Consider the following 461,373-nt stretch of genomic DNA (forward strand, 5'->3'; position numbering starts at 1 on the left):
TATCTTAATAAAGTTTATCTTCTAGTCGTTAAAATTGCAAGTGTCTTCATTGGAAAATACCGAATTCAAATTTTATTTCTTTATTATTTTTAGGCATTAGCGTTATACTATGTCATGGATATACAAGATTTGAGGAGGATTTCTAACATGGAAACAATAATTCCTATCAAGGGCGCAGTAACATATCAATTAACATTAGATCCCACTGTTTGGATTTTCGATGATCGTAAATTAGATTTAAAAACATATTTCACGACACAAGATGTTAAGGAAGATTCAGACATCAAATATATGCGTGAGGTTGGTGCTCACTGGTCTCGTGAGATTATGGAGGGAGCTACATTCCCGCCTACATTAAAATCAGAGCGTAAGTTTGACCGTAAAGGAATGGAAACAGGGACATTTGGTATCGAATTAGGTCATTTTTTGAAAAATGCTGAAATTAAACCTGAAGCAACAAAAATTATCTTTGAATGTGAAACTGGTCAGGAATATCCTTTTTCTATTGAAGAAGCATCTACACTTATTTTAAAATATAGCCAAGATGGCAAGCCACTCTTAGAGGACGGTCCCATTCATGTATTAATGAGAGATGGTTCAAATATTGATAATCCTATTAAAAACGTAATAGCCATTCGCGCTGAATAGGGGGGAATGCAATGCGCGTTAAATGCGTAATTTGCGATACGATTCAAAGTATAGACGATAATTTACCTTTAGCTAAAAAATTACGTAATCGTCCAATCCATACTTATATGTGTGAAAATTGCCATGATCGTATTAAAGAAAACACGGTTGCACGATTAGAAACAGGGAATTTCCGTTTTTATAGAACTTCACCACAAATGGATAAAGAATTTTAATATTGAATGAACCCAAAAGAGGTGCCTCCATCGGGAGACACCTCTTTTCTTTATTAGCCGTTATTTTTAATAACCGACTTTTCTATCAACTCAACCACCTGATACATGATTGTTGCAAAAAATGCAATGATGAGCAAGGACATGAGCACGAGGTTAAAATTAAACACTTGGAAGCCATAGATGATTAAATAGCCAAGACCTTTTGAGGCCACTAAAAACTCACCTACAATAACCCCAACCCACGATAATCCTACATTCACCTTTAATGTTGAAATGATAGTCGGAAAAGATGCTGGTAAGATGACTTCACGAAAGATTTGCCACCTAGATGCACCAAATGTTTGTAAGACCTTACTATAATTCGGATCGACACCTTTAAAAGCCGTATATACCACAATGGTTGTAATAATGATAGAAATTAAAGCCCCCATTGCAATAATGGAAAAATAACCTGGCCCTAGCGCAACAATAAGAATAGGCCCTAACGCAACTTTTGGCATCGCATTTAAAATAACTAAATATGGGTCCAGTACCTTCGACAGAAATGGTGACCACCACAAAAGGATAGCGATGAACGTCCCTAGTAAAGTCCCCGCAATAAAGCCAATCACCGTCTCCATTAATGTCACACCAACATGCAAAGTTAAAGTTCCATCAGTTACTTTTTCGATAAATGTATGCCAGACTTGTGTGGGTGAACTAAAAATTAAACGGTCGATCCATTCTAATCTAGAAAGCAACTCCCATCCTCCAAAGAACAGAAGCAGAATAATAAGCTGATACAGCCGTACAAAGCGTTTTTCTTTTTTTAACATTTGCTGATATTGTTTAAATAATGTGTTATCCAAGGCTCTCCAGCTCCTTCCAAATCATTTGGAATACATCTGCATAGGTAGGATGCTGTCTTACATCAAACGGTGATAATTCACGAAGTGCCTCAGGTATTTCAAACACTTTATGCAATGTCCCTGGATTGGCAGAAAATAAAAAGACACGCTCACTCATAGCTATTGCCTCTCCAATATCATGCGTCACAAGAACTGCTGTCTTTTTATAGGTCTTTAATGTTTCTACCACTAGATCCTCAAGCTTTAATTTCGATTGATAATCAAGAGCCGAAAATGGTTCATCTAACAATAAAATTTTAGGATTTACCGCTAAAGTACGAGCAAGTGCCACACGTTGTCTCATACCTCCTGATAATTCTCGTGGATAGTTGTTCCCCACATGTGGTAATCCTACTTCTTGCAAAAGAGCATTGGCCGTTACTTTATGTGAATTATTGCTCCGCTCCATAATTTTCAAACCAATCGTGACGTTTTCTTCAATGGTTTTCCATGGAAATAAATAGTCCTGCTGAAGCATATAGCCAATGCTTGATTGATTATGTGCTGCTAGTTCATCACCATCAATATAGACCTTGCCTTCAGTTGATGGAAACAAACCAGCGATTATTGATAATAAGGTCGTTTTCCCACAGCCACTAGGCCCGATAAACGACACGAATTCTCCTTCACGAATGGCTAAACTAATATCACGTAATACTTCCTTTGCCTGTGTGCTTGAAAAATAACTATGGTGAATATTTTCTAGCTGTAAAAATTCCATATTACTCAGCAGCCTTTTTAGCAAAGGTTGTGTTCACAAGTTTTTCATACTCCACGCGTTGAGGAAGTTCACCTGCTTCCTCCATAATTGTTTGCAAGTTATCCCACTCCCCCTCATCGAGGATAGGGTCTGATGCATAGGAGCCTTGTGCTTTATAACGCTCGATTACTGTTTCGATAACCGCAACATCTACATTCTCAAAATAAGGTTGAATAATTTTTGCCACTTCTGCGGCACTTTCATTCTGTACAAAATCTTGTGCCCGTTGTAAGGCATTTGTAAAGGCTTGAACTGTCTTCTCATCATCCTTTAAATAACTACTTTTCGCCATATAGGACGTGTAAGGCAAATTACCAGACTCTGTACCGAAAGATGCTACAATATAGCCTTTCCCCTCTTTTTCAAATACGCTAGCAGTTGGTTCAAATAACTGTACATAATCACCAGTACCTGAAGCAAAAGCAGTGGCTATATTTGCAAAATCAATATTTTGAATAAGGGTTAAATCATGAACAGGGTCAATGCCGTGCTTCTTCAGCACAAATTCACCTGCCATTTGCGGCATCCCACCTTTACGCTGCCCTAAAAATGTAGAACCCTTCAATTGATCCCATGAAAAATTATCCGTTTTTTCCCTTGCAACTAAAAAAGTACCGTCAGTTTGAGTTAACTGAGCAAAATTCTGAATGGGATCATTCGCCCTTTGTAATGTGACGTAGATTGAAGTTTCCGAACCAACTAAAGCAATATCAATACCATCTGACAGCAATGCCGTCATGGTTTTATCGCCACCTGCTATCGTTTGTAGCTCTACAGAAAGACCTTCATCCTCGAAGAATCCTTTTTCAAGCGCTACATATTGAGGCGCATAAAATATCGAACGAGTTACTTCTCCAACTTTGACTTTTTCTAGCTCTGCTTTATTACATGCCGTCAAAGAAAGGAGTAACAAAGCAATGACACCTAATAGAAAACCTTTTGTAAGCCAACGCATTCCCTTTCCTCCTTGATGTGATGAAAATAAGCCTATCGACATTAACTTATTCACATCAGAAGAATTCGGTGCCAACCAATTTATGTTGATTTTACAATTGTGTAGGATCAGCTATGCCAAATAGGATTTTTGAAAAAGTTTTTTAGTTATATAAGAAAACAGCCTTAGCGACTATTGCGCTAAGGCTGTTTGATAAACGATAAAAGTTCTTATTATAAAATACGTACTACCTTTTATTGATTGGCAGCTTGTTGCTCTTCTCTTTTTTCACGCCATAATCTTGTTTTATAAACTATTAAAATTAAGGCGGCTACAATCAAACCTTCAATCATTGGCAAGAATAGAGCAAAGAAGGTTAGCATGATACAACCTACAAAGAGGAACGCATAAATAATAATGTTTTGAGATAGTTTTAATTTCTTGGCAAAGCCTAGCTTATAGACAATGGCAGAAAGTGCAAATACAAGAAGAAATACAACATAGCCTGCAATTTCATAGCTTGGTAAATTTTCATATAAAAATCTCGTTATACCCGCCATTCTTCCAAAAACTCTTGTTGTTTCCTCGGAACTTGTCTGTGCAGCAACTTGAATAACATTTAGTTCACCCAATAAAGCGGACTTAATATCCAAGACTCCTCTTCCTTTCATGTCAGCGAAAATTATTGTTCTGCGTTACGTAATTTTTTCGCTGCTTTCTCACGTTCATTTTTATCTAGAATTTTTTTACGCAGACGAATAGATTCTGGTGTGATTTCTAAATACTCATCATCACCTAGGTATTCAAGTGCTTCTTCTAAAGATAAAATACGTGGTTTTTTAATAACATTCGTTTGGTCTTTATTCGCTGAACGAATGTTTGTTTTTTGTTTCATTTTTGTGATGTTTACAGTGATATCAGCGTCACGAGTATTTTCTCCAACGATCATACCTTCGTAAATATCTGTACCTGGCTCTAAGAACAGTGTACCACGATCTTCAATTTGCATCATACCATAAGTTGTTGATTTACCAGTTTCCATAGAAACTAGTACACCTTGGTGACGTCCACCAATTTTACCTGGTAGTAATGGTTGGTAGCAATCAAACGTATGGTTAATAATACCAAAACCTTTTGTCATCGACATGAATTCAGTCGTATAACCGATCAAACCACGAGCTGGTACTAAGAACGTTAAACGAACTTGACCACTTCCGTTATTTACCATATCAAGCATTTCACCTTTACGTGTACCAATTGATTCAATAATTGAACCAACATTTTCTTCCGGTACATCGATTTGAACGCGTTCGAATGGTTCACATTTTACGCCATCGATTTCACGCACGATTACTTGAGGTTTAGATACTTGTAATTCGAAACCTTCACGGCGCATATTTTCAATAAGGATTGATAGGTGAAGCTCACCACGACCTGAAACTGTCCAAGCATCTGGAGAATCAGTATCTTCAACACGTAAAGATACGTCCGTTTGTAATTGAGCACGTAAACGCTCTTCTACTTTACGAGAAGTAACCCATTTCCCTTCACGACCAGCGAATGGAGAGTTGTTTACTAAGAATGTCATTTGTAAAGTTGGCTCATCGATACGTAATGGTGTAAGTGCTTCTTGGTGCTCAACAGGACAAACTGTTTCACCTACGTTGATATCTTCCATACCTGAAACGGCGATTAAATCACCAGCTTTTGCTGTCTCTACTTCCTCACGTTTTAAACCGAAGAAACCAAAGATTTTCGTTACACGGAAGTTTTTCACTGTACCGTCTAACTTCATCAGTGCAACTTGTTGTCCTACAGAAATTGTTCCACGGAATACGCGACCAATTCCGATACGTCCAACGAAGTCATTATAGTCAAGTAAAGCTACTTGGAATTGTAATGGGTCTTCTGAGTTATCAACTGGTGCTGGGATAGATTCAATAACTTTTTCAAATAGACATTTCATATTTTCTTCTTGTTTAGATGGATCAGCGTCTAAAGAAGCTGTACCATTTACACCTGAAGCATAAACAACAGGGAAGTCTAATTGATCGTCATCTGCACCCAACTCGATAAATAATTCAAGTACTTCATCTACTACTTCTAGTGGACGAGCTGAATCTTTGTCTACTTTATTTACGACTACGATTGGTGTTAGACGTTGTTCTAATGCTTTTTTCAATACGAAACGTGTTTGAGGCATACAACCTTCATACGCATCGACAACTAGTAAAACGCCGTCTACCATTTTTAAAATACGTTCTACCTCACCACCGAAGTCAGCGTGTCCAGGCGTATCAAGGATGTTGATACGAGTTCCTTCATAGTTTACTGCTGTATTTTTAGCTAAAATCGTAATACCACGTTCGCGTTCAATATCATTAGAGTCCATTGCACGTTCTTCAACACGTTCGTTTGAACGGAATGTACCTGATTGTTTTAGTAATTGGTCGACTAGGGTAGTTTTACCATGGTCAACGTGGGCGATTATTGCGATATTGCGAAGATCTTGACGTAAGTTTGTCATTATTCCACTCCATATTCTTTTTTCGAATGTTTAACTGTGATATTATAGCACAAGAAGGATAGAAATGTCCTTATTAGAATTTACATCATTCTAAAAAATATATATGAATTATAAATTTTTTATATAGGAGGCTAGGCTATGAATCGTGCAAAATTCGTAATGGCTATTTATGCATTAGCAGCTGTTTTAGCAATGTGCTCAATTGGCTATTCAGTGGCGGCTAGTAGTGTATTTGGTGCAATAGCAGGTATTGTGGCTACTTGTGTCATTTTCATGACAGCCTTTAAAATGAAGCGAAAACTGCGTATGCAAGGGTTACTGTAGTTAAAAAAAGGAGCTGTCTAGTAAATAGACGGCTCCTTTTTATTCATAAGGTACAATATATTTTTCCAATAATTCTTTGTGAATGGAAGGATTGGCGATAATAAAAGTATCTTGATGTAAGAAGTCAAAGCCTTCTCCGTGCAAGTTTGTGGCAATGGCCCCAACCTCTTGAGCAATAATGGTACCACCTGCTATATCCCACGGTGATAGACGCATGGAAACATAAGCATCCAACTTCCCACTAACAACAAATGCGATTTCCATGCAAGCTGAGCCATATGAACGTGTGCCCCGAACTTTGCGGACCATCTCAATGACCTTTTCGTGATGAATATGTCGATTAGGAGCTACCCAATGTGCATTGATACCAATGACTGATTCCTCCATCGTAACAGATTGAAGTTTCCGCAGTGGAGAATCGTTATACCACGCGCCTTGGCCTTCAATCGCATAAAATAAATCCTCGCGCATGACATCAAATATGTACCCTAACTTACCTACCCCATTAATAAAAATACCAATAGAAATCATAAAGTGACGATGCTGTTTAACAAAATTCATCGTGCCGTCTATAGGGTCAATAATCCAAACTACACCATCTAATGACTCTACCTTTTCCCCCATTCCTTCTTCGCCTAAAATTTTGTGGGCAGGATTAAAAGCTTTAATTTGGTCGATAAAAAATAACTCGGTCTCTCGGTCAATATTTGTTACCAGGTCATTGGCACCTGATTTTGTCTCGATCACTAAATTATACGAAAAAGCTTCTCGAATACGTCTTCCAGCTTCAAAGATTATACTTTTCGCAAATTCATCCATTTGTTGTAAATCCAATTAAAACCCACCCTTCGAATATAAGAAAAAGCCTTTACTTTCCTCACACTTTATTCATAAATTTTACCTTGTCCATTGTCTTTAATGCGATATACAACATGAACTTCAAAAAATACTGAAATTCTTTACGCTATGATATAGTATCTATTTTACCCTTTGTTACAATAAAAATCACCTGCTGTCGGAATATTCAGCAAGTGATTTTTTAAATGGGTATAAGATTTTGATTACGCATAGGCGTGGAAGCTTTCAAGTTCCATCTGGATTTCTCCAAGACGTTTTTTACTTTTTTCAATTTCAATATCATTTTTTTCATTCATCGCTGCAAAAAGCGAAGCTAATTCATAATCTAATTCTAATTGTAAAATGTGTTCATATTGCTTTTCAATGTCAACTTTACGTATAATTTTTACGATTGGTTTCATAAAAACACTTCCTTTTTTAAATTTTTTTACAAAAACTTTTCAAATTCGATAAAGTTCTTGTTATAAGATTTTTTCCCAAAATCAGCGTAAAATAAACCTTATAAAACGAAAGGAGCAAAATAAAATTGCCGAAAATAAAGTGGACAAACAAAGATTTTAATGTTTTTAAAATAGATGGTTTAGAACAAAGAATGGATGCATTAAACGATCATGTACGCCCAAAATTCCATCAGCTTGGTGATGATTTTGCTGCCTATTTCTCAAGCCAGCTAGGTGAAGAATTCTTCCCTCATGTTGCCAAACACGCTAGAAGAACTGTCAACCCTCCAAAAGATAGTTGGGTTGCCTTCGCACCATATAAAAGAGGTTATAAATCATTGCCTCACTTTCAGATTGGTCTATGGCACTCACATTTATTCATCGTCTTAGCTATTATTTATGAAGCTCCTCAAAAAAATGTGATGGCTGAACGTTTACTCGCTCATCAATCCTTATTTGAGCAGCTACCTGGTGACTTTATTGTGTCAGGTGACCATATGTCCCCAGAGGCCATTTCACTTGAAGAAGCGAAAGAAGACAAGCTTGAGGCACTACTTTTACGTCTGCGAGATGTAAAAAAAGGTGAGTTTTTAATTGGTCGTCATATTCCAAAAGAGCAAGCAATAAAATTATCAGCCAGTGAATTCCACCAGTTAACTGAGCAAACATTCAACAGCTTACTACCTTTTTACAACGTCATTGTTGGTAAGGATTTAAAATAAGCTTTAATCTCATGTTATTTGTTGAAGTAGTGTATGCAAAATGTCGTTTTTTAACACAAAAAAATAAAAAGCGGATGTGAGTTGTTCTCACATCCACTTTTTTATCGATTTTTTTTAGGGACTATTTTTATCATTGTACCATCTGCGGCTTCTTTTGTTTGCTTAACAACAGGATAGCTTATATAGCCACTCGCCTCTTCAAATTCACGAAATATTGTTTTTTCCTCCGCTTGTGAAGGAACAATTTCCTTAAAGCGACGATATTTAGCCATCATGACCTCACGCTTGATGCCCTTTTCATGAGCTTGTTCAATCCCTTCAAAAAATTGAACAACGTCCACAATCTCCTCTGTAGACCAATCTGTTGAAAACGGATAAGAATATTCCATTCGACAAAACCACCTTTACATTATTGCCCCCATTTTAACCGGATACTTTCCGCTTCTGCAACCATTCGATTGATTAATTCCTCAACAGTAGGAATATCATGAATCATCCCTGTCACTTGTCCAGCCCAACCAAAGCCTTGTTCTTGTTCACCATCATAAATAAAACGCTTATTCGCTGAACCACTTATATATTCCTTTAACGCTTCGTAGGTTGGCTCTTTTTCTTCAATTTCTAAAATTTTTGCCGTAAACTCATTACGTAAAGCACGAGCTGGTGCACCGATAGTACGTTTTATGATCGTCGTATCAGCCTCTGTGCTTGCTAATAGTGCCTCTTTATAAGCTGCGGAAGCATCAACACATTCCTTTGTTGCAATAAAACGAGTACCCATTTCAATTCCTTCAGCTCCCAGTGCATGGGCAGCCATCCAGCCTCGGCCATCGCCAATTCCACCTGAAGCAATCACTGGGATTTTCACACTATCAACAACCTGTGGGACGAGCACCATCGTACCTACATCATCCCTACCAAGATGTCCGCCACCCTCTTGTCCAACAACCATTACAGCATCTGCTCCAAGCTGTTCAGCTTTTTGCGCTTGTCTACGTGCAGCTACAAGTACCAATTTTTTAATATCTGTTTCTGCTAATAAATCAAAAATGGGTGCAGGATTACCACCAGTCATCGTTACAACAGGTACTTCTTCTTCCACTGCAACGCCAACCATTTCCTCATAGCCTGTACCATGCATACCAATAGCAAAGTTTACGCCAAAAGGCTTATCTGTTAATGTTCGTACTTTATGAATCTCCGCTCGCAATAAGTCAGGGCTTCGTAAACTCATAGCTGTGATTTGACCTAACCCTCCAGCATTCGACACAGCCGCCGCTAAATCAGCATAGGCTAAATACGCTAAACCGCCTTGAATAATTGGGTATTTCACTTGTAAAAGCTCTGTCACCCGTGTATTCCAACTCATAATACCTCCCCCTTCATTCGGTATTAATTTCTCGATATCCTTAAAAAATCCTTTTATTTTTTATGAAAAGTCTATTTTTTCGTGTCGTTAGGTGCTATAATTCATTTGTTTTCTTAGATAATTTAAAGTGAGGTGGTACCTGCGTTGTCACAACTAGAGACTCCATTGTTCGACGTATTACTTAAACATCGGAACAGACATCCTATTCAGTTCCATATTCCAGGCCATAAGAAAGGGCAAGGGATGGACCCTGCTTTCCGAGAATTCGTCGGCGACAACGTTTTATCAATTGATTTAATTAATATTGCTCCACTAGACGATTTACATTCACCAAAGGGTGCTATTAAAGAAGCGCAAAATCTTGCAGCAGAAGCTTTTGGTGCTGATCATACATTCTTTTCCGTTCAAGGTACTAGTGGCGCCATCATGACGATGATTCTGACCGTCGTTGGTCCAGGTGATAAGATTCTAGTGCCGCGGAATGTCCATAAATCTATTATGTCGGCGATAGTTTTCGCTGGTGCAATTCCAATTTTTATTCATCCTGAAGTCGATAGTGAATACGGGATTTCTCATGGCATATCCCCTGAGGCCGTCGAAAAAGCATTAAATGCTTATCCTGATACAAAAGCTGTGCTAGTTATTAATCCAACTTATTATGGCTTCACAGCAGATTTAAAACGCATTGTCGAAATCACTCATAGCCGTGATATTCCAGTAGTAGTAGATGAAGCACATGGTGTACACATTAAATTCCATGATGACCTTCCCTATTCAGCAATGGAGGCAGGTGCCGACATGGCTGCTACAAGTGTTCATAAGCTTGGTGGTTCTATGACACAAACGTCCATTTTAAATGTTCGAGAAGGACTTGTTTCAGCAAAACGCGTACAAGCTGTTTTTTCTATGCTAACAACGACATCAACATCTTATCCATTGCTCGCTTCCCTTGACACAGCTCGACGTCAATTAGCGATTCACGGATATGATTTAATTGACGATGCATTACGTTTAGCAAAGGATGCTCGTAAACGAATCAACCAAATCCCACATTTAAAATGTGCAGGCAAGGAAAAACTACATTCATCCGCTACTTATGATATGGACCCTTTGAAACTTCTTATTAGCGTCAAGGATTTGGGTATTTCTGGGCATAGAGCTGAGGAATGGTTACGTTATAACGCCAATATCGAAGTAGAATTGTCTGACCTTTACAATATTTTATGTTTAGTGACATTAGGAGATACGAAAAAAGAAATTAATCTTTTAGTCAATGCATTATCTCGTATGTCAAAAGCATTTGATTCAGAAGCGGCTATCACAGAAGCTGTCGTGAATGTCCCAGATATTCCAGCGCTAGCTATGTCACCTCGTGATGCATTTTATGCTGATACTGAGGTAGTTCCACTTGCTGAAGCAGATAACTGTATTTGTGCAGAATTTATTATGGTATATCCTCCTGGAATTCCAATTTTTATTCCCGGGGAAATAATTACTCAAGAAAATATTCATTATATTCAAATGAATATTGAGGCGGGTTTACCCGTTCAGGGACCAGAGGATTCAACATTAAAAACGATTCGTGTTATTAAAGAAAGAAAACCTATTATTTAATCTTAAAAGCTAGCTCTTCTTGAAGAGCTAGCTTTTTCATTATTTATAAAAAGCAGAGGTTAGTATCAATATAATCGGAAAAGCTAACTACCAATAATGCCATAAAAAATCTCCAACTGTTTTAACGAAAACCGTAGCTACTTTAGAAAATTTCTCTTTCACATTTAATAAAATTATCTATATCAGGATAACCTTTTCCTAACTGACATTTAGACACAGCCTGCCTTGAAATATTATAAATACTCTACCACTTCATCCTGAGTATAGTGATGCTGTTCCCTTAATTTCTTTAAACGATTTTCAAAATCATCCGTATTATTTATTACAAAATAGATCGCAATTAAATATGCAACGAGCATTTATTAGTTGATTTTATAAGCTAAAAGTTAGAATAACAAATGCACATTATCTACAATAGAGAAAAGGAGGAATGATTCATGAATACATGGAATCAACGTTTTCTAGAATCTGAATACGTTTATGGCGAACAACCAAATGCCTTTATTAAAGATTATGTATCTTTTTTGAAAGAATCCCCTAATATCGCAGCCTATGCTGAAGGTGAAGGGCGCAATGCTGTTTTTTTAGCCTCTAAGGGCCATACTGTCACTGCCTATGATTATGCACAAAGTGGTCTTGCGAAAACAGAAGAATTAGCCCAGAAACAGCATGTGTCAGTTCAAACTAGGCTAACCGATTTACTACTGGATGAGCTTCCTGTGGAGAAATATGATGCGGCTATTATGGTTTTTGGTCATTTTCCATTGCAACAACAGCAGGCAGTCATCCAAAAGATTATCGATTCAGTGAAGCAAGGCGGACGGATTATGATGGAATTATATTCTATTTATCAGCTCGCCTATGCGTCTGGTGGTCCACAGCAGCTTGATTTTTTATATGACCCAAAAGATATCCTGCAATGGTGTGAGCCACACAAAATTATCCATTTCTTTACAGGTGAGCAAATACGCCATGAAGGAGCGTTACACACTGGACTAGCCCATACCATTCAATTCATTATTGAGAAAAAATAAATGAGTTGTCTCTAAACAGTTGAGACAACTCCTAAAGTGAAAATTTTTATAAAAATAAATACACAAATAATGGACAGAAAAATGCCCCAATAATAGCCGTTAAGCCCATTGATAATGAACCAACTGATAATTCCTGTTCTCCATATTCCCTTAATTTCACAAGTCCTACACCATGCGAGGCACTGCCCACTGCCACCCCTCTACTAACGGCCGAGTCGATTTTGCCATATTTAATAACTAAAGGACCAATAATAGCTCCTACAAACCCTGCTATCATGACAAAAACAGCTGTTAGTGGCGGAATACCCCCTATTGTTTCGCTGACCTGCATTCCAACAGGCGTCGTTAAAGATTTAGGCAAGGCTGTCAGCATCCAACTAGATTTTACACCAATCCATTTTAACAGCACGAAAATAGTCACTAATCCTGTCACCATGCCGATGAAGAGCCCTGATAAAATAGAATATTTATATTTGATAATAATAGCTCGTTGATTATAAAGAGGATAGGCAAGTGCGACTACAGCTGGCCCAAGCATTTTCTGAAGCCATTCTCCACCCACCATATATGTAGAATATGGAATATTAAATATTAGTAAAATCACTGCACTAACAACTGTAGTCGTGACTAAAGGAATCATAATAGGATGCGGAAATCGCTGATAAAGCTTCGTAAATAATATGAACATAATGATGGTGCTCAGGACAACAATTGCTTCAATCAACCGTTAACTCACCCTTTCCTTCTTCAAGAATAGACTCCGTTCCTTCCTTTTTCTTTAATTCTTTCTTCTCAATTAGTTGCGTCAGTAATCCTGTGACATAAATAGAGATTAATGTACTAGCAATAACGGCTAGAATGATAAGCAAGCCAGTGATTGACATGAGTTCTGGGTAATCAATAACGCCCACTGTTGCTGGTATGAAAAACAGCGTTAAAACGCCAATTAAAAAACTTGCACCATCTTGAATATATTCAACCTTTATGATTTTAAAAATGAGTGAAAGTACTAATAACAGTAATCCAATGACACTTCCTGGAAGCGGTATGTGTAAATAAGTAACAATTCCTACTCCCATATAATAAAAAATGGTCAGTATGCCGATTTGAACAATAATCCGAACAACTCTCAACAACAGCGCAGCAAAATTTCCGTTCAACATTTCGCTACTTTTCACCCCCTATATCGTTCATTCTACATCTGTAGGAATTTTCTGTCTATTGTAATTTTAGAAAAATAATAATCAGCATCAGAAAGAGCTAAGTTCCATATTCCCAAAAATCACATGTATACATATATAGTGTTTTCATCGATATTTAGGGTAATTTGTCACTCGGACTATTCAAATAGCGTTCTTTCCCTATTATGAATATCCACCACCTATCGCCTTTAAATTTTCATCACTAGCTAGCAAATTTCAGAAATTTTATATATAATCGAAAATTACAAAAGATACTCATTTCTCAAACAATACTATAATTTCCATAATACACAATAAGGTGGGATCTTCTATTATCCTTAAAACATTAAAACTCCAAACTCGCTTTGCTTATTACAGTAGCTTTTTAATTTTTCTTATCGTCACTTTAGCTGGTTTACTTTTTTACGTAACGATTTCTGATGCACTGCAAACACAAATTGGTAATCGAGCACTATACTTGGCGGAAACAACCGCTAGTAGGGGCGACGTTATAGAAGCCTTTCACACTGACAACCCATCAAAAAGTCTGCAAACAATTAGCGATGATATTATGGACGCTGCAAAAGCCACGTATGTTGTAATCGGTGATAAAAATGGCATTCGCTACACCCACCCTCTCGCCGATCGTATTGGCAAATCGATGGTTGGTGATGATAACGACAAAGCATTGATCAACGGTGAATCTTATATTTCAATTGCCGATGGTTCAATGGGACAATCTATTCGTGGAAAGGCGCCTATCGTTGATACGAATGGAGCCATTTTAGGAGTTGTGTCCATTGGCTATTTAACGAGTGAATTAGATAACTTATATTTTTTATACTTGGATAATATTTTTTATACGATCATTATTGCACTCACCATTGGTATTATCGGCTCCATTATTTTATCCCGGAATATTAAAAAGCAAATTTTTAATTTGGAGCCAAATGAAATTGCCAATCTATTAACAGAAAAAAATACTTTAATAGAATCCGTGCGGGAAGCTATTATTACGGTCAATGATAAAGGTGAAATTACAACGTTAAATAACGCCGCCGCCAATATCTTAAATTTACCCGATGCTGCTTCTATTATTGGCGATAATATTAAGCAACATATTCCAAATACACATCTACTGAATGTATTGATGAATGGTGAAAAACAGCTTGATAAATTGATGATTGTCAACGGTGATGAAATTATTGTCAACCGCGTTCCTATGAAGGTGAAAGGTAAAATTGTCGGTGCTGTAGCAAGTTTCCGGCTACAATCAGAAATTGAGCAAATGGCGATTGAATTATCACAAGTAAAACAATATACAGAAGCTTTACGTGCACAAACACATGAGTTTAATAATATCCTTTATACCGTTTCTGGCCTTATTCAATTAAATGCATCCGATGAGGCTTTAACAATTATTCATAAAGAGGTACAAGGACATTCCTCTTTAACACAATTTATTACAAATCGTGTTAAAGACCCATTCTTAAATGGTTTAATTATCGGATTTTTTAATCGTGCGCGTGAATTAAAGATTCAGCTGATATTTGATGAGGATAGTTATTTAGATATCTTTCCTGAAAATATAGAAAAAGGCCTTATTATTTCGATTATGGGTAATTTACTAACCAATGCTTTTGAAGAGGTCGAAAAAAATAAAGAGCAACGGCCTATAGTAAGGCTTTTTATATTTGATAATGGAGAAGAAATCATTTTTGAGGTCGAGGATTCTGGCAATGGCATAGCACAAGAAAAACTAGATGTATTGTTTTCAGAAAATATTTCAACAAAAGATAGGAAGCATCGAGGCTATGGGTTAAGGAAAGTAATTTCCAGCATCCAAGATTTAAATGGCACACTCGCTCTTGGGGAAGGCGATTTAGGAGGTGCCCTATTTATCGTATCTATTAGTAAAAGGGGGATTATTAACAATGACTAATATCGAAGTACTAGTAATTGAAGACGATGTACGTGTAGCAGACGTACATCGTCGTTTTTTAGATAAAATTGAAGGATTTACAGTAATTGCGTGTGCAAACACTGGAGAAGAAGCTTTAGATTGGCTACAATCATTTTCACCACAGCTAATATTACTCGATGTATTTTTACCAGATATATTAGGTGTGGATTTAATCGATAAAATCAATACAATTAGTCCAACTAGTAGCATTATTTTGATTACTGCTGCCACAGAGGCTCACATTGTACAAAAAGCGTATCGTAAAAATGTTACAGACTATATTTTAAAGCCATTTACATTTGATCAATTAAAAGAAAGTATAGAAAAATTCCGTTACAAACATCTACTACTCCAAAATAATGAGAAATTTACACAAGAAAAGCTTCAATACCTTTGGCCAAAAGCGACTTCATCCATCTCTGAAGATACACAGCTACTATTACCAAAAGGCATTGATTTAACAACGATGAATCATGTCATCAACTATTTAAGTACAATGAAAGGTGGTAGTACAGCTGAACTGTTAGGGAAAAATATTGGTGTAAGTCGTTCCACTGCTCGCCGTTATTTAGAATTTTTAGTCACACAAAAGCAGGCCTATATTGAGCTAACTTATGGCACAGTTGGTCGTCCTGAACGACGATACTTTATTTTCTCATAAACTTTATGCACAAAATGACGTTAATCCACAATATCACCACAATATTTTAACAATTCTGATATAAGTTATAGTTATGATAGCGCTCGATTGATAGCGCTATCATTTTATTTTTAAGGGGGATTTTTATGTGGAGGAAGATTTCAAAAGTTATGATAGCTGGCTTACTATTTACTAGTTTAGTTGGTTGTTCTTCATCAAATGGAGAAACAGCTGATGGAAAGCAAGCAAGTAATTATCCGAAAAGTAATATTACCATTGTTGCTCCATCAGGTGCGGGCGGTGGTTGGGATTTAACAGCTCGTGCAGTAGCAAAAACAATGAATGATACAGGTTTAATTAATAAATCGATTCAAGTCGAAAACAAGCCTGGTGGTGGTGGCGCTGCCTTTATGGCAACATTTGCTACAAAGGAAGCAAGCAATGATTATATGTTAATGGTTAAATCACCGCCAATTCTTATTAATCATGAAAAAGCTGAAGGAAATAGTAAATTTGGCTACAAGGACACTACGCCTTTAGCACAATTAACGCGTGACTATGGTGCAATTGTTGTTAAAGAGGATTCGCCATTCCAAACGCTTGAAGATGTATTAAATGCCCTAAAAGATTCGCCAAAAGATGTTACGTTAGCAGGTGGCTCTGCACCAGGCTCTATGGATCATCTAGTGGGGATTATCCCCGCCTATAAAGCCGGTATAGACTTAAAAACAATTAAATACGTTTCTTACGATGGTGGTGGTGAAGCTGTAACCGCATTACTAGGCGGTAACGCTGATGTCATAGCAACAGATGCTTCCACAATCGCTACTTATGTTAAATCAGGAGATGTACGCGTATTAGCCGTAAGTTCCTCTGAGCGATTAGAAGGTGAGCTAGCAGAAGTTCCTACATTTAAAGAGGCTGGTATTGATGAAGAATTTACTATATGGCGTGGTATTTTTGGTCCAAAAAATATGAGTGAAGATGCGGTTACCTACTGGTCCGAAAAATTACAAGCAATGTCTGAATCAGAAGAATGGCAAGCTGAGGTGACACGTAATGGCTGGCAAGCAGAATACCGAAATGCAGAGGAATTTACCACATATCTAGACAATCAAAATAAAATCATCGTAGAACTACTGACAGCTCTTGGTATGCAAAAGTAAAGAATAGACTGTGTTGCAAAAGAGCACAAGTATTTCCATCCAATAAGATCTACTTGTGCAACCTACATTTATTATCAACGGAGGTGTAAACGATTGAATTACACATTTGATAAAACATTTAGCATTATCCTATTAGCTGTTAGCATTTTATTTATATTTCAAGCAACGCAAATTTCTGATAGTGCTTATGGATCTACAGTCGGTCCTAAAATATTTCCGCTAGGTTTAGGTATTATTTTAGGTTTATTAAGTCTTCAACTATTTTATGAATCATGGAAAAATGCTGTAAGGGAGCGAATCATAGGAGGACCCACTGCACCTTCTAAAACCTCCTCTACTGAGCTCAAGAAATTTTTAATCATTTTTGGTAGTGCGATTGCCTATGTATTCTTCCTAGAAAAAATAGGCTATGTGATCACAACGTTTTTATTTTTATGTATTAGCTTCCAAACGATGGAACGAGCAAAGCTTATTTATTCAATTATTATTGCAGCTGGATTTTCACTTGGTGTCTATTATTTATTTACAAGTTTACTAGGCGGTTCATTGCCTAGCTTCCCAACTTTTTAATGTAAAGGAGTGAACATATGTCGACATTGCAATTTTTAGCTGATGGATTTGCGATTGCTTTTCAATGGCAAAATCTTTTATTCGCTCTTGTCGGTGTCATAATTGGAACAGCGGTTGGTGTCCTTCCTGGCATAGGTCCAATGAGCGGCGTTGCTTTATTAATCCCAGTAACGGCAACTATTACAGCGGGATTACCTACGGAGGCCGCCGCTACGAGCTCAATTATCTTACTTGCAGGGGTTTACTATGGAGCCATGTATGGTGGTTCAACAACTTCGATTCTATTAAATACACCTGGTGAATCCTCATCAGTTGTTACAACATTGGATGGCTACCAAATGGCTAAGCAAGGACGTGCCGGAAGTGCTCTTTCCATTGCAGCCATTGGTTCATTTTGTGCTGGTGTTATAGCATTACTTGGTCTAATACTATTAGCGAATCCATTATCAAAATTAGCACTTAAATTTGGACCAGCAGAATACTTTTCATTAATGCTACTAGGGCTTGCTGCAGTAAGTGGACTTGCAGGCCGCTCTATTACAAAAGCTTTAATTATGACCGCCTTAGGGCTGATGCTCGGGACAGTTGGTATTGATGCCGTATCTGGTATCGAACGCTTTACATTTGGTCAGCCCATGCTGTTCTCGGGTATTGAATTTTTAACAATTGCTGTTGGTTTATTCGCGTTAGGAGAAGTATTTAAAACGATTCTTGAAAGAGATGAAGAAGATGGTCAATTAGCAAAAATTAATCGTGTATTACCAACAAAGCAGGATTTAAAGGAAAGCGCTATTCCTATTGCTCGCGGTTCACTACTAGGATTTTTCATTGGCGTTTTACCTGGTGCAGGCGCAACACTTGCCTCATTCTTTTCTTATATTACCGAAAAGAAATTCAGTAAGACACCTGAGAAGTTTGGAAAAGGCCATATTGCCGGTGTTGCTGGACCTGAATCAGCGAACAATGCTGCATCAGGAGGCGCAATGATTCCATTGCTAACATTAGGTATCCCCGGTTCAGGTACAACTGCTATTTTAATGGGTGCACTTATTATGTATAATATTCAGCCAGGTCCATTATTATTTGAAGAGCATCCTCAAGTCGCTTGGGGATTAATTGCCAGTATGTTTATAGGAAACTTAATGTTATTAGCATTAAACATGCCTCTCGTTCGTATCTTTGCAAAAATCATAGAAACACCGAAAAAATATTTATTGCCCATTATTGTTGCAATTTCAATTTTTGGTGTGTATGCCGTACAATTCGCCACTTTTGATTTATTTTTATTATTAGCTTGTGGTGTGCTCGGCTATCTATTTGCCAAAAATGACTATCCAGTGGCACCTTTAGTACTTGCACTTGTACTAGGGCCAATGATTGAAAATAATATGCGTCGTGCATTAACTATATCTAATGGTGACTTTTCTATATTTGTAGCAAAGCCATTATCATTACTATTTTTAGTAGCTGCTATTTCGTGGTTACTTATACCACTGTTCATGAAAATGCGTGGTAAAAATGTTCTGATTAATGAAGAAGGATAATCATAAAATCCACTACACATTCTATCAATGGAAGTATAGTGGATTTTTCTCTATAATGCGTGACCAGATCCACCATCAATATTCAATGAAGTCCCCGTAACATAACTTGCTGCATCAGATATTAAAAATGTAATAACGTTGGCCGCTTCTTGCGTATCACCTACACGACCAAGTGGAATAGCTTGCCCTACTTTACGAGAATAGTCTTCCCACGATAAACTTGGATCTTCCTTTTTCCATTTCTTTTCGATTTGATCACTTCGAATAAGCCCAATACATACGGAATTGACGCGGATATTATCCTTTCCTAAATCCTTGCTCATCGCTTTAGTCAAAGCAAGTCCCGCAGCACGGCTGACAGTCGTAGGAAGCGAGCTAGCAGGAGGGGTCTTAGCCATCACCGCAGTCACATTCACGATTGCACCCCCACCAGCCTTACGCATATATGGTGCTGCATATTTTGAGCAATGTATAGCGCCAAATACCTTTAAATCTAAATCTGCTTGCCACAGCTCACTACTCACCGTTTCAAAAGGATTTGCTGAAGCTGTCCCAGCATTATTAATGAGAATATCAACATGTCCAAAATGTTCGACCGTACGCTCAATTAGATTCTTACAATCTTTTTCCTTAGTAATATCTGTTGGAACAATTAAAACATCTACACCTGTTTCATTTTTAATACACCCAGCGGCCACCTGTAGCTGTTTTTCTCCACGTGCACAAAGTACAACCTGAGCACCCTCTTTAACAAGTTGCATGGCCGTATAATAGCCAATACCTTTACTCGATCCTGTTATAATTGCTACTTTCCCCTTTAAGCCTAGTTCCATTATAATCACCCCAAATATTTTCGAATATTCTTAACAATATATTTACTTTAACAAAATTATAGATAATATACAAAAAACGGCTACAAAGCAATTCGCTTTATAGCCGTTTAAACGGTTTTACATTATTTTTTTGCTACAATGTGAATTGGGTTGCCAAGTAATACTTCAGCAGCTTCCATTGTAATTTCCCCTAATGTTGGGTGAGCATGAATTGTTAATGCGATGTCTTCAGCAGTCATTCCGCCTTCAATTGCTAAGCCCATTTCAGCGATCATATCAGATGCACCAGCACCTACGATTTGAGCACCGATTAATAAGCCATCTTCTTTACGAGCAACAAGCTTCACGAAACCTTCTGATTGGTTTAGTGCAAGAGCACGACCATTTGCTGCGAATGGGAATTTCGCTGCAGTGTACTCGATACCTTCTGCTTTTGCTTGTTCTTCGTTGTAACCAACTGTCGCCATTTCTGGATCTGTGAAACATACAGCAGGTACAGCAAGATAATCAACAACTGATTTTTCACCAGCAATTGCTTCAGCAGCAACTTTACCTTCGTAAGAAGCTTTATGTGCAAGCTGAGGACCAGCAACGATATCACCAATTGCATAGATATTTGAAATATTTGTACGACATTGTTTATCAACATTGATTAGACCGCGTTCACCGAATTCAACACCGATTTCAGCAAGGCCCATTTCATCAGTATTTGGACGACGACCTACAGTAACTAATACATAATCAGCTTCAACTTTTTTCTCTTCTCCGCCAACTTCATAAGTTACAACTACGCCGTTTTCTGTTTCTTCAACGCCTTTTGCAGATGCGTTTACTTCGATTTCAACGCCTTTCTTTTTAAGGCCTTTTTTCACGATTTGAGTCATTTGTTTTTCGAAGCCAGCTAAAATATCTTTTCCGCCTTCAATAATTGTTACTTGTGAGCCAAGGTTTGCATAAGCAGATCCTAACTCTGTACCAATGTAACCTCCACCAATTACTACTAATTTACCAGGTACTTCTTGTAAAGAAAGTGCACCAGTAGAATTTAGTACGCGCTCAGAGAATTTGAATGTAGGAATTTCAACTGGACGAGAACCTGTTGCAATAATGACATTGTTAAATGTGTAAGTTTGAGCAGATTCACCATTGATGATACGCACTGAATGAGCGTCAACGAAATAAGCTTCACCTTGTACAATTTCAACTTTGTTCCCTTTAAGTAAGCCTTCAACACCGCCAGTTAATTTTTTAACAACGCTGTCTTTAAATGCTTGTGCTTTTGAGAAGTCTAATTTCACATCAGAAGCGATGATTCCCATGTCATCTGAATGTTTAGCTTGCTCAAAACGGTGACCTACTGAAATTAATGCTTTTGATGGAATACAACCTACGTTTAAGCACACACCACCAAGTACATTTTTTTCAACGATTGTTACTTTTTGGCCAGTTTGAGCTGCACGAATTGCTGCTACATATCCTCCAGGACCTGAACCAATGACAAGAGTATCTGTTTCGATTAGGAAATCTCCTACTACCATTTTTGTTACGCCTCCATTAATAATAATTCTGGCTCACTTAACAAACGCTTCAAGTGATTTAAAGCATTTTGCGCAGTGGCTCCATCGATCATACGATGATCAAAGCTCAATGATAATGCTAACACAGGTGCGGCTACAATTTCACCATTTTTTATTACAGGTTTTTCTGAAATTCGACCAATACCTAGAATTGCTACTTCAGGATGGTTAATTACTGGTGTAAACCATTGACCTCCTGCAGAACCAATATTCGTAATAGACATAGATGCACCTTTCATTTCATGTGGCGCAAGTTTACTTTCACGGGCTTTAGTCGCTAACTCATTGATTTCATTTGACACTGCAAATACAGACTTGCGATCTGCATGCTTGATAACTGGGACAAGTAAACCTTTTTCAGTATCCGCTGCAATACCAATATTGTAGTAATGCTTTTGGATAATTTCTTGTGTTGCATCATCTAATGAGCGATTAAATTCTGGGAATTCGCGTAATGTTGAGATAAGTGCTTTTACTACATAAGGTAAGTATGTTAATTTAACACCTTTTTCAGCTGCGATATCTTTGAATTTTTTACGATGCGCTACAAGAGCTGTTACATCGACTTCATCCATTAGTGTAACATGTGGAGCCGTTTGTTTCGAGTGTACCATTGCTTTTGCAATCGCTTTTCGAATACCAGACATTTTCTCACGAGTTTCTGGGAATTCCCCTTCAAGAACAACTGGTGCTGCTGAAGTAGTAGTTTCTTGTTGAACCGCTTCTTCAACTGTCACTCCAGTTGCTGATTCAGTGTCAACAGTACCTCCACCATTTAAGAAGTTTGTAATATCTTCTTTCAAAATACGACCATTTTTGCCTGAACCTTTTACTTCACGGATGTTTACGTCGTTATCGCGTGCAAATTTGCGGACAGAAGGCATCGCAATCACACGTTTTGTTTCATCAACAACTGTTTCAGCTTTTTCAGGTGCTTGCTCTGGTGCTTTCTCCTCTTTAGCAGGAGCTTTTTCTACGTTCTGACCAGATTCAGCTGTTGCTTGAACTTGTGCTTCAGTTTTCTCTTCAGCGTGACTATCACCTTTTAGCTTTAAGTCTTCATAGCCAGGTGCATCCAATCGGATTAAAACATCGCCTACGACGGCAACTGTTCCTTCTCCTACTAAAACTTCCTCTACTGTTCCTTCAACTGGTGAAGGAATTTCTACTACTGCTTTATCATTTTGTACTTCACAAAGAATATCGTCTTCTTTTACTGTATCTCCAGCCTTGACGAACCATTTCACGATTTCGCCTTCGTGAATTCCCTCGCCAATATCCGGTAATCTGAATTCAAATGCCATGTGTACCCATCCTTTCTATTTACCGATGTTCAAGTTTAGAAGCTTCATTAGAATGTTAAAACTTTTTTTGCTGTTTCCATTACATCTTTGTAGTTTGGTAACCAAACACCTTCAGCTTGTGGGAATGGGTACACAGTATCTGGTGCAGCCACACGAAGAACAGGCGCTTCTAAGCTTAAAATTGCGCGTTCAGTAATTTCTGCTACTACATTTGCCGCGATACCTGCTTGTTTTTGTGCTTCTTGTACAACGATTGCACGACCTGTTTTTTCTACAGACGCAATAATTGTTTCGATATCAATTGGTTGAATTGTACGTAAATCAATTACTTCAACAGAGTGGCCTTCTTTTTCAAGTTCTTCCGCAGCCTTTAAGCTTTCATGAACCATTAAACCGTAAGCAACAATTGTTAAATCTTTACCTTCACGTTTTACATCCGCTTTTCCTAGTGGAATTTCGTATGCTTCTTCTGGTACTTCTTCACGGAATGAACGGTAAAGTTTTAAATGTTCTAAGAAAATAACTGGGTTGTCGTTGCGAATAGATGAAATTAGTAAACCTTTTGCATCGTAAGGTGTTGATGGTACAACTACCGTTAAACCTGGTTGTGCAGTCATTAAGCTTTCTAAGCTATCTGAGTGCATCTCAGGAGTATGCACTCCACCACCGAATGGTGAGCGAATTGTTACTGGTGCGTTGTATACGCCGCCACTACGGTAGCTCATACGTGCTAATTGACCACTGATTGAATCCATTACTTCATAAACGAAGCCGAAGAATTGAATTTCAGGAACTGGACGGAATCCTTGTAGAGAAAGACCGATTGCTAAGCCACCAATACCTGATTCTGCTAACGGCGTATCAAAAACGCGGTCAACTCCGAATTCTTTTTGTAGGCCTTCTGTCGCGCGGAATACCCCACCGTTGACACCTACATCTTCCCCGAATACAAGAACGTTTTCATCATTCTTTAATTCTGTGCGAAGTGCATCTGTAATTGCTTGAATCATCGTCATTTGTGCCATAGGTTATTTCGACTCCTTCTCTTTATAGATTTCATACTGTTCTTTTAAATTAGATGGCATTTCGCCTTTATACATGTTTTCCATCAGCTCTGTTACTTTTTGTTTTGGAGCAGCATCAGCTTTTTTGATAGCTTCTTTAATTTCTTCTTTAGCACGCTCAATGACTGCTTCTTCTTTCTTCTCATCCCATAAGCCTTTTGCTTCTAGGTATTTACGGAAGCGAACAAGTGGGTCTTTTTGAGCCCATTCAGTATCTGTATCAGAAGTACGGTAACGCGTTGGGTCATCCCCAGCCATTGTATGTGGGCCATAACGGTAACACATTGTTTCAATTAACGTTGGACCTTCACCATTAACAGCTCGCTCACGTGCATCACGAGTTGCTACGTAAACTGCAAGCGCATCCATTCCATCTACTAAAATACTTGGTAAACCTGCTGCCACACCTTTTTGAGCGATTGTTTTTGCAGCAGTTTGTAGTTCACGCGGTGTAGAAATTGCATATTGGTTATTTTGTACAATGAAGATCGCTGGAGATTTAAATGCACCAGCAAAGTTAATACCTTCATAGAAGTCCCCTTGCGATGAACCACCATCACCTGTATATGTTACTGCAACAGCTTTTTTCCCACGCTTTTGAATACCTAGTGCAACACCTGCTGCTTGGATAAATTGAGCACCGATAATAATTTGTGGTGCTAGAACATTTACACCCTCAGGTACTTGGTTCCCCATAAAATGTCCACGAGAGAATAAAAACGCTTTATCTAAAGGTAGGCCATGCCACACGATTTGTGGAACATCACGATACCCTGGTAAAATCCAATCCTCTTGTTCTAATGCAAAGTGTGAAGCAAGCTGAGAAGCTTCCTGACCTGCCGTTGGTGCATAGAAACCTAAACGGCCTTGACGGTTCAGTGAGATTGAACGTTGGTCTAAAATACGTGTATAAACCATACGTGTCATTAGTTCAACTAATTCTTCATCCGATAATTTAGGATCTGCCTCATTATTTATAATTTCGCCTTCTTCATTCAAAATTTGAAACATTTCAAACTTATCTTCGATTTCAGTTAGCGTTTGTTTAGCATCAAAAATATTATTGTTTTTCTTGCTCATTTGTCACATCTCCCTTTCAGCTGTATTAAAATAAATCACCTTTTTGACTAGTACAACTTATTCTTGACACTCAGTATACTGAATAAAATACTGTCGGTCAATCATATATTACGGCTATAAACAAAGATTTTTTCTAAAATAACAATTAATCATCTCTGTCCTATACTGTATTACCAATATCAAAAATCTGTATTAGAACACCATTTTTACGCCTTGTAATTCTTAAGTTTTCCAACAGGTTTTCCAATAGTAGAATACCCCATTCTAGAAAATCTAATAGCATTCGAAAAATTTTTTAAGTATATTCAAATAAGGTCTTTTTTCATGTGATTGTTTTTAGACGTGATGTATACTTATAAATAGAGCACTACAAAGATGAAAGGAAGATTACTATATGATTTTAATGGATGATATTATCCGCGAAGGTCATCCGACTTTACGCACGAAAGCAGAGGAAGTTAAATTCCCTTTATCTGATGAAACAAGACAGCTTGCTGAAGATATGCTTCAGTACTTAATTAACAGCCAAGATCCTGAAATGGCAGAAAAATATAATTTACGTAGCGGCATCGGCTTAGCTGCCAATCAAGTAAATAGTCTACAGCGTATGTTTGCACTTCATTTGCAAGATGATGCTGGTGAACAATTAAGCTTCGTAGCCATAAACCCCAAAATTGTCAGCCATTCAGTTGAAAACACATACCTTTCTGCTGGAGAAGGTTGTCTTTCCGTTGATCGTAATGTTCCTGGATACGTCCCACGTCATGCACGCATTACAGTAAAATTTAAAACTATAGATGGGGAAGAAAAGAAAATGCGCCTTAAAGGCTTGTCTGCCATCGCCTTTCAGCATGAATTAGATCATTTGAACGGCATCATGTTTTATGACCGCATTAATGAAAAAAATCCATTTGCTGATATCCCAGAGTCCATCCCATATGAGCGTGACTAAAAGCGAATCAACAAAACAAACCTCAGCATTTACGCAGAGGTTTGTTTTTTCTATGTTCTCAATTTTTATTCGTTCATGTCATTTGCAAGCACTTCATTTATCTTATTAATTAATATAGGTAGGTCTTTCATCGTTTCAATGGTATAGTGTGCACCAGTCTTCTCAAAAATACGTTTTGTTTTTTCAATGGCTTGTTGTTGTTCATCAGCGGTTAAAGCTAAGAACTCTTCTTCAGCCAGTCCCATTTCTGAACTTCCAATAATAACACCAACAGCCCATACACCAGCATTCAAGGCTTCTTTTATATCTGAGGTTGTATCGCCAACCTTTACAACTTGCTTGGTTGATTTCGATCCCAATGCCTCCATATTTCTGAAAATCATATACGGATATGGCCGCCCCTTATCACTCACTTGTGTCGGAGTCACTAAAAAATCTGGTTGATAGCCCTTCATAGCAGCATGTTTTGTTACGACTTCCATCATAAAATCTGTGTAGCCGGTAGTAGAACCAAATCGAATACCGGCTTCTCTTAATTGCTGTACGGTCGCTGTCACATGCTGTATAGGAACTGTGTAGGTTGCCAAAGACTCCATTAATTTCGATTCAAATTGATTGTATAGAACATGTACATCTTCCTCTGAAAAATGCTGATGATGAACTCGTTTCCATTCTTCATTAATCCTTGGCATTTCAAGCATCGTACGAATATGATCAATTTTCAGCATGCCCATAGGTTTACGAGCTTCTTCAAGGGTTACTGTTACACCAGCATCTTCAAAAATCGTTAAAAAGACATTTACAGGGGCAAAGCAACCAAAATCAATTGCTGTACCTGCCCAATCCAAAATTACTGTTTCAATTTTCATTATTTTTCACCACCATATAATTTTCAATGACTTCACATAAGGCCTGCATATCCTCTTCATATATATCACCAATATTACCAATACGGAATGTATCTACATCTGTCAGCTTACCAGGATAGATGACAAATCCTGCCTTTTTCATCTCCTGATAAAAATGTTCAAAAGAAAACTCTTTATGTGGGAACAAATAAGTTGTAATAATTGGTGATTGTAGCTCTTCAGAAATATATGCATCGAACCCTAGTACTGATAAACGAGAACGCAGTAATTGATTATTATCTGCATAACGTTGGTAACGTGCGTTTACTCCGCCTTCTTCCACTAACTCTTCTAACGCCTTTGCAAAGGCCGCTACTACATGTGTCGGCGAAGTAAAGCGCCACTTCCCATCCTTTTTCATTACTTCCCATTGACTATATAAATCTAATGCTACACTGCGTGCTTGTCCTTTGCATTTTTCTAACACCCTTGTTTTAGCAATGACGAACCCAAAGCCAGGAACACCTTGAATACATTTATTCGCACTACTAATACAAAAATCAATATGCGAGTCAGATAAATCCATTGGTACCCCACCAAAGCTACTCATAGCATCTACGATAAATGTTTTGTTGAAAGAACAGACAACTTCTCCGATTTCTTTAATCGGATTTAAAATACCAGTAGTCGTTTCACAGTGTACAACCGCCACATGTGTAATACTTGCATCTTTTTCAAGTAAACCTTGAACTTCTAAGGATGATGGCTGTTCATCATAAGGGACACTATAAACGACATGCGCTAACCTCAACACTTGAGCCATTTCTACAATTCTTTCACCATAAGCGCCATTCGTTATTATTAGCAATTTATCATCTTCACCAACAGCTGTTGTCAGCACCGACTCTACAACAAAACTACCACTACCTTGCATTAGTACTGCTGTATAATCAGACTCATCGACTTGCGCTAAATTTAGGAGTTGCTTCCGAATCACTTGTGTCACATTTTTATAGTCATCATCCCATGTACAGCGATCTTTTAACATTTCCTGTTTGACTGTCTTAGTAGTTGTTAATGGTCCTGGTGTTAATAATTTATAGTTGCTCATTTTCTTTAGCTCCTTATTTTTGCGCTTCTTTAAAGAAAGCTTGGTGTTTTTCTAATAAATCTACTGTCAATGTTGTATCCCACTTTTTTAGATGCGCCGGCACATGCTCAGCCTGTACCTGCTCTTCTTCATAAAGTGCTACTGGATATTGCTCTAAAAAACCATTTCGAGCCTCTGTTGCAATTACCTTTGCCATTTCTTTGGCTAATGTTTCATCTTCCTCTTTATCTACAACAGCTACTGATTCTGTTAGCGTAAAGTTCCCTTCTGTTGGGTCAATATATTCTATTGGTAATCCTTCTTCCTTAGCATCAATTGCTTGAATACGTAAACCAAATCCAGCTGCTACTTCACCTGTCTTCACTTTTTTTATTGGTCCTGACCCAGAGCTTTCAATATGAGGTCCAGCATTGTTAATTAAATCTGCCAAAACCCTTTGCCCCTCTTGCTCACCATATTCTTTAATAATGGCTTGTACTAATAGCCAACCGGTTGAGGAGTCCATTATATTTGGGAATGAGACTAAATCTTTGAAGGCAGGGTCTGTCAAATCTTTTATCGTTTTTGGGACAGGCAAGCCCTTTTGTTGCAAAACATCCGTATTTATAAAAATGGATCCTACATTTCCTAAAATCGGCAATGCATATGTAACACCGCCATCAAGAGGTTTTAAATCCGAAGAAATATCCACAAACATGGATTTAGAAGTTTGTGCGCTTTCTATAAAATAAGAAGCCATCGTTACGATATCCGCTTCAATATCTGTACCTTCAGCCATCATTTTTCCACCCAATTCCGAAGTACCGAACGATTGAATTAAATATTTTCCTTTATAACCTTTTTCATCTAATGTAGATTCCATTACTTCAATTGCCTCATCATCTGCATTAGAATAGATAATTACTTCATCCTTCGAACCTGCTTCTACCCCTCCACATGCAGTTAAAACTATCGCTGCCGCACTAACTGTCCCTAACATCATCACCGTTGATTTTTTCATTTTGAAATCTCCTCCACTTTTTCTTTATGTGCTGTTATATAATCACAACCTAATTTCACAATAAGGTTTGTACATAAAATGAATATCGAAAGTACGAAAATATCGGTATATTTTGCGAAATGCTGAAGCTCTTTTATTCTTGTCGATACAAGCATAGTTTTTGTGCTAACAAGGAAAATAACGCCACTGACCGTGACCATTGCATTTAAAAAATAGTAGCTTAACATTTGATAAATGGTCGGTCTAATATTCGGCAAAATGATACGTATGACTGTTTTTAACCAAGAATCCTTTAATAGCTCCGCCGTCACTTCCCAGGTTGGGTCCATCTTTTGCAATGAATTTTTAGCCATTAAATAAGGAGTTGTAAAGAAATGCACAATATTACAAGCGATAATGATGAGAAATGTACCCTTTAATGAACTTCCATTAAAGAAAAACAAATACGATAGACCAAGCACCATCCCCGGAACTGTGTTAGTGATCATTGAGGCAAGATCTAAGCTTTTTCTTCCTTTCAATGGCGTCCTCGCATTAAGAAGGGCAGACATAAATGTAATGCTTACACCTAAAACAGCTGTTAAAACCGCTACGATAAGGGAATTCACATAAACCTTTGTTAAATCTTTCTCCGCTAACACATTTCGAACATGTTCAAATGTAAAGCTGAACTCATAGGGATAACCCTTCGTAAATGGAACGATAAACATGGTTGAAAAAATGATAAATACGACTGCAACAGAGGCAATTGAATAGAGCGTAAACAGCGTGTCACGAAGACGATGTTTAACAAGTTCACTTCTCCCCGTCTGTTTATAATGAAAATTAAAGCGTTCTAATATCGTTAACATGACGACGCCCAGTATAGCTGGGACAAGCATTAACACTGAAATAACTGCCCCACGCTCAAAATGCACGATAGAACCTAGCATAGCTTGATAAAGTTCAGTGGCAATCACCCTATAATTTCCGCCTACTGATGCAGGAATTCCGAAATCTGTAAAGCTTAAAATAAATGTTAAAATAAACGCACCACCAATTGTCCCTAACATCGGACGGAATACCGTATGATAAAAACGACGGAGCGGACGATCATGCATTAATATAGACACTAGCAAAAATCGTTTATCGATATATTGCATAGAGTTTTGCATGAGAATAAAAGCGACTGGCAATGTGTATAAGATGTAGCCTATCACCAGTCCGTTATATCCATAAATCGTGAAAAGTGGTTGTCCAGCTAATCTTGTTAGGATTCCTTGATTACCAAATGTATAAATCAATACGAAGCCATAGGTGATAGTTGGCAATAGCATAGGCAACGTAATACCTATCTGTACTAGCTTTTTTGTATGGCGATGCATCGTTGTAAAATGAACAGCGTAGGCCAAGAAAAAAGCTAAGATAGTCGTAATGACCGATGCCACAAAAGAAACTTTAAAGCTATTGAAGAAAGCATCACGAATTTCTACATTTTTTAAAGCATCTATATAATGTTGAATGGAAATCTCATTTCCTACTTTCAAGGACTGCCAAAACATATAAATCAATGGCACAACTAAAAAGAATAGGAGAAATAATAGAATTGGTAGAAAGATTAATTTCATCATTTTATTCGTTTTAAGCATATGTTTCTCCAAACAATTGATAGATGTTGTGGCGCTTAATATGAAGCTGTCTTAAAATAAAGTCCTCAATAAATGAATTTTTCGGTGCCTCTACGATTTCATGTGGTGTACCGAATTGAGCAACCGTTCCCTCATTTATGATTAAAACTTTATCCGATAAGGTTAGCGCTTCTTCTGGATCATGCGTCACAATAATCGTCGTCAAATTAAATTCACGAGCAATTGATTTAATACGTTCCTTGATAGATTCCTTAATGACTCCATCAAGTGCACTTAACGGCTCATCTAGCAAAAGTATTTTGGGTTGCATAACAAGCGTTCTAGCAATAGATACACGTTGCTTTTGGCCGCCTGATAATTCGTGAATCCTTTTATGCAGATGCGGAGTCAGTTCTAAAAAATCGATATATTCCTGTACATCTTCTTTGGACATTTGACTATTTTTATTTTTCAACCCATATACAATGTTGTCGTAGGCATTTAAATGAGGGAATAACGCAAAATCCTGAAAAACAATATTGAATCCTCTTTCTTGCATGGATTGCTTCGATATATCTTGCCCATTGTAGATCAGCTGACCACCCGTTTGCTCTGCAAGCCCTAAGATGATATTAAGCAAAGTAGTTTTACCGCAACCACTCGGCCCTAATAAAGATATAATTTCACCTGATTCGATGGTTACATTGATATCTACTAAAACTTGCTTATTTTTATAGCTTTTTGAGATATTTTTTAGTTCTAACAAATTGGTCACCTCTCTCAGTTCTTAGCTTTAGTATAGTGACCATTTGTAAAGGAAAATGCGTTTTCGTGTAAATGTTGAGTAAATTCTGACCAACTGTTGACAAAGTTATGCATACTTTGAGTAAATATCTAATAGAGGTGATGAAATGTATATGATAGAAAGACAACAGCAAATATTACATTTTGTAAGACAGCATAAGGTTGTAAAATTAGTAACACTAACAAAAGAATTCAATGTCTCCATGGAAACAATTCGTCGCGATATTCAACAGCTAATGCAAGACAAGAAAATTGAGAAGTTTTATGGGGGAATTAAATATATTGAACCTGTAGAGGGACTAATTGATCAACGACTACATGAACAGCTAACAGAAAAAATCGCCATCGCTAAAGCAAGTGCTTCTCTTGTTCAAGATGGAGAATGTATTTTTATCGATAGTGGAACAACTACATATCAAATGACACCATTTTTATTGGACAAGGAAAAATTAACAGTCGTGACAAACTCATTGCCGGTAGCTTTCGATCTAATCGGTTCTAATATTGAAGTTATCCTGCTCGGTGGAAAAGTGCGTCACTCCGAAAAATCGGTGACATCGAATGAATTTCTCTTCCACTTTGAACACCTAAATATTAATAAGGCTTTTATTTGCGCTAGTGGGGTATCTCTTGAAAAGGGGATTTCTGATTTTAATCTAGAAGAAGCTATTACTAGAAAAAAAATTATATCCATCTCTCAAACGGTCTATGTCGCTACTGATTCCTCAAAATTTAACAAGGTTGTAGCCATACAAGTATGCCCCCTTGAAGAAGTAGATGTCATTATTACAGACAACGCACTGTCTAAAAAAACGATTCAACATTTTTCAGATAAAGGTATTGAAATAAAACTAGTGAATACTTCTGAAGAACACCAGTAATTTAGCAAAAAAACAACTAGTTGCTATAATTGACAACTAGTTGTTTCTTTATTATATGATGGCAAGCTTGCGCATTATTTTAGCGAGACCATCTTCGTCTACATGATCGGCAATATGATGTGCAATAGCCTTCACTCGTTCATGACCATTTCCCATTGCAACACCTGTCCCAACCGCTTGCAGCATTTCTATATCATTAATGCCATCTCCAAAAGCAATTGCATCCTTTAGTGTGATCCCCATTTTATCCAATACTTTTTCAATTCCTACCGCCTTCGAGCCGCCCTTTGGCAAAATATCGCAAGAATACGGATGCCAACGGACAAATTGGACATTCGGAAACATTTCACAATATAAAGGTTCATCTTTTTCTTCCATAAATATAAGTGTTTGATATACGTCGTTCTGCATATAATAGGATGAATCCAATTCTGGATAAGGATATCTAAGTGTATCCAAGCTTTCTGCTACCATCATATGATCACTAACAGATGCAATCATCCGTTTGTCATCTAAAAATACTACTGGTTCATTACGTGCGTCACCAAAAGCAATAATTTTAGCTAATTCTTCTTTTTCAATACCATTCGTATAGACAACCTCACCCTTGTAAACAACATATTGCCCATTGAAAGTCACATACGTATTAATATCAAGTTCTTCTAGTAATGATTCAATCATAAAAGGTGCACGACCTGTAGCAATCGCCAATTCATAGCCATTATGGCGTGCTTCCAAAAGAGCATTTTTTGCAGATTCAGGTAATTTTTTTTCGCTGTTATAGAGAGTGCCGTCAACATCAAAAAACAAAATTTTATTCATTTTATAATCCCTTTCTATAAATATTACCCATCAAGGTGAATGACTTTACATAGACAATAATTTTTATTATAATGATCCTAAGGAGTGATGTGCCATGCTGAAGAAACTAAAACGAAAATTGTTGAAGCAACTTCGTGGCGTACTCGGAAAAAAATCAATTGCCTAACATTTGCCCTTCATTATTTGAAGGGCTTTTCTTTATTTTAGAGGAACTGCGTGATAATATAAAGGAAATGCATTTATTTGGCTATACGCAACCACTGTCTCACTACTTCCTATTCATTTTATAACATAGTGCACAACCGACGTATTGAGATACAAGAACTACAAACGTACATTTCTTCTTATAAGAAATTCGTTGTTTTCTTGTAGCACGTGTGTGGTAGTAGTCAAAGGTGCAATAAAATTGTACGCAATTAAAGGAGAGCAAACTATGATTTACAAAGTTTATTATCAAGAAAAAGCAAATGAGATTCCAGTTCGCGAAAACACTAAAAGTCTATACCTTGAAGCTGCTTCAGAACGAGAAGTACGTCAAAAGTTAAAAGACCGTAACTACAATATCGAGTTCGTTCAGCTGCTTGAAGGTAACTATTTAGAGTACGAGCAAGCAAGCCCGAACTTCATCTTGGAGGAAATTTAACAAACATGAAGTTTGTTAAAAATGACCAAGCAGCTGTTTTCGCGCTCGGCGGACTGGGCGAAATCGGCAAAAATACTTATGGCGTTCAATTTCAAGATGAAATTATTTTAATTGACGCTGGCATTAAATTTCCAGAAGATGACTTACTTGGCATTGACTATGTTATTCCTGACTATACGTATTTAGTACGTAACGTCGATAAAATCAAGGGACTATTTATTACACATGGACATGAGGATCATATTGGCGGTATTCCTTACCTTTTACGTCAAGTGAATGTCCCAGTCTATGGTGGTAAGCTCGCACTTGGCTTATTACGTAATAAATTAGAAGAACATGGCTTGCTACGTACAACTAAACTCATCGAAATTAAAGAAGATGATGTCATTAAATTTAGAAAAACATCTGTTAGCTTCTTTAGAACAACTCATAGTATCCCTGATGCTTATGGAATTGTTGTTAAAACACCACCTGGTAATATCGTTCACACAGGTGACTTTAAATTCGACTTTACACCTGTTGGCGAACCGGCCAACCTAACAAAGATGGCCGAAATTGGAAGAGATGGCGTACTTTGCTTACTATCAGATAGTACAAACGCTGAAAAGCCTAATTTTACAATGTCAGAGCGTACAGTCGGCAAAAGTATCGATGAAATTTTCCGTAAAGTGGATAGCCGAATTATTTTTGCTACATTTGCGTCAAATATTCACCGTTTACAACAAGCAACAGACGCAGCTATAAAATATGGAAGAAAAATTGCTGTCTTCGGTCGCTCAATGGATAATGCGATTACAATTGGGCGTGAGCTTGGTTATATTAATGCTCCTAAAGATACATTTATTGATGCTCAAAGCATTAATCGACTTCCAGCAAATGAAGTAATGATTTTATGTACAGGCTCACAGGGTGAACCAATGGCTGCATTATCACGTATTGCCAATGGTACTCATCGTCAAATCCAAATACAACCTGGTGATACAGTTATTTTCTCTTCTTCACCGGTTCCAGGTAATACTGTGAGTGTCAATAAAATCATCAATTTATTGTTCCGTGCAGGTGCAGAAGTTATTCATGGTGCATTAAACAATATCCATACTTCTGGTCACGGCTCACAAGAAGAACAAAAATTGATGCTACGTTTAATGAAACCTAAATTCTTTATGCCTATCCATGGCGAATACCGTATGTTAAAAATGCATACACACTTAGCGGAAGATTGCGATGTACCACTTGAAAATACATTTGTTATGGAAAATGGCGATGTATTAGCATTAAGTGCCAATGAGGCACATGTGGCTGGTCGTATCCCTTCTGGTGATGTTTATATCGATGGTAATGGTATTGGAGATATCGGCAATATTGTGTTACGTGATCGTCGCATTCTTTCTGAAGAAGGCTTAGTTATCGTAGTCGTAAGTGTCGATATGGAAAATCAAAAAATTGTTTCAGGTCCTGATATCATTTCTCGTGGCTTTGTCTACATGCGCGAGTCAGGTACGATGATCAATGAAGCTCAAAAAATGCTTAATCGTCATCTGAATGAAACCATTCAAAGCAAAACTCCTCAATGGACAGAGCTTAAAAACGAAATTACAGACGTTTTAGGTCCTTACCTATTTGAAAAAACAAAACGTCGTCCAATGATTCTACCGATTATTATGGAGGTTTAGCCTCATGGAAAGAAGCTATGTACTATGTACATAGCTTCTTTCTTTTTGTTGGACAACAAAAGGTGAATTGTAAATTTACTTATTTTTTATCTTTTTTTGAAACCTCTTTTTTTATTTTTGCGTATATAGTAATAACAACATCAAAAAGGAGCGTTTTTATGCTAGATAAAATTCTTCATTCCCTACTCAATGGTAAATCCAAACGTCACTATTCTTCATCAAGCAGTCGTCGCAAATATTCTAAACGCCATAATTATTATGGGCATAAGCATTATAAACGTAGTTCTCGTAAAAGCTCACGTAGTTTTTTTAGCTCTTTAAGTTTTTTCAGTAGCTAATGTGGTGGAAACGACTTTCAGAAAAAAACTTTGATCATGCCGTAGAGCTTTTCATAGCCGAGCATCCAGATTTCATGTTTAAAAAATTTCTTGGCTTTGGCTCTTATGGTCGTGCGTACCTAATTGAAAATTGCTCATCAAAAGGTCCGTTCGTCTTAAAATGCCTGCGTCCTAAGCATCGTCATCACCAAAAAACGATACATAAATTCAGGCAGGAAATTCAAATTCTACAACAATTATCATTGCCGAATTTACCTAAAGTCCATTCGACTGGAACTATTCAAGATGTGCCTTATTTTATAATGGACTATATAGACGGCCAAACCTTTGAACAGCTTATTTTCCAAGAAGGTATTAAATTTACCGTCGCTCAGTCACTTGAAATAACAAAACAGCTTTTAGAACAAATTATCCTGCTACACAATCATGGTATTGTCCATCGGGATTTGCGTATACCTAATATCTTATTAGTTGATCAACAATTACACATTATTGATTTTGGTCTCGCAACGACATTACAAAAGGCAGTTGATCTTTCTTCCATACAAAACCCGAAGCGAGCTGAAAATCATATTAGTGATCTATATTTCGTTGGCCATTTTCTATTGTTCTTACTTTATTCAGATTTTAAACCAAGTAAAAAGAAAGAGGATGCTTGGCAACAAGAATTGAATTTACCGATTGAAGTGAAGGATTTTCTCGAACGATTATTATGGATTCAAGACCCTTTTAGTAGTGCTTTAGAGGCGTGGCGATCAATGCCCCATTTAATAACACCTTCCATGCATTCGAAAGAAAAATAAAAAATAGAATTGTTCACCCTCTAAAGTGAACAATTCTATCCTACCATTTAAATATTTAAGTATTTTGCACATACATAAGCAATCCAATGATACGCCGGATTAAGTCGTAAATTTTCTATTAGCCCCTTTACGATGGCTTTACTGTATGTTGGCTTTTCTATTTCGAGTTTTAACAGCTCCAATGATTCTTTTTCTATAGAATCCTCTATATTATCAATATTTTGTTCAATTAATTGCAGTAACATTTCCTTTGAAATGTCTTGTTCGCAAGGCTTCGCAATAAAAGTAACAAGTTCCTCTGTAATAAATGGTATCGTCGTATGACGTGCAATAATATCTGTTTTCTCTGCTAAAGATTTCGCAAGTTGTTCTAAATCAAGAGGCATATCTGAAAAGATAAACAGTTCCGCATAGCTTTTCATAAAACCTTTTATACAATACATGACATCGTATTTTGTTTTTTGTAATTTATCCTGATACAGTTGCTCCAGCATATAAATGATAGATTTAGACATCTCTGCTTCATATGCTGTTATTTTATAAAAAAGCTCTTTTTTTGTTAGAAAAACCTTTTCGTTAAAAAATACCCTAGCAGACGCAGAGTGTTCTTTGAAAGCCTTGAAGATACTTTTATAAAATTCAACCAACATCGTTTCTTTGTTATACGTCCTTCTGACTACGCGGTCAACATCTGTAATGAAGTGTTGTAAATGGTAGTCAACCATAGAGATAACAAGCTCATCTTTTGTTTTGAAGGATAAGTAAAACGCACCCTTAGAAATCCCACAACGTTCTGTTATTTGCTGTACAGATGTAGCCTCAAAACCTTGTTCAGAAAACAACTCTAATGCTTTCTCCATAATTAATTGCTTTTTTAACATATTTTTGACTCTCTCCTAATGCATTTCGTTGACAAATGACCGATTAGTCATTAGTATAAATAATTGAATTTAGTTAGTCAATAAAGGGTAGGTGTGAAGGTGAAAGGTTTAGTTAATTTCGTATTGAAAAACAAATTGGCAGTGTGGTTATTAACAATTATCATCACTGTCTCTGGTATTTATTCCGGTACAAGAATGAAAATGGAATCTATACCTGATATCTCAATCCCATACTTAATTGTCATGGGCGTATATCCTGGTGCAACGCCTGAACAAGTCATGAATGATCTTTCCATCCCATTCGAGAAATCTATAGAAAGTTTAGAAGATGTGAAGGCAGTTTACTCAACATCCTCTTCCAACGTAGCACAAGTGCAAGTTGAATACGACTATGGCATTGATATGGATGAAAAAAAGCGTCAGTTAGAAGCAGCTTTAGATAATTTAAAATTACCTGAAGGTGCCCAGGAGCCAACTATTATGGCCATCAGCATGAATATGATGCCAGTAGTAGCTCTATCCGTAAGTAGTTCTAAGGAAGATATTGTCGATCTTACGTCTACAGTAGAAGATGTTTTACTTCCTAAAATTGAAAAAATTGATGGTGTTGCCTCTGCAACCATTACAGGTCAGCATATTGAACAAGTATCATTTATATATGATGAAGAAAAAATGGCCGCATTAGGTTTAACAGAGGAATCAGTCAAGCAAATGATTCAAGCAAGCGATATGTCATTGTCACTTGGATTATATCAATTTACTGTTGGCGAACAAGCAGTTTCCGTAGACGGTAAAGTACAATCCGTAGATGAACTAAAAGATTTATTAATTCCAGTCACACCTTCAGCAACAAATCCTTCACCATTTGTTCGTCTAGGTGATATTGCAAAGATTGAAGTAGAAGGTAAAGTACAATCTGTGTCCCGCACAAACGGTCAAGATGCTATTGCAATTCAAATCGTTAAGGGTCAAGATGCTAACACTGTAACTGTTGTTAATGCCGTTAAAGACCTTATGAAAGATGAAGAAAAACGTTTAGATGGCCTAAACGTCGATATCTCTCTTGACCAAGGTGCCCCAATTGAAGATTCTGTCTTTACTATGATTGAAAAGGCAGTATTTGGTGGTGCAATTGCTGTATTAATTATCTTGTTATTCTTACGAGATTTCAAATCAACAATTATTTCGATTGTTTCAATCCCAGTTTCAGTTTTCATGGCACTACTACTGCTAAACTGGATGGATATTACATTAAATATTATGACCCTTGGTGCGATTACCGTTGCCATCGGACGTGTTATCGATGACTCGATTGTAGTTGTTGAAAATATTTATCGACGTATCCATTTAAAACAAGAGAAATTAACAGGTCGAACATTAATTCGTGAAGCAACAATTGAAATGTTTAAACCGATTCTTTCGTCAACATTAGTGACAGTGGCTGTATTTGCTCCACTTATTTTTGTAGGTGGTATGGTTGGTGAATTATTCATGCCATTTGCACTGACAATGACGTTTGCATTAGGTGCATCATTATTAGTAGCAATTACTATTGTACCTGCATTATCTCATTTCTTATTCCGTAAAAAATTATACGGTGAGAAAAAAGAAAGCCAGCATAAAGAAGTTGGTAAACTAGCAACATGGTACAAAGGTGTTTTAGAAAAAGCTTTAAATCATAAAATTATCACGTCTCTAATTGCCATTTTCTTACTTGTAGGTTCACTAGCGTTAACTCCTTTAATTGGATTTAGCTTTATGGGATCACAGGAAGAAAAAGTTATGTACCTAACTTATACCCCTTCAACTGGTGAGCTTGCAGATGAAACTGCGGCTAATGTTGAAAAAGTAGAAAAAGAATTAATGAAACGTAAAGACATTGATATTTTACAAGTTTCCATTACAGATGCGAACAATGTCGATCCATCAGCCATGATGATGGGCGGAGGCGCTGGCGGTGCTTTAATGTACCTAATCTTTGATCCAGATATGAAAGACTTCCCTAAAGCACGTGAAGAAGTGGAAGACTATGTATTTAATATCGGTCAATCAGGAGAATGGAAATCTCAGAATTTCTCTTCAATGTCTATGTCTTCAAACGAAGTAAGCTACACACTATACAGTGATGACTTAGATAAACTACGAGATGCTGTCAATCAAGTTGAAGGTGCTTTAAAAGATGTGGATGGCCTAGAAGATATTAAATCTGATAATGAAGATCCATATGTAGAAAATGTACTAAAAGTAGAACAGAAAAATGTCCTTCAATATGGTTTAACAACGGCTCAAATTGTGATGGCTTTAAATGCCAATACATCACAAGAAGTTTTAACAAAGGTGAAAAATGATGGAAAAGATATTGATGTCATTGTTCAGCGTGATGCTAAAGCAGCCGCGACTTCGCTTGATGATGTTTTAGCAACTGAAATTAAAACAGCATTAGGCACAACGATGACTATTGGTGAGCTAGTAGATGTTGAAGAAGGTACAACTCTTAACTCACTATCTCGTTCAAAAGGTGAATACTTCGCAACTGTATCCGGTACGATTATCGGCGATGATATTTCAAAAGCAACTTCTGCTGCCGATAAGAAAATTGATAAATTAGATTTACCAAAAGGTGTAACAACAGGTGTTGCTGGTGTTGCAGCAGATATGCAAGAAACATTCACGAAGCTGGGTGTTGCTATGCTAGCGGCAATAGCGATTGTATACTTCATTTTAGTTGTTACATTCGGTGAAGGTTTAGCTCCTTTCGCTATTCTCTTCTCACTTCCATTTGCCGTAATCGGTGCATTTGTTGGTTTATTCGTAACCGGTCAAACGATTTCTGTTTCTGTTATGATGGGTCTACTGATGTTAATCGGTATCGTCGTGACCAACGCCATCGTATTAGTTGACCGTATTATTCATATGGAACATGATGGTCTAGCCATGCGTGAAGCTATTCTAGAAGCCGGTGCTACTCGTTTACGCCCGATTCTTATGACAGCCATTGCAACAATCGGTGCGATGGTTCCTATGGCACTGGGTTCTGGTGGTAGTGGATTAATATCAAAAGACTTAGCCATTACTGTAATTGGCGGTTTATTATCTTCCACTCTATTAACATTAGTTGTTGTACCAATTGTGTATGAAATGCTTTCAAAAATGTTAAAGAAAAATCGTAAAGATACGGAAGAAAATTAATAAAAAACAGCTACTCATGCGGTTTAATCACTTGAGTAGCTGTTTTATTATTTATTGAACTTCTTTCACTACAAAAGCTTCCTTGCTTTCTATACCTGTAGCAGATACAGCCGTAATGCCGTATGTATAGCTTTGCTTAGCAAGAGCTGACTTGTCCACAAATTGAGTGATGCCATCCTTATTATAAACAACATCCATTATATTTTGAGGGTCATGGTAAGAACCTTCTTTATTCCCTTTAAAACGATAAATAACATACTTACGTGGCTGTGTTTCATTATCGTCAATAATTTCAACCTTACGACCTGCTGCTTCCTTTGTCACTTCTACATAAGTCGGCTTGTTCGGCACTGTGTCATCATTCCAAGTTGTTTCTGGAGTCAATGCCGTATAATTATATAATTGTTGACTAACAATTGTTGCATAGCCTAATTTATTATTTTGAAAGCTTCTTAACGAGAAATGCATTTGCCCATCGGCTGCTACCTTTTCTGAACGATTTTCTAGTATTTGACTTGGCAATTCCATTTTATTTTTCCATGCAGCATCACTGTCATTACCAACTTTATAATCAGCCAGTCCAATGTATAGATGAACAGGGTGCGTTTTTGCATATGTTTGTACTTCGTGGCTCCACCAATTCAGCAATGTCCCATATTTCGCAACAGACAATGTTCTGGACCAATAAATTTGTGGGGTAATATAATCAATCGTGCCATTTTGAATCCACGTTCTGACGTCTGCATATAAATCATCGTAATTATTGACACCAGCTCGTGTGTCACTTCCTGTGTTATCCAATGATTTATTACGCCATACTCCAAATGGTGAAATACCAAATTGTACATATGGCTTTGTTTCTTTAATAGCTGTATAAAGATTTTCTACAAGCTTGTTCACATTATCTCTTCGCCAATCCTCCACTTTTTTAAAGGAAGCACCATATTTTTTATAAGCTGCTTGATCCGGGAAAACCTCATTAGCGATTTTGTATGGATAAAAGTAATCATCCATATGAACGGCATCAACATCATAATTGGCTACTAGCTCACTTACTATTTCAACTAAATAGTCTTGCACCTCAGGTAAGCCAGGATTTAAGTAATATTGTTTGCCATATTTAACAACCCAGTTTGGATGTGTTCTAGCTACGTTGTCGGCAGCAAGGTCAGTTAGCTTTTGTCCAGACATTGTTACACGATAAGGATTCATCCAAGCATGCAATTCCATCCCTCGTTTATGTGACTCCTCTACTATTATCTCAAGAGGATCGTAACCGGGATTTGTACCTTGCTTTTTCCCTGTTATGTAGGACGACCATGGGGCTAGCTCAGACGCATACATTGCATCATTTGTTGGCCTTACTTGATAAATAACAGTATTGAATTTATTGGCTTTTAATTGATCCAATGTTTGGCGTGCCCAAGCCGTGTACTGCTCCTTCGTCATACCTGCTTTCATATCAAGATTAAGAACCGTTGAAATCCAGACAGCCCGCATTTCTCTTTTCGGCTGTGTCGTGCTTGCCTTCACTGTATTAGCTGGGATTGCGGATAGGCAAAACACCAAAATCATAGCGACTAAAGCAATAAGTTTCCATTTACTATTTTTCTTTCTCATATTTCCTCCATTTGCTATTTTTCTATTTTAGTATATGATAAGTTCTCGCTATATGCACGTCCCCGAAGCAACTTCTTCACTTGGTGGTTCAAGTCATGTAATCTTAATTACTCCCATTAATTTATAAGAAGCATGAAACAAATTAATTCTTTTCCAAAATCTCGACTAGATACCCCCAAAATATGTATAATTATAATCCCCTCAAAAAATAGATGACCTATATATACATGATTATTCCAAGTTTATATAATCATTGTTACAATTTCCTTATTTTAAAATTCAAGCTAATTTTTGTTTGATTCTTTCTTTACCCAGTCATGAACTGTATGCTACAATCAACACAGCTTATATAGAACGGAGGGTATTCCAAATGACAGCTTCAATTAGACTACGATTTCACATTACTAATTAAATATGCGTACACTTTGCCTGCTGTGCAAGGAAAATGGAATTAGGTCTAGTCTGTTTTAGGAATACTGGAAAAGAGGGGCTTCTACTCCCCTCTTTTTTGTTGTCTTTTTACTTTCCACACAGGCACTACTGTTAGAAAGGGATGACGAATTTGGAACATTGGAAACGTAACACAATACTTTTTTTAAGTAGTCAAACGATTTCACTTTTTGGCTCTGCTCTTGTACAATATGCCATTACATGGTATATCACGCTTACAACGCAATCAGGTAGCATGATGACCATTTCGATTATTTGTGGCTTTTTACCAACCTTCTTCTTAGCACCTATTGCTGGTGTCTGGGCAGATCGCTATAACCGAAAATGGCTTATTATCTTGGCAGATGGCCTGATCGCCTTATCCACGCTCATTTTAGCTATTTTATTTTTAATCGGCTATGATGAGCTCTGGCTACTATTTGTTATATCAGCGGTACGTGCAGTTGGTGCAGGTATTCAAACACCAGCGGTTGGCGCTATTTTACCGCAATTTGTACCTGAAGAGCATTTAATGAAAGTTAATGGTGCAAATAGTAGTATTCAAGCTTTTATTATGATTCTTGCACCTATGGCAAGTGGAGCATTATTAACGATGGCTTCAATCGAGTCTATTTTCTTTATTGATGTTACGACGGCTGCTATTGCCATCGCTATCTTCTTAATATTTCTGCACATTCCTGCGCATGCAAAAGCTAATCAGCCACAAACAACAGGTTATTTTAGTGATATGAAACAAGGCTTCATCTACATTAAAGAGCATGCTTTCTTAAAACATCTATTCTTGTTCTTTGCCTTTTTCATGCTGCTTGCTGCACCTGCTGCCTTTTTAACACCTTTACAAGTTACCCGTAGCTTTGGTAATGATGTCTGGCGTTTGACTGCCATCGAGATGGCCTTTGCCATTGGGATGTTAATGGGTGGTATTGCAATCGCAACATGGGGTGGCTTTAAAAATAAAGTGCATACGATGACATTATCTGCCTTATTATTTGGTCTTTGTACATTGGCTCTAGGAGTCATACCGTTTTTTTGGCTGTATCTTATGATCATGACCGTTACTGGAATAGCTATGCCAATCTTTAACACACCCGCAACGGTGTTATTACAAGAAAAAGTGGATAGTGATTATATGGGAAGAGTATTTGGCATTCTCAGTATGATATCTACCTCTATGATGCCTTTAGGTATGCTAATCTTCGGTCCAATTGCAGATATTATTGCTATCGAGTGGCTACTTATCGGTACAGGAATCCTCTTATTTATCCAAGGATTTTTCCTTTTGGGCAGTAAAGTCTTATTAAAAGCTGGCAGACCTACTGCTGAGCATATGGATGTTGAAACACTAGAAAAAAAGTGAAGACTTCGTATAAGAGATCATTGCTGTTGATAAAAAAATAATTAAAACTTAGCTTTTATATTTTAGACGCTAAAAAGCCTGCTTTATGCAGGGCTCAGACTGTTGACAAAAGTCATCGAGAAGTTCAGTCTAGACGGCTTTTGTCATTTTTCCTTCTTTTTTATTTTTCAATATTTGGTAAATAACTGCCATTTTCAATATATTCTTCGAGCATAGTTGCTATTTCATGGCAGCAAATGTAAGCATCGCCTGCATGGACAATTTTTCAGGACCTCTTAAGGTTGTCCATCGCATACCATGCTTTTCCTGAATACGGAGTTTTTATGTAGAAGTTGATTGGAACGGAGGGCGGCGACTCCTGCGGGAAAAGCGGGAAAGTCGAGATCCTGGACTGAGCGCAGCGAGGGAAGCAGCTCGACCCCGCCCGCGGAAAGCGTCCGCCCGTAGTGGAAATCAAAGGCGTTACTTTATTTCATTGTAAAAGAAAAAAGACTGTAGGAAAACTCAAAAATCATTGAGTTTTCCTACAGTTGAAAGCCCTGCTTTCTTGCTTCAATACCTGAATGATATCTATTCACGTAAAAAAATTATTAAGTCTACATGACTTACTTTTTTCTCTTTTGCCCGATTAACAATGTGATTTGTGCCATCGTGAATGGTAATGAAGATTTTTTCCGATAGGCTACATATTTGGGTACCCAAAAATCTGCATATTTTAACTTGAAGTTTTTTAATCCTTTAAAATGATAAAAATACTGTCCGTGTAGAAAGATTTGCGCAGCTATTTTTTCACTTAAAAAGGAATATTTAGACTGTCCGACATTGGATAAAGGCGACATCCCCATATTAAAGTCACGATAGCCCTCCGATTTTGCCCATTCAAATAATGATAGGAAAATGAAATCCATTGTTCCAGATGGTGATCCTGGCTTAAAACGCATCAGATCTACTGACACCCTTTCGCCTTGATCATACATAGGCATAATACTAGCAAAGCCGAACGTTCCTTGCGCGCCACGTAAAACAGCAATCTTGGAAGTGCTTAAATAGTGTTCATCAAAAAAACCAAGTGAAAAACCTTTCTCTGCCCTTCCCTGCAACCATTTTGTTGAAACCTCTTTCAATTCCTTCATGACTTCCTGAGAATAAGGAGGACTCATTATTTCTACTATATAATTTTCCCGTTCAAACTTATTTCTTATCGCTCGACTGCCCTTCATTTCTTTACCCGTGAACGTAAATTTCTCTAAATCTACAAAGGCTTCCTCGCCAAGCTTAAAGAAACTATATCCATACTCGTGTAATGCAGAGAAAATTTTATTGTTAATTTCATAAAAGACAGGTGTATAGCCATGACGATCAGCCAATTCCAAAAATTCCTGGATAGCAGATAAAAAATCAGATTCATTACCAACCGGATCTCCAAGAACGATAATCTTATCTGCATAAATTTGATAAGAGAATAAAACAGTTCCTTTTTCATTCCAATGTACAAATTTATCATGCAAAAAAATCAAATGTGAATACTCCGTTCCTCCATAGGACTTCAAATGATCTTTAATAGCTTCCTCCTGCTCTTTAGATAAAAGCTTTACCATTTTTTTAGGTGTCCGTATAAAATAACCTATATAAAAAATAACAATGGCGATCAGAATGCCGATGATCGCACTATTAAAGAGGTCCTGATAATCGGTTATCATATAGTCTTGTAGGGCACTAGGAAAATGAATTTTAGCCGAGGGTAAATTGACATAGCCAATTACCACATACATCGCTGTGATAACAGTTACTACAGCAAGGTCAATTATGACAATCCCCCACGTCAAAACATAACTTTCTCGATAAAACTGCTTTTTGGACACCATTAATAACACTGCGACAATGACTAAAAAAATCGCTTCCTCATAATCAAAACCCTTAAAAATTGAAAATAGCGCCGAACTACTTAGCACCACAATCGCGAGCTGGTATGCCCTTTTTACTTTGTATTTGATTCCCCTACATAATCCTAACAGTATAAAGCCAGCTGCCACGGTCAATTGATGGGATACATTCATAATGGGCGAGGATAAAAACTCCTGAGCAATTTTTAGACGACTTAGTACCCCAGGCAAAGCTGCAGATAGCAATAAAATAATGCCAGCTATAAACACCAATATGGTTAATAGCGTATGGCTGAGTTTCTGAAAAATAATAGTAGGTAAGTCATCCCAAGATTCATTCCAACGCATCCAATATTCTTTAATAAATAAGAGTACGGAAACTAAAAATGGTAGAACAAAATAGCCGACACGGTACAAAATTAATAGAAACAGCACCTTTTCATCAGCAATTCCTATACTTTGTGTTCCCCATAAAAAAACGAGATCAAAGGAGCCAACTCCGCCAGGTATCATACTGACTATTCCTGCACTAGAAGCAATTAAAAATATGGGAATTAATGCTAATAAACCAATTGGAATCTTCACGATAAGTGTTAAAGCCCAGATCACGAAAAATACAGCTAGCCACTCTGCTACTGAAGTGATCATTAATTGAAGAGATAGTTTTGGTTTTAAAGAACTTTCCTTTTTATAGCGAATCAGATACGTCGCCCAAAAAGCTAGTACATATAGGCTGACCAGTATAACAGCAATCGATAACCATCGCTCTTCTTTGAGCAACGGAAAATCCCAAAAGAATATATACATAACCCACGTTAACAAAGAAATTCCAGTTAAATAAAACAGTGTTACCGAAGCAATACTTTTTATCATGCCTTCTTTATCTTCTTTATATTTTGAATAAAAGTAATCACGTAAGAATATACCTACTAACCCGCCAAAGCCAATAAGATTTGAAAAGGTATTGACAATAAATGAATGATTAAGCAAATTACGTTTATTGATTTTAATACCTAATATATTTACTAAAATAACATCGTAAAATATCATTGGCGTAATTGCGACAAAGGTGATCAGAAAAATTAATAAAAGCTCCCATAGCTGCAGCTCATTCACTTCTTTTTGTAGTAAATGAACATCTATCCCACTCACTGTTTGTTGAATTTCATAAATAGCAATCGCCAAAAGTATTACTGGGAATAATATTTTCAAAAATTTCAACAGTGCCTCTTTTCGAACGTTAAACATATGCCTAACCTACTTCCCATAAGCTAACTTAAAAATTTTCTTTTACCTAAACCATTTTACTTTTTAAGGTAACGGACCATTTCCATATTGTAACGTATTCTTTGCTATATGTATTGTCAAAGTAAGGTACTACTATTCATACTAGTAAATAAACTATTGCTCAATGTTACGCTCCTAAATTGCCAACATCAAAAAAGGCCATTTTCATCCCTCTATATATTAGAGAAATAAAAATGACTATATGGGCTCTATTTTTTTAGAGTCACATACATGTAAAGGGGATTACTTTTCCACCTATAAATCTAGAAAACTAATGATTAAATATAATAACGATGAATAGGACGTCCTACACTTCCATATTGGATATCTACTTTTAATAGATTTTGCTTTTCTAAAAAATCAAGATAGCGTCTAGCAGTAACACGTGCTGTACCTATATAAGTAGATACCTCCTCGGCAGATACTGCCCCTCCACTTGTTTGAATATAGGCAAGTACCTTATCTAAAGTAGCTCGATTAAACCCTTTTGGTAGCTCCGCTATAATCATTGCTTCCGCTCCTGTCGTTGTAACGACAACTTGTTCCGGAAGACGTTGCTGCATAAGATGATCTACATCATGTTGGGTTAAATCCTGCATACCGCTTATTTTTTTCCTGTAGCTTTGATAATTTTTTAAAGTTTGCTCAATCCGCTCAAATGTAAAAGGCTTCATAATATAATCATATACACCTAAGTGTAAAATACGTTGCACAGTGGGCATATCATTCGCGGCAGTTACCGCGATCACATCGACAGGAAGATGCTCCTCTCTGATTTTCCCTAACGTAATAATGCCATCTTGCTCTGGCATAAAAATGTCCATAAAGACAAGCTCAGGGGTTAATTGTTTAATTTTTTGAATTCCCTCAATACCATTACTAGCATAGCCAACTAATGAAAAACCTTGGATTTGCTCAATAAATTGCCTGTTCACTTCACGTACCATTGGATCATCTTCAATTAATAAGACATTTATTACATCCATCTATACTTCTCCTAACTCAAATAAAATTAAGAAACTTGTTCCTTTCATAAATTCACTCACTACTTCAATATCTCCATTGCCTTTTCTTACAATTTCATAGACTAAATGCAAGCCAATGCCCCGATTTTCATTAGCCTTTGACGAAAATCCATTTTCAAACATACGATCCTGTACCTCTTTGGACATGCCAATTCCATTATCGGAAACTCCTATCGCTAAGACGCCATCATGCTCATCTACAGAGATGGCTACATACTTATCTTCCTTCGAAAGGACATTTAAAGCCTCAAAAGCATTTTCGATTAAATTGCCGAGTAACACAACAAAATCATGGTGATCTAATAGAGGAGGAAAGCGTTTAAAATGGCTTTTTCGATCAATCTCAACCTCGATACCAAGCTCTTTTCCATAGCTTACTTTACTTAATAGCAAACCTGAAATATTTTCATTATGAAAGCGTTCGTTTAAAAATTTCGTCAAGGATGCTTCAATTTCAGTAGTGACTGTAACATATTCAAGCGCTTGCTTTGTATGTCCCAATTGTAATAGCCCAGCAATTGTATGAATCTTATTTTTATGCTCATGGGTTTGCACACGTAATGCTTGAACAAAGGCCTTTACACCTGTTACTTCCTCCGCAAGCTTTTTCACAGTTGTTAAATCCTTAAACATAGCAACTGCACCGACTAACTCGCCATTCACAATAATGGGTACACGATTACTTAAGATACTATGATGATTAATGTACAGCTCTTGATTATAAACAGGTGTTGCTGTTTCAACAATTTCAGGCAAACGGGTATCGGGCAAAACATCATAAATTTTTTGTCCAATACAGTCCTCTATTTTCCTAGTAACGCCTAAAATAACAGCCGCTTTCTCATTAAAAATCGTTATATTCATTTCCTTATCAACGGCTATTATTCCTTCATGCATAGCATTAAACGTTTCTGTTCTTTCCACATACATTTTTGCAATTTCATGAGGTTCAAGCCCAAACATTTGTTTTTTTATATGCCGTCCAAGTGTATATGCACCAAAAATACTGAAAATCAGCGAGATAACAATGGTAATCATAATTTCTCGCTCATAGCTTTGTAGCATTTCTGGCAAAGTTGGTAATGAATAGCCTACTACTACAATCCCCACTTGTTCCCTTTTGTCATTTATAATGGGCACAAAAGCGCGTATCATAACACCCGATTCTCCACGTGCCTTTGATACATAATAATGCTCACTAAATGCTGCATTTAAATCCTGCGACTCACTACGCTCTCCTAATTCCTTACTTACTGGATGTGATAATTTAATACGTTCCATATTCATCACAACAATATACTCTGCTTTATTAATCACCCTAATGCCATCTACTATTTTATTAATATTTTTCGCGGATTCTTTTATATTGTCATTGTTCAAATGAACACTTAACTCTGGTACATTCGATACGGTTCGTGCTACAAGCATTGCTCGCTGACCATAATCTTTTTCCTGTTCAGATAATAAGTTACCGAGTACAAAAATACCACCTAGTAAAAAAGAGAGTGCAATGATTAAAAATGTCACTAACAGTATTTTGCCGTTCACAGGCATTTTCATCATTCAATAGTTCCTTCCTTTCAAATTCGCATTCTCATTAGTAGTGACACACTTTTTATGATATGGTTTTAAGATTATCTGCAAAAAATTCTTTTGACAACACTTTAGTCTATATAAGTAGCAGAAAATATTGAATTTAATGAACAATATTATTATTTGATTATTTATAATGAACTTTATTATTACTTTATGCTTTTGTATTATAACAATAATATATTAACTATAGCGTACCATAACAGAGATAGTTATTGATTTTACTATATTTATATGTGGATATAAGGAAATGTACTTAATGAACGTTATGTTTCTTATTTTCTAAATCTCTTTTTTTATGAAGTATTCGCTATGATGATTCTAGTGAAAGCGATATCAAAGAGAAAATTTAGAAAAGAGGTAGCAAAAAATGAAGTTACTGAAAAATTTGACTGTTCAGGTTATAGCAGCTATCATCCTTGGGATTATTGTCGGAGCCATTTTCCCCGAGTTTGGTGCTAGTTTAAAAATCTTAGCAGATCTATTCATTAAATTAATTAAAATGTTAATTGCTCCAATTATCTTCCTAACAGTCGTTATTGGAATTGGCAGTATGGGAGATATGAAAAAGGTCGGGAAAATCGGAGGTAAAGCATTACTTTACTTCGAAATCGTTTCTACAATTGCCTTAGCAATCGGCATTGCTGTTGCTTTAATTGTAAGTCCTGGTACAGGTTTAGATACATCAGGTGCATCTGATGCTGATATTTCGAAATATACAACTGCTGCAGCTGAATCTGAGCAGGGCTTAGGTGCATTTATCTCTAGTATTATTCCCGAAAATGTAGTTGGCGCATTAGCAACTGGTCAACTATTGCCTGTTCTATTTTCTGCTATTTTATTTGGCTTAGCAGCTGCCTCAATCGGTGCACCTGCAAAACCAGTCATCACATTCTTTGAGCAAGTAGCAGAAATTTTCTTCAAGATTGTCAGTATGGTTATGAAAATATCACCAATCGGAGCTTTTGGTGCAATGGCCTATACAATTGGGAATTTTGGATTAAAATCTTTAGGTAATCTAGGTCTATTAATGGCTGCCGTATATATTACAATGTTTTTATTTGTTGTCTTTATTTTAGGCGGCATTGCAAAGTTCTTTGGATTTAATATCTTTAAATTTATTGCTTACATTAAAGATGAGATTTTCTTAGTAATTGGGACTTCCTCTTCTGAATCTGCTCTACCATCTATGATGCGAAAGCTTGAGAATTATGGCTGCTCGAAGCAGGTTGTAGGTTTAGTCGTTCCTACTGGGTACTCCTTCAATCTAGATGGGACTTCCATTTATCTATCAATGGCTGCCTTATTTATTGCACAAGCATATGGGATGGACCTAACTTGGATTCAAATCATTACACTACTTGGAATTTTAATGATTACTTCTAAAGGTGCAGCGGGTGTAACTGGGTCAGGATTTATTACATTAGCAGCAACTTTAGCTGCCTTCCCAATGATACCAGTGGAGGGAATAGCACTTTTAATTGGTGTCGATCGTTTTATGTCTGAGGCTCGTGCTGTTACAAATTTAATTGGTAATGGCGTAGCATGTGTTGTAGTATCAAAATCCGAAAAAGAATTTGATGTAACAATGGAAGAACGTGCCCTTCAAGGGAAGGCCACTATAGTATCCTAAGAAAAAGGGCAGTGAAACAGTCATGGCTGTTTCACTGCCCTTCTTATGTTTTTTATCCAAGGGTAGACTATGAATAACACTTATGTTTAAACTCTAGTAAAATGGTGAAAGTGTATAGTAAGAGGTGATCATAAATGACTAATAAAAAACAATCAAAAACTCGCTATACAAACAATCCCGATGTGTTGGATACAGGGAAGGAAAGTATTTTTGATAAACATGAGGATATGAAAACTGTTGATCCTATACCTGTCGAAGAACTAAATGAAAAAGTCAAAGATGAACAGCATAAAACGAAAACAAAGGACTCCTCTGCAACCGATAAGCGCTATCCGTAAAGAGAAATTTTGCCTAGAAGATGTGTCCACAGATGATAAATATCCCCTCATCTGCCTGTTAGAAAAAGTTGACCCCATTCATTCTGAGGTCAGCTTTTTTGTATACTCTAATGTTAAGGGAGGAAAACATATGCAATATACTATACCCATTTTGAAAACGGAAAGGCTACTTTTAAGACCTATTACCCAGCAGGATGTAGAGGCTATGTTCGTTTATACTTCTCGAGAAAACGTAGCCCGTTATGTTACATGGCATGCCCATACAAGTATAGAGGACACTAAAGCTTTTATGATGCTCATATTAAGTGGGTACGAACAAGAAAATCATTTACTTTGGGGTATTGAATATTCTGGGACTCTAATCGGAACCATCGACTTTGTAACGATTAATCACACACATAAATTGGGGGAAATCGGTTATGTTCTTTCGGAAGATTATTGGAATAAAGGATTAACAACGGAGGCCACAAAAAAGCTGATTGACTTTGGATTTAAAGAATTGAAACTCGTACGTATTCAAGCGAGATGCTTGGAAGAAAACATTGGTTCTCAAAAAGTGATGGAGAAATCCGGAATGCAGTTTGAAGGGCTGCTACGCAAAAGTATGTTCATTAAAGGACAATATAAAAATGTCAAAATGTACGCTATAACTGATGATGATGTAAGGAATCCATCATAAATAAAGCCTTGCCAAATTAGCAAGGCTTTGTACTTATAACCATTGTTCGATACAGTATATCTTTTTAGCTGTAGCATCTAGCCTCACTCGTTTACCGATTGCTATCGGATGCATAGGCTGTGTGTGACAAATATCCACTTCCGCCAAAATAGGTATGTTTATACCGTCCAATTGTTCTAGTAAAATATCAGATGGTTGGCGTCCGGTTCCTAGATCATCGTAACATTCATGCTTACCCAAAATAATTCCACTTATTTTGTCAAAAATTCCGTGCAATTTGAGCATCGCAAAATTCTTTTCCACGATCGCTGCATTTTTCATACAATCTTCCATTAATAAAATGTCACCTTCAGCAATGACAGGGAAATAAGGTGTCCCAATAAAACCATACATGGCATTTACATTCCCCCCCATTAGTCTTCCCTCTACAACTCCCTCTCGAACGGTTTTCCATTCATTCTTGATTACCTTTTTCTCTACTGTTTTCTCTAGCCAATTGACTGGCTCATCTGACCAATAAGGAGGCTTCTGTATTTCATAAGGGAGTGTTTGAGGCTGCAAGAAATACTCCTCAAAAAATTTGTATGTATCGTTGACTAATGGTTCAAACTCACCAAAGGATGGCACGAGCGCTGGACCATAAAATGTTGAAATACCAGTCTTCGCATAAAGTGCCAGTAGAATGGCTGTTGCATCAGAGTAACCTATAATCATTTTTGGGTTTCGTTGGAAAGCCTCATAATCAATATAAGGAAGCATACTATTGGAATTGGTACCTCCAATCGTAGACATAATAATATCCACACTAGGATTGCGGAGTAATTCATTTAATTCCTCTGCTCGTTTTTTTGGTGAGCCTGAGCGATAATAATCAGATTTGCCAGTAAGAGAACCTTCTACAATATGAAAATTTTTCTCTTCTAGAAATGCTTTTGCACGCTCAAAACGTTTCGACGCAGAAACCGTCGCTGGAGAGGAAGGTGAAAAAATACCGATAGTCGTCATCTTTTACTCCATTTCTTAGATAAGTTTTGACATGTAATATTCATTGATATATTGTCCATCCACATACAAGGAATCCCGTTTCGTTCCCTCTATCTCAAAGCCCATTTTCTTATATAAAGCAACTCCAGCCTCATTATTTTCCATAACCGTTAACTCGAGACGATGGATACCATTCTCTTTAGCCCATTGTTCTACATGATTAAATAAGGCTGATCCAATTTTTCTGCCCCTATAATGACTATGGATGCCAATGACAAGATAAGCACGATGAGCAATTCTTGTTGCTTCATTCCCTTGTGCAATTAAATAAGCCACCACCTTGTCATCTATTTCTGCTACGAATAATGCTGAATGACGGCTATGATAAAGCTTTTCTAAATAATTTGCAAATGTCTCGGGCTCCATTTTTCGCTCGCCAGGACCAAATAACATCAGATTGGATGCCTCCGCATTTGTCATAACTGCTATAATTTGAATACTATCATTTCTTGTTGCTTCTCGTATTCGCATGTAAAGTACCTCACTTCCTATTTGTTGTCTTTATCCATTAGAAAAGATTATCTAAAACCCCCAATCTCTGCTTTTAAAGCTTTAGCATGTTTGACCTGACCATAATCTTCTTCCCTTTTAATAGCATTGGATTTTAGCAACTAGTTTTTCATTGTTAAAATGAAGCGTCTCTGCATCATTCAGCGTATATGCCTGCAATGTTGCATTATTTTTTTGCCAGCTATTAAATAGCCTGCTTCGTTCAGGATCATCATAATGTGGACAAAAAGTTCCTGATAATATCCCTAGTCCGTTGTATTCCTCATAATGATTGTGTTGATTTTCACTAAAGCATTTGTCAAACCAACACATTGCCCCAGCACTCATGCCAGCTAAAATAACGCCGCTTTTATAAGCTTCCTTCAATAGCTCCCCGAATTGATAGGCATGCCATTTATCTAAAAGATGCTTGGTATTTCCTCCGCCTACATAAATAATATCCTGTGCCAATATTTTTTCTCGAATTTGTATGTCATTCATGTCCTCCTGCAAAATATGAGTAGCATCACAATGTGTAAAAGCTGAATAAAATTTATCGATATACCCCTGTGCATCATTACTTGCTGTTGGAATAAAACAAATTTTGATGCGTTCAGCTGTCTTAATTAGACTCAAAATATAATGGTCAACAAATGAAGGGATTTGCTGAGAGAATCCTCCGCCTGATATGGCAACAATTTGTCTAGTGACAGCACTCGTTTTTTTTAATTTATAGACCGCTTGCTCTCGACCAAATCTTTCAAGTACCTGTACTTTTTTCATCCCTAGCTTTTCGAGTAGTCGACAAGATGCACGATTAGCAGTTTGTGTCTCTGCCACGATAGAGGAGATATTTAAATACGTCAAACCTTCCTCAATCACTTGCGTTAGAACTTCAAATGCTAACCCCCGCCCCCAATACTCGGGTAAAAATTGATAGGAAAGTTCATACATCTCATGCTCATGATACTCATCGATGGATACAAGGCCTATAAATTCCCCTGTTTTCTTTAATGAGATATAAAAATATGTATTAGGAAATGGTGCCTCTAGCATGCCTCTAAAGGAAGCTTCGATATAGTTTTTTTGTGGAATTCCTCCAAGATACTCTCTGACGCTTTCATTTGTGTAGAGCCCTTGAATATCCATGAAATGTTTTGATTGTATACGTTCGATCACACATCGATTAGACATAAACCTCATGTATTTTACCCCCTTCTTTATGTCACAGTTTAATCGAACTGCCATACTGAAATCAAACATTTTTTCCAAATATTACTTTTCTATAAACTAAAAAATAGTGACCAGCCATACGTGCTGTGTCACTACCTTCATTAATGTTGATATTGCTCAAGTAAACGTTGAGTATTGGTTGATTGTTCTAAAACTTTTTTCTCTTGAGCCCAATAAATCATATATTGATCGTCACCGATTGGAAAAACCATTTGTTGCAATTCTTCGCTTAGCTCAGAGCTAATCGCTACCTTTAAAATGTCCACTTCATAAAGCGGTTTGTCCTTTATTTTATAAACAATATGATAGGCGGGCTCTTCTTCAAAAATTGCTCGTTCTTTTTTAGAAAGCTTCTTTACATGACTTAAAGGGTATTTTTCAATAAAGTTCTTCGCCTCGCCGTCAGACCCTCGAAATACCGTTTGTTCCCCTTGGAATAATTCGATTGAATCAATTTTTGTAGCTTCATTTAAAATAAGAGAAATCGCTTCCTGCTCATTTTTTTCACGAGATTGCATAACAAAAATTCCGATCAGTAAAATAGCCGCAAATATAATTAGTCTCCATCTTCGTTTTGTCATTGCCAATTACCCATTCAATGCCTTTTTTACAAAACGATTTATATCAACATCAGCACCAATTACAAGCATAATATCTCCCAATAAAATCTTATCACTTGCTTGAGGTGATACGATAATATCAGCACCACGCTTAATCCCTACGATGTTAATCCCATATTTAGCTCGAATATCTAAATCCATAATCGAATATCCGGCAATAGCATCATTCGCCTTTAATTCCATAATAGAGTGTTCATCTGAAAGCTCTAAATAATCTAGTACTGTATTCGATAGCATATTATTGGCAATACGAATACCCATATCTCTTTCAGGATGGACTACAAAGTCGGCACCAATTTTCCGCAATACCTTCTCATGGTAATCATTTTGAGCCTTTACTGTAATTTGCTCAACACCAATTTCTTTTAAAATAATGGTTGTTAAAATACTTGCTTGAATATCTTCACCAATTGCTACAATCACATGTTCAAAATTACGAATACCTAATGAATTTAGAACCGATTCATCTGTTGAATCTGCAATGACGGCTTGTGTAGCAATAGAAGCAAATTCGTCTACACGCTCTGAAGAATGGTCGATTGCCATCACTTGAGCACCCTGACTCATTAATTCACGAACTATACTCCCCCCAAAACGTCCAAGCCCAATGACCGCAAACTCTTTTTTCATCATAAAAAATCCCTCCGAAAACTACTATACCATCATTGTAGCGTATTCTTTGCGATATGTATTGTCAAAACAAGACGCGGTTCGTCATTGTTGGACAACGCTTCAAACATAAAAAAAGACGAGGACCTAAATCCCCGTCATCACTAACTATGATTATTCAGCGTTACGCATTTCGTCTAGTACGCGATTTACACGTTTTTCTAACATTTTCATACCGCTACCACCAGCTTGCATATGGCGCAGCTGACCATCTTTATCGAACACAAAATAAGCAGGTACATATTGATTTTCAAAAGCATCTGTTAACTTCATTTCGCTATCCACAAAGATTGGTTGCGCAATGTCATGCTCAGCCGCTACTGCCTTAATCGTCTCTAAATCAGTATCTGCTTCAGAACGTGGCATATGTACTGCTACAACATTTAGCTCATCTTTATATTGATCACGGAAATTATTAACATCTGGCATAGCTTCTTTACATAAATGACAGCTCACTGACCAGAAATGGATTAATGTTGGTTTTTTGCCTACTAGTTCTGCTTTTGTTACTTCACCATTTAACCAAGTTGTTGCGCCAACTAGCTCTGGCATTTGTTCACGAAGTTTCATGAAAAATCCTCCTCTATTAAATCGTTGTTCTTTAGATACATTAAATGTTGGGTAAAACTCCTCCCAAAAAATATTGCCATCTAAGATAAAGTAAATTAGCACTCGCCACTTCACTTAAAAGTCCCCACAAGCATGTCGTGGGGACTCTTTATTTGTTACATCATGACGCAACTCTATTTTATTATAGAGTTGCTTGACCTGGACGCCAGTTTGCTGGGCAAAGACCGCCAGTTTGTAATGCTTGAAGTACACGTAACGTTTCATCAACATCACGGCCGATGTTATTATCGAATACTGTTTGGTATTTTAATTCACCTTCTGGATTAATGATGAATAAGCCACGTAGCGCGATACCTTCTTCTTCAATTAACACACCGTAATCTTTAGAAACTTGGTGGTTTGTATCCGCAGCTAATGGATATTTTAATTCACCAAGACCATTTTGAGTGCGGTCTGTATTAATCCACGCTAAGTGAGTGTGGATTGTATCAGTAGAAACACCGATTACTTCTGCATCTAAGTCTTCGAACTCGTCATAACGATCGCTCATTGCAGTGATTTCTGTTGGACATACAAATGTGAAGTCCATTGGATAGAAGAAAAGTACTGTCCATTTATCTTGTGCTTTAATATCTTCTAATGATACTTTACCAAATGATTTGTCTGAAAGTACTGCTTCCATTGTAAAGTCAGGTGCTTGTTTACCTACCATGCGTTCTGCCATAATAAATCCCTCCGAATAAATATGTAGTTTATATATTCTATTCCATTCGCACAAGCGAACTCGTCTTCTACGATAGCAGAGTAAACGTAGTTTTTCAAACAAGTAAGCTCCGCCCCATTACCAGATTGTAGTGAGTCGACAAAAAATCGTCAAATCCAAAATTGGAATTTCTGCTACATCCTATTTATTAGCTATTTTTGACAACTATATTCTCCTTTATACAAATTTTTTCTCCACTACATTTATGACTCCTTTTTTAACATTTTACAGCGATTTTTTTCATAAAAAACGATTGCAAATTTTTATTTATTATGTATAATTGTAATGGTTTTAGTAAACTAAAAGTTTCGTTAAAGTAAACTTCATATTTCAAAAGTTTATCATTGCTAAACTTCTTCTAGGAGGGAAAAGATGCAAATAGGAGCAAAAATTAAAGCGCTTCGTTTAAAAAAAGGTCTTACCCAAGAGGAACTTGGAGAACGTACAGATTTAAGTAAGGGCTATATTTCCCAATTAGAACGTGATTTGAATTCACCTTCTATTGAAACACTTTTTTCTATATTAGAAGTGTTAGGGTCGACACCTAAGGAATTTTTTGATGATGGAACACCTGAACAAAAGGTTGTTTATACAGAGGAAGATCAGTCCATCTTTACGGATGAAGAAAAAAAATACGAAATTCAATGGCTCATCCCTACATCCAACGAAAAAGAAATGGAGCCTATTTTCTTAACATTTGAAGCCAATGGCGAATTCAAGCAATTTGAGCCATCACTCTCGGAAACATTTATTTATGTAGTGAAAGGGCGTATTCGTCTCGTTTTAGGGAATGAACAATATATCGCTAGTGAAGGCAATGCTCTTTATTTTGACGCGACAGACCATCACCAAATTTTTAATGCACATGCTGCTGAAACGAAAATTTTACTCGTTGCAACGGATTCATATTTATAGCTTAAGGAGGCGCATCAATGACAATGAATTCCATTATCCGTTTTGAAAATGTATCCAAGTCTTATAGTGACGGAACAGTTGTCTTAAAGAATATTAACTTGGAGCTTGAAAAGGGCAAATTTTATACTCTCCTTGGCCCATCTGGTTGTGGGAAAACAACCATTTTACGAATTATTGCTGGTTTCACAGAGCCTACAACAGGGGATGTGTTTTTCCATGATAAAAAAATAAATTCTGTTCCTGCCAATGAACGTCAGGTGAATACTGTTTTTCAAGATTATGCGCTGTTCCCTCATTTAAATGTATTTGAAAACGTCGCATTCGGACTACGTATTAAGAAGTTACCTGAAAAGGAAATTAAAGAACGTGTTGCGGAGGCTTTAAAATTTGTCAATTTAGCAGGCTATGGCAATCGTGAAATCTCCGAAATGTCTGGTGGTCAGCGTCAGCGTGTAGCGATTGCACGTGCTATCGTTAACGACCCTGAAGTAATTTTACTGGATGAACCACTTTCAGCATTAGACTTGAAATTACGTACAGAAATGCAATACGAATTACGTGAATTACAGCAACGTCTTGGCAAAACCTTTGTTTTCGTTACGCATGATCAGGAAGAAGCACTCGCTATGAGTGATGAAATTTTTGTTTTAAGTGAAGGACAAATTCAACAATCTGGTACACCAGTAGATATTTATGATGAACCTATTAATCGCTTCGTAGCAGATTTCATCGGTGAATCCAATATAGTGCCTGGTGTCATGATAGAAGATTTCAAGGTTGAATTTGCAGGTAAAATTTTCGAATGTGTTGACCAAGGTATGAAACCAAATGAGAAAATTGATATCGTTATACGCCCTGAGGATTTAGAAATGACGACTATTGATAAGGGGAAACTTGTTGTTAAAGTAGATACACAATTATTCCGTGGCGTCCATTATGAGCTATCTACGTATGATAAAGATGGCAATGAATGGCTAGTCCATTCGTTGAAAAAAGCTGAAGTAGGGACAGAAATTGGCTTAGACTTTGATCCAGAGGCGATTCATGTAATGCGCTTAAATGAAACAGAGGAAGAGTTCGATAAACGATTAGAATCGTACGGAGACGACGAAGATGCAAGCTAAGACAGCAAAATCAGCGTTATTTCCATATGTTTTATGGATTGCCCTTTTTGTTATCGCGCCGATTGCACTCGTTGTTTATTATTCCCTACTCGATTTACATGGCAATTTCACGCTCGATAATTATAAAGCGTTCTTCACTTCTGTTTACTTAAAAATGACATTAAGCTCGTTCTGGTATGCATTTTTAATTACATTCTTTACATTATTAATTTCATATCCAACTGCTTACTTTTTAACAAAAACGAAACACAAGCAGCTTTGGTTATTGCTTATTATTATTCCTTCATGGATTAATTTATTGTTAAAAACATATGCCTTTATCGGTATCTTTGGTTTATACGGGCCGATCAATGCATTTATCGAAGTGTTTGGCTTTGATCCAAAGCAAATGCTCTTTACAGATATTAGCTTTGTTTTTGTATCCGTGTATATTTTTATTCCGTTTATGATTTTACCGATCTTTAACTCTTTAGATCGTTTAAATCCAACACTTATTTATGCGTCTCGTGATTTAGGCGCATCTGCTTTTACAACATTCCGTCGCATTGTTTTGCCATTGACAATGGATGGCGTTAAATCAGGTATTCAGGTTGTCTTTATCCCTGCTCTATCACTTTTCATGATTACTCGCTTAATTGCAGGAAATCGTGTTATCACCCTTGGTACAGCGATTGAGCAGCAATTCCTTGTGACACAAAATTGGGGAATGGGTTCAACTATTGCCGTGTTCTTAATTTTATTTATGGTAATCATTATGCTTATTACGGGACAAAAAGATAAAGGAGGTCGCGTACGATGAACAAACTTTCTGCATCAGCCAAAGTCTATTTAACGATTGTTTTTATCGTTCTGTATGCACCCATTCTCTATTTAATCTTTTACTCGTTCAATAGTGGTGGCTCCATGAATAACTTTGAGTCCTTTACTTTAGAGCATTATCAGGCTGTTTTTGAAGATTCAAGGCTACTTGTTATTTTAATTAATACCGTTATCGTAGCATTACTTTCAGCTCTAATTTCTACTATTATTGGAACGTTAGGAGCAATCGGTATTGTAACAGTCAAGGATTCAAAAATGCGTAATACATTATTGTCCTTAAACAATGTTTTAATTGTCAGTCCAGATGTCATCATTGGTGCAAGCTTTTTAATCTTATTTACAATGGTGGGCATTAAATTAGGCTTTGCTTCAGTATTATTAGCACACGTAGCGTTTAGTGTACCCATTGTAGTGTTAATGGTTTTACCTAAATTGTTAGAAATGAATAAATCACTAATTGATGCGGCATTAGATTTAGGAGCAACCAAAAAGGATATTATGATGCGTGTCATTTTACCTTATATTCAGCCAGGTATTTTTGCAGGTTTCTTCCTAGCTCTTACGTATTCATTAGATGATTTTGCAGTGACATTTTTCGTAACCGGCAATGGCTTCAGTACATTATCGGTAGAAATCTACTCTATGGCTCGTGCGGGAATATCTCTAACAGTTAACGCTATTTCCGGTTTAGTATTCTTTGTAACAGTTATCGTTGTGGTTGGCTATTACTTCATTACAAGTCGCACAAGCAAAAGAACGGAGGGACAACAATGAAGTCATTAATTCAAGCGACCATCGCTATACTTGTTGTTTCTGCCCTTTTATTTTATGCTGCTGACGCCTTAAGTGCGGGTGGAGGAAAAAGTGGAAAAGACACTTTAACCATCTTTAACTGGGGAGAGTATATTGATCCTGATCTATTGAAAGAGTTTGAAAAAGAAACAGGTATTCATGTCATTTATGAAACATTTGATTCCAATGAAGCTATGATGACTAAAATACAGCAAGGTGGTACAGCGTATGATATTGCTGTCCCTTCTGAGTATATGATTGAAAAAATGAAGGAAGATAATTTATTGATTCCTTTAGACAAAGCAAAAATCCCGAATTTTAAAAATATCGATCCATACTTTTTAGATTTACCATTCGATGATAACAATCAATTTTCAGTTCCTTACTTCTGGGGAACAGTAGGAATTGTATATAATCCAAAGCTAGTTGGGAACTTAGATTTCTCCTCCTGGGACGATTTATGGGATCCTTCATTAAAAAGAAAAGTATTTTTAGTAGACGGTGCCCGCGAAGTGATTGGGATGGGTTTAAATAGTCTTGGACACTCCTTGAATTCATTGGATAACGATGAATTGCGTGAAGCAACTGACAAGCTGATTACACTTGCGCCAAACGTAAAAGCGATCATTGGGGATGAAATTACACCATTAATGATCAATAATGAAGCATCAGTGGCCCTCACTTGGTCTGGTCAGGCAGCGGACATGATGTCTGAAAATGAAGAGTTGGACTTTGCTGTTCCTGAAGAGGGCTCCAATTTATGGTTCGATAATATGGTTATACCAAAAACCTCAAAAAATATTGATGGTGCACATGCCTTTATCAATTTTATGCTAAGTGCTGAATCTGGTGCTCAAAATGCCGATTATGTTGGCTATTCGACGCCTAATATCGCTGCGATGGACTTAATGGACCCTGAAGTAGTTGCTGATGAACGCTATTACCCTTCTGAAGAGCAACGTGATACATTAGAGGTCTATAAAAACTTAGGCCCAGATTACTTAGGTAAATATAATGAGCTGTTTTTAGAATTTAAAATGAGTATTCGATAATTTATAGAGCGAATTGGTCTAGAAACCAATTCGCCCTTTTTATGTAAGCATTCAGTTGTATTACTATATTTAGAAAGCAATTCTACTAGTAGCCTGTAGTAGTTCATCTTCGCAGCCCCCTCTCCTATAATCCCTTTGGTCTATGTTTAAGCTAACAATCATTTTCACCTCTAGATCCAAGAAAAGACCATAGATACTACGTGCCAATACATATGCCCATCATAGCTTCATCTTAAACAATATTATTCACTTTTATCACGCTATTTCATTTCAACAAAATTACTTCTAGCAAAAAGTTCATACGCTCTCCTAACTATTCATGTTTATTAATCAATTAGATACTATTACATTGTGAAGTTTTCTGAGAAAAAAACTTTTCTGGAAAACCATTCTAACGATTGGATCAGTTACAGCAATCTCAACTATTAGCCAGCCATAATTCTTTATGATAGACTGTACTATATTTGATTACATAAAGGGGGTTTTTCGATGACCCAGCAGAAGTCCAATAAGGCGGCTTTGTATATATTAATGTTTAATATGTTTATCGCAATGGGGAGTATTGGAATTATTATTCCTGTAATGCCGGAATATTTAAGAATATTTGGAGCAGCAGGACAAGTTCTAGGCATGCTTATTGCAACGTTCGCCTTGGCACAATTTGTATTTTCTCCAATTGCTGGGAATCTTTCTGACCTGTATGGGCGGAAAAATTTAATTATTTTCGGTCTTATACTAACAGGACTTGCACAAATCGGTTTTGGCATTTCTACAGATGTTTGGATGCTCTTTTTGGCACGCTTTTTAGGTGGCCTTGGCTCTGCATTTGTTGCACCTCCTATTATGGCTTTTGTAGCAGACGTGACAACTTATGAAGAACGCGGAAAAGGAATGAGTATGTTAGGAGCTGCAATGTCGTTCGGCTTTATGATTGGCCCTGGAATTGGTGGTTTCCTCGCAAAGGTTAGCTTACATTTTCCATTTTTCATGGCGGGAGCTGCCGCCATTTTAGCGTCTATTTTATCGTACTTTTTATTACCATCTACAAAGCCAAATACTGCGCAAAATAGACAAAAGCAAGATAATCTGGTGAAACAGATGGCTCGCTCTGTACATATGCCTTATTTTGTTATGTTAATTATTATGATGGTATTCTCATTTGGGATTGCTAACTTCCAAACAACCTTATCACTATTTGTGACAGAAAAATTTAATTACTCACCTGGCGATATTGCTACCATTCTAGTGGTTGGTGGAGCATTTGGGGTAATTGTACAGATGTTTATCATAACGCCACTCTTTAAACGCTTTGGTGAAATGAAAGTAGTTTTGGTCAATTTATTTATTGCCTCCATTGCTATTTTCTTAATATTATTTGTTTCAGGTTTTGCACTAATATTAGTTGTAGCAACCATCTTCTCTACGGCAACAACATTAATTCGTCCAGCTGTTAATACACTCATCTCAAAACTTGCTGAAACAGAGCAAGGGTTTGCAGCCGGCTTGAACAATGCCTATATGAGTCTTGGAAATATGATTGGACCCGCTTTAGCTGGTTTCTTATTTGACTGGAATATGAATAGTCCTTATATTTTTGGTGCCATTATCTTATTAGCCTGCTTCTTCCTTGCCCTGATTTGGACATTGAAAAAGGCACCACAGCTTATGCATCCAGATTCACACTAATCATCAAAGCTTATTGACTATTGATTGAAGTATGTTACACTTCTAAAAAATACTTACCACTAGGGGAGTCTTTTAAAGGCTGAGACGTATATGGTTATATACGGACCCTTCGAACCTGATCTAGTTCATGCTAGCGGAGGGAAGTGGCGCTTCTTGCTATTTTCAGTGTATAAGCAAGGCCGCTTCCTGTCGTTTGAAGGAAGCGGCTTTTTTCATTTTCCTAGTGGCTAAAACGAAAAGGAGCGCACCTATCATGTCTATTCGAAAATTAACAATTATGGCTTTATTAGTAGCGATTGCCGTTGCAGGCTCTACGTTCATCTCCATTCCAACTGGGATTGCTCGTGCCTACCCTGTGCAGCACGCTATTAACGTAATAGGAGCCATTATACTTGGACCCGTACCTACAGTTGTAGTTGCCTTTGTTACGGCTATCATTCGTATCCTTACAGGAACAGGCTCACTGTTAGCCATTCCTGGTAGTATTATTGGAGCATTATGCGCAGGTCTTGCCTATAAATATAGCAGTAAAATGTGGCTAGCTGGTATGGGTGAAGTGATCGGCACTGGTCTTCTCGCATCGCTTGTAGCAGTGCCCTATGCAAAGTTACTTATGGGGACATCCGTAGCGGCCTTATTTTTCATGCCTGCCTTTTTAATATCAAGTTCAATTGGAGCAATCTTAGGTATTGTAGTAGCTAGCAGTTTGCGTAAAACCGTGCTAGTAAAATATTTTAATTCCCGCTCTTTTTATTAAATAACGTTGTTGATATAACTTAGAGGATTTGTCTCCATGCATATACAAAAAGCAGTGCGAAATAATTCGCACTGCTTTCATCTAACTAAATTATTGGCGTTTTTTCATACCCTTTAATAATTGTGCCACGTTCGTGTTTTCTGCCTGTACGGGGTGATTCTCTACAATTTGCTCCTTTTTCTTCGGCTTCGTTAGGAAATTCCAGCCAAAGCGTCTTATTGTAATATCAATAAAGAATAAGAGCATACCTGCAAGGAGAAGCCATGTCGCAATGTTTTGACGATCCGCCCCTTGCTTTGTAAAGTCACGGAACACTTCTTGTGGTTCTTTTAAAATAGCACCACCAGTTTGTTCGGTTAATTCTTCTATTAATTTATCATTAGCAGGAAGAAGTTCATACTCAGCACTATAGGGAACACTTAATCCAGCCTGATAAATCGTTTCCTTTTCATCAGCGATACGGAAGAAGATTAATCCCGGGTCAGCTTGTACTACAGCACGCACCTGAGAGGCTGATATAGCTTCAAGCTGTGTGTCTAACTCTTCACCAGCTTCATTAACCGCAACAATATCTAAAAAGGCTGCTTCATTTGTAGGATCTGTAATCATAAAGGACCCATCTGATTCTATTCTTACATCATAGGCAACATCATTATAACTTGGGAGCATTTGTGAAATAAGCGTTTGCCAAAATGTGCCCCAGTTTTGCCATCTTGCCCAGTCGCCCGACCACTTTCCTGTTGAATCAGAAGTGAATGCGAATGTTTTGCCAAGACCGTATTGCCATTGTGCTAACACCGGATCTTCTTTTTCGCTTTCAGCCACGACGGTAGCACCCTGCTTTGCGGTTGTTCCGATATAAGCATTCATTTGTGGAACGCCATTGGCAAATAGCGTATTCCATCCCCCTGCATGATAGAGTATTGGATAAAATGGGTTATCCTCAATGTACGTACGGGAAATCATAGCTGTTTCACGAGATAAAATGGAAGGAATAGTTTGCTCATCGATAACATTGTAGAAACGTCCGCTTCCCATCTCACTCAGAGCTTCCAATAAGTTAGCATCCGCATCTTGACCAATAGCCACTGTTGATAAAGTTATTCCAGTATCTTTTCCTTGTTCAATTAAATCTTCATAATTTCCTGGCTGTGATTGTCCATCCGTTAAAAGAATAATATGCTTACGTTGCAGTTTTATATCTGCTAGGTTTTCATATGCTTTTGCAAGTGAACCATAGATTTCTGTCCCGCCTCCTGGTGTAACAGATAAAATGGTATCCACTGCCTCTTCTTTATTGTTCAGAGGACCAGTCTCTATAATTTCCCATGGTCGATCATCAAATGCTATAAATCCTAATGTATCTTCATCACGTAGCATTTCAACTGAACGTGCTGCTGCTTCCTTTGCAAGCTCTAGCTTGGATCCTGACATACTACCAGAGCGATCTAGTACAATGACAAGTCCTAATGAAGGTAATTGTTCTTTCCCCTTAATTTCCATTTCAACAGGTAATAATGTTTCAATTGGCGTTTTAAAATAACCACCTAAACCAAAGCTATTTTCTCCACCAACCATTGCAAAACCAACACCAAAGTTTTTGACTGCTTGCTCTATCACACTCATTTTCGCCTCACCGACTAAATGTCCTGGTACATTATCGAAAATAATGGCATTATATTGCAAATAACTAGAGAGTTCATTTGGTAAGCTTTCAGGTGATTTTATATCATAGGCTATTGATTGCTGACCAAGTGCCGCCGCTATTGGTGAAGCTGTTTCATAGCCATTCACAATGAGTAAATGTGGTTCGCTTTGTACCATTGTGACACTTGTTAATTTATTGTTTTCAAATATTGCGTCTTGTCCTACTTGAACAACGGCTTCATATTTCACCAGCCCTTCACCAGTCGCTGCATGTTTATAGGTAAACATATTCGTTCCTTCGGCTAGCTCGACTGCCTCACGATGAATCAGTTCATCATTTTCATATAATAATAGCTCGCCTTGTCCAGCTGTTGTTGCATGCACTTCTGTTACCAGTTGTTGTTGCTCACCCACATAGGCAACTTGTGGGGACACAAAGCTTATTAATGAAACATCATTCACAACAGGCTGACTAAAGGGCACAACATCCACACTAATATTGGAGCCTTTAAACTTCGTGGCGAAATCTAAAGCATTGCCCTTTGTCTCATTGCCGTCCGTTAAGAGCACAAAGCGTGTTGCTTTTTTCGGATCTATAATACCTGTGGCAAGTTGCAGGCTTTGTTCTATATTCGTTTGATCAGTAGCCTTTATTTCCGTAAACTTTGGTACTTCCTTTAATGTTTTAGTCATAATGGCTTCTGTTTGTAATGTTGATGAGAATGAATACAGCCCTGCAAGCTGTTCGTCTTTTTTCGATTGTAAACTATCCTGTATAAACTGTACCATCTCATCTTCAGTCCCATTCATGGAAGCTGAGCGGTCAATTAGATACACGATTTGTTCTTCTTTTATAGGTAATAAAAGATACGGCCCTGCCAATGCGAAAACTAAACAGCCTACCGCTAGCATGCGAATCATAAGTACGATAGCATGACTCTTTTTTAGTCGCTGTCGTTCTCGCCAATAGGTCCAACCAAAATAGATGAGTAATGGAAGTAATAGCAACAATATTAATGGCATATCAATTCGTAAATCCACGACGTCGTTGCACCTCCCACTCTGAAACAAGTAAAACTAAAATAATAAGAATTAGCCAAGGGACAAAAGAAGCCTTCGAAATCTCAGCCTTTCCGTTATCAGAAATATCCCCTAATGTATAGCTTGTTCCTTGTTCAATAACACGTTCTTGCGCCTGCAATTGTACAATAAAATGTTTTTCTTCATTATTAGAACGCACAAAATAGATGCCAGGTTTTGTTGGCGCAGTTAGCATACCATCCGTAACCAATGATAGAAATTCATCTTCTTGTGAATATACACTCCAGTCTTCCTGCGCTAAAGCTACTACTCTTTGTTCATTTGGTGTGAAAATACCGAGTGAACCAATGGATTCTGATAACTGCTGTTCAGTACTCCATAAGAATAACGGGAATGATGGGTGTAGTGGCCAATCCGTATCTGCAATATCTGCTAAGACGACGATATCCCCTTTAGGAGAGCGCTGTATAAACGGCTGTTCTCCAACAGTAGCGATAGTTTCATAATTTACAAATCCAGGATACAAGGCGCTAACATAAACATCCTTGAGCTCGCTAAAAGCAAATAAAGCATCACTTTTAGTACTTACTATGCCACTTACCTCTACCTTTTCGGCATCATCACGGCCAAATAACACAAGAGGTTTGTCCATCTTTTCCAGCAATTCAGCTTGATTAGTGATCACCGTGGCATCCTGATTGTCTACTACTTGTAAAGGCGGAACGATTTTCACACCCGTACTTACGGATTGAAACCCTTTTTGAATCAATTCATGCATGCCCTGATCAACCACAATTTTTGAAGTAGCTGTTTGTAGTAAAACGGTTTGTTGATTATCTACTGCATAATCATCTTGCACATCAATGATTGCTGTCATTGATTTTTCTAAAGGTAACTCCTTAAAGGTTTTTGTTATCGCTTCCATTGGAGGAACAGCGATATTCTCAGCTACTAACTCTTTACCCTCTTCATTTAGTAATGCTAGTGTGACCTTTTGCTCGATGTCTGTATCATTATGAAGCTGCACAAGCGCCATTGTAGCCTGTCCATCTGTTGTTGCAGCAAATCGAGTAATAGCAATATTTGTTAAGTCCTTCGCAGCACCTCTTACTAGCCATTTAACAGAGTCCTTGTTCATAGGTAGTTGTTTTTTATCGAGTACATCTGTAAATACATAAATTGAAGTCGGTGTATCTCCAACAAATGCTTGTGCCACATCTAGCGCCTTATCCATTTCTGCCGTTTCATAGGTTACTTGTAAGTCTTTAATACCTTTTTCGATATCTTTAACATTTGTCTCTTGCTGCAAAATCGCTTTTGGTGCTGAACCAGTCGTAATTAACGTGACTGGTCTCCCATTTAATTCATCTATAAGCGTCAGCATTTCCTGTTTATGTGTGTCAAAGGTAGATTGCCCCTTACCAGCTAACATTGTTGCAGAAGTATCAACAATAAATATAGTTTGCTCACCAACAATCGTTGATTTTTTCACATAGGGATTCATGAGTGCCAACACAAGGAGTAGCAATGCTAGTAACTGTAAATAAAGTAGGGCATTCTTTTGCAAATGCTTTAAATACGGAGATACCCGTGTTTCCTGCATAATCTCGGACCAGAAAAGTGTTGAAGAAACCGTCTGATCTGTATATTTTTTTCGAAAGAAATAATAGAGTAGGACAATGACCGGGATGATGGCCGTCCAGCTAAATATGATTTGACTAAAGCCCAATACGGCTCACCTCACCTAATCCAATGTGCTTTTAATAATTGCTGAAAGATTGCCTGTTGCAAACCATCTTCCACCTTCAATTGTAATTTCCGAATGCCGAAACGCCGACAAATGGCTTCAAATTCTTCTTCATGTAATAAACGTCTTGCGTGATAGGTTTCTAAAACTTTTGTGGACATTGTCACATTGACTTCATTACCTGTTTCACGATCCAGAAGGCGAACATCACCCGAATAGTTTGGTGATAATTCTTCTTGCGTCACAATTTGTAAAATCCTGACATCACCAGCATAGCGTGGTAGCCTTTTTAAAAGTTGCTCCCATTCCTCGATGGACTCTAATCCATCTGTCACAATAAATAACACTGTACTGTCTTTTGGTAAAGCCTTTAAGGCACCCTGTGCAAAAGGATTCGAATAACTCGCTTCCTCTATATCTGTCACTATTTGTAAAAATGTTCGGCGATACATAGCACCCTTCCGACGAAACGGTGGCTTCGCATCATCCTGTAAAAATGAAAAAGACAAACGATCGTCTCGACCAAGTACCATAAAACCAAGGGATGCCACTATTTGACGAGCAAAAATCCACTTGGCTTCTGTCCCCATTGATTTTGTGGTATCGAGTAAAATGTGTACGCGCATTTCTTGTTCATCTAAAAATCTTTTAATAAAGTATTTATCCGTTCGGGCAAAGACGTTCCAATCCACTTGTCGTACATCATCACCTAAATGATATTCTCGAAAATCCGAAAAATCGAGGGAAGCCCCAAAGCGCTGTGAACGATGCGAGCCTTTATGCTGCCCGCGTAGTTTGGAGGCAGTCGCTATTTGAAAACGACTAATTTTTGCTAACCAGTCTTCGGGCAATAAGTAGTTGGCTGTCACTTGCTAACACCTTGCTGAATTTTTTCTAAAATAACATCAATGACATCATCTGCTGTCTTTCCTGAAGCCTCCCCTTCATAGTTCAACAGCATTCGATGACGTAATACAGGCTTAGCTACAGATTTAATATCCGCTACCGAAACATGGAACCGCCCATTCATCAGCGCTCTAGCTTTAGCTAATTTTATTAAACTTTGCAAACCACGAGGTCCACTTCCATACATGGCATATTGCTTGACCTCGTCCAGTGCATCAGCTCTTTCTGGGTGCGTTGCCACCACTAAATCAGTGGCAAATTCCAGCATTTCATCAGCAACCAGCACTTCTTTCACCATTTGCTGTGCTTCTATTAGAGCCTCAGTGTTCATCAATTTTTGTAAGCCAATTTCCTGAGCACCTGTCGTACGTTTCATAATTTCCATTAGTTCATTTTTTTCTGGATAGGGAACAAGAATTTTACAAAGGAATCGGTCCATCTGTGCTTCTGGTAACGGATATGTCCCTTCCATTTCAATAGGATTTTGCGTCGCTAACACGAAAAAGGGTCTCGCCATTTTTTTTGTATCTCCCAAAATCGTTACCGTTTTTTCTCCCATTGCTTCTAACAAAGCACTTTGAGTCTTCGGTGTAGCACGATTTATCTCATCCGCTAACACCATCTGACTAAAAATCGGACCTGGCTGAAACGTAAATTGTTGCTTCCCATCTGGGGTACGTTCAATCATACTTGTTCCAGTTATATCAGCCGGCATAAGATCTGGTGTAAATTGTATTCGTGAAAACGACAAGTCAAGTACTTCAGAAATTGTACGGATTAACATCGTCTTCCCTAAGCCTGGTAAACCTTCTAATAATGCATGACCATCTGCTAGTACAGCGTACAAAGTATAATCAATTGCATCCTCTTGTCCTACAATAAAGCGATGGATTTCATCTTTTACTTGTTGTAATTTTGTACTCATTTCTACATACTGTTGCTCTGTAAATGCCATTTCATTTCCTCCTACTGCGACTCAATTGACGTGAAATAAGATTGCACGACATTTTGTAAATCCTTCGGTAATTGTAAACGCTCTGAGCTTTCTAAATAGCTGTCTTTATAGGAGCCAATTACTTCTTCATACGGTCGAATGGTACCCTTTGTTATCGGACCATTCCCCTGTTGCTCAGAAACATGGGAACCATCTCCCAATGCTCCCCCATCTACGGATGTCTCGTTTGACCCACCTAGACGATTCGGTGTCGTCAATAAATCACGACCACCTTGACCTCTGCCTGCGCCTTGTCCCTGACCTTGACCCTGTCCTTGTCCTTGTCCTTGTCCTTGTCCTTGGCCCTGTCCTTGGCCCTGTCCTTGGCCCTGTCCTTGGCCTTGATTATTACCATTCTGTTGTTGGGAACCACTTTGAGCATTATTTTGACCAGACTGGCTTGCCTGCCCTTGCTGATTGCTTGGCTGGGAATTCCCGGATGACTGCTGACTACCTTGTTGTTGGTTATTATTTTGATTGTTAGTGCCAGCATTATTAGCACTAGCAATCGCATTTTGTAAGGAATTACTTGCTGGTTTACCAAGTTTACTCATAGCTGTTTGTGTGGCATTTGCATTTTGTGTGAGGTTTTGCTGCATTTGAGCAAGTTCCTTCAATTGTTCAACTTCTGCTTTCGATAAGCCTTGTTCGTCGGTAGCACCGTCTTGACTTGCCGTTTGCTTATCCTTTAATTGCTGCTCCTTAAGAGCAAGCTCCTTTTGCTTCTTCACCACTTCGCGCAGTGCCTCTTCAGCTGTTTCTGCTTCCTTAAGCGTGTTTTGAAGCTCTTGCAATTGCTCTTTTACTTCTTTTGTCTGTGCTTTTTTCTCCAGCTCCGCAACTTCCTTCTTCATATCGTCGATTACAGCTTGCTCTTTTTCAACTTCTATCGCTTCAATTTGAGTCGCTGCTGGGAACATATAAAGGATTGCTAGGACGACAGCTGTGCCAAATAATCCAATAAACGCCTTTGGTCGAAACAAATTTTTCTTCCGAGCCTTAAAGCGTATGAAAGCCTGTTCAACATTCTGTATTGCCTTTAATAATAATGCTTGAACAAGTGGGTCCTGATCGTCTTTCAATGATAAAGCAGTCACCAACTCATTATGTGAAAAATAATGATCCAATGTATGCAAAGCTTCTTTCTCTTTAACACGTCTCCACCAGATGTAAACTATCGTTGCAATCAGAAGCGTAACAAAGACAGCCAACGCAATTTGGCGATAATAGGGCCAGACAAATAATCTTGAAATAAGAACAAGAGAAGCACACGAAAGCAATGCCAAAAACAGACCGTATTGTGCAATAGGGATGCTTTTTTCAAATGTTAAACTCGACTTTGCACGCTGAATGTATTTTCGTAATTGCTTACGACGCTCCATAATAATTCCTCCTCATCGGTTACTTTTCATGTTGGCACGTAATTTTTTTATCGCAATCGTTAAACAAAGTACAATAATCAATACATACGCAATTAAATAAGTAATCCACACAGGTAGTTCCACTCCTGAAAGCTCAGCTAACGCATTGCCCATCTCCGGTGAAATCAGCGTCAGCATTAAGGCACCTGGATTAATTGAAGCCCAAAAATAAGTCATAAAGGAGGTACTTGCACCAACGGCATTACCCATTTGATGGAAAGCCATTGTTAAAAAGAAGAAGAATGCAGTAATCCCTCCTAAAAAGATAATAGATCCATATGTGGCTATCATGGCAACTATTGTTTTTTTAGTAATCGTTGAAAACATGACGCCAATACTACCTATTGCTACAACAGTAACTAAGTAAAATAAAAATATAGAAATAAGCTGAGAAGGTGAAACTCCACCAAATAGGAACACTAAACTATATAATGGTAATCCTGCTACGAGCATTAAAACTAGAAACGACACGGACGATAATAATTTTCCAATGACAATTTGTGTAGAGCTTTGTGTCGTTGTTAGCAAAATATTTAAGGTTTGTTTTTCACGCTCACTACTTATAGCTCCTGCTGTTAAGCTTGGTGTAATGAATAGAACTAATGCCATTTGTAAAATCGTTAATACAGCAAACATCATAAAACTTGTTTCAGGTCTAAAAAATCCTTTGCCAGTAAATTCAGTTGTCAGCAATAAAAAGCCTGCAATGAAAATACAAAGTACTGCTAAGTAAAACATTAATCCTGAGAAGCTTTTAAAAGAACGGAATCGTAACTTTAACTCTTTCACAAATACTGGATTATAAAATCTTTCCATCATTGACTGTCCGCTCCCTTCGTAATCGCCATAAAGACATCCTCTAAATCTTTTTCTTCCTCACTTAACGCATAAATTGGTAAATCGGCAAGTATGGCCTTTTTCAGTAATGCCACCTGCTCTGCATCTGTTCCACGATAATTAAAGGCTATTTCAAGACGATGCTCAAGAACATCAATAGACGAAATATGGGGATCTTCTTCTAAATATGAGCGTACTTCATTTATACGATCTGTCACTTTCATTACAATACGCTTTTCTCCCTGTAGCTGTGCCTGAATGGCAGCAACATTTCCATGTGCAATTAATTTGCCATTATCAATGACGCCAATTTCATCACACATTTCAGCTAGCTCCGGCAAAATATGAGAAGAAATTAAAATGGTTTTACCCATAGACTTTAAATTTCGTAAAATATCTCGCATTTCCACACGGGCGCGAGGGTCTAATCCAGATGCTGGTTCATCTAAAATCAATACTTTAGGATCATGAATAAGTGCACGGGCAAGACATAAACGTTGCTTCATCCCACGCGATAATAAATCTACGTATTCATAACGTTTACTCGTTAAATTTACAAGTTCTAAAAGCTGTGGAATCAGCACTTGGCGTTCTGCCAGTTGTATACCATAGCTAGCTCCATAAAAATCTAAGTATTCATCTACTTTTAGCTGATCATAGACACCAAAGAAATCAGGCATATAACCAATCTGCTTGCGTACTTCTTTCGGTTCCTTGACGACACTTTTACCGTTTATCAACGCATCGCCTGATGTCGGTGACAATAATGTCGCTAAAATAGAAAATGTTGTTGATTTCCCTGCTCCATTTGCACCAACAAAGCCAAACACGATGCCTTCTTCTAAGGACAAATTTAAATGATCCAGGGCCGTAAAGGAGCCATATCTTTTCGTTAAGTCACGAATTTCAATCATTATTTTGCCACTCCCTTCAGCTCTATTTCAGGTAATTTCGTTTGTTCGCCAGTTGGATCTGGGCCATATTTTATTTCAAGTCGAACTTCACTATCTTGATTAATATAATTTTTAATGTTATTTGTAAACACTTGCTTTGTATCCACTAATGGCTCATACATATTCGTCGCATTATTCCATATCGACAGCTGCATACGCTTAACATCCTTATTAGAAATAGTTAGTTCATTAAGTGATTCCACAGCGTCCATAAATTGATCGGGCATTGCCATTGTTAATTCGTATAAACCATCAGATAGATACCAGTTATTTAGTTCCTCATCAATTTTATCGAAGTATCCACTCGCCGATAGTGAGTTTAATGAGTACGTGAAATTATTACGTTTCATTGTAAAGGGTCCTGATAGTTCCACTTTCCCTTTAAACGGTTGAACAAGCATTGTAATTGGAGACATATTTGCACTTGTTTCAAGTTCAGCCCCTACAATCGCTTGATCTGTCCATGCTGTCAGTACTGGCTGTCTATCATTCTCTACAAGTGGCAATGCTAATGTTTTCATTCTTTCAACACGCATAGGATCTACCTCATCCTTCTGAGATGGGTAACTATAATTATAACTATTAAAAACAGATGGCTTTTGAAGTACTGTTGTCTTCATTTCCTTGTCTACTTGTAAGGTTCCGTTTGCTTTAATATCACCCAGTTTTACTTCTTTCACGCCAGAGATTAAAGTGACGTCTTTTAATTCAAATGGGAAATTATTTTTTATTGTTCCAGTTAGCTTCTCATTTTTCAACGTTATATCAACATCCATTTTGCCAATATTTTGAGCAGATGTTTTCCCTCCAAATGATTGAACAGACCAATAATTTAAATCACGTAATGTTAACGTTGAACCGTTGGCATTTTCCTTAATATAAGAAGATTCATGTAAATCACCCACTGAACCCGTGAAATTATTATAATTTCTCATTGCAACAGCCGTTGTGTTTTTATCCGTATTCACAATAAAATCCCCGCTACGATTCGTTAAGATTGATTCAACATAGTACCCATTTAAACTACTATCCTCATTGACCTTATAAAATGCGGATTGTTGTACTTGTGGCTGAACAATTCTGTCTTTTGCTCCAACAATGAAAAGACCAATCGAAAGAACGATTGAGAACACCGGAATAATCCACCATGCATGCTCCCGCTTATCTACCTTTTTCAGGACAAAATAAAGAACTGGACCAATGATGATAATATAAAGAATAATGACGATAAGCATATAGCTTACTGAAACTTCAAAGGACGGGAATAGTTCATTTATGTTACGAAGCTCATAAGAAATTTGATCGAGTGGGGATTGTCCCTGACTCATCATTCCTTGCTGTGAAATACTTTGAATATCAATTATCTTTGCTAGGAGGGCTGCATAGCCGTCCATTGAAGCGAGCGGCTGATCTCCTAAAGAAAAGGCTGTTTGAATAATTTCGCCACTGCCAATTTTTTTCTTCGAGGCTAGGACTACATTATTCTCCGTTAATACAGGTAAACTTTCTTCATGATTAGTAGCTGTATGAATCGAAATTGGCTGCGTAAAAATACCACCGCCCGATAATTTTGTTAATGTTTCTGCAGAAATAGATGTCATTTCTTGTGATAATGACATTGGTAAATAATCTTTAAAAACCCCTGCTGTGGCATCTACTTGATCAGTAGCCCCTAAAAGTAATGTACCCCCATCTTGTACCCATTTCAGCAATGCCGCTTGTTGTTTTTGTGCTAAGTCGGCTATTGCTACTTCATCTATGACGATGACGTTTGCCATGGCAAGTCCTTGTTCATCTTCTGGGAATGTATAATCCTTTAATTGATTAATATTAAATATTTCCACATTGTTTTGAGGAACAAATGATGATAAACGTAAAAATGCAGATAGTCGATCACTTTTATCTGTTAATGTATAGACAAATGTTGATGTAGGATCTAAAAAATTGGATTGTAGGCGCTTGGTCCCCTTATAGGCAATCTTTTTTCCCTTTTCAATATTCCCTTCATAAAAGGCAAATAAATCTGCGTCCGAATATCCATTGTCAGCTAAACCATCTAGATAGAAGGTAAATGTCTTCTCTTCTCCTGCTGCAATATCAATTGGAACGACAAGTGCGGATGCTGCTTCATAAGAATTCGAAGAATTTATTGCCATATCCCCAGAAAAATCTGCACCGTTATTTTTCACTGTCACTTGTAATGGCACAACTGATTGATATTTAGCTTTCCCTGATATACCTGCTGTTGCTTTGACCTCTAATGGTGCAGCTGCTTGCGCCTGTGTGGAAGGCAGCAGAAAGCTCATCATCAGCATAACTAATAAGGTCAGTGCCGTAATTTTTGTCTTTTTCAAAAGCTCAACCCCTTTTTATGTAAGTAGATGGTTACATAATTATACGATTTAAATTGCATTTTGTTCCATTTCTTATGATATCTTCATCAATATTCATAAACTCTTAAGAAATCACCGAGCCAAACGAAAAAGACAATCCCCTAATAGACTGGAATTGCCTTATTTTTTATTTTGTATAGTCAAACAAACAACGAGCATGGTCTTGCACTACTTCTACAAATGCTTCTACCTGTCGCAATTCAAAAGATGATTCATAGCCAATGAGCCATGTATCGCGTGTAATTCCAAATTCCTTTTCATCGTTTGTTAAAGGTATTTTATGAATTTCATCATGGTCATTTAATGTAATGGATGGTAGTATAGCATACCCTATTCCATTTAAAGCCATCTGTTTACAAATTTCTATTTGATCGACTAAAATTTGTTTTCTTGGATTGGAGGCAAAGTGCTGCTGCCACCATTGTTGAATTTCCTGATAATAGTTCGAGTCACTTTTATATTGAATAAAAGGACGATCTGTTGTCAGCACATCTTCAATTGTCTTCACCTCTTTATCCACCAAATAAAGGGTGTCTCTGAAAAGGTGAATCTTTTCCCCTTTCCAATCTACCTGACCTCGTACAATTCCAATATGTGCCTCGCCCTCATAAAGGGCTTTCACAATTTCAGAACTCCAGCCCGTCATAAGTGATATTTTTGCATCGGGATATTTAGATACAAATTCCTTCAGGATTTTAGGCAACCAGTTTTGACCAACAATAGACGCACAGGCAATTTTCAAGGTTCCATTTACCTTTGTCGTTAAGGATTGAATCGTTTCAAATATTTCTTCCTTTTTGGCTAGCATTTCCTTTGCATAAGCAATAACCTGTTCACCAGCAGGTGTTGCTGTTAAACCTTTTTGTGAACGAATAAATAATTGTGCACCCCAGTCCTTTTCAATCGTTTGTAAACGTTGGGAAAGGGCTGGCTGGGATAGAAATAGACGTTCAGCTGCTTTCCGCATATTGCGTTCCTCAGCTAAAATTTTTAAAATCTCTGCCTCTGTTGCCATCAATCTGTAAACCTCCAATTACAAGCAAAGAGGGCCTCATGATTTTCATATGAGCTCCCTCTTAAACTACTACTCTTTTTGATAAATATATTTTTTCAATTGCTTTAAAATAACACGTCTTGTTAATATCCCTGCAAAAGTACCATCTTCGTCCACTACACATAAAAATGCGTGGTTAATGACTAAATCCAAAGCTCGCTGAAATGTATCTGACAACTTTAATACAGCAATCTCTTTTTCCATAATAGAGTCAACTTTAATATCAGGAAGCTTTTCATACTCAATATGCTCGAGTCCTAGAATCGATTCCGTTATCATTTTCATGCTCAGTAAACCTTGAAGTCGATATTTCAAATCTAATACAGGTATGGACGAATATCCTGTACGCGTTAGTACAAGTAGTGCGTGCTCAGCACTATTGCCACTTTGTACATGCGCAACTTTTTCAGAGGAAATGATAAAATCACTAATTGGCATTGCTAATAAGTCTTTGCTGTTAGTTGAAATCATGAACTTCTTCTCCTTTTCTGTCCTGGCTGTGCAGAACAGTCCTTCCCTTTCATCATATCACAACTTTTCTATGTCTGACCATGATCAGGACGGGAAGAGTTTTTCAGGAATAACGAATTTTTTTGAGCTATTCAACAAAAACTAAGTACACCCTCAATCAGTTAAAGTGTTTCATCTCTGATTGAGGATGAGTTATTTCTAATAGCCAGCCTTACTCCAGTAATAAAAAATCATGATCCCTAAAAAGAGTAAAAATATCAGATATACCCATACGATTGGATTGAGCATCGTTGCATACTCTTCAACCGTTTCTGAAATCGGAGTATCCTTTTCAGACTTCCGTTCAGAAGTCATCTTTGCAATTTTCAACGTGGATACAAACGAAATAACACAAATAATTATCATGGCAATTAGAGCTGGTATTAACCACATACCCATTGTCAAAACTCCTTTCTTTACCCTTAGTATGCGTCAATCCAGCTCTTCATTATGCAAACATTTTTAGAATGGATATTGATTGAGCCACTGACCACCATCCAGTGTCACACATTCTCCGTTCATATAGCTTGCCTTATTAGACATCATAAATGTAGCTAAATCAGCTATTTCCTCAGGTGTACCCGTACGTCCTAGTGGAACAGAATCTAATGTACGCGCAGCAGCTGCTTCAGATTCCCAAAGCTTATCAGCACCACCTGTTCGTTCTATTGGCCCTGGTGCTATGGCATTGACGCGAATACCATATTGCTTCCCCCATTCTACTGCTAATGTTCTCGTCAATGATAATACTCCCGCTTTTGCTGCAGCTGAATGGACCACACCAGCTCCTGCATTCCAAGCATAAGTAGCAACCATATTCAAAATAGAGCCCTTAATATTATTTTCAATCCAATATTTACCTACTGCTGAAGAACAGAAGAACGTACCATTTAACACGATATCTACTACTGCCTTCCAGCCATTAGGTGTTAAATCCTCAGCATGTACAATGAAATTACCAGCGGCATTATTAACAAGACCATCAACCTGTCCAAATTTTTCAACAGCAAATGCTAGCATCGCCTCGGCATGTTCTGGTACTCGTACATCCATTTGGAAGGTTTTAATCGTTGAGCCAGCCTCTGCAATAAACTTTTTTGCCTCTGCTAAACGTTCTTCATTGCGCCCTGTGATGACAACATTTGCTCCTTCGGCAACAAATTGCTTCGCCATATAAAGACCCATTCCACTTGATCCACCTGTAATTATAATTGTCTTCCCCTGCAACATTCCATTTCCCCCTTTGTCAAAAATGAATGGTTATTCATTAAAATTTTACTATATTTTCTCGAAACTGTCATTTTAATTCTGTCAATTGCACTTTTTATTTTCTATAAAAACATAAAAGAGCTATCCACATGAATGAATAGCTCGGAAATTTTTTAGAATTCATAAGTATAAGCTGTATGATATAACTCCATTAGTTCCTCTTTTGTTGGTATCTTTGGATTATTGCTAGGACTACCACTTGCAATTGCGTCTTCGACCATTTTAGGGATGGCCTTATAATACGCGCCTTCCTCTATCCCCCACTGTTTTAAATTTCCAATATTCATTCGTTTACACATTTCTTTAATGGAAGAAATAGCTAACTGAGCAAGGTCTTCTTGTGATAGAGTTTCATTCTTTTCATGAAAGAACTGGCCTAAAACTGCTAACCGATCTATACAAGCTTCTTTAGAAAATTCTAAAACCACTGGTAAAAGCATAGCATTGGAAATACCATGGGGCACGTGGAATAACGCACCTATTGGACGAGACATTCCATGTACTAATGCAACCGAGGCATTAGAAAAAGATAGACCTGCCTGCATGGAGCCTAATGACATAGCTTCTCTCGCATCTACATCATCCCCTTGCTCATAAACTCTCAAAATATTATGGACGATTAAATCCATGGCAGAAAGAGCAAGTACATTTGAATATGGATGGGCTAAACGGGACAAATAACTTTCAATGGCATGGCTTAAGGCATCAATCCCTGTAGCTGCAGTAATCGCAGGTGGTGATGTAATCGTTAAAATAGGATCAACAATGGCAACCGTTGGCATAAAGGCAGGCTGCTTAATCATCATTTTGACTTCACTCTTTGTATTGGTAATAACAGTGGCATCTGTTGCCTCTGAACCTGTTCCAGCTGTCGTTGGAATAGCAATATGTGGGATTGGCACTTGCTCTGCCATTTTTGCCATTTTCATATAATCTCCTATGTAGCCACCGTTTGTAGCCACCACTGCAATCGCCTTTGCTGTGTCAATACAGCTTCCACCTCCAACAGAAATGATAACATCACAACCTTCCTGCTGAAGAAGATGTAGCCCTTCCTTTACATACGTGTCATCTGGTTCAGTTACTACCCCTAAGTATGGAACCGCTTCTATTCCATATGTGTTTAACAAACTTCTACATTGCTTCACAAAGCCTAAGCTGTCCATAATTGGATCACTAATAATAAGTGCTTTAGTGCCGAGTTTTTTAGCATACTCGCCCACCTCTTCAAAGGAATCACGCCCATACACAAGCGTTCCAGGTGAATGAACGGTAAAGCTTGTTTTTGTTTGAATCATCTTTTTCCCTCCTACACTATTGAGCTGTATACCCACCATCTAAAAGAATAGCTTGACCCGTTAATCCTTTAGCTAAATCACTCGCCAAATATAATGCAAGCCCTGTAACTTCCGATACATCAAGTAAGCGTTTTTGAGGTACAAGTGGATAGAGCACCTCTTCAAGTACTTCTTCTACTTGAATTCCTCTAGTTTTCGCTAAATCTTTAAATTGATGGCGCACTAGTTCGGTATCAACATATCCTGGACAAATCGCATTTACCGTAATTCCATCCTTTGCTACTTCCAGCGCAGCTACCTTCGTTAAACCAATGACTCCATGCTTTGCCGCATTGTAACCTACCTTACCTGCAAATCCAATCACACCATTAATGGAGGCCATATTGATAATACGACCAAATTGATTTTTCTTCATATGAGGTAATACATATTTCATCGCAATAAATGGTGCAACGACCATTACTTTTTGCATGTCTTCGAAAATTTCCGTCTTAAAGTCTTCAATAAGGGAGACATGTTGAAATCCTGCATTATTAATTAAAATATCTAACGTTGTAAAGCGATCGATTGTCCATTCAATTGCCTCTCGTATGACTTCTTCATTTGACACATCACATGTATAAGCCGTTAAGGAAGGATTGTTTTCAACGGCCTCTCTTAAAAGCTGTTCATTTTTATCCGTAATTACGACATTGGCTCCTTGTTCGGTAAATGCTTGTGCCATGGAAAGACCAATACCACGAGCTGCTCCAGTAATGAATACTGTTTTTCCTTGCATACAACATTCCTCCTACATCCCTATTGAAAATAATATAATGGCAATTATTGTACCGATGGTTGGAATCATAACCGTCAACGCTCCAAATGGCATATAGGCGTCCTTATGCTTTTCATTACAGACTGAATTAATGGTAGTGACAACATAACCACCATGTGGCAAAGAATCAAGTGATCCTGATGCAATGGCAATTGTCCGGTGCAATGCCTCTGTATCTACCCCCATATCAATATAGTGGGGTGCAAGCAAAGGCATCGCAATTGTTTGACCACCCGATGCTGAACCTGTTAAACCTGCAATGACAGCAATCGCTAGGGCTCCCCCAATTAATGGACTACCAGGAATATTTGTCATGACATCTACTGTAGCCAAAAAGGATGGCGTTGCTTTTATGACACCACCAAAGCCTACTACAGCCGCTGTATTAGCAATAGCAATAATGGCACCCATTGCTCCCGCTGCTAATGTCGCTCCAACGGATTTGGCATACTTGTAACTCACTAAATAGGCGACAATACAACTACTTGTCAAAGCGACAATTAAAGCAGAAGTTCCAAGAGAATTATGGAAAGCAAAAGAAATCACTAAAACGACTAGTAATGGTATTAGACTAAGTAGTGGACTAGGAAGCTTCTGCGTTTCATCAACCACTGGATCTGTTGAGCGTTCAATAAATATTTCCCCATTGTTCACAGCTCGTTTAATCATCCAATTCAGCCAAAGTGAACCACCAACAGCCATAAAAATAGCGACAACAATACTAACTTGCCATCCTGCATAGGGTGTCGTTCCAAGGTATTGAATTGGAATCCAATTTTGAATTTCAGGTGAGCCAGCTGACGTCATCGTAAAAGTGACCGAGCCTAGACCAAGTGCAGCGGGGATAAAGCGTCGTGGAAAGTTCGCTTGTTTGAATAAACTGATGGCCATTGGATAAACAGAAAATGCAACGATAAAAACAGAAACACCCCCATATGTGAGGACCGCTGCGGCTAATACAACCGCATATGTTGCATATTTCACCCCGATTTTTTCAACAATCCATTTAGAAACACTATCAGCTGCTCCTGTATCCTCCATAACTTTCCCGAAAATAGCACCTGCCATAAACATTAAATACCAAGAACCAACGAAACCAGTAAATCCATCCATATAGCTCGTTAGAAAATTAGCTTGATTTTCATTAGCGGTTTGTGGAAAAAACGCAAGACCATTAGTTAAAGCAGCTAACAGTGCAGTTAACGGTGCTGAAATAAGTAAATTAACGCCTTTCATTGTTAAATACACTAATAATGCTAAACTACCAAAAAGACCAATGTACGCCAACATGTACATCCCTCCCCTCCCCTTTTTTTGGAAAAAGAGCTGTATATTGCTACAGCTCTTTGTTGGTACTAATCGTTATTGCTTGGGAATGCAAATGTTGATGCAATTGATGTATCACTTACCATCCAGCGTTCTGAAACGGTTTTTGTCTTTGTAAAAAATCGCGCCTGATCTGGACCAAACATATGCCCTTCACCAAAACGAGACCCTTTAAAACCAGCAAAATTATGGTAACCTACTGGAATAGGAATTGGTACATTCACTCCTACCATGCCGACGTCTATTTCTGTTGTGAATTTACGAGCTGCTAATCCATCATTTGTAAAGATAGTGACACCATTTCCTAGCTCATGCTTATTAATTAGTTCAATAGCCTCCTCCAGAGAATCTACGCGTACAACATTACGAGCAGGTCCAAATACTTCTTGCTCATAAATTTCCATACCTGGCTTTACATGATCTAATAATGTAGGACCTACATAGAAACCTTTTGACTCTTTAACAATATCCAACTCACGACCATCACAAATAATGGAGGCTCCCTCAGATTCTCCACGATCAATGGCAGCGAGTATTGCTTCTTTTGATTGTTGAGAAATAACTGGACCAAAGTCTGAATCTGGATTTGTATATGGACCCACCTTTAGATTAGTAATTTTTTCCTTTAAAATCGACACTAGACGATCAGCAGTATCTTTTCCTACAGGCATGATTGTGGATATCGCCATACAACGTTGAGATGCTGCCCCATAGGCTGCCCCTATAAAGGCGTTTGCAACTTGTTCAAGATCTGCATCTGGCATGACAACCATATTGTTTTTTCCACCGCCAAGTGCCGTTACACGTTTCCCATGCTTAGAACCAGTTTCATAAATATACTTGGCCACTGGTGTTGAGCCCACAAATGAAATCGCTTGCACAGTTGGGTTCTCTAAAAGTTCATTGACTGCATCTTTATCACCATTCACCACTGTCCAAATTCCATCTGGTAAGCCCGCTTTTTTCCATAGCTCACTAACATATAAAGCAGTCATTGGTACACGTTCAGATGCTTTTAAAATCACAGCATTTCCGACCGCAATGGCCATACTCGTTTGAGCTAAAGGCACCATGATCGGGAAGTTAAAGGGTGAAATGGCCGCTACCACACCAAGTGGATATTTTGCGGAATAAGCGTTTATTTGACCTCCAACATTAACGGAGTACTCACCTTTCATGAGATGTGGGGCACCGATGGCTAAATCGACAGATTCAAGACCTCGTGTAATTTCACCTTTGGCATCTTCCAACGTTTTTCCGCTTTCCTTACAAATAATTTGTAGTAGCTTTTCCATATTTTCCGTCATAAGATTGCGGAACTTTAAGACGATTTCTGCACGTTTAGCCACAGATGTATTACGCCATAATGGAAAGGCTGCTTGAGCCTGCTCGATTGCCTCTTTTGTCTCCTCTACTGTTGCCAGTGGCACTTTAGCAATGACATCACCCGTAGTTGGATTGTATACAGAGCCAAATCTGCCACTTTTCCCTTCAACTAACTGTCCACCAATAAAATGCGTTAATGTTTTTACCTCTTGAGCTGTCGTCATCATCATTTCCTCCTCTTATAATTGTTTTATTTTACATGTATCCTTTAAGCTTAAATAAGCTGCAGACATATCATTTTCACCATAGCCCTGCTGAGCAATCTCACTATAAAGTTCCACCAATTTTTCCCCAATACGTAGAGATACACCAGCTTCATCAGCCATGCCCTTTGCTAACTTCAAATCTTTCAATAATAGATTCGTTGAAAAACCAGGTGCATAATTATTATTTTTCATATATTCCACATAGTTACGCTCATAAATCCGACTTTGACCGTAGCTATTACTTAATACTTCATACAGCGTATCCGCATCAATCCCCATTTTTTCACCAAGCACAATCGTTTCAGCTACAGCCTCTGTGTAAAACCCGATCATTAGATTATTTAATAATTTAAGACGTGTACCTACACTTGAGGATAAACCTAGATGATAAATATTTTTACCGACTATTCCGAATATTTCACTTGCACTATCATAATCGTCCTTGCCACCACCGACCATTATCGTTAAGGTAGCATTTACAGCTCCTATGACCCCTCCACTTACAGGTGCCCCTAAATATCGTAATCCCAACGTACTTGCTTCTTTATGTAACGAATCATTTAAGTCAGGATTGACCGTACTAAAGTCAACCAGTAAGGCACCTTTCTTAGCATGATGTATAATGCCCTCCTCTGATAAATACACCATTTCTACAATTTGAGGAGTTGGTAGGCTAGTCATTACCACATCACATTGCTTTGCAACATCCTTTGCTGATGCAAGACCTATTCCGCCAGCTTCTGTAAATAGCTCCACTGCCTTTGCATTTGTATCAAAGCCATACACCTCATAGTTTGCCTTTAATAAGTTAATAGACATTGGTAACCCCATTTTTCCTAACCCGATAAAACCTAATTTTCTATCCATATGGATATCCCCCAATTCTTGAAAATTCAGCAATAGTGCTGGATGGTCACTAGCCAACTACAGTTTTTTATCGTAACATTAATAACGAGATACCTTTAATTGACCTCGGTCAGTGACTACGGTCAATTAAATCATAATCAAAATAAATCCATCTCGTCAATTAAAAATTTTATATTTTCAGAATTTTTAATTTAGAAAATATTTTACAATACTTAATATCGGAGGTAATCTCACTATGGAATCTCTAACTAACAGGCAAAAGAAGGCATTAGAAACTCGTGATAAATTATTAAAAACATCATTAGATCTATTCAACAAATTCGGATTTGAACATGTTACTGTCGAACAAATTACAAAGGCTTGTCATGTCTCAAAGGGTACATTTTATACACATTTCCCATCTAAATATGATGTTATTTTAGAAAAATTTAAAGAACTGGATCACTTTTATAGCACTGTAGAAAAAAATATCGACCCTACATTACCGGCAAGTGAAAAAATTTTATTCGTGTATCAAGAACAAATGAAATACTTAACGAATGTTGTAGGAAAGGACCTGTTACGCACTGTGTATACTGCTGCAATGACAAATCAGGTAAAACAGGATCATTACTTAATTAATCCCGAGCGCAAGATTTTTCAAATAATGAATACATATATTGAGGAAGGGCTACAACAAGGTGAGCTAAGACATGATGTATCAGCTCATGAAGTGCAAGCCATCATACAACGTTGTATGCGTGCCAATGTTTATGATTGGTTAATTCACGGTGAAGACTTTGACTTGGCCGCTGAGATGAATCGATTTACAGCTATTGTGTTAAACGGCCTCAAAAGCGTCAAATAAAAAAAGTAGCACTTCATCCTATGATGATGAGTGCTACTTTTTTAACTAGCTGACGAAATATTTCTGTACAATTGTTTCAACGGGTAAAGGTTTATTATACAAATAACCTTGTCCCTTTTGACAATGATGACGTTTAAGGAAATCAACTTGTGTGGGCTCTTCGATTCCTTCAGCAATTACCTCTAGCCCTAGGTTATGAGACATCGAAATGATAGCTTTAATGATGGCCTCATTTTTGTCATCTTTAGCGATATCTCTAATAAACGATTGATCGATTTTTATAATATCGATTGGATAACGCTTTAGATAGCTTAATGAAGAATAGCCTGTTCCAAAGTCATCTACTGACACATAAACCCCTAATTGCTTCAATTCCGTAAGAATCGAAAATGTCTCATGAACATTTGTCATAGAGCTTTCGGTAATCTCTACCTCCAGAAGTTCTGGAGGCACCTCGTATTTCTTTAATGCCGCTTTTATTTTTCGTGCGAAGTTTTCTTTTCTGAACTGTTTTGGTGATATATTGACGGCTATTCTTACAGGACGATACCCTTTCGATTGCCATTCATTTTGATGACGACAAACCTCGTCAATAATCCAATCACCAATTTCAATAATTAATCCTGAAGCCTCCGCAATAGGTATAAATTGTGCTGGTGACACAAAACCAAATTTACGGTTATTCCATCGCAATAAAGCTTCAAAGCTATTGATGCTATTATTTGTTAGGTCCATCTGTGGCTGGAGATGCAAACTAAGTTCATTAAATTCAATAGCACGTCGTAAATGCGCTTCCATTAAAGCTTCATTCGGGAAAATTGCCGTCATATCTTCACGATAATAACGATAGTGAGATCGTCCATGCTCTTTAACAGAAAATAAAGCCTTATCAGCTTTCCTTACAAGTGTCTCTAAATCCTTGCCATCTGCTGGACTAAGGGAGATACCGATTGAAACGCTAATAAAATATTCCTGTCCTTCTATCATAAATGGCTGCTTTAAAACTTCCAAAATGGCATTAGCGGTATGTTCAATTTTTTGAATAGTCGCATCTTTTAGTACAAAGATAAACTCATCACTGTTATAACGAAAAAGGGCACATTTTGAATAGCACAGTTCATTAAGCCTTTGACTAAACATACGCATAAGCTCATCCCCCTTACTTTCACCTAGGGATTCATTAAATTTTTTAAAACGATCTATATCCACTAAAATAAGGGCTGCTTGCTTATGCTCTTGTTTTTTATCGTTTAGATGATGTAGCCAATGCTCCTTGAATGCCTTACGATTCCAAATACCTGTTAATTCATCCATTAGCGCTAGGTAATAAAATGCCTCATGATCATTCATAAATGAATTTGCATCTTTTACAAATAAATGGACACCTATAACCTCACCATTATAATAGGTAGGGTGTGTTCTTAAGTAAAAAGGCTCTTTACTTAGCAATTGGTTCTTAAACAAGCATTTCGGCATACCAAAAGCTGAGCCTTCAATAGTTTTAGCAAATAATAATTTAAATTCTTTCATATATTTACTTTCCAATAATGAAAAAATATCTCGTCCTATTAGACATTGCTGCTCTCTAGAAAGTGCTGACGTAACGGCCATATTTTGATGAATAATTCGGCCTTGTAAATCGACCGTTAGCACAGGACTCACATGTTGTTCCACGTATTGTAAATAAGGTTTATCTTCTATCTGTGTTTCTCTCAAAATAACCGCAACCATGGATTTAGAAAAGTGTTGTACATGAATAGCAAATGCTCGTTCATAATAACCGGTACCTAATTTCAGGACATGCTGTGTATGGTCTTCTTCGTTTAGAAAATTCGACAACTGCAGCCAGCATTGCTTGGTAAAAAAACGTTCAGCGTTCGTCGCTGCTTTATCTTGCAGCTCCATAAATGATAATAACTTATCATTAAAATCAACGACCTCGAACACCTTTTTATCAACTTTTCTCAAACAAATGACTGCATCAAACGGATTCATTTGAATGAGTTGTTGATAATCTGCAAATGGCGCTACACTCTCTCTATAATTTTTCATTCTATCCCTCACTAAGTATCGTGTTTGCTCTATTCTTCGTCTAGCGTAGGCTTTAATGCATCTTGTAAGAAAATCTCCTGGCTATTCAATGGATCTTCACTACGATCAAAATCTTTATAATGATACTTACCATTGGAATCTTGAATACGAGCCTTAGCAGTATCCATTAATTGTGTATTCATTATGTCAATAATACGAGTTTTTGCTTCATTTGCATATACAGGGAATAAAATTTCTACACGTTTAATCATATTGCGTGTCATCATATCAGCTGAAGATAAATATACTCTATTCTCTCCATTATGATGGAACCAATAAATTCGGGAGTGTTCAAGGAAACGACCGACAATACTTGTTACTGTAATGTTTTCACTAATGCCAGGGATACCAGGTCTAATACAGCAAATACCACGTATGATAAGCTCTACCTTTACCCCAGCAATCGAAGCCTCATATAACTTCATCATAAGATCTTTGTCTGTCAATGAATTCATTTTAGCTCGAATAAAACCATTCCCGTATTTTTTATGACAAGCAATTTCTTCATCCATTAATCGAATAAATTCATCTCGAATATCAAAAGGTGCCACGACTAAATGATTAAATGTAGGTTTTTCTGTATAGCCACTTAAATAGTTAAAGAAGTTTGTCGCATCAATACCAAATTCTTTATCTGTCGTTATTATGCCCATATCCGTGTAAATTTTTGCAGTGGCATCATTATAATTTCCTGTGCCAAGATGAACAAAGCGTTCAATTTTGCCATTCCGACGACTAACGACTAATGTGATTTTGGAGTGTGTTTTTAAATTGTTCATCCCATAAATAACAAGACAGCCTGCTTGTTCTAGCTGTTTTGCCCAATGCACATTATTTTCTTCATCGAATCTGGCCTTTAATTCAACTAAAACTGTTACTTGTTTACCATTTTCTGCTGCCAGCTTCAGTGCTTGAATAATGGGTGAATTACCACTTACTCGATATAATGTTTGTTTGATTGCTAAGACATTGGGATTTACGGCTGCCTCAGAGATAAAATCAACGATTGGTGCAAATGATTCATATGGATGATGGAAAAAGATATCTTGTGTTAATGCTTTTTCAAAAATATTTTCATCGGATTGTAAATCTAAAGGTGGCTGTGGAATAAAACTTTCATATTCCAGATGTTCACGACCAACAGCTATACCTTTAACAAAAGAGAACATAAAGGTTAAATCTAAAGGTCCATCAATATGGAAAACGTCATTTTCTTCAATTTCAAATTCATCTAATAAGTAGAGAAGTACTTCCTCATTCATTTCTCCAACTCGAACTTCTAAACGGCTTCCTACTCCCCATTTACGTTTCTTCAATTCTTTTTCAATTTCTACGAGAAGATCCCTTGCTCCCTCTTCATGGATCGTTAAATCTGCATTCCTTGTTAAACGGAAGGCTTGTGCTGATTTTACGCTATAGCCATAAAATAATTTTTCAATATGCGCTACAATGACATCTTCCAACAATACAACGACCGTTTTACCTTCTTCAGTGGGCACTTTAATATAACGATCTAAAACAGATGGCACTTGAACGATTGCCACTTTTTCGCGACTTTCAAGATCCGATTCATCCTGCTCTAAAAGGACAAGTAAATTGAGTGTTTTCCCTAGCAATGTAGGGAATGCACGATACGCATCTACTGCTACAGGTGTTAGAACTGGGAATATAGTTTCTGCAAACATTTCATTAATAAAAGCTTTTTGTGTGCTATTTAAATCTTTCATGTCTGCAATATGTACATTATGCTGTGGTAATAAATCATAGATTAAATGGCGGTATACTTCAGTTTGTCGACGCACTAAAGCCTGTGTACGTTCTGCAATTTTAGCTAATTGTTCCTTTGGTGTTAACCCAGATTTATTCTCAGCTTTATGGAACCCTGCGCGAACTTGATCTTGTAAGCCAGCGACACGTACCATAAAAAACTCATCGAGATTTGAGCTAAATATAGCTAAAAATTTCAAACGTTCGAGCAGAGGATTATTCACATCCTCCGCTTCCTCTAATACACGTTCATTAAAAGCAAGCCAGCTTAACTCTCGATTATTATAGTATTGAGGCTTCGCAATCTCCTCTAATAATTGACTATGATTTTTTAAAAACTCTTCCTCATTCAGCTCGTTATTAGTTATTTCAGTTGTCATCCGTATTCCATCCTTCTTCAATAAAATTGATTGTCATTGGGATTTTTAATGCTCGCTCTAAATGCTTTTTATGTCGATTAGCTTGATACTTTTCAGCTGCTGCATTGTTCTTTACATAAATATTGAGCTGTACATAATCTTCCTCTGGATGCATCTCAATTGCATGTACAACATTTCGCTTTGAGACATTTAAAGCATAGACAAATTTTAATAACGCTCCAAAATCTCGTATTTTTCGATAGTCCTCACGATTCATCCAAGTGGAGAACGGGGCAGCAAATCGTTCAAAATAATCTTTGTTTTTATAAGAGGCTAGAAGGGCTAGTTTGACTCTTTCTGGGTGATTTAAACCATCAATAGATTGATTCGCAATCAAATAAAAGGTGTGTTGGCTTGCAGAGCTTAATTCGATATATTCACCGATATTAAAAACCTTCGCTGCTTTTCTTATTAACCGCAAATCTTCTACATTATATGTTAAATAGCCTAAATGACAACATTCGCGATACAATTGATCAGCTAAATGCATCAAATAATCAACCTCTTTTTCTGTTCGACCATACTGTCGTGCAAGCCTTCTGGCATTTCCTTCAAACACATTATATTTATCAAAGGCATTGCTATCTGCTTGCAAAATCTTTTTAATAATCAGTCCCTCACGTAAACCCTTCTTCGTAAGCTGAAATGACTTGGTTCCTACAGTATCCATTAACACTCTAAATACTTCTAAGGCAGGTAAAATAATATCAGCTCGGTCTGAAGACAGGCCATCTAGCTGCTTCAATTCTTGGAAGCTTAATTGACCTAAAAATAAGCTTAATTCATCTAAATTTTCTTTTGTCATTTCGTATCCATGGACACTAGCAATGGGATAATCATGTTTTTGTTGATGAATCTGTGCAATATTACGTGCACTCCCCCCAATTGCAATAATTGGTAAACCACTATTTTGAATCCATGATAATGTTTGAAATTGCTCTTTTATAAAGGCAATAAGCACCTTTCTTTCACCGCTATTCATGATGTCGCCCTTCACAAAACGTTGCTTTAAAGAAACTGTCCCGAATGGAAAGCTATGTGATTGCAGAATTTCTTTGTTTTCAAACAGAGTAATTTCGGTACTACCACCACCAATATCAATCGTAACTCCCGATTTGGTTCCACTGGAATAAGCAACAGCTACAAAGCCAAAATATGCTTCTTCTTCTTCTGATAAAAGCTCAATTTGAATACCAGTTCGTACTTTCATTTCTGCAATTATTTGGTCACGATTAGACGCTTGGCGGATAGCAGCCGTTGCCGCCGCTTTCACATCTGTCACTTCAAAATCTTCTAACATCGCTTTAAATGTTTGTAATGTCTCGGCTAACACATAGATTCCTTCTTCAGACATCTCACCAGAGGGTTGTATATATGTACGTAAACGTGCCACCGTTTTAATATTGCCTAGTTCATGGAGTCCCTCTTCATTGTTGTACTGATATAACACTAAACGAATAGTATTGGAGCCGATATCAATAATGGCTGTTTTAAGTTCATTCAAATAATCACATCCTTCAAGCATCTTCTAATTATTTTGTTCACAATATGTAGACCTATACAAAAAAGTCGGATACTTTAAAGGCATCCGACTTTACTTTCATTTATTTATACTTTCAGGATACCCATTATTAAAGTTGTGAAGTATCATGTAAAGCACAACTATTACAGAATTAATTGGTCAACACGTAGGATGAGCTCTGCAATTTCTGGCTTACTAATTTGATCTTCTGCTCCTACCTGATCACCTTTATGACGAAGGTCATCCGTAATTAGACTTGAGAATATGATAACTGGAAGTTTTTGAAGATCAGGATGCTCTTTGATTTTTCTTGTCAAATGATGCCCATCCATTTGCGGCATTTCAATATCTGTTACGACTAATTGAATATGTTCTGCGATATCACTACCGCTCTTCGCAATTCCTTCTAAGTATTCATATGCATCTCGGCCATTTTCAAAGAACTCTACATTGTCATAGCCCGCTTCATTCATCGTATCAAATAATAACTTCCGTAATAATGGTGAATCCTCTGCAATTAAAATACGTTTACCGGTACGTTCACGTTTGCCCAGCTTTTTAACAGATTCCACACTTATGCCTGATTCAGGATTAATATCCACCATAATTCTTTCGAAATCGAGTAGTAGAATCATTTGCTCGTTTTGTTTAATAACACCTATAACTTGTGATGTTCCGCCTTGATACATATCTGAAGGCTTTTCAATTTGATTCCATGATATACGGTGAATTTGTGTCACGTTATCCACATGGAACACAACACGTTGCTTATTAAATTCAGCAACAATATATTTTTGTTGCGGGTTACGCTCAGTACTCTGAATTCCAAGTACCCGTAGCATATCCACAACTGGTAATACTTCACCTCGTAATTGAATGATTCCTTCTACATGCGGGTGCGCGTGTGGAATAAATGTTACTGGAATCGGTTGAATGATTTCTTTTACTTTAATTACATTGATACCAAATTTATTGTTAGCTACTTCAAATTCAACGATTTCTAGCTCATTTGTGCCACTTTCTAATAATATTCCTTTATGTTCCAATGCAACCCCGCTCCTTTCTCTACTTCAATTTATAATTCAATTGTATCATAGGCAATACATTTCTCCTACTTGCTATTTCCATTTTTATCATTAACTTTTAGATGTACCAATAGGCCAATGACTGTCATGACGATTAGCGTCGATAGTGCGACACGGCTAGCTAGTGTTCCGTAATCCTTCATCCATAATGTAACTGTTCCGTATACGGATGGCCCAATAATGGATGATACTTTCCCAGAGAAAGCAAACAAGCCAAAGAACTGTCCACGTTTCTCATCTGGTGACAATTCAATAATATAGGTCCTAGACGTTACCCACATAGAGCCAAGTGATATACCAAAAAGACTACCTGCAAGCCAAAACATCCATTGTGCTGTCGCAAATACAGCAAACACTAAAGCGACAATCATAATGAGGGCTACCATAGTAATCGCGCGTTTAGCGCCTACTGATTTTGTAATATAGCCAAATGCCAAAGACCCAATTATCGTGGATACAGTAGAGACTAAATAAAGAATGATAAATTGACCCGAGCTAAAACCGACAATAGCCGTCGCGTAAACGGCCATCATTGCAATCGTAGTAGCGATAGCATCATTCAAAAAGAAATAAGCAATCATAAAAGTAAAGATCGCCTTATATTGCTTCATATCCTTAAAGGTTTGAATAATTTCTTTATAGCCATCTAAAAATTTTAAAGACTTCCTCTGTGCTTTTGGGATTGGCTTATCTTTATTGATCAAAAATAAAGGCAGTGAAAATAATAAATATAAAATTGCAGTAGGAATAAATGCACGATGAAAATCACTGTTGCCAACATACAAATAAACGAGAAGACCAAAAAGTGTACCCAAATACCCAATTGCAACGCCATAGCCAGATATAAGTGGCATTTCTTCTTTCGTTCCTAAATCTGCCATCATAGAATCGTAGAATACTAGACTTGAATTAAAGAAGAACTTTGCAATGACAAAACTTGCCACGACTAAAAATAAACTAAAGGGTACGCCTGAGTAATGAGTGGTTATCTGTAAATCCGCAAATATCCCCATCATAAAAGTAAAAAGAATGGAAATAGAAGCAAACCAGACAATAAATCTTTTTTTATAGCCAGTATTATCAATCCACACTCCGAAAAGTGGAGAAAATACTACAAGTAATAAGCTAGCAATGGCATTCGCATACGAAATAAATGTACTAGCTACTTGTTGCATAACTTCATTTGTTCCTAATACCTCATCCATATAAAACGGGAAAAAAATGGTATTAATATTTGAAGAAAAAATTGTATTAGCAAAATCATAGAAAGCCCAAGAAAGTATTGGTAATGATAAGTAAATCGCTAACTGACTTCGATGCTGGACGTCTATTGCTGAACTCTTTTTCATAAAACCCTCCCTTACATTCTCTATAATAATCAATTAATTTCTTTCCGTAATGAAAAATTTCTTTTTTTAAAGAAAATTAATATTATTTACAATATAACAGTAAATTCATTGAAACATAACTGCTAAAAGATCGATAAATAATGCTTTCTTCAATCAAAAAAAGATATCCAAGCCCCCTCGCTTGAATATCTTTTTTATTATTCTTCTGTTATTGCTACCCATTCAGAAGACCATTGTTCAATTGCTTTTAGTACGGGTGCAAGTGCGTATCCCTTTTCAGTAAGTTCATACTCAATGACGACTGGGGTAGAAGGAATGACAGTACGTAATACAATTTCCTCGATTTCTAGCTCCTTTAATCGCTCAGTTAAGACGCGGCTGCTTATATTTAACTGATTTTTAATAACTGAATACCGCTGAGGACCATCTAATAATTGAAAAATGAGTAAAGTATTCCAGCGATGATTGACTATTTTTAGCGCCTTTTCAAATCGAGGACAAATTTTTTTTTGATCCACGTTACAAGCCTCCATTGTTAGTAGTTCATATACAACAGTATAACACTTCTTTCAATATTCAGTTCTTAAAGCACATTTAGTTACTTGACAAAAGTTATTTTTAAAAATAAACTAGGTTACGAATTGTAAGTTAAAGAAAAGGAGATATTTTATAATGCAAAACATTGGTTCAACTATTTTACGTGTCGTTCTCGGCATTATTTTTGCGGTGCATGGTTTTCAAAAATTTCAAGGAGGCATTAGCTACACGGCAGACTTCTTTGATAGTTTAGGTATACCAGGATTTATGGCGTATATCGTTGCAATTATTGAGTTAGTGGGAGGTATTGCCCTTATTTTAGGTTTAGCAACAAGAATTTTTGGCGCATTACTAACAATGACTATGATTGTAGCCATTTTCACAGCTAAGCTAAGTATTGGCTTTATTGGAGCTGATGGTTTAGCGGGATACGAATTAGATTTAGCCTTGGGTGCAATTGCACTATACTTCACTCTAGCTGGTGCTTCTAGCTTTTCATTAGACGCCCAACTTTTTGGGAAAGAGTAACAAAAAAACCTGAAGTCTCTCCAAAATGAAGAAACTTCAGGTTCTTTTATCCAAATAGGATTTTTATTATCTATAACGTTGAAGAAGAGCCTGTGTACCATTATCACCATAGCCCTCTTCGATCAATTTTTCATACATTTCATAGGCTAACGCCAATCCTGGCAAAGTAATTCCCATTTTCTTGGATTCATCCAAAGCTATTTTCATATCCTTCACAAAATGTTTGATATAAAAACCTGGTGCAAAGTCTTCTTTGATCATGCGTGGTGCCAAATTACTTAGAGACCAAGAACCTGCCGCACCTGATGCAATGGACTGCAATACGGTTGGTAAATCTAGCCCTGCCTTGAGACCGTAAGCAAGCGATTCGCATACCCCAATCATGCCTGAAGCTATGGCAATTTGATTGCACATCTTTGCATGTTGACCAGCCCCTGCCTCACCTTGATAAACGATATTTTCTCCAAAATGCTTCATCAGCGGTAAAGCCTTATCGTAAGTTGTCAAATCGCCACCGACCATAATCGACAATGTACCATGTTGCGCACCGATATCACCACCTGATACAGGTGCATCTAAAGACTCTACACCAATAGTTTGTGCATGCTCATATATTTTCTTAGCCAAAGATGGCTCTGAAGTCGTCATATCAATGATAAGGTTGCCAGGTTCAGCTGTTTTGAAAAGACCATTATCTCCAAAATAAACCTCTTCAACATCTGAGGGGTAGCCAACCATTGTAAAAGCAATGTCTTGATGTTTAAATGCTTCTGCTGGCGAACTAGCCCATAATGCTCCTAAAGCTACTAGCGGCTCTGCTTTTTCTTTAGTACGAGTGTACACCGTCACCTCATGGTCATTTTTCAATAAGTGTTTAATAATACTTGTCCCCATTACACCAGTTCCGATAAATGCAATACGTTGCTTTTTCATATGTATATACTCCTTTGTCATAAAAGTTAGGATTCTTTCACCTACGTGACTTGATGTTTTCAGTTTAGGCGAATAAATAAAATAATTCAAACTCTTCCTATAACTTGTACTAATAATTAGATAACTTGCATATATACCGAATAAGCAAAAAAAAGAGAGCAAGTGATTGGGGGATCACTGCTCTAAAGGGGGAAATGAGAATGTTGCTGTGTTCATAGTAAGTTATTCCCCATTAAAATGCATTTTAAACATCTATTTTTTAAATGTTATTACTCTGAATACTGGAACAATCTTTTTATTCGTCTTGGTCTTTTTCTTCATCAAATGCTGTCTGTCTATAATAGGTATTCATTAACTGGTCTAATCTGCGACTCAGTTGAATGGTTTTTGCATTTTGTAACCCGTTTTCAACACCAGAGCGAATCATCAACTCACGAGTTTGTTCCATTTGTTTCAAGAGTAGATTGACCATTCATACAACCCTCCACACACAAATAATCATACCATTATTATACATTTATATTTCATTTCTTACAGCATTAACTTACGACAATGTTCGACAAATTAACTCCTAGGTATTTCGTTATAAGTATAGATAATTCGTCCATTTTGCTTGGCCTCACCTCTGAAATGTTTAAATAAAGGATGCCCTACAAGAATTTCTCGAAATTCGTAAAAATCTTCCTTTTGAATTTCAATACTTCCTATTTCCCCATTTTGTAATTGTTTAAGCATATTTTCGTATTTTTCCATTAGTTTTATTCCTTTCTTTTCATCTTTTGTGTAATAAATTATGAATTATTTAAAAAAAGCTTTACGTTTACCATTTTTTCATGCAAACTGTATATTATTAGTCGATGAAGGAGCTGACTGTCTGTGAAAATAGCTGAAGTTGGAAATATTATCGAGTTTAAAAATGGTCTCCAAGGTTTTGTCGAAAAGGTAAATGAAAATTCGGTGATCGTTAACTTAACATATATGGAGAATTTTGATTCCCTTGAAATTGAAGAGAAAACGGTCGTCAATCATAAACGTTACAAAATTTTATATACGAATGAAGCTTAATAGTCTGAATAGTCCCTATTTGTCTTTATAGATGATATGGGGCTTTTTTTTTGATAAAATTAAAGCATGGAGGTCGTATATGCTAACAAATTCAAAACAAACAGTACTATTACTCCTTTCTCTATTATTCGTTTATGGCATGCTTGCCTTTACCTTTGCTAACCAGGCAGTATTTTGGTACATGTATGCATTTACTTTACTAGTATGTATTGCCATTGCCATATTAGCTGGTTCTATTGAAGATCAATTACCCACATGGCAATTTTTACTCTTTGGGATTGGATACGGTACCATCACTTATGGTATTATTCGCTTCGGTTATTGGCTTGCTCCATTTATTAATAATAACTTAGTACAATCTGTTCATAAATTTTTAACCAACTATGGACCACAAAATATTTGGCACTATGCATTACTTGTTTTTATTGTTGCCATCGGCGAAGAATTATTTTGGCGTGGTTATGTTCAGCAACAATTAAAACGATTTATGCGCCCTACTCTGGCTATCCTAGTGACGGCAGTTTTATGTGCAATCTCCATTGCCCTCAGTGGTTTTATTTTAGGCGTGGTTGCTGCACTGGTGACAAGTATTATTTGGGGCTTCTTGTATGAATGGCGGAAAAGTATGCCACTTGTTATTGTAGCTCATGTTGTTTTTGTACTATTATTATTTTTAGTGTTACCTTTAACATCATAACATTATTATTTGGAAACATTTTAGCTTTACTAACGTTTAATTTAGAAAAGGAGGGTTTTTTATGCAAAAAAAATTATTTTCAATTCTTGCATTATTATTAACAGCAGTACTAGTTGTAGGTTGTAATACCTCTGAAAAAACAGAGGATTCAGATACTCAACAAAATGAGCCGTCTGATACTGCTGCCGATCAAAAACCATCTGGCGATGATACAGCAGGTGAAGCACAAGAGGAAGAGAATACAGATACACCTGCATCAAATGAAACAAATACTGAGGATGCTTCTAAACAGCCACAACAAGATGTGACTTACAAACAAAATGGTGTAGATAAAACAGAAAAGGCAACTGAATCTAAAAGTGTTGACCAAAGCTATAAGCTACAACAACTTCCAGGATTCACATTAACGCAAGAAGAGCCAGGTAAAGATATGCTAGTATCTAATGATGATGACGAAGTGTTTATGCGTATTGAAACAATTGAAGCATCACAATCAAGCTTTACTGAAGTAAAAACAGCTATGCAAGATTATATGAATGCTGTAGGTGAAACAGTAGCTTTAACTACTGATGAATTAGCTGCATTTAAGGATGTTCAAAATATTGAAGGTTATGTTGTAGACTTTGACACAGAGAAAGTAATCGGGGTTGTTTTTGAAAATGATGGTCTCATTACAAAATTAACGATTCACGATAATGATAAGCAAGATTTAACGAATGCTATGATGAACATGGCAGCAACTATTTCTAAAAAATAATAATTTGTAATACAAGAAGGACGATAGACAAGGCATTGTCTATCGTCCTTTTATGTATATTTGAGATCTTTCTTTATCCACATGATTAAAAAAGTTGTCTCAAATGAATGAGACAACTTTTTTAATAAGATAAATCTTTAATAGAAAGGCCCATTTTCTTTAATAACGTAATAGCTTGCTCTTTTTCTTCTGAAGATAATACGCTCATTATTTCATGCAAATGCTGCTCATGCTTTGGGAATAGTTCCCCCATAAATGCTTCGCCTTCATCCGTGATTTCTGCATATGTCACACGACGATCTGAAGGACAGGATACACGCAATAAATAGCCTCTTTTTTCAAGCTTATCAATGACATACGTAATAGACCCACTGGCAAGTAAAATTTTATTGCCAATTTGCTGTAATGGCTGTCTTCCTTTATGATAAAGAAGCTCGAGAACAGCAAATTCAGTTGGGTTTAAACCATTATCCTGAAATAATTGATGTGTTGTCTCATTGATAGCTTTAAGTGCACGTGACAATACAATATATAATTTTAAAGATTGTTTTAAGTCTTCTGACGTCATATTCTTTTCCTCTCACTTCGCTCTTTATACTTGACATTATAGCGATATTAGAAAAGCATTGTCAAAAGCATTATCCGATTTAGAAGGTTATATTGTTGTTATCCAACCATTTTTACTCTCTTTATGTTACTAAATAGGCAGAATCTTTTGTGGATACTTCCATTGTATCCACTTGGTTAAATGTATAGATTGGGAACTGTAGATGGAAGCATGTCCCCTTCTGTAATTCACTATTAACACCTATAACTCCATCGTGCTCTTCGATAACTTTTTTCACGAATGCAAGGCCCAGTCCTGTCCCTGTTGATTTTGTCGTGTAAAAAGGCTGGAATAGGTTTTGAAGGGTTGTGCTATCCATTCCAACGCCTTCGTCTTTAATTGTAAGTTCAACAATCGCGCAGTCATTTGTTGTCATTTCTACAGTAATCGTACCACCGTTATTCATGGATTCCATCGCATTTTTAATGAGGTTCATTAATACTTGCTTTAAACGATTTTCACTTCCACCAATATAAACTTGATTTGGAATTGAAATGTACTGAATCATAATATTTTTCATGAGTGCATCTGGTAACATGAACTCAATGACTTGTTTTACAATATGATCTAGTTCCAATAACTCCACTTTCATAGTTGATGGCTTGGACAAAACTAAAAGCTCTGATAAAATTTGTTCCATTCGTTGAAGCTCACTATCAATGACAGAAAGGTACATGCGTGATTCATCGTCAGCATTTATTTTTAATAAATCAGTAAAACCCTTTAAAGAAGTTAATGGATTACGAATTTCATGCGCAATACTCGCAGCCATTTGTCCAACAACATTCAAAGCTTGTTGATGCTCCACTTTATGTTGAAGTTGCTTCTTCTCTGTTTCATCATTAATAACTGTGACAATAATATTATTGTATTCATCAAAAATACTGGAAATTTCATAATAACAAGTTCTACTTACTTGTGTTTCATCGACAACGTGAAGACTTGCATGTTTGTCACCCATTAATTTAGAAAGGTAGGATGTAATTTGCCCTTTTTTCAATGTAAATAGATCAAATATATGCTGATGAGCTTTATGGAGTAGCTGAGAGCTTTCTACTTTGAGAAACATTTCTGCATACTTATTAAGCCCAAGAATAATACCGCTAGCATCACTTACAATAACAGCATAAGGTAAGTAATCATATGCATTAAAAGATTGGGATCTTTCATGCTCTTGACTAACGTATAATTTATGGGCAACATCTTCATTTAATGTTGAAATTTGTGCAACAATTTCTTCTGCATTTGGGTCGTAGAAACATTTAAATGATAACATTTCGTACTCATTTCCTACTGTGCGAATGTTGAAAATTTCTTCCGATCGTAAATCCTTTTGTAGTTGTTGGACGAACTTCGCCCATTTAAATTTAGATGGCTCGTCCATAGCCAAATTGCCAATATACGTTAAATTAAGATTAAATAGTTGGATAGCAGCCTCATTGACGTTCAAAATTTTCCCTGCTTTATTGAGTATAAGTGTTGGTGACGAAGTACTTTTCATAAGATTTCCAAAACATTGATTAATATCATTTTGCTTCAACTTTCTCACCGAACCTTTCAAAAGAGTAAAAAACCTCTAAATCGAATTTTGAGCCTTTACTATACATTATGACAGCACGATTCTATTATTACAAAATTTAGTAAATTTAAGTATTTTAAATTATTTCACGAACTGTTCACAAAATAAATAGGTAAAAAGAATTATATTGTATGTCAAATACTTGACTGATACAATTAGATATTGAAAGGAAGATTATTGTATGAATACTATTTTAACTACTTTAAACGCAAAGTATATACACACAAATCTAGCATTGCGCTATTTAAAAGGTGCCGCTTCACCCGAATTTAATCCAATTATAGCAGAATATACAATTAAAGACCCTGCTTTTAATATTGTATCAGATTTGTTCCAAAAAAAACCTGATATCGTTGGATTTAGCTGTTATATTTGGAATATTGAAGAAACAATTCATGTTATTAAAATGTTAAAAACGGTCTGTCCAGATGTTAAAATTTTGCTTGGAGGTCCTGAGGTTTCTTACGATTCTCACCATTGGCTACGCCGTATACCTGAAGTAGATTTCATAGTGATGGGTGAAGGAGAAACTTCATTTAAGCAATTGTTACGTTATTTACACGGTGAGATATTACTGGAGGATGTCCCTGGAATTTGCTATTTGGAGGACGGAAAAGTTAAGATTCACGCTCAACCACCTAAGATAGATTTGCGTGAATTAGCGAGTCCGTTTCGCTTTGAAGAGGATCTTCCTCACCTTGGGAAACGTATTCAGTACATTGAAACAAGTAGAGGCTGTCCGTTTAGCTGTCAATTCTGTTTATCTTCTATAGAGGTTGGTGTTCGATACTTTAACCGGGAAAAAATTAAGGAAGATATTCGTTTCTTAATGGATAATGGCGCTAGAACTATAAAATTTGTGGATCGAACGTTTAATATAAGCCGTAGCTACGCTATGGAAATGTTCCAGTTTTTAATTGATGAACATAAACCAGGTGTTGTATTCCAGTTTGAGATTACTGCCGATATTATGCGTCCGGAAGTTATCCAATTTTTAAATGACAATGCGCCGAGAGGTTTGTTCCGCTTCGAAATTGGTGTTCAGTCTACAAACGATTTAACCAATACACTTGTACAGCGTCGCCAAAACTTTGAAAAACTAAAACGAACAGTGACAATGGTTAAAGATGGCGGAAAAATCGATCAACATTTAGACTTAATAGCAGGTTTACCTGAAGAGGATTACGCAAGCTTCCGTCAAACCTTTAATGATGTTTTTGCCATGCGACCAGAAGAACTTCAACTTGGTTTTTTAAAGCTTTTACGCGGTACCGGGCTTCGAGTGGAGGCTGAGAAGTTTGGTTATACTTACATCGATCTAGCGCCTTATGAAATCTTTTCTAATAATGTCCTCACATTTGATGACATTGTTCGCATTAAACATGCAGAGGATGTTCTGGAAAAATATTGGAATGATCATCGTATGGATCATACAATCGAATATTTAGTAACCGAGGTCTTCGATACTCCATTTGACTTTTTCCAAAGCTTCGGTACGTATTGGGAAACTAAGGGATGGTCCCGTATTGGCCATCAATTAGAAGATTTATTCCGTCGTTTACTAATGTTCTTAGAAACTGTAGATGGCGCGAATTTAAATATTATACAAAGCTTAATGCAACTAGATTATCTAACGGCTCAGCAATTCCAGCCACGTAAACTATGGTGGAAGGAACGCCCAACAGTAGAGCAACAAAAAATAATCTACCAGACATTACGTGAAAATCCGGCTATCGCTGGTGAGGAATTTGCAGACTTTAAACTTACTGAGAAAGAGCTGTTTAAGCATACTTTGGTAATTCCACATGCTCTCAATTATGATGATTTCTTGAATGGCAAAATTGTACAAAAAGATGGCTATCTATTAACTTATTTCCGTCATGGTCAAGCACCTTACTTTGCAACAATCCCCACACTTTAATAACAAACGCTAGTCCTGTATGAGCGATCAGGACTAGCTTTTTTTATGTCTTAAACAATTCTTAAAGATGCACTGAAAAAGAAACGGGTAGCTGTTTTATAGCGTTTCTGCCTGCTTAATCTATTAGTCAAGTATTCATAGCCATTTTAAAAAAGTTTAGGGCAAATTTCTTAAAAACAAACAATCTATACGTTGAAAATATACCCACTTAAAATGTTCACATTCGGGAAATTAAATTTTAAATTTTCCGAATATTTTGTGACGACTTACACATTTAGGCGTTTTAGTAACAAATGGAGCCCTCTTATCCTATATCAGACATCTTATTCTGTTCATAATTTTTACGTTTATTTGCTAGTTGTATTTTTTATTTTATTGGAACTACCTATTCCATTTCAATAGTTAATTTTCGTTTTCTAAAAAATGTATAGAATTAGTATAGATGTTTTTAATGTATATACAGTTGTAATGACAACTTTCGACAATTTTATCTCTTTCTACCCTATATAATAGAAGAAAGTCAATTACTCTTTATGCTATTTCCGGCTTTCGAAAAGAAGATTGTTTCATGTATGACAGTTTTAATTTATAAATGCAAGCTCACTCGGCTATGTAGCTACCAAACAAAAACATTTTTATTTAACACTTTTGACAGAAAAAAGGGGCAATATCATGATTACCCCTCAACAAATCCTTATATATCAATGTTCTGTGAGCGTTACCCAATTATTACGCGTTCCTTTGGATAATGGAATTTCGATTTCTTTCCTCGTCCACCACCACCTAGCGTATACAGGAAGGATATTAAACCAACTCGACCAATGAACATTAAAATAATAATAATAATTTTACCAATAACCGATAAATCTGAAGTTATTCCTAACGACATACCACAAGTACCGAACGCAGAGGTGATTTCAAAAATAATTTGAATAAGGGAGGCATGTGGCTCTGTAATAAGCAAAATAATCGTTGCAATTAAAACCATGAAAAAGGCTAATAAGATGACAACGAAGGAGCGGAAAACATCAATTAAATGAATTTCTCGCCCAAACACTTGAATATCCTCTCTCCCTCTTGCAAATGTAATTAAAAATAAAATAGCTATGGCAAAAGTGGTTGTTCGAATTCCTCCCCCCACTGAACTTGGAGAAGAACCTATGAACATGAGAAAACTCATAAAAATATCTGTCGCCTCACTAAATGTCGTCACATCGTAAGTTGTAAGCCCAGCAGATCTTGTCGATACAGAATGAAACATCGCTGAAAAAAGCGCTTCGTGCCAGGACATTTCCTTGAAAGAATGGAAAGATTCGAGAAGTAAAATGACCAGAGCACCAACAACAAATAAAATGGCATAAGTAGACGTAGTAATTTTTGTAAACAAGCTAAATCGAAAATTCGCATGACGTTTGAGTAAGAAAGTTTTTAGTTCAATTAAGACAGGGAAACCTATTGCCCCTAACACAATAAGTACCATTGTCACCAGTTGAACAAAATAATCATCATGGAATGGCAATAAGCTCATTCCCGTAATGTCAAATCCCCCATTGGTCGTAGCAGAAATTGAAGCAAATGCTCCGTGTAAGAATGCTTCTTCTAACGTATCAAAATAATTGGTAAAATGTAAAGTTAAAATAAACGTACCTGCTACCTCAATACCAATTAAGATTTTTAAGATTTCACGTATTAATTTCACAACACCAGACAAATTGTACTGGTTGTGGTCAATCATAATTAACTGACGCTCACGCATCCCTATTTTTTTCCCGACTAAGAGCCACACAAAGGTACCCAGTGACATAATACCAATTGCGCCTAACTGCAAAATAACAAGAATCATCACAAGTCCAAATTTCGTATACGTTTCAGAAATATTAATAGTTGTTAAACCAGTTACACTTACTGCACTTACTGCCGTAAATAGACTATCTAAAAAGGATACCTTTACCCCTTCTTGATGAACGCCTGGAAGCCGTAATAACAGGAAGGAAATCGCTATAGCTATAAAATAATAAGAAACAAGTACCTGAAATGGTGTGACAAGTCTATTGGAAGATTTTTTCCAAGGCACTTTAACAACCCCTCCTACATATGATGCCCAACTAGATAGATTATAGTATAGAAAAAATACAAGAAAAAAGAAAGAGGAATAGTTATTACTATACTTTTTGAAAATGGACGATATCTGAACTAAAATGCTTTTTATTTTGGAGGTGAAGTTTTGAATAAGTGGTTAAAGGCTTGGAGTATATTTATTTTTACAATCGGCGGATTATTAGTATTACTAATAATTAGGAGTATTTTGCTTTTTTTGCATTTTAAGGCTACATTACATCCAGATGAATATGAAGAAGCAAAGGTACTTTTACAAGCAAACTATCCAACTATGACATACGAAATTTCTGGTGTTGAAGCATTTTGCGAAGAAAATTTTATATCTTCTATTGAGTATTTTCACTATGATTTGCCTATCGAACATACACAGGTAAAGATTTTCTCTCACTGCAAAATGGGTTAATGAGTTTAGCTCAAAAAAGCTCGAAGTATGTAGGTGGAGTGATAATGTAGAAGTTGATCGGATCGTAGGGTGGCGACTAAGTGGGAATGTCGAGATCCTTGGACTGAGCAGCAGCTCGGCCCCGCCAGTGGAAACGTCAGCCCGTAGTGGAGATTAACGGCTATACTTTATAAACAGTCACTCCGATTGATTCTAAGCTATTTTTTTATTGTTGAAAAGTAAATCCTTAGAGTGACAAACAATGTTGACGAAAAATCACATTCATGACGTAAGCTCTCCAAGATTTAAGCCGAAAAAGTGAGATTAGATTTAGTAGTAAAATATCATAGAAAAAGAAAATACCAAAAGCCATCGATCATACTTTCGATGGCTTTTGACTACAGCTGGATAATTCAATCTAAGCTATTTTTTATTTCGAACCCCTACTAGATAACCTACAAATGCTATGCCGAGTAAGACAATCCAGAATGTTAACTCCCATGCAGTGGAATGTGGGAATTCTGCAGGTAATATCCCTACTTTTTCGTGGGCTAATGTTAAGACAACAAGCTTCACACCTACCCAGCCTACAATTAAAAATGCAGCTGTTTCAAGTGAAGGATAATCATTTAATACTTTGACAAACCATTGGGCAGCAAAACGCATCATAATAACCCCGATAAACCCACCAAGGAGCATGACGATAAATTGTCCACCATTAATGCCACCGATATCAAAATTCCCCAAATGAGGCAATGTGACAGCGATAGCTACTGCAGCCAACATGGAATCAATAGCAAATGCAATGTCTGCAGCTTCTACTTTGAGTACCGTTAACCAGAATCCAGAACCCTTTTTCCCAGCTTTTTCACTCGTCTCTTCCTCATCATCTTTATGTTTACGTAAATCATAAATATTTTTCGCAGACATAAATAGCAGGTAAGCCGCACCTACTGCTTGTATTTGCCAATAGTTTACTAAAACTGTAATGACAAAAAGAGCAGCAAATCGAAAAATCAGGGCGCCAAATAGTCCATAAAATAACGCCTTTTTTTGTTGTTCTTGCGGTAAATGTTTGACCATTACAGCCATTACTACTGCATTATCAGCTGCTAGTAATCCCTCTAATACAACTAGGACAATTAAAACCCAGCCGTATTGTAATATTATTGCTTCCATTTATGCTAGTGCCTCCTCTAAGCTCTAAATACCCAAATGACTAGTTCCACTAAAGTACAAAAGAAAAAAACCCCTGCCTTATGTAGGCAAAGGTCTCGCTAAGTAAATTAGTACCTTATCGGTACATCAATCTACACGTCATCAGTCATCATTTTACGCATAGAGCCATTCACTATCACACCCGATGGTAAAACCATGTCTTGACGAATGTGAAACCAGGTAAAATAATTGCAAAACCTGTTAGCTACTCCCCTTTGACAAAGTGTCGAAGGTATCTTCTTTCAAACATTATAGCACTATCATTTACAGCTTACAAAAATATCTATATGGTTTTTTCATTACTTAATTTGTATCTGGTAGCTCTTATCTTCTTTATGTGCTAAATAAAAATCAATCATTCGCGGCATCGTCCGAATAAAATCAGGACATGTAATTCCACCTTTTTGTAAAATTTGCTGGGCTTCAGTCGTGTCGAATGTGGCATTCCATGTTAAATAATCTAATGTCTCCTGCTCCACCCCTAGCTTTCTCCGAATAAAAGGAATTTGCAAGGATAGCTTTGCCCACGCAAACGGTAAATGTCCCTTCGGATAAGCATTTGTTACTAGTTTCACCATAGTACGATACACTTCCTGTACAGGGTGAGGATTTGGATCTGTTAAATGAAGGGTCTTGCCTTCAGCCTCTTGTTCTGATGCCAAAAAAGTTGAGGCATTTAATATATAATCTACTGGTACTACATTGATCGTAGATGTAGATTTTCCAATATAAGGAATTATAGGTAAACATTTTAAACGTTCTACTAAATTTAAAAAGAAATAGGGGCCATCAAACTTAATAGTTTCACCCGTTTCCGAATGTCCCCTCACAATGCCAGGTCTAATAATTGTTAATGGAATTTCGGATTTTAAATCTTCTACTCGGAGCTCAGCCTCATATTTTGTCTCTTCATAATAATTTTTAAATGCGAATGGTCGAATCAGTTCATTTTCACGCAGTACCCCCTCACGTGTACCAGCCACATATGCCGTACTAAAGTACATATAGCGTTTTAAATGGGGTAAAGTGCGCACAAATTCATTCACCATTGTTGTCCCATGTACATTCACTTTCCAAGCAATATCACGGGGTACAGCTAAATCGTATATAGCTGCCAAATGCCAGAGCACTTCAATTTGAGGTACGATTTCTTCAATCACTTGATTATCTAAACCTAGGTTCGGCAAGGTAATATCACCCTCAACAATACGAATCGATCCATTAGGAAACTCCTTTAATATTTTATCTTTTTCTCGATGAGCCTTAATGGTTTCGCCAGCTAATACGATTGCTATAACCTGTTGTGTTTGTTTTTTTTGGAACAATGTCCTAATTAATTGACTTGAAATGAAACCAGGAAAACCAGTAAAAAAATGAACTTTCATCTCCCATTCCCCCTCGATTCTAACGCATCTTTCTTGTTTCCTTATCCACTAAACTATAAACAATCGGTACAATATATAGTGTTAGTAACGTGGACGTCACAAGTCCTCCAATCACTGCAATTCCCATCGGTTGATTCATCTCTGTTCCTTCCCCAATGCCAAGTGCAAGTGGAAGCAATCCTAAAATAGTCGTTAACGCGGTCATTAAGATTGGACGGAGACGATCCTGAGTAGCCAGTAAAATGGCTTCATACGCTGACATACCACTCGCTTTTTGCTGGTTAATATAATCAACTAACACAATACCGTTATTTACAACAATCCCTACAAGCACTAAAATTCCGATTACAGATGTCACACCTATTAATGTATTTGTGGCAAACATGGCAATTGCTACACCTATGATCATTAATGGCACCGTAAACATAATGACAAACGGATATTTGAATGATTCAAATTGAGCAGCCATCACAATATAAACTAATATAATTGCCAGAATAACGGCTAGTAGCATATCATCGATTGCACTATCATAAAGCTCTCGATCACCGCTAAATACAATTTGCGTAGTAGGTGATAAATGAGCACTCTCTATTGCTTTATCTACCTTTGTTGACATTCCGCCTAAAGATTCCTTCGTTTCATATTCAACAAAAAATGCCACTGCTGCAGCCTGATCAGAACGACGAATAGAGATGGGACCCTCTTCTATAGAAACTGTTGCAACATCCTCTAATTTCACAAACAAGCCCGCAGGTGAACGAAGTTGCATTGCTTTTAGTGAATTCACACTATCGTTGAAGGTCTGTCCGAAACCTGTGTAGATAGGTAACACAGCACCATCCTCTGCGATTAATTGGGACGTTAATTGTCCTCTTGTCATTTGATTGACAGACTGTGCAATTTGGGCCGGTACAAAACCATAATCTTTTGCATTCTCTCGATTGACTTCAATTTGAATTTCTTGAACCGTATTATCTAAATCTGTGGAGACTTTCGTCACTTCTTCAATCGCTTGTAGCTCTTGTTGCACTTTATTAACAGCTTGTTGGAGCCTTCCTTCATCAGAGTCAGTTAATCTAAACGTTAAAGTATGTGGTGATGAGCCAGTTGCTGTCGATACGTTAAATGTCAGCTCAGTCTTATCTCCTAACTCTCCCTGTAATTCTTGCTCTAACTCTTCGACAAATTCAAAAATTGAGCGTTCTCTATCCACTAAAGGCACTAGCTTTACATACATTTCTGCTTGGTTCGGGCTAGTTTGTCCACGTGATTGAGATTGTTGTGTGCCACCAATTAAACTAACATAAACATCTACATCTTTTTCCTGCTTTAAACGTTCCTCGATCTTCCTGACAACCTTTTCAGTTTCAGATACAGCTACACCCTTTTCAAGATTGACGCTAATGGTTGTGAATCCTTCATCGGTAGGTGGTAAAAATTCAGTACCAATTCTAGTCAATCCGAATAATGATAGGCCAAAGCAAGCTACTGTGAAAATTAGAATGAGCATACGATGCTTCAGAACCCAAACAATAGACGATTTGTATCGCTTATAAAATTGAGATTGACTACGCTGCTTGTAAACGTTAATACTTTTCATTTTTAAAAGACGACTCGCTAGCATCGGCACTACTGTAAGGGCAACTACTAAAGAGGCAATTAAACTAAATGAAATTGTGAGAGCAAATTCTGTGAAAATTTGTCCAATCAATCCTTCGATGAACATAACAGGAATAAAGACAGCTATTGTTGTTAGTGTTGAAGCTGTGATAGCAAGAGCCACTTCCCTTGTCCCTTCCATTGCTGCTGTAATAGGATCTTTTCCTAGCCCTAAGTGTCTTTCAATATTTTCAATAACAACGATTGCATTATCCACTAGCATGCCAATACCCAAAGCTAGAGCACCTAAAGTCATAATATTGAGTGAAAAATCAGCAAAAAACATCAATACAAATGTCACTATAACTGAATAGGGGATAGCGATACCAATGATGATAGGGCTCTTTATACTGCGTAAGAACACAAAAAGGACGAACATTGCAAATAATCCTCCTAAAATTAAGGAAGAGCCGATATTACTGATAGCAACATCCACGTAGTTGCCCTGATCTACTAATATGTCTGCTGTTATTCCCCTGTATTGCTCTTTCTCTAGCAGATCATTTAAGGTTTGTTGAAACTCCTTTGACACTTCTGCAGTATTCGCACCCGACTCCTGTATGACAGACATAAGAACTGCTGCATGCTCATTGGCACGAGTTGTCGTTACAGATGGCTGTTCTGCCCTTTTAACAGAGCCGAGATTGCCAACTGTTAACGCTTCACCTGTTAAAGGATTCACAGAAACGATTAAATTGGCTATATCTTCAGGGGAGGTTAATGTACTAACAATCCGTGTTGTTAACATTTTTCCATCATTAGTTAAAACCGGATCACCAGGAAGTGATACATTGTTCGCTTGAACGATTTGAATAATATCTGCCTGTGTTAAGCCTTTTTCGACTAGCTTTCCCTCATCTAATGTAATTTGTATTTCCTCTATAAGCTTCCCCGAAACATTCACACTTGCGACACCCTCTGTCCGTCGAAGCTCTTTTTCTAAATCCTCTGCTAATAAGCGCACATCAACATTTTCATTTTCTGCGCGCAATGATAGCTGAATAATTGGAAATTGAGATGGATCAAACTTTAAAAAGCTTGGCTTGCCCGAATCATTGGGAAGAGGTGTCATATCAATTCTTTGTAAAATATCAAGTTGGACATCTTCTAGGTTGGTGGACCAATTGAACTCAAGGACGATTAAATTGCTTCCTTCTTGCGAGGTTGACTGTAGTTTCTTAATGCCTGGTAAGGTGGCTAGTGTTGCCTCTAAAGGCTTCGTTACTCTCTCATTCACCTCTGTTGGGCTTGCTCCAGGATAGGAGGTGACTACTACACCTATCGGAGGATTTAACTCCGGAATTAAAGTAATTGGTATTTTTAATAACGATACACCGCCTAATAAAATGACAAAAAGCATCGTTACAATTGTAAAGACCGGTCTTTTAATTGAAAAATTACTAATGTTCATATGATAAACTCCTTTTTCTGCCTCTTCCTTTCTATGATAGCCGAAAAGGGGATTATTTTATAAATAGGCTAATTTTCTACCATCTAGCGATGGCAATCTTAAATTTCCTAATACTTTATATATTCTACAGTCAGTGTCAAATTTCCTTGAAAAAAAACACGAATCGCAAAATTGTCGATTCGTGTTTGACTATTAAAGAAGGCTATAAAGTTTAATGTTCTCGTTTTTATCGTTAAACCAACGCATGGCAAATTCATTTTCGAATAAGAACACAAGGTTGTCAAAGCGGTCTTTCACCAGCATTGAACGACCAGAGGACATGGACTCTTTAACATCCTCTTCATTTTCAATCCAACGTGCAATTTTTGAACCAATTGGCTCCATTCTTACTTCCACATTGTATTCATTTTTCATACGATGTTCGAATACTTCAAATTGCAGTTGACCCACTGCTCCAAGAATAACTTCCTCTGTGTGCAGTGTTTTATAATATTGAATAGCACCTTCCTGTACTAATTGTAAAATACCTTTATGGAATTGCTTCGATTTCATTACATTTTTAGCCGTTACACGGACAAATAACTCTGGTGTAAACTGTGGTAATTTTTCAAATTGGAATGTTTTCTTACCACCCACAACTGTGTCTCCAATTTGATAAGTCCCCGTATCATATAACCCGATAATATCTCCAGCAACCGCTTCATCTACAGTCTCACGATCATCAGCTAGGAATTGTGTAGATTGCGTAACTTTAAAGGATTTGCCTGTACGAGACAATGTCATATTCATGCCACGCTCAAATTTACCAGAAACAATACGTACAAAGGCAATACGGTCACGGTGCGCAGGATTCATATTAGCTTGAATTTTGAATATGAATCCTGAAAATTCTTCTTGTTCAAGCGGATCAATAAACTGCTCATCTTCCGTAATTCTAGGCTGTGGTATTGGTGCAAATTGTAAGTAAGTTTCTAGGAATGTTTGTACACCAAAGTTTGTTAAAGCTGAACCAAAGAACACTGGTGTTAATTCGCCACGACGAATTTTTTCCTCCGAATATTCATTACCAGCCTCGTCTAATAGTAAAATATCGTCCATTGCTTGAGAATAATAAGAAGTGACTTTCATTGGATGTTCTACAGCAAGTTCACCATTTTCATCTATTGGTAGAAAGCGCTCTGTCTCATCCGTACGGAACTGCTCAATACGCTTATTGTAACGATCATAAATACCAAGAAACTCTTTCCCCATACCAATCGGCCAGTTCATTGGATACGCATTAATCCCTAGTACTTCCTCAAGCTCTTCAATTAGCTCAAGCGGCTCTTTCCCTTGTCGGTCTAATTTATTAATAAAAGTGAAAATTGGAATACCGCGCATTTTACAAACCTTAAATAGCTTTAATGTCTGTGCCTCGATCCCTTTAGCAGCATCCACTACCATGACAGCACTATCTACTGCCATTAGTGTACGATACGTATCTTCTGAGAAGTCTTGGTGCCCAGGAGTATCCAAGATGTTTACACGTGAGCCATTATAGTCAAACTGCATCACGGAAGAAGTTACAGAGATACCACGTTGCTTTTCGATTTCCATCCAGTCAGATGTTGCAAACTTACCTGTTTTTTTCCCTTTTACTGTTCCTGCGTCACGAATGGCGCCACCAAAAAGTAAAAGCTTTTCTGTAATCGTCGTTTTCCCAGCATCAGGGTGACTGATAATGGCAAAAGTACGACGCGATTGTATATCTTTTTCTAAATTTGAATTCATCTCGTCATTCTCCTTTTTTCATACTTAATAATAATAAAAGAAGACTTGCCTTTCGTACAACCTTTTTACATGAAATCGCCAAAAAGAAAACCCTTTAGTACTATCTAAAAGGGTTTCCTAAGATCTTATATTCCATCAAACAAATTTCAATCGGCCAGCTTCTATTGCTATTTCTGCATCACTATGTGGAAATTTTGTATTTTCAATAATTTGATAATCCTCATGGCCTTTACCAGCAAAAATGATCATATCGCCTGGTTCAGCAACCTCAATGGCATGTCGGACTGCCTCTGCACGATCCCCGATGCAAGCAAAATTGTCATGTAACATCCCTTTGGCTAAATCACCTGTAATACTATTATAGTCCTCATAGCGTGGGTCATCTGTTGTCAGAATGACATACTCTGCTGCCGACGCCTTCTCAGCCATTGCAGGACGTTTTGATTTATCGCGGTTACCACCTGTCCCAACTAAGAAAATAAGTTTGCCCTTTTTATATGGTTGTGCTGCTTCAATCGCTTTTTCAATGGCATCAGGTGTATGTGCATAATCAACAAACATTTGAACAGGTAGGTCAGAGCATACTTTTTCCATACGACCTTTAACTGGTGGGAGTTGCTCGATTTGCTCAATAATGGCTTCCATAGTATAGCCACGACCATAAAATGCCACTATCGCTGCTAACACATTATAAATGTTAAATTCACCTAGTAAATTCATTTTCACACGATAAATTCCTTCTGACATCTCCACATCAAAGGATGTCATATAATCGTGATATTCACAGTTAATGGCACGGAAATCTGCTGTTTCATTTTTTAAACCATATGTCCACACTGGAAATGGTGTCATAGCTGCGTATCGCTCTGACCACGCATCATCGGCATTTAGCACAACAAATTTATTTTTTTCTAAATCTTGTCCAAGCTGGGAGAATAATAAACCTTTAGCATGGCCATATTCCTCCATCGTACCATGGAAATCAAGATGATCGTGCGTTAGATTTGTAAAAATAGCAATATCATAGTCAACACCTGCTAAACGTCCAAGTGCTAAGCCATGGGATGAAACCTCCATCGTCATTAAACGACAGCCTTCCATTTTTGCTCTAAAAATCATTTGTTGCGTCGATAACGCATCACTCGTTGTATTGGCAGATTCATATAGAATTCCATTTAAATTAAAGCCAATTGTGCCAGATAGGGCCGATTTTTCACCCATACCATGCATGATATTTTGAATAATACCCGTCACAGATGTTTTACCATTCGTTCCCGTTACCCCGATCATCGTTATATCTTTTGAAGGATAATCAAAAAACTTTGCGGCTAATAAGCCTACTGCACGGTCCGTGTCTTTCACAATTACTTGAGCAATAGTCTCACCTAGTGGTAATTCTCGGTCCGTTACAACAATCGTAGCCCCGCCATCTACAGCCTTTTGAGCATAATCATGTCCATCCACTGTATAACCTTTAATACAAACAAACATACTATTTGGCTGTACACTTCTTGAATCCACTACGATATCAGTTACTTGGTCTGGCAACATGCCAATTATTTTTTTCAAAGGTAATGCACTTAACAATTCCTCTGCATACATTTCATAGTCCTCCAATCAATCTCTACACTCACGTCATCATTTTTGATTATTCGACAAAAAACGACAATATGAATCCCCCCACGTTCTATTGAATTTATTTTACTACTTATTTCGTGATAAATAAAATGTCTCTGTGCTGTTTTTTCAACGAAAACGCTTACATTTGAACAAAAAACACGTTTTCTTCGAAATTTTCATAAATAATCACAAATCGGCATTTTTCGACACGTCTAGGATGGGATTTTTGGGAACATTTTTCTATACAAAGGAGGGGTTTTTTGAATGAGGGTATCTTCATTTGAAAAAAGATACCCCCATTTTACTATTTCATAATAGAGCGTACAATTTTCACCTTTTGATTATAGGGTGGAAAAAGTACATTCGTCTCAAGCTTAGAAGATTTCTTTAAAATGGATTTTGAATGTGTAAAGTTTTCAAAGCTCGCTTTACCATGATAAGCTTTCACACCTGAAGGACCAACACCTCCAAATGGTAAATGTAAGTTACCAACATGTGTAATAGTATCATTAATACATCCTCCACCGAATGGCAATTCCTCTAAAAAGTATTGAGTCGCTTTTTCGTGCTCTGAGAAGAAATATGCCGCTAGTGGTTTCGGCAATTGGCGAATTTGATGGATAGCTAGTGGTAAATCGTTATACATCATAACAGGTAGGATAGGACCAAAAAGCTCTTCCTGCATCGATGGACTTGTCCACTTTACATATTCGATGATTGTTGGTTCAATATATAAATCATCTCGATCTATCCGCCCGCCAAATGTTATAGCATCTCGCTCTTCCTTAATAATTTGCTGTAAACGATCAAACTGTCTAAGATTCACGATGCGTCCGTAATCAGGGCTTTTTAATGGGTTCTTCCCATAAAAAGAACGTATTGTTTCTTTTAAAATTTTCATAAAGCGATCATACACATCTTTGTGAACAAGTAAATAATCTGGTGCCACACATGTTTGCCCAGTATTTGTAAATTTACCCCATACAATCCGCTTCGCTGCTACTTCTAGGTTCGCTGTTTGATCGACAATAGCTGGACTTTTCCCTCCAAGTTCTAAAGCAATAGGAGTTAGTCGTTCTGCTGCTGCCTTAGCTACCACTTTGCCGACTGCAACACTTCCTGTAAAAAAGATATAGTCAAAGGAAGCATGGATTAAGGCAGTAACCTCATCTTTTTCCCCTTCCACTATACGTACATAGGACGGGTGGAATGTTTCTTCAATTACTTTTTTTACGATGGCTGCAGTGTGTACAGATGTTTCTGACGGTTTGACAATAGCTGTATTACCGCCAACAATCGCACCTACCAGTGGTTCCATGACCAATTGAAATGGGTAATTGAAAGGTCCAATTATTAATGTAACACCATACGGTTCACGAACAATAAAGCTCTTACCCATCTGATATTGAATAGGTGTTTTGACAGCTTCTGGCGCCATCCATTCTTCCACATGCTTCACCATATGAGAAATACTATCTAAGACAATGCCAATTTCAGTTGCATAAGCTTCAAACTCACTTTTCCGAAGGTCTAAGTATAGGGCGTTCAGTATTTCCTTTTCATATTTCAAAATGGATTTCTTTAGTTTTTTTAATTGCTCTTTTCGAAACTTGACACTTTTAGTGGCACGAGAAAAATAAAATTGACGCTGCTCTGTTATCATATTTTCCACATCTTGAGACGTAAAATTCATCAATAAAGCACCCCTTTTTCAAAAATGGCATACATAGTTTTTTCATTTCGAAACAAACTATCATTGTCTATACGATACAACATCAGGAGGGAAAAATCCTCTTTCTACATCAGGGAGGATGAAATTTGAGTATGTAAAATGTTTTAGTTTTTTTATCTCGGGAAATATACAACTACATATTAATTAAAACGGGGGCGTAGATGAATGAAAACAACAACGACATGGTGGGAGTCTATTTTTTCAGGACCATTATCGCATGGGATTTGTGAAGAAAAATTAATGCTTTTGCAAGATGAGGCTTTCTTATATCTTTCTACAGCACCAGTAGAAATAGAAGAAGATCTTGAAGTAAATTAAAAGAAAGCGCATTATAGGATACCCCTATAATGCGCTTTTATCATATTTAATTAGCAATTAATACTCGTTGCAACTGCTTTAGCTCTGCTTCCAATCTGTTGATTGCTTCTTCTTCTATGGCAAAGCCTCCTTCATCCAGACGAATAATTTGTTTATCCACAATATAAACTGAATGTGATATTGTGGTCGCCCCGAGTACAGCTAAAACGGGCTTTAAAGCATACTCTAATGCTAATAAATGACCAATAGAACCTCCGACAGCAATAGGTAGTATGACCTTCTCATGCAGAGCTTTCTGGGGTAGTACATCTAAATAAGTCTTCAATATCCCTGTAAAGGATGCTTTGTATATTGGGGTTAAAATGATCACTATTTGTGCTTCCTCGACCCATTTATTCTCTAGCTGGATACTTTCGCTCCCAAAATTGGCTGTCATTAAATCTTTTGCTGGTAGCTCATGAACATAATTAGAATGGACTTCTACTCCTTGTGCCATTAGATGATTTACAACCTTTTCATGAATTGCCGTAACTCTAGAGCTTTTCGAGTTACTTCCATTAATAATTACTGCTTTTGTCATTTCCCCACTCCTTTTATTTTTTTAAGCCATTAAAAAAGCTTCTATTTTACAATCAAACGGAAACCGCCTTGTAAAATAGAAGCCTCTAGATGCCTAGTCAACTTCAAAACCAAGTATTCTTATAAAATTAATCTAACATATATTCCTTTAAAGTCAATAGCTTTTTTATTGGTGAATAGCTTTTCCAAAAACGGCTTTGGCTGCATCTCCAATATGCTCACATACAGTCGGATGTGGGAAAATCATTTGTGCTAATGAAAGAGCTGTACCACCTGCATTTTTTGCCGCCAATATCGCATTCAGCATTTCTGTTGCACCATCTCCTACAACACAAGCACCTAGAATTTGACCGCTACCCTCTTCTGTAATTAGCTTCACAAAGCCTTCTGTATTGCCTTCCATTAAACCTTTTGGATTTGTCTTTAAAGGCATTTTTGTCATCGTGTAAGACACTTTTACCTGTTCTTCTAGTAAACCAAATGTGGCAATCTCAGGATGTGTATAGACACAACGTGGGATAGATGCTTGGTCAATTGATGCTGGTTGATTACCCACAATATAATCTACAGCATAGATTCCTTCTGCACTTGCTGAATGTGCTAGCTGATAACCACCGACCAAATCACCAATTGCATACAGATGGGGCTGACTCGTCTGTAAATGGTCATTGACGGCAATTAAAAGTCCTTCAAATGCTAGCCCTAAATGCTGAGCGATCTCTGTATTAGGACGACGCCCTGTGGCAAATAGAAGATTTTCATATGTATATGTACCTTTAGTTGTATGAATAGTATGGCCTTCAAATTTTTCGAATTCGAAATCTGTTACAAGTTCAATACCAAGTTTCTTCATCTTTTCTCGAATAAGAGGTCTCGACTCTGGTTCTTCCGTTTGTAAAATATCCTCACTATGATTAAGCATTGTAACTTTCGTTCCTAGAGGTGCTAAACTAAAGGCCATTTCTACTGCAATGACACCACCACCAATAATCGTTAACTGTGCTGGTAGCTCTTTAAGATTGAAAAATGTATCTGTTGTATAGTAGGTAGCAGTCTCTAAACCTTGAAATGGTGGGACAAATGGATGACTGCCTGTTGCCAATATAATATCCGTGGCTGTCAAAGTTTCATTTCCAACTGTTATCAGCAAGTCTTTAGTTAATGTGGCTTCACCACGATATAAAGTTATATCGTTGTTGATGATATAGTGCTCAATATTTGTTAGAAGCTCTTGAATAATTGTATCTTTTCTTTGCATCAATCGAGGGAAATTTATTCGCACATTGTCCGTTTCTATTCCCCAATTATTTCCTTGATTGATTGCCTGTACTAGTTTACTATGCTCCAATAAAATTTTAGATGGAATGCAGCCGACATTATAGCAGGCTCCTCCTAATTTATCTCGTTCAATCAATGCAACCCTTTTGCCATTTTTCGCCGCATGAATGGCCGCTACATAACCTCCTGGCCCTGCGCCAATAATCGCTATATCAAAATTTTCCATATTTCTCACCTCATGTAACACCTTATCATTGGGAAAAATTGAATGCAATATTATCAGGAATGTCTTAGAGAGGGTTTTTTAAAGAAATGCCCATCTAGTAGAACAATTCGAAAAGCTTAAAAATGAAAATAACAAAAGCCACCGAGAGAAAGAACTTCTCGATAGCTTTTGTCCACAGTCTAAGCCTTATACGTTTATATTTTCCTATGCTTAATAAATATTGCGTTGCCAAAATCTTTGTTGTGCAATCGCGCCTACAAATTTTTTAGCAAAATCCTTATTACCAGTTGCTAAAACAATGCCTGGTCCCACATTCGCATTTGACATATTGAAAAACGTTGTACCTGTAACAGCAAACCCAATAGGTTTATAATGGCGATATGCCTCATTAATATAATTCACGATATGTGTATTAAATTTAGCTTGATTACTTGCCTTTACCCCCACCACATATAACGTGTCAAATAAAACGGCATCGGTTGTAATAAATGTGTCGGTTGCCGTTAATTGAACACCATTATTCCCTGTCACAACACCTAGCCGATCAGAAATAATGCTGTAGCGCACACCTTGCCTTGTTAAATATTTCAATACTTCCCCTACCTCATTGGCATCGAATCCATCACCAATTAAAACACCTACCTTAAGCGTATAAGGCAATTTAATGGTATTGGCTTGACTAAGTGCAGGTGAAGAGGCTGTTACCTTGGACTGTTCCCCACTAGGAGGGTTAACACCAACATTTTCAGCAACAGTTGTAGCCATTGCTTTATCCACACGAACAAACATATCCACAACTTGTTGTCGCACCGATTTACTTTTTACTTTTCCAACCTCAAAGCTAAAAGCGTCTATAATATGCTGTTTTTCAGGTGGGGACATACTGTTCCAAAAGAGCCTAGCTTGCGAAAAGTGATCGTCAAAGGATTTACTACGTGCTCTTGTGATTCGCCCTTCAACCTTTTCTTCATAATGAACGTATCCCCCTTCCCTTGCAGTAGATGTTGCAGGCGTATTATTGGCCAATGAATTTTTATGATAGCTTACTCTACCTAGATTAATTGCCTGTCGACTAAAACCATTCCGTTGATTATTATGCACAGGACAAAGAGGGCGATTAATAGGGATTTCCGCAAAGTTTGGTCCCCCGAGACGAATTAACTGTGTATCTAAATAGGAGAAGAGTCGACCTTGTAACAGTGGATCGTTAGTAAAATCAATGCCTGGTACAACATTCCCTGGGTGGAAGGCAACTTGCTCCGTTTCAGCAAATACATTATCCACATTACGATTTAAGGTCATTTTTCCAATTTTCTTTACGGGTATTAGTTCTTCTGGCCAAAGCTTAGTGGCATCTAAAATATCAAAATCAAATTTAAATTCGTCTTCCGGTTCAAGTATTTGCACCCCTAACTCAAACTCTGGATAATCTCCAATTTCGATGGCCTCCCACAAATCCCGTCGCTGAAAATCTGTGTCTTTCCCTGCAATTATCTGTGCTTCATCCCAAACTAGTGAATGCACACCTAGTACAGGCTTCCAATGAAACTTCACAAATCTCGATCGTCCTCTGTCATTAACAAAACGGAATGTATGCACCCCGAAACCTTCCATCATACGGAAGCTTCTAGGTATTGTTCGATCAGACATATGCCACATAATCATATGTGCTATCTCCTGATTGTTCGCAACGAAATCCCAAAACGTATCATGGGCAGAGGCTGCTTGCGGCATCTCATTATGCGGCTCTGGCTTTACAGCATGAATTAAATCTGGAAACTTAATAGCATCCTGAATAAAAAAGACTGGAATATTATTGCCTACTAAATCATAATTTCCTTCATCCGTGTAAAATTTTGTTGCAAACCCCCGTACATCACGAGCTGTGTCCATCGAGCCTAAACTACCTACCACTGTCGAGAATCTAACAAACACTGGTGTTTTCTTTTTCGGGTCTTGCAAAAATTTCGCTTTCGTATACTCTCTCATTGACTCATATAATTCGAATTCACCATGCGCTGCAAAACCTCTAGCATGTACGACTCTTTCTGGAATTCGTTCGTGGTCAAAATGTGTAATTTTTTCTCGAAGGTGAAAATCCTCCATAATTGTCGGACCGCGGACTCCTGCTTTTAAGGAATCCTCATCGTTAGACACTCTAAGACCCTGATTCGTAGTCATTTTTGTGCCTTCATTCTCAACACGAAACGGCTCTAGTTGCTGATCCTTGGCATTATCCTCTATATTTTTGCGTTGATTCGAATTTGGCTTATCCACGCAATCCCCTTTCATACTATTACTGATTTCGCTCAATAGACACTATATGTTTGTTTGGAATAAACATGCATTTATTTGACAATCTATCTCCGCTAAAGTAAAAAGTAGGTTCCCTATATAACATAAAGAACCTACCAATCTTAAAATATGTATCGTATCATTTCATGTATGTTACAGTAGGGGTTGTCACGGCTCTCCGTACTACGAAGAGCCATCATGTCCGTACAATTTTTAATCGCTACCTCATGTCGTAATGCAATAGGGGCAATAAGAGACTCGTCAGCCTTATGACGGAAATATCGACTCACGCCAAGATGTTGTTCCATTTTGTCATTTAAGACAGCTCGTGGATATTTTTCCGAGCTATCCACTTCTTCAAAATGCAAAAGTAACCACAATTCAAAAGCTTCATTTGAATAAGCAATATGAATCCCTTTTTCCTCACAAAATTGATTTACTTCCTCCAATTGCTTTTCAGTTAAATCATCCTTATCAAAAACAATCCAGACCTCGTCAAAATATTGATAACTTGAATCCCGATAAGCATGTTGAGCAAGCTTAATTGCAGAACGTTTAACGTTTTTTATTTTCACACTCACCATTTTAGAGCGCTTCAAAATACGTAGCTGCTCAAAATAAATACGTTCCGTTTCACCTTCACAATAAATTAAAATAGTATTCCGCAGTGTTCGGTTTCCTTGTTGACGTACTCTCACTGCTCAGATACCTCCGCTTCATCTAAATATTGTTCAGATAAATATTCATTAATAACGGGAGTTGCGCCAAATTCTCCTTTTAAATAACGTTTTGCATATGAAAGGTCGCCACGCTTTTTTTGCAGGTCTGCAAAATCAAATAAAGAATAAAGCTCAGATTCATTTTTAAAGGTTTTATTAACAAACCAAATTTGATCGGACCGCAATGGCTGATCCAATAATTCTATTTCATGACTCGTCACGACAAATTGATTACTCGTATTGCGTTTACTATTCATGATTGCCATTAGAAATTCACAAATTGACACATGAAAAGCTGTATCAAATTCATCAATAAAAATAGTTTTTCCTTTATTATAAGCATCTACCATCACACAAGCTAAATGCAACATGCGCACAGTACCTTTAGAATCCATCGTCCAATTGATCGTCTCTGTCCCGATGGGGGCACCTGCTTCATCGAATGATAAATAATGCAGATCGATATCAACTTCTTGAATGATCTCAGGGGTGTCAAATTCGTAGCCAATGGTATTTTTTTCTCTGCGTTCCACACGTCTTGCTGTGACATCTTGAATCGAAAAATCGGCAATTTTAAGAAGTTTGATGACCTCTTTTTTAAAAGGCTCTTCTTCAAGTTTACGAATAAGGGGATGACTTGATAACCGATTCGCTTCATCGAGAAACAGGATTTTATGTAAAAACCAATCGAATACCTTTAACGCATCTGAATCATTAAAAACATGGAGCACTGATAAAAAGGCTGTATTATTACGTGTATATTTTGTTAATTTCTGTGCCGTCGAATGAGCTGTGTCATACGAATAGTCCACACCATCCCAACGTCGGACAAAAAGTTCTTCCTTCAAATTATTTGTTGTCTTGTGAAGGCGCTCATATAAAACTAAGGAAGCATTATACTGAATTTCATAATCATACAAAGCTCCGTCCAAAAATAGGGAAATCATAAATTCTGTTGGTTTGCCCTGCTGACTTCCTAGCTTAAATGGTTGATAAGGTAGACGTAATTGTTTAATATTGTTTAAATTTTCAAAGTTAAAAAGTAAGGACCGCAAAACCTTAATTGCGGTAAATAGATTAGATTTACCACTTCCATTTGGCCCAAAAATAAATGCACTTTTCACTACACGCAGTGAATCATCCAATTGCATGGTATGGGTATCCTTCCATTTTCGCAGACGACTTCCCGCTACCATTGAAAATAATGTATCCTCTTTATAGCTTAGACAATTGTTTACTCTAAAATCTACAAGCATATGTAAGCCTCCGTCCACATCCATTTCTTTAATGAATTATTATACTATAGACATAGAAAAAGACATATTACACAGTGTAATATGCCAAATCCTCTATATCGTTAAATTTCCGCTAATTTATCAACTTGTAAAGCATTCAGCGTACGTTCAATTCCCTCTGCAAAAGAAATTTTGGGTCTCCAACCAATTGCATTAGCTAATTTGTCATTATTTAAAAATGAATGTTCAATATCTCCTTCTCGCGCGGGGGCATATTGAATTTCAAGTGGATGATTTAAATGCTGAAGTAGCAAAATAACTTGATGAAGTGACCAGGCTTCATTTGTGGACACATTATAGATACCCTGCAATCGTGCATGGACACCGGCATAGATGGCGTCTGCAATATCATCGACGTAAATAAAGTCACGTGTCTGTTCACCATCACCATAAATCGTAAAGGGTTTTCCCTCCATACTACTTTTTAACATGCTTGGGATGACAGCAGCTTCACCTTGCATTTGTTGTCTTGGACCGAAAACATTGGCGAATCTGTAAATAAGAATAGGTAACCGATAATCCTTTTGCCATTTCTCACAATAGGTTTCTCCAATGCTCTTGTTTAATCCATACATAGATATCGGTTCACAGACATCTGTTTCTTCTAGTGGCGGATAGTGACTATTTCCATACACAGCAGCTGAGGAGGCAAAAACAAAATGCTTTACCTTATATTTAGATGATAAAAAGAGCATTTGACTTAGCCCAACAATATTCGTCAAAATATCCTTTACTGGCTCCTGTAAGGATTGTTGAACACTTGTTTGCGCTGCACAGTGAATCACCACATCGAAATGTGTTTCTTTAAAAAGGTGCTCACAAACCTCATCTTCCACATTTAAAAGATAAGATTTATGCTCAAAGTCAACATTTCGTAAGTGACCCGTACTTAAATTATCAATAATATAAACCGATGCTCCTTCTTCAAAAAAACGCCTACCTACTGCACTGCCAATAAAACCATAGCCACCTGTCACTAATACATTCATCCTATCGCCCCCAAAAACAATATGATGATTTATATGCAGTATTTGCTAAAAATATGCAAGAAACTTATTTGGTGGGATTTTTTTACAGAATATCATTACTAGAATATATGATAAGCACATGCCTATTTTGGGACATATAAAAAGCATGCTCGAATATTACTTCAAGCATGCAAGGAAAAATCTCTTTATTACGCTGGGTTAATTTCTAACTCAACTGATACTTTAATATCTTTACCTACAAGAACTCCACCAGTTTCTAAGGCAGCATTCCAAGTTAAACCAAAGTCTTCACGATTGATCGTTGTTTCAGCTTCAAAACCATATACTTCTTGCCCCCATGGATTTGTGCCTTTGCCGTTAAACTCCGTATCAAATGTTACTGATTTTGTTACACCTTTAATTGTTAAGTCACCTGTTACTGAATATTCATCGCTAGATTTTTTTGTAATATTTGTTGATTTAAACGTAATGGTTGGATATTGTTCAGCATCAAAGAAATCTTCTGCTTTTAAATGGTTATCACGATCTTCACTACGTGTATTAATGCTTGCTGGATCAATTGTAAAGCTGATGTTAGCAGTAGTTAAGTCTGCAAGATCTGCCGCCTCAATGTCCGCTGTGTATTTGTCAAATACACCTTTCACTTTTGATACCATCATGTGTTTTACTTGAAAGTTAATTGCTGAGTGCCCTAAATCAATATTCCATTTTGCCATTTTAAAATTCCTCCAATAAGTTGATTTTATCTCGATTTCGAGATATATTTTAAAATATGAAGCAACTACAGTAATTATGTTACCCAACATTATTTAGGATAAACATTTGTAGTTACTTATCTTTTTTTACTACTTTAGTTATAAAAAGTAATTGATTACTTTATGTAACCTACTATATATTAATAATCTAATTACGTCAAGTAATTAAATTGTTTTTTTATTTAATGTTCATGTTGAAAACTGAGATATCCTATTCCTCTGAACATGTATACGTTTTTCCATAGCCGAAGTAGCAAAAAAAGCATGACGGTAAAGAGACTTTTACAGATACTTAAAATAGTAGGTTGTTGTATAATTCTGCGAAGAACACTTGATTTCAAGGAGGTATAACATATGAAAATCAATCGAATGGATCATGTGAGTATAAACGTAAATGATCTTTCAGAGGCTAAAGCATTTTTTCTTGAGTTAGGACTTGAAGTAAAAGCAGAATGGGAATTGGAAGGAGAACAATTAAGCCGAATAGTTGGGCTTAATCATGCTAAAACGGCATGTGTAGGTTTGGGGATGCCTGATGGTCAGACATGGATAGAGCTAGTGAAATTTTATTCGCCATCAGATGACAAAGATATTCAGCAACCTCTTGCCAATACGCTAGGAATCCGACATATTTGCTTTAATGTTGAAGATATTGAAGGTATTATTGCTAAATTGAAAAAAAGGGGTACAGAAATTTTTAGTGAGATACAGCAATATGAAGATAGTTATAAATTATGTTACGTTCGTGGTCCTGAAGGAATTATTTTAGAGCTGGGAGAGAAAATCAAATAAAAAGAAACTGAAATAATGGAAACGTAGACACCTGCTTATTGAGAGTAGTCATTATGGCTTAAAAAATAAATGGAGAACCTTGACAATAATGGTTCTCCTCCATAAAAGGGTGTCGAACTTTTCGTACTTCCCTACTATTCTTATTCTCCACGTTTTACTAATTTACCCTGCACAACAAAGCGATGATCGTCACTCATCACTGAATCCTTACAAGTAGACAATGTCAGGATTTTATCACTGGGACTTATAGCGACATTCATTTGTATGGATGAGCGCTTCTGAATGTCCTCTAGAAATTGCTGATAAGCTCCGTCACTTGTAAAGTCCGTTTCAATATAATAGAAATCAATAGTTGTCTCATATGCAGCAAATACCTCGATATCATACCCTTCATATAGGGTATCTAAATAAATAATTGGATGGTCATCCGCGTAGTCTTGCTTTAAATAATTTTTTAGACTACCAAACATCGTATTGTTTTTCATAGCATGACCATATAAAATTGTATTTTGATTCATAGAAAGAATATTATTGCGATAATCCATAAAGACACTTCCTGCACGACTTTCCTCGTCTTTAAAATTATGATTTAAATAAAACTCATTATTGTCAGCTTGTAGTACTGGATTATTTAACTTTGTTCCATCCACTGAAATCCATCCCACAATTTGACGGTTCATTGCTAATAAATCTTGGAATTGAGGTCTTATCGTTGAAGGAGCTTGAGTTTCTTCCTCTTGACTTACTGGCTGATCCTCAATAGTGCTTAATGTAGCTTGATATATATCCTGCACTTCCTTCAGTGATTTTGATGTCTCATAGTACGTATATAGATACTTTGCCAGAGAAAATGCAGAAAATAAAAATATCACTAAATATAGAAATGTGACTAACTTTGACGCCTTCTTTTTCATCCTATCACCAATCATATCCCTATTGGCATCATATAATAGCCAAGTTGTTTATCTTCATTAAATACCGCGTCAACTCCATAAACCTCTTTAATAACATCTTTTGTGATCACATCACGTGGAGCACCTTCTGCGAATAGTTGACCATCCTTCATTAAAATAATATGGTCACTATAGCGAATAGCTTGATTAATATCATGAAGCACCATGATAATCGTTAAGCCGTGCTGCTCGTTTAATGTTTTGACTAGCTCTAATAATTCTAATTGATAATAAATATCCAAATACGTTGTCGGCTCGTCCAAGCATAGTATTTCAGATTGTTGTGCCAAAGCCATAGCAATCCAGACACGTTGGCGCTCGCCACCTGATAACGCCTCTAAATTTGTTGTACTCTTTTGTTGTAAATTTGTACAAGCCAATGCCCATTCAATGGCTTTTGCATCTCCTTCATTGTCTTTTTTCAGCAATGTTTGATGGGGAAGACGACCAAAGCCGACTAATTTTTCAATTGTTAAATCTTTCGGTATATCGTTTTGCTGATACACTATCGCTAGTTTTTTAGCGAATTCCTTAGGCTTATAGTTTAGTAAGTCTTTATTTTCTAACAGGACATTCCCTGATTTAGGTAAATGAAGACGAGAGATAACACTTAATAAAGTTGATTTCCCACAGCCATTCGGGCCAATAATTGTTGTAATTTTGCCCTTTGTAATGGATGTTGAAACGCCATTTAGATGGTTACGTGTATTATCATGCGATACAATGATGTCTTGTATATCCATGTTTGTCACTCTTTTCGTAATAAGAATATGAGGAAGGGTCCACCGATAATTGCCATAATTGTGGACGCTGGAATTTCAAGTGGTGCAACAATTGTACGTCCAATTGTATCTGCTACTAAAATTAATAAAGCTCCTGCCAGTGCTGTAAACGGAATAAGCACAGCATGATCATGTCCAACCAATCTGCGAGCAATATGAGGTACTAATAGTCCCACAAATGAAATAACACCTGCAACAACAACTGAAACAGCTGCTAGTAAAACAGCCACGGCTGCAATTAATAACCGTGCTCGCGCAACTTGAAATCCTAAACTTTTAACAGTTTTGTCTTGTAATACGAGTAAATTACACCAACTATATAAAGCTAGAGCCCCTATTAATCCGATTGAACCATATGTCACAATTGTGGAAACATCTTTCCATGTTCGCATTGTTAGATTAGAACCAATCACACTAGATGCGGACATATTTAAGGAGCCACCTAAGCTAATCATAGCCTCGGTTAAGCCTGTAAACATGGCGTTAATCGCTATCCCTACTAAAATCAATTTGAGAGGGCTTAAGCCAGATTTCCAAGATAGTGCAAAGACAAGCATACAGGCTAAGGCTCCGCCCATAAATGCTAAAACGGGTGTCATAAAAAATAATGTGGGGAAAAAGGCAACAATAAACAATTGAACAAATGCGGCACCCGAAGATATTCCGATGATCCCTGCATCTGCCAATGGATTACGCATCACCGATTGTAAAAGCACCCCAGAAACTGAAAGTGCGGCACCTGCAAATAATGCCACGATGATACGTGGGAAGCGTAAATCACGGATCGCCTCCATTTGACTATTCCCCTCATCAAATAATGCCCCTATAAACTCAAAAAAGCCCATTTTAATGCTACCTGTTGTGGCTGAATAAATAACTGTCACAAGTAATAGAAAAATTACAAGTAAAAAACTGACGATTCTTTTTGTCATATCGGACTTCCTTTTTCTTTTTTTATTCCGTATAGGATAAGAAAAACGCTCTATGACGAGTAAAATACTGATCATACGAGCGACATTCAAGTTACTATTTACGATAGAAAATTTCCATCAGCTGCCCTAAAGCCTGTGGTACCTGCAAGGAGGATGTCGTCCCGAATAATTCTTCCTCTAAATCATAGACTTTATCGTTTTTCACTGCTTCGAAATGTTTCCAAATATCATTTGTTTTAAATTCTTCATCGAACATTTTCACAACTTCATCAGGCATGCCATGTGATAAGCGCAAAATAATATCCGGATTACTATTATGGAGATATTCCGTATTAGAAGATAGATATTCTGCATCCTGTCCTTCCATTACATTGATACCTCCTGCTCGTTTCACAAGATCCCCAGCATACGAATTTTCTGTTGCTACTAAATAACTCCCTGGTATACCTAGTAAAATTAATACCCGAGGACCTTCTTTATTCGCAGCTACACTTTGGACTGCCTCGATGTTCTTCTGTAGATCTTTTACTAATGCACCGGCTTGGGCTTCACGATCATAGCGTTCTCCTAGAGATGTTATTTCCTTCAGCATGGCATCAACGCTTTGGAAATTAAGAAAATCAACAGGAATATTAAGTTGTTTAAATTTATCCTGTAAATCGTATTCTAAAGTTGAAACGGATAATACTTCTGTCGGATTTAATGACTTAACAATTTCCATATCCGGCTCCATCGCATTACCGATTGTTGGCAGACCGTCAAAACGCTTTGCTAATTGCTTTTCTGTTTCTGGTACAGCAATTGCATCAAGCTCCAGCTTATCAAGGATATCTGCTATAACTACCGTCCCCGCAATGATACGTTGCTCACTATCTTCTGTTACCTGTTCTTTGTCAGTAACTGGCTCATTCTTTTCTGTTTGATCACTGCTACTACATGCAGCGAGAATTAGTGATAGTAATGTCAACAACAGTAACTTCAGTTTCCAATCTCTTTTCATTGTGTCATCCCCCACTTATTACTGCTCAGTCGTTTCATTTTTGGTTTTTCTAATACGCTTAATAAGTAGCCAGCCTGATACGAGACATATAACGATCAGCCCAATAATTTTTACGATGTTTAACGGTTCAATTGGCTGTTCTGCAGTCGTTTTTTTCACTACTTTATTGTCCGTAGTTTCCTCCATCGTTTGGCTATCCTCTAATGTTTCGTCTAAAGTTTCATCAGTTGGTTCATCAAGTGTACGATCAAATGTTAATTTTTCTTCCCATGGTATAAGCAATGGTGATTGAATAGCTGGTAATGTCTGTGTAGCTTTGCTAGATACACTCTCTTTACTTATTTGTGCTTGTGGCTTTTGTACCTGCTCCTTAACCGTTTCCACTGACTTGTCAGGTACAACTTGCGTAGTAGGTTTTTCGTTGATAGGTTTTTGTAAAAGCAATGCGACCTGTTTTTGATTGAATGCTAGCTGAACATAGTATTGATGATGATATGAAATGTCAGGAATATCGATTTTCACCCACATTCGTAACGGCTGTGTTAAGTCCTCAACCTCAAATTCCACAATGCGTACATTGTCTAAAAGTGAAACTTGCTTCGGTTCAATCTGATTTCCCTTATAATCTACTTGTAGACCTGTCACCCAAGCTGATTGTAAAATGGTCATTTGCGCATAGTATCTACCATCCTTTTCAATCACCTTTGCGGTTGGATTCACATAGTTATTCATAATAGAAGGTTCATTTTTACCATCCGTTAATAATACATAATCCACTGCCCATTCTTGACCCTTTGTTTCTTCTACAACTACGTTTTCAGCATCATCCGTCTTGTTTTCTTCCTGAGGAACGGTCGGTATAAGTCCCTCCATCTCAATGCGTAGCTCTTGAGTGAATGCAAAATAAGATTCCTCAGCTGCAAGCTCTATATTGCCCTTTATAACAATCGCGTCCTGTAATGCCGAAACATCAAACTGAACTAAATTTTCTATATCTTGAGTCCAAGAAATTTCATTACCAAGCTGTTCGATATGTATATCACGTACAGAATATGGCTGTTCAAGTGCCAAAGCTAATTGATACTGTCCATCCTTTACGGTGAGAGTTGCTTTATGTTTAAAAAGATTTTCTTCAAAGCCCTCAATAGGAGAAAAACTTAGTTCAACTTGATAACTACCATCTATTATGCCAAGGTTTTCAGCTTTTGCTTGCATAAAAATGGATGGAGGAAAAACAAGCAATAAAACTGCCAAAACAGCCAAAATACAAATGTGCTTTTTTATGATTGTCATTGCATAGTCTCCTCCCATTTTAAACACATAGGAACTTCCTCCCCCATAAAATATGAGAAAGGAAGTTGCTGTAAAAATTCTTATTATTTATTCATGTATTGCAAAGAGCCATTTAAAATTTTCGCCATATGTGAACGTTTTAATGGACTATTTGCATCAATAACTGTCTTACCATCAGCAGTTGGAGAGCCAGTCATTACTTTACCTGCATATAGAAGGGCAAAGGCTTTTTTTGCTTCTTCATCTTTCACTTTTGCTCCATCAGCATAGTAAGAAAGACTTGTATCACCAAAGCTCATTTCTTTTCCTGCTACATGTGTTACAGTGCGATAAATCATTACAGCTGCTTGTTGACGAGTAAGTGTATCATTTGGATTGAAGTTTGTAGCTTTTTTAACAATCCCAGCTTCAGCTAATGCATTAATAGCTTGAACAGCTTCCGCACTAAGCTTGCCTGTATCTTTAAATCCAGCATCTTTTGTAGAAGTTACGTTCAATGAACGTGCTACCATTAAAGCAAATTGAGAACGTGTAATGTTGTCATTTGGTCTAAAATTATCTTGTGCCTTCACAATACCTAAGCTGTAAAGTGATAGGATGGCATCTTTATTCGCATCTTTACTAATGTCCTTAAATGGATTAATAACTGGCTTCACTGCACCTTCCACAGCAAAGCTAAATTGTACTGTATGATTCGAATCATACTTCACACCTTGTGCTGGTTCATTTACAACGATGTGTAATTGAGCATTTACAAGTTTCTTCAAATCTGCAACTTCAAATGAATATGTGCGTGAATTTGTTGTATCATCTTGTTTCACTAAAGTTGCTTCCTTACCCTCTACAGTGAAACCTTTTACATATTGACCTTGAGGGAATGTCATTGTTACAACATTTTTACCGTCTTTTACAGTCATCCCCACTTTTGGTGCGATATACTGTTTCATCATCGACTCTTCTGTTGTACCATCTTTGTAAACAGTGACAGCTACTTCATTCACTTTCACTTCTTCTTTTACTTCTTTCACTGCTTTTAAATCAAAGTCATACCATTTATCCATATTTGCGGACGGAACGACTACATGAATTTTTGCTGATTTAACTTCATCAACAACAACAGGGAAACTGTATGTAATTGTACCGTCGTTATTTTTTACTTCTTTAGCATCTACAAATGTATCGCCTTGTTTTGTTTGCAGACCTGCAATCATTGGTGCAGATTTAGCTGTAATTGTTAATTGAGCTTCAAACTTACCGTCTTTTTCAACGATTGTTCCTTGTGGTACTAAATGAGAACTAATTGCAGGCTGTGCTTCTGTCGTACCTGTTTTAAAAATTTGGAAATTAATAACTGAATCTGTTTTAGCAGCTTTCGTTGTTTCTGCTTTCACTTCTGTATTTGTTGTTACTAATTCTGCCGCAGATGCAAAGGAAGGAACTGTAAGAGATGCTGCTAACAATGAAGCTAGTACTATTTTAGTTGCGCGTGATTGACGTTTTTTAGCCATTTTATTGACCCTCCGTTTTTGTTTGTAGTTTTTTTCTATAAAGTAAAAATGCTGACCCCACTAATGCAACGATTAATAGATAAGGTGTTGCATCATCTGTTTGTGGATTGGGCACTTGACTTTCAGTTGTAGTTGCTGAAGAAGTTGGTTGTGATTTACTGGATTCTGTTTTTTGAGTAGAAGCAGATGCTGAGCTTGCGATTGATGTGGCATCAAATACAAGTGATACACTGTATTCATGATGATAATTGATATCATCAATATCAATTTTCATCGCTGTTACTACAGGTTTTGTTAGGTCTTTAACGGTGAATTGTACAGTTCGTGTATCTGCTGCTTGATCTTCACTTACTACAGTTGCTCCACCTGGTGGTTGAAATTTCGTAATCCATGCACTGTTTTTTAATGTAATTTGTACTACTGCAGTGCCATTTTTCACCGTAACTTTCGCAGGTTTTACAAAATAATCATTAGCAATTGATGCGGAATTACTTTCAGGTTTATTGACCTGATATTTTATCGAATGAGTGCCATCAGCTAGTTGAGCAGATGCTTGTGTTAACCCGAAGTTAACGACAAAAATACTAACAAGCATGATCAACATGAGCATTTTCTTCATGTGTTGCACGCCTCCCTTAGTCATAATAAAACATCCTAATTGATAGATTCACTTCCACGAAAGCACTTTCATGTAAACGAAAATAATTCTCAATTACGATTCTACTCCCAAGAATAATCGTTACTGCCAGTCAATGTCAACCGTTAATCCAAATTCGTCCTCAATATGTCAAATTTTCCTCCTAATAAAAAGAATATCACCAAAATTTGGTGATATTCTCGCTCTTAATTTATTTCGCAAAAATCTCTAAAATACCGATCAACAATAAAAGCCATCCTGAAATGGCTGTTGAATGCCTCCCAATAAACGTTTTAGAGAGCAATGCGCCACATTGACTGCCTACCCCCACCGTAACAAAAGAAAAGACACCAATGGAAATTACTGTCCATATTGCAGAAATGCCATTAGCACCGATGGCAATACCTCCTGCTAAGCAATTAGCTGACAATACAAATCCGAGTGCCATTGCCTCTCGAGTTGAGATGACTAAATTTTTATCTTCATCAAATAGCTCAGGGTTACCTGCTATGCGTTGATTAGAAAAGTTATTGGACATCAAGGTCCATATACCAATAACACATAATAGTAAACTTCCTAATAAATTGGCAGTATGCGGTGAAATATATTCAACAACAGTGCTGCCAGCTGTTACTGCGACATATGTGACAATCATTGACATGCCAGCGATCACTGCATTCGATAAAATAGGAATTTTAACTTGCTTGACACCATAGGCTAGGCCAATCCCCAAATTATCTAGATTTGCAGCAATTCCTATTAGAATAATAGTAATCCAGTGCACACTAAGCCTCCTCAAAACCCAGTCTCCATTTTCACCTATCATATGTAATCGTGTTAAAAATCTATGGGCATTTTAGAACCCTATTCAGAACCTTTTCCGTAATGAAGCCCCCATTTTATTGCATGCGTTGCATGAATCATCAATTTGACAAAAGTAACAACTTCTATATAAAATTAAGTTGTTACTTGTTAATATTTATTAATTTTCACTAGGATGTAAGTAATTATTGAAAGGGGAATTTGATGAGATATTTAAAAATATGGAAGATAGGATTTGCTTTATCATGCCTACTACTATTAGCTGCATGTGGTTCTGCTGATGCGGGTACAAAAGATAAAAAAGAAATTAACTTGGCGTATGTGGAATGGGATACAGAGGTTGCTTCTACCCATGTTATAGGACAAGTTTTAGAGAATTTGGGATATGATGTGACGCTCACACCATTAGACAATGGCATTATGTGGGAGGCACTTGCGAACGGTGAGGTTGACGGTATGGTATCTGCCTGGTTACCCCAAACACACGCTCCGCAAGTAGAGAAATACAAAGATAAAATTGAGAATTTAGGCGAAAACCTTACTGGTGCTAAAATTGGCTTAGTCGTTCCAAGTTATATGGACGTTAATTCCATTGAAGACTTAACAAATCAAGCCAATAAAACAATTACAGGTATTGAACCAGGAGCTAATATGATGGCCACAACAGAAAATGCCTATAAGGAATATCATAATCTAGAGGGCTGGAATGTACTAACCTCTTCTGCCGGTGCCATGACCGCAGCCCTTAGTCAAGCCATTTCAAATAATGAAGAGATCATCATTACAGGTTGGTCTCCCCACTGGATCTTTAATGCCTACGATTTAAAATATTTAGAAGACCCAAAAGGTTTATATGGTACGGAAGAATATATTGGTACATTTGCCCGTAAAGGATTAAAGGAAGATGCTTCCGAGGCATATGATGTCCTAAATCGTTTCCATTGGACTGCCGAAGATATTGAAAGTGTGATGTTTGATATTATGGAAGGTATGAGTGCCACGGACGCTGCAAAAAAATGGATTAACAATAACCAAGATAAAGTAGCTGATTGGACAAAAGATGTAAAGACACCATAAATGAAAAATATCCATTTACTAGCGATTAGTAAATGGATATTTTTCATTAACCTTCTAACTGGAAGCCTCCTTTTAGAAGTGATCATCTTGAGGCTAGTTTTTAATTTTGCACCATGCATTTTCGCTCAAGTTACTCCGTCACTGTATAACTCAACAAACTGGTCCTAAATCCAATAACTAATAGCCCTCAACAATAAATAGTAAATAGCGAACTTAGGTAAATTGATTGGAACGAAGGCGGCATCTACTCCTATAGTAAAACACAACTAAAAATTATTAGAGTTTGTCTACAACATTGAAATGTTAGACAATTTTTACATCGTTCAAACATTATTGGGATTCATGAAGAAACAATCAACTCAATAATGTTAACTATTTTTCCTCGTTTTTCACCATGTGACACGAATGAATATAAACTTTCTTTTCACTCATATGGGCCTCCACGAATTATTATCTTCATATCAGTGAATTTACTTATATTTCTTAACTTTTTTAACCTCAACATTTATTATTACTAGTAATGATAGAAAATTTTAAAGCATATTTTTGATCATCATCTTTTATGTAGCTTTTTCCCGCACAACCTTTCAGTTACATCTTTTACTATATATCGAAAGAAAAGGAGTCTTTCATGAACTTAAATCTCAAAGCATTGTTTCCTTCCTATCGTTATTTTCGTTCAAAGCCAACTCAACTATCCTATGATTCTCATATTTTTTATCATCACGAAACAAAGGAATGGTTTTCTATTTCCAAGCATGAGGTTTCACAGCGGGACTACGAATGGTTGACGGTTTTTTATACTGAAGTTACCTCTTCGCCAGTTCAGGCATCAGATTTATGGTATGAATTTATTTATTCGAATGGTGACATGCCGCCCAAATTAAAATTTAACAAAGCACGGGTTATTCAAATAACTTTTATTAATGAAAACCCTCCCTTAGAAGCTTTAAAAGAAGCTCTTTATAATTTTTTTCAGGAGGATACGGTATTCCTTCAAGTTGCTAAAAATCAATTTTTACTTATTGAACCTGAAAAACATTCAATACGTGAGAAGGAAGATTTCATTGCCCTTATCCGTACGATAGAAGCCGATTTTTATGTTCGCATCCATTTATATTTGGGAGAATTTTATACAATCAATCAAGATTTTTCGGTTAAATTCCAAAGGGAAGCACAATGGTTCAAGGAATGCTTACATTTAAGATTTGCTGAACCTTATTATTCATTTCAAACGATATTCCCTATTTTACTAACAGAACAATTGCCCACTTCTATTCTTACATTTATCGAGGAGCAAATTATTATACCTTTAAAATCTGACAAGGAATTATTGGAAACGGTTAAAACCTTTTGTGAATGTGGTTTCAATATTTCTTTGACATCAAAAAAATTACATATGCATCGTAATACGCTTACCTATCGATTATCCAAGTTCCAAGAAATCACCAATATTCATATCAAAAATTTAGATGGTGTTATTCTTGTTTACTTTGCTAGTTATCTTTGGTCATTTTTACAACATGCACAAAAATAATTAACTGAAAATTATGCACATTAAACATAGGTTTTCTTCATTACTTTATTTACACTGAATAAAAGAACAAAGGGGATTAAACATGGAGAAAATAGTACTTAATCATATTTATAAAATATATGATGGCGGTGTAACAGCTGTATCTGATTTTAATTTAACTGTTCAGGATCAAGAGTTTATAGTACTTGTTGGTCCTTCAGGTTGTGGAAAATCAACAACATTACGTATGATCGCTGGGTTAGAGGAAATTTCGGAAGGTGATTTTTTAATTGATAACAAGAAAATGAATGATGTGCCATCTAAGGAACGTGATATTGCGATGGTTTTTCAAAACTATGCTCTCTATCCACATATGACAGTTTATGACAACATGGCATTTGGCTTAAAGCTCCGTAAGTTTTCAAAACAACAAATCCAAGAACGTGTCCACAATGCTGCAGCCATACTTGATTTAGAAAAGTATTTAGATCGTAAGCCTAAAGCTTTATCAGGTGGTCAGAGACAACGAGTTGCCCTTGGTCGAGCAATCGTCCGAGATGCGAATATTTTCTTAATGGACGAACCATTGTCCAATTTAGATGCAAAACTACGGGTGCAAATGCGTGCAGAAATTACTAAGCTCCATCGACGATTAAAAACAACGACAATCTACGTAACACATGACCAAACTGAAGCCATGACAATGGCAACACGTCTTGTCGTCATGAAAGATGGTATTGTTCAACAAGTCGGTACTCCTGAAGAAGTATACGGTTTACCTGAAAATAAATTCGTTGGTGGTTTTATAGGCTCACCATCGATGAACTTTTTTAAAGGGATTTTCCATGAAGAAGGGATTCAAATAGGACCTATTTCACTAACCATTCCTGCAGAAAAATCCAAATTATTAGTAGAAAAAGGTTATTTACAAAAAGAGCTGATCTTGGGCATTCGTCCTGAACATATTTATGAAAATTCTTCTGTCAATTCAGAGCCGTTCTTCTCAGCTATTGAAGCAGATATCGATGTAACCGAATTAACAGGGGCTGAGCTGATGTTACATGCACAGTTAAATGGACAGCCTTATATCGCACGTGTAAACTCCGATACTCGAATAACTCAGGGTCAGGTAGCAAAACTACTATTTGATATGTCACGGGCTCATTTCTTTGACTTAGAATCAGAACAGCGTATTCGGTAGAGTAAAAGCTTTATTGAAAGGGATTCAGATAACAAGCCTGTTTCCCTTTTACAGTTCAACATTGGTGTTTTTTTAGCTATTTCGATTAAGTTTTAGAAGGCGAGGCAATTAGTGTTTCTTCATTGTTTGACGAAAAAAACCCAATTTCTCAATATAAGCTATATATAGAAGTTGGGTCTTTGTATGAAATTTTTATCGCTGTAATTTTCCATTTTCCTCATCACGCCACTGTTTTTGATTACTTCAATGCTGCACCATACAGTCCCGTCTCACCTTTATGAATACTACTCTCTATAATTTGCTCTTTCCCTTCAAAAGGAGTATTCAACAGGCGCTGCTGAATTCCGTCTTTAATCAGTTCAATGATTTTCGGCTGATGATTAAAAAAGCCTCCGCCTAATACTATGCAGTGTGGATCAAGCATTAAAATCATTTGATGTAACTGTTTTTCCATGCAATAAATGATTTGCTGCAATACTTTCACCATAATAGGGTCACCCTTGTAATAGAGCTCCATCATATCTTTTAATCGAATATTTGAATTTCCCAGTAATGTTCTTCCCAGCTTTTCTATAGCTGGCCCTGCGACACTTTCTTCTAAAGTTTCACCAGCTTGACCGACAATATTAAAACCTATTTCACCAGCTAATCCTGTTCCTCGTAAAAAATCACCATTAACAATGGTACAACAGGATATCCCTGTACTTAATGTTATATATACCATCGTTTCCTTCCGAAATCCTCTAGCATTATACTCTCCCCAAGTAGCCATATGCACATCGTTATCCATCATAATCTGTGCATGGGGAAAAAATTCAGTTAATCGTTCACAAATAGGAAAGTTACTCCACGGTATATTATTTTGGTAGACGGCTAGACCCTTTTGAACATCAACAATACCAGGTACACCAATACATACCTTAGAAACTTCATTAAAAGAGAGCTTCTTCTCCATACAGAGTATTTCAAAGCTATCAATTAAACAATGGAATAAAGCTTCTTTTGTGGAAATATCACTTGGTACCTCTCTTTTAATTAAAATATGCTGATGTTGGTTGAATAAAGCCGTGGCTAATTTTGTTCCACCAACATCTGCTACTAAAATATGACTCATCCTTACATCACCAGTTCTCCCCACAGAATTTATTTAAATTCAAAATTATCAGAAAGTAATAAGTGGAATAATATCTATTACTTATTGAATAGGTTTTTATTATGAAAGTTTAACGACTTGTGTTAAATTACGTGGTTTATCGGGGTTACGCCCTTTAAATATTGCATGTTGATAAGCTAAAAGTTGAAAGTAAGGGACCGCTTCAACAAGGCGATTTAAATCATCTACTTCTGCTGATAGCTTAAAAATTAAATCTGCTTCTAACTCCTCTGAAGCTATACCAATAATAACAACGAAGCCTCCAAGCTTTTGAATATCCTTCACTAATGCCTGATCATATTCCTTCGTTTCATTTTGTGTAAATATAATAACAACCGTTTCTTTATCAACAATAGAAATTGGTCCATGTCGGAATTCCAGATTTGAGTAACTTTCACATTCCGTTTGAGTCATTTCTTTTAGCTTTAATGTTGCTTCTTTAGCCAACCCATTATAAGCACCTGACCCTAAAAAGATAAAGCGCTTTTTTGAAGCATCTTCCGTCACCTGCGTTAATTGTTGTCCATTGCCTAATGCTGATTGAACAAGAGCGGGGATTTTCTCTAACTGTTCCAGTATATCCGTGCGTCCACTAATTTTCGCAGCATATAATTGCAAGGCGTATAGCATATTAGAAAATGATTGTGTCATGACCACACTTTTTTCTGATATATCATTTAAGGCAATCAATTCATTTGTTAATCTTGCCATAGGTGTGTCACTATTACATGTTACTGCCATAGTACGTATATTTTTCGCACCATTCAAATGCTCTAAGGACATAATAATTTCCGAAGTTGTCCCCGACCGGGAAATTCCAATAATCAGATACTTTTTATGCGTTAAAATAAATGTGTCTGTGTGTAAAAATAACTCAGATGCGGGTACAGCAATGGCAAACGCTCCAGTAACAGTTTGATAATAACGCGCTGCTGCAATCGCTAAATAATAGGATGTTCCACATCCTGTGAAAAGCACTACATCTACAGCATCTTCATTAAAAGTCATTAATTGCACAATATCTTTTGTTCTTTCTAACTTTTGTCCCTGTGCTATAATCTCATTGTAAGTGTACATAAACAAATCCCTACTTCTCTTTTATTTTAGTTATTTGTATCTCCTCTAAGAGTTTTTCCACTGTATCTCTTTGGACTTTTGCAATCTCTTTATGTGCTGCATTCGCTGAGCCACATGCAACAGCCCATTTATATGCCTCTGTATGGTCTGCACCATGTGAGAGCTTATAAATAAGACCTCCTAAAAAGGCATCACCACTTCCTACTGTATTGACCACATTTATCCGTGGTGCATTTACTTTGTAAATCCCTGACGGATGAACAAATAGAGCGCCTTGCTCGCCCAATGAAAAGCATACATGCTCAATGCCTAATTTTTGAAATTTTATACCCACCTGAACTAAGTCTTCATGAGTTAAAGCAGGTCTACCGATTAATTGAGTAATTTCATCCTCATTTGGCTTAATAATGAAAGGTATTGCTGTAATACCTTTTCTCAAAGCCTCGCCACTTGTATCAAGTGCGACTCTAATACCTTTTTCCTTTAATAAATGGATAATCGTTGCATATGCCGTTTTTTGTATACCTTGAGGAAGGCTCCCTGACAATACAAAATAGGTAGCATGTTCTGCTTTAGTTTCAATCCAATTTAACATGTTTATCCATTCTTGCTCATGAATGGTTGGCCCTACCTCTAACAGCTCGCTCATTTCCTTCGTTTGCTGATTAATAATCGTTAAACAAATGCGATTTTCTTCCTCTATTTGTATGAACTCTGTTTGGAGATTTTCTTCCTGTAAAAGCTCGACTATTTTACTTCCATTTAATCCACCAACGAAACCGCCAATATTCACTTCGCCACCAAGTGATGCAATTACACGAGCTACGTTAACCCCTTTCCCACCACCTTGTTGTGATTTCTGCAATACACGATTTGTTTGACCAATCATTAAAGAGTCCAGCTCATATACTTGGTCAATGGCTGCGTTTAAGGTTAATGTAGTAATCATTTTTGTAACATCACAATCTTTTGCTCTACTAATTTAATTAAAGATTCACGTGCAGGAAGGAAATACTTTCTTGGATCATTTTCTGTTGGATGATCATTAAAATATGCTCTTAATTCTTCAGCAAATAAGTCTTTAAGCTCGGTAGAAAAATTCACTTTTGCAATTCCATACTTCAAAGATTCACGTACATCCTCTTCTGGCACCCCAGAGGCTCCATGCATGACTAATGGAATATTAGTAGAGCTATGGATTTCTTGTAAAAGCTCAAATAGCAATTTTGGCTTTTGCTGATACTTACCGTGTGCTGTACCGAAAGCAGGGGCGAATGAATGAATTCCTGTAACTTTCACAAAATGCTCCGCTTGCTTTGGGTCAGTAAAGAATGCATTCTCTTCCTTTACGCTTACACTATCCTCGACACCACCAATTGTCCCAAGCTCTGCTTCAACAGGCACATTTACCGCACTTGCAGCTTCAACTACTTTTTTTACTAATAAAATATTTTCCTCATAAGGTAAGGAAGATCCATCAATCATTACAGAGGTGTAGCCTGCTCGTAAACATTCCATCACAGTATGATAAGATTCGCCATGATCCAAATGTAATGCCACCGGTACTTTTGCCTGTTCCGCTGCTGTTTTTGCCAGTGCAATTAGATAAGGCATCTCTACATATTTATACGTGCTTGAAGTTGTTTGCAAAATTACAGGTGCCCCCACTTTTTCTGCCCCAGCAATTACAGCTTTAATCACTTCTAAATTATGTGCTCCAAAAGCACCGATTGCATAATTATTTTTATAAGCGTCTTCTAACATATCTTTAGTTGTCACTAATGGCATAATAGAATTCCTCCCTCAATGGGTTGTTGGTATAATTTAAAACAAAAATAAATGAAGCAAACGATTAGATTTTAATTTAATTCCGTATAAAAACGGCAACGATCTCCTCTTACAATTGAAATACAGAATTCCACTGGTTTTCCAGAGGTATCAAACGCAGTCCTTTCTAGCAATAAAGCTGGTTTTCCAGCATCTGTTTTCAATAAAGGTGCTTCGTCTTTATTAATAAGGACCGGTTCGAAGGCTTCTCTCGCCCTTACAACAATAATGTTAAAACGTTCGGCTAATAAACTGTATAAAGATGAAGACGTTACTTCTCGTAAAATTTCAATATCCTTAATAAGGCGTAAAGGTAAAAAAGATGATTCCAAAATAATCGGCTCATTATCGGCAAATCGTAAACGCTTCATTTCTACAACTTGTTCATTTTCCTCTAATGCTAAATTCGATCTAACTTTAGTTGAGGGATACACCTTTTGTATTTCTAGTACTTCATCTTTTTGATTAAATCCTTTTTCTTGAATCATGCGACTAAAGCTATAAAACCCTCCAAGAGATTGTTCAAGTCTTGGCTTGGAAACAAAGGTTCCTTTTCCTTGAATACGATATAATTTATCTTCCTTTACTAATTCCTCGATTGCTTTTTTTACTGTATTTCGACTAACATGGAACATCTCCATCAATTGATTTTCCGAGTCAATTTTATCTCCTGGTTTCCATTCACCTGATTGAATTTTCCCAAATAAAATTTGTTTTAATTGATGATATAATGGGATTACACTAGATTGATCTAATAAATGCATCTTTTTTCCTTCCTTCTCTAGGTTTTGTAATCAATATACCATCTATATAATAGGATGCCTATTGATATATCAATCCTTTTCAAAGGCAAAATTCCCTAAGCAAAAAGTTTTTTCTACTTCTCCTTCTTCGTTCAACCAAACGATATCTGCGTCCTTTCCTAGTGCAATAGACCCTTTCCGATTGTCCATGCCTAAATGCTCTGCTTGATTTAAAGAAACAATACGTATTTGCTCAACAAGTGAAAGTGTAAGCCACTCTCCTATGTTTTTCCTTGCGGTATTCATATTTAACACACTTCCTGCTAAGGATCCCGTTTTGCGTTGAATACATTGATTATTCATGACTTCTACTTCATTACCACCTAATTGATACAAACCATCTGGCATCCCCTTTGCACGTATACCATCTGTTATGATGAGCAAACGATTTAAGCCCGTCATCTTGTAAACCATTGGTAGTAGATCTTTATGAAAATGTACATTATCTGGAATTATCTCCACATACACATCTTCCGCTAGAAGTACTGCTCCCACAACACCTGGATCACGGTGGTGTAGTCCACTCATGCCATTAAATAGGTGTGTTACATGGGTAATACCAGCTTTTATTGCATGTTGCGCTGTATCATAGTCAGCGTCAGAGTGACCAATAGATGCAATAACCCCTTTATTAGTTAATTCGTGTAGTAATTCAAAACCGGTATCTTCCTCCGGTGCAAATGTGACAAGACGAATTGAATGATGAGACTTATCATACAAATCATTAAATTGTTGAACATTTGGTTTTAAAATAAAAGCTTCGGATTGAGCCCCTTTTTTAGCTTGACTAATAAATGGACCTTCTAAATGAATTCCTAACATCTCAGGCACTGCTGTTGGTTGGTTTTTATAATAATAGGCAAGTGCCTCAACAGCAGATTCGATCTCAGACATAGGACCTGTCATCGTTGTAGCCAAAAAAGCAGTTACGCCCTCACTTGCTAAGTATTTGGCTATTTTCGAATAACAAATATGGTTCGCATCCATAAAATCATGACCTACAGCACCATGTATATGGATATCGATCATTCCAGGGATGATATAGCCTTTTTGCTGACAGTCTATTACATTCTCTCTTAAAGCGAATGAAGGGCAATTTGCCATTTGATCAATTACTGTAATTTTTCCTTCCGACATTTCTAGAAATCCGTTAGTAATAATTTTATTTTCCATTACGATATTCGCATTAATAATCCATTTTTTATTCATGAGGTGATCCCTCTCCCAGCAGAGTAATATGGTAGATTAGTATGTTCGTCTGCTTCTCTATCATTCTTAAATATATGGGATGACATCCACGTTAAAAATAAGGCAGCTAAACTAACACCGAAAAACGGTATTAAGCCTGGAAAACAGCTATATAGTTTATAAAGAATTATAAGCCCAACAATATTGCTAATCATTTGTAATGGATACGCAATACTAAATATGATGGAAGCAGCAAAGTAGCGCAATATTGGTAAATCATAATGGGCGTATAGCTGAAATATATTCACAACAATCATACCGAACAGTATACTAATAGAAATAAACACTGTGAGTAATAGTAAGCCTAGTAAGCCATGTAACGATGAAACTATTTGAAAATTAATCGTTACAAAGTAGCCAACACTCAGTAAGATCATACCTATTTTATTTGATGGAATAAATTCAACTTTATATGTATTCCAATAGATTTTGACTAATCGTTTTAAGTCATCTTCTCCTTGTAATCTTTTCCGTAAAGTAGTAAACATGGCAACAGTCGCTGGGGCTACTCCAAATAGCAAAAGTCCAAGTAAAGTTAAACCTGTCCATAGTAACTGTAATACTGCTAATAATGTGATCCATTCTACAAACCAGTATAGTTTACCTTTCCACCCTTCCAATTCCATGCCCATTACCTCCCTACGATTCACATATTACTATCTATACATTTTTTGCATTTACACTCTGCTACATCCATCAATAGAAGGTTCAACAAGCGTGCGTCACATAAGCCTAGTTGAATGGTAATCTTTCAGCTTATGTGACCTTCTACTTGTTAAGTTTGAAGAAATTGAACCTCCTTATTTGGAACGGTCATATGCCCCTTGTGCTACTTCCATATAGTCTTGCAAACCCATTTTTTCAATTGTATTCTTATAGTCATTCCATTTATCGAAGCTTTCTTTTCCTGTTATAAAGCTTGCTGTCATTTCATTTACATAGGTTTGAATGTCTGTTAAAACAGCGGACACTCGATCATTTTCTTCCACTGTGAAATTCAAGCCTGGAATAATATCTTCATCCTTCAAAGCATATGGCATGACTTGCTTGGCATTGTTAAGAGAGTTTTCCTTAGCCTCTGCCCCTTGGAAATACTTTTGCGTTACAATCCCAGGATAATAACCACCAGGCCATGTTAAATAATCACTTATTGCTTGGTCTAAATTTTTGCCATCTGGATTATTAGTAATATTGTCGATATATTGAATTGTTTCATCCTCATTTTCTTCGTAAGTGACACCTTCAAAGCCCATAAAGAACATTTTAGCTCCCTCATCACCATATAAATGGTCAATCCAACGAACCATTGCTTCAGGATTTTTTGCTTTATCTGTTACTACAAACATCCCTAGATTCCCAAGACCATTAGACATCGCAGTATATTGTCGATCCCCATTTGGCCCTTCTAACACTTGTGCACCCGTATAACCATCTAGTTTAAATAATTCTTTAGGATCTACTTCACTAAGTATGCCAAACGTTCCTTTAGCTGCTTCTGCCGCAAATTTTTGAGGCTCTGTCGTAAAAACATCCTTATTAATTAAACCTTCTTTATAAAGCTTATTTAAATATTCAAGTAATTGTTTATATTCGTCGGTCGTTGGCACAAATCGGAATTCCTCAGTACCTTCTTTAAAATCTAAATTCAGATTCATCGTTCCTTGTTTGTTCAAGCCAAATGATCCTCTTAAGTAATTAATAATTTGATTCACACCATAACCAGTTCCCCAGCCTTGCTCATCTTGTAAACCATTACCATTCGGATCATTTTCTTTAAATGCTTTTAGTACTTTGTACAAATCATCTGTTGTTTCTGGTGATGGCAAGCCTAGATGATCAAGCCATTCCTGATTAATCCACGGCGCTCCAACGCGAAGTGATGAAAATTTTGGATCATAAATTGTTGGGAAGCCATAAATATTTCCATCTGCCATCGTCACACCCTGCTCGACAGATGGGTATTCTTCTAATAGCTTTTTAAAATTGGGTGCATATTGATCGATGTATTCATTCAACGGTAAAAATACACCTTGTTGACCGTATTTGATTAAATCTGTTTTTGAAAATGCCGATGCAAAAAATATTTCTGGATAATTTCCTGAAGCTAAAAGCAAGTTCTTTTTGTCCGCTAATACCTCCGTCTGAACAGTTGTCCAATTTATATGGATATTAGACATTTTCTCGTATTCTTCCCACAACATTAGTTGATTCCAGTCCTGAGATGCAAAAAACTTTGCTGCAAAACCATCTACTTCAATTTTCTCCTTTGTAATCGGCATATCGGTCGCATTCAAATTATCAATATTATCACTTTTCACTCCACCGGTTGCTTTATCATCCGAACATGCTCCTAGCAAACTTGCAGCTAACATTAGGCTTGTTACGACACCATAAACACGCTTTTTTTTCATTTCCACTTAAATCGCTCCTATTCTTTAACCTTTTAATGAACCAATCATGACACCTTTTACAAAATATCTTTGTAAGAATGGATAAAGCATTAACATTGGTAGGTTAGCAACGATTAAAACTGCGTATTTTAACCCTTCAACGCTAAGTTTTTGAGCTAAAAAGCTTTCTGACGTCGCTTGAATCATATCGTCAGCTTGTCCTTGAATTAATATTTGCCTCAGGATAAGTTGTAGTGGAAACTTATCTTGGTCTTGCAAGTAGATCAATGCCTGGAAATAAGAGTTCCAATGCCCTACAGCGTAAAATAAAACCATGACTGCCATAACAGGTAATGATAGTGGTAGAACGATACTCCATAAAATACGGAAGTTCCCTGCACCATCGATCATGGCCGATTCCTCTAACTCATAAGGAATGGATTGGAAAAATGTCCGCATAATGATGATGTTCCATACAGCTACCGCATTCGGAATAATCATGACCCAAAATGTATTTATCATACCCAAATCACGGATTAATAGATATGTAGGAATTAGTCCCCCACTGAAAAACATGGTGAATACCATAAATGCCATAATAAAGCCCTTCCCTTTTAAGTTTCTACGTGAAAGAGGATAAGCTGCACAAATGGTCATCACGATATTTAGTAATGTTCCAAAGAATGTGTATTTCAAAGTATTGATAAATCCATTAATAATATCTGGATTTTGGAATACTTTTTCGTAAGCCTCCACTGTAAATTCCTTTGGCCATAGCCATAAATCCCCTGAAATGACGTACTCGGGATTACTAAGAGAAGCACTTAAAACAAAAATAAGTGGATACAAAACAACAACTGCTACGATTGCTAAAAAAATATAATTAAAGATAGTAAATGCACGATCGCCCTTTGATTCTTTCATGTCAATCTCTCCTTTACCATAAACTTGTATCACTCACTTTTTTGGCTATTCTGTTAACCATAATAAGGAGGATAAAATTAATGATAGAGTTGAAGAAGCCCACTGCTGCTGAAAAGCTATACTGTGCTTCTAAAATTCCGCTACGATAAACAAAAGTGGATATAACATCTGATGCCGACATATTTAAGTCATTTTGCATTAAAAATACTTTCTCAAATCCAATAGCCATGACAGAACCAACATTTAAGATGAATAAAATGATAATTGTCGGCATAATCGCAGGAATATTAATATGAATAATCCTTTGAAATTTTGATGCCCCATCTATCATTGCCGCCTCATGCTGTGCCGGATCTACGGCAGCCAAAGCAGCAATATATATGATGGAACTCCATCCCATCGTTTGCCAAACATCAGACAGTACATATATGGATTTAAACCAGGCAGGTTCTGAAATAAAATCAATGGGTGTACCCCCAAACAACATAATGATTTGGTTGATCATCCCATCCGATTTTAAGAATAGTAATAGCATCCCAACTACGACTACTGTTGATAAAAAATGTGGGGCATAAATGACTGTTTGTACAAATTTCTTAAAGCGAAGACTCTTCACTTCATTTAATAGCAATGCAATAATGATTGGTACTGGAAAAGATATAAGTAACGTGAATACGCCAATCCCAATTGTATTTTTGATTAAACGCCAAAAATAATAACTATCAAAAAAACGTTCAAAATGCTTTAATCCTACCCACGGACTCCCCATAATTCCCTTTGTAGCAATAAAATCTTTAAAGGCAATTTGCAACCCATACAGTGGGTAATAATGGAAAATCAAAAAGTAAAGTATAACAGGGGCTAGTAAAAAATAAAGCTCCCAATTTTTTTTGATAGATTTTTTCCACTCTACCAGGTGATTTTTCTTTACCTTTGATTGCTTTTTGAAAAAACGTTTTGTTTTAGATGATTTTTCCTCAACAGTTGTTTTATCTAAAAGCGTCATAACTACACCCCCTATTTATCAATGTTGCAGAATGGTAGATTCCTGCTTAATCTCAATAACCTTACCTCCGTTACGAATAGATTCTGTGGCTGCACAGCCCACTGCGACACTCATACGTCCTGCAAATGGCGTTGTCAAAGGTTTTTTATCGTAGAGGATGAGTTCTACAAAATCTTGGGCAATTTTCGGGTCAGCTCCGCCATGGCTACCTTCCTCAGGCTTCATTTCGTACACAACATCACTCAATTCCTCCCAAGAATTTGATTTCCGTGTTTTTAAATAAACTTTATTATTGATATCATCATTTTCGAGACGCCCCTTCGTACCGATAAATGTATAATTTCGCGAATAGTCAGGTGTAAAGTGACATTGTAAATAAGAAGCCTTTATGCCACCTTCCAACTCCATCATGACCATATTATTATCCTCTACATCAATTTCTTCACGGAACGCACATTCCGTAAATGTATGGGCAACATATTCTGGACAAGTTTTTTTCTGATCACAGGTTGGACATGTTAACGTATTAGGTTGATTTCCACCGTAATAATCTAAGCTTCCAAATGCAGATACCTTCTGTGTATATTTCCCTGAAATCCAATGAATGACATCTAAATCGTGTGAGCCTTTTTGAAGTAGTAAGGAGGTTGTATTTTTTGAATTACCATGCCAATCGTGGTAATAGAAATAACCACCGAATCCAACAAAATGACGCACCCATATTGCCTTTAATTCTCCAATGGCCCCTGAATCAATTATGCCTTTCATCGTTTGATACATACTCATATAACGCATATTAAAGCCAACCATCAGATGCTTTCCTGATTTTTCCCAAGCATCTAATATTCGATCGCAGCCTTCCACCGTAATAGCTAATGGTTTTTCCGCATACACATGCTTACCCGCTTGTAAACAAGTAATAATATGCTCCTCATGTAAATAATCTGGCGATAAAACCGCAATGGCATCGATGTCATCTCTTGTTAATAACTCTTTATAGTCCTTTGTTAAAAATAAGGGTGTATCAAATTTTTCCTGAAATTTTTCTAAACGTTCCTGAGAAATATCGGCTAGTGCTACTATTTCTGATTCCCCATTAGGTTTATGCCAGTATTGTGCCAATCCCCCCCTTAAGCCAGCTCCAATCACACCTATTCGTATTTTCTTCATGTTAGTTCCCCCTCGTTTCATCCTTGTGCCTCTGTATATCTTAAACGTTTGCAACAAAACTTATATTACCCAAAACAACACGACTACACGTCAACACGTTGTAGGTACAAGTTAATATATAATGAATATTCAAAAAATTTAACTGGAATAAATATATAATTCCAATACTTAGTATGTCAATACCCTAGATTATGGTTGCTTGTATGCACCAACTGCTATCAACATGAGTTGACCCATCCTAAAATTTAGAACATATACCGCTTCTTCAAGAGCTCAATCTACCACTCCATTTGTTTAAATTTTTTTCTGACATGCCAAGTTCTTCGGCGGTACCCTAGCTATTTTAACAATCACCCCTGTTTGACCTAAGCAAAAAATTATCTGAGTTCAGGAGTTGACCTGACTCAGATATTTTAGTAGGAACATTATCTTTCAGCCACCTTAAAGCCTGTATCTTGAGCTTCTTTAACTGAACGATAAAGTTAATATAATTTTTAAGCTTAAAGAAATTAAGAAGCTTGTATCAAGGACTTTACTATAAATTGAGGTATTAATTCTCGATCCCTTAGAAACTGCTGATAAATTTGAAGGAGATATTAATTTCAAAGAAGTTTATAGCCGTTTTTTTCCTTTTGATAAACCCATTCCCGCAGTCGAAGTCATAAAATTGTATTATCTAGACAAATAACACAAAAAAAGGAAGATGGTTTCTCTCAACATAGAAACCATCTTCCTTTTTTCACTTAAGTTTTCCCTGGTGCTCGTTCATACTTCTTAGCGTAAACACTGAACATGCCGCTAGAAGTATGTAATGCCTGATTTTATTGCTTAGCAGGAATAAACCCAGCGGCTTTCGCTTCTTCTTCCGTACAGAACATCTCTTCTGCTATTGTATTCTCATAGTCCCGTTGCCCTGGCATATGATAAATTTTATTACCCTTGGAGTTAATATTTCCTTTGATTTCGCAACTGCCCTTGTTGTTATTGGTATTCGATTTATCCTCAACTATGTTAGACTGATTTCCATTTTTTATAGCAGCATAATATACATCTTTATCGTATCCACGATTTGTTACATAGTCTTCAACTGACCATATCCCAATAGCCGACTGTTGTGCAGTTTTTTGAATGGATTTAAACCAATCTACATGCTTCGTATTTGGATCATATATATAGGCCACTCGTGCTAATCCATTTTTCAATAACTGCTCCTGAACACTTATACCTTCTTTCGTATAAATATAGGCAAGTAGTCTTTTATATTTATCACGATAAGAAACGTCAAATTCTAAATAGACTGTATCCAGACCAGCTAATAGTTGCTTAGTAAATTCTTTAGCTTCTGGTCCGTACGGTTGCTCTCCTAATGTCTCATGATTAGTTTCCGGGGTATCCACAAGTAAAAAGCGAACTTTTTCAGAGCTACCGTTATATTTTATCCTTATTGTGTCCCCGTCAATTACACTTTCTAGTTCATATTCTTCAAACTTACTTACATCGTGTTTCTCTGCGTTTTCTATCGTTGAAGATATTAGATCTCCCATATCTCCAGTCTTAATACTATTCGTACTAGTTTCTTCTGTGCATGCACTCAGAACCCATATAGAAATGAATAAAACAAAAATAATTTTCTTCAAATTTACACTCTACTTTCTAATTTATATCCCTTACAATTAAAAATCTCCGGAGTTAACTAATTATTTTTTCATAAATGGTTTCCTTCTCCCATTGCAAGATTGCTCCTGTAACGAATGAAAAGCCTTCAGTCATTGTAACAACTGAAGACTTTTATACATATATTTATTTAAATATTAAATATAAAACAACAGCCAAAATAATTGTTCCACTAGTTATTAGCGTTTTAATATCTGATTGTTTCACTTTTATCTCCCTCAGCTATTTATTTACACTAATCATAACATGTCCTAGCCCTTTTTATATAGATTCAAAATTATTCTAAACAAAAAGATTATGTACAGTAACTACATAATCCCCTCGTAACAAATATATATTTTTCTATAATTCTTTGAATGTATTAAAAGACTTCCATTATATGCAACTACATTTTATTTATGCAAAATAAATAATGTAGATATTCCATCTAGGCTCTAATATAGTTTAATTAAAGGTTGTTCATTTTCAGCGGAAACCTGCCAAATGTCTCTATTGTACTATAATATGGCAGCCATCATGTTGAAACGGCAACCCAATGATTTGGAAAAACTTCTACAAGCTGGCTATTTTCTACCTCGTAGTGAACTTTCACGTCGTCTGTATTTTCCGCATCACTATATTTCTGCTTTTCAATCGCTGGATCGGGAATTGGTATGGACTGTAATAATGCACGTGTATAGGGATGCTGAGGATTAGCATATAGCTCCTCACTTTCAGCTAATTCTACAATTTTCCCCGCATACATAACTGCTACCCGATCACTAATATGCTTCACCATCGATAAATCATGTGCAATAAATAAATACGTCAACCCAAGCTTTTGTTGTAATTCCTTTAGTAAATCCACAATCTGTTTTTGAATGGATACATCTAAGGCTGACAAAGGTTCATCACAAACTATAAAATTAGGCTCAACCGCTAATGCTCTAGCAATCCCAATACGTTGTCGTTGACCTCCTGAGAATTCATGTGGATAACGCATAGCGTGTTCTTTCTTCAAACCAACAAGCTCAAGCAGTTCCTCTACCCGTCCTAGTCTTTCACTATGTGATTTCACTAGACCATGAATATCAAGTGCTTCCCCAATAATATCTAAGATTTTTTTACGAGGATTTAACGATGAATAGGGATCTTGGAAAATTATTTGCATATGGCGACGCATCGCCTTTAACTGCTTTTTCGTTAGTCTCGTTACAGGAATCCCTTGGTATAAAACTTCTCCATTAGTAGGCTGATGAAGCTGTAGAATTGTTCGACCAGTGGTAGATTTACCTGATCCTGATTCGCCTACTAAGCCTAAAGTTTCCCCTGGGAGTATATGGAATGATAAATCATTGACAGCTCTTAATGTTTGGCCTTTTCCTAATGAAAATTCCTTTGACAGATGTGTGACTTCGATCAAAGGTTTATTTGGATCAATACCTGGTTGGATAGTAGAAATTTCTTTTGGCTGCTTTTTTTCATGTAGCTTTGGTAGCGCATTCAATAATTTTTGGGTGTATGGATGCTGCGCATTCGCAAAAATCTCTTCCGTCGTACCCTGTTCAACAATTTCTCCTTCTTTCATGACAATGAGACGATCACACATACCAGCAACGACACCTAAATCATGTGTAATTAAAATAATAGATGTGCCCATTTTCTTTTGCATATCTCTCATCAATTTCAAAATTTGGGCTTGAATAGTTACATCCAATGCTGTCGTTGGCTCATCCGCAATCAGCAGTGACGGATTACATGCAAGTGCCATAGCTATCATTACACGTTGTCGCATACCACCTGAAAATTCATGTGGATATTGTCGATAACGCTCTTCTGCATCCCGAATGCCAACAAGTTTTAATAATTCAATGGTTTGCGTATAGGCTTCCGTCTTTGACATGGATTGATGCTTGATTAAACTTTCAGCCACTTGATCTCCTATTCGTATGGTAGGGTTTGTAGATGTCATAGGATCCTGAAAAATCATGCTAATATCTTTTCCACGAATTGTTTCCATTTGTTTTTCTACTAATTCCGTTAACTCCTGACCTTTGAACTTAATAGTGCCAGATTTTAAAAATGAAGGTGGAGATGGTAATAAGCGCATAATGGAGCGTGCTGTTACACTTTTCCCACTCCCAGACTCACCTACAATTCCGAGTGTTTCACCTTTATTTAGATGGAAGCTTACATCTTTTACAGCTTCAAACTCTGTCTCCCCGGTAAGAAAGGAAACACGAAGATTATTGATTTCTAAAAGCTTTTCGCTCATTCGAATCATCCTTTTTAAAATTTGTGATTGACTTACTTTCATGTATAATCCATACTTTACAATACTGATAGGAATTATACAATATAGTGTTGAATATTTTATTAACGCTTGGAGGAAATGCATGGTTACTTCAAAAAATTATTTAAAACCAAAGGAATTTATGTTCTTTTCTATGGTTTATCAAAAACTAATGCACCAAAAGCCTTATAATATACTACTTTTTCTTTTAAGTATTTTGGTTCATCCATTTACATACTTTATCTATCGGAAAAAGAAACATTCAAATACTTATGACCAGGCTTTTGAATTGCGTAGTCAGTATTACTTGAAGAATGGTTTATTTGCCCAATGGCAGCAATCTTTTGAACAGCAAGAAATAGCAAAAGCTTCATTTTTTCAAGAAGCTGTATCATCATCGCGAATACAGCAAACTGCTAATGAATTAGCCAAGAAAAGGCTTCAACAGCAAGTAGATCATGATTTACAAAATGAAGGTATACAACCATTAACTTATGATCAATTTTTTAATCAGCAACTGAAATACAAATATTTTGTAGCTCTTACCTTTCTACCAGCTGTTTTATTTTATGTAGTGCTAATTTTATTTGCGAACCCGTTTTTGCAATTTATCATTGAAAGAATTTTACAAAGCTTCATTGTGATTGTTGGTGTGGCAACGTTAGTGTTTACAATTTTGTATCTATCACCTTTCGATCCAGCCAGAAACTTACTTGGCGTTGAGGCGACAGCAGAGCAAATAGCCAACTTTAATCGCATTCATGGTTTGGATCAACCTTATTTATCTCAATTATGGCATTCACTATCTGGCCTATTTACTTTTGACTTAGGCACATCCTTTGCAGGTAAAGAAGATATTACGCACAGCATTACAAATAAATTTCCTGTCACACTTGAAATAGCCGTATTATCACTGTTAATGGCTATTGCTATCGCCATTCCAGTCGGTATTATTTCAGCGGTTCGTCCTAATTCGTATTTGGATTATACATTTATGTTTATTGCTTTAATTGGTTTATCCATTCCAAGCTTTTGGCAAGGTTTAATTTTTATTTTAACGTTCGCGTTAAAGCTACAATGGTTTCCAGCGACCTATAACCCCCAAAATTGGTTATCCCTTATCATGCCAGTTATCGTCTTGGGGACATCCATTACGGCATCCATAGCTAGGATGACAAGGTCGAGTATGCTTGAGGTGATCCACGAGGATTACATTATTACAGCTAAAGCAAAAGGCTTGAATGAATTTAAAGTAATTTCAAAACATGCCATTCGTAATGCCATGATTCCGATTATTACGGTGATAGGACTTCTTTTTGGAGGTATGTTGGGAGGCGCATCTGTTACAGAAAAGGTATTCAATATTAGTGGGATTGGTAGCTATATTGTTGATAAACAATTTATTCCTGATATTCCCGCAATCCTTGGAGGCGTTGTTTATATCGCTATTACGATCTCCATTGTCAATTTATTGATTGATATCATGTATGCCTTTTTTGATCCACGCATTCGCTCGAAAATGAAGAAGTCTTAAAGGAGGATCACCTGTGAAAAACATCTTACATGTCAAACTACTTTTGAAGATTACACAGGAATATGTCAATTCTCATTTTACCTTTGTCTTTTCCTTACTGTTTTCTTTATTGTTTCTAGCCTATAGCTATAATTTTTCAACCCATAGCTGGCGACCAATTGTTCTACTATTCTTTGTTATTTATGCCATTACTGCGATCTATGTGGCTTTTGTAAATTTACGAATAAAAAGAGATTTAGCAAAGTTTGGGGAGATTCAAAGAGGTACTCGTATTTTCGGCTATCCTCTACTATTAACCGTTCTTTCTGGCAATATTTTTTCTACATCATTTGCGTTTATGCTTGTGTCCACTAGAAAGACTGCCGAATATACGTTTGCTGCCTATGCCTTTATTACGCAATTATTCATCATTGGTATTGCAGCATTAAATTTATTTAAGCCTTATGTAACAGATACCTTTTTACTGGCGATGAGTGTTTTCTTCATACTTGCGCTTATTTATATCGTGATGACCATTTTATGCGTTAAGTTTGTCACACCAACAGCGGCTCCAAGATGGATGCTTATCCCTGGTATTTTATTACTATTGGCTACTTTCACTGGTAATCTATTTGCTACATTACTAGGTTATAGCCTTATTCAAAAGGCTAGAAAGGCAAACCCTTCTTCTATTGAAAAGTGGCAAAAAATATGGGAAAAGATTTTACGAAATACGATGGCTGTATTCGGATTATTTTTCATTATTTTTATGTTTTCATTGTCCGTCACAAGTACTTGGACTTTTGACTATGACTTTGCTACAGAAAATAACTACGGTGCCCTGCTGCAAACACCATCATTAGAATATCCTCTAGGCACAGATAATTACGGGCGAGATTTATTTTCCCGTATTGTATTTGGGGCACGCATTTCATTAATCGTCGGATTTTTCTCAACGATTATTCCTGCGTTAGTCGGAGGCGCGTTAGGGGCATTTTCCGGCTATTACGGAAAAACAACTGACAATGTCATCATGCGAAGCCTAGATATTTTATATGCTATTCCGGGCATTCTGTTAGCCATTGCTATTATTGCTGCATTTGGTGCTAATACGATCAATCTCATTATTGCACTTAGTGTTGGGGCAATTCCAACCTATGCACGTACAATGCGGGCGAATGTCATGCAGCTAGCAAATTTTGAATTTGTGGAATCCGCCCGAGCTTTGGGGGCATCTGATGCGGCCATTATTTTCAAGCACATTGTTCCTAATTCATTAGCACCCATGATTGTTAAGGCAACACTTACGATTGGTGGAGCTGTTATTTCAACAAGTAGTTTAAGTTTTTTAGGGCTTGGTATTGAGCCACACATTCCCGAATGGGGCAATATTTTAAAGGTTGGTAGTACGTACCTGGAAACTCATTCATATGTTGCGATTTTCCCAGGTCTTTGTATTATGCTTCTTGTCCTCTCCTTTAACTTCTTAGGAGATGGTTTACGAGATGCTTTAGATCCAAAAACAAATTAATTGGAGGTACCTATGAAGAAATTACTTGTATTATTATTCGTCGCAGTATTAGCTTTAGCTGGCTGTGTACAGACGAAAACTGACGTAGAAGGAAGTAAAGATTCAAAAGATAGTGACAAGAGCAATGGCAAAGTAGCCATTGAAGTATTAGGCATGGCAGCTTCTGAAGAAGATATGAATATTGTTCGAGACCAATTAGTAAAAAACGGCTTTGATGTAAAGCTTAATATTCAACCAGATTACGGTTCATTCTCGGCCCAAAAAGAAGCAGGCAACTACGATCTTGCCCTTTCAAGCTGGACGACAGTAACAGGAAACCCGGACTATGCTGTTCGTGGATTATTTAAAACGGGTGGAGATTACAGTGTTGTTGCAGATTCAAAATTAGATGCCCTAATCGATGAGGCGAGTACATTAACTGGTGAAGAAGCAGCGGCTAAATATAAAGATTTAGAGCAATTACTAGTATTCGATCAAGCTTATATTGCGCCTTTATATATTTCCAATAAGTATCAAGGGATCTACTCGGAGTTAGTAAATCCTAAAACTGTACATTTACCAAAATCTCGTGCGCAAGTATGGGAAAAAATCGAATTTAATGATTCTGCTAAAAATGCAACTGAACCATTAATTTTACACCAAACAATTAATTCTCTTACTTCGCTAGATCCGATTAAAGGAAATGATGGTTCCATCAACACATTAAATACAAATATGTATGTTCGTCTTGTTAATTTAACAAACACGGATGACGTTGTTTCAGATGGTTCATTATCTTATAACCATGTAATGGCAGAAGGCAATCAAGACTATTACTTTATTTTACGCGATGATATTCATTTCGCCGCAGTGAAAGATGGCGCAGCTGTTGATACAGGTGATCTAGTATCTGCTGAAGATGTGGTCTTCTCATTAAACCGTGCTAAAGATGCTAATTCAGTACCAGATCACCGTACTTATAGTATCCATGAAAATATTGAAACAGTAGAGATTGTTTCAGATTTAGCTGAATTACAAAATAAAAAAGTATCTGGCTCTGATCAAACAGTTCTGGAAGCATTATCACAAAACCTCCCTGCATCTGTAGCGCAATTAGCAAAAGACAAAGGGTCTGTTAACAATGCTTCTGGTTCATACCAAGTTGTTAAAATTACAACACCAACACCATTCCCGCAAGTGTTAAACTATTTAGCACACCAATCTGGTGGTATTGTATCTGAAAAACAAGTAACAAGTATTAATACGTATGATGTAGCTAACTATGACCCTGACAAAGATATTGCCTATGGTGATCAAGCTACAATCACTGAAGGATCAGCAACTTTCAACAATCAACTTTATGCAAGTGGTCCTTATATTTTAGTAAAGAAAAATGATTATGAAGCACAATTTGTGAAAAATCCTGCCTACCGTGTTGGTAGTGAGTATGAACCAAAAATTTCGAAAATCAATGTTCGTTTCATCTCTGATGTTGACAGTGCTTTATCAGCATTACGTAATGGAGAAATTCACGTTCTTCAAACAGTTCCAGAAACAAAACTGGATATTGTGAAATCTGACGATAAATTAACTTTAAATACTGCCGATAGCAATGCTGTTTCTTACTTACAAATGAATACATCTGGTCGCGCAGTTTCAGATTCAGCTGACTTACGTAAAGCGATTTTGTACTCCATCAACCAAGACGAGTTCATTAGCTATTACCAAGGCAATAAGAAACCTGCTGTATCAACTGTATCTCCTTTAGTTGACACTGGGTTAAAACTTGAAGCCGATAGCGAAAAAGTAAAAGAATTTTTAAAAGCCTATAACGATAAAAAGTAATAAAGGGATTTTTTAAAAGAATAAAATGACAAAAGCCATTGAGAGTAAAAATACTCGATGGCTTTGTCTATCCTTCCCCATATTTGAGAAAGTTATTTTTTATAGTAGAAACTCATTTTATATTTCATTATGTGATTTTGGCTTTGGTCCTAGCTCTTCTGGCTCGATATCCGCAAATGTCTCGCCCTCTTCCTCTAAATCACGCATACGGTGAGCAATTCGTGATGCTGCAGAAGCCGCGATACTGCCAACTAAATCATCTAAAAACGTGTTAACATGATGCCCAGGCTCAGTATCTAATTTTTTAATAATGCCAATTTTTTGCTTGTCTAAATGACCAAATGTGGTTACTGCAATGCTGCCATATGTAAAAACAGATCCTAGTGCGATTGTTTCGTCCACACCAAATAAACCTTCATCAGATTCTATAATTTGCTGTAATGGTGATGATAATAATTTTTTCTCAGCTAGCTCATCTAATTCAATTCCTACTAAAAGTGCATGTTGCACTTCTCGTTTACGCAGTACACGCTCAACCGAATGAACACAATGATCCAGTGTTAAACCTTCATTATAGGTTTTTTGCATTTCGTAAACAATTTTTGCGATATCCTCGATCGCCACACCTCTACGAATTAACGCGGCATGTGCTGCCTTCGCTACTTCATCAGAGTGCACACGAATACTTTTATTATGCATAAGCTACCCCTCATTTCGATTTTATTGCTAGTATAGTGCTAGCCCAACCTATTATACCTTTACTTTCGTAATATGGTACAATTTTGTTACAAACATAAGAAGGAGTGTCATCATTGGATAAGGGAACAGTACAGGATTTAGCATTCTATAGTGAGGCATTACAGGAAGAATTACAGCTCTATATTTATGTTCCTGCAAATTATTCTCCACTATATAAATACAACATTCTAATCGCATCAGATGGTAAAGATTATTTCCAGCTTGGTGGTATTACAAAGCTAGCTGATGAACTGATTGATGACTATGAAATCGAAAATTTAATTATTGCTTTTGTTCCATACAAAGATATTAACGATCGACGTCATAAATATATTCCTAGTGGTGAGCAGCATGAAGCTTATCTCCGCTTTTTAGCACATGAGCTAGTACCTTATTTAGATAACGAGTTTTCCACGTATCAAATGGGTATGAGTCGTGGAGTAATTGGAGATTCGATGGCTGCTACAGCTTCCTTAATGGCCGCATTAAAGTATCCAAGTATTTTTGGCAAGGTCATTCTTCAATCACCATACGTGGATGATGACGTTTTGAAGGCAGTCGAAAATTTCAAAGATCCAGCAGCCATTTCTATATACCATATAGTTGGTAAGGGTGAAGACCAAGTAGTGACTATGGATAAATCTGTGAAGGATTTTTTAACACCTAATCGTCAGCTCCATGATCTTATGATCCATAAAGGGTTCTCTATATTTTATGACGAGTTTGATGGCAATCATACATGGAAATATTGGAAACCAGACCTTCGACGTGCATTAATTGAAAATTTTAATTAATGTGAGTGATTAAATTACGAAAATTGGATTTTCTGATATACTTAAATAGAAAAATTGTTTATTTACGGGAGGTAATGGACTATGAAGTACGGTATTGTGGCATTTCCATCAAAAAAATTGCAAGATTTAGCGAACACTTATCGCAAACGATATGATCCTCATTTTGCGAAGATTACACCGCATATGACGTTAAAAGACAGCTTTGATGCGTCTGAAGAAGAAATTCAAACCATCGTTAAGCAATTGGATGAGCTTGCTGCTAAATATGCGCCTTTAAACATTCATGCATCACGCATCAGTTCGTTTTTCCCTACAACCAATGCCATTTATTTCCGCATTGAACCAACTGAACAATTAGCTGCTTTCCAACATGAAATCCAAGAAAATATTTCTTATGGGGAAACGAAACATGTATTTGTACCTCATATTACAATCGCTCAAAAAATGTCGGATTCTGAGCATGACGACATCTTTGGTCAATTACGTATGACTGGTGTAGATGAAAAAGATACAATTGATCGCATTCATCTTCTATATCAATTAGAAGACGGTTCATGGACAACATACGAAACATTCCGTTTGTCTGGAGCTGAGTGATGATTGTATAACGTTAAGATTGTTGAAACAAAGCAAGAACATGATGATGCGTTTACTGTACGAAAAAAAGTTTTTGTTGAAGAGCAAGGCGTTCCACTCCATTTGGAATGTGATGCTGAAGATGCAACTGCAACGCATTTTATTATGTATGAGGACGATGAGCCTGTAGGAGCAGCGCGTTTACGTAGTATTGAAAACAATACAGCAAAAATTGAACGTGTTTGTATTTTACAATCTCAACGTGGCAAAAAATTAGGGGCTTTACTAATGAAGGAAATGGAGAAATACGCCATTTCTATCCCAAAAGAAACATTGAAGCTTCACGCGCAAAGCCATGCAATTCCATTTTACGAAAAGCTTGGCTATGCGGTAACTTCTCCAGAATTTCTGGATGCTGGTATTCCGCATCGAGCAATGGAGAAAAAAATTTAATGAAAGGGTGTTACGATATTGTTCAATGTCGTAACACCCTTTTTTAAACCAAAATCCGCTTGCCACCATTTATCTACTCTATCGTAACAAGCTGCTTTGCCAAGTAGATATGCCATGCGCTACTTCATCATTCTAGTGATTTTATCGAAATCTAGTGATGCTCCATCTTGAATAATAGATTGTACTAATTTATCTTCTAACTCTTGTGTAATCGTTCTGTTAGATATCTTAGCAACACGTCGTACGATTTTTCTTACTTGTTTTTCACTTGTAAAATCCGCATGTTGAATGGCATTGGCTAATGCGAAGATTTCATCCATCGAAACACCTGTTTTTTGCTCAATTGAATTAAATAACGAGCGATGCATGTTTTCCCTCCTATCATTAAAACTCAATTTGACCTTGCGACTTGCCCGAAGCATTCACAAATGGTGGAGGCCTTAACTTTATTTAGGTATGTGAACCCTCTAAATAAGAGTTAAAGCCTTTACAATATGTTCATCAAATTAGATGTAAGTAGCGCCAACAATAATTAAAAGAATAAATAGAACAACAATTAGAACAAATGTTGAACCATAGCCAGAGTTGTTGCCTCCACAATAACTATAGTTATTGCCTCCGCAATAGCTATTGTTCCACCCACCAACATTATTTCCATACGGTTGTGAGGACCAGCCTTGATATCCCATAAAAGCACCCCTCCCTTCTACAACCTATAATATGTTTGGGTTGTAGAAATGGGAGGGGTATTCGTCTAGTCGATATTTCCTTTAGGCTTAAAAATTAATGCACCAATAAAAGCAAAAACAATAGCAGCACTGATACCTGAGCTTGTTACTTTAAACATTCCTGTTAAGACGCCAACCAGTCCATGCTTTTCTGCCTCAGCCATTGCCCCGTGTGTTAGAGAATTACCAAAAGAGGTAATGGGTACGGTAGCTCCTGCGCCAGCAAAATTAATTAATGGCTCATATAACCCCATACCATCCAATATAGCACCAAGGACAACGAGTGTACTTAATGTATGGGCCGGTGTTAAATTACCGACATCCATTAATAATTGGCCGATGACGCAAATAATGCCTCCAACAATAAATGCAAATACAAATGTCATTACCATAATTTATGCCTCATTTCATTGTAATTTCGATGGCATGTGCCGTACATGGAATCGTCTCACCTTGTTGAAACGATAATGGAGACAATAATGCCCCAGTTGCCACTAGTAATACACGCTTATAGCTACCCGCTCGCATCTGCTGAAGAACGTAACTAAAAAAAACAGCTGCTGAACAGCCTGCACCACTTGCCCCTGATTGAAAGGATTCATCTTGCCCATAAAACTCAGCACCTGCATCGCGTAAAAGAGTTAGTTCCTCATTTTTCACACCATTTTCAACAAGCATTCCCTTCAAAAGCTTTAACCCAAGCTGACCTAAATCGCCCGTCAAAATTAAATCGTAATGATAAATTTTTTGATTTCGTTGTTGTAAATGAGATTGAATCGTTTGAAAGGCCGCAGGTGCCATTGCAGCACCCATATGGAAAGGATCATCCATGCCGTAATCCACAGATTTTCCAATTGTGGCAGCTTCGATGGAAGGATACTCTTCACGGTGTTTACCGATTAGCGCATAGCCAGCAGCTGTTACAGTCCATTGAGCAGTTTGTGGCTTTTGTGCACCGTAATTGATAGGATAACGAAATTGACGTTCTATCGCATTATGCTGACTTGACGCACCGGCTAATGAATAATTAGCAGCACCTAATTCTGTTAAAAGACAAGCAATAATGACGGAAGAAACAGAGGTGGCACACGCAGAAAATAGCCCAATAAATGGTATTTCTAAATCCCTTGCTGCAAAATTGGTCGGTGTCATTTGATTGACCAAATCTCCACCCATTAAATAATCAATATCTCCACCTTGTACGTTCATTTTCTTCATAGCCGCATCACATGCTTCTTCAATCATTTTACGATGCCCCTGTTCATTGGTTTTCATTTGCCAACGTTCATCATCATACACAGCATCAAAATACTGACTAAAAATACTTCGGTTCTCTAATGGGCCTGCTACAACTCCACCTGCTAATAGGGATGGTTTCGATTGAAAAACGATTACCATGAAACCACTCCTATCATCACGAAGATATATTTAATAAGTGCTACGAAAAACGCTGCTACTACACCAAATAAAACCACTGACCCTGCTAGCTTAAATAAATTACCGCCAACTCCTAATACTAAGCCCTCTGATCTATGCTCGATGGCTGCGGAAATAACGGCATTACCAAATCCAGTTACTGGCACTGATGAACCTGCCCCAGCAAATTGACCCATTCTTTTATATAGACCAAGCCCCGTTAGCAACATAGCAAAAAATACCATTGTAGCTACGGTTGGATTACCGGCTGTCGCTTCTGTAAAATTGAAGAATATAATATAAAAAAGGGACACAGCTTGGCCAATTGTACAAATAAGACCGCCGACAAAAAACGCCTTTGCTATATTCTTTATATATGGAGGCTTTGGTGTCACATTTTGCTCCAACTGCTGATATTGCTCTTTTTCCATTTATGTCTTCTCCTTTGCTAGCTCTTTAAGTTCTTTAATTTTATCGCTCAATTTATTATCTTCAATCTGATCCTTTTTTATTTTATTGGCTTCATAAAAAATTTTATAATCAGCTGAGACAAAAACATCTTTATTTGGATATTTCTCATCAAATTTTTTCTGCAACTTTTTCTCTAACTTAGTCTTTTTCCACTTTTCCCATGGTTTAATTTGTACTGCAACAAGCATACTATCGTCATAATGGATAACGGTTGATCGTTCCACATAGTCCTCTTCTTTTATAAGGGCTTCGACTTCACTTCCATTTTGGGATGGACCGTAGACGATAAATTTTTCTTTTTCAGCACAACCATTTAACAGCAAAACGACTAAGAGAGGTAACGTCATTCCAAGTAGCCTCAAGTTTTACCCTCCTTTTCTTTAAAGTTTCTCCACACATAAAAAAACTATTCATAGATACAATAGCCCGAGTCCAAATTTGAAAAGCACATATTGTAGAAGTAGTAACAAGGAAAGGAGGTGACAATATGGGTTGTGGTAAGCCAACAAATCCTATTGGACCAATCCATTCAGCAGGCTGCGTTTGTGACGTAGTGCGCGCTATTTTAGATATTCAAAATCAAGCGGTGCGAGATGAGTGTTCTCCATGTACAGCAAACTGTTTCTTAGAACCACTAGGCGGGATTGTTAGTCCTGCTCGCTCTCAAGCAGATACACGTGTATTTATGTTAATTACAAAAGATGGTACTCCTTTCAAAGCATTCTTTAATTCCCCAACTGCAGATCCTTGTATTTGTACATCCGTATTCTTCCGCGTTGAAGATATGTTTGATGAGTGTTGTGCGACTTTACGTGTTTTAGAACCTCTATGTACATTCGATTCTAGTGAAAGTACAGTAGATTTATTAAGTCGTGACGGCTGTTGCGTAAATATGAAGAAGATCTGTAAAGTGGATGATTGGAACTCAACAGATAGCTGTATTACTGTAGACTTATCTTGCTTCTGCGCTGTACAATGTATCGCTGATGTTGACTTAGGGATTTGTGACTAATTTCTTTCACCTTTGACACACACACATAAAAAAAAGTGTACAGCATCCTCTGCTGTACACTTTTTTTATAATGATGGTAATTGTCTTCCTCGCCAAAGGACTTGTTTTATATCTTCAAAATAAATGATTTCCTGTGTTTTTAATTCTAGTGAGGTAAGCATTAAAGAATCATTTTGTACATCTGAAGCAGAACCAGTTAATTTTCTACCATCTTTTAAACAAACTAGAAGCGGCTGATAGGCTCGCTGACGAAATGGCTTTTCTAAAAATTGAAGTTGTTTTAGTAAATGCGGATCCACTTCCACATCTTTTACAACTTCTTCTTCTTCTTCGTCAACCGTTTCATCTACATAAGTATTGTCCTTGACGTATACAGATGTACTTTCTTCTAAATCAAGTTCATGCAACACCTTAGAAATATTTAAAAAATACGATGGTGATTTTATAAACAAGCGTGGTTCTTGACCCACAATACTCACTTCCCTTTTTCCATACAATATGCGAAAGTAAGTAAATTGGTTCTTAGCCTATTTGACTTAAGAAAACTGTTGCTAAACCTAAATAAATTAAAATACTTGTAATATCATTTAAAGTTGTAATAAACGGGCCAGAGGCAACAGCTGGGTCAATTTTCAAACGGTGCATTAACAAAGGTATAAATGAACCAGCTAATGTCGCAACTAAAATCGAGCCACAAAGTGCAGCACCTACTAACATCCCAAGTACTAGTTCTTGTTTCCAAAAATAAACGATACCAATGACAATTAAGCCGCAAACAATTCCTGACATTAAGCCTGTGCCCGCTTCTCGTAGCAGTAATTTTAATTTACTATGTTCTTCTACATCACCTGTAGCAATACCTCGAATAGCTACGGCCAAAGCTTGTGTTCCACTATTCCCCGATGTTCCTGAAATCAACGGAATAAAGACTGCCAATAAGGCCACCTTATCTAAAGTATCCTCAAATTGCCCCATTAAATTGGCTGTTAGCATACCTAAAAACAGGAGTACCACCAACCATGGCAAACGTTTTCTGGCAGCTTGGAGTGGTGTGACATCAAATTTATCCATATCGGAAATACCGGCTAACTTAGAGTAATCCTCAGATGCCTCTTCATCAATAACGTCGATAATATCATCGACGGTAATAATCCCAAGTAATTCACCTTTATCATCAATAACAGGTGTCGCTAAGAAATTATAATCTTTCATTATATGTGCAACTTCCTCTTGGTCATCTCCTACATGTACCATAACGACACGTTCATTCATAATTGAACGAATAAGTGTATCCTCTTCGGCAATAATTAAATCTCTTAATGAAATAACACCCGTCAAACGGTGCTTTTCATCTACTACGAAAATATAATAAATGGTCTCAGCATCCGGTGCCTCTTTACGTAAAATGGCCATTGCTGAACGCACTGTAGAGTTTTCTGGAATAGCGACATATTCAGTTGTCATAATGGACCCAGCTGTATATTCATCATAGCTTAGTAGCTCATTAATTTCTTCAGCCGTTTCCTCATCCATCATTTCCAGATAACTTTCACGTTGTTCCATATCCAGTTCATTTAAAACATCGGCTGCATCATCTGCATACATATGAGAAAGCATTTCTGCCCCATAAGATGGATCCATTTCAGCTAGATATGCTTTATACTCATCATCTTCAATCTCGATTGCCTCAAAAATATCAGCCATTTCTGTTGGAGACAAGAACGAATAGATGATCTTCCTTATATCAGGTTCCACCTTTTCGTAAAACGTTGCCTGATCATATGGATGAAGTTCTAAAAACTCATCACGGAATGCGTCAATATTATGTGCTTCGAGCATGCCTCGTAAATGTGCTTCGTCAAATTGCACATCATCCTTTTCATTTCTATCCTCTATCATGCTTGTCCCCTCCTTCCGAGCTATCCATCATTATTACGGGCAATGCCGTAAATCTACCTTCTATATAATAGAGCGAATTATACCCTTCTGCAAACCCTTTTTTGTTTATTTCCACGAGGATTTACATGCCCTTCAATATAATGGTATTCCTTCCTAAAAAAACGTGACGTTTTCACTATACCCTATATTTGTACTTGTCAAATGAACAAGGTGTAAAGAACACTTTATTTACTATCAAAAATGATAAGGAGATGCCCGTCGTGCGAACATCTCCTTATCATAATATTAAGCGGAAGATCCTTTAAGCAAATTTTGCATATCTTCATTAAGCATACTTGTGAACTGCAAATGTTCACTTGTTAAGGGATGTGTCATATTTAAGGACACACAATGTAGTGCCTGACGGTCCATATGAAGTCGACTTCCTCCATAAAGTTCATCACCAACAAGTGGATGACCTAAAGACGACATATGTACACGAATTTGATGTGTACGTCCTGTATGCAATTTAAGAGCTACATGTGTCATCGGTTCATCCCCTAAATAAAAACGTTGGATGACGGTTACATCTGTATGAGCATATTGCCCATCCTCACGTACTTCTCGCTCAATAATGCTTGTTGCTTTACGCCCAATAGGTGCCACGATTGATTGGCTATCCTGGTCAACATGTCCGTGGACAATTGCCTCATATTGCCTTGAAATCTCCCCATTACGCTGAGCCAAGCCTGTTAAATGATGAATATGTGCATGCTTGGCAATACAGAGTAAACCTGAAGTATCTCGGTCAAGTCTCGTTACAATATGAGCAGTGGACGCTAATCCTTGCTGCTCAAAGTAGCCACAAACTAGATTGGCAACACTATTGGTTGGGTGTTCACGTGAGGGAATCGTACTTTGGTGAGCTGGTTTATTTAACACCAAGATTGTATCATCTTCATATACAATAGCCAAATCGCCATGCTCGATCATGAGCCCCTCACTCTTTTCCTCAGGAGGAAATGTCACTTCCACACAATCATCAACTTGAAGAGCATATCTCACATTACGTTCGATCCCATTCACCGTTAATAATCCCCCATCGAACTTTATAGCTGTTAATGCTCGCTTAGATATACGCCATTCTTGTAGAGCTTCTCGTAATAATTGGCCTTCTTTCTTAGCCATAAAGCGCAATGTAAATCTTGTATCCATCTTACTCATTTGCAACGAAAGATTCATGCACACGTTCCCAAAATGGGAATGGACGGAAACGTGCGAAACGTACCCTTTCATTAGCCACGTTAAATACAATTGCCTTTACATCACCCTGTGTAATTTGTAAATGGTCCACAGTCATATTAAAGTTTTGTTCATTTACTGGACGTAAAACACAATGATGGTGGGCGGGTAAAATTAATGGAGAACCAACTGTCCTAAATACACGATTATTAATCGATGCAATTTCTGTAATTTGAAGTGCTGCTAAAGTTGGATGGATGATTGCTCCTCCAAGCGCTTTATTGTAGGCTGTACTTCCAGAAGGAGTTGACACACAAAGACCATCTCCTCTGAAACGCTCGAATTGATTGCCATTTAACTCAACGTCCATTACCAGTGTGACATCTGGCGATTTAACTGTTGCCTCGTTTAAAGCTAGATACGTATTTGATTCTGCATTATGATGCTCCACCTTCACTTCTAACAGCGGATATTCCACCACATTAAAATCCTTTTTAGCAATGGACAAAACTAATTTTTCTAATTCTGAAGGCTTCCAGTCTGCATAAAAACCTAGGTGTCCTGTATGGATGCCGACAAATGCCACTTGATCTAATAAATGAGAATATCGATGAAAGGCATGTAAAAGCGTTCCATCTCCACCTATAGAGACAACAATTTCTGGTGCTTCCTCATCATACGTTAAGCCAAAATCCTGTAAGTAGGTTTTAGCTAGCTCCATTAGCTCATTGGATTGTGCATCTCGACGTGATTGAATCGCAAATTTCATTGTGAGTCACGCTCCTTCTCCGATAGTAAATTAGGATTCGATGCTTCCTTGTATTCGCTGAAATACGCCTGTGCTTCTTGAATTTCACTACGAATAGATGACATTTCCTCATCTAAGCGAAATGCCGCCTCAGCCGCACTTTGCAAGCGATTTTTTATTTCCTCTGGGAACATGCCCTTATATTTATAATTTAAAGAGTGCTCAATAGATGCCCAAAAATTCATAGCGAGTGTTCGTATTTGGATTTCGGCTAACACTACCTTTTTCCCCTGAATCGTTTCAACAGGGTATTCAACAATCATATGGTAGGAGCGATAACCACTTGGCTTATTATGTGTAATATAATCGCGTTCTTCCACTACACGCATATCTTTTCGTTGACGAATAAGCTCCGTTACTGTAGCAATATCATCAACAAATTGACACATAATTCGAAGACCGGCAATATCACCGAGTTCATCACCAAGTTGTTTAGATGGCTCAAAAGCTAACCCTTTTTCCAATGTTTTATCATATATACTTGCTAAGGGCTTTACACGACCTGTTACAAATTCGATAGGTGAATTGGCATTAACAATACCGAATTGCGAACGCATGCCCTTTAATTTTACTTTTAGTTCATCTACTGCTTGTTTATAAGGACTTAAAAATATTTCCCATTGTCCCATCACAAAAACCTCCCGACATTCGGTATCGAACACCGTCTGTTCGTTTTGTCTTTCTATTCAGCGAGAATTGCCTTGAAGTGTTGTTCCACTGTTTGGACAAATTCTGCCCCGTAATTGTAATTTCCTTCAATATTATACACGAGCATTTCCAATTCATCGTAGAAATTTGTAAGCTCGATTGCTTCTTCACTTATTCGTAGTATTGGATCTTTCTTTTTTTGTAAAATATGTACAAGATTCTCCCAACTACTCGGTGGAAAACGCAAGTAATGATAGTCTTCGCCTGCATCCAGTAGATAAATAAATGCAAAATCATCTGAATCTGCAATAAGTTGTCCAGCAGGTTTTAACTGTAAATTTACTTCATTGTCGTTTAAACTAAAATGAAGTTGATCTTGTTCAAAATTCGATGTTTCTATTGTATAAATTTTACGCACGTGCGGTTCCCCTTTTCGTTGTACTCTTCCTCTTATTTTAGCACAGAGGGTAAATAGTTGCAGTGTGTAAATGTTAAATCAAGCGAAACAGCGAATGAAAAATAAAAAAATAAATAGGTGAATATAAATGACACAAGAAATTGAAATCGAGTTTAAAAATCTCCTAACTAAACATCAATACGAGCAACTATTACAAGATTTCCACATTCGTAATAATGCTATTCATCGTCAAACAAATCATTATTTCGACACACCTACTCATGCGATTCGCAAGCTACAAAGTGGACTGCGCATTAGGCAAATCGGTGAATATTATGAATGTACACTGAAAGAAAAAAATGCTGAGCATGCTCACCTTGAAACTACGGACCCATTAACAGCAGATCAAGCTCAGAAAATGCTGGAGGGCGAAGGCTTTTTTGCTCAAGAGGTTGCCAAAAAACTTGCCCTTCATGGCATTCCCTTAGACCAATTACGGGTGTTTGGCTCACTTACTACAGATCGTGTCGAAATTCCATATAAAGAGGGGCTTCTTGTTTTTGACCATTCTTACTATTTGCAGTGCGACGATTATGAGGTAGAATATGAAGCAAAAGATGCCATAAAAGGAAAAGCAATCTTCGACGAATTTTTACAACAATATGGTATTCCAAAGCAGGAAACTGATAAGAAAATCGCCCGCTTTATGAAGGCTTTACAGCAGCAAAATTTATAATAGTATAAAAAGAAAGGTGACTAACTTCTTGGATATTCAATCACTAAGATCTTTAATGGAGATTCAAGCATTACAAACACTTGGATCGACAGATGGTTCATCCACAAACGCTTTGACAGACAATCAATCTATTTTCTCTGACATGATGAATGAATTATTAGGGGATGCTTCAACTGCCAGCAATGCCAAGCTTTCTAGCTTACTAGGTTTAGGCACAGCAAACGCTGATATCTTCAATCAGTTAGCTAATACTTCAGAAGGCACGCTTGAATCATTGTTATACAAAGGTTCTAATGCTGTGTACATTCCTGAATCCGTTAAGCAGGCATTAACAAGCTCTTATGAGCATACAAAACTTGATTCCTATGTTTCAGATAATGTGATTGGCTCAACTGCCTATGCAAACTCCTTGGCAGGAGCAGATCAATATGCTGCTATTATCGAAAAGGCCTCAGCAACCTATGGTGTACCTGAGAAGCTTATTGCAGCCGTTATAAAACAAGAATCTAATTTTAATCCATCTGTAGTTAGTCATGCAGGAGCCCAAGGCTTGATGCAATTAATGCCTCAAACAGCACAGTATCTAGGAGTTACCAATGCTTTTGATCCAGAACAAAATATTATGGCTGGGGCAAAATATTTGCGCCAAATGCTAGATAAGTTTAATAATGATCCTACACTAGCATTAGCAGCCTATAATGCTGGCGCTTCTCGTGTCACAAAATATGGAGGCATCCCTCCTTTCAAAGAAACACAGAATTATGTCAAAAAAGTAATGAATTACTTCACCGTGTAATCGCATTATTCTTACTATCTATCTATTTTCCAACAAATTTCACCCTCTGTGGTGAAATTTGTGCTTTTATAGCGAACAACAATTCGAAAGAGCTCTTTATTTGTGAAAACGAAAAGACGTTGATAGAATGAAGGTAGTCACAAGAAATTCACATTTTAATGACGGAGTATGTAAATGGTACTTTACGATATAAAGAATTAAAGGAGCATATAACTTATGAGTCGAAAATACACTGTTCCTTATGAGGAGCTGGGGGCTGAAAAACTGGCAGAGCTTATTCATGCATTCTATAAAAGAGTTGCTCAGCATCCTGATCTTATTCCAATCTTTCCAGAGGATTTAACAGAGACAGCCCGTAAGCAAATTCAATTTCAAACACAGTATTTAGGTGGACCAAATCTCTTTACTGAAGAACATGGACATCCAATGATGCGTGCACGTCATATGAATTTTCCGATTACACCAGATCGCGCACAAGCTTGGCTGGAATGTATGTCAGAAGCTATGGATGAAGTAGGTTTGGAAGGGAAGTTCCGTGAAACTTATTATCAACGTTTAGTATTAACAGCTCATCACATGGTTAATACGCCTAATGACGATGAGGGGGAATTGTTACGTGAATAATATTCAAATGCTACAAGAACCAACGCCAACGATTTCTACTGCCAATAAGCCTATTGAATTGTATATTTTCGTAGATCCACTTTGTCCTGAAGCTTTTAGTATTCAAGCTGTACTTCGTAAATTACAGCTTGAATACAACCATTACTTCACTTGGCGTTTTGTTCTAAGCACTGAGCTTACTTCTTTAAACTGCTTAAGCAAGCGTGTAAAGGGTTGTATATCAGGCATAGAGCTAGATATTAATCATCCTGTATTACCTTCTATCGCTATTAAAGCGGCCGAATTACAGGGCAAACGCGCAGGTGCACGATATTTATCGAAATTACAAGAATATGTATTACTAAGCCATCAAGATGTAAACTCCTATGCTACTCTTTTAAAGATCGCAGAGGATATTCAACTAGATATGAATGAATTTACCGTTGACTTCGGCTCAAAGGAAGCAGCACGAGCTTTCCAATGTGATTTATACATTAAACGTGAAATGGAAGTTGACGAAGTCCCAAGTATCGTATTTTTCAATGAATGTATAGAAGATGAGGGACTAAAGGTTAGTGGTAGCTATGCCTATGAAGTTTATGAACATATTTTAGAAGAAATGCTCAATGAGCAGCTTGTACGTCAGCCTTTACCATCAATAGAGGACTTATTTTCAAAATTCCATACACTTTCTACAAATGAAATAGCATTTATCTATTCATTAACAGAACAAGCAGCCGAACGTGAACTAAAGAAACGTATGCTGCAACAAAAGATTGAACGAATCCAGACAACTCACGCTACATTATGGCGTCTTAAATAATACACGTTAAGGACTTAGCTAATAATCATTAGTTGAGTCCTTATTTTATTACATAAAAACAAAGAAACGCCTCTATCCTCGACCGATAGAGACGCTTCTTTTTCACAAAGGGGATGGGAGAAATGTTCACGTTCAAACAAAGGGGTGTATGTTTGTTTTGTGATTTATTTCACAAGAATTACTCTATCATGGAATAATATAATTAGCAATGAATCCAATACTAGATTCACAAATTTGTCAAATAGAAAGCGATTTCAAACAGTATTTTTCCAAGATGCACTCTTTTAAAGTATTTATAAATCAAAAAAAGTCATTATTCTTTCCATTCAATTAAAGCTGTCTATAAAAAAAACAGGCTATAGGAATAATCCTATAGCCCAACAAATTAGTTATTCAACAATAATTTTTCTAATTCAATTAAACGCTCTTCAAATACTTTACAAGCATCCTCTATTGGTTTCGCGACGTTCATATCAACACCCGCTGCCTTTAATACTTCAATTGGGAAATCCGAGCAACCTGCTTTTAAGAAGTTATTAATATAACGTTCTACAGCCGGTTCACCCTCCTCTAAAATCTGTTTACTCAATGCTGTAGCTGCCGATTTACCTGTCGCATATTGATAAACATAGTAATTATAATAGAAGTGCGGAATACGTGCCCACTCTAAACCAATTTCCTCATCCACAACCATATCATCACCGAAGTATTTTTTATTAAGTTCATAATACACTTCAGTCAATCGATCGGCTGTCAAAGATTCACCATTCTTATCCATTTGATGAATTAGGTGTTCGAATTCAGCAAACATTGTTTGTCTGAAAACTGTACTTCTGAAACCGTCTAACCAATGATTTAGCAAGTAGATTTTTTGTTGAGGGTCATCAATGGTTTTAAGTAAATAGTCATTTAATAGCTCTTCATTACATGTCGAAGCAACCTCAGCGACAAAAATAGAGTAATCCCCATAAACAAATGGCTGATTATTTCTTGAATAATAACTATGAACACTATGACCAAATTCATGTGCCAACGTAAAGAGATTATTCACATTATCTTGCCAATTCATTAGAATATAAGGATTTGTTCCATAAGCACCGGATGAGTATGCACCACTTCGTTTCCCTTTATTCTCTAAAACATCTACCCAACGGTTATCTAGTCCGTTTTGAACAATGTTTTGATATTCCTCACCTAATGGTGCTAAAGCCTTCACTAAAATATCTTTAGCTTCGTCGTAAGTAACCTTCATTTCCACCTCTTTTACAAGAGGTGCAAATAAATCCCACATATGCAATTCATCAACACCTAAAAGCTTCTTACGTAACGAAATATAGCGCTGCATCGCAGGTAAATGCTTATGAATCGTTTCTACTAGTTGATCGTAAACATTTTCAGGAATGAAATTATTAGACATTGCTGCCTCGCGTGCAGAGTCATAATGACGAATACGAGCACTCACATTATGTTTTTTCACATTCCCTGTTAGCGTTGACGAGAACGTATTTTTAAACTTGCCATATGTTGCGTACATGGCTTTAAAAGCACCTTCACGAACTGAGCGATCTTTGCTCTCTAAAAACTTGATATAGTTACCATGTGTAAGTTGTACTTCTTCCCCATCTTCATTTTTCACGTAAGGGAATTCCAAATCCGCATTATTTAACATGCTGAATGTATTAGAGGCAGTGCCAGTTACCTCAGACATTTGAGCGAGTAATGCTTCCTGTTCCGCTGGTAAGACATGTGGACGTGCCATTGTTATTTCTTTTAATGATTGCTTGTACAATTGTAGGTCTTGATTTTCAGCTAAATAGCTTTCGATTGTCTCTTCATTTAATGCCAAAATTTCTGGCGTTAAAAATGATAGACCAGCAGAAATACTCGTTGCTAATGTTTGAATACGGCTATTCATATCTTGATAAAAACTATTTGTCGTATCCTGGTCATAGCGCATATGAGCATATGTGTAGAGCTTCATTGCACGTTCATAAATATGATCGTGATACTGTAAAGCTGCTAATAATGCTTGTGCTCCATTATTTAAAGTACCTGCAAAACTAGATGCTTTTTTAGCAAGCTCTGCAACTTCCTTGAACTCATCTTCCCAAAGTGCATCGGATGCAAAAATATCCTCTAACCGCCATGTTAATTCTTCAGGTACTTCATTTCGTACCAAAATTTGATTACTGTTACTAGCCATGTGCATGCCAGCCCCCTTTATATGTGCTTTTTTCCCTATACTCTCATATTTTCTCAGTATATTGCGGCAATTGCAAATAATTGTGCGTAAACGATCTCACAAATATCCTGTAGTTTCTGATCTTGTTCTATTCCATTCAATATGAGGCTATATTGTTGAACAGCTTTTACTGCCTGCCCGGTATATTCTAAATGAGACTGCATGAGAAAATCTTGAATATGGTGTTTTTTTAATTCATATGGCTCTAAACGTAACTGTTGACTAAAATGCAACAGCATCGTTTGCCATTCACTTGCAAATAGTGAAATTGCTGTCCCATCTTTTACCGGAATTCCGATATAAGAGGGCATTGCCGAAATAGAAAAATTCAACTCATAACAACTTCGTAAAAATGTATCCTGCACGCCTTGTTTACTATGTAGGAGGCGCCTATTTGCAAATTGCTGGCAAGCATGTTTATATAGCTGCCAATACTGTTGAAATTCTTCTAAGGAAATGCAAGTTGGTAAATAAAATGGAAAGCGTTGCTTATCTATGGGGATTTTTTGGACTTTCCCTATAAAAGTATGCCCATGCACATGAAGGAGATTCGTCCAATATTCAAAATGGGCTGTTTTGGCATTATAGGTCATTAAATAAGGAAGGCCTGTTGAAGTGGTCATGAATGACTTTTGTAGTAATGGAGGAATACTTATTTTTCGAATTCCATTGATTGCTTCGTATCTTTGAGGCGTTAAAAAGAGCCAAATGGCTTGAATGTTATTTTTTTCATAGCCTGTTGTCCGCTCCTGCCATTTATGATGAGTAAGTGGGCTACATTGAAATTCCAGTGCGACGTTGTTAGTTTCTAAAGCAACAAGCAAATCTGGACGCTGAGAAAGCTCTGTTAAATAGGGCTCCAACTTCACTTTATGTCCAAGCTTTTGTAGCCATTCAAACAATTGAATTTTACCTTGTAAATGAAGTTTTGATTCACCTTCAGCAAATAATTTCGGACATTGACTTTGCGTATGATGTGCAAAATGCGGGATATTATAGGAACCAATTTTTAAATGAACTGGTTCTAGACATTGAGGACAAAAAATGTCATCTGGCGCCTATATGTCTGCAATGCTTTTCTCGTATATTGATATGCGTGAAAAAGCTGCTGTAAATTATTATAGGCAATTAGCATATAATCAGCTCCTTTTTGGCCAACTATAGTAAAAATTATTAGCTATCACAAATTAAAAGCTGTTTTTTCTTGAAATTTATGAAATGCCACACTACTGAGCTTTTCGTATAAAAAAACTGTAGTGAATCTCGATAAATTTACCGAGTTCACTACAGTCTAAAAAATCAAGTAAACATATGCTTAAGCAAAGTATTTTCGAACTGTCTCAAAGCAATTAAATTCCATAATTTTTTCGCCGTACTCCTCTAAACGATGAATCGTAAAATTAGATGGCGTTAAAAATTCTTTGATGACCGCATTTCGATCGTGACGGTTTAACTCTTCATCTGCATTACCGAAATCAACAACTAAATAGTACCAATTTTCATATTTAAATAATGAGGAATCCACTAATTCGTCCGTCATTCGTTTTGCAACAGGGATTAACTCATCAATATCTTTAAATTTATATACATAAATGTCTGTATCCATAAATAATTCTGATTCATCCATGTCACCAAATTGAGTTAGTTGGCTAAGAAGATCGTCCCCAACTTCATCGAATGGTGCAAACATCTCTTTGTGTTCATCAAAATTCGAATGACCATCTAATGTTTCACCGTCTTTTAAGATATGTGCACGTGTGACAATGATTTCTAAGCCTACTTCAGATGCATTGATATGAATCCAAATCGGACCTTCTACATCAAAATAATCCTCCGTATTTACTTCATCAATCATATCCCAAAAAAGCTGTTCACCCTTTGCTCGATTGTACCAGATTTCTTCACGACTATAGCCGCGATCCTCTATATCATTGTACGTAATAAAGAGCTTAAGTGTATTTTCATTTACACGTTCGATGTCCACTAGACCTCATCTCCCTTCACTGTCATATGTCGAAAAACAGTTTTGTTTCATTAGTATGCTTTTATTCTTTGTTTTTAACCTTCATACTGCATTGTTTTTCAACCTTTGACCACACCAGTAAAACCACACGAGGAACTGCAAACATTAAAATTTTTTATTTACAGTTGTCTCTAACACTATTGTATGCTGTTCTGTCATAAAATGAAAAGGATATACACCATTTCACAGAAGATATTTGAATTATTGAAATTGTAGTAAACTATTTAACTTAAATCAAGTTTAACATACTTTAACGGAAATATATGACTTTGCCCTATTAATTATTATACTTTATATAGAAGGTTTTACATAAGTAAAACATAAAAAAATAGATGTCACAATATGCATCTCACATCTGTAACATCTACTACTTATTTTATTCAGAATAGATAAAATTAATTCACCATTCTTTGTGCTTCTTGCAACTGATATGCTCGAACTTTTCGAGGTAAGAAACGACGAATTTCATCTTCGTTATAGCCAACTTGTAGACGTTTTTCATCTAGAATGATTGGTCGGCGTAATAAACCAGGATATTCCTGAATTAATTCATATAAACGTTGTAAAGGTAAACTTTCCACATCTACATTTAATTTTTGGAATATTTTAGAACGTGTAGAAATAATTTCATCTGTGCCATCTTCCGTCATACGTAAGATTTTTTTAATTTCACTAATACTTAGTGGTTCAGAAAATATATTACGTTCTGTATAGGGAATTTCGTGCTCCTCTAGCCATGCTTTCGCTTTACGGCAAGAGGTACAACTTGGTGATGTAAATAAAGTTACGATCATTCGTTCTGACACATCCTTTCATTTTGTAATCATATCTATAAACCAGTGTGTTAAATTAGAATTAATGTAATGTAAAATACACAGTACCATTATACAGCACTCCGCTGTTTTTGAATATAGTTCCAATAAAAAAAAGAATGAGCGTCTTGCTAAATTTTCTGTCTTTTTATATACCTTTTTAATGTATATACTTTTTTCACAACATTTCGAACTACTACTACTATTCCCACTTTAAGTGTATTTTAAACATCTTTTTACGTCGCTCTGCTGTTCTCATTTACCTAAGATAAACGAGAAAATTGTCAGTTCGACGTGTACACCTCAAGTTAATTTTAATAAAAAAGTTTCTTTTTATAACAAATTTACACAACAAAAAAAGCATATAATTTTTTCTCTAAAAAAAACACCGCCAAAAGTCTGACTTTACACAATGAAATCTTTATAATATAATTCAATGCAATAAAATCAATTTCATGTTAAATTGAGAAAAACGCTGACGAAGAGTAGTACATATGTTAATGACACGTTTAGAGAGTCTGTGGTTGGTGAAAACAGATCGTGGGGCATATGGAATGGACTTCCGAGTTAGCTTTGTGAACGTTTCATGAATGGAAACTACTAGCAAGGCTCGTCCCTTCACGTTACGAAGCTGAGTGGCCGTTAAGGCAAGCTGGGTGGTACCGCGGATTCAAACATCATTCGTCCCTTCATTAGAAAAAGTCTAATGAGGACGCGTGATGTTTTTTATTTGAATTCGAGGAGGAAATTTTCATGACAACCATCTTTTCTGGTGTACAGCCTACAGGAATTGTAACTTTAGGGAACTACTTAGGAGCCTTCAAGCAATTCCCTGCCCTTCAAGATGAAGGAGATGCAATCTATTGCATCGTCGATCAACACGCTATTACAGTCGCTCAAGATCCGAAGGAATTACGAGAAAGTATTCGTAAGCTTGCTGCTACTTATATTGCCACTGGCATCGATCCTAAAAAATCTACATTATTTATTCAATCTGAGGTGCCAGCACATGCTCAGGCAGGATGGATGTTACAGTGTGTTGCATCTATCGGTGAACTTGAACGTATGACACAATTTAAAGATAAATCTCATGGTAAAGAGAGTGTCTCTGCGGCTCTTTTAACATACCCACCATTGATGGCTGCAGACATTCTACTTTACAACACAAATATTGTCCCAGTAGGCGATGATCAGAAACAACATATCGAGTTAACTCGTGATCTAGCAGAACGCTTTAATAAACGTTATGGTGACGTTTTAACAATTCCAGAGATTCAATTACCAAAAGCTGGTGCTCGCATTAAATCTCTACAAGAGCCAACAAAAAAAATGAGCAAATCTGATCCCAATACAAAGGCGACAATCAGATTGCTAGATACAGCAAAAGACATTGAGAAAAAAATTAAATCAGCTGTAACTGATTCTGATGGGATTGTAGCATTTGATGTAGAAAATAAACCAGGTGTTTCAAATTTATTGACGATTGAATCGGCTATTTCAGGTATTTCTATTGATGATCTAGTTAAAAAATATGAAGGCATTGGTTATGGTGGCTTCAAGCAAGGTGTAGCTACTGCTGTAATCGATCACCTGACGCCAATTCAAGAAAAATTCTATCATTTAGTAGAATCCTCTGAATTAGACGTCATCCTTGATGAAGGTGCTGAAAAAGCAAATGCAATTGCCAGTGCCACATTAAAACGTATGGAAGAGGCAATGGGCCTCGGTCGGGCACGCCGCTAATCATTTATAGCTTATCTGACGTTCGATCAAAGCCTATATCAAGAACGACAGCGCATATGATGATACAAGCACCAACCGCCATATAAAATTCCGTTGTTTGAAACATAAATTTGAACACAACTTTCCAAGAATACCCTAGCGTACGGTAATTTAAATACAATATAAGATTCCCTAATGAGAGGATCATGAGACCATAGCTTACTAAAAATAAAAAGAGACGGAACAATGTAACGGCATCCTTTCTATTTCTTCTTACTTATCATTTATTCACAAAACTATAAAAAAAGACGTCAGCCGTTTAAATTTGGCTGACGTTTTTTGAGTTTAGATGTACTATTTATGCTTCATATTTTTTAAATAGAAGACTTGCATTGTGCCCACCAAAACCAAGAGAATTACTCATTGCATATTGAATGTTTGCTTCTCTCGCTTCATTTGGAACATAATCTAAATCACAATCAGGATCTGGATCTGTTAAATTAATTGTTGGTGGTAATATACCTTCTTTAAGCGCAAGAGCGGTAAAAATAGCTTCTACGCCCCCTGCTGCCCCTAATAAGTGTCCTGTCATAGACTTTGTAGAACTCATAGCTAGGTTATAAGCATGGTCACCGAAAGCAGTTTTAACAGCTTGTGTTTCAAATAAGTCATTATATGGCGTACTAGTGCCATGTGCATTAATATAATCAACTTGAGATGCCTCTACACCAGCATCTGTCAATGCTTGCATCATTGCACGTGCCGCACCTTCACCCTCTGGAGCTGGAGCAGTAATATGATGAGCATCTCCTGTTGCACCATAACCTAATACTTCCGCATAGATTTTTGCGCCACGAGCTTTTGCATGTTCGTACTCTTCTAAGATGACAATACCTGCGCCTTCACCAATAATAAATCCATCACGATTTTTATCAAATGGACGGCATGCTTCTTGTGGATTTTGATTTAAAGATAATGCAGTATTGGCACAGAAACCTGCGACAGCCATCGTTACGATTGGTGATTCCGCACCACCTGAAATCATAACATCTGCATCCCCACGTTCAATAACTTTAAAAGCATCTCCAATTGAGTTTGTTCCAGAAGCACATGCTGTTACTGAGCAAGAGTTAATTCCCTTTGCACCAAAATGAATCGACACTTGACCTGAAGCCATATCAGGAATCATCATTGGAATGAAGAATGGGCTAACTCGTCTTGCCCCGCGCTCTTGGAATGTTAAAAACTGTTGCTCATAGGTTTCCATTCCACCAATACCCGAACCAATCCAAACACCCGCACGTGGAGCTAACTCCTCATCAATTGTTAGCTGTGCATCTTCCATAGCCATGATTGAAGCAGCTAATGCATAATGTGTAAAGCGGTCCATCTTTCGAGCTTCTTTACGATCAATATATTTTTCAATATCAAAATCTTTCACTTCTGCTGCAATTTTGGCTGCAAAAAGCTCTTTATTTAAACGTGTTAGCTCACCAATGCCAGATTTACCAGCTTTAATGTTCGTCCATGTTTCTTCGATGCTATTTCCTAGTGGTGTAACTGCGCCAATTCCTGTAATTACTACTCGTCTTTTACTCATTGTCATACTCCCCTCAAGCATTTTTCCTATTTATTTTCCCCATCTCATGGCTACGGCACCCCATGTTAAGCCGCCACCAAAACCAACAAGGACTAATAAATCATCCTCTTTAATTTTACCTGCTTCAAGCTCATCTACCAAGGAAATACCAATCGATGCTGCAGAAGTATTCCCATATTTATGAATCGTTTTTGACATTTTTTCTGGTGGTAGCTCTAATCGCTCACGAGCAGATTCCATAATACGTATATTTGCCTGATGCGGCACTAAAAAATCTACGTCTTCTTTTGTTAATCCTGCTTTATCTAACACACTTACAGCCGATTCACCCATTTGACGTACAGCAAATTTAAATACTTCACGACCATTCATGGCAATCGTGTCTTGTTTTGTTAAATAAAGATTTTTACCGCCTGTGCCATCTGCACCAAGCTCAAATGATAAAATACCTCTGCCTTCAGATACTGGCCCTACAACTGCTGCGCTCGCGCCATCACCGAATAATACTGCTGTATTACGATCATTCCAATCAATGACTTTTGACAGCTTTTCAACACCTACTACTAAGACATATTTATAAGTGTTTGCCTCTACAAAATGTTTAGCTGTCACTAAACTATATATAAATCCTGCACATGCGGCTGCTTGATCCATCGCCGCAGCATTTACTGCTCCGAGTTGTTCCTGAACCATACATGCTACACTTGGGAAAGTTTGATCCTGTGTGACAGTTGCTACAAGTATTAACCCAATCTCCTCAGGCGTAATACCCGCTTTTGCAATAGCTTCTTTAGCAGCGGCTACTGCTAAATCTGAAGTTTCCTGATCATCTGCCGCAAAATGGCGTTCTTCAATGCCTGTTCGCGTACGAATCCACTCATCCGAAGTATCCATTATTTTTTCTAAATCAAAATTTGTCACGACTTTCTCAGGAACGTATTTGCCTATTCCTAAAATACCAGCGTTCATATAGCAACCCCTCAGCTTTCTTACTATCAATTATTAGTAACTGGTCATAATTATAACGCATAGTAAAGGAATGACGCAAGATGATTTAAAATTATTGTGTATGGAACGAGTCGTTTCTTTGTTATTGAAAGTAAGCTTAGGCTTATACTCCGTATAGTGTGAAGTCTATAGAGTTGCCAAATTCCCTTTTTCAGGTTTGCATACTTTGGCAAAATGAATGCCGCAAAAAATACATGAGAATTATAAAATGCAAAACCTTGTATTTGTTGTGACAAATTCGCCATGTTTCACATAAAAGATTCATTTTTTTTCGATTTATGTTATGATATGATAATGAATATGAGTAAAAACTTATGATGAAAAAAGTTCGGTTGAGGTGAAATTAATGCAATATATCGTAACGTTCGTATGGTCATTCCTACTAGTTTCAATGTTAAACTATGTAGTCAGCTCTGTACTTGGTGCACCATTTGATTTTAAGACAGGGGCAATCGTTTCAGTTGTATTCTCCATCTTAATTTTTATTATTGGAGCAATCATTCCAAACGATCCTACACCAGAGGCTGCAGACCATCATTAATTCAGCTAGAAAAAACCTGTTCCGCATTATGCGAAACAGGTTTTTTCTGTTATTTTTCCACTATACAATGGCCATCACGCATTTTTACATGCAATGTTTCTCCAGGCAATACCTCGCCTCGTAGCAGTTCCTTAGCCACAGCCGTTTCGATATGTCGTTGTACGAAGCGTTTTAGTGGTCTTGCCCCGAATTGAGCATCTGCTCCTTGTAGGACAACCCAATCAATAACTTCATGGTCGACAGCTAATGTAATTTCCTGTTCAGCCACACGGTTAATTAACTGCTCTACATACTTCCAAGCAATCGCTGTAAAGTGTTTATTTGATAGGGCATGGAAAAAAATAATATCATCCATACGGTTTAATAACTCTGGTTTGAAATGCTGTCTGAGAGCAGTCATAACCAAGTCTTCAACGGTTGGATCGTCATCTTTTGCCTCCATTAAATAACTAGAGCCGATATTCGATGTTAAAATCACTACGGTATTTGTAAAATTGACCATACGTCCTTGACTATCTGTAATTCGACCGTCATCTAAAATTTGCAATAAAATATTAGCCACATCTGGATGTGCTTTTTCAATTTCATCTAATAACACTACAGAATAAGGGTTACGACGGACAGCTTCCGTTAATTGACCGCCTTCCTCATAGCCAATGTACCCTGGAGGAGCACCAACTAAGCGAGACACACTATGCTTCTCCATATATTCGCTCATATCAATTCGAATAAAATGATCCTCTGAATCAAATAATTGAGCAGCTAGTGCCTTAGCAAGCTCTGTTTTACCAACACCTGTCGGACCTAAGAATAAAAAGCTACCAATTGGACGATGCGGATCTTTAATGCCTGCACGAGCACGCCATACAGCCTCTGTTACTAATTGAACAGCTGTATCTTGGCCAACTACGCGTTCATGTAATGTATCTTTTAAACGTAATAGTTTTTCTCGCTCGCCTTCCACTAATTTTGTCACAGGAATACCTGTCCAGCGAGAAACAATTGCTGCGATTTCTTCAGCTGTCACTTCTTCACGTAAAATACGGGACTCTGCGCCGCTTTCTAATTCTTTTTCGAGCACTTGAATGTCTTTTTCAAGTGTTGGAATTTTACCATGACGTAATTCTGCGGCTTTATTTAAATCATACTTACTTTCCGCTTCATCTAAATCACGACGGTACTTATCTAATGTCTCCCGTTTTTTCTGAATATCATGTAGCTTTTCCTTCTCTGCCTCCCATTGTTGCCGCATTCCTTCAGAGGACTCTTTTAATTTTGCCAATTCCTCTCGTAATTGCTCCAGACGCTTTTTACTTGCTTCGTCCTTTTCCTTACGCAACGCTTGTTCTTCAATTTCTAGCTGCATAATACGACGAGTCACGGCATCAAGTTCCTGTGGCATTGAATCAATTTCTGTTCGAATCATTGCACATGCCTCGTCAATTAAATCAATCGCCTTATCTGGTAAAAATCGCTCTGTAATATAACGATTGGAGAGTTCAGCTGCGGCCACAATCGCGCGGTCATGAATACGTACTGCATGATGTAATTCAAAGCGTTCTTTTAAGCCTCTTAAAATAGACACAGTATCCTCAATAGAAGGCTCACGTACAAGAACTTGCTGGAACCGGCGTTCTAAAGCAGGATCTTTTTCAATATACATACGATATTCATCTAATGTAGTAGCACCGATACAATGTAATTCACCACGAGCTAGCATGGGCTTTAACATATTTCCTGCATCCATAGCGCCATCCGTTTTGCCTGCGCCTACAATTGTATGAATTTCATCAATAAATAAAATGATTTGACCTTCTGAATCTTTCACTTCTTTTAACACGCCTTTTAAACGCTCTTCAAATTGGCCACGGTAGCTTGCACCTGCGATTAAGGCACTCATATCCAGCTCGTATAGCACGCACTCTTTCAAGCCCTCTGGTACATCACCCTTCACAATACGTTGAGCTAAACCTTCTACAATCGCTGTTTTACCAACTCCTGGCTCACCAATTAATACAGGATTATTTTTTGTTTTACGCGTTAAAATGCGAATGACATTTCGAATTTCCTCATCGCGCCCAATGACAGGATCCATTTTGCCATTTTTAACTTCTTCTATTAAATTACGGCCGAATTGCTCTAATGGCTTTTGATTATCTGTTTGTTGAAATTGCATAACTAGCACTCCTTTACTTTAATATTTCGCATAATTTTTATACCCATTCTGGTTCTTTTTAAAAGTTTGACCTTCTTTGACTAACTTTATTTTACATCACTCGACAGTTCTTCGCAAAGAAATAGCACTAAATTTTTACACTTATTCATGAAAATTTACGTTATAATAATAGTATGTTTCTATGTTTTAGTATCGAAAAATCCACTGTCCTTTTGTAATAATCGCCATTTATTACAAAAAGAAAGCGATGTGTTGGAGATATGGTTTCAATGGATAATATGTTTGAAAAAATTATGGACCTTTTTCAAAAGCATGGTGTTTTTATCAAAGTAAATAAAGGGAATAAAATTTTTCTAGAAGGTGAACGGTCAAAGGAAATATACTATATTAAGTCAGGTGTTATATCGATTAGTCAAGAAACTGAGGCTGGCAAGGAATTGACGATTCGTATATGTGGTCCTGATAGTATCATTGGAGAGGGTTCATTATTTTGTAACCTTGTCTATAACTCCATGACTGCAAAAGTTTTAGAATCTGCTACGCTATATGTTTTAAGTCGAAAGTCATTAGAACATTTACTGGAAGAACAGCCTACAATCATGGTGGAATACATGAAGTGGCTACAGACAGAAAATTTAAAGCATCAGAGTCGTTTGCGTGATTTAGTGTTAAATGGGAAAAAGGGTGCCTTGTTTTCAACACTCATTCGTCTATCTAACACGTATGGTAAACCTTTAGAGGATGGTTCCATTTTTATTGAGTTTCAACTAACAAATACGGAAATTGCCAATTTGTGTGCGACTAGTCGTGAAATGATTAATCGTATGTTGAATGATTTAAAAAAACATGACATTTTGACTTTTGACAAAGGCTTTATTACTATTCATGATTTACAATTTTTAAAAAATGAGATTGCCTGCGAAAATTGTCCATTACAAGTATGCCGTATCGATTAATTCGTTACATGCTAAATCCCTGCTTATTTTTTATAAGCAGGGATTTTTAATAGCCACTATTAGCGTACACCCAATGCCATTTTTGCATAGCGTGACATTTTATCTTTTGACCAAGGTGGATTCCATACAATGTTTACATTTGTACTTTTCACTTCTGGAAGTTCATTTAATGCTGTATTCACTTGATCCACGATTACTGGGCCAAGTGGACACCCCATCGATGTTAGCGTCATTGTAACCGTCGCTACACCTTCATCATCTAATTCTACATCATATACTAAACCTAAGTTGACGATATCAATTCCAAGCTCAGGGTCAATTACGTTTTCTAATGCACCTAACATGCTATCTTTCATATCTTGATCCATTCTCATTTCTCCTTCCATCATAGTGTTAACCTTATCATAGCAGATGCATCATATTATGCCAAATGCTCTGCAAGCCAATCTGTTGCTGCTACCATTCCGTCACGTGGTACAGCATGTCCAGCCTTTTTATTCACCATGAATGTTAAATTTTCAGGGGTTGCTTGATAGTATTCCCGTAATGTTTCATAAAATTTATAGGTTTCATGGAAAGGTACAGTTTTATCTAATTCACCGTGCCAAAAGAAAACCGGGCGTCCCGCAAATTTTTCAGGAGTTAGACTGACATCATAGGTTGCGAGGACCTCATTAATCTTTTGCACATCATCCTCTGTCATGGGCCAATTAACACCATTTTTTATAAATTGCTGCAATTGGTATTCACCCAATTTTATAAAACCAGGCGCACCCATACATATTGCAGCCGATTGAATCCAATCATAAAGCTTAAGACAGCCTGATGTCACAATACCACCCATGGACGTACCTGCTATGCCAATTTTATGATGAGCTAATAAATTTTTATTCTTTAATTCATTATATAATTGTTCCACTTCATGAATAGAATTTATAACAATGTCCCAAAAATTCAAGTTCATTTGCATCTCTGTGAGGCCTTCGCTACGGTCACCATGAAATTTTGCATCTGGTAATAGGACACGCACCCCTTTATGCACCAACTGATATGCATAGTGTAAGTTATGTTCTTTTGCACTCATAAAGCCATGTAAAAAGATCACTACCGGGGTATCTTCATTCATATTGTCTGTATGTATATGTAATAAAGGAATATTTCCCCACATTTCTTTTTCTACAAACATTCTTGTCACTCCCAACTCTTGTCTCACCTTTATGTTAGCAAACTTTTTTCACTGTGACAAAATTTTGACGAATGAAAGACAAAGAGATACTATTCAAACTATAGGAAAGGGGCAACAAGCTATGAAACCGCATTTAATCGTATTGGATTTAGATGGTACTTTATTAACAGACCAACAACAAATTTCCGCAAAAACAAAAAAATCATTATTGCAGGCTAAGGAACAAGGACATCAAGTAATGATTGCAACTGGCCGTCCATACCGTGCCAGTGATATTTATTATCATGAGCTTGGGCTTACAACACCAATAGTCAATTTTAATGGAGCCTATGTGCATCACCCTAAAAATGTCTCTTGGCAGCATATGCACACTCCCATTGATTTAAGTGTTGTCCATGATGTCGTTAATTCCATTAATAGTTACGAGTATGAAAATATCATTGCTGAGGTGAAGGATGATATTTATGTACACACAGAGGATGAACGCATCTTAAATATTTTTAATATGGGTAATCCGAAAATTACACTTGGGGATTTATATACACATCTCTTAGATAATCCTACAAGTTTACTGATACAGGCAAATGAAGCCAATTCTGTCATTATTCGCGACCACTTACAGGCAGTGCACGCTGAAGTTATTGAACACCGTCGTTGGGGCGCACCTCTTCATATTATAGAGATTGTTCGACGTGGCTTAAATAAAGCAGTAGGCCTTGCACACGTAGCAAAGGATTTAGGTATTCCACGTGAACGTATTATTGCTTTTGGTGATGAAGACAATGATTTAGAGATGATCGAATATGCTGGACTTGGCGTAGCGATGGGGAATGGTATATCAAGCCTTAAAAATATTGCCAATGAAATAACTACTACAAATAATGATGATGGGATTGCAAAAATACTCATCGAACGCTTGAAATTATCATAGTTACGTAGTAAGTTCAAGTTACCATACCATTTTTACCAGTTTAACTTTATTCAGTGGTACCCCTTCCGGTTGATTTAAGTGAGTACCGGCTGAATAAAGCTAAAAAGGCTTTAAAAAGTAAGTTGAAATTAGGGGGACAAGAGAATGAAGATTTTTACGGATAGTGGATGTGATCTACCAAAGTCTTACTATGAAGAAAATGATGTCGTGCTACTCCCTTTACGAGTGCAATTGAACAACAAAGAATATGAAGATGTCATTTCCATTGATTCCAAAGAGGTTTATGATGGAATCCGTCAAGGTGCCCAACCCAAAACATCTCAAGTATCGCCAGAGCTTTTTTTGAAGCACTTTGAAGATTTAGCTAAAAATGAAGAAGAAGGTATCTATATTGCCTTTTCATCAGAATTATCCGGCACATATAGTACTGCTCAAATGATTCGTAATCAAGTATTAGAACAATATCCTTCATTGAAGTTAGTCATTATCGACTCTAAATGTGCATCACTAGGACATGGTCTTGTTGTGGAAGAGGCTGTTCGGCTTAGAAATTTAGGTACCTCATTTGAAGATGTAGCGTCTAGAATTAGCGCTTTCGCTCCTCAAATAGAGCATTTATTTACAGTTGAAGATTTGGACTACCTCGCTAAAGGTGGCCGTGTCTCAAAAGCGAGTGCCTTTTTAGGTGGCCTTCTAAGCATTAAACCTATTTTAAATGTAGAAGATGGCAAACTTGTACCGATAGAAAAATCACGTGGTCGTAAAAAAGCACTTAATCGTATGCTGGATTTAATGCAGGAGCGTGGAGGTAACTTTACGAATAAAATTGTTGGTATTAGTCATAGTGATGATATGGCCTTTGCTAATGAAGCAAAAGCATCCATTCAGGAGCGTTTTTCTCCACAGGCTGTTCAAATTACGATGATTGGCTCAGCCATCGGTTCACATGTGGGGCCGGGCACTATCGCGATTTTCTTCACGAATAAAAGCTATGAAGGCTAAACTATGATAGCTTGGAATTGCCGAGCTATTGGAGCATCCGTAAATGAAAACAAAAATAGCATGTTAGGATGATTCCTAGCATGCTATTTTTTGTGTAGATATTAAGAAGCGTCTTGTTCTTGACGACGAACTTTTCCTCGTTTAATGATGATTACAACAAAGCCAATAAAGATGACCCAAACTAAACCAAGGGCAACCATATACGGCACGTTTAGCCCCTCATCATTGCGAACCTGATAAATCTCTACCATTTCTCTGTCTAAAATGACTGGATACACTTGCTTTTCATTTATACGAACTTTTTCCTCATGTAAAATCCCGTTTAGCATTTTCCCTTCACCCAGTTGTTCAGGTGTTAAGTCCACTCGCTGGGTTTTGCTCGTATTATTGACCATAATTACCCATTGCTCTTCATCCGAAGTACGTGTAAAGACAAGTAAACCATTCTCATTAGTAATGATGTTAAAATCACCATTACGTAAAGTAGCAGACTGATTTCGTAAGGATTGAACATTTTTAATATAGTCAATTAATTCTTCATCTGTTTTAAAGTTATAAAGTTGATGTGTATCAGGTTTAGCTTCCCCGTTCATCGCAATTTCTGTACCATATTGGACAACTGGAGTTCCTGGCATCATAAATAAAGCACCCATAGCCATTTTTAAACGTGTAGGTGGGAACATGTTTTCATTCGCAGAATCGAATGTAAAACGGTGTGTTTCTAAAGAATCCACCATAATTTGCGTCGGCTTTTCGCCTGAAAACGGTTCTGTCAATTTAGATGAGTCCATATCAACATTCTTAAAGATATTGCGATAAATTTCTGCTGTCGCTGGTGAGAAGGTTGCATCAAAATCAGCCTCGCTCGCTTCATTTGTTATGACATAAAGAGATGCTTTTGACTCTTTTAATGCCGCTATCATTTTATTAATAAAATCCGTATCAGCATCTGAAATATGAGTTAATCGAATTCCACCAATATCATATGTAGAAACAAAATCGATTGCAGATTGAATAAGTGCTTCTTGCACATCTGTATTCGTTAAATCCCATTGAACTTGTCCATTATTCGTTGAAGCAATCCAGTCTGCTTTCGCAGCATCCTTTGCCCATTCATGTTTAGGACTTACATCATTGAGTGGAAAATCCACCATTATAGACATATTTTTAGCTTTATAAGCCTCTACAACACTTTGGAATTCTTCTGCAGTTCCAAAATGGCGTTCAATCGTAGAATAGCTTGTTAGCATGGATCCATCATATTTCTCTGTAGAATAAATAGGTCCAATGGAAACAATCGAATAGCCCATTTCATCGATAAATTTTAATTTATCTTGTAAACCTGTAAAATCCCCTCCTGCAAATTTCGAAGGGTCTTGCGTATTTGTATCAAAATCGTTTGTGCCCGAGCCATTAAAGAAACGGTCAACGAGTAAATCATAGATGCTCTCTTCTGCAATCGATGTTGTCGCTTTTTCATCCGCATGCGCTACAGGTGTAGTACTTACGAATGTAGTAGCTAGTAAAAGTGATGCAGCTGTCGCACTTATCCACTTCTTGAATTTCACTGTTATTCCCTCTCTTTCAAACCAATCCATCGTCATTTTACCAAATATCACTGTCACGTCGCTATCTTTTCAAAAGATTTTACGAAAATGCGGAAGGAATTACGGCAAAAAGGTGTCCGTTCCCTTCCATTTCAGTATGATCGCTGTTTTTAATAAAATAAAAGCCGCGAAGCAAATACTTCACGACTTTCACCAAATATTATGCTAAGAAGTTTTGACCCATTGGTAGCTTGAAGCCTAGGAACAATGTAATCAATAAGAATACTGCAAATAAAATCCAAAACATGCCAGTTGGTTTATTTTTCTTTTGGCGTACTAAAACCATTTCCATCATACCAATTACTAGAATACCGCCTATGAATTTAAAGCCGTAAAGCATGCCCATGTTGTAATTCATGCCTTCAATGAATAATGCCCCACCTGTAATGATAATTAGTACATAAAATAGACGCAATGTCATATGTAAGCCTTTTGATTGCTTGCCCATTAGCGCAGCGATTAAAAAGATAACAATAGCTACTACCCAAGTAGTAATATGCAAATGCGTTTGGCTAGTTAAAAAACCCATGTTTGTCCCACCTCATTCATTTTTCTATCAAACTCTATCCTACCATGCGATGGAAAGGGTTTCAAACATTACAATAGTGTTCACATAATTTACACCATTTGTGACTTAGAAACTCCCTAAAAAACAACTTACACGGTAAGTATTAAAAAAATCCGCGGAGTAAAGACTCACGCGGATTCCCTATTATTATTCAAAATGGTTGACTAAAGTACCGATGCCTTGAATAGATACTTTTACCGTATCTCCAGCCTTTAAGAATTGTGGCGGGTTCATGCCTTTTCCAACTCCAGCTGGTGTACCTGTTAAAATAACATCCCCTGGCTCAAGTGTTACATGCTGAGATAGGATAGATACTAAAGTTTCAACTGAGAACATCATGTCCTTCGTCGAGCCATTTTGGCGCACTTCATCGTTTACCTTTGTGACTACTGTTAAGTCCTGAGGATTGGGAATTTCATCCTTTGTCACAAGATATGGTCCAAGCGGACAAGTGCCCTCCAAGCTTTTACCTAAGAAGAATTGTTTATGCTTCTCTTGTAAATCACGAGCTGTTATATCATTGGCAATTGTATAACCAAATACATAATCATATGCTAAGTTTTTCGGAATGTTTTTACCACGTTTTCCAATGACAATCGCAAGCTCCCCTTCATAATCCATTTTCGATGAAAGGTCCGCGTGAATGGAAAGTGTTTGTCCATCTGCCGCAATAGCCGTTGGCGATTTTGTAAATACCATTAATTCCGTTGGTGCTGCTTCTGCACCCATTTCTTTGGCATGTTCATTATAATTTTTACCTATACACATAATATTTTTGGGTGTACGTGGAATGGGTGAAAGCCACTCGATTTCTGTAAATTCACGTTTAAAACTATTAGCACGATCTGATTTTTCAGCTGCTTCTACTAATTTACGAATCTGTTCAACGAAATCAAAGCCTAGTGCAATACCATCTACAATAGAACTTGAAAAAGAAGGGAGAACTTGAAGTTCATTTTGAATAGCGAGTACATCCCATACCGCTTCTTCTTTTTTTACTTTTGGTCCAAAGCTTACATGTCCACCTAATTTGAATGATAAAATTTTCATGATTGAAAGAGCTCCTTCTTTTTTCTACATGATACAACAATATGATAGAAATTGCCTCACTTTTGCGACAATAATTTTATAAGTTGTTATATCTTCATAGATTATGCATGTGAAGCGGAATATATTATCACATTTCTACTTTTTCCTTATACGTTAATTTACGCCATAAAGCCTCTAAAGGACCTTGCTTCCATTTTGTTAACCAAATTTCGGCGATGATCATTTGCACAACAATTATTCCAATGGCAATGAGTACGCCTGTTTCTACACTTATCTTCCCATACCAGCCAAAGCCAAATTGATAGAATAAACACGTGCCGATAATGGAGTGCATAATATACATCGTTAACGACATCCGTCCGATTTTACCAAAAGGACTAAGTAGCTTAGGTACAATTGGTAACAGGCAAAGTAGCACTATGACCGCGGCATAACCCACTGAAAGGATAGGACCACCTATGTATACCTTTAAATAATCAAATAAATACGTCCGTGTAAACATAATGGGTAAACTTTTGATCGTTATACCTATAATCAACCCAGTAATCGCAAGTGCTAGCCATAGCCATTTTAATTCTTTCGCTCGCTCTACTAGTCGCCATTTTGATGCAGCTGCCCCTATTAACATATACGGTAAAATAGTAAACAATGCCGCAAACCACATTCCTATACCTGCTTGTGTCGATAAGTCTGTTAAGCGTTGCATAAAAGCATCTAGCCAGTTTCCTGTACCGTAAGCTGTAATCGCCTTCTCTACAGATACAATATCTAAATAGTCATCCACCTTCGTATTAAATTGCATAATCCCAATGACAAATAACATAAAAACTTGCATCAAACCGTTAATCATAACTGCACTAACCAATAACCAAATAGGGCTTAAACGTAGTAAAAGCACTAAAAATATCCCACAAAAGGCGTACATCATTAAAATATCGCCCCACCATATTAGCACGGCATGTATGAAACCAAAGGCAAATAATACAGAAAGTCTACGTAATCCTAGCGTATAGAAATTTTGCTCACGACTTTGTGCTTTTTGCCACTGCATGGCAAGCCCATATCCAAATAGCATCGCAAACAGTGGGTAAAAGCTACTTTGTACATAAATATCTAAATTTTTTTGCCATACGATATCGGATGGTGTTGTAAACCAAGATGCTAAATCAATATGCGGCATTGGCAAATAAAAGGTATACATATTTACGAGCAAAATGCCTACTAAACTAATACCTCGTAAAATATCTAATGTTGCTAGTCGATCCTGCAACATTGTCGGTTTGAACTCCACAAAATAGCCTCCTCTTAAATAGCAGCTATGGTTGAAGCAGAGCAAGCAAAAAATTGCATCCTCCGCTTTTCCATAACAAAAACTTATGCCTGTACAGTTTGTTCATTATCGAATAAATACAGCACTTTATCGCTTACTTTAATTTGTAAAATGGACTCAATAGCCTCACTATAAACACGAAGCTGAACAGCATAACGTCCCATTATTTCTTTTGTCAGAGCGGGCTCCTTTGCAAAATGAGGCAAAATACGGTCTGTCTTATAATCTAGCAAGACCCAGTTGCCATATTCATCCTCAAACAAACAGTCGATAATCCCTTGGACGATTTGAGCATCCCCATCTTCATCTACTCTGCTAATAGTAAATGGCATTTCTCTACGAATCTGTCTTGCTTGCTTAAAGCGTTGCCCAATTTCGGTATGAAAGAAATGAAAAACTTTCGCTATAGGGACCACTTTTCCTTCTGCCTCTGTCAGTAGCTGTTTTGCTACTAAATCTGCTACAAAGCCTTTTACAGCTCCAATATCATCAAAGCCAAACTGTGGAATATGCTGCATCACTGTATGGACAGCCGTTCCTATTTCGGCACCTGTTAGCTGTTGATCCTGTAAAAATGTTGGTCGTGGTGCAATAGAAGCTGACGTCTGCTTAGCTGGAGGTGCAAAATAATATTCTGGCTCCTCCTGACGCTGTAAGTTTTCTATACGTTTAATTTCACTAACCGATGTTTTAGAACGTTTTCTTGTTGACTTTTGATACGTATACTGCGCTTGAAAGCGTGTCGTTATTTCGGATAAAAGCGCCTCGTCCTCTTGTGTTGTAAGGAGTTGTTGTATGTCATCATCAAATGGCTGTATATCATACGAATAATGTCTCGTATCAACCGGCTGTATCCACCAATGGGATGGGCTGTCCAATTCCTTATATGAAGTGGTAGCTTGAGAGGCAAAGTCACCATGCCTTGCCACGGCTGGACCAACCCAGTCTAGATAGCTATTAGCTCTTGCCCGCAAATATTCTTGAAGTGGGGCATCACTTGATATATTTTGCGCATCCTGCCAGTTGTCTCGCGTTTTCTCCCAATTTTTCACGGAACCCACTAAAATTAGACGCTCCTTCGCGCGTGTCATGGCAACATATAAGACACGCATTTCCTCTGCACGCATTTCCAGCTCTTTCTTCTCTTTCAGCGCCAAAAACGGTAATGAAGTATAAGTAATGCGATTTTCTGGGTCAATGGCCTTTACAGCTAGTCCAAAATCTTGATCGAATAAATAAGGATTATGAAAATCCATTTTATTAAACGGACGTCCCATCCCTGCCACAAAGACTACAGGATATTCTAATCCTTTGGAGGAGTGAATGGTCACAAGGCGTACTACATCGTCCTTTTCACCAATTGATTTAGCCGTACCTAAATCATCCCCGCGTGTACGCATCCGATCAATAAAGCGTAAAAAGCGGAAAAGACCTCGAAAGGCTGTTTGCTCATACATTAATGCACGATCATGTAAAATTCGTAAATTAGCCTGACGCTGCTTACCGTTAGGCATTGCGCCAACCATTTCATAATAATGTGTATCTAAATAAATTTTCCAAATTAAATCTGATAGTGACCCACGACGTGCTAAATCTCGCCAATTTTCAAAAGCTAGCATAAAGCGTTGAAGTTTTTCAAACGTAGTTGTCTGTATCTCTTGTCCTTCACTTCGGATAAATTGTCGTAGCGCATCATAGAAAGGTACCTTTGAATCAGCTAAGCGGATTTTAGCTAATTCATTTTCTGTTAAGCCAACAAACGGTGCACGCAGTACGGAAGCTAACGGGATGTCCTGATAAGGGTTATCTACTACCTTTAGGACATTTAACATAATCATGACTTCCAGTGCATCAAAATAGCCTTTGGACGACTCTGCATAGAGTGGAATACCTGCTAGCTTAAATTCCTCCACTAAATCTGTCGACCATGTCATAGAACGCATTAAAATAACAATATCACTATACTTCAACGGCCTTTCTGTCAGTGATTTCGTATCATAAACAGTTGTTCCATCTTCCATCATTTGTCGAATACGATCAATAATAAAACGTGCTTCATATTGTGACTTTTTTAATTCCTCTAGCTCAGTCGCTTCTTCCGTCTTATCCTCTTGCTCGTCTACCACTTCCTCATCCTGTGGAGGGTGCATTACGACAAGCTCAACAGGTACTTCTTTTTCATCATAGGGCGCTGCGGGCTTTAATGACGCATTGTCATCATAAAGAATTTCGCCAACACGCTCACCCATAATTTGTGCAAAAATATAGTTCGTCGCGTTCAATACCTCTTTACGACTACGAAAGTTAGCATTTAAATCAATACGCATGCCCGTTACCTCAGGCGTTTCCAAGAACTCACTATACTTCCTCATAAAGAGCTTAGGTTCAGCTAAGCGGAAACGATAAATACTTTGTTTGACGTCTCCCACCATAAACAGATTACCATCCTGTTCTTCCCCTGACTTGACAAGTTGTAAGATCGTTTCCTGTAGCATATTTGTATCCTGGTATTCATCCACAAGTACTTCTTTAAAACGTTTTTTCAAATCAAGTGCTATGGGAGATGGCTGTAGCTCTCCATCGATCTCGACTGTTAAAATTTGCAGTGCATAATGTTCTAAATCTGAAAAATCAATAATACCCCGCTCTAATTTGGCAAGTCGGAATTGCTCACTAAAAATCGTCGTCAATTCCACTAATGTGCCAATAATTGGCGCCATTAAGCGTATTTCTTCTAGCAATCGTGCGGGGGTGCGAATAAAATAGGTTTCTTTCATTTTATTCATAATTTTTTTCGCTGCTTCTCGCTTTTTCTTTGCAAGCTCCTGTAGCTCCACGTCTACTAAAGCATCCTTGGATACTCGTTTTAATGTAGACCATTTAACGGTCGCAAAATAATCAAAGAGTTCCTGCCATGTACCTTCCTGACTTATTCGAATCCCTTCCTGAATCATAGCAAAATCAATTTCTGCCGTTTCAGCATAGGGGGCAGGTCCATCGGGTTGGAGGGTGATTGCTCGCATTTCTGAAATTAGGACGAAGGCTTCCTCCAAACTATGTCGAACAGTCAATTTAACATAGTGAGATAGCTCTAAATCATCAATCGTCACTTCCTCTGCTAATTCATAAGCTTTTGGTAAACTCCTTAGCCATCTTTGAGGCTCTGCGTGTACACGAGAAGTATCGTAAAGCTTACTAATCAGCGTTTCAATCGCTTGATCATCTCGATCCGACGTAAAGCTATCCACAAGTCGATAAATAGCTTGTACCTGTGTCTCTTCTTCAGAATCATAGGCTCCTTCTAGAACATCCGCCACTATATCATCTCTTAATAAAGCTACCTCTGCTTCATTAGCAATACGAAATCCAGGATCGATGTCGAGCATATAAGCATATTGTTTAACAATCGCTAAACAAAAAGAATGCAATGTTGATATTTGCGCCTTATTAATAAGACTCAGTTGTCTTCTTAAATGATTGGAAGTTGGATTTTCTACTATAGCCTTTTCTAGAGCTTCTGACATTCGATGGCGCATTTCAGCTGCTGAAGCATTCGTAAAGGTCACCACCAGTAGCTCATCTACATTAATGGGATTGTCAGTAGCAATAACTTTTTCAATCATACGATTAATCAGTACCGCTGTTTTCCCGGACCCCGCCGCAGCCGACACAAGTGTATCTTGCCCACTAGCGTAAATGGCCTTCCACTGATCGTCTGTCCAAGAGACATTCGCTGGCTTTATAGGAATTGTTTGGACCATGCTACTCTATCTCCTTCCGAATTTTATCAACAATTTCATTTGGTTTCGCTTGCATCAACTGACGATAGTTTTGTTTACCATCGGATGGATCAAATTGGCAAACCGCGGCAAATTGACAATAGTCACAGGCCGTTTTGGATTTTAATTTATACGGGCTGATGGCAGTATCACCAGACAAAATCCCATTCCCTGCCTCCTGATGCTTACGACGTACGAAATGCTGGAGTCTTTTCATATCATTTACAGGCACAATGCGTGATTGCGATTCAGAAGGTGTTCCATCTTTTTTCATATAAACAGGGATAATTTTTGAGTGTCCACTACTTTCCTCTAACTGCTCGTCCATCGATAAAATGGACTCAGCATTCTCAGACAGCAGACCCTTCATTTTATATTGCTTTAACCGGTCCTCTTCTATTTCACTATCCGTCATATCCTTATCTAGTTTTAACATAGGATTATGGACATGAACATACAGTACCCCAGCTGGCTCCGTTTTCCCTGGAAGCCAATAGGAACTATTTTCTATTGCCACATCTAAATAAGTAAGTACCTGTAAAGACAATCCATAATAAACCTCATTTAAATCTAAATCTCGAGCTGATGATTTATAATCAACAATCCGTAAATAAGAACGGTCATCTATCGAGGCACTATCGATACGATCAATACGACCTCGCATAAACATTTTTTTACCACTAGTCAAATCAATCTCAAGAGGTGGAAGCTGTTCATGTTGTCCTGGGCCAAATGATGCCTCTATCGCAATTGGCTTAAAGTGAGACACATTCGCATGCTGTGTCAATGCCATCATCGTGCGCTCCACAATTCGAATAAGCTTCCGCTGAATATAGCGATAACGCGCACTAGATAATAAAATTTGATGGGAGAAGACAGGAACAATTTGCTCTACTGCTTGACGTGCCAACTGTTTAATTTGCTGTTTTGTTAAACGAATCCAAGATAGCTGCAGTCGGTGAGTTTCCTCTGTTATCCACTTTAATGCCTCATGGAATAGATCACCCATTGCAAAGGTTTCTAATCGGTACTCCGCACGTTCCTCTAAACGTAGACCATACGTTGTGAAATGAGAAAATGGACATCTAAAATATTTCTCTATTCGAGATACACTAGATGTAAGTTTTTTCCCATATAGCTCTTGAGTTATATAGGTTTCCAATGGCTGTGCTTCATTTTTATGAGTAATCGGATAATGTACTCGATCAAAGATAAGTGCCCAGTAAGGGTCCTGCTGATAAAATTTTTGTAGCGCCAGCCATTCAGGTGCCAGTTCACGGCTATGCTCTGCCTGACGTAGTTGCACCATTAAATGGGCTAATGCAGTTCGTGGATGGCGTAAATACGGTAAAGCATTTCCATCTAATAATTCTATTGGATCCATTACAACCCGCTCCGCCTGAATCCCACTTAACAGACCAGCTGTTTGATCATTTCCGATGAATTTTTTTATATAAAGAGACGATAACAGTGCCTTTCCTTCTTCATCTGCTGTAGGATACGTCAAATAAAGCTTATCTGACGGTGTTGTGGCAGCACGATAAAATAAGAAATTCTCCTGTAATAAACGGTTAGAGGAGGTTGGTGCAAGCTCATAACCAATTTGACCAAACCATTCACGCTCTGTATCTGACAATAAACCTTCATATTCCATTCGAGTTGGATATACACCATCATTCATTCCTAAAACGAAGGCTGCTTTAATATTGGATAAACGAGCTAAATCAACCGTCGCTACCATAACCTCATCTAATGTTGGTGGAATGCGAGAAAATTCTAATGTATCAAAGCCTTCATCAAGAATTTTAGCCGCTTCCTCCACTGACATCTTCTGCTCGCCAAACATATAGACAAATTGATCCAATACATTGATCCATTCATTCCAGGCTTGCTCATGTTCACTCGCTGCGAGTGCATCCCCTCGCTCAAGCTCACGATCCTTCATAGCTTGAAGCTTCTTATATACTTGTAATGACTCTACTAGCTCAAATAAAGCAGTGGCAACATCCTTACCCGTTGGCGCAATACTCAGTTTGTCTTGAAACTCCTTTAAAGGCTGACGAATTTCGTCACGAATTGCCTCAATTTCTGCTTGCATTGCACGTTCCTCATCTGTTTGTACACGTGAATGGAACTCAAGCCCACGATACTTTTTATAAAACCATCGAGCCTCTTCAAACCAACGTTCACCATAGATTCCTTGCGCTAAGCAATAGTTTTCCAATCGATCAGCTCGCTCACGCCAAATAGTTAGCTCTGCTTGTAAGGGGAAAAACAAATCTGTTTTTACACTTCGAAATACGGGTTCATACTTCCAATTAGACGTCATGATTTCTAATGCCGAACGACTAAGCTCAATCAGAGGATGATGGAGCATTGTTTTTTTAGTATTTGTAAAAATAGGAATTTCATATTGTTGAAAAATACTTGTAATCAATGGGTCATAAAGTTCTGCTTGTCGATATAAAAGGACAATATCTTGATAACGATAGCCATCTTCTCTTGTTAACTTTGTTATTTCCCGGGCAATCGCGTGAACCTCCGCTCGACGATTCGATGCTTCAAACACCATTACATCTCCAGAAGTTTTTTTCGTTTGTGGCACCATATTACCAAAATTCGCTTCCACATGTTGTAAATCTTCAGATTGAAATCTTTGAGTATAATAAAAATGTAAAGGTGCCTCGACGTCTATGCCCTCTTCATTTGCAATATCATGTAGTCGTTGATTCGTTAACGCCGCTTCATGAAAAAGAGCCTGTTCATCAAAAGCTTCGTCTATATGATCAAACGGGAGAACGACGGTTACCTGTTTAGTTACCTTAAGCAATTCTCGTACCAGCTCTAACTCTCGCACTGTGAAGGCTGTGAATCCATCAATATAAATAGTTGCTTGCTTCATTGTTTCAGCATACTTCAATTGCTCCGTTAATATCGGATAATAGCCCTCACTATCGACATATGTCGTACCAAGTCGTTCTTCTAATGCCTGCAAAACAACATGTAAATCATTCGTTTTGGCTTGTAAGGTATTTGGCGCGTCAATCGCCTTTAAGGATTCTGTTACTTCAGCTAAAACAGAGCTATTGACACTATATCGACTAAATTCCTTTAAAAGTGTTTCAATTTCCTCCGTAAAACCACGTTTTCCAGCAGCTTGTCTAAATAAGGAGAACTCACTTTTTTGTTCCTCCAAAAGTTTACGAATCAGCATTCGATAACCATAGCCATTCACTTCTTTACGAGCAATACCACCTGTCTCCTGTAAAACGAGCCATGCTAAACGCTTAAACGTCATCACTTGCGCACGAATCAAGCCCTGCAAACCATGCTTATTCGTTAGCTCATATTCCGTAGAATAAGACATCTGGTCAGGAACAATGACAAAAATAGGTTGACCGAGTGGATCAGTCTTTAGCTGTTCAACAATTTCTTGATGAATAAATACGGATTTCCCTGTTCCCGAGCGTCCCGAAACAATTCGCAATGTCATTTCGTTTCCCCTCCTCTATAAATTACTGTCTAACTATTTTGATTGCACGTTAGCATCCATTCACTAACATTTATATATAGATTATTTTTTATCGTTTCTATCACTTAACCTGATTCCATTGTCAGAGTGACGCTATAAACATCAGTGATCCTCTAGCTTAAATTCTATCGAAAATAACTAGCAAATACTATCTATCAACCTTCGATAGACAATAAAAACCAATGATTCATTTCACAAAAAAACAGCCTCTTCAACAAATCAAAGAGGCTACAACTATTTTATCTTGCATGGTGATCCTGTTTTTTCGTCAAATTTCGCGCTTGTTTTAAATCTCTTTCTACACGAGCATTCAAACGCTTCTCAATTAGTTTACCAATAAACCATAAAATAACAATCGCAACTGCCGCAATTATTAATTTCACAGGGCTTGTTAGTAACGATTTTAAATCATATCCCAATACACTCATACCTAAAATCATCACGAATTTTCCTGCTAGTAAAACGACTAAGTAAAATTTTTTATGAATATGGGATAAACCCGCCACAATGTTCACAATGACAGAAGGGGTAAAAGGGAAACATAGGAGGACAAAAAGAGGGCTTATGCCATTCATATCCACCCATTTAATAAGTTTCTGTACTTTTTTACTGCCAGTTATAAATCGCAACCTTGGATGTTTACCAAAATGTCGAACAAGCAAAAATACCACGTATGATCCAGCCGCAGAACCCAACCAAGATAATAAAAATCCAAGCCATAAACCAAATGCACTTGCATTAGCTACAACGAACACCACTAATGGTAGGAATGGTAAAAACGCTTCTAGAAAAGGTAGCAGTAAACCAATGACGGGGCCAAGTGTTCGATACTGCGCCGCAACAAGTTCAATATTTTCTACTGTAAACCATTCTTTCACTATCGACACCTCTATTTATACTGTAAAATTAAATGAAAAATTGTTAACCCTTCAGATGTATTTCGATATTCATGGGGTTGATGCCCCGAGAATACTAGTGTATCCCCTTCATCCAGTAATTCATGCATATCTCCAGCAGAAATAGCAGCTTGTCCTTTGATAATCATGACAGTTTCCTCTACCCCTTCTGTGTGGGCTTCACTCCTACTAATGGCTCCAGGCTCCATTTCAACCTTGTAGAATTCCCAACCTCGTTCAGGATTATACGGAATAATCGAATAGACACGATAGCGTCCCTCATCCTCATCAACATGTGGGATATCCTTACCGCTGTAACGCATGAAATGAGCTGTTGGCGGCTGTAATAAAGAAGAAAATGAAATACGCATTCCAGCAGCTATTTTCCAAATGGTTGATACAGTAGGATTCGCTTCTCCCTTTTCTATTTGAGCGAGTTGCGCTTTACTAACGCCCGTTGCTTTGGCAACATCATCTAAGCTTAAATGACGTTGTTGTCTAATTTTCTTTAATTGAAAGGCTAAATTTCTGCTCATTTGTTCCATTTTTAATCACCAATTTTCTATTGTTTATTTTATCAGACATATGTATACTTTAATAAACATCAAGAACTATCAAACTATTCCATCAACAGTATACATGGAAATTTTTAAGAAAGGATGACCTATTTATGACAAGTACAACAGAGCTTCATCATGATCCGGCAACAAACTCTCCCAACGATAGCTTTATACAGGGCGTGAAGGATTGTGTACCTACCTTACTCGGTTATATTAGTATAGGACTTGCATTCGGTGTTGTAGGTTCCGCTTCAGGACTATCAGTACTGGAAATCGCCCTTTTAACCATATTGATTTACGCAGGCTCTGCACAATTTATTTTTTGTGCACTACTTTTAACAAGTAGTCCTGCTTCTGCTATCATTGTAACCATTTTTGTCGTCAATTTACGCCATTTATTAATGAGTTTAACATTAGCCCCTCATTTTACGCATTATTCCATGCTTAGAAATGTAGGCTTCGGTACTTTATTAACAGATGAAACCTTTGGGGTGGCTGTGACCAAGCAAATGCAAACCGGTAAATTATACGGTAAATGGATGGATGGGCTTAACTTAACAGCGTATATTTTTTGGATTTTATCTTGTGTCACGGGTGCCTTCTTAGGGCAATGGGTGGCAAATCCTGAACAATGGGGACTAGATTTCGCCTTAGTCGCTATGTTTGTCGCTCTTTTAGTTTTACAATTGAGTAGTGTCGGCAAAAGTAAAATCATGCATTATATTAAGTTAATCGGCTATATGGCTGTTATTATGTATGGTCTTTCTTATATAGTACCTTCACATGTGGCTGTTTTGCTAGCAACGGTGATCGTAGCAACTATTGGGGTGGTGACTGACAAATGACAACAACCGCTTATATGGTATGGCTGATTATTGGCTGTGCGCTTGTCACATGGCTACCACGTGTCATTCCGTTTATTTTTGTACGCAGTGTCACACTCCCGGATGTAGTGCTAAAGTGGCTTAGTTTTATTCCTGTTTGTATTTTAAGTGCTCTTGTCATCGAAAATTTAATCGATACCGAAAGTGGCAAAGTTGTGACTCTTGATTGGCCAGTCTTTATTACATTCGTGCCAACGCTAATTATTGCGCTCATTACAAAAAGTTTATCTATTACTGTCGTTGCAGGTGTTATCATAATGGCAGCTGTGCGATTTTTCATGTAAAAAGGTCAGTCCCCACGAGGACTGACCTTGTTTATTTCTTCATTTTACTTGCTAACCAAAAGCCCACCGTTAATGAAAATGCATCTATAACGAAAATAATTGGTGGGGATGTATATCCTGCATATACTGAGGCAGCGATAAGCGCAATAGCCAATAATAGAGCAACATAGCGATTATACGTAATTCTTGTGAACAATAGCACCAATAAAGCAGGTATGAAGAGCGCCAACATCATTTTCCCAAAAACGTCCATTATATATCCCTCGGCTCAGCAAGTAGTAATCCAATTCGGTAATGATCATTACTATAAATGACATGCTGCGTTAAACGAATTTCATTGTTTCGATCTAGCACTTCGAGACGACAATGAGCGGCATTCAATTGTAATGCCTCGTATAATTCACTTTCTGTAAAAATAGAAACACCATTTACTTTCCGAATACATTCCCCTGCAAGTAAGCCCATTTTCTCAGCTGGCGAATCAGGAAACACTGCTGCAATAATTGCACCCTTTGTGCTAGGTGCTACCGCATAATGATCTGTTTTATCCTGCTGAGCATAATAGATGGAGATGATGATACGGATAATTGCTCCCAACCCAAGCGTCATATAACCGATCATTGGTTCAAGATATGCAGCCAGCCCCCCTATTAAAATAAGCTGTCCAAGTATAACTACAGAACGCCCAATTTTAGGAAATACTAGGGCAGGTAAATCCCTTCTTATCAGCTTCGAAAAGCCAATTACGAGTGGGAAAAGGACCAGTGCAAAGCTAGTATCCCCTATCGTAAACTGTGGCCAGTACGGGAATACAGCAGAAATCGCATCACCAGGCATAACAAAGAAAATAGGCAGTACCCAAACATTTCTTGAACGATAGACAATCGCCTGCATACCTCGTTTTGTTTTTTCCACGCAAGGTGTTGTGACCTTCATTGCTGCACGTCGAATTAAAAGACCTTCAGCAATAACACAAAGACCTACAAGAATAGAAATGGTAACGATAGCCCCATTCTCTAAATCGACACCTGCTAGGGAAATGTTCCACCAAGTAAAGGACCAGTTGTAGTAAGACATAGCCCATATTGCTAGCGTTGCTATACCCATTGTTAAAATAGGTGACAAAGCATTTAGGAAATACAATACGAGCCCTACTACCGAGACTGCTATTACAAGGATTAAAAAAACTTTTGGAACGGTAAGCCCTGCCGCCACACTAATTAGCGAAATAAGCAATGCATAAAGCCATCCATCTTTCCATTGTCCGACTAACTCTGTCCAGCCCCAAATAATCCGTCTATTAAAATATTTACGCTCCTGCTTTACGCGACGATAACCTAATAAAATAGCAAATATGATGGCTACATACAGTAATGGGTTGAGTAAAAAGCGGCCAATCGCTGTTACAATTTCTAATAATATATCACTAACCATACGAACACCCGCCGTTTCTATCTTGAATACTATGAATTTATTGTATCAAACGACTACACTCTTGCGTAGTACAAACTCATAGAAAGCTCTGTATTATGGTATTTTTGTTCTACTAGTGAGTTTATTGTTCGATTGCGTGTAGTAAAAAACTAGTTGCCATTTGGAATTGTTGGTCGTTTTGACGGTCTACTTTATAATTTTTTAATGTTTCATTCAAGCTATTAAAGAAGGTCGTATCCATATAAAATTCATCTTCTGCTAGTTTTAATTTTTTCTGTTTTCGATAAAGGTTAACCGCTTCAGCCGTTGTATCATCCATATAACCATCTAAGCGATCAATCTGATAGCCAAGTTTCTGCAAGGCATTTTGAGAATAAGAAATTTCCTCGCTCATATCGCCCACTTTAAACTTCCCTGTCAGAGGATGTAGTTGAAAAGCGAATAATTCATTTTGCTCAATTACTAAGCTTGCCTCAATGCCTTGCCCATGAATCCATTCACGTTTTGGTGTTAGCCATTTATTCGTGGATAATTTAAGCTCTCCGCCATTCGAAAGCTCCCAGGATTCCTGTACAGTTCCTTTCCCAAAGCTCTTCACCCCAACAAGAGAAGCACGCCCCCAGCTTTTTAAGGCTCCGCTCAATACTTCACTTGCAGACGCACTTCCTTGATTTTGTAAAACAACAATCGGAATTTTGTTCATTTTTTCTAAATATTTTTCATCGATACCTTTTGTTTGTGTTTTTAATGGTTCCATAGCACCTTCAGCATTTTGCATATATGCAAATACCTTGCCACTATCTAATACTGTGCTTAGTAGCGCTGCGACGCTATGTAAATACCCCCCTGGATTATCACGAACATCAATAACAATTCCTTCAACATCTTTCCGAAGTAATTTACTTGTTTCAGCAACCCATTCATTTGCCGTCTTCTCACCAAACAGTGAAATCGAAACATAGCCAATTGCTGTATCCTCTACTTTTACAACTTCACTTGAGACAGTCTTGTTAGAGATCGCAGCCCGCTCCATTGTCATCTTAATATGCTTATCCTCACTTGGACGGTAAACAACAATGGTAACCTTCGTCCCCTTCTCCCCTTGAATTAAATGCATCAATTCGCTCATCGTTTTACCATCTACACGAATACCATCAACTTGTACAATTTCATCGAGTGAACGCATTCCAGCCTTCTCTGCTGGTGATGAACGAACAGGGGAAACTACGATAAATTTCCCTTTATTTTCTGAGAGTTCAATCCCAATACCTACTCTTTCTTCAGCTAGCATTTGTCGATGTTGCTCAGCCTCTTCCTTGGAATAATAAGTGCTGTAAGGGTCCTTAATGGCATCTGCCATACCACGAAGGGCTCCTTCCACCAAAGCATCCTTTTTTGTACTGTATACTGATTTTTCTTCAATGAGGGTTATGGCCTCACCAATTGTGTCAACCTCCGTAACAGGCTCCTTTTTATCACCAATATTAAACCAATCAAAGTAAATACCACTGCCTACCACTAAACTACTAAGTAGGACACCGACACCGGCCGTTAATTTGCGCAAATCTTCCCTCCTCCGTCTCTTTTACTGTATGACACTATTTTTTCAAACATACAAGATTAGTTTTCAAAATTATGATTTGAGGAGATACTTTCTATCACTTTGTGAGCAATCGGCATTACTCTGTAGAAATGTAAAAAACTTCTATGCATGATGAGATTCCTCATCACGGTGTCACCGTAAAATAAAAAAATCTGCTCGTTTCTACTATAGAAACTGAACAGATTTTTTATGAATTAATCTAATGCATCTACATATTCTTTTAACATATCCACGTCCATTGGTCCTTTAATGGCACGTTGAATATAGCCGTTTGAATCAATAAAATAAGTTGTCGGAATGGTGATAATTTGGTAGTCTGAGCCTGCTGAATTTTCAGGATCCAACAAAATTGGGAATGTTAGCTCAAAGCTATCTCTAAAAGTCATCACCGTATCCACTTTCGCATCCGCTGTCACATCACGCTCAGCAGATGTTAAATTGACTGCTACGATTTCTACATTTTTTTCTTTGCCATATTTATCATAGAAACTTTGCATATGGGGCATTTCTGCCTTACATGGTGGACACCATGTCGCCCAGAAATTTAATACAACCTTCTTTCCACGAAGATCACTTAATGTGATATCTTCCCCATCTAAGCTTGTTAATGTAAAATCAGGCGGTGTATCTCCATTTCCTAAACCAATTTCTCGCTCCCCTATATCCTTGCCAAGAGCAGATTTTTCAATCGCTCTGTCTTCATTAATTTGCTGTCTAACATATGTACCAATCATCGCAACTACTAAAAGCACGACAATCAGTAGTCCAATATTTTTTTTCATTCTTACCCTCCCAATTTGATTCGTTCTTCTTGTTCTAAAACTATACCAAGACAAAGCAATAATAAACTCATACCTACAGCCGTTTGCCCTATACCAAGTGGCTGGAAGAAGGCAACAATGATTAGACCAACTGTATACAGTATTAAGCCTCGTTTTACTCCTCCCTGCATTTTCCATAGTATGAAGACGGTCAATACACTTAGTACCATTAATGTAGTAACTTCACTCGTTGTAGAGTTGTCGTTGAACAGCACTACAAGCCATTGATAAATGGATTGAGTTAAGATGATCGCCCAGCTATACGCCATTATACGATGGCCTTGTAACGAGAGATTATGTCGCTTCCGCCATACTTGCAAAGATGCAGCGATGACGCCAAGAAAAACACCAACTGTACCTCCATTGAAATAAAGTAATGAGATAGGCTGCGCCACCACTGATTTAAAGTCAGTGACAAGCAAGCTAAACTTCCACACAAGTATAAATGTAAAGGCTGCATCACTATATGCCTCAGACCACTTTTTTGAAAATTGTAAGCGCAGAATAAGCCAAACTATGAAAAATGTAATAAGTAGAGCAATTGCAGTTGCTGGTAAAGTTAGTGCTCGGATGGAGTACCAATTTGTATTGATCACTCTCTAATCCACCTCCGAAAGATACATACAGCATAGCATAGAACTTTTCAACATAAGCCAATTTCACACTGTGTTCAGAAAATCTTAAGAAATATACCCCACTACGTATATATTCATCATAACATTAAATAGAATCTGATCATAGGAAAAGGGAGGAGCTTCGCTAGTTCCACGTCCTAACAATATTGCTGTTTACCCAAATAGTTATGGTTAGCTAGTAATTCAATTTTTTCGTTGGAGCACTAAACATATTTAGGTCCTTCATAATGCTGAAGGACAAAAAAAAGCTACACACTAGATTGCTCTAATGTATAGCTGATAGTTTACAATGGAATATATTTTAGCGGGTTTACACTACCAACTGCTTGTCCTCTCCAAGGTCCAATGTGCACTTCGAAGTGTAAGTGTGGACCAGTAGAACGACCAGTGCTACCCATTGCAGCAATTTGCTGACCTTGCGTTACTTCTTGTCCTACACTCACATTAAATGAATTTAAATGTGCATAGACAGTTGTATAAATTTGCCCATCCACCGAATGCGTCAGAATGACAACATTTCCATAGGAACTTAGTGGTGCAGCGTAAGCAACTACTCCATCCGCTGCTGCCCAAATTGGTGTCCCTGTTGAATTGGCGAGATCCACACCATAATGGAATTCAGGGCCTGCTCCAAGGTTCCGCCATCCATAAGGTGATGTTAAACGACCATTCGTTGGTTTTATCCATGTGCCGTTCGATTGTGGGGCATTAACTGTACCACCTGATGAGCCGCCACCGCCATTGTTGGCAGCAGCTGCAGCCGCTGCAGCTGCGGCTGCTTTACGTTTTGCTTCTTGCTGACGAGCAATTTCAGCTAAACGTTTTTGCTCAGAAATAATTTGATCCTGTAATTCTTGGCTTACTTCCAAAGCCTCTGAATATTCTTTTTCAAGTAATACTTTTTCTGATTTTAGCTTTTCTTGCTCTTTTTCTAATTGGTCAACTAATTTATTTTTCTCAGTCTTTTGGCTATTTAAGGAAGCCTTTAATCGTTCAAGCTCCGCTCGTTGACCTTCCAACTTTTTACGTTTTTCTTCTACAATTTGCTTTTGTTCTTCTAATTTTTGCTTATCATCTTTTTGATCTTGAATAATTTGACGATCCGCTTCCATTAAGGCATTGACCGCAGAGAATCGATCAATAAAGTCTACAAAACTATTAGAACCTAATAATACGTCTAAATAGCTAACAGAGCCTCCTGCTTGAATTGCTCGAGCCCGCTCTTGTAATAAAACATCGCGCTCTTCAATTTTATGCAATAGTTCTTTAATAGACTCTTCTAGTTTTTTTATTTCTTCATTCGTTGCTTGAATTTCGGCTTGTACTTTTTTTATATCACTATTTGTTTTGTCGATTTCAGCGTTTAATGCTTGAATTTGATCTATGATTTTTTGTTGTTTTTCTTGATTCGCTGTAATGGCATTTGATTTGTTTGAAATGGATGAATTTAATTCATTTTTCTTTGTTTCAATTTGCTTTTTCTCTTCTTTTAAATCCGATAAACTTGTTGCAAACGCTGATGGAGTTTGGATAAAAAGAATTAGAGCAGATGCTACTGCAAGTGTTTTCAATGTGTTTTTTGCCTTACTTTTCACCGATTGAACTCCCCTTCGACTATTTTTCCCACTCACAAATATCCGCTGTGAGTGTAAACTAAATTTTTAAAAACTTACGCACTGACATGAAGCTTCCCCAAATACCGATCAACACACCAATAAGTAACAGAAGACCGCTCACCTGATACACGAGTGGAGAAAAATCTAATACTTGAATGAGCTCACCTTGTAAACGAGGTGCAATAATTTTATATATATTGTGGTAAAGGGTTGTGACAACCGCAATCGGAATAATAGAACCTAAAATTCCGAGCCACATACCTTCCAATAGGAACGGGATACGCACGAATGAGTTCGTGGCACCTACTAGTTTCATAATTTCAATTTCATCTCGTCGAGCAATAATCGTAATTCGAATAGTATTTGAAATTAAGAAAATCGCTGTGAATAATAACCCTAAAATAAGCACGATTCCTACATTACGACTCATATTTAAGAAGTTAAATAGTTTTTCTACTTTGCCTTCACCATACATAACGTCATATGTATACTCATATTTATCAATCGCCTTCGCCACTTTTGCCGTTTGCTGAGGCTCTGTTGCTTTTACATAAATTACATTACGTAATGGGTTACTTTGCTCAAATAGCTTAAAATCGTCACCAAAATCTTTAACTAATTTGGTTAACTCATCTTCCTTAGTTGAGTAGTTCATTTCAGAGACACCGGGCAATTTTTTAACTTTCTCAATGAGCGCTTTTTCTGCCGCCTCATCTGCTGTTTCATCAATTAAGACTTTAATCTCAACGTCGTTTTCTAAATCCGATGCCACTTTATTTAAATTCATCATAATAAGCGCAAAAACGCCAACTAGGATAAGTGTAACTGTGACTGCACTGACAGACGCAATCGTCATCCAGCTATTTCGTCCAAGAGACTTAATACTTTCACGGAAGTGACGCTTTACAGTACTAAATTTCATAGCCGTATTCACCTCCGTGTTCATCACGGACAATTAACCCGCCCTCAATAGCGATAACTCGACGTCGAATCGTATTCACAATCTCACGGTTATGGGTCGCCATTACAATGGTTGTCCCCCGCGCATTAATTTCTTCAAATAAATTCATAATCTCCCATGAAGTTTCAGGATCAAGGTTCCCCGTAGGTTCATCCGCAATCACAACTTTTGGTACATTGACGATAGAGCGTGCAATGGACACTCGTTGTTGCTCTCCCCCTGAGAGCTCATTCGGAAACATTCTAGCTTTATGCTTTAATCCAACAAGCTCTAAAACTTCCATAACGCGACGTCTAATCTCATCAGGTTGTTCCTCGATTACTTCTAGCGCAAACGCTACGTTCTCATAGACATTCAAACGAGGTAATAATTTAAAATCTTGGAAAACAACTCCAAGTTGACGACGCAAATATGGGACTTTCTTATTCTTTAACGTTGCTAAATCGATACCATTTACAATAATCTGCCCTGACGTTGCTTTTTCTTCACGGTACATCAATTTGATAAATGTAGATTTACCTGCACCACTTGGGCCTACTACATACACAAATTCACCCTGCTTTATGTTTACAGAAATACCATTTGTCGCAACAACGCCATTGGGGTACTTCTTCGTTACATTTTTCATTTCTATCATGATTAAACCACCTAAAACTCTCACTATGTAAGAGGTATTTCATTTACTATTATAGCACTCTATTTCTGTTTTTTTATTACAGTTTCATTTCAATCCGTGGCAGTTCCTTCTATTTCGTTCTTTCCTTGCCATAATCCTTAAAAATTTGACATAAAATAAAAACAGCAATCGACGACATCTATTGTCGATTGTTGTTTCAAAAGAAAAAAGCATCCAGGCAATCAGCCTGAATGCTTTGTATTAAACTTGCTGCTCGTCTGTTGTTGTGTAGCGAATTAAAACAGCACCTGTTTTTGATTCTCCTTCGATAAATAAGCGATTTGCATGTTCAACTTCTTTATCAAAACGAACAACTTTAGAGAGGAATTGATCCTGCGACTCCATTTTGGAAACATCATGTATACCGACGTCTACTTTCCCAAAATTCGTCACCACTTTACCACTTAATGAAATAGTTCGAGGCACGTATAATTCAACCGCTCCCGCAACCGTTTGAGCTTTTATTTTGGATGAATTTGTTGAGCATGTCGTCACCACAACATGTCCATTAACAGATTTAGCTTCTACTTCGTCCAACGCACCATCTAAATAAACACGTCCATTTAATGTTTCAGCTTCTAAATCTTTCCCGCGAACCTTTGTTAATTCAATGGAGCCATTAGAGGAATCTACTTCCGCTTTCCCAAAACTGAACTTAGTCCCTTTAATAGCACCGTTTAATGTTTTCACCTTTAATTCTTCAACATCTGTATCCTGTAATGAAACACTACCATTCATCAGTCGGACAGATAATTTTTCAAGTTTATCCTTTGGAACTAGTACCTTTGCATTGACTTGAACAAGCTTTAATTGGCTCAAAATTCGAAGTGAATGCTCATCCTCTTTCACAACAAATTGCTCTAAAAAGTAATTGCGTGTTTCTTCTTCATTATCATTCATAAGCGGTGCCTTCACCTTGCAAATAACTTGAATCGTATCTCCTTCACTGGATTCCAATGAAAAGTTACCATTCGGTAATTCAGCAATAATGCTTTCTACATTGGCAGCAGCCACTTCTTCTGTATGCGTAAACTCAAATTTATCGCCAAACGGAGAAGCTACATCAAATTCCTTCACCTTTTTGACAGCTGTATTCATCATATCCATAAAGAGAGAACCAATCTGTGTTAAATCCTTACGAAAATCTTGCATCTCATCTTGGAAATGTTTCATAAAATCTTCTTTTTTCTTGTCGCCATCTTTAGACTTTTCTTCAAATAATGACTCTTTGTCAGATGAAAATGACTGTGACTCTTTAGACACATCATCCATAACATTTTGAGTAGATTTGCCGGTTTGCTCTAATGCTTCTAATAATGTAATCGCCTCTTGTGCCGAAATCGTACCTTTTTCTACAAGTTCTAAAATTCGTTGACGTTCATTTTGCATAACTAAATAGCCTCCCTCAGTTCGTTATACTATTTATACGATTCTTTTTTTGAAAAGTTTCACTGCAAAATTGAAATAAAATGGATTTTTTATTACAACGAAGGCTTTCCTTCTTGTCAGCTTGAAAGATGTGCTCCCATTCTTCTTTAATTCTATGGATTGAGTTGCGCTTTTCGTATTCCGATTGAAGGCCGGGATTAGGATTTAGAAGCTTGTGCTAATACTGCTTCCATTCTAAGGCGGTCATGTTCTAAAATTGGTTTTAAATATTTTCCTGTGTAAGAACCTGGCACTTCTGCCACTTCTTCAGGTGTACCTGTTGCAATAATCGTACCCCCTTTGTCTCCACCCTCTGGACCTAAATCGATAAGATAATCAGCCGTTTTGATTACATCTAGATTATGTTCAATAACTAATACGGAGTCACCATTTTCAACAAGACGTTGTAGCACTACAAGTAAACGTGCAATATCGTCTGCATGTAAGCCTGTCGTCGGTTCATCTAGAATATAGAATGATTTACCTGTTGAACGTCGATGTAATTCAGATGCTAATTTTACACGCTGCGCCTCTCCTCCAGACAAGGTTGTGGCAGGTTGTCCTAATTTCATATAACCTAATCCAACATCAACAATAGTTTGAAGCTTACGTTGAATTTTTGGAATATTTTCGAAGAATACTACTGCATTTTCAATCGTCATATCTAAAATATCTGCAATACTTTTGTCTTTATATTTCACTTCAAGTGTTTCCCGATTATAGCGTTTGCCGTGACATACTTCACAAGGAACATACACATCAGGAAGGAAATGCATTTCTATTTTAATAATTCCATCTCCACGGCATGCTTCACAGCGGCCACCCTTGACATTAAAGCTAAAGCGACCTTTTTTATAGCCACGCACCTTTGCTTCATTCGTGGTAGCAAAAACATCGCGTATATCATCAAAGACTCCCGTGTAAGTAGCTGGATTCGAGCGTGGGGTACGGCCAATTGGAGATTGGTCAATATCGATGACTTTTTCAAGCTCATCCATCCCTGTTACCTCTTTATGTTCTCCCGGTTTAACCTTGGAACGATTCAGCTTCTGTGCCAATGATTTATATAAAATTTCATTAATCAGCGTGGATTTCCCTGAACCAGATACACCTGTCACTGCGACAAATAAGCCAAGTGGAACATCGACTTTGACATTGCGTAAATTATTTTCCTTGGCACCCTTAATCGAAAGCTTACGACCATTTGGTTGACGTCTTTCAACTGGCAATGGGATAAATTTTTTCCCGCTTAAATATTGTCCTGTTAAAGATTTATTATTTTCCATGACTTCCTGTGGTGTACCAGCTGCAACAATTTGGCCACCATGTACACCTGCACCTGGTCCAACGTCAATCAGATAATCAGCTGCTAGCATCGTATCCTCATCATGCTCCACCACAATCAGTGTATTACCAATATCTCGCATGTTTTGTAAGGTGCTAATCAAGCGATCATTATCACGTTGGTGTAAGCCAATCGATGGTTCATCTAAAATATATAGAACGCCTGTTAATCGTGAACCGATTTGAGTAGCAAGGCGAATACGTTGTGCTTCCCCACCAGATAATGTACCTGCTGCACGACTTAAAGTTAAATAGTCTAAACCTACATTAACAAGGAAGCCCAGTCGTTCTTCAATTTCCCGTAAAACTAGACGAGCAATTTTCATATCCTTTTCAGTGAGATCTAGCTCTTTGAAAAATGTGTCGGCTTCCTGAATTGAATATTGTGTCACCTCACCAATATGTTTGTCGGCAACTTTTACAGCTAATGTTTCTGGCTTTAAACGATAGCCTTTACAAGAAGGACAAGCCTGTTGTGCCATATATTTTTCCATTTGCTCACGAACATAATCTGAAGTTGTCTCTTTAAAACGACGCTCTACATTTCGGACAACACCTTCAAATTCAATCATTTGGTCTCGTACATTGCCAAACTCATTTTCATAATGGAAGTGAATCTTCTCTTTACCTGAGCCAAATAACACTTTGTCCATCTTGTCTCTTGGTAACTCTTTCACTGGCACATCCATTGGAATATTATAGTGATCACAAACTGCTTTTAATAATTGTGGATAGTACTGTGAACTTGTTGGCTCCCAAGGTGCAATAGCATGCTCTAATAAAGAACGATCCCAATCCGGCACCACTAAATCTAAATCCACCTCTTGCGTCGAGCCTAAGCCGTCACAGCTTGGACAAGCACCAAACGGACTATTAAATGAAAACATGCGTGGCTCTAGCTCGCCAATAGAAAAACCACAAATAGGACAGGCATGATGTTCACTAAATAGTAATTCCTCATGCTCCATGACGTCTACAAGCACACGACCATCTGCCAAACGAAGAGCTGTCTCTAAAGAATCACTTAAACGTGCAGCGACACCTTCCTTCATTACAACACGGTCGATCACTACCTCAATAGAGTGTTTTTTATTTTTATCAAGATCAATCGCATCATCTAAATCTCGTAAATCTCCATCAATTCGCACACGAACGAAGCCTTGCTTTTTTAAATCTTCTAGCAGTTTTACATGTGTTCCTTTACGGCCAGAAACCATTGGAGCAAGGAGCTGCATTTTGGTTCTTTCTGGATAAGTTAATAAACGGTCCACCATTTGCTCAATCGTTTGGGAAGTAATTTCTATCCCGTGATTCGGACAAATCGGTTTACCAATACGTGCATATAGTAAACGTAAGTAATCATAGATTTCTGTAACCGTCCCTACCGTAGAGCGTGGGTTACGACTCGTTGTTTTTTGGTCTATTGAAATAGCAGGCGATAATCCTTCGATTGCATCAACATCTGGTTTATCCATCTGCCCAAGAAACTGACGCGCATAGGCGGAAAGTGACTCGACATAACGTCGTTGTCCCTCCGCATAAATCGTATCAAACGCTAATGAAGATTTACCTGAGCCTGATAATCCTGTTAAAACGACTAATTGATCACGTGGAATTGTGACATTAATATTTTTTAAATTATGAGCACGTGCACCTTGCACGACAATTTCAGTATTTTTCACAAGTCATTCACCCTTCTACCTTCAATTCAAATATTGTATCTCGAAGCTCAGCTGCACGTTCGAAATCTAGCGCTTTTGCTGCTTCCTTCATTTCTATTTCTAGAGAAGCTAAGAGCTGGTCTCTTTCTGCCTTTGTCAGCTTTTTGCCCTTCGTCGCCTTTGTTACATAGGATTCTTCTTCTTCTGCCACTTGTGTAGCACGAATCACTTCTGGTATTTTTTTACTAATAGTTTGAGGCGTAATACCATGCTCTTCGTTATAGGCCATTTGCAATTCACGACGACGTTTTGTTTCATCGAGCGCCTTTTTCATCGAGTCGGTTACATGATCTGCATACATAATGACATGACCGTTCGCATTACGCGCAGCTCGGCCAATCGTTTGAATGAGTGAACGTTCTGAACGTAAAAATCCTTCTTTATCAGCGTCTAATATGGCTACAAGTGATACTTCAGGAATATCAAGTCCTTCACGCAATAAGTTAATTCCAATTAGTACATCGTAAGTGCCCTTCCGTAGCTCACGAATAATCTCAATACGCTCTAATGTTTTAATCTCAGAATGCAAATACTCAACCTTTAAGCCCATTTCCTTCAAATAGGCCGTTAAATCCTCTGACATTTTCTTTGTTAGCGTTGTTACTAATACTCGCTCATCACATACAATTCGACCTTGAATTTCATCGATTAAGTTATCTATTTGCCCTTCAATTGGGCGGACATCTATTAATGGATCCAGTAAACCAGTAGGTCGAATAATTTGCTGGATCATTTCTGGTGTATGTTCCAACTCATAGGGTCCAGGTGTGGCAGATACATAAATAGCTTGATGTACTCGATTTTCGTATTCTTCAAAACGTAATGGACGGTTATCTAGCGCAGATGGCAAACGGAAACCATGTTCTACGAGTACCCCTTTACGCGCTTGGTCACCGTTGTACATCCCTCGTACCTGTGGAAGAGTTACGTGACTTTCATCTACGACAAGCAAAAAGTCCTCAGGGAAATAATCAAGCAACGTATATGGAGTCGCACCTGCTTCACGTAAAGTTAAGTGACGTGAATAGTTCTCAATCCCTGAACAAAAGCCCATTTCACGCATCATTTCTAAATCATAACGTGTCCGTTGCTCTAGACGCTGAGCCTCTAATAATTTATCCTCGGCACGCAGTAAAGCTAGACGATCCTCTAATTCTTTTTCAATGTTTTCTATCGCTTTTCGCATTTTTTCTTCTCGTGTAACGAAGTGGGATGCTGGGAAAATAGCGACATGCTCTCGATCTGATAGTATTTCTCCAGTTAAAGCATCTACCTCACGAATGCGATCAATTTCGTCCCCAAAAAACTCGACACGAATACAATGCTCATCACGTGAGGCTGGGAAAATCTCTACTACATCTCCTCGTACCCGAAACGTCCCGCGTGTAAAACTAACATCATTGCGCTCATATTGAACATCTACAAGTTTGCGCAGTAGCTGATTACGTTCAATTTCCATACCCGTGCGGATCGAGACAACCATTTCACGATATTCTTCTGGAGAACCAAGACCGTAAATACAGGATACAGATGCAATAATAATGACATCATCACGCTCAAATAATGCAGAAGTTGCAGAGTGGCGTAGCTTATCAATTTCATCGTTAATGCTAGAATCCTTTTCTATATAAGTATCTGTCTGCGGTACATAGGCTTCTGGTTGGTAATAATCATAGTAACTAACAAAGTATTCTACAGCGTTATTTGGAAAGAACTCTTTGAACTCACTATATAATTGGCCCGCCAACGTTTTATTGTGTGCCATAATGAGTGTCGGTTTTTTAACCTGCTGGATTACATTTGAAATCGTAAATGTTTTCCCAGTTCCTGTTGCACCAAGTAATGTTTGATGACGCTTGCCTGCTTTCACACCCTCCACTAATTCCGCAATTGCCTGTGGCTGATCTCCATTAGGCTGATATGGCGCTTGTAAATCAAAAGTTTGCACACCTGTCCCCGTCCTTTCGTTCCAATTTGTACATATATTTTAGCATAGCAATATTAAAATTTCGAACATTTGACGAACGAATGTTTGTAAAAATTTTTTTCTATCCCTAAAATGGAAGATGGATACTCAACCTTCTACTCTCATAATAGCCGTTTCGTCAGGTTTTCAAGCCTTATCTAGTAATGAGGTGTCAATTGTAGAATGGTAGTCGTTCCTTCTCTTTTCTCATTTTTAGAGCAATACTTTTTATACATTAGGTGAATGGCACAGCCACTCTATCATCTCCAAAAAAAATCCCGCTCTCCATAGTCGCGGAGAGCGGAATTATTAATATGATTCATCTTCTGATTGCTGCAAGGAATTGAGTTCGGTTGCGTATTGATAAAATGCGTTTTCATCTTTTTCATCGAGCGCTCTATCTATTAAAACGATGAGCTGCTCTTGTCGATGCATACGCTGGATACGATTTAAAAATAAATCTAAATAAATCTCGTTTAATAATTTCTCTGCCTCATCAACTTTTTTTGACTGACCAACGGCTTTTAGAAAATCTGTGTACGAATAATATTTATCCAACGATCTCACCCCGATCCTTTTCTAAATTATATGAAAATTGAAATTAAAAAGCAATGCTTACGATTTGAAAATAACTTGGATTAACTAGTAAACTCGTGAAATTTAAAGCAAATTCTCTAAGCATTTCATTCATTTATCAACCTTGTTTCATTACTTTGTATATTTTTTGAAATTCATTTTATGTACTACACTACGGTTATCAATAGAAAAGGGAGGCACTTTCAAAATGACTAGTAAATTTGTAAATGGCTATTTAATTTCCTTTAACACTTACTTGCTCCAACCAGTTCAGCATGACACTAAAGTTTTCACTCATGTTATAGACAAACATAATGAGCTAATTGTTACTCGGAAGCCGATGCATGTACTGCGAAAATCTTGTATTTCATTAGGCTCCACCTATGAAGCAGCAAAGCAATCTGCTAAACGCTTTTTTGGTAATCAACATAAGCTACCAATCGTCGTGGCCTTTGATTATGGTTTTCCTTGCATCTTTCTACCAACCTATTCACCTAATTCCATTCATAATATATGGATAGGGCTCCATGCGATTATTAATATTACGCCGAGCGAAACAGGATGTGTGGTCACATTAAAAAACGATCAAAAGATTGAGCTACCTATTCAATATGCTTCTATTAGTAAACAGTTTGTGAATGCTTCTATGCTCTATAAACATTACATGAATGAACGAAAACAACTTAGTCAAGATTCACCCTATCATCCATTCTTTTAACTAAAAAATCCCCCAAGAAACAACTCTTGGGGGATGGCTATTAGTTAATTTTTGAACGTAAGTAAGCATTAATAAATGGATCTACATCGCCGTCCATTACCGCTCCGACATTCCCTGTTTCTTCATTCGTACGGTGATCTTTTACCATTGAGTATGGATGGAATACATACGAGCGAATTTGTGAGCCCCAGCCAATGTCCTTTTGTTCACCACGGATCTCATCAAGCTGTGCCTGTTGCTTCTCTAACTCTAATTGATATAATTTCCCTTTTAACATAGCCATCGCTTTCTCACGGTTTTTAATTTGTGAACGTTCTGCTTGGCATTGTACAACCGTACCAGTCGGGATGTGTGTAATACGAACAGCTGAATCTGTTGTATTAATATGCTGACCACCCGCACCTGTCGCACGATACGTATCAATTTTCAAATCCTCTGTACGAATATCAATTTCAATATTTTCGTCAAATTCTGGCATGACATCGCAAGAAACGAAAGAAGTATGTCGACGGCCTGATGAATCAAATGGTGAAATACGCACTAGGCGATGGACACCTTTTTCGGCTTGTAAATAGCCGAAAGCATTATGACCTTTAATTGAAATGGTTACAGATTTAATACCTGCCTCATCACCAGGAAGATAATCCATTGTTTCCACCTTAAAGCCACGCTTCTCAGCCCATCGTGTATACATACGTAGTAGCATAGAACCCCAGTCTTGTGACTCTGTTCCACCTGCTCCTGGATGCAACTCTAAAATAGCATTGTTTTGATCGTATGGACCACTCAATAATAATTGCAGCTCAAAATCAGCCATTTTTTGTTGAAATTCTACCAGTTCTTTTCCTAACTCTTCCTGCAATTCTTCGTCTGGCTCTTCACGTAAAAGCTCCAGTGTCATATCTAAGTTCTCATGTATTTCTTCTAACTCTTTATATTCATTGACGATTGCTTTTAAACCATTGCCCTCATTAATGATCACCTGTGCACCTTGCTGATCATCCCAGAATCCGGGCTCTAGCATCATTTCATCTAGCTCCTGTATACGTGCCTCTTTGTTTTCTAAGTCAAAGAGACCCCCTGAAGTCCACCAATTTTTTGGCTGTAGTGTCTAACACATTGCGTACATCTGCTAATTCAATCATTGTAAAATCCTCCGAACGTTAGTAATGGAGACTAGTGTGAAAGCTCCGATCTTACTATTATAACGTTTTTACCGAGGAAAACATACATAAAAACACTACTCTACGTCTCGTCCTCAAGCATATCAAGCGCAAAACGTTGAAATACTTTCACACGATCATATTGAACAAGTAAATGCTTCGTTCTTCGCTCTAATCTATATTTTAATAAAAATGCCCGCTGAATACGATACTCTATCGTTTTGACACTAACATCTACAATAATATCCTGACCATTCGTAAAGATTATCTTTGTACTCTTTTTATCCACAGAGAAATACTCTTCAATATGATGGACAGCAAACCATATACATTCCGGATGTAGAGGTGACTTGCTTGGAAACCATAAAATATTCCCTCGCTCATCCACAACGATTGGGTTTTTATTAAGCTTACCTAAAATCATTTTTGATCCATCAAAAGCCCCTCTTAAGCTAGAACCATAATAACGCAGATTATAGTCCATTAACTTTGTCGGCGGTATTTTAGAAATATAATCTTTACTTTTTTCCATTACCCTAGTACATAAATTTCCAAAGGAATCATACACAGGCATATACAACATAGTTTCACTACTCATAATATCCTTCTTATGCATCATTATTCCCCCTTTATGCACTTATGTTTTCAGCCTAAATAAAAAAAGAATATACCAATGTCCGTACATTCCCGATTTTTTCTACAAGTCGAAATTGCTTGGAAAACTCTATTTCCACCCACATTTCTCCCACCCCATCTTCAATCTTTTGTCACTCTTAATTCTTTGTTTTCCAACCCATCTAATTATTAGGATAATAGTAAATAATAATAGAAGTATTCTCTAAAACTAAATTCCTAATATTACAGCTATTGTATACCCACATTTTACTATTGTCTATAAATTATGACTTTTATGACAATATTTTATTTTTTTATACAAAAAAAGATCATTTCAACATACAGTTAAAATGATCTTTTCCATTTCTATTATTGAGCTGCACCATGACAGTTTTTAAACTTCTTACCACTTCCACAAGGACATAAATCATTGCGTCCAATATTTTCAGCTTTACGAACGGGTTGCTTTTTCGGAGCAGGACCGCCTTCTTCTTTCGGATTAACAGCCTGACCTTTCGCCACCTCTTCACGCTCAAGATTGCTGCGAATTTCAGCCTTCATTGCATACTTCGCAACATCCTCGCGAATGGAAGCGACCATATCTTCGAACATCGCAAAACCTTCTTGTTGATATTCACGTAGCGGATCATTTTGACCGTATGCACGCAGATGGATACCTTGACGAAGTTGATCCATAGCATCAATATGATCGATCCATTTTGTATCAATAGAACGTAATAAAATAACTTTTTCAAACTCACGCATACGCTCTGCTGTAAGCTCTTCCTCTTTTTCATCATATCGAGCGTGGACAGCTTCTGAAATCAATTGGTTAATGTCTTCTGCAGATTTACCTTGGAAATCAGCTACTTTTAGTTGACCTTCCTCTAGCAAATTAGCAGCTACAAAGTCATCAATAGCCTTGAGATTCCAATCTTTTTGCTCACCTTGTGTATAGAGTCCGACAACATTGTCGATCGTCTCTTGAATCATCGACTCCACAAGGACGCGCATATTTTCTGTTTCTAGAACATCATAACGCTCTTTATAAATAATCTCACGTTGCTGACGGAGAACATCATCATATTGTAATAAACGCTTACGAGCATCAAAGTTATTACCTTCGACACGTTTCTGCGCTGATTCTACAGCTCTCGACACAACTTTTGATTGCAATGGCTGTGTATCGTCCATACCTAAACGCATCATCATAGCCTTCATATTATCTGAACCGAAACGACGCATTAAATCATCTTCTAGTGATAGATAAAATTGTGTCACCCCTGGATTCCCTTGACGACCAGAACGTCCACGAAGCTGGTTATCAATACGACGGGATTCATGTCGCTCAGTACCAATAACCGCTAACCCGCCAATTTCTAATACACCTTCACCAGGTTTAATGTCGGTACCACGACCCGCCATGTTTGTAGCAATCGTTACAGCACCCTTTGAACCAGCATTAGCAATAATTTCTGCTTCGCGTTCATGGTTTTTTGCATTCAGTACATTGTGAGGGATTTTATGTTTATCAAGCAATTGCGAAATAATTTCAGATGTTTCAATCGCAACCGTACCAACAAGCACAGGTTGTCCTGCCTTATGGCGCTCTGCAATATCAGCAGCCACCGCTTTATATTTTCCTTCCATAGAAGCAAAAATTAAATCTGGACGGTCATCACGAGCAATTGGCTTATTCGTAGGAATCGCAATAACGCTCATATTGTAAATATTGCGGAACTCTTCTTCCTCTGTTTTCGCTGTACCTGTCATACCTGCAAGCTTTTGGTACATACGGAAATAGTTTTGGAACGTAATAGTAGCCATTGTCATCGATTCATTTTGAATCTCAACGCCTTCTTTAGCTTCAATAGCTTGGTGAAGGCCATCCGAATATCGGCGCCCTTTCATTAAACGACCAGTAAAGCCGTCAACAATCACAATTTCGCCCTCTTGGACAACATAATCAACATCATTATGCATACTCACATGTGCCTTTAACGATTGGTTAATGGCATGATTTAAGCGGACATGTGTTAAATCAAATAAATTGTCAATGCCAAATGCCTTTTCAGCCTTTTCAACACCGGCATCCGTTAATGTAACACCTTTTGTTGACTCTTCATATGTGTAATCTGTTTCTGCACTTAACATCCGTACAAACGCATTAGACTGTTTGTACAACTGTGCTGATTTCCCAGCCTGACCCGAAATGATTAATGGCGTACGCGCCTCATCAATTAAAATCGAGTCAACCTCATCGATGACAGCATAGTGAAGCGGACGTTGAACACGCTCTTCTTTATAAAGCACCATATTATCACGTAAATAGTCAAATCCTAATTCATTGTTTGTACTATAAGTAATATCCGCTTCATACGCCGCACGCTTCTCTTCTTTAGAAAGGCTATTTAAATTTAAACCTACTGTAAGACCTAAGAAATTGTACAGCTGTCCCATCTCAGCAGCATCACGGCTAGCCAAATATTCATTGACTGTGACAACATGCACGCCTTTACCAGTAATCGCGTTTAAATAAACCGCCATTGTCGCTGTTAACGTTTTACCTTCACCGGTCTTCATCTCTGAGATATTACCTTCATCAAGGGAAGCCGCACCCATAACTTGAACACGGAACGGATACATCTCTAACACACGTTTCGACGCTTCGCGACAAACAGCAAAAGCCTCCGCACGAATCGAATCTAACTGCTCCCCATCCGTATAACGCTTTTTAAACTCTTCTGTTTTCGCTTGTAATTGATCATCTGAAAGCTGTTCCACTTGAGAAGCGAATCCCTCAACCTGGTCAGCGATTTTTTCTAATTTTTTTAACTCACGTTTATTGAAATCAAATAATTTATTTAATAGGTTTGCCATGAATGTTTTTCACTTCCTATATAGATTCAACTTTCATTTTACCATTGTGTAACAGTTTCATGCAAACAGTCGCCCTATTTACATAAGAAAGTCATACAAAAAAGACTCTCGCCATCGCGAGAGCCTTTGTCATCATGAAGTTTAAGTTGTTTCGATTAAGCCATATTTTCCGTCTTTACGTTTATACACAATATTTGTGCCGTTTGATTCAGCATCTGTAAAGACATAGAAATCATGCCCTAACATATTCATTTGTAATACAGCCTCTTCTTGATCCATCGGTTTTAAATCAAATTGCTTGGTACGTACAATGGAGTATTCTTCTTCATCCAATGTCGTATCAACGACTGCTTGAGTAGTAGCAAAATAAAGGCCTGCCCCTTCACGCTCACGGAATTTACGGTTTACTTTCGTTTTATGCTTACGAATCTGACGCTCTAATTTATCAACAATGAGATCAACCGCAGCATACATATCATTATGACGCTCTTCAGCACGAAGAGTTAAGTTCTTCATTGGGATTGTAACTTCCACTTTTGTTTGCTTGTCATTATAAACCTTTAAATTTACGTTAGCATTGGCGTTAACATCTTCGTTAAAATAACGTTCAACTTTTTCGATTTTATTCTCAACATACTCTCGAATAGCTGGAGTTACCTCAATATTTTCACCACGAATGTTAAAGTTTAACATGTAAACTCCTCCTTTATAACTGCTATACTATCTATTTCTACACAAGTGTGTGAAATTCCTCTAAAATAATTCTTTATTTTACAAAAAACTTTTATAAAATTAATATTGGCTTTGCTTTTTCGCTTCTGCCGCTTCCTTTTTACGTCGTAGCTTTAATTCATCTACAATCAACTCTTCAACACGCCCTTGATCATTAAAATAAACGCCATATTGCTTACCACTACCAAATGGACGACTCCAAATCACTTCACCATAGGCCCGCACCTCTTGCGTATCAAGCACAAAATGGATATCCAATGGTGGAGGATTCACACCTAAATCCACTTCCGTATACATCTTTAACCCACGCGGACTAATATCCAGCAATTCAGCCATAGCCGTCTGCCCATGATTAACTCGCCCATTTTCATAAACAGCAAAAGTTATTTGAACAGGCTCCTCAAATTTAAATCGGAAACCTTCTTGACGCTTAAAAATCATATTCCCACCCCAGTATATTGTTAAACATTTATATTGCTTTGATTATGACACGACGCCCATCTTACAGCTAGGGGAATAAGTAACATATTTTACCGTTGAACAGCCTAATTTATGACTATTTAGTGATAATTTCTAGCAGATGATTCTGTCTTAAAGAAAAGAGACCATCTTGGTGGATGGTCTCTAATAGTGTCTAAATTTGTCCGCTGTTTCCCTGACCAAATTGCTGTTGTCGATTAATGCGAATAACTTCCTTCCACGTATCGCGGAATTCTGTCACTAATCCTTCTACTTCTTCAATAACGGCTACATCATTTTGAATGTTTGCCTCGACTAAACGATGATTCATATATTCGTAAAGAGGTAGCATTTGTTTCGAAATCTCAATATCCATATTAAGCGTTGCCATTAATTCACTTATAATTGCCTGTGACTTAATAAGATTTGTATTTTTTTCTTGGATATCTTTTTCTTGAATAGCTTGTTTCGCCTTATTCAAGAATTTCAAACATCCATTATAAAGCATTAACGTAAGCTCACCAGGTGAAGCAGTTGTGACACTATTTTGTTTGTACGCGTTTTGTGCTGTTAAATTTGCTGCCAATAAAGGACAACTCCTTTGAAAGGTTACTTATTTACTAGTTTAAACCATTTTCCGAAGAAAAGCTATTTGATCAATTACGCCCAAGCGTAATTGTGTCGGGATTTTGAATTGTGATAGCACAATTCACTTCTTTTAAAAATCCTTGGCATACGCTGGGGGCTTATCTTCATTCAGCTTGCGGCTTCCACCACACTGCATGAAGATAAAAGGTCAATTCTTTTTGTCGTAATACATCCCGTCCATCACACGAACATTGGAGTAAGGGTTGAAATATTGCTGTTCACTTTTTTTCGTTTTTTGTAGGTTTGCCATGTCTTGTTTAACTGCATCCATAACAGCTGCTAATCTTTTTTTTATACCATTATCTAATTCAAGTAGTGTACGATGAATGCGGTTCTGTTCATCGAATTGAAAACCTTCTTGTCTCAAGCCTTTAATAATTGTTTCACGCTTGTCCAACATGGTATTAATTGTTTCAATATATTCGTCACGTTCTTCACCATTTGGAATGTCACCTAAATGCTTAAAGAGATTGGCAGACACCTGTAATAGTTGATCTGTTTGATACATAATACTCTCCTATCTAATAAAGAAAGCCTTAGCCTTGCATGAACATGCTTGATTGTTGATTTGCTTTATTAATAGCTTGCTCCATTGCTGTGAATTGTTTCCAGTATCGTGCTTCTATATCCTCTAGTTTTCTTTTCCAAGTGCTGATTCGACTTTCTGTATCAACCAAATTTTTTCCAATTGCATATTGAGCGTCGGTCATCGTAGAGCGGCCTGCTTTTTTTTCAATAGTAATTTCAAAAGTTTTCATCGATTCACGAAGTTTATCTAAATAACCGCGTGTATCGACTGTTTTTCCGTCTACGACATCATCTTTTTTACCTTCACTATTTTTAAAGAGTTTTTCAACTGCATCAGGGTCTTCTTCTAATACTTTTCGTAATTTTGTTTCATCAATTTCTAAAGTACCGCCATCATTATAATTTTTTGATGTTGTAATCCCAATACTAAAGAGGGAATTATATTTTGAGTCAATACCAGAATTTGATTGGTATACTAAAGAACGCATACCTGCAAGCCCTTCACGAATAAGAGTGTCACCTCTTAATAAACCACTCTTCGCTTTTTCTTCCCAAAGCTTAATCTCACTTTCTGACATCTCTTCTCTTTGTTCACTAGTCAACGGCTTATAATCACGATATTTTGTTTCTTTAGTTTGATCATTTAAATCTTTGATAAAACCGTTATAAGTAGTGACAAATTCCTTAATTTTAGCCATGATGTCATCCACATCTGTTGTGGAAGTCATAGTGACCGCTTGTGCTTGTGGAGCAGCATTTACTTTATCCTCGTCAACTACTTTACCGCCACTACCATCATCCTTTAAAATACCTGCTGCAGTTGCATCTGCTGTTGCTGCTTTTTCGGTATTAGTAGCCTCTGTTAAACGAGTTTGAGCTGCTTTTTCTTCAGCAACTGCAGTTAAATACTCGGAACGCTTAATATTTTGATCGGCTAAATCATAAAATTGACCTTTTTTTTCTGGTGATAAGCTATTCCAAATCTCTTTTTGTTTTTCTGTTAAATCTTCAACCTTTTTAGTACCTTCTTGCAACTCTTTAATTAACGCATCGCCTAACTGACTATACTTTTGTTTGAAATCGTCAGCCTGAGCTTTTTCTTGATAAGTTTTTAAAGTTGCTGAATCTGTTGCTATTAAATTAGTTAAATCATCTTTACTTAAAGATTTTAGCGCATCTTTTACTTCCTTTGTAAACTCCGGATTATCATCTATATCTTTATGAATTTTTTCAATTGAATCACTGCTGTTATATGAGAAACGTTTTAATGCATCAATGGCATTTTGATCAAAATCTTTTAATTTTACACCATATTTTTCGTATTCCGCTTGAGCTTTAAAATCTGTAAGCTGATCTTTGTTTGAAAATAGAACATCTAACACATCATTAGATAAATCCTTTAATTTCGCTTTGCTTTCATCACTTAAAGAGCTTCCATCTAGATTATCTTTAATACCTTGTGCAGATGATTGGTTTTTAATGTAATTTATTTCATCAGTTGATAAATTTCTCCACGCATTATTCCCAAGTTTGTTATACTGCACTTGTTGTGATAAAGATAAAGTATTACCAAAGGCGTTTTTATATGCAGTTTCATGGTTAGCTGTATAACTATTAACATCACTAGCACCATAAGCATTTTGTTTTGTAATAAGATTTGCTTGTTTATTTGCTAAATTGGTAGTAGCATTTTTTAATTCTTCCACAGCAGCCTTATATTTATCTGCAATCGTTTGGAGGCCATTAAATGTATCTTTTAACGTTACATTATAGCCTGAAATAGTAAACGTATTTGTTGTTCTTTCTGTAGCTATGCCATTCACAGTGAAAATAGCATTTTTTCCTTCTGTATTTTGAACTTTATTAGGATCAGCAAACCCTAACTTGTTGAAAATATCTAAACCACCTACAACTTTGATTTCATCATCACCTTTAACATCACCAGTGTTTTTGGCAGTAAAGGAGAATCGACCATTTTCAAATACAGCACTAATTCCTGCATTACTAGAATTCACTTTACTAATAAATTGATCAACTGTCATATCAGGAGTAATTTCAATCTTTGTTGCTTCACTTGCTAATTTGCCGTTGGTTTGGATGGCTTTAAACTCTATAGTTCCTGTTGATGCAAAATCGGATATTTTCGTAGTTCCTACAGCATTAACCTGGTCACCAACTTTACGAGCTGCTGTAGCTAATTGAGAAACACCCTCAATTGACAGTGTTCCCGCAGCACTTCCTGTTGCAGTTGCAGATACTAAGTTAGAATTGGAACTAGCTGCAGTTTTAGAAATGAGACTTTTTAGTACTAGATTATCTGATATATAAGTATCAAATGTTTTTAGTTTTGTATTAACACCTCGGTATGCGTCACGTTGCCACTCGTACGTTTGTTTCTTTTGATATAACTTGTTTAACGGTGCTCTTTCCGCATTCATTAATTTTTTTACCAGTGAATCTATATCCATTCCTGAAGCTAAACCGCCGATTCTATTTACCATTATATTTCCTCCTAAATATTCTTATATTTTTTCGTCCACGATCATCCCTAATAACTTTTGCATCTCATAATATGCGTCTAAAAGTTTTTTGGGAGGGATCTCTTTTACGACTTCTTCTGTTTGGGTATCAACAACTTGTACAAAATATCGATCTAAACCGTCATGTAACACAAATTTAGAAGCATTATGATTGATTTGCAAAAATTCATTCACAGTGTCTATCGCATTTTGTAATTTTTCTTTAGATACCTCTTGACTTTCAGCAACTGGTATTTTTTCTCCTTGTGATTGCGTTATTAACTGAGATTTACTAGTAGTCATCGTAGTTTCTTCTAAACTAGCTTTCTGAGAAGATGGTGATGAAGTTGCAGTGCCCACATCTGTAGATTGTCCTTGAGCTGCAATACGCATAATATGTAACCTCCTAAACTTTTCTTATTCTTATATCTAGTATCGGAAGTTTTTAGAAATGTTTCACCTTTTTACAGTAAACTAGTTTTGATAATACCTTTCTCACAAAAACCCCTTATTCAGATGGTATTTACCTGAAAAAGGGGCTTCCTTAAATCTTTTTTATATTCAATTTTGGTAGCTCTACTTACTAATCATGACAAACATATGTCCCATAGTCGTATAGCCTAATTCCACCATACCTTCCTTTACATCTTGCAAATATGAAGGGGTATGTTCAATTACCTTCGCAAGCTGTTGGACACATTCAATAAACATTTCTTGTGTTAATTGTTGTTGTTTACCGGCCATGCCAATTAAATGCAACTTAATTAGCGTAAAATTGACAACAAGCATCATATAACTTTCAAATAATGTTTGATAATCATATGGGAATAAGTTTTTAAATACATAATTCACAATATAATTTTCAAACATATATTCATGATTACTAATAAATGGTTCATATATATGGGTATAGGATTCTCGATATTTCGTAATTGTGTTTTCTATATCCTGTACTTCTTTTTCATCATTCTCTTCCAATGCTAAGCCTTCTATTAACTGTTGGAGTACAGTTATATATTTTTCTGAAGCTATACCACTTGTAATTCGCAAACGAAGTAGAGCTCGTGCTAAATTAAGCTGAAAATTTAGATTCCCCTTAATTTCCTTTAATGAATCAATAAATTCTTTATTATTTAAACGATTTAAATAATCCTGCATTATGCGTGGCAACTGTTTACCCAACTCACTCGGCTTCAATTGTTCAATTTTTTGTATAAATAATCCTAAAACAATTAAACGTATTTCTATTGGCTGTTGTCTACTTTGAAGAAGTTGGATTGAAAAAACTCGCAAATCCCAAAAATGAGGATATTTTCCTAATACTATCTCCTTATTCATTAGACCTCGCGTATTTTTGGGCTCTTCTGCCTCAATAAAACCAATTCCTTCTTTACGTAATAGAATGACTCTTGCGGCTTCTGGGCAAGATAATGTTAGGCTTTTTTCTGTTACATTACCAACACGTGTAAGATGCCGTGGATAAATGGCACATGTATTACATAAAAATTCTTCTCCTAATTCTTTATGAATACTACATAATCCATCATCTAACACCATATGGCATTTTTTATTTTCGTCTAAGATAAACTTTGCATAATTAGCATCATCATGTTCTTTACGATTTCTTTTTACATATTTCGATAATTTCTCTGCCATCTCTGGCTGACTCACTTTACGGTACGTTTGGTATGTTTTCTTTTCAACTGCAATATTCCATCCAGCACAACAGGTATCTTCACAAGCACTACCAATACAATTAAAATCATTTAAATATTCAGGTATTAATATAGGTCTCATTTTTCCACATCCTATATACTACACTCATATAATTATTTATTACATAAATGTTCATATTTATTTTTTAATTAAAGGGATTTTATTAGATTTTTTAAAATTCCTTCGTGCGTAATATTTTTATAGATCCTCAAATTTTAATGGTGAACCTACAATATAATTTTTTCGTGCTTTTTTATTTAGTACATGATTGAAATACTTAGGTTCTAAACCATATCCTGGACGTACAATTTTTATATTTTCTTTTGTAAATTTCTCTCCAGCTTTTATATCTTTGGATACATAAATGGAACGACGGAATTTTAGAGAAGCTTTTTCTTTTTCTGTTGGACCATAAGTAACTTTTCCCATAGCTATCCAAGCTCGTTCAGTCTCTTCTACAAGCGCCTTCATTTCAGCTGGCTCCATTGAAAATGCTGCGTCAACGCCACCATCGGCTCGGTCCAATGTAAAATGTTTTTCTATGACAGTTGCCCCTAGTGCAACACTTGCTACAGCCACACCTATTCCGAGTGTATGGTCAGATAATCCAATTTGGACATCGTCAAATAACTGTTTCATATGTGGAATTGTTAATATATTTGTGTTTTCAGGTGTTGCAGGGTATGTACTTGTACATTTTAGTAATACTAAGTCTTTACAGCCAGCTTCTTTGGCTGTGCGTACTAATTCATCTAATTCTGCCAATGTTGCCATACCAGTGGATATTATCATTGGTTTACCAGTTGCAGCAACTTTTTTGATAAGCGGTAAATCCGTATTCTCAAAGGAAGCAATTTTATAGAGAGGAACTTCTAATTCCTCTAAAAAATCAACAGCTGTTTCATCAAATGGCGTACTAAAAGCAATCATTCCCAATTCTTTTGCACGATCGAAAATTGGTTTATGCCACTCCCAAGGAGTATATGCCTCATTATAAAGGTCATATAGCTTCTTATCTTTCCATAAACTCTCCGAATCACTAATCAAAAAATCAGGTGAGTCTACATTAAGAGTTAATGTATCTGCTGTATATGTTTGTATTTTTAAAGCTTGGGCCCCAGAAACTGCAGCTGCTTCTACAATCTCTAATGCTCGATCCAGTGATTGATTATGATTCCCTGACATTTCAGCAATTATAAATGGTTTTGTTGAATTGTTTAATATTGAAATATCCATATTAATTCCTCATTTCTTTTAACTTAGATACAGGTGTATCCCAACCATTCATTAATAATCCATTATATTTATCTCTATCTTTTTTATAATGAATACTTCCTTCTTTAATACTTTGTGACATTGTTGTAAAATCGCCAGATCTTATAGTTGTCCAATATTCAAAAAAGAGTTTTTCAATTTCATCTATTAAGATTTTATAACTTTCACGTAAAGTAATATCTCCATTAAAAGGAACTTCTTTTTGAATAATTATATTTCCTGTATCGATACCCTCATCAACTAAATGAATTGTTACACCTTTTTTTGTATCTTCTATAAAACTCCAAAAATTCGGATCCGCTCCTCTATTCCATGGCAAATACGATATGTGCAAATTAATTATTCTATTATGTAAATAATTAATAATATCTTTAGAAATAATATGTCTATATCCATAACTTATTACTACATCAAATTTATTTAATTTTACATATTCTAGTGATATTTTTTCCTCAGTTCTATAAACTTCATCATTATTCTCTTGTAACTTATTACAAAAATTCTCACGATAAGGTCCTAAAAATAATATCTTCATTAATTATTACACCTCCATTAAATGAAAAAACGCATATTGGTTATCATATTATTAATTGTCATGTTTGATTTGAGCGTTTTATCAACACCATTCTGAATATCATTTATCAAGATTTTCTTGCTCAGCCCTAAATAAATACAAGCTCCTTTAATATGAGTAGCTTTTGCAATTTCAACTTGATTTTCTGCAACTGCAATTACAAGTGTAGGTAGTTTTAAGAATATTCTTTCCCAAGTCGTCGACCCACCCCCGCCAATTGCTAAATCGGCTTGTGCCATTAATTCCGCAATATTATTCACTTGGCAATGATAATGAGTATTTTCAATTTCGTCACATAGTTGTTTAATTTTCAATTTATTTGGATTTGAGTTTCCTACAACTACATCTACAACTAATTTATATTGGTCTATAATCGACTTAATTGCCAAAAGAACTTTCTCTGTTTCATTCGTTGGATCACTACCACCAAAGAAAATGAATAAGCGCTCAACTCTCCCATTAAAGGGTTTTATATGATTTCTCGCTTCTAAAAACTCATCTCTTAACAAAGCATGACTTGGCCCTAGTAGCATTTTAGTAGAAGAAGGAACTAACCCATCGTACCTTGTGTCCATATCTAAATAGAAATTTTGATCCAGTAATATATCACAGTCATGGTTACGATTTGCCAAATCATCAATAACCATTATACTCTTAACAAAAGGTCGAACTGATTGTTCCCATTTAATATCAATTGAGTAATGATCGATAATCAGCTTTTTCACCGTATATTGTTTTAAAATCTCAATTGTCTCATAAGCATCTTTTTCCCAGTATTCAGCTACAAAGTTCCATAGAGAACCATCACAAGGCGGTAAATTATAAACAACAAACCCTTGTTGTTCTATTAATGTTATACATTCACCCTTTGCACCTCTACAAATAAAGGCTACCTGTTGACCATCTTTTTTTAGCCTGTGCGCTAATGTTAAACAACGCATCACATGTCCAGTACCAATTTCAACTGAGGCATCCACTCTTATTATTGTATCCATACCTTCACCTATAACTTCTTTTGTTCAATGTGAGCGTTAATATAAAACCAATCTGGATTCGCTTCCATAAGTTTCACTGTATCATGGAAGGTAAAATTGGGATTATCATTATAAAGCTTTTCTATTATATTTTTAATTAGCTGAAAATCTTCCTCTGTATCCACTGTCCATCGATATTTACTATAATCCGTTTCATTTCGGACACTACTTATTTTAAAAACATCAGGATTCGTATAAAAATAAGCCGTTACATGTTCACGGTCCCTTTCCATTACAGCTTCCTTATAAGCTTTTTCTAAAGCTTCAAACGTAAATGCTTCTGTATCTAAACCTCTTGGATAAGTTCTATCAACCGTATTTGATACATATTCATAATTATTATCTACAAAGTATTGTATTGTTTTATCAACCACTTGCACATCAATTATCGGGCAATCTGAAGTAATTCGGACAATTGCATCTGCTTTAAATGTTTTAGCTGTCTCATAATATCTAGCCAATACATCTTTTTCTGACCCTCTAAACCACAAAATATTATTTTTCTTGCAAAACTCTACTATTAAATCATCTTTTTCATTCAAGGTAGTTGCTATTACTAAATCATTGATATAATTACTTTGCTGTAAACGCTCTAATTGATATGATAATAAAGGTCTACCATTCACTTTTTTTAAGATTTTCCCAGGCAGACGAGTTGAACCCATTCTTGCCTGAATTATTGCTACAATTCTCATTTTTTCACCTTTTCTAATTCCATGATCACCGAATTGATTACATCCTTTGCATCCTCATTCGACATTTTTGGGAATAATGGTAAGGTAATAATTGCTTCATATAATTCTTCTGCTTTAGGCATAGACCCCTTGGCGTACCCCAATTCCTGATAATATGACAAAGTGTGTACTGGAATGTAGTGGACATTCACACCAATATTTTGAGCTAATAATGCCTCAAATATTTCTTTCCGAGTTGCGCTGATGTTTTCCAGATTTAATTTAATGATATAAAGGTGCCAACTTGAAAATCCATCTAATTGTTGAGTTGGTATAAATAAACATTCATTATTCTTAAACGCTTCATTATATAGTTGGGCAATTTCACGGCGACGTGCTACAAATTTATCTAACTTCCTGATTTGACTAATGCCTAGAGCAGCTTGAATATCTGTCATTCTATAATTGAATCCTAAAAATTGCATATCATAATACCAAGGACCATCATTTTTCGCAAGATTACTTGCCTCTCTTGTTATTCCATGAGAACGAAATTGTAAGAGTTTATTATACAAATCTTCATTATTAGTTGTTATAACGCCACCCTCACCTGTGGTAACATGCTTTACTGGATGAAAGCTAAACATTGTCATATCACTAAAGGCACCTATTTTTTCTCCTTTATACTCAGCTCCTAGTGCGTGTGCCGCATCCTCAATGACAATTAAGTTATGTTTTTCCGCAATTGCATGTATTTCTGCTAACTGAACAGGCTGACCTGTAAAATGAACAGGTATAATTGCTTTTGTATTAGGTGTAATTTTCTTTTCAATTTCCAAAGGATCAATGTTATACGTATCTTCTTTAATATCTGCAAATACAACTGTGCCACCTACATAGCGTACACAATTTGCACTTGCTGCAAAAGTGATTGGTGTAGTTATAACTTCATCACCTTCACCAATACCTGCAACAAAGCATGCTCCATGTAGCGCTGCCGTCCCATTTGAAAATGCTACCGCATATTTAGAGCCAACATATTCTGCCATGCATTCTTCGAATTCTGCAATTGTTGGGCCTGTTGTTAAAAAACTACCTTTTAATACGTTCACAACAGCTTGTATATCCTCTTCATCTAACCATTGCTGTCCATACGGTAAATATGTATCACGCATTTCTTTTCACTCCCCGAAAGAAAAAATGCAGTCTGTGACTACATTTCTTCTACTAAATCTTTTAATTGTTCTATAGTTAACCATTCAGTATTATTATCACTTGTATAAGCAAATCCATCCGCTAAAGCTTTGCCCCCATTTGTTTGCTCTTGAGCTAATGAAACTAGTTCTGGTTGAATTACATAGTAATCATTGAACTCTACTGTATGACGTGCATCATCTTCCATAATCATTGCTTCATGTAATTTCTCACCAGGACGGATTCCAATCACTTCTATTTCACATTCAGGACCAATTGCTTTTGCTAAATCTGTCACCTTCATACTCGGAATCTTGGGCACAAAAATTTCCCCGCCGTACATACGTTCTAGATTATCTATTACAAATTGCACTCCCTTATCAAGGGTAATCCAAAAACGTGTCATACGCTCATCTGTAATAGGTAACTTCCCTGTATCCCTAATCTTTTTAAAAAATGGTACTACGCTACCCCGACTTCCTACTACGTTGCCATAGCGTACAACTGCAAACCGTGTTTTCTTTTCTCCTACATAAGCATTGGCTGCTACGAAAAGTTTATCAGATGCTAGTTTTGTCGCTCCATATAAATTCACAGGGCTACATGCTTTGTCCGTCGAAAGTGCAATCACCTTTTCAACTCCACGGTCAATGGCTGCCTCGATAATATTTTGAGCACCATGAATGTTTGTCTTTACAGCTTCAAAAGGATTATATTCACATGCATCGACATGCTTCATAGCTGCTGCATGGATGACAATATCTACACCATCAAAAGCACGGTATAAACGTTCTTTATCCCTCACGTCACCAATAAAGAATCGGATGCGTTCATCCTGGAATTCTTGCTTCATTTCATATTGTTTTAGTTCATCGCGACTGAAAACAATAATTTTTTTCACACCAAGTGTAAGTGCTTTTCCGATAAATTTTTTACCAAAAGAGCCTGTACCACCTGTTACTAATACTACTTTATCTTTTAAAACACCCATTATGTTTCTCCTTATCTATGTATCATATAAATAATATATCGGATAATTTTCAAGTATTTCTACATTAGAAAAATAAATATAACATTTAATGCAATATCATTTTCTCTTCTCCTAAATTTTGCTTTAACCTGTATTCATATTCTCTACCATTTTCTCAATATCAAGGTAACTAAGATATACGAAAAAAACACTATTTAAATTTGAATACAAATTCAAATAGTGTTTTTAGTCTAATTATTAACAATTAATGTTTATTTCAGGCTACAATTTCTTCAAAATATGGAAGCACTTCATATTCAAAAATATCAGCTACAAGAACAAAATCTTGCTTTTCTAGACCTTCATTGATTAGATTTAAATACTCTTCTAATTGATGTTTGTTTAAATTTGTATTGACACCTTGATTCATTAATACCTCTTCCATTTGATTTATCCACGTTATACCCTCTGAAAAATTCAATATTTCATTTAAAGCTGTTTGAACATTGTCAGATCTTAAACTATCGGCAATATATTGTAACCCTGCTGGAATTTTAGCTATATATTTGTAATATTCATCCACAATCTCTTTTTTGTCCATTTTAACAACCTCCGAATTCTTCTAATCCTACTCTTGTATATTTTAAAGATTTTTCTGTTGCCTCTAGAATATTTTCATAAAGATACATATTTTGTCTATGAATCTGTTTAAATTTTTCTTGTCTCTCTAATTGTTTATTATCTATAGTCATTCTCATCACATCCATAGTAATTGGGTCAATGATTCTTTCCATAATTACTTGTGGGTAATACTCTTTCAATTTAGAATCAATTTTATCTAGTTTTTTTAATGTACTAGCCGAAAATACAGTTTTATTTCTTTCTTCTTTCAATAGATAAATCGCTTCTACTAGTAATTTTTTTACTTTTAAATAGACTTCTATTTCCTTACTCATAAATTCATTAAAAATAGAATCGTTATTATTTATTTGATTTTGAACTTCTAACTTCGTTACGTTTTTTGTATCATCAATATAAGTTTCACAAAATGCTTCAAAATCTAATTGTGGCATACCCTTAATCTTTACACCACCTTCTGTACAATTAAAGATTGTATGCTGATTTTGCAACATTACATATAATCTCTCTATACTTTTTCTCATACTATTAAATTGATGATTCGTTTTTACAGGTTCTCCGTAATATCCTTCTACTTCAAAAGCCATATCTTTCTTGAAAAACTCATCAGTTAACTCACTATAATGATTATTATTTTCTGCATGGGATTTATTGTTCGTATAGGCTAAATCTTGTCCAATGATTGCGATTGGTCCTATACTAATTTTACTTGCTATTTCTAATGCAGTTATCGCAACTGTACCACCAGTTGATAGCATTGGTAAATCCTTACCTAGTCCTTCTTTAATACGTTTTTGGATACTATCTTCTCCATAAAAACAAAAGCTATAGCGGTTTCCTTTAAAATCTCGTTCTATTTTCCATGCATTTCCTAACCCATAAATCAAATCGAAATCATTATTTTTAATGTTTTTAAAGTGAAAATAATTACTTTCTCCTCCATCCATTGTTACTACATAGTCAGGAGTAATTTCCGCTGCCAGTAAAGAGTTTATTGTGGATCCTGCACTAATTATTAAACATTTGTCTTTTATTTTTTTTAACAATGGTAACTGTTTCGTTAATGAAGGTCCTCCTGAAGCTAAAATTACTGGGCAATCATATTTATTGTAAAGTTCCTTTAAACTTTGATCTTTATGAACATAATATAAATTCATAATGTAATTTTCCTGCCATAGATCACCGAAAAATCTTATTGTATTTTCATTTACAATATCTTCAATTTGTATATGACGAATAAAATCTAGAAATTCTTTATATTCCTTATCAAAAATTTTGTCGTAATTAGGGGAGAGCAGGATATTGACTTTACGATCAAAATCAGCTACATAATCTTCAGAACGCATATAAAAGTCCTGTAAATCAGAAAAAACGCCTTCAATTTTATCTTTACCCTCAATATTTAAACGACTAAATAAAGGATCATACACTAAAATATCAGTGTTTCCATACTTTTTTGCAATAGCATTAGCAATGTATCCTAGCCCATACCCAAACAGTATATTTAAATATCCTTCTTTATAGTTCTTATCTATGTATTTATCAGCTTCTGCTTCTGGATTATAATTGCTATGTAAAAAATACCCATTTACTTTTGCATTTTGCTTATCGTTCTTTGTTTGTAAATATATTATATCTAAATCTTCCATAAAGTCGTCTCCTTGGTTAACCTTAGTGATGCTCTCTTTTAAAAAAGGGTCTTAAATTCATATTTGTTTTACAGAAAAGTGTCTTACTTCTTTGATTATATCGGTTAAAAAAAGGATTTTTAAATTTTTTATTAAAAAAAGCTTGAACGAAATTTCGTTCAAGCTTTTAATATTTTATGATAAATATTAGTCAATTATTGTAGTAATTGAAGTACACCTTGTGGTTGTTGATTAGCTTGCGCTAACATAGATTGAGCAGCTTGCATTAAGATATTGTTCTTAGTGAAGCCCATCATTTCTTTAGCCATGTCTGTGTCACGGATACGTGATTCAGCAGCTGTTAAGTTTTCAGATGTAGCACCTAAGTTGTTGATAGTGTGCTCTAGACGGTTTTGAACAGCACCTAAATCAGAACGTTGAGAAGATACTAATTCTAAAGCGTCATTGAAGTTTTTAATTGCTTTGTCAGCAGCAGTTTGAGAATCAATTTTACCAGTGATTTTTAAACCAGATGTTGACATTGTAGTTATTTTTAATGTAATAGATTGGCCATCATTAGCACCGATATGGAATTTCTTACCAGAGAATGTACCATCTAATAATTTTTGAGTATTGAACTCTGTGTTTTTAGCGATACGATCGATTTCTGATTTTAATGCTGTAACTTCCTTGTTAAGTGCTCCACGGTCTGCAGTTACGTTTGTATCGTTTGCAGATTGTACTGCTAATTCACGCATACGTTGTAGGATTGCGTGAGTTTCGTTAAGAGCACCCTCAGCAGTTTGGATTAAAGAGATAGAGTCTTGAGCGTTTTTAGTAGCCATATCAAGACCACGGATTTGTCCACGCATTTTTTCAGAGATTGCTAAACCAGCAGCGTCATCGCCAGCACGGTTTACTTTGTAACCAGAAGATAATTTCTCAAGGTTTTTAGAAGCTTGAGTGTTGTTGAAAGTAAGGTTACGGTGTGTGTTTAAAGCTGAAATGTTGTGTTGAATTCTCATTTGGAATTCCTCCTTGAATGTTTGTTTTGTTATTCCACATCCGTGTGGAATTTAGGAATAGGTAGTATGTATATACTTCCTGCCCCTTACAAACTATATATCGTAATTAGTTGGAAATGTTTAATAGTTTTTTAGAAATTTTTTTTATTTTTTATGTAATAGTTTTAAACAACCTATATCTCTTATTTTTTCTTCAATTGCGCTAAAAAGTTTGTTGTGGAAGAAAGAGCTTCTTTATTTTGAGCTTGTATTGCTTGAAAAACTTCCGACCGATGTACTTTTACCGTTTTTGGGGCAACAATACCTAGCTTAATTTGCTCGCCTTCTACGGCTAAAATCTTTATTTCAATTTGATCACCAATCATGATCGACTCATCTTTTTTTCGTGAAAGGACTAGCATTATTTTGCACTTCCTTCCAATGACTGCATTGGGTAACGTAATGGATAGGATTTGCTATCCTGAAGGACAATTTGTTTACCGCATTTTTTTTTCATATTAATAATTAAAGGTGCAAGTAAATTAATAGTTGAATCTTGGAATGTACCCTTCATTGTTACTATAGAGTATGTTAACACATCCTCTTCCTTCTCTAGGTGTAGCTGCTCAAAATCCTCTTCACTTATATCAAAGCTATAATCTTTTTTGAAAGCGAAAGGGTATGCAACAACAAAACCAATTTCAGGCCGCTCAACTGATTGTAATATTGCTAACGGAAGGTCTGCATCAATTGGTAGCAATATAAATTTCCGCTCCTCCTCTAATCCTAGTAAGCCATGTTCAAATGTTAGGATATCCTGTTCAATAATTTCAACTTCTCCTAAAAATTTAGTAGCAATTTTCATTTATAAACTCTCCTTTAAATGATGACATTGATGTCAACATCTGGTCTTTGTATCATTGTACCAGTTACTTTTCCTGGTGTGTATTCATGTATAGGTTTGTTCACTTTGGCGTCAATTACTGGTTCTCTTCGTTGAATATTGATATCCGTTGTACCTGGAGTGAAATTAATTTTGACTGATCCTACGGATGGTACAAATTTGACATTAAATTGTACACGATGTGGACCGTGGTTTTGTTTAGCTATATTTTGAACTATTGCACGCCCTTGATCTTTTCCTGCATTTTCCATTATTTGACGTCCCTCTTGTGCTCTGCGTGCCATTCCTTTTATTGCCTCTTGTTTTCCTTTTTCTGCGTAATTTGCACTTGATTCTAAGGGACCGATCATTCCTATGTCTCTTCTTGCCTGTGAGGAGTCAATCTTCAAAACACTTCTCGTTGTATTTATATCTAAAATAGCGGCTGGCTGTTCAATATGCTGTGTCGCTTTTGGTTGTTCAATATGCTGCTGAGGTTTACCAATATGAAGATCAATTTTGGCATCGATTGTACGAATTTGTATTTGTGGTATCCTCACAATACTAGCTCTCCTTTCAAGAAAAGCGTTTGAACAAAGTGTCCAAACGCCTAAATGATATTAACGGATAAAATCCACTAATGTTTGCTGAATTATTTTAGAACCTACTGAAAGTGCAGCCTGATGAATAGATTCATGTGTCACCATTTCAGTAATGGCCTTTGCATAGTCAACAGACTCATTATCTCTCAATTGTTTTGTTACGTTAACCTCACGTACACCCAAACGATTTTCCATCATTTCTACACGATTTTGCCGTGCCCCGATGTCTGCCTGTGCTTCTAAAACTTTATTATGCATGGTTGTAATATCATCATTTGTAGTCGATGAAGATACTCCACCTAGCATGCTAGCAATTTCTTCACCTGTTTTTGTTGGATCGCCTAATAAATCCGAAATTTTCCCCATCATATCATCTATATTATTAAATAGATCTTTCCCTGGGGTATTCACAGAAAGCTGGATACCATCATATATTTCTACTTTTACACTCTCTTGATTAGTATTTGGGTTTATGGCACCTCCTATAAACAAAGGCTCGTTTGTTCTAGTTCCACTAAATATGTAACTACCACCTATATTCGTATTCCCTACATCCTGTAATTGTTGGCGAATTTGGTCAATTTCTTTTTTTATTTTGTCTCGATCCTCAGATGTATTTGAATCAGTGGCCGCTTGAATAACAAGTTCGCGAACTCGCTTCATCTGCTCACCAACCTGATTTAGAGATTCATCTGTCGAATCTAACCAGCTTCCTGCTGTAATCATATTACGAGTATATTGTTCTACTTTAGCTAAATCACGGCGATAGCCCATACCTTTTACTGCAATAACTGGATCATCGGATGGACGAGTGATCTTTGAACCAGAATTGATTTGATCTTGGAGCTTAGACATTTTACCATAGCTGTTATTTAAATTGCGTAGCATGTTACTTGATAGCATAGATTGTGTTACACGCATGTTGTAAAAAACCTCCTTCTTGTCAGTTGGAGAAGTTGTCTCCATTAATTACTAATTACTAATTACTCTTTTCTATCGTTATAAACCTACTCGGCCCATACCGTTAATAATTTTATCCAATGTTTCATCGACAACTGTAATCATACGTGCATTTGCATTATATGCTTGTTGAAAAGTAATCATATTTGTCATTTCTTCATCTAAAGAAACAGCACTTACAGAATCACGGCTTTTGAACACCATTTGAAGTTGGGATTCAGACGAGGCCGCTAAACGTAATGCTTCTTCACCATCTACACCAACTTTACCGACAATTGCTTGGTAGAATGATTGTAAGCTTGCATTATCTATATCTGCATATAATTTATGCTGCATATTGGCAAGTTCGTAAGCATTTTTACCATTTCCTTCTTCTGTCGGGTTAGACGATGCTGCTAAAAGATTAGGATTTTTTTTGATATCCTCATTAACCTTAATTCCACCAGCACCAGTTCCTTCAAAGAAAACGCCACCTGGCTTCGAAGCATTGATGATGTTTCCATTCGCATCTTTTTCTTCAAGGGTATATCCTTTTGCATGCTGCGCATTGAATTCTTTGATGAATGCATTAGCCAGTTGATCTAATTTTTGTAAAGTTTCCGTGTAATATCCTTTAATATCGCCGCCTGCACTTTGATAACCAAACGAATTAATGAGTGAAAGTAATTTCCCTTTTGATGCTTCAAAGTCTTGCTGTTTAATGGCTGTTTGTGTACTAGTGACAGCACCAGCTTCGTGTGCATCTAAAGATTCCAATCCTGTTAATTGTAATTCAGAGAAAGAATTTGTAATATCATCGCCTGTCACCTTCGTGCCATTAGTACCCATTGCTGTGAACTGAGCGAAATCTTTACCGTTTACTAAATCTCTGACAACACCATCTGCGCCTTTAAATGTAATTTTTAAGCTGCCCTCTGCAACCTCTGATGCTAAACCACCAGAAGGAATACGTTCAATTGATACCGGGATATATTCATTTAATTTATCGACTAACGTATCACGAACATCATATAAATCATTTGGTACATGTCCACTAGGTTCAACCTCTTGAATCTGTTTATTAACAGCAGCAATCTGCTTTAGGATGGTATTAATTTGAGTTGTTGAAACATTAAGTTCATTCCCAAGATTGCCCTGAATCATTTTTAATTGTTTATCAAGGTAATTAAAGGATTCAGCTAAGTGCTCCGCACGACTAATGGCTACTTGACGTGAAGCACCATCTGCAGGCTTTGTCGCAATATCTTGAAGACCCTTCCAGAACTGTTCGAAAGCTTTATCTAAACCAAATTCTGAAGGTTCATTCATAACATCCTCCATTTGGGCAATAGCATTTGTTCTAGATTCCCAATAACCTAACTTATTCGTCTCTTGACGATATTGGCGGTCAATAAATTCACTGCGAATACGTTGAATTGAACTTGCTTCTACCCCAGTACCAAGATGTCCCGGGTAAGTTGGTTGGTTTAATCCAGCAGTTGGAAAACCAGGTGTTGCCTGCATGTTTACTCGTTGGCGTGAATAGCCTAATGTGTTGGCGTTGGAAATATTATGTCCTGTTGTGTATAAAGCTGTTTGTTGTACGAAGAGGCCACGTTTACTTGCTTCTAGCCCCATAAATGTTGAGCGCATGTTTCTTCCTCCCTTGTTAGGCTTGTGAATCGAAATATGATTTTTTTGCTATGTTATTTGTGCCGAGAACCTCGTTGCTAGAGTAGTTCATTTGCTCTGTTCGAGGTCTTACAGCATCTAATGTTAGGTTGACGATTTGTAGTGACTGGAACACGAGTTTTTGATTTAGGTCATTTTGTGTGCGTAGATCATTGATAATTTGTAATAAGCGATCGCGAACTACTGATAATGTTGCTTTGTCCGTTTGTTGTTCAGCAGCCTCGATGACGTCCGCAACAGTTGTTTTGTCAGATGAAGCAAGTCCCTTTGCTTCAAGGTAGTCCGTTACCTGTTTCTGACGCTGTTGTTCGAGCTTATCGATGGCCGCTACGTGTGCCTGCTCATCCTTGAGCAATTGGTCTAGCGCTTCGATATCGCCAGCTTTAATGATCTCTGTTTTTTTGAAGGCTAGTTCAAGTAAGCTTTTATGCATTCTCTCTAGCATCATTAATGTAGAATTAATCGCTTCTACAGACATTTCGCTATACACCCTTTCTGCTATACCCTAGAAACGATAATATTTCAGCATATCCTCAGCTACTTTACGAGCATCTACTTTGTATTCTCCAGAATCAATGTCTTTTTTCAGCTGTTGAACACGGTCAGCTCGCTCCGTATTGTAGGTTGAAACGCTTTTCATGTCTTGAGCAGCTTTTGAAATTTCGATTTTATCTGCAAAAGATGTTGTGTTTGTATCGGATTTAACATTGCGAACCTGGTTTTTATAGGCGTTCACTGCATTAATTCCATAAGATGTAATTTTCATCTTGAAACCCCCCGTCTAAAAATCTTATCTTACTATTATTTCGGATTGTCTCACATAATGTTAAGTTTTCACATATAAAAAAGTGTGCTAATTTTGTTTAAAATTAACACACCTTCAATTATTAACGTTTTCGGTCTGCGTGATATGTGACACGATCGCGTTGCTCTACACTATCACGGAATTCCTTAGCCGCTTCAAAAGTGCGTAAATCAGCTTTTAATTCATCCTGACATTTTGTGCAAAGCTTGCCTGTCGTCGTCAGATGACCACAGTTATCACATGGGTAGCCTAAGTTAGGAAACATCGCTGGTTGCAAGCGACCTTTACGCACCCATTTATATAATAGCTCTTCCTCTGCTCCCGTCGCTTCTACAATACGCTCCACTGTTGCAGCACGGTTCTCACGTTTACGTAGGAAGCGATATACGATTTGATACAGTTCTTCTTCTGATTGTGCACATTTATGACAAACTTCCCGTACCCCTGTATAATTAAAAAACTCATTACATTTTGGACAATTTCGAACCTCTGCCATCTAGTTTTCCTCCTCTAACAAAATATCTTATCTACACATACTAAACTCATCATCTATTATACATAATACATTGGAAAATTCATCCTTCAATTAATGTGAAGTATTGGACATTTTTTGCACCTGCTTGCATTAAAACATCTGCAGCATGCTGTAATGTGGTTCCTGTAGTTTTTATATCGTCAAATAGAAGGTAATCTTTATGCTCTACATTTGCGCCCTCCTTTAAACGAAATAGCGGAGCTGCACGTAAGCGCTGTTCTCTATTTTTGGAGCCTTGTGCTTCCGTTGTGGTCTTTTCGAGCAGCTGAATATAGGGTATATTTGCTGCCTTTAATAATTCATTAGTATGAGAGAAGGTACGCTCCTGTTGTTTGAGGGGATGCATAGGAATTGGTAGAATCATGGCTTTTTCTTTATAGAAACGGGCATACAGCTCCTGCCGAAATACTTTTGCCAAAGCTACATCTTGTAGAAATTTAAATTGGTGTAAATAGTCTTTCATGACCTCATTATATTGATAGAGTGCTGTAACGAACTGTGAATGCTCAAAGCGAGCGGCGCATCTTGTACATATAGTTGGAGTAAATTGCTTTATTAATAGCGTTTCCCAAGTAACTGAGGTTTTTAATAGCTGTGAGCATAGTAAGCAATGCGATTCTGTTTTATTCATACGGGAAATCCTTTCTTATTATAAAAGAGGATTTTCGCACATGCCTCATCCATCTCTGTCGTGATGCCATGGTGAAAGAATACGATGTCCCCATTTGGATATGGATTATTTCGTCCGACTCGTCCAGCAATTTGAATGAGTGCACTTGCGGTAAATATGGAGGATTCTGCCCCAATAACCGCTACCTGTACATTACTAATGGTGATACCTCTCTCTAATATGGTGGTTGTTAAAAGTCCGGGTACTTCATTATTTCGGAGCATCTCTACTTTCTCTTTCCGATCTGGATCTTCTGCATGCACAGCAAGGATATTTTCATTTACTAGCTGAAATAGAGGCGCTGCTTTATGCATGAGGGCGATAGTAGGGAAAAATAGTAAGAATGGTTCCTTTCCTTCAAGGCGTTCTTCCGTCCATTTTTTTAACTTTTTAGGGATTTTTCCTTGTTTAAAGCTTTTATTGTACCCCCATAAAGCACGAAACTGAGGAACTGGTAATGGATGATTGTGAAAGCGTTTAGGGATGAAGGAATAGCTTTCATGTTGGAAGGCATTGAGTAATTTCTGTGATGGCGTTGCTGTAACAAATACGATAGGTGCCTCTTCCTTTTTGGCCTTTGTCACTGATCTTTGTAGAGTTTCATCTATAGTATAAGGAAAAGCATCTGCCTCATCTACGATCATGACATCAAATGTGCTTTCAAATCGGTAGAGCTGATGAGTTGTGGCAATAATAAGCTGGGCATAAGCATTTTGCTTCGTTACCCCACCATATAATGCATGAACAACTGTCTTAGGGAATGCTTGTTGAAAGCGTGGATATAGCTCTAATACTACATCCGTGCGCGGTGTAGCAATACAAACACGCAAACCCCGTTTTAATGCATCATGGACAGTTGGAAAAAGCAACTCCGTTTTTCCTGCCCCACATACAGCATGAATAAGATGGGAGCGTTTTGCTTGTACACTTGCTAGCATTTCACTTGCAGCCTGCTGTTGGAGCTTTGTCAACTGCCCTGCCCACTTTAATGTATGCTTTCTCATTTTGATTACTCGAGGGCCTGTCCACAACATCAATTGCGTACAGCTACTCACCCTGCCCATTCGAATACAATGTCGACAATATAAACATTGCTGCTGACATTTTGAACAATCGAATATCGTGAATAAATGTGGGTCTATATTGTGGCAACGATTGCATTTGGTGACGGGCGTCAATTCAATTCCTTCTATCTATACGGAAGTAATTTTGCTTAATTGCTCGATCAGTATCTATAGTTGCAAATGGAGAATGATGCTTTAACCAAATACGGCCCTCATGAAAATCCCGTAAAGCTGGTGGTAATAGCCAACCTTTGTATCTCAAAATTCTCTCTCCTTTCATAGAAAAAAGCCTCTACAATTTCGTAGAGACCTTCATCGGTTACGTTTATTTTTTGGTCCAACCTAAGCCCATTGACCCTTCTCCTAAATGAGTACCAATAACAGGACCAAAATAGCTTAATTTAAAATTGACGTTCGGGTACGTTGCGGCTAATTGTTCTAGCCATTCTTGCGCTTCTGCTGGGCAATTGCCGTGAATGACCACAGCATCCATGGCATCATATTTTTTAGCATCCTCTGCTAGCAGTTCCTCCGCACGCTTTAAAGCTTTTTTACGTGTTCGGATTTTTTCGAAAGGAACAATTACCTTGTCCACAAAATGAAGGACAGGCTTCACTTGTAAAAGGCCACCGATTAAGGCTGCCGCAGAAGACAAACGCCCACCACGTTGTAAATGTGCTAAGTCGTCTACAATGAAGTAAGCACGAATATACTGCTGCATGTCCGCCAATGCTGCAAGTATTTCTTTGGCTGAATAGCCCTCTTTCGCCATTTCAGCTGCTCTTAAAACGTAAAAGCCTTGAACAGCACAGGATATTTCACTGTCAAAGGCATACACATCAATACCTTCCACCATTTCACCTGCCTGCACGGCACCTTGGTATGTTCCACTAATTCCACTCGATAGATGGATAGAAATAACCTCATCGTAATCCTTTGCTAGCTCATCGAAAAGAGCGACAAATTCTCCGATTGGAGGCTGTGTTGTTTTGGGGAATTCTTTGGCACCACGCACCTTATCATAAAATTCAGATGCTGTGATATCTACTTCTTCTGCAAATAATTGGCCTGAAATATTAACACTTAAAGGTATCATATGGATATTTAAGCGTGCACGTTCCTCAGCTGTATTATATGCAGTACTATCTGTTACGATTGCCGTCCTCATCTATGTCCACTCTCCTATGATTCATAGTTTACAATCTATTTCATCTTGGTGCAATTGTTGTTGGGTTTCTCACAGATTTTGAATGAAAACAAAAAAGAAATGAATGTGATGAAGGACGAACGTATATTTTACGTTTGGTCATTCGACAATGAGCTAGTAGCTAACTAGCCTCCATTTCACATTCATTTCCTATGTATAGTAGGCGTATCTTCACTCAATTCTATGTTGAATGAAGATCGCTCCTCTTAATTGCCTGTACTTGACTGTGAGTCATCGCCAATATAAAAGACGCTTGTTACTTTCCAATCATCATCTTCTTTGACAAAGACCGTTACCTGTCGTCCTGCGCTTTCATGCTCAACATTTGTTTCGAGTTGAAGAGAATGCATTTTCATATTGGCAAATACTTGAGCTTCTTCTGACCCGTATTTGGCAATCGTTACATTTTCGACGTCACGCTTTATATCAAATTGATCGAACACTTCCGTTGCATATGTTTTTTCTTCATCATATTTAAAACCCTTTGGATTTTTCGAAATCGTTTTCATATAGCGGTCGATTTCCTCCGCATTTAGGGCTGCAATATATTCATCGAAAGAAGCTAAAATAGCTTTTTCATCTGCTGCTGGTACGTTTTCTGCTTTTTCTACATTACCGCCCATCATCTCAAAGCCAACGGTACCATCCTCTATTACCTTTTCTCGATCGTCATCACTAATCTTCTCTTCTTTATTACCACATGCAGTTAAAGTGAATACAAATAAAATTAAAACTGCTAGAAAACTTTTCTTTAACATCACAAAACCTCCCGCGCATATTGTAGCATATAAATGCTGTCGTAGGAATTTTGTTGTGCTTTTTCAACATTTAGGTGCTACATCTTCCTTATGACGCATTCGGCAGTAAAATGTTGCATGATCTGACAGTTTCCATATTTAATACCTACTAACAGGACGAAGAGCAATGTTACAAATTTGTGAAAGGCAATCCAATATCTTTAACAGGCCATTCAAATAGTTACTAAAAAACAATAAAAAACTGTTTTAAAAACTACTTCTATACAAAGTAGCTTTTAAAAACAGTTTTAACAATTATCGTACTTCAACCCAACCATTTTTAATGGCTGTTACAACGGCTTGTGTACGGTCATTCACATTCATTTTTTGTAAGATGCTTGATACATGGTTTTTAACTGTTTTTTCTGAGATAAACAGTGTCTCACCAATTGTACGGTTTGATTGACCATCTGTTAATAGCTGTAATACTTCACATTCACGTTTCGTTAATAAATGGAATGGACGGCGAATTTCCGTTTGGTGGAAGTTACCTTTATTTTCGTGTTCTGAAAGTCTCTTGAACTCTGCCACTAAATTTTTTGTTACTTTTGGATGTAAGTAAGATCCACCGTTTGCAACAACTTTAATAGCCTCCACGATTTCATCTGCATCCATTTCTTTTAGCATATAGCCAAGAGCGCCTGATTTTAATGCATGTGTCACATATGTTTCATCATCATGGATGGAAAGCATAATGACCTTCGCATCTGGAAATTCATTAATTAACTCCGATGTTGCTTCTACGCCATTTTTCCCTGGCATGTTAATATCCATCAGTACTACATCTGGTTCGTTTTCAGCGTATAACGTCACCACATCAGTACCATCGTCACCTTCTGCTACTACGTCAAACGTATCTTCAAAATCTAAAATACGTTTTACTCCTTCGCGGAATAGCTGGTGATCGTCTACAATAATAATCTTTGTCATTTGTCTTTACCCCCTAAATTTCTGCAACAGTTACTTTACTTCTAACGGAATTTTAAATAACACCGTTGTACCTCGGTTGATCTCACTAGTAATAGTAATTGTACCATTTAAAATTTCAATTCGTTCTTTCATTCCTAAAATCCCAAAGGAATGATCTTTCACTACTTGTTGGTCAAAGCCTATACCATCATCTTTCACAACGATATTAACAGCATTTTTTAACCACTCAAGCTTTACCCAAATGTCTTTACATTTTCCATGCTTCATGGCATTTGTTACGCACTCTTGCACTAGTCGGAAAATGGATACTTCGTAATTGGAAGGTATACGTTTTTCTGTACTTCTCGATTGGAAATGAATGTCGACACCTGGATTATATTCAGTGACTGTTGATAAATACTTCTTTAATGTCGGAATAATTCCCAAATCATCAAGTGCCATTGGTCGTAGATCATAAATAATACGTCGCACCTCAGATAATGCGTTTCGCACCGTTTTCTTTAAATCAGCAATTTCTGCTAATGCATTTTCTATGCCTTTTTCACGATACGTTCTATCTATTAAATCAGTGCGCATTAGTACATTTGCAAGCATTTGAGCAGGTCCATCATGAATCTCTCTGGACAAACGCTTACGCTCCTCTTCTTGAGCTGCAATAATACGTATCCCAAAATCTTGCTTCATTTTTGCTTGTTCAAGCGCTAAACCAACATTTTTTAAATCTGAAGTTAAGTAATTCAAAACGACATTTACCTGATTGACAATATGATCAGCACGTTCAATCGTATCGAGTAATCCTCTTAATCTTCTCTCTAGATCATCTCTTTTATCGCGTAGCTGTTTTTCTTGCGTTCTAATAACGGAGAGCTTTACTTGAAAATCATGTGCAGTTTCATATGCTTCTCTAACTTGTTCTTCGGTATAATTATCAAAAGCTTTACTTACTAAGACAAGTCTTTGTTTAGCAAGCTGCGTACTTTTTTCCAATGCATCGCCTTCATCAATTACAATTGATATTTGTTTTCGAACAATTTCTAGCTCTTTTTGCATATCTTCAAAGCTTCTACGGCTTTGTTCGCTTATAATAAAGATATCATCCTTCGAGCTCATGATTGTATCTAACATTCGATTAAAAATGTCATCAAGCGACTTTAAATCGAAGGTATCATTTGAAAACATACTATACTCCCCAGTCTAATGTCTTATGATTACTTACTATTTTAATAGACCAAATTCTTATATTCCATAGTCTACACCTATTATAGCATTACCATGCTAAAATTTAATGCTTCTTCTTTACGAAAATTATAGAATAGAACTCTAGTTAAAAGGAGATTGATACGGATGAGAGAAAACTATTTAACAGTAAAAGGATATGGTGAAAGCGAAATTGTTATTTCTAAATCCCGCTTTCTCACTTATATAGAACGTGCAGAAACGGAAGAGGATGCAATTTCTTTTATAGATCGTATAAAAAAAATGCATCACAACGCAACACATAATTGCTCAGCCTATATAATCGGCGAACATGATAACATTCAAAAAGCGAATGATGACGGGGAACCTAGCGGTACGGCTGGCGTCCCTATGTTAGAGGTCTTAAAAAAGCAAGGCCTAAAAGATACGGTCGTCGTTGTGACTCGGTATTTTGGAGGCATTAAACTCGGCGGTGGCGGTCTTATACGTGCATACGGAAAAGCAACAACAGAAGGTCTTATTGCCGCGCAAGTAGTTGAGCGCAAGCTCCATCATTTCATGAAGGTTGCCATTGATTACACATGGCTTGGAAAAGTCGAAAACGAAGTAAGAGGTTCGTCCTATTCGTTAGAGGACATCCGTTATTTAGAGGGTGTCGAAATCATCGTCTCTGTGCTAAAAGAAGAAGAGGAACAGTTCCGAAGCTGGATGACAGAAATCACGAATGGACAAGCATCCATCACATTCGAAGATGCTCAATTTATAGAATTTATTGTCAAATAAATAGTTTTAATTGTCGAAACTAAATATGCATAGTATAATTTTTTTGTTAGGCTATTTTTATGGACCACACGTTTACTTCTTTAGTAATTGAATAAAATTTAGCTTTATCGCATTATTATTCCCAATAATAAGAGGAGAATATATCCATTATGAAAAAAAGATCTGTTAATAAGTTCAAAAAGAGATCTTCTAAAGCTTCCTTAATTATAAAAGTTACACTACTCCTAGTTGCTAGCTTAGTGATTTGTGTTACTGCTTATGGTGTTTACCTTACAAAACAGGTAGAGCATGCGGCAAACTCAGCCCATGAAGTATTAGAAGGTCGGGAAGTTTCTAAGCTCCGTGAGGAAAAAGTAGAACCGGTACATGATAATGTTTCTATTTTATTTGTCGGAGTCGATGATAGTGATAATCGTGGACAAGGTTCTGATCATTCACGTTCGGATGCGCTTATTTTAGCAACGTTAAATAATAAAACACATACCATTAAAATGTTAAGTATCCCTCGTGATTCTTACGTTTATATTCCTAAGGTCGGTTATAAAGATAAAATCACTCATGCTCACGCGATGGGTGGAACCCTTACTACGATTGAAACAGTAGAACAATTATTCGATATCCCAATCGACTACTATGTACGTATGAACTTCAATGCCTTCATTGATGTTGTCGATGCTTTAGGCGGTGTTGAGGCAGAAGTACCGTATGCCCTACACGAATTAGACGAATTTGATAAGTTTACAATCAATTTACAGCCAGGACTACAGCATTTAAATGGTAGTGAGGCACTGGCTCTTGCAAGAACACGTAAACAAGATAGCGATATCGAACGTGGTAAACGTCAACAGGAAATTCTTTCAGCTATAATTAAAAAAGTAGCATCTGTTGGTTCCATTACAAAGTATGATGATGTGATTAAAGCACTTGGTGATAATATGAAAACAGATATGACATTTACTGAAATGAAGTCCTTCTTGTCATACTTATCAAAAGGCGCTCCACGTATCGATGCTTTAACTTTGGAAGGTACAGATGATATGTCTACTGGTATTTATTATTACCAGCTAAACCAGGATTCTGTGGAAGAAACAAAGGAAATATTTAAAAACCATCTTGGCCGAAATGAAGAATCATCAAGCCTAACATCAAGTGGTAGCAGCAATACAGGAACTGATAGTGCTGCTAGCGATGAAAATTCAGTTGTCGAATAATCAGTTCGTATAACAATAAGACCCTTCAGATCATAGACAAAATTTTGTCTATGGTCTTTTTTTCTTCCAATCAAGGTCATTTTTAGTTTATCTCTCCTTCACTTTTCCATACGCCATAATGACCATACGAGCAGATTTATAGATGTTGCTTCTTTTCCCTTTAATCCGTTACTTTAAACAGCTCTCATCTCAGTTAGTGATAACAACCAACTTATCTCCATAATTAGCATATGATTGTAAATTAACAATTTAGTTCTCTCGCCTCTTCATATAACACCCTTATCAAATATCAATTTCAACCATTGTCCTCATAGCTTCCTGCCATGCTGAAAGCGAAATTCTAGGCTGAACGAAATGAGTGAAGCAATTCGGCCTAAATCCGCCGTAGTGAAAATCAAAAAAAGACTAAAGACAAACTCAACTTTTTTGAGTGTGTCTTTAGTCTTTAGTATGTAACAAAGCTCTATTTACTAAAGCTTCGTACAAAATTCAATAGTGGTTTGTAGTTTTTACCGGCAAGACCGATGATTTCTACAAATATTTCAATGGCTGTTAGGATGACAGCGACAAGTAAAATGGCTCCCCATACTTTTGCCATTGAGAAAATAATAGCCGCTAGCCCAAACATCACAGCAATTCCGTAAATAAGAAGTACCGTTTGACGATGTGTGAAGCCCATATCCAGTAAACGATGATGTAAGTGGGATTTATCTGGATCAGACCATTTCTTCTTCATACGGACACGACGAACAATTGCAAAGAACGTATCAGAAATCGGTACACCAAGAATAATAATTGGGATGATTAAAGAAACGAACGTAACATTTTTAAAACCAAGTAGCGCTAGCACAGAAATCATAAATCCAAGGAATAGTGCTCCTGTATCACCCATAAAGATTTTGGCTGGGTGGAAGTTATAAAATAAAAAACCAAGTGAAGCTACAGCTAAAATGGCTGCTATCGCTAAAACAAACATATTACTCATAATAAATGCCATGACTGCTAATGTAATCAGCGCTATCGTGGAAACACCCGCCGCTAGACCGTCTAAGCCATCAATTAAGTTTACTGCATTAGTTATCCCGACAATCCAAATGATTGTTAATGGAATACTTAGTAAACCAAAATCTAATGTTCCTAAAAACGGTAAGTTTACCATATCGATTTGAATGCCACCTACAAAAACAATAATGAGCGCAGCTCCTAGCTGACCGACCATTTTTGCTTTAGCAGAAATCTCACGCATATCATCAACAACGCCTGTTGCAACGATAATACAAGCCCCAATAATAATCGCTATTAAATAATCGCTATTGCCATTTTTAGTATGAATTAAATACGAATATAAAATCGTTACACCAATTATAAATGCAAGGAAAATAGCCAAACCACCAAGTCTTGGCATAATTCGAGCATGTACTTTTCGATAGTTTGGTGCATCCACTGCACCTATTCTAAACGCTAAACGTTTCACTAATGGAGTTAACAAAATGGATGCAACGAATGCTGCTATTAAAGACACGTAAATCATGTCTCTCCTCCTCAAAAAAATAATCTACATTGAAATCCAAATTGATTATAGCACGAACAAGCATTGAAATATACTTTTTCTAAACATTTTCCACGATTTCACAAATATTTTGTACATTTTAGCATTAATAGATTCCTATATAGTCAATTGTAGTCACCATAAGTAAAATTTGATAGAATAATGGTGTGTCTAGCATTTAGACAACATTAAAGGAGCGTATATTTCATGTTCTCAATTTTCAAAAGTAACAAAGAGCAAACGAGTGCTCGTCAATTAAAACGCTACTACAAAATAGTAGATCAAATTAATAATCTTGAAGAAAAGTATGTTGATAAGTCAGATGCTGAATTACGAGAAATGACTTTTATTTTCAAAAATCAATTAGAACAAGGTGAGCCTATTACATCGATCATCCCAGACGCATTTGCTGTTGTACGCGAAGCCTCAAAGCGTGTATTAGGAATGCGTCATTTTGATGTGCAGCTTATCGGTGGTCTAGTGTTAACAGAAGGTAATATTGCTGAAATGCCTACAGGTGAAGGTAAAACATTAGTTGCTTCTCTTCCCTCTTATGTACGTGCATTAGAAGGTAAAGGCGTTCATGTCATTACCGTAAATGATTACCTAGCAAAACGTGACTTTGAGCTTGTTGGTCAAATCCATCGTTTCCTTGGCTTAACTGTTGGTTTAAATATTCCGATGATGGAAGCTGCTGAGAAAAAAGAAGCCTATAATGCAGATATTACATATGGTGTTGGTACTGAATTTGGTTTCGACTATTTACGGGACAATATGTCCTATAGCTTAGCAGATAAAGTACAGCGTCCTTATCATTTCGCCATTATTGATGAAGTGGATAGTGTATTAATCGATGAAGCTAAAACACCACTAATTATCGCTGGTAAAATGCCTTCAAATGATGAATTACATCGCATCGCTGCTATGTTAGCTAAACGTTTCAAAAAAGATGAAGATTATGATTTCGATGATGAAACAAAAGCTACTTCCCTAACAGATAAAGGTATTGAAAAGATTGAGGCTGCTTTCAATGTTGAAAATCTGTATGATTTAGAACATCAAACACTTTTCCATTATGTCATCCAAGCGGTACGAGCTCATGTCATGTTTAAACGTGATGTAGATTACATTGTCAAAGATGACAAAATCGAGCTTGTTGATATGTTTACTGGCCGTATTTTAGAAGGTCGTTCACTTTCTGACGGTTTACATCAAGCAATTGAAGCCAAAGAAGGCGTCACGATTACGGATGAAAATAAATCACAAGCACAGATTACCATTCAGAACTATTTCCGTATGTATCCGAAGCTTTCTGGGATGACGGGTACAGCGAAAACACAGGAAAAAGAAATTCGAGAAGTATATGGCATGGAAGTTATACAAATTCCAACAAATCGTCCACGTCAACGTGTCGATCAGCCTGATATTATTTTTAGCACACAAGAGGCAAAATATAAGTATGTGGCAGCTGAAACTAAAAAACGCCACGATAAAGGTCAGCCTATTTTAATTGGTACAACATCCATCTTACAGTCTGAAACAGTGGCGGACTACCTGAAAAAAGAAAAATTAACATTCCAATTACTGAATGCCAAAACCGTTGAGCAAGAGGTTGAGCTTATTTCGCAGGCAGGTCAAAAAGGTCGTATTACTGTAGCGACAAATATGGCTGGCCGTGGTACGGATATCGTGCTAGGCGACGATGTTCACGAACTTGGTGGTTTATATGTCATTGGTACCGAAAAGCATGAAAGTCGCCGTGTAGACAATCAGCTTCGTGGTCGGTCTGGTCGTCAAGGTGACATAGGCGAAAGCCGCTTCATACTCTCTATTGAAGATGATATGTTCCGACGCTATGCAAAAGAAGAAGTTGAAAAATTCTCTGCTAAAATGATCGTTGATGAACAAGGGATTATTCAAAATAAAGAGGTTCAGGAGCTAATAGACCGTACACAGCGCATAGTCGAAGGATCTCAATATGGCATGCGTGAGTATAACCTAAAGTTAGACGATGTTATTAATGATCAACGTACTGTACTTTACGGGCTACGAGACAAAATTTTAGCTGGTGGAGACTTAATGGGCGAGCTGAAAAAAATGCTACATGAAACAATTGATTTCGCTGTGCTAGACGCTGCACCAGAGGATGTATCCACAATGGAATGGGATTATGATCGAATGGAGCATGCACTTAACTCCCTATTTATCACACCGGTTACAATCGATCGTGAGGTTGGTAAAGTAAAACAAATTTTAGCTGATATTCAGCCTTCTGAACAAGAGCTGCTCGATCATATGGAGAAATTTGCGGAAAATGAAAGAGTCATAGAAGTTCTGCCACAAATTATGCTTAGCTACATCGATAGTGGCTGGGTAAGACATTTAGAGGCAATGACGCATTTAAAAGAAGGGATCGGCTTACGTCATTATCAACAAGAAGACCCAATGCGAATTTACCAACAAGAAGGACTTGAGTTATTCGGTAAAAATTTCCAAGAACTACGTCGTTCTATTATAATAGAAATTACAGGCTTCATGAAAACAGTTGAGGCACAACAGGAGGAACAATAATGGGTTTATTTTCATTTTTTAAAAAATCGGACAAGGTTGGTCAAGAAAATACGATTGACTCTAAAGACCTGCTAGGAAATGCTACAACAAAGAAAGGTGATAACCGTGATGTTGTAACAAAACTGTCCTTTCATCCAGAATGGGATGTGCCTCAGGAGCAAAAATACATCTTTAACTTCCTTGCTAATGAGCTAGAACCATTGAAACCAAATCAATTATCACTATCTTCTATTAGTATTGAAGAGGCTCGTGCTGGAAAATGGCTCGTTCGTGCATTTTTCCGCTCTTCTTTACCACAAGCAATTGAGCTAGGTGAAATTAAACTTTTCATTTTAGATAAAGATGAAGAGCTTATTGCATCTAAAAAATTCGATTTTAAAGCATTAGGAACAATTCCAGCAGAAAGTGCTCGTCCATGGGTTTTTGAATTTGAAAAATCTACCATTAAAGTAGACGAAGTTCCTGAAGATGGCTGGAAAATTGCCTTTAACCTTGTATCCCTTCGTGGTCACCAATTAGAGCTAGATCCATCATGGGAAAAGCAATTACCAGCAGCTCAAAAAGAAGAGCTTGAGAAAATCGTTAAAACATTACCGGAGCTAGGTGAAACTGAGGTAAACTTTACAGGCTTACAGGCAAAATTAGCTGACAACGGTAATCTAAACGTATCCATCTTTATCCGCAATGGTCACAATAAAGCGATCAATCTAGAGCAATTACCTTTAGAAATTATTGATTCAACAGGTAAGCAAATTGCAAAGGGTTCTTTTAAAATGGATCCAATATTAACTGTTCAACCAAACTCAACAAAGCCATGGACATTTATCTTCCCAGCAGATCTTGTTGATGCAAAAGACGCAGATCTTTCTCGTTGGACAGCACGTGTAACGCAATAACAAAAAGCCCCTCTCTCTAAAAAAGAGGGGCTTCAGACTGTAGACAAACTCAAAAAATTTGAGAGTTTGCCTACAGTCTTTTTTTTTTTACAATGAAATAAAGTAAAGCCGTTGATTTCCACTACGGGCGGACGCTTTCCGCGGGCGGGGTCGAGCTGCTTCCCTCGCTTCGCTCAGTCCAGGATCTCGACTTTCCCGCTTTTCCCGCAGGAGTCGCCGCCCTTCGTTCCAATCAACTTCTACATAAAGAACTCCTTATTAATCTATTAATAAAAAGTAAACTATTTTGAGGTGATCAACCATGATGACGAAAAATCAAACCAATGAACGTGAACAATTAGAAATGTTAACGATTGATCAATTAGTTCCCAACGATCATTTAGTGCGAAAACTAGAGGCTGCTATTGATTTTTCATTTATCTATCCTTTAGTAGAACATCTCTATTCACCTAATGGGCGTCCTAGTATTGATCCTGTTGTTCTCTTTAAAATGACGTTTATTCAGTACGTTTTTGGTATTCGGTCCATGCGTCAAACCATCAAAGAAATTGAAACGAATATGGCGTATCGTTGGTTTTTAGGATTTGGCTTCCATACAGAAGTCCCGCATTTCTCTACCTTCGGTAAAAATTATGTCCGTCGCTTTCAAGACACCGATATATTTGAACAGATATTCTATCGTATTTTAAAAGAGATTATGCATCAAGGACTCCTCCATGCAGACCATTTATTTATCGATTCCACGCATGTGAAAGCGAGTGCGAATAAACGGAAGTATGATAAAAAGGTTGTGCGAAAAGAAACACGGGCTTATGAAGAAAAACTTCAATTAGAGTTAAATATAGATCGTGAAGAACACGGAAAAAAGCCCTTTCCCCCGGAGAAGTTTGAAAAGGAAGAATGGAAAGAAATAAAGGAAAGTACGACAGATCCTGAAAGTGGCTATTACGTGAAGGATGAACGTACAAAACAGTTTGCATATTCCTTTCATGCTGCGACAGATGAAAAGGGCTTTGTCTTAGGTGCCATTGTGACTCCGGGAAATGTACACGATAGCCATGTATTGCAGCCACTTGTTGAAAGGGTCATTCAAAATGTTCAAAAACCATTAGCTGTTGCAGCAGATGCAGCCTATAAAACACCAGCGATTACGAACTTTTTGTTAGAAAATCAAATGTTGCCTGTTCTTCCGTATACACGTCCTAAAACGAAAGATGGATTCTTCCGAAAGCATGAGTATATATATGACGAGCACTATAATTGTTATCTTTGCCCACAAGGGCAGATATTGAAGTATACGACAACGACGAGGGAAGGATATCGGCAATATAAATCGAATCCTTTGATTTGTGCGAAGTGTCCAAGCCTTTCCCAATGTACAGAAAGTAAGCATCATCAAAAACTCATTCAACGTCATATTTGGGAGTCGTATGTGGAGGAAGCTGAACATTTACGCCATGCCTATGACATCAAACAGATTTATGCAAAGCGCAAAGAAACGATTGAGCGTGTCTTTGCGGATGCGATGGACAACCTTAAGAGGTCTTAAAAATTTGTCCATGCAGGCGATGCTTACTTTTGCTGCCATGAATTTAAAGAAACTGGCTACTTGGACGTGGCAGGCAACTTAAAAGAGTTTTTATGCTTGTAGAGTATGTTTAAACGGGTAGAAAATCACCATTTTTAAACATATTCATAGAAGAAAAAAAGACAAAAGGAATCGAGTGTGAATTCTCGATTCCTTTTGTCGACAGTCTGAAGCCCCTCTCTCTAAAAAGAGGGGGCTTTTCAATTTCTCACTAAACAAGCGATTTCCACCTTAGCAGAAATCGCTTGTTTTTTATTTCACACTATCAAACCGTTTATAGGCTACTAGTTTAGATGACCAGTAAGGATACGTAACATCTGATATTTCTACGCCATCCGTACCCGCATGGACAAATTTATTATCACCAAGATAAATTCCCATATGAGAAATGCCTTCTTTATACGTGTTCTCGAAGAATACTAAATCGCCAGGCACTGGATTTTGTACAGATGTTGTATTGCCATTAAAATACCCTTCACTACTTGCTCTGCCTATTTTTAAACCGCCCTGATTAAAGGCATAGAAAATAAAGCCACTGCAGTCAAGGCCTACCGGAGTATTTCCTCCATATAGATATGGTGTACCAACCAATGTATGCGCTACTTCTACTGTTTTCTTATAAATAGCTTGTCCATTAGTTGTAGGATCATTTGATGTTACATTTGATGGTGTACCCGCATCTGATGTCACATTATTATGTATCGAATCGCCCTCGGGAATGACTGCGCCTGGAGATATTTTTAACACTTGTCCAATGTAGATTGTGTCTTTCTCAAGCTTATTCCAATTCATAATATCCTTAATTGTCACATTATATTGCTTAGCAATTTTCGATAATGTATCACCTTTCGCTACCGTATGAGAAGTAGTCGTTGGCTTTGTGGATGCTGATGGGACTGACGGCTTTTTACTATCACTCGTTGCTTGCTTTTGAATGTCAAGCTGTTGAGCTACATAAATCGTATCTTTCGAGAGATTATTCCATTTCATAATATCTGCAATTGTTACTTGATGATTTTGGGCGATTTTAGATAATGTATCGCCTTTTTGTACAGTATATGTTGCAGCCTCTGCAGTTTGTAGAGTTAAAAATGAAGTGGCTAAAGTGCTTAAAACAAGAATTCTCCATTTTTTTGTTTTTTGCATACCAAAGTGCCTCCGTTCGTGCTAGAATATTTCCTTGTGTGTCTATCATACTAGATAATTATAGTATGAAAAATCGGAAATACTGACTATTTTTCAAACATTTTATCAAACTTATAGAAAACGACGAAATCCGACTATATTACAATAATATATTCGTTGCAAGATTTTGGTTCCTATGATAACATACACATCTGTATTTAAAATTTTTAGAAAGTTTTAGCTTTTCAATCTTAAAGGAGTTTTTATACTTATGAAAAACATCATGCATTTCATCAAAGGAAATTTAGCAGTAGGATTACTACTATTTGCCTTATTCTTGGGTGCTGGGAATATTATTTTTCCACCGTTATTAGGTCAGCAGGCAGGTGAAAATATCACAGTAGCTATGATTGGTTTCCTTATAACAGGTGTCGGTTTACCACTATTAGCTATCGTAGCTGTCGCCAAAGCAGGAGGCGATTTACAACTGCTCGCCAATCGTGTTAGTCCCGCTTTTGGTATACTCTTTACCTCTATTGTATATTTAGCAATTGGACCATTCTTTGCCGTACCACGAACTGGATCAGTGTCCTATGAAATTGGCATTGCCCCTTTTCTTCCAGAAGTTATGAAGGACCATTGGGCACCGCTTTTCATTACATCTATTTTGTTTTTTGCCTTAATTCTTTATTTATCCATTAACCCTTCGAAGCTTGTCGATCGAGTAGGAAAAATATTAACCCCTGCCCTGCTTCTTGTCATTTTATTGCTAGCAGTCAAAAGCTTTATTTCTCCAATGGGAGAGCCAGGGGAAGCGGCAGGAAACTATATTAGCTCCCCATTTGCTGAAGGATTTGTCCAAGGTTACTTAACAATGGATGTTCTGAGCGCACTTGTTTTCGGTATCGTTATTTTACAAGCATTACGCGATATGGGAATGAAGGATAAAAAAAAGCAAGTGAATACAACTATATTTGCTGGTGTTGTTGCAGCCATTGGTTTATCTTTTGTTTATATCTCACTTGGTCATATCGGTAATACAAGTATTACTGCCATTGGTACTTCTGCTAATGGTGGAGATATTATTGCAAAATCAGCTGAAGTACTTTTTGGAAGTCTAGGAAGTATTATTTTGTCTGCGACTATTTTACTAGCTTGTATTTCAACAGCTGTTGGTTTACTAACTGCCAACGCACAATTTTTCCATAAGTTATTCCCAAAAATATCTTACAAAACATTCTTAATCGTATTTACTATTTTTAGTACAGCCATTACGAATGTGGGACTTTCAACAATTATTAATGCCTCTCTGCCTGTGCTGTTAATCATCTATCCAATAGCAATGGTATTGATGGTACTATCATTAGCAGATCATTTCTTTAAAGGTGGACAAATTGTTTATATTTTAGCGTTAATCCCTACTTTCCTTGTCAGCCTATATGATGGCTTAAAACAAATGAAAGTTGAAATCACTTCCTATGAAAATATTCTTCAAGCATTGCCATTGTATGACCAAAACTTAGGATGGCTTGTACCTGCCATTGTCGGCGCATTCATCGGTTTTATTATTCACAAACTTATGAACAACAACCAAGCCTCGGCCTAATGGACATTATATCTTCAACGAGAATCTGCTTGCTATACAAGGCTAGCAGATTCTTTTTCTATTATTAAATTCATCCACTATTTCTACCGTTCATGTATAATAAAAACTAGATACTCAACTGTAAAATGTATCCATCCACTATCTAGAAGGACTATGCATTCCTACTTTGAGTGCTAGAAAAGAGGTGTCCAATGAAAAAATTAATATGGTCGTTCGTATTTATACTAGGCTTCTTTCTCCTACCGTTAACGTCTACGCAGGCAGCTAGTCAGGAACAATCGTTAGTAAGAGAAATAAAGGAAATAATTCAGAATACGTATGTAGGGACGATCAACGGAAACTTAGAGAAGGCCACATCCATTGCAGAAATTATTGATATGCTAGATCCTTACTCCACCTATTTTACAAAACAAGAATTCGAGGATTATATGAATAGCATCAATCTTTCAACCATCGGCATTGGTGTTGTTATTGAAGAACATGAAGATGGTATTCATATTTTACAAGTAATTGAAGGCAGTGGTGCATTTGATGCAGGTTTACAGGCTGGAGATATCATTATTGCTATAAATGGTGAATCTATTATTGGTCGTTCTACACAGGAAACCTCTTCTCTCTTAACGGGGCATGAAGGTAGTCAGGTGAAAGTGACACTTAAACATAGGAATGAAACGACGACTACGAAAACCATTACACGAAAAAAATTCACATTACCAAATGTACAATCTGAATTATTGTTTGGACAGGTTGGCTATATTTCACTTGCTTCATTTTCAGAAGATGGTGCTCAGCTTGTCAAAAAAGCGCTGATTGACTTAAAAAAGAGCGGTGCCAAATCGTTTATCTTAGATTTACAAAATAATGGTGGTGGTTATGTTACAACAGCAGAAGAACTTACAGGACTATTTCCATCAGCAAAAGTTGCTTATCTATTAGAGGAAGCACATTCCTCTTATACAATACCAGCCGTTAAGCAAAATACTAAATTTCCAGTTAATACACGTATTTTAGTCAATCGTTATAGCGCTAGTGCCTCTGAAATGCTTTCTGCATCACTAAAAGATCAGAAGGCCGCTATTTTATACGGTGAAACAACTTACGGAAAGGGCGCTATGCAAGGCTTTTATATGCTCCATGATGGAAGCTACTTAAAATTAACTGTCGGCAAATTTACAGGACCCCTGCAGCAGACTATTCATGAAGTAGGTGTCAAGCCTAATATTCAAACAACATCAGCTCCTATTTTCCAGGCGCATTTTGATGCCATTAAGGAGCAATATCCTAAATATAAAAAGCTTTTAATTGGGAAAACTGCTGCCATTCAAACAGAAAAATTAACGGTGAAACTACCACCAACACTTATTTCACAAATTGATAAGGGGCATATTCAGCTTATTGCTTTAGGAGCAGACGAAGTAGTAGCAACTACTAAAGTCGAAGGGCAAACATTAATTGTTACCCCAACGAGTCCTTTATCACTCAATCAGGAATATATGCTACTCATTCATCCGAATAAGCAAAGCAAAGTACAAAAAGGTTATTATCAACATATAAAGTTTGAAAATTAAGAAAAATCCTCTCATCGATCTACATTACGATTGATGAGAGGATTTTTGTTTTATTTCTTCGGTTTTCCAAAAATATAATTGTACAATATCGTTCGCTAGTTCGGCAGGCAATCTTTTTTGCTCCAGTAAATTGGTTAATATCAGTCTCTCCATCGATCCAACTAAAGAATCTATTAAAATTTTAATATCCACACGATAACGTTGTAGGTCCTTGTCACAATCATGAAGATAAATAAGATGAATCAATTGTTGCGTTAACTGAGATTTTACTAAAAAAGCCTGCTTAGATTCTATAAAGCCAATTTTTGATAGCTTCGGATTTTCGATTATATAGAAGAATAAATTTGACAGTTTTTGTTCTAAAATCGAAATAAATGCTTCTAATCCATTCGCCACACTATCAGAGGATTTGCTATTCATCACTTCAAAAAAACCATTCTGAAATTGTATATTCAAATCATTATAAAGCGCATCCTTGCTTTTAAAGTATAAATAAAAAGTAGGCTGTGTTAGATTAGCAGCCTTCACAATATCACTAATTTTTGTATGGTGATATCCTTTATCTGAAAATAGCTCTATCGCTTTTTCAAGTAATAGTTGTTTGCTTCGTTCTCCATTCGAATTAAATTTTCTACCTCTTGCCATACTTTCCACCTTATCTTAGTTTATAGTCGCCCTAATCCCTTAGCATCATTAATAGACACACTATTCTTAATCAAAAGTAACTAAATTTCCATAACAAGTACATATTTTATTCATGATTATACTCCATTGTATTATAATACACCTTCTAAATATTTACTATAAATGATAGATTTATGATCACACTAAAAAAGTGTATATTTTATAACGAATTACCAAAACACCACAAATACCCACTTCGAAAAGTTATTTCAATATATTTATAAAGAAAGCATTCAACTTGTTTCTTTTCTCTTTTAGATTGGTCTAAACATACACGCCAGCATCCAATAACTTGCTAAAATTATTTTAAAAAACTCCTTCAAATAAAATAGCACTTCTGTTTTAAGACAAAAATTTTAACATAAAACAAAACTACTATTTTGAAAAGTCCTTTTTTTTGAAAAAATATTTTTTATGGCCATTTCAAAATTTGAAAAGTCAATTGGGCCAATAGTTTACCCCCTCAGTCTTCCGCGCAAAAATTTTTTTTCTAAAAATCATACCATTTTACTTTTCGAAAAAAGTGTTATAATCGCCAAGAATTTAAAATTTTCAATTTTGGAGGCATATAAATGGTACTACGTGATTTTTTCATTTACTTATCAGAGAACAAAATATTAAATAGCGCTGCACAAAAATATGGTCTAAAGATGGGTGCTCAAAGTGTTGTGGCAGGCACTAGCTTACCAGAAGTTGTACAATCCATTAGAGAATTAAACAAAGCCAATATTTCTTGTACAGTCGACAATCTTGGAGAGTTCGTTTATGAGAAATCAGAGGCAACTGCTGCAAAAAATAATATTTTAGCTGTTGTTCAAGCTATTCACGATGAGCAACTAGATGCTCATATTTCACTTAAACCTTCCCAATTAGGTTTAGACATTGATTACGCATTTTGCTATGAAAACTTAAAAGAGATCGTAGAACTTGCACATCAATACAATATTTTCGTGAACTTCGATATGGAAAATTACGAGCGTTTACACAGCTCTTTTGAATTACTAGAGGAATTACACAAAGAATTTGATAATGTAGGGACAGTTATTCAAGCTTACTTCTTCGAGTCAGAAGAAAATATTGAAAAGTACCAAAACTTCCGTTTACGTATTGTAAAAGGTGCCTACAAAGAACCAGAAAGTGTAGCCTATCAATCAAAAGGTGATATCGACCGTAACTATTTGAAGCTCATTGAACATCATTTACTACATGGTAAATTTACTTCTATCGCTACGCATGACCACAATGTGATTAATCATGTGAAGCAATTCGTTAAACAACATAACGTTCCAAACGAAAAATTTGAATTCCAAATGCTATATGGTTTCCGTAAAGAAATGCAGTTAGATCTTGCACGTGAAGGCTATAATTTCTGCACATACCTACCATTTGGTAACGACTGGTACGGTTACTTTATGCGCCGTTTAGCAGAACGCCCACAAAACGTAGCACTTGTGACAAAACAAGTGTTTAACAAAAAAACAAACCTAGCAATTGGCTTAGGTGCAGCAGCATTCGCCCTTGGTCGCCTTTCAAAAAAAGGAAAATAATAGTTGAGGCAAGTGACTACCCAGCAATTTGATAGTGCTATCCATCAGTTTCGGTATCCTATCCGTCAGTTCGACTTTGCTATCCGTCACTCTACCCAAGCTATCCAAAAAAGCGAAAACATTGTTAATCAATGTTTTCGCTTTTTTTATTGAGCCTATAGTTTTTTACGCGATATTGTAAGCTTTGTCGACGAATTCCTAATGCAGCTGCAGTTTTGGAAATATTACCTTGGTGAAAGTCTAAAGCCTTCGAAATATAATATTCCTCCACCTCTTTCATGTAGACATCTAATGGTCGAATATCTTGCTGATTTTTAATGACAAACAAATCACTTGTTGATACTTCATTTTCTGCTTCCTCACAGGTGCTTTGGATTTTCCATTTAAAATGAACTGGTAGCATATGGGATTCAACGATAGTTTCGTTGGTAATTAGTGAGGTGATCTCATCCAGCAGTACTTCTAATTCCTTTAAATTTCCTGGCCAATCATATTTCAAAAACGTCTCTTGCACTTCTTCCGAAAGACCTTGGATTGTTGAGCCAAAGCTGTCCCGATGTCTTTTGAAGTAATCATCAATAAACGGCATCATATCTTCTTTTCTTTCACGTAAAGGCGGTACATAAATCGTGATTCCAGAAAATAAGCGGTAAAGTTTTTTAGACAGCTCCTGCTTTTGAATTAAATCTATAGGGTCTTTGCCAACACTAGCAATTAAAACATGCTGATGATTTGGATGATTGTTGAAAAGCTCGACAATCTTTTCTTGGGCTTCGAGTGATAAATATTCGATGCGTTCAGCAAAAAAAGTAATTCTCTCTTTTTCAACAATGTATTTTTCAAATTGATTCAACACTGTTTGCTCATCTCGGCGGCAAATTAGAGCGATAAACATATCATTTTGCACCTTTAGATCATGATGAATACCCTCTGCAACCATATCGATTCCTGTGCCTGACTCCCCAATTAACACAACAGGCATTCTGCTCAATGCAACAATTTTTGCCTTTTCGATGACATCCTTCATGACTGGGGAAACAGCCGTAATAATATCAAACGTTAGCGGTGCACCATATCTTCTTAATGGCTGATACATCATATATTCAAGCTGCGTAATATCTCGCGCAAATTCCACGGCCCCTATTAACATACCCTCATAGTGCAACGGATAAATATTGCTTATGTAGGTCACTTCTTGATTTTTTTTATTCCAATACGTTTTTTTGACGTGTAGAACTGGCGTTTCAGAACTTAGGACTTTAAAGATATCGCTCTTTTCGATTTCGAAATCAATGATTTCTATCGCTCGCCTCTCCTCATATTCGTCCTCATTCACGCCCTCCAGTTCTCGCATTTTTTTATTGTATATGAGCAACTTGCCTTCAGTATCGACAACACAAATTCCCATATCACCTTTTTCAATGACGTATTTATAAATACTTAGTAGTACATTATTATCCATCTTGTCCTCCTGTATTCCATTAAGCTTATTCTAACACCAATACGAAAAACAGATGCAAAAATTAAAAAAGTTTTAAAATTTGAGTTGATTAATGCCAAATTATATTGCATTATATAATTAACAAAATCTTTAAAGGTGCATAATCATTTGGCACCCTTTATCCAGGGGAGGAAACAGATATGATTCCATACAAACACGAACCATTCACAGATTTTTCACAAGAGGCAAACTACAATGCTTATGTAGAAGCTATAAAAAAAGTTGAAGGTTATTTAGGTCAAGACTACCCACTTATTATCGGTGGTGAGCGTATTACAACTGAAGATAAAATCGTTTCGTATAACCCTGCAAAGAAAACAGAAGTTATTGGCCGTGTGTCAAAAGCGAGCAAAGATTTAGCTGAAAAAGCTATGCAAGCAGCAGATGAAACATTCAAAACTTGGAAAAAAGTTGATCCAGCTATTCGTGCTGATGTTCTTTTCAAAGTAGCCGCTATTATTCGTCGTCGTAAACACGAATTCTCAGCCTTATTAACAAAAGAAGCAGGGAAACCATGGGCAGAGGCTGATGCAGATACAGCAGAAGCAATCGACTTCTTAGAATACTATGGTCGCCAAATGCTACGTATTAAAAACGGTCAGCCAGTAGAAAGCCGTCCAGGTGAATACAACCGTTATGACTATATTCCACTAGGAATTGGTATCGTCATCTCACCTTGGAACTTCCCATTTGCGATCATGGCTGGTACAACAGTAGCTGCTTTAGTAACAGGTAACACAGTATTACTAAAACCAGCTTCTACAACACCAGTAGTGGCGTATAAATTTATCGAAGTATTAGAAGAAGCAGGTCTTCCAGCAGGAGCTGTTAACTTTGTACCAGGTTCTGGTGCTGAAGTGGGTGACTATTTAGTTGATCACCCAAAAACTCGTTTCATCAGCTTCACAGGTTCACGTGATGTTGGCTTACGTATTAACCAACGTGCATCTGTCCTAAATGATGGTCAAATTTGGATCAAACGCGTAATCGCTGAAATGGGCGGTAAAGATACAATCGTTGTTGATAAAGAAGCAGATCTTGAATTAGCTGCACAATCAATCGTGAAATCAGCCTTTGGTTTCTCTGGTCAAAAATGTTCAGCATGTTCTCGTGCTGTTATCGTAGAAGATGTGTATGACCAAGTGGTAAACCGTGTAGAAGAGTTAACAAACGCTTTAACAGTTGGAGATCCAACAGATTTCAGCAACTTCATGGCAACGGTTATTGACCAAGCAGCATTCAATAAAATTACGGAATACATCGAAATCGGTAAAGGCGAAGGTCGTTTAGTAGCTGGTGGTACAGCTGACGATTCAGTAGGTTATTTCGTACAACCAACCGTATTCGCTGACGTAGAGCCTTCTGCACGTATTATGAAAGAAGAAATCTTCGGACCAGTAGTAGCGATCGCAAAAGCAAAAGATTTCGATCAAGCGATTGAAATTGCTAACGATACAGAATACGGTTTAACAGGTGCTGTCATTACGACAAACCGCGTAAACTTAGAAAAAGCACGTGAAGAATTCCATGTTGGAAACCTTTACTTCAACCGTGGCTGTACAGGTGCGATTGTTGGCTACCAACCATTTGGTGGTTTCAACATGTCAGGTACAGACTCAAAAGCTGGTGGCCCAGACTACCTACAACTTCACATGCAAGCAAAAACAACTTCAGAAATGCTATAATATTTCCCATTATAAATGCCGTACATGTTTTCTTATGTACGGCATTTTTTCATCGTTTATCTCAAACGTATATATAATAGAAGAAACTCATGTGAATATCGATTCACTTCCCTCATAGATTCCTCTTTTACTTTCTCTACATGCGCCAAAAGGATACTTTTCTCCTATAATACTCTGGTATATTTTATGGTATTTCTAACATTTGACCCTTAACTTGATTGTGGAACTTTGTTAAAATGATATCAGTTTAGGAGGGTAAAACTATGAAAAAACTATCAATTTTTATGTTATTCATGATGCTTATTAGCGTAATCATTTCGCAACCCCAAAAGGCCTATGCTGATGAGCTATCAGGACATATGCATGAAAGTGGTCTGCGTTATTTGATTTCCAAAGGAGCCTTGCTGAAAGATGCTACTGGCAGCTATCGTCCGAATGATACTGTTACACGCGGTGAATTCGCCACATACATAGCAAAGGCTTTAAACTTAGAGACAAAGGATAATAGTACGTTTACAGATGTCTCTGACACATATTTATTTGCCAATGAAATCAAGCTTGCCGCTACTGCTGGCATAATTACCGGCTACACAGATGGCACATTTAAGCCAGATGCACGTATTTCAAGAGAGCATATGGCCGTTATGTTAATTAGAGCGGTTGATTATTTAAAAATTCCAAAAGGTACTTCCTCTATTACATTTACAGACAATGCTACCATTTTCAAAGATTTCCGTCAGGACATTGCCATAGGTGCTCAATTAGGGCTTATTAAAGGAAGCTCTAACGGCATGTTTTTACCTAGAGACAATGCTACAATTGCTGAAGCATCAACATTTATACTTCGCTTAATTCTCCTTGCTGATACTGTTGAAAATAATAATGGGAATAGTGAAAACAATAGTGGTAATTCCAATAATAATGGGAACTCTGATAACGACAATAATTCAGGTAATAATAATAATACCAATGCATTTATTGTTAAAGAAATCTCAAATGGTAATCTTGTAGACAAGCAGTCTTATGCTAGTTTTGAAGCTGCTGAAAAAGCGATGACAAACAGTTCTTTAGTGGTTACTCAAAATAATAAGATTATAAAAATGTCTTCCGGTATTATTGTTACAAATAATTATGTCGCATTAAATTCCGAAACGATTAAAGATCAAATTGCCGTTGCTGCTAATACAGAAATGGAGTATCTGGGTAGTGATGCCACTCAAGTAAGAGTACGCTTAGCTGGACAAGTTGGTTCTTTAAAACAAGCAGACGTTACTTTAATCCCTTCTGCTTTAGTAAAGGGACGCGCTTATTATACAAATGAAAATGGTGAAATTAAACATACCTTATATGATTATAAAGCCAATAAGTACTCATCTAGTTACGTCTACGGCAAGGCTCCTAGCTTTATGAAGCAAGGTGAGAAGTACTTTAGCTGGGATGGTATTAATTTTACGAATGGTAACGGCTCTTCAAAGGGAGAAGGCTATAATTACTATCAATTCTTACCTGCTCGTGCTACAACACAATATACAGCTGAAGAAATTGATCAATATATTATGAAAAAACTAGCTGAAGTTGAGAGCTCAGGTGCTTCTATTTACAAAGGCGCTACGACAAAAAGTAAACTAATTGGTTTAGGTACCGTGTTAAAAGATGTCGAAGCGAATGCCCATATTAACGCCATGCTTATTTTAGCACTGGCACAGCATGAAAGTGCCTATGGGATGAGTGATCATGCTCAAAATTTGAATAACCTATTTGGTTTATATGTATATGATACAAATCCATTAAACAAAAAATTTGATAGTGTTGGCGCAAACATTAATGAGCTTGTTGAAAAGTTCTTACAGCCTAATTACATTACGCCTGGAGGACGTTATACAAATGGTTCAGTCGTTGGCTCTAAAGCAATTGGGTTTAACGTAAAATACGCCTCTGACCCTTTCTGGGGTGCCAAAATTGCTGGACACTACTATCGTGCCGAAAAAGCATTAGGCTATAAAGATGCTAGTAACCCATATAAAATTGCACTAACAACAACAGCTGGTCTAAACGTTCGTGCTGATGCATCCACACAACAAAGTCCACTATTCACCTTTAATAAAAGTAATATGCCTGTTATCGTCACAGATACAGGTGCTAATGGTTGGTATCAAGTAATTTCAGATAGATCTCACTCAGAACCTGCTTATATTAGTAAGGATTATATTAAATTCATCACTACTGTAAAGTAAAACTAAAAGGCTACCTCTCTAATAATGGAGGTAGCCTTGTTTGTTTTTTTGGAAACCGGGTACTTAATAAGTAAAGAGAAAAAACGACCCCAAAGCTAGTAAAACTTTGGCATCGTCTCTTCAACTTTTATTGTTTTTTATAGTATTGCAAAATACCATTATAAATTGATTCTGCAAATAGATTTACATATTGATCATTTGTCATTTTATTGTGATCCTCAGTATTTGTTAAGAAACCAAGCTCCACTAGAATAGATGGAATGACCATATTGCGAATTACGTAGTACTGTTCTTGTTTAACACCACGATTTTTCATATTTAAATTGTTAACAATTTGGTTATTTACAAATGTGGCTAAATCTATGTCTTCCTGATACATATCTCCTGTAGATATAGCATAATATGTTTCAGTACCTTGTGCTGACGAATTGGCAGCAGAATTGACATGGACACTAACAAAAATCTCACCGTAGTTTGCTTGTGTGAAATCTACTCGATCTTGTAATGATGGGTACGTATCACCAGTACGTGTCATATACACTTTGGCACCAGCATTCTCTAGTAATTGCTTTACTTGCGTGCTGACCTTTAATGTAATGCTCTTTTCAGAAACAGAACCTTTTACTGTCCCTGGATCTTTACCACCGTGACCTGGGTCAAGGATGATAACGCGATTTTGTAAAGGTTTAGCTGACTGATTTAATAGTTTTAAATAAGATTTATGAACATAACCTGTTTGTCCATTGTATGTGATTTCTGCCCAGTAACCGCTTATGCTATTAACTTGGACATACTCTCCTTTATTCAGCTTGAAAAGTACTGCTGACGTTGAATTACTTTGACTGCGCACATTTAGGTTAGCAACCGTTACTCTTCCTAGTACATCTCCTGAAGTAACAGGTGGTGTTCCTGGATCTGGATTAGGATTAGGCTTCTCTTCTTCAACCGTATCCGTTGTACTATTAGCTACCACATAACCTGGTAAACCATTCACTTGTGTTAAATAGTAGCCGCCTACTGTTTTATATACTGGTAATTTAACATTTGCTTTAATCGTTGAAATTACTTTTGCTGAAGAAGTTGGCTTTACATATAGGTTAACAGCATTTTTTGTCGTTACTTCTTTTTCGACTGCTCCTAACGCATTGCCATCTGCATCTAAAAATTCAGCATATTGTTTAAAAATATAAGCATAAGCACCTTTATAAGATACTTTTAACCAATTACCTTCAACTGCATATACTGATAATTTACCGCCTGTATTGACTTTACCTACAATGTTCGTAGTTGAAGCGCTATCCGTTGATTTACGAATATTTAAACCATCTGTAGTAACTTTTACTAAGCCAATAACCTGAGATGTATCAGGTACCGTTACACCTTTTACAGGCAATTCTAAACGATATTTCTCACTTTTTGCACGTGCCACAAATAATGAGAATTGTGAACGTGTCACCGTGCTGTTTGGTAAATACGTTTTACCTGTTCCGTTAGTAATACCATTATAATAGATTGTATTGATGTACTTCACATATTCGTGTGTGATTCCTACATCTGTAAATGGTGAATCGATTCCCTCATACTCACTTGTATCTAAATTAAATGCCTTTGTTAAGACATAACTCATTTCTCCACGAGTTAGAGCTTTGTTTGGCAGAAATTCACCTTTTATATTTTTGTCGAAGAAACCTAATTGTACAGCACGTTCTATATAACCTGACATTTCAGTGCCTACTGTAACATCTGAAAAGCTAGATTTATTTACGATTAATGGTTTGTTTCCGGAGGCAACGACAACCATTTTGGCTGCTTGTCCTCTCGTTACATTGTTATTTGGGCCAAAAACTCTTTTACCATTCACAAAATAGCCTTGGATAACACCCAAACTTACTAAATAATTAATTTCTTCATAGGCTGGGTGATTTTTAGTGACATCTTCAAATGTAATATTTGAGTTGGTAGCTGCACTGACACTTGCACTATGTATCGTAAACATAGAAGCCGAAATGAATAAGACGCACAAGATAAGACTAATTTTTTTGATGTTCAATGTCTTATTTCCTCCCTTCTTGTTCTCTTAACGTGTCCATTTTAACAAAATTAGCTAAATAATGCATCATACAATAGAACTGTTAAATTATATTTTCCATATCACTTCCTCTCCTAAGTAGTTATCATAAAAATAGAAGAGTCTGCGATTGCAAACCCTTCTTCCATTATACGCTATTCAAAAGATCAATTCTTGCAATCTATGACAAAATTAACATGTAAAATTCAAGAAATTTATTGTTGAATTCTTTCAATGAAAACTTTAAGTTGTTTGATTTTTAGTAATTCATCAGTGCCAAAGCTTCCATCTCCATCGCCATTTGTAACACCATTAGAAGCGAGGATAGAAACATAATTACTAGCCCAGTTATTTTGAGGAACATCATTGAATGCTACTGTTTCTCCTTGGTTTTCAAGACCGAAAGCTAGTACTAAAACTTTAGCGATTTGTGCACGTGTAATTGGTGACGACGGGTTGAACTTACCGTTCGCATCGCCTTCAAAGATCCCCAATTTTTCAACAGCGGCAATTGCACCTGCATTTGCGTTTGTTGGTTTCACATCTACAAAATTAGTAGTTGTATTAGAAGTATCTAAGTTTAAAGCTTTTGCAATTTGTACAGCAACTTCTGCACGAGAAGCATATACTGAAAAGTCAATTGCAGCTTTTTTAACTTCAGCTTGTTGTTGCGCATCAAATGTTGCCACACGTTTAGCCCCTACATAACGAGAAGCCCAATAATATGGATCATTAACACTTGAGTAGCTAACGCCTTGACCTGTTTGAGAGTGGATCATATTACCATTACCTATGTATATACCCACATGTGAAATACCACTACCACTTGTATTGAAAAATACTAAATCGCCAACTTGTAGATCACTCTTTGCTACTGCATTACCTTGTTGGTATTGAGAGCCTGATGTACGATTTAATTGAATACCTAAGTCTGAAAATACTTTAGAAGTGAATCCAGAGCAATCAAAACCACTTGTTGTTGTACCACCGTATTTATATGGAATACCTAAATATTTAGAAGCTGTGTCAGTGACATCGTCTTTTGTCGCTGCTTCAGCAGTATTTATATGAGTTGTTGAAAATAACATGAAAGATGCAAAAATCGGTAATAACCATTTCTTATTCATACTTTTGTTATACCCCTCTCAAAACTTTTTTGCCTATAAATAGACTATCATAAAAGAAGCTCTTGTTATTTTTCATTTGTGTAACGGTTTTAGACAGCAAAAAAACGCTGTAATACCAACGTTTGGTGGTATTTCCAGCGTTAAAAGAGGGATTTTTTTATCATATTTTGAAGCTTTCGTAACATTACTGTAATATTAGAGCTCCTTTGTTACACAACAACTTATTGACTAGAAAACATTTGAACCCAATAGTAATTTTCTTTGCTATCCTGCGCTATTGCAACACCTGTATTCGTATAATGTTCTTTCAAAATGTTATCGCGATGACTAGGTGAAGCCATCCATGCCTTTACAGCAATCTCGGGCGTTTGAATATTTCTGGCGATATTTTCTCCAAAGCTCGTATAATCATAATCAAATAAAGTCGCTAAATCCCATGGGGCACCATAAAACGGCGAAACGTGTTCAAAATAATGGCGGTTCACCATATCCTGCGCTTTAATGATTGCGATTTGTGTCAATTTTGGATCATACACAACAGGTTCTAGCTTTTTCTTTTGTCTTTCAACATTAATTAACTGAATAACCTTTTTCGACCATTCGGTAGAAAGGTTGACTGTTGGAATATAATCCTTTGCCAAATAATCATAAGCCACTTCTAATTTGTTTATTTTTTGCTGAAAATAAATACTTCGTTCAACGAACACAGCAAATTGGGCGCGTGTCACTAACTGATCAGGTGCAAAGTGTTTAGCGTCTACCCCACTGATAATGCCTATATCAGCAAGCGATTCAATATAATTATGTGCCCAATGCGTCTGAGGAATATCTGCGAATTGGGTATTATTTTTGTTATCAACCTTAAATTGATACGCTAATGCTAGCATTTTTGCCACCTGCATTCGCTTTAAAGGCTCCTCAGGATGAAAGTCTTCCCCTTTTTGGATAACCCCCAGTTTAACAAGCTGACAAATCTCTTTGTAATAGGGATGACTAGCAGGGACATCCTTAAATTTTGTCGTATTTGCTATGTCTACATTGGTCTGAATAGATCGAGCAATGGCAGCAGCAGCCTCTGCCCTTGTAATTGCCTGCTCCGGTTTAAATTTGTTATCGCTATATGTAGTCATATATTGCTTTGTTAGCATATGTTGTATCGAAGCATTTGCCCAATATGCATTCGAAACATCCACAACTTTGGCAGATGCCGCTTCTACCTGACTTAAACTTGTTAAACTTCCTACGGTTGCAGCTATTGAAAGGATGATGATACTCAGAATTTTTTTCAACAGGGCTACCTCCTCAATATGTCAAATATGTAGCAAACGGCGCTTTTTCATCACTGAAGTGGAGAAACGAAAATTCACCATACATACTATATGATACGAAATTTGAATAAGATAGTTTCACTTTTTTTGGAAAATAATACATTGATTCATCATTTATCATTATAAAAGGAGTTTTCCCTTAATATTCGTTGGGAAAACTCCTTTTTTCTCATACTATTGAATCATTTTAAGATATTCTTCTAAAATACGATAGTTATACACTAATCCCTGTTGCTCTATCGACAATGAGCTGTAGTCTTTTTGAGCTGCTAATACTTTTTTCTCGAATGATGAGCTATCTGGATCGATATTGCCAATCGCTTGAACGACCTTGAGAACGGCAGCCACATCTTTTTCAGCCTGTTTGAGTAAGTCTTCATTGATGACTTGCCCCCGTACTTTAGAATCCAATGCCTGATAAGCAGCTACGGCATTGGCCACATCCTCTATATACGTTGGTGAACTTGGAGAAAGTCCTGCAATCATTTCAACGACCTTCTTGACATCGGCCATACTTTTCTCCGCCTCTAATAGAATTGAATAATTGGAGATACGCTGTTTATCTGTCGTATTCAAACTATCGTATTCTTTACGTACAGCTTCAACCATACCAAAGTAGAATTTATCCTTAGGATTTAATTTTGCAATGTTATTATAGACCTTTATCACGTTGTCTAAGGATAGTAACAATTGGTCGTTATACACATAACGTCTTTGGTCAGCATTTAGCTTGTCGTAAGCTTTTAAAATCTTTTGATATTGACTATCCATATCCTTAGCAGTTAAGAGACGATCAATATCCTCCACAATACTTATAACGGGCTTAATCAGCTTTTCTTGGTCTTGTAATACTCTGTAGTTTTCCACAGCTCGTTGCTGATCCTTTGGTAAAGCATTATAAGCAGCACGAATTTCTTGAATACGTTTTACATACTGCTTCGGATCAACAGATGGTAATGCATCAATCATTTGCATTACATTGCCAGCTCCTAGAATACTTGACTCAGCAGCCTGCAATAAATAGTAGTTTGTCACATATTGCTGCAAATCAGCAGGTAATGCATCATATAGTGAACGGGCTCTTGCTGTATCTTGAAGGAATGTATTACTTGAAGATTTTAGTTTGCTAATCAATTCAACAACATTGGATACAGGCTCATATTTTAAGAGTACATCAATATTGTCGATGTATTTCTTCTGATCTTTCGATAGTTTGTCATATGCCTTACGGACAGAGTTAACCTTACTAACAAAGCTTTTCGATTCTGGATCAAGTTCATTAATTTGTACCATCACAGTTAAAATAGGCTTAACCTCTTTTTCACGCGTTGTTAAATCTTTAATATTCGTCACTAATTTCTTTTGGTTCGATGACAGCTTATCATAGGCAACACGTGCATTCATCAGCTTTGTTAAATAGTCTCCATCCTGCACTTCTGTTAATTTGATTAGCTCAATTACGCCCTCAGCTAACCCCTGTTCATTTTCAGCAGCTACAAGTGCATCATAGTTGATAATGGCTTGCTTCTTCTCCTCAGATAATGCATCGTAAAGCTCACGTGCCGTTTTCATATCTTGGTAGAATGTTTTACTTGTTGGCTTTAACGAAGCAATCAGGCCAATTAATGAAGCCACATCCTCGACAGCTGTAAGATTCGTATAGTTCGTCACATGTTTTTTTGAAACTTCATCAAGGGCATTATAAGCCTTCCGTGCGGCAAGTACCTTTTTTGTATAATCCTTACTCGTTGGGTCCAATGCATTGATCATTTGAATAACCTTGATAACGGCTTTATTGCTCTTTTCATAATTACTTAAAGTTTTTGCCTGCTCCACAAGCTTCTGCGCATTTTTATCTAATGCTTTATAGGCTGTAGTTAGCTCCGCTACCTTTTGGACAAATGTGTCCGGATTTTCATTCGCTAATGCAAGAACACGTTCATCGAATGCCTTTGCCATTTCGATATAGGCTTGTGCTTTTATAAGATCAGGATAATTAATAACCTGGGCTTGATCTGTTAATGCTGTATATGCATCTGTTGCTGCTTTCACATCATCCTTATACGTTTTTCTAGAAGGATTTAATGCATTAATTTTCACAATTACGTCTATTACAGGTACAACCTCTTTTAAATTCTTATAATTTTTGACATAGGTTTTATTTTTATCATCTAGCTTAGCGTAGGCTGTATAAGCTGATTTGGCTTTAGAAATATAGCTCTTAGAGGATGGATCAAGCTTTTCAAATTGTGAAATAACATTCACAACCGTTTTATATGATTTCTCTAAATCAGTTAAAACTTTAATATTCGTTACACGGCTTTTTGCCGAAGAAGGGAGTTTATCATAGGCTGCTCGAGCAGCTAAAATCTCCGTGATCATATCATTTGATTGACTTAGCTTTGATATTTGCTGAATCACACCTGCTATTACTAAATCTTCATTTAAAAGATTGAATAATTTCTCTTCAAGTTTACTTTTCATTTCAGCCAATGGAGCCGCGTCATTACCATTCCCAGCATTTAACGCCGTCACCTTTGATTGCAGTTCCGTAATTTGGGTCTTGTAATCTGGCATTGTCGGTTTAAGGGCATTGACTTGTTTCGATAAAGTCGCATATTGGTATAGAAGATTTAAGCGATCTTTATTTTGCACAAATTCCTTTTCTTCCATAGCCAATTTGTCAAAGGCCGACTGAGCAGCAAATGTTTTGCTCTCAAATGTAGAAGCTTTAGGATCAATACCGTCAATTAATTTGTCCACGCTTATAGATGCATTGTAAACCTTCTCCCACTTTGTTAGCTCAGCAAGATTATTGACAATTTTTTTGACATTTGCCGCGTTAATAGTAGTTCCAGTTGTTGCTGGTGGTGGCACATCATAGGCAGTACGAGCAGCTTTGATTGCCTCCACTTTATCTGGAGCACTTGCAATTGCCAAAATAAGTCCTTCGATTTTTTCAGCAGAAGCAATATTTGCTACTGCTACATTTAGATCCGTTGTATTTTTTACAAGTTCTTTATCAATTGTTAATGAATCATACATCACTTTAATCGCGTTTACTTCTGTACGATATGCCGCCTCATTGGATACACGCAGTGCTGTAATTTGTTTGGAAATATCAGCAGCCTTTTTATATTGTTCAAATGTAGAATAGTTTGCCACTAACTTTTGTGAAGCTTCATCTAAAGCGTTGTAGGATTTTTCAATAGCCGTTACAGCACTAATAAAGCTTGTTGCTGACGAAAAGTCTGCTGGTTTTTTAGCTATTAATTGAGTAATACTTAGTGAAACTTGATCTATGGCTGACAGACCCGTTAAAGCATCCTTATATTTTTTAAAAGGTGTTACTGTATCATTGTTTGGATTATAAGCCTCAGCCACTTTCTTTTGATCTGCCGTTAGTAGGTTATAAGCCGCTGTAACTTTATCTAATGCTGAAGAAATAGCTGGATAATCCGTTGGGCTTTGCTTTAATACATCCACTAAAGCGTCAAGCTCAGTTGCAGTAGTTTTGACTGCTGCTGCATCATCAACTAATTTTCCAAGTTTCGCAATATCTACTCCTTTGCCTTTAAAATAGTTATTGCGATCAGCTTCTTTATAGCCATATTGTAAGACTGTTCCTCGAATGGTATTAGTAATGCTGCTAGCACTATTGGCAAACGCTGCATCGACCGCTTTCTCAAATTGCTTTTGTACGAATAAATATGATTTGTCTGCCGTTTCATTACCTAAAAAACTTTGATATTCTGTTTCTACAGCATTTACATCGTCTATAAATGTCTTACTAGTATTAGAGATTGCACTAATTTTCTTCCAAATTGCTTGTAGTTCATTTAATAGGCGACGTTGTTCCACTACATAGTCGTACTTTGCTTGAATCAGTGCCTTTTCATTGTTGTCAAATCCAAGGTCATTCGAATTTTGTACAACTTTAATATCACCATCTGCTATCACCATCTCATTAGCAGTCGAATTCTCCGATAATTTACCGAATTGGGCAATGAGCTGTTCCTTTGTCGTTGCAGCTGCCACAGCGTTGACATAGGAAACTTGCTCCGTTTGTGCTGTGACACGAGATTGTGCATCATTTTCCTGTGCATTTGCTATAGCTGTAGGTGCTAATAAAAGACTTGTTATAACACCTGCTGTCAATTTTCGATTCAATCGAATCACCCTTTCATTTTTTATGTATAAGAAAATGATGATGTTCATTTTCATTTATCCTGAAATGGCATAGGATACCTCTTTTTAAGAGAGTGCGTAATCAAGATAAAGCATCCGAAGATCATTGAGATTTATTTCGAGCAAAATCGAAAAAATCTGGACATAAATACGCAGAGACGTAAATAATTAATCATTACTTTAGTATCGGTGTAAATTACACGTTTTCAAGCCATTCTATTATATTTACAAAATAATGGACGTCAAAAGTAGTTTTTCAAAATTACTAGCTAGAAAAACAGGAAGTTATTTCAATTATACTATACAATAGATTTATCTTGATTCTTCGGATTTCCAACGTCTATTGAATCATAAGAAGTCCTCTGGCAGATACTACAGATTTTTGACGAGTAATTGTGAAAAAATGTGACACAAATCCGCCGAGGTGTAATTGATATTAGGATGTTTTTCATCCATCGACATGTAATGACGAAATACGTTTTTTCAAAGAAATTATTGGAAAAAAACAGCTATTTTCATATGTCATAATGTCTTTACAAGGTGTATACTACATCTTTGATATCCTATTTTGGAAGAAAGGACGCTGTTTATGTTTTACCATTATAAGTTTTGGCATAGCTTAAAAAACCCTACCTACTTTACAAACATCGTAGAAAAAGGTGAGATCATCGGATATAAAAAACGTGCATTAACGGTGTTCATCCTTTTCATCCTATTGTTTGCTACTCGCGAATATTGGGGAATGGGGACAGAAAATTTAACGTCCTTATTTGCAATGGATTTACAAAATGAATACTATGTGGCACGCGTACTTTCCATGCTCGGTGCCATTTTATGGGCGATCATTTATTTTTGCTTCCATTATTACGGTGTTACCTATCTATTACATCTATTAACGGACATTCCTTATACTTGGATAAAAAAAGTCCAGCTTTACGTTGTTGCCTTTCTGCTCATTGAAAAAGCAATTCTCTTTGCTGTTTTTTATGGGGTGGGCTATACAACGATGTTTTCATTCTTTTCTTTGGCTCCCGCTGCCTTACAGGTCATTAAAACTGACTTCGTGTTATTTACAATCAATCAATTGACGGTAACGACCGTTTTAATCATTATTGTGCAGTATCTATTCCTGTCGAAATGGGAGGAAGAAGCTAGTAGAAAAATGTTAGTAGTCAAATTGATTGGCTTACAACTATTTATGGCCTTATTTGTGGGCATGATTAGTGTGCTACCCATTAAAGAATGGATTGCTAGGGGGTTAGGATAATGGCATTTATCAAGGCAAGACCATGGACAAGTATAGGTATTGTGGTAGCGATGCTCATAATCGGTATAAATGCTTATTTTGTTTTCAAAGAAGATAGCACCGTGACACGATCCTACTTTATTGACGAATTTCAGAAAGCTTATATCGGTACGAATACTGAGCGTGTCAATAAGGATACCATTGTAGCACCCGCCGAGACATATACGATTACAGCTGATGCCACAAAGTTATCCGCTGTCAATGTAAAACGTGGCCAGGAAGTGATGATGAATGATTTACTCGCTACCTTTAAAACAGATGAAGTAGACGAGGAGCTTACAAAGCTTGAATCGGAACGCACTGCCTATGAAACAGAATTAAATGATTTACAAAATGCACTTGATCAAATTGAAGACGAATACGACGATTCGAATCCAAAAAGCTCTATTAATACCGATCAAATCAATGATAGATTGTCTGTTACATTAAAATTAGAGCTTGCTCAACAAAATTCGCTATCGACAGCAGTTGCCCTGTTAAATCGACATATTGCTGAAACAAATCGTCAAATTGCACTCATTGAAGCGCAAATTACACAAATAGAGTCTCTTCAAGGCATTGTCAGTCCTATAGATGGTGTAGTGTCAGCAGTGAAAGAAGAAGCTGGTGCCTTAACCTTCGAAATCTATTCGAATGAAAAAGCCATGTATGCTTATTTGTCAGAAAAAGAATGGCAAAAAGTACAGGAAGGCCAAACGGTTGATTTTAAAGTGAAACATGTCAAAGATGCATTATCTGGTATCGTTTTAGACAAGCAAATGATTGCTACAAATGATGAAACATTTTGGGCAAATGAATTAGCTAAAACAACAAACCTTCCGCATCCAACAAAATATGAAGTATTACTGCAACAAGATGCGCCAATAGAGGAAGTACCGTTTTCAACAACTGGTAAAGCCTCCATTATTGTCAATGAAGCGTTCGATTCTTATAAAGTCGATAAATCGTGGTTAGCGACAACAAAAAGAGGAAATAAAAAGCTCCATATCATTAATCAGGATGGGAAAATCCAATTGATAGATATTAATGTCCAATTTAATACGACTCAATCAGCTATTTTCTCGGACTATCTCGATGAAGGAACACCAATGCTCTCTAATGAGAAGCGCAATATAGAAGCCTACACCTTCCGTACTTTACCTATTGAGAAATTGCATTGGAAGCAGTTTAAAGAGTTAACTTGGAAGCAATATATGAAATACATTGTTTTCTAAATGCAAAATCCGCCTCACTCTCTCTAGAGATGGGCGGACTTTTTTTATGAAAATATCCCTTGTAGCTATTACAGGGGGTATTTCATGTTTATTTTAGTGATAAGCATCTATTTAAGAAGCTTGCAAATTGAGCACGAGTAATTTGTGCATCTGGTCTAAATGTATTATCTGGGAAACCTCCTGTTAAATCATTCGCCACAAGTGCTTGGATATTGCTGTATGCCCAGTGTGTTGATTTAACATCTGTGAAGGAAACTTTACTTGTACCTGTTAATTTGTAGGCTCTTGTTAAAATCGCTGCCATCTCTGCACGTGAAAGCTGTCCGTTTGGATTGAACTTCCCTGCTTCTTGTCCTTTAATAATGCCAGCCTGCTCGACTGCTGCAATGGCACTATATGCATAATGACCTTTACTTACATCTTTAAAGCTAGAATCCTTTGTTGTTGATAGATTCAGTGCTCTGGCAATGATTGTAGCTGCCTCTGCACGTGTAATGGACGCTTCTGGCTTAAAAGTACCATTTGAGTAACCTTTAATCAGCGATTTATTGTATAAGCTTTGGATTTCAGAGAACGCCCAATGTCCTTTGTTCACATCCGTATAAACTAATTCTTCATGATTATCTTTGTAGACAGCCTGTAATTGATCGAAGTACAGCTGACCTTTCTTTTGAAGAGAAGCTGTTGGTTGAGCAACATATAAACGTTCGAATTTCAATGGTGTTGCTAGATTACTTGGAATATCAGCCGTTACGTATTTCCAGCCATTCCAGTCTAGGCCGCCCTGACTTGTGAAATCAATCGTGTGCTTAGTTCCTGATCCATCTACGACAACGCCTCTTAGCCAATGCTTACCTGCATCGCCAAATACCCAAACACCGATATTTTTAGGCTGACCTGACATAGCAATAGGTGTTTTAGCAACCATATAGGCAGCCTTTGTTCCTGTGCCCGCTACTGTAAAATCATAGTTTAATTGCATGCTAGCTGTTCCCTGTCTCGCATACTCTTTTGAGTTTGCTAATGAAGCATTCGCCTTTGCTACTTCCGTTGTCCAAGAAGACACACTATCAAAGCTATCTAGCACAATAGGCTTTTCTGCTAAATCTATTACAGAAACAGCTATGGACGTACGAATACCTCCATATTCTCCAATAATTTTCCCTTCACCCTTTTGAGTAGCTGTAAAGGTTGCACCCTCCATCTTGCCAATATTTCCTTCAACTGACCACTTCATACTTGTCGGATTGATGGTCATCGGATTTAAGTATTGATCATAAGCAGTCGCTACCTGCATATCTACAGATGAACCTTTCATGACTTGACCAACACTATTTAGCGTAATAGATTTTACATTCCCTGGTGGTGCTGTATTAACGACCTGTAAAATAGCCGATACACGACGCTCACTTCCCTCAGACGGTTTGTTCACAAGATTGGCGAAATACCCTCCTGGATTGCGCGCGACCATCGCTGTAGAACCGCCACCATCTAAGTTAATAGCCGAAGTAGCCCCCATTGAAATTAAATGTGAAGCTAAATCTGATAAGTTAACACCATTACTATGGCCACTTAAACGACCATCAATTGTAATAAGTGACACCTTTGTACCTGTAGCATCTACCGCTACTGCTGTACGAGGACTGCGTGTCGAAGCAAAGCCAGAATTTGTTGGCATCGAAATATCAACTTGACCATTGCGCACAAGCATTGGTCCTGCTGCTAAAATGAATTGAGCATCCATCCATTTTTGATCAATCGACAGGCTGACATCGATATTTGTACCTGCCAAAATATTGCTTAATTCAGCGGCTAATTCTTTATTTTGTACTGAAATAACAAAACCATCCGCTGGTACAGATGAGTTTCCTTCTGCACCATACGTCGTTACATGAGAAACTGTGCCTGAGAATTGATCACCGAAATGCAAAGTATTTGTATCTTGGCTAGCACCTGATACTACTAGTTCTAACCCCCATGCATTTGTACCAGTTGTCTTTTTTTCTGGCGTATATAAAACGTTTTTATTTGTTCCTCGTTCACTATTAATGAGATCAATAGGATATGTTTTTCCATTTACTTGAAAGGAGAGATTCGTTGTATAATAATCTGCTATCGCTTTCCCTGACTTAGATAAGCCAAATGCAACTGGCTTTTGAGTCGGGCTTTCATACGTATCTCCCAAAATACCATAATTGACAATTTCATTCTTTTCCGCTAACAAGTTCGCGGGCATACCATTTCCTAAAAAGTATGAAGCGTTAACAGCTCCAACAACACGATGGCCATCATACGTGTTTTGCTTCGCCATAGCTGATGTCGTTTTTAGGGAATTAATAGGATTGGGCATCCCAATTTCTAGTTTTGTATATGTATTATTTAAATTTACATCTAAAACATTTACAAACTGACGGATAGAGCCTGAAGTATAGGTTTGCTGTAAGTGATTTACTTGTGGGGATACCTCTGTTTTCACTTCACTCACTTTATTGCCAAAACCGGCTGCTTGCCCGTTGAGGGGGCTAACAGTTAACATAAGCACGAACATAACTACAACAATTGAGACTAATTTTCTTGCCAATTTCTTCACTCCGAATTAATCAAAGTATGGCACGATGTCATGTCGTATGACCCGTGCCAGTGACTTCTTTATTTTGTTTCTACATAGATTGCTACTGGAAGATTGACACCACCAGCATGCATTAGTTCTAATTCAATCGTACCTGATGAACCTTTCATTTCGTAATCAGGCAACTCCACATATTCTTCTCCTACTCGTAAAGAAGGCACTAAATGGACCTTACCATTCACCTTAATTGCACCACTGTATAAGCCTCCGCGACCAGCAAGTTTCAGCTTAATCGTTTTTGTAGACCCAGTTGGATTTACAACAGGAATTGACACCTTGTAGTTCATACCGAAATGACCTGGATTTCCGACTGCTCCATTAATTTGTGAAAATGAATTTTCAGCTGTTTGTAAATGGTCAGTACGGCCATTCGAAATGTTATAGCCGACTTCTGGCGAATCTACTGTATAGGCTGGTAGCTCTGCTAGAATTGTAGCGCTTGGCCAAGCACCTCTTGGATGTTTCGCATACTCATCGATGGCAACCTGCTCCGATTGAATCGTTGTTAAATCACTATTGTCTTTTGTAAGCACTGTGCGAATCATATACTCTGGTTTTCCACCATTGACCGCTTGAATATCTAAATCATGTAAAAAACCAATAATATACTCATGGTGTAGATCGTATGTTTCAATGACCTTTGTTTCTCCTGGTGCAATGACAATTCCGCTACTTTCTGATTTTTTAAGCTTGTTATTTAAGGTAGCATCAGCAATTGTCAAACCAATATCATGCCCTACCCAGCTATTACCTGTCTTTTGATTAATACCTCTTGAATTTACAACTTTAATACTCTCTGTCGTAGATTTGTTTTGAACCGTAATCCCAATATTGACATCTGTGCCTAGTGTATTGTAATGCCAACCAAAGACACGATGCTTATTCGTTACTGCCGTTGAGTTCACGTCATATTGCGAAAGCGTCACATTGTTCTTTGGGACAAGCTTACGCGTTAACGTTTCAGGATTATCACTAATAAATAAATCACGATCTCCCTCTAAACGAGCAGAAGGTACAGCTGCTGGCGATGATGTAGAGCCATAAGATTTTTCAAGGAATGAACTTGTGTACATATAACGGTAAACGTAAATATACATTTCTTTTTTATCACTGATATAACGTAAATTTCCGCCTAACGCATTCACAAGAAACGTAATAGGCACATACATTTTTCCTTTTTGAATAAACGGTTTTTCTGTTAATGTTACCGTTTCGTTATTCACAAGAACCTCATTGCTATTATCTTTGAAAACAAAGCTCATCCCAGCAATTTGTAATTCATAGGAATTGTCTGGGAGCCATGCACCCGCAGAATCATCTAAATAATCATGGATATAGCTAGCAGGTAAATAAGATCTTGAATCCTTCATAATAATAGGATCTTTCATCACGATACGTTTGTTATTGATATGTAAAATATAAGGGTCTTCCTGAGGCGTTTCAGGCAGATCATCTGACATCGTAATATCTACCGATTGTGTTTCTGGGTCCCAATGGACATTACCATCAAAGTTTTCACTAACGAAACGCAGTGGCATATAAGTACGATCTTGATGCATGAACGGTGCGACATCCATCGCCACTTCTTGTCCATCTACTAAAGCCGTCATCGAATCAATCTTTAAATCCACAATCTTCCCATTACGAGTAGCTGACGCTGTCTGTGTTTCTTTATTCCAATCCACATTCGCACCAATCGCTTCATATAAAGCACGCATTGGCAATAATAAGAAATCCGATTTATTTAAAATAGGGTCATAGACACTAATCGTCTCTCCATTAATTGTAATCGAAACATTGTTTTTTATCTGAATTCCATTGTTACTAATTGCTGATGCAGATGCTTGTCCAGGTAAAATTGTAGCCAAAGCAACCGCTGATACAATACATGTATTCCTTAGTTTCTTAAACATGCTATTCTCCTTTTTTTACATTCAAAATTGTCTTTATCATCTTAACATGAAAAAACCCCAAAATGTGGGATTCTTATCGAAAAAAGTAGAATTCGGTACTAGAGTTCTAACCTCTCTCCTTCAAAAGCTTCATATGAAGTAAATGTTATTCCAAAATGCCAGTATATTTTCTTGCAAACTGTTTTCTTCCTTAATAGATCCTTATATATACCCTCCCCTGAAGCTAATTTTAAAGCAATAATGTAGCTGCTTTCTATGCAATTCATACCGATATATATAGATAGTATTTGATAGGTAACTAGATTGGCCGATATCATTAGAACAACTAGTAAACTATTTTATTAAGTAGACTCTTTTTATTTAAAAAAGTTACATAGCCTGGAGAAAATGGTGGATTATTCTCGTGTTTTGTATTAAAAAAAGCTTTATTCCTAGAATATGGAATAAAACTTAAAAGGGATGGACGATGACGATATAAGTAAAGCGTCCTCAGCAGAGAGTGCTTATAATAGTTATTGATTTCATTGAATGCCCGTTTTGACTTAAAACATAGAAAAATATATAGTATCATATGAATTATTTTAATTTCCATATCATTTCTACCCATTCCGGATGGTCGATAAATGGATTACGATTACCTTGGATTTCATAAATTCGATTGTTTCTTTGTCTTTCATAGTTATCTACTGGATCATCCTTGTGCCACTGCAATAAGACAGAAAGTTTGCCGTGGTAAGGTGCCGAGCCATTATTTACTTTATCATTTAATTCAAGATCAACTTTATCTCCTGGCTCATAACGCGTAGCCATGTAAAACAGCATTCGAGCAACATCACCTTTTACACGTTTCGGTGGTTCGAACGAATCGGAATCCCTCAGACAACCCGTACAACCAGTCACTGGACTTCCGCCATTATCGAAGTCTAAATTACCCCTAGAGCTATTAACCTGCACATCCGTTGGGCGTAAATGATGAATATCTGTTCCAGGTCCATTACTAGTTCCGAAATTACCATGGGATTTTGCCCAAGTATGCTCTCTATTCCAGTTCCCTACATTTCCGCCGCTATTTGTTTTGGAGCTAGATTTTCCAGAGTAAAATAAGATGACATTACTTGTATTATTTGGATCTTCATCTGTATATTTTATGGCGTTCCAAACTTCATTATAAGAAAGTACTTTTTGCTTCGAAATGATGTCATGAAGCGCACTTTTTAATGCCTGTCCATCTTTATTCAGTGCTCCAGCATAATAATCGTTGGCTGCAGATACTGTCACACTGAAATTTGTAGTCACACTTTTTTTGCCATCTGAAGCCGTCACCCCAACAATATGACTGCCCTCTGCTAAATTAAGCGTGAGGATATTTCCTTTTATAGAACCTTTTGTAGCCGTAAACGATAATTCATCACCATCTGGATCAGAGAAATGATCTGTTAATTGAATATTAATGACTTCTCCAACTGCTATCGCTTTGTTTGTAATAGGCTTTTTAATAGTAGGTTGCTTATTTTCAGACGGTAAAGAAGGATCCTCAATGGGATCCCCTTTTGAATTCGTAAATTTGATTTTCTCAGGAGCCGCACCATTTATAAACTTTATTGATGGGATATCAATTTTGTCAGCCCCTCTAATTTCTTTCACATTCGAACCGTCAATCGTTATAGATTTCATAGCATTACCTTTTAGATCAATAATTGCTCCTGCTTTATCAGGATTTATGATTACATCCGTTGTCTTAAATCCTTCACCATGTAATTCAGCATAGTTGCCTTTTAAGAAAATACCCTTTGTAATAACAGATTGAGCATCTAAATGTACTGCCACACTCGGTTTCGTAATCGTCAATTTATCGGTTTTAAAGTTCTTAAAATTATAGATTGTTTCAGGCTGTATTGGTTCAACACTTGAACCACTTTTCAAATCAATTTGAACCATGACTGGATCATGATCACTTGCGCGTCCTGCCATATCTGTAAAGTCTGCATTTATGTGCAAGATATCAATCTCAGTTTTATTGACTAAATTATTGGATACTAAAATATGGTCTAATACTTGTGAATTCCCTTGATACACATATGTGTAACGATCAGAGTCGTCTACTTTATTAATCATATTGGTCATTAATTGACCTTCATGAATTTTAAGAGCCTCTGCAAATTGATAGTCGTTAAAGTCACCTAAAGAGACAATATTTGCATCCTTATTGTTTGTTTTAATGTCTTTGACAAAATCATAAACAATTTGTGCAATTTTTTTGCGTTGTACCTCACTACCATTTTGAGGTGGCTGTATTGCACCAAACAATGGTGTTTCACCTGATTTTGAATTCCAATGGTTTGCGATGACTACTACATCTTCCCCTTGGAATTCAAATTGAGCAGCTAATGGTTTACGGCTACTATTAAACGCTGCATTTGTTGGATCAATACGTCCTGGATTCAATGTTAATTTTCCATCTTGATAGCCCACTGCTGTAGTAGCATTACCTGTTGGCAAGCCCTCCTTCAGCTTCACACGATCTGGGTTATAAAGGAAGCCCACGCGTATATTTGCGTTAGGTGCGCCACCATCCTGATTGTTAATTGGATCGATATTAACATACTGATAGTCGACGCCACCTGCTGCTTTAATAGCGTCAATTAATCTTTTATAGCTTTGATCTGCCTTCGAATCACCTACAGTTGCCCCGTTATTATCTTGTACCTCTGTTACACCAACAATATCTGGGCTTTCCATATCAATCCCGATAGCTCTTGCTAGTTTTCTCGCCTTATCGTCAGTTGTGGACGATTTATTATTGGAGAAATTTTCTAGATTGTATGAAGCAATCGTTAGTTTATCATCAGCTTTTACAATTTTTGTTTTCTCCGGTGATGTAGATCCTTTTTGATGAGCTGCTTTCATTTCATCTAATGGAACATAAATTTTAAAGTTTTGATAGGAATAACCGACAATGCCTGTAATAGGACCCTTAAAGGTATCACCTGTCGCTACTTCAAAATCACGTGCAGTGCCATTAGGTTCTAGACGAAATTGTATTCTATTTGGATTTGCATTACCCTCTTCAAACCGAACACCACCATGGAGAGTATTTGTTTGCTCATCTTTTAGTACCGTTACTAAATCACCATGCTCTTGTGGTGAAACAGCTTTTACATCCCCTACTTCAACACGCATACCTTCAATACTTTCCCAAAAATCAATGGCGTCGATGGTTGGGTTGAACGTTTGCAGATGATCGCTGTCAATGTTACTGAAAGACATTTTTAATGGATCGATTTTAATAGGTTCTGGTAAGGCAACACTAGTTTTTATAACATCTACTTTTCCACCCTGATCGTCCCGAACATTAATTTGTGTTGTTTTTAAATCTGTTTGCTGCCTATCATCGTATCCATCATAAGCATACTCACTTACTTGTCCTTTCACGGAAACTAAGTTACCGACGCTGAGTGGTAATTTCTTGTTTCCGCTATATAGAAGAATTCCCTCCGATGTATTCGGGTCATCATCTATCCATTCATCAGGAGTTTGAATTGTATAATAATTGTTTCCTCCTAATGCAAAGGAGTAGGTTACGATTCCCTCAATTCCTTCAACAGTTTTACCATTGAACGAAGAGGTATGACTAGCACCTTGAATATCATGAATTTGTAATTTATCAGTAAGCGTATATTCATACGTAGCCACTTCACTTAAAGTACCGTCTTTCGCTTTGACCACTGCTTTTAATATAGTAGTTTCAGTAATATCAATCGGTGCCTCATATTTTTGACTTTCAACAGTTGGATCAGAACCATCTACTGTGTAATAAATTTCCGCTTCTGCCGTAGTTGTAGTCAACGTAACGCTAGTTTTTCCAATAAATGTCCCGCTTCCAGGTGATGCGATAGCAGGTTTTAAAGTAGAGCTATCAGCGACGATATCCGCTTTTGATCTTGGAATCACTTGATAAGCTTTATCGAACTCTTGAACAATCCCCGTTATGGATTCATAGATAGTATCTTTAGTCAATCCAAGAGTATTTGTTTCATCACGCACAATAAAATTAGTACCATCACTTGCCGTAAAATTAGCAAAGCCTGGTTGTTGATTCACATCTGTTAGCGTTACATTCTTTACTGTTACTAACTGTGATTCATTCTCTTCACTCACTTGAGCACCTGTTACTAATTTGGGTATGGGTGCACCGGTATTTTCAACCTTTTCAATAATTGTAGCACTATCTAATTGTAATAACCCTCTATAGTCGGCTAATTTACCTGTAAGCGTTACTTCGTCCCCAACTGTCATAGCTAGACTAGTAGGTCGAACAGCGATACCACCGGTTTCATCTTGAACAGAGATTGTATTTTTCAAGGTCGCTGCTACTTTACCTTTAATCGTTACTGTTTCCCCAATACCTTTCGCTCTTGCCTCACCAATCGACAGAGTAACCGGTACTTCAGGGTCCGTTGGGTCGACTGGCCCTGGATTTTCGGGGTCAACATTTGTATCCATTGTATGCTGTCCTAGATTTGAAAAATCATTATTGGGGAATGTCGTCCATTCTGAACCTGAATTAAACGTGTCAGAGATATTCGTATCGCCAAAAAGGACTGAGCTTTTTCTTACTAATGTGACGTCCTTTGCAAAATCTGCTGAAGAGCCAACCTGTCCAATTGAGTCAATTATTTCCGAGGACTTCTTTAAGACGATTGGATCATTGCCATTAAAGTTGATAACAATCGAATTTTCAAGATTCCCTTTTGCTTTTATAGTAGCATCAGCATCTTTATGATAGACAACATACGTTGCTCCATTATCTAAAACACCTGATAGACTCATTGTTTTATCAGCGGCCTCTGCACCATTTGTATGAAGCTCTAATGTATAATTACTTAAATCCACCGGTGAGCCCGTACCATTGTAAATTTCAATTGCCTTATTAAATGAACTTCCCTCAATATACTCTGAAATAATTAAATCCTTTGCAAATGTTTCAGCTTTTACTGTAAGTGGTGCTACTGGTGCGACAACGCCTGCTACTAGTGTGGTTGCTAAAAAGACATTTACAGGTTTTTTCCAATTCTTCTTGGACATCAAGTCAATTCTCCTTTCAATTTTAGGAAGGTTTTTTGTAAAAATTAATAGCAAAGCCTCTACTCTCTGAATAGAAGGCTTTGCAAATCAACTTATAGAATTGTTTCTCCATTCACTGTGATTCCATCGAAATCCACTTTATCAACATCTATTTTGGAAAGATCTAGATTTCCTTCTACTTTTACATTTACAAATGATAATTCATTTATGACAGTACCTGTTATGATTAAATGACCCTTCACTACAGCATTTTCTAAGATTGAAATATTGTTAATATCAACTGTTACATTGCCTTCATATACTTTTGGGGTAGTAACTGTGCCGGAGAATTCAGTTTCAGCAATATTTTCGTCAGGTACTTGACTGTTGGAAACGTCTACAACTCTTCCCTCAACTTTTGGATTGACTGTGCCAAGAGACGTAATATGCTCAGCAAGGTTTTCCCAATCTGATAAACCTAAATCGGTCACACGGCCCTCTTCGTATGCTTTTTTGAAGACATCATAGCCATCTCCACCTTTAGCTGTAAACGCATTTGTAGCTATTGTATACGTGACATTATCCTGAATCTCTACATATTTCCCTTGTCCATCCATATATGAAACTTTAACAATTCGTTGACCTTTTGCTTTAGTTGAATCGAACTCAACCTTTGCACCTGAAACATGTAAGAAACCACCATTTTCAGCTGGGTATTGTCCAACACTCACTTCTAAAGCTTCTTTTAATTCTTTGCCAGTTAGGCTCATCGTCGCTAAAGTATTACCGAAAGGAAGTACCGTTATGACTTCACCCACTGTAATGGGCCCCTGATTAATACCAGCTCGAATACCCCCACCATTTTGAAGTGCCATAATGACATCATTGTTATACTGTTTAGCCTTCTTTAGCATTCCATCTGTAATTAAATTGCCTAACGGAGTTTCATTTTTTCGAACACTTGGTTTTGTATTATCTCCACCTGTTCGAGGATTATCTAAGGCAATAATTGCAGTTGCCCCAGTCTCTGTATTAGAAAGTTCTTCAACTTTATCTTTAAATGGTTTTAATGTTGCAAGCGCCTGCGCATCCTCTACATAATCAGCTACTTTTAACAAAGCCCCATTATGCGCAACGACAACCCCTTTGTTATTAAAGGTAACATCTAAAGTTCCTAAATAATCATTGTACTGATAGGCTTGAACAATCAATGTAGTAGCCTTTGCTTGTCCAGCAATATTTTTATCTACCACAACAGGTTTATCTAGCTGGGTATGACTATGCCCGCCTACAATCACATCAATTCCTTCAACAGATTTTGCTAAAATTTGATCATTATCATACGCTGGATTATCATCATAACCAATATGCGTTAAGGCAATAATTTTATTAACACCTTTATCTTCAAAGGCTTTGACTGCTTTTTTGGCTTCTGTAATATAATCTTCAAACGCAATACTGCCTGGAGACGATATATCTTTCGTTTCAGCCGTTGTTAATCCGAAAATACCTACTTTCTCTCCATTCATTTCTTTAATAATTCCATTGTAGATTTTTCCGTTTTGAGGCTCACTAGAAATAAGATCCGTAAATAAACCTGTGAACTTTGTGTCCTTTGAAAAATCAACGTTAGAAGAAACGAATGGGAATTGCGAGCCTTTAATGAAATCAACTAAAGCTTGATGTCCCTCAGGAGTAGCGCCTAAATCAAATTCATGATTCCCGAAAGTCATGACATCATACTTCATTAAATTCATAAACGCTAAATCAGCTTGTCCTTTAAATTCGTTAAAATATAAAGTTCCCGAGAAAACATCACCAGCATCTAATAGTAATGCGTTTGGTTTTTTAGCTCTAACCTCCTTCACAGCGGTTACCTTTCTAGCGATATTCGCTAGATTAGCATGCGTGTCGTTCGAATGCATTAACGACAAAGTGAACTGTTCATTGCCATTCCCACCTTATACCACATCTCTCTATCTGGGCTTTCGGTTTGGGCCTACACCGTACAGGCGACTTTCATCGCATACGGCGTGCCATCAATAGTCTAAATATTCAAAACTTATTTCCCCACTACAATATATATGTAAACATAGTAATGTTAATGCACTATTTTTATAGTATCTATAGTATGTAAATAAATTGTAATATTAGTAATGTAACAGCTATTATAGAAAATTTGATAAATTTTTAAAAAATATTATAAATAGGTTTACAGTTCCAACATGCTGCCGGCAAAATAGATTAATAAAAAGAAGAACCTCCTCAATGAAAGTAGTTTTGGGGGTTCTTCTTTGGATAGGGAATGTATGTAGTTTCTAAATAAACGTAAAAAGAGTCACACAGGAAAGTGATAGAAAAAAGAAAAGGAGCCCCCGAAGGTAAGTCCTTTCTGATGAATTGCTCTACTGAAAAAGAAAGTAAGCAAAAATAGGTTTATTCTTTTAGTGTGAAAAAGGTGTATAAACAATACAAATTAACCCTCAATAACGCTCTCAAATGAATGTTTGGAAACACACTTAAAAACCACAAAATGAAGTTTAGTTATTCCATTAAAGGGCGCGATTTTGGAGCAACACAGGTAGAAATAATCAAACTTATAAAACCTAACTTTAAACTGCTAAAGAAGAATCCCTTTTGATCAATCTTTTTTCAAAAGGGATTCTTCTTATTTAACGCAAAATAAAGGATTGCAAGGCATTTTTGTTCAAATTATATTTCAAAGCAACACACTTTCTTTACAGAGCTTCAAATATAAACTTCTCGATTGAATATTGATAAACACCCTATTAGTCATTTGATAAGATGTTTATTATAGTCAATCCACTTTTCCATTTCCCTCTCAACAGCTCTATTTTGCCATTCAAACCAAATCCCAGAACATTCACTACAATGACTGTCTACCCCGTTCTTTCTATGCATATCTCTATAAGTAAATATAGTTTTTTTACGGCAACTGTAGCAAAAGATTTCTTTTTCTTTATAAAATTCCATATTTAACCTACCTAATGATTTTTACTTATTCATCTCCTTTTTTCATTAAAGTTATTCAAACATTAAATACTTAGAAATTAAACTTTTAAGAGTTTGCTACTGCTTATTTATTGCTTTTTTAAGAGAGGGTTTGTATTAGAAATCAGATTACATTGGTTAAGAAATATAATAAACATACATGGAATCTCTCTATACTAACTAGAATGAGCATTCTTCTATCCAAAGTTTACTTTCTTACATTGAGTAAATACAAAATAAAAAAAGAGACAATCATATAATATGATTGTCTCTGAATTTAACTTTTAAGAGAAACAAATTTTAGGGAAATAAGTTTCTTATAGATCTACCACTGACTGGGTTTCTTCGCTCCTGCTAGTTTTCTCCTTCTCCTATGTTACCATACAAGTCCAAACGGCTAGCAATCTACACTACTACAAACCCGCTGCCATCTTATTAGCCTCACTGGTGCTGACACACCTCTTCTAACAAGACTTCAAACGTTCCACTACTTCCATCCCTTATTTTGATTTCCTTAGGTTTCCACTATCCAGGAATAAGAACGACCGGTTTAACAGTCAATTCTTCGATCGCCACTATAGCATTGCATCTATAGGGATGTACAGTGAGCTCCTAGCTTTATTTCGCACCATACATTAGCTTACCCTGCCTACATGGATTCGTCTGCCTAACCATAGAAATCTTTTAAAGAACCCCGCCCCGGTACCACCGGATACGACTTCACCTGACTTCATCCCTTTTGTGTCATTCAGCACAGCACTGGATGCAGGAGGATTAGGTACTTGTAAGTTGACTGTTCTACAAGAACAGGACTTTCACCTGTTAATTGGGAGTAATAGTTAGAAAGAAAACCCCATATTTATTGCTAATGCAAGACATGGGGGTTTTCAGTTCCACTCATTTCACTGAAAGAATCAGTTTATAGAGTAACGTTTCGTTTAGTTTTATTAAGGAGCAACTGTAACGGCTACAGTTTTAACAGCTGTTTTACCAGAAACAGTATGAGTAACTGTATAAGTTAATGTTGCAGTACCAGCCGCAACAACTTTACCGTCAGCTGCAATAACTGCTGGAGCACTTGATGCTGTAAGAGCATAAGTATAGCCTGCTTGATTATCTACAACAACTGTTGTACCTGCATCAGCTGCAGCATACGAAGCTGAAACTGTTAATGTAACACCATTTACTAAGTTTTGCTCTTTAGTTTGAAGATCTGCTTCATTTGTTACTAAAGCTTTTTGAGCAGCTGTTAAAGCGTTATAAGCTGTTCTAGCAGCTTCAATTTTAGCTTGTGTATCAGCAGCCGTAATTTGAGCCACTACAGCTGGAGCTGCACCATCTTTATCTAATTCTACAGTTGTCGCATCAATGTTTGCAATTGTATTAAGAGCAACATCTTTAACGAAACGAGCATCTTTTACAGAAACTGTAGCAGAAACTAATGGTTTATTCAAAGTTAAGATAATTGATTTAGCATCTCCAGGTGCTGATGCTACATTAGTTACTGTAACTTTATTATCTTCATCTAAATTATCAACTACTACGAAATCAGATTCTGCACCAACTGCTGTAACTGCTTCGTTGAATGTAATTTTGATTTGATTGTCTTTATCAGCTACTTTTACTACTTCTTTAACTGTCGCTTTGATTTTGTCAGCGATATCTTGTGATTCAGCAGTAATTTTTTTGCCTAATACATCAACAGTAGAAGGAGATGCTTTAACAGTAAGTTTACGTAGAGCTGCTGGGTTAGCGCCATTTAGTACATCTTCAGGTAAATCAGTTTTTAATGTGAAAGTTACTGTTTTACCATCTGTAGAAATTTCAGAGTGAGCAATTTCAGAACCCTCTACAGTGAAATCACCTTGAACTAGTGATTGAATTGGGTTAGTGAACTTCACTTCAACTTTATCTTTTGCAGTTGCTTTAACTGTATCGATTTTAGTATCAGTTTGAGCTGTAACAGCTACTTCTTTAGAGTAACCATTTAAATGGTTACCAGCTAAATCTTTAACTAGTGCTACTTTAACTTTGAAGTTCGCACCTTCTGCTGGAAGAACATCATTGAAGTTAAGGATTACACCTTTTGCATCTTGAGTTACATTAAATGATGCAATTGTTAATGTTTTACCATCTGGTTTAGTAACAGTGTATTTCTCAGTATCAACGATTGAACCGTCTCCACTTGTAGCCATTGCTTCGCTAAATGCAACATAAAGTTGTTTATCGTTTAAACGAGTAACAGATGTTAATTCTGGAGCTGTTACGTCTTTAACTGATAAAGTTGTAGTGTATGGAAGCATTACATTTTTCAATGTAGTGTTATCACTTACACCTGTTACACTTAATGTGTAATCAGAGTTATCTTTTAAATTACCAAGTAAAGTAATTGTTACTTCTTTGTCTTTTGAAACATCAACAGTACTAGAAATTGCTTGTACTTTGCCGTCTTTATCTTTAATCACGTAGTTAGCAACTTTTTTAGCTGTATCTGTGTCTAGTGATTTTGTAAATTTAATAGTAATTTTTTTGTTGTTTGAATCTTTAACAAAAGTAGAACTAATTACTTCTGGGCGAGTTTGATCGATTACAGGCGTTACTTGAACTTTTGTATCTTTATCAATTACGTTGCCAGAGAAGTCTTTTACGTTAGTTACAAATAAATCAGTTGTGTAAACCAGTTTATTGTCACCTACGAATGTAAATTCAAATGTATCATCTTTAAGTTGTTTTACAGAAGAAGCTTGTTTTTTAGCTCCACCTTGCATCCAGTAAACGTTAGAAGCAAATACTTGTTCAACTGGCTCAGAGAATTTAAGTACTACTTTTTCGAATGAAGCACTTACTACTGAAGCTACAGTTGGAGCAGTTTTGTCTTCAACAACATTGAATTTAGTGTCAGCTTGAACTGTTTTAAAGTTGTTGTAATCTTCAGTACCTTCAGTAGTTAGAGTGTGTTCTCCATCTGTTAAAGCAGAAGATAATTTAATAATTACAGTGTTTAAGTTCGTTTGAATAGAACCTACAACAACTTTACCATCAATTTTGAATTGTGAAGTTTGAGCTGGTTTCACTGGCTCACTGAAGTGTACACGAATTGTTTTGTTACCTAAAGCGTCTACTTTAGCTACAGTTGGCACTGTGTTGTCAAGAGGCTTGAATTTTAAATCTTTAGCATTGATAACTTTATCGCCAGCTTTAATGTTGTTTACAGCTAATTTGTATTCAGCTTGGTTTTCAAGTTTGTCAACAATATTTAAAGTTACAGAACGACCATCTTCTTCAACAGTTACTGAATCAACTGCAGGAGAATTAGTACCTGTAAGAGAGTAGTTACCTGCTTCAGCAGCTGTAGCTGGATCAACTTTACCGTCGAACTCTACTACTACTTGTTTAAGGTTAGTTGCAGATACAGATTTAACTGCAGTAGCTGTAGTTACAACATAAGTAACTTTAGCTTTGTATTCAACATCCTTAATTTTGAAAGTAACTTCTGTTTCTTTGTTAGGCTCTAAAGCTTTTTCTAAAGTAACAGTTTCTTTAGTACCGTCAGATAAAGTAACGTTTAAAGTTTTAGCGTCAACTACTTCGATTTTGTCAACTTTTGGAGTAGCATCTACGTTTTCAATAGTACGTGAGAATACCACTGCGAAGTCTTGGCGAGTAATTGGAGCATTTGGGTTTAAGTTTGTTTTACCATTTGCTTCAGAACCTTTGATAACGCCGTTTGCAACTGCGATTTCTAGGTAAGATTTAGCCCATGGTTTAACAGTAGAAGCGTCAGCGAATTCGCTTAGATCGCCTTCACCCTCTAATTCGAAAGCATCTACTAAAATTTTAGCAGCTTCAGAACGAGTTAATTGTTTGTTTGGTGCGAATTCAGTAGCACTTACACCTTCAAAAATTCCGTTTTCTACAGTTGCTGCGATAGCATCGTAGTACCAAGCATCAGCTTTAACGTCTTTGAAGTTTACATCACCTTCTGCTTCTAATTCTAGAGCATTAGTGAAGATTGTAGCAGCTTCCGCACGTGAGATAGTTTTAAGTGGGTTGAAGTTGCCGTTAGCATCCCCTTGGATTACACCAGCGTCTACTAAAGATTGTACTGCTTCTTTAGCGTAGCCAGAGATTTTGTTGAAGTCGTTTAATTGTGCAGCAGATGCTACAGGTACGATTGCTGATGCAACTAATGCAGCTGTTGCTGATGCCGCGAAGAACTTACGGCCTTTGTTTTGCTTTGCCATTAATTTATTCCTCCCTAATATTCCTAAAAATTGATATTATTCCGATGAAAACTATAGTATCACCATAATTAGTTGCCTAAATTTATGTATTATAGCTTTCTCGAATAATTCAAAACTAAAGCAAATTTTCTTAGTAAAGTTACTAGAAAAGAGTAGTAGAATACCATTCTAGTAAGCTTATTCACTTTCTACAATAATATAACATTATCTTTTCCGAAATTCAAGCATTGGGACATAAATTTAGATATAGAAGATTTTTTTACCATGGTATTTACTAGACGGCTATTTTCTTCCAACTAATTTTACCCTCAATTGTATTGGTAACATATAGTTCCATTTCCTATTATACCTGACTCTCCATAATAACCAAGCATTTTCTGGAATGGTTACTAAATTGTCAAAAATTAAAGATTCCCGTAATATTTTAGTTATATTTGTAAAGAAACAGAAACATAGGTAGAGTTTTTTAGCGAATTCCACCTCTTTCCTTCTCTTTTTAAGAGTTTCTTCATTATTAAATGCTAGCTAACTCTATCTGTCCCTATGTTGTAATAATAGATTACCTTTTTTTGTGTTACACTTTTGGTAGTTTGATAGAACAATTATCAGCTATTGAAGGGAGCTTGAAACATGAAACGAAAATTTCCTCTTTACGGGGCAGTGCTTGCAGGAATGCTCTATCTTGCGCCTACTACCGCTTCAGCAGAAGATATTTCGAAGCACTGGGCCTATCATGAAATGAACTATCTTATTACGAACGATTTAATGAAGGGTGACGAGTTTGGCAATTATCGTCCAAACGATGCTGTTACTCGAGCTGAATTCGCAGCATTTCTAGTCAGAACGCTTAACTTGCCAGCTGCTTCTAGTCAAGCAACCTTCTCAGATGTAAAGAAAGGCGACTGGTACTACGGAGTAATCGAGCAAGCGAGCTATCATGGTCTGATTAAAGGTGACGAGCAGGGTAAATTCAACCCGAACGCACATATTAATCGTCAGGAAATGGCGGCTATGTTAAAAAGAGCTCTCAATTATCAAAACATCCTTACATCTTCCTCCCCTATTAACTTTAGTGACAATGCTCGTATCGCCAAATGGGCCTATGCTGATGTACAAGCTGTCGTATCATCAGGGCTACTTGTAGGGAAGCCAAGTAATCAATTTGCACCGCTTGCACAAACAACTCGTGCTGAAGCAGCGACCGTTCTCTATCGTTTAATTCATTTAGAAGCACCAGAAACTGGTGGAAAGGAATATATAACGACGAATTACTCATCTGACTATTCCTCGGTGGTTAATAAACAAACTGCCAATAATCCAAAGGTCGACGGTGCTGGCATTTTTACTGCTAGCGACGCACTAGTGTCATACTATGTACACCCAAAGAGCGTTATGCAGGAAAGCCCATCTTTTTATCAATTTTTAAAATTATCCACTGTGGTCAATAATCTGAATGCCAAGGAACTAAATGACAAGGTACTTGCTAATAAAGGAAGCTTAGCAGGTATGGCTGATGCCTTTATTAAGGCGGGTGTCGATAACAATGTAAATGCTATCTATTTGGTATCACATGCTTTACATGAAACAGCTAATGGTGCCTCTGCGCTTATGAATGGAATTGAGGTAGGCTTAGATACGGGTGGAAAGCCAGTGATGGTCACTCCTGAAAATAGAGACAATTTAACCGCTATTAAGAAAACGTATAATGCTTATGGTATTGGTGCTATTGATGCAGATGCTAATAAATTTGGTGCTGAGCGTGCTTATACAAATGGGTGGTTTACCGTGCAGGATGCAATTATCGGTGGAGCTCAATTTGTCAAGGATCAGTATATTAGTAAAGGACAAGACACGTTATATAAAATGCGCTGGAACCCTGATAATCCAACCGTCCATCAATATGCTACACATGTAATGTGGGCAGTTATTCAGGCGAAAAAGATTTATGATATTTATGAATTAGTTGGTGCACATACGACAACGAATTTAGTGTTTGATGTTCCTGCTTATCAGGGTCAGCCTTCCGCTCCATCTTTACCAAGCCCTACGAAGCAATATGCTTTAGATTCCTATATAGCTGGGGCAATCGGAAAGGCTACTACTAATCTGAATATGAGAACGTATCCAAATACTGCAGATGCTGCATCCATTATGACGAATTTACCTAAAGATACATCCTTCAAAGTACTTGGAGAAAATGGTGGTTGGTTCAAAATAAGTGTAAATGGACAAGAGGGCTGGGTGTTTGATGATTATGTTCAGCTAGAAAATGGTTTACAGATTGTTAACATGAACATCACGCTCAATGTTCGAAGCGAACCGTCAACAACAGCTGCTATACTAGGTACAGTTAAACCAAACGGCTTTATTATTGGTGCAGTAGATGATAAAGGCGAATTCATAAAGAATGGTGCCTGGTATCAGGTTATCTATAATGGCAAAACCGGCTGGGTGCACGGCGATTATATTGTAAAAAAATGATTTTCTACGATCATCTAAAAAAGAGTGCGATATTGTTTCGCACTCTTTTTGTTGTCTTCATTGCAATAATATAAAACACTATATAATAGAAGAAACTCAAATCGCCCTTTTAGGATCAACACCTTTTCCTCCTAAAAATCAGTGCATTTTTTAGTTTAATTTTCTTGTATTGTGCAATGGGATTATCCTTTTTATAACGATGAATCCCCTTTTATGCAGCCTATATCAATAGGTGAACTATTATCGAAAATTTCCTGTCAATATTGCTTTTATGGTATGATAGATTGCAGTGAAAAAGGAATTACAGAAAGGTTTGAACACTATATGAGGCATGTAACGATTATGGGCGTACCCTTTTTACATATTAGTCAGCAGGGGTTTGTAGATTTACTTGTTAATCGTATTGAACAGCAAGAAAAAACTTTCGTTGTGACAGCCAATCCTGAAGTTGTCATGCAGGCAAATGAAAATCCTACTGTGAAGGGATATTTAAATCAGGCAACCTACATTTGTGCGGATGGCATCGGTGTGGTTAAGGCTGCTCAAATCCTTGGAGATTCACTTCCAGAGCGTGTGACAGGCTATGATACCATGGTGAAACTGTTGGAGGTTGGTCAACAAAAGCGCTTTAAAATTTATTTATTGGGCGCACAAAAAGAAACAATTGAAAAGACCATTGCCAATATTCATAAGAATTATCCAAATGTTGAAGTTGTCGGCTATCATGATGGCTTCTTTGATTGGAATAACAATCATATTGCCGACGATATCGCAGCATTACAACCTGATTTGGTGTTTGTTGCTTTAGGAGTACCGAGACAGGAAAAATGGATTACTGAAAATCTGGACAAGTTTTCAAAAGGAGTATTTATTGGTGTAGGTGGCTCCTTCGATGTCATCGCTGGCACCGTGAAGCGTGCACCAGTCATTTGGCAAAAGTTAAATCTTGAGTGGCTTTATCGATTACTACGCCAGCCAAGTCGTTTTATAAGAATGCTTGTTCTTCCACGTTTTGCTTTAAAGGTTTTCTCATTAAAGCTTAGAGGGCAGGGCACAGCAAAATGAGTCAATCAACATTTGTCAAAAGTACACTCGTCTTAACCATCGCGACATTACTTTCTAAGGTAATCGGAAGTATTTTCCGTATACCCCTTCAAAATATTGCTGGTGACGAAGTACTGGGTATTTTCAGTCTTGTCTATCCTGTCTATATGGTAGCTTTGTATTTATCTGTTGCGGGTATCCCTATTGCTATTTCTAAATTGATTGCGGAGGCCAACTCAAGTAAGGATACTGCCAAAATAAAGAAAATTTATGTGACCGCAAGAATCCTTGCCCTATCATTTGGCGTCATTAGTTTTACAATCATTTACGGTTTTTCAGCACAGATAGCGAATGCACTTGGTGGACCATCAACAGAAATTGCGTTAATTATTGTGGCACTGACATTACTTGTGGCCCCTTATATGGCCGTCTATCGTGGCTTTTTCCAAGGCTTTGGAGATATGCGACCTACTGCTATCTCTCAAGTAATTGAACAGTTAGTTCGAGTTGCATTAATTCTAATTGTTGCGTACTTCCTAGTTGCGATGGATTATTCAAATGATATCGTAGCTGGTGGAATTATGGCTGGTTCTGTCCTTGGGGCACTTGGTTCACTTGTTTATTTACTCTATAAATATTTCCGTTCTTCGGTAAAAGTAACGAGCAAGGATAAATATTCTAGCAAGGATTTCTCCACATATAGTAAGACTATTTTAAAGATCTCCATTCCAATTGCAATTGGTTCTGTTACAATGGCTCTTTTTAACTTTGTGGATTCATTTACAGTCACATATGGCTTGAGAAATGCAGGAGCTGACGCAAGTGAAATTAGCTTCCTTTACGGAATATATGGTCGCGGGCTGACATTAGTTCAAATTACGACTGTATTTGCGTCTTCGATTATTTTACCGCTTGTGCCACTCATTACTACTAAGATTGCAGAACGTAAAATGGATGAAACACGCAGCATTATTGAACGAACACATCGTATGACTCATCTAATATCATGGCCGGCTGCTATTGGACTGCTAGCCTTAACCTTGCCTTTAAATCTGGCTCTTTTCAAGGACTTAGAGGGAAGCTTAATGTTAGCGATGATTAACCTTAGCTCGGTCTTTACATCTCTGACTCTTCTCGGAACTGGTGTTTTACAGGGAATGAATGCTGCTAAAACAGGCGCTCTTATTATTTTAAGTGGCGTTGTTCTGAAGGTGTTTGCGAACATCTTCTTCATTCAAGCATTTGGTCTAGATGGTGCTGCCTATGCAACTTTATTGGTGTACTTTGTGTTATTTATTGTGAATACTGTCTTTATATATCGTATGATTCGCTTTACTGTTCTTGGAAAAGATACGGTGAAAATGATTGTGTCTTCGATCGTAATGGGAGCAGCCGTTGGTTTACCAACGCTTTGGCTTGATTTTACACATTGGTCTCGTATGTGGGCAATGGGCTATCTGACTATTGCCATCATCGTTGGAGGAGCTATATACTTCCTTTTACTTTGGGTAATGAAAGCTATTCATAAGCAAGATTTAAAGAAAATCCCTGTTATCGGAAAAAGATTTTCATAAATAAGAAAGGTAGGACACTTATGTCGAAACAGAAATGGCTTTGGGGAATTATTGTTCTTTTACTCGTCGTTTCCTCCACAGGTATTATGATGAGGTGGAATGCGGAGCAATCGAATGATTCTTATGAAATTGTGATTCCCTTTGATGAAATACAAACTGCAGATAAAAACAGTGATTTAACAATGGATGAAATCCTTTCCTCCTTAAAGGAAGCTGGGCTGACAACTGTTAGTCTAGAGCCTTTAACGTTAAAGGAAATGGAAAAACAAAATTTAATTACTGTTTATAAAGAAAACGACCTAGCAGCACAATTATTATTTACACCTTATAAAGATGCTGTTGATCGTTCAAAGAGTGGTTACTATATTCGAGTACCTGAAAATGCTGACTACCAAAAACTCATCAAAAATAGCGTAGAGCCTGAAGAAGTTCAAATAGGAGAAGAAGCTTTTTATTTCCTCCCTACTTCTAACCATAACTTTGACTTAAAAACACCAATTGGCTACGATCAACCTGCTATGGATGTCATTAGTAAGCATGGATTAGGCTATGTCTTTAAAGTGGAAAATGCCGATAATGAAGTGGCTAACGATAAATTGGTGAATCAATTACTAGCTTTAAAAGATGGTTCATCAGGTCGCTTGCTTGGGCAAGGCGATGAAGCGATTGGCTTTGGACAAGAAGACGGCCATCAATTAGTAGAAAAATTAAGTGATGCTGGCTATTACTTCTATACAATTGAAAGTAATCCATTGAAGGGCGAAAGTAAAATCGCCCAAAAGACCGATTACAAGATGATTCGCTTGCATAGTATTAACATCAACAGACAAACGAAATTAAAGTTAAATGAAAGTATTGACCGTACAACAAGAGCTGTAAAAGAGCGTAATATCCGCTCTATCTTCTACCATATTAAAACAACTGGAAATGCCAAGGAAAATGTGGAGCAAACAATTGACTACTTAAATGGAGTACATGATGCAATGCCAGATCATTTCCAACCTGGCGAGCCAAAGCTGTTTGATAAGGTAGCTGTACCAGCCTGGGTTACAGCGGCTGTATTATTAGCAGGTATTTTATTTACCTTTATCGTTTCAGAATTAGTCAAATGGATGCCTCTACGCTTTGCGGCAGCTGGATTTATGACAGTATTAGCTATTGCGTACTTTATCCTGAAAAGTACTCTATTCTTACAGGCATTTGCATTAATTATTGCCGTCCTTGCACCTACCTATGCCGTAATTAAATCGGCTCAAGGTTCTACGAAAATGTCTAAAATTCTTGTGCAATACTTGAAGGCAGTAGCGATTAGCCTTATCGGGATTGTTATTGTCATTGGCCTATTAAATGGCAATGCCTTTATGACAGGCTTTGCTACGTTCAAAGGCGTGAAGTTAGTTTATCTGATTCCAATTATGGGCGTCCTTCTATTTACATTAATTGAGATCAACCGACTAGCTGATCAAAATATTAAAAAATCTTTATCAAATACCGTAACATTGTTAAACAAAGAATTAAAATATTGGCATGTGCTTCTACTAATTGTCGTGGCGGGTATTGGTTTATTCTACATTAGCCGAACTGGTAACTCTGGCTCAGTTAGCGATTTAGAATTAGCGTTTAGACAATGGCTAGAAAATACCTTATATGTACGACCAAGAACGAAGGAATTCTTAATTGGTTTCCCATTCTTTGTTTTAGCATTATACGTAATGGGCATTAATCGCAAATGGGGTAGTATCTTACTCGTTCCAGGTGTGATCGGATTCTTATCAATCGTTAATACCTTTACACATTTACACATCCCAGTAGCTGTTTCTGTATTGCGTACCCTATACAGTGTGTCTCTTGGTTTTATTATAGGACTGGTCTTTATCCTAATTTTCAAAGTAGGTTATCGTTGGGTTTCTAAGGCAATCGCGAGGTGGTCATAATGCACATTGTTTTATCTGGCTATTATGGTTTCGATAATGTCGGCGATGATGCTATTCTGCTGTCCATTATTCAAGGTTTGAAGAAATGGCAACATGATATAGAAATCACTGTATTGTCGAATAACCCTTCTGCTACAGAGCAAACATATGGCGTGAAAGCCGTGAATCGTTGGAAAATGAAAGAAATCCACCAATTGCTTAAAACAGCTGATGGACTCATTAGTGGCGGCGGCAGTTTAATGCAGGATCAAACAGGCATGAAAACTATTCCTTACTATGCGGGCGTTATTCAAATTGCAAAATGGCTGAAAAAGCCAGTATTTGTTTACGCCCAAGGTATGGGCCCAATCAACCACACTCTTAGTAAATTTATCGTTCGTAAAACCTTTAACAAGGTCGATCAAATTACCATTAGAGATAAAGCTTCTCAAACTCTTTTAACAGAAATTGGTGTACGCAAAGAGGCTAAAATCGTGCCGGATCCTGTGATGGGGCTAAACGGTGGCGACTTTCATTGTGAATGGTTAGACCATGAATCTCTAACAGCCGAAAGCTATATATCAGTTAGTGTTCGTGACTGGCCATCTACAATAGCGTATAAAGAAAAAATTGCACATAGCCTAGACCAATTAGTGCGTCAGGGTGAGCAAATTGTTTTCTTACCCATGCATGGTGAGCATGATTTAAAAACTTCTCAGGAAGTGGCAGCACTCATGCAGGAAAAAAGCTTAATTGCTCCTTCCGATTTATCCATTGAGGAAAAAATCGCGGTTATTGGACAATCTCAATTATTAATTGGGATGCGATTACATTCCCTAATCTTTTCTGCCATTTATGCTACACCCTTTATCGCCATTTCGTATGATCCGAAAATTGATGCATTTGCTGATATTGTTGATCAACCGGTAATTGGGCATGTCGAGAAGGATGATTGGAACGGTGTCACATTGTTCGAACGAGCTATCGCCATTCTAGAATCGTATACGACCGTTCAAGAAAATATGCGTCAGGCTGTGCTGCCATTACAGCACGAAGCTACGGCAACAGCTAAATTAGCGATTGAGACTTTTTCTAAATAAACATTAAAAATGATGAATTTCAATATTAATTGAAATTCATCATTTTTTTCCGACTTCTAATAATTTTAAAACGGACTGTGCCTGCTGCATATGCATCGCCAAAACATATTGACTGGCCTGCATTAAAATCTGGGCTTTTACCATATTCATCATCTCTTTTGCAATATCAGCGTCTCGAATTCGCGACTCTGCTGCTTGTAAATTTTCTGCAGTGTTCACATTGGCATTATAGGCATGTTCCAAACGGTTTTGATAGGCACCAAGACGAGAACGTTCATTGGATACTCGTTTTAAAGCGTCTTCCATAGAAGAAATAGCCTTATCTGCCTCATCCCTCGTAGCAATCGAAACATCTTTCAAACCGAGTGCTTCTGAACCGACGCCATTGATCAACAGTTCAATGCTCTGCCCTGCATTGGCACCTGCCTGAATTTTAATCCCATTTGTTTCATAATCGCCATTCAGTAATGTTTTTGTATTAAATTCAGTATCGGTTGATATACGCTGAATTTCCTTCTTCAGCTCTTGGAACTCCAAATCCAGTTGTTTCCGATCCTCATCCGTTAATGTATCATTAGCTGCCTCCACTGCCAGTTCTCGCATACGCTGAATCATCGCATGTGTCTCATTTAATGCACCCTCTGCTGTCTGCACTAATGAGATGCCATCCTGAATATTCTTTGCCCCCATATTCAATCCGCGAATTTGAGCACGCATTTTTTCAGAAATGGCAAGACCCGCTGGATCATCTGCTGCACTATTAATTCGGTAACCTGTAGAAATACGTAGCATTGCTTTACTCATAGCACCATAATGTCGATTCATATTATTCAAAATAGACATACCCGTAGCCGACCAATTACCTAGCATTTACTCACCACCTTCTGTCACTTATATCGGTCTATCCTCCATTTTTTTAATATTTGGTTTAGGAATAGTTTCCAATATATCAGGATTTATTAACTATTTGTAGAAAAGTTATTTCTCCCCCTATACTTTTGACCTATCCGGGATAATAAAAGCACCCCTTTTTCTAGTAAGAAAAGTGGGTGCTTAATGGGCATACCATCTATTCAATTTTGAAACCTCCAAGTTGATGGTTCTTTTGCTGTAATAGATTAAAAAAGAGTAATTTATTGTTCTCTAATAATGCTTGATCGATTAAGTTATCTAGATTTTTATTTTCAATCTCTGCAATAAGTTGATCAATTTCGCCTACAGTCACAGTCGAAACAAGCGGAAGTTGTTGCTTCGGTGTTGCGCTTTCAAGTATAGGTGCCAGATGATCATGGACATTCGTAATAAGGAGTAGCTGATAAAGTGGTAATCGAATAAATCGATTGCCCTTTTGGAAAACAAACACCTCAGATAAATTTTCAATTTGCTGTGTCTTCATGTTGATAATCATCTCTTTACCTTCTATGGGAATGAAATGGAAAATCTCATTCTCTTTTAAAATAGAGAAATATTGATAAGCAAATACGAGACGTAATTTGTCTCCAGTAATCTTTGTATAAAACGGCTTCATGTATTGAACTTGCATCATCCTTCATCCCTCCCGATTATCTGATTATTCAGATTTTAACATAAATCAAAAGTCTTGTTAACTATCTTTGAATCAATTTCTTTCTTTCTGATCATTCAGCTTATCATTGCCGCATTTTAATCGTATAATGGAAGGACAGTCTTTTTTCCTTTACTACAATTAATCCATATTAAACATAGCCATATATGAAGAAAGGAGTGAGGTGATGGCATTGTCAATATCGCAATTGGCTAAAGAACATCAAGAATTCGTGTTAACTAAATTAAAAGAAGCTGAACATGATTTACATCCTTCCTCTACGGAAGATGAAGAACTAGTCCGTCGTGCTGTCTTTTCGGTTAGAAATAAGTCCATTATTTTTGACCGTTTTAATGGAGCCAGTTCTATATTATATGCAACTGTCCAGGATGTCAGACCCGCTTCTGTTGAAATTGATTTCGCCAAGGAAGAGCTACGCTGTAGCTGTCCTCAGCAAAAATGGTGTCGACATCAGGTAGGTACTTTACTTGCTCTCTACCAGTACTTTGATTCAGTTCAAAATTGGTCGAGTGCTTGGCGTGCTCAAAAATCTGTCCAGTTAAAATCATTAGCTGATGAACGTAGCCCACAAAGTTGGTCCATGATGGTTGAGGAAGTAATGAAACGATTATTGCCACCAGGTCGCGTTTTAGAAGGCTATGGCCTTTCTGCTATAAGGACTGATGCCTTGGAGCGTCTTCGTCGACATATGCCCTTTGAGCGTGAATGGCAACCTCTTTATAAACTGTATATGGAGTTAGCTATTTTCAATACAATTTGGCGACATTTAAATGAAACACCTGGTCATTCATTGGATTCACCTTATATGAAATACTTTATTGATCAAAGCAGTCAATCTTTTGAAACCATACTTACAGAGCTGACTAATCGGTCTCGACTTTTCGCGACTGACCCGTTTTATGATGCTCTTCAAGAGGAAGTACGGACGTTTTTATTAGAACGACATGGATTATTTCAAAATCGACTTCGCCTGTACATGCTACTTTGGGCGGTGCTTTTTTATGAAAAGCCTCGACGTGAGCAGGAATTAGATTATATAAATAATCTTGAAAACCCTTCAGCAGAAATATCCTTAGAATCATTAAGGTTATTATTTTATGTACTCTTACAAAAAGAGGACTTACTGCTTGAAAATTTGAAACATATTAAATTGCAACATATCCAAGATCTATTTGAACTCGCTACTTTTGCTCAACGTGCTGGCGAATCACATGCGATGGCTATTATTTTACGAGCAATACTGCCAATGACAGAGGCCTTTTTACAGGAAGTCGTACCAGTTGTACAACGGGCTCAGTATGTTCGTCAATTTCAGCTTTTATTTGATGAAATACAGCTTACCGAGGAAGAGGAAGCTATTCTATACAGCGCCTTTGGAGTTTACGGCCTTCAACCATTCTCTTCGTTCTTAATTAAAAAAGGACGTTATCGAGATTGGGCAGCTCTTCATCAATTAAATCCTTCTTCACTATCTTATTTAGAGATGTGTGGATTAAAGGATGTGTTACAAGTTGAACCAGCTACGGTTTTACCTTTATATCATGTATATGCAATGGCGGAAATTGCCCAAAAATCACGCATGAATTATAAACAGGCGGTGCGCATTTGGAAAAGTATGCGTAGTGCCGCAAAACGCGCTGGTAAAATGCCTTATTTTGAAACGTATATACAAACAATTCGTTCAGAATATAAGCGACTCCGTGCGTTACAGGAAGAAATCGAGAAAGGAAACTTAGTATGATGACAATAAATACCAATGCTCCTTCCCCTTTTTCTAAAACTCAACAGCTTCGTATTGATGTAGCTCGGGAAGGATATTTTACGTTGCGGGGCTATACTGCAAATGGTACAACAATCGACGTAGAAACATTCAAATCTTCATTGTTCTTTACGTATGAGGCAAATATCTACGGCTTACTAACCAACCAGGCTGATTTAACAATTGAGGTGTCCACTGCTGAGCTTCTTGATATTTTTTCAACAAGCTATCAACATCCCTTTATCAGCTGGGTTGGTGTAAATGAAGATAGTAAAGAATGGCTAGGTAAAGTATTGGCGTTACAAGATTATTGGCAGGAGCCCTCTCTTTGGTCACATGCTGTCATTGCAGAGGATTTTTCTTCACTATCCTTTCCTATAGATGATATAGATTCTGCATTATTAGAAATGGCGGTGCAGCAAAAGCTTTCACAAGTAGGCCTAATACTTTCTGATTTACCAAAGCTATTGCCCTTTTTCTTGCGAGGTGGCTGGCCATTAGATCAAGCTCGCCAAATTGGTGCCATTACAGTCTCTTTACGATTAAGTGAACCAGAAGAAGATTCAGATGTTTGGCTATTAGAAACGGTCCTTAGTACCCCTACTACAAAAAATTACTGGACACCTGCCATTCGTAAGCAGTCATTACTTATCGAAGATGCTCTACCTACAAAATGGCGAATGTTTGCAACTGAGATTGAGCAGCAACAACAACAAATAGTCGATCTACTATCTAAAGATGCGATCAGTAGCGAAACCTTTATTCGTATGACACTTGAAGACATGGAGGTACGATCTTTTTTACGTGAGGATCTTGCCAGATTACAGGCACTTGGCTTTGATGTGGTACTTCCTGCCTGGCTAAAGGATTTAAAACAATCCAAATTCCGTGTCCGTGTCACAACTAGTAATGCATCCACAAAAAAAGTCGCTGGATTAGATGATATTTTAACGTTCAAGTGGCAATTTTCGATGAATGGACAGATGATTTCACCTGAGCAATTTAAAAAGTTGGTGGAAGAAAAGCGTGAATTTATTCGAATAGGAACAGAATGGTTCCGTGTTGACGCTAACTGGATGCAAGAAATGCGTGCTCTAATGCAGCAGGCAGAAGATGAGAGCTGGACTGTCCGAGAATTATTATTCAGAGAATTGCCCGAAGATTTATCTGCACCTCTTGAAGAAGAGGATGCTGACGATGCGCTTAGGGATGATCCTATCTTTGCATTGGAGATACAACAATCGTTAAAGGCTTATATGGAACAACTCTTAGATAAAAAGGGTTTACCTACTGTGCCAATTCCAGAGTCATTACAAACAGAATTACGTCCTTATCAAATTGAAGGCTTTGAATGGCTAGTCTTTATGCGTCAGCAAGGTTTCGGTGCGTGCCTAGCCGATGATATGGGTCTTGGTAAAACGGTACAGATGATAGCCTATTTACTTCATATATATGAAGCAGTAGCTGATTATACAAAACCATCCATTATTATTTGCCCAACCTCAGTGCTTGGTAACTGGCAGAAGGAGCTTGCTCGATTCGCTCCTTCACTAATTGTCCATACTCATTACCAAACTAACCGTGCAAAAGATGATGATTTCAAAAAAATGATATCGATTGATAAGCCACATGTCATTTTATCAACCTATGGTACTGTGTCACAGGATACTGAATTTTTACAGGATATTGATTGGGCAACTGTTGTATTAGATGAAGCTCAAAATATTAAAAACATGCAGACCTTACAATCAAAAGCCATTCGTAAATTACTGGGTGATCATCACATTGCCCTGACTGGCACGCCTGTAGAAAACCGTCTATCTGAGCTTTGGGCTATCTTTGATTTTATTCATAAAGGCTATTTAGGCAGCTTTGGTCGCTTTAATGAAGAATTTATATTGCCCATTGAACGAGATGAATCTGAATCCCATAAACAAAAGCTACGTACGAAAATTCAACCGTTCTTATTACGTAGGACAAAACGTGATCCGCATTTGCAGCTGAACTTGCCAGATAAGCTAGAATCAAATGAGTATTGCCCATTAACAGCCGAGCAAGCTTCTCTTTATGAAGGTTATATTTTAGAGACGCTTGATCAGCTAGAAGAGTTAACAGGCTTTCAAAAAAAGGGACGCGTCTTAAAAATGCTCAGTAAATTAAAGCAACTATGTAATCATCCTGCCCTATATTTAAAGGAACCTTTCGAGGATGCCGAAACAATGCTTGCACGTTCGGCAAAGCTAGAGCGCATTGTGCAAATGGCGGCTGAAATTGTGGACAATGGCGAGCAATGTCTGATTTTTACACAGTATATTGGAATGGGACAATTGCTACAGCATTGCTTAAGTGAATTATACAATGTAGATGCACCTTTTTTAACCGGTGCCATGCCTAAGCAGCAACGAGACCGCTTAGTAGAGGCGTTTCAGGCAGGAGATTTCCCGATATTTATTCTCTCCTTAAAAGCAGGTGGAACAGGACTTAATTTAACAGCTGCTAATCATGTCTTACATGCAGATCGCTGGTGGAATCCCGCTGTCGAAAATCAAGCAACCGATCGTGCTTATCGCATAGGGCAAACACAATTTGTGCAAGTCCATAAATTTGTAACACTTGGCACAATTGAAGAAAAGATAGATAAAATGCTAGCGCAAAAATCAGCACTATCAGAAGAACTTATTCAATCAAGCCAGTGGTTGACTGAATTAGAGGATCAAGAACTTCGTGACCTCATTTCATTAGATATATATTAATGACAAGCGCCAAGGGCAAAAGTTCTTGGCGCTTTTCAGTGGAACCATGTTTACTTCTCTTCTCTTCCCTACTTACTTCATAAACATATTCAGTTGTGTTAAAAATTTCATTGCTGTGCGGTCTACAGCAACTCTTCAGTAAATGTTAGTCCACATCATTCCTTTCTGTTACAACGGTGCAAGAAGATTAAGGAGAATGGCGGATCAGACAATAATTTTTCCTGCGCCGTATGTAGCATGCTATGGTAATACAAAGTCTTTTAAGTCTTCCTGTTCATTCGGAGGAGGTGGCGTCACAATAGAAGCTTCGTCACTGTCCCTTTGTTTAAGCTGATAAAATCGAACATCTTCGACCACTACCTCTGTCATAAAAATTTTAGTGTTTTCTTCATTTACAAATGACCTTGTTTGAATACGGCCGTTTGCACCAATTAATGAGCCTTTCCCGCAATACTTGACAATATGTTCTGCAAGCCTTCCCCAAACTGTACAGAATATGAAATCTGTATCTACTTCCCCATGACTATTTTTGAAATTGCGATTAATGGCAAGTGAAAAATGAGTCTGCACACGATTTCCAGATAAGTAGCGTAATACCGGATCTTTCGTAAACCTTCCGACCAGTCCGACTTGATTCATTCATTCACCTCCTTTGCTTTGGATTGCTCTCATCTTACAAAACGACTCCAATATTAGCAAAATCAGAAAGTGATAATTTGCATCAATTCTTCAGCATAAAATAGGTAAATAACCTGTTTTATTTTTCTTTTATTTCTTATTTTTTCACCAGAATGCTTTAGGCAGTAATGGCAAATGCTATTTCATGAAATCAGTAATTTCGCATTTATTGAAATTAACGAGCAGGTGCGTATGACCAACAACCGTAGCCGTATGTGTTATACTAAAAGAATGACAGACTTAGGAGGAATATACATAATGAAAACATTTAAAATGCTTTCCTTTGACCTTGTCACAAAAGATGGCGTGCAACCATTCCCTTTAGTCGATGGCATTATTATTAATCAGGAAAATAGCCATCAGTCTTGGGTACTCGAATTGTTTATGGAAAAACAATATCGCTCAACCTTTGATGAGCTCTTAGCGAATGCTACTATTTTTAATGTACGTGCCGTTATTTCATTTCCCGATAATGAACCCGCTCCTTTCCAGGTAATCGTACATACTGTTCAAGAAATCGGTGACCATGTATCCGTACTTTTAAAAGGTACACTCAAGATAAAACGCTCTAAATATGCTGAACAATTGCTTTCTGAACTACTAGCTGAAGGTGTTTCTTTAGAACATTTACTGGAACGCTTTACAAAAGATATGAAACAGCGACCAAAATTAAAGAATGACTGACGATGCAAAATTTTTGCATCGTTTTTTATAAGAAACAATTGCAATATCTTGGAGATTTTTCTGTTAGATGAGGGCTTGTAGACACCAGTCTTTAGTGAGCAAGATCATGAATAGCGTAAAATATTATATTTCTATAGTTACTCCGCTTCCCTGACTCATAAAAAAAGAGTGTTTTCCATGTAGGAAACACTCTTTTGATATTATCGGTTGTTCATACCGTCACGATACTTCTCAGTGTCGTTGGCTTTTTCATCCACCATGTTGTCATTACGCTCAACACCGTTTACGCCATTCGCATTTGGTACGTTGTCATAGCCATTTGTGCCGTTAATATCAGCATTTGAACCAGGTGTTGTTGCTTCAGGTAATGTTGTATTTTCATTTACAGTACCTCGTTCAACACCATTTACATTTCGATCGTATGCATCGTCTCGTCTATTCGGATCTAATGCATCCTCGACACGATCAACACCATTACGAACATCAGTCTCTGCGTTTCTCACAGGATGATCTTCAACTGCTTTATTTCCCCAGTTACATCCTCCAAGGAATACAGTAGCAAGAATAATGGTTAAAAATGACATTTTCCACATAGCAAAAAACCTCCTTTCTTGGTACTATGTCATCAAATACATCATGTGTATTTGTGATCTAACATAGATTGCCCGAGAAAGGAGGGAACTATCCGATTTTTGATCAAACTATTTTTGTTTTTCTTTTAATAACTGTTCAATATATGCTGCTTCTGCTTTACAGTCATAGCTATAGTCTGTGCCTAGCTCTTTTTGCAATGCCTCGATTGTTTCAACTTGCTGTGCTGTTGGTTCTTCATTTAAAATTTTGGCAATGACCTCATCAATTTTTTGTGCCATCTCTTCATGAAACTCTGCACTCATCAATATTTCGGCTGGAATTTTTTCGATCCATGCTGCATTCTCTTGGAAATAAGTCTGCCAGCTTGCAATGAAGTCTTCCATAGAAAAGCGCTCTTCATCCCAACCAATACTTGCTAAGTATGTTTCAAAAGATGTTGAAATAGAACGAGTAATGCTAATTTTAATACCTGAAGACAATTCCTTATACATCTTAATAATCCTCCTACGTTTGTAAAACCTAAAAATTACATCTATTTCAATTCACAATCGCTTAATCGCCATCGCAATTTAAGAACCTACTAGTCTCAATTTTTTTGACTTGACTTTATCTATTTTATATCTTGTGGTCTATAAATGCAAATTATGCTTGCTTTGGCTGCTCAGGTCCAATTGCAAATAGAATATCGGCTTCACATACAAGTTCTCCATCTACAGTTGCTATTCCATGTCCTTTACCCATCGAACCACGAAGTTTTACAAACTCCACTTCCAATTTAAGTTGGTCTCCAGGTACTACTTGACGTTTGAAACGACAGTTATCAACACCCGTTAAAAATGCCAAACGTCCTTTAAATTCTTCTGCATTCAAAAGAGCTACTCCACCTACTTGTGCTAATGCCTCTACAATTAGCACACCTGGCATTACTGGATATCCTGGGAAGTGCCCATTAAAGAAATCCTCATTCATAGAAACATTCTTTAAGCCTACTGCACGTTTTCCTTCTTCTAATTCAATAATGCGATCTACAAATAAAAATGGATAGCGGTGTGGTAAAATTGCTTGAATTTGCTCTGCTGTTAACATGTCATATCCCCCTCAAAATAAAGTATGTATACACAAAGTAAGGTAAAGAATAAAATTATTCTTTACCATGCATAATATCAAATATATGTTGCCATGTTTCTCTTTTGAAAATATCCATAGCATTTCCTTCTCCAATAACACTAAAGCCAACCATTGCGCCTAATGTTGCGGCAGCAACAACTAAGATGAGAACAATTACAATGCGTAACCAAATCGGAATCAGTCGGATTTGCACCCATCGAACCTCGCGTTGCTCTCCATTTGAGCGGCGTTCTTTCTTTTCTGGTTGCGTATCGGTTTCTTGTGTCGGCACAGAACGTCGACGTGAATCGTTTGTCATAAATTGTACTCCTCTTCATTCCTTGCTTTTTAGGATGACTTCCTATCGAATACCATTAATAAGACCAAGCATTTGGTCTGCTAATGTAACCGTTCTTGCATTGAATTGATAGGAACGTTGTGTTTGAATTAGTTCTGTCATTTCCTTCGAAAGGTTAACGTTGGACATTTCTAAAGTACCACCTTGCATGCCAATTTGCTGACGATTAGCACCTACTAGCTCTGTTAGAACCTCAGCTTGTGTAAAGCCAAGTTCAGCAAGGTTGTCTGGTAATCCAACATAAGAACCTGAAACATGTTCCATTAGTTGCGGTTTTTGGAATTCAGTAACCGCTAAATCCGTACGAATGATATCGCCATTTGGATAAGATGCTTCTAGTATACCACCATCTCGTACTGAAAATCCTTGCACATTATCTGGTAATGTAATAGCTTGTCCAGCAGCATTTGCCACTGGGTATCCCTCAGCAGTTACTAGCATAACTGTTCCATTATTTAGCGGCGATAAATAAAAGTCACCTTGTCGAGTATACACTGTTTCAGTCCCATTTTCACCATTTGGCATTAAAATATTGAAATATTGTTTTGCTGTTGTAAAGGCTAAGTCCAAATCTCGATTAGTCGTTTGCAAAGAACCTTGCTTTTGATTGGATTTAATTTGACCAAGCATTGCGCCTGATCCATAGCGAATACCAACAGGCGTTTGTCGCTCAGCACGATCCAGTTTGTCATTATTAAACTGTTGATAGAGTAACTCATTGAAAGATGCTTCCTTCGCTTTAAAGCCTGTCGTATTGCTATTGGCGATGTTATTACTAATCGTATCAAGTTTATTTTGTAATTGGCCCATTGTATTAGTTGCTGTAATCATTGTACGTAGCATTTATAAAAAGCCTCCTGTTCTGTTTCGTCCATTAAATTTTACCGATTTCATTAACAGCCTTTTCCATGCTGCGATCATAAGCTTGTAATACTTTTTGATTGGCTTCAAATGCTCGGTACGCTGTCATTAAATCTGTCATGGCACGACCAGAATCTACGTTTGATCCCTCTAAGAAGTTTTGACGTAGTGTAAAGGAAACACCATTCGCCCCATAGGCTGATGGCAGGTTTACGCCATTTTCTGTCCGAATAAGACCGTTATCTTGTTTCTGTAGCATATTCGGATTGGCAGCATACGATACGCCTACTCGCGCTACTTGCTGATTATTAACGTAAATGGCGCCACTTTCATCGAGGCGAAAATCATCATTAGGTAACTGGATTCGTTGTCCAGCATCATTTAACACGTAAAGGCCTTGCCCATTTACTAAATAACCTTGGCCATCCAAAGTAAAATTACCATTACGTGTATAGGCTTCTCCACCATCTGGATGTGCGAGTCTGAAGAATATTGAGCCAGATACACCATCTTCATTTTGTGGTAAGTTTCCATCAATCAATGCCATATCTGTTGTAAAATCAGTGCTATAGATTTGGCCCTGTATGTAATTTGGTAATGTTTCTTGTAAATATGTCCCCGTATTTAAAGCGCCTACTTGATTCATATATTCGGCACCTGCTTGTTGATTGGCAGGCGCATTTGTTTTTCCGATGCTAGACATCAGCATATCTGGGAATGAACGAATCGTTGATTGGTCTGCCTTAAATCCCGGTGTATTCGCATTAGCTAAATTGTTGGATAGTAATTCTGTTCTTCTTTGTTGCGTGATCATACCGGTTGCAACTGTATAAAAACCTTTAAACAAAGAGATCACCTCATTTTAATTTTATAAGGACGCTGGTACACGATCTATATTTTCAAGCATAATGCCTGTTCCAATAGCTACACAATCCATTGGTCTTTCAGCAATGAAGACAGGTACCTTTAATTCTTCAATTAATAGTTGGTCCATACCATGTAAAAGTGCTCCGCCACCAGTAATAATAACGCCGCGATCGATGATATCAGCCGATAGCTCCGGTGGTGTTTTTTCTAAAACATTTTTTGCAGATTGAACGATCATTGCTACAGATTCGTGTAATGCACGTTCGATCTCTTCAGAATGAATAGAAATTGTACGTGGTAAACCTGTCACCATGTCACGACCTCGGATATCCATTGTATCATTACGACTACCTTTGAAAACTGTTCCGATTGTCATTTTGATGGCTTCTGCTGTGCGTTCACCAATTAGCAATTTATATTCTTTTTTAATATATTGTAAAATATCGTTATCAAACACATCTCCTGCCACTTTAATGGATTCACTTGTGACAATATCACCCATTGAAAGAACAGCAATATCTGTTGTTCCACCGCCGATATCAACTACCATATTCCCGCTTGGTTGGAAGATGTCCATGCCTGCACCAATCGCTGCTACTTTTGGCTCTTCCTCTAAATATACTTTTTTACCGCCTGATTTCTCTGCCGCTTCACGAATTGCCTTTTGCTCAACACTTGTAATATTCGTTGGACAACAAATTAGAATACGTGGCTTTGCTAAAAATCCTTTGACATTTAATTTATTGATGAAATGTCTTAACATCGCTTCAGTCACATCAAAATCTGCAATGACTCCATCTCTAAGTGGGCGAATTGCTGTAATATTACCTGGCGTTCTCCCTACCATTTGGCGAGCTTCTTCCCCTACCGCTAATACTTTATTTGTCTTTTTATCAATAGCCACTACAGATGGTTCATTAAGGACAATCCCCTTACCTTTAACGTGGATTAATACGTTCGCAGTACCTAAGTCAATGCCGATATCTTTCGAAAACATTTTATAATTTCTCCTTCCCGCCAGTTCAAACTACATAACGTTCATTTTATCTCTTTATCTAGAATATTTTATCATATTCTATTGGTAATTTCACCCTGTATTTAATGATTAAGACTGTTTTCTTTTCACGTTCTGAACGGCAATAATATAGTATTACTTTACCTTAAACAAACTTATTATATGCCTGTTCACACAACAAAAAAGAACGAATCAATCTTGACTCGCTCTTTCTTTCCACTTGTTTTTCGTTGCTTCTCCTCCGCGAATATGACGTACGGCCTTATGGTAGGCGAGTATTTCTTTCACTTGGTCAGCTAATCCTTCATGAATTGTTGGTAATCGCTCTGTTAAATCCTTGTGCACCGTACTTTTTGAATAACCAGTCATTTTCGCGAGGACTCGCACAGTCTCACGCGTCTCAATCAGTAATTCACCGAGGCGTATGCAGCGCTTCCGAATGTGCTCATGCACGTTCTTCGTCCTTTCCACACAATTTCACAAAATGCTTTGGCAATCAGATGCACATTTGCGCATTTCTTCACCTTATGTGAGGACAAAGCTATTCAGAACACGTTTTGCATTTTCCTAATAAAATGCTGATTTTTTATGCGTTACTAGCTTTTAGAATTAAAAAGCTAGTAATTTTTTCGGATTAATATATTTTCCGTCTTCAACTACTTCGAAATGCATGTGGACGCCAGCCGCTTGATTCCACTCGTTATCAGTCGCTTTTCCTAAAGCTTGACCTTGAGTAACCTCATCGCCTTCTTTTACAGCGATATCTTTTACAGAGCTATAATGTGTTTGCATGCCATTTGGATGCTCGATGACAATTTTATTGCCTGTAAATGCGTCTAGTTTTACTTCTAGTACTTTACCAGTCATAGCAGCTAGTACTTCAAATTCTTCACCATTCATAGCAATAGAGATACCAGAAGACGTTGTAAATGTTTGATTAAATACCATTAGTGCATTTTCACGAGACTCTTCATTCGCTTCTAGCTCATAAAACTCTTGTAAGATTTGTACTTTACTAAGGCTCTCTTCTTTGAATGGATACATCATGTTTTCAGTACGTGCATTTGTTTCTACAACAGGACCTGAATCAACTTCTGCTAAATCTGGTAACGGTGCATCTTCTACTTTAGATACGAGACTATTGTAACCAAATAACAATCCTGCTAGAACCAGTGCACCACCTGTGTAAACTACTGGCCAAAACCATGGTTTCTTTTGTAACTGACCATTTTCCTTTTGATTTGGATTCTGGTTTTGAGAAGCTTTATTATTTTTATCCTCTCTCATTTTCATCACCTCTAGTTGCAGTGTGAACAACTAGAAGTTATTTTAAACATGCATCTATTTTTTTTATTTCAATATCTTTATAATAATAGTGTAAAATTTCAGCAGCCGTTTTCCCTTCATTTGCCATAGCCTCTGCTCCATATTGACTCATTCCTACTCCATGACCATATCCTTTAGTTTTCACATGAACCTTTCTAGTATTATCATTATAAACAATTGAAAAGTCAGTGGATGGTATTCCAAGAAACGTTCGAACCTCTCTCCCTGTCCAAACATTATTCCCTAACTGTAGACGCTCCACACGCCCTGAGTCATTGTAAAATAGCTGTATACGATTAAAATCACTAGCTTGCCATTGTATTGGCCATAATTTATTCCATTGTGCTAGTGACCACTCTTGCTCTGCCTCAAATTTCGGAGATGTTTGATCTGAAACACTTGCAACACTTTGCAAATATGGAATATTATTTCCACTATAGCCGTAGGCACTTTCTGTTTGTCCATTACTTGTTGAATGAAACATAGCTGTAATTAAATCATTATTATAAAGAAGAACTTGTCCTTTCGTTTCATTGATGGCTTCGACAATTTTCTTTTCATTTCCCAGGAAATTGCTAGCCCAATTCGCTTTTCTTTGACTCTCATCATAGAAAACTTGCTTTGCTACAGTCGGTGCGATTGCTTTTTTACCGTAATTTGTCGTTTTTAACGCATAAGTACGTGCTGCAATAGCCTGTGCCTTCAATGCCTCCTTTTTAAAAGAAACAGGCATTTCTGCCGCTACTACCCCGGTTATATACGTCTCTAAAGGAATTTTTTCCTTTTGTCCCTCCACTTCTATAAATAGTTCACAAGCTTTTTCATCTGCTGTTGGAGGTTGCACTTCCTCCCGTCTTTCGCTTAATCCTAAAACAGGAAGCACATATAACGCCCCCAATAAACAAAGGACACCTATACTAATCATCCATTTTTTCATAAGGAATAATATGCTTAATACTATTTAGTTATGAGAAATAAAAAACCCTCTGCTTCTGTAAGCAAAGGGTTTTAACATCATATTAGTTTGTAGGTAATTCAACAGAAATGTCTTCAGTCGTCACAACTTCTTCATCCGTAATACGTTCAATATTTGCCCCAAGAGAAGCCAATTTACCATGGAAATCAACATATCCACGATCTAAATGGTGAAGCTTTGTAACACGTGTAATTCCTTCTGATACTAAACCTGCTAAAATCAGTGCAGCCGCAGCTCGTAAATCCGTTGCCATTACTTCAGCCCCCTGAAGCTGTACTGGCCCCTCAATAAACACAGAGCGTCCTTCTATTTTAGCACCCGCATTCATGCGACGGAACTCCTCAACATGCATAAAACGATTTTCAAATACTGTCTCTGTAATGATACTCGTACCTTCTGCAGTCAACATTAAGGCCATCATTTGTGATTGCATATCTGTCGGGAAGCCTGGATGTGGCATTGTTTTAATATCCACAGCTTTTAATGTCTGAGGAACACGTACACGAATACCTTCATCCAATTCTATAATTTCTACGCCCATTTCGCGCATCTTCGCAATCAAAGCTGTCATATGCTCTGGAACTGCGTTTTCGATGACCACATCACCCTTAGTAATAGCTGCTGCTACCATAAATGTACCAGCCTCAATGCGGTCGGGAATAATATGATGCTCTACTCCATATAATGTATCGACTCCTTCGATACGAATCGTATTTGTACCAGCACCAATTACACGACCACCCATACTATTAATGAAGTTAGCAAGGTCAACGATTTCAGGCTCCTTTGCAGCATTTTCGATCACAGTTGTCCCTTCTGCTAGAGATGCTGCTGTCATAATATTTTCAGTTGCCCCAACACTTGGGAAGTCTAAATATACATTTGCTCCTTTTAAACGACCCTCTGTCTTTGCCTCTACATAGCCATGACCAAATGAAATCTTCGCCCCCATTGCTTCGAAACCTTTTAAGTGTAATTCAATTGGGCGAGAACCGATTGCACATCCTCCTGGTAACGCAACACGAGCATAGCCATTACGCGCAAGCAATGATCCCATTACTAAAATAGATGCACGCATTTTACTAACAAACTCAAACTGTGCTTCACTAGAAAGTTCTTTTGTTGCATCTATATATACGGCATTATCTTCAGGTATATATGTAACTGCTGCGTTTAAACTTTTAAGTACTTCGTTTATTGTAAAGACGTCTGCTAAGTTAGGGACTTCTTTAATTACATTTTCTCCCTTTGAAGCAAGTAAAGCTGCTGCCAGGATTGGTAACACTGCATTTTTTGCGCCCTCTACACGTACTTTTCCCTGTAGTTTTTGGCCGCCAGTCACTATTATTTTATCCACCCTATGTCCCTCCGAATTCAATCTATTAACCTACCGAATTTTTATTTTAATAAAGAAGTATAATGTCATAATCAGTAAACAAACAACTCTATAGTACAACTTTTTTAACGCCCATTCAAGCGTCCAAATCACTATTTTAAGGCATTATTAGATATTTTGCTATTTATTTATTGTACGCTATCAATTTTTTTTTGTGAATGACCAATAACCAGTTCGCTTCTAATACATACCCAAAGATGTATGAACAAAAAACAACTTTTAGAAGTTTTTTTATACATAGTTCAAAGGGCCACATAAATGTTATTATAAAGTCCTTTGAAGTATGTAGTGTTAAGGTGCAAGATTTGAATTGATATTGTCGAGGCTTTAAAATAAGTATGGAAGTTTCCCAGACCAGTTAGATATTTGTAGAAAGAAATTGGATACCGCAGAACCAATTGTAATACTCAATAAAATATAAATAAGTTGAATCTGAAATACTCTATTCTTCTTGAATAATTTTTCTGTCATAAAAGCCTGTAATGCGTAAAATGTAATAGCTATAAAAAACAAATGCGATAATATGCCTAATAAAGCTTCTTGTCCTATTGCTTCATAAAGCTCCATTTTTCCCCCTCCAACTGTCCTATAATTTAAGCACTTTAAAAAACGGGCAGATGCTATATCTGCCCGTTAAAAATGAATTAGATATTACCCTCATGAACGTTGATACGATTCAACGCACGTTTTAATGCTAGGTCAGCACGTTTGAAATCAATGTTGTCTTGTTTACCTTGAAGACGTCCTTCAGCACGTTTAACGGCTTCTTTTGCACGTTGAACATCAATATTTACAGCAACTTCAGCAGAAGGCGCTAAAATAGAGATCTTTTCTGGACGAACTTCAATGAAACCACCGCTAACAGCAACAATGTCAGTAGAACCGTCTGCTTTTTTAAGCTTCACTGCACCAATTGCAAGTGGAGCAACCATTGGAATATGGCCTGCAAGAACACCGATTTCTCCTGAAGTTGTTTTAGCGATTACCATTGATACTTCAGAATCGTATACCGGGCCGTCGGGAGTGACAATATTGACTAGAACTGTCTTCATATTTTTTCCTCCTCGTCCCTAGTATTAAACCTCTACGCCCATGCTTTTCGCTTTTTCAACTACTTCATCAATTGAACCAACTAGACGGAAAGCATCTTCTGGTAGGTGATCCCATTTGCCATCAAGGATTTCCTTGAATGAACGAACAGTTTCTTTTACAGGTACATAAGAACCTTTTTGACCAGTGAATTGTTCCGCTACGTGGAAGTTTTGTGATAAGAAGAATTGAATACGACGAGCACGTTCTACTGTTTGTTTATCTTCATCAGATAACTCATCCATACCTAAAATGGCAATGATATCTTGTAATTCACGGTAACGTTGGATAGTACGTTGTACACCAGTAGCAATTGCATAGTGCTCAGCGCCTACGATTTCAGGTGATAATGCACGTGAAGTCGAAGCTAATGGGTCAACCGCAGGGTAGATACCCATTTCTGATAATTTACGCTCAAGGTTAGTAGTTGCATCTAAGTGGGCGAAAGTTGTAGCTGGAGCCGGGTCAGTATAGTCATCGGCTGGTACATAGATCGCTTGGATAGAAGTTACAGATCCTTTGTTCGTAGATGTAATACGCTCTTGTAGTTTACCCATTTCTGTAGCAAGTGTTGGTTGGTAACCTACCGCTGAAGGCATACGACCTAATAGGGCAGAAACCTCAGAACCTGCTTGCGTGAAACGGAAGATATTGTCGATGAATAAAAGTACGTCAGCACCTTGCTCATCACGGAAGTACTCTGCCATTGTAAGACCAGTTAAAGCTACACGCATACGTGCACCTGGTGGCTCGTTCATTTGACCGAATACCATCGCTGTTTGCTTGATAACGCCTGAATCGCTCATCTCGAAGAATAAGTCGTTCCCTTCACGAGTACGCTCACCTACACCAGCGAATACAGAGATACCAGAGTGCTCTTGTGCGATGTTATTGATTAATTCTTGGATTAATACTGTTTTACCTACGCCGGCACCACCGAAGAGACCGATTTTACCACCTTTGATGTATGGTGCTAATAAGTCTACTACTTTGATACCTGTTTCAAGAATTTCAACTGTAGTTGAAAGTTCTTCGAATGTTGGTGCTTCGCGGTGAATTGAATCACGACGAGCGTCAGCTGGAATCTCTTCACCTAAGTCGATTACTTCACCTAGTACGTTGAATACACGACCTAAAGTAACTTCACCAACTGGTACTGAGATAGCTTTTCCTGAGTCTGTTACTTCTGCTCCACGTTGTAAGCCATCAGTAGATGACATTGCAATTGTACGAACAGAATCATCACCTAAATGAAGCGCAACTTCTAATGCAAGAATTGTTGGTTCTTCATTAGGACGTTCAATCTTAACTGTTAGTGAGTTATAGATTGCTGGTAATTGGCCATTGTTAAATTTTACGTCAACAACTGGACCCATTACTTGAATAACATGTCCTTTATTCATTACTGTGTATCCTCCTATCGTATTCTTATACGACATTGGGAAGCTGGCCTATTCTAAGGCTGCAGCTCCACCAACGATTTCTGTAATTTCTTGTGTAATCGCCGCTTGACGCGCACGGTTATATTGCAATGAAAGGTCTGAAATAAGATCAGATGCGTTATCAGTTGCATTTTTCATAGCCGTCATACGAGAAGCATGTTCACTTGCTTTTCCATCTAATAATGCGCCATAAACTAAGCTTTCCGCGTATTGTGGAAGTAACACTTCAAGAATTGCTTCACCAGATGGCTCAAATTCGTAAGAAGCATTGCTGCTAGCAGGTGCAAGATCTGTTAATGGAAGAAGTTTTTTCTCTGTCACTTCGTTAGCAATAGCGCTGACAAAGTGATTATAGTACATATAAAGTTGATCATACGTACCGTCAATGAACATACCAACAGCATTACGAGCGATTTCTTTAATATCAGCAAATGTAGGTTGGTCCGGAAGACCGACAACATCACTGATGACATTATGATCACGTTTCACAAAGTAGTCACGTACAACACGACCGATTGCTAAAATCACGTATTCGTCTTTAGATTTATGACGCTCGTCAATTGTACGTTGTACTTGACGTAGGATACTTGAGTTGTAAGCACCTGCAAGACCACGGTCAGAACCAATGACTAAGTAAGCTGTTTTCTTAACAGGACGAGCAGTTAACATTGGGTGTCCACTGTCTTTTGTTCCTGAAGCGATCGCGCCAACTACGTCCTGAATTTTTTCCATGTAAGGAACGTACGCTTTAGCGTTTTGCTCTGCACGACGTAACTTAGAAGAAGAAACCATCTGCATCGCTTTCGTAATTTGTTTCGTACTCTTTGTAGAATTAATACGACCTTTAATTTCGCGTAAGTTTACCACTGGTATTTCACCACCTTTTGTTTTTTAATCAAGTGACTAGCTCGAACTTATTCTGATTTAGCGAAAGTTTTTTTGAACTCCGTTAAAGCTGCTACGTAATCAGCATCAGGAGCAAGCTCTTTTGTAGTACGAACGTGATCTAAAACGTTTGTGTGGTTTGAATCTAACCAGCTTAAGAATTCACTTTCAAAGCGAACGATATCTTGTACTGGAATATCATCTAAGTGGCCTTTAGTTAATGCATAAAGGATTGCAACTTGCTTTTCAACTTTAAGTGGTTTGTTTAGGTCTTGTTTAAGAACTTCAACCGTACGTTTACCACGCTCAAGTTTAGCTAGTGTAATTTTATCTAAATCTGAACCAAATTGAGCAAATGATTCAAGCTCACGGAATGCAGCTAAGTCAAGACGTAGTGTACCCGCAACTTTTTTCATCGCTTTAATTTGAGCAGATCCACCTACACGTGATACAGAAAGACCGGCGTTAATCGCTGGACGTACACCTGAGTTGAATAAGTCAGATTGTAAGAATATTTGACCATCAGTAATCGAGATAACGTTAGTTGGGATGTATGCAGAGATATCCCCAGCTTGTGTCTCTACGAATGGAAGTGCTGTAATAGAACCATTTTGATATGTTTCATTTAACTTCGCAGCACGTTCAAGTAAGCGGCTGTGCAAGTAGAAAACGTCACCAGGGTAAGCTTCACGACCTGGAGGACGGCGTAGAAGAAGTGAAAGTTCACGGTAAGCTGATGCTTGTTTAGAAAGATCATCATACACGATTAATACGTGCTTACCTTGTAACATGAATTCTTCTGCCATAGAAACACCAGCAAATGGTGCTAAGAATAGTAATGGAGCTGGTTGAGATGCAGCAGCAGTTACTACGATTGTATAATCTAATGCACCGTGCTTACGGAAAGTTTCAACTACACCACGTACAGTTGATTCTTTTTGACCGATTGCAACATAGATACAAATCATATTTTCGCCATCTTGGTTTAAGATTGTATCGATTGCTACAGATGTTTTACCTACTTGACGGTCACCGATGATTAACTCACGTTGACCACGACCAATTGGTACTAAAGCGTCAATTGCTTTGATACCAGTTTGTAATGGTTCATGTACTGATTTACGAGCCATTACACCGAAAGCAGGACTTTCGATTGGACGAGATTTAGTTGTGTTGATTGGACCTTGTCCATCCACTGGTTGACCAAGTGGGTTTACAACACGGCCAATTAGTTCTTCACCAACTGGTACTTCCATGATACGACCTGTACGACGAACTTCATCGCCTTCTTTGATGTCTGTGTATGGACCTAAGATTACGATACCAACGTTACCTTCTTCTAGGTTTTGAGCCATACCCATAACACCATTAGAGAACTCAAGAAGTTCTCCAGCCATGGCGTTGTCGAGGCCATGAGCAAGAGCGATACCGTCACCAATACGGATAACTGTACCAACTTCGCTTACTTTAAGTTCAGATTCATAATTCTCAATCTGTTGTTTAATCAGACTGCTGATTTCTTCAGCCTTGATGCCCATGTATGTCACCTCTCACATTTCTAAATTATTAACCGATTAATTCACGTTTTAGGCGCTCAAGTTTGTTCGCTACTGAGCTATCGTAAATATGATTACCGATTTGAACACGAATACCACCAAGTAGTGATGGATCAATTTCGTTTGTAATGTTTAATGATTGTTTCCCTACAAGCTTCGCAAATGTTGTAGAAATATTAGCGCTTTCTTCAGCAGAAAGTGCACGCGTAGAGAATACTGTTGCATCTGCAGTACCTTGTGCCTTTGCAGCAAGCTCAGCATATGCATTCGCAATAAGCTTCACTTCGTTTACACGTTTTTTCTCAACTAATAGTTGAACTGCGCGTAAAACCTCTGGAGTTGCACCTGCAAAGATTTCAGCTACCATTTGTTTCTTACGTCCGATAGAGAACTTTGGAGCATTTAAAAGCGTTAATAAATCCGGAGATTCTTTAACAATCTTTGTTAGCTCGTTTAAGTCTGCTCCAACTTCAGCAAGAATATTTTTTTGTTGCGCTAATTCAAAAAGCGCTTGAGCGTAACGTTTTGCTACAGCTGAATTACTCATCGAGCTTCCCCTGCCTTCGCAATCGTCTCTTCAATTAGAGCACGGTTGTCTGCCTCAGAAATCTCTTTGCTAAGGACTTTAGATGCTGCAAGTACAGATAATGAAACGACTTCATCACGTACAGCTGCAATAGCTTTTTCTTTTTCAGACTCAATTTCACGTAAAGCCGATTCTTTCAAGCGGTTTGCTTCATTACGAGCTGCAGTAAGAATTTCATCTTTTTGTAGTTCGCCTTGCTTCTTAGCGCCTTCAACAATCGATTGTGCTTCCGTACGAGCTTCTTTAAGAAGGCTCTTTTGTTCTTCTAAAAATTGGTGCGAATCTTTACGCGCTTTTTCAGCTGCTTCGATCTCACTCGCTACTAACTCTTCACGTTGTTGCATGATGCCCATAAGTGGACCCCAAGCGACTTTCTTAAGTAAGAACATTAATACTAAAAAGATAACTAATGTTGCGATGATGTCTCCGCTGTTGAACTGACCAGCGCCAGCACCTAGTACAAGATTATCTAAAAACACGATTGTTTCACTCCCTTCAAGAGCTTTAACTTCAACATAATTTATGGACTTAAAAAACTACCTATTTTAAAAAGCTATATTTACACATAGCTTTTATCTGTTCCAAAATGAAGGGCGAAGTTTCATCTGGAGAATCCTGCTTCGCCACTAGTAAAATTCAGTGTTCAACTGAATTATTTGTTCATTACGATGAATGCTACTACTACTGCGATGATCGGTAGGGCTTCAACTAATGCAACCCCGATGAACATTGTAGTTTGAAGAACGCCACGAGCTTCTGGTTGACGAGCGATACCTTCTACTGTTTTTGATACGATAAGACCGTTACCGATACCTGCACCAAGTGCACCTAAACCGATTGCGATTGCTGCTGCTAATAAACCTAATGAACCTGTCATTTGAAAATTTCCTCCTTGGAATTGTTTGTTTTTTTGTGGTTCAAGCATAGGATATATGCTTTATATTAATGGTCATCGCTCACTTTATGAGCCATGTAAACCATTGTTAACATTGTGAAGATAAAGGCTTGGATAAAGCCGATGAAAATTGAGAAACCTTGCCATGCCATCATTGGAACGATTGCTCCGATGAATCCCACAGCACCTGATGATGCTAAACCGGCTAATAAGCCAAGTAAAATCTCACCCGCGTAAATGTTACCGTAAAGACGTAAACCTAACGTTAATGTATTTGCAAATTCCTCTACTATTTTAAGTGGGAACATGAAAGACATTGGTTTAAAGAATGTACCAGCATAATGGCCTGTACCCTTCATTTTTACACCATAGAAATGCGATAAAACTAAAATCATCGTTGCTAACGTCATCGTTACAGTTGGGTCAGCTGTTGGTGATTTCCACCATAGTTCATGACCATAAGCGATTGAGAATGGAAGACCTAATAAGTTAGATACTGCGATAAACATAATTAGCGTAATACCTAGAATGTGGAATCGACCACCAGTTTTCCAGTCCATGTTGCTTTTGATGATGTTCTTAACGAAGTCCATAATCCATTCCATGAAGTTTTGCATACCAGTTGGTTTTAGTTTTAAGCTTCTAGTTGAAATAAAGGCAATTAAAAATACGATAATTGCAGCAACTAGTAACATCATAACTGTCGATTTATTAAAAGTTAAAAAACCGACTTCTAGTAACGGAGCTTCATGAGTCATTGTTATTTTTCACCTCTCTTTCTAATTTAAAGCACATTAGCGGTTCCTTACATGTGACACAATTCTCTCGACAAAGAGAAAAACGTACGGAATCATTAGCCCTATGACCGTGCTAATTAAGTGAAAATAGTTTGGCAACGAAATGGCTATTGCGACTGCCGCAACACCTGATCCAAAGCGAAGTGCTGTACCAAGTGAGCCTATTTTCTTCCCTTCACTAATGGACCTGTCAAACTTCTCCATACGGCGAACTAGAATCCAAAAATTATACGTACCAAAGAATGCACCGACTGCGATGCCCGCAAATACAGTTTGAAAGGAAGTGAATCCCCAGCCTAATGCGCAGAGTGCAAGCAAAAAAAATAACGCCCTCTTCTGCACAGCAAAAATGTGATGCAAATCTAGCATTGGTTGTAATCTCCTGAATCAAATTTTCGAGTATTGAAAGCGTTTGCTGACCACCATGTGAAATCAGAAAAGAGCAGTGAAAGGCACTACTCACAGCGGAATAGTAATGGGAGAGTCATTTCAATTACAGGTGTAAATACCCAAAAAATAACTTACACCCCTTACCAACTCGGTAAAAACCGAAACGCACAAAACGTTGCAAATCGACAGTTTTATTTTGAACTGTCAATTTAGTAGAAAGTTGATATAACAAGTGTTTCAACGTCCTAATTATGACTGAAACCCTTATCATTCTTACCCTTTGTAAGCATACAATAGGTGATATTTGAAGTCAATTGGTAATAGAGAAAAACTTCACAACCTATATACTCTTGTCAAATTGTTGACAAATTTGTGTATGAAATTTCATAGTTTCAAATGTTCTTATTTTCTTGGCTCATAGAAAAAGCTAATTTACGACATAATTATGCTCATAAATTAGCTTACCCAATTCAACAGGTACATTAGACTTATTTTTCAATTTAATTATAGTACATTAATTAGTTTTTTGTAAAAAACCTAGCAACGCTTCTACAATTCGTTTAGATGCATGTCCATCACCATATGGATTTGATGCTTGTGCCATCGCCTCATAAGCCTTTTTATCTGTTAACAATTCTTTAGCTAAGGCGTAAATTGTATCTTCTTCAGTTCCTGCTAGCTTTAGTGTTCCAGCTGCAATTCCTTCAGGGCGCTCTGTTGTGTCTCTAAGGACAAGAACTGGCTTCCCTAATGATGGTGCCTCTTCTTGGACGCCACCTGAGTCCGTTAAAATCATGTAAGAGCTCGCCGCGAAGTTATGGAAGTCAAATACTTCAAGAGGCTCTATTAAATGTACTCGTTCATTGTCACCTAAAATTTCATTCGCGATTTCTCTTACAGCAGGATTCATATGGACCGGATATACCACTTGAACATCATCATGCTCAGCTAAAATTCTAGTGATTGCTTTGAACATGTGACGCATTGGTTCACCAAGATTTTCGCGACGATGTGCCGTTAATAAAATCATGCGATCTTCGCCAATTTTGTCTAATACAGGATGCGTGTAATGTTCGCTAACAGTTGTAGCTAATGCGTCAATAGCCGTATTACCTGTTACAAATATTGTATCAGCGTTTTTATTTTCATCTAAAAGATTCTTTTTAGATACTTCTGTTGGTGCGAAATGTAAATCAGCCATTACACCTGTTAACTGGCGATTCATTTCCTCCGGGTATGGTGAATACTTATTCCAAGTTCGCAGTCCTGCTTCAACATGCCCAATTGCGATTTGGTTATAAAACGCCGCCAAGCTTGCAATGAAAGTCGTTGCTGTATCACCGTGTACCAAAACGATATCCGGCTGTGCTTCCTTCATTACTTTATCTAAACCTTGCAATGCGTTTGTCGTCACATCAATTAATGTTTGACGATCTTTCATTATATTTAAATCATAGTTCGGTGTTATTTCAAATGTCTCTAGTACTTGATCTAGCATTTGGCGATGTTGTGCTGTTACTGTTACAATAGATTCTATTTGATCAGGATACTTTTGTAACTCCAAAACAAGAGGAGCCATTTTAATTGCTTCTGGTCTTGTACCAAAAATTGTCATTACTTTCCATTTTTTCATCAAAACGATCTGCACCGTCCTTTTTGTTATTGTATGAAAAGGACACCACACCAGTTGAAGTCCAACATGAGGAGTACTTACCTAGACATACTATGAAACGCCCTTCAAATTTGAAGGACGCTTTCACAAATTATTAGTTTCCTAAATGAGGAAATTCATAACAACATTTTTATTTTGTGCCGAATAGGCGGTCTCCCGCATCACCTAGACCAGGTACAATATAGCCATGATCGTTTAGCTTTTCATCCAAAGCAGCAATGTAAATATCTACATCTGAATGTTCTTCTTGAATAGCTTTGACACCCTCTGGTGCAGCGATTAAGCACATGAATTTAATGTTTTTAGCTCCACGTTTTTTCAATGAGTTGATAGCTTCCACTGCTGAACCACCAGTTGCTAACATTGGATCTACAATAATGAAATCACGTTCTTCCACATCTGCTGGAAGCTTTGCGTAATATTCAACTGGTTTTAATGTTTCAGGGTCGCGATAAAGACCAATATGGCCAACTTTTGCTGCTGGGATAAGCTTTAGTACGCCATCTACCATACCAATTCCTGCACGAAGAATCGGTACAATCGCTAGCTTTTTACCAGAAAGTACTTTTGTTTTAGCAATCGTTACAGGTGTTTCAATTTCAATTTCTTCCACCGGCATATCACGTGTAATTTCAAATGCCATAAGTGTTGCTACTTCGTCTACTAGCTCACGAAATTCTTTTGTACCTGTATTCTTGTCGCGAATATAAGTTAATTTGTGTTGGATTAGTGGATGATCAAATACATAGACTTTGCTCAAAGGGATTCTCTCCTAACCGTTCGGATTTCATTTTTATCTCAACTAGTATAACAGAAAAAAGGAGCCGCCTCAAAAATAAATTTAAGGCAACTCCTTTTATTATATTTTCTTTTGACCAAGTGAGTTATTGATCAAGAATTAAATCTAACTCTTCTATTGCCATTGGTTTAAAATAGAAAAATCCTTGTCCAACTGTACAACCTAACGCACGGAGTATTTCAACCTGTTCTTCTGTTTCAATTCCCTCTGCCACAGAAATCATTCCTAAGTTTAACGCCAATTGTATAATCGAGCGTACAATAGCAAGCGTTGCAGGATCCTCTAACGCATTAATAAAGCTTCGATCAATCTTTAATTCAGTGAATGGTAATTGTTGCAGATAGCTCAATGAAGAAAATCCTGTCCCGAAATCATCCACGGATGTTTTGAAACCATAGCCTTTTAATTCTTGAATAATTTTATAGGCAGATTGGAAATCTACTAAACCTATATTTTCTGTTACTTCTAATATAATATTACTTGGATCTATACCATACTGCCGAACGAGCTTTAGCGTATCTTGAACAAAATGCGTATAGTAAAAATGATCAGGTGAAATATTGACTGCTATTTTCACTAATTTCTTTCCTAACTTTTGCCGTTCTGCCAGCCATGAAAGCACAGTTTCTAAAACTAAAACGTCAATTTCTCTAACCTTTCCTGCACTTTCCGCTACTGGAATAAAGATTGCTGGTGACACAAAGCCTAGCTTTGGGGATATCCAGCGTGCAAGAGCCTCTATACTTTGAATCTCTCCATTCCGTAAATCTACTTTTGGCTGTAAATGAACTGTAATTTCTTTATTTTTGATTGCCTGTGACAAATGATTTAAAACAGTCATTTGCTGTACAAGAACGTCATTTTTTTCTGTCGTAAAAATTTCAGTATGTGTACCTGGTTTATCGGTAGCAAAGGAGAGCGCATTATCAGCAAACCGAATTGCATCATTAATCTTTATGTCATCATTAAAAGAAGCAATGCCTGTTTTTAACGTGATGTAGATTTGTTTTCCTCCTATTATAAATGGCTGCCGAATTGTCTCTTTTATACGCCATTCATAATTATTTAAATTTTCATCGAAAGTCATGGTGGATAAAATTAGACTAGAGCTAGTAAATCTAGCAATATATTCGCGATCCGCTGGTTTGTCTTGCTCTAGTCGTTTGGCGAGCTGCCTTAATAATTCATCGCCAAATTCTCGCCCATACAATTCAACCACTTGATGAAATTCGCTTGGCTTTACAATTTTGATATAACCATTTTGTCCACGTTCAACCTCTTTTTCGAGGAAATTCACAAAGCTATGACGATTAGGTAGACCTGTTGTAATGTCAGTATAGGCTAAATCCCATATTTTTCTTTGTGTTCTTGCGTACGTAAACGCTAAGGCAACAAGTGCACCAATTTTACGAAACATACTTTTAAAATATGAGGAGTCATTTTGTGCTTGCTCATAATATATTGAAAAGAGCCCTATGACTTGCCGCTGTTGATTGCGTATAGGTATAAATAATCCATACGGTTTGTGAGATGAGGCAGCAAACTGTTTATGTTCATCTGGGATATATACCTCATCCAAGTTTTCAATGAAAATAGAGGTTTCTGATTGCATAACCTTCGTAAAAAAATCATTATTTTCACAGCATCTCGGTACATCTTTTTTTCGACAATTATCTGTAAAAGCCTGTAATAGATTGCTCTCTGTTTTGATGAGAACCATACTTGAAGTATTCGGCATAAAAAACTCATCAAGTCCATGACAAATAATATGCATCTTTTGCTCAAAAGAGCTATCTCTCTCTATCGCCTTATACATATCATTTTCTAAACGCATTAAGAAATCTTCTGTATGATAATACGTAACATCCTTTATAAGGACCAACACATATTGCGTAATATTTGTATCATTCCGAAATGGTAGTGCTTGTATTTCTGCCCAAAATAGGGGTTTATTGATACCTTTATGATGTAGCTTCGCTTGCACCATGATACCGTTATGTATTTTTTCTTTGATCATTTTAATGGTTGTCATTTTTTCATCTGATAGCCATGCAAAATAATTAGTTTTTAGGATTTGTGACCTCGAAGCATTTGTAAGGTTACAAAAAGATTCATTACACTCTACTATAATATGATGATTTGTTGCATCAAAAATTACATAGCTTTCCTTAGAATTATCCCCTAATTTAAGAATACTATTTAATAAAACATCATTATCTACATCTAACGATTTAGTGACCATCCAACCCCTCCGTCTCTATCACTTCATCCCATTTCCATTGTACATAATATTTAATTAAATTTTCACTTTTATTAAAAAAAACTTCTTTTCTTGGACACAATCTGTCCTCAGCCTACTATAATATATCGCTCTCTACTGATTATATGTAAATTTATTCAAAATAAAGAGGATTATTCTACTTAATTAAAAAAATATGTATTTTATTGTTTTGAAATAAAAAACTGTGTTTAAAGTGAAATTTTCACTCTAAACACAGTCTATACAATTAAGCGTATAATGGATGTTTATCTGTTAATGCTTTGACGCGATCTTTTGCGTCCGCTTGAACCGCTTCATCTTCAGGGTTTTTAAGAACAGCTGCAATAATTGCACCCACTTCTTTCATATCTTCCTCTTTAAAGCCACGAGATGTAACGGCTGGTGTACCGATACGAATACCTGAAGTAACAAATGGAGACTCCGTATCGTAAGGGATTGTATTTTTGTTAGTTGTAATGCCCACTTCGTCTAATGCATGCTCTGCTACTTTACCTGTTAGACCAAGAGATTTAACGTTTAATAGTAATAAGTGGTTATCTGTACCACCAGATACAATTTCAACGCCCTCTTCAATAAGTACTTCAGCTAAAGCTTTTGCATTTAATTTTATTTGTTTTGCATAGTCTTTAAATTCTGGTTGTAACACTTCGCCAAATGCAACAGCTTTAGCAGCAATGACATGCATTAATGGTCCACCCTGAATTCCTGGGAATACAGATTTGTTTAATTTTTGCTCCCATTCTTTTGAAGCAAGAATTAATCCACCACGTGGTCCACGTAATGTTTTATGTGTAGTTGATGTAACAAAGTCTGCATACGGCACTGGAGATTGATGCTCGCCAACAGCTACAAGACCAGCAATATGTGCCATATCCACCATGAAGTATGCACCTACTTCATCTGCGATTTCACGGAATTTAGAGAAGTCGATTTCACGTGGGTATGCAGAAGCACCCGCAACAATAAGTTTTGGCTTATGCTCTAATGCTTTTTGACGCACATCTTCATAATCGATAACTTGTGTGTCTTTTGTTACACCATATTCCACAAAATTATAAAGAATACCCGAGAAATTTACAGGAGATCCATGCGTTAAGTGACCTCCATGTGAAAGGTTCATACCAAGAACCGTGTCACCTGGTTCTAAAATTGTGTGGTATACAGCCATATTCGCTTGCGCACCAGAGTGTGGTTGCACGTTTGCGTATTCTGCTCCGAATATTTCTTTCACACGATCACGTGCAATATCTTCAACTACGTCTACATGTTCACAGCCACCATAGTAGCGTTTACCTGGATAACCTTCTGCGTATTTATTTGTCAGTACAGAACCTTGAGCTTCCATAACTGCTTCTGAAACAAAGTTTTCAGATGCAATCAATTCGATATTTGCTTGTTGACGTTTTTTTTCTGCAAGAATTCCTTCTAATACTGCTTTGTCTTGTACTGCTAATTTTTCATATGCCATGTTAGAAAAAGCCTCCTAGTATCCTCTATTATTTATATACAGCACGTTCCCCGCCAATTAGCTTTGGACGTGTTGTTGCAATCGTCACCACTGCTTCTCCCACCATTTTCACTGATGTGCGAACTGGGACAGCTACTGCTTTCAAATGCATACCAATTAATGTTTGTCCAATATCAATACCTGCATGTGCCTGAATGGTTTCAACAACCACAGGGTTAGCAAAACGCGTATAGGCATATGCGGACATAGAGCCACCCGCAGTACGTACTGGAACTACCGCCACTGGATCGTAGCCAAACCGTTCAGCTGTTGATGCCTCCATTGTAATAGCACGATTAATATGCTCACAGCCTTGAAATGCTAAATGTAGCTCGTGTTTCATTGCAAATTCTTGTAACGGCTCAAAAATCGCTTCCCCTATCTCCAATGCGCCTGCTGTGCCAATTTTCTGACCAATCACTTCAGATGTAGAGCATCCTACGACAAAAATAGTATGAGGTCGTAATGTTACCTGCTCTTCAAATTCACTGAGTAACTGAGTCAAATGCGTTCGTATTTGTTTTACAACCATTAAGCTCAGCTCCTTCATCTATATCCATTAAAATCATGCCATATATGACAGCCTTGATGAATGCCATATATGGAATAACAATCATTTATTGCTCAAGTTCAGTAATTTTTTCGATGCGTCGTGTATGACGACCACCTTCAAACTCAGTTTCTAGCCACGTTTGGACAATTTCACGTGCAAGACCTGGGCCAATAACACGTTCCCCCATAGCTAAAACATTAGAGTCATTATGGCATCGCGTTGCCTTCGCACTAAATACATCATGTACTAGCGCACAACGAATACCGTTCACCTTATTTGCAGCAATCGACATACCAATTCCCGTGCCACAAATTAAAATGCCTTTATCAAATTTTCCGTTTGCTACACCATCAGAAACTGGCTTTGCGTAATCCGGATAGTCTACTGAATCCGCAGATTGTGGACCAAAATCTTCGTAGCTAATATGAAGCTCATCTAGTAGCTGCATGATCTCACGACGTAGGTTGTTGCCTCCGTGATCAGAAGAAATTGCTATTCTCACTGGGTTCCCTCTTTTCGAATTATAGTCAACCTTAGTGTACCACTTCTTTCTGAAGAATAACACGATTTTTCTTGTATTTTTATGCTGATTTCTCCTAAAAGACGAACATTTATTGTTAACAAGCTAAAAATCATTCACTTTTAAGTTGTTTTTTCTGTGGATAGTGTGAATATCATGTTAATAAATTCGGATAACGGTCTTTTGTTGTAATATTCTATCTACTAAAGTTTTTTTCACATTTTATATACAGTGGACAAACTATATCACTATTTCTTCCAAAAATAAAAAAACTGTCTATAAATCCGATTTTTCATCGCATTTATAAACAGCCTTTCAGGACTAAGCCTGTCGATCAAATTGTTGAATCACTTTATGCAAAGCTTCTGATTGCTTTTTTAAACTTTGTGCTAGGTGCTCTACCTGTTCAATAGCATAGGCTTGCTCTTCAGCCGCACTACGAACTTCTTGTGCACCTGCTGATGTTTCTTCTGCAATTGCAGCCACTTCTTGTGATTGACGAGCAGTTGTCTCAATATTGTGCATTTGCTGTTCAATTAGTGAAGATATCTCTACAATTGCTGTTGCCATTTCATGTACATTAGATGACATACCTTCTACAGCTGTCGTTGTTTCAGATACTCGATCTGCTTCCTTCGTTGCAAAGGCTACCTGTTCATTCATTTGTTTAACTACGACCTCAACATTTTGCTGCATAGACTGGATCAAAGCAGTAATCCCTTGGACAGCTTTTGCACTTTCATCTGCTAAACCACGAACTTCCTCCGCAACTACAGCGAAGCCTTTTCCATGTTCTCCTGCACGAGCTGCTTCAATAGATGCATTTAAAGCTAGTAAATTTGTTTGTGCCGCAATATCACCAACTAAGCCTATAATGCGCTCAACTTGACCCGCATTTTCTTCTAAAGCATGAATGCTTTTTAAGGCCTCATTGTTACCCGTAGCTATTTGCTGAATACTATTAACTAATGTTTCGATTGCATTGGTTGTTGTCGATAAATTATGTAATATCTCTGTAGATTGTGATGCAGATGCTTCTGCTCTACTATTTACTTCTGTCGCAAGAGCTCGTACATCCTCAATTGCCTCAGCGGTATCTTGTACAGCTGTCGCAGATGCTTCAGCTCCTGCCGAAATATGCTTAACGGTTGACGCAATGCCTTCTGCTTTTCGAGTAGCGACTCCCGCTTCATCTGAGAGCTGAATGATCGATTGATTGGTCTGTTGGAAATTTTGATCGATACTTTCGACCATTTGACGTAAATTTAGCACCATTTGTTGGAATGCCTCTGCAACCGAACGTATCTCATCGTTTGTTTTAGGCATTTGAACATCCTGTCCAATTTTCCCCTCTGCTACTAGAGTTGCGGAATGCTCAAGTTGTTGTAAAGGTTTAATTAAAATTACGCTAAAAATGGCAGCCAATATGCCTGACCATGTGATTCCTAATGCATAAGTCACCACTTGAAACACTTTTCCATTAATACTCGGGAAGAAGGTCGGTTGTAAATATTCAATAAATATAAAACTGATACTGTAAGTAATTAATGCTAGCACGCTCACAAATAACACCAATTTAAGTCGTAAACCAAATTGTTTTTTCATAGGGCTCCTCAATTCTATTGTAGTTTTTGTATTAATTGATCAACCAATTCATGTAATTCCGCAAATGTTGCTTCGTATATTGCTCTATTACCACCGTAAGGATCGACTACATTCTCCAGGCTGCCTTCATTCGTATACTCTTTCAATGTAAATACTTTATGATCAGTTCCTGGGAAACTTGAAATAACAGTGTCTTTGTGAGCGGTAGTCATCGTTAGGACTAAATCTGCCCAGTCTATTTCTACCATGGATAATTGTGTTGCAGAATGCTGATGAGACATTCCGGCATCATTTAACACTTGTTGCGCATGTGCTGACATTTGGGCATTAGGCATAGCATAAATACCTGCAGAACGTACTTCTAAATTGTCTATTTGTTTATGTTTTAATATGACTTCTGCCATTGGACTGCGACAAGTATTGCCTGTACAAACAAATAATATTTTCACACTTATCACTCTCCATTTTTATATGAATTATTGCCGAATAGCTAGGATACTCATGATAATAAAAATAATGCCAGCAACGATTTGAATTTTATTCCCAAAAAAGACTTGGCTCCTACGTGCAATGACTAATGACCCATAGGCGCATATCAAGGCACTCAAGCCTGCACTCATAATAAAAATTGTTTTTTCTAAGTTTAGCATACCAAAAGAAACACTAACTGAAAAGGTATCTAGGCTTGCAGTCACGGCTAAAAGTACGGGGGAAATTGTAACTTTTTCATCCCGATGAGAGAATAATAGTAAATGCACGCCAATGCAAAATAACAAAATACTCGATATCCATTGTCCCCATTCTAATAGAAAACGAACTAAATAGTTTCCTAATTCAAATCCCAATAAAGGAAAAATCATATGCAACGCAGCCGTCCATAATGATAAAAATAAGCGATATCTAACATTCGGCAGCAATACATATAGACCAATAACATCAACAGACGTTAATATACCTGCAAGAATTCCCTGCAAGAATGCACTCCTTCTCTCCCTAATATTTTATCATTTTATGCTCGAAAATACATTATTATCATATTTGTCCACATAAGATTTTCCTTTTTATAAATATGATCCATGCACATAAAAAAAGACAAAAGACATGTGAATTTTCAATGTCTTTTGTCACTCAACTTTATTTACAATGAATACCATTTGCCACCAGAGGCCTTTTCAAGTCTATTCATAATAGCTGCCCCTACGCCTTCCGTCGAAGTCGTCGTAGCTAAAATAACGGTAGCTGTTGTTTTATCACAGGCTCTAAGTGCATGGTATAATGAAGCACCCATTTCTTCTTTACTTCCCTCTGCACCTACTGAAAAGTAAAAATCAGCTTTACTATGTTGTAAATTTTCAGGTGCAAGAAGTGCTACAGCATGTCCTTGCTGCTGTAATTGTTGAACAGCTTCGCTTACTTCCCCATCATGACAATTAATTAAATATACCGGTGCATTTGGTGCATAATGTGTATATTTCATGCCCGGAGCCTTTGGAGTCTCTTCTAGTTTCTGCTCTATTTTAGTTGGTTGAATAACCGGACCAATTTTAGCTTCAAGCATCTCCTTCGTAATGCCACCTGGACGTAAAATTACTGGAGGCTCATGTGTCACATCTAATACAGTGGACTCTAGCCCAATACCTGTGGAACCTCCATCTAAAATATAAGGTATGTACCCTCCCAAATCATCTAAAACATGGATAGCTTCCGTTGGACTCGGCTTACCACTACGATTAGCACTTGGCGCAGCAAGCGGTTTTTGAAGCTGCTGTAATAAGGCAAGTGCTACTGGATGATCTGGCATCCGAATACCCACAGTCGATAATCCAGCCGTTACACTTTGAGCCAGCACATTTGGTTTAGCAGGCATCACAAGCGTTAACGGTCCTGGCCAAAATAAATCCATGCATTGCTTGGCAATTTCAGAAATATGTTCTATATAATTCGTTACTTCCTCTTTTGTACCAACATGAACAATTAAAGGGTTATCTGAAGGGCGGCCCTTCGCTTCAAATATCTTCTTCACTGCCACATCATTTGTTGCAACAGCTCCTAGCCCATAAACCGTTTCTGTCGGAAATGCTACTACCTCTCCCGCATTTAAGATATCCACAGCTTGTGTATAATTAATTTGACTATTCACATTACTGTCCACAACCTTGCAAACGGTTTCCATGATTAAAACCTACCTTCACTTATTGATTCTTACTGAATTATCCACATATTGTTTATAACTTCTTAAAAAATGTGCATAAGTTATCTGAATTTGTGAACAATTCATGCAAAAAGCCCTTTCACCCATTCCCAAATAAAGAATGTTACTTGCTCTTCCTCTTCTGGCTCTTCTGCTTTTACTTCTTCTTTTTCAGGCTCGCAAATGGATGGGAATATACTGCACCACCAGTTATCGCCACGCGCATCACCAATTTTAACTACAATGGAGTGATACACATTTTGTGGATATAATACCGCTCCCTGTCTTTTAGGCGGAAATAAGTTATCCCCAACCACTACCTGTGTATCAATCTGTGGATAGTTTTCGCTTAATTCTGTTTCAATTTGTTGCTTTAATGTTTGAGTTTGCTCATTCCCCGCAACTCCTGCAGTTACTACTTGCATAAAATAGGGCTTTAATTCTTCCACAAGCTGCTCTTTCTCATATTGATCTTGTGCTGTATTGCTGTTAGCAATTACACGAATTCTAAAATCGTTTTCTTGTTCTTGATTAGTAGCCTCTTTTGCAAAACCTACTAATGATGGAATATATAACACACATAGCTGTAAGGCAATGGCCACTACTACTAATCTAGCAAACGCTAGAAAAATATTTTGTTTAGGTAATCTAATAAACTTGTATTCATTTAACATATAAATCCCTCCTTGCTCAACATTGTTGGCAAGATGAAGACACTTTATACATGAATCTCACAAAAAATCATTCGCGGTTTCCCATTAATATCTTTTTCTATCGAAATCGTAGCCTGTGGAAAACTATCTTGAAAGAATTTTGCTACTTTTTCACCTTGTGTATAACCGATTTCTAATCCAATTAATGCAGGTCTATTCATATACATTGGCAATTGCTCTGCTAATTGTCGATATAAAATAAGACCATCTTCCTCCGCAAATAGTGCGCTATGGGGCTCATGCTTTAGTACAACATCTGACATAGCCTCAGCCTCATCAAACGCGATATATGGAGGATTCGATAAAATAATATCAAATTTTTCACCCGCGAGCGGAGCAGTTAAATCTCCCAACCTAAAATCAATATCAGCCTCTAATCTCTGTGCATTTTTTTGTGCTGTCGCTAATGCATCCTCGGATAAATCAGTTGCTACGACCGATAACGCAGGACATTCCAGCTTCATTGAAATGGCAATAGCCCCACTACCCGTACCTATATCAGCTACCTTCAATGCTTGATGTTGAAATAGTTTAGTCATACGATTAATAGTGCCAAGAATTAGTTCTTCCGTTTCCGGTCGAGGAATTAAAACTGATTCATTGACGATAAATGAACGACCATAAAACTCCTCACTTCCCACACAATACTGAACTGGGCGACCATTGACATGTTCTTCTATAAGAGCTTTAAATTTTACTTGCTGTTCTTCTGTTAATTTATCCTGTAAATGTAGCATAACCTCTGAATAACTTGTACCAAGTATATGCTGCATAACAATACGTGCCGCAGTTTGCTCCCGACCATTATCCACTAAAAAAGAAGAAGCCCACTCAAGGGCCTCCATCACATTTTTATAAGTCATCATTTAAACGCTCTAACTTCGATGCTTGTTCTTCTAAAATAAGCGTATCGATAATTTCGTCCAATCTACCTTCGACGATTTGATCTAGCTTTTGAATCGTTAACCCAATACGGTGGTCTGTTACACGGTTTTGTGGATAATTGTATGTGCGAATTCGCTCTGAACGATCACCAGAACCCACAGCTGACTTACGTGTGGCATCGATCTCTTTTTGCGCTTCTTGCATATACATATCAGCTACACGAGCGCGTAAAATTTTCATTGCCTTTTCACGGTTTTTAATTTGAGAACGCTCATCCTGCATGGAAACTACAACACCCGTTGGTAAATGGGTCATACGAACCGCAGACATCGTTGTATTTACGGATTGACCACCCGCACCAGAAGATGCAAATGTGTCTACACGAATGTCTTTTTCATGAATTTCAACGTCTACTTCCTCTACCTCAGGTAAACATGCTACTGTTGCTGTTGATGTATGGATACGTCCTTGTGATTCGGTAGCTGGTACACGTTGTACACGGTGTGCACCATTTTCAAATTTGAACTTTGAATAAGCACCTTGACCGTTAATCATAAAGATCACTTCTTTATAGCCGCCCATTGGGTTTGGAGTGGCTTCCATAATATCAATTTTCCAGCCTTGTGTTTCTGCATAACGAGAATACATGCGGAATAAATCACCAGCAAAAATATTTGCCTCGTCTCCACCAGCCGCTCCACGAATTTCCATAATAACGTTCTTATTATCATTAGGATCTTTGGGAATTAATAAAATACGTAAACGTTCCTCAAGTTCTTCCTGCTGTGCTTTTAATAGGTTAAATTCTTCCTTTACCATTTCATGCATATCAGGATCTTTTTCGCTATCTAACATTTCACGTGTATCTACTAATTGCTCTTTGACATTTTTATATTCACGATACGAATCCACAGTTTCTTGGATATCTGACTGTTCCTTCGAATATTCACGTAATTTCTTACTATCATTAACAATATCCGGGTCGCTTAAAAGCTCTGTCAGCCTTTCATAGCGATCCTCCACTGCCTGTAATCGATCAAACATGGATTTCACCTCTATTTAGTTTCTTAAATTGCTCCTATTTACCAAGAGCTCTCCATTAAAATTATGCTAAAGCATAATGGTTATTTATAATGTGTATGTCCACTACTTAGTATAAAAAACTTTTCGCATATACGCCACTTTTTCTTAGTGCTTCATACTGTGACCTTCCATTATAGCGAAGGATGAGCATGACATTTTCGGCATACTGGATAATAGGAATCATTTCCACCAATTTGAATTTGATCTCCTGTATATACAGGCTGTCCATTTCCATCTACTCGTAAATTCATCGTTGCTTTTTTATGGCAGAACCAACAAATGGTTTTCATTTCTTCAATTTTATCTGCATATGTAAGCATGTATTGGCTGCCTTCAAACAGTTCATTTTGAAAATCATTTTTTAAGCCAAAGCCCATGACTGGAATATCTAATTCATCCACAATGTTAGCTAGTTGTAAAACATGCGCTTTTTTTAAAAATTGAACTTCATCCACAAGTACACAATATGGTTTAACCGAATTGTTTCGCACAAGTTCAAAAATATTTGTATCTTCATAAACAGGGATGGCTTGCTGTCTTAGACCTACTCGACTGGAAACAAAACCAACCTCATCACGTGTATCTAATCCTGATGTAAACATCATTACAGGTTTCTGTTGTTCTTCATAATTATGGGCAACTTTTAAAATCTCTATTGATTTTCCACTATTCATTGCACCATGTTTAAAATATAGCTGCGCCATACTGTCTTCTCCCTTTCTTTTGGTCGATCTGTATTTTGAAAAGACTTGCATCAACGTGTCATATTTACTGAAAAAAATACCTGCCAAGCACATGCTTGGCAGGTATTAAACTAACATTAGTTTTTAAGACCGTATTTTTTGTTGAAACGATCCACGCGACCATCAGCAGACGCGAATTTTTGACGGCCAGTATAGAATGGGTGACATTCGTTGCAGAACTCGACAACGATGTTTTCTTTTACTGAACCAGTTTTGAAAGTGTTCCCACAAGAGCAAGTTACTGTTGCTTCTTTGTAGTCTGGATGAATTCCTTGTTTCATATTCGTTTTCTCCTCTCGCCCTGAACCATCTGGAACAGAGTATTATCGAACTGTACCTTACATAGCCCGAATATGAGTGAAACCATCAGCTATATATGTACACGTTGCATACTTATGAAGTATAGCATAGGCGTTTTATTATTTTCAAGAAAAAAATATCAAAAGAAATATTTCAATAGTTTTTATCCACGAACCTCACGATAATCATTATCTTGTAACCCTATTTTTTCATTTCGCTCTTTGAAACGGATATTATGGGAAGAAACATAAGCAACTTTTGGTGCATCAGGTTCTATTAATAGTTTTGCACTATTTAACGCTAATACGCCATCTGTAAAGGCACCTGCTATTAGCCTAACTTTACTTGGATGATCAATAAAATCACCCGCCCCATAGATTCCTTCTATATTAGTTTCTCTCTTTTCATTGACGAGTGCTACGCCATCTTCTATATGTAATCCCCATTCTTCTAGTGCACCATAATCACATTTTAAGCCATGGTTCACAATAACGGCATCTACTTCAACTCGCTCTATCTCTTCCGTCTCTTTATTCATAATCGATACAGACTGGATTAAATCTCCATCACTATGTAATTGCACTACTTCATATGGCGTTTTTACACATACGGAGGATTCCTTCATCCGTAAAACGTTCTTTTCATGACCCCCGAAGTCCTCTCGACGATGAACGATCGTAACACTCGCTGCAATTGGCTCTAACTCATTCGCCCAATCGACGGCTGAATTACCACCGCCTGAAATTAAAACATGTTTATCCCGGAAAATCTCTAATTCCTGTACAGTGTAGTGTAAATTAGTTACTTCATAGCGATCTGCTCCTTCTATTTCAAGCTTTTGCATCGTTAGAACTCCATAACCCACTGCCAAAATCACTGTTTTAGAATAATGCTTTTCACCCGTCGAGGAAGTTAATATAAATGTTCCATCTGGTTGTTTTTCTAATCCTTCTATCTTTTGATTTAAAACAATTGTCGGATCAAAAGTTTGAGCTTGTTCAACAAGCTGGTTGATAAGCTGTCCGCCTAAAATAGGTGTAACTCCACCAACGTCCCAAATCATTTTTTCAGGATAAATTAACATACGACCACCGAGCTGAGAGCTATACTCGATAATTTTCGTTTTTAAATCTCGCATGCCACTATAAAAGGCTGTATAGAGACCTGCTGGACCACCGCCAACAATCGTTACATCATATAGTTCTTTCACCATTATTAGATTCCATCCCCTTCATGCTAATTCCGAGAATTATGATAGGTACTCGGCTACCCCACCTTTATTGTTCACAAAAATACTTTCACTATCTATTCCTTTAATCGTGCTAATAAATACAAGAAATAAGGAGCGCCTATAACGGCAACGACGATCCCCGCTGGAATTTCTGAAGGCTCGAGTATAGAACGACCAATCGTATCAGCCATTAATACGAGAAAACCCCCTAATAATGCCGCCGCAGGAAGTAAAAATTGATGCTTTGCCCCAACCAGTTGGCGAGCTAAATGTGGAGCGATGAGCCCTACGAAGCCAATGCCACCACTTACAGAAACACTAGCGCCTGCTAAGCCAACTGCTGCGGCTAATAACCAACGCCGCTCTTTTTCAATCGAGGCCCCTAATCCGACAGCTGTTAATTCGCCTAAATTCAAAATGTTTAATACCCGAGATTTCGCATAAACAAATGGTAACAAGATCACTAACCATGGTAATAATGAAAGAACAAATCTCCAATTCGAACCCCATATGCTCCCTGCCAGCCATGTTGCCACAAACTGATAATTTTCAGGTGATAGGCGTAGTGTTAGCACAATCATTGCTGAGCTAATACCTGCTGCTACAGCTACCCCTGTTAAAATTAAACGCATGGGTGTAATACCTTCATGTCGTTTATAAGAAAGTGAATAAATCAGAATTGCCGTTAAGCCTGCTCCTATAAAGGCAAGTACTGGCAGTAAATAGACAGGTGCCGCCTTCGTTGTTGGAAAAAATGAAATATACAGCATAACTGCAAGACCAGCACCCGCATTAATCCCTAAAATACCTGGGTCTGCTAAAGCATTTTTAGAAACACCTTGTAAAATAGCACCTGAAATAGCTAAACCCATTCCCACTAATACAGCTATCACGATTCGTGGAAGCCTAAATTCAAATAGGATTAATTGTTGCTGTGCATCTCCTTGTCCAAAAAGAGTCTTAAAAACCTCCATTGGTGTTAGCTTAATCACCCCAGTATTCATACTAATCACAAAGGTAATGAAGATTAACACAAGCAATGTAGCAATAATGATAAAATTTTTCTTTTTTGTCTTCTGCTGACTTGGCGTTAAATAGCTGTTACTCATAGCTCTTTCCCTCCTTTACGTGCTAAATACAGGAAGAAAGGAACACCAATAAAGGCAATTAAAGCACCAATCGGCGTTTCATAAGGAGGATTGATAATGCGTGCTACTAAATCAGCTAACACCACAAGCAACGCTCCATATACTAACGAACAAACGATAATCCAGCGATAATCATGACCAACTATGTATCTCGTTAAATGGGGAATTATTAAGCCTACAAAACCAACTGCTCCTACAACAGAAACTGCCGCACCCGCTAAAATTAACACAATGATCATTCCCCATACTTTTACAACACCCGTACGTTGTCCGAGCCCAACAGCAATTTCCTCCCCTAAGCTCAGTACAGTGATTGAACGTGATAAAATAAGAGCTCCTATCATCGCAATAAGTATCCAAGGTGATAATATTTGTAGATGGCTCCATTTTGTTCCCGAAACACCGCCCGCATACCAAAAGGCAAGGTCTTGACCAATACGGTAATAAAGAGCAATCCCTTCTCCTAGCGCTCCAAGCAATGCACTAACAGCCGCACCAGCCAAAACAAGTCGCATAGGTGTTAAACCACCTTTAGACAGCGACCCAATACCATAAACAATGGCTACCCCAAGACCTGCTCCAATAAAGGACCATAAAATTAAAAACATATAAGGCATACCAGGGAAAAAGGCAAAGCACACTGCCAACATAAATGCGGCTCCAGAGTTCAAGCCCAACAATCCTGAATCTGCTAATGGGTTACGTGTCATACCTTGCATAATCGCCCCCGCTACTGCAAAGCTTGCTCCTACTAGAGCTGCCCCGAGTACTCGCGGTAAGCGGATATCATGAATAATTTGATGTGTAGTTAATTCTGGTGAAAAATGGGTAACTGCTGTCCAAACAGTACCCAGTGAAATATCTGCTGCACCAAAAGAGATCGATAAGCCAATAGCTAAAATTAATCCAATTACTCCTACAATTAAAGCTACTACTCCACGGATCGGATGAGATCGTTTCTGTAGCTCCTCTAAATCGTTGAGCTCTCCTACTCCTGTCGACGTAGTCATTTTATTTCCTCCTTATAAACTTCCCAATAAACATACAGACTAGATTTTATTTCTTCATATCGTATAGCTGATAGGATAGGCAGATTGGATTTTTACTATATGGACAAACAGCCATTTCAGCATCAATATTGAACACTCTTTGTAAATTTTCCTTTGTCATCACTTCTTCTGGACTTCCATCCACCATTAAATTCCCGTCTCTCATGGCCATGATAAAGTGGGAGAAGCGTGATGCATGATTCAAATCATGTAATACCATGATTATTGTTCGACCTTCTTCTTTATTTAACTTTTGTAAAAGCAATAAAATATCTAGCTGATGGGCTAAATCTAAATACGTGGTTGGTTCATCCAGTACTAGAATATCAGTGCCTTGTGCTAATGCCATGGCAATCCAAACCCTTTGACGTTGGCCACCTGACAATGCTTCAATCGGTCGATCACTAAATTCCCTTAATCCCGTCACATCAATAGCCCAATGAATATACTCATAGTCTTCCTTGCGCAATGTACCAAACCCGACTTGGTGAGGAAAGCGACCATATGATACTAGCTCAAAAACAGTTAAGCCTCCTGGGGCTGTTGCCGTTTGAGGCAAAATAGCCATTCTTTTGGCTACTTCCTTGGTCTTCAATTGGTGAATTGCTTTACCATCTAAATAAACCGCCCCATTTTGAGTCTGAAGTACACGGGCTACTGCCTTTAATAAAGTAGATTTCCCACAACCATTTGGACCGATAATTGTGGAAATCTGCCCTTTTGGAATTTCCACGCTTAAATCATTGACTATGAGCGTCGAGGAATAACCAATCGCCACACGATCTATTTCTAGTACTGACATAATTAACTTCCTTTCATTTTTGAGAGTGCTTTGAACCAACCTTATATTTGTAGACCAAATTGAGCTGTATACAACCCATAATAAGCATGTTTTCGTTCCATTAATTGCTCATGTGTTCCTTCTTCAATAATGCCTTTTTTCGATACAACAACAATTCTATCTGCATCCTTAATTGTTGCTAATCGATGGGCAATTACTAACGTCGTACGACCAATAGAAAGCTCGTTTAATGCTTGTTGAATAGCTTGTTCCGTTTCAGTGTCCAATGCCGATGTTGCTTCATCAAGTATTAAAATTTTTGGGTTTTTCAGGAAAATCCGTGCGATGGATAGTCTTTGTTTTTGACCTCCTGATAACTTCACACCTCGCTCACCAATTAATGTATCCATTCCCTCTGGGAGTGCTTTAATGACATCGGTCAGCTGTGCACGCTGAGCTGCGTACCAAATATCTTCTTCACTAGCATTCAGATTGCCGTAAGCGATATTATCACGAATAGTGCCATCAAATAAAAAGACATCTTGTTGAACAATCCCAATATGACCCCGCAATGATTGCAATTTGTAATCCCTTATATCCACACCATCAATTTTAATGGAGCCTTCATTGACATCATAAAAACGTGGCAGCAAACTGCAAATTGTAGATTTTCCTGCTCCTGATGGACCTACTAGTGCAACTGTTTCACCAGGGCGAACCTGTAAATTAATGTGATGTAAAGCACGATTCGCATCTGAGTAGCCAAACGATACATCCGTGAATGTGATTTCACCATCAATTTCATCGATATCTTTCGCTTCTGGTCGATCCGCTATCTCAGGCTCTGTTTCAAGAAATTCAATATAGCGTCTAAATCCTGCCATACCTTTTGGATAGCTTTCTATAAACATGTTGATTTTATTAATAGGGCCAAGCAGAATCCCTGAAAGTAAAATAAATGCGATAAAGTCTCCATTAGATAGATCGCCATTTAACACAAAATAAGCTCCAACAAATAATGTAAATAATGACAATACCTTTGTTAGAATACCTGAAATGGCTTCATTCCAAGCCATGACCTTATAAGAGAACAATTTAGTCATTCGGAATCTTTCATTGTTTACCTTAAAGCGTTTAATTTCATGATCCTCATTTGTAAATGCCTGTACAACACGAATACCGCTGACATTGTTTTCAACGCGAGCATTAAAATCAGCAATATCTCCAAACATTTGACGAAATGCTTTTGACATTAATTTTCCGAAAATAATCGTCAGAACTAGGATGATCGGCACAAGTAGGAAAATAAGAATTGTAAAGGTTGGATCTATGTAGAACATCACACCAAATGTCCCTATAATGGTCATTGCTGCAATAAAAATATCTTCAGGACCGTGGTGGGCAAGCTCACCGATATCCATTAAATCGTTCGTTAATCGGGAAACAAGATGTCCCGTTTTATTATTATCAAAATATCTAAAAGAAAGTTTTTGTACATGGCTAAAGGATTCCTTTCTCATATCCGTTTCAATATTAATCCCTAGCATATGTCCCCAATACGACACGATGAAATGGAGAATGGAGTTAAAAATATATAAGACAAATAACAATAAACTCGCCATAATAATCCACTTTAGTTCGCCATCTGGCAAAATATCATCAATTACTTTATTTAGAACAAGTGGAAACGCTAATTCGATTAATGCTACTAAAATGGCGCAGCTAAAATCTAAAATAAATAAGCGTTTATATGGTTTGTAATATGAGAAAAATCGCTGTAATAACATGGTTGTAGCCTCCTATTGCAATATCAATCTTCATATCTACTAATGTATTTTTGTTGAGTCTTCGTAAACTCTACTATTTTGTCAGCCAGCTCTTCAGCTTGATGGAGACCCGAAAGTGGATCAGAGGCAAAATAATATTCAGATGGAAGCTCTATAATTTGATTATTTTTTACGACATCTAAGTTTGTCCAAGTCCCTGGCAACTTCCCATCTTTGTTAAAGAAGTTAATCATGAAGTTATAATCAGCTACAAAATCACTTACTACCTCGTAGGAAATCTCATAACGTCCGCCACTCGCCTCTTTTGCATCATATAACTCCTGCACTTTTTCTTGAGGCTTCAGACCCAAAATTTGATAGATTGCTCTACCACCCGATACGCTTGAATTTCCAACAATCGTTGCATTTTTTTCAAACATTTCATAAATAGTAAATGTTGCTCCGTCTGGAACCACATCATTTATTTTTTCCTTAGCTGTAGCTATCCGATCTTCAAACTCATTAACAAATGTTTCAGCTTCTTTTTGTCTTCCTAAATAACTTCCCATCGCCTTAATTTCCTCTATTGCTGATGAATGAGCATCTTCAGCAAAGACAATTGTAGGTGCAATTTTCTCATATTTCCCTACATCTTCTGGATTCCATGTAATGATTAAATCTGGCTTTAGCTCTAGAATTTTTTCCAATGATACCTTCCCATCAGTACCAATATTCGTAATTTCCCCATCCTTGTAGTGTTGTTTTAAAAACGTAGCATAATCGAGGTTAGCTGTTACCCCTCCTACTGGTACAACATCTAACGCTAAAATTTGGCCAAGATACCAGTCTGTGATAACTCTTTTTGCTCTCACTGGAATTTCTACTTCACGGCCACTGTCATCTGTCACCATTCTTGTCTCTATAGTATCTGGAGTAGTTTGTTCCTCTACCTTTGATGAGACCGATTCTTCATTACATGCAGTTAATAAAACAAACAGGCTCAGAAAAAAAGGCAGTCTTATATGTTGAATCACCTTTTGCATCATGATTTCATTTTCTCCGTTCTCAAATCGGTTTGCTTGCGCGAGCTGATTCTCATTGTATTGAAAATGATTCTCATTTGTAATGGCCATTTCGGACATATAAGATGTATATTTCAGCCTAAAATTACTTGGTGCCATATTTGTAGCCTTTTTAAAGGCACGACTAAAATAGTATTCATCTTCATAGCCAAGTGAAATAGCAATTTCCTTTATACCAAATTGATTTTCCACCAAATATTGTTTTGCCTGCTCAATTCTTAATTGCTGTAAATAAATTTGTGGTCCTACCCCATAGCGTGCTTTAAAAATTCGTAATAAATGACGTGTACTAATATGAAGCGTATCTGCCAATGTTTGTATAGATAATGGTTGGTGAAGACGCTGATGAATATATAGCCGTGCTACTTCTGCCTTATCCATTTCATGCGGGTTCCCCTGCCCATCTGCTAATTCTTGAAACACACGATAAACAAATTCATACAAAGAGGCTTTAACTGAAAAATGATCTTGAATTGAGCCCGACATCCATTTGCTATACATATCTTGAAGTATGTTGTGAATGGCTATTGGATTAGCAGGCACACAAGAGAAATTTATTTGAAAAGGTTGATATTGCATCTGTAAATGCTGCATAAAGGCATCCTTATAGATGACATCTCCTTCATAACGTATGAGGAAGTAGCTAACACTATGCTGTGCATTAATTTGTAAACTTTGAGATTTACCAATGTGAAAAATACTGAAACGCTGTACATAATAAGGCTGTTCATCAATGATAATTTGCGCCTCTCCTGCTGTTATGATAATGAACGAACTATTAGTTACTATCTTTGAAATTTGAACTTTTGATTTATTTACGTAATTAATATGCTTCATTTGAACATAGGCATTTTGCCAAAGCAGCATGTAGGCATCATAGTTCATCCGAATCTCCTTCAAAAAGATATTTATTAACTTCATTATATTGATAATGATTATCAATTTCAATAAACATTTATTCATTTAAACATATACAAAAAAATCACCATTGACAATTATTTGTCAATGGTGATGGCTGTTCTATAATAAACCTTTACCTTTAGTTGCTTTTTTCATATCTTCGTTCAGTTTTTCAAAAAATTCTTCGTTCGATTTTGTTGTACGAAGTTTTTTCAGGAAGCGTTCCGCAAAATCAGGCGCATCTGAAAATGTTTTACGAATCGCCCATAGTTTTTCAAGTTGTTCGGGCTCAAGCAATAACTCTTCCTTACGTGTACCTGAACGGCGAATATCAAGCGCAGGGAAAATTCGGCGCTCTGCCAACTGGCGATCTAAATGAAGCTCTAAATTACCTGTCCCCTTAAATTCTTCGTAAATAACCTCGTCCATACGTGAACCAGTATCTACTAAAGCAGTCGCTAATATCGTTAAGCTACCGCCTTCTTCAATATTTCGAGCCGATCCAAAGAAGCGTTTAGGTCTATGGAAGGCAGCTGGATCGATCCCCCCTGAAAGCGTGCGTCCACTTGGAGGAATGACAAGGTTAAATGCACGCGCCAAACGTGTGATAGAATCCATTAAAATAATGACATCACGTTTATGTTCCACTAAACGGCGTGCACGCTCTAAAACGATTTCTGCCACTTTGACATGATTTTCTGGAACTTCATCAAACGTTGAGCTAACAACATCTGCATTTACAGATCGCTCAATATCTGTTACTTCCTCAGGACGTTCATCTATCAGTAAGACAATTAGCTCTGCTTCTGGATGATTTGTTGTAATAGCGTTTGCAATTTCTTTTAATAAAGATGTTTTCCCCGCTTTCGGCGGTGCAACGATTAATCCACGCTGACCAAAACCTACAGGTGCCACTAAATCCATAATACGTGTTGATAAATTACGCTGAGTTGTCTCCAGTTTAATTTGTCTGTCTGGATATAGTGGAGTTAATGCAGGGAAATGCACACGTTCCTTTGCAACTTCAGGATCCTCGCCATTGACGGCATCAACTTGTAATAAGCCGTAATAACGTTCATTTTCCTTAGGTGGTCGCACCTTCCCAGATACCTTGTCCCCATTACGAAGATCAAAGCGACGAATTTGAGATGCAGAAATATAAATATCTTCTTTACTTGGAGAGTAGTTTATTGGTCGAAGGAAGCCAAAGCCCTCTTGCGAAACAATTTCAAGTACACCTTCCATAAAGAAATAGCCTTCTTGCTCTGAACGCGTTTTCAAAATAGCAAATATTAATTCTTTTTTCGTTAGCTTGCTATAATATGAAATTTTATATTGGCGTGCAAGAGCGTAAAGCTCTTTTAACGTCATGTTTTCTAATTGAGCGATTGTCAATGCAGACATATGCACAACTCCAGTCTTTTTCAAAATATAATACAATTATTGGGGTTATCATCGAAGATTTTTTACGAACGAATGGCTCTGTTCCCACTATACGGTTACCTCAGTAGGTCAATAACAAATACATAGTCCACCATATGATGAAACATTGCCTTACAAACTACGGGATGGTTTATTTAAAGAAGAAGGTACCTAGCACAATAGATGTACTAGGTATATTTTAGAAGAAAATATCATTAATATCTAGGTTTTTTCTCAAGTGCGTGACGGCCTTCTACAAAGCGAACTGTACCAGACTTAGCACGCATAACTACTGAGTGTGTTAAAGCGTAAGCACCTTTATATTGAACACCCTTTAAAAGCTCACAATCTGTCACAGCTGTTGCTGCAAAAATAGCATCGTCACCTTTTACTAGATCATCTAAATAAAGAACTTTATCAACATCTACACCCATTTTATGGCAGCGTTCTAATTGCTCTTCATCTTCTGGTACTAACTTTGCTTGGAAGTCCCCACCTAGGCATTTTAAGGCTACAGCCGAAATAACACCCTCTGGTGCGCCACCTGTTCCAAACATAATATCAATACCTGTTTCATCAAAGGCAGTATTAATCGCTGCACCAACATCGCCATCTTGGATAAACTTAATACGTGCACCAGCTTCGCGAATTTCATCAACAATTGCTTGGTGACGTGGACGATCTAATAAAGTAGCAACTACATCTGAAATATCTTTATTTTTTGCTTTTGCTACTTGTAATAAGTTATAAGTAACAGAAGCATTGATATCTACTTTACCAGCTGCTTCTGGCCCTACAGCAATTTTCTCCATGTACATATCTGGTGCATTTAATAGATTACCTTTATCTGCAATTGCAAGGACTGTCATTGCACCATTCGTACCTTTTGCTACAATATTTGTACCTTCTAATGGATCCACAGCAATATCTACTTTTGGACCACCACTACGTAAGCCAAGTTCTTCACCAATATAAAGCATTGGTGCTTCATCCATTTCGCCTTCACCAATTACTACTGTAGCATGCATTGGAATTGTATCGAACATTTTGCGCATCGCTGTTGTTGCTGCATCATCTGCCTCAATTTTTAAACCGCGTCCCATCCATTTCCCGGATGCAATTGCTGCTGCTTCTGTTACTCGTACTACTTCCATCGATAAACTACGTTCCATTGTTGCTTTGCCTCCCGTTATCGGTCATTTTTCATACCGAAACATTCAAATTACCTCTATTGTAACATAATTGAGTGAAAACTTTTAGCTCTCATTATTCCTTTGTCTCAGCTACGCGTGCCAGGATTGTTTCACGTCGAATATCAGCGCCTAAATCACGTAATTTCTCAATAAGTGAGCTATAGCCACGTTCGATATGATAAATATCTTGTACTTCCGTTTCGCCTTCAGCTAGAAGACCGGCTAAAACTAATGCTGCACCTGCGCGTAGATCCGTAGCTGTTACTGTTGAGCCATGTAGTCTGCTTGGCCCTTTAATAATAGCCGTGTTGCCTTCTACACGAGCATCAGCATTCATACGACGAAGCTCATCAATATGTTTAAATCGAGCTGTATAAATAGTATCTGTTACTTTTGAGGAACCGAATGCCTGTGACATTAACACAGCAAGTGGTTGCTGAATATCGGTTGGGAAACCAGGATACACCAATGTTTTTACATCAACAGCTTGCAAAGTGGAGAAGTCTGTTTTTGGTACATAAATACTTTCTTCACCAATTTCAATCTTCACACCCATTTCACGAAGCTTCGCTATAATTGCTTCTAAATGCAGTGGAATTACATTATCAATTGTAATACCATCACCTACTGCTGCAGCCATTATCATAAATGTCGCAGCTTCAATGCGATCTGGTATAATCGTATGCTCTGTACCATGTAGTTCTTCTACCCCTTCAATGCGGATGACACTTGTACCTGCCCCTTTAATATTGGCCCCCATATTTGTTAGAAGTGTAGCTACATCAATAATTTCAGGTTCCTTCGCTGCATTTTCGATAACTGTACGGCCCTTCGCGAGGACAGCAGCTAACATTATGTTAATTGTTGCACCGACACTTGCGACATCTAAATAAATTTTTGCCCCAATTAATTCATCTGCACGTAAATAAATCGCGCCATGCTCATTCGTAATTTTAGCGCCTAATGCTTCAAAGCCCTTTATATGCTGATCAATTGGTCGGGGACCCAAGAAACAGCCACCTGGTAAACCAATGACCGCTTTCTTGAAACGTCCTAGCATTGCCCCCATTAAATAATAGGAAGCGCGTAACTTTTTAACATTGCCGTTCGGTAATGGTAAGGCAATCATATCTGTTGGATCGATTGTCATCTTCCCATCCTCAAACGATACTTCCCCACCAATTTCCTCTAATAAAGCCTTTAACGTCCATGCATCTGAAATTTCTGGTATCCCTCCAATTGTCACTGGAGAGTTCGCCAAAATTGATGCAGGAATTAAGGCGACTGCACTATTTTTTGCACCACTAACTTTAATTGTACCTTGTAGACGATTTTCGCCAGTAATTTTATAAACATCCATTTTGCGTTCTCCCTCATGATTGGAAAGTAGTATTTTTTGCAATTGGCTCACTGTATATTCTTATTATTCGCCTTTTCTCTTATTCCAATCCGCTAAAAATCCTTCAATTCCTTTTTCCGTTAATGGATGGTGGAAAAGTTGTTTTAAAACTTTAAATGGAGTTGTTGAAATATGCGCGCCAGCTAAAGCTGCAGCCGTAACGTGCTGAGGGTGACGAACAGAGGCAGCGATAATTTGTGTATCAATATTATGAATTGTAAAAATGTCAGCAATTGTTTCAATTAGCTCTACACCATTTTGACCAATGTCATCCAAACGGCCGATAAATGGTGATACATATGTAGCACCTGCACGCGCAGCCATTAATGCTTGGTTTGCACTAAAAATTAATGTTACGTTTGTTTTAATTCCTTTGTTTGCAAAGAAACGACAAGCTTCTAATCCCGCTGGTGTCATTGGAAGTTTCACTGTAATGTTAGGAGCAATAGCAGCTAATTCCAAACCTTCCTTAATCATTCCTTCTGCATCTAGTGCAATAACTTCTCCACTTACGGAGCCATCGACAAGCTCTGCGATTTCACGAAGACGATCATGGAAAGAAACATTTTCTTCTTTAGCCACTAGTGATGGGTTTGTTGTGACTCCTGATAAAATACCCCATGCATGTGCCTCTTTAATCTCTTCAAAATTTGCAGTATCAATAAAAAATTTCATATTATATTTCCTCCTGATCATTTTTCTTATATTATTAAATATTTTCCAAAATTTCTTTATTTCAAAAACAAGAGAAGGTCGATTGAAAGCATCAACACTTCTCTTATTATGTGTATTTATCTATGCTTTTGTAACATATTAAATGCAAAAATTATGCTTTTTGTGCACTACCAAATTCGCGAATTTTACCAACAACTGTTGCTTTAATCGCTTCACGTGCAGGACCAAGGAATTTACGAGGATCGTAAACAACTTTGTCGTTGTCAAGAATCTCACGGATTGCTTTTGTTGCTTCAATTTGATTTTCAGTATTAACGTTAATTTTTGCAGTACCTAATGAAATAGAACGTTGTATATCTTTTGTTGGGATACCTGTACCACCATGTAATACTAGTGGAAGATCTGCCAATTTAGAGATTTCTTCCATTTCTTTGAAGCCTAGGTTTGGTTCTCCTTTGTAAGGACCATGTACAGAGCCAAGTGCTGGCGCTAAGCAGTCGATATCTGTTAGCTCAACCATTTTACGGCATTCTTCTGGATCAGCGTAAATAATACCACCGATTACACCATCTTCATCTCCGCCAACTGTTCCTAATTCCGCTTCTACAGAAACGCCTTTAGCATGTGCATATTCTACTACTTCTGAAGTAATTTTCACATTTTCCTCAAATGGATGGTGTGAAGCATCAATCATCACAGAAGTAAAGCCTGCATCAATTGCCTCTTTACATTTTGCAAAGCTAGAACCATGGTCAAGATGAATAGCTACTGGAACTGTAGTACCGTAAGATTCCATTAAACCTTTTACCATATGAACAACAGAAATAAATCCGCCCATATATTTACCTGCACCTTCAGAAACACCAAGAATCACTGGAGATTTTTCTTCTTCAGCTGCTTGTAAAATTGCTTGTGTCCACTCTAGGTTGTTAATGTTGAATTGACCAACAGCATAACCCTCTGCTTTTGCTTTAATTAACATCTCTTTCATAGATACTAATGCCATACTAAAAATCCTCCTCTTAGGACTATTCTTTCTACATAAATATGCTCCTCAATCATAGCAAAAATAATAGCCCCTGAAAAGCAGAGGCTATTATTTTCTACACGAAAGCGTAGTGTAACGTAGCGGCAGTGTCGACAAAGTGTAGGGCAACGTAACGGCGGCGCTTGAACCTGAAAAGCAGGGGCTATTATTTTCTACACGAAAGCGTAGTGTAACGTAGCGGCAGTGTCGACAAAGTGCAGAGCAATAACGGCGGCGCTAAGAAAATATGTACTCCTTTTTTAAGCATAAAGAAAACAGGCCGTGTATTCACTGCCTGTTTTTTAAACTTGTAACGCTTTATTAACTTCGTCACGCACTTCAAAAATATCAAAAGGTTTCGTAAAGTAACGGATTGCTCCCAAATTTAAAGCTTCTTGTACAACATCTAGCTCTCCATACGCTGTCATCATAAATACAGGAAGTTTTGGGAACTTTTCTTTTAAACGTCTTAAAATTTCGATACCATCCATTCCGGGTATCTTCATATCTAGTAATACGCAATCCATGTCTTGTTCATCTGCATACTTTAATGCCTCTAAACCATTGGCTGCTAAATATGTAACATATCCTTCCTTTTTCAGCACTTCGTTTAAAAGCAAACGAATTCCCTGCTGATCATCGACAATTAGTAATCGTTTCACATTCCATTCCGCCCTTTTTATTTTTTATTCTTACACAAAAACATTCTTTATTATGTATAATTCTACTTTTTCAGCTTAATACCTTCTAGTATTATAAATTATCTGCTTTTGCTTTCTATCTTTTTCACCCCTATAATATGGGTAGAGGTGGGATCATGTCAAAAATTCTAACAACACAATTAAGTGGATTATTACAAAGAATTACACAAAATGAAGAGGATGCTATCGAGGAGACTGCAAGGTTATTGGCACAAGCTGCAATTGGCGAAGGTAATGTCTATTTTGCTTGCTTTGGAGAAATGCAGACAGTGGAATTAAATGCACTGCAAGCAGTAGAACCATTTAGCAAGTTAGCACCTTGGACTTTGGATACAAGCTTAACAGAAGCCGATCGAGTTTGCATTTTTACTCGTAGTGCGCACGATGAAGAAGCACTAGCTTTAGCTCAGAAATTAAATACTCAATTTATTCCCTTCGCTGCTGTTGCTAGTGAACCAGCAAGTACAGAAAATCCTCTTGCCGACTTAGCCTATACGTATATTTCTACTCGTATTAAAGGTGGTTTATTGCCAAATGATTTAGGTCAACGGGTAGTTGTACCACATGCACTTGCAGGGCTTTTTGTTTATGAAGCTGTCAAAATTGCCTATGATGATATGCTTGGTTTTGATGAGGAAGAATTGTAATAATCCAATCAAAAAGAGTTGTCTCATATTTCGAGACAACTCTTTTTGTTTATTTAAATGTTGCGCCGATAAAGTCACGGAACAGTGGTTGTGGACGATTTGGTCGTGACACTAACTCTGGGTGGAATTGACATGCTACAAAGAAATTATTCTCTGGTAGCTCAATAATTTCAACCAGCTTACCGTCAGGGCTTGTACCTGAGAAGACAAGACCAGCTGCTTCCATTGCTTCACGATATTCATTGTTAAATTCATAACGATGACGATGACGCTCATAAACAAGCTCTTTGCCATATGCTTCACTTGCTTTAGAACCGTCTTTTAATTTACATGGGTATAGGCCTAAACGTAATGTCCCGCCAATATCTACGCTATCATTTTGATCTGGTAAGAAGTCGATAATTGGGTACTCTGTGTTTGCATCAAGTTCGGTAGAATGAGCACCTTTTAATCCTAACACATTACGTGCATATTCAATTGTCGCAAGCTGCATACCTAAGCAAATTCCTAAGAAAGGTACATTATTTTCACGCGCAAATTGCGTAGCTAAAATTTTACCTTCCACACCACGATCACCGAAGCCACCTGGTACTAAAATCGCATCAGCATCTTTTAATAGTGCAGTTACATTATCAGCATTGACATGTTCTGCATTAATCCAGTCAATTTCAATATCAGAATTATAAACATAGCCTGCATGCTTTAATGCTTCTACCACTGAAATATAAGCATCTTGAAGTTCTACATATTTCCCTACTAATGCTACTTTTCTTTTGTTTGGTAAGTTTTTCACTTTGTCTACAAGCTCGCGCCATTCTTCCATATCCGCTTCTGGAGCTTCCATACCAAAGTGGTCAAGAACGATATCATCAATATCTTGTGCATGTAGGTTTAATGGTACTTCATATAAATGCTCCGCATCACGAGATTCAATAATTTCATGTGGTTGAACATCACAGAATAAAGCTAATTTCTCTTTCATATCTTGTGGTACCTCTTGTTCAGTACGCACAACGATAATATTTGGTTGAATACCTAAAGAACGTAACTCTTTTACAGAATGCTGAGTTGGTTTTGTTTTTAATTCACCAGCTGCTTTAATATAAGGAATCAATGTACAGTGGATATACATGACATTATTATGCCCTAAATTAGTTTTCATTTGACGGATAGCTTCTAGGAAAGGTAATGATTCAATATCCCCTACTGTTCCACCTACTTCTGTAATAACAACGTCTGCATTTGTCTCACGACCAGCGCGTTGGATACGATCTTTAATTTCATTTGTAATATGAGGAATAACTTGTACTGTACCACCGTTGTAATCGCCACGACGTTCCTTCTGTAATACCGATTGATACACACGACCTGAAGTTACTGTAGAATGCTTTCCTAGGTTAATATCGATAAAACGCTCATAATGCCCTAAATCTAAGTCAGCCTCAGCACCATCATCTGTTACAAAAACCTCACCATGTTGATAAGGACTCATTGTACCTGGGTCGATATTAATATATGGGTCAAATTTTTGAATCGTAACTTCTAAACCGCGGTTTTTTAATAAACGGCCTAGAGATGCTGCAACAATCCCTTTTCCAAGTGATGATACAACCCCACCTGTTACAAAAATATACTTCGTCATGAAAAAATTCCTCCTTTAGAATTGCTAGATAAGTTGTTTTGTTAGGGATTAGAACATCTGACAGTCAAACACCCTAAAAAAAGAAAAGCCGAGAATGTCTACAAAATTGTAGTCGATTCGAAGCTGTCATCGTTTCTATCTCTTTTCCACTTTCCTTTAAACCTTAAAACTTTAACAATTATTCAGTCACCGTTTACTATACATCATGAATACTTTAAAACATTTATATTCATATCTGCACAAAAAGTATGGGAGAGCTGGTCTGAATAAAGTTAAAAACAAAAAAACGCTCCTCCTGCATAGGTCTGCAGGGGGAGCGTATTATATACACGGTCTTTCTCCTTTTTTTAAGGAGCCCAAGTAAAAGATTAAACGTAACCGTGATAGAAGTCAAGAATTTTTACATCAAGCGTAAAAGTAAGAAAATTCTAAGAGCAAGGTTTTAGATTTCTTCCTCTTCTTCTTCGAACTCTTCTTCATCTTCGTCTTCATCAATAAACTCTTCATCGATTTCTTCAATGTCTTCTAAATCTTCGTCTTCATCAAAATCAATATCTTCTTTATCTTCATCTTCTTCTATCTCTTCTTCTTCTACGAATTCTTCATAGTCCTCGTCGAAGTCGATATCTTCTTCATCCAAATCGATATCTTCTTCTAGATCATCATCTTCATCCACAGAAGCTTTAGATTTTTTCTTTTGAGTTTTAACAGATGGTGCTGTTTCTTCCTCAATCTGCTCTACTTTAAACCATTCACGTAAGCCCCAGCCTGTTTCTTGGTTATATAAGAAGCGGCCATCTACATTAAGATCTGTGTAAAATTGTAGTAGGCGGGATTTTATTTCTTCATCACTGTAGCCTACAAGCTCTTGAATTATTTTTAACAAATCATTAAAAGTTACTGAGGCACGTTTTTCATTTAAAATTACATACGCTAAGTTAATTAACGACTCTTCAGTTAATTGTTCCTTTGTCATTTCACGAAAATTCAATTCGTGCACTTCCTTTCCCTCATCACAATGGACGTTTTAAATTTACATGGTGCTTTATTTTCCAAGCGCAGCAAAAATGGCCACGCAAAAGGTACTTTCCATACAATAAGCATAATACCCATTATATACAAAGTTTTAGCCCCTTTGCTAGCTTCAATTACTGTTTTTTATATTACGCATTTTTTTTATGCCAAGATAAAACAAATAGACAGATAATAGTAGTAAAGGAATAGCGCCAATTTGCTTATTATACAGGAAAATGGCTCCCAATACTAAAGCTAATACAATTATGTAGTGAATAGCTGATTTCATCCTCTACCGCGCCTCCCCTTTTTTTTACATTTCTATTATAGCGAAAAAAAAAAGAAGTGCCTAATCCTAAGACTAGACACTAAAAACTAGAGAAGCTTATTACATAAATTAGAAAGAAATGTCAGTAAACTAGTGAGATTGTCTATCTCTGTTTACATATTACGACGATATTGTCCACCAACTTCATACAGAGCCTTCGTAATTTGTCCCAAACTAGCTACTTTAACAGTTTCCATTAATTCAGCAAAGATATTTCCGTTATGGACAGCTACCTCTTGTAATCGGTTAATAGCTGCCTCGCTTTTAGCTTCATTGGCCTTCCAGAAATCTTGTAAATTGTGAATTTGAGTTTCCTTCTCTTCCGTCGATGCACGAGCAATCTCCATATTATCAATATCAGCATCAGAAGTTGGGTTTGGGTTCAGGTAAGTATTAACACCAATAATCGGTAACTCCCCTGAATGTTTTAGCATTTCATAATGCATCGATTCCTCTTGAATTTTCCCTCGTTGGTATTGTGTCTCCATCGCTCCTAACACGCCACCACGATCATTGATACGATCAAATTCTTCGAGGACAGCTTCTTCCACAAGATCTGTCAGCTCTTCCACAATAAATGCACCTTGAAGTGGATTTTCATTTTTCGCTAAGCCATGCTCTTTTGTAATAATCATTTGAATAGCCATTGCACGACGTACAGATTCCTCAGTAGGCGTTGTAATTGCCTCATCATAGGCATTTGTATGCAAGGAGTTACAGTTATCCTGTAAGGCCATCAAAGCCTGTAATGTTGTACGAATATCATTAAAATCAATCTCCTGCGCATGTAGACTACGACCTGAAGTTTGAATATGATATTTTAACTTTTGGGCACGCTCATTTGCGCCATATTTATCGCGCATCACAATCGCCCAAATACGACGAGCTACACGTCCGATTACTGTATATTCTGGGTCAAGTCCATTAGAGAAGAAGAATGATAAGTTAGGCGCGAAGTCATTAATATTCATGCCTCGGCTTAAATAATATTCTACATACGTAAAGCCATTCGCTAATGTGAAGGCTAATTGCGAAATAGGATTTGCTCCCGCCTCTGCAATATGATAGCCAGAAATTGAAACAGAGTAGTAATTACGCACCTTATGGTCAATAAAGTATTGCTGAATATCGCCCATCATACGTAGGGCAAATTCTGTAGAGAAAATACATGTATTTTGACCTTGGTCTTCTTTCAGGATATCCGCTTGTACTGTTCCACGTACGACCTGAAGTGTTTTCTCCCGTGTCTCTGTAAATTCTTCAACTGTCAAAGTACGTCCTAACTCTTGCTCACGTAATTTTATTTGCTGATCAATCGCTGTATTCATGAACATAGCCAAAATGATAGGTGCTGGACCATTAATTGTCATCGATACAGATGTAGAGGGTGCACATAAATCAAAGCCTGCATATAGTTTTTTCATATCCTCTAATGTACAGATAGATACACCTGATTCCCCAACTTTACCATAAATATCTGGTCGGTAATCTGGGTCCTCCCCGTACAATGTTACAGAATCAAATGCTGTAGATAAACGTTTCGCGTCATCATCCTTCGATAAATAGTGGAAGCGTTTATTTGTACGCTCTGGCGTCCCCTCACCAGCAAATTGGCGCTTTGGATCTTCTCCCTCTCGTTTGAATTGGAAAACACCCGCTGTATATGGGAATTCGCCTGGTACATTTTCTCTATAAACCCAGCGCAAAATTTCACCGTAGTCCTCAAACTTTGGTAATACAACCTTTGGAATTTTTGTACCTGAAAGACTTATTGTCTTTAAAATTGTGCGAATTTCTTTATCGCGAACTTTCGTCACAAATTCATCCCCAGCATATGCTTCCTTTAAAGCTTGCCAATTGTCTAATATACGCTTGGATTCAGCCGTTAATTCGTCTCGGACACCTTCTGCTAAAGAATTAAGTGATGTGATAAGTGCATCATCCGGTGCTTTTTCCTTAACTGCAGTGAGTGCCCCTTCTAATTGGAAAAGACGACGAGCAAATGCCACCTGCTGTTCTGTTTTTTTATGATAGCCACGGACTGTATCAGTAAGCTCTCGTAAATAATAACGACGATCATTCGGAATAATTACATCTTGCTTTTGCGTTTTAGCAAATTGCTCATAGCTCGTTTCCCAATCGCTACCAGCTTTTTGGTTAATGATTTGCACTAACGCGGCAAATAAAGCATTTGTTCCTTTATCATTAAATTGGCTAGCGATTGTACCGTAAACCGGCATATTATCAAGTGATTCATCCCAAAGTTCGCGCGAGCGCTGATATTGTTTTTGGACCTGACGTAGTGCATCCTCAGAACCTTTACGCTCAAACTTATTAATAGCAATAACATCCGCAAAATCAATCATATCAATCTTCTCAAGCTGTGTTGGTGCACCAAACTCACTTGTCATAACATACATTGATAAATCGGTATATTTGGTAATCTCGGCATCACCCTGACCAATACCACTTGTTTCAACGATAATTAAATCATAGCCAGCTACTCGTACTACATCTATTACGTCCCCAATGGATGCGGTTAATTCCGTACGAGAGCCTCGTGTAGCTAAGCTACGCATATAGACGCGGTTATTAAAGATGGCATTCATACGAATTCGATCCCCAAGTAATGCCCCACCCGTTTTTTGCTTTGTTGGATCGACGGACAGAATTGCCACATGCTTTTCTGGGAATTCTTTTAAGAAACGGCGAATTAGTTCATCCGTTAACGAAGATTTCCCCGCGCCACCTGTTCCGGTAATACCCATAACAGGTGTTCCTTTTGAACGCTTCCGTGCTTCCTCCAGCATTTTTTTCGTTTCTTCATCGTCATTTGACTCGGCTGCTGTAATTAAATTAGCTAAAATTTCAGGAGTCTCTGTTGTTAAAGACTCTAATTTTTCTAAATAGCTACCAGTTGCAGTAGGAAAATCGGTTCCTTTAATTTGCTCATTAATCATTCCCTGAAGCCCTAAAACGCGGCCATCCTCTGGTGAGAATATTCCCGCAATGCCGTAAGAATGCAGCTCTTTAATTTCACGTGGTAAAATTACTCCACCACCACCGCCATATATTTTTATATGTGGTGCCCCTTTTTCACGCAGTAAATCAAACATATATTTAAAGTATTCCATATGCCCGCCTTGATAAGAAGAAATAGCAATACCTTGTGCATCCTCTTGTATCGCAGCATTTACGACTTCTTCCACAGAACGGTTATGACCTAAATGGATTACTTCCACACCGCTCGATTGCAAAATGCGTCGCATAATATTGACCGAAGCATCATGTCCATCAAAAAGACTCGATGCTGTCACAAAACGTACGTGATTTTTTGGACGATATACTTCTACCTTTGTCATATGAAATCCCCACTCTCTCCCCTTAATGAATAAAAAAAGCCGGCAATTGCAATGTCGCTCTATGCAATTACCGACAAACCCCTAACGAAATATTAAAACCCCTTTATGCCTGAAATGAACAATGTGATTTGCATGTCAATAAACTCATCAATTGAATGTTGGCGATGTAATGCCCATTTGCGGAATGCCCAACTTTGGCCAGACACTACTAAATTATTGGCTGCTAAATGAATTTGCTTGTCTGTCATTGTTATGTCACCAGATTGTACACAGCGCTTTAGCAATCTTTCAAACGTAGCAACCATTTCAAACTCTTTACTAAAGACATAACGTTGCGCTTCTTTTGACAATGATTTTGTTTCTTGATACATGATTGTAAGCTCATCAACCATGCTATCGATTTGCAGGAAATATTCTCGGATCATTTCCTTTAGCTCTTCGATTGTCCCTGCTTTAATCTCGTAACTTGAAAGTCGCTCCATTGCATGATGATAGATACTATCACATACGAGGTAAAGAACATCTTCTTTTGTTCGAATGTACTCATATAAAGTACCGATACTAAAGCCTGCAGCTTTTGCGATTTCTCTCGTTGTGGCCCGATGGTAGCCTTTTTCTTTGAATAACTTAATTGCTCCCTGAATCATTTGCTCACGACGAATGGCGATTAAATTTTCATCTTTTACAGTTGACTGTACTTGGGGCCTTTTATCTTTTTCTGTCATCAATTATTTAGTTAACATACGCGAGATAACGAGACGTTGAATCTCTTGCGTACCTTCATAAATTTGTGTAATTTTCGCATCACGCATAAAGCGTTCTACTGGATAATCTTTTGTATAACCGTAACCACCAAATACTTGAACCGCCTCCGTCGTTACACTCATCGCCGTATCGCCAGCCATTAATTTCGCCATTGCTGATGCCTTACCATATGGTAGGTTATTAGATTCTAACCAAGCCGCTTGATATGTAAGAAGTCGAGATGCCTCAATATGAGTGGCCATATCCGCTAGCTTAAAGGATACACCTTGATTTGCAGTAATGGGTTTACCAAATTGTACACGTTCTTTCGCATAGTCTACTGCTGCATCAAGTGCTCCTTGTGCAATTCCTACAGCTTGAGCCGCAATACCATTTCGTCCACCATCTAGTGTCGTCATCGCAATCTTAAAGCCTTCCCCTTCAGCTCCAAGCAAGTTTTCTTTTGGAACACGACAGTTGTCGAAAATAATTTCTGTCGTAGGAGATGAACGAATTCCTAATTTCTTCTCCTTCTTACCTACAGAGAAACCTTCATATCCCGCTTCAACGATAAATGCGGATGTACCGTTTTTGGCTTCAGGATCTGTTACGGCAAATACAATATATGTATCTGCTACTCCACCATTTGTAATGAAGATTTTTGAGCCATTTAAAATATAATCATTGCCATCACGTTTTGCGTAAGTTTTCATGCCACCCGCATCAGAACCTGATCCTGGTTCTGTTAAACCGTAAGCCCCAATATGCTTTCCTTCAGCCATTGGACGCAGATACTTTTGTTTCTGTTCTTCTGTACCGAACTTATACAGCGGCCAGCCTGCCAGTGATGTATGTGCAGATAATGTTACTCCTGTTGATGCACACACGCGTGATAATTCCTCGACAGCAATGACATATGCCAGATAATCAAATCCAGCTCCACCATATTCCTCTGGCCAAGGAATACCTGTTAAACCAAGCTCAGCCATTTTATCGAAAATGGCACGGTCAAATTCTTCATTTTCATCACGTTCTGCCGCTGTTGGAGCCACTTCATTCATAGCGAAATCTCGAATCATTTCACGTAATTGCTCATGCTCTTCTGTTAACTGAAAGTTCATTGTCCATTTCCCCTTTTTATTAGACTCTGTTCTGTGTAATGGTAAGTTGGATTCAGCGTTTCATTTAGTGATTTTCTTACTATATCCAACGGTTCCCATCCTCTTTATAAGCTACAACCAACACCTTACACCAGGTTTTATTTCAGTAAATGTTTACTAATGACTAGTCTTTGTATTTCACTTGTTCCTTCATATATTTCAGTTACCTTAGCATCTCGGAAATATCGCTCTACTGGGTAATCTTCTGTATAACCATAGCCACCAAATACTTGAACAGCCTCTATTGCTGTTTGGACAGCTGTTCGTGATGCAAAAAGTTTTGCCATTGAAGCTTCAGCGCCACACGGTAAACCTTTCGCACGTAAATTTGCAGCACGGTAGACTAGTAGTTTGGATGATTCAACAGCTGTTGCCATGTCAGCAAGTTTAAAGCTAACACCTTGTTGGGCAACAATCGGTTTGCCAAATTGAACACGTTCTTTAGCATAAGCAGTAGCTGCTTCAAGTGCTGCTTCAGCTATTCCTAAAGATTGTGCAGCAATACCAATGCGTCCCACATCTAAATTAGCCATCGCTATTTTGAAGCCTTCTCCCTCTTCCCCTAAAAGGTTGTCGGCTGGGATACGGCAATTATCGAATGTTAGCTGAACAGTGCGAGAGCCATGCAAGCCCATTTTATGCTCGTCTTTTCCAATAATTAAGCCAGGTGTTCCCTTTTCAACGATAAAGGCAGAAATACCTTTTGTTTTTTCAGCAGGATCCGTTGATGCGAATACAATGTATACATCCGCCTCCCCACCATTAGTAATAAATACTTTGGAGCCATTAATGACATATTCATCACCATCACGGACTGCCTTCGATTGAAGAGAGCCAGCATCTGAACCAGCACCTGGTTCTGTTAAACAAAAGGCACCTAAATATTCACCCGCTGCAAGTTTAGGTACATAACGTTTCTTTTGTTCTTCATTCCCAAAGTAAATGATTGGATTCGTTCCAACCGATGTATGCACCGATAAAATAACTCCCATTACAGCGCTTACCTTTGATAATTCATGAATCGCAATAATATACGATGTAAAATCCATGCCAGAGCCTCCAAGCTCTTCAGGTGTTGTGATACCCATTAAACCAAGTTCACCCATCTGCTGAAGCAGCTCACGTGGAAACTCCCCTGCTTCCATTCGCTCTACCCATGGTTGGATTTTTTCTTGAGCAAAATTACGAACCATATCGCGCATCATAATTTGCTCATCTGTAAATTGCAAATGCATCTATTATGTCACCCCTCTAAGTTGTCCTGTAGCACTTCTATAACCCCATCCCCATAGGATTATTCGTACATGTAAAAGCCTCTTCCAGATTTCTTTCCTAGCCAACCCGCTGCAACATATTTACGAAGCAGTGGACAAGGTCGATATTTACTATCTCCTAGGCCCTCATGTAAAATCTCCATAATGGAGAGACATGTATCTAAACCAATGAAATCCGCCAATGTTAACGGCCCCATTGGATGGTTCATACCAAGCTTCATGACATCGTCAATCGCTTCTTTCGATGCTACCCCTTCATATAAAGCATAAATAGCTTCATTAATCATCGGAAGTAAAATTCGGTTTGAAATAAATCCTGGGAAGTCATTCACTTCAACTGGCGTTTTCGCTAACTTGACAGTCATCTCTTCTACCGCTTTATACACTTCATCAGTTGTAGCTAAACCACGGATAATTTCTACAAGCTTCATAACAGGTACAGGATTCATAAAGTGCATGCCAATAACTTGCTCTGGTCGATTTGTTACAGCGGCAATTTCTGTAATAGGTAGTGAAGAGGTATTCGTAGCTAAAATAGCATGTGACTGTGCAATTCCATCAAGCTGTTTAAAAATGGATTGCTTCACTTCCATATTTTCTACAGCTGCCTCAATGATAATATCTACATCACTAGCATCCTGTAAATCTAGCGACATCGTAATGCGACCTAGAATTGCAGCCTTTTCTTCTTCTGTTTTACGACCCTTTTCTACATCGCGTGATAAATTTTTAGTCATAACACTTAATCCACGCTCGTAAAACTCTTGTTTTATATCGTTCAATTTCACGTCAAAGCCTGCTTGTGCGCAAACCTGTGCAATGCCAGAGCCCATTTGCCCTGCACCAATGACCATTACCTTTTGAATTCCCATCATTTCAGTCCCCCTGTTTTCGGTACTTCAATCATGATTGCATCGCCTTGCCCACCACCTGAACAAATGGCGGCAATGCCGATACCACCGCCTCGACGCTTTAATTCCTGAGCAAGCGTTAAAATAATTCGTGCTCCTGAAGCTCCGATTGGATGTCCTAAAGCAACTGCGCCACCATTAACATTAACCTTTTCTGCATCTAGATCAGCTAACTGCTTACTCACTAAAGCTACCGCTGCAAAGGCTTCATTAATTTCAAACAAATCAATATCTGCTAATGACTTATTCGTCTTTTTTAGCAGCTTATTAATGACCAGTCCTGGTGTTTGAGGGAAATTTTCTGGCTCAATCGCTAGCTCTTCATGACCTATAATTATTGCCAATGGTTCTCTACCTTCGCGTGTCGCACGTTCTTCATTCATGATTACGAGCGCACATGCTCCGTCATTTACGCCAGGTGCATTACCTGCAGTAATGGTACCGTCCTTATCAAAGGCTGGTTTGAGCTTTGCCAGTATTTCTAAAGAAGTGCCTGCTCTTGGTGCCTCATCCGTATTCACAACTAGTGGCTCACCTTTTCGTTGAGGAATCTCAACAGGAACGATTTCTTCTGCAAAATATCCTTTGTCCATCGCCGCTAGTGCACGTTCATGGCTACGAACTGACCAAGCATCCTGTTCCTCACGACTTAGCGAGAATTCTTTAGCTGTCGAGTTACCATAGCTGCCCATATGTGGTCTTGCTGGATCAAAAGCACATGTTAGACCGTCATAAAGCATGCCATCAACCATCGTTGAATCACCCATTCGTAAGCCCGTTCGACCATTTAACAAATAATATGGTGCATTAGACATGGACTCCATTCCACCAGCTACAATTACCTCTTCGTCCCCTAAACGAATCAGTTGATCTGCTAATGTCACTGCACGCATCCCCGACGCACAGACTTTATTAATCGTTTCTGTTTTTACCCCTATTGGCAAATTAGCCTTTATGGCTGCTTGTCGAGAAGGAATTTGTCCCTGTCCCCCTTGTAAAACCGAGCCTAAAATTACCTCATCGACTTCATCAAGTCCCATATTGGCTTTCTCTAATGCACCCTTAATTGCAATGGCGCCTAAATCACTTGCATGTACTGCCGATAAAGAACCACCAAATTTACCAAATGCCGTTCTTGCTCCTGCTAAAATTACAGCTCTATTCAAGTAAAACACCCCTTTTGTTTTACGTTCTCAATGAAGTAGTGAAGCATTTTATTGACTGAACGCTCGCTCGACTTCTATCGATGAAAAATGGGAGTTTTCATTTCAACTCCCATTTCCATTTAATCTTATTCTACAAAACAATTTTTTATTGTGCAATTTATATTTTTCAGATAACTAAAATATTTCTACAATAGCAATCATTTTTCTGCGCTTATTTCACTATTCTCGTTTTGACTTGCATTTTCTACTGTCATCACAACTTCTTCTATAGTTTCTTCTACTTCCTCAGGAGAGTTGTCGACAACCTTTACTTTTTCCCCAAATACTGAACGCTCCAATAACTCTGCTACATCGAATGTGCCAATCGAGTCTTCCACTTCTTTAGCCTTTGTACCATCCTCCAGCATTGTTAAGCAGTAAGGACAGCCAGATGAAATAACTGATGCATTAGTTGCTAAAGCCTGTTCTGTACGAGCTACGTTAATGCGATTGCCGACATGCTCTTCCATCCACATGAGACCGCCACCGGCACCACAGCACATGGCTGTTTCTCGATTACGTTCCATTTCGACTAACTTCACTCCTGGAATGCCACGCAAAATTTCTCGTGGTGCATCATAGACATCATTGTAACGACCTAAATAACATGAATCATGGAAAACAATTGTTTCATGTACCTCGTAATTTAATGCTAGACGATTTTCTTCAATTAACTGGTTTAATAATTCAGTATGATGATATACTTCGCCTTTCCAACCAAAATCTTGGTACTCATTTTTAAAGATATTGTATGCATGAGGATCAATTGTAACAATTTTTTTCACGTCATTTTTAACGAACTCATCAATATTTGCTGTAGCAAGCTCTTGGAATAAAAATTCATTTCCTAAACGACGTGGCGTATCCCCAGAGTTCTTCTCTTTATTTCCTAAAATTGCAAACTTCACACCGGCTTCGTTTAACAGTCGACAGAATGCTAATGCAATTTTTTGAGATCGGTTATCAAATGCTCCCATTGACCCAACCCATAAAAGGTATTCCATTTCCTCGCCAGACTTTTTCAATTCTTTTACTGTTGGGATATGGATTGTTGGGTCTAAATCACGCCAATTTTCTTTTTCTTTACGATTTAATCCCCAAGGATTTCCTTGTCTCTCGATATTTGTCATCGCGCGTTGCGCATCAGGATTTACTTTCCCCTCTGTCATTGTTAAATAACGACGTAAATCAATAATTTTATCAACATGCTCGTTCATTACTGGACATTGATCTTCACAGTTACGACAAGTCGTACAAGCCCAAATCTCTTCCTCTGTAATCACATCACCAATTAAAGATGGACTGTAGATATCTTCAATCACTGCACCTTCAGCCCCAGCTGCCAGCGCAAGCTGATTACCCTTTGTATTGGCAAAGAATTGATAAGGTACCCAAGGCTTTTGCTTTGTGACAACAGCTCCTGTAAATGTTAAATGATCTCGTAATTTCACGATTAAATCCATAGGAGACAGCATTTTTCCTGTCCCTGTAGCTGGACACATGTTTGTACAACGTCCACATTCTACACAAGAATACAGATCGAGCATTTGTTTTTGTGTGAAGTCCTGTATGCGTCCCACCCCAATAGAAGGCATATCGTCTTCACTTTCAGCATTTTCTAATGCCTCAAAATCAATGGGTGTTAAAGTGCCTGTTCGGTCTAAACGATTCATGTAAACATTAAGCGGGCTTACAATTAAATGGAAATGTTTAGATTGTGGTACATACACAAGGAATGTTAATAGAATTAATAAATGTGCCCACCACATGACATAAAACACACCAGCAGCTACTGACGCAGGTAGGAAACCAAAAATAGTAGCAATACTAGAAGCTACTGGTTCTGTATAGGTTAATCCCTCTCCATGCCAAATTAATCCCATACCATTCGCAAGTAACGTCGATACCATTAAGCCACCAATGAAAATTAATACAAGACCGTTTTTCCATCCACGCTTTAAACGTACTAGCTTTTCAACATAGCGGCGGTAAAATGCCCAGACAACCGCTACCAAAATCATTAAGACCACAAGTTCTTGGAAGAATGTAAATACACCATAGAAAATACCAAGCGGTAAATGTGAGCCTGGTGCTAATCCTTTCCAAATTAAATCAATCGCCCCTAGCTGTACCATTAAAAATCCATAGAAAAACATTACATGGATTAAACCACTCTTTGGATCTTTTAATAGCTTGTTTTGGCCAAATACATTGACCATAATATAGCGAAGACGTTCTTTTACACTTTCATCAAACTCAACCTTTTTCCCCAATTGCACATACTTATAGCGTGTTTTCAACAGATAGAAGAACAATCCTACTGCATAAAGTACAACCACGACTGTTAAGACAATGTTAGCAATTAATAATGGACTCATGGTTGGTCCCCCCTCGTTTGTCGTAATTTTTCTCTCTTTGTGATAAATTTGCTAGCTCATACGGAAATGTTCATCACTTCGATATTATATTCCTATTCTAATAAATGAGTGAGCATTCAGTCAACATAAAACGGAAATATTTCTGATAATTTTATATTCTTACATTTTACAAGAAAAAAAGCCACCCTGAATTTTTTCAAAGTAGCATTTTTTACTTTCTGTAGAAAACTAAATTTTATTTTTTAAAAACATTTCCACTGCGAATATATTCAACATCCGCAACATGTAATCGAGCATTTACTACTCGTGCAGCTGCAAATAAATAATCTGATAATCGATTTAAATATTTTTGTACAACTTTTGGCACATCTTCAACTTCTTTCATAAGTGTCACCATTTCACGCTCTGCTCGCCGAGCAACCGTACGCGCAATGTGTAAAGTTGCAGCTGCTGGTGCCCCTCCTGGCAAAATAAAACGTTGTAATGGTGGCGCTTCATCTGAAAGTGCATCAATACGAGCCTCTAGCACCTCAATTGGTTGTTCAGTTAGCTTATAATGTCGTTCTTTCATCACGTTGGCTAGATCACCACCGGCATCGAATAGTTCATGTTGAATAGTTTCTAAATCCGTTAAAATATCCTTGAAAAGTGCTGGATCTAATTCACTTACAGCTTTACCAATAAAAGAATTTAATTCATCAATAGCCCCATACGTTTCAACACGTAAACTATCTTTATCAACGCGTCCTCCTATAAGACTTGTTTTACCCGTATCCCCTGTTTTTGTGTACAGCTTCATTTCGCTCATCTCCTAAAATTGATTTTTGTAATTTCTGATAGCCTGAACCGTAGTTTCAAAAACACCCTTTGCAATCATTTTACCAACTTCCGTAATGGGACCACCATATAACATTTCTGTCCCTTTTTGAGTTGCTGCAATTAAAAGGCTATCTGTAGCAGTACCTGTAGCAATTGTTCCACTACGCTCATCACGAATATTTTCTGATTGCATAGCCTTCGTTTTCGCTTCTGTAGCTGTCATCATGGCCTGAAAAAATGCTTCCTCCGATAAACAGCCGTTGATAATTACCCATGTATTAATAGTACCAATATATGGTTCATCCTGCCTTTCGTGCACACGAGATACATCTACTGCATTCCCTACACCAGCAGTAACAGCTACTATCACACTGCCAAATGGTGCAGGTAACTCATTGATCGCCACAAGAGCTGTTGGCACTGCTGTCAGCATGACAACTGTATTCGTAGGCGAAAAATGGCCTCTTTGCAAAAATTCATTAACCTCTCTCTTTACATCACTAATCACATAATCACTAGGAACAGAGCGGTTTAACAAGCAATTATGCCACCCAATTCCAGGGTTATGGACAGCAGAGGATACAGTTTTTATAGGAATCTCTGACTGGAGCTGAATAAACTGTTCCGTTATTATAAAATGTTCTTTTTTTATTACAGCGCGCTGTTGATAGTCGCTTGCTGCAGGCATCATCGTAATTTGTGGTTTAGGTATTTCTGGATGAGCATAAGTAGCTACTCGTGCTTGATAAATTTCTTCTATCTGAGAAGCAATTAATACTTCATGTGGTGCCCCAAAAGCTCTCATTTGTCCACTTTCCATGAGCAATAATTCATCACAATAGAGAGAGGCTAAATTCATATCATGTAATACCATCACTACCGTTAAACCACACTCTACAGCTTCCTTCCGCACCATATCTAAAATTTGCCGCTGATGGGCAATGTCTAAATGATTTGTCGGCTCATCTAGCAGTAAAATTTCCGCAGTTTGAGCAAGGGCCTGTGCAACAAAAACTCTTTGCTGTTCGCCACCCGATAAAAATTCCATCGGTGTATGCTCATAACGTTTTATGCCTGTTTGTAGCATTGCATGTTGAACCGCTTGCTCATCTTGCTCAGACCAACTTGAAAAAAAACCTGATTGATGTGGATAACGTCCAAGCGAAATAGCCTCTCTAACACTGTTTGAAAAAGCATTCGCATGGAGCTGTGGTAAAACAGCCATTTTTTTTGCTAAAGCACGGGCATTGTAGGAAAGAATGCTTTGTCCATCAATAGAAATCGTGCCCTCAACTGCTGGTAGAATACCACTCATTACCTTTAATAATGTTGATTTCCCACTACCATTTGGCCCTAAAATGCCAAGAATCTTTCCTTTTTCAACTGTAAAGCTTATATCCTTGACGATCGGTACGTCTTCATAACCACCTGATAGATGTTCAACAACAATCACGCCCGTACCCCCTTGCCTCTTCGTTGCTTATAAAAAATATAGGAAAAAACAGGCGCTCCAATAAATGCCGTAATGACACCAATGGGCAGTTCCCTTGGCAAGATGATGGTTCTTGCAACTAAATCACAAATAATAAGTAATGTTGCCCCATTAAAAAATGATAATGGGAGTAAATGACGGTGATCAGAGCCCCAAATCATTCTTGTCATATGTGGTACAACTAACCCTACAAAGCCAATTGTGCCTGAAACAGCAACTGCTGCTCCAGTTAGCATGGAGCCACCTACTAAAATCAAATACTTACTTTTCTTTACATTGACACCTAAATGCTTCGCTCTTTCTTCCCCATATAACAGAACATTAAGCTCACGTCTCTGAGTCCACAGCATAAGGGAACCAACAATGACAAATGGAATAATCATTTGAACATATGGCCAACCACGCATAGAAACAGAACCGAGTAGCCAGCCGATTACTTGGCGTAGCTCCTCTCCCGATAAAGCAATCATTAACGAGATTAACGATCCTAAAAATGAACTAAAGATAACTCCTGTTAAAATCAGTGTTTCCATCTTTAAAGAACGGTCTACTACTCTAGCAAAGCTCATCACAATCACCATTGTAATAATTGCGCCTATCATGCTAAAGGTAGGTAAGGCATACAAGCCTACAACAGGTATAGAAATATTAAAAAAAATTGTCATGACTGCGCCGACAGAAGCACCAGATGAAATACCTAATGTATATGGATCTGCTAATGGATTTTTGAGCAAGCCTTGGAAAGCCGCTCCCGCAATGGCGAGAGAAGCTCCTACTAGCCCCGCTAAAAGCACACGGGGCAACCGAATTTTCCAAAAGATATTGGCAGCTGTTTCATCAACTGACTGATTCCACAGCACTTCTATCGGAATATGAACAGAGCCTATAGCTACGCCACACCAGATGCTAATGATAAGAAGCGTACATGTTAATACATAGGCTGTTGCTATTTTTTTCACTTAAATACCTCAGGGTAGATAGCTTTTGCTAATTCCTCAAGGCCATCCGCTAAACGTGGTCCCTGACGGCTTGTTGTGCTTTCATCTACTTGCACAATAGCATTATTTTTCACTGCATTAATTGTATCGAAACCAGCACGCTTTGGTATTTTTGTTAAAATATCAGGTACATAACTATATGTCACCACGATGACATCTGGATTTTTTGTGATAATTTGTTCTGCACCAATTTCATACCAATTATCACCGTCTGCTGCTACATTTTTTGCATGGATCATCTCCAGCATTGCGTTCATAAATGTGCCTTGACCAGCTGTATAAACATTAGGTTCATCAGAGGCTTCTACAAAAACGTTCTTAGGTTCAACGTCTTTCACTTTCCCCTGAACCTCTTCCACTTTCGCCTTCATGTCAGCAATGATTTTTTCAGCTTCTGGTAATTTCCCTGTAGCACGCCCAAGCTGTTCAATCGTTGTATAGGTTTCATTAAAATCTTGGGCATTTTTTACAACAAATACTTTCACGCCCGCAGATTCTAGCTGTGCTATGGCTGATTCCGAAAGAGACATGCTAGATTCATGTGCAAAAACGATATCTGGCTTTAAGGCAATAATTTGTTCAATATTGTACTCCATGCCACCAACCTTATCCTTTTCAACTACCTCTGGTGGATAATCGTCGTTGTCTGTAACCCCTACGATTTCATCCTTTAAACCTAGGCCAAACAATATTTCTGTATTACTTGGAATAAGTGACACTATTTTCTTAGGAGGAGCCTCTAGTGTAATACCCTTCCCAATAGCATCCGTTATAGTCATAGGGAATGTTGCTTCTTCCGCCTTAGATGTTTCTTGTTGTGTTTGCTCTTCTGTAGGTGTGGAATTGTCTTTTTGCGCCTCTTGTCCACAAGCTGCTAGCAACCCTATCGTTAAAAATGCCGATACCCCTATTTTCCAAAATTTCTTCATGTGAATCCTCCTTCGTTGATTTGTGCGTTCATGTGTTAGAAGTATTCCTCCATCAAAATAAGACCCCTCATCTTCGAATGATGAGGGGTCAAAATCGCACCAAAAAACTGATACAAAATCCACCATCCTATCCTCGTAGGCTGTCATGTCTATGCTATAAAGGCAGGTCTCCTGGCTTGTGCTCAGTACGTTTTTTCAAGCCTTCCCGAAATCTTCAGTGGCATCATTTGAAAAAACTCACACTTACAGTGGCGGGACCGCATCGGAATTACACCGATTTCCCTTTTCACTTTACTTAAGTAAAGAACCTTTATAATATTCAGTTGATTTTATTATACATGAAATTAAAAAAAGTCGCCTCTATATCAAGGCGACTCCAAAGGTTATTAGACGATTTCAGCAAAATACTGTACGGTTTTCATCGGAGCACCGATCGTTCGTAATGACCAAGTTTGCTCTAAATAAACATCCGCTAGTTTATCATATTTCCCACCAAACTTTTGTGCCCACTCAACGGCTATGACACTTTCATATAATTGAGCCATTTTTTTGGCAACATCCTTTGCTTCAAACGTTTTTGTCGCTTCATCGAGAGTACTAAAAATTTGTAAGGTTGCCGATAGTTTAGTTAATTGCTCTTGAACGATTTTCACTAATGAATGGTCTGTTAATACTTCTAATCGCTTGCTCATCTCTTGAACAAACAATTCATGTGCCCTGTATTTATCCACTAAGCGAATAAGCTCCAAAGCTAGTATATTAGCCGTACCCTCCCATACCGTCAGCACTTGCGCATCTCTCAGTAAGCGTGGTGTTACAAAGTCCTCAATATAGCCATTCCCGCCATGTAGCTCAATTGCTTCACTTGCATAATGGACCGCCTGCTCTGCCGTTTCCTTTTTCATAATGGCAATATATAAACGGTTCATGATGATGTCTTGCTCTGTTCCCTGACCACTTGTCACTTTATCGTATAATTGAATAAGATCAAAAATCGTGGCTACTTCTACATGCAGCTTAGCGGCATATTTACCCAATGTATCCTGGATCATAGGATACTGTGTTAAAGGTTTACCAAAGGCATATCGATTTGACACATAATGCTTCGCCTCTAAGAAGCCACGGCGCATAATACCAATGGATGCCACAGCATTACAAATTCTTGATAAATTAAGCGCCTCCAGCATATAATAAATCCCTTTATTTTGATCACCAACTACATAAGCGAGTGCTCCATCAAACTCAACCTCACCAGATGGAACGGCTTTCACACCTAATTTATCTTTTAGTCGTCGAATACGAAGTTGGTTAGCCGTTCCATCTTCATTACGCCATGGAACTGCAAATAGAGTTAATCCTTTAGAGCCTGCTTGTGCACCCTCTATTCGTGCCAATACCATTGCAACCCCACACATCCCTGCATTGGAGGCGAAATACTTTTCACCATAGAGGCGGTATTCATTCCCCACAAGTTTTGCTTCTACTACATTCGCACCAACATCTGAGCCTCCTTGTCGCTCTGTTAAAAATGTCGCTCCCTCATATAGCTCCATATCGCCTGTTGCACAAACATGCGGTAAGAAGCGCTGCTTAACTCCTTCCTCTGCATAATGGTCTAATAAATAGGCAGTAGCCATCGTTAACGTCACAGGGCAATAAAAACCGGGCTCCGCATGTGACAGTAAATAACCTTGCGCAAAACTATAGACATAATTCCCTTTGTGACCTAGTTGGGGAATATCTTTATGCACATAGCCAACAATCCCCGTATTATATGTCTCCTCGATTGTTTTTTTGTAGCCGTCATTGACCCATACCTCTGAAACCTCTTCGCCATAGGCATTATACCTTTGAAGGCGAGGCTCTCCTTGTCGATCAGTATGTTTCGCCCTCACATCTATAGCACCCGCACATAGCTCACCAAAGTCCGTCAATTCCCGATGCGCATAAGATAAAAATTCTTTATCGAGCATCATTTCCAACACTTTTTGAAGCGTATCATCATCTGTAAAGAAATTGCTTGTGCCTGCTATTTCCTGTTGTAAAACTTTCATGCTATCTCACCTCTTGTCCTTTCAAAGATTGTTTTAAAATTTTGCCTGACGCATTCCTTGGTAGCGCTTCCACTTTTTCGAAAATACGCGGTATCTTATACTTAGCAAGCTGCCCCTCTAAATAATCTTTTAGAGCCTCTTCATCAATATCCTGTTTAGCGGAATAAACAGCCTTCACTGTCTCTCCCCATTGTGGATGTGGAACACCAACCACTGCCGCTTCAAATATCCCCTCAAAGCTTAAAAGGCAATCTTCAATTTCTTTCGGATAAATATTGACTCCTCCCGAAATAATCACATCTTTTTTTCGATCAACAATCCAAATAAAGCCGTCTTCATCCTTACGAGCTAGATCACCTGTTTTTAACCAACCGTCTATAAAGGCCGCATTGGTTGAAGCTTCATCTCTGTAGTAGCCAAGCATATTACCCTCACCAAATAAAACGATTTCCCCTACTTCTCCTGCTGGTACATCTTCGCCACTGTCGTTAACAATACGTATCTCTGTACCTAAAGGTGCTCGCTGTCCAATACTCCCAGCCTTTCCTTCATGCTCCTTGCCAAATAGCAATGATCCACTTGGCCCCGCCTCTGTTAATCCATATACGCATGTTAAATTAGTTGTGCGGAATGACTGTTGAATGAAACGAACTTCGTTTTCAGATAAAGGTGCACCTCCATATACCCACCATTTCATGGAGGACAAATCAGCTGATTGCAATCTCGGCATCTGTGCTGTTAATAAATAAGCAACAGGTGCGCCAAAGAAATGAGTCGTTTTTTCCTGTTCAATGGAATCCATTAATAAATCTGGTGTAAAAGTTGGCGTTAACACATTTGTAGAGCCTACAAATACACCTGCCATTAAAAATAAATGCAATGGAGCCGAATGAGTTAATGGCATCATTAGCAATATACGGCTTTCAGGCTTTACCTCCATTTCAACTGCAATCATTTGTGCAACCGTTAAAATATTACGATAGCTAAACAATACGCCCTTTGGTTTCCCAGTCGTACCTGATGTGTACAAAATGGTCGAAGCATCATCTTCGTTTAACTGACATTCAATCGTTTGGGAACTGGCACTTTGAATCATTGTTTCATAATGAAGCCAGCCTGCTACTTGTTGGCCTGTTTTAATTTTTAACGGGATTACGGCAATATGCTGGACTGCCGCAAAAATGGCTTCATGTGCAATAATCACCTTTGCCTCAGCATGCTGTGCCACATACTCTACTTCTTGTAATGTAAACTTAGCATTGACTGGGACGACAATAGCACCCATTCGCTGAATAGCAAAATAGCTCACGACAAACTCTACAACGTTAGGCATAAAAATCAGAACTTTATCTCCCTGCCTTACACCCTGTTCTAATAATGCATGACTAAAACGGGTCACTTGCTCATCTAAATCATGATAGGTCACTCTTCTACCATGACAAATAACGGCTTCCTTTGTTGGATACTTACGGGCATTACGTGCTAATAAATCGGAACTATTCATCGTGCATCTCTCCCCTTAAAGTCGTTAATTTCTCATTAAACATGCCATGCATTTGTTGTAATTCATTTCTCATTTGCGTAAGCTCAGCTATTTTCCTATCAATCTCCTGTATCTTTTGCTCTCCGTATTCAACGGTTCGCTCCAATTGCTGAATTCCTGAGCGATCAAAATCAAAAAGTAACACCATTTCCTTGATCTCCTCCAGTGAAAAGCCGTAACGCTTTCCTCTGAAAATAAGCTTGAGCTTCGCAGATTCTTTTTTCGAAAAGGTTCGTTGATTCGTAGATGAACGTTGAGGACAAAGAAGCCCAAGCTCCTCATAATAACGAATTGTACGTGTGGACACATCGAACTCCTTAGCCACCTCTTGAATCGTCTTCATAATCGTCTCCCCCTCCTGATTGGCAACAGTATACCATTGACGTTAACGTAAACTTCAACAAAATTTTCGAAATTAACAGAAAAATATAGTTCGAAGCAGAAATTTTAATGATTAGCCATTACTCTCGTATCACTAACTACCATAATTTAATGTGTTAACTTGCTTTCTATCCATAAAAAAACCCCTAACACTTTTCCTGTTAGGGGCTAAGATAGACTATTACATTTTTTCTGGTGCTGACACGCCGATTAAACGAAGCGCATTAGCAATTGTTGTACGAACTGCAGTAATTAATGCTAAGCGAGCTTCTGTTAGCTCTTTGTTTGAAGCATCTAATACTTTTTCTGCATTATAGAAACTATGGAAAGCAGCCGCTGTTTCTTGAATATAATTTGCGATACGGTGTGGTGTACGATGTTTAGCCGCGTCAGCTACCACTTGTGGGAAATCGCCTATTTTTTTCAATAAATCAATTTCCTTTTCAGCTGTTAATAGGTTTAGGTTTTCACTTGTAGCAGCAAAACCTTGTTCATTGGCAGAGCGTAAAATTGATGAAATACGTGCATGTGCATATTGTGCATAATACACTGGGTTTTCATTAGATTGCGATACGGCAAGGTCAAGGTCAAAATCCATATGAGAATCGCCTGCTGTTTTTACGAAGAAGTAGCGAACTGCATCTAAACCAACTTCTTCCACAAGCTCGCGCATTGTTACCGCATTGCCTGTACGTTTAGACATTTTGAATTTTTCACCGTTTTTATAAAGCTGAACCATTTGAATTACTTCTACTTCTAATGTATCACGATCATAGCCTAATGCTTGAATGGCAGCCTTCATACGTGGAATATAGCCGTGATGGTCTGCTCCCCAAATATTGATTAATTTATCAAAGCCACGGACAATTTTATCCTCATGATAGGCGATATCTGGCGTTAAATATGTGAACGAACCATCGTTTTTAATTAATACACGGTCTTTATCATCACCAAAAGTTGTTGAGCGGAACCAAGTAGCACCATCCTCTTCAAACACATGACCATTTGCTTTTAATTTATCTAATGCCACTTCAATTTTTCCGTTTTCATATAGAGACGTTTCAGAATACCAAACATCAAAGTTTACACGGAAGTTTGCTAGGTCTGTTTTTAATTTATCTAATTCTAACGCTAAACCATGCTGACGGAAGAATGCAAAACGCTCTTCATCTGATTTAGTTAGGATTGCATCACCATGCTCTTTTGCTAGCTTGCCAGCAATTTCAATAATATCTGGGCCGTGGTAGCCGTCTTCTGGCATTTCGGCATCCATTCCTAATGCCTGCTTATAACGTGCTTCTAATGAGTTTGCAAGGTTATTAATTTGGTTCCCTGCATCATTAATATAGTACTCACGAGAGACACTGTAGCCAGCCATATCTAATACATTACATAATGAATCTCCAACAGATGCCCCACGCGCATGTCCTAAATGAAGATCTCCTGTAGGGTTAGCCGAAACGAACTCTATTTGAACCTTCTCCCCTGCGCCTGCATTTGAACGACCATAGTCTGCGCCTTGCTCGATAACCTGTGTAACTACCCCTGTTAGGAAATCTTTACGCACTGTGATATTCATGAAACCAGGACCAGCAATATCAATTTTCTCAATATCTGTTCCTTCAGTATCCAGATTTTCTAAAATAGCTTCCGCAATTGCACGAGGTGGCTTCTTCGCTAACTTTGTTAATTGCATAGCAATGTTTGTTGCATAGTCACCATTTGCTTTGTCCTTTGGTGTTTCCAAGTGAATTGTTAATTCTGTGTCAGCCTCCACTAAGCCTGCTTTTTTCACGGCTTGAGCCAACGCTGCTTTTATAGCCTGTTGTACTTGTTCTACTGCGTTCATCATTGTACCTCCGTAAATGTAATATCTAATGTATAATTGCCAACAGATTGCCCACCCATTAGTAAATCGTACTGTACATGGAAATCTCCGCTTACTGCCCTGTTCGTAAATGACATTTTCTTCGTGTCGATAACGAGTGGCATGGAGCCAAACTCACCTTCATAATGCCCTTTTTGCTGTTCAATTATGTTCAGTGGTAACCGCATACTGACAGCACCAGCACGCATAATAAGCGCCTTCTCATGGCCTAACTTCATAGTCGTGCGGATGGTTTTATCCTCCTGCACCTCATCATATTTCAAATACAAGCTTCCTGCTTTTTCAAGTAGCTGCCCTTTGAGCCGCATTTCATAACTTTCGGATTCTCCATCACTTGGGCGAATCGTAGAAATGAGCGTAATGTTTACTTGCGATCTTACTTCGTTCGCCATAACGGACGCTCCCTTTTTAGTCTTTTACTATAACCTTTTTATTATAGGATGAATGCCATTGTTTTTTCAAGATAGAAGTCAACTAGAGCGCAACTACTACGGATAATTGAGCAATAAAAAAATCCTCCCTTCTAATGAAGAGAGGATTTATGCAATTTATCTATACCATTTTTTAATAATTAATTGCTGAACCGTTAATAATAAAGCACTTACTGTCCAATATATTGGAATAATCGCTGGATTAAACAAACTAAAAATAAGGATCATGATGGGATTAATGAACATCATAATCTTCATATTTATTGGTTGATTTTTATCTAACGAGAGCCAACTTTGCATGAAGTAGATGACACAAGCTATTATTGAAATCCCGATATCCACTGTGCCCAAATTCATCCAAAGGAAATTTTCACTGGCAATCACTGTATCTAGCTTAATCGCATAGTACAGTGAAAATAACACAGGCAATTGAATGATGATTGGTAAACAACCTAATAATGAGCTTTTCAATGAATCTGAAGTTAATTCTTGTATTTTTTGTTGAACCATTATTTTTTCAGATTCATCATGACTATTCTTCAATTTAGCAGTAAGCTCATCTAGTTCAGGTTTAATGGATGTCATTAAATCTTTTGAATGTTTTTGGTGCTTGGCCGATTTAATAAAAAGCGGCATAAGTATTGCTCTCACTGCAATCGTGATACTAATAACACCTATTGCATAGCTTCCTGTAAAAGAATGGATAAAATGAATGAAATAAATAATAGGTTGCGTTAAAAAAGTAAACAATGATTCTCCTCCTAGTTTTAAAGTTTACATCAAACTAGGAGACACACTTTCTTCCTCATTGTTTTCTGACGTTCTTATACAGAGAACGAACCACGTTAGCAAAGGTGGAGTCCAAGTATTAGTGATGTCATAATCTACTTCAATTTCTTCATCTTGTATGTCTTGAACCATGAATTTATTGGCGAAATATAGCTGTAAATTAACACAGAGAACTGTTAAAACGAACGAAGCCAATAGCCAAAAATATTCCATTGTACTCATAAAAATAAATATATCATTCATGAGAAGAGACCAAATCACAATACCCCTCCTTCCCTTTTTATATACAAAAAATTATATTCGTATTGTGAATATTGAGTCAAATAATACCTTTACTTTTTTGAAACGACTAAAAAAAATGGGGCTAGCCATAGCTACCCCCATCTAATCATAATTATTTTACCCAGCCTAATATGGAAGGTTTGCAAGGTGAACACAAAAGACTAATGAACCCTTGATATATCAACGTTTTAAGTATCTATCCCCATTTTGTATAATGCAGAATACTGCATGTAATAGCATTGATTTGGGGCTAAGCGGGGCTAAATTGGGGCTAAAAAAATAAGGCGAGCGTGTGTACAGGAATGTGTAAGTAAAAAAAGATTGAGGCCAACCGCTTCAATCTTTTTTCATATTATTGGATCTTGATTGTTGTATTCTTATTCAAACTAAAAATACAAAAAAGAAAAAGCCTTGATACAAGGCTTCCTACAATATCCCCTAGTGTCATAAGTATTTTTGATTATTTTCATATGATCCATTATAACGAAAATTACGTTAAATATCTTTTAAAACTGGGACTTCACAATATAAATATGTCATGTTAAAATAAGTGCGTAATTAATATTACATGTAAAGAATGATGGCAATCTCTCTTCAAGAGGTCGGCGTCATTCTTTTTTATTTTCTAATAAATCAAAGATTAACATCAATCTTCTGAATTCGGTTTCTATCTTTAATTCGTTTTTTTCAGCCAAATCTTGGATTTCCTTCTTGATATAAATTCTTATTTTTTCAATGTCTAACCTTTTTATGTTATAAGCAATCATTGAATCTTTAGTATATTTTCGCCCATCTAGACCTAAAATTACGTCTATATCATCATATACTTTTTTATAACTAGAATTTATTGAATCAATTTGATAATCAATATTACTATAATTATCTAGCCTTTGTCGTAATCTTTCTTTTTCTGCACCCAACAAAGAAGAATTGTTAATGTTCTCAATAGTTAAGTATTTACTCATCGGTAGCCTACTATTATTAGGCTGGGCAGCTAAGAACCTTAATGCAATCTCTAAAGGCATCTGTTCTTCTCCAAAATAATGTTTTACGTAATCAAGAACATTCGGAATTTGAAAAATGTATTTAGAATCTCCTAGCGCTACAATAAAATTACTTTCCACTATTCCATTTTGATTAAGCATCTTTTCTATAAGTTCTAACTCTACTGGAGAAACTAACACTGAATTTAATTGTCCTTTTTCACCAGAATCTAAAATGATTTGTTTAATAAGGTGCTGATATTTTCTGACTTCAGATGGTGCAACTCCTTGATCAATTTTTCTTATATATTCATAAATTTTCGAGTAATTATCAGTCTTCACATACGTAAATCTACAATTTAATTCACTATCAAAAATTGTTTCTTCTATAAATTCCTTCTGATTATATGAATATTCTACAACTATTAATTTTTCTGCTAAGTCGTATTGTTCATTGTTAGCTGCCTTTGCGAAATCCCCTATATATTTCCTTACGTTTAGATCAGATAACGAATATCCTAAAAAAATTATTGGGGAATTAATCATTAAGGATATTATGGTTGCTGATATCAGTATAGAATTTTCATTATAATCAGCATAATCTTTTTCTAAAATCACCAGGCTTTCTGGATTAGAAACACAACCATGAATTTTGAATAATTCTGCATATCCGAAAGAGTTCTTAAAAAACCCACTCTGCCCAATATATTTTTTTATTTCATAAGAGCTTTCATCATTATATAAATCTTCTATAAAGCTATCATAATTAGTAGTAAAAATTACTTGTGATTTTAATAAAGCTTTTTGAAATAGTGCTATTTCGCTTTCTTTTTCTTTAATAAAATTATAGGATTGTAACATTTCAACAATTTTTTCTTTAAAAGGGCTGGTTGATTGATTGTGGAAAAAATATTCAGAAGTATAATCCTTAATTGGGATCTTACCTTCATAAAAACCCTTATCAAACTTCTCTGCTATTTCATTTGCTAATAATATATTTGTCTTGAATTCCAGTTCTTTACCACTTAAATTGTAATTTGTACTTATCTCATCTTGAAGCAAACGATATTTGCTAAAAAAGTTCATTTCTTCGCCTAATTCTTCCCATAGTAGTTTTAATAGTTGAATCCATGATGGAAAGTCTTCTAAATATCTTTTAGATATGCCTGAACCAATAAATAGGATTGGAAATTGATTATTTTGTACTAATCTCTCGAAAATATTCATATCATCACCTCTATAAATTATTTTATCAAATAGAGGGGATGATATGTACAATATCCATAATTATATTAATACAAAGGTAAATTTGAATAAAGTCAATTTGCAATGTTTTCTTTAGTCGATGTTAGCGCATCGGCTTTTTTTATTTTTGTTCACTTTTTATTACCATTTTATATAATTCTTCAGCATGAATATTTAGGGTTTTAATATCATCCGACATTTCTTTAAACAGCGGATGGAACCCCATATCAATTAACCGTACTGTATCTCGTAATTCACCGATCGCAAGACAAGCCATTATAGGTTCTTCATGCCAACCTTTGTATACTATATCGTCAAGTCTTTCTATCAATCGTGCTACAGCACCCTGTACAACCTCTAATTGAATCATTTGTGCTGATAAGTTATAGGCATTGTGACTATTTTCATGTACCAATGATTTTACTTTCTCTGCTACTTGTTCCATTATGACTCCCTCTTTCATTCGTTATTTGTTTGCTATTGCCTTTAATAGTAATTGTTTATTATGGTCAGACATGACACACCATTCCTTGGCTGTAACTTTCATGTGTCCTCACTTCCTTCTCATTAAAATACTTCTGTTGGTCCATCTCTATCGGTTAGCCAGTTGTAGAAAGGTACTGGACGTACATTTACAGGCTTTTTCTTCATAAATGATGTGTTTGTTGTTAGATGCTTATCTTTACGTTGTAATGCCTTCTTATGAGCCCCTACGAATATGGCACGCAATGATTTAGAAACCGTCAGCACTCCTTCTTTTATATCGTTGGCCATTTTAAAAATGATGTTCTTTGCCAATATGAATTCCTGAATGTTACTTACATTAGATGCTAGAGCTACTTTATGCAGATCATCCTTAAAGTTATCTTGGATAGGTAATGAATGCATAAATTCAAATAGCATTTGTTGATACTCATTCATGAACTCTTTGCATTCTTTCCTATCGGCATGAGCCCGGTTATAAACATCTTGTAATGGAACAACCTCACATTCCTCAAAAGGCTCGCCAGGATCTTCGCATGTATCAAATTGACTAGGCAAAATAATATATATGTTTGCTCCACGACCTCCCTTTACCTTCGTAGTTTTCTGTTTCTTGATAATCCCTAATGATTCCAGTTTTGAAATACCACGATAAACTGTCTTTGTACTGATCTCCAATGCTGCAGCGATAGTAGCAGCTTTCAAATGACAAGCCCCTGGATACTCTAATGAATGACTAGCAAGCTTGAAAAAGATAGCACGCTCTGATTCTGTTAAATCATAGTAATTTGCTGAAATGTGGTTTTCTACAGCGGTGTCCATATCTGCTATTGATTCAAATGTTTTATAAGTTGATAAGTATTCAAATGCCATCGTTTTCACCTCACTTTCCTGCAGCCTGTCGGATATTTCTAGTCCATTCCCTAACTAACCTTTGATGCTATTATGCACATTGCAATGTGCTTTATACACACCATGATATACATTGCGGTGTGCATTGTCAACACTGTTATTGAAAAAATACCCACCGTAGTGTACATTTCATTTAAAGGATGGTGTATAGAAATGATTAAAGTGCATTTGTCAAAACTGCTTGGGGAACGTAAAATGAAAATTTCTGATCTTGCCAATGCTACTGGGTTACATAGAAATGGATTAAGCAAGCTTTACAACGAAAATACTGACGGTATTAAATTCGAGACTTTAGAAAAAATTTGTAAAGCATTGGATTGCGAAATAGCAGATTTGTTAGAGATCATAGAGGATTAACACACAAAAAAGGACGCCCAATAATTCGGGTGTCCTTTTAAAATTTTCTACAATTATTTCATTCGGTATTCATTAACCATTTTTCGATTGTAGGTCTGTAAAATAAAATTCTTCCCCTCACTTTTATATGTGGAATTTCATTTTGACGAACCATAGTATAAATCGTTGTGGTGCTTACTTGTAATTTTTCTGCTATTTCATCTACAGTCATTGTCATTTTTTTATCAGAGTCCACAATTATTTTTTCAGGTTCCACAATTATAGGGTGGTTAACTTGTGGTGTAGGAGGCTTAATTAATTCAACTTCTAGATCAGCCGGTAGCTCTATTAGTAACTCTAACTTCAAATATTGTTTCATGGACACGCTCCAATTATTTTTCTATTATCATTGCCAATTTTTAAGCTGTATAAAATGAAAAACAAAAAGCAGCCACATTTCTGCAGCTGCTTGATTATATATATTAATTATTAAGGGCATGTTTAAAAGATTAAAAGAATAAATGATTAAGATTCAAAATTCATCGATTTACGCTTACTCTCCCAATGGATTTCAGCATTTCAACGGTAGGACATTGCGGTGGGACATATAATAATACTGCAGGTAGATAGCTAACTACGATTGCCTGTTTTTTATATATTATTGTTATTATTTTCTATAAAATGAAACTAATAAATCCGTAAGAAGTGCATGACATGATACAGTAAAAGGATTTATTTGATGATGGGATTCTTACTCAAGAGGAATTTGACGCGAAGAAAAAGCAATTGTTAGGGTTCTAGTCATCAAATGAATCATTTTTAAAATCAGAAAGGGTCTGCAGACAATGTCGACAAACCCTTCTTTTTATAGACAAAGCAACATTGGGTCATGCCCAATATCATCATCTAATCGCTTTAAAAGCGCTATTAATCATATGTATTTGTATTGTAATACACCAAAAAAGTACTGTCAATACATTAGTTACATTTTGATTTGATAAATAATTCTTTCCATTGTTTATATTCGCTATTTCCCCTTCTTTCTAATAAACGATAATTCAAATCGTAAGTATCTTTTTTAAAATAACGGTTATTTTGATAAATAACCTTCTTTAAAGGTTTTTTTAAGCTAGATATATCTTCATATAAGGCAAGTACTTTTAATGTGTCAAATAAATTTAAAACAGAAGCACTTATTTTTATGTATCTTCCACCTTTAATTCTCGCCTTTTTTCGTTCTTTATTAATTGGTTTTAGTTCCAATTTCGTGATTAATATTGGAAGTATACCAACTCTATCGGAAGTCAAGAATAAATTAATCAACGAGAAATGTGCACATTTATTTCTGAGTTCATTAATAACATCTAAAGTATTTAAAAACATATCTCTGTCATTAGGAACCAAATTAAAATCATTTAACACCCTATCTATGACAACCTTTGGTAAGTAATGACACATGAACTTCAAAGTCCCAAAAGATAATGTCTCAATTGCTACCCATATCGGTACAACCACGTTTACATCTTTTCTATACCTGCTGCAATTTTTTGGAGGTGTATATTTCATAACCTTTGGATCAATTCTAAATACTTTCTCATTAATAAAATCATGTTTACCAACTAATTTATTCAAAAATTCATTATCAAACAAATCAAATTCATCGAAGGTTTTAACAACTTTACCATTTTGTTGATGGAATAACATATAATTTTCTGTTGTAGCATATATAGCTTTCAAATTTTTATATTTATCCTTGTTAGTATACTGCATAGTATCTTCAATTTTATTACAAAAAACTGAAGAAAAGTGTTTTGAAATTGATGTTCTTAAGCGAGTTTCGAAGTTATGCAAAATATTTAATACTTCCCCAGAAAACTCTTTGTCGAATTGATGTAAACGAACAAAATCATCAAATGTTTCTGTTTTGTAAACTTTACTTGAAGTACGATCTGGGATCAGTAAATTTTCATTACCATTCATTACATTAAAGTAATTGTTCTTATTAATATAATCAACAAAGAAATTTTTATCTTTAATTTTTAATCTCCGAGTTGAAAGGATACTATATTGTTCGTCAACAGTTTTAAATGGTTTCATAAGAATTTTTCTCCTTCCAAGGAATTAATCAAATATACCTAAATTCTTTATTTATATTATACATAAAACCATTAGATATGGCATGACTTTCCATAAATACTCTAAAGAACTCGAGAATATAGAAACACAAAAAAGCCCAGGCTCAAAATTAATTGAGTACCTGGCTTTGCTCTTATCTTGCATAAGGATAATTTTTAAACCAAGTTATAATTCCAGAATCGATTTTCTCTAACCAAGGTCAATAAACAAAGACTTCTGTTAATCGTTGAATTTCTTTGTTCCATTTATTCAAACATAGTCGATATCGTAATAAATTTATAATTGGAATATATTTCACCATTTCAACACAGAATAGTTTTTAACTGAATAAAAAGGAGGTGAGTAAAATGAAATTTATATTTATCGTAAAACCTACCTTTAACCAGCTAATAATTCTTTTGCTTTTAGTAAAAATCCTCTTCTTATAATTAAATGAAGATGACGGCACTTAAAACGAGTGTTGTCACACTATAAATAAAGAAATACATAATGATTGTTTTACTTTATGCATAATAAAAAGCCACACTGATTGGGTGTGGTTGATTATATATGTACTACTTAATTAATGCTATAGCAGAAATAATAGTTCCAACAATAGTTATGATTATTGAAAGTCTATCTTTACTTTCTTGAACGTTATTTTTCAATATATTTTTAAATGCTCTTATTAATTTTGTAAATTCATATAAAGTTGGAATCCAAAAGATAGTGAACAATAACACTAAAGTATAGTTATTCAACTCATTTAATTGTCCACCACTATTAATAAATTTATGAAATTCTAAAATAATAGTAAAAATAATTGCATAAGGAAGAAAGAAACGTACTATTTTTAATGAACTAAAGCTAACAATTTCAGGTTTACTGAAAATATAAATGCCTTCAATAAGCATCACTAAAGCACCTATAAATATCGTCATCTCACCTGCACTAAAATAATTAAAAATTTCTGAGATAATTATATTATTTTCAATACACAATTTTGCTGATACTAAAGCAAAAACAATAGATAGTCCTAACAGTGTTAAAAATTCCGCCATTTTCTGAATACGTATGTTTTTAAATATAATAGCTCTTCTTTTCATAGCAGTTCTCCAATTTTATTCTTACTTTAATTGTTGGTAAAGAAATAGAAGCCACACCTTGTTAGATGTGACTAATAATTTATTTCCATACTATTTTTTGAAATCTTTCACGTTCTGTATGATTCTTTCTAAGTATTTTTAAGAAATCGTCCTTGGAAGGTTGATCAATAATATCTGAAACATCATTTGAAGTCCACTTTCTATTTCCTATACGATACCCTTCTTCGTTTAATCTAGTTGCAACTTCAACAACTCTTCCACAATGTGCGTAGTATTTTATTGCTTTTTGCTCTGGAGTATCTTCAGGATATGATTCAGCAGATTCTACAAAATCTTCAATTTTCCGAATTGCTTCCTTTAAATTATTTATATCTTTTTGAGCATTTTCGACAGTGTATTTCATTCTATCCCTCCTTTCCTTATTAATCATAGTTTGTTTGAAATTGCATGCCAATAATACAAATCTGACAAAAATCAAAACACCTACCAAAGTAAGTGTTTTATCTACTCAATGTCTTATCAATTTTGGAAATCAACTCTAATCGACTATTGTTACACCCAACTCGCACAATGGATGTTTTATAAGCTGGATTTTCTACTATACTAATTTCTACTAAATCTGCACGTTGTATTAACCTAAGCTTTTTACTTCCTCTTTTTGTCTCTTTATATTCTGCATTTTTAAATCCCACTGAAACATGACTTAATTGTCCATCCCTTACTAAGTTGTAAAGTAAACGATTTTCATGGTTGTTTTCTAATTCAATACGAAATGACAAACCTTTTTCATCTTCAGATAATGTAAGTTGTCCAGCTTCTGCACTAGCAAAATCTAGGGAACTCAAATGGGAATATAGAACAGTTTGATTCCGTTTTTTTATAGAGTCTACAAAGGCACCTGGTAGGAACTGCTCGTAAAATCTTTCTTGGTCATCACGGATACACGCTCGTTCATTCCAACAAAGCGCATATCCACTAATAACTAAAGGTTTTGTCACGGTCGTTTCATAACCTCATTTGTGATTTGACCGTGAAAATCAATAATTCGTTCAATATGGCCTTCTCTAATACGTGGATCAAATTCCAGTGTTACAGGAATAATAAATCTTTTACTTGGTTGGTTCGGATAAGTTGGATTTTGTGAAGCTGCTGCTACCTTCTGGTACTCGCTATCAATGGTTTTTTTTATTTCATTACTAAAATGACTGGCTGAACTCTTTATCTCGCCATATTGTTTCAAAAGGTCGAAATATTGCTTTTGCGCAGTTAATACTTTCTCAGCCATTTCATCGAGCTTACTTTTTGAAGTATTTAATACTAACTCCATTTCAGTTGAGATTTTAGATACATCAAATAGTTCAATAGATTCAACAGCTTGCAAATTCTTAATTTCAGTTTCTTCATTGGAAATTTCACGTTGTAATTCTTCAATTTCCCTCGCACATTCTTCTGTAGAAAGCTTGTTAAAGAATCGCTTAGGATTAAGTAAACTATAGCTATTATTTAATTGAATCCCTTCCAATTGTTTAATTTCTTCCTGAATCTTTTTAATTGCTTGCTTCTTTTTTTCTATTAAAGCTGGCTTATCATCCACTAACATTAATAACTCAGCAAATGAAGGAACCATTTTTAAAAGGTCTTTACTTTTAGATTGCAATAACAATTCTGCTTTACTTAATTGTGGTCTTTTTGGACCGTCAGCCGTAAACATCCCATTTTTAAGTAATGATAGTGCCGTTGTAAAAGTATGTGATTTCTCCATATATTCCTTTTGTGCCCCTTGGCGAATACTGTCACTCTTGTGTTGCAATAATTTACTAGAGGCATAATATTCTTCTTCAATCTTTAAAAATGCCTCTCGATCTCGTTTAGGTAATTTATCGACTAATGCTTTATATTCAAACATCCTTATTTCATCTCCTTGGAATTGGAGCGTGTAAAAAACATACACGCTCATTTTTAGGTTATTTCTTCAACACTTTATCAATCTTAGCCATTAAAGCTTGGCGCTTTTCGTGAAGCACTTTACCAAGTTTAAATTTCTCAATAGCTGCCGCACGTGATTCGGTAAACATAGAAGCCTGTTCAATTTGTTTCATAACCTTCACCTCCTTTCAGGACTTTGTCACAATGGAACACTGTGACAAAATGGTACACCTCTCTAAGTAGCATGAAATCAGGATTTTAATTTGCTCACTGCCTATGTCACACTTAAAATTTTTCAAAAAATCAATTTGAGGCGCGCAATTACATGCTCATACGGTCTACAGAAAAATGGCCAAATTTATTATTTGGTAGGGGGGCTATCGCTCAAGTGTGACAAAAATAAAAACCCACCACACACCATTGCTGGAATGTAATGAGCTTCGTGAGCTTCTAAAATTATTTAGCTGTAAAACGATTAATCACTTTGCAACCTGATCGTGTGCATTGTACTTCTAAGTCACATTGGATATGTACAGCACCAGCTTCATATTCACGCGAAGCTTTTAGTAATAACTTTCCACACTTTATGCATCGTAGTTCTTTCATAAAATCACCTCATTATCTTTTAGGTATTAAGAGAATGACAAGTGTGTTCCTCTTTCATTTTTTCATCACGTCTATAACGTTCACCAATCAATGTTAGATTGTTTATGACAGCTTTCCTTAACGTTTCATAATCCACCTTCTGAGAATGCTCAAAATAGCGTATAAACAGTTTTCTATCTTCCACGCCAATTAGTTCACATATCTCCTCAAAACGCTTGTATTGAAGACGTATGTGTTCTAAGTGTTTCTTATATAATGCTTTCTCGTCAATAATCATAAATGATAGAATATCCGCCCTACTCGAAAGAGATTGATCGTTATCATACATAGACACGCCATAACTAAATTCATACAGCTGAGCAAAGTGTGCTGCTTGTCTTTGCTCCAAATAGTTTGCTAGTACGTTGGCCTGGGCACCCATCCACAATGAATACATATACTCCCTTACTTTATGTTCTAGTTCTGAAACAAAATTATCTGAATCACTTTCAATTGCATAAGGTGTGTTAGCTGTAATAAGCGCTAATTGTTCACCGAAAGCTTCTGAAATAATAGTTTGATTCATGCAGCACAACCTCCTTTCAACTAAACCTAGCCGGATAGTTTCTTTGAATTAAATGTTCAATTTCCACACCTGTATTAAGATTTAAAAACAATGAAATATTTATCATAGCTGTATCTCTAATCTTTGTGTAGGTCATTGCACTTATTGGTGGATCAAACTTTAAATTGTAGACGTGATAATCTGTCAAGTATTCACTATTAACTGACAAATACCTTGCTTCAATTAGAAAGCGTTCTAGTGTTGATAATCTCTCAATAGCTCGTTCAATCATTTGATGAAAGGCAACATTATCATTATCTGGATTCTCTACATAAAATTTAGAAATTCGATATCGTGCCAATTCTTTTACAACAGCTTTACGAATTTTCACTTTCTCTGCTCTTGTTAAGTGTTTTAATAGTTCCATTGATATCATCCTCGCTCCTTACTTTTGATAACCTATATTTAATCACTCCAATCAAAATCATCTGGATCACACCCTTCTTGTATCCATCGTTGGAATGCTATTTCTTTATCTCTCGGATCATATTGAGGCTTTTGCTTTGGCTGAACAGGTTTCTTTTCAGCATTCATTTTTATTGCTAGGTCTACAAATTTATCTCTAAGTTTTTTTGCTGATAAAACATTGGTGCACCAAAATGAGTCCTGTGTTACCCAATCCATTACTTGTTTGGCCAAGTGCTTATCCACTTGATCAATTTCAATTAGCTTTCGCATATCATCGGCCCATGTTTGCATGTTGGATTTTTTAATTAAATGAGATATTCCAGCTTCATTTGCAACTGCAGCAACTTTTTCATGAAAGTATATTGCCATTTTGAAATAGGTGCTGTCCTCGTCATACTTTTTTTGACGAGTAGTATTTATATCTTTTATATCTTTATATATCTTATTAGAACCGCAACTTTCTGCGGTTACCTCTACACTATTCTGCGGTTCTCTAATCATTTTTTTGCGGTTCTCATATCCTAAATCTTCATTAGAACCGTAGTTTTCTGCGGTTCTCTTTTTGTAGAACTTTTTAGACTTCCTTACCTTAAAAATATTTCCGTAAGGAGTCCGTTTCGTAGTGATGTACCCCGATTTCCTCAATTTAGAAATATTAGTTTCTGTTGTTCTTAAACTGTTACCAAGTTCTTCGGCAATTTCAGTTGTCTTCACAGGCCTACCACCAAGGACGATGCCGATAGTTTCACCGTCCTCATACACTTCTTTTGTAGTTCTCGCTACCAGCCATAAAAATTCCCATAAAGCAGGGCCAATATTTTCTTTATGCTCTTTCGTCAAAATTCCAGTGAAAACGGGAAAATAAAAACTATCAGACAACGTATCACCACCCTGTCAACCCCTGTGTTTAAACTGTACAGGTGCTCTTTTATTCATCATTTTCTAATTCAAGCTGCAAAAATGCTTGTGTAGCTTGCTCATGAGTTATGAACCCTTGTTTAAGGGCAAACATTACTTTATTTATTTTTAGACTTTTTTCCGTTAAAACTGCTAGTTTGTTTCCTTGTGGGTCTAGCTTCACCCTAACTTGAGCACCTTCATAAATTGATGAACCACGATTCCATACCGGACTTGAATCGTGTCCAACAATTTTATCTAATATATCTTTAATAGTAATAGCCTTGTATTGGTCATCCTCTTTTACTTCGATATGATCACCTTCTACTAAGTCCATGTACGAAAAACGGCCATGTACTTTGTGCACCAAGGAAACAATATCAATGCCAAAATGCACAGTTATACGTCCAATTAAATATTCTTCATTCATCTATTTCACCACCTTGAGTTTTACTCATGTAAAAATCACTCATTCCTGTACATATACTTCGCCCAAGCATATTTTTAATTACCACTCACTTGTAATTGCGCTTATTACTTCAAAAGCCTGTCTCGCTGGCCACCAGCGTTTACGATTTTTCTTAACCTCAATAGCTCGCATACGTACATCACATACAAGTTCACTTTCTAAAAATCTTGGTGACATGTTCGTTAGTTCTGCCATTTTGTTTAAATCAATCCACCACAATACTTCTCTTATTTCTTCATCAAGCCGTTTCTCTATGTATTGTCGAATGGCTTGTTTATCGACGTTGACCTCAATGTTTGCTGGAATCATAAACATTCCACCTCCTATCTATCAGTTTGTTATTCTCTAAAAAAGCAATAAAGCTATATGGACTTGACCTATATTTATCTAGACAAAGATTTTGACTCTTGTTGTGTTATCCAGTCATCAAGCGTTGTTTTTCTAAACATAATTTTATTGCCAATACGGTAATGAGGAACTTCATTTCCTCGAACCATCTCACGTAACTTATACTCTGATGATCCAATGTAAGGAGCTGCCTCTTTTACAGTCATTTTATCCATTCGATTCACCACCTCGCCCTAAAATGTTGATATGTCAAATATTTTTTGTTGATGCATCAAATATTAACGGAACAATTGTTGTTATGTCAACATTTATTTGTTTCTATTTTGTTGTTCGTTATTATTTGTTGCCACATCAACATTTATTGTTTATGATATTGTCAAAGAGGAGAGGTGTACTAATTGTGGATTTAGTTCAATTTGGTTCTTATATAAAAGAATTACGCAAAAAAAGAGGGTTAACACTCGCTTCGTTATCTGCATTATCAGGGGTTTCTCATCCTTATCTATCTCAAATAGAAAATGGAAAACTAAAAAATTTCCCATCACCAGAGATTCTAATAAAAATTTCTGAACCTTTAGATGTTCGATATGAAAAACTTTTGAAAGCGGCTGGACATTTAGACAATGAGGCTTTGCACGATTACTATGAACATGATGTAAAACTATATGAGATGATCACGAAAGTTCTAAAAGCACTTTCGACAGATGGTTATTTTTTTGAAGATGTTCAGATAAAGATATTCGAAACATTCTCAGAAAACATGAGTTTTGAGCCTGGGCTTAACGAATTTAATGAGCTCTATCTAGAATACTTAAGATATAAAGAAGAAGATGAATGGGACTATATAGACGTAGATTTGGAAGAAGACTTCATAAAATATTATAACTACAATACGGTACTTAGATCATTCACCGCTGAATTTAATGCTAGTGCATTTGATTGGAGAGAAGAAACATTAAATAAACTAACAGAATTGGCTTTGGAGCGAATAAACTCATCTGAATCAGTTGAAGCATCAAAAAAAGAACTTTCGCTTTTTTTAGAACAACCCAATATCCTGTACAAAACTCATAAATTATCTAAACAGCAGATTAAACTCCTTGAATCTTTTTTAGATACATTAATTATGGATTCGCAAAAGTCAAAGAAAATAGCACTCACATTGTTTGACCAAGGAAACAGCATTGAAGAAATATCAAAAATAATAAATGAATCGCCAGAAACCATTCAAGAATGGACAATTAAAGAAAATAAATAATACCCACCTACTCACCTATTCCTGTACACACGCGTCGCCCAAGCATGAAAGGAATGGACAAGGTGAAGTTATATAAATCAACAAAAGAACCTGAACTATATCACTATTTCAATGCGAATAAAGAAAAGCTATGGATGTATCGCCATAAGTATTATGATGCTACCGGGAAGCGGAAAGAGAAGAAGAAAAGTGGTTTTAAAACAGAAAAAGCAGCATTGAAAGCCCTCCTGGAAGTAAAGGCTGCAACACTGCGCGGTGAAACAAAACATATAGAAAATGATAACCTAACTGTTGGCCAATGGCTAGATATATGGTTTGGCATGAATAAGGGTAAATGGAAACCTTCTACTGTTACTCAGCGCGAGGGCTTTATAAAGCTTTATTTTAAGCCCCTTCTTGGCTCCTACAAGTTGCAGAAGCTGGATAAGGTTATTTATCAAATGTCGTTTATCAATGTGTTAGAGAACAAGCTAAAGCCCTCTACGATCCGTGCTTTGCATTCGATTTTTAGGATTGCTATGAATGCGGCTGTTGCGGAAGAAATCATAATTCGCAATAAGTTACAGGGAACCGCCCTTCCCTCTCTAAGAGATAAGGAAACAGAAAAGAACTATCTCACACCTGGCCAACTTAGTATATTACTGAATCATATTAAGGAGCATGGGGATATTGCCTACTACAGCTTATTTTTAACGATTGTTTATACAGGGATGCGTAAAGGTGAGGCATTGGGGCTTCAATGGCGAAATATCGACTTTGCCAATCAAAAGATTACAATTGAGAGAACCAGAGGGAATAACGGTGTAGGATCCACTAAGACCAAAAATAGTGAGCGTACTATAAAAGTAGATGATGTGGTGTTACAACACCTTCAAAGCTATCGAACAGCTGTTAAAGCGTTGCTATTTTCACATGGTCGTAAGCTGCATAACGATATAGCAAAAGATGATTCATTTATTTTTCTATCACCTCACACTACAGAGCCTTTTGTTTCCACAGGGTTAAATGCAATATTTAATCGCTTTGTAGAAGCGGCTGGGCTACCAGCAACAACGATACATGGTTTAAGGCACACACATGCCACCATACTTATGAATAACGGTATTCCTGTCAAGGCGATTGCCGAACGATTAGGAAATACTCCAGAGATGATCCATACCGTTTATGGTCACGTTCTCCAAGAGATGGAGGTACGAACAGTATCCGTATTTAGTGAAAGTTTAAAGGCAGTTGGGGCTAAAAGTGGGGCTAGCTTATAGCTAAACCCCACTCAAACCGCTTCATATCAACCTTTATAAGGCTTTATTTATTTTACCCAGCCTAAAATCATTTCACGCAATAACTTAGAAGCTGTGTTAGCTGTCATTTCAGATGTGTCATAAATAGGTGCTACTTCCACTAGATCAAAGCCTACAACATTTACGCTGCTTGCTGCAATGGCATGAATGGAAGCTAGTAATTCTTTCGCAGTAATACCACCGCAATCAACTGTGCCAGTTCCCGGTGCATGAGCTGGATCTAACACGTCAATATCGATCGTTACGTAAACATTACGCCCCTCCAGCGTTGGAAGAACTTCCTTTAACGGCTCTAGTACTTCAAATTTAGAAATATGCATACCGTTTTCCTTCGCCCATTCAAATTCCTCTTTCATTCCTGAACGAATACCAAATGAATATACATTTTTAGGTCCGATATGTTCGGCAATTTTACGAATTGGTGTTGAGTGTGATAGTGGCTCTCCCTCATACTCTACTCGTAAATCTGTGTGAGCATCAAAGTGTATGATAGCTAGGTCATCATATTTAGCAGATACTGCTTTCATGACAGGCCAAGACACTAAATGTTCTCCTCCCATACCAACAGGGATTTTGCCATCAGCTAGTAATTTTTCAATAAATTTTTCAATTTCATCTAATGAACGTTGTGCATTCCCAAATGGTAGTGGAATGTCACCTGCATCAAAATACTTTACTTCCTCAAGCTCACGATCTAAATATGGGCTGTACTCTTCAAGACCGATAGATACCTCACGGATACGTTGTGGGCCGAATCGTGAACCTGGACGGTAACTAACTGTCCAATCCATCGGCATACCATAAATAACTGCCTGAGCATCCTCATATGTAGGATGACTTTTTATAAATACATTTCCTGAATACGCTTCATCAAATCTCATTGCTAGACCTCCGTTATAAATAAAATATTATTTTGAAAAACAACTTATCTTAAAGTCCGACTATGATGGCTTACAGGATTGTAATGAAACCTGTATCCTTTTATCCTCGTATACATTATTGGAACCTCTAGCAAATTTCGATTAAAATCTACAAAGTATGATTTTCTTGTCGAATGCCAGCGTTTCAAGTAGTACAAAAAAAGTATAGATGTTTTTGAATAAAGTGCAATAGTTTTTAGGTAGAATTTCGATTAAAGATGAATGTTCGAACACATACTAACGTTAAGTTCGAAGTTGTGAGAAAACGAGGTGAAAGTCGGATGAAACGAAAAAGCTATCATCGAAAGCAAAAGCGTGTAAAGCGCACACGGAAATCACTTACTTATTTTGTCGCCTTTGCAACTGCAATTGTCGTAGCATTTGTAGCACTACGCATCTATGTTCAAGTGGCTGGTGCACCGCCTTTAACCGTACCGAAAGCCTCAATTTTCTTAGATGAAAATGAGAACCAAATTGGAGACCACTTTACAAATCAGAGACGTTATTGGGTTGGTCTCGATGAGATGTCACCTTTTTTAAAAGAAGCAGTAGTAGCTGTTGAAGATAAAGATTTTTATAAACATGGTGGCTTTGACTATTCACGTATTGCTGGTGCGATTTTAGTGGATATTAAAGCTGGAGGAAAGGTACAAGGAGCTAGTACAATTACCCAGCAATATGCGCGTAACCTTTATCTTTCTCATGAGAAATCTTGGACACGTAAATTAAATGAAGCTCTGTATGCTTATAGATTAGAAGTTTTTTATGATAAGGATGAAATATTAGAAGGTTATTTAAATACGGTTTATTACGGTCATGGCATGTACGGGGTTGAAGCGGCCAGTCGATTTTACTTTGGCAAGTCTGCTCGTGATTTAACGCTTGCAGAGGCAGCCATGTTAACCGGTGTACCAAAGGGTCCAAGTATCTATTCGCCAATTGCTAATTTGGACAAAGCTACAAATCGCCAACATGTTATTTTAAAGCTTATGGCAGATCAAGGAGCTATTTCACAAGAAGAAAAAACACGTGCAGAAAATGAACAACTTGTATTGAAAAATGACAGTTGGGTAGCAACCAAATCTGTTGCCCCTTATTTCCTAGATGTTGCTTGGCAAGAAGCGAGTGAAATTTTAAAATCAAAAAATTTGGATATTAGTGAGGGTGGCTGGACGATTCAAACGACCTTGAATCTTGAACATCAAAAAGCAGCCGAGGAAGCAGTGGCAAAAAACATGCCTGCTGATGATCTTCAAACAGCCTTTGTTAGTATGGAATCTAAAACAGGTGCTGTAACAGCATTAGTAGGTGGTCGTGACTATGCAGTAAGTTCATTTAACCGTGTGACACAGGCAAAACGTCAGCCAGGGTCTACCATCAAGCCTATTTTATATGCGGCGGCTTTAGAAAATGGGTACACTCCGCTTACTTTTTTAGATGTAGGTGAAACAACTTTTACCTATGATAATGGACGAGGGACGTATGCCCCTAAAAACGTAAATGGGCAGTTTGCTGATCACGATATGACTATGGCGCAAGCTATTGCTATCTCGGATAATATTTATGCTGTAAAGACTTTAGAAGACATTGGCTTCAAGGAATTTCACGATATGGCGAACCGTTTTAATGTAGGCATTGGTGCAAAGGATAATTTATCAATTGCACTTGGCACGATCGAAACTACGCTTTATGAAATGACAAATGCTTATAATGTTTTAGCATCACAAGGGCAGCAAATGACTCCGACGGCAATTGTATCCATAAAAAATGCTAATGGAGACGTCATTTATGAAAACAAAGGTGTGACGAAAAAAACGGAGACAGCTATTTCCAAAGAGAATGCATTTATCTTAACAGAAATGATGACAGGTATTTTCGACCCAGTTTTCAGCGATTATTCACCTGCAACTGGAATAAGCATTCGCTCACGCATGACCCATACTTATGCAGCAAAATCAGGGTCTACCAATAGTGACCAGTGGCTTATCGGTTTTACACCAAGTCTAACTGCTGGTGTCTGGAACGGCTATGACCAAGGGAAAAACCTAACGACAAAAGAAGATACTGCAGCGACAAAGCAAATATGGATAGACTTTATGGAGACTGTTAATAAAGGGACAAAAAATGAAGATTTCAAAAAGCCAAAAGCTGTTGAAGGTGTTGTTATCGATATCGAAACAGGTAAATTAGCGACTGACGCTTGTCCAAAACAACGACTTGTCTATATGGAATCTAAGGATGTACCAACTGAGAAATGTACGAACTTTGACATTCTTGACAGTAATACATGGGGAGAATTTTGGAATATGCTACCGTTCTCCATATTTAAAGACTAAAAAATAAACAAACAATCATCCGGAAACCTTTTTAAGCCTAATACGTTTTAAGTTATGAAGGCTCTCGACAAAGTAACAGATAGATATACGAAAAATAAGAAAAGCTTTCTCTTCCCCGGAGACGTGTCCGTGGGAACAGAAAGCTTTTCTTTTTATGGTTTGCGAAGTATGAGCATCATGGGGCATTTGGCTTGGGTTGTTCAAATGCCGCATAGCGCTCATAACTTTCGCGAAACCAAGTGTCCTAGCTTACTAAAATGTAAGCTCTGCCTCAAGTTTACTTTGTTTCAAACTCACTTTCAACCTAATATCGAAAACGATTGCAAAATGTCACAGTTTGTTCAATCATTAAAGGTCTATTCGACAAATAAGTCTTGACGCAATTGCTCGCTACTTCGCTCCCACAGGTCTGGATTAAGTTGTTCTAGGAAAGCAGCTAACACTTTTTTAGACGGCGTATCCATATGCTCTACGATAATATGACGTTTCATGGATTTATCCATTTTATTCACATGATCAGCCAAAATTTTATAGCCACGGCGTTTTTCACGGTTCACTACCATTTCACAAGCTGTTATTCCCGCATAGTAAGGTCCATCCTCTTTATGATCGATTGTCACCCATACTAGCCAATATGGCTTTCCACCCTCTGAATCAGCACGATTCGTTGTAAATTTAATTCCGCGTTCCACATCGCTACGTGCATGCATAGCACCAATCTCAACAGATGCTGTTCCCTCTTCCACATCTAAAATGACTGGCGATACATTTTCTAACGAAAGCGAGCCAATCCCAAAACCCTTATGTCCATCAGTTGGATCATTTTTTATAATCGTAAAGCCCATTTTTTGTTTTGGTTTTTCTTCATTTGCCATACTTAAATACCCTCCATTCTGCTATTATAAAAGGAAGCATATTGCCACAATTATCATGGCACGTATGCCTCAACGCAAGTAAGAAGTTTATACTACTTTCTTATAAACTAACTATACAACATTATTCTATAAAGGAGGCAATATTATGCCATACGTAACAGTTAAAATGCTTGAAGGTCGTACAGAGGAACAAAAACGCGCCCTTGTAAAAGAAGTAACAGAAGCCGTTTCACGCACAGTGAATGCACCTGCAGAAAATGTAACAGTTTTTATTGAAGAAATGTCTAAAAACCATTACGGCGTTGCTGGCGTTCGTTTGAGTGATAAATAAATTGAACTTGGGTAGAGCCGCCTAACGCTCTACCCATTTTTAAACGTTTCAGTATTTCGTTACTATTGCTAGGATGTGATCAAAGATTAATGAAAAGGAATAAACTTAAACTGGCCTTACTTCTATGTGTGCTTATCATCGGCTTGTTACTAATATTTATCACACCTATTCAAAACGTGTTGATTGCACGTATGAGTGACCAATTCAACGCAGTAGAGTACAGCACTGACGATATTAAAAGGAACAACCAACTAGATGCGGATTTTGAGTTCGAAGCCGTGCAATCACTGTCCATCGCCGAGGTTCTCCAAGCGCAAATAAAGGCTAGCAAAATGCCTGTTATCGGCAGTATTGCCGTGCCTAGTGTCCATATGCAGCTTCCTATTTTAAAGGGAGTAGGTAATGCTGTTCTTGCTATTGGAGCGGGTACGATGAAGCCTAATCAGCAGCTCGGTCAAGGAAACTATGCTTTGGCAGGTCATTATTTTGAAGAGAAAGATATTTTATTCAGTCCCCTCTATCAAGCACAAATTGGCGATATTATTTATGTCACAGACATGAGTAATGTGTACGAGTATCAATTAGCGACTAAAAAAATCATTGCAGCAACAGATGTTTACATCGTGGATGATATCCCCAATCAGACGACGTTAACCTTAATTACCTGCGCGGAAAAAGGCTCCAAACGACTCGCCTTACAAGCAGATTTTGTGCAAAGCTATTCTTTAGAAAATGCCAAAGGAACCTTTTAAATCACACAAAAAGCGCCATCCCTAAAAGATGGCGCTTTTTTGATTATATCTCTGTTGTACGGCGACGCATGAACCATATTGACCCAGCTACAAGAAGTAAGCCAACAAATACAAGAGCTGTTTGATTGGCTCCATCTGTTTGTGGTAATTTACCTTGTGCTCTTAGCTGTGCTTCTAAGCGCTCTGCATCCGCTTTGATTTTATTAATATCAATAGCTTGAGCCACCTCAGTCTGCTCATCTTTTGATAGTTTACTATATTTTTTCAGGAAATCTTTATAAGCATCCAACGTATCTTTAGTTACGTTTGATGGATTATACGGTGGTAATTGTTTCCCTTGATCAATAACATTTTGTACTGATGTGCCACCATTACCAGGAGTTGTAGGTTTGTTAGTATCTGGTTTTGGTTTATTTGGTTCAACTGGTTTGTTTGGATCTGGATTTGGTTTATTAGGACCAACTGGTTTCCCAGGATCCGGATTTGGTTTGTTTGGATCAACTGGCTTCTCTGGATCCGGATTTGGTTTGTTTGGATCAATCGGCTTCTCTGGATCTGGATTTGGTTTGTTTGGATCAACCGGCTGCCCTGGCTCTGATGTGGGATTATCAGGATCAGTTGGATTTGTTACAGGTGGTGTAGGCTGAATTTTAGCCTCACACGTATTACCTACTGTTACTGTACCAAGGATTGTAATACCATTCTCTTTGACAATATATTTACCAGGCCTAATTAATGAATTACTTATAGTAATTTGACCTATATTATTTGTTGTAAATTCTGTTGAACCATTCTCTTCTATTACTACACCAGCTTCATCTGTGAATGTTACTTTGACACCTTCACGAGGCTGACCATACATATTGTTAATCGTTAATGTAAAGTTTGGACACGCAGGGGCAATTGATAAGTCTACTTTACAAATTTGTTTGTAAGAAACTACAATTTCTCCTAAATAAACTTTATTGTCATAAACGTCATACTTACCTGCGGGTACATCTTTAGAAACAAATGTCATACTACCATCCGCTTCTAGAACTGTTGAAATAACGTTACCTTGTTTATCTTTAATAACAACGTCTTTCCCCGCCTTAATTAGGACATTATTTTCATCCTTTAACTCTACTGTAAAGCGCTCGCAGGCTGGTGTTTGTTGAACTTCTGCTTGGCAATTAATATTGCTGGAGAATTCCCCAATTTTATTGCCATCCTTATCAAATACACTATAAACACCTGGCTCTAAATCTTTTAATTCTACTTTACCGTCTTTTGTTTCTTCAGTAGCTACCGTTTTGCCATCTAAATCTTTAATCGTTACTTTCGTTTTATCTTCTATTAATTTTCCATCAACATCTTTGATCGTTAGTTCGAACGTTTCACATTTTGGTGCTTGTATAATTGTAAATTCATAACCACAGTTTTTCTTGTATGTCAGTGTAACTGTACCCAAAAATTGGTTACCCTCGTATATTGTGTATTCACCTGGTTTTACACCAGTAATAGGATCATTTGAATGAACAATAAACTTACCTACTGCGTCAGGAGATACCTTTGTCACTACTGTAGTCCCTTGTTTTAATGTTAATTCTAAAATATTTGTACGAATATTACCTTGACCATCTTTCACTACAATTGTGTAGTTTTCACATTTTGGCACTGGTTGAACTACAGCTTTACATCCACCATCATATTTCACTGTTACCTTTCCTAATTCACCTTCAACTGAATGAGTTACTGTATACTCACCAGCAGTAAAATAATTAGGTAATGTCACTTTGCCATTTGTTACTTTGTATGGTGCTGTTTCTGTACCATTGGGATCCTTTAATGTAACTGTACCTGTAGTAATGGAATGACCATCAATATCCTTAATTGCTATTTCGAATTGTGTACAACTACCACCAACTATTGGTGTCGTATTTACAATTTTTGTTATTAAGTCTGGCTGCTTATTTAGTGTCGTGTTTTCATCTAACTTAAATTTAAAATCAGACATTTTAGTATAACCAGTTGGTGGTGCTACTTCACGGATGAGATAGTCATTGTACGGCACATTTTCAAATGTGAATTCACCATTTGCATCTGTAGTAGCTGTTTGTATGATATATTCATTTGGTTTTGCAGTTTTTTTAATTAGTTGGAATTCAACACCAGCTAAATTTTCTTTAAATTGACCTGTAGCTGAATCGATGCCAATTTTTTTGAATTTGGCACTGCCTCGTGTTGACGAAAAATCTGATTCAGAGCTACTAAAGCTAAATTTACCCTTATAGTCACTCTCAGTTTTTTGATTAGCCTTTGTTTGCCCCGTATAATGCAATGTTGCTGTATTTTCTAATGCATCACCGATTTGGCCAAAGCCTATTGTTTTATACTGTACTTGATACCCTTTTCGATTTAAATCAGGGAATTCGAGGCTAAAGCCACCTTGAGTATCAAACTTGACAGTTACCCCTAATTGCAGAGGTGTTTTCCAGGTAGATCCATTTTGAATACCTGTTTTAGATACTGTGTATGGTGCTAATAGAATACTACTTTCCAATAACATTAAATTATTACCTGGTAAATCTGTTAAGATGACATTTTGACCTAAATCAGAATGAGATTTATTCACATCCAATGTCCAAGTAATTGTTTCTTTACTCGCGTTTTGTTGTGGTTTATTTTTTGTCACTAAATTGTTCGCTACATTCTCATCAATTTTTACTGGCGTTGATTCCAGCGTAAATTCTTGCGTACCTTTTGTTTTAAATGTGGCATCATTCGTATATACATTCCCTCTATCAGTAGACGTATCAGAACCAATACCTAAAATATGATCGTCATCCATTGTGTTATAACGAACAACATATGCTTGGTAGTTTATGTCTCCTGATAAGGAATCACTGAATGTTAATGTAAAGCCTTTATCTGTTTCCGCTGAAATTGTGTAATTATTCGAGTCAATCGGTGTAGTACCAATAGTTCCGCCTGTATCACTACCACCTAAATTAGTTAAAGGTAACACTTCAATTGTTCCCGGTAAATACTTATGTCCCACACCAACTGTATCAATTAAAATAGCTCCATTAATATCCTTTTTATTGATATTCACTTTTACATCCCATGTAAATTGCTGCGTGGAGTAGTTGAACGTTCCCGATTTACTGCCATTATTAACAGTAGTTGATTGTGGAATATAGCTCGCAGAAGCTGATTTTTCATATAATTTACCGCCACTTGTCCACTCTGTAGCAGCTGTATTTCCATACCCTTGCTTTTGTACAGTACCCTCATCACCAATTGCGAAGCTCGTTTGATAAGTGATAGTTGATGTACTACCTGCTGGTACGTTAATACCTGAAATTGTAAAGCCTTTTTTCTTATCTCCGGCAATTAGAGTATAAGAAGTTGCTATACCATTAAGCTTTACAGTGTTATCTATTAACTCATGCACCCCATCTGCAGCACCGGCTGTAAATGTATCTGTTAGTGTTAGGTTGTTAATTGGTTTAGTTGGATTATCAGATACAATGTTGATTGTCCATGTAATTACTTTTTTATCAAAATCAACTGTATATGATTTTTGTAATAGGTTTTCAGTAAGTACATAGTTTATATTCTTCTCTTTACCTGAACCGCTTGTCACACTATTATTAAACGGCCCTGCTTCATGTTCATAAAAATCCTGTTTACTATATTTCGCATCATACACAATTGTATAGGCATCTGAAATATCGTTATCAAAGGTTAATGTAAAGCTTTTAGCATTTCCAGTTGTAGGATTAATAGTAAATCCATTTGTTACTCTATTAGCTTCCGAAACTGTTGTCGCCACATTGCCAGCTGCATCATTCATTTTATAAACCTTAATGCTTGATGCATCGATTTCGTGAGGACCTTTAATTGTATCTATAACATATGCATCAGTTTGATCGATACTTAACAAATTATGATTGTAATCAATATGCCACTTTGTTTCGTAGTTTGTATTTTTATCTAACTTTTTATCTAGCGCTTTTCCATACGTAATGGTGTGCGTTGCCGTATTAGAAGATTCTATTTGTCCATCATTAGTAAATAGTACCTTGTTATTAAAGTTAACTACACCATCACGTTTATCCGCCTCTAATGTTACAGACGTTTTATACGTAATTTTATAGGCATACTTACCAGTCAGCGTACTTTCAATATCGCTCCAACTACCATTTGTCAGAACAATGTTTTCTGTACTTGTTCTCACACCATTAAGACCGACCTCATATTGATAAACATTTACGGAATTAGCCATAATTTCATGTGATGTTGGCTCGTCTGTTAAAGTTGGATTACTTAATAATTTACCTGCTTCATTAACCCATACCTGCCATTCCATCTCATGGTTACCATTTGCTGCAGGTGTAGGAGTCCCTAGTTTCTCCTTACTTACCTTTTTGTGGCTCGTTGAAGGTAAAAAAGTAAATTTAACTTTAATTATCTCACTACCGCCTGTGGCTGCAGGAATTTCCAGATCCTGCTCAATGTCGTCAGAAAGGTTATTAAAACCAGAATTGAATGTAATGGTTAAATCCTCTGGTTGAGAGCTTCCTGAGCCGGGCTCCATACCACTTAACTCTACACGAACTTTATTATCCGTAGTTACATAATTATATGTGATACCGTTTACTGTTTTGCTACCGGCGAATGCCCCGTCAAAATCAATTAACGACTGCGGCAATTGGAATTCAAACCAACTCCCGTCTCCCCAAGCTTCTGCTTGACTATCTTGCATTGGCACGGAAAATTTAACCGTGAAATTAGCTGTTGTATTTGGATCTAACTCTGTACCAAATTCACCTGCTCCAACTGTTTTTTCACCTATTTTCATTACAAATGATAATAGTGAAGCTGGAATTTCTTGAGGAACCAATGGTGAATTATCCACTGGCAATGTTTTAGCGGGTTCATCATCCACTTTTTCTTCTTCAGGAGCTTGGCCCTCAGGATCTTGCTCCTTGTTTTCATTTTCTTGCGGTGTTGTAGAAAGCTCTTCTTCACCTATGTTATCTTCTGAAAAATCTGTGTCATCGCTCACTGGTGTAGATGGATTTTTTTCCATTTCATCATCCGAACCATTGTCATTCACGACTGGTGGTGTCGAAAGGTCTTCAGATGCAAATACTGACAGTGGGCTGAGTAGTGTTTGGAACACTAACAACATGGTCAGCATAGCAATGTTCAATTTTTTTCTCATGACACTCCTCTTTTCTAATAGATAGAGAGCTTGATTGTTTACTACGACGATAGCTTTCTTTCATTTTCAGTTAAAGCCTGCCACAAACAATGGTGTCTCTCCTCCCTGAAATTAACTTGTCATTCTTGTGAATAAAAGCCAAATTGTATCCTAACATAGGACATAGGAATTAACAAATTATAGACTTTCCTGTATTTCATTTTAGATGCATTACTTTTGCGACGTATAAAACAACATACATCACCACCTTTTATCATTTTTGATACATTATAACTACAAGCACTGAACAGATTCTAAACAATCATCTAAACATACAAAAAAAACAGTAAACATCGCTCCTTTGAACGTGTTTACTGCTTTCTATTTCATATTTTATTTTCCGTCTCTTCTCAACAAAGTTAATATTCTCTGTTTAATGGTTGAATGCATTGAATCATCTTCTAAAAAATCTAAAGGGAAATATATTTTATGGTCACGCTTCATCCGACCTGAAATGGAATCAACAATAATTGATTCACGTGAAAGCTCACGTAGTTCACCATTTTTCATTTCTAGGAAAATCGGCACGCGCACTTCCTCTTCACCAGGTCTGTAAAAATCATACGGCAGATCTGCCGTTGTATCATGAACAAGATAATAGTCTGGGTTCAAGTCTGCCTCTTTGAAAAGTTCCTGTAGTTTTTGATATTTATCAAGCTCTACTCCTGGATCTAAATCAATGTATTGGAATAGCTTACGATTAACAAAGCGACGACTTAAATCACTTAGAATAGTATCTTCCTCTTGCATCCATAGTTGAAAATATGTAAAAAGAATACTCTCATCTAAGGCAAGATAATCCTCGAGCGTAATTGCGTTACGGAAAAATGCTAGGAAGTGTGTAGGTTCATGCTTAAATATATAGCCTTCCAAGCTCAATTGTTTTACTCGTTTTAAAATTTTATTTAAAATCACCTCTGCACTTCGTGACACAGGATGGAAGTAAATTTGTAAGTACATTTGATAGCGACTCATAATATAATCTTCTACTGCATGCATACCAGTAGCTTTTATGACCACTTGGTTTTTTCGAGGACGCATTACTCTTAAAATCCGCTCCATATCAAAGTGACCATAACTAACGCCAGTAAAATAAGCATCACGTTGTAGATAATCCATACGATCCGCATCAATTTGGCTTGAAATTAAGCTAATGACTTGTTTGTTTGGATATGTCTTTTCGATTACTTGTGATACCTTTTCAGGAAAATCAGCTGCCACTTTTTTCAACACAGCATTGACTTCCGTATCACCCAATAAAATTTCTCTCGTATAATATTCATGATCCAGCTCAAAGACATTTTCAAATGCATGTGAGAATGGCCCATGTCCTAAATCATGTAGGAGTGCCGCACATAGCACTAAAAGTCGTTCACCCTCATCCCAATCTGGACGACCAACAAAGATATCATCCACTATACGGCGTACTATTTCATAAACACCAAGCGAATGGCTAAAGCGGCTGTGTTCCGCCCCATGAAAGACTAAAAATGTGGTACCAAGCTGACGAATTCTACGTAAACGCTGAAATTCTCTTGTACCTACTAAATCCCATATCACTTGGTCTCGAACATGTACATAACGGTGAACAGGGTCTTTAAATACCTTTTCTTCTTGTAATTTAGCGTTTGCATATGTCATTTGTATAGCACCCCCATTTTGTTATAGTTCTATTATATGCGATAAATCTAGGACTAGCATACTTATTCACTTTTTTCTATAGATACTAACAACCTTTTTCAATCATATTCACAATTATTCTAAATTTCTATTGAATAAATGAACAAAAAGCTTTCTCCAACCAAGTAGAGACAGCTTTTTGTTTTACTTATTCTTTAATTTTGTTAAAACCTTTTCCATTAGTTCTTCTTCTGTTAACGCAGCAACAGGGCGGCTATTTACGAAGGTAAATGTTTTTTTGCGTCCTGGACCACAATAAGAATGACAGCCAATTTCGATGGTTGCATCAGGATCGATTTCCTTTAATTTTGGAATTAACGTTTTTAAGTTAACGGCCTGACATTCATCGCAAACTTTAAACTCGTTTGCCATCTTGTCAACAACCCTTTCTATATAGTATTTTTCAAACAAAAACCGCTCGCTCTATGGAACGTATGACCTTCACATATTTAAGTATGCAGCATACGTACAAACCTACAACGGGTATTGTATCGTACTTTTCCCCTTCTATTCAAGCATAATTCCTTTCACATGGATGAATAAAAGGTTAAAAGATTGGTCATGCTAGTCTTAAATAATAAGTTCCAAAAAAGGTGGAGGTTTTTAATATGAGTAAAATCAGACAAGATGCTTGGTTAGAAGAAAATGATGAATTATTAGCAGAGGCGGTCATTCGTCACGTAACGGAGGGAAGCACACAGCTAAACGCTTTTGAAGAAGCTGGTGATGCGTTAAATCGTACGGCTGCAGCCTGTGGTTTCCGTTGGAATGCTGTTGTTCGGAAAGAATATGAAGAACAATTGGCAGAGGCTAAAAAAGAAAGAAAAGAAAGAATGCGAGTGTTAGGAGCTCCTGCAAGACGTCGCACTTCTAGTATGTTTACAGTAAATAGTAGTGCAGCAGAAGGAAAATCAATTCCGCTATCTGCTCTTTCTCTTGATATTGTTATAGCTTATTTACTACGTTTACAGCATTCTGGTGAAGTAGGAAATGAATCTTCAAAATGGAGACAACTTGTTCATGTAACATCAGAGAAAAATAAAAAACTAGAGAAAACAATTACAAAGCTCGAAGAAGAAAACCGAGCAATCCGCAAAGATTACGAACAATTCGTTCAAATTATGAATCGTGCTAGACGACTTGTTACATTAGATGAAGAGGAAGAACGTGTTGCACCAGTTTTTAAAATGGAGAAAAACGGAAATCTCGTAGTAAGTAGTTCTAATTTCCAGCCTGAAAATGGCGATGCGCTTAATTAGCAGCATCGCCTTTTTTTTATGTGTGTTAATAGTAGTCTCTATTCATGTCGTTCTAGCATTTTGGCATTACGCTCAAAAACACGCTTTAAATAGAAACCGTATAATGTTAATTCTTCGTCATGAAAAGATTCTGGATGTACATTTCCACCTAAGTGATGAAGGTATTGCTGTAGACGAATAACGACTGCCTCTACTGTTAAATGTGGATCGACAAGCTCCGATAATGATGCCATGACTTCAGGAACGATTTGTGGATAAGTAAATTTCGTCTCTTCCTGCTGTAAGCTTTCCTCGTAAAAATCTCGAATAAGGGCAGCACGCTGTGAGCCGCTACCTTCTATACATAAATAGATTTGTACAGCTACACCTTGGCGTAAACGCCTTTGTGAAATCCCTGCAAACTTTTTCCCTTCAATACTTAGATCATACGAACCGGGGCAATATGAGCCTACTATTTCATAGGCTTCAATCTTCTCAGCCACCTCTGGAAATAAACCTTTGACGAGGTCGACCATCACATCATAGCCATCATTTATGCTTAAAGAATTCATTTGCTCAGATAATACAATGGAAATGTTTAGAACCCCTTCATCAAGGACAACAGCTAATCCACCTGAATTCCGAACGATAGGTTGATAACCTCTCGATTTCAGTAAATCCATTCCCTGCTGTACATATGGTAAACGATGATCTTGGATGCCAAGCACAACAGATGCCTCGTGAACCCATGTCCGAACAGTTGGTGGTGATACTAATTGTCCAACTAGCTGGCACAACGTATCATCGGTTGCAAAGGATTCTAACGGAGATCGCTGCTTTGCGCTAATTGATTGATCATAATAACGCCAATTTGGCTGCTGTAAAATACTTTTCATATTGGTACTCCTCTAATTCCATCTCTTCTCTTTAGCATACATCATCTAAAGTTGGTGTCAAATTCGTGAAAACCATTCATGAACTTAGGGATTTTGCACAAACTATGATAAACTAATTTTGAATAGTATTCACTTATAAAGGAGTGTTTTCAATAATGAATGAAGCAGCAATTACGTTAGATGGATGGTACGCTTTACATGATTTTCGCTCAATTGATTGGGCTTCATGGAAGCTCGTTTCTGCTGAAGAACGTCAAGCAGCAGTAGAAGAATTTCTTGCTTATTTAGAGAAATTAAATGAAGCAGATCTCGCTAAAACAGGTGCTCATGCCTTCTATGCAATCGTTGGTCAAAAGGCTGACTTTATGATTATGACATTGCGTGAAACAATGGATGAGCTACAAGAGCTTGAAGCAGAATTTAATAAATTAGCCATTGCTGATTTTACAATTCCTACATACTCTTATGTATCTGTTGTTGAGCTTTCAAACTATTTAGCTGGTGAATCAAATGAAGATCCATACCAAAATCCACATGTACGTGCACGTCTATACCCTGAGCTTCCTCGTTCTAAATATGTGTGCTTCTACCCTATGGATAAACGCCGTCAAGGGAATGATAACTGGTACATGCTATCAATGGATGAGCGTAAATCATTAATGCGTTCTCATGGTATGATTGGTCGCGGTTATGCTGGTAAAGTAAAGCAAATTATTACAGGCTCTGTTGGCTTTGATGATCACGAGTGGGGCGTTACATTATTTGCTGATGACGTTTTACAATTCAAAAAATTAGTGTATGAAATGCGCTTTGATGAAGTATCTGCTCGCTATGGTGAGTTTGGTGCATTCTTCGTCGGAAATCTACTTGATAACGATAAATTAGTTACATTCTTAACGGTTTAATACGTACATTAAAAAATGCGGGTCCCTAGTGAGGACTCGCATTTTTTAAATTTCGTTTTCTTCCGCATTCTCAGCTTCAAATATTAAGATGATTGTATGAATAAAAAATCCGGTAAGAATCATCAGAAAGACCAAATACCAATTATACGGCTGATGATAGTATTCTGCTATCCCGACTGCCATAAAGGCACTAATAATTATTGCTACAAACATACTAAAAATACGCATTGTAACGCTCCTTCATGAAAGCAAAAATAAATTCAACCTTAGTATGTCTCTGAATATCGTTACTATACTGGCTAAGCAAAATTATCTATAAAATAAAAAAGTGCCATCCCTCTGCGATGACACTTCCTTAATCATTGAATTTACTTTTTTTCATATTTCCTCAAGAGCTTTCGTCCTTTACTTTTAAAATTAAGATGATCGTTTGAATAAAAAAACCAATCACTATTATTAAAATAAATAGATACCAATGGAGCGGCTGTCCATAATACTCCCCTAGTAAAAAGGCCAGCACCGCACTTAGTAATATCCCAAACCATACCCCTATTTCCATAAGTAATCACCTCACATGTACGGCCTACACATGCAATTTATTGATCTCCTATTCCCCTATTTATACCTTTTTCTATTTACCCAATTTTTCATAAACGTTATCTAATATGAATGGCTTTTAGATTATTTTTTACGGACTTGTCGTTATTACTACTATATGCGTAGTACCTTTGTTGTGTGAATTTCTTTCTTCACAAAATTGAACATGTCTACAATACCATCATGCATATACTGACAGCGAGGAGGTATGAAAATCGCTGTTATTAAGACGAATGATGCCCAGACAGCCCTGCTAGCAAGGCTTATGCGTGCCGAGGCAGAAGGCGAAGGTGAGTTAGGCATGCTGATGGTTGGGAATGTTGGCGTTAATCGTGTAAGGGGTGATTGTTTAGATTTTGGTGATATTCGAACAATTGAACAGATGGTTTATCAGCGTCCAGGTGGCTTTGAAGCAACTCAAAAAAGTTATTTTTATCAACGAGCACGTGATCAAGATATCCGGTTAGCCAAAAGGGTGATTCAAGGCGAAAGATTTCATCCAGCTAACCGTTCCTTGTGGTTTTTCATGCCGGCGGGCGATTGTCCTGCACAATGGTATGGCCAATGGAATACAGGCAGATACAAATCTCATTGCTTCTTCTCGCCAACTGAAGAAGATTGTCCTCAAATTTAAAAAGAAAGTAGGTTGATTATTGATGATGCCTTATTATTGGACACCAACAACGCAACAACAAATGACTCCTCCTCCAGTCACAATCCCGACCGGACGACCACCAGGCCGCGAAGAGTCCTATATAGAAAATATTTTACGGTTGAATCGCGGAAAACCAGCTACCTTCCATTTTTCTTTTGAGCATGCAGTGGAACAAGGCAAAAACACAAAAACTGTGCGTGGTGTAGTAGAGGCTGCTGGACGAGATCATGTTATCATTCGTGAACTTAAATCCAATCATCGCTTCTTATTCCCAATGATTTACTTCGATTTTGCTGAATATGATGAAGAAATGGCTTATTTTAATCAAAATCCATAATCGCTATATTGTATCTTAAAAATCCGCAATACTCTCACTGACAACAGTCGATGAGAGTATGCGGATTTTTAACTTGCGCTAGATTAATATTCTTTTAAATATTCCAATGTAGCTTTTCCTAAAGTTTTAGCAGCTATTAGCATTGCACGTTCATCAAAATTAAAGCGCGCGTGATGATGTGGATAAGCTGTTTCCCATTCTGGACTTTTCGCACCTGTGAAGAAGAATGTACCAGGTACTTTTTCTAAATAATATGCAAAATCCTCTCCAACCATAAACGGTGGACAAGTTTTCACTTGCTCTACACCTGGGACAGTTGACGCTAACTGTGCTACAAACTCCTTTTCCTTCTGATGGTTATACACAGGTGGATAACCTCTTGTATAACGGTATTCATAGCTTGCTCCAAAGGCTAGACAAGTGGCGTTTAGAACGGCTTCTAGCTCCTGCTCCATCTGTGTGCGCACATCTTCCTCAAAGGTGCGAATTGTGCCTGCCAATTTAACACGATCAGCAATCACATTAAACGGATTAATTGCCTCGAAATGACCAATTGTTAAAACGGCTGACTTTAATGGATCAATACGTCTTGAGATAAGTTGTTGTGCGCTGATTACAAACTGCGAGGCAAGAGTAACTGCATCAATGGAGTGATGTGGTTCGGCACCATGGCCACCCTTCCCTTGAATAGCAATTTCTACTTTGTCTGCAGCTGCCATAATGGCGCCGTCTTTCACTAAAATTTCCCCTATCGGAGTGGGAGCCCAGAGATGTGTACCAAAAATAACATCTACACCATCTAAACACCCATCCTCTATCATCGACTTGGCCCCACCTGGTGCCACCTCTTCAGCGTGCTGATGAATAAATATAATATTTCCTGTGATTTCAGATTTCATTTTATTGAGTGCCTTAGCTAATCCTAGTAATGTTGCTGTATGACCATCATGCCCGCAAGCATGCATTTTACCCGCGACCTTTGATTTATAAGGTAAATCATTTTCCTCCTGGATCGCTAATGCATCAAAATCAGCCCGTAACGCCACTGTTTTTCCTGGCCTTGCACCACGTAGCACGGCAACTACACCTCTTCCACCTACCCCTTCACGAACCTCATGACCCAATTCTTTATGATAGGCAGCTATATAGGCTGGTGTCTCCACTTCTTCAAAGGATAATTCAGGATATTCGTGCAAGTGACGACGAATCCCTACCATCTCTTCATAATTCTCATCTATTAAAGTAAATAGCTTTTCCATCCTACACAACCTCTCTTTTTGTATTTTCGAAATATTGCAAGTAATAGTAGTAGTGTACTATAAATTCTTACAAAAAGAATAGGATTTAAATCGTAATCTTACAAAATAAAGAAAAAACCCTCCTACAAATCATGTAAGAGAGTCCTAATTTTAAATTAACGAGCATGTTTTAAAGCCGATAAAATAATAAGTATCCATCCAATTAAAAATAGTACACCACCAATTGGTGTAATCGCGCCCAATACTTTAATACCACTAATCGCTAATACGTATAAGCTACCAGAAAAGAAGACAATCCCAAAATTAAAGAAAATTCCTGCCAAATTCAATTGCTTCACTTCACCAAATAATTTAGAACTCATTAATAGTCCGATTACTAACAAACCAGTAGCATGGAACATTTGATATTGAACAGCCGTCTCCCAAATACCTTGACTATAATCATCTAAAATTTCCTTTAAAGCGTGTGCACCAAATGCACCAAAGGCTACTGCTAATAGGCCATGGAGAGCCCCTGTCACGATAAATTTTTTCATTGCGCGTTACCCTACCTTTAATATTGATTAAAAATCAAAAATTGAATCACCATTGGCTCCATCTTCTTCAATTTTGGATGTAGATAAACTAGATGGCTTCATCTCTGATACAAGCATTTGTGGTAAATGCTTAGAAGGTGTTGTGATAGATGGCGTATTACTAGGAGAATCTAACACCACATCACATAATGCTCGAATTGCTGTAAGAGCTTCGCGGATCTGCTGATCATTCCCTGCATTTTTTGCACCAGATAATTGTTTTTCAAGTTGTTGTATAACGGCTTGATAAGGAATCATTGCATTCTCCTACTTTCTACTTTTGGTACAAATTTTAAACATTCCATACCTGAGGATTGTTTCACGACAACGGATGGAATTTGTTTTGTTTTAAAGCCATATGCGACACAGGCACGTGGAGTCTGAGGGTCCCAGGTTACTTTAAAAAAATGACATTGAAAACAATTCGTCTTCATCGTTGTCCCTCTCTTTCATCTATCTTAACTGTATCACGATTTATGTAGTGTATAAAGTAAACGATTTGTGCCAATCTATGCTAAACACCAATCAATTGGTTGTTTACCCCATTCTACTAATTGTTGATTAATCTTTGAATAAGGTTTACTCCCAAAGAATCCTCGATAAGCACTTAATGGGCTAGGATGTGGTGCTTCTAATATGACATGTGGCGTGTCATATTTGCGTATCAACTGTTTTTTTCGTTGCGCAGGCTTACCCCACAGTACAAAAATAAGTGGTTCCTCTCTTGCAGCTAGCTTATCGATAACCGCATCAGTGAACTGCTCCCAACCTTGATCTTTATGGGAATTTGCCTGTCCAGCTCGCACGGTAAGAACTGTGTTCAAAAGCATAACACCTTGTTCTGCCCACTTCGTCAAAGTTCCATCTTTAGGAATTGAACAGCCGAGATCATCTTGTAGCTCTTGTAGCATATTTCGTAAGCTAGGTGGATGGGGAATACCTGGCTTGACAGAAAAGCTTAACCCATGCGCTTGATTAGGGCCATGATATGGGTCTTGTCCTAAAATAATGACCTTCACATGTTGATATGCTGTTGTATAAAATGCATTCATTACATCCTGCATAGGAGGATAAATAGTGTGCGTTGAATATTCATTAGCAATAAATTGACGTAATGTGTGATAGTATGGTTTTTCTAACTCTGCTGCAAGTATTTCTTGCCAATCATTCGGGAATACTTGTTTCATCGTCCTTTAAGCCCCTTTCTTTTCTTACAACGGTACAAAAAATCATCCATGAATTCAAGTCTCAGCACAAACTGACCATATAAAAATATCAAATTCTGACTATTTTTATAGAATCAGAATAAGACTATACTAAATGGTAATTTTAACACTCTTAACAATAAAGGAGATCTTTTCATGACTCTAAAAAAAACATTAACAATTGCTGGTTCTGATACATCCGGCGGCGCAGGTATGCAGGCCGATCTTAAAACATTTCAAGAGCACGGTACATACGGTATGGTGGCTTTAACAGTTGTCGTAACAATGGACCCAAATGGTTGGACACATAATGTCACACCATTACCAACTGAACTTCTACAAAAACAAATTGATACTGCCCTTTCAACAGGAATTGATGCTATTAAAACAGGCATGCTATCTACGGAAGAGATTATTCGTCTTGCTGGAGAGGCTATTGCAAAATCAGGGACGACAAACGTTGTCATTGATCCTGTGATGGTTTGTAAAGGGGACGATGAAGTCCTAAACCCTGGCAACACAGATGCTATGATACAACATCTTCTACCATTAGCAGCAGTCACAACACCTAATCTTTTTGAAGCTGGCCAATTGGCTGGGACAGGTACGCCCAAAACGATTGATGAGATGAAAACAGCCGCACGAAAAATCCACGAGCTTGGGGCTAAGGCTGTAGTCATTAAAGGTGGAAAAGCATTAGCTACAGAAAAAGCAACAGACCTATTCTTCGATGGAGAAGCATTTTACTTATTAGAATCCGAAAAAGTTGCTTCCACTAATAATCACGGTGCAGGCTGCACTTTTGCAGCTTCTATTACTGCAAATCTCGCAAATGGATTGTCTGTTATGGATTCTGTTATTGAAGCAAAAGAGTTTGTATCCGCAGCCATTGCACATGGTTGGGCTCTTAACGACTATGTTGGTCCCGTCATGCATGGAGCAAAGTCCCGCTTTGGTGCTCCACAAATAACAGTCACTGAAATTTAACATTGAAAGGGATGTCTCTAAGATTATGAAGACATCCCTCTTTTACATATCCTCCAATGGATCAGTCATGAAAATAAGTTTGCCTAGAGCCACTCCCTATTTCTGCACAAAGGGGTCAATGAAGGTTTCTTGTTTTCATTACATGCTACGAAGGTTACTATCGTAGTCACCTCAATCATGTTCACATCCATGCTCCCTAAAATGATTCTAATACCTAAATATTACAAACAAATAATGCGTTAATTTCTAGAAATCCCGCTGAATAAAGATAAAAAAATGGACAAGATACGTTAGGACTTCATCCCCCATATATTAGCTTTAGATGGGAGGGGAAAAGATGAAAAAACAAAAGGCAGAGGACTTAACTGAGGAATCAGGTTTATTAGCTGGAGAAATAACCTCTTCAAAAGTAGAAGTACTAGCTTCCATTGTCTTAACACTCGGCTACTCATTGTCCACCCTCGCCACAATAATGGCACTCCAGGAGGAAGAGGAACTAGCACAAGAAAAAAAGACCAAAAATGAAGATCAAAATCTTTATATGAGACAAATGTTTAAACAATTGCAAAGTGTCAATAATCGTTTAGAAACAATCGAAAGAAAGCTTAATCGATACTAAAAAATACATAGCCTATCCATAAACTCAATAAAAAACCGCGCTTCTCCGTCATAAAGAGAAACGCGGTTTTTTATTATACTATGATAATGAGCTTCATTCTTCTCCCTTTTACACACAGCACGATGTAAGATGCTGGAGGAACGTCATCTATTGTACCAAGATAGAATTCGTTTTCACCTAGTTTTACCATCCTTCAGCATTTAGTGCTGTCTACACACGATTTTGGAAGAAGCTATGGTTACAATATCTTTTCAGGTGTGAAACCGTATACAAAATGACACATTTTGTACATATATTTTCACACCCCTTATATTGATACATTACAATAATTTTTTCAAGAATATTGCTCGGAAATTCGTCATAGATTAATAGTTAATGATTCACCCTTCCATGATTTAGTAGAAGATTGCCTACTCTAGAAGGTAGTGGATGAATCTGGATAAGCCTCTGTCGGAAGACAAAGATTTTGAGTAGTCGTGGCAATGAAGCTCTTAAAAATCTTGGTGGCCTTATGTGAAGGTATAAGTTTTACAACTCATTAATTTGTACGTATGAAGCAATCAATTTCCCTTTGCTAATTTTTTTTACTATACTTAAAGGAGAAATGATCGAGAGGAGTGTTAAGATGCAAGAAGTACAAGTAGAGACGTTGCAAGAATTACTAAATTCTTTCGCCAACAAAGACGTTTATATTCATCTTGAGACGACAAACGGATCTTATGCAGCACACTATGATGAAAAGTTCTTTAATGCAGGTGCCTTTATACGCAACGCAAAAATTAATTATGAACTTGCTAAAGTTGTAGACAAGACACCTCATCGTGTTGGGTTAAAATTACCTCATGGCTGGGTTTATGCGCAAGGCATTACTCATTATGAATTAGATGATTTAGGCCGTTTATTAATGGCTGGTTTAGATTACTCTGGAAAATTGGCGATTGCACTTGAAATAAGTGAAGCGCCATTTACTTACTAAGGGGGACGACTCTTTGAATTTACAACCACAACGTCATATTTTAATTGTGTACCCTCACCCAGATGATGAGGCTTTTTCAGTAGCTGGCACGACTGCCTACTATACAAAAAAAATGAATACACCTGTTACATATGCCTGCTTAACATTAGGTGAAATGGGCCGTAATTTAGGTAATCCCCCGTTTGCTACACGCGAATCGTTACCAGAAATACGTCGTAAAGAATTAATTGCAGCCGCAGAAGCAATGGGTATTCAAGATTTACGTATGATGGGTCTTCGTGATAAAACAATCGAATTTGAAGACGATGAGAAGATGGTAAAGCTGGTAGAAGGTTTAATTGAAGAGCTAATGCCTTCATTAATTATTACGTTCTTACCTGGTTTTGCGGTACATCCAGACCATGAAGCAACCGCGCGTGCTGTCGTTGAGGCTGTACGTCGTATGCCTAAGGCTGCACGTCCGCAAGTATTTGGCTGTGCCTTCGCAAACGATACTATTGAAAAAAATGGTGAGCCTCATGTGGTCTATGATATTCGCGAAATGCGAATGGATAAATTACAAGCATTACAGGCACACGCATCACAAACTGGTTGGATGATGCAAGAAACAGAAAAACGCATTGATGATGGAGAACCGATGAGCGAAAGCTGGCTAAATGTTGAAAGATTCTACATTGTTGATCCTGATAAATATGTAAAATAAATAAAAGGTTCTGTCCTCTCATGATTGGAGAACAGAGCCTCTTTTAATTAGGTAGATTTTACTTTATTTAGTTTATGCACGATAAACGTGATCGAAAAGGCAATCAATAAAAACAGGAAGAAAAAATAATGAGGTATATGAATATGAACAACACTTACTAACATTTTTAACCCTATAACCCCAATAATGATGAAAGCAGTCGCTTCTAGCTCAGGAATTTTTTCGATCATAATTAAAAATACACCCGCTATTGTCCTCATCATTAGGATTCCTAACATACCTCCAATTAGAAGCACCCATACTTGATCTGAAATAGCAAAGGCGGCAAATATTGAATCAATGGAAAAAGCAATATCCATCAGCTCTACGGAAATAACCGTTGCCCAAAAGGTCCCAAAGAAACGAACCATCAATCCTGATTTTTTTACCACCTTCACACTATCCTCATTTCCAAGTTGAAGGAAATGAGCGATACAGAGCCATCCTAAATACAACGCACCTAACACTTTAATAAACCAAAACTCTACAAGATAAACTCCTATTCCAATAAATAAAAATCTGAAAAAATAAGCTCCTAGCATCCCATACATTAAAGCTCGTTTTCGTTGCTTATCTGGCAAATGTTTGACAAGTACTGCTAATACAAGTGCATTATCTGCTGACAACAATCCTTCTATAATAATTAATGAAAATATTAGTCCCCAGGATACAGGATCCACTAATACTTCCTGCCACATTGCCCAATCGAAAAACTGGCTATATGTAGATAGAATTCCTTGAATGATTTCCACTGCTTACCCTCCCACTTGTCCTAAGCTAATCTAGTATATGCTTGACCCATTTTGATATGAAAGTTGTATTTTTTTGATCAATCGTGCCTCCGTATAATCGCGTCTAGACCTCTAAAAAAACGATTTCCTTTACACCTAATTCGGTAGAGGAAATGGTCCATAAAAGTCGGACTTACCTATGTTTACCGCTTCATTTTCCATACAAAAAGTAAGGTAAATAAAGATAAAACGCTTACATTATAAAATAGACACGGAAAATTTAGAATTTACTAAAAATTAAGTCCAAAAAGCACAAAAAGTATGCTATCATAGGTAAATGTTTTAAACGTAAAACGGAGGATGAATACTATGGAAGTTGCTGATACTAGAACCGTGCAAGTGGAGAATGTCCTCATTGCACACCATTTTTTAAAAGACGTAGTTGTGCATACACCTCTACAAAGAAACGACTATTTATCAGAAAAATATGGCGCAAATATTTATTTTAAACGTGAGGATTTACAACATGTACGCTCATTCAAGCTTCGTGGCGCCTATTATAAAATCAAAAAAATCGAGGATGAAGCGCGCAATGTTGGCGTTGTTTGTGCCAGCGCAGGCAACCACGCACAAGGTGTAGCTTATGCCTGTGCCCAATTAAAAATCCAAGCTAGCATTTTTATGCCTCAAACTACACCGAAGCAAAAAATAGACCAAGTGCGTATGTTTGGTCGTGAGTATGTGGAGATTATTTTAGCGGGTGACACGTTCGATGACTCTGCTGAAAGTGCACTAAGTTTCTGTGAAGAACAAGGGAAAATCTTCATTCACCCATTTGATGATTTCGATGTTATTGCTGGGCAAGGAACTGTGGCGGTAGAAATCATGAATGATATGGAAGAGCCAATCGACTACGTATTTGGCAGTATCGGTGGTGGTGGCTTAATGTCTGGTGTTTCTGCCTATATTAAAAACCTTTCCCCATCTAGCAAAATTATTGGTGTAGAGCCTGCAGGTGCTGGCAGTATGAAGGCTGCTTTTGCTGAAGGTGGCACAGTTGCTCTTGATTGGATTGACAAATTCGTCGATGGAGCTGCCGTAAAGTGTGTCGGTCATCATACTTATGATGTTTGTCGCCGTTATTTAGACGACATTATTCTTGTACCTGAGGGAAAAGTATGTACAACCATTTTAGATTTGTACAATAAACATGCGATTATTGCTGAGCCTGCTGGTGCATTGTCAGTTGCAGCTCTTGATTTTTATAAAGAAGAAATCAAAGGAAAGTCTGTTGTCGTTATCATCAGTGGTGGGAATAACGATATTGGACGTATGCAGGAAATTAAAGAAAAGTCTCTTATTCATGAAGGCTTACTTTACTACTTCATTGTCAGCTTCCCCCAACGGGCAGGTGCTCTTCGTCAATTCCTAACTAGCGTACTAGGACCTAATGATGATATTACAACCTTTGAATATACTAAGAAAAACAATAAAGAAAGCGGTCCTGCTCTAGTCGGCATCGAGCTTGGTGATCGATCAGATTACGAGGGGTTACTAGCGAGAATGAACGAATTTGGCTTCAAATACAAAGAAGTTAACAATGATATTCAGCTATTTGGCCTACTCGTGTAAATGAAAGAGTCTCACTTTTATCAAGTGAGGCTTTTTCTATGTTTAAATATTTGAGAGTCACCTCAACAGCATCTTTCTCAACCATTTATATAGATGAACGGAGCGAGGGAGGCAGCTCGACCCTCACATCATTGTAAATGAAAAAACTATAGGCAAACCCAAATGTCATTGAGTTTGCCTATAGTCTGACACTCATATGAATGTATGAACGATATACCTTTATCCTAATAAAGCACGGTCCGAATTCATTTTCTCACCACGAATGCGTTCAAATTCAGCCATTAAATCAGGTATCGTTAATTCATGCTTACGATCTTCCCCAACTTCTAAAATAATTTGACCTTTATCCATCATAATTAGGCGATTCCCTAAATCTAAAGCTTGTTGCATATTATGTGTAACCATCAATGTCGTTAACTGATCTTTTTCTACTAAATACTTTGTAATACGGGTGATCAATTCAGCACGTGATGGATCAAGCGCAGCCGTATGCTCATCTAACAATAATATAGATGGTTTTGTAAAAGTGGCCATTAACAGAGACAAAGCTTGACGTTCCCCTCCGGAAAGTAAGCCAACCTTTGCAGAAAGTCGGTTTTCTAAATTTAATCCAAGCATCTCTAACGATTCAATAAAAAACTCACGACGTTTTTTGTCTACACCTCTTCGCAATCCTCTACTCTTATTACGGGAATAGGCTAGTGCTAAATTCTCCTCAATCGTCATAGCAGGTGCTGTCCCCGCCATTGGATCCTGGAAAACACGACCTATAAATTGCGAGCGCTTATACTCAGGCAAATGAGTAACATTGTTACCATCAATCGAAACCGTGCCGAAATCTGGTGTTAGGGCGCCAGAAATCATATTCATCATCGTTGATTTACCTGCCCCATTACTCCCAATAATAGTAACAAAATCACCAGGCTTTAAATGTAGGTTAATTTCTGCTAGAGCGATCTTTTCATCCGGTGTCCCTTCATTGAACACCTTATTTATACCGTGTAATTTAAGCAAGACCTTTTCCTCCTTGCTCTACTTGTTTGATTTGCGTAAGTTCAGCAGCCCGTTTAGCCTTACGTTTACGTTCCTTACGTTTGTTAATAAATTGAGGCAAGATCAACGCCAAAATGACAATGATAGCTGTAATTAATTTCATATCTCCTGAATCCAGGAAGTCTACACGTAAAGCTAAAGCTAAAATAATACGATAAATAATAGCTCCAGCGATGACTGCAAAAGTGGTACGAATAATGGTCTTTGTACCAAAAATAGCTTCCCCGATAATGACAGATGCAAGCCCGATCACAATCATACCAATTCCCATACTTACATCAGCAAACTTCGAATATTGTGCGATTAAAGCTCCAGAAAATGCGACAAGTGCGTTGGAAAGTCCTAGCCCTAAAATAATGAGTGTATCTGTATTGGCTGAGAAGCTGCGAATCATTCGTTTATTATCACCAGTAGCCCGAATAGCAAGCCCAACCTCTGTTTTTAAGAACCAATCTGCCACTAATTTTATTAAAATTGTAATAATTACAATGACAATTAGTACACTCCAAGTACCTGGTACTTGCTGAATCCCCATACCTTTTAATAGGCTGTTGAGAGCATCATCTATCCCTAAATTACTCCAAAACGCTTGAAACTTTGAAAATATCGTTTCAGAGTTTAGTAATGGAATATTTGGACGACCTATCGTATTTTCTGCAGTTAACCCCATGATCCGTAGGTTAATCGAATATAAGGCAATCATCATTAAAATCCCTGATAATAGTGGGTTTATCTTCCCTTTTGTGTGAAGGATTCCTGTCATACATCCAGCAATAAATCCAGCAACAATTGCCACTAAAGTCGCTAAGATTGGGTGGTAGCCAAGCAAAACCATCGTTGCTGCTGTCGCCGCCCCTGTTACAAAGCTTCCATCAACCGTTAAATCCGGAAAATCTAACACCCGAAATGTTAAATACACACCAAGTGCCATAATTGCATAGATGATTCCTTGCTCCACTGCGCCAAATAATGCTAAAAACATCGTTGAATCATCTCCTAAATCTCTTTATTATTCTACTGCTGGTAAATGAAGATAAAGCGGGGATGGTTCCCCCGCTTCAAGTTATTTTTCTAGAAGTTCTGCACCCCAAGAATCTTTAATTTCAATCCCTAAATCATCTGCTACTTTTTTATTAATTAATAGCTTTAGATTTTGTGGATATTGCGCTGGCGTTTCAGCAGGTGTTGCTTCACCTTTTAAAATTTTCACTGCCATTTGCCCAGCCTCATACCCAATGTCGGAATATTCAAAACCATACGCAGCTAAACCGCCTCGCGCCACAGAGTCAAGCTCCCCTACTATTAAAGGCAATTTATTGGCATTTGCTACATCGATGACAGACTCTAAAGCAGAGACTACTGTATTGTCCGTAATAATATAGAGTGCATCGACTTTACCGATTAAAGATTCAGTTGCTTGTTTTACCTCTGCAGAAGTTGCAGCTGAAGCCTCTTTAACCTCAAGACCTTGCTCAGCCATTACTTTTTTTACTTCCTTCACCTGTGCTACAGAGTTTTGCTCACCAGCGTTGTAGACCATACCAATGTTTTTAGCACCTAGCTCTTTTAAAAATGCAACCGTTTTAGAAATCGTTTCAGGATGTAAATCGATAGTACCTGTAACATTTTTCCCTGGCTTCTCCATCGATTCTATGAGCTGAGCACCTACAGCATCTGTTACAGAAGTAAAGATAATTGGAATATCACTTGTTGCTGTTGCCGCGGCCTGTGCAGAAGGTGTAGAGTTAGCAAATATTAAATCTACGTTTGCACTTACTAGATTGTTAGCAATCGTTGTGTTAAGACTATTATCGCCTTGTGCGATTTGTGGATCATACTCAACTTTTAAACCTGCATCTTCAATCGCCTTTTTAAAGCCTTCCGTCGCTGCATTTAAAGAAGGGTGCTCTACAATTTGCGTAATTCCGATTTTATATGTTTTATCATCTGTGTTCCCGCTGTCACTTGCGTTATTCGTTTCGTTCCCTTTTGATTCTGTTGAACTAGTCCCACCACTACCACAAGCAGCAAGTAGTAATACTAATCCAAAGAGTAGGAATGAAAGCTTTTTGACATTGCTCTTCACCATTAATCCCCCCGATTAAGTTCTCGAATATCTACCACACTTTATCCAAACAAAGTGTGAATGTATCGCTATATTATCGTTATTATTGAGCTCCGTCAACAACATTATGAATGTTCTGACTTTTATATTTCACAAAAAAATTTAGCATTTCATTTAATTTGGCGCTTTAAACCGCTAAACTACGCTATTTACGTTATTGGATTCCTTTTTAAAAAATAGTAAAAAATATTTATGACAATTTTGCGAATTTAGTCATATTGACAAAAGTCTGACATTTGACTTCTGCTAGATATGTATAATAAAATATTGACTTGTGTGAAAGCACCGTGGTTCGTAACCATCCCACGAAAAAAAACTAAGGAGAAATGAATATGAAAATAAAATTTTTAGCAGCAAGTGGTATTATTGCAGCTCTTTACATTGCTGTGACGATGCTTGTTGCACCATTTGGTTTTACAGAGGTGCAGTTCCGTGTATCTGAAATTTTCAACCATTTAGTGGCCTTTAATCCACGCTTTGCCGTTGGTATCATAATAGGGGTATTTATTTCTAATATCTTTTCACCACTCGGTATCTACGACTTAGTATTTGGTGTTGGACATTCTATGATTACATTGGGTTTGTTCATTTTGATTTGTAAATTTGTTAAACATATTTGGGCACGTTTAATCATCAATACATTTTTATTTACATGCACAATGTTTATAATCGCCTTTGAATTGAATTTAGCCCTAGAGCTACCATTCTTTTGGACTTGGCTCACGGTGGCGGCAGGTGAATTCGTTGTCTTAGCGGTTGGTGCACCTATTATGTATATACTCAATAAACGCCTTCACTTTAAAGAGATGATTGAATAGACGAGTCTTACGAGATTCGTCTTTTTTTCTTGACAATATTCTGAAAACATTCTACAATTCTTTCTAATAAATGCGAAGAAGAAGAATAGTAGCAAGCATCGTTACTTAAAGAGAGCTGGTGGTCGGTGTAAACCAGTAGTACATACTTGTGAATGGACTTCAGAGCAGCCTTAATCCAATGTAAGGCCGATTTGCTCCCCGTTATCGGAGTTAGAAAGCGCGCATCAATTGCGAATAAAGGTGGCACCACGGTTACTCGTCCTTTTTACAGAGGATTGGAGTGGCTTTTTTTTATGAAAAAATGAGCGTAGAGGAGTCGAGGAAAGATGAGTACAGTAGCAGAGAATAAAGGATATTTCGGAGAATTTGGTGGAAGCTTCGTTCCAGAGGAGCTTCAGCATGTATTAACTATTTTGGATGAAAACTTCCAAAAATTCAAAGAGGATGCAGACTTTAATACAGAATTGAATTATTATTTCCATGAATATGTCGGTCGCAAATCCCCCCTTTATTTTGCAGAAAATTTAACAAAGCAATTGGCTGGCGCAAAAATTTATTTAAAGCGTGAGGATCTTAACCATACGGGCTCACATAAAATCAATAATGTATTGGGTCAAATTTTATTAGCAAAACGTATGGGAGCAAATCGCGTTATTGCTGAAACTGGTGCAGGTCAACACGGTGTGGCAACCGCTACTGCCTGTGCCATGTTCGGGATGGATTGTACTATTTATATGGGGTTAGAGGATACTAAACGTCAGGCATTAAATGTATTTCGAATGGAGCTTCTTGGAGCAAAGGTAGTAGCTGTTGATAAGGGGCAAGGACGTTTAAAGGATGCCGTTGATGAAGCATTCGCTGATTTGGTGGCAAACTACGAAACGACATTTTATTTATTGGGCTCTGCTGTTGGGCCGCACCCATTCCCCTCAATGGTTAAACATTTCCAATCAGTTATTAGCCGCGAAAGCCGCGAACAAATTTTGGAGAAAGAAGGAAAACTACCAACCGCTGTCCTAGCCTGTGTTGGCGGTGGAAGTAATGCTATAGGGGCATTCGCAGAGTTTATTGCTGATAAAAATGTTCGTCTTATCGGAATAGAGCCAGATCAAGCTGCTACACTTAACGAAGGAACGCCTGGAGAACTACACGGCTTCAAATGCTTAGTGCTACAGGACGCAGAGGGAAACCCTCTACCAACATACTCGATTGCCGCAGGGTTAGATTACCCAGGTGCGGGACCTGAGCACAGTCACTTAAAAACAATTGGTCGTGCAGAGTATGTTACCGTGACAAATGAAGAAGTCCTAGAGGCATTTCAGGTGCTCTCGAAGGTAGAAGGTATTATTCCTGCACTCGAAAGCTCTCATGCAGTTGCCCATGCACTAAAACTAGCGCCTACTCTTACAACTGATGAAATTATTATTATTAATATCTCAGGTCGTGGCGATAAGGACGTTGAGCAAGTTTTTCATATGTTAAATAAATAATTTAAACCTGAAAGAGCGATTTCCTAAACTGGAAATCGCTCTTCAACTTACACTAATGATGTAATGTCTGCTGAAGAATATATATCCCCCATTTATTTCATAAAAAAACGGATGAAGTCTATCACATCATCCGTTCAGTCGCTATTATGAAATCGCTCTTTTATGCAGTTTAATTTTTAGCTTTTCTAACATATCTACCGTCATTTTTGACAAATCGTACTCTGCTTTAAAGCCCCACTCTTTTTGTGCCGCTTCAATATTTATTGAGTTTGGCCAGCTATCTGCTATTGCCTGACGAACTGGGTCAACCTGATAGTTCATTGTAAAGTTCGGTAAATGTTTTTTTATTTCAGCTGCAATTTGCGATGGTTCAAAACTCATTGCTGTTATATTAAAAGCATTACGGTGAACAAGCTTACTACCATCGGCTTCCATTAAATCAACAATTGCCTGTAAAGCATCTGGCATGTACATCATATCCATATACGTACCTTCTTGAATATAAGATGTATACTTACCTTGTTCAATCGCTTCGTAGAAAATCTCTACCGCATAATCAGTTGTACCACCACCAGGAGGTGTTACATAAGAAATTAAACCTGGGAAACGGACACCACGTGTATCTACTCCAAAACGGCTGAAGTAATAATCACATAATAATTCGCCAGCCACTTTATTAACACCATACATAGTTGTCGGGCGTTGCAATGTATCCTGAGGTGTGTCTTCCTTCGGTGTAGATGGTCCGAATGCCCCTATTGAGCTTGGTGTGAAGAATTGCATATTTAACTCTCGTGAAACTTCCAAAGCATTCATTAATCCACCCATATTTAAATTCCAAGCCAACAAAGGATTTCTTTCAGCTGTAGCTGATAATAGTGCTGCTAAATGCATCATTGTATCAGCACCAAAGTCCTTTGCTAAATCATGCATTCTTTGTCCATCTGTAACGTCCAATATCTCAAACGGGCCCTCAGTATGGTCAAGCTTTCTAATGTCAGTAGCAAGTATATTGTCCTCTCCATAAATACTACGAAGTTTTTCTACAAGCTCAGAACCAATTTGACCAAGTGCTCCGGTAACCATAATTTTTTTCATTTCTCAAAACCTCCACATGTGAACAATTGTACTTACCGAAAGTACAAAAATATATTAATAAACATTGATTTAATAACACTTTCAATGAAATTCATTATAATGTGTTCGTTTTGAAAATACAACAATTATATTAAAAATATTCATAAAAGAAACATACTATCCCTTACTTCTCAGTATATGAACATTTTAAATTATTGTGCTACAAAAATATATCAAATACATTTGTACACTCGCAGAGGACATATATTGAAACTCCCATCCAACAAGTTATTAGAGCAAATAAAAAAGAATCCCCTTTGCTAACTTTGCAAAGAAGATTCTATAGCCATTAAAATATGAAGGACTAAATTATATTGAAAAACGTTTAACGGCTATTTGTAGCACTTTCGATACCTTTCGTAATTCTTTAATATAATTGTGGAATTGTTGCTGTGCTGTTAATTGATCGGCTGTTAATGCAGCAACATGCTTCGTCGATACAGTATTCGTATCAGATAACGATGTCAGCATAACCGCATCCTCACTAACCGTTTTTGTATGATTGGCAATTTCTTGGACTGTAGAAGAGACTTCCATAATATAAGGCTTGATTGTATGTACTTTTTCTAAAATCTGATCAAAACTAGAGGCCGTTTGTCCTGTTACAGCAACTCCTTTTTCGGTTGCCATAAGCACACCCTCCATCATCTGTACTGCATAGCTTGAATCTAGATGAATGTTTTGTACAATGGACGTAATAGTTTGCGTTGAATGAACAGTTTGCTCTGCAAGCTTGCGTACCTCGTTCGCTACTACCGCAAATCCCTTGCCATGCTCGCCCGCTCTTGCCGCTTCAATCGATGCATTTAACGCTAATAGATTTGTTTGTGCTGTTATTTTTTCAATGACCTCAATCATTTGATCGATTGATGATGCTCGTTCGACTAAATTAAAGATGGCTGTATTGGATTTCTCTACAGCTTGCTTAATTGTCTGCATTTGTGCTAAATTGGCTTGCACAATTTCAGTTCCGCTTTCCGCATCTCGAGCTGTTTTATGAGCGAAGTTTTCTACAATTTGAATTTTTTCTAATATAACTTGTACATCATTTAAAACTTCTTCTAAAGATGATGTATTGGAAGCCAATTTATCAGTAGACGCTGCCGTTGAATCTGAAATAGACTGTACATCTTTTGCTATTTTCAATGTCGTTGTTGAAGATTCCTCCGAGGACTCCTGCAATTTCCCGGTCATTTCCTCCACTTCGTAGGCACTGTCCGTAACTGTATGGAGCAAACGTTTCACTTCTGTGACCATTTGATTGTAAGATAGCACTACCTCACCAAGCTCATCATGGGCCACATAACTTGCATTGGCAGTGAAATCACCCTGTTCAGCCTGTTTTAATAATGATTTTAATTGCCGTGTAGGGACATTGACCGCTTTTGTTGCTATAAATCCTATAATAATAACTAGCATCACAACTGTTAAACACACACCACCAAGCAACCAATAACCAAATTGAACATCTTCTTGATAGGACTGTTGTTGGTCTTTTGCTCGTTGAATAAGATAGTTTTGTGTTTCTTCTAATAATGTATGAATTTCCTGACTTAATGGTAGAAACGTCTGCGAATAAAATTTCTCTTGTTCACTTTGGGTCAATTGCTGGTAGCCCTCAATCAATTCTCTCTGCTTCCCTAGTAAGGACTTATACTTATTAATTTGATGACTCATTTTTTTATCAATTTCTTGGCTTTTTAAATGGTCTAACGGCTTATCCACGTCTTTTAAAATGGAAGACATTCCTGTATAATTGCCATCAGAATCGACGATAAAATCTAACTGACGTTGCGATTCTTCCAGCTCATTTAGCCACCCAATTGGAACAAGACCCTGTTTGTAACTCTCACTTGCATGCCACGACATTTTCCTTAAATAATCCACACTAAATACACCTAGCAATACATTCGATAATACACAAACAATCATAAGTACAAGTAACTTGTCCTTCACCTTTATGAAACGAAAAAAATGCATGATCTCTGGCTCCTCCTCCAACTCTTACCAATAATGATAGTATGAAGATATAAAGCCAGTGTTATGTTTTTGTAAAGATTAGACGAAGAATTAAGAAATTATGCCCATTCACCAGCCCCAAATAGGTAATTTACCGCACAAATTGATTCATACCATCATCCCTTATTTACATCATACAAATAGTTGCAACCTTCCACACATTACCAGCGTTTATAGTAGTAACTATAGAAAGAAGGTGTTACATTTGTCGCAGCTTAAGAAATTGGATGGAAGTTTAGTTGTGAGCCTCTTTTTACTTGGAGGTTTTAGCTGCCTTTTTGTCCATTCTAGCAGTGTCAATTTCGGACAATATGCCAGTTCCTTCATTGTTAAGCAATTTATCTTTTATCTTATTGGATTTATAATCATGTTTGGGATTTCTTTACTTGATATTGAACAATTAAAAAAGATTGGATGGCCATTTTATGGATTAGCGGTAGCGTTAACTGCTGGACTCATAGTAGCACCAGAGAGTATTGCACGGACGATAAACGAGGCTAAATCTTGGTATCAAATACCCTTTCTAGGTTCTCTTCAGCCATCGGAGTTTTTAAAATTTGCCTTTTTAATTGTTGTGAGTAAAATCATTATCTCTCATCAAGAGAAAAATGCACGTCCTTCCTATCTAGCTGATTTATGGCTTTTTGTGAAAATTGGACTTATTGTCCTTCCCCCTTCGCTCCTTGTTTATAAACAACCCGACACAGGCATGGTTATGTTATACATGGCAATGATTCTACCCATGTTATTTTTTTCAGGCATACATAGGAAATTACTGATTGTATTTACGGCCATACCTCTAGTTTTAATCAGTACAGTTGTAGTACTTTATGTCAGATTTAATGATTTTTTTACAGAAAAAATTTTAGGTGCCCTATCAGGACATCAAGTATCTCGTATTTATGGGTGGCTACAGCCTTATGATTACATAGATTCTTCGTTTCAGGTTCGCCAAGGCTTTTTAGCCATCGGGTCGGGGGAATTTTTCGGGAAGGGCTATCTGAATAATAATGTTTATGTGCCAGAGAAGCATACTGATTTTATTTTTTCTGCAATTGCCGAGGAATTAGGGTTTGCTGGCGGGGCATTTGTCATTGCTTTACTGTTTTTTGTCATCTACAGAATTGTTCTTATTTCTGTTGAAGCAAAAGACCCTTTTATGACATTAATGGGCGCAGGGATATCAAGCTTATTAGCCTTCCAAATTACTCAAAATATTGGCATGACACTTGGACTTTTACCAGTCACTGGAGTTACTTTACCTTTCTTAAGCTATGGGGGTAGTTCACTATTGTCAAATTTCATGCTAATGGGAATTGTCATGATTATTCATAAATCCTATAAGGGGTATATGTTTAAAAGAGGAGATTAACTAAATGCAAGTAGAGAAGGATATTCTCTACTTGCTGGGGGATTCATCTTCATTTAAAAACTCATGAATACTCTCATTATATTGATCTATAAATATTTCAGCTTCCTTACTAGGTAATTTTAATGCGGCTAACGCGGCACCACCTACCGGTAAGCTGGAAGCACCCATAAAGTCATATTGATTGCTATACTTTTTATCCAGCACAGCTAGTTTTTCAATAAATAATGGCAATTCCTTAAAAACTCCACCTGCTAACACGACTTTTACACGTTCAGCGAAGAATGGATTTTTTTTGTAACAAGCATCGATACTTTGATAAAAAATATGGCACACTTCATCTATAATAGTATTTGCTACTATATCTCCACGTTTTGTGCACTCTATCGCTACTTTACTTAACGGAGCAATTATATCTCGTGGATGCCCTTCACCATATACAATTTCAATGATTTGTGGCACAGATTGCACTTGAAAATAGGCTAATACAGCGCCCGTTAATATCGTTTCTGGACCTCTTTTATCAAATTCTTTAAAAATCGCCTTTAATGTTCGAATACCTATATCATAGCCACTGCCCTCATCATCAAATATATAACCCCATCCTGCTGTCCGCTCAATTCTTCCAGTTGAATCTATACTTAATGTAATCGCACCTGTACCCGATATTTGAACAATGCCAGGTTGACCTAATGTCCCTGCATACAGTGCATTCAATCCATCATTTGATAAAGTTAATTGACAGCCCTTTGGTAAAAGCGACGTTAATAATGTCTGTGTAATGTCCTCATTATTATTTTCTGTCACACCAGAAAGTCCTGCATGGCATTTTGTTAGTTGATGAAAATGGAGAGGTTGTTGACTCTTCAATTGATTTATAAGTTCTGTTATCGTCTGCGTAAATTGCTCGATGTTCATGGATGTAGGGTTACTTTTACCCGTTTTTGCGAGGGCTATTACTTGCCCACTGAATGTAGAGATGGTAGCAATTGTCTTCGTTCCACCACCGTCAATTGCCAAAACATACAAGTGCCTTCACCTCTATACGATTTTAATTGTGGAAACGATTTCGCCTACCTCATGCCCTGCGTCATTTCGCACAAAGGAAGGCGATAATGCTTTTATTCGCTCAATTGTTTCAACATTTGAATACTGAATTTGTTCTAACACAGAAGCAATTACATTTGGCCATGGACTTTCTGAGCCATTCATAATTTTCAGGGCAAAGCTTACCCCTTCGTTTCGTAGAGCAAAACAATATACACCCTGAGCTCCACCCTTTGCTACAATATTAGGATCTTTTAATAATGCTGTACAAATAAAATTTTCAGCTGCGATAATTTGATTTTCTTGATTCATAACTGTCGTAAGCTTTTTTACCGCCTCACGAACTTGATCATCATCAATCAATTCTGGCCGTGCTAGCTTTAAATAGGCTATCGCCATATTTTTTAGTGGAATCGCAAAAACAGGTGCGCCACAACCGTCTATTCCTGTGCGAATTTTTCCCTCATCATAGTCACTTAAATAAGCAATGTATTTTTTTATCATTTGCTGTAATGGATGATCTGGATGACAATACTGTTGAAAATTATAGCCATTCGCCAGACAAGCAGTTAAAAATCCTAAATGCTTACCTGCGCAATTATGAAGTAGCTTCCTTTTTTGGAATCCTTGTTGAATATAGAGTGTTTTTGGTTCTTCGTTAAGCGGATATGACGCTGCACAAATTAGATCATTTTCACCAACAGGAATTTTCTCCAGCAAAGAGGTCAATGCCTCTTGATGGTATATTTCACCTCTTTGCGATGCCAAAAATAATGCACTTTCCGTTGAAGTTATCTCATACTTTTCTATAAAATCAGTCATGAAAATTGGAATGGCTTGAAATGGTTTTGCTGCAGAACGAAAATACACAGGCTCATAATCTTGACCAACTGAAACGAATTCTTCCTTCGCTAGATTCACAGCACTCATTTGTCCATAATGCACATTTTCCATTAATCCTGAACGGTACTCTTTCAAAAATTCTGAGTAAGCCACGAATCAACCAACCTTTCTTTAAACAGACAGCAGTTGCTTTTGTGCCTGTAATGCTGCTCCTTTGACCACGCCCTCTTTTAATTGGTTTGAAAACTGTAAAACAAAATGAGGTTGTAGTTCTTTCCATATATATTGTTTGCATTTTTCACTAAGAAGTTTTTGAAATGTTACATTGTGCTCAATAATTTCACCGCTAACAATAACGGCTTCCGGTTCATATAAACACACCAAATTATTGATAGCAATGGCTAGATATGTAGCTACATCTTGTTGAATGTCCACTGCCCATTGTTCGCCTCGATCCACACACTGTAAAACCTCTTCTATTGATTGAATATTTAGATTTTTAGGCGTTCTATTGAGTAAGGTCATTTCTGAAATATACATCGACAAGCACCCTCGTTTTCCACAGTGACACATTTCACCAAAGGGATTAATCGTTATATGACTTATTTCTCCCGCTTTGTTTTGAATGCCACGATACACTTCTCCGTTTAGTAATATCGATGCTCCGACGCCCGTTCCCATCCCTACTAAAATACAATTTGAATAAAGAGGCGTATAGATATCACCAATTTCTGCAATGATTTGCATTTTCAATTCATTATCTACGATGACTTCACAATCAAAAACACCATTTAGGTCCTCTCCTATACGGCAGTTTTCCCACTTTAATTGCTCAGAAGAAACTATAATCCCTTCTTCGTTATTAATGACACCTGGTACCCCTATTCCAATGCCTAATAATTTCTCCTGAGCAATCTGATATTCTGACATAATAGTCGCTATGGAGCTTTTTAATAGATGGATTGCTTCCTCATAACGATGCTTTATGCTGCATTTGATTTCCTGAAAAGCGATCAGTTTTCCTAAAAAATCTAATATACCAAGTCGAATTGTAAAGCAATCTATCTCGATCCCTATAGTATATAAAGCATCTTCACGCATATGAATTAATGTTGGCCGTCTACCAATGGCAGTTTCCTCTGAAACCCCTTCAAGTATAAAGCCTTCCGCTTCTAGCTCCTGCACAATACGAGTAATAGTCGTAGGACTCATTTTTGTATACTTTGATAATTGAATTCTTGAAATCGGTGCCATCTGCCTAATTGCGTCAAGCACAATATACTTATTTTGTCTTCTCATTTGTACTTGATCTTGCTTTTTCAAATTAGATTCATCCCCTATTTAAACATTTCTATGAATTGTACAGCCTCTCTGATGTCTTTTTCGGGATTTGATCTCACTTCTCGTTCAATAGTTAAATAGCCATTGTATCCGATTTCTTGTAAAGCTGAAAAATAAAGCTCGAAATTGACATCTCCCTGACCTAGTGGAAGCTCTCTAAAGAAATCCCCATTTTCCACCATTTCTTCTATCTTATCATGAGATGTTCCAGAATCGTATCCTAAGTACCCATACACGTCTTTTGGATTCGTTTGCTGTAATTGAATGCCATCCTTCACATGTGTATGTACAATATAATTTCTTAAAAGCTTCACTCCCGCCACAGGATCATCCTTGGTTACCATTACCATATTGGCAGGATCAAAATTAACTGATACACCATCCGTGGATAGTTTATCTAAAAATTTCTTTAATGTTTGACTCGTCTCTGGTCCTGTTTCAATTGCAAAATAAGCATCTAGTGATGTAGCAAATTGCCCTAATTCTTCACATGCTTCTAGCATAGTTTGATAGATTGGATCATTCTCATCTTCAGGAATGATCCCAATATGAGTCGTAACAATCGATGTACCAAGATCTTTTGCCAATTGCATAATATCCTTCGATTTTTTTATTTTCCATTCATTTTCATGTTTATCTTGAAAGCCATGTCCTCCCAAATCTCCACATAATGCTGAAATTTCGAGCCCTAAATCTACAATATATTGCTTCAATTCAGCTCTTTGTATAGCATTTAAATGGTCCGGAACTAGCTCACCTGAAACTGCGTACATTTGAACACCTTGTGCACCGACCTCTTTCGCTTTTAGCAATCCCTCACGAATAGGCAATCTAAAGCTGTCTACAATCACACCAATTCTATTGTTCAATTTCACCATTTTAATATACGACTTCCTTTCCTTGTCTTGCAGAAATATAAATCCCCTCTAAAATCTTCATAATTTCTACCCCATCCTCAACAGGTGCCACTGAATCATATTGGTGAAGACAGCAATCAACAAACGTATTGATTTCATTCTGAAAGGCTGTTACAAAATCAAAGGATAGATCATTAATTTGAGGATGAATATTTAAAATGGTATTATGCTCCTCGCTGACAATTTTCAGCTCAGGCTCTAGCTCTGCTCCCCCATTTGTGCCATATAACTTAATGCTCATTTCATCTTTTATAGCATGTAGCGTATAGGAAACATCCACCATTAATGAAGCCCCGTTCTCAAATGTTATAAGGGCGTTCGCTAAGTCCTCAACTGTATTTTTAGTAGCATCATAGTCTGCCGCTTTATAAAAAGATAAATGTTCAATATGATTTCTATTTCCTAATTGATTATAGGTGTGACCTGTTACACGCTTCACTTTCGGCCTCCCCATTAAGTACCAGCATATATCAATAACATGGACCCCTAAATCTATTAATGGGCCACCACCAGATTTATCGATTTCTGCAAACCAACCTCCTGGATTACCTAATCTTCTTAAGCAAGAAGCTTTCGCATAATAAATATCCCCTAATTTATTATCATCTATGAACTGTTTCAGCACCTTTGTGTTCGTTGCAAAACGTCTTACATAGCCGACCTGAAATACTTTACGATGTTTTCCGGCAACCTTTTGGATGTTTAATGCCTCCGCATAAGTCATAGATAAGGGTTTTTCAATAAGTACATGTAAATCATTTTCTAAAGCGAGAATGGCTAGCTCTGCATGTGTATTATTCCATGTACAAATACTGACAGCTTCTACATTTTTATCTGCAAATAATGCCTCTTTAGAAGAGAAAACATGAGTGGCTCCAAATTGAGCAGCTTTTGCTTTCCCCCTCTCAATAGAAGTATCATACACACCATATAACTCAACTGATGGATTTTTCATATAAGAGCCTAAATGATAATCCGAAATAGAGCCTGTTCCGATTACACAAACTTTTAATTTGTCCATGTTCTTCCCTCCTTAAAGCTTACATTCATCCCATAAACGACGAACATTATCCATTCCTATTTTTGAACCAACCTGACAATCCTCCATACCTTCAAACTCCACTGTAATATAACCATCGTATCCATAGCCTTTGACAAGCTTTATAATTTCTCGAATATTAATATCACCATGTCCGACAATTGCTCCTCGGATGTAATTGTTATGAACTGTACGGAACCATTCGCCATCACCGGGATTTTCAAAATAAGGGCGAATATAAAAATCTTTAAAATGCACGGTAGCGGCATAGGATATATTTTTCATAACACCAATAAGAGGCTCTTCATCTATACATAAAAAATTCCCGATATCTAATGTAGTTTTAAAATTGTCTCTGTTAACGGCTTGAATTAATTGTTGTACACGATCACTTGTTTGAACATTAAAGCCATGATTTTCAATAGTTGTGGTGATATTGAATTGTTTCGCATAATCTGCAAGCAATTGACAGCCCCTTACCATTTCATCAAAATGTTCATTGTAATAATGGATGGTTGTTTGCTCCTTTGGTAAAGTAAAAAGTGTAACGTCATGGCGCATAATTTTGATACCCATACGATGTACAACATCTACGTGTTTCTTTAAGCGCTCCACTTCTTCAAAAAAGGCTTCCTCAGTCTCATGAATAAAGTTTGCGGGTAATGAGTAGGCAGATAACTCCAATCCTAGCTCAGCCGCTTTCTCTTTTATTTGAGTGGCGAGCTCATCATTATCTACTACTGTGAATTCATAGGGCACTAACTCTACATGCTGACCACCATTGTCCGCTACCCATTGCAAAACATCCAGAACACTCATTTCCCCCTGCTTCATTTTTTTGACCATACTGTATGTGCTTAAGCCTACTTTCATTTAAAACATCTCTCCTTTTCAATTGACAAAGTGACAAGCTACACTTTGCTCTTCGTTAATTTTTTTCATTTCCGGAATCTTTTGCTTACATATATCTGCTGCAAAGGGACATCTTGTATGGAAGGTACAACCGCTTGGTGGATTTTTAGGATTTGGAATATCACCTATCAACACTTTCTTTTTCTTTCTTAACATTGGGTCTGCAATCGGTACAGAGGCAATAAGGGCTTGTGTATACGGATGCTTAGGATCATTAAAGATCGCTTCTTTTTTTCCGATTTCTACGATTGTTCCTAAATACATGACACCAATATAATGACTAATATGCTCTACAACACTTAAATCATGTGAAATAAAAAGATAGGATATTTTATATTCTTGCTGCAATTGCTTTAATAGATTCAAAATTTGTGATTGTATAGAAACATCCAATGCAGACACAGGCTCATCAGCAATAATGATTTTAGGTTTTGTAATTAAAGCACGTGCAATCCCTAAACGCTGTCTTTGTCCACCACTAAATTCATGTGCATAACGATCAGCATGATCAGCATTCAAGCCAACTACTTCAAGCATTTCGAGTACTAGCTTTTCACGCTCGGCTTTTGATAGCTTTGTATGAATTTCTAGCGGTTCACCAACTAATTCTTTTACTTTCATTCTTGGATTTAAGGAGGCATAAGGATCTTGAAAAATCATTTGGACAGTTTTTCTTAGATGCTTTAATTCAGATTGCTTGGCAGTAGCCACTTCTTTTCCATCGACAACGATACTTCCACTTGACGGCTCTATTAATCTAGTGATTAGCCTGCCAGTTGTTGATTTCCCGCAACCACTCTCTCCAACTAAACTAAATGTTGTCCCTTCTTCTATTTCAAAGGAAACATCTATTACAGCATTAACATGTTGTCTCTTTTGAAATAACCCACCCGCAATTTGAAAGCTCTTTTTTAAATTCTCCACTTTTAATATACTGTTAGGCATTGATTTCCACATCCTTTTTCACATATAGCCAGCAGCTACATTGGCGAGTAGCTGAAATTTCCACTGTCGGTGGACATTCCTGATGACATATAGACATCACTTGATGACAGCGCGGAGCAAATTTACAACCAATCGGCATATGTTGCGGAGATGGTACATGACCACTGATAGAATCTAATACTTCCTTTTTTTCACCAATTTTTGGCACAGATGCAATTAAGCCTTTCGTATAAGGATGCTTAGGGCTTGCAAATAATTCAAATACATCTGCTTCCTCTACAACCTGCCCTGCGTACATCACGACCACTTTATCGCACATTTCGGCCACAACACCTAAATCATGTGTGATTAATAAAATAGCTGTTTCATTTTCTTCCTTTAACTTTTTCATTAACTCTAAAATTTGCGCTTGTATCGTAACATCTAGTGCAGTAGTTGGTTCGTCAGCAATAAGTAGATTGGGATGGCAGGCCATCGCCATAGCAATCATCACTCTCTGCCGCATCCCCCCTGATAGCTGATGTGGATATTCATGAATGATTTCTTCGGCTCTTCCTATTCCTACACTCTTTAACATTTGAATGGCATGATGTTTACTTTCACCTTTTGGCAGCTTCAAATGCATCTCAATTGCTTCCATTAACTGCTTACCAATTTTTAAAACGGGATTTAAAGAGGTCATAGGCTCTTGAAAGATCATCGCCATTTGTTTTCCACGAATTTTCCGAATATCGGATTCAGACATTTTGGTCAAATCTTCCCCATTAAAATGAATAGAGCCATTGACAATTTTGCCTGTAGTTCCATGAAATAATTGCATAATAGATAAAGACGTTAAGCTTTTCCCACTGCCTGATTCTCCAACTAAGCCCAATATCTCGCCTTTACGAATCGAAAAATTGACACCTCTTAATATCTTGATCTCTGTTTTATCACGCATAAAGGACGTTTCTAAATCTGTTACTCGTAATACATGTTCTGTCATAGGCATTCTCCTTAATTATTTTTAATTTTCGGATCTAATACATCTCGTAATCCATCGCCTATTAAGTTAAATGCTAGTACGGTTAAAAATATAGCTATTCCTGGCATGATGACTACATGAGAAGATGTTCCTAAGTAGTCTCGTCCACTACTTAACATTACTCCCCACTCGGGCATTTCAGGACTCGCACCTAAGCCTAAAAAACTTAAGCCAGAAGCTGCTAAAATAGCTGTTCCTATACGCATTGTGACAAAAATAATTAGTTCACTAATCGTTTCAGGGAAAATATGCTTCCACAGCACTCTTACATGGGAGGCCCCCATTGATTGTGCGGCTTCTACATATACATTTTCTTTCGCATTCAATGTAGCGCCACGTACTAAGCGTGCAAAGGATGGCACACTAAAAATCATGACAGCGATGATCACATTATTAATCCCAGGACCAAGTAATGCGACAATGGCAATGGCTAGCAATAAATCAGGAAATGAAAACAATACATCACAGCTACGCATAATAACTTTGTCTATCCAACCACCAAAGTAACCGCTAATTAAACCTAAAATAGTCCCTAGTATTAAGCCCAAAAATACCGCGCTAAAGCTTACCATTAAGGAGATTTTTGCCCCTACAATTAAACGACTAAAAATATCCCGACCATATTCGTCTGTTCCCGCTAAATGACTGGCACTTGGTCCTTCTAATAAGGCATCATAGTTTGGTTCAAACGGATCATAGGGTGCAATATATGGACCAATGATAGCAATTACAATTAGCAACCCTATAAAGATGCTTGCTAACAATGCAGCCTTTTGCTTTTTAAAAGACTTCCAAAATTCCTTAAGAGGAGAGTATTTCCTTTGTGTTTTTTGCACTTGGCTATTTTGCACCGTAGTTGGTGAAGTCATCCTGTTCCCTCCCTTAAGAATCTAATTGAATTTTAGGATTTAACACTGTATAAAGCACATCTACGATTAAATTTACTAAAATAAATTCAAACGCAAATAATAATAGAGCTGACTGAATAACAGGATAGTCTCGGAATGCAATCGAGTCGATTAGAAGACGCCCCATCCCGGGAAAGCTAAAAACGGTCTCGACTACCACTGAACCCCCTAGTAGAAAACCAAATTGTAGGCCGGCGACCGTCACTACAGAGATTAAAGAGTTTCGTAAAGCATGGGTCACTATGACAGAGTGTTCCTTCAGACCTTTTGCTCTCCCAGTTCTTATAAAATCAGCCTGTAACGTTTCGAGCATAGAAGATCGAGTAAATCGTGCAATCATTGACATAATACCTGCCCCTAAAGTTAGGGAAGGTAAAATATAACTAGAGAAACCATCTAGCCCTCCTGTTGGGAATAGCCCTAGCTGTACTGAAAATAATTGAATTAGTAATAGTCCCAACCAAAATCCAGGAATCGATATGCCAGAAACCGCTGTTACCATTCCGAAATAATCAGGCCATTTATTTTTATTGATGGCAGAAAAAACGCCAATCATTAAACCTATTAATGTAGCCCAAAACATCGAGAGAAAGGTAAGCTGAAGAGAGGGCATAAACCTTGTTTTAAACATATCAATCACAGGTAGACCTGTTGTTAAGGACGTGCCAAGTTCACCCGTCATTAGATTTTTCATATAGTCTACATACTGTTTTAAAATAGGCTTATCAAGACCCAATTCATGACGTACGTTTTCAACATCCTCGATCGTGGCATCCTTACCCGCTACTAATCGCGCAGGATCTCCTGGTATGAAATGAATAAATAAAAACGTTAATATTGAAATAACAATTAAAATCGGTATCATTTCAACAATTCTTCTTGCTGTATATTTCCACATGACGAGCTCCTCCTTTCTATTTTGTAGAAAAGGAATTGACCTATATCAATTCCTTTTATATTGAGTAGCTTTACTCAATTTTTGCATTCTTCACATCGAGCCCACCTGTTGGATTTACTAATACACCGCTGACATTTGAACGTACACCATATACAACCTCATCTACCCCTAAGAAAATCCAAGGTGTATCTTGGTAAACGATTTCCTGTAATTTTTCATAGAGCTCAGCTTGGCGGTCTACATCTGAAATGGAGTTAGCCTCATCCATTATTTGATCTGCCTCAGTGTTATGATAATAGGCTGTGTTCGCACCATTTGGCGGGAATGATACACTATGGAAAAGTGGTTTTGTCGCATTTGTTATATCAGAAGCATAGGCTGACCAGCTCACATACCACATTTGTAATTTTGCATCATCTGGTGTTTGAGCCCCGTAAATCTCATCTGACAAAGTACCCTCTTCCATAGATTTAATCGCAACTTTGACACCGATTTGTCCTAACTGCTGTTGAATAAACTGCATTCCCTTCATCGTATCCGAGTTCGTATTTCCCCAGATTTCAATATCGAAGCCATCAGGATATCCAGCCTCAGCCAACAAGGCCTTTGCTTTTTCTATATTGTGCTCATACATTTTTTGCTGTTTATAATAAACTGTTTTGGAAGGAATAATGGAGTCTAGCGGTAAGCCTAGACCTGCATTAACAACCTTTAAATAAGCTTCTTTGTCCACCGCATAATTAAATGCTTGTCGAACCTTACTATCATTCAACGGTTTTTTATACGTATTTAAGGAAACATAATGAGCAATTGTTGAAGGAACTTTATTAACTTCTACATCTTTATGGTTAGAAAGCTCATCGATATTTTGAGCAGGTACAGGATAGATAACCTGTGCATCCCCAGCTTTTAACATCGCCACCCGAGATCCGTTTTCTGGGACTGGTTTATACGTAATTTTAGATACACGGTCACCGCCACCCCAATAGCCATCAAATTTTTCAATGGTTAAATGATCTCCTTGTACCCATTCAACAAATTGATAAGGACCTGTTCCGACAGGCTGCTTAGTAATATCTGCTACATTTTCTTTAATCATTTTGGGACTAATCATTTTGGCCACTCCGAATCGTGTAATCATCGGTCCATACGGTTCTTTTAAAGTCACTTTAATGTCATAGTCTCCTAGTATTTCAACATGACTGATTAAGCTAAAACCACGTGAATAGAGGCGTAAGCTTTCATCATTCATAATTCGTTCAATATTGGCTTTTACAGCCTCTGCATTAAACTGCTCCCCGTCATGGAAAGTGACCCCTTCTTGCAGCTTAAATGTATACTCCAGTGCGTCTTCACTGATTGTATAATCTTCTGCAAGCACCTTAATTATTTGTCCATCCGCATCGAAGCCCAGTAACCCCTCTAACATCGTCTCCTGCACTGAACCCGAATTGGTATCTCCTGTGTTATGTGGATCCATAGAAATAAAGTTTTCATTTACAGCGATGACCAATTCATTTTTTGAACTAGCTTTACCTGAATCTGTAGTAGATTTTTCCCCAGTGTTTGATGCGTTAGAATTGTCTTTCTCTGCGCATGCTGCTAAAAGCAATGTACATAGAATTACAAAAACCAATTTTTTAACATAATTCATCTCATCTACTCCCTTTGTAAAAATATATAATAATACCTCCTAATGGCTTCATTAAGAAATATAATTACTAAAATTATTTATTTTCTCCACTGATGAAAATAAATAGGCAAAAAAATAAACTATACTTTCATTACGATAAGACAATTCAAAGGAAGACATTGCTTTCTCAACTTCACAATTGCTTTTCATCAGAAACTATAGTTCAACCGACAAGATTTATTTATTCCACTGCTGAAAATAAGTAATTAAAAAAATATCCCCTTCCAGGATCAAGGACACTTTCGATGCATAATTATCAGAAAATTTATTATTTTTTAACAACTATAAACTACAGTTCACTTTTTTTCCAGCATTATTTTTATAAATTTAATAATTATTTTTACCGAGCATTCATTTCTAGTTGTTTAAAAAGGTTCTAAAAGCCCTTCCTTCAAGGCCTTTAGAACCAACATCATGTATTACAGCTTTCTTATACTCTCTACGACCACATCAAGTATACGCTGAAGATCCTCTCGAATAATATTAAGTGGTGGTGATAGTGTCAGAACATTATTAAAGCCCGCTACTGTTGCCCCATTTTTCCCAATGATCACCCCTTGTTCTTTGCATGCGGCAATAACAGCATTTACCTTCTCCACTGGTAAAGGTTCTTTCGAGACTTTATCTACTACTAATTCAATCCCAATTAATAAACCTCTGCCCCGCACATCTCCTACATTCGTATGATCCTGTAAATTTTCTTGCAATATTTGTAATGTAGCCTTCCCCATTTCCTTGGAGCGGTCGAACAACGCTTCTTGCTCTAGAATCTCAATATTTTTTAATGCAACTGCACATGCTACTGGAGAGCCGCCAAAAGTATTGACATGGCGGAAATAGCCATAGGCATCTGTGCCAGTGAAAGCCTCATAAATCTCACGCTTTACGGCAGTTGCTGATAATGGTAAGTATGCGCTCGTAATCCCTTTAGCCATTGTAATAATATCTGGTTTCACACCATAATTCATAAATCCAAATGGCTTGCCTGTTCGACCAAAGCCACAAATAACTTCATCCACTATCATTAAAGCTCCATGCTTTTTGCACACTTCCTCTATGCCTTTTAAATAGTTTTCGGGAGGCATGATGACACCGCCACCTGTAATAATTGGCTCTAAAATCATGGCTGCAATCGTATCACTCAGTTCCCATGTCATCGTTTTATCGACAGCCCTTACGCTCGCTAAATCTAATGGCGCAACAGCATCATCTTCATGTTCACGGTATTGATCAGGCGGTGCAACATGGATAAAGCCGGGAGATAGTGGCTCGTATTTATATTTCCGTTCCGCTTGCCCTGTTGCTGCTAATGCCCCAAAGGAATTTCCATGGTAGGCGCGGTAGCGAGAGACAATCTTATAGCGGGAGCTTTGCCCTTTTTGCTGGTGATATTGTCGCGCTATTTTAAAAGCTGTTTCATTCGCTTCTGATCCGCTATTAGAGAAGAAAATAACGTACTCCCCACCAAGCAAGTTATTTAGTTTTTCAGCTAGCTGTACGGCTGGTAAATGTCCCTGCGATAATGGTGCATAGGCATTTTTCATCATTTGCTCATGTGCGGCATCTGCCAGTTCCTTACGTCCATAACCGACATTTACACACCATAGCCCAGCCATGGCATCAATATATTCGACGCCATCCGTATCTATTATTCTTGCACCATCTGATTTTTCCACTACATATGTTGCTTGTGGATTGTAGGGTTTCATTGAATGCCATACATATCGCTCATCCTTTGTTAAAACATCACTTTTAAGATTGGTCTGTGTCATTGCTGAACACCCTCTCATTTATTTTTTAGTAGGTTAGCTTTTTGTTGCATCGTTATTACTTGGGAAGGCAAAGGAGCTTGTTGCATCTTCCGTTTCATCCGGCCAACGCTCCGAGATTGTTTTCGCCTTTGTAAAGAATCTCGCTTGATCTGGACCAAACATATACCCTTCACCAAACTTAGAACGCTTCCACCCGCCGAAATTATGGTAGCCGACAGGAATTGGAATTGGTACGTTAACCCCTACCATGCCCACTTCAATCTCTTCTTGGAATTTACGAGCTGCTGCACCACTGCTTGTAAACATCGTTACACCATTACCAAGTTCATGGTCATTAATTAAATCAATAGCTTCTTGTAATGTCTCCACGCGCACTACTATACGTGCTGGACCAAAGACCTCCTCTTTAAAGATGGTCATATCAGGCGTAATATTATTGAGGAGTGTTGGCCCAATATAAAAACCATTAGATGTTTCACATACTTTAGGGTTTCGTCCGTCAATGACAAGATTTGCCCCTTCAGTAACAGCACCATCAATATAGCTGATAATCGTTTCTTTCGATTGTTGGGTAATAACTGGGCCGAAATCGACATCTTCTTCTGTATAAGGACCTACCTTTAGCTGTGAAATCTTATGCTTCAATATGTCTGTAAAACGTTGCTCTGTATCTTGACCAACAACAAGCGCTCCAGAAATCGCCATACAGCGCTGTGATGCTGCCCCGTACGCCGCACCTAAAAAGGCGTTCGCAGTTTGTTCCAAGTTGGCATCTGGCATAACAATCATAAAGTTCTTACCACCACCAAAAGCAGCCACACGTTTATTATGCTTTGTTCCCGTTTGATAAATATATTCGGCTACTGGCGTAGAGCCTACAAAGGAAATGGCTTGAATCTCTTTGTTTTCTACAAGCTCATTGACCGCTTCTTTATCGCCATTCACTACTGTCCAAATACCATCAGGAAGTCCCGCCTCTTTCCATAATTGACTTAAAAATAATGCAGAATGAGGAACACGTTCAGATGGTTTTAAAATAACAGCATTCCCTACTGCCACAGCCATACTTGTAATAGCTAAAGGGACCATAACAGGGAAATTAAAAGGCGCAATCGTTGCCACTACACCGAGTGGTGATTTGGCAGAAAAAGCATTAATATTGCCACCTACATTGACGGAATACTCCCCTTTTAGCAATTGTGGGGCACTAATCGCCATATCTACCGATTCAATCCCTCGAATAATTTCGCCCTTGGCATCCTCTTTAGTTTTCCCGCTTTCCTGACAAATCACTTCAATAAGTTCTTCCTGTTTTGTTACTAACAATTGACGGAATCGATGTAAAACCTCAACCCTCTTCCCAATGGACACCTTTTTCCATGCAGGAAAGGCTTCCTTAGCATGTTGAATGGCCTGCTGTACTTCGTCTTTTGAAGCAAGTGGGACTCTCGCTATCGTTTCACCTGTTGTTGGATTATACACATCTGAAAATCTTCCACTAGTACCAGCTACCTCTTCCCCCTTGATAAAATGTGTTAGCGTTTTCATTTTTTGTTGTACTGTCATCATTTAACCTCTCCTTATATGGGATTATTGTTCAAAATCAAATTCGTCTTTGCTAAAAATAGAGCTTGATTCATCGACCTGTTTTATCACCTTATTCCTTTGCGTAAGTAAATAAAAAATCATTACCACGGCAACGACAACACATGTAAATAGAATTTGTGAGCGCATAGACTCAATAAAGAACATGGCTATTAATAAGGCAGTTGTAGCTACTATTGTGAAATACGTTAGATACGGGAATAGCCACATCTTCACCTTTAATAGCTCAGGATTTTCGCGTTCAATCTTTCTACGCATTCACAATTGTGAAAAGGCGATAATTAAATAAAGAATTAAAGTAATAGCACTACAAGAGCTTAGTAAAAACATAAATACTTTATCTGGTGAAACATAATTCATAATAACGGCAATATAAGAGAAAAATGTTGCGGCTAAAATAGCATTCACAGGTGCACCATTTTTATTTAATTTCAAAAAGGCTTTTGGTGCCTCGCCCTTCTCTGCTAAAGAAAATACCATTCGTGATGTTGCATAAAGTGCAGAATTTAAACACGATAACACAGCTGTTAAAACAACAAAATTCATGATTTGTGCGGCGGCAGGAATACCAATATAATCTAACACTGCTACATAAGGACTTGTTAAAATATCAGAGGAGTGCCAAGGCAATAACGTCACAACAACAGTTATTGAACCCACATAGAAAATTAAAATGCGCCAAGTAATCGAATTGGTAGCTTTTGTTACAGCTGCTAACGGTTCGTCTGACTCACCAGCAGCGATAGCGACAATCTCTGTCCCCATAAAGGAAAAAATAACAATGACAACACCCATTAGTACAGCGCCAAAGCCGTTTGGTAAAAATCCACCCTGCTCAACTAGATTTGTCAGACCGACAGCGTTAAAGTTTGGGGCTATACCAAAAATAATGAACGCGCCTAAACCTAAAAAAACTACTATACTTGCAACCTTAATAAGAGAGAACCAATATTCAAATTCGCCAAAGGCTTTTACAGAAAGAACATTTGTTAAAGTGAGTGCTACGGTTAAAAGTAAACTTAAGAGCCATAAAGGAATTCCGTCATACCAATATTGAATAATGGCCGCTGCTGCCGTCGCCTCTAATGCAATAGCTATGACCCAGAAAAACCAATACAGCCAGCCAATCATAAAGCCTGCCCATGGACCAATTGCTTCATGGGCATAATGTGCAAACGACCCACTCGTTGGATTGACAGCCGCCATCTCACCTAGCATACGCATCACTACGATGACGATAATTCCTGCAAATATATACGATAAAATTGCTCCTGGACCCGCCAAGTTAATGACTGAGCCACTGCCCATAAATAAGCCAGCCCCAATTACACCCGCTATTGCGATCATCGTCATATGCCGTTTCTTTAATCCTCTTTGTAAATGCGTTTGTTGCTCCATATCTGACACCTCTTTTATTAGATTGGATTATCGCTTACAAAAATCTTACATGTTTCATATCGTTGAAGTAATAGACAAACTGTAAATTTCTATACAATTGTTTTAAACATAATGTAAAATAGACTAAATATTCTCAAAATATTAACTTACCTAAATTTACAGCTATTTAGTAACATGAAAGAGAAATAATAGATATATAAAACGTGGAAGATGTTTCAAAAGGAGGAGCTATATTGAGCCAATTCCAACTTAAAGTACTTCATGTGTTAGAAAATAAATACTTTCAGAATGCAGAGGTAGTTGCAGGTCATGAGGGGCTATTAAGAATCGTTAAGTGGGCACATGTTCTTGAAATAGTCCATGTAGATAATTTTTTAGTTGGAGAAGAGCTGGTGTTAACAACGGGGATCAGTCTTCAACATGGCATCGAAGATTTTATGACGTTTATTGAATCTTTAATCGATAAAAATTGTGCTGCCCTTTGTATTGAGTATGGCTCTTCTATTCAAGCAGTTCCAGAAGCAATACTTGCTATTGCAAATCGTCATCAGTTCCCGATTATTGTTTTTCATGAAGCGGTTCCTTTTGTTCGCATTACACAGGATTTACACAGTCAAATTATTAATCAGCAATATTTAATGGTTTCGACACTAGAATCCTACTCACAAACTTTAAATAAAAATACGGTCTTAGGACAAAACACGGATGATATTTTACAAAATATGTATAACGAATTGAAAACACAAATTATGTTTTCCATTAAGGGACGGGAACCTATCTTTTTTCCCAACATGACAAAAAGTAACCGTCAGCAATTATTAGCTTTGAATAAATATGCTCAGCAATTTAAACATGAGCCCATCTTTATTTTTGATCAACATTATGCAGATTTAACGATTTTTCGTGAAGATGGTCTATTCTCAGAGTTTGAATTATTAATTTTAGACCGTACAGCAACAGCATTAGCGCAATTATTAATGCGAGAGTTCTATATTGAGGAGAAAAAGAATATTGAGGACGCTTCGATTTTAGCTGATTGGATCGACCAAAAACTGAACAAGGAGGAAATCTATAAATTTATCGTTTCTCACTATACTAACTATTCACAATCTAGTGGGGCTGTCTTTGTTTTGGCCACTCCCAATACAGTAATGAAAGCGCAGGAGGATATTGTCTATAGTAAACTTTATTATCGTAATCTCTTTGAACAGCATGGCTTTATCCCATTTTTATTCGAAAGAAAAAGCTATGTCATTTTTATTTTACTTCATACAAAAGATTGTCGAGCGATTCGTGAAATACTAAATAGCATCTTTACCTCATTGCCCAAAACTGAATTTTATAAAAAACAGCAAACTCAAGGATTTCAAATAGCAGTTGGTAAAGTTGTAGCTGATGTGCAAGAAATCTCCAAAAGCTATCAAACTGCATTAGAAACATTATATATTTGCCGCAAAGTGCAAACTTCCTCGTTCTTTTATGATGATTTGCATTTGTATCATTTAATCTATAAATTACAAATGCAGGTGAATTTAAAGGAAGTTATAAACGACTATTTACAGCCAGTTATTGAGTACGATGAAAAATATAACAGCAAGCTTCTTGAAACCTTACAAGTCTATTTACAATCAAATGGCTCCAAGCAGCAAACGGCTAATCAATTGTTTATCGTTCGTCAAACACTGTATCACCGCTTAAAAAAGCTTGAAAATTTACTCGGGGAAAATTTCATGAAGGGTCATAATCGCATTACACTGGAATTTATGCTCCTTGCAAATTCCTTAATTGATGACAAGAGTTAAAAAATAGGCACGTTCAAGAGCTCTCCCCCTTCAACGTGCCATCTCATTATCCTTTCACCACAACATCTTGATAAAGTTCTGGTCGACGATCATCGTATACAGGAATTCTTCCACGTACTTCATCAACAATGGAGAAATCCACATCAATTACTGCTACTTCCTCTTCTTCAGCACCAACCCAAAGCACTTCACCCCACGGCTGAATAATCATCGATTGCCCATTAAAGTTTTCTACTTTTCTCGAAATACGGTTAACTGCTATAACAAAGCATTGGTTTTCAATCGCTCGCGCTTGCAGCAATGTTTTCCAATGATCAATTCTAGGCGTCGGCCATTGAGCTGGTACAAACAGCACCTTCGCTCCTTGGAGGGCATGCGCACGTAACCATTCAGGGAAACGAATATCATAGCAAATGACACCAGCCGCCTCAATAGGTCCTAGCGCGAATCGATTCATATCATCTCCAGCTTCTAAGTAAAGATGCTCGTCCATTAAACGGAAAAGATGGGCTTTGTTATATTCCCCAACAAGTAATCCATTGTTATCAAATGTATACATCGTATTGTAAAACTTGTCGTCCTTTTTTATTGAAACGGAGCCACCGACAATATGTACACTAAGTTCCTTCGCTAAGTTAGCTAAAAATGCCTTTGTACGCTCACCGTTAACATCCGCCAATTCTGGTAGCTTCTCTAGTGCGTAGCCCGTATTCCACATTTCTGGAAGCACAATAATTTCTGCCCCTAGTTTTGCGGCTTCACGAATCTTGTCCTCTGCCCGTATAAAATTTTCTTCTACTTTGCCGAAGCCAACGTTTAACTGAATACAACCGATTTTCATATTCATTCCTCCTCTAGACAATTAACAAAAAAAGTACTACCTTTCATATCACATGTTCATTAGAGTTTGCTTGCATCTGAAAATGTGCATTTTTAGTACACTTTCGTTCTATTTGTTTTCATTATACTACATTTAAAATTAAACTAATTCATCTATATTCGGTCGCTTGGTCGCTTTTTGGTCTCCTTTAGTCGCCTGATTTTATTATTAAGACCGTCTTAATTAGGCGGTCTTTTTTAACTTTCAGAAACGAAAATAGACCACCCATTTATTGAGTGGTCAGAATTTAAAATAAATTAAATATTCAATTCGAAAAAAATGTATCAACTCAAGCAATTTTTTAATCCTTATAATTCAAATAAGATGGTTCCATTTTATCTGATTTAGTTATTGGTTCTTTACTTCCTGTATATTTGTGTAAATCTTTAGGATACACTCTTTCTTCTGTCGGGAGATGATATTCAGGTTTTATAGTATAAGAACTTCCACTTGTCAAATCGTCCCACACGAATGGAATTAAAACAAACTTCCAATTATTTACCTTTATCCACTCTCTTTCAGATTCTGTATAAATTTCTAATGTTAAATCAACATTATTTTGAATTACAGGATCATCCCATCTAGTTTCTAATACAATATTTTTATTTACTGTATTTTTCGGTAGTATGACAAAAGGCATCCAATCGCTTGTGCATGCCTCTTCTATCCAATCAAAACGATTCTTAGTGATATTTCTAAAATTATCTATTTCCCATATTGGAAGGAGAATTTCTTTATTATTCGGAATAGGCAAATCCGGATAACTAATACACAGTCTTACACCCAAAATCTTTCCTGGCTTCGCACCATCGTTTGAAATACTAATAGGTAAATAGAAACTAGGTATAAACCATTCTTTATTCTCACTCTTGATTGGATAAATCCGTACATTAAGATCGCCTACTGTTATAATTGGCTTAAATTTCGATAAATGCGATTTGAATAAAGTTGTTAAAGAAACACTTAAAGCTAATGTAGCTATTACTACAGATAAAATATAAGCAATTACTGGGATTTGCATTTTTTCTATCATCTCCAAAATCATTTTTCATTTAATTCACTTTTTTGTTGGTGGATAAATTACCCAATATCATTATAGTATAGATATAGTACATTTTATAGAAACTTTAAAATTATTTTATATCAACCCACGATATACCCAACCTTGCGAGGCATGACCACAGACTTTTTACCAACAGGTTTACTAACATTTGTGGATGCCTTTTTGAATTTCATTTCCTCATATTGGTCATCTAAATCAAAAATCGATAATTGCCCTTGTTGCTCCATATATTCAAAATGCGTCATGTTCTATTCCCCTTTCACCATTCAAGCCAGTTTTCTAATTTTGGTCTACTACATAATTCCGAACGACTATCACGCTCATTCAGCCAGTTATAAAAAGGTACTGGACGTTCTCTTTTAGCTGTTTCTTCTATAGATGATGATTCACTAAGCTTCATACTAGAACGCTCTACAGCCTTGTTATAAGCTCCTACAAATACAGCTCTTATTGTGCTTGTAACTGTCAGAATACCTTCTTTAATATCCATAGCAATTTTAAATAGCACGTTCTTAGCTTTTATAAAGTCACGTGCATTTTGAACCTGAGTAGCTAATACAACTTTGTGCAATTCGTCTTTCAAATTATCAGCTAATGGCAAGCTATTCATGAAGTCGAATAGCATCACCTGGTATTCATTCATGTATTCCTTTTTCTTTTCAGCTTGCAAAGCTAATTCATTTTCAAGACTCATAATATTATTTGCTTGTTTAGAACTTAAAAGATTAAAAGAGTTTAAAGATAGGTTTTCAGATTGTTGCGCTTCAACCTTACTCTCGCAATGCTTTCCATCTTTTTCACGCTCGGACATTGACGGTGGGACATTGTAAGGCAAAATAATGTAGATGCTTGCTCCTTGCCCACCCTTGCTTTTTACAGTCGTTTCTTTCTTAACGATCCCTAACGATTCCAGTTTTGAAATAGCTCGGTAAACCGTCTTTGTGCTGATCTCCAATGCTGCAGCAATTGTGGCAGCTTTCAAATGACAAGCTCCTGGATTCTCTAAGCTATGAGAAGCAAGCTTGAAAACGATGGCACGTTCTGATTCCGTTAAATCGTAGTAATAAGCAGCCATGTGATTTTCTACAGCTGCGTCCATATCTTCTATTGATTCAAATGTTGTGTATTGTGCTAAGTATTCAAACGCCATCGTTTTCACCACCTAAAAAGGAATTAATTAAAACCTATTAGTTATAATATAAACCTTAATAATTATAAAATCAATTATTTTTATAACTTTTTAGTTATTTTTAATTCCCATTAAGGATTGATTAATATATAATGTGATTAAGAACAATAAACGAGAGGTGAAATTCAATGAGCATGGCTGAAAAAATTCGAATGCTTTTAGCTAAAGAAGATAAAAATTTGACTGAGTTAGCTGAGTTATTGGGTACTTCACAACCGAATCTTTGGAAGAAAATGAAAAGAGATAATTTCAGCGAAAAAGAGTTAGTAGAAATTGCTGAGGCAATGGGCGTTAAGTTTGAGGCTAATTTTGTATATGAAGATGGATCTAAGATTTAAAACAGATAACTAATAGTTGTCTGTCTTTTTTATATGTACTATTGGCAAGATTTTCTATAGAATGAAATTACAATTATCTGTAAGGAGTGCATGACATGGACACTATCGCTGAAACAATCAAATTTGCTGGCTTTGGTAAGAAGAAAGCAATGGCTAAACAAATTCAAATGTTCGATGATCGATTAACTGAACAAGGTGAAACGCTACTAGCTGTGTGTGCTTCTGTTAAAGGCATCAAACAGCTTTATGTAACTGACAAACGTATTTTATTACATGAAATTAAAGGCATTGTTTCAAACGATGAAAGAAGCATTCCTTTATCATCAATTAGCAGTATTAACATTTCTAATAAGCTTGTTTACTCTACTATCGAAATCGTATCTACTGGAAATAAAGCAATCATTGACGATGTGCCAGCGCATATAGCACTTGAAATTAAGAGTGGGATTGAGAACCTTAAAGCAATGGCAAAAACATCTTCTTCACCTGCTGCTAAACAGGAAAAGGACATGTACGATGTAGCCGATGAAATTCGAGAATTGAAAGATTTATTAGATGATGGGATATTAACGCAAGATGAATTTGACGCGAAGAAAAAGCAATTGTTAGGAATCTAGTCACTCAATTGAGTGGCTTTTTTCTTTTGATATAGAAATCATTTGATTTATATTTCATATGATTTATAATGTACTTAAAAAAGGAGTGTTAGGCATGAAACTTACAGATAAAGTTGAGGCGGTTGTTAAGGCTGCACAGGATGCTAAAAATGGCGAAGGTGAACATACATCATATCGTATCTTTAAAGAGTGTGGACTTACACAAGGCGCAATTAAACGTTATGTAGATGGTGTTAGTGACATCAGTCGTATGGGCTTAGGCGTAGCTGAAAAACTTGGCGAATACTATGATAATCACCTTTCAAAATAAATTAAAAAACTTTTATAAATCACTTGATTTATATACATCACTTGATATATAATAAGAGTATAGAAAGGAGGTGAACAAAGTGGATTATGATAAGGTTCTAGCTTATCTAGTAGCTATCGCAACTGTGCTTAACTTACTAACAAGTTCTGCAAAAAACATTAGCGATATGAAAAATAAGCCAAAACAAAAGCGACGCCCCTCTAGCAAGAAGAAACGTCGCAAATAGTCAAGCGAAGGAGGTTAGCCCCTCCTTCCCTATAATCTTATCACATCCATTAAATTATGAAAAATATCGGATATGTGGCTGCCTTAGCATTTGCTTTGTATATCTTAACTGACATGGTTAACTGGAAGGAACCAAAGTTTTTTGATTACTCAATGATAGTCATTTATTCATTATGCTTAGTTTTAGTCATTGTTAACATCGTAGTATATTTCAAAAAGAAAAGATGCAGCTAAGGAGCTTCAACCGAAGTATAAACCGTATGACGAATAAACAAAAAAGATCCAGGTACTCACTTTCAATTGAGCGCCTGGTCTTTATTTTGGTGACTGATTAATAATTTTTCTACCTGAGTTTTCAAAGCCATATTAGCATATCTGAGTACCACATCATTCCCTGCTGTAGCTATATGCACGTCACTAAAATATTCGTCTATTTTTTCGACCTTTACCAATCTTATTTTCTCTTTTGCCAACAACCTTTTTGAATTGTAATAATCTTGGGTTATGTCATTTAGTAACCTTTCGAGGATTGGTAAATAAACTTTACTCATTTTCAAATTTTCTATTACAGGGAAGTCACGTTGCAATGATTGAACTGCCATTTCTAGAATTAAAAATTTATGAAAAAGTTTCCGTTGTTCAGGTTTCAGCATACAACCGAACGATCCTTGTGGCTGATTGGAACAACTGCTAATACACTATCAATCATAAATGTGCGCTTGGCTTGCCTTGTAAAACAATACGCCTGAAACGAATCACCAGCAATTTTAATAATCTTGATATGCCTTTTTGACACGTTACCGTCCTTAGCCATGTACATCATATTTAATAATTGGTTCCGTTGCATTGCTTTAATTAGTTGTTCTTTCATCATTCCACACCCCTCAAATAAGAACATTCGTTTGTATTATTTTAGAACAGACGTTTGCATTTTGACAAGTATTAATTTGTGGAAATAAAAAAAGCCCATTACCAATTAAGGTAACAGGCTTCTGCTGTTAAGCGCTACGTTGTGCAATGATAATCTTCAATCCTTCAAAATCACCACTTGTCATAGTTCCATTATCGAATTTTTCAAGCCATGACTTATCAATCACCTTTTTGTCTACGGCTTGTTGAATATAATCACGTACTGCAGCTTTTGCGGTTGTGCTTGTGAATTTCATAATATCATCATCCTTTTCCGTTTGTTGTGGTTTATCCTCTACAATAAGCTGTACTCTTACAGCACTACTTGTTGGCACAATTACTTGTCCTTCTAATTTGTAGCCTGCAGGAATCTTCCATGTTGTAGGAATTTCAAAATGTGGCGCATCGTACTTTCCTGCCTCCCAATATCCACCCCATTCAATGCCTAGCTTTTTAGCAATTGCCCCCACCTTTGATAAGGTAGAAATATCATATAAATTCCGCGGTGGTGCTACAGCAATATCCCAGGCTCTACGTGATGTATGATTACTATTGCGTGTCCATGTAACTACTTGCCCTGGTCGTGTTCGCCCTTGTTCATATAAGTAATTTTGGCGAGCTTGGCTGCGGTATGTCTCTGTGATAAAAATGTCTACAATGCCAGCTTTGAAGCATTCCTGAAAAAGTAATTGACAAGCTGTTTGAGTAGCTGCAGTTAATTCGCTTAAATCTCGGCATGTTTGAGTTACGCTTGTCATTTAACCTCACCCTCTCCTGTTTTATCCTTCACGATTGCTAAAATATTTTTAATGAAGTCAGGCATCGGCAAGCCCATCTTTGTTCCATTCTCTGTGATTGAAATGAATTCTAGTACACAAAATGCAATGGCTGCCCCATCCCCTGCGTACTCAATGCCAGGAATCACAACGGATAATAAGTAAACAGAACCAACTAGCATTAAATAATAAATTTTTCGAATGATACCGTTAAAGCCTGTACGACTGTTTAAATTTTGATTAACGATACCGCCCATAATTCCTGTAAGGTAATCAATAGCCATAAAGCCAATCAAAACAGTAACAGCCATTCCTAGACCATCCACTGAATATGAAATGATTGTGCCTATTGTTCCACTTACTACAGCAATCCATTTTTCCATATGAACACTTCCCTTTTCCCAATATAAAAGCCCCCCACAATGGCTGTGA

General features: G+C 37.2%; 414 protein-coding genes, 6 pseudogenes, 3 riboswitches and 2 other annotated features. Of the genes and pseudogenes, 104 read left to right on the top strand and 316 right to left on the bottom strand.

The window, feature by feature from the left end:
• Positions 1 to 147 precede the first annotated feature (147 nt).
• Complete coding sequence (locus C9J29_RS02020; protein ID WP_008173970.1) at positions 148 to 648, top strand: molybdopterin-binding protein; 501 nt, start codon at positions 148 to 150, stop codon at positions 646 to 648.
• Between the two features lie 11 nt (positions 649 to 659).
• Complete coding sequence (locus C9J29_RS02025) at positions 660 to 863, top strand: YlaI family protein (RefSeq protein ID WP_008173973.1); 204 nt, start codon at positions 660 to 662, stop codon at positions 861 to 863.
• Between the two features lie 53 nt (positions 864 to 916).
• Here C9J29_RS02025 and C9J29_RS02030 read toward each other — a convergent pair whose 3' ends face one another.
• From C9J29_RS02030 to typA, 5 genes are all read right to left on the bottom strand, one after another.
• Positions 917 to 1,711 (bottom strand): ABC transporter permease, encoded by a 795-nt coding sequence (locus C9J29_RS02030; RefSeq protein WP_036123716.1) that lies wholly within the window; start codon positions 1,709 to 1,711, stop codon positions 917 to 919.
• Positions 1,704 to 2,471, bottom strand: a complete 768-nt coding sequence (locus tag C9J29_RS02035) for an ABC transporter ATP-binding protein (RefSeq protein ID WP_008173976.1) — start codon at positions 2,469 to 2,471, stop codon at positions 1,704 to 1,706. The genes C9J29_RS02030 and C9J29_RS02035 overlap by 8 nt, the downstream gene beginning before the upstream one ends.
• A gap of 1 nt (position 2,472) precedes the next feature.
• Entirely contained in the window at positions 2,473 to 3,465 is a 993-nt protein-coding gene (locus C9J29_RS02040) for an ABC transporter substrate-binding protein (protein ID WP_043989678.1), read from the bottom strand.
• Between the two features lie 233 nt (positions 3,466 to 3,698).
• Entirely contained in the window at positions 3,699 to 4,097 is a 399-nt protein-coding gene (locus C9J29_RS02045; RefSeq protein ID WP_025113802.1) for a YlaH-like family protein, read from the bottom strand.
• Positions 4,098 to 4,126: 29 nt separating this feature from the next.
• On the bottom strand, positions 4,127 to 5,971 hold the full coding sequence (typA, locus tag C9J29_RS02050; RefSeq protein WP_008173982.1) for a translational GTPase TypA: 1,845 nt from the start codon (positions 5,969 to 5,971) through the stop codon (positions 4,127 to 4,129).
• A gap of 138 nt (positions 5,972 to 6,109) precedes the next feature.
• Between typA and C9J29_RS02055 the strand changes: the two genes are divergently transcribed.
• Positions 6,110 to 6,295, top strand: a complete 186-nt coding sequence (locus C9J29_RS02055) for a DUF5325 family protein (RefSeq protein WP_008173985.1) — start codon at positions 6,110 to 6,112, stop codon at positions 6,293 to 6,295.
• Positions 6,296 to 6,334: 39 nt separating this feature from the next.
• Here C9J29_RS02055 and C9J29_RS02060 read toward each other — a convergent pair whose 3' ends face one another.
• Both C9J29_RS02060 and C9J29_RS02065 read right to left on the bottom strand, forming a co-directional pair.
• Positions 6,335 to 7,129, bottom strand: a complete 795-nt coding sequence (locus tag C9J29_RS02060; protein WP_008173986.1) for an inositol monophosphatase family protein — start codon at positions 7,127 to 7,129, stop codon at positions 6,335 to 6,337.
• 227 nt (positions 7,130 to 7,356) lie between these two features.
• Positions 7,357 to 7,554, bottom strand: a complete 198-nt coding sequence (locus tag C9J29_RS02065) for a hypothetical protein (protein WP_008173987.1) — start codon at positions 7,552 to 7,554, stop codon at positions 7,357 to 7,359.
• Between the two features lie 125 nt (positions 7,555 to 7,679).
• Here C9J29_RS02065 and C9J29_RS02070 point away from each other — a divergent pair, with 125 nt between their 5' ends.
• Positions 7,680 to 8,315 carry a YktB family protein gene (locus tag C9J29_RS02070; RefSeq protein ID WP_107921529.1) on the top strand — a complete coding sequence of 212 codons (636 nt, stop codon included), beginning with the start codon at positions 7,680 to 7,682 and terminating at the stop codon, positions 8,313 to 8,315.
• A gap of 101 nt (positions 8,316 to 8,416) precedes the next feature.
• Here C9J29_RS02070 and C9J29_RS02075 read toward each other — a convergent pair whose 3' ends face one another.
• The gene (locus C9J29_RS02075) at positions 8,417 to 8,704 is read right to left on the bottom strand and encodes a UPF0223 family protein (protein ID WP_008173990.1); all 288 of its coding nucleotides are present in this window, start codon (positions 8,702 to 8,704) and stop codon (positions 8,417 to 8,419) included.
• Positions 8,705 to 8,724: 20 nt separating this feature from the next.
• Positions 8,725 to 9,684, bottom strand: a complete 960-nt coding sequence (locus C9J29_RS02080; protein WP_090001968.1) for an NAD(P)H-dependent flavin oxidoreductase — start codon at positions 9,682 to 9,684, stop codon at positions 8,725 to 8,727.
• A gap of 144 nt (positions 9,685 to 9,828) precedes the next feature.
• Here C9J29_RS02080 and C9J29_RS02085 point away from each other — a divergent pair, with 144 nt between their 5' ends.
• Positions 9,829 to 11,298, top strand: a complete 1,470-nt coding sequence (locus C9J29_RS02085) for an aminotransferase class I/II-fold pyridoxal phosphate-dependent enzyme (RefSeq protein WP_036123694.1) — start codon at positions 9,829 to 9,831, stop codon at positions 11,296 to 11,298.
• Positions 11,299 to 11,735: 437 nt separating this feature from the next.
• A complete protein-coding gene (locus tag C9J29_RS02090; RefSeq protein ID WP_089985257.1) occupies positions 11,736 to 12,332 on the top strand; it encodes a class I SAM-dependent methyltransferase in 597 nt (198 codons plus the stop codon).
• Between the two features lie 46 nt (positions 12,333 to 12,378).
• On the opposite strand, the gene C9J29_RS02095 is transcribed toward C9J29_RS02090, so the two are convergent.
• A complete protein-coding gene (locus C9J29_RS02095) occupies positions 12,379 to 13,056 on the bottom strand; it encodes an LrgB family protein (protein ID WP_008173999.1) in 678 nt (225 codons plus the stop codon).
• Positions 13,049 to 13,495 carry a CidA/LrgA family protein gene (locus C9J29_RS02100; protein WP_089985255.1) on the bottom strand — a complete coding sequence of 149 codons (447 nt, stop codon included), beginning with the start codon at positions 13,493 to 13,495 and terminating at the stop codon, positions 13,049 to 13,051. The genes C9J29_RS02095 and C9J29_RS02100 overlap by 8 nt, the downstream gene beginning before the upstream one ends.
• A 337-nt stretch (positions 13,496 to 13,832) precedes the next feature.
• Here C9J29_RS02100 and C9J29_RS02105 point away from each other — a divergent pair, with 337 nt between their 5' ends.
• The 5 genes from C9J29_RS02105 (at position 13,833) to C9J29_RS02125 (ending at position 19,396) form a co-directional block, all read left to right on the top strand.
• Positions 13,833 to 15,455: an ATP-binding protein gene (locus C9J29_RS02105; protein WP_170844069.1), complete on the top strand. Its 1,623-nt coding sequence runs from the start codon at positions 13,833 to 13,835 to the stop codon at positions 15,453 to 15,455.
• Complete coding sequence (locus C9J29_RS02110) at positions 15,448 to 16,137, top strand: response regulator (protein ID WP_008174005.1); 690 nt, start codon at positions 15,448 to 15,450, stop codon at positions 16,135 to 16,137. Before C9J29_RS02105 ends, C9J29_RS02110 begins: the two co-directional genes overlap by 8 nt.
• A 125-nt stretch (positions 16,138 to 16,262) precedes the next feature.
• On the top strand, positions 16,263 to 17,282 hold the full coding sequence (locus C9J29_RS02115) for a Bug family tripartite tricarboxylate transporter substrate binding protein (protein WP_089985253.1): 1,020 nt from the start codon (positions 16,263 to 16,265) through the stop codon (positions 17,280 to 17,282).
• Positions 17,283 to 17,375: 93 nt separating this feature from the next.
• Positions 17,376 to 17,852 (top strand): tripartite tricarboxylate transporter TctB family protein, encoded by a 477-nt coding sequence (locus C9J29_RS02120; RefSeq protein ID WP_008174008.1) that lies wholly within the window; start codon positions 17,376 to 17,378, stop codon positions 17,850 to 17,852.
• Between the two features lie 17 nt (positions 17,853 to 17,869).
• The gene (locus tag C9J29_RS02125) at positions 17,870 to 19,396 is read left to right on the top strand and encodes a tripartite tricarboxylate transporter permease (protein ID WP_089985249.1); all 1,527 of its coding nucleotides are present in this window, start codon (positions 17,870 to 17,872) and stop codon (positions 19,394 to 19,396) included.
• 50 nt (positions 19,397 to 19,446) lie between these two features.
• On the opposite strand, the gene C9J29_RS02130 is transcribed toward C9J29_RS02125, so the two are convergent.
• The 5 genes from C9J29_RS02130 to pdhA form a co-directional block, all read right to left on the bottom strand.
• Positions 19,447 to 20,229, bottom strand: a complete 783-nt coding sequence (locus C9J29_RS02130; protein ID WP_107921530.1) for an SDR family NAD(P)-dependent oxidoreductase — start codon at positions 20,227 to 20,229, stop codon at positions 19,447 to 19,449.
• 122 nt (positions 20,230 to 20,351) lie between these two features.
• Complete coding sequence (gene lpdA / locus C9J29_RS02135; RefSeq protein WP_107921531.1) at positions 20,352 to 21,767, bottom strand: dihydrolipoyl dehydrogenase; 1,416 nt, start codon at positions 21,765 to 21,767, stop codon at positions 20,352 to 20,354.
• Between the two features lie 5 nt (positions 21,768 to 21,772).
• Positions 21,773 to 23,110, bottom strand: coding sequence for a dihydrolipoamide acetyltransferase family protein (locus tag C9J29_RS02140; protein ID WP_089985246.1), 1,338 nt, complete (start codon positions 23,108 to 23,110; stop codon positions 21,773 to 21,775).
• Positions 23,111 to 23,157: 47 nt separating this feature from the next.
• Positions 23,158 to 24,135, bottom strand: a complete 978-nt coding sequence (locus tag C9J29_RS02145; protein WP_008174017.1) for an alpha-ketoacid dehydrogenase subunit beta — start codon at positions 24,133 to 24,135, stop codon at positions 23,158 to 23,160.
• A 3-nt stretch (positions 24,136 to 24,138) separates the two neighbouring features.
• Positions 24,139 to 25,254, bottom strand: a complete 1,116-nt coding sequence (gene pdhA / locus C9J29_RS02150) for a pyruvate dehydrogenase (acetyl-transferring) E1 component subunit alpha (RefSeq protein ID WP_008174019.1) — start codon at positions 25,252 to 25,254, stop codon at positions 24,139 to 24,141.
• Between the two features lie 394 nt (positions 25,255 to 25,648).
• On the opposite strand from pdhA, the gene def reads away from it, so the two are divergent.
• Complete coding sequence (gene def, locus C9J29_RS02155) at positions 25,649 to 26,206, top strand: peptide deformylase (RefSeq protein WP_008174021.1); 558 nt, start codon at positions 25,649 to 25,651, stop codon at positions 26,204 to 26,206.
• A gap of 65 nt (positions 26,207 to 26,271) precedes the next feature.
• Here def and phnX read toward each other — a convergent pair whose 3' ends face one another.
• The 5 genes from phnX to C9J29_RS02180 are packed head-to-tail and all read right to left on the bottom strand — an operon-like array spanning position 26,272 to position 31,538.
• Entirely contained in the window at positions 26,272 to 27,075 is an 804-nt protein-coding gene (phnX, locus tag C9J29_RS02160) for a phosphonoacetaldehyde hydrolase (protein ID WP_107921532.1), read from the bottom strand.
• The gene (locus C9J29_RS02165; protein ID WP_107921533.1) at positions 27,065 to 28,165 is read right to left on the bottom strand and encodes a 2-aminoethylphosphonate--pyruvate transaminase; all 1,101 of its coding nucleotides are present in this window, start codon (positions 28,163 to 28,165) and stop codon (positions 27,065 to 27,067) included. The genes phnX and C9J29_RS02165 overlap by 11 nt, the downstream gene beginning before the upstream one ends.
• A 13-nt stretch (positions 28,166 to 28,178) precedes the next feature.
• Positions 28,179 to 29,165, bottom strand: a complete 987-nt coding sequence (locus C9J29_RS02170) for an extracellular solute-binding protein (protein ID WP_107921534.1) — start codon at positions 29,163 to 29,165, stop codon at positions 28,179 to 28,181.
• Complete coding sequence (locus tag C9J29_RS02175; RefSeq protein WP_107921535.1) at positions 29,162 to 30,793, bottom strand: ABC transporter permease subunit; 1,632 nt, start codon at positions 30,791 to 30,793, stop codon at positions 29,162 to 29,164. Before C9J29_RS02175 ends, C9J29_RS02170 begins: the two co-directional genes overlap by 4 nt.
• Entirely contained in the window at positions 30,786 to 31,538 is a 753-nt protein-coding gene (locus C9J29_RS02180) for an ABC transporter ATP-binding protein (protein ID WP_089985241.1), read from the bottom strand. Before C9J29_RS02180 ends, C9J29_RS02175 begins: the two co-directional genes overlap by 8 nt.
• A 151-nt stretch (positions 31,539 to 31,689) precedes the next feature.
• On the opposite strand from C9J29_RS02180, the gene C9J29_RS02185 reads away from it, so the two are divergent.
• Positions 31,690 to 32,457, top strand: coding sequence for a DeoR/GlpR family DNA-binding transcription regulator (locus tag C9J29_RS02185; protein WP_090002024.1), 768 nt, complete (start codon positions 31,690 to 31,692; stop codon positions 32,455 to 32,457).
• Between the two features lie 51 nt (positions 32,458 to 32,508).
• On the opposite strand, the gene C9J29_RS02190 is transcribed toward C9J29_RS02185, so the two are convergent.
• Positions 32,509 to 33,279 (bottom strand): Cof-type HAD-IIB family hydrolase, encoded by a 771-nt coding sequence (locus C9J29_RS02190; RefSeq protein WP_008174033.1) that lies wholly within the window; start codon positions 33,277 to 33,279, stop codon positions 32,509 to 32,511.
• A 433-nt stretch (positions 33,280 to 33,712) separates the two neighbouring features.
• Between C9J29_RS02190 and C9J29_RS02195 the strand changes: the two genes are divergently transcribed.
• The 3 genes from C9J29_RS02195 to C9J29_RS02210 all read left to right on the top strand — a co-directional run bounded on the left by C9J29_RS02195 (position 33,713) and on the right by C9J29_RS02210 (position 36,736).
• Positions 33,713 to 33,922, top strand: coding sequence for a DNA-dependent RNA polymerase subunit epsilon (locus tag C9J29_RS02195; RefSeq protein ID WP_008174035.1), 210 nt, complete (start codon positions 33,713 to 33,715; stop codon positions 33,920 to 33,922).
• Positions 33,923 to 33,927: 5 nt separating this feature from the next.
• Positions 33,928 to 35,595, top strand: a complete 1,668-nt coding sequence (gene rnjA, locus C9J29_RS02200) for a ribonuclease J1 (RefSeq protein WP_036123644.1) — start codon at positions 33,928 to 33,930, stop codon at positions 35,593 to 35,595.
• 337 nt (positions 35,596 to 35,932) lie between these two features.
• The gene (locus C9J29_RS02210; protein ID WP_089985238.1) at positions 35,933 to 36,736 is read left to right on the top strand and encodes a serine/threonine protein kinase; all 804 of its coding nucleotides are present in this window, start codon (positions 35,933 to 35,935) and stop codon (positions 36,734 to 36,736) included.
• Between the two features lie 47 nt (positions 36,737 to 36,783).
• Here C9J29_RS02210 and C9J29_RS02215 read toward each other — a convergent pair whose 3' ends face one another.
• Positions 36,784 to 37,617: a TetR/AcrR family transcriptional regulator gene (locus C9J29_RS02215; protein WP_107921536.1), complete on the bottom strand. Its 834-nt coding sequence runs from the start codon at positions 37,615 to 37,617 to the stop codon at positions 36,784 to 36,786.
• A gap of 99 nt (positions 37,618 to 37,716) precedes the next feature.
• Here C9J29_RS02215 and C9J29_RS02220 point away from each other — a divergent pair, with 99 nt between their 5' ends.
• On the top strand, positions 37,717 to 40,806 hold the full coding sequence (locus tag C9J29_RS02220) for an efflux RND transporter permease subunit (protein WP_107921537.1): 3,090 nt from the start codon (positions 37,717 to 37,719) through the stop codon (positions 40,804 to 40,806).
• A gap of 51 nt (positions 40,807 to 40,857) precedes the next feature.
• Here the strand turns inward: C9J29_RS02220 and C9J29_RS02225 are convergent, their stop codons facing one another.
• The gene (locus C9J29_RS02225) at positions 40,858 to 42,426 is read right to left on the bottom strand and encodes a glycoside hydrolase family 10-like protein (protein WP_008174048.1); all 1,569 of its coding nucleotides are present in this window, start codon (positions 42,424 to 42,426) and stop codon (positions 40,858 to 40,860) included.
• Between the two features lie 553 nt (positions 42,427 to 42,979).
• Here C9J29_RS02225 and C9J29_RS02230 point away from each other — a divergent pair.
• The gene (locus tag C9J29_RS02230; RefSeq protein WP_008174050.1) at positions 42,980 to 44,233 is read left to right on the top strand and encodes an MFS transporter; all 1,254 of its coding nucleotides are present in this window, start codon (positions 42,980 to 42,982) and stop codon (positions 44,231 to 44,233) included.
• A 605-nt stretch (positions 44,234 to 44,838) separates the two neighbouring features.
• Here the strand turns inward: C9J29_RS02230 and mprF are convergent.
• The 3 genes from mprF to C9J29_RS02245 form a co-directional block, all read right to left on the bottom strand.
• Positions 44,839 to 47,364 (bottom strand): bifunctional lysylphosphatidylglycerol flippase/synthetase MprF, encoded by a 2,526-nt coding sequence (gene mprF, locus C9J29_RS02235; RefSeq protein WP_107921538.1) that lies wholly within the window; start codon positions 47,362 to 47,364, stop codon positions 44,839 to 44,841.
• A gap of 317 nt (positions 47,365 to 47,681) precedes the next feature.
• The gene (locus C9J29_RS02240; protein ID WP_008174055.1) at positions 47,682 to 48,389 is read right to left on the bottom strand and encodes a response regulator; all 708 of its coding nucleotides are present in this window, start codon (positions 48,387 to 48,389) and stop codon (positions 47,682 to 47,684) included.
• The gene (locus C9J29_RS02245) at positions 48,390 to 49,991 is read right to left on the bottom strand and encodes an ATP-binding protein (RefSeq protein ID WP_107921539.1); all 1,602 of its coding nucleotides are present in this window, start codon (positions 49,989 to 49,991) and stop codon (positions 48,390 to 48,392) included.
• Between the two features lie 400 nt (positions 49,992 to 50,391).
• Here C9J29_RS02245 and C9J29_RS02250 point away from each other — a divergent pair, with 400 nt between their 5' ends.
• The 3 genes from C9J29_RS02250 to C9J29_RS02260 all read left to right on the top strand — a co-directional run bounded on the left by C9J29_RS02250 (position 50,392) and on the right by C9J29_RS02260 (position 52,671).
• Positions 50,392 to 51,654 (top strand): dicarboxylate/amino acid:cation symporter, encoded by a 1,263-nt coding sequence (locus C9J29_RS02250; protein WP_089985229.1) that lies wholly within the window; start codon positions 50,392 to 50,394, stop codon positions 51,652 to 51,654.
• A 134-nt stretch (positions 51,655 to 51,788) separates the two neighbouring features.
• Positions 51,789 to 51,992, top strand: a complete 204-nt coding sequence (locus tag C9J29_RS02255) for a hypothetical protein (RefSeq protein WP_012293071.1) — start codon at positions 51,789 to 51,791, stop codon at positions 51,990 to 51,992.
• 130 nt (positions 51,993 to 52,122) lie between these two features.
• A complete protein-coding gene (locus C9J29_RS02260) occupies positions 52,123 to 52,671 on the top strand; it encodes a GNAT family N-acetyltransferase (protein ID WP_089985228.1) in 549 nt (182 codons plus the stop codon).
• 33 nt (positions 52,672 to 52,704) lie between these two features.
• On the opposite strand, the gene C9J29_RS02265 is transcribed toward C9J29_RS02260, so the two are convergent.
• The 7 genes from C9J29_RS02265 to C9J29_RS02295 form a co-directional block, all read right to left on the bottom strand.
• Positions 52,705 to 53,676 carry a S66 family peptidase gene (locus C9J29_RS02265; RefSeq protein WP_089985226.1) on the bottom strand — a complete coding sequence of 324 codons (972 nt, stop codon included), beginning with the start codon at positions 53,674 to 53,676 and terminating at the stop codon, positions 52,705 to 52,707.
• A 15-nt stretch (positions 53,677 to 53,691) separates the two neighbouring features.
• Positions 53,692 to 54,186 carry a GNAT family N-acetyltransferase gene (locus C9J29_RS02270; protein ID WP_107921540.1) on the bottom strand — a complete coding sequence of 165 codons (495 nt, stop codon included), beginning with the start codon at positions 54,184 to 54,186 and terminating at the stop codon, positions 53,692 to 53,694.
• A gap of 117 nt (positions 54,187 to 54,303) precedes the next feature.
• Positions 54,304 to 55,407: a GNAT family N-acetyltransferase gene (locus tag C9J29_RS02275; RefSeq protein ID WP_107921541.1), complete on the bottom strand. Its 1,104-nt coding sequence runs from the start codon at positions 55,405 to 55,407 to the stop codon at positions 54,304 to 54,306.
• A gap of 131 nt (positions 55,408 to 55,538) precedes the next feature.
• Positions 55,539 to 56,018, bottom strand: a complete 480-nt coding sequence (locus C9J29_RS02280; protein WP_043989686.1) for a hypothetical protein — start codon at positions 56,016 to 56,018, stop codon at positions 55,539 to 55,541.
• Positions 56,019 to 56,024: 6 nt separating this feature from the next.
• Complete coding sequence (locus tag C9J29_RS02285) at positions 56,025 to 56,687, bottom strand: potassium channel family protein (RefSeq protein WP_004224679.1); 663 nt, start codon at positions 56,685 to 56,687, stop codon at positions 56,025 to 56,027.
• 153 nt (positions 56,688 to 56,840) lie between these two features.
• Complete coding sequence (locus C9J29_RS02290; RefSeq protein ID WP_025113759.1) at positions 56,841 to 57,296, bottom strand: TlpA family protein disulfide reductase; 456 nt, start codon at positions 57,294 to 57,296, stop codon at positions 56,841 to 56,843.
• A gap of 181 nt (positions 57,297 to 57,477) precedes the next feature.
• Positions 57,478 to 58,020, bottom strand: coding sequence for a peroxiredoxin (locus tag C9J29_RS02295; protein WP_008174083.1), 543 nt, complete (start codon positions 58,018 to 58,020; stop codon positions 57,478 to 57,480).
• A gap of 411 nt (positions 58,021 to 58,431) precedes the next feature.
• On the opposite strand from C9J29_RS02295, the gene C9J29_RS02300 reads away from it, so the two are divergent.
• From C9J29_RS02300 to thiW, 7 genes are all read left to right on the top strand, one after another.
• Positions 58,432 to 58,974 (top strand): helix-turn-helix domain-containing protein, encoded by a 543-nt coding sequence (locus tag C9J29_RS02300; RefSeq protein ID WP_008174085.1) that lies wholly within the window; start codon positions 58,432 to 58,434, stop codon positions 58,972 to 58,974.
• 17 nt (positions 58,975 to 58,991) lie between these two features.
• Positions 58,992 to 60,098 (top strand): ABC transporter ATP-binding protein, encoded by a 1,107-nt coding sequence (locus C9J29_RS02305; RefSeq protein WP_043989687.1) that lies wholly within the window; start codon positions 58,992 to 58,994, stop codon positions 60,096 to 60,098.
• On the top strand, positions 60,088 to 60,897 hold the full coding sequence (locus C9J29_RS02310) for an ABC transporter permease (protein ID WP_090001991.1): 810 nt from the start codon (positions 60,088 to 60,090) through the stop codon (positions 60,895 to 60,897). The genes C9J29_RS02305 and C9J29_RS02310 overlap by 11 nt, the downstream gene beginning before the upstream one ends.
• Positions 60,894 to 61,691, top strand: coding sequence for an ABC transporter permease (locus C9J29_RS02315; protein ID WP_008174089.1), 798 nt, complete (start codon positions 60,894 to 60,896; stop codon positions 61,689 to 61,691). Before C9J29_RS02310 ends, C9J29_RS02315 begins: the two co-directional genes overlap by 4 nt.
• Entirely contained in the window at positions 61,688 to 62,761 is a 1,074-nt protein-coding gene (locus C9J29_RS02320; protein WP_008174091.1) for an ABC transporter substrate-binding protein, read from the top strand. Before C9J29_RS02315 ends, C9J29_RS02320 begins: the two co-directional genes overlap by 4 nt.
• A 489-nt stretch (positions 62,762 to 63,250) precedes the next feature.
• A complete protein-coding gene (locus C9J29_RS02325) occupies positions 63,251 to 64,447 on the top strand; it encodes an MFS transporter (RefSeq protein WP_107921542.1) in 1,197 nt (398 codons plus the stop codon).
• A 51-nt stretch (positions 64,448 to 64,498) separates the two neighbouring features.
• A riboswitch (TPP riboswitch) is annotated at positions 64,499 to 64,606 on the top strand.
• Between the two features lie 94 nt (positions 64,607 to 64,700).
• Positions 64,701 to 65,204, top strand: coding sequence for an energy coupling factor transporter S component ThiW (gene thiW / locus C9J29_RS02330; RefSeq protein ID WP_043989689.1), 504 nt, complete (start codon positions 64,701 to 64,703; stop codon positions 65,202 to 65,204).
• A 90-nt stretch (positions 65,205 to 65,294) separates the two neighbouring features.
• Here the strand turns inward: thiW and C9J29_RS02335 are convergent, their stop codons facing one another.
• The 17 genes from C9J29_RS02335 to C9J29_RS02415 form a co-directional block, all read right to left on the bottom strand.
• Positions 65,295 to 67,892 carry a VWA domain-containing protein gene (locus C9J29_RS02335; RefSeq protein ID WP_107921543.1) on the bottom strand — a complete coding sequence of 866 codons (2,598 nt, stop codon included), beginning with the start codon at positions 67,890 to 67,892 and terminating at the stop codon, positions 65,295 to 65,297.
• On the bottom strand, positions 67,876 to 69,621 hold the full coding sequence (locus tag C9J29_RS02340; protein WP_107921544.1) for a vWA domain-containing protein: 1,746 nt from the start codon (positions 69,619 to 69,621) through the stop codon (positions 67,876 to 67,878). Before C9J29_RS02340 ends, C9J29_RS02335 begins: the two co-directional genes overlap by 17 nt.
• Before the next feature lie 11 nt (positions 69,622 to 69,632).
• Positions 69,633 to 70,508, bottom strand: coding sequence for a DUF58 domain-containing protein (locus C9J29_RS02345; protein ID WP_008174101.1), 876 nt, complete (start codon positions 70,506 to 70,508; stop codon positions 69,633 to 69,635).
• On the bottom strand, positions 70,505 to 71,500 hold the full coding sequence (locus C9J29_RS02350; RefSeq protein ID WP_008174103.1) for an AAA family ATPase: 996 nt from the start codon (positions 71,498 to 71,500) through the stop codon (positions 70,505 to 70,507). Before C9J29_RS02350 ends, C9J29_RS02345 begins: the two co-directional genes overlap by 4 nt.
• 11 nt (positions 71,501 to 71,511) lie before the next feature.
• Positions 71,512 to 72,921: a hypothetical protein gene (locus tag C9J29_RS02355; protein ID WP_107921545.1), complete on the bottom strand. Its 1,410-nt coding sequence runs from the start codon at positions 72,919 to 72,921 to the stop codon at positions 71,512 to 71,514.
• A gap of 12 nt (positions 72,922 to 72,933) precedes the next feature.
• Positions 72,934 to 73,779 carry an ABC transporter permease gene (locus C9J29_RS02360; protein ID WP_008174107.1) on the bottom strand — a complete coding sequence of 282 codons (846 nt, stop codon included), beginning with the start codon at positions 73,777 to 73,779 and terminating at the stop codon, positions 72,934 to 72,936.
• Positions 73,776 to 74,711, bottom strand: coding sequence for an ABC transporter ATP-binding protein (locus tag C9J29_RS02365; RefSeq protein WP_008174109.1), 936 nt, complete (start codon positions 74,709 to 74,711; stop codon positions 73,776 to 73,778). Before C9J29_RS02365 ends, C9J29_RS02360 begins: the two co-directional genes overlap by 4 nt.
• Complete coding sequence (locus C9J29_RS02370; RefSeq protein WP_107921546.1) at positions 74,711 to 77,104, bottom strand: hypothetical protein; 2,394 nt, start codon at positions 77,102 to 77,104, stop codon at positions 74,711 to 74,713. Before C9J29_RS02370 ends, C9J29_RS02365 begins: the two co-directional genes overlap by 1 nt.
• Before the next feature lie 166 nt (positions 77,105 to 77,270).
• Positions 77,271 to 78,158 carry a LysR family transcriptional regulator gene (locus C9J29_RS02375; protein WP_008174113.1) on the bottom strand — a complete coding sequence of 296 codons (888 nt, stop codon included), beginning with the start codon at positions 78,156 to 78,158 and terminating at the stop codon, positions 77,271 to 77,273.
• A gap of 69 nt (positions 78,159 to 78,227) precedes the next feature.
• Positions 78,228 to 78,668 carry a cyclic-di-AMP-binding protein CbpB gene (gene cbpB, locus C9J29_RS02380; RefSeq protein WP_008174114.1) on the bottom strand — a complete coding sequence of 147 codons (441 nt, stop codon included), beginning with the start codon at positions 78,666 to 78,668 and terminating at the stop codon, positions 78,228 to 78,230.
• Between the two features lie 198 nt (positions 78,669 to 78,866).
• Positions 78,867 to 79,106 carry a hypothetical protein gene (locus C9J29_RS02385; protein WP_008174117.1) on the bottom strand — a complete coding sequence of 80 codons (240 nt, stop codon included), beginning with the start codon at positions 79,104 to 79,106 and terminating at the stop codon, positions 78,867 to 78,869.
• Between the two features lie 63 nt (positions 79,107 to 79,169).
• Positions 79,170 to 79,937 (bottom strand): 2,4-dienoyl-CoA reductase, encoded by a 768-nt coding sequence (fadH, locus tag C9J29_RS02390; protein ID WP_107921547.1) that lies wholly within the window; start codon positions 79,935 to 79,937, stop codon positions 79,170 to 79,172.
• A gap of 152 nt (positions 79,938 to 80,089) precedes the next feature.
• Positions 80,090 to 81,274 carry an iron-containing alcohol dehydrogenase gene (locus C9J29_RS02395; RefSeq protein WP_107921548.1) on the bottom strand — a complete coding sequence of 395 codons (1,185 nt, stop codon included), beginning with the start codon at positions 81,272 to 81,274 and terminating at the stop codon, positions 80,090 to 80,092.
• Positions 81,275 to 81,290: 16 nt separating this feature from the next.
• Positions 81,291 to 82,052 carry a 3-hydroxybutyrate dehydrogenase gene (locus C9J29_RS02400; RefSeq protein ID WP_107921549.1) on the bottom strand — a complete coding sequence of 254 codons (762 nt, stop codon included), beginning with the start codon at positions 82,050 to 82,052 and terminating at the stop codon, positions 81,291 to 81,293.
• A gap of 12 nt (positions 82,053 to 82,064) precedes the next feature.
• On the bottom strand, positions 82,065 to 83,381 hold the full coding sequence (locus tag C9J29_RS02405; protein WP_107921550.1) for a GntP family permease: 1,317 nt from the start codon (positions 83,379 to 83,381) through the stop codon (positions 82,065 to 82,067).
• Between the two features lie 65 nt (positions 83,382 to 83,446).
• Positions 83,447 to 84,967 carry a CoA-acylating methylmalonate-semialdehyde dehydrogenase gene (locus C9J29_RS02410; protein ID WP_043989693.1) on the bottom strand — a complete coding sequence of 507 codons (1,521 nt, stop codon included), beginning with the start codon at positions 84,965 to 84,967 and terminating at the stop codon, positions 83,447 to 83,449.
• Between the two features lie 15 nt (positions 84,968 to 84,982).
• Complete coding sequence (locus C9J29_RS02415; protein ID WP_107921551.1) at positions 84,983 to 85,876, bottom strand: NAD(P)-dependent oxidoreductase; 894 nt, start codon at positions 85,874 to 85,876, stop codon at positions 84,983 to 84,985.
• A gap of 235 nt (positions 85,877 to 86,111) precedes the next feature.
• Here C9J29_RS02415 and C9J29_RS02420 point away from each other — a divergent pair, with 235 nt between their 5' ends.
• A complete protein-coding gene (locus C9J29_RS02420; protein ID WP_089985203.1) occupies positions 86,112 to 86,723 on the top strand; it encodes a TetR/AcrR family transcriptional regulator in 612 nt (203 codons plus the stop codon).
• Between the two features lie 45 nt (positions 86,724 to 86,768).
• Here the strand turns inward: C9J29_RS02420 and C9J29_RS02425 are convergent, their stop codons facing one another.
• From C9J29_RS02425 to C9J29_RS02450, 6 genes are all read right to left on the bottom strand, one after another.
• A complete protein-coding gene (locus tag C9J29_RS02425; protein WP_008174133.1) occupies positions 86,769 to 88,775 on the bottom strand; it encodes a putative bifunctional diguanylate cyclase/phosphodiesterase in 2,007 nt (668 codons plus the stop codon).
• Between the two features lie 29 nt (positions 88,776 to 88,804).
• On the bottom strand, positions 88,805 to 90,961 hold the full coding sequence (locus C9J29_RS02430) for an RNA degradosome polyphosphate kinase (protein ID WP_008174135.1): 2,157 nt from the start codon (positions 90,959 to 90,961) through the stop codon (positions 88,805 to 88,807).
• Entirely contained in the window at positions 90,951 to 92,504 is a 1,554-nt protein-coding gene (locus C9J29_RS02435; RefSeq protein ID WP_107921552.1) for a Ppx/GppA phosphatase family protein, read from the bottom strand. Before C9J29_RS02435 ends, C9J29_RS02430 begins: the two co-directional genes overlap by 11 nt.
• A 161-nt stretch (positions 92,505 to 92,665) precedes the next feature.
• Positions 92,666 to 93,568, bottom strand: coding sequence for a chemotaxis protein (locus tag C9J29_RS02440; protein ID WP_008174137.1), 903 nt, complete (start codon positions 93,566 to 93,568; stop codon positions 92,666 to 92,668).
• Between the two features lie 65 nt (positions 93,569 to 93,633).
• On the bottom strand, positions 93,634 to 94,956 hold the full coding sequence (locus tag C9J29_RS02445) for an MFS transporter (RefSeq protein WP_107921553.1): 1,323 nt from the start codon (positions 94,954 to 94,956) through the stop codon (positions 93,634 to 93,636).
• Positions 94,957 to 95,153: 197 nt separating this feature from the next.
• A complete protein-coding gene (locus C9J29_RS02450; protein ID WP_043989697.1) occupies positions 95,154 to 95,474 on the bottom strand; it encodes a winged helix-turn-helix transcriptional regulator in 321 nt (106 codons plus the stop codon).
• A gap of 154 nt (positions 95,475 to 95,628) precedes the next feature.
• Between C9J29_RS02450 and C9J29_RS02455 the strand changes: the two genes are divergently transcribed.
• Positions 95,629 to 96,021: a DoxX family protein gene (locus tag C9J29_RS02455; RefSeq protein ID WP_008174140.1), complete on the top strand. Its 393-nt coding sequence runs from the start codon at positions 95,629 to 95,631 to the stop codon at positions 96,019 to 96,021.
• 66 nt (positions 96,022 to 96,087) lie between these two features.
• Here C9J29_RS02455 and C9J29_RS02460 read toward each other — a convergent pair whose 3' ends face one another.
• The 3 genes from C9J29_RS02460 to C9J29_RS02470 form a co-directional block, all read right to left on the bottom strand.
• A complete protein-coding gene (locus C9J29_RS02460; RefSeq protein ID WP_043989698.1) occupies positions 96,088 to 96,954 on the bottom strand; it encodes an NAD(P)-dependent oxidoreductase in 867 nt (288 codons plus the stop codon).
• A 295-nt stretch (positions 96,955 to 97,249) separates the two neighbouring features.
• A complete protein-coding gene (locus tag C9J29_RS02465) occupies positions 97,250 to 97,426 on the bottom strand; it encodes an aspartyl-phosphate phosphatase Spo0E family protein (protein WP_008174142.1) in 177 nt (58 codons plus the stop codon).
• A 92-nt stretch (positions 97,427 to 97,518) separates the two neighbouring features.
• Entirely contained in the window at positions 97,519 to 97,707 is a 189-nt protein-coding gene (locus C9J29_RS02470; RefSeq protein ID WP_008174143.1) for a hypothetical protein, read from the bottom strand.
• Between the two features lie 123 nt (positions 97,708 to 97,830).
• On the opposite strand from C9J29_RS02470, the gene C9J29_RS02475 reads away from it, so the two are divergent.
• The 3 genes from C9J29_RS02475 (at position 97,831) to C9J29_RS02485 (ending at position 99,473) form a co-directional block, all read left to right on the top strand.
• Positions 97,831 to 98,019 carry a YkvS family protein gene (locus C9J29_RS02475; protein WP_107921554.1) on the top strand — a complete coding sequence of 63 codons (189 nt, stop codon included), beginning with the start codon at positions 97,831 to 97,833 and terminating at the stop codon, positions 98,017 to 98,019.
• A 79-nt stretch (positions 98,020 to 98,098) separates the two neighbouring features.
• Positions 98,099 to 98,716 carry a CPBP family intramembrane glutamic endopeptidase gene (locus tag C9J29_RS02480; protein WP_043989700.1) on the top strand — a complete coding sequence of 206 codons (618 nt, stop codon included), beginning with the start codon at positions 98,099 to 98,101 and terminating at the stop codon, positions 98,714 to 98,716.
• Between the two features lie 61 nt (positions 98,717 to 98,777).
• Entirely contained in the window at positions 98,778 to 99,473 is a 696-nt protein-coding gene (locus tag C9J29_RS02485) for a hypothetical protein (RefSeq protein WP_089985192.1), read from the top strand.
• A gap of 121 nt (positions 99,474 to 99,594) precedes the next feature.
• On the opposite strand, the gene C9J29_RS02490 is transcribed toward C9J29_RS02485, so the two are convergent.
• Positions 99,595 to 100,041, bottom strand: coding sequence for a MarR family winged helix-turn-helix transcriptional regulator (locus tag C9J29_RS02490; protein WP_008174146.1), 447 nt, complete (start codon positions 100,039 to 100,041; stop codon positions 99,595 to 99,597).
• A gap of 121 nt (positions 100,042 to 100,162) precedes the next feature.
• On the bottom strand, positions 100,163 to 101,530 hold the full coding sequence (locus tag C9J29_RS02495; RefSeq protein WP_237068727.1) for an ATP-binding protein: 1,368 nt from the start codon (positions 101,528 to 101,530) through the stop codon (positions 100,163 to 100,165).
• 310 nt (positions 101,531 to 101,840) lie between these two features.
• Between C9J29_RS02495 and C9J29_RS02500 the strand changes: the two genes are divergently transcribed.
• Positions 101,841 to 103,580, top strand: a complete 1,740-nt coding sequence (locus tag C9J29_RS02500) for a B12-binding domain-containing radical SAM protein (protein ID WP_008174148.1) — start codon at positions 101,841 to 101,843, stop codon at positions 103,578 to 103,580.
• A gap of 718 nt (positions 103,581 to 104,298) precedes the next feature.
• Here the strand turns inward: C9J29_RS02500 and C9J29_RS02505 are convergent.
• Positions 104,299 to 105,654, bottom strand: a complete 1,356-nt coding sequence (locus C9J29_RS02505; protein ID WP_008174151.1) for a TrkH family potassium uptake protein — start codon at positions 105,652 to 105,654, stop codon at positions 104,299 to 104,301.
• Between the two features lie 150 nt (positions 105,655 to 105,804).
• On the opposite strand from C9J29_RS02505, the gene C9J29_RS02510 reads away from it, so the two are divergent.
• Positions 105,805 to 106,101, top strand: a complete 297-nt coding sequence (locus tag C9J29_RS02510) for a hypothetical protein (RefSeq protein WP_107921555.1) — start codon at positions 105,805 to 105,807, stop codon at positions 106,099 to 106,101.
• Between the two features lie 402 nt (positions 106,102 to 106,503).
• Here the strand turns inward: C9J29_RS02510 and C9J29_RS02515 are convergent, their stop codons facing one another.
• The 6 genes from C9J29_RS02515 to C9J29_RS02540 all read right to left on the bottom strand — a co-directional run bounded on the left by C9J29_RS02515 (position 106,504) and on the right by C9J29_RS02540 (position 116,839).
• A complete protein-coding gene (locus C9J29_RS02515) occupies positions 106,504 to 107,259 on the bottom strand; it encodes a TerC family protein (RefSeq protein WP_008174164.1) in 756 nt (251 codons plus the stop codon).
• Positions 107,260 to 107,597: 338 nt separating this feature from the next.
• Positions 107,598 to 108,683, bottom strand: a complete 1,086-nt coding sequence (locus tag C9J29_RS02520) for an SDR family oxidoreductase (protein WP_008174165.1) — start codon at positions 108,681 to 108,683, stop codon at positions 107,598 to 107,600.
• A gap of 19 nt (positions 108,684 to 108,702) precedes the next feature.
• On the bottom strand, positions 108,703 to 111,756 hold the full coding sequence (locus C9J29_RS02525; RefSeq protein WP_107921556.1) for an efflux RND transporter permease subunit: 3,054 nt from the start codon (positions 111,754 to 111,756) through the stop codon (positions 108,703 to 108,705).
• Between the two features lie 192 nt (positions 111,757 to 111,948).
• Positions 111,949 to 113,526: a peptide chain release factor 3 gene (locus C9J29_RS02530; protein WP_008174169.1), complete on the bottom strand. Its 1,578-nt coding sequence runs from the start codon at positions 113,524 to 113,526 to the stop codon at positions 111,949 to 111,951.
• A 135-nt stretch (positions 113,527 to 113,661) separates the two neighbouring features.
• On the bottom strand, positions 113,662 to 115,128 hold the full coding sequence (locus C9J29_RS02535; protein ID WP_089987210.1) for a UDP-N-acetylmuramoyl-L-alanyl-D-glutamate--2,6-diaminopimelate ligase: 1,467 nt from the start codon (positions 115,126 to 115,128) through the stop codon (positions 113,662 to 113,664).
• 322 nt (positions 115,129 to 115,450) lie between these two features.
• On the bottom strand, positions 115,451 to 116,839 hold the full coding sequence (locus C9J29_RS02540) for an aldehyde dehydrogenase (protein WP_008174173.1): 1,389 nt from the start codon (positions 116,837 to 116,839) through the stop codon (positions 115,451 to 115,453).
• Between the two features lie 204 nt (positions 116,840 to 117,043).
• On the opposite strand from C9J29_RS02540, the gene C9J29_RS24155 reads away from it, so the two are divergent.
• Positions 117,044 to 117,196: a hypothetical protein gene (locus tag C9J29_RS24155; protein ID WP_008174177.1), complete on the top strand. Its 153-nt coding sequence runs from the start codon at positions 117,044 to 117,046 to the stop codon at positions 117,194 to 117,196.
• A gap of 46 nt (positions 117,197 to 117,242) precedes the next feature.
• Here C9J29_RS24155 and ssuE read toward each other — a convergent pair whose 3' ends face one another.
• The 7 genes from ssuE to C9J29_RS02575 form a co-directional block, all read right to left on the bottom strand.
• On the bottom strand, positions 117,243 to 117,776 hold the full coding sequence (ssuE, locus tag C9J29_RS02545) for an NADPH-dependent FMN reductase (protein ID WP_107921557.1): 534 nt from the start codon (positions 117,774 to 117,776) through the stop codon (positions 117,243 to 117,245).
• Between the two features lie 165 nt (positions 117,777 to 117,941).
• Positions 117,942 to 119,279, bottom strand: a complete 1,338-nt coding sequence (lpdA, locus tag C9J29_RS02550; protein WP_107921558.1) for a dihydrolipoyl dehydrogenase — start codon at positions 119,277 to 119,279, stop codon at positions 117,942 to 117,944.
• 210 nt (positions 119,280 to 119,489) lie between these two features.
• On the bottom strand, positions 119,490 to 121,571 hold the full coding sequence (locus C9J29_RS02555) for a catalase (RefSeq protein ID WP_008174182.1): 2,082 nt from the start codon (positions 121,569 to 121,571) through the stop codon (positions 119,490 to 119,492).
• A 125-nt stretch (positions 121,572 to 121,696) separates the two neighbouring features.
• A complete protein-coding gene (locus C9J29_RS02560) occupies positions 121,697 to 122,272 on the bottom strand; it encodes an RloB family protein (protein WP_107921559.1) in 576 nt (191 codons plus the stop codon).
• Entirely contained in the window at positions 122,269 to 123,549 is a 1,281-nt protein-coding gene (locus C9J29_RS02565; RefSeq protein ID WP_107921560.1) for an AAA family ATPase, read from the bottom strand. The genes C9J29_RS02560 and C9J29_RS02565 overlap by 4 nt, the downstream gene beginning before the upstream one ends.
• 101 nt (positions 123,550 to 123,650) lie before the next feature.
• The gene (locus tag C9J29_RS02570) at positions 123,651 to 124,577 is read right to left on the bottom strand and encodes an NAD-dependent epimerase/dehydratase family protein (RefSeq protein WP_008174188.1); all 927 of its coding nucleotides are present in this window, start codon (positions 124,575 to 124,577) and stop codon (positions 123,651 to 123,653) included.
• Between the two features lie 188 nt (positions 124,578 to 124,765).
• A complete protein-coding gene (locus tag C9J29_RS02575; RefSeq protein WP_008174190.1) occupies positions 124,766 to 125,293 on the bottom strand; it encodes a YceI family protein in 528 nt (175 codons plus the stop codon).
• Positions 125,294 to 125,686: 393 nt separating this feature from the next.
• On the opposite strand from C9J29_RS02575, the gene C9J29_RS02580 reads away from it, so the two are divergent.
• Positions 125,687 to 126,124, top strand: coding sequence for a VOC family protein (locus C9J29_RS02580; RefSeq protein WP_096363646.1), 438 nt, complete (start codon positions 125,687 to 125,689; stop codon positions 126,122 to 126,124).
• A gap of 140 nt (positions 126,125 to 126,264) precedes the next feature.
• Here the strand turns inward: C9J29_RS02580 and srtB are convergent, their stop codons facing one another.
• The 8 genes from srtB to C9J29_RS02620 form a co-directional block, all read right to left on the bottom strand.
• Positions 126,265 to 127,038 (bottom strand): class B sortase, encoded by a 774-nt coding sequence (srtB, locus tag C9J29_RS02585; RefSeq protein ID WP_237068728.1) that lies wholly within the window; start codon positions 127,036 to 127,038, stop codon positions 126,265 to 126,267.
• Positions 127,039 to 127,049: 11 nt separating this feature from the next.
• A complete protein-coding gene (locus tag C9J29_RS02590; RefSeq protein ID WP_008174198.1) occupies positions 127,050 to 127,820 on the bottom strand; it encodes an ABC transporter ATP-binding protein in 771 nt (256 codons plus the stop codon).
• A 5-nt stretch (positions 127,821 to 127,825) separates the two neighbouring features.
• Positions 127,826 to 128,791: a FecCD family ABC transporter permease gene (locus tag C9J29_RS02595; protein ID WP_107921561.1), complete on the bottom strand. Its 966-nt coding sequence runs from the start codon at positions 128,789 to 128,791 to the stop codon at positions 127,826 to 127,828.
• 94 nt (positions 128,792 to 128,885) lie between these two features.
• Positions 128,886 to 129,791, bottom strand: a complete 906-nt coding sequence (gene isdE, locus C9J29_RS02600) for a heme ABC transporter substrate-binding protein IsdE (RefSeq protein ID WP_164908763.1) — start codon at positions 129,789 to 129,791, stop codon at positions 128,886 to 128,888.
• A gap of 18 nt (positions 129,792 to 129,809) precedes the next feature.
• A complete protein-coding gene (locus C9J29_RS02605; RefSeq protein WP_237068729.1) occupies positions 129,810 to 131,084 on the bottom strand; it encodes an NEAT domain-containing protein in 1,275 nt (424 codons plus the stop codon).
• A gap of 83 nt (positions 131,085 to 131,167) precedes the next feature.
• Entirely contained in the window at positions 131,168 to 132,592 is a 1,425-nt protein-coding gene (locus C9J29_RS02610) for an NEAT domain-containing protein (protein WP_107921563.1), read from the bottom strand.
• Between the two features lies 1 nt (position 132,593).
• Positions 132,594 to 133,211 (bottom strand): heme uptake protein IsdC, encoded by a 618-nt coding sequence (isdC, locus tag C9J29_RS02615; protein ID WP_237068730.1) that lies wholly within the window; start codon positions 133,209 to 133,211, stop codon positions 132,594 to 132,596.
• 229 nt (positions 133,212 to 133,440) lie between these two features.
• Complete coding sequence (locus C9J29_RS02620; protein ID WP_036147235.1) at positions 133,441 to 134,013, bottom strand: manganese efflux pump; 573 nt, start codon at positions 134,011 to 134,013, stop codon at positions 133,441 to 133,443.
• Between the two features lie 242 nt (positions 134,014 to 134,255).
• Between C9J29_RS02620 and C9J29_RS02625 the strand changes: the two genes are divergently transcribed.
• The 3 genes from C9J29_RS02625 to C9J29_RS02635 all read left to right on the top strand — a co-directional run bounded on the left by C9J29_RS02625 (position 134,256) and on the right by C9J29_RS02635 (position 137,845).
• Positions 134,256 to 135,128, top strand: coding sequence for a glycine betaine ABC transporter substrate-binding protein (locus C9J29_RS02625; protein WP_090003293.1), 873 nt, complete (start codon positions 134,256 to 134,258; stop codon positions 135,126 to 135,128).
• Between the two features lie 631 nt (positions 135,129 to 135,759).
• Positions 135,760 to 136,665, top strand: a complete 906-nt coding sequence (locus tag C9J29_RS02630; protein WP_008174212.1) for a PucR family transcriptional regulator — start codon at positions 135,760 to 135,762, stop codon at positions 136,663 to 136,665.
• An 82-nt stretch (positions 136,666 to 136,747) separates the two neighbouring features.
• Positions 136,748 to 137,845: an ABC transporter ATP-binding protein gene (locus C9J29_RS02635; RefSeq protein WP_090003294.1), complete on the top strand. Its 1,098-nt coding sequence runs from the start codon at positions 136,748 to 136,750 to the stop codon at positions 137,843 to 137,845.
• A gap of 238 nt (positions 137,846 to 138,083) precedes the next feature.
• Here C9J29_RS02635 and C9J29_RS02640 read toward each other — a convergent pair whose 3' ends face one another.
• From C9J29_RS02640 to C9J29_RS02705, 13 genes are all read right to left on the bottom strand, one after another.
• A complete protein-coding gene (locus tag C9J29_RS02640; RefSeq protein WP_090003295.1) occupies positions 138,084 to 138,959 on the bottom strand; it encodes an ROK family protein in 876 nt (291 codons plus the stop codon).
• Positions 138,960 to 139,058: 99 nt separating this feature from the next.
• Positions 139,059 to 140,075: an SIS domain-containing protein gene (locus C9J29_RS02645; protein ID WP_237068731.1), complete on the bottom strand. Its 1,017-nt coding sequence runs from the start codon at positions 140,073 to 140,075 to the stop codon at positions 139,059 to 139,061.
• 10 nt (positions 140,076 to 140,085) lie between these two features.
• Positions 140,086 to 141,024, bottom strand: a complete 939-nt coding sequence (gene pfkB / locus C9J29_RS02650; protein ID WP_089987223.1) for a 1-phosphofructokinase — start codon at positions 141,022 to 141,024, stop codon at positions 140,086 to 140,088.
• Positions 141,021 to 141,863 (bottom strand): class II fructose-bisphosphate aldolase, encoded by an 843-nt coding sequence (locus tag C9J29_RS02655; protein ID WP_008174227.1) that lies wholly within the window; start codon positions 141,861 to 141,863, stop codon positions 141,021 to 141,023. The genes pfkB and C9J29_RS02655 overlap by 4 nt, the downstream gene beginning before the upstream one ends.
• Positions 141,864 to 141,934: 71 nt before the next feature.
• Positions 141,935 to 142,666 carry a GntR family transcriptional regulator gene (locus C9J29_RS02660; RefSeq protein WP_008174229.1) on the bottom strand — a complete coding sequence of 244 codons (732 nt, stop codon included), beginning with the start codon at positions 142,664 to 142,666 and terminating at the stop codon, positions 141,935 to 141,937.
• Positions 142,667 to 142,735: 69 nt separating this feature from the next.
• Positions 142,736 to 143,914, bottom strand: a complete 1,179-nt coding sequence (gene nagA / locus C9J29_RS02665) for an N-acetylglucosamine-6-phosphate deacetylase (RefSeq protein ID WP_107921565.1) — start codon at positions 143,912 to 143,914, stop codon at positions 142,736 to 142,738.
• Positions 143,911 to 144,579: a YesL family protein gene (locus C9J29_RS02670; RefSeq protein ID WP_237068732.1), complete on the bottom strand. Its 669-nt coding sequence runs from the start codon at positions 144,577 to 144,579 to the stop codon at positions 143,911 to 143,913. Before C9J29_RS02670 ends, nagA begins: the two co-directional genes overlap by 4 nt.
• A 174-nt stretch (positions 144,580 to 144,753) precedes the next feature.
• The gene (locus C9J29_RS02675; protein WP_107921735.1) at positions 144,754 to 146,364 is read right to left on the bottom strand and encodes an extracellular solute-binding protein; all 1,611 of its coding nucleotides are present in this window, start codon (positions 146,362 to 146,364) and stop codon (positions 144,754 to 144,756) included.
• A 24-nt stretch (positions 146,365 to 146,388) separates the two neighbouring features.
• The gene (locus C9J29_RS02680) at positions 146,389 to 147,267 is read right to left on the bottom strand and encodes a carbohydrate ABC transporter permease (protein ID WP_036226084.1); all 879 of its coding nucleotides are present in this window, start codon (positions 147,265 to 147,267) and stop codon (positions 146,389 to 146,391) included.
• A 13-nt stretch (positions 147,268 to 147,280) separates the two neighbouring features.
• The gene (locus tag C9J29_RS02685; protein WP_089987225.1) at positions 147,281 to 148,273 is read right to left on the bottom strand and encodes an ABC transporter permease; all 993 of its coding nucleotides are present in this window, start codon (positions 148,271 to 148,273) and stop codon (positions 147,281 to 147,283) included.
• 18 nt (positions 148,274 to 148,291) lie between these two features.
• Positions 148,292 to 149,443, bottom strand: coding sequence for a Gfo/Idh/MocA family protein (locus C9J29_RS02690; protein ID WP_043989712.1), 1,152 nt, complete (start codon positions 149,441 to 149,443; stop codon positions 148,292 to 148,294).
• Positions 149,444 to 150,264: 821 nt separating this feature from the next.
• Positions 150,265 to 151,080 (bottom strand): thermonuclease family protein, encoded by an 816-nt coding sequence (locus tag C9J29_RS02695; protein WP_008174240.1) that lies wholly within the window; start codon positions 151,078 to 151,080, stop codon positions 150,265 to 150,267.
• Positions 151,081 to 151,631: 551 nt separating this feature from the next.
• Positions 151,632 to 153,380 (bottom strand): ABC transporter ATP-binding protein, encoded by a 1,749-nt coding sequence (locus C9J29_RS02705; RefSeq protein ID WP_272898254.1) that lies wholly within the window; start codon positions 153,378 to 153,380, stop codon positions 151,632 to 151,634.
• 112 nt (positions 153,381 to 153,492) lie between these two features.
• Here C9J29_RS02705 and C9J29_RS02710 point away from each other — a divergent pair, with 112 nt between their 5' ends.
• Genes C9J29_RS02710 through C9J29_RS02720 form a run of 3 tightly spaced genes read left to right on the top strand, consistent with a single transcriptional unit; the run spans position 153,493 to position 158,257 of the window.
• Positions 153,493 to 154,923, top strand: a complete 1,431-nt coding sequence (locus tag C9J29_RS02710; protein ID WP_107921567.1) for an ABC transporter permease — start codon at positions 153,493 to 153,495, stop codon at positions 154,921 to 154,923.
• Between the two features lie 13 nt (positions 154,924 to 154,936).
• Positions 154,937 to 156,433, top strand: coding sequence for an ABC transporter permease (locus tag C9J29_RS02715; protein WP_107921568.1), 1,497 nt, complete (start codon positions 154,937 to 154,939; stop codon positions 156,431 to 156,433).
• 12 nt (positions 156,434 to 156,445) lie between these two features.
• Positions 156,446 to 158,257: an ABC transporter substrate-binding protein gene (locus tag C9J29_RS02720; RefSeq protein ID WP_096363630.1), complete on the top strand. Its 1,812-nt coding sequence runs from the start codon at positions 156,446 to 156,448 to the stop codon at positions 158,255 to 158,257.
• A 117-nt stretch (positions 158,258 to 158,374) separates the two neighbouring features.
• On the opposite strand, the gene C9J29_RS02725 is transcribed toward C9J29_RS02720, so the two are convergent.
• Positions 158,375 to 158,956: a phosphatidylglycerophosphatase A family protein gene (locus C9J29_RS02725; protein ID WP_008174245.1), complete on the bottom strand. Its 582-nt coding sequence runs from the start codon at positions 158,954 to 158,956 to the stop codon at positions 158,375 to 158,377.
• A gap of 113 nt (positions 158,957 to 159,069) precedes the next feature.
• Between C9J29_RS02725 and C9J29_RS02730 the strand changes: the two genes are divergently transcribed.
• The 3 genes from C9J29_RS02730 (at position 159,070) to C9J29_RS02740 (ending at position 160,818) form a co-directional block, all read left to right on the top strand.
• The gene (locus C9J29_RS02730; protein ID WP_096363628.1) at positions 159,070 to 159,789 is read left to right on the top strand and encodes an alpha/beta hydrolase; all 720 of its coding nucleotides are present in this window, start codon (positions 159,070 to 159,072) and stop codon (positions 159,787 to 159,789) included.
• An 81-nt stretch (positions 159,790 to 159,870) separates the two neighbouring features.
• Positions 159,871 to 160,386, top strand: coding sequence for a YjcG family protein (locus C9J29_RS02735; protein WP_008174247.1), 516 nt, complete (start codon positions 159,871 to 159,873; stop codon positions 160,384 to 160,386).
• A 3-nt stretch (positions 160,387 to 160,389) separates the two neighbouring features.
• On the top strand, positions 160,390 to 160,818 hold the full coding sequence (locus C9J29_RS02740; protein ID WP_008174248.1) for a GNAT family N-acetyltransferase: 429 nt from the start codon (positions 160,390 to 160,392) through the stop codon (positions 160,816 to 160,818).
• Positions 160,819 to 160,937: 119 nt separating this feature from the next.
• Here the strand turns inward: C9J29_RS02740 and C9J29_RS02745 are convergent, their stop codons facing one another.
• The 6 genes from C9J29_RS02745 to C9J29_RS02770 form a co-directional block, all read right to left on the bottom strand.
• Positions 160,938 to 161,186, bottom strand: coding sequence for a stage VI sporulation protein F (locus C9J29_RS02745; RefSeq protein WP_008174251.1), 249 nt, complete (start codon positions 161,184 to 161,186; stop codon positions 160,938 to 160,940).
• Between the two features lie 138 nt (positions 161,187 to 161,324).
• Positions 161,325 to 161,507 (bottom strand): YjcZ family sporulation protein, encoded by a 183-nt coding sequence (locus C9J29_RS24885; RefSeq protein WP_012292972.1) that lies wholly within the window; start codon positions 161,505 to 161,507, stop codon positions 161,325 to 161,327.
• A gap of 65 nt (positions 161,508 to 161,572) precedes the next feature.
• Positions 161,573 to 161,932 (bottom strand): stage V sporulation protein AE, encoded by a 360-nt coding sequence (spoVAE, locus tag C9J29_RS02755; RefSeq protein ID WP_008174255.1) that lies wholly within the window; start codon positions 161,930 to 161,932, stop codon positions 161,573 to 161,575.
• A 16-nt stretch (positions 161,933 to 161,948) separates the two neighbouring features.
• Positions 161,949 to 162,944: a stage V sporulation protein AD gene (locus C9J29_RS02760; RefSeq protein WP_008174258.1), complete on the bottom strand. Its 996-nt coding sequence runs from the start codon at positions 162,942 to 162,944 to the stop codon at positions 161,949 to 161,951.
• Positions 162,938 to 163,393, bottom strand: coding sequence for a stage V sporulation protein AC (gene spoVAC / locus C9J29_RS02765; RefSeq protein WP_008174259.1), 456 nt, complete (start codon positions 163,391 to 163,393; stop codon positions 162,938 to 162,940). The genes C9J29_RS02760 and spoVAC overlap by 7 nt, the downstream gene beginning before the upstream one ends.
• Positions 163,394 to 163,795 (bottom strand): YhcN/YlaJ family sporulation lipoprotein, encoded by a 402-nt coding sequence (locus tag C9J29_RS02770; protein WP_225316259.1) that lies wholly within the window; start codon positions 163,793 to 163,795, stop codon positions 163,394 to 163,396.
• Between the two features lie 125 nt (positions 163,796 to 163,920).
• On the opposite strand from C9J29_RS02770, the gene C9J29_RS02775 reads away from it, so the two are divergent.
• A complete protein-coding gene (locus C9J29_RS02775) occupies positions 163,921 to 164,445 on the top strand; it encodes a CotY/CotZ family spore coat protein (RefSeq protein WP_008174263.1) in 525 nt (174 codons plus the stop codon).
• A 65-nt stretch (positions 164,446 to 164,510) separates the two neighbouring features.
• Here C9J29_RS02775 and C9J29_RS02780 read toward each other — a convergent pair whose 3' ends face one another.
• From C9J29_RS02780 to C9J29_RS02805, 6 genes are all read right to left on the bottom strand, one after another.
• Positions 164,511 to 164,915, bottom strand: coding sequence for a hypothetical protein (locus tag C9J29_RS02780; protein ID WP_107921569.1), 405 nt, complete (start codon positions 164,913 to 164,915; stop codon positions 164,511 to 164,513).
• Positions 164,916 to 164,967: 52 nt separating this feature from the next.
• On the bottom strand, positions 164,968 to 166,344 hold the full coding sequence (gene mgtE, locus C9J29_RS02785) for a magnesium transporter (protein ID WP_089986713.1): 1,377 nt from the start codon (positions 166,342 to 166,344) through the stop codon (positions 164,968 to 164,970).
• A gap of 285 nt (positions 166,345 to 166,629) precedes the next feature.
• Positions 166,630 to 167,565 carry an RluA family pseudouridine synthase gene (locus tag C9J29_RS02790; protein WP_089986714.1) on the bottom strand — a complete coding sequence of 312 codons (936 nt, stop codon included), beginning with the start codon at positions 167,563 to 167,565 and terminating at the stop codon, positions 166,630 to 166,632.
• Positions 167,540 to 168,334 (bottom strand): NAD kinase, encoded by a 795-nt coding sequence (locus tag C9J29_RS02795; RefSeq protein ID WP_025116813.1) that lies wholly within the window; start codon positions 168,332 to 168,334, stop codon positions 167,540 to 167,542. The genes C9J29_RS02790 and C9J29_RS02795 overlap by 26 nt, the downstream gene beginning before the upstream one ends.
• Complete coding sequence (gene yjbM, locus C9J29_RS02800) at positions 168,331 to 169,002, bottom strand: GTP diphosphokinase (RefSeq protein WP_008181494.1); 672 nt, start codon at positions 169,000 to 169,002, stop codon at positions 168,331 to 168,333. The genes C9J29_RS02795 and yjbM overlap by 4 nt, the downstream gene beginning before the upstream one ends.
• A 53-nt stretch (positions 169,003 to 169,055) precedes the next feature.
• Entirely contained in the window at positions 169,056 to 169,439 is a 384-nt protein-coding gene (locus C9J29_RS02805) for a UPF0738 family protein (RefSeq protein WP_036123426.1), read from the bottom strand.
• 127 nt (positions 169,440 to 169,566) lie between these two features.
• Between C9J29_RS02805 and C9J29_RS02810 the strand changes: the two genes are divergently transcribed.
• From C9J29_RS02810 to C9J29_RS02825, 4 genes are all read left to right on the top strand, one after another.
• Entirely contained in the window at positions 169,567 to 170,154 is a 588-nt protein-coding gene (locus C9J29_RS02810; RefSeq protein ID WP_008181498.1) for a CYTH domain-containing protein, read from the top strand.
• Positions 170,155 to 170,182: 28 nt separating this feature from the next.
• The gene (locus C9J29_RS02815; RefSeq protein ID WP_253734931.1) at positions 170,183 to 170,950 is read left to right on the top strand and encodes a lytic transglycosylase domain-containing protein; all 768 of its coding nucleotides are present in this window, start codon (positions 170,183 to 170,185) and stop codon (positions 170,948 to 170,950) included.
• Positions 170,951 to 171,166: 216 nt separating this feature from the next.
• Positions 171,167 to 171,574, top strand: coding sequence for a globin domain-containing protein (locus C9J29_RS02820; RefSeq protein ID WP_008181502.1), 408 nt, complete (start codon positions 171,167 to 171,169; stop codon positions 171,572 to 171,574).
• Positions 171,567 to 172,376: a DsbA family protein gene (locus C9J29_RS02825; RefSeq protein WP_089986715.1), complete on the top strand. Its 810-nt coding sequence runs from the start codon at positions 171,567 to 171,569 to the stop codon at positions 172,374 to 172,376. Before C9J29_RS02820 ends, C9J29_RS02825 begins: the two co-directional genes overlap by 8 nt.
• A 385-nt stretch (positions 172,377 to 172,761) precedes the next feature.
• On the opposite strand, the gene pepF is transcribed toward C9J29_RS02825, so the two are convergent.
• The 5 genes and pseudogenes from pepF to spxA all read right to left on the bottom strand — a co-directional run bounded on the left by pepF (position 172,762) and on the right by spxA (position 177,432).
• Positions 172,762 to 174,579 carry an oligoendopeptidase F gene (gene pepF, locus C9J29_RS02830; protein ID WP_089986716.1) on the bottom strand — a complete coding sequence of 606 codons (1,818 nt, stop codon included), beginning with the start codon at positions 174,577 to 174,579 and terminating at the stop codon, positions 172,762 to 172,764.
• Positions 174,580 to 174,632: 53 nt separating this feature from the next.
• Positions 174,633 to 175,520, bottom strand: a complete 888-nt coding sequence (locus C9J29_RS02835; RefSeq protein ID WP_441332506.1) for a competence protein CoiA family protein — start codon at positions 175,518 to 175,520, stop codon at positions 174,633 to 174,635.
• Positions 175,521 to 175,613: 93 nt separating this feature from the next.
• A pseudogene (locus C9J29_RS25210) lies at positions 175,614 to 175,664 on the bottom strand (hypothetical protein); the annotation flags it as partial.
• 269 nt (positions 175,665 to 175,933) lie between these two features.
• Positions 175,934 to 176,602, bottom strand: a complete 669-nt coding sequence (mecA, locus tag C9J29_RS02845; RefSeq protein WP_008181512.1) for an adaptor protein MecA — start codon at positions 176,600 to 176,602, stop codon at positions 175,934 to 175,936.
• A gap of 434 nt (positions 176,603 to 177,036) precedes the next feature.
• Entirely contained in the window at positions 177,037 to 177,432 is a 396-nt protein-coding gene (gene spxA, locus C9J29_RS02850) for a transcriptional regulator SpxA (protein ID WP_025116803.1), read from the bottom strand.
• A gap of 487 nt (positions 177,433 to 177,919) precedes the next feature.
• Positions 177,920 to 178,145: a binding site (T-box leader), on the top strand.
• 61 nt (positions 178,146 to 178,206) lie between these two features.
• Between spxA and trpS the strand changes: the two genes are divergently transcribed.
• Complete coding sequence (trpS, locus tag C9J29_RS02855) at positions 178,207 to 179,196, top strand: tryptophan--tRNA ligase (protein WP_008181516.1); 990 nt, start codon at positions 178,207 to 178,209, stop codon at positions 179,194 to 179,196.
• 4 nt (positions 179,197 to 179,200) lie between these two features.
• On the opposite strand, the gene C9J29_RS25215 is transcribed toward trpS, so the two are convergent.
• The 3 genes from C9J29_RS25215 to C9J29_RS02870 form a co-directional block, all read right to left on the bottom strand.
• Positions 179,201 to 179,422 (bottom strand): YuzI family membrane protein, encoded by a 222-nt coding sequence (locus C9J29_RS25215; protein ID WP_043990806.1) that lies wholly within the window; start codon positions 179,420 to 179,422, stop codon positions 179,201 to 179,203.
• A gap of 111 nt (positions 179,423 to 179,533) precedes the next feature.
• Positions 179,534 to 180,775, bottom strand: coding sequence for a beta-ketoacyl-ACP synthase II (fabF, locus tag C9J29_RS02865; protein WP_090003095.1), 1,242 nt, complete (start codon positions 180,773 to 180,775; stop codon positions 179,534 to 179,536).
• Between the two features lie 30 nt (positions 180,776 to 180,805).
• Positions 180,806 to 181,744, bottom strand: coding sequence for a beta-ketoacyl-ACP synthase III (locus tag C9J29_RS02870; protein WP_008181752.1), 939 nt, complete (start codon positions 181,742 to 181,744; stop codon positions 180,806 to 180,808).
• Between the two features lie 385 nt (positions 181,745 to 182,129).
• Here C9J29_RS02870 and C9J29_RS02875 point away from each other — a divergent pair, with 385 nt between their 5' ends.
• Positions 182,130 to 182,324, top strand: coding sequence for a YjzD family protein (locus C9J29_RS02875; RefSeq protein WP_025116798.1), 195 nt, complete (start codon positions 182,130 to 182,132; stop codon positions 182,322 to 182,324).
• A gap of 49 nt (positions 182,325 to 182,373) precedes the next feature.
• Here C9J29_RS02875 and C9J29_RS02880 read toward each other — a convergent pair whose 3' ends face one another.
• Positions 182,374 to 184,500, bottom strand: coding sequence for an ATP-dependent Clp protease ATP-binding subunit (locus C9J29_RS02880; protein ID WP_107921572.1), 2,127 nt, complete (start codon positions 184,498 to 184,500; stop codon positions 182,374 to 182,376).
• Between the two features lie 269 nt (positions 184,501 to 184,769).
• On the opposite strand from C9J29_RS02880, the gene C9J29_RS02885 reads away from it, so the two are divergent.
• Positions 184,770 to 185,456, top strand: a complete 687-nt coding sequence (locus C9J29_RS02885; RefSeq protein WP_036123414.1) for a Crp/Fnr family transcriptional regulator — start codon at positions 184,770 to 184,772, stop codon at positions 185,454 to 185,456.
• 59 nt (positions 185,457 to 185,515) lie between these two features.
• Here the strand turns inward: C9J29_RS02885 and C9J29_RS02890 are convergent, their stop codons facing one another.
• Together C9J29_RS02890 and C9J29_RS02895 are read right to left on the bottom strand one after the other, a co-directional pair.
• Positions 185,516 to 185,824, bottom strand: coding sequence for a metal-sulfur cluster assembly factor (locus C9J29_RS02890; protein ID WP_036123413.1), 309 nt, complete (start codon positions 185,822 to 185,824; stop codon positions 185,516 to 185,518).
• Positions 185,825 to 185,877: 53 nt separating this feature from the next.
• Entirely contained in the window at positions 185,878 to 186,642 is a 765-nt protein-coding gene (locus tag C9J29_RS02895) for a prolyl oligopeptidase family serine peptidase (protein WP_008181759.1), read from the bottom strand.
• 121 nt (positions 186,643 to 186,763) lie between these two features.
• Here C9J29_RS02895 and C9J29_RS02900 point away from each other — a divergent pair, with 121 nt between their 5' ends.
• Both C9J29_RS02900 and C9J29_RS02905 read left to right on the top strand, forming a co-directional pair.
• Positions 186,764 to 187,573, top strand: coding sequence for a Cof-type HAD-IIB family hydrolase (locus tag C9J29_RS02900; RefSeq protein ID WP_089986724.1), 810 nt, complete (start codon positions 186,764 to 186,766; stop codon positions 187,571 to 187,573).
• A 144-nt stretch (positions 187,574 to 187,717) separates the two neighbouring features.
• A complete protein-coding gene (locus C9J29_RS02905) occupies positions 187,718 to 188,575 on the top strand; it encodes a DegV family protein (RefSeq protein ID WP_069480125.1) in 858 nt (285 codons plus the stop codon).
• Between the two features lie 101 nt (positions 188,576 to 188,676).
• Here the strand turns inward: C9J29_RS02905 and C9J29_RS02910 are convergent, their stop codons facing one another.
• The 8 genes from C9J29_RS02910 to C9J29_RS02945 all read right to left on the bottom strand — a co-directional run bounded on the left by C9J29_RS02910 (position 188,677) and on the right by C9J29_RS02945 (position 201,882).
• Positions 188,677 to 190,143 (bottom strand): alpha-amylase family glycosyl hydrolase, encoded by a 1,467-nt coding sequence (locus C9J29_RS02910; RefSeq protein WP_089986725.1) that lies wholly within the window; start codon positions 190,141 to 190,143, stop codon positions 188,677 to 188,679.
• A gap of 199 nt (positions 190,144 to 190,342) precedes the next feature.
• Positions 190,343 to 190,711 carry a YisL family protein gene (locus C9J29_RS02915; protein WP_012292941.1) on the bottom strand — a complete coding sequence of 123 codons (369 nt, stop codon included), beginning with the start codon at positions 190,709 to 190,711 and terminating at the stop codon, positions 190,343 to 190,345.
• A 186-nt stretch (positions 190,712 to 190,897) separates the two neighbouring features.
• Positions 190,898 to 191,800 (bottom strand): fumarylacetoacetate hydrolase family protein, encoded by a 903-nt coding sequence (locus C9J29_RS02920; protein WP_025116790.1) that lies wholly within the window; start codon positions 191,798 to 191,800, stop codon positions 190,898 to 190,900.
• Between the two features lie 127 nt (positions 191,801 to 191,927).
• The gene (locus C9J29_RS02925; RefSeq protein WP_107921573.1) at positions 191,928 to 193,091 is read right to left on the bottom strand and encodes a DUF418 domain-containing protein; all 1,164 of its coding nucleotides are present in this window, start codon (positions 193,089 to 193,091) and stop codon (positions 191,928 to 191,930) included.
• An 83-nt stretch (positions 193,092 to 193,174) separates the two neighbouring features.
• A complete protein-coding gene (gene addA, locus C9J29_RS02930) occupies positions 193,175 to 196,891 on the bottom strand; it encodes a helicase-exonuclease AddAB subunit AddA (protein WP_107921574.1) in 3,717 nt (1,238 codons plus the stop codon).
• A 1-nt stretch (position 196,892) separates the two neighbouring features.
• Positions 196,893 to 200,402, bottom strand: coding sequence for a helicase-exonuclease AddAB subunit AddB (gene addB / locus C9J29_RS02935; RefSeq protein WP_107921575.1), 3,510 nt, complete (start codon positions 200,400 to 200,402; stop codon positions 196,893 to 196,895).
• A gap of 278 nt (positions 200,403 to 200,680) precedes the next feature.
• On the bottom strand, positions 200,681 to 201,319 hold the full coding sequence (locus C9J29_RS02940) for a TVP38/TMEM64 family protein (RefSeq protein ID WP_008178779.1): 639 nt from the start codon (positions 201,317 to 201,319) through the stop codon (positions 200,681 to 200,683).
• An 11-nt stretch (positions 201,320 to 201,330) separates the two neighbouring features.
• Positions 201,331 to 201,882, bottom strand: coding sequence for a helix-turn-helix domain-containing protein (locus tag C9J29_RS02945; protein ID WP_089986729.1), 552 nt, complete (start codon positions 201,880 to 201,882; stop codon positions 201,331 to 201,333).
• A 125-nt stretch (positions 201,883 to 202,007) separates the two neighbouring features.
• Between C9J29_RS02945 and C9J29_RS02950 the strand changes: the two genes are divergently transcribed.
• Both C9J29_RS02950 and C9J29_RS02955 read left to right on the top strand, forming a co-directional pair.
• Positions 202,008 to 202,742: an AzlC family ABC transporter permease gene (locus tag C9J29_RS02950; protein WP_008178782.1), complete on the top strand. Its 735-nt coding sequence runs from the start codon at positions 202,008 to 202,010 to the stop codon at positions 202,740 to 202,742.
• Entirely contained in the window at positions 202,739 to 203,065 is a 327-nt protein-coding gene (locus C9J29_RS02955; RefSeq protein ID WP_008178784.1) for an AzlD domain-containing protein, read from the top strand. Before C9J29_RS02950 ends, C9J29_RS02955 begins: the two co-directional genes overlap by 4 nt.
• 31 nt (positions 203,066 to 203,096) lie before the next feature.
• On the opposite strand, the gene C9J29_RS02960 is transcribed toward C9J29_RS02955, so the two are convergent.
• The 12 genes from C9J29_RS02960 to C9J29_RS03015 all read right to left on the bottom strand — a co-directional run bounded on the left by C9J29_RS02960 (position 203,097) and on the right by C9J29_RS03015 (position 217,828).
• The gene (locus tag C9J29_RS02960) at positions 203,097 to 203,318 is read right to left on the bottom strand and encodes a DUF2198 family protein (RefSeq protein ID WP_008178785.1); all 222 of its coding nucleotides are present in this window, start codon (positions 203,316 to 203,318) and stop codon (positions 203,097 to 203,099) included.
• A complete protein-coding gene (locus C9J29_RS02965) occupies positions 203,318 to 204,499 on the bottom strand; it encodes a PDZ domain-containing protein (RefSeq protein ID WP_008178787.1) in 1,182 nt (393 codons plus the stop codon). The genes C9J29_RS02960 and C9J29_RS02965 overlap by 1 nt, the downstream gene beginning before the upstream one ends.
• Positions 204,500 to 204,620: 121 nt before the next feature.
• On the bottom strand, positions 204,621 to 206,063 hold the full coding sequence (locus C9J29_RS02970; protein ID WP_008178788.1) for a S41 family peptidase: 1,443 nt from the start codon (positions 206,061 to 206,063) through the stop codon (positions 204,621 to 204,623).
• Positions 206,064 to 206,296: 233 nt separating this feature from the next.
• Positions 206,297 to 206,884 carry a redoxin domain-containing protein gene (locus C9J29_RS02975; protein ID WP_008178790.1) on the bottom strand — a complete coding sequence of 196 codons (588 nt, stop codon included), beginning with the start codon at positions 206,882 to 206,884 and terminating at the stop codon, positions 206,297 to 206,299.
• A 2-nt stretch (positions 206,885 to 206,886) separates the two neighbouring features.
• Positions 206,887 to 207,519 carry a hypothetical protein gene (locus C9J29_RS02980; RefSeq protein WP_008178792.1) on the bottom strand — a complete coding sequence of 211 codons (633 nt, stop codon included), beginning with the start codon at positions 207,517 to 207,519 and terminating at the stop codon, positions 206,887 to 206,889.
• A gap of 323 nt (positions 207,520 to 207,842) precedes the next feature.
• Positions 207,843 to 209,153, bottom strand: a complete 1,311-nt coding sequence (locus tag C9J29_RS02985; protein ID WP_008178793.1) for a murein hydrolase activator EnvC family protein — start codon at positions 209,151 to 209,153, stop codon at positions 207,843 to 207,845.
• Positions 209,154 to 209,211: 58 nt separating this feature from the next.
• Positions 209,212 to 210,096 carry a permease-like cell division protein FtsX gene (gene ftsX / locus C9J29_RS02990; protein WP_008178795.1) on the bottom strand — a complete coding sequence of 295 codons (885 nt, stop codon included), beginning with the start codon at positions 210,094 to 210,096 and terminating at the stop codon, positions 209,212 to 209,214.
• Positions 210,086 to 210,772, bottom strand: coding sequence for a cell division ATP-binding protein FtsE (gene ftsE / locus C9J29_RS02995; RefSeq protein WP_008178797.1), 687 nt, complete (start codon positions 210,770 to 210,772; stop codon positions 210,086 to 210,088). The genes ftsX and ftsE overlap by 11 nt, the downstream gene beginning before the upstream one ends.
• A gap of 240 nt (positions 210,773 to 211,012) precedes the next feature.
• The gene (locus C9J29_RS03000; RefSeq protein WP_107921576.1) at positions 211,013 to 212,200 is read right to left on the bottom strand and encodes a DUF4097 family beta strand repeat-containing protein; all 1,188 of its coding nucleotides are present in this window, start codon (positions 212,198 to 212,200) and stop codon (positions 211,013 to 211,015) included.
• A gap of 197 nt (positions 212,201 to 212,397) precedes the next feature.
• Positions 212,398 to 215,265 carry an excinuclease ABC subunit UvrA gene (gene uvrA, locus C9J29_RS03005; protein ID WP_107921577.1) on the bottom strand — a complete coding sequence of 956 codons (2,868 nt, stop codon included), beginning with the start codon at positions 215,263 to 215,265 and terminating at the stop codon, positions 212,398 to 212,400.
• A 7-nt stretch (positions 215,266 to 215,272) separates the two neighbouring features.
• Complete coding sequence (gene uvrB, locus C9J29_RS03010) at positions 215,273 to 217,252, bottom strand: excinuclease ABC subunit UvrB (protein WP_107921578.1); 1,980 nt, start codon at positions 217,250 to 217,252, stop codon at positions 215,273 to 215,275.
• Positions 217,253 to 217,579: 327 nt separating this feature from the next.
• Complete coding sequence (locus C9J29_RS03015) at positions 217,580 to 217,828, bottom strand: IDEAL domain-containing protein (RefSeq protein WP_036123367.1); 249 nt, start codon at positions 217,826 to 217,828, stop codon at positions 217,580 to 217,582.
• A 226-nt stretch (positions 217,829 to 218,054) separates the two neighbouring features.
• On the opposite strand from C9J29_RS03015, the gene C9J29_RS03020 reads away from it, so the two are divergent.
• On the top strand, positions 218,055 to 218,564 hold the full coding sequence (locus tag C9J29_RS03020; protein WP_036123364.1) for a competence protein ComK: 510 nt from the start codon (positions 218,055 to 218,057) through the stop codon (positions 218,562 to 218,564).
• A gap of 40 nt (positions 218,565 to 218,604) precedes the next feature.
• On the opposite strand, the gene prfB is transcribed toward C9J29_RS03020, so the two are convergent.
• The 33 genes and pseudogenes from prfB to C9J29_RS03185 all read right to left on the bottom strand — a co-directional run bounded on the left by prfB (position 218,605) and on the right by C9J29_RS03185 (position 250,119).
• A protein-coding gene (gene prfB / locus C9J29_RS03025; RefSeq protein ID WP_216604756.1) for a peptide chain release factor 2 occupies positions 218,605 to 219,709 on the bottom strand; the annotation gives its coding sequence in 2 pieces (ribosomal slippage) (positions 218,605 to 219,633 and positions 219,635 to 219,709; 1,104 coding nt in all).
• 100 nt (positions 219,710 to 219,809) lie between these two features.
• Positions 219,810 to 220,343, bottom strand: a complete 534-nt coding sequence (locus C9J29_RS03030; protein ID WP_043990529.1) for a competence protein ComK — start codon at positions 220,341 to 220,343, stop codon at positions 219,810 to 219,812.
• 368 nt (positions 220,344 to 220,711) lie between these two features.
• Complete coding sequence (gene secA / locus C9J29_RS03035) at positions 220,712 to 223,222, bottom strand: preprotein translocase subunit SecA (protein WP_008178811.1); 2,511 nt, start codon at positions 223,220 to 223,222, stop codon at positions 220,712 to 220,714.
• Positions 223,223 to 223,363: 141 nt separating this feature from the next.
• Positions 223,364 to 223,915 carry a ribosome hibernation-promoting factor, HPF/YfiA family gene (gene hpf, locus C9J29_RS03040; RefSeq protein WP_008178812.1) on the bottom strand — a complete coding sequence of 184 codons (552 nt, stop codon included), beginning with the start codon at positions 223,913 to 223,915 and terminating at the stop codon, positions 223,364 to 223,366.
• A gap of 99 nt (positions 223,916 to 224,014) precedes the next feature.
• Positions 224,015 to 224,395 carry a PilZ domain-containing protein gene (locus tag C9J29_RS03045; protein ID WP_008178814.1) on the bottom strand — a complete coding sequence of 127 codons (381 nt, stop codon included), beginning with the start codon at positions 224,393 to 224,395 and terminating at the stop codon, positions 224,015 to 224,017.
• Between the two features lie 193 nt (positions 224,396 to 224,588).
• Complete coding sequence (gene fliS, locus C9J29_RS03050; RefSeq protein ID WP_089986738.1) at positions 224,589 to 224,999, bottom strand: flagellar export chaperone FliS; 411 nt, start codon at positions 224,997 to 224,999, stop codon at positions 224,589 to 224,591.
• 210 nt (positions 225,000 to 225,209) lie between these two features.
• Entirely contained in the window at positions 225,210 to 225,569 is a 360-nt protein-coding gene (gene fliT / locus C9J29_RS03055; protein ID WP_008178818.1) for a flagellar protein FliT, read from the bottom strand.
• A gap of 28 nt (positions 225,570 to 225,597) precedes the next feature.
• The gene (gene fliD, locus C9J29_RS03060) at positions 225,598 to 228,090 is read right to left on the bottom strand and encodes a flagellar filament capping protein FliD (protein ID WP_107921579.1); all 2,493 of its coding nucleotides are present in this window, start codon (positions 228,088 to 228,090) and stop codon (positions 225,598 to 225,600) included.
• A 21-nt stretch (positions 228,091 to 228,111) separates the two neighbouring features.
• Positions 228,112 to 228,501: a flagellar protein FlaG gene (flaG, locus tag C9J29_RS03065; RefSeq protein ID WP_107921580.1), complete on the bottom strand. Its 390-nt coding sequence runs from the start codon at positions 228,499 to 228,501 to the stop codon at positions 228,112 to 228,114.
• Positions 228,502 to 228,684: 183 nt separating this feature from the next.
• Positions 228,685 to 229,905, bottom strand: a complete 1,221-nt coding sequence (gene fliB, locus C9J29_RS03070) for a flagellin lysine-N-methylase (protein WP_107921581.1) — start codon at positions 229,903 to 229,905, stop codon at positions 228,685 to 228,687.
• Between the two features lie 117 nt (positions 229,906 to 230,022).
• Positions 230,023 to 231,060 (bottom strand): pseudaminic acid synthase, encoded by a 1,038-nt coding sequence (gene pseI / locus C9J29_RS03075; RefSeq protein ID WP_107921582.1) that lies wholly within the window; start codon positions 231,058 to 231,060, stop codon positions 230,023 to 230,025.
• 1 nt (position 231,061) lies between these two features.
• Positions 231,062 to 231,634 carry a formyltransferase family protein gene (locus tag C9J29_RS03080; RefSeq protein ID WP_107921583.1) on the bottom strand — a complete coding sequence of 191 codons (573 nt, stop codon included), beginning with the start codon at positions 231,632 to 231,634 and terminating at the stop codon, positions 231,062 to 231,064.
• A 17-nt stretch (positions 231,635 to 231,651) separates the two neighbouring features.
• The gene (gene pseG, locus C9J29_RS03085; RefSeq protein WP_107921584.1) at positions 231,652 to 232,668 is read right to left on the bottom strand and encodes a UDP-2,4-diacetamido-2,4,6-trideoxy-beta-L-altropyranose hydrolase; all 1,017 of its coding nucleotides are present in this window, start codon (positions 232,666 to 232,668) and stop codon (positions 231,652 to 231,654) included.
• 8 nt (positions 232,669 to 232,676) lie between these two features.
• Positions 232,677 to 233,402: a cytidylyltransferase domain-containing protein gene (locus C9J29_RS03090; protein ID WP_107921585.1), complete on the bottom strand. Its 726-nt coding sequence runs from the start codon at positions 233,400 to 233,402 to the stop codon at positions 232,677 to 232,679.
• Positions 233,399 to 234,556 carry a UDP-4-amino-4,6-dideoxy-N-acetyl-beta-L-altrosamine transaminase gene (gene pseC, locus C9J29_RS03095; RefSeq protein WP_107921586.1) on the bottom strand — a complete coding sequence of 386 codons (1,158 nt, stop codon included), beginning with the start codon at positions 234,554 to 234,556 and terminating at the stop codon, positions 233,399 to 233,401. Before pseC ends, C9J29_RS03090 begins: the two co-directional genes overlap by 4 nt.
• Positions 234,557 to 234,594: 38 nt before the next feature.
• Positions 234,595 to 235,566 carry a UDP-N-acetylglucosamine 4,6-dehydratase (inverting) gene (gene pseB, locus C9J29_RS03100; RefSeq protein WP_107921587.1) on the bottom strand — a complete coding sequence of 324 codons (972 nt, stop codon included), beginning with the start codon at positions 235,564 to 235,566 and terminating at the stop codon, positions 234,595 to 234,597.
• Between the two features lie 256 nt (positions 235,567 to 235,822).
• Positions 235,823 to 236,146, bottom strand: a complete 324-nt coding sequence (locus tag C9J29_RS03105; RefSeq protein ID WP_107921588.1) for a DUF8042 domain-containing protein — start codon at positions 236,144 to 236,146, stop codon at positions 235,823 to 235,825.
• A gap of 1 nt (position 236,147) precedes the next feature.
• Positions 236,148 to 237,833 (bottom strand): motility associated factor glycosyltransferase family protein, encoded by a 1,686-nt coding sequence (locus C9J29_RS03110; protein WP_107921589.1) that lies wholly within the window; start codon positions 237,831 to 237,833, stop codon positions 236,148 to 236,150.
• 194 nt (positions 237,834 to 238,027) lie between these two features.
• Complete coding sequence (locus tag C9J29_RS03115; protein WP_107921590.1) at positions 238,028 to 238,837, bottom strand: flagellin N-terminal helical domain-containing protein; 810 nt, start codon at positions 238,835 to 238,837, stop codon at positions 238,028 to 238,030.
• Positions 238,838 to 239,019: 182 nt separating this feature from the next.
• Complete coding sequence (gene csrA, locus C9J29_RS03120) at positions 239,020 to 239,238, bottom strand: carbon storage regulator CsrA (RefSeq protein ID WP_107921591.1); 219 nt, start codon at positions 239,236 to 239,238, stop codon at positions 239,020 to 239,022.
• A complete protein-coding gene (fliW, locus tag C9J29_RS03125; protein WP_107921592.1) occupies positions 239,238 to 239,681 on the bottom strand; it encodes a flagellar assembly protein FliW in 444 nt (147 codons plus the stop codon). Before fliW ends, csrA begins: the two co-directional genes overlap by 1 nt.
• 14 nt (positions 239,682 to 239,695) lie before the next feature.
• Positions 239,696 to 240,259: a DUF6470 family protein gene (locus tag C9J29_RS03130; RefSeq protein ID WP_107921593.1), complete on the bottom strand. Its 564-nt coding sequence runs from the start codon at positions 240,257 to 240,259 to the stop codon at positions 239,696 to 239,698.
• A 60-nt stretch (positions 240,260 to 240,319) separates the two neighbouring features.
• Entirely contained in the window at positions 240,320 to 241,222 is a 903-nt protein-coding gene (flgL, locus tag C9J29_RS03135; RefSeq protein ID WP_107921594.1) for a flagellar hook-associated protein FlgL, read from the bottom strand.
• A gap of 78 nt (positions 241,223 to 241,300) precedes the next feature.
• Positions 241,301 to 242,893 carry a flagellar hook-associated protein FlgK gene (gene flgK, locus C9J29_RS03140; RefSeq protein ID WP_107921595.1) on the bottom strand — a complete coding sequence of 531 codons (1,593 nt, stop codon included), beginning with the start codon at positions 242,891 to 242,893 and terminating at the stop codon, positions 241,301 to 241,303.
• Between the two features lie 16 nt (positions 242,894 to 242,909).
• Positions 242,910 to 243,410: a flagellar protein FlgN gene (locus C9J29_RS03145; RefSeq protein ID WP_008178860.1), complete on the bottom strand. Its 501-nt coding sequence runs from the start codon at positions 243,408 to 243,410 to the stop codon at positions 242,910 to 242,912.
• Positions 243,411 to 243,437: 27 nt separating this feature from the next.
• Positions 243,438 to 243,698: a flagellar biosynthesis anti-sigma factor FlgM gene (flgM, locus tag C9J29_RS03150; protein WP_107921596.1), complete on the bottom strand. Its 261-nt coding sequence runs from the start codon at positions 243,696 to 243,698 to the stop codon at positions 243,438 to 243,440.
• 121 nt (positions 243,699 to 243,819) lie between these two features.
• Positions 243,820 to 244,233 carry a TIGR03826 family flagellar region protein gene (locus tag C9J29_RS03155; protein WP_008178864.1) on the bottom strand — a complete coding sequence of 138 codons (414 nt, stop codon included), beginning with the start codon at positions 244,231 to 244,233 and terminating at the stop codon, positions 243,820 to 243,822.
• A 79-nt stretch (positions 244,234 to 244,312) separates the two neighbouring features.
• Positions 244,313 to 244,903 (bottom strand): ComF family protein, encoded by a 591-nt coding sequence (locus C9J29_RS03160; RefSeq protein WP_107921597.1) that lies wholly within the window; start codon positions 244,901 to 244,903, stop codon positions 244,313 to 244,315.
• A pseudogene (locus C9J29_RS03165) lies at positions 244,900 to 246,286 on the bottom strand (ATP-dependent helicase ComFA). Before C9J29_RS03165 ends, C9J29_RS03160 begins: the two are co-directional and overlap by 4 nt.
• A gap of 45 nt (positions 246,287 to 246,331) precedes the next feature.
• Complete coding sequence (locus C9J29_RS03170; RefSeq protein WP_008178870.1) at positions 246,332 to 247,174, bottom strand: DegV family protein; 843 nt, start codon at positions 247,172 to 247,174, stop codon at positions 246,332 to 246,334.
• Between the two features lie 245 nt (positions 247,175 to 247,419).
• Complete coding sequence (locus tag C9J29_RS03175; protein ID WP_008178872.1) at positions 247,420 to 247,971, bottom strand: DUF3225 domain-containing protein; 552 nt, start codon at positions 247,969 to 247,971, stop codon at positions 247,420 to 247,422.
• A gap of 294 nt (positions 247,972 to 248,265) precedes the next feature.
• Positions 248,266 to 248,940, bottom strand: coding sequence for a response regulator transcription factor (locus tag C9J29_RS03180; protein ID WP_008178876.1), 675 nt, complete (start codon positions 248,938 to 248,940; stop codon positions 248,266 to 248,268).
• A gap of 30 nt (positions 248,941 to 248,970) precedes the next feature.
• A complete protein-coding gene (locus C9J29_RS03185; RefSeq protein WP_008178877.1) occupies positions 248,971 to 250,119 on the bottom strand; it encodes a sensor histidine kinase in 1,149 nt (382 codons plus the stop codon).
• A gap of 165 nt (positions 250,120 to 250,284) precedes the next feature.
• Between C9J29_RS03185 and C9J29_RS03190 the strand changes: the two genes are divergently transcribed.
• Both C9J29_RS03190 and C9J29_RS03195 read left to right on the top strand, forming a co-directional pair.
• Complete coding sequence (locus C9J29_RS03190; protein WP_069480059.1) at positions 250,285 to 250,920, top strand: YigZ family protein; 636 nt, start codon at positions 250,285 to 250,287, stop codon at positions 250,918 to 250,920.
• Positions 250,921 to 251,069: 149 nt separating this feature from the next.
• Positions 251,070 to 252,131: an LCP family protein gene (locus tag C9J29_RS03195; protein ID WP_107921598.1), complete on the top strand. Its 1,062-nt coding sequence runs from the start codon at positions 251,070 to 251,072 to the stop codon at positions 252,129 to 252,131.
• Between the two features lie 463 nt (positions 252,132 to 252,594).
• On the opposite strand, the gene C9J29_RS03200 is transcribed toward C9J29_RS03195, so the two are convergent.
• On the bottom strand, positions 252,595 to 253,662 hold the full coding sequence (locus C9J29_RS03200; RefSeq protein ID WP_008178880.1) for a glycosyltransferase family 4 protein: 1,068 nt from the start codon (positions 253,660 to 253,662) through the stop codon (positions 252,595 to 252,597).
• A 225-nt stretch (positions 253,663 to 253,887) separates the two neighbouring features.
• Between C9J29_RS03200 and secA2 the strand changes: the two genes are divergently transcribed.
• From secA2 to C9J29_RS03215, 3 genes and pseudogenes are all read left to right on the top strand, one after another.
• Positions 253,888 to 256,251 (top strand): accessory Sec system translocase SecA2, encoded by a 2,364-nt coding sequence (gene secA2 / locus C9J29_RS03205; protein ID WP_107921599.1) that lies wholly within the window; start codon positions 253,888 to 253,890, stop codon positions 256,249 to 256,251.
• On the top strand, positions 256,251 to 257,147 hold the full coding sequence (locus C9J29_RS03210; protein WP_107921600.1) for an accessory Sec system S-layer assembly protein: 897 nt from the start codon (positions 256,251 to 256,253) through the stop codon (positions 257,145 to 257,147). Before secA2 ends, C9J29_RS03210 begins: the two co-directional genes overlap by 1 nt.
• A 301-nt stretch (positions 257,148 to 257,448) precedes the next feature.
• A pseudogene (locus tag C9J29_RS03215) lies at positions 257,449 to 258,778 on the top strand (IS1182 family transposase).
• A gap of 209 nt (positions 258,779 to 258,987) precedes the next feature.
• On the opposite strand, the gene C9J29_RS03220 reads toward C9J29_RS03215, so the two are convergent.
• On the bottom strand, positions 258,988 to 259,881 hold the full coding sequence (locus tag C9J29_RS03220; RefSeq protein ID WP_090003135.1) for a C40 family peptidase: 894 nt from the start codon (positions 259,879 to 259,881) through the stop codon (positions 258,988 to 258,990).
• 250 nt (positions 259,882 to 260,131) lie between these two features.
• Here C9J29_RS03220 and brnQ point away from each other — a divergent pair, with 250 nt between their 5' ends.
• Both brnQ and C9J29_RS03230 read left to right on the top strand, forming a co-directional pair.
• On the top strand, positions 260,132 to 261,466 hold the full coding sequence (brnQ, locus tag C9J29_RS03225; RefSeq protein ID WP_089986780.1) for a branched-chain amino acid transport system II carrier protein: 1,335 nt from the start codon (positions 260,132 to 260,134) through the stop codon (positions 261,464 to 261,466).
• Between the two features lie 191 nt (positions 261,467 to 261,657).
• Entirely contained in the window at positions 261,658 to 263,034 is a 1,377-nt protein-coding gene (locus C9J29_RS03230; RefSeq protein WP_107921601.1) for a S41 family peptidase, read from the top strand.
• 24 nt (positions 263,035 to 263,058) lie between these two features.
• Here the strand turns inward: C9J29_RS03230 and C9J29_RS03235 are convergent, their stop codons facing one another.
• Positions 263,059 to 263,679, bottom strand: a complete 621-nt coding sequence (locus tag C9J29_RS03235) for a TetR/AcrR family transcriptional regulator (protein WP_089986782.1) — start codon at positions 263,677 to 263,679, stop codon at positions 263,059 to 263,061.
• A 611-nt stretch (positions 263,680 to 264,290) separates the two neighbouring features.
• Here C9J29_RS03235 and C9J29_RS03240 point away from each other — a divergent pair.
• Positions 264,291 to 265,265 (top strand): proline dehydrogenase family protein, encoded by a 975-nt coding sequence (locus C9J29_RS03240; protein WP_008181796.1) that lies wholly within the window; start codon positions 264,291 to 264,293, stop codon positions 265,263 to 265,265.
• A 124-nt stretch (positions 265,266 to 265,389) separates the two neighbouring features.
• Here C9J29_RS03240 and C9J29_RS03245 read toward each other — a convergent pair whose 3' ends face one another.
• Positions 265,390 to 266,727, bottom strand: coding sequence for an AAA-type ATPase lid domain-containing protein (locus tag C9J29_RS03245; RefSeq protein WP_107921602.1), 1,338 nt, complete (start codon positions 266,725 to 266,727; stop codon positions 265,390 to 265,392).
• Positions 266,728 to 266,906: 179 nt separating this feature from the next.
• Between C9J29_RS03245 and pruA the strand changes: the two genes are divergently transcribed.
• Positions 266,907 to 268,451 (top strand): L-glutamate gamma-semialdehyde dehydrogenase, encoded by a 1,545-nt coding sequence (gene pruA / locus C9J29_RS03250; protein WP_107921603.1) that lies wholly within the window; start codon positions 266,907 to 266,909, stop codon positions 268,449 to 268,451.
• Between the two features lie 263 nt (positions 268,452 to 268,714).
• Positions 268,715 to 270,685: an S-layer homology domain-containing protein gene (locus C9J29_RS03255; protein ID WP_107921604.1), complete on the top strand. Its 1,971-nt coding sequence runs from the start codon at positions 268,715 to 268,717 to the stop codon at positions 270,683 to 270,685.
• Positions 270,686 to 270,812: 127 nt separating this feature from the next.
• On the opposite strand, the gene C9J29_RS03260 is transcribed toward C9J29_RS03255, so the two are convergent.
• From C9J29_RS03260 to C9J29_RS03275, 4 genes are all read right to left on the bottom strand, one after another.
• The gene (locus C9J29_RS03260) at positions 270,813 to 272,735 is read right to left on the bottom strand and encodes an N-acetylmuramoyl-L-alanine amidase (protein WP_170844175.1); all 1,923 of its coding nucleotides are present in this window, start codon (positions 272,733 to 272,735) and stop codon (positions 270,813 to 270,815) included.
• Between the two features lie 233 nt (positions 272,736 to 272,968).
• Positions 272,969 to 273,880, bottom strand: a complete 912-nt coding sequence (locus C9J29_RS03265; protein ID WP_008180868.1) for a C40 family peptidase — start codon at positions 273,878 to 273,880, stop codon at positions 272,969 to 272,971.
• Between the two features lie 221 nt (positions 273,881 to 274,101).
• Complete coding sequence (locus tag C9J29_RS03270) at positions 274,102 to 275,169, bottom strand: CAP and S-layer homology domain-containing protein (RefSeq protein WP_107921605.1); 1,068 nt, start codon at positions 275,167 to 275,169, stop codon at positions 274,102 to 274,104.
• A 213-nt stretch (positions 275,170 to 275,382) separates the two neighbouring features.
• Complete coding sequence (locus C9J29_RS03275; RefSeq protein WP_237068744.1) at positions 275,383 to 279,387, bottom strand: cell wall-binding protein; 4,005 nt, start codon at positions 279,385 to 279,387, stop codon at positions 275,383 to 275,385.
• 598 nt (positions 279,388 to 279,985) lie between these two features.
• Here C9J29_RS03275 and C9J29_RS03280 point away from each other — a divergent pair.
• Together C9J29_RS03280 and C9J29_RS03285 are read left to right on the top strand one after the other, a co-directional pair.
• On the top strand, positions 279,986 to 280,663 hold the full coding sequence (locus tag C9J29_RS03280) for a hypothetical protein (protein ID WP_008180873.1): 678 nt from the start codon (positions 279,986 to 279,988) through the stop codon (positions 280,661 to 280,663).
• Positions 280,663 to 281,916 carry an HlyD family secretion protein gene (locus C9J29_RS03285; RefSeq protein WP_107921606.1) on the top strand — a complete coding sequence of 418 codons (1,254 nt, stop codon included), beginning with the start codon at positions 280,663 to 280,665 and terminating at the stop codon, positions 281,914 to 281,916. Before C9J29_RS03280 ends, C9J29_RS03285 begins: the two co-directional genes overlap by 1 nt.
• A gap of 88 nt (positions 281,917 to 282,004) precedes the next feature.
• On the opposite strand, the gene C9J29_RS03290 is transcribed toward C9J29_RS03285, so the two are convergent.
• The 5 genes and pseudogenes from C9J29_RS03290 to C9J29_RS03315 form a co-directional block, all read right to left on the bottom strand.
• Entirely contained in the window at positions 282,005 to 284,497 is a 2,493-nt protein-coding gene (locus tag C9J29_RS03290) for an S-layer homology domain-containing protein (RefSeq protein WP_107921607.1), read from the bottom strand.
• A gap of 68 nt (positions 284,498 to 284,565) precedes the next feature.
• A complete protein-coding gene (locus C9J29_RS03295) occupies positions 284,566 to 286,458 on the bottom strand; it encodes a stalk domain-containing protein (RefSeq protein ID WP_107921608.1) in 1,893 nt (630 codons plus the stop codon).
• A gap of 576 nt (positions 286,459 to 287,034) precedes the next feature.
• Entirely contained in the window at positions 287,035 to 291,543 is a 4,509-nt protein-coding gene (locus C9J29_RS03300) for an endonuclease (RefSeq protein WP_107921609.1), read from the bottom strand.
• 92 nt (positions 291,544 to 291,635) lie between these two features.
• Positions 291,636 to 293,468: pseudogene (locus C9J29_RS03305) on the bottom strand (bifunctional metallophosphatase/5'-nucleotidase); the annotation flags it as partial.
• Positions 293,469 to 295,481: 2,013 nt separating this feature from the next.
• Positions 295,482 to 298,778, bottom strand: coding sequence for an S-layer homology domain-containing protein (locus tag C9J29_RS03315; protein ID WP_107921612.1), 3,297 nt, complete (start codon positions 298,776 to 298,778; stop codon positions 295,482 to 295,484).
• A gap of 630 nt (positions 298,779 to 299,408) precedes the next feature.
• Between C9J29_RS03315 and C9J29_RS03320 the strand changes: the two genes are divergently transcribed.
• The 5 genes from C9J29_RS03320 to csaB all read left to right on the top strand — a co-directional run bounded on the left by C9J29_RS03320 (position 299,409) and on the right by csaB (position 306,890).
• Positions 299,409 to 301,259: an S-layer homology domain-containing protein gene (locus tag C9J29_RS03320; protein WP_089986963.1), complete on the top strand. Its 1,851-nt coding sequence runs from the start codon at positions 299,409 to 299,411 to the stop codon at positions 301,257 to 301,259.
• 324 nt (positions 301,260 to 301,583) lie between these two features.
• A complete protein-coding gene (locus C9J29_RS03325) occupies positions 301,584 to 302,324 on the top strand; it encodes a WecB/TagA/CpsF family glycosyltransferase (RefSeq protein ID WP_036127576.1) in 741 nt (246 codons plus the stop codon).
• Positions 302,321 to 303,877, top strand: a complete 1,557-nt coding sequence (locus tag C9J29_RS03330; protein ID WP_008181376.1) for a putative polysaccharide biosynthesis protein — start codon at positions 302,321 to 302,323, stop codon at positions 303,875 to 303,877. Before C9J29_RS03325 ends, C9J29_RS03330 begins: the two co-directional genes overlap by 4 nt.
• Before the next feature lie 20 nt (positions 303,878 to 303,897).
• A complete protein-coding gene (locus tag C9J29_RS03335; protein ID WP_107921613.1) occupies positions 303,898 to 305,811 on the top strand; it encodes a DUF5693 family protein in 1,914 nt (637 codons plus the stop codon).
• Positions 305,811 to 306,890: a polysaccharide pyruvyl transferase CsaB gene (gene csaB, locus C9J29_RS03340; protein WP_107921614.1), complete on the top strand. Its 1,080-nt coding sequence runs from the start codon at positions 305,811 to 305,813 to the stop codon at positions 306,888 to 306,890. The genes C9J29_RS03335 and csaB overlap by 1 nt, the downstream gene beginning before the upstream one ends.
• A gap of 39 nt (positions 306,891 to 306,929) precedes the next feature.
• Here csaB and C9J29_RS03345 read toward each other — a convergent pair whose 3' ends face one another.
• Together C9J29_RS03345 and C9J29_RS03350 are read right to left on the bottom strand one after the other, a co-directional pair.
• Entirely contained in the window at positions 306,930 to 307,760 is an 831-nt protein-coding gene (locus C9J29_RS03345; protein WP_008181370.1) for a flagellin N-terminal helical domain-containing protein, read from the bottom strand.
• A 199-nt stretch (positions 307,761 to 307,959) separates the two neighbouring features.
• On the bottom strand, positions 307,960 to 308,436 hold the full coding sequence (locus C9J29_RS03350; RefSeq protein ID WP_008181368.1) for a hypothetical protein: 477 nt from the start codon (positions 308,434 to 308,436) through the stop codon (positions 307,960 to 307,962).
• Positions 308,437 to 308,641: 205 nt separating this feature from the next.
• Here C9J29_RS03350 and C9J29_RS03355 point away from each other — a divergent pair, with 205 nt between their 5' ends.
• Together C9J29_RS03355 and C9J29_RS03360 are read left to right on the top strand one after the other, a co-directional pair.
• Positions 308,642 to 310,216, top strand: a complete 1,575-nt coding sequence (locus C9J29_RS03355) for a hypothetical protein (protein WP_107921615.1) — start codon at positions 308,642 to 308,644, stop codon at positions 310,214 to 310,216.
• A complete protein-coding gene (locus C9J29_RS03360) occupies positions 310,213 to 312,987 on the top strand; it encodes a DEAD/DEAH box helicase (RefSeq protein ID WP_107921616.1) in 2,775 nt (924 codons plus the stop codon). Before C9J29_RS03355 ends, C9J29_RS03360 begins: the two co-directional genes overlap by 4 nt.
• 240 nt (positions 312,988 to 313,227) lie before the next feature.
• On the opposite strand, the gene C9J29_RS03365 is transcribed toward C9J29_RS03360, so the two are convergent.
• On the bottom strand, positions 313,228 to 313,626 hold the full coding sequence (locus C9J29_RS03365; protein WP_008181361.1) for a single-stranded DNA-binding protein: 399 nt from the start codon (positions 313,624 to 313,626) through the stop codon (positions 313,228 to 313,230).
• A gap of 297 nt (positions 313,627 to 313,923) precedes the next feature.
• On the opposite strand from C9J29_RS03365, the gene C9J29_RS03370 reads away from it, so the two are divergent.
• Positions 313,924 to 314,349, top strand: a complete 426-nt coding sequence (locus C9J29_RS03370) for a YwpF family protein (protein ID WP_025114753.1) — start codon at positions 313,924 to 313,926, stop codon at positions 314,347 to 314,349.
• A gap of 200 nt (positions 314,350 to 314,549) precedes the next feature.
• Here C9J29_RS03370 and C9J29_RS03375 read toward each other — a convergent pair whose 3' ends face one another.
• The 48 genes from C9J29_RS03375 to C9J29_RS03610 form a co-directional block, all read right to left on the bottom strand.
• Positions 314,550 to 314,942 (bottom strand): hypothetical protein, encoded by a 393-nt coding sequence (locus tag C9J29_RS03375; protein ID WP_089986955.1) that lies wholly within the window; start codon positions 314,940 to 314,942, stop codon positions 314,550 to 314,552.
• Between the two features lie 108 nt (positions 314,943 to 315,050).
• A complete protein-coding gene (locus C9J29_RS03380; protein WP_008181355.1) occupies positions 315,051 to 315,434 on the bottom strand; it encodes a hypothetical protein in 384 nt (127 codons plus the stop codon).
• A gap of 151 nt (positions 315,435 to 315,585) precedes the next feature.
• Positions 315,586 to 316,029: a 3-hydroxyacyl-ACP dehydratase FabZ gene (gene fabZ / locus C9J29_RS03385; RefSeq protein ID WP_036123078.1), complete on the bottom strand. Its 444-nt coding sequence runs from the start codon at positions 316,027 to 316,029 to the stop codon at positions 315,586 to 315,588.
• 55 nt (positions 316,030 to 316,084) lie between these two features.
• On the bottom strand, positions 316,085 to 316,369 hold the full coding sequence (locus tag C9J29_RS03390; protein WP_025114757.1) for a DNA-directed RNA polymerase subunit beta: 285 nt from the start codon (positions 316,367 to 316,369) through the stop codon (positions 316,085 to 316,087).
• A gap of 42 nt (positions 316,370 to 316,411) precedes the next feature.
• Entirely contained in the window at positions 316,412 to 317,251 is an 840-nt protein-coding gene (locus C9J29_RS03395; protein WP_036123074.1) for a flagellar hook-basal body protein, read from the bottom strand.
• Positions 317,252 to 317,282: 31 nt separating this feature from the next.
• The gene (locus tag C9J29_RS03400; RefSeq protein WP_089986954.1) at positions 317,283 to 318,116 is read right to left on the bottom strand and encodes a flagellar hook-basal body protein; all 834 of its coding nucleotides are present in this window, start codon (positions 318,114 to 318,116) and stop codon (positions 317,283 to 317,285) included.
• Between the two features lie 21 nt (positions 318,117 to 318,137).
• The gene (mreB, locus tag C9J29_RS03405) at positions 318,138 to 319,133 is read right to left on the bottom strand and encodes a rod shape-determining protein (protein WP_008180529.1); all 996 of its coding nucleotides are present in this window, start codon (positions 319,131 to 319,133) and stop codon (positions 318,138 to 318,140) included.
• Positions 319,134 to 319,343: 210 nt separating this feature from the next.
• Positions 319,344 to 319,604 carry a sporulation transcriptional regulator SpoIIID gene (locus C9J29_RS03410; RefSeq protein ID WP_025114760.1) on the bottom strand — a complete coding sequence of 87 codons (261 nt, stop codon included), beginning with the start codon at positions 319,602 to 319,604 and terminating at the stop codon, positions 319,344 to 319,346.
• A gap of 156 nt (positions 319,605 to 319,760) precedes the next feature.
• Positions 319,761 to 320,438, bottom strand: a complete 678-nt coding sequence (locus tag C9J29_RS03415; protein ID WP_089986953.1) for a M23 family metallopeptidase — start codon at positions 320,436 to 320,438, stop codon at positions 319,761 to 319,763.
• Between the two features lie 37 nt (positions 320,439 to 320,475).
• A complete protein-coding gene (gene spoIID / locus C9J29_RS03420; protein WP_008180534.1) occupies positions 320,476 to 321,414 on the bottom strand; it encodes a stage II sporulation protein D in 939 nt (312 codons plus the stop codon).
• 82 nt (positions 321,415 to 321,496) lie between these two features.
• On the bottom strand, positions 321,497 to 322,810 hold the full coding sequence (gene murA / locus C9J29_RS03425) for a UDP-N-acetylglucosamine 1-carboxyvinyltransferase (protein WP_069480000.1): 1,314 nt from the start codon (positions 322,808 to 322,810) through the stop codon (positions 321,497 to 321,499).
• Between the two features lie 366 nt (positions 322,811 to 323,176).
• Positions 323,177 to 323,416, bottom strand: a complete 240-nt coding sequence (locus C9J29_RS03430) for a DUF1146 family protein (RefSeq protein WP_008180537.1) — start codon at positions 323,414 to 323,416, stop codon at positions 323,177 to 323,179.
• Positions 323,417 to 323,493: 77 nt separating this feature from the next.
• Positions 323,494 to 323,901 (bottom strand): F0F1 ATP synthase subunit epsilon, encoded by a 408-nt coding sequence (locus C9J29_RS03435; RefSeq protein ID WP_025114765.1) that lies wholly within the window; start codon positions 323,899 to 323,901, stop codon positions 323,494 to 323,496.
• 24 nt (positions 323,902 to 323,925) lie between these two features.
• Positions 323,926 to 325,341 (bottom strand): F0F1 ATP synthase subunit beta, encoded by a 1,416-nt coding sequence (gene atpD, locus C9J29_RS03440; RefSeq protein ID WP_008180540.1) that lies wholly within the window; start codon positions 325,339 to 325,341, stop codon positions 323,926 to 323,928.
• Between the two features lie 48 nt (positions 325,342 to 325,389).
• Positions 325,390 to 326,247 carry an ATP synthase F1 subunit gamma gene (atpG, locus tag C9J29_RS03445; RefSeq protein ID WP_008180542.1) on the bottom strand — a complete coding sequence of 286 codons (858 nt, stop codon included), beginning with the start codon at positions 326,245 to 326,247 and terminating at the stop codon, positions 325,390 to 325,392.
• Between the two features lie 47 nt (positions 326,248 to 326,294).
• A complete protein-coding gene (gene atpA, locus C9J29_RS03450) occupies positions 326,295 to 327,803 on the bottom strand; it encodes a F0F1 ATP synthase subunit alpha (RefSeq protein ID WP_008180544.1) in 1,509 nt (502 codons plus the stop codon).
• A 28-nt stretch (positions 327,804 to 327,831) separates the two neighbouring features.
• Complete coding sequence (locus C9J29_RS03455) at positions 327,832 to 328,368, bottom strand: F0F1 ATP synthase subunit delta (RefSeq protein WP_090002949.1); 537 nt, start codon at positions 328,366 to 328,368, stop codon at positions 327,832 to 327,834.
• Positions 328,365 to 328,886 carry a F0F1 ATP synthase subunit B gene (gene atpF, locus C9J29_RS03460; RefSeq protein WP_008180548.1) on the bottom strand — a complete coding sequence of 174 codons (522 nt, stop codon included), beginning with the start codon at positions 328,884 to 328,886 and terminating at the stop codon, positions 328,365 to 328,367. Before atpF ends, C9J29_RS03455 begins: the two co-directional genes overlap by 4 nt.
• Before the next feature lie 173 nt (positions 328,887 to 329,059).
• Positions 329,060 to 329,284 carry a F0F1 ATP synthase subunit C gene (atpE, locus tag C9J29_RS03465; RefSeq protein ID WP_004269474.1) on the bottom strand — a complete coding sequence of 75 codons (225 nt, stop codon included), beginning with the start codon at positions 329,282 to 329,284 and terminating at the stop codon, positions 329,060 to 329,062.
• A 65-nt stretch (positions 329,285 to 329,349) separates the two neighbouring features.
• Positions 329,350 to 330,060 carry a F0F1 ATP synthase subunit A gene (gene atpB / locus C9J29_RS03470; protein WP_008180551.1) on the bottom strand — a complete coding sequence of 237 codons (711 nt, stop codon included), beginning with the start codon at positions 330,058 to 330,060 and terminating at the stop codon, positions 329,350 to 329,352.
• Positions 330,061 to 330,096: 36 nt separating this feature from the next.
• Positions 330,097 to 330,468, bottom strand: coding sequence for an ATP synthase subunit I (locus C9J29_RS03475; RefSeq protein ID WP_008180553.1), 372 nt, complete (start codon positions 330,466 to 330,468; stop codon positions 330,097 to 330,099).
• A 535-nt stretch (positions 330,469 to 331,003) separates the two neighbouring features.
• The gene (gene wecB / locus C9J29_RS03480; protein WP_043990740.1) at positions 331,004 to 332,125 is read right to left on the bottom strand and encodes a non-hydrolyzing UDP-N-acetylglucosamine 2-epimerase; all 1,122 of its coding nucleotides are present in this window, start codon (positions 332,123 to 332,125) and stop codon (positions 331,004 to 331,006) included.
• 166 nt (positions 332,126 to 332,291) lie between these two features.
• Positions 332,292 to 332,921: a uracil phosphoribosyltransferase gene (upp, locus tag C9J29_RS03485; RefSeq protein ID WP_008180557.1), complete on the bottom strand. Its 630-nt coding sequence runs from the start codon at positions 332,919 to 332,921 to the stop codon at positions 332,292 to 332,294.
• Between the two features lie 124 nt (positions 332,922 to 333,045).
• Positions 333,046 to 335,202: a sensor domain-containing protein gene (locus C9J29_RS03490; RefSeq protein WP_107921617.1), complete on the bottom strand. Its 2,157-nt coding sequence runs from the start codon at positions 335,200 to 335,202 to the stop codon at positions 333,046 to 333,048.
• A 265-nt stretch (positions 335,203 to 335,467) separates the two neighbouring features.
• A complete protein-coding gene (glyA, locus tag C9J29_RS03495; RefSeq protein WP_008180561.1) occupies positions 335,468 to 336,709 on the bottom strand; it encodes a serine hydroxymethyltransferase in 1,242 nt (413 codons plus the stop codon).
• A gap of 28 nt (positions 336,710 to 336,737) precedes the next feature.
• A complete protein-coding gene (locus C9J29_RS03500; protein ID WP_089986948.1) occupies positions 336,738 to 337,280 on the bottom strand; it encodes a TIGR01440 family protein in 543 nt (180 codons plus the stop codon).
• A gap of 85 nt (positions 337,281 to 337,365) precedes the next feature.
• Entirely contained in the window at positions 337,366 to 337,803 is a 438-nt protein-coding gene (rpiB, locus tag C9J29_RS03505) for a ribose 5-phosphate isomerase B (protein WP_008180565.1), read from the bottom strand.
• A gap of 339 nt (positions 337,804 to 338,142) precedes the next feature.
• Positions 338,143 to 339,426: a methyl-accepting chemotaxis protein gene (locus C9J29_RS03510; protein ID WP_036123044.1), complete on the bottom strand. Its 1,284-nt coding sequence runs from the start codon at positions 339,424 to 339,426 to the stop codon at positions 338,143 to 338,145.
• Between the two features lie 14 nt (positions 339,427 to 339,440).
• A complete protein-coding gene (locus C9J29_RS03515) occupies positions 339,441 to 339,875 on the bottom strand; it encodes a low molecular weight protein arginine phosphatase (protein ID WP_090002947.1) in 435 nt (144 codons plus the stop codon).
• A gap of 27 nt (positions 339,876 to 339,902) precedes the next feature.
• On the bottom strand, positions 339,903 to 340,400 hold the full coding sequence (locus C9J29_RS03520) for a manganese efflux pump MntP (protein ID WP_090002946.1): 498 nt from the start codon (positions 340,398 to 340,400) through the stop codon (positions 339,903 to 339,905).
• A 164-nt stretch (positions 340,401 to 340,564) separates the two neighbouring features.
• Positions 340,565 to 341,599, bottom strand: coding sequence for an L-threonylcarbamoyladenylate synthase (locus tag C9J29_RS03525; RefSeq protein ID WP_107921618.1), 1,035 nt, complete (start codon positions 341,597 to 341,599; stop codon positions 340,565 to 340,567).
• A 101-nt stretch (positions 341,600 to 341,700) separates the two neighbouring features.
• A complete protein-coding gene (locus C9J29_RS03530; RefSeq protein ID WP_008180573.1) occupies positions 341,701 to 342,291 on the bottom strand; it encodes a stage II sporulation protein R in 591 nt (196 codons plus the stop codon).
• 44 nt (positions 342,292 to 342,335) lie between these two features.
• Positions 342,336 to 343,196, bottom strand: a complete 861-nt coding sequence (gene prmC, locus C9J29_RS03535; protein ID WP_107921619.1) for a peptide chain release factor N(5)-glutamine methyltransferase — start codon at positions 343,194 to 343,196, stop codon at positions 342,336 to 342,338.
• Positions 343,183 to 344,259, bottom strand: a complete 1,077-nt coding sequence (gene prfA / locus C9J29_RS03540; RefSeq protein WP_008180577.1) for a peptide chain release factor 1 — start codon at positions 344,257 to 344,259, stop codon at positions 343,183 to 343,185. The genes prmC and prfA overlap by 14 nt, the downstream gene beginning before the upstream one ends.
• Positions 344,260 to 344,429: 170 nt before the next feature.
• Positions 344,430 to 345,002, bottom strand: coding sequence for a thymidine kinase (locus tag C9J29_RS03545; RefSeq protein WP_025114779.1), 573 nt, complete (start codon positions 345,000 to 345,002; stop codon positions 344,430 to 344,432).
• A gap of 116 nt (positions 345,003 to 345,118) precedes the next feature.
• Complete coding sequence (gene rpmE, locus C9J29_RS03550) at positions 345,119 to 345,322, bottom strand: 50S ribosomal protein L31 (RefSeq protein WP_004269457.1); 204 nt, start codon at positions 345,320 to 345,322, stop codon at positions 345,119 to 345,121.
• A gap of 182 nt (positions 345,323 to 345,504) precedes the next feature.
• Positions 345,505 to 346,554 carry an NAD(P)/FAD-dependent oxidoreductase gene (locus C9J29_RS03555; protein ID WP_090002943.1) on the bottom strand — a complete coding sequence of 350 codons (1,050 nt, stop codon included), beginning with the start codon at positions 346,552 to 346,554 and terminating at the stop codon, positions 345,505 to 345,507.
• Positions 346,555 to 346,646: 92 nt separating this feature from the next.
• Complete coding sequence (locus tag C9J29_RS03560) at positions 346,647 to 347,681, bottom strand: FecCD family ABC transporter permease (RefSeq protein WP_089986943.1); 1,035 nt, start codon at positions 347,679 to 347,681, stop codon at positions 346,647 to 346,649.
• Complete coding sequence (locus C9J29_RS03565) at positions 347,678 to 348,730, bottom strand: FecCD family ABC transporter permease (RefSeq protein WP_107921620.1); 1,053 nt, start codon at positions 348,728 to 348,730, stop codon at positions 347,678 to 347,680. Before C9J29_RS03565 ends, C9J29_RS03560 begins: the two co-directional genes overlap by 4 nt.
• Before the next feature lie 46 nt (positions 348,731 to 348,776).
• Complete coding sequence (locus C9J29_RS03570; RefSeq protein WP_008180587.1) at positions 348,777 to 349,571, bottom strand: ABC transporter ATP-binding protein; 795 nt, start codon at positions 349,569 to 349,571, stop codon at positions 348,777 to 348,779.
• A 41-nt stretch (positions 349,572 to 349,612) separates the two neighbouring features.
• The gene (locus C9J29_RS03575) at positions 349,613 to 351,337 is read right to left on the bottom strand and encodes an ABC transporter ATP-binding protein (RefSeq protein WP_008180588.1); all 1,725 of its coding nucleotides are present in this window, start codon (positions 351,335 to 351,337) and stop codon (positions 349,613 to 349,615) included.
• A 23-nt stretch (positions 351,338 to 351,360) separates the two neighbouring features.
• Positions 351,361 to 353,283, bottom strand: coding sequence for an AraC family transcriptional regulator (locus C9J29_RS03580; RefSeq protein WP_107921621.1), 1,923 nt, complete (start codon positions 353,281 to 353,283; stop codon positions 351,361 to 351,363).
• A 135-nt stretch (positions 353,284 to 353,418) separates the two neighbouring features.
• Positions 353,419 to 354,702 (bottom strand): transcription termination factor Rho, encoded by a 1,284-nt coding sequence (gene rho / locus C9J29_RS03585; RefSeq protein ID WP_008179008.1) that lies wholly within the window; start codon positions 354,700 to 354,702, stop codon positions 353,419 to 353,421.
• Positions 354,703 to 354,935: 233 nt separating this feature from the next.
• A complete protein-coding gene (glpX, locus tag C9J29_RS03590; RefSeq protein WP_008179010.1) occupies positions 354,936 to 355,892 on the bottom strand; it encodes a class II fructose-bisphosphatase in 957 nt (318 codons plus the stop codon).
• Positions 355,893 to 355,986: 94 nt separating this feature from the next.
• Positions 355,987 to 357,273 carry a UDP-N-acetylglucosamine 1-carboxyvinyltransferase gene (locus C9J29_RS03595; protein WP_089986058.1) on the bottom strand — a complete coding sequence of 429 codons (1,287 nt, stop codon included), beginning with the start codon at positions 357,271 to 357,273 and terminating at the stop codon, positions 355,987 to 355,989.
• Between the two features lie 63 nt (positions 357,274 to 357,336).
• The gene (fsa, locus tag C9J29_RS03600) at positions 357,337 to 357,987 is read right to left on the bottom strand and encodes a fructose-6-phosphate aldolase (RefSeq protein WP_004269447.1); all 651 of its coding nucleotides are present in this window, start codon (positions 357,985 to 357,987) and stop codon (positions 357,337 to 357,339) included.
• Positions 357,988 to 358,138: 151 nt separating this feature from the next.
• Complete coding sequence (locus C9J29_RS03605) at positions 358,139 to 358,993, bottom strand: class II fructose-bisphosphate aldolase (RefSeq protein WP_036123008.1); 855 nt, start codon at positions 358,991 to 358,993, stop codon at positions 358,139 to 358,141.
• A gap of 323 nt (positions 358,994 to 359,316) precedes the next feature.
• A complete protein-coding gene (locus C9J29_RS03610; protein WP_008179021.1) occupies positions 359,317 to 359,676 on the bottom strand; it encodes a response regulator in 360 nt (119 codons plus the stop codon).
• 155 nt (positions 359,677 to 359,831) lie between these two features.
• On the opposite strand from C9J29_RS03610, the gene C9J29_RS03615 reads away from it, so the two are divergent.
• Complete coding sequence (locus C9J29_RS03615; RefSeq protein ID WP_107921622.1) at positions 359,832 to 360,362, top strand: DUF2529 family protein; 531 nt, start codon at positions 359,832 to 359,834, stop codon at positions 360,360 to 360,362.
• Between the two features lie 49 nt (positions 360,363 to 360,411).
• Here C9J29_RS03615 and C9J29_RS03620 read toward each other — a convergent pair whose 3' ends face one another.
• The 23 genes from C9J29_RS03620 to C9J29_RS03730 form a co-directional block, all read right to left on the bottom strand.
• On the bottom strand, positions 360,412 to 362,004 hold the full coding sequence (locus tag C9J29_RS03620; protein ID WP_008179025.1) for a CTP synthase: 1,593 nt from the start codon (positions 362,002 to 362,004) through the stop codon (positions 360,412 to 360,414).
• Between the two features lie 442 nt (positions 362,005 to 362,446).
• Complete coding sequence (gene rpoE / locus C9J29_RS03625; protein WP_174804732.1) at positions 362,447 to 362,995, bottom strand: DNA-directed RNA polymerase subunit delta; 549 nt, start codon at positions 362,993 to 362,995, stop codon at positions 362,447 to 362,449.
• Between the two features lie 464 nt (positions 362,996 to 363,459).
• Positions 363,460 to 366,708: a fused isobutyryl-CoA mutase/GTPase IcmF gene (gene icmF, locus C9J29_RS03630; RefSeq protein ID WP_107921624.1), complete on the bottom strand. Its 3,249-nt coding sequence runs from the start codon at positions 366,706 to 366,708 to the stop codon at positions 363,460 to 363,462.
• Positions 366,709 to 366,800: 92 nt separating this feature from the next.
• On the bottom strand, positions 366,801 to 367,433 hold the full coding sequence (locus C9J29_RS03635) for a TetR/AcrR family transcriptional regulator (protein WP_025114794.1): 633 nt from the start codon (positions 367,431 to 367,433) through the stop codon (positions 366,801 to 366,803).
• Between the two features lie 3 nt (positions 367,434 to 367,436).
• Positions 367,437 to 368,573 carry an acyl-CoA dehydrogenase gene (locus C9J29_RS03640; RefSeq protein WP_107921625.1) on the bottom strand — a complete coding sequence of 379 codons (1,137 nt, stop codon included), beginning with the start codon at positions 368,571 to 368,573 and terminating at the stop codon, positions 367,437 to 367,439.
• Positions 368,574 to 368,710: 137 nt separating this feature from the next.
• Entirely contained in the window at positions 368,711 to 369,847 is a 1,137-nt protein-coding gene (locus tag C9J29_RS03645; protein WP_008179034.1) for an acyl-CoA dehydrogenase, read from the bottom strand.
• A 59-nt stretch (positions 369,848 to 369,906) separates the two neighbouring features.
• Entirely contained in the window at positions 369,907 to 370,758 is an 852-nt protein-coding gene (locus C9J29_RS03650; protein WP_008179037.1) for a 3-hydroxybutyryl-CoA dehydrogenase, read from the bottom strand.
• The gene (locus tag C9J29_RS03655; protein ID WP_008179039.1) at positions 370,758 to 371,963 is read right to left on the bottom strand and encodes an acetyl-CoA C-acetyltransferase; all 1,206 of its coding nucleotides are present in this window, start codon (positions 371,961 to 371,963) and stop codon (positions 370,758 to 370,760) included. The genes C9J29_RS03650 and C9J29_RS03655 overlap by 1 nt, the downstream gene beginning before the upstream one ends.
• Positions 371,964 to 372,160: 197 nt before the next feature.
• Positions 372,161 to 374,380: a heterodisulfide reductase-related iron-sulfur binding cluster gene (locus C9J29_RS03660; protein ID WP_107921626.1), complete on the bottom strand. Its 2,220-nt coding sequence runs from the start codon at positions 374,378 to 374,380 to the stop codon at positions 372,161 to 372,163.
• A gap of 235 nt (positions 374,381 to 374,615) precedes the next feature.
• The gene (locus C9J29_RS03665) at positions 374,616 to 375,179 is read right to left on the bottom strand and encodes a cob(I)yrinic acid a,c-diamide adenosyltransferase (RefSeq protein ID WP_043990553.1); all 564 of its coding nucleotides are present in this window, start codon (positions 375,177 to 375,179) and stop codon (positions 374,616 to 374,618) included.
• Positions 375,180 to 375,191: 12 nt separating this feature from the next.
• On the bottom strand, positions 375,192 to 376,652 hold the full coding sequence (locus C9J29_RS03670; protein WP_089986054.1) for an adenosylcobinamide amidohydrolase: 1,461 nt from the start codon (positions 376,650 to 376,652) through the stop codon (positions 375,192 to 375,194).
• A complete protein-coding gene (locus C9J29_RS03675; protein ID WP_008179045.1) occupies positions 376,649 to 377,650 on the bottom strand; it encodes a FecCD family ABC transporter permease in 1,002 nt (333 codons plus the stop codon). The genes C9J29_RS03670 and C9J29_RS03675 overlap by 4 nt, the downstream gene beginning before the upstream one ends.
• A complete protein-coding gene (locus tag C9J29_RS03680; protein WP_107921627.1) occupies positions 377,647 to 378,618 on the bottom strand; it encodes an ABC transporter substrate-binding protein in 972 nt (323 codons plus the stop codon). The genes C9J29_RS03675 and C9J29_RS03680 overlap by 4 nt, the downstream gene beginning before the upstream one ends.
• A gap of 144 nt (positions 378,619 to 378,762) precedes the next feature.
• Positions 378,763 to 378,945: riboswitch (cobalamin riboswitch) on the bottom strand.
• A 59-nt stretch (positions 378,946 to 379,004) separates the two neighbouring features.
• Complete coding sequence (locus C9J29_RS03685) at positions 379,005 to 380,672, bottom strand: acyl-CoA dehydrogenase family protein (RefSeq protein ID WP_107921628.1); 1,668 nt, start codon at positions 380,670 to 380,672, stop codon at positions 379,005 to 379,007.
• Between the two features lies 1 nt (position 380,673).
• On the bottom strand, positions 380,674 to 382,176 hold the full coding sequence (locus C9J29_RS03690) for a class I adenylate-forming enzyme family protein (RefSeq protein ID WP_107921629.1): 1,503 nt from the start codon (positions 382,174 to 382,176) through the stop codon (positions 380,674 to 380,676).
• Positions 382,169 to 382,558 (bottom strand): MerR family transcriptional regulator, encoded by a 390-nt coding sequence (locus tag C9J29_RS03695; protein WP_089986052.1) that lies wholly within the window; start codon positions 382,556 to 382,558, stop codon positions 382,169 to 382,171. Before C9J29_RS03695 ends, C9J29_RS03690 begins: the two co-directional genes overlap by 8 nt.
• 219 nt (positions 382,559 to 382,777) lie before the next feature.
• Positions 382,778 to 384,445, bottom strand: a complete 1,668-nt coding sequence (argS, locus tag C9J29_RS03700) for an arginine--tRNA ligase (protein WP_107921630.1) — start codon at positions 384,443 to 384,445, stop codon at positions 382,778 to 382,780.
• Entirely contained in the window at positions 384,445 to 384,876 is a 432-nt protein-coding gene (locus C9J29_RS03705; RefSeq protein WP_008179055.1) for a YwiB family protein, read from the bottom strand. Before C9J29_RS03705 ends, argS begins: the two co-directional genes overlap by 1 nt.
• Before the next feature lie 156 nt (positions 384,877 to 385,032).
• On the bottom strand, positions 385,033 to 385,665 hold the full coding sequence (locus C9J29_RS03710) for a YidC/Oxa1 family membrane protein insertase (protein WP_089986050.1): 633 nt from the start codon (positions 385,663 to 385,665) through the stop codon (positions 385,033 to 385,035).
• A gap of 24 nt (positions 385,666 to 385,689) precedes the next feature.
• On the bottom strand, positions 385,690 to 385,965 hold the full coding sequence (locus C9J29_RS03715; RefSeq protein WP_089986049.1) for a hypothetical protein: 276 nt from the start codon (positions 385,963 to 385,965) through the stop codon (positions 385,690 to 385,692).
• Between the two features lie 629 nt (positions 385,966 to 386,594).
• A complete protein-coding gene (locus tag C9J29_RS03720) occupies positions 386,595 to 388,196 on the bottom strand; it encodes an SIR2 family protein (RefSeq protein WP_107921631.1) in 1,602 nt (533 codons plus the stop codon).
• 139 nt (positions 388,197 to 388,335) lie between these two features.
• Positions 388,336 to 388,659: a hypothetical protein gene (locus C9J29_RS03725; protein ID WP_107921632.1), complete on the bottom strand. Its 324-nt coding sequence runs from the start codon at positions 388,657 to 388,659 to the stop codon at positions 388,336 to 388,338.
• A gap of 122 nt (positions 388,660 to 388,781) precedes the next feature.
• Positions 388,782 to 389,570, bottom strand: coding sequence for a helix-turn-helix domain-containing protein (locus C9J29_RS03730; protein WP_107921633.1), 789 nt, complete (start codon positions 389,568 to 389,570; stop codon positions 388,782 to 388,784).
• 192 nt (positions 389,571 to 389,762) lie between these two features.
• Here C9J29_RS03730 and C9J29_RS03735 point away from each other — a divergent pair, with 192 nt between their 5' ends.
• A complete protein-coding gene (locus C9J29_RS03735; protein WP_107921634.1) occupies positions 389,763 to 389,966 on the top strand; it encodes a helix-turn-helix domain-containing protein in 204 nt (67 codons plus the stop codon).
• A 58-nt stretch (positions 389,967 to 390,024) separates the two neighbouring features.
• Here C9J29_RS03735 and C9J29_RS25045 read toward each other — a convergent pair whose 3' ends face one another.
• On the bottom strand, positions 390,025 to 390,324 hold the full coding sequence (locus C9J29_RS25045) for a helix-turn-helix domain-containing protein (RefSeq protein ID WP_307723789.1): 300 nt from the start codon (positions 390,322 to 390,324) through the stop codon (positions 390,025 to 390,027).
• 353 nt (positions 390,325 to 390,677) lie between these two features.
• On the opposite strand from C9J29_RS25045, the pseudogene C9J29_RS24545 reads away from it, so the two are divergent.
• Positions 390,678 to 390,746, top strand: a pseudogene (locus C9J29_RS24545) (SHOCT domain-containing protein); the annotation flags it as partial.
• 177 nt (positions 390,747 to 390,923) lie between these two features.
• On the opposite strand, the gene C9J29_RS03750 reads toward C9J29_RS24545, so the two are convergent.
• The 13 genes from C9J29_RS03750 to C9J29_RS03800 form a co-directional block, all read right to left on the bottom strand.
• The gene (locus C9J29_RS03750) at positions 390,924 to 392,042 is read right to left on the bottom strand and encodes an Abi family protein (protein WP_107921635.1); all 1,119 of its coding nucleotides are present in this window, start codon (positions 392,040 to 392,042) and stop codon (positions 390,924 to 390,926) included.
• A 593-nt stretch (positions 392,043 to 392,635) separates the two neighbouring features.
• The gene (locus tag C9J29_RS03755) at positions 392,636 to 393,166 is read right to left on the bottom strand and encodes a hypothetical protein (RefSeq protein WP_107921636.1); all 531 of its coding nucleotides are present in this window, start codon (positions 393,164 to 393,166) and stop codon (positions 392,636 to 392,638) included.
• Between the two features lie 79 nt (positions 393,167 to 393,245).
• A complete protein-coding gene (locus C9J29_RS03760) occupies positions 393,246 to 393,569 on the bottom strand; it encodes a hypothetical protein (RefSeq protein WP_107921637.1) in 324 nt (107 codons plus the stop codon).
• Positions 393,570 to 393,666: 97 nt separating this feature from the next.
• Positions 393,667 to 394,164, bottom strand: coding sequence for an HK97 family phage prohead protease (locus C9J29_RS03765; RefSeq protein WP_107921638.1), 498 nt, complete (start codon positions 394,162 to 394,164; stop codon positions 393,667 to 393,669).
• Positions 394,161 to 395,072 (bottom strand): hypothetical protein, encoded by a 912-nt coding sequence (locus C9J29_RS03770; RefSeq protein ID WP_107921639.1) that lies wholly within the window; start codon positions 395,070 to 395,072, stop codon positions 394,161 to 394,163. Before C9J29_RS03770 ends, C9J29_RS03765 begins: the two co-directional genes overlap by 4 nt.
• Before the next feature lie 58 nt (positions 395,073 to 395,130).
• A complete protein-coding gene (locus C9J29_RS24890) occupies positions 395,131 to 395,265 on the bottom strand; it encodes a hypothetical protein (RefSeq protein WP_255319020.1) in 135 nt (44 codons plus the stop codon).
• A gap of 283 nt (positions 395,266 to 395,548) precedes the next feature.
• Entirely contained in the window at positions 395,549 to 395,698 is a 150-nt protein-coding gene (locus C9J29_RS24160) for a hypothetical protein (RefSeq protein ID WP_164908762.1), read from the bottom strand.
• A gap of 19 nt (positions 395,699 to 395,717) precedes the next feature.
• Entirely contained in the window at positions 395,718 to 396,263 is a 546-nt protein-coding gene (locus C9J29_RS03775) for a hypothetical protein (protein WP_107921640.1), read from the bottom strand.
• A 16-nt stretch (positions 396,264 to 396,279) separates the two neighbouring features.
• A complete protein-coding gene (locus C9J29_RS03780; protein ID WP_174804734.1) occupies positions 396,280 to 396,669 on the bottom strand; it encodes a hypothetical protein in 390 nt (129 codons plus the stop codon).
• Between the two features lie 38 nt (positions 396,670 to 396,707).
• Positions 396,708 to 397,589 carry an Rrf2 family transcriptional regulator gene (locus C9J29_RS24550; RefSeq protein WP_237068734.1) on the bottom strand — a complete coding sequence of 294 codons (882 nt, stop codon included), beginning with the start codon at positions 397,587 to 397,589 and terminating at the stop codon, positions 396,708 to 396,710.
• A 49-nt stretch (positions 397,590 to 397,638) separates the two neighbouring features.
• A complete protein-coding gene (locus tag C9J29_RS03790; protein WP_107921641.1) occupies positions 397,639 to 398,037 on the bottom strand; it encodes a hypothetical protein in 399 nt (132 codons plus the stop codon).
• A 78-nt stretch (positions 398,038 to 398,115) separates the two neighbouring features.
• A complete protein-coding gene (locus C9J29_RS03795; RefSeq protein WP_107921642.1) occupies positions 398,116 to 398,385 on the bottom strand; it encodes a hypothetical protein in 270 nt (89 codons plus the stop codon).
• A 74-nt stretch (positions 398,386 to 398,459) separates the two neighbouring features.
• Entirely contained in the window at positions 398,460 to 398,639 is a 180-nt protein-coding gene (locus C9J29_RS03800; protein WP_107921739.1) for a helix-turn-helix domain-containing protein, read from the bottom strand.
• A gap of 185 nt (positions 398,640 to 398,824) precedes the next feature.
• On the opposite strand from C9J29_RS03800, the gene C9J29_RS03805 reads away from it, so the two are divergent.
• On the top strand, positions 398,825 to 399,682 hold the full coding sequence (locus C9J29_RS03805; RefSeq protein ID WP_164908761.1) for a helix-turn-helix domain-containing protein: 858 nt from the start codon (positions 398,825 to 398,827) through the stop codon (positions 399,680 to 399,682).
• Positions 399,683 to 399,744: 62 nt separating this feature from the next.
• Positions 399,745 to 400,941 (top strand): site-specific integrase, encoded by a 1,197-nt coding sequence (locus C9J29_RS03810; protein ID WP_459558893.1) that lies wholly within the window; start codon positions 399,745 to 399,747, stop codon positions 400,939 to 400,941.
• Positions 400,942 to 400,988: 47 nt separating this feature from the next.
• Here C9J29_RS03810 and speB read toward each other — a convergent pair whose 3' ends face one another.
• Complete coding sequence (gene speB, locus C9J29_RS03815) at positions 400,989 to 401,861, bottom strand: agmatinase (protein WP_090002931.1); 873 nt, start codon at positions 401,859 to 401,861, stop codon at positions 400,989 to 400,991.
• Between the two features lie 320 nt (positions 401,862 to 402,181).
• On the opposite strand from speB, the gene C9J29_RS03820 reads away from it, so the two are divergent.
• Positions 402,182 to 404,236, top strand: coding sequence for a transglycosylase domain-containing protein (locus tag C9J29_RS03820; RefSeq protein ID WP_107921645.1), 2,055 nt, complete (start codon positions 402,182 to 402,184; stop codon positions 404,234 to 404,236).
• A 356-nt stretch (positions 404,237 to 404,592) separates the two neighbouring features.
• Here the strand turns inward: C9J29_RS03820 and C9J29_RS03825 are convergent, their stop codons facing one another.
• A complete protein-coding gene (locus tag C9J29_RS03825; protein ID WP_008179119.1) occupies positions 404,593 to 405,111 on the bottom strand; it encodes a YwhD family protein in 519 nt (172 codons plus the stop codon).
• A 145-nt stretch (positions 405,112 to 405,256) separates the two neighbouring features.
• Between C9J29_RS03825 and C9J29_RS03830 the strand changes: the two genes are divergently transcribed.
• Both C9J29_RS03830 and C9J29_RS03835 read left to right on the top strand, forming a co-directional pair.
• Positions 405,257 to 405,442 (top strand): 2-hydroxymuconate tautomerase, encoded by a 186-nt coding sequence (locus tag C9J29_RS03830; protein ID WP_012292709.1) that lies wholly within the window; start codon positions 405,257 to 405,259, stop codon positions 405,440 to 405,442.
• A gap of 143 nt (positions 405,443 to 405,585) precedes the next feature.
• The gene (locus C9J29_RS03835; RefSeq protein ID WP_237068736.1) at positions 405,586 to 406,194 is read left to right on the top strand and encodes a class A sortase; all 609 of its coding nucleotides are present in this window, start codon (positions 405,586 to 405,588) and stop codon (positions 406,192 to 406,194) included.
• A 43-nt stretch (positions 406,195 to 406,237) separates the two neighbouring features.
• On the opposite strand, the gene C9J29_RS03840 is transcribed toward C9J29_RS03835, so the two are convergent.
• The 3 genes from C9J29_RS03840 to C9J29_RS03850 all read right to left on the bottom strand — a co-directional run bounded on the left by C9J29_RS03840 (position 406,238) and on the right by C9J29_RS03850 (position 413,497).
• On the bottom strand, positions 406,238 to 411,406 hold the full coding sequence (locus tag C9J29_RS03840; protein WP_107921646.1) for a collagen binding domain-containing protein: 5,169 nt from the start codon (positions 411,404 to 411,406) through the stop codon (positions 406,238 to 406,240).
• Between the two features lie 372 nt (positions 411,407 to 411,778).
• A complete protein-coding gene (locus tag C9J29_RS03845) occupies positions 411,779 to 413,086 on the bottom strand; it encodes an HD domain-containing protein (RefSeq protein WP_107921647.1) in 1,308 nt (435 codons plus the stop codon).
• A 183-nt stretch (positions 413,087 to 413,269) separates the two neighbouring features.
• Positions 413,270 to 413,497, bottom strand: coding sequence for a YuzB family protein (locus C9J29_RS03850; protein WP_008179127.1), 228 nt, complete (start codon positions 413,495 to 413,497; stop codon positions 413,270 to 413,272).
• 236 nt (positions 413,498 to 413,733) lie between these two features.
• On the opposite strand from C9J29_RS03850, the gene C9J29_RS03855 reads away from it, so the two are divergent.
• Positions 413,734 to 414,384: an RsfA family transcriptional regulator gene (locus C9J29_RS03855; RefSeq protein ID WP_025115432.1), complete on the top strand. Its 651-nt coding sequence runs from the start codon at positions 413,734 to 413,736 to the stop codon at positions 414,382 to 414,384.
• Between the two features lie 38 nt (positions 414,385 to 414,422).
• Here C9J29_RS03855 and lipL read toward each other — a convergent pair whose 3' ends face one another.
• Positions 414,423 to 415,259: an octanoyl-[GcvH]:protein N-octanoyltransferase gene (gene lipL, locus C9J29_RS03860; RefSeq protein ID WP_089986045.1), complete on the bottom strand. Its 837-nt coding sequence runs from the start codon at positions 415,257 to 415,259 to the stop codon at positions 414,423 to 414,425.
• A gap of 155 nt (positions 415,260 to 415,414) precedes the next feature.
• Here lipL and hemQ point away from each other — a divergent pair, with 155 nt between their 5' ends.
• Positions 415,415 to 416,164 (top strand): hydrogen peroxide-dependent heme synthase, encoded by a 750-nt coding sequence (gene hemQ / locus C9J29_RS03865; protein ID WP_089986044.1) that lies wholly within the window; start codon positions 415,415 to 415,417, stop codon positions 416,162 to 416,164.
• 45 nt (positions 416,165 to 416,209) lie between these two features.
• On the opposite strand, the gene C9J29_RS03870 is transcribed toward hemQ, so the two are convergent.
• Together C9J29_RS03870 and C9J29_RS24165 are read right to left on the bottom strand one after the other, a co-directional pair.
• Entirely contained in the window at positions 416,210 to 416,392 is a 183-nt protein-coding gene (locus C9J29_RS03870; RefSeq protein WP_008176013.1) for a hypothetical protein, read from the bottom strand.
• A gap of 160 nt (positions 416,393 to 416,552) precedes the next feature.
• The gene (locus C9J29_RS24165) at positions 416,553 to 416,723 is read right to left on the bottom strand and encodes a hypothetical protein (RefSeq protein WP_008176015.1); all 171 of its coding nucleotides are present in this window, start codon (positions 416,721 to 416,723) and stop codon (positions 416,553 to 416,555) included.
• Between the two features lie 246 nt (positions 416,724 to 416,969).
• Here C9J29_RS24165 and C9J29_RS03875 point away from each other — a divergent pair, with 246 nt between their 5' ends.
• Positions 416,970 to 417,395 (top strand): cell wall hydrolase, encoded by a 426-nt coding sequence (locus tag C9J29_RS03875; protein ID WP_008176016.1) that lies wholly within the window; start codon positions 416,970 to 416,972, stop codon positions 417,393 to 417,395.
• A 22-nt stretch (positions 417,396 to 417,417) separates the two neighbouring features.
• On the top strand, positions 417,418 to 417,753 hold the full coding sequence (gene gerQ / locus C9J29_RS03880) for a spore coat protein GerQ (protein WP_008176019.1): 336 nt from the start codon (positions 417,418 to 417,420) through the stop codon (positions 417,751 to 417,753).
• A gap of 83 nt (positions 417,754 to 417,836) precedes the next feature.
• Here gerQ and C9J29_RS03885 read toward each other — a convergent pair whose 3' ends face one another.
• The 5 genes from C9J29_RS03885 to C9J29_RS03905 form a co-directional block, all read right to left on the bottom strand.
• Entirely contained in the window at positions 417,837 to 419,012 is a 1,176-nt protein-coding gene (locus tag C9J29_RS03885; RefSeq protein ID WP_107921648.1) for an amidohydrolase, read from the bottom strand.
• Between the two features lie 155 nt (positions 419,013 to 419,167).
• On the bottom strand, positions 419,168 to 419,548 hold the full coding sequence (locus tag C9J29_RS03890) for a DUF423 domain-containing protein (RefSeq protein ID WP_008176022.1): 381 nt from the start codon (positions 419,546 to 419,548) through the stop codon (positions 419,168 to 419,170).
• A 27-nt stretch (positions 419,549 to 419,575) separates the two neighbouring features.
• Positions 419,576 to 419,845 (bottom strand): YwdI family protein, encoded by a 270-nt coding sequence (locus C9J29_RS03895; protein WP_008176024.1) that lies wholly within the window; start codon positions 419,843 to 419,845, stop codon positions 419,576 to 419,578.
• Positions 419,842 to 420,021, bottom strand: a complete 180-nt coding sequence (locus C9J29_RS24555) for a uracil-DNA glycosylase (protein ID WP_089986041.1) — start codon at positions 420,019 to 420,021, stop codon at positions 419,842 to 419,844. Before C9J29_RS24555 ends, C9J29_RS03895 begins: the two co-directional genes overlap by 4 nt.
• Before the next feature lie 75 nt (positions 420,022 to 420,096).
• Positions 420,097 to 420,774 carry a uracil-DNA glycosylase gene (locus tag C9J29_RS03905; RefSeq protein WP_008176027.1) on the bottom strand — a complete coding sequence of 226 codons (678 nt, stop codon included), beginning with the start codon at positions 420,772 to 420,774 and terminating at the stop codon, positions 420,097 to 420,099.
• A gap of 174 nt (positions 420,775 to 420,948) precedes the next feature.
• Between C9J29_RS03905 and thiD the strand changes: the two genes are divergently transcribed.
• The 4 genes from thiD to bshB2 all read left to right on the top strand — a co-directional run bounded on the left by thiD (position 420,949) and on the right by bshB2 (position 424,077).
• Complete coding sequence (gene thiD, locus C9J29_RS03910) at positions 420,949 to 421,779, top strand: bifunctional hydroxymethylpyrimidine kinase/phosphomethylpyrimidine kinase (protein ID WP_090002926.1); 831 nt, start codon at positions 420,949 to 420,951, stop codon at positions 421,777 to 421,779.
• A 337-nt stretch (positions 421,780 to 422,116) separates the two neighbouring features.
• On the top strand, positions 422,117 to 422,398 hold the full coding sequence (locus tag C9J29_RS03915; protein WP_089986038.1) for a hypothetical protein: 282 nt from the start codon (positions 422,117 to 422,119) through the stop codon (positions 422,396 to 422,398).
• A gap of 625 nt (positions 422,399 to 423,023) precedes the next feature.
• Complete coding sequence (locus tag C9J29_RS03920) at positions 423,024 to 423,374, top strand: YojF family protein (protein WP_089986037.1); 351 nt, start codon at positions 423,024 to 423,026, stop codon at positions 423,372 to 423,374.
• 13 nt (positions 423,375 to 423,387) lie between these two features.
• Positions 423,388 to 424,077, top strand: a complete 690-nt coding sequence (gene bshB2, locus C9J29_RS03925) for a bacillithiol biosynthesis deacetylase BshB2 (RefSeq protein ID WP_008176035.1) — start codon at positions 423,388 to 423,390, stop codon at positions 424,075 to 424,077.
• 47 nt (positions 424,078 to 424,124) lie between these two features.
• On the opposite strand, the gene C9J29_RS03930 is transcribed toward bshB2, so the two are convergent.
• Positions 424,125 to 424,868: a TerC family protein gene (locus C9J29_RS03930; RefSeq protein WP_107921649.1), complete on the bottom strand. Its 744-nt coding sequence runs from the start codon at positions 424,866 to 424,868 to the stop codon at positions 424,125 to 424,127.
• A 348-nt stretch (positions 424,869 to 425,216) separates the two neighbouring features.
• On the opposite strand from C9J29_RS03930, the gene ilvA reads away from it, so the two are divergent.
• Entirely contained in the window at positions 425,217 to 426,479 is a 1,263-nt protein-coding gene (ilvA, locus tag C9J29_RS03935; RefSeq protein WP_043990070.1) for a threonine ammonia-lyase IlvA, read from the top strand.
• A gap of 219 nt (positions 426,480 to 426,698) precedes the next feature.
• On the opposite strand, the gene C9J29_RS03940 is transcribed toward ilvA, so the two are convergent.
• The 3 genes from C9J29_RS03940 to C9J29_RS03950 form a co-directional block, all read right to left on the bottom strand.
• A complete protein-coding gene (locus C9J29_RS03940) occupies positions 426,699 to 427,493 on the bottom strand; it encodes an ABC transporter ATP-binding protein (protein WP_008176041.1) in 795 nt (264 codons plus the stop codon).
• Positions 427,486 to 428,514 carry an ABC transporter permease gene (locus tag C9J29_RS03945; RefSeq protein WP_008176042.1) on the bottom strand — a complete coding sequence of 343 codons (1,029 nt, stop codon included), beginning with the start codon at positions 428,512 to 428,514 and terminating at the stop codon, positions 427,486 to 427,488. The genes C9J29_RS03940 and C9J29_RS03945 overlap by 8 nt, the downstream gene beginning before the upstream one ends.
• 81 nt (positions 428,515 to 428,595) lie before the next feature.
• Entirely contained in the window at positions 428,596 to 429,618 is a 1,023-nt protein-coding gene (locus C9J29_RS03950; protein ID WP_164908777.1) for an ABC transporter substrate-binding protein, read from the bottom strand.
• 320 nt (positions 429,619 to 429,938) lie between these two features.
• A riboswitch (PreQ1 riboswitch) is annotated at positions 429,939 to 429,983 on the top strand.
• 6 nt (positions 429,984 to 429,989) lie between these two features.
• Here C9J29_RS03950 and C9J29_RS03955 point away from each other — a divergent pair.
• Both C9J29_RS03955 and trpB read left to right on the top strand, forming a co-directional pair.
• Positions 429,990 to 430,475, top strand: coding sequence for a QueT transporter family protein (locus C9J29_RS03955; RefSeq protein ID WP_008176048.1), 486 nt, complete (start codon positions 429,990 to 429,992; stop codon positions 430,473 to 430,475).
• 66 nt (positions 430,476 to 430,541) lie between these two features.
• Positions 430,542 to 430,742 (top strand) — a binding site (T-box leader).
• A gap of 59 nt (positions 430,743 to 430,801) precedes the next feature.
• A complete protein-coding gene (gene trpB, locus C9J29_RS03965) occupies positions 430,802 to 431,965 on the top strand; it encodes a tryptophan synthase subunit beta (RefSeq protein WP_008176051.1) in 1,164 nt (387 codons plus the stop codon).
• A 144-nt stretch (positions 431,966 to 432,109) separates the two neighbouring features.
• On the opposite strand, the gene C9J29_RS03970 is transcribed toward trpB, so the two are convergent.
• Complete coding sequence (locus C9J29_RS03970; RefSeq protein WP_008176053.1) at positions 432,110 to 433,063, bottom strand: L-threonine 3-dehydrogenase; 954 nt, start codon at positions 433,061 to 433,063, stop codon at positions 432,110 to 432,112.
• 348 nt (positions 433,064 to 433,411) lie between these two features.
• Positions 433,412 to 435,082 (bottom strand): HAMP domain-containing methyl-accepting chemotaxis protein, encoded by a 1,671-nt coding sequence (locus tag C9J29_RS03975; RefSeq protein ID WP_090002477.1) that lies wholly within the window; start codon positions 435,080 to 435,082, stop codon positions 433,412 to 433,414.
• 235 nt (positions 435,083 to 435,317) lie between these two features.
• Here C9J29_RS03975 and C9J29_RS03980 point away from each other — a divergent pair, with 235 nt between their 5' ends.
• On the top strand, positions 435,318 to 436,493 hold the full coding sequence (locus C9J29_RS03980; protein WP_237068737.1) for an FtsW/RodA/SpoVE family cell cycle protein: 1,176 nt from the start codon (positions 435,318 to 435,320) through the stop codon (positions 436,491 to 436,493).
• Between the two features lie 27 nt (positions 436,494 to 436,520).
• On the opposite strand, the gene C9J29_RS03985 is transcribed toward C9J29_RS03980, so the two are convergent.
• The 14 genes and pseudogenes from C9J29_RS03985 to C9J29_RS04050 all read right to left on the bottom strand — a co-directional run bounded on the left by C9J29_RS03985 (position 436,521) and on the right by C9J29_RS04050 (position 452,832).
• Positions 436,521 to 437,519 carry an N-acetylglucosamine kinase gene (locus tag C9J29_RS03985; RefSeq protein WP_090002473.1) on the bottom strand — a complete coding sequence of 333 codons (999 nt, stop codon included), beginning with the start codon at positions 437,517 to 437,519 and terminating at the stop codon, positions 436,521 to 436,523.
• A gap of 12 nt (positions 437,520 to 437,531) precedes the next feature.
• Positions 437,532 to 438,533: an asparaginase gene (locus C9J29_RS03990; RefSeq protein ID WP_008176060.1), complete on the bottom strand. Its 1,002-nt coding sequence runs from the start codon at positions 438,531 to 438,533 to the stop codon at positions 437,532 to 437,534.
• 18 nt (positions 438,534 to 438,551) lie between these two features.
• Positions 438,552 to 439,703, bottom strand: coding sequence for an ROK family transcriptional regulator (locus C9J29_RS03995; protein WP_090002471.1), 1,152 nt, complete (start codon positions 439,701 to 439,703; stop codon positions 438,552 to 438,554).
• A 14-nt stretch (positions 439,704 to 439,717) separates the two neighbouring features.
• Positions 439,718 to 440,599, bottom strand: coding sequence for a sugar phosphate isomerase/epimerase family protein (locus C9J29_RS04000; protein ID WP_008176063.1), 882 nt, complete (start codon positions 440,597 to 440,599; stop codon positions 439,718 to 439,720).
• Position 440,600: 1 nt separating this feature from the next.
• The gene (locus C9J29_RS04005; RefSeq protein WP_008176065.1) at positions 440,601 to 441,659 is read right to left on the bottom strand and encodes a Gfo/Idh/MocA family protein; all 1,059 of its coding nucleotides are present in this window, start codon (positions 441,657 to 441,659) and stop codon (positions 440,601 to 440,603) included.
• 12 nt (positions 441,660 to 441,671) lie between these two features.
• Positions 441,672 to 442,550: a sugar phosphate isomerase/epimerase family protein gene (locus C9J29_RS04010; protein WP_008176066.1), complete on the bottom strand. Its 879-nt coding sequence runs from the start codon at positions 442,548 to 442,550 to the stop codon at positions 441,672 to 441,674.
• Positions 442,551 to 442,568: 18 nt separating this feature from the next.
• Positions 442,569 to 443,534 (bottom strand): ABC transporter ATP-binding protein, encoded by a 966-nt coding sequence (locus C9J29_RS04015; protein WP_096363482.1) that lies wholly within the window; start codon positions 443,532 to 443,534, stop codon positions 442,569 to 442,571.
• Positions 443,527 to 444,519 carry an ABC transporter ATP-binding protein gene (locus C9J29_RS04020; protein ID WP_043990077.1) on the bottom strand — a complete coding sequence of 331 codons (993 nt, stop codon included), beginning with the start codon at positions 444,517 to 444,519 and terminating at the stop codon, positions 443,527 to 443,529. The genes C9J29_RS04015 and C9J29_RS04020 overlap by 8 nt, the downstream gene beginning before the upstream one ends.
• 11 nt (positions 444,520 to 444,530) lie before the next feature.
• Complete coding sequence (locus C9J29_RS04025) at positions 444,531 to 445,427, bottom strand: ABC transporter permease (RefSeq protein WP_008176071.1); 897 nt, start codon at positions 445,425 to 445,427, stop codon at positions 444,531 to 444,533.
• Between the two features lie 13 nt (positions 445,428 to 445,440).
• Positions 445,441 to 446,364: a nickel ABC transporter permease gene (gene nikB, locus C9J29_RS04030; RefSeq protein ID WP_036145195.1), complete on the bottom strand. Its 924-nt coding sequence runs from the start codon at positions 446,362 to 446,364 to the stop codon at positions 445,441 to 445,443.
• 70 nt (positions 446,365 to 446,434) lie between these two features.
• A complete protein-coding gene (locus C9J29_RS04035) occupies positions 446,435 to 448,018 on the bottom strand; it encodes a glutathione ABC transporter substrate-binding protein (RefSeq protein ID WP_107921650.1) in 1,584 nt (527 codons plus the stop codon).
• A gap of 458 nt (positions 448,019 to 448,476) precedes the next feature.
• Complete coding sequence (locus C9J29_RS04040) at positions 448,477 to 449,829, bottom strand: aspartate aminotransferase family protein (protein ID WP_090002469.1); 1,353 nt, start codon at positions 449,827 to 449,829, stop codon at positions 448,477 to 448,479.
• 33 nt (positions 449,830 to 449,862) lie between these two features.
• Positions 449,863 to 451,395 (bottom strand): CoA-acylating methylmalonate-semialdehyde dehydrogenase, encoded by a 1,533-nt coding sequence (locus C9J29_RS04045; RefSeq protein WP_107921740.1) that lies wholly within the window; start codon positions 451,393 to 451,395, stop codon positions 449,863 to 449,865.
• A 24-nt stretch (positions 451,396 to 451,419) separates the two neighbouring features.
• Positions 451,420 to 452,832 (bottom strand): annotated as a pseudogene (locus C9J29_RS04050) (amino acid permease).
• 233 nt (positions 452,833 to 453,065) lie between these two features.
• Here C9J29_RS04050 and C9J29_RS04055 point away from each other — a divergent pair.
• Positions 453,066 to 454,634 (top strand): PucR family transcriptional regulator, encoded by a 1,569-nt coding sequence (locus C9J29_RS04055; protein WP_107921651.1) that lies wholly within the window; start codon positions 453,066 to 453,068, stop codon positions 454,632 to 454,634.
• A gap of 46 nt (positions 454,635 to 454,680) precedes the next feature.
• Here C9J29_RS04055 and C9J29_RS04060 read toward each other — a convergent pair whose 3' ends face one another.
• The 4 genes from C9J29_RS04060 to C9J29_RS04070 form a co-directional block, all read right to left on the bottom strand.
• Positions 454,681 to 455,475, bottom strand: a complete 795-nt coding sequence (locus C9J29_RS04060) for a carbon-nitrogen family hydrolase (protein WP_107921652.1) — start codon at positions 455,473 to 455,475, stop codon at positions 454,681 to 454,683.
• 340 nt (positions 455,476 to 455,815) lie between these two features.
• The gene (locus C9J29_RS04065; protein WP_107921653.1) at positions 455,816 to 456,535 is read right to left on the bottom strand and encodes a hypothetical protein; all 720 of its coding nucleotides are present in this window, start codon (positions 456,533 to 456,535) and stop codon (positions 455,816 to 455,818) included.
• A 122-nt stretch (positions 456,536 to 456,657) separates the two neighbouring features.
• The gene (locus tag C9J29_RS24170) at positions 456,658 to 456,822 is read right to left on the bottom strand and encodes a hypothetical protein (RefSeq protein ID WP_164908760.1); all 165 of its coding nucleotides are present in this window, start codon (positions 456,820 to 456,822) and stop codon (positions 456,658 to 456,660) included.
• A gap of 14 nt (positions 456,823 to 456,836) precedes the next feature.
• Positions 456,837 to 457,727 carry a helix-turn-helix domain-containing protein gene (locus C9J29_RS04070; protein WP_107921654.1) on the bottom strand — a complete coding sequence of 297 codons (891 nt, stop codon included), beginning with the start codon at positions 457,725 to 457,727 and terminating at the stop codon, positions 456,837 to 456,839.
• A gap of 167 nt (positions 457,728 to 457,894) precedes the next feature.
• Between C9J29_RS04070 and C9J29_RS04075 the strand changes: the two genes are divergently transcribed.
• The 4 genes from C9J29_RS04075 (at position 457,895) to C9J29_RS24175 (ending at position 459,257) form a co-directional block, all read left to right on the top strand.
• Positions 457,895 to 458,104, top strand: coding sequence for a helix-turn-helix domain-containing protein (locus C9J29_RS04075; RefSeq protein ID WP_069482485.1), 210 nt, complete (start codon positions 457,895 to 457,897; stop codon positions 458,102 to 458,104).
• A 95-nt stretch (positions 458,105 to 458,199) separates the two neighbouring features.
• Positions 458,200 to 458,721, top strand: a complete 522-nt coding sequence (locus tag C9J29_RS04080) for an SHOCT domain-containing protein (protein ID WP_107921655.1) — start codon at positions 458,200 to 458,202, stop codon at positions 458,719 to 458,721.
• 94 nt (positions 458,722 to 458,815) lie between these two features.
• Positions 458,816 to 459,031 (top strand): hypothetical protein, encoded by a 216-nt coding sequence (locus C9J29_RS04085; RefSeq protein ID WP_107921656.1) that lies wholly within the window; start codon positions 458,816 to 458,818, stop codon positions 459,029 to 459,031.
• A 79-nt stretch (positions 459,032 to 459,110) separates the two neighbouring features.
• Positions 459,111 to 459,257 carry a hypothetical protein gene (locus C9J29_RS24175; protein WP_164908759.1) on the top strand — a complete coding sequence of 49 codons (147 nt, stop codon included), beginning with the start codon at positions 459,111 to 459,113 and terminating at the stop codon, positions 459,255 to 459,257.
• A gap of 295 nt (positions 459,258 to 459,552) precedes the next feature.
• Here C9J29_RS24175 and C9J29_RS04090 read toward each other — a convergent pair whose 3' ends face one another.
• From C9J29_RS04090 to C9J29_RS04105, 4 genes are all read right to left on the bottom strand, one after another.
• Entirely contained in the window at positions 459,553 to 459,909 is a 357-nt protein-coding gene (locus C9J29_RS04090; protein ID WP_164908758.1) for a YhjD family protein, read from the bottom strand.
• Entirely contained in the window at positions 459,903 to 460,127 is a 225-nt protein-coding gene (locus C9J29_RS04095; protein WP_107921657.1) for a transcriptional regulator, read from the bottom strand. The genes C9J29_RS04090 and C9J29_RS04095 overlap by 7 nt, the downstream gene beginning before the upstream one ends.
• Before the next feature lie 127 nt (positions 460,128 to 460,254).
• Positions 460,255 to 460,923, bottom strand: a complete 669-nt coding sequence (locus C9J29_RS04100; RefSeq protein ID WP_107921658.1) for a M15 family metallopeptidase — start codon at positions 460,921 to 460,923, stop codon at positions 460,255 to 460,257.
• Positions 460,920 to 461,324: a phage holin family protein gene (locus tag C9J29_RS04105; RefSeq protein ID WP_164908757.1), complete on the bottom strand. Its 405-nt coding sequence runs from the start codon at positions 461,322 to 461,324 to the stop codon at positions 460,920 to 460,922. Before C9J29_RS04105 ends, C9J29_RS04100 begins: the two co-directional genes overlap by 4 nt.
• Between the last annotated feature and the right edge of the window lie 49 nt (positions 461,325 to 461,373).

The organism is Lysinibacillus fusiformis, assembly GCF_003049525.1.
GTDB lineage: Bacteria > Bacillota > Bacilli > Bacillales_A > Planococcaceae > Lysinibacillus > Lysinibacillus fusiformis.

What these genes read in the sequence shown, in the direction of transcription:
- C9J29_RS03645 (WP_008179034.1), bottom strand. Translation starts at nt 369,847, where the DNA reads ATGCATTTGCAATTTACAGATGAGCAAATTATGATGCGCGATATGGTT.
- C9J29_RS02710 (WP_107921567.1), top strand. Translation starts at nt 153,493, where the DNA reads ATGGTTACTTCAAAAAATTATTTAAAACCAAAGGAATTTATGTTCTTT.
- C9J29_RS03430 (WP_008180537.1), bottom strand. Translation starts at nt 323,416, where the DNA reads ATGGAGCTTTATGAAGCAATAGGACAAGAAGCTTTATTAGGCATATTA.
- C9J29_RS04035 (WP_107921650.1), bottom strand. Translation starts at nt 448,018, where the DNA reads ATGAATTATGTTAAAAAATTGGTTTTTGTAATTCTATGTACATTGCTT.
- C9J29_RS03175 (WP_008178872.1), bottom strand. Translation starts at nt 247,971, where the DNA reads ATGTTAAAGAAAAGTTTTCTAGCAGTTTTAATTTTATTTGTATTCACT.
- C9J29_RS03355 (WP_107921615.1), top strand. Translation starts at nt 308,642, where the DNA reads ATGGCATTGTCAATATCGCAATTGGCTAAAGAACATCAAGAATTCGTG.
- C9J29_RS02075 (WP_008173990.1), bottom strand. Translation starts at nt 8,704, where the DNA reads ATGGAATATTCTTATCCGTTTTCAACAGATTGGTCTACAGAGGAGATT.
- C9J29_RS02625 (WP_090003293.1), top strand. Translation starts at nt 134,256, where the DNA reads ATGAGATATTTAAAAATATGGAAGATAGGATTTGCTTTATCATGCCTA.
- rnjA (WP_036123644.1), top strand. Translation starts at nt 33,928, where the DNA reads ATGAAGTTTGTTAAAAATGACCAAGCAGCTGTTTTCGCGCTCGGCGGA.
- C9J29_RS02395 (WP_107921548.1), bottom strand. Translation starts at nt 81,274, where the DNA reads ATGATTCAAACAAAAACAAGCTTTACCGTTCATTCACCTGGAACGCTT.
- ilvA (WP_043990070.1), top strand. Translation starts at nt 425,217, where the DNA reads ATGGAAGTTGCTGATACTAGAACCGTGCAAGTGGAGAATGTCCTCATT.
- fliT (WP_008178818.1), bottom strand. Translation starts at nt 225,569, where the DNA reads ATGTATCAAACAGATCAACTATTACAGGTGTCTGCCAATCTCTTTAAG.
- C9J29_RS03455 (WP_090002949.1), bottom strand. Translation starts at nt 328,368, where the DNA reads ATGAGTAATTCAGCTGTAGCAAAACGTTACGCTCAAGCGCTTTTTGAA.
- C9J29_RS03110 (WP_107921589.1), bottom strand. Translation starts at nt 237,833, where the DNA reads ATGGAAGATTTAGATATAATATATTTACAAACAAAGAACGATAAGCAA.
- C9J29_RS03975 (WP_090002477.1), bottom strand. Translation starts at nt 435,082, where the DNA reads ATGCATTTTTTTCGTTTCATAAAGGTGAAGGACAAGTTACTTGTACTT.
- C9J29_RS02260 (WP_089985228.1), top strand. Translation starts at nt 52,123, where the DNA reads ATGCAATATACTATACCCATTTTGAAAACGGAAAGGCTACTTTTAAGA.
- C9J29_RS02255 (WP_012293071.1), top strand. Translation starts at nt 51,789, where the DNA reads ATGACTAATAAAAAACAATCAAAAACTCGCTATACAAACAATCCCGAT.
- C9J29_RS02690 (WP_043989712.1), bottom strand. Translation starts at nt 149,443, where the DNA reads ATGAAGAAAATACGAATAGGTGTGATTGGAGCTGGCTTAAGGGGGGGA.
- C9J29_RS04105 (WP_164908757.1), bottom strand. Translation starts at nt 461,324, where the DNA reads ATGGAAAAATGGATTGCTGTAGTAAGTGGAACAATAGGCACAATCATT.
- C9J29_RS02445 (WP_107921553.1), bottom strand. Translation starts at nt 94,956, where the DNA reads ATGAAAAAGAGTTCAGCAATAGACGTCCAGCATCGAAGTCAGTTAGCG.
- C9J29_RS02065 (WP_008173987.1), bottom strand. Translation starts at nt 7,554, where the DNA reads ATGAAACCAATCGTAAAAATTATACGTAAAGTTGACATTGAAAAGCAA.
- C9J29_RS02640 (WP_090003295.1), bottom strand. Translation starts at nt 138,959, where the DNA reads ATGAGTCATATTTTAGTAGCAGATGTTGGTGGAACAAAATTAGCCACG.
- C9J29_RS04045 (WP_107921740.1), bottom strand. Translation starts at nt 451,395, where the DNA reads ATGACAGTACAACAAAAAATGAAAACGCTAACACATTTTATCAAGGGG.
- C9J29_RS24165 (WP_008176015.1), bottom strand. Translation starts at nt 416,723, where the DNA reads ATGGAAATAGGGGTATGGTTTGGGATATTACTAAGTGCGGTGCTGGCC.
- C9J29_RS03395 (WP_036123074.1), bottom strand. Translation starts at nt 317,251, where the DNA reads ATGCTACGTACAATGATTACAGCAACTAATACAATGGGCCAATTACAA.
- C9J29_RS02360 (WP_008174107.1), bottom strand. Translation starts at nt 73,779, where the DNA reads ATGATGGAAAGATTTTATAATCCAGTATTTGTGAAAGAGTTAAAGTTA.
- csrA (WP_107921591.1), bottom strand. Translation starts at nt 239,238, where the DNA reads ATGCTAGTCCTTTCACGAAAAAAAGATGAGTCGATCATGATTGGTGAT.
- C9J29_RS02430 (WP_008174135.1), bottom strand. Translation starts at nt 90,961, where the DNA reads ATGACAACTGAAATAACTAATAACGAGCTGAATGAGGAAGAGTTTTTA.
- C9J29_RS02535 (WP_089987210.1), bottom strand. Translation starts at nt 115,128, where the DNA reads ATGTATGCAGAGGAATTGTTAAGTGCATTACCTTTGAAAAAAATAATT.
- C9J29_RS03595 (WP_089986058.1), bottom strand. Translation starts at nt 357,273, where the DNA reads ATGGATGTTTATAAAATTACTGGCGAAAATCGTCTACAAGGTACAATT.
- flgK (WP_107921595.1), bottom strand. Translation starts at nt 242,893, where the DNA reads ATGCGCTCAACATTTATGGGGCTAGAAGCAAGTAAACGTGGCCTCTTC.
- C9J29_RS02525 (WP_107921556.1), bottom strand. Translation starts at nt 111,756, where the DNA reads ATGAACATTAGTAATTTTTCAATTAAAAGACCGGTCTTTACAATTGTA.
- C9J29_RS03145 (WP_008178860.1), bottom strand. Translation starts at nt 243,410, where the DNA reads ATGTCTGTAGAAGCGATTAATTCTACATTAATGATGCTAGAGAGAATG.
- C9J29_RS04070 (WP_107921654.1), bottom strand. Translation starts at nt 457,727, where the DNA reads ATGGCGTTTGAATACTTAGCACAATACACAACATTTGAATCAATAGAA.
- C9J29_RS02900 (WP_089986724.1), top strand. Translation starts at nt 186,764, where the DNA reads ATGAAACCGCATTTAATCGTATTGGATTTAGATGGTACTTTATTAACA.
- C9J29_RS03510 (WP_036123044.1), bottom strand. Translation starts at nt 339,426, where the DNA reads ATGAAAAAACAATTTGGTTTACGACTTAAATTGGTGTTATTTGTGAGC.
- spoIID (WP_008180534.1), bottom strand. Translation starts at nt 321,414, where the DNA reads ATGAAAAAATGGATGATTAGTATAGGTGTCCTTTGTTTATTGGGGGCG.
- C9J29_RS03475 (WP_008180553.1), bottom strand. Translation starts at nt 330,468, where the DNA reads ATGCTAGATTTGCATCACATTTTTGCTGTGCAGAAGAGGGCGTTATTT.
- C9J29_RS03690 (WP_107921629.1), bottom strand. Translation starts at nt 382,176, where the DNA reads ATGAATAGTTCCGATTTATTAGCACGTAATGCCCGTAAGTATCCAACA.
- def (WP_008174021.1), top strand. Translation starts at nt 25,649, where the DNA reads ATGATTTTAATGGATGATATTATCCGCGAAGGTCATCCGACTTTACGC.
- ftsX (WP_008178795.1), bottom strand. Translation starts at nt 210,096, where the DNA reads ATGAAATTTAGTACTGTAAAGCGTCACTTCCGTGAAAGTATTAAGTCT.
- atpD (WP_008180540.1), bottom strand. Translation starts at nt 325,341, where the DNA reads ATGAATAAAGGACATGTTATTCAAGTAATGGGTCCAGTTGTTGACGTA.
- C9J29_RS03490 (WP_107921617.1), bottom strand. Translation starts at nt 335,202, where the DNA reads ATGGTCACTAAATCGTTAGATGTAGATAATGATGTTTTATTAAATAGT.
- C9J29_RS03080 (WP_107921583.1), bottom strand. Translation starts at nt 231,634, where the DNA reads ATGAAGATATTATTTTTAGGACCTTATCGTGAGAATTTTTGTAATAAG.
- C9J29_RS02295 (WP_008174083.1), bottom strand. Translation starts at nt 58,020, where the DNA reads ATGGCAGAACGCATGGTAGGTAAACAAGCACCTGACTTTACAATGGAA.
- C9J29_RS02375 (WP_008174113.1), bottom strand. Translation starts at nt 78,158, where the DNA reads ATGGCAACAGAGGCAGAGATTTTAAAAATTTTAGCTGAGGAACGCAAT.
- C9J29_RS03800 (WP_107921739.1), bottom strand. Translation starts at nt 398,639, where the DNA reads ATGGATAAAATGACTGTAAAAGAGGCAGCTCCTTACATTGGATCATCA.
- C9J29_RS02875 (WP_025116798.1), top strand. Translation starts at nt 182,130, where the DNA reads ATGCAATATATCGTAACGTTCGTATGGTCATTCCTACTAGTTTCAATG.
- C9J29_RS03905 (WP_008176027.1), bottom strand. Translation starts at nt 420,774, where the DNA reads ATGAAACAAGTATTCCCGAATGATTGGCAAGAAATACTTGCAGCAGAG.
- C9J29_RS03895 (WP_008176024.1), bottom strand. Translation starts at nt 419,845, where the DNA reads ATGATTCCTTATCAAGCCGTTATACAACAACTTGAAAAACAATTATCT.
- ftsE (WP_008178797.1), bottom strand. Translation starts at nt 210,772, where the DNA reads ATGATAGAAATGAAAAATGTAACGAAGAAGTACCCCAATGGCGTTGTT.
- C9J29_RS02465 (WP_008174142.1), bottom strand. Translation starts at nt 97,426, where the DNA reads ATGGTCAATCTACTCTTGAAACAAATGGAACAAACTCGTGAGTTGATG.
- C9J29_RS02130 (WP_107921530.1), bottom strand. Translation starts at nt 20,229, where the DNA reads ATGGAACTAGGCTTAAAGGGGAAAGTAGCAATTATAACAGGATCGAGT.
- C9J29_RS02790 (WP_089986714.1), bottom strand. Translation starts at nt 167,565, where the DNA reads ATGAATCTTTCGTTGCAAATGAGTAAGATGGATACAAGATTTACATTG.
- C9J29_RS02280 (WP_043989686.1), bottom strand. Translation starts at nt 56,018, where the DNA reads ATGACAAAACGAAGATGGAGACTAATTATATTTGCGGCTATTTTACTG.
- C9J29_RS02265 (WP_089985226.1), bottom strand. Translation starts at nt 53,676, where the DNA reads ATGACGACTATCGGTATTTTTTCACCTTCCTCTCCAGCGACGGTTTCT.
- C9J29_RS03850 (WP_008179127.1), bottom strand. Translation starts at nt 413,497, where the DNA reads ATGGCAAACGAGTTTAAAGTTTGCGATGAATGTCAGGCCGTTAACTTA.
- C9J29_RS04095 (WP_107921657.1), bottom strand. Translation starts at nt 460,127, where the DNA reads ATGAAAGAACAACTAATTAAAGCAATGCAACGGAACCAATTATTAAAT.
- C9J29_RS02580 (WP_096363646.1), top strand. Translation starts at nt 125,687, where the DNA reads ATGAAAATCAATCGAATGGATCATGTGAGTATAAACGTAAATGATCTT.
- fabF (WP_090003095.1), bottom strand. Translation starts at nt 180,775, where the DNA reads ATGAGTAAAAGACGAGTAGTAATTACAGGAATTGGCGCAGTTACACCA.
- C9J29_RS03685 (WP_107921628.1), bottom strand. Translation starts at nt 380,672, where the DNA reads ATGAAAGTTTTACAACAGGAAATAGCAGGCACAAGCAATTTCTTTACA.
- C9J29_RS04060 (WP_107921652.1), bottom strand. Translation starts at nt 455,475, where the DNA reads ATGAAAATCGGTTGTATTCAGTTAAACGTTGGCTTCGGCAAAGTAGAA.
- fliW (WP_107921592.1), bottom strand. Translation starts at nt 239,681, where the DNA reads ATGAAAATTGCTACTAAATTTTTAGGAGAAGTTGAAATTATTGAACAG.
- nikB (WP_036145195.1), bottom strand. Translation starts at nt 446,364, where the DNA reads ATGTGGAAATATACAGCAAGAAGAATTGTTGAAATGATACCGATTTTA.
- cbpB (WP_008174114.1), bottom strand. Translation starts at nt 78,668, where the DNA reads ATGATTTCAACTAACAGCAAAGACTTATTAGCAATGCCAATTAGTGAT.
- C9J29_RS04085 (WP_107921656.1), top strand. Translation starts at nt 458,816, where the DNA reads ATGAAACTTACAGATAAAGTTGAGGCGGTTGTTAAGGCTGCACAGGAT.
- C9J29_RS03155 (WP_008178864.1), bottom strand. Translation starts at nt 244,233, where the DNA reads ATGGCAGAGGTTCGAAATTGTCCAAAATGTAATGAGTTTTTTAATTAT.
- trpB (WP_008176051.1), top strand. Translation starts at nt 430,802, where the DNA reads ATGAGTACAGTAGCAGAGAATAAAGGATATTTCGGAGAATTTGGTGGA.
- C9J29_RS02385 (WP_008174117.1), bottom strand. Translation starts at nt 79,106, where the DNA reads ATGGGTATGTGGTTAATACCAGCTCTAATTGCCATGATAATTATTTGT.
- C9J29_RS02880 (WP_107921572.1), bottom strand. Translation starts at nt 184,500, where the DNA reads ATGCAATTTCAACAAACAGATAATCAAAAGCCATTAGAGCAATTCGGC.
- C9J29_RS02100 (WP_089985255.1), bottom strand. Translation starts at nt 13,495, where the DNA reads ATGTTGAACGGAAATTTTGCTGCGCTGTTGTTGAGAGTTGTTCGGATT.
- C9J29_RS02410 (WP_043989693.1), bottom strand. Translation starts at nt 84,967, where the DNA reads ATGACGACAGCTCAAGAGGTAAAAACATTAACGCATTTTATTGGTGGA.
- C9J29_RS02820 (WP_008181502.1), top strand. Translation starts at nt 171,167, where the DNA reads ATGAGTCGAAAATACACTGTTCCTTATGAGGAGCTGGGGGCTGAAAAA.
- C9J29_RS02350 (WP_008174103.1), bottom strand. Translation starts at nt 71,500, where the DNA reads ATGGCATTTACAGAGCAACAGTATGTAGAAATGAGTACAAAATTACAA.
- C9J29_RS02885 (WP_036123414.1), top strand. Translation starts at nt 184,770, where the DNA reads ATGGATAATATGTTTGAAAAAATTATGGACCTTTTTCAAAAGCATGGT.
- C9J29_RS02080 (WP_090001968.1), bottom strand. Translation starts at nt 9,684, where the DNA reads ATGAGTTGGAATACACGGGTGACAGAGCTTTTACAAGTGAAATACCCA.
- C9J29_RS02185 (WP_090002024.1), top strand. Translation starts at nt 31,690, where the DNA reads ATGATAGAAAGACAACAGCAAATATTACATTTTGTAAGACAGCATAAG.
- flgM (WP_107921596.1), bottom strand. Translation starts at nt 243,698, where the DNA reads ATGAAAATTACATCTTATGGAATTAATGCAGTGAACGCCTATAAAAAC.
- C9J29_RS02920 (WP_025116790.1), bottom strand. Translation starts at nt 191,800, where the DNA reads ATGAAAATTTTATCATTCAAATTAGGTGGACATGTAAGCTTTGGACCA.
- pfkB (WP_089987223.1), bottom strand. Translation starts at nt 141,024, where the DNA reads ATGATTACTACATTAACCTTAAACGCAGCCATTGACCAAGTATATGAG.
- lpdA (WP_107921531.1), bottom strand. Translation starts at nt 21,767, where the DNA reads ATGGTAGTAGGAGATTTCCTAATCGAAACAGATACTCTTGTCATTGGT.
- C9J29_RS03180 (WP_008178876.1), bottom strand. Translation starts at nt 248,940, where the DNA reads ATGACAAAGATTATTATTGTAGACGATCACCAGCTATTCCGCGAAGGA.
- C9J29_RS03705 (WP_008179055.1), bottom strand. Translation starts at nt 384,876, where the DNA reads ATGGCGAACGAAGTAAGATCGCAAGTAAACATTACGCTCATTTCTACG.
- mgtE (WP_089986713.1), bottom strand. Translation starts at nt 166,344, where the DNA reads ATGATAGAGGATAGAAATGAAAAGGATGATGTGCAATTTGACGAAGCA.
- C9J29_RS02680 (WP_036226084.1), bottom strand. Translation starts at nt 147,267, where the DNA reads ATGAAAGAATCAAAGGGCGATCGTGCATTTACTATCTTTAATTATATT.
- C9J29_RS02540 (WP_008174173.1), bottom strand. Translation starts at nt 116,839, where the DNA reads ATGAATTTTACGTCTCAAGATGTGGAAAATATGATAACAGAGCAGCGT.
- C9J29_RS03580 (WP_107921621.1), bottom strand. Translation starts at nt 353,283, where the DNA reads ATGAACTATGATGCCTACATGCTGCTTTGGCAAAATGCCTATGTTCAA.
- C9J29_RS03335 (WP_107921613.1), top strand. Translation starts at nt 303,898, where the DNA reads ATGTCGAAACAGAAATGGCTTTGGGGAATTATTGTTCTTTTACTCGTC.
- C9J29_RS02485 (WP_089985192.1), top strand. Translation starts at nt 98,778, where the DNA reads ATGCAAAAAAAATTATTTTCAATTCTTGCATTATTATTAACAGCAGTA.
- C9J29_RS02190 (WP_008174033.1), bottom strand. Translation starts at nt 33,279, where the DNA reads ATGAATAAAATTTTGTTTTTTGATGTTGACGGCACTCTCTATAACAGC.
- speB (WP_090002931.1), bottom strand. Translation starts at nt 401,861, where the DNA reads ATGAGATTTGATGAAGCGTATTCAGGAAATGTATTTATAAAAAGTCAT.
- C9J29_RS03665 (WP_043990553.1), bottom strand. Translation starts at nt 375,179, where the DNA reads ATGAAGCTGTACACAAAAACAGGGGATACGGGTAAAACAAGTCTTATA.
- C9J29_RS04040 (WP_090002469.1), bottom strand. Translation starts at nt 449,829, where the DNA reads ATGACACAGACCAATCTTAAAAGTGATGTTTTAACAAAGGATGAGCGA.
- srtB (WP_237068728.1), bottom strand. Translation starts at nt 127,038, where the DNA reads ATGAAAAAGAAGGCGTCAAAGTTAGTCACATTTCTATATTTAGTGATA.
- C9J29_RS03735 (WP_107921634.1), top strand. Translation starts at nt 389,763, where the DNA reads ATGATTAAAGTGCATTTGTCAAAACTGCTTGGGGAACGTAAAATGAAA.
- C9J29_RS03555 (WP_090002943.1), bottom strand. Translation starts at nt 346,554, where the DNA reads ATGGTGAAAGAACTATATGATGTAACGATTGTTGGCGGTGGTCCAGCA.
- C9J29_RS03795 (WP_107921642.1), bottom strand. Translation starts at nt 398,385, where the DNA reads ATGATTCCAGCAAACATTGAGGTCAACGTCGATAAACAAGCCATTCGA.
- C9J29_RS03915 (WP_089986038.1), top strand. Translation starts at nt 422,117, where the DNA reads ATGAAAAAACAAAAGGCAGAGGACTTAACTGAGGAATCAGGTTTATTA.
- C9J29_RS03650 (WP_008179037.1), bottom strand. Translation starts at nt 370,758, where the DNA reads ATGGGAATTCAAAAGGTAATGGTCATTGGTGCAGGGCAAATGGGCTCT.
- brnQ (WP_089986780.1), top strand. Translation starts at nt 260,132, where the DNA reads ATGAAAAACATCATGCATTTCATCAAAGGAAATTTAGCAGTAGGATTA.
- C9J29_RS03105 (WP_107921588.1), bottom strand. Translation starts at nt 236,146, where the DNA reads ATGGACAAAAAAGAGATTGTGGATGAATATTACAAATATATAGCTAAA.
- C9J29_RS03945 (WP_008176042.1), bottom strand. Translation starts at nt 428,514, where the DNA reads ATGTTTTTAGCATTATTTGGCGCAGTGGAGCAAGGAATCATCTATGCA.
- C9J29_RS02810 (WP_008181498.1), top strand. Translation starts at nt 169,567, where the DNA reads ATGACACAAGAAATTGAAATCGAGTTTAAAAATCTCCTAACTAAACAT.
- glyA (WP_008180561.1), bottom strand. Translation starts at nt 336,709, where the DNA reads ATGGCATATGAAAAATTAGCAGTACAAGACAAAGCAGTATTAGAAGGA.
- C9J29_RS02125 (WP_089985249.1), top strand. Translation starts at nt 17,870, where the DNA reads ATGTCGACATTGCAATTTTTAGCTGATGGATTTGCGATTGCTTTTCAA.
- C9J29_RS04100 (WP_107921658.1), bottom strand. Translation starts at nt 460,923, where the DNA reads ATGACAAGCGTAACTCAAACATGCCGAGATTTAAGCGAATTAACTGCA.
- C9J29_RS03350 (WP_008181368.1), bottom strand. Translation starts at nt 308,436, where the DNA reads ATGATGCAAGTTCAATACATGAAGCCGTTTTATACAAAGATTACTGGA.
- C9J29_RS03605 (WP_036123008.1), bottom strand. Translation starts at nt 358,993, where the DNA reads ATGGCATTAGTATCTATGAAAGAGATGTTAATTAAAGCAAAAGCAGAG.
- C9J29_RS02305 (WP_043989687.1), top strand. Translation starts at nt 58,992, where the DNA reads ATGACAATGAATTCCATTATCCGTTTTGAAAATGTATCCAAGTCTTAT.
- C9J29_RS02675 (WP_107921735.1), bottom strand. Translation starts at nt 146,364, where the DNA reads ATGAAAAAAAAGCGTGTTTATGGTGTCGTAACAAGCCTAATGTTAGCT.
- fadH (WP_107921547.1), bottom strand. Translation starts at nt 79,937, where the DNA reads ATGTTGCAGGGGAAGACAATTATAATTACAGGTGGATCAAGTGGAATG.
- C9J29_RS04075 (WP_069482485.1), top strand. Translation starts at nt 457,895, where the DNA reads ATGAGCATGGCTGAAAAAATTCGAATGCTTTTAGCTAAAGAAGATAAA.
- C9J29_RS04010 (WP_008176066.1), bottom strand. Translation starts at nt 442,550, where the DNA reads ATGAAAGTAGGCTTAAGCACATACAGTATGGTCAAAAAAATGAAGCAG.
- pseB (WP_107921587.1), bottom strand. Translation starts at nt 235,566, where the DNA reads ATGGGTGTTTTAAAAGATAAAGTAGTATTAGTAACAGGTGGTACAGGC.
- C9J29_RS02175 (WP_107921535.1), bottom strand. Translation starts at nt 30,793, where the DNA reads ATGCTTAAAACGAATAAAATGATGAAATTAATCTTTCTACCAATTCTA.
- C9J29_RS03370 (WP_025114753.1), top strand. Translation starts at nt 313,924, where the DNA reads ATGAAAACATTTAAAATGCTTTCCTTTGACCTTGTCACAAAAGATGGC.
- rho (WP_008179008.1), bottom strand. Translation starts at nt 354,702, where the DNA reads ATGTCTGCATTGACAATCGCTCAATTAGAAAACATGACGTTAAAAGAG.
- hemQ (WP_089986044.1), top strand. Translation starts at nt 415,415, where the DNA reads ATGAATGAAGCAGCAATTACGTTAGATGGATGGTACGCTTTACATGAT.
- C9J29_RS02660 (WP_008174229.1), bottom strand. Translation starts at nt 142,666, where the DNA reads ATGCATTTATTAGATCAATCTAGTGTAATCCCATTATATCATCAATTA.
- csaB (WP_107921614.1), top strand. Translation starts at nt 305,811, where the DNA reads ATGCACATTGTTTTATCTGGCTATTATGGTTTCGATAATGTCGGCGAT.
- C9J29_RS04000 (WP_008176063.1), bottom strand. Translation starts at nt 440,599, where the DNA reads ATGGTGAAATTGAACAATAGAATTGGTGTGATTGTAGACAGCTTTAGA.
- addB (WP_107921575.1), bottom strand. Translation starts at nt 200,402, where the DNA reads ATGACATTGCGAATTGTTTCGGGACGCTCGGGAACAGGGAAATCCGTA.
- pruA (WP_107921603.1), top strand. Translation starts at nt 266,907, where the DNA reads ATGATTCCATACAAACACGAACCATTCACAGATTTTTCACAAGAGGCA.
- C9J29_RS03530 (WP_008180573.1), bottom strand. Translation starts at nt 342,291, where the DNA reads ATGTTAAATGAATACAAGTTTATTAGATTACCTAAACAAAATATTTTT.
- C9J29_RS02310 (WP_090001991.1), top strand. Translation starts at nt 60,088, where the DNA reads ATGCAAGCTAAGACAGCAAAATCAGCGTTATTTCCATATGTTTTATGG.
- C9J29_RS03725 (WP_107921632.1), bottom strand. Translation starts at nt 388,659, where the DNA reads ATGGAACAAGTAGCAGAGAAAGTAAAATCATTGGTACATGAAAATAGT.
- C9J29_RS03640 (WP_107921625.1), bottom strand. Translation starts at nt 368,573, where the DNA reads ATGAACTTTCAGTTAACAGAAGAGCATGAGCAATTACGTGAAATGATT.
- C9J29_RS03545 (WP_025114779.1), bottom strand. Translation starts at nt 345,002, where the DNA reads ATGGCGCAGCTATATTTTAAACATGGTGCAATGAATAGTGGAAAATCA.
- C9J29_RS04005 (WP_008176065.1), bottom strand. Translation starts at nt 441,659, where the DNA reads ATGGACAAATTAAAAGTTTGTGTAATCGGAACAGGCTCTATTTCGGAT.
- C9J29_RS03210 (WP_107921600.1), top strand. Translation starts at nt 256,251, where the DNA reads ATGGGTTTATTTTCATTTTTTAAAAAATCGGACAAGGTTGGTCAAGAA.
- C9J29_RS02645 (WP_237068731.1), bottom strand. Translation starts at nt 140,075, where the DNA reads ATGTACACTTACAATGAGATTATAGCACAGGGACAAAAGTTAGAAAGA.
- secA2 (WP_107921599.1), top strand. Translation starts at nt 253,888, where the DNA reads ATGTTCTCAATTTTCAAAAGTAACAAAGAGCAAACGAGTGCTCGTCAA.
- C9J29_RS24170 (WP_164908760.1), bottom strand. Translation starts at nt 456,822, where the DNA reads ATGACGCATTTTGAATATATGGAGCAACAAGGGCAATTATCGATTTTT.
- mprF (WP_107921538.1), bottom strand. Translation starts at nt 47,364, where the DNA reads ATGTTTAACGTTCGAAAAGAGGCACTGTTGAAATTTTTGAAAATATTA.
- C9J29_RS02365 (WP_008174109.1), bottom strand. Translation starts at nt 74,711, where the DNA reads ATGATTGAAATTCGTGACTTAACGAAAAGATATGGCTCCTTTACGGCC.
- C9J29_RS03775 (WP_107921640.1), bottom strand. Translation starts at nt 396,263, where the DNA reads ATGAATCAAACTATTATTTCAGAAGCTTTCGGTGAACAATTAGCGCTT.
- C9J29_RS03500 (WP_089986948.1), bottom strand. Translation starts at nt 337,280, where the DNA reads ATGGTTGTAAAACAAATACGAACGCATTTGACTCAGTTACTCAGTGAA.
- C9J29_RS24155 (WP_008174177.1), top strand. Translation starts at nt 117,044, where the DNA reads ATGAAAACAACAACGACATGGTGGGAGTCTATTTTTTCAGGACCATTA.
- C9J29_RS03360 (WP_107921616.1), top strand. Translation starts at nt 310,213, where the DNA reads ATGATGACAATAAATACCAATGCTCCTTCCCCTTTTTCTAAAACTCAA.
- C9J29_RS03255 (WP_107921604.1), top strand. Translation starts at nt 268,715, where the DNA reads ATGAAAAAACTATCAATTTTTATGTTATTCATGATGCTTATTAGCGTA.
- C9J29_RS03295 (WP_107921608.1), bottom strand. Translation starts at nt 286,458, where the DNA reads ATGTTTAAGAAACTAAGGAATACATGTATTGTATCAGCGGTTGCTTTG.
- C9J29_RS03920 (WP_089986037.1), top strand. Translation starts at nt 423,024, where the DNA reads ATGCAAGAAGTACAAGTAGAGACGTTGCAAGAATTACTAAATTCTTTC.
- C9J29_RS03615 (WP_107921622.1), top strand. Translation starts at nt 359,832, where the DNA reads ATGTCAAAAATTCTAACAACACAATTAAGTGGATTATTACAAAGAATT.
- C9J29_RS02415 (WP_107921551.1), bottom strand. Translation starts at nt 85,876, where the DNA reads ATGGATAGAAAATTAGGTTTTATCGGGTTAGGAAAAATGGGGTTACCA.
- C9J29_RS02195 (WP_008174035.1), top strand. Translation starts at nt 33,713, where the DNA reads ATGATTTACAAAGTTTATTATCAAGAAAAAGCAAATGAGATTCCAGTT.
- C9J29_RS02240 (WP_008174055.1), bottom strand. Translation starts at nt 48,389, where the DNA reads ATGGATGTAATAAATGTCTTATTAATTGAAGATGATCCAATGGTACGT.
- C9J29_RS02945 (WP_089986729.1), bottom strand. Translation starts at nt 201,882, where the DNA reads ATGGAACAAATGAGCAGAAATTTAGCCTTTCAATTAAAGAAAATTAGA.
- C9J29_RS03200 (WP_008178880.1), bottom strand. Translation starts at nt 253,662, where the DNA reads ATGATTTACGTGTCTTTAATAGCAGCATTCGTTGCATCCATTTTGTTA.
- C9J29_RS04025 (WP_008176071.1), bottom strand. Translation starts at nt 445,427, where the DNA reads ATGACTTCACCAACTACGGTGCAAAATAGCCAAGTGCAAAAAACACAA.
- lipL (WP_089986045.1), bottom strand. Translation starts at nt 415,259, where the DNA reads ATGAAAAGTATTTTACAGCAGCCAAATTGGCGTTATTATGATCAATCA.
- C9J29_RS03160 (WP_107921597.1), bottom strand. Translation starts at nt 244,903, where the DNA reads ATGAATAAAACAGAATCGCATTGCTTACTATGCTCACAGCTATTAAAA.
- C9J29_RS03240 (WP_008181796.1), top strand. Translation starts at nt 264,291, where the DNA reads ATGGTACTACGTGATTTTTTCATTTACTTATCAGAGAACAAAATATTA.
- atpE (WP_004269474.1), bottom strand. Translation starts at nt 329,284, where the DNA reads ATGACAGGTTCATTAGGTTTATTAGCAGCAGCAATCGCAATCGGTTTA.
- C9J29_RS02225 (WP_008174048.1), bottom strand. Translation starts at nt 42,426, where the DNA reads ATGAGAAAGAAAAATAGTAAATGGAAACTTATTGCTTTAGTCGCTATG.
- C9J29_RS02355 (WP_107921545.1), bottom strand. Translation starts at nt 72,921, where the DNA reads ATGGAGCGTCGTAAGCAATTACGAAAATACATTCAGCGTGCAAAGTCG.
- prfA (WP_008180577.1), bottom strand. Translation starts at nt 344,259, where the DNA reads ATGTTTGATCGATTACAGGCAGTGGAGGATCGCTATGAAAGGCTGACA.
- C9J29_RS02745 (WP_008174251.1), bottom strand. Translation starts at nt 161,186, where the DNA reads ATGCATCGCTCGTTATTTAATTCAATTGAGCAAAAAACAGGTGTTTCG.
- C9J29_RS02035 (WP_008173976.1), bottom strand. Translation starts at nt 2,471, where the DNA reads ATGGAATTTTTACAGCTAGAAAATATTCACCATAGTTATTTTTCAAGC.
- C9J29_RS02570 (WP_008174188.1), bottom strand. Translation starts at nt 124,577, where the DNA reads ATGAATGTATTAGTGACAGGTGGCTATGGTTTTATTGGCAGTGCAGTA.
- spoVAE (WP_008174255.1), bottom strand. Translation starts at nt 161,932, where the DNA reads ATGACATTTGTATTTGCATTTATTGTTGGAGGCATTATTTGCGTCATC.
- isdE (WP_164908763.1), bottom strand. Translation starts at nt 129,791, where the DNA reads ATGAAAAGAGATTGGAAACTGAAGTTACTGTTGTTGACATTACTATCA.
- C9J29_RS03170 (WP_008178870.1), bottom strand. Translation starts at nt 247,174, where the DNA reads ATGAGGACGGCAATCGTAACAGATAGTACTGCATATAATACAGCTGAG.
- yjbM (WP_008181494.1), bottom strand. Translation starts at nt 169,002, where the DNA reads ATGGGACAATGGGAAATATTTTTAAGTCCTTATAAACAAGCAGTAGAT.
- C9J29_RS02140 (WP_089985246.1), bottom strand. Translation starts at nt 23,110, where the DNA reads ATGGCATTTGAATTCAGATTACCGGATATTGGCGAGGGAATTCACGAA.
- C9J29_RS03790 (WP_107921641.1), bottom strand. Translation starts at nt 398,037, where the DNA reads ATGAATGAAGAATATTTAATTGGACGTATAACTGTGCATTTTGGCATT.
- C9J29_RS03770 (WP_107921639.1), bottom strand. Translation starts at nt 395,072, where the DNA reads ATGTTTGAATATAAAGCATTAGTCGATAAATTACCTAAACGAGATCGA.
- C9J29_RS03660 (WP_107921626.1), bottom strand. Translation starts at nt 374,380, where the DNA reads ATGAGTCCATTATTAATTGCTAACATTGTCTTAACAGTCGTGGTTGTA.
- C9J29_RS02090 (WP_089985257.1), top strand. Translation starts at nt 11,736, where the DNA reads ATGAATACATGGAATCAACGTTTTCTAGAATCTGAATACGTTTATGGC.
- nagA (WP_107921565.1), bottom strand. Translation starts at nt 143,914, where the DNA reads ATGAATAAAAAATGGATTATTAATGCGAATATCGTAATGGAAAATAAA.
- C9J29_RS02230 (WP_008174050.1), top strand. Translation starts at nt 42,980, where the DNA reads ATGACGAATTTGGAACATTGGAAACGTAACACAATACTTTTTTTAAGT.
- C9J29_RS04080 (WP_107921655.1), top strand. Translation starts at nt 458,200, where the DNA reads ATGGACACTATCGCTGAAACAATCAAATTTGCTGGCTTTGGTAAGAAG.
- C9J29_RS02975 (WP_008178790.1), bottom strand. Translation starts at nt 206,884, where the DNA reads ATGAAAAAAAATATTGGACTACTGATTGTCGTGCTTTTAGTAGTTGCG.
- C9J29_RS03955 (WP_008176048.1), top strand. Translation starts at nt 429,990, where the DNA reads ATGAAAATAAAATTTTTAGCAGCAAGTGGTATTATTGCAGCTCTTTAC.
- C9J29_RS02670 (WP_237068732.1), bottom strand. Translation starts at nt 144,579, where the DNA reads ATGGAATTGGAAGGGTGGAAAGGTAAACTATACTGGTTTGTAGAATGG.
- flaG (WP_107921580.1), bottom strand. Translation starts at nt 228,501, where the DNA reads ATGCGTATTGCAGCTCAAGGACAATCTACAGATGTGGGCACTGCAACT.
- C9J29_RS03840 (WP_107921646.1), bottom strand. Translation starts at nt 411,406, where the DNA reads ATGAGAAAAAAATTGAACATTGCTATGCTGACCATGTTGTTAGTGTTC.
- C9J29_RS03755 (WP_107921636.1), bottom strand. Translation starts at nt 393,166, where the DNA reads ATGAAAAGAAGAGCTATTATATTTAAAAACATACGTATTCAGAAAATG.
- C9J29_RS02145 (WP_008174017.1), bottom strand. Translation starts at nt 24,135, where the DNA reads ATGGCACAAATGACGATGATTCAAGCAATTACAGATGCACTTCGCACA.
- C9J29_RS03525 (WP_107921618.1), bottom strand. Translation starts at nt 341,599, where the DNA reads ATGGAAACCGTTTGCAAGGTTGTGGACAGTAATGTGAATAGTCAAATT.
- C9J29_RS02460 (WP_043989698.1), bottom strand. Translation starts at nt 96,954, where the DNA reads ATGAAAAAGCAACGTATTGCATTTATCGGAACTGGTGTAATGGGGACA.
- C9J29_RS03565 (WP_107921620.1), bottom strand. Translation starts at nt 348,730, where the DNA reads ATGACTACGTCGACAGGAGTAGGAGAGCTCAACGATTTAGAGGAGCTA.
- C9J29_RS03695 (WP_089986052.1), bottom strand. Translation starts at nt 382,558, where the DNA reads ATGAAGACGATTCAAGAGGTGGCTAAGGAGTTCGATGTGTCCACACGT.
- C9J29_RS03195 (WP_107921598.1), top strand. Translation starts at nt 251,070, where the DNA reads ATGAAAAAAAGATCTGTTAATAAGTTCAAAAAGAGATCTTCTAAAGCT.
- C9J29_RS02320 (WP_008174091.1), top strand. Translation starts at nt 61,688, where the DNA reads ATGAAGTCATTAATTCAAGCGACCATCGCTATACTTGTTGTTTCTGCC.
- C9J29_RS03855 (WP_025115432.1), top strand. Translation starts at nt 413,734, where the DNA reads ATGAGTAAAATCAGACAAGATGCTTGGTTAGAAGAAAATGATGAATTA.
- C9J29_RS03315 (WP_107921612.1), bottom strand. Translation starts at nt 298,778, where the DNA reads ATGGCAAAGCAAAACAAAGGCCGTAAGTTCTTCGCGGCATCAGCAACA.
- C9J29_RS03220 (WP_090003135.1), bottom strand. Translation starts at nt 259,881, where the DNA reads ATGCAAAAAACAAAAAAATGGAGAATTCTTGTTTTAAGCACTTTAGCC.
- C9J29_RS24890 (WP_255319020.1), bottom strand. Translation starts at nt 395,265, where the DNA reads ATGAAACAAATTGAACAGGCTTCTATGTTTACCGAATCACGTGCGGCA.
- C9J29_RS02285 (WP_004224679.1), bottom strand. Translation starts at nt 56,687, where the DNA reads ATGAAAAAAGAGTTTGCGGTCATTGGGCTTGGACGTTTTGGGGGGAGT.
- C9J29_RS03415 (WP_089986953.1), bottom strand. Translation starts at nt 320,438, where the DNA reads ATGAGAGAGGATAAAAATAATAAAGCTTCTCAAAACCAGAATCCAAAT.
- C9J29_RS02275 (WP_107921541.1), bottom strand. Translation starts at nt 55,407, where the DNA reads ATGAGGTTTATGTCTAATCGATGTGTGATCGAACGTATACAATCAAAA.
- C9J29_RS02705 (WP_272898254.1), bottom strand. Translation starts at nt 153,380, where the DNA reads ATGATTCGAATGAGCGAAAAGCTTTTAGAAATCAATAATCTTCGTGTT.
- addA (WP_107921574.1), bottom strand. Translation starts at nt 196,891, where the DNA reads ATGGTCCAAACAATTCCTATAAAGCCAGCGAATGTCTCTTGGACAGAC.
- C9J29_RS03970 (WP_008176053.1), bottom strand. Translation starts at nt 433,063, where the DNA reads ATGAAAAAAATTATGGTTACCGGAGCACTTGGTCAAATTGGTTCTGAG.
- C9J29_RS02040 (WP_043989678.1), bottom strand. Translation starts at nt 3,465, where the DNA reads ATGCGTTGGCTTACAAAAGGTTTTCTATTAGGTGTCATTGCTTTGTTA.
- C9J29_RS03285 (WP_107921606.1), top strand. Translation starts at nt 280,663, where the DNA reads ATGGCATTTATCAAGGCAAGACCATGGACAAGTATAGGTATTGTGGTA.
- flgL (WP_107921594.1), bottom strand. Translation starts at nt 241,222, where the DNA reads ATGCGTGTAACACAATCTATGCTATCAAGTAACATGCTACGCAATTTA.
- C9J29_RS03845 (WP_107921647.1), bottom strand. Translation starts at nt 413,086, where the DNA reads ATGACATATGCAAACGCTAAATTACAAGAAGAAAAGGTATTTAAAGAC.
- C9J29_RS02635 (WP_090003294.1), top strand. Translation starts at nt 136,748, where the DNA reads ATGGAGAAAATAGTACTTAATCATATTTATAAAATATATGATGGCGGT.
- C9J29_RS03230 (WP_107921601.1), top strand. Translation starts at nt 261,658, where the DNA reads ATGAAAAAATTAATATGGTCGTTCGTATTTATACTAGGCTTCTTTCTC.
- isdC (WP_237068730.1), bottom strand. Translation starts at nt 133,211, where the DNA reads ATGAAGAAAATGCTCATGTTGATCATGCTTGTTAGTATTTTTGTCGTT.
- glpX (WP_008179010.1), bottom strand. Translation starts at nt 355,892, where the DNA reads ATGGAACGTAGTTTATCGATGGAAGTAGTACGAGTAACAGAAGCAGCA.
- C9J29_RS25045 (WP_307723789.1), bottom strand. Translation starts at nt 390,324, where the DNA reads ATGAAACAATATTTGAAGTTAGAGTTACTAATAGAGCTACCGGCTGAT.
- C9J29_RS03190 (WP_069480059.1), top strand. Translation starts at nt 250,285, where the DNA reads ATGAGAGAAAACTATTTAACAGTAAAAGGATATGGTGAAAGCGAAATT.
- atpA (WP_008180544.1), bottom strand. Translation starts at nt 327,803, where the DNA reads ATGGGCATCAAGGCTGAAGAAATCAGCAGTCTGATTAAACAACAGATT.
- C9J29_RS03760 (WP_107921637.1), bottom strand. Translation starts at nt 393,569, where the DNA reads ATGAAATACACTGTCGAAAATGCTCAAAAAGATATAAATAATTTAAAG.
- C9J29_RS02325 (WP_107921542.1), top strand. Translation starts at nt 63,251, where the DNA reads ATGACCCAGCAGAAGTCCAATAAGGCGGCTTTGTATATATTAATGTTT.
- pseI (WP_107921582.1), bottom strand. Translation starts at nt 231,060, where the DNA reads ATGGATATTTCAATATTAAACAATTCAACAAAACCATTTATAATTGCT.
- phnX (WP_107921532.1), bottom strand. Translation starts at nt 27,075, where the DNA reads ATGAAAATTGAAACAGTAATTTTGGATTGGGCAGGTACAGCAATTGAT.
- rpmE (WP_004269457.1), bottom strand. Translation starts at nt 345,322, where the DNA reads ATGAAACAAGGAATTCATCCAGACTACAAAGAAGCAACAGTAACTTGC.
- C9J29_RS03320 (WP_089986963.1), top strand. Translation starts at nt 299,409, where the DNA reads ATGAAACGAAAATTTCCTCTTTACGGGGCAGTGCTTGCAGGAATGCTC.
- icmF (WP_107921624.1), bottom strand. Translation starts at nt 366,708, where the DNA reads ATGACAAAGGTAGAAGTATATCGTCCAAAAAATCACGTACGTTTTGTG.
- thiW (WP_043989689.1), top strand. Translation starts at nt 64,701, where the DNA reads ATGTCTATTCGAAAATTAACAATTATGGCTTTATTAGTAGCGATTGCC.
- C9J29_RS02655 (WP_008174227.1), bottom strand. Translation starts at nt 141,863, where the DNA reads ATGCCATTAGTGACAACTAAAGATATGTTAGAAGACGCTTATAAAAAT.
- C9J29_RS02215 (WP_107921536.1), bottom strand. Translation starts at nt 37,617, where the DNA reads ATGTTAAAAAAGCAATTAATTATGGAGAAAGCATTAGAGTTGTTTTCT.
- C9J29_RS02955 (WP_008178784.1), top strand. Translation starts at nt 202,739, where the DNA reads ATGACAACAACCGCTTATATGGTATGGCTGATTATTGGCTGTGCGCTT.
- C9J29_RS03045 (WP_008178814.1), bottom strand. Translation starts at nt 224,395, where the DNA reads ATGATTTTTAAGCGTCAAGAAGGTTTCCGATTTAAATTTGAGGAGCCT.
- C9J29_RS03560 (WP_089986943.1), bottom strand. Translation starts at nt 347,681, where the DNA reads ATGAGTAACAGCTATTTAACGCCAAGTCAGCAGAAGACAAAAAAGAAA.
- C9J29_RS03870 (WP_008176013.1), bottom strand. Translation starts at nt 416,392, where the DNA reads ATGCGTATTTTTAGTATGTTTGTAGCAATAATTATTAGTGCCTTTATG.
- trpS (WP_008181516.1), top strand. Translation starts at nt 178,207, where the DNA reads ATGACAACCATCTTTTCTGGTGTACAGCCTACAGGAATTGTAACTTTA.
- C9J29_RS02965 (WP_008178787.1), bottom strand. Translation starts at nt 204,499, where the DNA reads ATGGTTAGTGATATATTATTAGAAATTGTAACAGCGATTGGCCGCTTT.
- C9J29_RS02470 (WP_008174143.1), bottom strand. Translation starts at nt 97,707, where the DNA reads ATGGAAAAATACGAAAATATGCTTAAACAATTACAAAATGGGGAAATA.
- C9J29_RS03030 (WP_043990529.1), bottom strand. Translation starts at nt 220,343, where the DNA reads ATGCATAAGAAGGATATTATGAGTAGTGAAACTATGTTGTATATGCCT.
- C9J29_RS04090 (WP_164908758.1), bottom strand. Translation starts at nt 459,909, where the DNA reads ATGCTGAAACCTGAACAACGGAAACTTTTTCATAAATTTTTAATTCTA.
- C9J29_RS02565 (WP_107921560.1), bottom strand. Translation starts at nt 123,549, where the DNA reads ATGCTTGTAGATTTTAGAGTAAACAATTGTCTAAGCTATAAAGAGGAT.
- C9J29_RS03825 (WP_008179119.1), bottom strand. Translation starts at nt 405,111, where the DNA reads ATGGCAAATGAAGAAAAACCAAAACAAAAAATGGGCTTTACGATTATA.
- C9J29_RS03635 (WP_025114794.1), bottom strand. Translation starts at nt 367,433, where the DNA reads ATGACAGAAAAAGATAAAAGGCCCCAAGTACAGTCAACTGTAAAAGAT.
- C9J29_RS02110 (WP_008174005.1), top strand. Translation starts at nt 15,448, where the DNA reads ATGACTAATATCGAAGTACTAGTAATTGAAGACGATGTACGTGTAGCA.
- C9J29_RS02115 (WP_089985253.1), top strand. Translation starts at nt 16,263, where the DNA reads ATGTGGAGGAAGATTTCAAAAGTTATGATAGCTGGCTTACTATTTACT.
- fliB (WP_107921581.1), bottom strand. Translation starts at nt 229,905, where the DNA reads ATGAGACCTATATTAATACCTGAATATTTAAATGATTTTAATTGTATT.
- atpB (WP_008180551.1), bottom strand. Translation starts at nt 330,060, where the DNA reads ATGACTCATGAAGCTCCGTTACTAGAAGTCGGTTTTTTAACTTTTAAT.
- fsa (WP_004269447.1), bottom strand. Translation starts at nt 357,987, where the DNA reads ATGAAATTTTTTATTGATACTGCAAATTTTGAAGAGATTAAAGAGGCA.
- C9J29_RS02420 (WP_089985203.1), top strand. Translation starts at nt 86,112, where the DNA reads ATGGAATCTCTAACTAACAGGCAAAAGAAGGCATTAGAAACTCGTGAT.
- C9J29_RS03780 (WP_174804734.1), bottom strand. Translation starts at nt 396,669, where the DNA reads ATGGAACTATTAAAACACTTAACAAGAGCAGAGAAAGTGAAAATTCGT.
- mreB (WP_008180529.1), bottom strand. Translation starts at nt 319,133, where the DNA reads ATGTTTTCGAAAGATATCGGCATTGACTTAGGTACTGCGAACGTATTA.
- C9J29_RS02480 (WP_043989700.1), top strand. Translation starts at nt 98,099, where the DNA reads ATGCTAACAAATTCAAAACAAACAGTACTATTACTCCTTTCTCTATTA.
- C9J29_RS02425 (WP_008174133.1), bottom strand. Translation starts at nt 88,775, where the DNA reads ATGAAAAATTATAGAGAGAGTGTAGCGCCATTTGCAGATTATCAACAA.
- C9J29_RS24555 (WP_089986041.1), bottom strand. Translation starts at nt 420,021, where the DNA reads ATGAAGACGAATTGTTTTCAATGTCATTTTTTTAAAGTAACCTGGGAC.
- C9J29_RS03365 (WP_008181361.1), bottom strand. Translation starts at nt 313,626, where the DNA reads ATGAATCAAGTCGGACTGGTCGGAAGGTTTACGAAAGATCCGGTATTA.
- C9J29_RS03890 (WP_008176022.1), bottom strand. Translation starts at nt 419,548, where the DNA reads ATGAAAAAATTTATCGTGACAGGGGCTCTCCATGGCCTATTAGCAGTA.
- pepF (WP_089986716.1), bottom strand. Translation starts at nt 174,579, where the DNA reads ATGGCTAGTAACAGTAATCAAATTTTGGTACGAAATGAAGTACCTGAA.
- C9J29_RS03390 (WP_025114757.1), bottom strand. Translation starts at nt 316,369, where the DNA reads ATGACAAACGATTCACGTCGACGTTCTGTGCCGACACAAGAAACCGAT.
- C9J29_RS03115 (WP_107921590.1), bottom strand. Translation starts at nt 238,837, where the DNA reads ATGAGAATTCAACACAACATTTCAGCTTTAAACACACACCGTAACCTT.
- C9J29_RS02210 (WP_089985238.1), top strand. Translation starts at nt 35,933, where the DNA reads ATGTGGTGGAAACGACTTTCAGAAAAAAACTTTGATCATGCCGTAGAG.
- C9J29_RS02400 (WP_107921549.1), bottom strand. Translation starts at nt 82,052, where the DNA reads ATGCAAGGAAAAACAGTATTCATTACTGGAGCAGCTCGTGGTATTGGT.
- C9J29_RS02315 (WP_008174089.1), top strand. Translation starts at nt 60,894, where the DNA reads ATGAACAAACTTTCTGCATCAGCCAAAGTCTATTTAACGATTGTTTTT.
- gerQ (WP_008176019.1), top strand. Translation starts at nt 417,418, where the DNA reads ATGATGCCTTATTATTGGACACCAACAACGCAACAACAAATGACTCCT.
- hpf (WP_008178812.1), bottom strand. Translation starts at nt 223,915, where the DNA reads ATGTTAAACTTTAACATTCGTGGTGAAAATATTGAGGTAACTCCAGCT.
- C9J29_RS03330 (WP_008181376.1), top strand. Translation starts at nt 302,321, where the DNA reads ATGAGTCAATCAACATTTGTCAAAAGTACACTCGTCTTAACCATCGCG.
- C9J29_RS02500 (WP_008174148.1), top strand. Translation starts at nt 101,841, where the DNA reads ATGAATACTATTTTAACTACTTTAAACGCAAAGTATATACACACAAAT.
- C9J29_RS02735 (WP_008174247.1), top strand. Translation starts at nt 159,871, where the DNA reads ATGAAGTACGGTATTGTGGCATTTCCATCAAAAAAATTGCAAGATTTA.
- C9J29_RS02055 (WP_008173985.1), top strand. Translation starts at nt 6,110, where the DNA reads ATGAATCGTGCAAAATTCGTAATGGCTATTTATGCATTAGCAGCTGTT.
- C9J29_RS24885 (WP_012292972.1), bottom strand. Translation starts at nt 161,507, where the DNA reads ATGGGATATCAAGGCTGGTCCTCACAACCGTATGGAAATAATGTTGGT.
- C9J29_RS03185 (WP_008178877.1), bottom strand. Translation starts at nt 250,119, where the DNA reads ATGTTTTCAAATGATACCTTCGATTTAAAGTCGCTTGATGACATTTTT.
- C9J29_RS02630 (WP_008174212.1), top strand. Translation starts at nt 135,760, where the DNA reads ATGAACTTAAATCTCAAAGCATTGTTTCCTTCCTATCGTTATTTTCGT.
- C9J29_RS03375 (WP_089986955.1), bottom strand. Translation starts at nt 314,942, where the DNA reads ATGTGGAAAATGTCATTTTTAACCATTATTCTTGCTACTGTATTCCTT.
- C9J29_RS03730 (WP_107921633.1), bottom strand. Translation starts at nt 389,570, where the DNA reads ATGGCATTTGAATACTTATCAACTTATAAAACATTTGAATCAATAGCA.
- C9J29_RS03020 (WP_036123364.1), top strand. Translation starts at nt 218,055, where the DNA reads ATGACTAGTAAATTTGTAAATGGCTATTTAATTTCCTTTAACACTTAC.
- C9J29_RS03885 (WP_107921648.1), bottom strand. Translation starts at nt 419,012, where the DNA reads ATGGAAAAGCTATTTACTTTAATAGATGAGAATTATGAAGAGATGGTA.
- C9J29_RS03280 (WP_008180873.1), top strand. Translation starts at nt 279,986, where the DNA reads ATGTTTTACCATTATAAGTTTTGGCATAGCTTAAAAAACCCTACCTAC.
- C9J29_RS03680 (WP_107921627.1), bottom strand. Translation starts at nt 378,618, where the DNA reads ATGAAGAAATTTTGGAAAATAGGGGTATCGGCATTTTTAACGATAGGG.
- C9J29_RS02905 (WP_069480125.1), top strand. Translation starts at nt 187,718, where the DNA reads ATGAAGATTTTTACGGATAGTGGATGTGATCTACCAAAGTCTTACTAT.
- C9J29_RS03750 (WP_107921635.1), bottom strand. Translation starts at nt 392,042, where the DNA reads ATGAAACCATTTAAAACTGTTGACGAACAATATAGTATCCTTTCAACT.
- C9J29_RS02775 (WP_008174263.1), top strand. Translation starts at nt 163,921, where the DNA reads ATGGGTTGTGGTAAGCCAACAAATCCTATTGGACCAATCCATTCAGCA.
- C9J29_RS02575 (WP_008174190.1), bottom strand. Translation starts at nt 125,293, where the DNA reads ATGGCAAAATGGAATATTGATTTAGGGCACTCAGCAATTAACTTTCAA.
- C9J29_RS02490 (WP_008174146.1), bottom strand. Translation starts at nt 100,041, where the DNA reads ATGACGTCAGAAGACTTAAAACAATCTTTAAAATTATATATTGTATTG.
- typA (WP_008173982.1), bottom strand. Translation starts at nt 5,971, where the DNA reads ATGACAAACTTACGTCAAGATCTTCGCAATATCGCAATAATCGCCCAC.
- C9J29_RS02455 (WP_008174140.1), top strand. Translation starts at nt 95,629, where the DNA reads ATGCAAAACATTGGTTCAACTATTTTACGTGTCGTTCTCGGCATTATT.
- C9J29_RS03620 (WP_008179025.1), bottom strand. Translation starts at nt 362,004, where the DNA reads ATGACGAAGTATATTTTTGTAACAGGTGGGGTTGTATCATCACTTGGA.
- C9J29_RS02530 (WP_008174169.1), bottom strand. Translation starts at nt 113,526, where the DNA reads ATGAATTCAAATTTAGAAAAAGATATACAATCGCGTCGTACTTTTGCC.
- pseG (WP_107921584.1), bottom strand. Translation starts at nt 232,668, where the DNA reads ATGGATACAATAATAAGAGTGGATGCCTCAGTTGAAATTGGTACTGGA.
- C9J29_RS03300 (WP_107921609.1), bottom strand. Translation starts at nt 291,543, where the DNA reads ATGTCCAAGAAGAATTGGAAAAAACCTGTAAATGTCTTTTTAGCAACC.
- secA (WP_008178811.1), bottom strand. Translation starts at nt 223,222, where the DNA reads ATGGCAAACCTATTAAATAAATTATTTGATTTCAATAAACGTGAGTTA.
- C9J29_RS02960 (WP_008178785.1), bottom strand. Translation starts at nt 203,318, where the DNA reads ATGGACGTTTTTGGGAAAATGATGTTGGCGCTCTTCATACCTGCTTTA.
- C9J29_RS03000 (WP_107921576.1), bottom strand. Translation starts at nt 212,200, where the DNA reads ATGCAAAATGAACGTCAACGAATTTTAGAACTTGTAGAAAAAGGTACG.
- C9J29_RS02605 (WP_237068729.1), bottom strand. Translation starts at nt 131,084, where the DNA reads ATGACAATCATAAAAAAGCACATTTGTATTTTGGCTGTTTTGGCAGTT.
- C9J29_RS02895 (WP_008181759.1), bottom strand. Translation starts at nt 186,642, where the DNA reads ATGTTTGTAGAAAAAGAAATGTGGGGAAATATTCCTTTATTACATATA.
- C9J29_RS02590 (WP_008174198.1), bottom strand. Translation starts at nt 127,820, where the DNA reads ATGGATATACAAGACATCATTGTATCGCATGATAATACACGTAACCAT.
- C9J29_RS02870 (WP_008181752.1), bottom strand. Translation starts at nt 181,744, where the DNA reads ATGAACGCTGGTATTTTAGGAATAGGCAAATACGTTCCTGAGAAAGTC.
- C9J29_RS02520 (WP_008174165.1), bottom strand. Translation starts at nt 108,683, where the DNA reads ATGAAAGTTCATTTTTTTACTGGTTTTCCTGGTTTCATTTCAAGTCAA.
- C9J29_RS03235 (WP_089986782.1), bottom strand. Translation starts at nt 263,679, where the DNA reads ATGGCAAGAGGTAGAAAATTTAATTCGAATGGAGAACGAAGCAAACAA.
- C9J29_RS02720 (WP_096363630.1), top strand. Translation starts at nt 156,446, where the DNA reads ATGAAGAAATTACTTGTATTATTATTCGTCGCAGTATTAGCTTTAGCT.
- C9J29_RS03720 (WP_107921631.1), bottom strand. Translation starts at nt 388,196, where the DNA reads ATGAATATTTTCGAGAGATTAGTACAAAATAATCAATTTCCAATCCTA.
- C9J29_RS02290 (WP_025113759.1), bottom strand. Translation starts at nt 57,296, where the DNA reads ATGAAACTTCGTGAACAAATGCCAGAGCTAGTTGGCGCAACAACTTGG.
- C9J29_RS02020 (WP_008173970.1), top strand. Translation starts at nt 148, where the DNA reads ATGGAAACAATAATTCCTATCAAGGGCGCAGTAACATATCAATTAACA.
- C9J29_RS03245 (WP_107921602.1), bottom strand. Translation starts at nt 266,727, where the DNA reads ATGGATAATAATGTACTACTAAGTATTTATAAATACGTCATTGAAAAA.
- ssuE (WP_107921557.1), bottom strand. Translation starts at nt 117,776, where the DNA reads ATGACAAAAGCAGTAATTATTAATGGAAGTAACTCGAAAAGCTCTAGA.
- C9J29_RS03570 (WP_008180587.1), bottom strand. Translation starts at nt 349,571, where the DNA reads ATGTCAGTACTAGAAATAGATCGTGTGGCGATTGGTTATTCCTCGACG.
- C9J29_RS02795 (WP_025116813.1), bottom strand. Translation starts at nt 168,334, where the DNA reads ATGAAATTTGCGATTCAATCACGTCGAGATGCACAATCCAATGAGCTA.
- C9J29_RS03090 (WP_107921585.1), bottom strand. Translation starts at nt 233,402, where the DNA reads ATGAGAATTGTAGCAATAATTCAGGCAAGAATGGGTTCAACTCGTCTG.
- C9J29_RS02165 (WP_107921533.1), bottom strand. Translation starts at nt 28,165, where the DNA reads ATGAGCAACTATAAATTATTAACACCAGGACCATTAACAACTACTAAG.
- C9J29_RS02250 (WP_089985229.1), top strand. Translation starts at nt 50,392, where the DNA reads ATGAAGTTACTGAAAAATTTGACTGTTCAGGTTATAGCAGCTATCATC.
- C9J29_RS03830 (WP_012292709.1), top strand. Translation starts at nt 405,257, where the DNA reads ATGCCATACGTAACAGTTAAAATGCTTGAAGGTCGTACAGAGGAACAA.
- C9J29_RS02760 (WP_008174258.1), bottom strand. Translation starts at nt 162,944, where the DNA reads ATGGTAATCGTTTTTCAATCGAAACCATCCCTATTAGCAGGTGGAGTT.
- C9J29_RS02170 (WP_107921534.1), bottom strand. Translation starts at nt 29,165, where the DNA reads ATGAAAAAATCAACGGTGATGATGTTAGGGACAGTTAGTGCGGCAGCG.
- C9J29_RS04020 (WP_043990077.1), bottom strand. Translation starts at nt 444,519, where the DNA reads ATGACAGAACATGTATTACGAGTAACAGATTTAGAAACGTCCTTTATG.
- C9J29_RS03265 (WP_008180868.1), bottom strand. Translation starts at nt 273,880, where the DNA reads ATGAATAAGAAATGGTTATTACCGATTTTTGCATCTTTCATGTTATTT.
- thiD (WP_090002926.1), top strand. Translation starts at nt 420,949, where the DNA reads ATGACTCTAAAAAAAACATTAACAATTGCTGGTTCTGATACATCCGGC.
- C9J29_RS24160 (WP_164908762.1), bottom strand. Translation starts at nt 395,698, where the DNA reads ATGAAAGAACTACGATGCATAAAGTGTGGAAAGTTATTACTAAAAGCT.
- C9J29_RS02025 (WP_008173973.1), top strand. Translation starts at nt 660, where the DNA reads ATGCGCGTTAAATGCGTAATTTGCGATACGATTCAAAGTATAGACGAT.
- pseC (WP_107921586.1), bottom strand. Translation starts at nt 234,556, where the DNA reads ATGCGTGATACATATTTACCGTATGGACAGCAATGGTTAGATGAAGAG.
- C9J29_RS02555 (WP_008174182.1), bottom strand. Translation starts at nt 121,571, where the DNA reads ATGAAAGGGGATTGCGTGGATAAGCCAAATTCGAATCAACGCAAAAAT.
- C9J29_RS02685 (WP_089987225.1), bottom strand. Translation starts at nt 148,273, where the DNA reads ATGACGCTTTTAGATAAAACAACTGTTGAGGAAAAATCATCTAAAACA.
- C9J29_RS03345 (WP_008181370.1), bottom strand. Translation starts at nt 307,760, where the DNA reads ATGCTAGGTAATTGGTCGGCTACGGGTATGTCTATTTTGAATAATATG.
- C9J29_RS03575 (WP_008180588.1), bottom strand. Translation starts at nt 351,337, where the DNA reads ATGTTATTACAGCGATTTTTCTCATATTACAAACCATATAAACGCTTA.
- C9J29_RS02270 (WP_107921540.1), bottom strand. Translation starts at nt 54,186, where the DNA reads ATGCGAATACGAGAAGCAACAAGAAATGATAGTATTCAAATTATAGCA.
- C9J29_RS02515 (WP_008174164.1), bottom strand. Translation starts at nt 107,259, where the DNA reads ATGGAAGCAATAATATTACAATACGGCTGGGTTTTAATTGTCCTAGTT.
- C9J29_RS04065 (WP_107921653.1), bottom strand. Translation starts at nt 456,535, where the DNA reads ATGCAAATCCCAGTAATTGCTTATATTTTATCTGTAGTAATAGCTACA.
- C9J29_RS03380 (WP_008181355.1), bottom strand. Translation starts at nt 315,434, where the DNA reads ATGTATAAGGAATTGTCTTCAGGTATTAAAATTAGCATTACTCGTTCT.
- C9J29_RS02245 (WP_107921539.1), bottom strand. Translation starts at nt 49,991, where the DNA reads ATGATGAAAATGCCTGTGAACGGCAAAATACTGTTAGTGACATTTTTA.
- C9J29_RS02915 (WP_012292941.1), bottom strand. Translation starts at nt 190,711, where the DNA reads ATGGGTTTTTTAACTAGCCAAACGCATTTGCATATTACTACTTGGGTA.
- argS (WP_107921630.1), bottom strand. Translation starts at nt 384,445, where the DNA reads ATGAACGCAGTAGAACAAGTACAACAGGCTATAAAAGCAGCGTTGGCT.
- C9J29_RS02890 (WP_036123413.1), bottom strand. Translation starts at nt 185,824, where the DNA reads ATGGATCAAGATATGAAAGATAGCATGTTAGGTGCATTAGAAAACGTA.
- C9J29_RS03820 (WP_107921645.1), top strand. Translation starts at nt 402,182, where the DNA reads ATGAAACGAAAAAGCTATCATCGAAAGCAAAAGCGTGTAAAGCGCACA.
- C9J29_RS02950 (WP_008178782.1), top strand. Translation starts at nt 202,008, where the DNA reads ATGACAAGTACAACAGAGCTTCATCATGATCCGGCAACAAACTCTCCC.
- C9J29_RS03435 (WP_025114765.1), bottom strand. Translation starts at nt 323,901, where the DNA reads ATGAAGACAGTTCTAGTCAATATTGTCACTCCCGACGGCCCGGTATAC.
- fliD (WP_107921579.1), bottom strand. Translation starts at nt 228,090, where the DNA reads ATGGTAAATAGAATCGGCGGTTTAGCTTCAGGAATGGATATAGATTCA.
- C9J29_RS02405 (WP_107921550.1), bottom strand. Translation starts at nt 83,381, where the DNA reads ATGTTGGCGTACATTGGTCTTTTTGGTAGTTTAGCATTATTAGTGTAT.
- lpdA (WP_107921558.1), bottom strand. Translation starts at nt 119,279, where the DNA reads ATGGAAAATTTTGATATAGCGATTATTGGCGCAGGGCCAGGAGGTTAT.
- C9J29_RS02725 (WP_008174245.1), bottom strand. Translation starts at nt 158,956, where the DNA reads ATGCATAATAAAAGTATTCGTGTGCACTCTGATGAAGTAGCGAAGGCA.
- C9J29_RS03325 (WP_036127576.1), top strand. Translation starts at nt 301,584, where the DNA reads ATGAGGCATGTAACGATTATGGGCGTACCCTTTTTACATATTAGTCAG.
- C9J29_RS02610 (WP_107921563.1), bottom strand. Translation starts at nt 132,592, where the DNA reads ATGGCTAAAAAACGTCAATCACGCGCAACTAAAATAGTACTAGCTTCA.
- prmC (WP_107921619.1), bottom strand. Translation starts at nt 343,196, where the DNA reads ATGATGACTTATAAAAATGTGATGGAGGCCCTTGAGTGGGCTTCTTCT.
- C9J29_RS02595 (WP_107921561.1), bottom strand. Translation starts at nt 128,791, where the DNA reads ATGACAAAAAGAATCGTCAGTTTTTTACTTGTAATTTTTCTATTACTT.
- C9J29_RS03875 (WP_008176016.1), top strand. Translation starts at nt 416,970, where the DNA reads ATGAAAATCGCTGTTATTAAGACGAATGATGCCCAGACAGCCCTGCTA.
- fabZ (WP_036123078.1), bottom strand. Translation starts at nt 316,029, where the DNA reads ATGTTAACAGCAGAGCAAATTCAAGCAATTTTACCACACCGCTATCCA.
- C9J29_RS02300 (WP_008174085.1), top strand. Translation starts at nt 58,432, where the DNA reads ATGCAAATAGGAGCAAAAATTAAAGCGCTTCGTTTAAAAAAAGGTCTT.
- spoVAC (WP_008174259.1), bottom strand. Translation starts at nt 163,393, where the DNA reads ATGGAAAAAGAGCAATATCAGCAGTTGGAGCAAAATGTGACACCAAAG.
- C9J29_RS04015 (WP_096363482.1), bottom strand. Translation starts at nt 443,534, where the DNA reads ATGCCTAACAGTATATTAAAAGTGGAGAATTTAAAAAAGAGCTTTCAA.
- pdhA (WP_008174019.1), bottom strand. Translation starts at nt 25,254, where the DNA reads ATGAGCAAGAAAAACAATAATATTTTTGATGCTAAACAAACGCTAACT.